Raw genomic sequence first — 461,373 nt, 5'->3', positions numbered from 1 at the left:
ACAATTGCTTGTGCAACTTGAAGCAATTGGTCAGGTGTCGCTGAGGTTTTGACATTGTTGTAGTTTTTGCGTTTCGTCTTCACTTTTCCGTTCTCGTCTAAGCCCATGTCGAACACAAGGCTTAATTGGGAATCTAGTAATGCTGCAACCGCCATGCTCGATCACCTCCTTTCACCCTTTATATATAGGGAAGAGGAGTGCATAGTAGCGTGTAATTTAAAATTTTTTTGATTGGTGTAAATATAAGAGGTATGGTGCATAAGAATTTTGTCGAAAGATGGGAAGTAATATAATTAGAAAAACATGCTAGAATAGACTTGCAGCTGAATATTGTGAGGGTGGTTGGTTGTCAGTCTTCTTTCTGTAAAGGAAAGGAGGTGATAATCATGGAGACATTTCTTGAATTTCTACGAGAAGCTCTGAAGGGTATTGTACGTGAGATAAGTGCTTATTTCTTTCGGAAAAACGTATTAGAAAACAGGAAAACCACCCCGCGCCGTCACAAGCATAAGGGTGGTTCTCAAGTTAAATAAGTTTTGACAACCACCACCCTGACGGTAGAGGCTGTAAGGAGAAGTGTTCGCAGCACTTCTCTTTTTATTATATTCTTATTATACACGACATAAACCTTAAAATGAAGGGGAATTGTACGAGAAGTAAGTGCTTATTTCTTTCGGAAAAAAACGTATTAGAAAACAAGGAAACCACCCCGCGCCGTTGGAAGCATAAGGGTGGTTCTCAGAAAAAATAAACATTGACAACCACTACCCTGACGGTAGAGGCTGTAAGGAGAAGTGTTAGCGCACTTCTCTTTTTAATTATATTCCTATCATACATGAAATAAACCATATATTAAACATGTTTGTTTTCCTGCATATCAATTTGTTGGGGCCGGACCAGTTGATGCCCGATTAATTAACGTAGTAGGTAAGAGAATTTCCTGACAGACAGCGTCTTTGTTGCTGATTCGCCAGATTAGGCGGTCAACTGCTTTTTTTCCATAGAGCTTTAGATCAATATCCATTGTTGTGATTTTTGGAGTAGAGAGCTGGGAAAGTTGTCCATTGTCAAAATTGCAAACCGAGACTTGCTCAGGAATTTTGAAGCCTGATTGTTGGAGGTAGGAGCTGACCAGGAAACCAAATCCATCATTTACACAAAACCAGGCGGTGGGCTTTTTTGGTAACCGTTCAATTGCCCCGAAGATCTCGTTCTCTTCTTCTTGACATTCGAGAGAATATAAGTTGGATTGACCTCTATTCCAAATTGATGGAAAGCTAAAAGATAACCTGATTGGGCTAAGAGCTGGAAAATGGGATGATGGCCGAATCGGCGGTGGAGCTGTGCCGTTTAAAACAGATAAAGGCTGGTTAGAACTTTATCATGGGGCAAGCAAGGATCACCGTTATTGCATGGGAGCGGTATTATTAGATTTGAATGATCCGACAAAGGTCATTGCCCGCTCAGAGCATCCATTAGTTGAACTGGATGCTCCATATGAGAAGGAAGGATTCTTTGGCGATGTTGTCTTCTCATGCGGCGTCCTTGTAGAAGGCGATGTTGTTAAGATGTATTACGGAGTTGCTGATACCTCAATGGCATGTGCAGAGCTAAGTCTTCAGGATATCCTTGATTCATTAACCTATTTTTAAGGGAGAGATGGCAAAACAGAGTAAGATCGGTTTTGGCTTTTGTTTTATAAGAATCGTAGGATACTATACTATTAGAGGATGGGAGAAAATTAGCATTACCAGTAGGTTTGAAAAGAAAGGGGTTGAATAGAAATGAGTAATCATAATACCATCTATATCATTTCCGGTCCTTGCGGAGTGGGCAAATCGACTGTTTCAAAGGAGGTTGCCCGTATGATTGATCGTGGTGTATTAATTGAAGGGGATTTGCTCAATGCAATGATTGTTGATGATTCAGAGCTGTCCTGGGAAGAGCGCTTGGAAATCAATTGGAACAACATTCTTTCCTTGACGAGAAACGTCATTTTGCATGACTACAATGTCGTGATTGATTATGTAGTGGAAACAGAATTAGAATGGTTTTGTCAGCAGGTTTCAGATCTGAATGTGCAGATCAAATATGTCGTATTAACGGCAAAAGAAGCCAAATTACGTGAGCGACTTCATCAGCGGGGAGACTCATACTTAATTGAACGATCTTTATTCTTACACAAAGAATTTGAAATATCTAGCTTACATCGGTTGTATCTATTAGAGACAACTGACAAAGAACCCTTAGAGGTGGCTCAAGAAATTTTAGGTAATGCATCGATATTGGAAAACACAAGACCATCTAATGAGTAGTTGTACTCACCCTTTTTATGTACCATGTAGAAGGGGTTTTTTTACACTCACATTTAATTAGGGTTCGCCGATAAAACGGAAAAACCGCCGATATATTCAGGAACTCGCCGATAAACAGGAAAAACCGCCGATAAAATCGAGAACTCGCCGATAAATTGAAAAAAGCGCCGATAAAATTGTGAACTCGCCGATAAAACGGAAAAAACGCTGATAAAATTGTGAACTCGCCGATAAAACCGAAAAAAGCGCCGATAAAATTGTGAACTCGCCGATAAACTGAAAAAACCGCCGATAAATTCAGGAACTCGCCGATAAACCGAAAAAACCGCCGATAAATTCAGGAACTCGTCGATAAAATGAAAAAACCGCCGATAAAATTGTGAACTCGCCGATAAAATGAAAAAACCGCCGATAAATTCAGGAACTCGCCGATAAAATGAAAAAACCGCCGATAAAATTGTGAACTCGCCGATAAACCGGAAAAATCACCGATAAAACAAAACATCATTTCCTCCAACTAATAAACGTAACAGGGCTGACAGCAATCTGTCAGCCCCCAACCCGCTTACCCGAGCGAAATATCCGTCACATTACGATCAATGATTCTTGCACCTTTTTTAGCAACAAAGTCCCCATCCGTAGAGGTGAAAATATTAGCGGCTAAAATTTGATCCATTGCTGCGTTTAGTGCAGCTTGGTCAACGGGCTCAATTGGTGAATCAACGCTGATCTTCACTGTTTTCCCAGCTGTATTTAAAAATTGCAGTTCAAGTGTTTTTGCCATGTTACTTTCCTCTTTTCTATCGTTTTCTCCTAAAAAACTTATGCCGTGATTTGGTTCGTGTCGTTACGCTCAACGTATAATAGCGTTTCAGTTTGTAAGCTTACAATTGCTTGTGCTGCTTGAAGCAATTGATCAGGTGTTGCTGAGGTTTTGATATTGTTGTAGTTTTTGCGTTTCGTCTTTGCTTTTCCGTTCTCATCCAAGCCCATGTCGAACACAAGGCTTAATTGGGAATCTAGTATAGCTGCAACCGCCATGCTTCATCACCTCCTTTCACCCTTTATATATAGGGAAGGGGGTGGTAGAGTAGCGGTGGTTTGATAGTTTTTGAGAAAAATAAAAAGCAGCGGAAGAAAAACGAGATGTTTTCCTTTCGCTGCTTGCTGCTTAGTGCTTATTCAAATAAAGCGTTAACTGCTTCGTTCGGAAGGGCTTTTTCTCCTCCGATGATGTAATACATTGAAGCGTAATCTGCGTATGCAGAAATTGTATCAATTGTTGTTTGTTTTGCTTCAGCCGGATCTGTTAGGATCATTGGGCTTCCATGCATTGCTGCTAACGCAGAACCTGCAAGGGCATCTGGGTAATTATTGCCTGTAGCAATGAATGGTGTTGACATGTTCAGCATGTCTGAGAAGTAATCGATGATCACACTATTTGTTTCATAGCGAGTTTCACCTCTTAGACGTTCATGATTAGGGAAAGTATTAGCTGCATCATTTGATACTGCTTGTGTTCCGCCAATGACAAACGAAAACTCAATCGTACTTGATTCAACATACTCTTGGACAGAAACCGGTACATCCTCTTTCTTTGTTAATAGAATCGGCATGTCCAGAGTAGAGGCGATAGGTGCGATCGATAGTGCATCTGCATATCCTTGGCCGTTTGCCACTACTGCTCCATATACTTCTCCCATTTCTTCTGCAATTTTCACAGAAGTTTCATACCGGTCTTTTCCGCTGATTCTTGTAATTGTTTCAATGCCAAGACTTTCAAGTTCTTCTTCAACGTTTGGTGAGATGACTGATTTTCCGCCGATGATAATCACTTCAGATACGTTTAAACGCTCAAGTTCTTCTTGCACTGCTTCAGGTATTTGGTTTGTATTTGTTAAAAGCAATGGTGCATTGTAACGGTAAGCAAGAGGTGTCGCGCTTAATGCATCCGGGTAATTGTTTCCAGTTGCAAGGACGGCAACTTCAGACTCCTCCCAGCCATTTTTAGAAAGCTCTACAGCTGTTTCATAACGGGTTGCGCCTGAAATGCGCTCCTTTACGATTTCATTTGCTCTGTCAATGGCTAAAATGGCTTCAGGAGCATTTAATCTTCCCCAGCCTGATACATTGTCGTACTCTGTAGACATTGCTTCTGCTGGAACGTCTGATTCTTCTTCAGGAAGGTATCCATTCAATGGATTATCTTGTTCCTCGAATTTAACATTGTCCGCAGATAATGTCAGGATCTTTTCTACTTCCTTCGGTGTTAAATCAGGATTATGAGAAAGAATCAATCCTGCTACTGCTGCAACATGTGGTGCTGCCATCGATGTTCCTGTCGCATACGTGACATTTCCGTCCGGCATTAAGCTTGGAATGTCTGTTCCAGGAGCAACAAGGTCAATACCTGTGCCATAGTTTGAATAATCTGAAACGATGTCCATTTTGTTCGTAGCCCCTACAGCTGTCACATATTTCGAAGAGGCTGGGTAGGAAAGCTCCTCCATTCCATCGTTACCTGATGCTGCCACGACTGTTACGCCGTGATCATACGCATATTTCAATGCATATTCCAACATGCGGCTGTAAGTACCGCCAAGACTTAGGTTAATAACTTGAGCGCCTTGATCCACTGCGTAAATAATACCGTAAGCAATTGATTCAGTATCACCCATTCCGCTAGCATCAAGAACCTTAACCGGAAGAATTTTTGCATGGCTGTTTATTCCGGCCATAGAGTAATGATTGTCAGCTTTCGCTGCGATAATTCCTGACACATGTGTACCGTGTCCATTGTCATCCATTGCGTTGTTGTTATCCGCTACATAGTTGTAGCCTTGATCTTCAAGTACGACTCCACTTAAATCAGCAAGAGTATGATCTACTCCAGTATCGACTACTGCGATGACAGTATCATCAAGCTGTTTATCCTTTAGAAGCTCTTGAAGCTGTTCATATTGAATGTCGGCTCCTTTTTTGCCGCCATCATTGCCGGCATTTTTAAGGGACCACTGGTAAGGATATTGAGTATCCGCTGCTAGGGAACGATACTCTTTAATCTGCTCAACAAACTCAACCTCAGGTAATTTAGAGATCTTTGTCACGGATGCATTAACATCAGAAGCATTGCCGCTCGTTTCTAGTACAAACGCATTCGGAATCGCAGATTGCTTTACATCAAGCTTATCTACTGATTTAATTCCGTATGATTTGATTTTTGATTGGACAGCACTCAATTTTTTGCCTTCTTTAAGTTTTACAATCAATTGGCCGCTGTCGCTTGCGTTAGGCAGGGCAAGTCCTGCTTTTTCCAGAATCGCTTGAACAGTGTAGTTCGTTACATTTGAAATGCCGACTTGCTTTCCTGTCTGCTCAACTTGTTCTTTGAGGGAGGCAGGAACAGAATCAAGAACAGTCGTATATAAGCGGTTAATCGCTTCCTGATCTTTAGCTGTAATTTTATAGGTGCTGCTGCTTCCGTTTTTCGCTACATCAGCAAATACTGCCTTCAATTGCACGAGATCTTGATAAACCTGGTCTCGAAGTGATTTATTGAGAAGCAATTCTGCACTTAGGAATGGAGCAACTTTATAGTAAAGGGCAGTTAGTTCCTTCCCTTTATCTGTATTTGCAAGGACATCCTCTCGAATGGTTCTTAAGTTTTGTAACATGGTTTTTCCATATTCTCTTTGCTTTGTACTCAACTCAACAGGACATTCCTCTACAGCAGCTGCGCCATCTGTAGGCGGAAGTTTTACTCCTTCATAGCCGATTGTATAAACAGGAGCTGGAATTTCAATCTCTTCCATTCCTTCTTCTACAGGTATTTCCTCACCTGCAAAATATTCAACCTTTACATAATATGGACCTTCCCAGCCGATTGGAAAATCAATCACAGCTGCCTCGTTTTGGAATGAATATCCCATATAACGATCAATTGCCACATTATTCGCTGCATTTTCTAAACTTGAATACACCGTTATATTCATTTCTTGTTCAGATTGCAGCTGAATACGGTAATGTGTGAAATCTTTAATGTCGTTTTCTTTCAGCTCAATTTTATACCAATGTTCTTGTTCATTTTCTTCAAACTGAGCTTCAATTGGTTCAGAAATGGTAAGTAATGTTTCTGCTTCGGGTATATTCGTTGTTTGAGCATTTGTTTGAAAAGGAGTCAGCAGTCCAACAACCAAAGCAAACAACACGGCGAAAATAACCTTGGAACGAATTGAGTGTTTTCTCATGTAGAACCTCCGAAAATAGTATATTGTAAATCTTCTTACCTACTCTATTAAACCATATTTCTAGTAAATTGGGAATTATTTCTATTACGTTGCATGTTTTTTCTTATAAGTCTTTTGCTCTATGTAACTAAAAAAATTTCGATCCAGACGCTACTCTACCACCCTTGCACCTATATATGTAAAGTGACAGCGCTAAGAGATGCTGATCTACTAAAAAGGAGCTAGCTAACATGGAAAAGCTAAACTATGAAACAATCCAAAAGCATCAATCATTCAACACAATTGATGAAATGGACCAAGCTGTCCGTGGATTTCTGTATAAGCATAAGGGAGAGTTATCAGAAGGAACGCTTTCTGTTCTTCATGTGATATGGAAGCATTCGGTGAAGGTGATCGGGGTGTCTTATGCTAAATATGAGTACATTGCGGAGCAGATTAAGATGAGCCGGCGGACAGTGATTCGTGCGGTGAATGTGCTGGAAGAGAAGGGATTTATTAAAAAGATCCCAACTGCCAGGTTGAATGGCAAGCAGGGGGTCAATCTTTTAGTTATTCAGCCGTTTGCATCGGTTGAGGCTTTAAAACATAACAAGTCACCCCAAGATGTCACTCTACCTGACACTCCTAATAAAACAGAGAACAAGCAAAGCTCACTCTGTGAGAAGAAAAAAGAACCTAATGACGTAAGCAAACCGTCAGAGCCGTCTCTACACCAATTAGATGCCAGCTATCTTCCAGACTCGGTTCATCAAGAATTTATCGAAGCAGCAAAACCCTTTTTCAATGCCATTGAGATTTACGGTCTATGGAAAAGAGTGCTGATCGCCTATAACAAGCTCGACTTGGAAAGAAACATATATGAGGTCATGTATTGTATCGTGGATTCCTTTAAACAAACGGTATTTGCTAAAAAGCTTGGTAAAATTCATTCAACCTTTGAAGGCTATTTTTACAGGATTGTGTATGCAAATTTGCTTGTGGAGAAACGACGTGAAAATAGGCATAAACTTTACGATTTTATTGGAGATTGAGTAGATAAAAATTATGTGCTCGAGAGCGTTTCTATGGACACTCACATGATTTCCGAAGAGTGTGTTGTCCATAAGATATACATATTTTAATCAAAAATAAGTGTATGCAGAAAATATAAAGTTAAAGCAAAGGAAAAAGACAGAAAGGTTTACATTAACTACTGTCTGCTTAATCTTTCTAATTCTGATTCTGCTTTAAAAACTCTCTTATATAAAACTTCAGGTTTATCGTCAACATGGTCAACGAGTTTTTGTGTGTAAACACCTAAACTTTCAAAAAGGTTTTTTGCAATTTTTCCTGGCCCTCTTCTAGTCTTTTTTGTCCTTGTTTTAGCTCATAAGCCACTTATGAATAGAAGGTAAAGTACACCTTCTATTCATGAGCGTCTTATTTGCTCTAGGATGAACAAGGCGCTTCGGCTTTTGTTGTTGTATTAATGTGCATATTAATTCAAGGGAAAAATGTTAAAAAAAGTAAAAATAAATGTTATGATAAATAATAAGTTATATGATGGAGGTGTTAATGTGATTTGGTTATATATGTTAATACCTGTCGTTATTATAGGTGGTATTGCTGTTTATTTTGAAAGAAAATCTGGAATGACTCCACCCGATGAAACTATACAAGATGAAAAGCTAGGGGAAATTTTAAATCAAAATGGCATCAATTCTAATGGAATACATGATGGAACAAATGGAACAGGAACATATTGAAATTCACAGATGCTTTCATTTAATATTAAGACCTTCAGTAAGAATTGTCTCAAGAAACAAAAAAGTTGATATTAGAAGTTCAAGAATAAATGGCTTCATCCTTTTATAGGGGGTCCATATGATATTAGACCATAAAAAGAGAAAAATACAACAAAAATATAGAGAAAGCATGCAACAAAAGAAAGCATCAAAAAAACATACTTTAGAAGCGATTTTTATTATAGCTTTTTTTATATTGCTTGGATTTTTAGTCTTTCGTAACTATCTAACTTGGTAACGAAGAGAATTGGGTATACAAAAAGTTCTTGTTGCCTGTGATAAGAGTATTATAGGTTCAGCAAAAATATTATTGCGGTGATGGCTGAAAGAAAACAACGGTGTGTTAATCATATTGAAGGCATTGACCGTAAACGGAAAGATAAAGGCTATTAATGGCTGTCTGATCTGCTTGTTATTAAGTGAAGAAGTGTTTGCATTTGGTTACGTTCGGGGATTGCTTTGAACCCCTTTTTGTTTTTCAATTTCTCCTCTCAACACTATGTTGTCAGAATAACTTACCCTCTAACCATTCCCTGATGTCGATTCAGGTGCACCTGAGACGTTATAAGATTCCACCAATTGGCACTAGCGTTGCATTAAATAAATTTTATATTGTCAAGGAAAATTAAATTTCAATTATAGGGGCATTTTGGGGGATTCTAACTGTTTGTAAACAAAAAAATCCTTATGATTAGTTTTGAAGGTACAAAGTCCTGTCCAAATCCTAATTATAAGGAGAACTCATGGACAAGAATACCATAAAAACAGTATTTAAGGAATACCTACATCCAATGGATGAAAAGATATTATGTAAAATGTCTTCTCATCTGAACTTAGATAAATACATAAAAAAGCTAGATGCATTAACTTTTTAAAGCTGTTTATCTATGCACAATTGCATCAGATTTCCAGTCTGACGGATATAAGCTTTCAACTTAATAATAATCGAGCTTTACAAGAAGAACTAGGTTTAAAAAGCATAAGTAAATCTCAATTGTCACGGAAGCTAAGAGATAGTCCTCCTGAAATTCTCCAAGCTGTTTTGAATCATCTAATTCAAAAAGTATGTCAGGTAATTGGACTGAAAGAAACAAATAGAATACTTGGTAAACTTCATCTGATTGACTCATCTACTATTACTCTTTGTTTGAGTCAGCATCCTTGGGCATCAAAAAACAGGTTTACAGCAGGAATCAAGATGCATACAAGAGTTGTACATCATGGTGGTATAACGTATCCTGATCGACTAATCCTTACTCCTGCACGCCCTGCAGACCAGACGCAATTAGATCACTTCATAGTCAACGAACATGGTGCTCTACATATATTTGGTCGCGGCTATTTCGATTTTAGTAAATTCGAAGAATTTTTTGTAAAAGGAATTCGCTTTGTTACTCGGATTAAGGAAAATACGGTTATTCAAGTGGTTGAGGAAGTCCCTGTCCCTTCGGATTCTTCTATTAAGCGAGAAGCAATTGTATATTTAGGAAAAGAGAAATACCCTTTACGTTTAATCGAAACCGTTGATAGCGAGGGAAACACTAATGAAATCATTGCCAATGATGCCAAAATAACTGCAGAAGTAATAAGTATTCTTTATCGTAATAGATGGAAGATAGAGTTATTTTTTAAGTGGATGAAACAGCAAACTGTATTAAAAGTCTTTTCGTGTATCGGACCAGATTGTTAAATAAGAAATAGCAGGATTGTTAAAAAACAGGATGTTTTATAAAAATGCCGAATCTTATACAGAGGTAATTCAAATTCTAAATATTCAAGGAGGAGATGACTTTGAAACGAATTGACTTACTTTTAAATGTACTAGATTCAACATTCGATCAAGAGAGTTGGTATGCACCGTTTAAACATGCTATAGAAGGACTTACAGCCGATCAGGCGATCTGGAAACCATCTGGAGAGGCAACTAAAACCATTTGGGAGAACGTTAATCATCTTATTTATTACAAAGAGAGACTTGCTGCAAACTTGGAAGGCCGTGAATGGACACATAATCTCGACGGTGATGAAACTTTTTATTTTACCGATCAATCTAATGATGATAAGGAATGGGAGAAAGTCGTTGAACGTTCCGAAAACGCTCAACGCAAGTTAAGGCAGGTATTGAGTACAATTTCCGACCGAGAGCTTGATCAAAATTCACTTGAGGGGAAATTACTGGACATCATGCTTCATGATGCTTATCATTCAGGCCAAATTATTCAGTTAAGAAAAATGCAAGGGTCGTGGCCATCGAATCGTTGACCGAACGAAGAGATATTTTGTTTTGGTAAAATAAATTAAACAAGGAACTTTATAGTGATTAAATTAATCGTCGCAAACTTAAAGAAGTACCACTTAATTGCAGAATAAAAAGGATAGTATGTGCTGAATTTTAGTACATGATATCTATATAAAGTAAGCAAATCATGCTGTTCTATAACGGGCGGATTTACGGAGTAACGAAAAAAACTTCACTTTTCAATTTTTTTGTTGGGAAAATGGGGTTTTTTAGATTGGTCTATGCATAACTTTATTATTAAGTTTCACTCATCTCTTAACTTCCTCTTTCGAATCTTATGTGTTAACTGCAAAGCTGATTAATAGGGCAGTTTTGCTTTCAATGGGAGAAACCCAGTATTGGCGCGGATATCAAAACTGAAACAAGATGGACGAAAAAATCTTTGATAATAAGCAGTTTTGTTCATTTGATTCCGTAATAACACATTCATCTCCCCGCTCAATTTTACGTATCCATTTATAATAATTTAAGACAAACAATAATAAAAAAGGATCTACAAGTGCAGAATGCCATAAGCTCCACCATCCATAGTTAAAATAACCCCATGGTTCTAAAGCGATCAATTCATAAATAATACCCAATAAAAATCATACATTATACATTTAAACAATGTGTATCCAACGCGATACCAATTAAAAAACATCATATTTATCGGTGGAATAAGCAATGTGAGAGCAGGAAGAGAAGTCCAATCCACTCCTTTATCAAAATACCAATAAGCTGAATATTTTACAATCAATGTACAAATCAACAAGCCCTTGCAAAGAAATGGTAAATGTTCAGATATGTAAAATTTGATTTTTATTGTGGTGTTTATTAGTTCTAGAGGCAATTAAATTAAAAATAATGTGGCAAAAACAAGTCCAATCATGTTAAGGTATTCCTTTTTTGATTAAGTTTCCCTTATTATTGTTCAATTATCCTCATGTTATTCTAATTAGATTCCAAAGGATCAAATACATATTGAAATATTCCTTTATTCCTTTCATTAACCTTCCTGTAATTGGTGTTTAATTCAATTAAGCAATGAATTTGTATCGAAGGTCCGAGTGCAGCGGGAAAACAACTTCTTAGGATATAATGTTGCTTGGAATACATATTCAGCTGCGGGCCAGCACCTGTTCTAGGTGGAATGTTAAGTAAAGAAGTAAACCGATTCATTTAAACTTCAAATCTTCATCAAAATTGCGCATCCCTTAAGCAAGTTGGCACCTTTTCCAACTTGGTCCCAGAAGATTAAAAGACATTTCATATAGAGATTCCTATTTAATTCCGATGAAAAAGGTGAGTGTTATATTATTCCTGTATGCAATTGTAAGAAAAAACATTAAAATATGAACAATACTATTAGAAAGGTTGAATAAACAACATGAATGAACATAAAGCAGCAGGATTTTGGATTCGATTAGGTTCAATTATTATTGATGGATTATTACTTATACCATTTTATTTTATTTGTATGTTACTAGGGGTATCTGACATGGCAACAGAAATATTTGTAAATGGCATTAATTTTTTATATTATCTGATTATCCCTGTGATATGGTCAGGTTTTACAGTTGGTAAAAGAGTGGTAGGGATTAAAATTGTATGTACAGATGGCAAGAAAGTAGGAATTGGTACAACATTGAAACGTTACATTTTAGCTTCCCTTGTTTATGTTGTAACACTTGGAATTGCCTTCATTATTAGTGCATGTATGATTGGATTAAGAAAAGATAAACGATCTATACATGATTTCATTGCAGGAACTCAAGTAATCTATACATCTAAAAATTAATCAGTCAGGAAATTACAAAGAGCTATTATTATGCAGCTCTTTTGTGATTTTATTATGGTTGAAGGAAAAAGATGAAAAGGTATACGTTTTCTTATCAAATCTGATCATGGTGAGTTTCTTTAAAAAAGGATTCTTTAAAGATCCTTTTTCATTATCGATAACCTCTCACTATGGAAATTAGATTTGTATAGTATACGGCCGAATACCAACGAAGCGGCTATAAACCGCAATATGAAATCGGAATAAAATTAAACTCTTGAATCATTAGGTATTTATCTGACTGAATGTAACAAAATACTGTCACATAAATTTTATGTTGGTACAAATGATCATAGAGGAAATCTTCTTATTGTGGTTGAGGCAACTTCGCTGGTACTACCCGTATTTACACTTAATTTTTTACAAACACCTACATTTTAGATACTAAAATATAATATATTATAAAATGCTACTTGTTATTTGATAAAATAAATGCTTATAAAAAGATCTTCTAACATCCTTACGTTGACTCGATCTTTTTTAAAAAGCATCCTGGAGGATGCCCTTTCCTGAAAGTAGGAATAATTATAATTTACACAGGAGAATGTAATCTAATTAAAAATACCCCTTCGAAATGCTATTGAGATACTCAACAACCGCAAGGATACGGTAGATTTGGCATCATTATCGGCACCATACCTTGGCCATTCATACCAGGAAACGGCATCGCACCTTGGCCATTCATACCAGGAAACGGCATCGCACCTTGGCCATTCATACCAGGAAACGGCATTGTACCTTGCCCATTCATGCCTGGAAACGGCATTGTACCTTGGCCATTCATACCTGGAATTGGCATCGCACCTTGGCCATTCATACCAGGAAACGGCATCGCACCTTGGCCATTCATACCAGGAAACGGCATCGCACCTTGGCCATTCATACCAGGAAACGGCATTGTACCTTGCCCATTCATGCCTGGAAACGGCATTGTACCTTGGCCATTCATACCTGGAATTGGCATCGCACCTTGGCCATTCATACCCGGAATTGGCATCGCGCCTTGCCCATTCATACCCGGCATCGGCATCGCACCTTCACCATTCATATCAGGAAACGGCATTGTACCTTGGCCATTCATACCAGGAAACGGCATTGCATCTTGGCCATTCATACCCGGCATCGGCATCGCACCTTCACCATTCATACCAGGAAACGGCATTGTACCTTGGCCATTCATACCCGGCATCGGCATCGCACCTTCACCATTCATACCAGGAAACGGCATTGTACCTTGGCCATTCATACCCGGCATCGACATCGCACCTTCACCATTCATACCAGGAAACGGCATTGTACCTTGGCCATCCATACCTGGAATTGGCATCGCGCCTTGCCCATTCATACCCGGCATCGGCATCGCACCTTCACCATTCATACCAGGAAACGGCATCGCATCTTGGCCATTCATACCCGGAATTGGCATCGCGCCTTGGCCATTCATACCAGGAAACGGCATCGCGCCTTGGCCATTCATACCCGGAATTGGCATCGCGCCTTGGCCATTCATACCTGGAATTGGCATCGCACCTTCACCATTTATACCAGGAAACGGCATTGCACCTTCACCATTCATACCCGGCATCGGCATCGCACCTTCACCATTCATACCAGGAAACGGTATTGTACCTTGGCCATTCATACCTGGAATTGGCATTGTACCTTGCCCATTCATACCTGGAATTGGCATCGCGCCTTGGCCATTCATACCCGGCATCGGCATCGCACCTTCACCATTCATACCTGGCATCATAAATGTTGGTATTGGTCGTGTAACATTAAATTTATAATTGTAATACATTAAGCATCCACCTCTCTCAATTTTTGCCTACCTTTGCATGATATGTGTCTATTTTTTCTTTGTATAGGTAAATGACTCAAAGAGAAAAGCCTATTGTATAGTTATTTTTCAATAGAGAAAGTAAAAAATTTGAACTTGGTTTTTGTGTCTAGCTCCAGCGCCTAGCCCCGAAGCACAGGACGTGCAAGTGCAGTCAAGAGATAAGGACGTCGCGTTTTTGACTGCCTCTAGGGTCTAGCCACTCTGAATTAAAGGCAAAAAACTCCTTCTATTCATAGGTGTCTTAATTGCCCGAGGCTGATCAAGGCGCTTGCGCTTTTCTTATAATACAGTTACTAATAGGCGAAATAATAAAGCTTAATCTTTAAGTATTAAGCCAGACAATTTCGTCTGTTTTTTTATGATCATAAAATTAAACATTTATTGTTTTTTCACCATGTAATGAATAAAGGAGGGTTTCTATGCTGTATTTTATAAAGGCAAATGATACCTTACATGATATTTCAGTTAGATTTCGAAGTTCTATTCAGGCAATTTTAAGAGCAAATATTATTTGTGATCCAAATAGAATTTTTCCTGGAACACCTTTAATGATTCCTCAAACAGGTATTAACTTACCTCAAGCAGGTGGAAATCCTTATTATGTTATACAACCTGGTGACACGTTAGAGTGTTTAGCCTTTCGTTTTCATTCACCTGTCGAAACACTAAAGGAAATAAACCATTTAAATTATTCGGCTCCTCTATTGCCGGGTACTGAATTACTTGTCGGTGTTCAGAAATACAACTCTAAAGAACTTTACGATAGGTGGACAGCTGCTGGAGATACCGATTTGAAGTGCAGTGCATCCTCAAATCATGAAGTTTTTTTCAGAGGCTCATATGAATGGGAAGCGATAGGAGACCCTGGTATTCCCTATCTTGCCGAGTTGCTTAAACATCCTTGTGACGGTGTGAAGTTAGGGGCTGTACTAAGTTTAGGTAGGATCGCAAGCTCTAATGCTCAACAGCTATTGGGAGCTTTTATCAAACAAAGTAATGATCCGTTAATTATTGAGGTAGCACAAACAGCATTGCAAAGAATTCAGGTTGTGCAACAAACTAAAAATAAACGATTTCATTTGACAATGCATGATTGGTTAATTTTAAAGGATCCTATATCAAGCTCTATCCAAACGAACATTCCAAAAGGAACGGTTGTGATCGGTATACGTTGGAACATTCCGAGTCCTTTTCAAGAAGAAGGACCAAAGGGAGGATTGCAAATGTTCGATTACATTCAAATTGTTAATACAGGTCAAACTGGATTTATGCCTCGTGTTGGTTATAATTCGATCTGGTTAATTTGAATTTACAAGTAAGCAAACCTCCAGCGTTCCAAGCAGGCGGCGGTGGGCTGCTCTCAACTGTCGACGACTATCACGCCTACTTCCGAATGCTGCTGAACCAAGGGATGCACGGGACCAAACGGATTCTGTCCCGTCCAGCTGATGACCACCACCCGCCTTACGCCCGAGCAACAAGCTGCCCGAGACGCCCTTGCCAAAAACAACGTCCATTTGTCGCACGGCCAAGGGCAGCACGGCGGCTGGGGCTTCGGGATGGCGGTGCGACTGTATTACTTTTCTTTATATGCTCAAAATGCTAATGGTCAAAATTTTTATGGATTACTCGATTTCATGCAATCCGATGTATAACAAGTCTTAAAATGGATTTTCAGTTGAAGATTTTTTTTCATGCCGATAATCCTTCATTATGGTTATTACAGATGAATACGAATACGATATGCATGCGTTTTAATGCTAGAAATACTTCTTAAAACAGTATTTATCAATATTTTGGAAATTTTTTTATTAGACAATCAACTAATAATTGTATATCCAAATAAACTAAGATGAAAACCAAAATCAAGTTTAGGAGGAACATATTTTGAATCCAAATACATTTGGACATTATCCTTATGTTGGGTATTCGCCATTAATAAATCCCTATCACTATTCTGGATTAAATACTGCACAGCCCTATCTCAACTCAATTCGATCTGAATCTTATCCATATACAGTTCCAGCGGTGATGTACCCATACACAATGCCAACCGAGACCTATCCCTATATAGTTCCAACAGAAATGAATCCGTATTTTGTTCAAAGAGAGTACGATCCCACTATAGGAACTTATGAAGACGTTAGAGTTATCGCAGGTATTTTGGCAGTTGCTGGGGCGGCAGGGTCAGTTGCTGGGGCGGTTAATTCAGTTGCAAGTGCGTTAGGTACAATAAATGCAGCAAGGTCCGTAATCCTTACAATCACTAACCATACGAATACGACATTGAGAAAGGTTCGGGAAAAACTAGATCATGGTGGTTGGGCAGCTACTCCAACTGCTGAAATTCCGCCAGGTCAAACACTCGTGTTCGGTGCAACGAGTTCAGCTTGGAGTATAGCTACTGGAACGGAAGGAAGTATTACCTACGCTGGTGAGGGAATTGAGATGACAGCCTATTGGAATAACCCATTTATCGGTAGTAATAGTTGCAATATTACGGTAACGGGTCCTAATGCTATTAATTATATTGGCACCAGAGAATGTGGAGCAGGGAACACAAATGCTCAAATGCGTTACGAACTTAAACCGCTCCCTTTCCCAGTATTTGGAGCAATACGAGACAAATGGTTGCAATTTCAAGGACCACTGGGTAATCCACTTGATGTAGAAAAACCGACATTTGATGGAGTTGGACGGTCTCAGCAGTTTCAGGGGGGGACTGTTTCTTGGCATCCGGAGCTTGGTGCTTTTGCGGTCTGGGGCTTAATTAACGCTCGCTGGTTACAGATTGGGCGAGAAAAATTTGGCTATCCAATCACCGATGAATTAAAAACTCCAGATGGACGTGGACGGTTCAATCATTTCCGAGCCATACATTTACCCGGTAAGCCAGATGCATCCATCTACTGGAGCCCAGAAACCGGTGCCCACGAGATATTTGGAGCAATACGACACAAGTGGGCAGAATTAGGATGGGAAAAAAGCCATCTTGGTTATCCCATTGGTCCAGAACAGGATCGACCTGGCGGAGGGAGAATACAACGGTTCCAAAGGGGATCAATAAGTTGGACTCCACAAGGGGGAGCAGTAGTAGGACCTTAATAAATAACTATCATGCCGACAAAAACAGATATAAAAAACGCCTAAAAAACCCTAATATTTAAAGGGTTTTTTAGGTTAGTTGAATTTCAGAGTTAGTGGTACAAAAGTTTCAAGATAATTAATTTTCTAAATCTCTGACATACTGATACTAGTACTCTGAATTATTATATTAACGGTAAGATGGTACTTACGGTATAACTTAAAGAACTCCGAATTTGATTAGCTAACGTCCACTATTAAGAGTTTTTCTTCCTTAAATTAAAATGGAATTCTATTTTTACAGCGATTTTCTTCGAAAACTTTTTACTTACCATTACTCATACGGAAAACTTCCTGATTTTATTGAAATGATGACCATTGTTCGTAGCATTTATGGTGATGAATTTATGTGGATTTTTGCATACTATTTCGATAACAAAGAAGAAAAAAGCACTAAAGAGGACGGAATCCTCCAAAAATGACTGGGAGACTTTAACTAAATTAGTAGCATAAAAAGGATCTTCGATTTAGGGCTGTTGACAAATACCATTTCAAACAATAAAGCAGCCGAATTAAGCTGCCTTCATGATACACATTGGACGAGTGCTAGTTGAAATAAGTCAAAATGCCATAGTTATCCCTAGGAGAATAAGTCTGTTAATTTCCCTGAGACGGGAAGAAAGTTCCACTTTTATCAATAAAGTGCAGATTCTACAAAAATGGTCAAAAGCTAAAACAAGGCAATTCAAAAAAGTATCATTGTAGGCAAATGAAAAGGTTTTTACGATAAACATAGTATTTCACTTTGATGTGAAATAACGACACAATTGGGAGGGATATATGGTGAAAAGGAAAATCAAGTTTAAACATTGCTTAATTGCTGCATTGCTTACAAGCGTATGCTTGCCTCAATCACAGCAAGTGGCAACCGCGGCCGCACCATCGAGTGAACCGGTGGAATTGCGTCAGATGGAGCATTTGAATCGCGGCCTTGTTGCTGTCAAGACAGAGGAAGGGGTATTTGTCAGCTGGCGCTTGTTAGGGACAGAGCCTGAATCGATTACCTTTAATCTTTATCGCGATGGGAAAAGGCTAAACAAGAAGCCAATAGCAGCGAGTACGAATTACCTTGATAAGAAAGGGACTGTGGATTCAACTTATGAAGTAATAGCTGTCCTTAATGGCAAGGAACAAGGAAAATCTGAAAAAGTGGAGGTGTGGGCAAATCAGTACAAGGACATTCCGCTGAAAAAGCCTGAAGGCGGTGTGACACCGGCAGGCGATGCTTATACATATAGTGCCAATGATGCGAGCGTGGGCGACCTTGATGGCGATGGTGATTATGAGATTGTGCTGAAATGGGATCCTTCAAATTCAAAGGACAATTCACATAACGGCTATACAGGTGAAGTATTTGTTGATGCCTATGAGATGGATGGAACGTTTAAGTGGCGAATCGGCCTGGGCAAAAACATCCGCGCAGGTGCGCATTACACGCAATTTATGGTATATGACCTTGATGGTGATGGAAAAGCAGAGGTTGCGATGAAATCAGCAGACGGCACAAAAGATGCCACAGGAAAAGTCATAGGTGATGCTTCGGCCGATTACCGGAATAGCCAAGGGCGCATCCTTGAAGGACCTGAGTTTTTAACGATTTTTGATGGGAACACAGGAAAAGAGCTTGTCACAACAAATTATGAGCCAACAAGGGACAGTGCTGACTGGGGCGATAATTATGGCAACCGCGGCGATCGCTTCCTTGCAGGGATTGCCTATCTTGATGGCAAACAGCCGAGCCTGATTATGGCGCGCGGGTATTATACAAGGTCAGTGCTTGTTGCTTATAACTTCCGCGATGGGAAACTAACAAAGCAATGGACTTTTGATAGCTATGAACCTGGTAATGAAGCATACTCTGGGCAGGGCAATCATAACCTGAGCATTGCCGATGTTGATGGAGACGGAAAGGATGAAATTATTTACGGAGCGATGGCTGTAGATGATGACGGAATAGGGCTTTACACAACAGGGCTGGGCCATGGCGATGCCATGCACCTAAGTGACTTGGATCCGAGCCGCCCGGGCATGGAAGTGTTCCAGGTACATGAAAGCAAAAGCGCAAAATATCATCTTGAATTCCGTGATGCCGATTCCGGTGAAACGCTTTGGGGAGTCTATGAGGGCATTGATGTTGGAAGAGGCATGGCTGCCGATATTGACCCGCGCTATGAGGGCGCCGAGGCATGGGCAGCAGATCCGCCGGGCAATCGCGGAAATATTTATGGCTTATACTCTAGCAAGGGTGAAAAAATAAGTGATACCGTTCCTCTCTATCCGAATGCTGGCATCTGGTGGGATGGCGACCTTCTCCGTGAGCTCCTGGATCACAAATGGACGGAGCCGGTCGGTGTTGGAACAATCGATAAATGGGATTATGAAAACAATAAAACTACCAATCTTTTAACTGCTGACGGAACATATTCAAACAACTATACAAAGGGAAATCCTAGCTTACAAGCAGATTTAATCGGTGACTGGCGTGAGGAAGTCATCTGGCGCACCGAGGACAGCCAAGCATTAAGAATGTATACCACAACAAGCGTAACAGAACATCTCATCCACACATTAATGCATGACCCTGTCTATCGCTTAGGCATCGCGTGGCAAAACGTGGCATACAATCAGCCGCCACACACAAGCTTTTATTTAGGCGCAGGTATGGAAACACCGCCACAGCCAAACATCTATACAACCGTTCCAGCTGATGTCGATGTTAAGCCTGAAGTGATCAACCTTAAAGAAAATAAAGAAACGATCACACTAACGACAAAGCTTGACTATCCAGAAACAGCAATTATTTCTTCAATTGATCAAAACACAGTAACAGTGACTTTGAATCAACAGGAAATCGACGTGAAGATTCTCTCAATTGAGTCATCACATCTTACCTTTAAAGCATCTGCTGACTCACTAAAGGATGCAATTGGTGAGGGCCAGGGTGAAGCGGTTATCATAATCAGCGGTGCTTTAACAAATGGCCATCACTTTATTGGAAATGGAACTGTAAACGTTATGCAATAACTAATTCGTATTTAACATCAATTTCACAATTCTCCTAGTCAACATAATCATTGATTTAAAGAAGTTAGCCAAAGAGCCAAACCCAATATTATCAAAGGTTTGGCTCTAATTCGTTTTTTATTGATAATGCACGATTTTATACATTGTTGGTTTATCAACGGTTTTGGCTTCTGAAGATGCCTGGTAGCTGCATAAATAAGCGGGGTTTTATGTTTATCTCTTCTTTTATTAAAGTACACTTGTTTAGCTTAATAAGGATCTCTAAATTTCGACTAGTTTTTTGTTTGAGTATGTTTCCACTTGTTTTGGGCAATGTGTTTGCTGATTTCCAAATAGAGGGTTTTGACGTTTTCTTCTTTTCGGACTTTGCCATTGTGCAGGACAAAGGGACAAGAGCGACATGTTTTACATTCTCCTAAACAATCTTTTCGTTTGATTTTAAGAAGGGGAAAAAGTGTTTGAAGGGCTTTGAATACCTTTTTTGTTCCTTTTTTGTTTTTCTTGCAGAAGTAGAGTTTTTCCACCATAATGCCCCCCTTATTGATAATGATTATCAATAATTATACCAAAGGAGAATATTTATTGTCATGACAATATTAAACAAAAGGCATGAAAAAATGGTCGTCTATACTTTGGTGGAAATATATAATATTTATCTAAAAGGTGGAGACTGGTTACGGTTTCCACTTTTTTGCAAAATATCTTTGAAAACCCTTACATTATAATTGACAAACGCTTACATTCTGAATAGAATGAAAATTAACTTAGTTTATTGAGTATACATACTAACTTAACCGAGGAGGTAAAGCAATGGGCAGAAAAGTGGCTTGGCCAAAGTTTTTCCTGATCATCGTTTGTTTCACTGTTATCGTCTGGGCTTCGGGTTGTTCTCAGAGCTCGAGCGGGGAATCATCAGACAATAAGCTGACTGTGTGGTTATGGCCTGGAATGGGAATTGAAGATCAGATTAAGCAATATGCGGAAGAAAATGATATTGAAATAGAAATCCAACTTGCTGAATTTAATGACGTGCATAATAATTTAACCACTGCATTGGCTGCAGGAAGTGGAGCGCCGGATGTCGCGGCAATTGAAGTAAAAGGGATTGTGAAGTATTTGGATTATCCGGAACATTTTTATAACTTACTAGATTTTGGGGCCGATGAAGTGAGCAGTGATTATTTTGATTGGAAATGGAAGCAAGCGATGACGCCGGACGGTAAAGCGGTGATCGGCCTGCCGACAGACATTGGGCCGCAAGCGATGGCCTATCGAACCGATGTGTTTGAGGCAGCGGGATTGCCTACTGATCGAGAAGAGGTTGCACAACTGATTCAAACGTGGGATGACTACCTTGAGATAGGCGAACAAATTAAAGAAAAGACAGGCAAGGCAATGATTGATAATGCAAGTGCGCTGTATTCTGTCATTGAAGGCCAGGGCAAAGAAAAGTATTACGATGAAAATGGACAAGTCATCGTCAGCAAAAATCCCCAACTTAAAAAAGCGTATGACTACACGATGCAACTCATTGAAAAGGACCTTTCAGCAAGTTTCGATGGCGGGTCTACGGAATGGGGCACAGGCTTAACGAACGGCGACTTTGCTACGGTTATGATGCCTGCATGGCAGATGGTGTCTGTGAAAGCAAATGCACCAAATGCTGAGGGAAAGTGGGATCTAACACAAATACCAGAAGGTTCAGGGAATCAGGGAGGATCTTTTCTCACCATACCAAAACAATCCGATAATCCAGAAGAAGCGTATAAGTTAATTAAGTGGTTGCTTTCACCTGAGCAGCAGCAGGTAACGTTTGAAGAAAAAGGAAACTTTCCTTCTACCCCAGAAACATATGAAACGGAAGCTCTTCAAAATTTCACGGATGATTACTTTAGCGGTGCTCCTGTAGGAAAAATCTATGCTCAAGCTGCCGAAAGAGTAAAACCGGTTATCGAGGGTAAAAATTCAATTAATATTGAGAAAATCATGACAGATGCCGTTGTAAGGGTTGAAGATGGGCTTCAGCGACCAGAGGAAAGCTGGGAAAGAGCGATGGATAAGCTGAAGAGATACGAAGAGCTAGACAATTAATTCTATTATTCACAGAATTTTTCATTGAAGAAAGGGTGGAGGATAGTATGAGTGTCAACATTGAACTGGACAAGAATCGAAAACAAATCGCTCAACAGAAAAAGAGCCGGGGGCAATTATCCCAGCGAACGAAGGATCATATATCCGGTTATCTTTATATTTCCCCGTTTTTTATTCTATTTGGAATTTTTGGGGTTTTCCCTCTCGTCTATACTGCCTTTATTTCATTTCACGATTGGAATATCCTTGGCGGTAAAGAGTTTATCGGAATCAATAACTATGCTGTTTTATTTTCCGACCCGGTTTTTTGGATTTCCATTCGAAATACGTTTAGTATTTGGATCCTTTCGACATTGCCTCAATTATTTATAGCGTTAGTACTGGCGTTTATTTTGAATCAAGCGTTTATAAAAGGAAAACAGTTTTTCCGGCTTTCCATCTTTTTGCCTAATATTACTTCCATTGTGGCAGTAGCCATTATCTTTTCTTCGATTTTCGGTGAGCAATATGGCATTCTCAACTACTTGCTCTCCTTAATAGGAATCGATCCGATCAATTGGAAAGGCTCAACACTTGCTACTCATATTGCAATTGCTTCAATGGTGATGTGGAGATGGACAGGCTATAATGCCATCATCTATTTGGCCGCTCTGCAAAGTATCCCGAAGGATTTATATGAAGCAGCAACGATTGACGGAGCAAGCAAAACACAGCAATTCTTTCATATCACGATCCCAATGATCCGACCTATGATCATCTTTACCGTTATCTTATCAACCATTGGCGGTTTGCAAATTTTTGCGGAACCACTAATGTTTTCTGGATTGGGCGGCGGTGCTATGGAGCAAGGGTTAACGATTACACTTTACCTTTATGAAGAGGCCTTTGTCAGGGATTCATTTGGGTATGCATCATCGATCGCATGGGTGTTATTCTTGATTATCGTTCTGTTCTCGTTATTTAATTTATTCTTAACAAACAGGATAAAATCTGCAGACTAGGAGGAAGAGGATCTATGAAAGAGGTTGGTGTATCAAAATTTTCGTTCGGCAGACAAATAACTTATGGTTTTTTAATCATCATAACCATTCTGTCCATATTTCCGTTTTATTGGATGTTTGTTATAGGATCAAACCAAACTTCTGCAGTTAATAGCTTTCCACCAAAGATGATCCCGGGTGCTGACTTTTTTGAAAATGCGGCAAAGGTCTTTAATAATATTGACTTTTTAGCTGCGATTACAAATTCATTTATCGCGTCAACGGCGATTACCATTTCGGTGCTGTTCTTTTGTTCGCTTGCGGGATTCGCGTTTGCGAAATTGCATTTTAAGGGGCGGAACTATCTGTTTATTTTTGTTATTGCGACCATGATGGTTCCTACTCAATTAGGGCTTATACCGTCCTACATGATTGTAAGTAAATTAGGCTGGATTAACTCCTTAAACGCCGTTATCGTTCCGGGGATGGTCAATGCATTCGGTGTCTTCTGGATGAGGCAATACATTTCATCGACGATTCCTGATGAATTGCTTGATGCAGGAAGAATCGACGGATGTTCGAATTTTCGTTTGTTCTGGAATATAACGGTTCCTGCTATACGCCCTGCAATTGCGACATTAGGGTTAATCACATTTATGAATGTTTGGAATGACTTCCTCTGGCCATTGGTCGTATTGAAAGACCGGAGCGTTCATACAATCCAAATTGCGCTCAGAACACTGAATAGCGCTTATTTCCAAGACTTTTCAATGATTTTAGCCGGGACATTCATGGCCACGATCCCAATATTAATCGTATTTTTACTTTTCAGTAAGCATTTTATAGCAGGCCTCACAGAAGGATCTGTGAAACATTAGTGAAGAGAAAAAGGTTGGATATCAAAAGAGGTATCTAACCTTTTTCCTTAAAAGGTAAGTATATCCACGAATTATTGGTCACAAAAACCCCTAATCCGATTTTTGAATCGAGGAAACCATCTGCCCTTTATTCATCAAGTGCAAGTTGGACAGTGCTTCGATTCACATTAAATTGCGTTACTAGTTGGCGCTGTGTTGGAATCTTTGTGCCAACACTCCAACCCCCTCGTTAAATTCGAGATTTTATCCAATCTACAATTTGCTCTTGAATGGTCAAATGAGAATGGCGATTTGGTTTCCACTTCATCAAATCCTCTCCAAAATTGGGTGGATAAAAAACCATCCAATTGGTTGTTTTCTTTTAGTTTTATCATAGTAGGATAGTAATTGAAAGGGAAACCATTAGTGATTGTGTTACAAGCAATTCACTCCATAAATACTACGGGATTGTTTTCTCAATTTATCTCTTTGCTAATATTAATGTACATTAAAGGAAATAATAACGGACAATATTTGTGATAAGAGAAAACATTCGAAGGGAAGTCAGTAAGATGAAGAAGATTTTCTGTTGTCTAGTTCTTTGTCTATTTATATTTCCATCATTGTTAATAGCTTCAGAAGAACCAACAGAAATCATGAAAGCAGCATTTGTTAAAAACGATCAATTATGGATGAAAATTGGAGAGTACGAGAAAAGAATCACCAATGGAGAATATGTAAGATTTCCAAAATGGTCATATGATGGGAGTTGGCTTGCCTATCTTAAGGGAGAAAAAAGTGTTGGTTCTTCACTTTTTGAAGGAGAACTTTGGCTTTATAACATTCAGCAAGACAAACATGTTAAAGTGTATTCGAATAGTAGAAGAAATTTTCAATGGGCACCAGATAAAAATGTGATTGGTTTTCAATCGGCACCTGACAAAAAGATGTTTGGTCATCAATCTGAAGATAGGTTGTATATAACCGATACTTTTTCAGTCAATACCATTCATCATATCGGTTCTGGAATTTCAAACTTTTCATGGTTACCTAATGGTGAAGGTTTTTTAACCTCATCAAAAACAGGTGAACAGATTGATTCAGATATTGTATTGTCAAAAATTTCACTTGATCAATTTAAGAGTGAGCCGAAAACTCATGTATATACGATACCCGTCGCTAAAGATGAGTATTTTACTTCAACTAGTCCGTTTAAATGGTCACATGATCAACAATGGGGCGCATTTTTGTTAGTGCCTACTCCATCGATGTCCGCCGATTCAAATACACTCTGTATTCTCTCTAAAGATGGAAAAGCTTTTAACAAAATTGATGAAATGTTAAATCATGAAGAATGGTTTCAATGGGCACCAACCCATTCACTTCTTAGCAATATTAGTGGGGGAATAAGGGATGCAATTAGAAATAAGCAATTAAAGGTTTTCAACCTACCTAATCATACATCTGAGGTTTATACTCCCCAAGGTTTTGTGGATCGAGATTTAACATGGCTCGATGAACCTCATATTATTACGTCAAGATCAGTAGAAAGTGATTGGGTCGATGTTGAACAAAGACCATTACCAGCATTATATAAAATCAATATCAAGACTAACAAGCAAACAAAATTAACATTTCCCCCGACAAAGCACGGAGACTTCCGTCCGCAATACATAGACAAAAGGATTGTTTGGATTCGGACAGATCGACAAACAGCCAATGTATGGGTTGCAAATTCTGATGGTTCCAACCAAATAAAATGGATTTCTAATATCAATTTAGGAAATTGGTATTATGAAAAGTGGGACTGGGATGAGGTATTCAGTTTATATTTGAACAAGCTAAAATAAATGAAAAAACAATTAAGCTAGAGTACATAATTACTTCGTTTGTTAAGAAAAAGTAGTTATCATCAGTATCAATATTCCATTAAAGGACGCTATTGTTCAATAAGATTAATCGCTTCTTGTGATAACGAGCTTTGGTAGGAGCTGAAATAGGTGAAAAAAGATAAAGCTCATCTTACTGAGTTATTTATTGAAAATGCCATTATTCAAGGTGAAGCAGCCTTAACTGGTAATTATAAAAAAGGTAACAATGCAAGCGATACACTTTATAAAATTGTTAATGTAATAAAAGAGGATAAAGAGTTTGCCAAGGCCATACTCGATATTCTTATGGTTAATCCAGAACCAAATGTGAAAATTTGGGCTTGTGGAATTGCTATGGATATAAATTATAAGTCAAACGAAGCTGAAAAAATATTAACAGAAATATCTAATCAAACTGAATTAGGAATTTTGAGTTTTAATGCTGAAATGAGTTTAAAAGTGCAAAAAGGCAAAGAATAGCTTATGAAGGTATCGGGTGTCATCCTTTACTAAATGATTTTCAGCAAGGGCGATTTCCTTGGTAACAGGTAGTTAAGTTGAATAAATAAACAGCGAAAAGGATCTTCCAGAAGATCCTTTTCAGTACCCATATACCTCATTGTGTTAAATTAAAGTGAATATACTATCCATTATCTTTTAATTCATCCATTAATTGTCGAGAACGTTTAGCATTGCCTTCAGCAAAATTTCGCAATCGGTTTTGTAGTTCTTCATTGTCATGAATGCGTTCAGCCGTGATCAAGTATGTTTTCATCATTTCATTTTCTCTTTCTAAAGACATTTGTAAGATTTGTTTTAGTGACTTCTTAGATAATTCGTCTTCGTTATCATCGTCACGATCATAATCCAGTTCGTGATTCATTTTAATCCTCCCATGATTTTCTTCTTTTATGTTTTGTACATAAAAATCATCATTTATGCTAAAAAACTATTTCTGATAACGTGTTTTTTTTCAACCTCTCTTGTCTTAAGGAGATTTTTATGGTCTGTCTTGTTGAACTAACAAATATTTTCTTTAGAAGCAATATCCTTCACGACATCTTCTAAAGTAACATTTTTTAAAACCTTCTCCATTGCCAATTGTGCTGCTGAGAATAATGGTTCAATTGTATTCTGGATGTTCCTACCTACGAGACAATCAGGATTTGGATTTTCATGTTTGCTAAACAATTCTTTCTCTTGTACAACATTCACTGCCTTATAAACGTCGAACAGTGTAATTTCAGATAATTTCTTTGAGAGTTTAGCCCCTGCAATACCTGGATGTACCTCAATCAAACCGGCTTTTTTTAGCATTCCCATTAGTTTTCTAATAACGGCTGGGTTCGTGTTAACACTTGAAGCTAAAAATTCAGAGGATGTTACCCCTTCTTTATTTAATTCAATTAGAGCCAATATATGAATTCCGACAGAAAATCGGCTGCTGATAGACATATTCAGTTACCACCCATTCACTATTTTAGTTATTTAAATGTATCCTTCATCATGTAATTAATTTGATTACAAGTTTATTATACCAAATTACGAACAAAATCATAAATAGTATTTCACCTGTTGACAAACTAGATACAAGTAACTAAAATGAATACATGTAATCAATGTTGTTACAGAGGGAGCCGATTAGGAGGAATATAAAGTGAAAATATTAGTTACAGGAGCAACAGGGAAATTAGGTTCAAAGGTTGTAGAATCATTATTGAATTCTATACCTGCAAGTGAGCTGGCAGTAAGTGTTCGAAATCCAGAGAAAGCAGAAGGACTTCGTACTCGTGGAGTGGAAGTTCGTCAAGGAGATTTTGACCGTCCAGAAACATTGGATACTGCCTTTAAAGGGATTGGCCGCTTATTAATTATTTCTGCTGATGGTGACAATGAAACAAGAATTCATCAACATACTAATGCTGTCCAAGCAGCTGAGCGTGCAGGGGTAAAATTTATTGCTTACACAAGTTTGGCAAATGCAACAGTAAGCAAAAATTTAATGGCTCCTCCTCATGTTGCGACAGAAGCAGCCATCATTAAGACGGGTATCCCATATTCTTTCTTGCGTAACAATTGGTATTTGGAAAACGAAATCGGAAGCATTCAAGGTGCCATGGCAGGAGCTCCCTGGGTAACTTCTGCTGGAGGAGGTAAAGTAGGTTGGGCACTGCAACAAGATTACGCAGATGCTGCGGCAGCGGTTCTTGTTGGAAACGGTCATGAAAATACAGTGTATGAACTTTCTGGTCCTCTTTTAGCTCAAGAAGAATTGGCATCTGCTCTTGGTAATGTATTGGGTAAAGAAATACCTGTACAACAAGTTAGTGACGAAAAATATGCAGAGATTATGAAAGGCTTAGGTTTACCTGATTTTGTGATTCCGATCGTAGTAGGAATTCAAGAAAGCATTCGGAACGGTTCACTGGAAGTTGAAAGTAATGATTTTGAGAAAGTTCTTGGTCGTCCAGTTACACCGATCAACGAAGCGCTGACCCAACTTGTTAATGCAATTTCACAAAAGTAAAACTTAGAAAGTGAGAATGTGGAAAAATATACTAACGAGTAGCTATAATTAAAAGGAGCTAAAAGGATCTTCAGATGATTGAAGATCCTTTTATGCTGCATTGTGGCTCAACAACATTCCTTAGCACATTCCTAAAAGAATGGCAAGCCAGGCGTTAAAGGAGATTGATATATATTGGAATTCTGGGAATCAAGTTTTATAGAAAAACAAACGATGTGGGGATTTGAACCTGCAGAATCCGCAATCTTAACAAAGAACTTTTTTCTTGAAAGGAATGTTAAGGATATTCTGGTACCAGGTATTGGATATGGCAGAAATGCAAAGGTTTTTATTGACAATGGAATGAATGTAACAGGTATTGAGATTTCAAAAACAGCGATTGATTTGGCGAGGCAAAACGGGCTTGATAGTAGTATTTTTCATGGTTCAGTAACTGACATGCCTTTTGATAACAGACTCTATGACGGTATATTTTGCTATGCACTTATTCACTTATTGAATAAACGTGAGAGAGATAAGTTTATTAAAGATTGCTATAATCAGTTAAAACCAAATGGATATATGATTTTTACAACTGTTTCAAAAAAAGCCCCAATGTTTGGAAAGGGCAAACAATTGGATAAAGACTATTTCGAGATAATGGAAGGCGTAAAAATGTTTTTTTATGATTCTGACTCCATAAAACAAGAATTTGGACAATATGGACTGCTAGAGTATTCAGAAATTGATGAGCCAAATAAGAACATGAAAGGTAAACCTCCAATAAATTTTATAATTGTAAAATGTAAGAAGCAACTATAAAGATATATTAGAAGAGAGCAAGCGCCTTGATCAGCCTAGGGCAAATAAGACGATTTAGTATAGAAGGCGTTCTTTTGCCTTCAATTCTAAATCGTCTAGACCCTAGAGGCAGTCAAAAACGCGACGTCCTTATCTCTTGACTGCACTTGCACGTCCTGTGCTTCGGGGCTAGGAGCTGGAGCTAGACACAAAAACTAAGTACAAAAAGTTATACTCTTAAACTTAAAAGGCGAAATAAGGAGAGTCTACTTTTCTTGAAAACGGAAAAGGGCACCGAAAATCCCGGTGCCATTGTTGCACTTACAAAACTTCTTGTCTCAAAAATATTAAGACGATAACAATTCATCCTTATTCCCTGCTTTTTTCTTAGCAAGCAAATTAACAAAGAGTGTAATCATGAACGCACATACTAAACTTCCTAGCATCGCAATGATAAAACCACTCATATTGTTGGAAAGGAAAGGCGCCATGACGGATGGAACATAAGCTGTTCCGCGTACATCAAAGAGACCAACCAGCAAGCCTCCTATACCGGATGAGACGATGGCTCCAGCAAATATAAGTTTGTTGGAGAACATGAAGGGATAGGCTGCTTCCACAAATGTACCAAATCCAACATTAATCAAAAATCCTGGTGTAGCTACTGCGGCTTCTCCTTTATCTCGAGGGGCAACAATATTAGCTAATGTGATGCCAGCTGATACCATCACTAAGCCGACCATATCGACCGCACCTAAAAAACTGTTTCCGGTACGTTCCATTTCTAATAAGACGATTGGGAGAATCGCAGCATGATAGATTCCTCCGATGATTGCTGGCCAAATGAGTAAACCGGCGATCAATCCTGCAAGAATCGGATTCATTGCGACAAGTGTATCTAATAATGAGCGAATCCCTTCACCAAGTTGAAGAGCGATCGGAGCGAAAAGAAAATAGACGATTAATCCTGAGATTAATCCAGCAATCCCGCCAGCAGCAATATTGACAGTTGTAGCTGGAAATTTCCATTCCACACATTTTCTGAAAATATATTGAACCAAAAGTCCTGCACCAATCCCGCCAATAATTCCCCCAATAATTCCGCCGTTTGTGGACAGTACGCCTGCCACAATTCCAGCAACGATGGAAACATCATCAAGGTCAGCCACTTGCTTTGCGGCAATAACTGCTAGAATAATTGGAAGGGCATTGATCATCAAATCAAAAACATCGCCAAGCATAGATAAAGCAGGGATCTTACTTAATGCGAGAACTAATGCCATCGCAATAAAACCAGGTAGAGAGGCAAGCATCATTCCGCGAATATTTATCCTTCTCCAAGGTGACGTTTTTTGGGTATTTTCGGAAGCAGTTACTTTCCCGATAATCGGACGATAAGAAATCCCCCAGTGCTTACTTAATGATGTCATAAAGGTCACCGCGCGTGTTCGATTGGTCGTTCCAGTCGTTCCCGAAGTGGAAATAACATGTACCCCTTTTGAACTAATCGTTGCCATGGAGGTGCCGCCCGTCCCTGTTGCCGGCAATTTCATTTTTGCTGCGGCTTCGACTGCTTTTTTGTTGGCGCCATTTGGATCAGCACTCATGAAGATTAGCCCATCAATCTCTCCATTTTCAATCTTTTCTGAAATTTCTTGGTCTGTTTTTGCTGCTTCTTTATTGACCTCCTTTAATGTTCCTTCCAGCATTATATATGGCTTACCCGAATGTTCATCCCAGCCATAAAGAGTGGCTTCTGTAAAATCTTTCACCGAATCCATCGAGCCTTTAGCCGCAATAAACTGGAGAGATTTGCACTCCATTTCTGCTGCTTTTATTTGTAAAAGGAGTTCGCCAAGAAGTTTCTCTGGTTCTTTTCCACCGAGAGAATAAAGATTCCCTCCACTGCTACCAAGGATAGCAACTTTCTTTTTCATGATTGATACCCCCAAAATAATTTGATATATGTCAATATTATAATTTAGTATTTTAATTAATTAAAGTGATAATGAGATAAAATGTGAAAGCGAAATTTAGTAAATTAAAAGTATAGGGAGCATTTTTAATGGAGGAATGGTGCCTGTACCTATGTGGCCAGTCTGATAGCATGCCCATGTTCGCCATTCCCCTGCCCACCCAACCAATCCTTATGTTCCAATCCACCTTCCCTAACAAAAAATCTGGTATAATATGAATATTTAGACTCAGGTTTTCGACAAGAATGCTGATCGTGATGGTGTTCTTACTACTTAGTATATTAGAAAATTCTTGAACTTTGGATAAGCGCTTCGACATCCAGCTCCGAAGCACAGGATGTGCAAGTGCAGTCAGTGCGACAGGACGTCGCGTTTTTGACTGCCAGCGCCTATCGCCTATCAAACTTCAGATCATCTCCCTACGATAAGTCAACATCGGTTCGCTTCGCTTACCGTGTTTCCTTTATCTCAGTCGATGCTCCTCCAGTTTGTACGGCGATGAACAAGGCGCTTGCGCTTTTGTTCCTAGTTGCAAGTTCTTATCAATCAGGTGCATTGCCACGTTTTTAGATAGAGAAAAAAGGGGTGTTAGGCGAGTGAGTGATTTGTGTAAGGTGGTCATTGTTGATGATGAACTTTTGATCAGACAGGGAATTAAACATTATATTCAGTGGGAGCAGGAAGGCTTTCAAATTGTGGGTGAGGCATCGAATGGGCAGGAGGCGCTGCAGGTGATTGATGCGGTGCGGCCGCACATTGTGATTACCGATATTGTGATGCCGGTGATGGATGGGGAAGAGCTTACGAAAGTGATTAGAAATCAGTATCCTGATATTGAAGTCATTGTGCTCAGCAGTTTTGGGGAATTTGATTATGTGCGTTCGACCTTTCAACATGGCGTCACAGATTATATTTTAAAGCCGACATTAGATGGAGATATTCTTTTGAAAACGCTTAACAAGGCGGTGGAGAAAATTCCATCGTTAACGATCAAGAAACAGACAAATGAGATTTCGATCCAGGCTATGCTTGATAAATGGATGACAGGGTTTGAAAGTGATGGTGGGGAGACTGCTGTCATTGAAGCCTTTCCTTACTCCAATTACCTCATTATCGGGGTAGATGTAAAAAAACGGGAAAGCTCCTGGCCATCTTTAGAAAAAACGATCACCGATGAGCTGGAAAAACATGTGCCAGAATTTGTTCGTTATCCGCTGCCTACAGAGGATGGCTACAAGTCTTTATTGTTAAATGTGAATGAAGAAACCATACCATCCGTCATTACGTGTATAGAGAGGCTTGCTGCTTCTTATACTCATTTTAATTGGGCGGTGAGCGACCCATTCAAAGCTGTGCAGAAAGTGAAGCAGGTGTATGACAATAGCTTTGTCAGACTGATGAACCATGCATTCTATTATCCGGAGAAAAATTTCTTCAGGTATGAAGGGATAAAGGAGCAGCCATCGGTAAACGAGCCGTTTAACTTAACAGCGTTCACGGAAATGTTTAAGCGAGAACAGTTTGAAAAGGCGATGGATTATTTGCAGTCACATGTATCTGATATAACAACGACCAATTCGATGAATGTCGCCGAATTTAAACGATTTTTAAGCAATGTCATTTTTAATATTACCTTGCTTTTAAACAATATGGGATTCGACTCTTCAACCGTTAATCAAAAGAAATTTGCTTATTTTACTGCGATTGAGGGAGCCGATCATGTAGGTGAGGCGGTTGATCAATTACAGCAGTTTTTAGCTGAAGTCACAACGATTGTTGGACAACCATCAACTAATGATCCAAGTGTAAAACGAATTCTTGATTATATTGAAGAGCATTATGCAGAGCCGCTCACACTAACAGAACTGGCGAAGCGATTTCATTTTAATCCGACGTACTTATCTACTTACTTTAGTACCCATATTCATGAGGGGTTTACTGAGTATGTAACAAAGGTTCGCATTGAAAAATCGCTCGAGCTTTTGCAAAATCGCAACATCTCGATCTCCGACATCAGCGGCAAAGTAGGCTATTCTGATCACAGTTATTTTTGCAAGGTTTTTAAAAAGCTTAAAGGCATGTCGCCGAGCAGCTACAGGAAACAATTTGTTAAGTAGAAAAGAGAGTGAACATGAAGCGCCTTTTAGAAAAATATAATGTCCGCGGATTATTTATTAAAATGTTTTTCGTCATGTTTGTAAGCATTGTGGTGGTGTCTGTAACGATTACTTACAGCACCATTCGCATGTCCGAGCAGCTGTTTATTGACACATTCAGCATCACGAATTCGAAGATCATCAATCAGCTTCATCGCAGCATGGACGAATTTAGTTATTCGGTTGCGGCAGCTGCCAGCGAGGTCCAAGGAAGCGGCATTATTAAAAGCTATTTAACCCAAGAAAATGGCAATTCACTATCGATGACGAAGCTGTATTATAATACAGACGTTCAAATGGAACAGATTTATTATGAAACGATAGATGACTATAAATTAAGCATGACCATTACTGGTGAAAATGGACGTCTTTTTTCAACCAATCGTGCCTATTGGCCAACGACGTTCGAAGAACTGGAAAGAGCTGACATAACGGAGAATACGTACAAAAAGCCTAAACAGTTGTTGTATCAGTTTGTCGAAAAGGGTGTGATGAGCAATTCAGAGCCGATGATTGTCATCACGAAGGCGCTGATGGAGCACACCGCGGCTAGTATTTATGGCACTGTTTATATTGCGATTAAGGAATCAGACTTTAAACAGTTTTATATCCCTTATACAAGTGAAGGCAATGACATGATTGTGCTTAATTCAGCTGGGAAGGTTTTTTCCAGCAATCAGTCGGAAATGGTTGGTCAAAATTCTAGTGAGCTTTTGCGGCATGCAGAAGAGATTATACAGGATGGGGTTGAGTATAAAAACATTGAGTTTTTAGACAAAGATCAACTCATCTTGGCCACGTATCTCCCTGCAATTGATATGTATGTGGTGAATTTGATCGACAAGGAATTGGTGATGGACAACCTGATTAATACAAAAACAATCATTATGATCAGTGCGTCCATTGTCCTTATTGCTTTAATGGCCGTCTTCTTAATCTCGAGAAGACTGACAAAATCTTTAACACTGCTTGTGAAGCAAATTTCAACCATCTCCAAAAATCAATTTGACGGCTATGTCACAGTATCTGGAAGCTCTGAGACAAAAGAGCTTGCCCATGCGTTTAATTACATGCTTGATGAGCTTCACGACTATATAGAAGAGCTGATGGAATCACAAAAAAAACAGCGCAATGCAGAATTGGCAGCCCTCCAGAGGCAAATTAATCCACATTTTCTGTATAATACGTTAGCCTCAGTGAAAATTATGGTCCAGCAGGGCAATAAGGAAAAAGCGGCAGATACGATCAATGCCTTGATTTCGTTGTTGCAGCATGCTGTGGGGAATGTCAATGAAACGATCTCGGTAAAGGAAGAAATTGAGAATTTAAAAAGCTATGTGTTTATTAACCAGGTGCGATACGGAAATCGAATCAATGTCAATTACTTCATTGCGCCAGACTGTCTGGATCTGCAATTGCCGAAGCTTGTGATCCAGCCCTTTATTGAAAATGCCTTTTTTCATGGCTTTACGAAAAAGCAGGAAGGAATGATTCATATTGCGATTCAAAGAGAAGGTGAAAGGCTGATATGTGAAGTTGTCGATAATGGCGACGGGATGCAGATGGAGGGACGGAATCTGCTGCCGGCATCGAAACGGAAAAAGAAGCTCTTCAGCGGAATTGGCGTTCGGAATGTAAATGAAAGGATCAAACTGCTTTATGGAGAAGAATACGGTGTTCATATCTCCAGTGAAATCGGAGTCGGAACCCATATAAAAATCATTCTGCCTGTTCAAGAATCGAAAGATATTCCTAAAATCTAAAAATAATACCAATGATGAAGGTATGGATCATAATAAAAACCAAATATTTTGATAAAACAATATAAAGATCGTTCTAACGGTCTTTTTTTCTTGAGTGCTATGATTATCTCAAGAAGTGAAACGCTTACAAAAAGGGGGAAACATAAATGAAAAAGGTATTACTATTATTGGTGGCAGCTATTTTCTTCTTATCAGCTTGCTCATCATCAAATGGCTCTGATTCAGCTGGTAAAGGCGGAGGATCAGAAAGCAATGAAGTGACAATCTGGGCATGGGACCCAAAATTTAATATCGCGGCATTAGAGATCGCAAAAGAAATTTATGAGAAAGAAAATCCAGATGTCAAAATTAATATTGTCGAAAATGCACAGCAAGATATTGTCCAAAAATTAAACACAGGGTTAAGCTCTGGAACAACAAATGGACTACCTTCGATTGTTTTAATTGAGGATTATCGCGCACAAAGCTTTTTGAAAGCGTACCCAGATGCGTTTTATGAATTATCAGATGTGTTTAATAAAGATGATTTTGCTGAGTATAAAATAACAGCAACAAGTGTTGACGGAAAGCAGTATGGCTTGCCATTTGACACTGGTGTAACAGGCCTTTATGTCCGTACAGATTATTTAGAACAGGCTGGATATACAGTTGAAGACCTGCAGGGCATTACATGGCAGGAATATATTGAAATCGGTAAAAAAGTAAAAGAAGCAACTGGAAAGCATATGCTTACTATTGACCCGAATGATCTTGGCTTTATCCGTGTCATGATTCAAACAGCAGGTTCATGGTACTTGGATCAAGATGGTGTAACGCCGACTCTTGCTGGAAATGAAGAAATAAAAGAAGCTTTTGGCATTTACAAAGAAATGGTGGATGCAGATATTGTGAAACCGAACTCTGACTGGAGCCAGTTTGTTGCAAGCTTTAACTCTGGAGATGTGGCATCGATTCCAACAGGAAACTGGATTACACCTTCTGTAAAAGCAGAGGCATCACAATCAGGAAAATGGGCGGTTGTGCCAATTCCTAAATTATCAGCGGAAGGTGCTGTAAACGCATCCAACCTTGGCGGCAGCTCTTGGTATGTGTTAAATGGTCCAAATGCAGAGAAAGCAGCTGATTTCTTAGGAAAAACATTTGGTTCGAATGAAGAGCTTTACAAACGTCTTGTGACGGAAATTGGGGCAATCGGTACGTATAAGCCGGCTGCAGACAGTGAGGAATACAAAGCAGCAGATGAGTTCTTTGGCGGACAAAAGATTGTGTCAGATTTTGCAAAATGGACAGAAGAAATCAAGGGATTAAACTACGGGATGCACACATATGCAGTTGAAGATATTTTAAAAGTCGAAATGCAGAACTACCTAAATGGGAAAGACATTGAAGATGTGCTGAAGGATGCTCAAGCACAGGCAGAAGCACAGCTAAAATAAGGAATTAAAACCATCCCCGTTCCATAAGAAAAGCTTAAGAACGGGGTTGTTCATTTCTTTAGAGGGAGTGAGAAAGATGAGCAGTAAACTAAAACATACCGTCATTGGCTGGTCATTCATTGGCATCTCAGTCATCATGATTTGTGCCTTTTACTTTTATCCAATGATACAGGCTCTTATTTTATCGTTCCAATCAGGTGCCGGAACGAATTTACAGTTTGTTGGCTTTGAAAATTATCAGAGGCTTTTAACCGATTCTACGTTTATTACCGCTGTCAAAAACACCTTTATTTATTTAATCATTCAAGTGCCAATTATGATCATTTTGGCGTTGTTCTTATCTGTTCTCTTGAATGACCGCACCTTAAAGTGGAAGGGGATTTACAGAACGGCGATCTTCTTGCCTGCTGTAACCTCACTCGTCGGTTATTCCGTTATTTTTAAATATTTGTTTGCCCCTGAAGGATTAGTAAATACGTTATTACTAAAGGTTGGCTTTATTTCAGAAGCGATTAACTGGCTGGGCGATCCGTTCTGGGCAAAGGTGACGATTATTTTGGCGATTACGTGGCGCTGGACAGGCTATAATATGATTTTTTATCTATCTGCCCTTCAAAATGTTGATCAATCGATTTATGAAGCAGCAAAAATTGACGGAGCTTCCTCATGGCATCAATTTTTCAAGATTACCATCCCGATGCTAAAGCCGATTATCTTGTTCACTTCGATCACATCAACGATTGGAACGCTGCAATTGTTTGATGAGGTCATGAATATTACAAAAGGCGGACCTGGAGATGCAACGACAACGATTTCGCAATACATTTACAATCTGTCGTTTAAATATACACCAGACTTTGGCTATGCTGCGACAGTCTCTTACTTTATTGTCATTATGATCGTGCTTCTCTCCATTATTCAATTTAAAGTGGCAGGTGATCGAAATGATTAAATTGAAACGAATTTTTATGTATGTTTTTTTAACCATTGCAGCCATCATCTCAGTGTTTCCGCTCTTTTGGATGGTCATCAGCGCAACGAATCAATCTGTTGATGTAACAAGAGGCAGACTGCTTCCTGGAGCCCACACACTTGAGAACTTACAAGCGCTATTAAATAGTGTTGATCTTATGACAGCCCTAGCAAATTCGGCGAAAATTTCCATTACAACAACGATCCTTTCTATGCTGATCGCGTCATTAGCAGGGTATGGGTTTGAAATTTATAAAAGCAAAGCGAAGGATATTGTGTTTACGATCTTACTATTGTCAATGATGATTCCATTTGCCTCCTTGATGGTACCGTTATACCGCATGTTTGGTTCGATTTCGCAAACGATGCCGGCGATTGGGATCAATACGTTATCAGCGGTCGTGTTACCAACGATGACAACGGCATTCTTAATCTTTTTCTTCCGTCAAAACACGAAAATGTTCCCGAAAGAGCTTGTAGAAGCAGGGCGAATTGACGGATTAAGCGAGCTTGGTGTGTTCTTCCGTATTTATGTGCCGACGATGAAAACAACCTATGCTGCAGCAGCCATTATCACATTTATGGCAAGCTGGAATAACTATTTATGGCCGCTGGTTGTGCTTCAATCACCAGATAAAATGACGATTCCATTGCTGATCTCAAATCTAGGCTCAAGCTATTCACCGGATTACGGAATCATTATGATGGCACTCGTTATTGCAACACTACCAACTGCACTGATCTTCTTCTTAATGCAAAAGCACTTTGTAGCAGGAATGATGGGATCGGTGAAGTAATTTAAAAGATGACAAAGAAGTGAGGGGACCGATTGTTTTCGTCACCTCCTTCTTTGTTAGAAAAAAGAAAATGGAGCCAATTTAATAAAGAAAGAGAAGTGAAACTGATATGACGACACCTACAGAAAAATGGCTGACAGATATAAATGTGTTTGCTGTCAATCGAATTCCAGCCCATTCTGATCACCTATACTATGAAACAGTTCAAGAGGCAAGAGAACGCCGTCCGATGAAGTGGAGACATAGTCTGAATGGCAGCTGGAAATTTTCATATGCAGTGAATCCGGAGACGAGGGCAAAATCGTTTTATCAAGCCGATTTTGACTGCAGCGGCTGGGATACAATTCAAGTGCCGGGCCATATCCAGCTGCAAGGCTACGGAAATCCGCAATATGTGAATACGATGTATCCATGGGATGGGGTGACACATGTACGGCCTCCGGAAATTACTGAAAGCTTTAATCCTGTCGGCAGCTATGTGAAAACCTTTACGGTGCCAGAAAACATGGTGAATAAACCGTTATTTATTTCTTTTCAAGGGGTTGAATCTGCGTTTTATGTCTGGCTGAACGGCCAATTTGTCGGATACAGCGAAGACAGCTTTACGCCATCGGAATTTGATTTAACATCATATGTCAAGGATGGGGAAAATAAGCTGGCAGTTGAGGTGTATCAACGAAGTACGGGAAGCTGGCTGGAGGATCAGGATTTCTGGCGCTTTTCCGGAATATTCCGTGACGTGTATTTGTACACAGTGCCTGAGATTCATGTGCAGGATCTTCATGTCCGTACGGAGCTCGATGATTCGTTTACAAAAGCGGTTTTACATGTTGATACGAAACTATCTGCTGATATTTTGTTGAGACTGGAAGATGCGGAGGGAAAAATGGTAGCTGAGGGAGCAGCCGATGCTGTTGGTGCATGTCAGCTATCAGTGGAACATCCTCACCTATGGAGCGCTGAATCACCGTATTTATACCAGTTGTTTATTTCCGTGTTTGACGCTTCAGGAAAGCTGATGGAAGTCATTCCGCAAAAGGTCGGCTTTAGAAGATTTGAAATGAAAAATAAGGTCATGCATTTGAATGGCAAACGAATAGTTTTCAAAGGTGTCAACCGCCATGAATTCAATTGCCGCCGCGGCCGTGCTGTCACAAAAGAGGATATGCTTTGGGATATTAAAACAATGAAGCAGAACAACATCAATGCGGTACGGACATCGCATTATCCGAACCAAACCGAGTGGTATGAGCTTTGCGATGAATATGGTCTCTATGTCATCGATGAAATGAATTTGGAAACACATGGATCATGGCAAAAGTTGGGCGCCGTTGAGCCGTCTTGGAATATCCCTGGAAACAAGCCTGAATGGCAGGAGATTGTCATGGACCGTGCAATCTCCATGTTTGAGCGAGATAAAAATCACCCTTCTATCCTGATTTGGTCGTGCGGAAATGAATCATACGCAGGTGAAGTGATTTTAAATGTCTCGAAATATTTTAAATCAGTAGACCCAGGTCGTCTCGTTCATTACGAAGGAGTTTTCCATAATCGCGATTACAACGAAACAAGTGATATGGAAAGCCGCATGTATGCTAAGCCAGCGGATATTATCGAGTATTTAGAGGATAATCCGGAAAAGCCGTATATCAGCTGTGAATATATCCATGCCATGGGCAATTCACTCGGTGGCATGCACAAGTATACAGACCTTGAAGCGAAATACCCGATGTATCAAGGCGGGTTCATTTGGGATTTCATCGACCAGTCGCTGATCAAAAAAGATCGTTATGGTAATGAATTTCAAGCCTATGGCGGAGATTTTGGAGACCGTCCGACAGACTACAATTTCTGCGGCAATGGAATTGTTTATGCAGATCGCAGACTGTCGCCAAAAATGCAGGAAGTTAAGTTTTTGTATCAAGACATCAAGCTAATCCCTGATCAGCAGGGCGTTCTTGTGAAAAATGAACAGCTTTTTGCAGGAACGGATGCCTACGAGCTGCAATGCACGGTTTATCGTGAAGGAAACGAAGTGTTTACGAAATCGCTTGAGCTTGACGTTCCCGCGCAAGAAGAAAAATATATAGCACTGGAATTGCCTGAGTTTGAAGAGGTTGGAGAATATGCGATCCATACTTCGCTTCATTTAAAAGAAAAAACAATCTGGGCAGACCAAGGCCATGAGGTGGCATTTGGACAATTTATTTATGATGTGGAAAAAGTCGAAACACTGCCTGTTGTGAAAGACTCAGCATTTCATGTTGTCCATGGTGATGTGAATATCGGCGTTCACGGCACAAACTTTAGTGTGTTATTTTCAAGAGCGCAAGGATCACTTGTCTCGCTTAACTATGCTGGAAACGAAATGATTGCCGCGCCGCCGTACCCGCTGTTCTGGCGGGCAATGACCGATAATGACAAAGGAAATCATTTCGCATTTGATTCACATGGCTGGTACACATCAAGCTTATTTAGAAAATGTACCGCGATTGATATTGAGGAACAAACGGATAAAGTGACGGTTTCCTTTAAATACGAACTTCCAATTAGCAAAGATGTGCATGTAGTGACTGCTTACACAGTTTATCCGAACGGCTATATTCATGTGAGCTATTCCTATGCCGGTGCAAGCCAGTTACCTGATCTGCCCATCCATGCAATGTCCTTTAAACTATCAGCTGATTACAATCAGCTAACATGGTATGCGCAAGGACCGGAAGAAAATTACGAGGACCGCGCACAAGGAGCAAGACTGGGCATCTTTAAAAACAAAGCCGAGGATAACGTGTCAGCGTACCTCGTCCCACAGGAATCAGGTGGGCGCACAGGCGTCCGCTATGTAAAAATCGCCGATGGAAATGAGGCAGGCATCAAAATTGCCTATAAGGAGAAACCATTCCAGTGTAATGTTTCACCATACACGGCATTTGAACTCGAAAACGCCGCCCACCATTACGAGCTGCCAAACATCCACTACACAGTAGTGACAGTAGCTGGGCGCCACATGGGCGTAGGAGGCGACGACAGCTGGGGCGCCCCTGTGCATGAAGAATACCACATCAAAGCTGATCAGAATTTCGATTTTGAATTTGTGATTCAGCCGCTGTAATTGATAGGGAATGACTCCTTCTTGTTGGGCATGTAGGAAACGATGCTGCCTGGAAGGAAGGGGTTTTTGTTTCGATTTGAACCATGGGAAGAGGGATGCCACGTGAATAGCGGTGATTGAACCACGAATTCGGGGAATTGAACCACAAAAGGTGGGTAATGAACCACGGATTACGATAAATGAACCATCAATTGAGGAAATTGAACCATTGCCCTCGTGATGCCAGGTGAATAGCGGTGATTGAACCACGAATTCGGGGAATTGAACCACAAAATGCAGGTAATGAACCACAGATTACGATAAATGAACCATCAATTGAGGAAATTGAACCACTGCCCTCGTGATGCCAGGTGAATAGCGGTGATTGAGCCACGATCACCCATACAAAAAGCCCTTATCTAAAACCGAGTTAGATAAGGGCTCTTATATGATGATTTAAGAAATACTCTTTAATTCCTCTGTTAATCGTAAAAATTCATGTTTGTTTTTATCTCGCAAGGATTGGTCGATTTTCTTTTGGATCGTTTCTTTTCGGAAATCAAGCAGAGCTTTGTCTAACACCATTTCAGCTAATAGGGCATCGATCACATTACCTTCAGTGTTTGGTGAATGAAGCAAATTCTTTTCCATAAAAATCAACTCCTAGACCTTTTTTCTATTATACTACCCATTTTTGAAATTTTCAAAACATTTAATCTGGAAATTTAATACAACAATTTCAACGGCGCTTCCGAAGTCAAATAAGAAAAACATTAGATGAGTTTTGTTACATTTCTTTATCAGAAAAAGACATGTTAATGGTTCCCTCTTATTTAATCAACAGGAAAAATTTTGCTTTTTTACTCGTTGGCACCAGGGTGTATATCCGTTCCTACTATATAAGTAAGGATCAAATTAAAGTAATCTAGTACATGAATTCACTATTCTATCAAAAAATAGGTATTTAATAGTTTCCTCTGTTGCTTATCCCACATACAGTACAAGCAAAGGAGGTTTTTTATGACCACAATTGTATTGGACCCTGGGCACGGTGGAACCGACTCCGGTGCCGTGAATCAGTCCTTTTTTGAAAAAACATTCAACTTAGATATAGCTTTAATGACACGTAACTATTTACGGAAACATTATGATGTCAATGTTATCATGACAAGATCAACGGATACGGAACTCAGTTTGTTTACTCGAACAAATCTAGCTAATCAAGTGAACGCCGACTATTTCTGCTCCATTCATATTAATGCAGGCGGAGGAACAGGTTGGGAGAGTTATATTTATAATGGTTCCGTGTCTGAGCAAACCGTTAGAGCTCAAGAGACGATTCACAACTATGTCATGAGCCAAATTCGCCCCTACGGTGTTCGAGATCGCGGTATGAAACGAGCAAATTTTCACGTTCTTCGTGAAACTAATATGTCTTCTATATTGTTGGAAAATCTATTTATCGATACCAATTTTGACTTAAATCTTTTGCGAAACAAGACGTTTCTAGAAAAGTTGGGGAACGCCATTGGTGAAGGACTCGCTAGAGCGTTAGCACTACCGAGAATAAATGTGGATTTGTATGTCGTGATAGCTGGAAGTTTTGTATCACTTGACAACGCCCAACAACGCAGAAATTTCTTAAGATCAAATGGAATAGAAGCTATTGTCGTTACAACAGAAATTGATGGTGTTACTAAATATAGAGTTCAATCCGGAGCCTTTCGTAACCGAGATCTGGCTGAAGTCAGACTTGACGTTGTTCAAAACCTTGGAATTGAAGATGCTTTTATCATTACAAAATAGCGGATTACTGATAAGGCCAACTGATATGGCTTAATGACAGAGTAGTAACTACCCTGTCATTAAGCCATATCAAGTACTCCCCAATTCCTTTTTTATATTGTTAAATCCGGAGATACAGTTAGTGAGATTACTTCTAGTTTTAAATGTTAAAAAATGTACTATATGGGGGACGTCTGACAAAACACAGATTATCATCTGTCAATCAAATCCCATCAGATGAAATTTATTTCCTACTTACACAATTAAAATTGTTGTTCTCTTCTAGTTCAAAGCTTTTAGGTTAAGTAACAGGACAAAAAAAGCAAAAATTAGTCATTTTCCTACAATTAAACTAATTTTTCTGAAAATTTTTAATTTTTGGTATTTACAATAAGGAGCTTATTTTATATAATTAGTACAAGCTATAGCTAATACATAGAAAAAGAGGGTGATACCACCAGAATAGCGAAAGGCGAAGGCGTATTTTATGTGCTACTTACGCTGGGGATCAAAATAATCATTATCTAAAGAAAAATGAAACAGGTTAGTGCTTTTTTATAAAAATCAACTCCCTGTAATAATGAAAGGATTAGTAAAAATAATGAGTGAGGAAATAGTGTAAGCGACCTTGTGATTCTAATTAGGATGAACAAGGTCGCTTATTTTCATTGAAAGGTTTAAACTACTCTCTCACTTCAGTATTTGAAAATGAATGAATGTCTTGATTTTGAAGATTATAGATAGGGAGAATGACATTAACTGTCGTTCCTTTATTCACTTCACTTTCAATCATGATCTTTCCTTGATGTGTTTCAATAATTTTATAACAGATCATTAATCCTAAACCGATTCCTTCTTCTTTGATACTGTAAAAAGGTTCTCCGAGATATGGGATACGTTCTTTTGGAATCCCGCACCCTTCATCGATAAAACGAATACTTACTTGATCATTATCAGGTTTATCAATTTGAACCAAAATGTTTCCTCCCATTGACATTGCTTCAATGGCATTTTTTAAGATATTGATAAATACTTGTTTTAATTGAGCCCCTTCACAAAGAATCAACGGAATCTCAGATTCAAACCTTGTAATAATTTGAACATTATTCATCAAGGCTCTGGGTTTAATTAGCGTGAAAACTTGTTCTAATAATCTATGTAAGCTATTCGGCTGAAACTTTACTGCCTGTGGCTTGGCCACTGCCATAAATTCATTGGCAATACTTTCTATTCGATTCATCTCTGACAACACCACATCTATATAAAGCTGCTTGTTCTCATTTTCTGTTGATTTTAGTAATTTTATAAATCCTTTCATTGAAGTTAAAGGATTGTTAATTTCATGGGCGATTGCAGTAGCTAATTGCCCTACAATTGCAAGCTTCTCTGATTTCCGTAAAAATTCTTTCGTTTTTAACCGTTCGGTAATATCTCGAGAGATAAGCAATAAAACTTCCTTTCCATTCAAGTTAAAAACACGGACACTAAACTCATTATTTATTTTTTTACCTGTTTTTATAAAAACAAATTCGTCTTGTAAAGTGAAAGAACGTTTTCCTTCTCTGATTTTTTCTACAGTTCTTTTAAACATAGTAGAATTTTGAGAATCAATTTTTGGAAATGGCATCGAGAGAAGTTCGTCCCTACTGTACCCAAATCTTTCACACCCAACTGGGTTTACTTCAAGAAATCGAGTTGGAAAATGCTCTTCATTCAATTCCACTAAGTATACGGCATCAGGTGACTGTTCAAATAGAACACGGTATTTTTTTTCACTTTCCTGTAATTGTTGATGTAATCGATGGAGGTCTCTTTCTATTTGTTTTCTTTCGGAAATATCTCTATAGATTGCTGATAAAGAAATCACATTACCATTTGAATCTAGAATAGGTGAAAGCGTTACACTTACATCAATAAGACTTCCATCTTTTCGTTGTCTAACTGTTTCCCACTTCGTGTTAATTGATTCTCCAGATATTATCTTTGAAATGTTTTCGAAAGATCGATCTATTAAAAAATCAGGTACACATGGTAATGTTTGTCCTTTGATTTCTTGTATAGACCAACCCATCATCTCCTCATAAGCTTTATTAGCTTGTAAAATATGTCCTTTTAAATCAGATATAATAATAGCATCCAGGTTATGACTGATGAATGATTCCAGTCGTTCTTTGGTCATCCTTAGTTCCACTTGTATCTTTTTTCGCTCCATTACTACTCGAATAAGTATACCCGTGATAACCAAGAACGAAAAAATAATAAGAATAATAAAAAAATTATTGTGAATCATTTAAAAAATCTCCCTCTATTTTTATAAGGCTTTAATGAACGTAACAATGTATTCGAAGCGAATTCTTAACTCTTCTTTTAAGTTAAAGACACGTTCATACAGACTATTTATCCATTTGAGTTGCCTATTCTAGAGGTGTTAAATCTAAATGTTTCACTAATAAGACTTCATTAAAACCATGTTTAATTTCAAAATAATCATTACTGTAATCATAAATAAGCATATAAATTTCAAATGATAAAAAACTTGCTGCTACCATTCATTCTTAAATCAATTCTGGGTGACTGTTAAAGTAACCAATTTTTTCAAATTCCCTTGAAAGTTATCAACTTCTTGCGCAATGAATTTTAACTCAAAAAACTATATAATTCGACTTAATTCACCAATATTCTACTTTATCATACAAGTGAAATAAATTTCTCGTACAATAGCTCTATTTTTAATTAGTCTATTTACCCTAAAAATAGTAGTTTTATTCTATCAAAGGTTTGGCTCTCGACTGTTTTTTATCGTTTATGCATGATTTTTTACATTGTTGATGCATCACCGTTTTCGATTTCTGAAGAAGCCTGGCAACTGCATAAAAAAGGGGGACGCATCACCTTCACAATGGGGAAAATAATGTAAAGAGACGTTACCATACGTCAGGAGAAAATTCAAAAAAGTAATTGACAACTCCGCTGTTTGTTCATTATATTTGAAGTATAAATTGATATCGTTCTCCTAAAGGGGAGTAGCTTTTACAGCAAAGTCGTCATTTCAGAGGTTTTACATCTCTCGGCTTTGTTGGCAACGAATTTGTTGTTAGCAAGACCTTTGCCATTGGTAAAGGTCTTTTATTGTCTAAAAAACCTTTGCCATTTTTGGCAAAGGTTTTTTTATGCTCATTTACGGAGGACCTAGATAAAGGAGAGAAGACAAATGGAATGAGTGAGTGCAGATTCCTTATAAATGGCTTAACTAAGGCTGGTTTCAAGCTGGAGCTGAGCAGGGATCATTTAAACTCAAAGGATTCTTTTCAAGAAAGTTATGATTGGAACTCGGGAGACATGAATAGTGAAAGTAAAGGAGGAATATGATTGGAACTTTCTATGTTGTTCGAATATGGATGGGTATTGGTCTTATTAGTTGCCCTCGAAGGTTTGCTGGCAGCGGATAATGCGCTTGTATTGGCGATTATGGTGAAGCATCTCCCTGAGAAGGAAAGGAAAAAGGCGCTATTTTACGGACTTGCAGGAGCCTTTGTCTTCCGCTTTGCATCATTATTTATTATTTCTTTCCTTGTCGATGTTTGGCAGGTTCAAGCGATAGGTGCTTTATATCTGTTATTTATTGCGATCAATCATATTTTGAGGAAAACCATCCTCAAGAAGAAGGACGTAGATCACGTAGAAAAAGAAAAAAAGAAAGCTGGCTTTTGGGGGACGGTTATCAAAGTGGAATTGGCGGACATTGCATTTGCGATTGATTCTATCTTAGCTGCGGTTGCCCTGGCGATGACATTGCCAAACACAAATCTTCCGCAGATTGGCGGAATGGATGGCGGTAAGTTTCTCGTTATTTTTGCAGGGGGATTAATTGGTTTGATCATTATGCGTTTTGCGGCTAATCTCTTTGTCAAGCTGCTCAATGCGAAGCCAGGCTTGGAAATTGCGGCGTTTGCGATTGTCGGCTGGGTTGGTGTTAAGCTTGCAGTCTTAACATTAGGTCATCCGGATATAGGCGTTATTTCCTATGAATTTGCACATTCAAAAGAGTGGAAGCTGACCTTCTATACCGTATTAATTGGGATTGCTGCAGCAGGCTGGTTCTTGAATAAAGAAGAAGCAGAGAAAAGGGAAAAAACAGAAAATGCAAGTTGAATAGCCCGAATGCTTAGAGCCTTGCGCTTTTCTTAGGGTTTCTTAAATCAATACCATTCGTTAGTTCATTAAGGATATTAGGATGTTTATATCTATTTCCTTTAATTCTTTACTTTTCTAATCAGAACACAATCGCATTTAACGCCTTGGTTTCTGCACTAATTGAGGCAGAGGCGTTGCTGCAAATTGTCAATAATATCTCACAAACAAAATAATGGAACGCAACCTAAAACCGACCATTCTGAATGTAGATAGGTCGGTTTTTAAATATGAATAATGCCAGGTCTGTTTAGCAATCTCCTTATTCTACTCAATTAACCTTGCTTCTGTTTAAGATGTGCTTCAAACATATCAATGATTTCAAGAAATCTCGAAGCTTCGCGGAATGTGTGGTCAGCAAGCAAAGGATGAATATTGCTTTTAATCCGGCATGCCTCTATTAAGTCTCTTGCTGTCTTTTTAAAATCACGTAAAGAAACGACCGAAACCCGGTTTTGATCCAGGAATTGGTCTAAGAGTGGTGGTGTTTCAGATTGCGGACGCATGGAATCTAAATCAATCGCTTGGTATAAAAGCTGGTCAAAATCATGGCTAAACTCCCGGGCTTGCTCAACCAATTTTCTTTCAGAAGGATCAAGGAGATGGCCAATAAACTTGGCATGGTCAGCCATAATTTTAAGAAAGAAGACATTTTCTTTAATGATCGCTTCAGGCAAAGGCTTCAGCTTGCCCTCATTTAATTCCTTTAAACGATTTGCAAAATAAGCGGCTTCCCGACTGACGTGATCAACTAATAAGGCAAAGTTATTTGATCTGATTTCACAACGTAAAATGAGACCGAGTACCTTTCGTTTATAAGCCCAAATCGCAGCAGCTGCCTGATAAACCTGATTATTAAATTGTCGAATTTGATCAGGGTCCGAATTCGCTGAAAACCCGCTAAGCTGCTGTTCAATCCTTTCGAATAAGGCAATAAATTGTTTCGCTTCCTCCACCAGCCGCCTGTCATCATCATGGTCAAATCCTAAGCTTAAAAATAAAGCGTGCTCCTTCATAATTCTTGACCAGAAACGAATTTCATTTAAGGACCTGCTTACAAATAAATTTGTCATCCTCCCACCCCCGTGGCTAGTAATAGCTATCATTGTCATCTTATTCCTTTTCCTTGCTTTATATGTGCACTATATTTGAGGATCCTTCATTGTAAGAAATAGTAAAATATCAGCAGGTTGATGGTATAATTTAATAATTAATTGCTTTAATGGGGTGGATCATGAACCTTATTCAGTTGCAGAAGGAAATACAATGTTTACAAGAGCAGTTATATCAAATCGGGAAAAATACAGATTGTTATTCTGAAGGTGAAGTGTTAAAGGTTAGCCAGCAGCTGGACCAAAAGATTATCATCTATCAAAAACAGATGAAAAGGCTCTCGGATAAGCAACGAAAATAGTTATTATGACCCACAATAAACGATGACAATTAGACTACCTATTATATAATGAGTATAAAAGCAAGAAAAGGGTGGTTTGCTTGAAAAGTAAAATCGTTGTAACGGGTTATGGAGTAAAAGCGCCAAAATCAACGAATATTGCACAGTTTATCCATCATTTGAAAAATGGGACCTGTTGTTTAGAAGCTGTTACAAATCTTTTGCCAAATGGAGATACGATGATTATTGGCCGTATTGATAGAGGATTAGAAGAATATGAATCTGATAAACGCTTTAAACGTTTACCAAGAGTGACGCTTTTAGGCATGGCTGCGGGAATGGAAGCGATGAAGCATGCAAAGCTATCCAGCTTATCTGATCAAAAAGTTGGACTTTTTGTAGGAGTTTCAGTCGGAGCAATTGGTGATAAGATATACGGAGAATCAATTATGAACATAAGCAACGGCAATCTGCGAAAAGTACCTGTTACCTTTTCTCATTTTGCCAATTATCATAGCATTACCTCCGCTATCGGTCACTATTTAGGGATAAAAGGAATCACAAAAACGATCACCACTGGATGCACGTCCAGCTTGGAAGCGATACAAGATGCGATCGTTTATTTACAGAGTGGTATGATTGATGCAGCAGTTGTAGGTGGAACTGATAGTGTCCTTAATCAAATAGCTGCATACGGATTTGCTAAAACCAAATCAATCACAATCAATCAAGGATTAGATGATGGTGCTGTCCCATTTAGCGAAAAAAGCAAGGGCTTTGCGATTGCAGAGGGGGCAGGATTTTTGATTCTTGAAAGAGAAGAGGACGCATTAAAAAGAAATGCAAGAATCATAGGGGAAATCGAGCAAGTTGTTTCGAATAATGATGGTGTTTTTATTTATTCTGTAGATGAAACGGGAGCCCAAATGGTACAAGCCCTAAAAGAGGTTACGAAAGGAAGAAAACCGGATTACGTCAATAGCCAGGCATTAGGCTGGAGAATAAATGACCGGATCGAGGAATATGCTTCGAAGGAATTATTTAACCATCGTGTCCCATATACATCGATAAAAAGCATGATTGGAAATCCGTACGGTGCTACTGGTGTATTGCAGGTTATTTCCTCATTAATTAGTATAACTCAAGGGTTTATCCCCCCAACTATACGTACCCAAAAGGATGGATTTGAAGCAATGAATATTGTCACCGAACCGTTGTATCAGGAGGTTCATGAGGTGGCGATCACCAATCATGGTCATGGAGGCAATAATGCTTGTGCTTATGTAAAAAGATATAACTACAGTAGGTGATAGAGTGATCATAGCATTTTTAATCGCCATCATCGGGATTATTCCGATTGTTTTAGCGATTTCTGCTTTAAAGCTATATAAAGGCTCTGAATTGGCAATTCCATTACTGCTTTATATGGTTTCCATTAGCTTTTGGCAATTAGATATTGCGGTATTATATTTACAGGACACCTTTTCTGAGGAATTGATATTATGGTTATTTAAACTATTTAGAGCGGGACCAACCTTTTTGGTGCCTCTGGTCTATTATTTATCCTATATTATCATTAAAAAGCATTCAGCCTTCTCAAAGAGTAAAATAGTGAATCGCGTACTCTTTTCGATCTACAATAAATACGTTTTGGTTTGTTTATTAATCTGGAGCACGATGATTTATGTCATCAATTTGACGGAACTTGGCATTAGCGGTCTTCAGGTAATAAAGGTCGCAGGCTCGAACACTTCTATCTATTTTCCTGAGTATGGGCCGCTGCAATTTTTGTATATTATTCATATTGTAAGCTTTATTCTTTTCTTTGCTGTTTCCTATCTCATTTCGAAAGGCTTTCAGAATCAATTTTTTAGAGAGTTTATCGCGACCTTTTTCTTTTGTTCTTTTTTTCTATTTATAACGGGGTTATTAAATTTTATCCCCGGCAGTGGAGCATTATTTAGTAGTTTAGGCATTATTATCTTCTCCGTTATTATTATTTTTTCATTTGTCAAAATGAATACCGTGATGACCGTCAACTATAATCGGTTACTGGAACGTCAGAAGAAATTAGATTATACAGGGAATTTAACCGGAAGTTTAGTTCATGAGGTGAAGAATTCACTTGTCATTATTAAAGGCTATTCAAAATTGTTGAGTGAGCTGACAGCCTTACCGTCTCAAGGCAAAAAAATGAATGAAATGATCCAAACAGCAGCCGAGCAAATTGATAATTTAACGGTAAATTACACGAAATATATCGAGCATAAATCGATTGAATATAAATTGACCGACCTAAATGAAACCATTGACCGAGCGATAAAATTAACAGCTGAATTGACATCAGAACATGCGATAGACGTGTATTTTGAACGGAAATTTAAAACGTTGAAGGTTTATTTAAATGAAACCAATATGAAGCAGGTGTTTATCAATCTCATTAAAAATAGTACAGAAGCGATTCCGCCTGAACGAACAAACCGAAACATAACGATTAAAACAAATATCGATGCTGATAAAATCGTCATTGATGTAATTGATACAGGAAAAGGAATCCAATTCGAATGCTGGGAAGCGATTTTTGATCCATTTATTTCTTATAAAGAGGGAGGATCAGGACTAGGCTTGCCATATGTAAAAAAAGTCATTTTTGAGCATCGCGGAGAAATCAACGTGATCGAAAGCAGCCCTGAAGGAACTCACTTTCAAATTACCTTGCCGCAATTTGCTTTTAGTGATTTTTGATAGGAAAAAGGGGGAGAAACATTGACTTCAATTTGTATCATCAGACATGGAGAAACGGATTGGAATGCAATCGGGAAGCTGCAAGGCAGGACAGATATTCCTTTAAATGAGACAGGTGTTTTCCAGGCAGAGGAGTGTGCCGAGTTTTTAAAGGAGTTTCAGTGGGATGTGATTGTCACAAGTCCTCTGAAGCGAGCCAAGCAAACAGCTGAAATTATTAAAAGGAAAATCGATGTTCCATTAATCGAAATGGAAGAGTTTGTTGAAAAGGGGTTCGGTCATGCTGAAGGTTTGATGTTGGAGGAAAGAGAAGCTGCATTTCCAGATGGAAACTACCCAAACGAGGAAACTAATTTATCCATTACAACACGTGTGATGGCAGGGATACAGAAAATAAATGAAACATTTAAAGATAAAAGAGTTTTATTAGTAGCCCATGGAGTTGTGATTACTACGATTCTCGCTTCCTTATCTAATGGGGAAATAGATGCGGGGAAGACAAGACTTATCAATGCGTGTATTAGCAATATTTATTTCCAGGAGGAACAGTGGAAGATTAAAGATTTCAACCAGATTACACATCTTTCGAAATTTCTTGAAGTATAGAAAAGGGGCTGTCTAAAAAGTCCATTTTAGTGTAATATAACTCAAAATTTAAAACCCAAGAATGTTGATATAACAGCATTCTTGGGTTTTCTTTTATCAAGATTGGGTTGAAAAGTTACTTTTCGGACAACCCCTTTTTGAAAGAAATCCGTTCACTAATAATTCCTCCACGCCTTCTCATATTTCTCAATGATCGTCGGACGTGTTAGTGTATTTATTTCAATTGGAACGGTGTTGCCTTTTTCATCTGTTATTTCTTGGTCAATATCCTTGCCAAATGTAGTCAGCCCTTTAAGTCCTTCTGTTGTAAGGAATTTGGTTTCAACTTCTATGACTGCTTCATCGAGGTTGACTGCTTCTCTTTTTGCTAATATAAAGCCCCAGTCGCCGAAGCTTGGAACATCAACGTGAAGGTTGGCGGTTTTCAGGTTGGCTGCCTGGACGGTTTTATTAATCGACCAGTATACCTCAGTTGCAAAGGTCGGGCTTGTTGCTTGGATCATCAGAGAGCCGCCTGGTGTTAAATGGTTTCTTAGCAGCTGATAGAATTCCAGGGTGTACAGCTTGCTTAGTGATTCATTATTCGGGTCAGGCAGATCGACGAGAATCACATCATAAAACCCCTGATCATGTTGAAGAAATTGAAAGGCATCTTCATTTTTGACATGTACTCGTCCATCCTCAAATGCGTGTTCATTGAGGGATGCGATGTCCCGGTTGGTTTTTCCGAGCTCTACAACCTTTGGATCGAGATCAACAAGTGTCATGGAATCGACTTCTTCATATTTTTGCAATTCCCTTAAGGCTAAGCCGTCGCCGCCTCCGAGAATGAGAATCTTTTCCTTCGATTCCGCTGTGGCCATCGCCGGGTGGACGAGTGTTTCATGGTAGCGGTATTCATCGCTTGAACTAAACTGCAGCTGGCCATCGAGGAACAAACGCAAATCGCCTTGCTCCTTGGTTAAAATAATTTGCTGGTACTCGCTGCGTTCTGTATAAATAATGGGATCACGGTATAGTTTTTGTTCAAAGGAAAACGCGGTTTCTTCTCCAAACAGCACGCCAGCTGTCAGCAAGATGAAAATAGCGATTCCGGCAGAGAAATGGCGTTTGAACCCTTTGATTTCGCTTTTGAAATATAGCAGAATCCAAATTGCTACACCAACATTGATCATCGCGACGAAAAACGCTGTTTTCACAAGGCCGAATTCAGGTCTGAGCAAGTAGACGAAAAGGAGACCGCCAATTAAGCCGCCGGCATAGTCGGAAAACAGTACTTTAGCCGTGCTTTTCTTTACGGTAACACCAATCTCATTTGCTTTTCTGATTAAGATGGGCAGCTCCACTCCTGTTAACGCCCCAACAATTAACGTAATCGCATAGAGAAAGAAGGCGTCCATACCGGAGCTTAGGAAGGCTGAAACACCAAAGAGCAAAAAGGTCGAAAAGCCGGCGATGATGCCGATCAGATATTCAATCCACACAAATGAGAGAATCAATTTCTTCGTCACTTTTTCACTGATTGATGCGCCGATGCCCATTCCGGTAAGGAAAAGAGAAATGGTGAGAGTATATTGCTTGACACCGTCACCAAGCAGGTAGGAGCCCGCCGCTCCGAATAATACCTCAAAGATAATGCCGCATACAGAAACGATTCCTGATGCCCAGTAAATCGCTTTGCTTCGTTTTATAGAATCTTCGATCACGAAATGGTCGTCTCCATTCTTATGTAATGGATGCACCGATCACGAATGCAAGGCCGATCGATACACACATACTGATAATTCCGACAGAGATATTTCCTTTTTTCAGCTGATCCTCAACAGAGAATTTCCTTGAAAACAGCTCAAATAGCAAGTAGGCAATCATTTGCAGAAGGATACCGAAAGCTCCCCAAATGATTGTGTCCATCACACTTGCACTATGATAGATCGAGAATGCGAGAATAATACAGATCCCAACGATTTTGCCGCCAATTGAAAGCGAAACCGCATGATTTCCGTTTAACACTTCATCCCAGTCTTTATATTTTCTCGTTAACAGTTCAAAAATGGTTAATCCGACAATTACGATCGCAATCGCGATAATAAAGTAAACAGCCGTTAAAATAAATGGCTCCATCTCGTTTCATCCCTTCTATTTATTTTCCAGTTCCTGGTCCGCCGCCGCGAACAGAGGAGGTTCCGCCTCTGACAGACGAATTCCCGCCGGATTTATACCAGCCGCCAGACGATTGATAGCCTCCATAACAGTCGTTATTATTTTTGTAGCACTTGGATTGCTGTTTTTTTCGCCAATCGTCAACATCCAGCACATTATCTAATAGCCAAAAGGCAAATAATCCATTAAAGAAACTAGGGTTGTAGTTGTTTCGAACAAAGTTGTATGTAGAAATTTCAACTAATGTATGTTCCGGGTTGTCTTGGTTCTTCGTTAAAATAACAAATGAATCCTGGTAGATGAGAACTTGCTTATCATCCTTTTTTTCGCTGACCTCACGAGGCTTCTCATACTCCTGCAATTCAGCGGCAACCTCATCGATCGATTTGTTTTCTGCCAGGTAAATCTCAGAAATTTCATTAGACCCTTGCTGACTTGATACGACATCTTGCAGGACATAATTTGTTTCAATAAATTCTGCAATGCCATCTTTAAAAAGTGATCCGCCGGTAGGCCCTTGAGTTCCGCCTCCACATGCTGTGAGGAAGAGAACAAAACATAGCATAACTAAAAGAAGCGACTTTTTCATGTGCTCACCTTCTTTCCCTTACAATCCGAGGGGTGACTCACTGATCCCTGAGTCACCCGCCGATGTTTTCCTATTCCTTTCCCAGCTTGCGTTTTAATGCTGCCAGCTCGTCATCCACGTCGTTTTTCTCTAATGCCGCAAATTCATCATCCAAGCTTCTGTTTGCTGTGCGCATATCCTCGCTTGTTTCTGCCTCTGCTTCATATTGAAGGACCTTTTCCTCCATACGCTCAAAGCCGCGTCTTGATTCATCGCTGCCGATTCCAGACAGCGTCCGGTTGATCTTTGTTTTTGTTTTCGCTGTTTCCGCACGCGCTTTTAAGGAGTCCTTCTTCAATTTCATTTCATAATATTCAGCTTTCATTTCATCCAATTTCTTGCGTAAAGAATCTGAATCCAGCTTAGCCCGTTCAAAGGATTCTTTAAGGGTATCAGCGGTTTGCTTGTGGATTTTCTTGTCTTCTAATGCGCGCTTTGCAAGGTCATCATTTCCAGCTTCAACCGCCTTAATCGCTTGTTCATCACGCTTTTCGACCATTTTCTGGGCATCCTCATATTTCTTTTGCAGCATTTTTTCATTGGCAATTTGCTTGGCAACTGCTGACTCTGCATCGCGAATATCTGCTTCCATATCTCTCATAAATTGCTCAAGCATTTTCACAGGATCCTCGGCCTTATCCAATAAAGCATTTAATTCAGCGTCTACAACTGTTTTCACTCGTTTAAATAATCGAAACATCTGTTTTTTTCCTCCTAATTACTTGCTATTATTTTGATTTCATATTCTTCAATCGCATATCCAGCACTTGCTTCAATTTCACTGCCCCATTTCTCGACAGATAGAAATTTCTCTTCCTCATCATCACAATAGTCATAGTACTCGCAAATCATGCCATTAATGTTTTGATTTCTGCCAATGCCTGTTACCCGGGCAGAACCTGATTCATCTAAGTGGTACGTTGTTCCATCGAATTTGATCATGTTAGGAATGGGCTCCTGCAGCTTCATTTTTACTTTTTCATAAATGCCAAGATAAAGCTCATCATCCATCTCAACGCTGAGCCAGATTGTTTTCGACACTCCCTCAAGCTGATACGCATGCCATTTGAACCCGTGGTCATCATAGCTGATTTTCCCGACAAGCTTATAATCCTCTAAATCATATGTAATGATGTCATTTACCTGTAAATTGAACATATTGCGTTCTTCCACGGGCTTGGCGGTGTTGCTTTTTTGGCCAAATAGTCTCTTTAAAAAGCTCATTTAGATTTTTCACCTCTGATCTCTGCTAGGTTCTAGTTAATATACGATTTAAAAAAGAAGAAGTTTCAGAAATTTCCATAGCCTTTGTAGTTTATACCCGAATGAGCAGGAAGCATTCGTATTTTGAGTAAACCATTTAAAGAAAAATGCCTGGGTTGAACCAGGAAATTGAGATTAAACCACCAATCTTAAGAAATGACCCGCATCTTGAGATAAATGAACCACGCGGCGAAATAATTGAACCACTTATAGAAAAATGCCGAGAAAATGAATTGGGATACCCCTGAATGAACCACCTATTGGAATAATTGAACCACCTATCACAAGAAATGACCCACATCTTGAGATAAATGAACCACGCGGCGAAATAATTGAACCACACAAAGAAAAATGCCGGGAAAATGAAAAGAGCTCCCCCTGAATGAACCACCAATTTAGATAATTGAACCACCAATCTTAAGAAATGAACCGCATCTTGAGATAAATGAACCACCAAACTTAAGAATTGAATCGCTCATCTTGAGATAAATGAACCACACAGCGGAATAATTGAACCACTCACAGAAAAATGCCGGGAAAATGAATAAAGCTCCCCCCTGAATAAACAACCTGGGGTAGCGCCAGGAATATTTCAATATTTATAAGCCTAATTTCTCAATTTAATGCTGAGACATTAGGCTTGTTTCATTGCTCCATTATTGTTTTCTGAATATTAAATAAATGAATATATAAATTCCCTTTTCAAAAAAAAGATTTACAATAATTCATTTTGTTGGTAGTATTTATTTTAACAAATGATTCAAAAAATTTAGCAATTTAAAAATAAAAAGGGGAGGTATTTGAATGAAAGCAACTGATTACAAATTAAAACCGAAAGTAATAGAATTCTTGGAAGGGTCTATTGGTCTTTATATCAATGGAGAATACGTACCAGCGGTTAGCGGAAAAACATTCGATGTTATGAACCCTGCTACTGAAGAAGTCATTGCACAAGTTAGCGAAGCACAACCTGAGGATATCGATATTGCCGTACGAGCAGCAAGAAAAGCGTTTGATGAAGGCGAATGGTCAGAAATGGAAGCGGCTACACGTTCACATCTTATTTATAAGTTCGCAAACCTTCTGGAAGAAAACCGTGAAGAGCTTGCGCAACTAGAGGCACTTGATAACGGGAAACCATATAAAGTTGCCTTAACAGATGATGTAGATGGTTCCATCCAACACTTCAGATATTATTCGGGTTTTGCAACGAAAATTCAAGGAAAAACAACACAGGTATCACCAGAATATGTAAATTATACTGTGCACGAACCTGTCGGGGTTGTAGGCCAAATTATTCCATGGAATTTTCCTCTTTTGATGGCTGCTTGGAAGCTTGGATCGGCTCTAGCTGTTGGTTGTACAGTCGTTATTAAACCTGCAAGTGAAACGCCGCTTTCTTTACTTTATATCGCAAAGCTGTTCAAAGAAGCTGGTTTTCCAGACGGCGTTGTTAACATCACTCCTGGCTCCGGTCGAGCTGCTGGAGAAGCAATTATCACCCATAAGATGGTGGATAAAGTATCGTTCACTGGATCAACAGCTGTCGGAAAAGAAGTCATGAAGAAAGCTGCAGATCAAATCAAAGGAGTCACACTTGAACTAGGAGGTAAATCACCTGCAATCATCTTAGAGGACGCCAACCTTGAGGAAGCAATTGATGGGGCATTTAACGGTACGATGTACAACCATGGACAAAACTGTAGTGCTTGTACACGAGTCTATGTTCACCGTAAACATTATGATCAGGTCGTGGATGCATTGGCAGAACGTGTGAACAAGTTGAATCTGGGCCCGGGATTGGATTTGGAAACAGATATGGGTCCGCTCGTCTCAGCAAAACAGCAACAAACTGTTCTTGACTACATCGAGCAAGGAAAAAGAGAGGGTGCACGACTTGTAGCAGGAGGTGAAAAAGTTTTTAATAAGGGCTATTTTGTTCAACCAACGATTTTTGCGGATGTAGAAGATGACATGATCATTGCACGTGAGGAAATCTTTGGTCCCGTCATGTCGGTTTTGGTTTTTGATACTGTTGAGGAAGTCATTAAAAGAGCAAATGACAGCGATTACGGCTTAGCAGCTAGTATTTGGACAGAAAATATTAAAACAGGTCACTATATTGCCAGTAAACTACAAGCAGGGACAGTTTGGATTAATGACGTTGGTCTCGAGTGGGAGACAATGCCATTCGGCGGATACAAGCAATCTGGGATTGGACGCGAAATGGGCGGCGAATATGGCTTAGAGAACTATACCGAAGTGAAAAGTGTATATGTGAATATTAAACAAAAGTAGCCTAGAAGATTTTAAAATCACGCAAATCTGGGGAAGTAACATACCTATTTAGATGGCTGCAGCTTTTCCATGTAGATTATCAAGCATCAAGTAATCAAATTAGAAATTCTGTTTCATTAACATTTTGAGGAGGATAACTATGTATAAACCATTTGGAATGATCCCAGCTTTACCTACACCTATGAAAGAAGATAACAGTATTGACTATAAGGGGCTTGAACAACTTATAGAACATTTGATAGATGGAGGAATGAACTGTCTTTTAGTGGGGGGAAGTACAGGAGAATACTCACTAATGAGCATGGAAGAACGAAAAGAAGTCATTAAATTTGTGTGTGAAACATCAAACGGCAGATTACCTGTTATGGCGGGAACAGGATGTCATCGAACAGAAGATACCATTGAACTTACTAAATATGCAGCTGAAGTTGGTGCAGATTGCGCCTTGGTCATTAATCCTTATTATATGACAACAAGCAGACAAGGAATTATTGATCATTACAAGGCAGTAGCAGAAAACTCCAGCATTGGAATTGTCATCTATCATTATCCTGATGCGACAGGTGTTGAACTTGATCCAGAATTAATTCATGAAATCAGTCAAATAGATGGAATAGTTGGGATTAAAAATACTGCTGATGGACTGCATACTTCTAAACTGATTACCTTGACAAAAGACAATCCAAACTTTGCGGTACTTACTGGATTTGAACATTTAATCTTACCTACATTAGCATTAGGGGGACATGGTGCTGTTGGATTAGTCCACAACTTGGCACCGAAAAAAATAGCAAAACTATATGATTTAATCGTAAATGAAAACAACATAAAAGAAGCTACGAAATTAAATCAGGAATTGCTAGATTTATATAATGCGATTGAAGAAGAAACGATTCCAGGAACATTAAAGGCAGGCTTGGAAGTACTAGGATTACCAGGAGGATCAAGCAGATTACCGCTAGTGCCTGCTTCCGAAACGTTTAAGTCAAAGATTGAAACAATTTTAAATGAATTAGGGGAACTAAAATTGAAACAACATTAATTGAATAAGGAGAATGATAAACATACAAGGGGATGGGAGGAAATCCAATGAAAGATGTAATTATCATAGGCGGCGGACTTGCTGGTTTGTCTGCTGCCTGGCGCCTTAAACATCATGATATTTTACTTTTAGAATCCGATGATCGTATTGGCGGGCGTGTACGATCTGAACGCCGAGGAGATTATTGGTTAAATTGGGGCGGACATCTCTATGCTGGAGCTGGTTCAGCTACAGATGAATTATTTAAATCTGTCGGAGTAACTGCAGCACCTGTACCTGGAATTTTAGCTGCAATGTCTTTGAATGGGAAGCTGCTTAAAGATGGTCCGGTTGAACTGTATCCATTTAGGGCCCCTATGTCATGGAAAGCTAGATTTGCTATGATACGTGCAGGTGCTAAAGTACGTGCAGCTGTTATCAAATATGGCAAAATGGCAAAAAAACGTCCGGGAGAGGACTATAGAGTTCGACAACAACGAATTTTAGAATTTATGGGTGATCGAACTTTTGCTGAATTTACTGGTAAATTACCACCAGATGCAGATGCCATTTTTAGACCTACAGTCAGCCGTTCGACCGGCAGTCCTGAGACGATGACTGCAGGATCAGGTGTAGGATATTTCCACACTGTATGGAACAAAGATGATGGGTTAGGGAATAACATTGTTGGGGGACCATCAACGCTTACAAACACGATTGCAACAACATTAGGTGAACGGGTTCAACTAAATGCAAACGTTTCAGAAGTTCTTCAGAAAGAAGACAGTGTTGTCGTACACTATATGCAAAATGGCGTGAAGCATGTGGTGGAAGCACGTTATGCCGTACTTGCAACACCTGCCACCATTACAAAAAAAATAGCGAGAAACATTGACCCAGAAATCGCAGACGCACTTGGTAAGATTAAATATGGTCCACATGTGAGTGCAGCATTTTTAACAAATGAAACAGGACCACAAGTTTGGGATGATGTCTATTCTTTTGCTACGCCTAAAAGGTCATTTGACATTATTCTTCATCAATCGAATCTAGTCCGTTCTTGGGAAACTGAGAGGAAACCAGGAAGTAGTTTTATGACATTTTCACCTGGAGAAAGCGGGCGTCGGCTTATTGATAAATCTGATGAGGAAATTATTCAATTGAAATTGAAAGATTTAAATGAAATATTTCCTGGTTTTAGTGATCATGTAGTGGAGGCTCACGTAATGAAATTTCCATTCGGATCAGCTTATATTTTCCCAGGTCGTGCAGAACTGCAGCCAAGTTTAACAAAATCTGCGGGTCGATTGTTCTTAGCAGGCGATTATTTAGGTTCTTATTATACGGAAACAGCTATTCAAACAGGATTCACTGCAGCACAAAATATTAATAGCTTACTGGAATTCGAGGTTGTTGAATCTCGAAAAGAGAAGAAATTCAAGACTGTGGTTTCTAATTAATTTCCATGATTAGAGAATTAGTTAAACTCATTTTGAAATAATACTAAGACTTATATAGATAGAAAAACCCTCATTAAACTCAGTCATTTACGGTTAATGATGTGATTTTATGGGGGATTCCTACAAACTTTTAGTTGATCGAATACGAAAAATCCTAAGTCTATTTAAAATCTATCTAAAATACAGGCTTACACTATTTAATTAATCACTTTATTTACAACCGTAATGAATAGAATACATGTTGAAAGTAAGGGACAAATTTCTAAACCATGGAAAATGGAAATGCTTACTCGGAAACTTTGAGCATTAGTTCTACCGATTTCCTCATTTTGTAAACTAAGAAATGTTTTCCTGTGCTGGTGGAAGTTATTGAAAACGTTTACTATTTTATTATATCAGAGAGTCAATGTTTTATCCCATTCTTAACGGGCAGTAAGACCTCCTTTGAGTGAAGAAAAGAAGCGAAGGTGGGGAAAACTGCCCGTAAAAATCCGATAAGTTTCGCTACCATTCAGTGGGGACGAAAAAAACCTCCACTGAATGAAGTCTCACTTTATATTTCGCTTGGACCTTAATGTTAATAGAAATAAGAAGGTAAGGGGGTGTAGAAACTCAATCAACAAGAATATTAAATTCTTTAGTGAGATTGATTGAATAAAAGGAAGGAGAAGAAAATATTATGAGAGAAAATAAAAAAGCATATAGACTTTATAAGGCAGTATTTATCCCAGCTATCATTATTCTTACGGTGGAAATTCTTTTCGGTATGTTTTTTACAGAAAAGTTTGGTACGGTGCTTATTAATACCATTTATTGGGTAGGAGATAATTTTGGTTGGTGGATTAATATTTTATCTGTATTGTCGATTATTTTTGCCATTTGTTTCGTGATATTTAAGTATGGGGACGTTCGTATCGGTGGTGCGGATGCAAAGCCGGAGTACACTACCTGGCAATGGATTTCCATCTCCATCTGTGGAGGTGTTGGCGTTGGCCTGCTGTTCTGGGCGATGGGAGAGCCAATCTACCACTTTATGACACCGCCAGTAGCAGCCGGTGTAGAGGCCGGTTCCCGGGAGGCTGCCATTTTCGCAGTCAGTCAGGCAATGTTTAACTGGTCCTTCGTTCAGTACGCCATGTATGCTTTATGCGGTCTCGCATTCGCTCTGCTGACTTATAATTCCAAGAAAAGTCTTTCCTTTGGTTCACTTGTAGAGCATAGTTTTCATCGTAAGATTTTTTGGCTGACCACCATAGTACAGGTATTTGCTGTTTATGCTCTTGCCAGTGGAGTTTCCAACTCCATGGGTGCTGGTCTCCTTCAGATAGGTGCCGGTATTCAAAGTGTATTTCATATAGCACAAGGGAATATGGTCTGGTTGCTTATCGCGATTTTTGTTGGTGCATTTTTTATCATCTCCTGTGTTACTGGTATCTCTAAGGGACTGACGAAAATTTCATCCATCACCATGATGCTGTTCTTTTTCTTGTTAGGATATGTGTTGATTTTCGGAGATGCCCGGTTTATCAGTAAAATCAGCACTGAAGCTATTGGCAATATCATGGATAATTTCTGGAGTAAGATCACTTATAATAATACGATGGTTCCCGAGGATCAGTGGCCGAATGAGTGGACGATTACCTACTGGAATTCCTTTATCATCTATGCTCCTGTTATAGGAATGTTTTTGGCTCGCCTGGGAAAAGGGCGAACTGTTCGCCAGTTTTTGTTGTTTAACATACTTGTACCATCTATCTTTTGTATCATCTGGATTGGGATTTTTGCCGGTATGATTATGAAGGTGCAGTCTTCTGGTCTAGTAGATGTCTGGGCTGCTGTACAGGAGTTAGGAATGCAGACTACAATTTACCAGGTTCTTGGTGATATGCCCGGCGGTACCTTTATTCAAATTGTTTTCCTTATAACCGTTATCTTTTCCTTTGTAACTCTGGCCGACCCTATGAGCTCTGTACTCGCTACTCTGTGTGTTCATGACCAGCAGATTGATGATGAACCACCTACAAAGATTAAAATTTTAATGGGAATTATTGTGACTACTGTCTCTTACCTTCTAGTGTCTTCTGGAGGTTCTGATTCCGTTAAGGGTTTGTTGAATCTGGGAGGTTTGCTGATGACGATTCCAATGCTGTGGTTGTTCCTTGAAAACTTCCGCATTGGTGGCAAGCTGCTGAAGAAAAAGAATTACCTAATGGATACTGAAAAAGGAATGAATGCTGCCCGAAAAAAGGAGGCGGTGATCGAAATGAATGCTAACACAGAAAAGGAGGTAGCAAAATAATAGTTTCTTCTGTATTTAAGGGGGCCAGCTCTTAGTGAGCTGCGTTATATTATTCTGGACTAAAGGAAGAAAGGGCACGGCCACTTTCAGCAGCGGCTGAGACTGGTAATGTGTTTTTAAGGTAGACTTAAAACACCGGCCACAATTTTATGGCATGTGAGTGATTCATCCTACCTTCTTGGTGAAAAATAAGGTAGGATGAATCACTCTAAAAAAAATGTGTACTGCACACTGTTAATCCTGAAAGAGCGCCACATGCTCTTAGAAAGCAGACTCCGTCTATTGGATTCTGTTTCATCATAATTTGTTGTACTGAGCCCGTGTATTGATACTGCTCTTCTTACAAAAGGTTCTTGAAAAAATATTTAATATACCAACTCTCTGTTGGTATTTAGGCAGGGAGGAAAAGACAGATGGAAAACAAATTAGCGTTGCTATATATCGGCGCTGGGGCATCTTTATGGGGGATTATTGGTATTTTTGTAACATACTTTTATGAATTAGGTTTTTCACCAACACAGGTTGTTGCAATTCGTGCTTTGTCCGCATCTTTATTTTTAGTATTTTATGTCATGATAAAGAACCGGCAGCTATTTAGAATCAAATTTTCGGATAGTAAATATTTTATCGGAACTGGAATTTTCAGTATTGTCCTTTTTAATTGGTGTTTGTTTAGTGCGATTGAAGAAACATCTATTTCCATTGCATCGATTCTTCTTTACACAGCACCTGCTTTTGTAACGATTTTCTCAAGACTCATTTTTAAAGAATCTCTGACGACACCAAAGGTTATGGCTTTAATGACAACATTTGTCGGTTGTTCATTTGTTATTGGCGTACTGCCGAATACGCATGAATCCATTTCATTATATGGATTCATTCTTGGGCTTGGATCAGGTCTTTTTTATGCGCTTTACAGTATATTTGGCAAATTTTCATTAAGGAAGTATCACTCTTTAACTGTTACTGTCTATACTTTTTTGTTCGCAGCAATTGCCATAACACCTTTTAGTGGACTGTGGAACGTACTGCCTTTATTTTCAGATATCAAAGTATGGTTCTATGTAATAGGTCTTGGTTTTCTCTCAACAATGCTGCCCTTCCTTTTGTATACAAAGGGTCTAAACACTATAGAATCAAGTCGAGCATCAATAATAGCTACAATTGAACCTGTAGTTGCATCCCTGATTGGTTTTATGGTTTTCCAGGAAAAGTTAAATTTATGGCAATACATAGGAATCATTCTTGTTATTGCAGCTGTCATTATTACATCTAAAAAGTCTACTAAGAAAACATTGATTTCTAATGAATTATCTCTTTGAATTATTGACTTAAGTGCACTAGAGAAGGGATATAGCAACAGGATAGACAACATTATAAAAGAAAAAGACATTCTTTAAAAAGAGTGTCTTTTTCATAACTAAAATCCCTTTTTCAACTTGGATAAAAAATAGTTTTTCTAGTTTTAATAAGAAAACGTTATATTCTTTTCTAGAAGTGTTTTTTCAAGCTTTTTCAGCTTTTTAATCGATTCTTCTGATGATCGTTTACCAATTTCGATGACCAATGCATCTAACAATGCCATAATAGGTATGACTGAAAATTGTTCTTCACTAACTTCTACTTTCAACGTTACAGACGCATATGAAATAATTGGGCATGAGATATGGTCTGTTATCAATAGAATGCTATTGCCTAGTTCATGGGTCAGCTTAACGGCTTCGATAATCCGATTCGTGTATGGTTCAAATGCAAAAACCACTAAAATTTCATCCTTTTCAAGTTGCAAAATCCTGTCATAAATTACTTCGGTATCATGGCCCAGTTGCCTTATCTTAGGATAGAACTCTCCGAGCAATAGTTCGAAATATAATGCAGTTGCTTTGTAAGGCCGAGTACCCAAAACATTGATATAACTTGATTTTACAATGAGATCAATTGCATTTTCGAAATTTTCCATTAAATTAGCATCTAATGATTTGTTTAATAAATTTACTGACTCCTTCCAAACTTGCACTAAAGTTGAAGCTTTTCCACCTTCTTTTTGAATTTCAGTCAAAGACTTTTTCAATGTCCATTTTGAGACGGAAGGCATCGATTCATCATAGATATCTTTTCGTAAATCATTAAAATTTTCATACCCTAAGGCATTGATCGTACGCATAACAGTTGAAATTCCAACCTTGGCATTACTAGCAAGCTCTTTAATTGTTATCAAACCTATTGACTGATGATTTTTTAGAATATAATCACATAACTGTCTTTGTTTTTTTGGTAAAGAGTCTTTAATATCAACTATTTTATTAATTGTTGTTTGATTATCTGCACTCATTTAGATCCCCTTTTCACCTTCAGTTTTTTAGAGCATCAGTCCAAATTGATTTATAACCATTCTTTAGCCATATATAAAGGCAATGCTCTAATTGAAACTATTTATAAAATAACTAAGTCTATTTTTAAGCCATTTTAAATAAATATTGAAGTCCTTGCATTCGATAAATTTGTCCGCGCTTATTCCTTTTATTATAGCAGATGACAGAAAGTGAACCATCATCTCGAGATAATGAACCACACAGCAGAGTGATTGAACGGCGGCTAACATAAAAACGCCACAAAATGAATGAATAAGATCCCGATTGAACCACAAAAACTAGTAATTTCACCTATCCAAATAAATGAACCACCGATCACAGGAATTGAATCACATCTTGAGATATATGAGCCACACATCCAAATAATTGAACCACTAATAGATAAACGCAGAAGGCCCCCGATTGAACATCTAAGCTCAGTAAAGAACCACACTAAAATAACATATACTGAATCTATGTCACATTTCTTACCAAACTCAAACCGAATTTCTCTATTCAAATTAAAAAGATGCTAATTTTCTTTAAAAATCCCCCTATTTCTAACATTTAAAAACAGCTTTTTTAAAAAAACTACGTAACCTTATCTTACAAATTTATACAACTCTACCAAATAATCTATTAAATTAATGTTATTAACAGGGGGTGTTAATAGATGACAAAGAATCAGGAAAAAGGGATGACGAGAAGGGATTTTTTAGATCAGGTTGGGAAAGTTGGCGGAGCAGTTGCTGTTTGGGGGGCGATGGAATCGCTCGGATTGTTAGGGAAGCCGCTGATGGCGAGTGCGAAGGAGTTTCAAAGTCCTAAGCAAAGTGATTTAGCCATGGCGAACAAGAATGGTAAAAAAATCATTATCTTGGGAGCGGGGATTGCTGGTATGGCGGCTGCTTATGAATTACGAAAGGCGGGGTATGATTGCAAAATTCTTGAGGCGAGGGATCGCAGCGGCGGCCGAAATTGGACCGTGAGAAGGGGGACGGTAGAAACCGAAATAAATGGTACAAAGCAAGTTTCCAATTTTGATAAAGGCCAATACATGAATGCGGGGCCAGCTCGTATTCCGCAGCATCATGTAACGATTGATTATTGTCGGGAGCTCGGTGTTGAGCTTGAGGTTTTCTGTAATACAAATGAATTCTCCTATTTTTATCAAGAAAATGCTGGTCCTTTATCAAATCAGAAAGTGAGAAAGGGTGTTGTAAAAGCTGACACTCGCGGTTATATATCTGAACTATTAGCAAAGGCTGTTGATCAATCAGCATTGGATCATCAGCTCTCAAAGGATGATCTTGCAAGATTAACCTCCTATCTGAAAACAGAAGGAGATTTAACGACAGATCTTACATATAAAGGGACAAGCCGCCGCGGCTATAAGGAATTGCCTAGCGGAGGAGATAAGCCTGGTATATTGGAAACACCATTTGCTTTTGCCGATCTTCTTCAATCAGGGATGATGAACAGCATAAGCGGTGATTACAGTTTTCAGCAGCAGCCAATGATGTTCCAGCCCGTAGGCGGGATGGATCAAATACCAAAAGCGCTTGAAAGCAAGCTTCCGGGGGTCATAACCTTTGGTGCTGAAGTAAAGGAGATTAGACAAACAGCTGAGGGGGTTCGGATTGTTTACAAAACAAAAAACGGCAAAACAACTGAATTGAAAGGGGATTATTGCATTTGTACCATCCCGCTGCCTGTTTTAAAAAATATCCCAGCTGATTTTACAGCAGAAATGAAGCAGGCGATTAAAAGCATCAATTATGCAACAACTGGGAAAATCGGTCTACAGTTTAAGAGCAGATTCTGGGAGAAAGAGGATCGTATTCTTGGCGGAATTACGACAACGAATATGGACATTTCACAAATTTGGTATCCATCCAATGACTTTTTGTCACGAAAAGGAGTGTTGGTTGGCTATTATAACTTTGGTCAAAATGCCGTTGAATATGGAAATCTGTCACTTTCGCAAAGACAAGCCCGTGCTTTATCTCAAGGTGGTAAGATCCATCCCGAATATGCGAAGGAATTTGAAACTTCCTTCTCTGTTGCCTGGCATAAAATAAAATATAACGAAGGAGGCTGGGCTGAATACTCTGCATCTGATCGTAAAACGTATTATCCAATTTTAAATGAACCACAAGGGCGAATTCATCTTGCAGGGGAACATCTCAGTTATTTAACAGGATGGATGGCAGGTGCGTTTGAATCTGCCAGAATTGCCGTCACGAGAATTCATGAGGACGTACTAAAAGAAAGCAAGGTAACCTCTAAGGCAGGGTAAGCATGAATAAATAGAAATAATAAAAGGGGATCAAATAATGAAGAAAACGGTGAAATCAATGGTTATGACGACTGCGTTAGGGACAACCCTGCTTGCGGGATTCACGCTTGCTTCCGCAGGCAGTGAAAGTACGGCATTGAAGGCAAACAAGGTAACCTTCTTCGGTACGCCAACATCTTCTATTTCCAGCTCGGTTGCTGTGCCGCACAATTTCAATCGAATCTCCTATAGCGGGACTGTGCCGCCATTATTAAATAAGGACGGAAAAACGGTATATGAGAGATATGGTGATACAGAAACTCAAGCGATCGGGATTTTAAAAACCTTTAAAGCCGACCTTGAGGCAAAGGGGCTTTCGATGTCGGATATTACATACCTAAGAGTGTACCTTACACCAGATCCGAATAAAGGGAATAAGCAGGATTACCAAGGCTGGTTTAACGCGTACGCCAAGTTTTTTAATACGAAAGAAAATCCGGTAAAAACGGCCCGTTCGACTGTCGGAGTTGATAGTTTAGTTAATTCAGATTGGTTAATCGAGATTGAAGCGGAGGTAGCATACAAACCTAAAAAATAGGGATCAGCTAAAGGGGAGGAAGCAAGATGTTACAAAATATTGGTGTTCCGGGATTGATTTTAATCCTGATCATTGCCCTGGTGATTTTTGGGCCATCGAAATTGCCGGAGATCGGGCGGGCATTCGGCAACACACTGAAGGAATTTAAAAAGGCAACTAATGATCTGGTGAATGGAGACAATGATTCAACAAAGCCTCAAGAAGAAACAGCAAAGCTTCTCGCTGTTGAAACAACGAAACAAAGCAACACTGGAAGCTAGGTTGAAAAAAGGTGCAGGCAGGAATGTTGCTTGCATCTTTCTTTTTTTGAATAAAGGGGGATGACATATGGATGAAACAAGAATGAATTTGGTTGAACATTTAGGGGAAATGCGGAAGCGAATCATCATCATATTAATCTTTTTTATGACCTTCCTTTGTCTTTCTTTTCTTTTTGTGAAGGATATTCATCAGTTTTTAGTGAGAGATTTAGATGATAAATTGGCTTTGTTAGGTCCTGGAGATATTCTATGGATTTATATGATGATCGCAGGGGTTGTTGCGATCGCGGCAACCATACCTATTGCAGCTTTCCAAGCTTGGCATTTTGTCAAACCTGCACTCAAAAAAGAAGAACAAAAAGCCACCTTAGCCTTTATACCGGGGATCTTCTTCTTGTTTTTATTAGGAATTTCCTTCGGCTATTTTATCCTCTTTCCCATTGTTCTATCCTTTTTAGAAAATTTAGCAGGTGATCAATTCGAAGCATTCTTTACCGTCGATAAATATTTCAACTTCATGATCAATTTAACCCTGCCATTTGGATTTTTATTTGAAATGCCTGCTGTTATTCTGTTTTTAACCAAACTGGGCATTATCAATCCTCATCTGCTAGTAAAAGGAAGAAAAGGATCTTATTTTGTTTTAATCGTTATTTCCGTGATCATTTCTCCTCCTGATTTGGTTTCGGATGTTCTAGTCATCGTCCCTTTGCTCCTCTTATATGAATTTAGCATAACCCTTTCGAAACTGGTATTTAGGAAAAGGACAGAATGGCAAATAGTAAATGATAAGGAAAGGGTTCCGTTATGACCCATAGATATTGGTAAAAAAGCAAAACTCACCGCAGAATCGGTGAGTTTTTTTATAACTATTTACAAGAAAAGTTGAATGTAAATACGCCGAAATATCCTGGAAATCGCTGATAAAATCAGAAACCCGCCGATAAATTTCGGAAATCGCTGATAAAATTAGAAAGTCGCCGATAAAATTCGGAAATCGCTGATAAAATCAGAATTCCGCCGATAAATTCCGGAAATCGCTGATAAAATCAGAATTCCGCCGATATATCTTGGTATTCACTGACAGAATCAAAATCCTTTTCCTGTTAAAGAAGCAATCTATAAAATTATTAATCTTGCCAAATAGGAATGATTCCGATAAAATTTAAATCGTAATAATTTCGTATTAGGGGGAGTCAGTTTGAAAAAAACTCATGATCATGGTCGTGGTATGATTTTTAACCGTTTTTATACATACATTAAAAAACATGTTTCAACAATAGGCATCTTATTCATCCTAGCCGGTTTATTAAGTGGATGTGCGAACACATCGGAAAGTACTGAAGAGAAGAGAGAAGGTAAGCATATTCATTTTCTGTATAATTTCGCTACGAATTCTCTTGATCCCCATGTTGATTCAAGCTATGTTCCATTACGCGCGGGAATAACGGAAACCTTGGTTCGTCTGGACGAAGAAAATTTAACGATTGAACCATGGCTGGCAGAAAGCTGGGAAGGGGAGGATGGGCAGCATTGGACGATTAAACTTCGTGAAGATGTGACCTTCCATAATGGGAAACAAATGGATGCTGAAGCAGTAAAAGCCTCTCTTGAACGGGCGCTTAAGGAAAGTGTTGCGATAAAACATGCATTAAAAATCGATAAAATTGAAGCGGATGGCTATTTCTTGCATATTTCAACAACAGAACCGTTTCCAGAGTTTGTATCAGAGCTTGTAAACCCAAATGTGTCCATCATTGATGTCACAGAAGGGGATTTTGTTAATAAACCAGTCGGTACAGGACCTTTTGTGCTGAAGGCATTCACACCTGGAAGCAAGCTTGAACTTGAACGGTATGATGATTATTGGGACGGGGCCTCAAATCTTGATTCTGTCACCTTCTCATTTAATGAGGATGCTAATGCCCGGTCGCTTGCATTGAAGTCTGGACAGGTGGATATTGTTTATCGTCCAGAGGTAGAAAGTCTTGAATCATTAGAAGCAATGGACGGCATCAAAGTTGAGTCCACAGCGACTTTCCGTGTTCATCAAATGACCATGAATATGGAGCGCAAAAGTTTGCAGGATGTCAATGTGCGGCGGGCTGTTGATGCGTTGATAAACCGCGAGGAAATTGTCGATACGATTTTGCTTGGGCATGCTGAAGCTGCTCAAGGACCATTTCTGCCTTCTCTCCCATTTGCACCAACTTATGGAGAGCGTCAAACGGGTGAAGATATTGCGATTAAGTATTTAGAGAAAGCGGGTTATACACTAAAAGACGGGATAATGCAAAAAGATGGTGAGCCGCTTACGTTTACGCTGCTAACGTATTCAGCACGAGCAGATTTGCCATTGATTGCTCAGGTTTTTCAATCAGATGCTAAAAAAATTGGAATTGATGTTGAGATCAGACAAATTGACATCCCTGAGGAATATATGGCATCAAACCGCGATTGGGATCTGGCTACTTATAGTAATCTGACAGCACCGCGCGGAGATGCGGGGTATTATCTAAATGCAACCTACCATCCAACTGGAGCTCTAAACTTTAGCGGTGCAAGCGAGCCGGAATTAACAGCAATTATTGACAAGCTTAATCAAACAGTCAACCAAGAAGATCGGGCTGTACTTGCCGAGCAGGCGGCTGATTATGTAAATGACCATGTCATCAATTCATTTATCTTACATCCGTCGACAATCGTTGCGTATAACGAGGGAAAAGTGAAGAACTGGGTGACGACGAGAAGTGAATATTACATGATAACAAATCAATTGGATGTGAAGTAAATGGGACAAATTCTTGTCCGGAAATTTCTTGAAGTTTTCTTTTTTATGTTATTTCTTACATTTGCTAGCTTTTTGTTTATCCGGCTTGCACCTGGAGATCCTGTTTTGACGATTCTGAACGTTGATGAGCTGTCTGTCAGTCAGGAGCAGGTCGTATCACTAAGAGAAGAGATGGGGTTTAACAAGCCGTTGCTTGTTCAATACGGACATTGGCTTCTTAAGTTTGTTCAGCTTGATTTCGGTCAATCGTATGTTACAGGCCAGCCTGTGATGGAGATGATCCTTACCGGCCTTCCTGCTACAGCTGAACTAGCGCTCGGTTCGATGCTGGTTATGCTGGCGGTGTCGATTCCATTAGGCTCCCTATCGGCCCTTTACCGAAATAGCTGGATTGACCAGATGAGCAGAATTCTGTCCATTATTGGGGCGGCGATCCCCAGCTTTTGGCTTGGTCTTATTTTGATCGATTTATTTGGTGTGCGTTTTAACTGGTTTCCAACCATGGGGAGAGAAGGATTTGTCTCATTGATTTTACCATCGCTCACACTTGGTTTAGCGATTTCGAGTGTTTATGTCCGGTTGCTTCGCTCGAGCCTGCTTGATTCACTTGGCCAGGAATTTATCCGGGCGGGGAGAGCGCGCGGATTGTCAGAACAGCGAATCTTTTTCGTTCATGCATTTCGGCACAGCCTCCCTCCTGTTATTACAGTATTTGGTGTAAGCTTAGGAAGCTTAATTGGCGGCGTTGTTGTGATTGAAGTTTTATTTGCCTATCCAGGCGTTGGAAAACTGGTCGTTGATGCGATCCGTCAACGTGATTATCCGCTCATCCAAGGCTATATTTTCATCATGGCTGTCGTTGTTTTTATTGTGAATACATGTGTTGATTTATCTTATCGATATCTAAATCCAGAAATGAAATTAAAAGAAAGGGGGAGCAATCGATGAAAGATCTTTCTATGCATTTGCCTAAGGGAAAAAAGCAGATTTGGCAAGGGACACTTGCGTTGATATTGATCATTTTTGTTTTGGCAGTCTCTCTTTATGCTTTTTTTTATTTACGGTATGACCCAATGCTGACCAATCTTGGCGAACGCCTTCAGGGAATGAGCCTTCAACATCCGCTTGGAACAGATCATCTCGGCCGGGACGTACTGACCAGGCTTATGCTGGGAGGTCAGCAGACCATCGGTTATAGCTTGCTGGCGCTGCTCGCTGCTCTTATCATTGGAATCCCCTTTGGTCTTATTTCAGGATATAAAAGAGGGGCAGCTGATCGGATCTTTATGCGGATTGCTGATGGATTTTTAGCATTCCCGGATACGATTGTTGCCATTGTTTTAAGTGGTCTCCTTGGACCTGGTATTGGCAATCTTGTGCTTGCAATTGTGCTGGTCAAATGGGTGAGTTATGCCCGCCTTGTTCGCAGCACCGTTTTATCGGAATCGCAAAAAGATTATGTACTAATTGCAAAGATTAACGGATTATCATCAAGTAAGATCATGTGTAAACACTTATTCCCGCATATTATCGGGCATGTTCTTGTTCTGGCAAGTCTTGATCTTGGGAAAATTATTTTGCTCATTTCTTCCTTGTCATACATTGGACTTGGTGCACAGCCCCCAACCCCTGAATGGGGAGCGATGCTAAATGACTCACGTCCGTATTTTCAGTCAAAACCCGAATTAATGATCTTTCCTGGCTTAGCGATTGTCATAATTGTCCTATTAACCAATATGCTTGGAGATTATTTACGTGATCATTTTGATGTGAAGAAGGAGATACAGAAATGATTTTATCCATTGAGCAAGTGTCGATTAGCAGCAGAGAAAAGAAAATTGTTGATAACGTATCCCTTTCCATTCGCAAAGGAGAGTGGTATGCACTTGTCGGGCAAAGCGGAAGCGGCAAAAGCCTGCTGTCCCAGGCAATAGGACAAATGCTCCATCGTAATTTGAAGGTAGAAGGAAAAATTCTTTTTAACGGGCAGGATTTGCTCACATTTTCACAGAAACAGATGCGAACGATACGGGGTCAACAATTGTCCTATATTTTTCAAGATTACCAGGGTTCCTTTACACCGTTTCGAACCATTGGTCAGCATTTTGACGAATACCTGAAAGCCCACGGAATGTACGATCGAAAAACGCGAAGGGTAAAGGCAAAGGAAGAGCTTGAATTGGTTGGGCTGGACGAAACGGTATACAACCGTTATCCGTTTCAATTAAGCGGCGGACAACTTCAACGAGTTTCAATTGCAATGGCCCTTTTGCTCTCACCGGATTTATTAATTGCAGATGAAATAACCACAGCACTTGACAGTGTTTCCGGGCACCGGATTTTAGAATTACTTGCAAAACGGCAAAAAGAAACGGGCTGCACCATTCTTTTCATTACCCATGATTGGCGCCATGTCAGGCGCTATGCCACTCGGTTGGCGGTTATGAAAGAAGGGGAAATTGTTGAATCAGGCGGGAAACACCGCATACTTGACCATCCGATGCACGAGTATACAAAGCAGTTGATTAAAGCAGCACCTACACTTGGCCGCAAAAGGCTTCCATCCGGTTTAAAGGAGGTCGAAACGAGATGAACCTGCTTACTGTTCATAAGCTGACAAAATCATATCAAGGCCAAAAAACAGCCGTGGATAACGTTTCTTTCTACCTGAAAAAAGGCGAATGTCTTGGCCTTGTTGGTGAAAGCGGCTGCGGTAAAAGCACATTGGCCCGCTGTCTGCTGAGGATTGAACCGATTGACAGCGGCTCGATTACCTTTAAGGGCCAGGCAATTGACCAACTTAATGAACGTCAGCTGCATCCTTACCGAAAAAAGATCCAAATTGTGCTTCAAAATCCATCGGCTGCTTTAAACCCAAAGCTCAAAATTAAGGATTCACTCATTGACCCTTACGGCCAGTTTAGGAAAGATCTGGATCTCGGCTACTTTTCCTATACCTCCAAGGACGCCTTTGTGAAGCAGCTGCTTGAAGCTGTTGAGCTGCCGTCTAGCTTGGCCAATCGATATCCTCATGAATTAAGCGGCGGGCAGAGGCAACGTGTAACGATCGCTCGTGCGATTAGCATTGAACCTGAACTCATCGTTCTCGACGAGCCGACAGCAAGCCTTGACGTGATTTCTCAACGGGCGGTGCTTGCTTTACTGACAGAGCTTCGAATTATATTAAACCTATCCTATTTGTTTATTTCTCATGATCTTGCTGCTGTCAAAGAAATGAGCCAACGAATTATGGTCATGAAAGATGGAAGGCTTGTCGACCAATTCCATCATGATCAATTATTTGAAGCGAAACGTCATCCTTATACAAAAGAGCTGATCTCCATTTTTTAGATAAAACCTCGTATAATAAATGAAAACCCTTGGTCCGCTTATGAGCGAGACCAAGGTGTTGCTTTGAAATAAAATTTGATTAAAGACACCTCACAAACCCGTAATCCCTCCTAGTCAATAAATCTTTATGCATACCTTAACATTTAACTTCAAATATTTTATTCAACTAAATAATCCTTGTCTCATAGAAAGAGCACAATTCTTGCTGCAGATTGCGCCCTTCGTATTATAAGGTCATCCAGAAAATATATCTGGTTGGCCTATTTTTAATAGGTTATTCTTTAGGTAGCCGGGGTAGGACGTTTTGTATAATTGCATTTTAACTAATAGAAAGTTGAAGGAAAATAAAAACTCTCATGTAAACAGGTTATTATTCATCTAAATTCGCCACTTTTAGTCTTTTAACAACCATTAGAATGATGAGTTAAAGTCTACCACAATGCTTGCATCTTCCCCTTCTTTTTAAATAATAGGCTAAAATTGCTATCCCTAGAGATATTCCCCAGGGTAACCAGAACAAAAATGGAACAAATTGTCCCCAATTTTCATGTGTTATGGAACCATTCATTATCATAAATAAGATTTGTGGAGTGAGCTTTAACCCCGTAATCGTGATAATAGCAGACATCAATATAGCAGGTACCATAACAAACCAGATTGGAATTTGTTTACCTGCTAGAAATAAACACCACCGTGGAAAAATCACTCCCCATTTTTGAATAAGCCCAAGGGTCAGAATTCCACCGCCAATACATAATCCTCCCAATATGGCTTCAGCTATTAAATTGTCTTCATTCCCAACCATTGATAAGTCGTTTGTCCCCAAAGGAATACCTAAGGCCCACGCCCATCGAACAATACCGTATGGAAATGCCGTAATGACAGCTAAATAGGTAAACCACTTTCCCCATTTTGCTGCTGCTTTTGCTGATGATCCTTCATCAGCGTCATTCCTGCCGCAATTGCCGCAAGTATCCCGTGTAAGACGAAAGTATGCTATTGCAGAAGCGCCCCATATGAACCCACCAACTATACAATAAACTTGATTAACAACCCTCCAGTCCAGCAGATCAAAGTGAAGCAAGAACAAATAAGCAAAGTTCTGTGCAATTCGAGAATCTGGAACTAAAAATATAAGCGTCACACTCATTATCCACGCGAAGGAGAGCAATAGTGTACGAGGAAAACGACGTCCCCATGTCATTACCATCGCTAGAGCTGCTACTGTTCCTACTAATCCAGCTATGGCAATGACTGGTCCCCCGAACTCAACATTAAAATTTGATAAAAATGATCCCATCATTTCTGCTTTTGGATCGTTTTTACCGAATGGAAATCCTTTGCCACCTAATAACCAGAACAGCCCGAGTAACCCGTATATTAGGGACCATAGAGCTGCGGCATACCCAGTCCACTGTGGCCATCGCGACAGCAATGAAAAATGAGTTGAATGATTGATCTTTATTTTCGGTTCCATTTCGCCCTCCTTAAAGCATTTTCATAAAAAATTAAAATGTCATACTCTAAGATATCGTAGCCCTTTCAATTAATTAGTTAACTTCCCAAAAACTCTCTTACTAATTTTACCATTATTTTCTTTCTAAATTAACCTCCCATTAAAAGAAAATAGCTTTATCCTTGCTCCATAATCTGGCCCTTTAACGGAACAACTTTTTTGTCACTCAACAGCTCCTAATCGATCTTTGAATTCAGATGTTCTTTTCTTTTGTCCTTTGCACTATAAAAACACCCCTTTAGTGAACATATCCAAAGAGGTAAACCGGTACATCTTTTTTATAAATCTTTATTTCAAATCTACACAAGAGTTTACTGTGCGGCATGCAAATAATTAACATTTTTAACAATAAAAAAATGATGATTGGGGGAAACTACTTTATATAGCCTAATGAAGGGATAATGAGTATGCATCTTGCAATCACGCTTTTAACGATTTTGGCTTCTTTAAAGTGGGGAAAGTGGAAAAACTGGAAAGAATATCATTCAAGTATGTTTTTTATCGCTACTTGTGGATTGCTTTATGAATATATCGTGCAAGAATATAACCTATGGGAATTTCATGCTGATTGGTTGTTTAGCGTGAAAATGATCGTCATTATTTACGCGGTTATTACCATGCCGGTTAGTGTTTTTCTTTTTTTGTCCCATTTTCCTTCGAAATGGTTTCAGCGCATCGTTTATATTTTTATTTGGTCCTTCATATACATAGCGGTTGAGTTTGTTTTAGATCAATCCGGCAGAATCACATATGACCATGGGTGGGGAATCGGGTATTCGTTTTTATTTGATATCGTGATGTTCTCCGTCATCGCCTTCCATCACTATTATCCAGTTCGTGCTTATCTTGTTTCGATCTTTATTATTGCTTTTCTGATCTCCTATTTTCAGGTTCCTTTTGACGTTTTTAAATAAAGGAGCACGTAGATCATACTAGTAACGGTTAAGTCGAATGTTTAGAAAACTTAAGTTTATGCTATGGTAACTGTGAGAAACCCGTCCTTATAGGATGGGGTTTTCAAATGTTAGGGTAGGTATTTGTTCCTTATTTATGTTATTTTAAAGTGAATAATTTTTCATAGGAAGTTCATTATCTTTCGTTATAAAGGTTATATATGCGCTATAACAAGAACGTGTTTTAATAGATATAAATTCTTATTTGGCAATGTCCGTATGTGAGGAGGCGAATTAATGAGAAGTGGTAAGGTTTTGGCGAGTTAGTAAGGTCCACTCACATAAAGTTGGAGAGGACCTTACTTTTTTATACACCAGGAAATTATAAAATTCTTATACTGTGGATAAGCGCAAGCTGATCGTTTATCATTTTTTAGCGAAAGGTTAAAAACTTTCCAGTATGTGATCCTTCAGCAAGAGCAATTTGTTCAGGAGTCCCTTGAGCAACAACTTGTCCGCCAGCTGCTCCGCCTTCTGGTCCAATGTCAATCACCCAATCAGAAGCGCGAATCATCTCCAATGTATGTTCCACGACAATAACCGTGTTTCCAGCATCAACCAGTCTGTTTAAGAGATGAAGCAGCTTGTTTACATCTGATGGATGAAGTCCTGTTGTCGGTTCATCAAGCAAGTAAAGGGTATGGTTCGAGTTTTGCTTGTATAATTCTCTTGCTAATTTCAGACGCTGGCCTTCCCCGCCAGATAAGGTTGTCACCGACTGTCCCCAGTTTAGGTAGCCTAGACCTACTTCACACAAGATCTCAATGATCGGTCCGATTTTTTTAACATCCTTGAACAGAGGGCGGCTTTCTTCAATTGTCAGGTCAAGAATCGAAGAAATGCTTTGCCCTTTATAAGTAATGGCAAGAATGAAGTCTTTGAATCGTTTTCCGTGACAAACCGGACATTTTACTTCTAGATCTGGCAGGAAATGCATGTTTGTTGTTACAAACCCTAGTCCTTGGCAATGCTCACATCTTCCTCCAGGCGTGTTAAAGGAAAAGTCTTTTGGCTTTAAGTTGTTTTTCTTCGCTTCAGGCAGGGAGGAAAAAAGATTTCTGATGAATGTGAAAGCATCTGTATACGTTGCGACATTTGATCGCTGCATACGTGTTAGCGGTGATTGGTCAACGGTAATCATGCTTTCAATTAATTCAAAACCGGTTATGCGCTCACAGCCATCAGGTGCTCCGTTTTTTCCAGACGAAAGCACATCAAAAACTAAACTCGATTTTCCAGAACCAGAAACACCAGTTACAGAAATAAAGGTGCCTAGCGGAAAGGAAACGGTCATATTTTTTAAATTATGTTTCGTTGCATTGTGAATCGTTAAACATTCTCCATTCCCGGTACGTCGATTGAAATGGAAGCTCAGCGGCTTGTTTAAGAATGCACCTGTAATCGACTGCTCTTGTTTCATTAGCTGCTGGACAGTTCCTTCGCCAACGACTGTTCCGCCGTATTTTCCAGCGCCAGGTCCGATGTCGATGATATGATCTGCTCCTCGCATCATTTCTTCATCATGTTCAATCACTAAAACCGTATTTCCTAGATCCCTTAGTTCCTTCATAACGTTCAACAGTCCGTGCGTATCTTTAGGATGCAGCCCTGCTGTCGGTTCATCAAGAATATAAAGGACACCCGTCAAGCCTGAGCCTAGAATCGTTGCCAATCTTAATCGCTGTGCTTCTCCGCCTGAAAGAGTGATGGTTTGGCGATCTAATGAGAGATAGCCTAATCCAACATGGATAATCCGGGTTACTTTTGTTTTTAATTCGTGCAGCAACGCTTCAACCATGTGCATACTATCACTAGACAACGTTTGCTGAAGTTCAAGGATCCATTGGAGAATCTCTTCGAGCGACCACTTTGTCAGAGTTGTAATTGAGGTTCCTGCTATGACGACTTGACGACTTTCATCTCTTAAGCGATCTCCTAAGCAATCCGGACATACTTTGGAGGTAAATAATTGGGCTTCACCAGATTGACCGCCTTTTTCTCGGTATCTTCTCCAAATCCCTGTCACAACCCCTTCAAACTTTCCTTGACTAACCGTTTTTGGAAGCTTTTTATTTGGAAAATAGGCTGTGAATGGTTTACTTTCTACTCCATAATATAAAAGATCTTTTTGAATGTCGGTAAACTCCTTCAAAGGCAGGTTAAGGTCGAGAGGGATGCCATAATAATCGGTTGCCGCCTTTAAAATATTCAGCTGATATTCACGGAATTGACCTTTCCAAATCCGGACACAGTCTTCTTTTAGACTAGCTTCCTCATCGAAAACAGATGTGAAATCCAACTCAGCAACATTTCCGAGGCCATCACAGGTAGGGCAGGCACCATTTGGTTTGTTGAAGGAGAAATGGCTGCGTGTTATTTTTTCAACCCGCTGTTTGCAATGCGGACAATCAATAAATTGTTTAAAACCAGCATCCTCCTCATACATTTCCTTATCAAATCGTGGAGGTATTTTGTTTTGGCAATGTGGACAAGGGCGTTCTCCGAGCTTTTCATAAATTACACGTAAGTAGGTGTACATATCTGTCGTGGTACCAACTGTTGAACGAGGGTTACGGTTCGTGATGTGCTGGCCGATACTGATTGAAGGGGACAATCCAATGATGGAATCTACCTTGGGTTTACTGACAGCATCTGTTGTCATGCCCATTGATTCCATGTATTGCCGCTGACATTCTCTTTGAAGGGTATCTAATGCTAACGTTGATTTTCCGGAACCTGATGGCCCTGTTAGTAAGACAAGCTTATTTTTTGGAATTCGAAGTGAAATGTTTTTCAGATTATGTTCACGCGCACCATTAATTTCGATAAATTGATTCAAGTAATTCCCTCCTAAAATTTCACTTACACATCCATTCTACAACATTCATGCAAATGCTAATGTTAAATGAGTTATATGTTGATATAATAAGATTCAATCCGTCATGGTTGTTTAAGGTTTTACAAGAATGTTTGGAGGAATAAAACATGTATAAACCAATTGAGATTGCCAAGAGGCTTAACATAAGTACAAGCGCTCTGCGCCATTATGAATCCTGGGGAATTGTGCCAAAGGCCGAACGGAGAGAAAATGGGTACCGAATCTATACAGAGGAGCATGCAGCTTATTTTGATTGTATTCGTGCCATGAATGCGGGATTTGGTATGAAGCTGGTACGGGAAATTATGCCAATGATTCAGAAAAGGAACATAACAGAGGCATTATGGAAGGTAAGTGAGATTCATTCTCAGTTATATGAGGATAAAATGAAGGCTGAGCAAGCACTCAAAATACTAGAGCAGGATCGGATCGATGAAGTTGTTAAGCCCATGCCGAAAAAGAATTGGTATTCAATCAGGGAAGCAGCGGAAGCCATTGGTGTTGCCAAATCCACATTAAGACACTGGGAAAAGGAAGGTTTAATTGAGCCGGAGCGGGATCCCGAAAACGGATATCGGAAATATACGATAAATGATGTAAGAAAATTATTAGTCATCCGCACGCTTCAAAACGCTGTATACTCATTGGATGTGGTAAGGGATGTACTAGCTGAACTGGATAAGCATAATCTAGCTGAAGCGATAAGAATCACAAGAGAATCGCTCATGTACCTGGATTATTTAGTGAAGGTACAACTGCGCGGGATGAGTTATTTATATCGGTTATGTGCGATGATAGAAGAGGGAAAAAGCGATTATTCATCTTTAAAGAATTCAACCTGCAAAAATACCCCTTTTTGATCATAGAGCAGGGGTTTTTGCAGATTTTAATACAGAACGATTTACATTACTTATTCCGAACAGATAAACAATATTTTCCATTCACAAGCAATAAAACTATACTCATGATAATAATAGAGAAAAGCTGGGAGTTGCCTGTAGAAAGGGAATAGAGTGTTGAAAGGACAATGGCGAAAATTAAAGCAACACTTAATAATTGATAAGCTTTGTAAAGTCCGATTAGCATGACATGTTTTTCACCTTCATCTGAAATGTCCAAGAGCTTTTCTGAATAATTCGGTTCTGAAATGCTTGGAAGATTCCGTTCAGGATAGACGAGTTGCATTAAACTTGTCATTAAAGCAGTGAGTATATAACTAAGAATCAATGTGACAACCGCAATAATGGTGAAGACTAATTTTTGTGAAGTAATAACAGTTATACATAAAGCTAAAATTGAAAGTGTATTACTCACCTGAACAAAGAAAGAGTAATCCATGAATTTTTTATACATTAATACATCTGCTTCATCTTCTTCATCCCCTGTAAATTGGGTATGATTCAGCTTCTTTATTTGTCTATAAAGGAATACACTCAGTCCCAAAAGGATGAAAATCATGACAAGAATACTGATGACGATTGTATCGGCATAATTTGAGAAGTCAAATGTAAAATAATTTAGCAAAAGTATAGCCACAATAAATCCAACTGCACCACTTATTATTAATTGTATCCAAACTTTTTTCATTACACTTCATCCTCCTCAAACATAAATACATTTTCCACAGGTTCCTTAAAAATACGTGCAATCCGAACGGCAATTAAAAGTGAAGGAATGAATTCTTCACGTTCAATCAAACTAATTGTTTGCCTTGAAACCTTTGCAAGCTTCGCAAGCTGGGTCTGATTTAATCCATCACGTGCCCGAAGCTCCTTAAGACGACTTTTCAAATGGAATCACCTCTTACTTGTATTGTAAACGATAATGTTCATTTTGACAAATATAGTTGTCAGAATGAACATTAACCTAGTCATAAATAGGTGTTTTCAGAATCGCGATTTCCTGGGTAAATACGAAATTCGTAGATACATCTAAGGAATAAGAAGATGTTTTTTAGTCAATCAAAATAAATTGTTTTTAATTGTAATATAGTTGAAAGGACATTTAGTACCAGAAACACAAAAGAACCCACTTTTTAGTCAGTTTTTAAATTGTGTTTTCTTTTTTTGCGCAAACAAACTCAATAATATTTTATAAATTCAATTGTTTTTGTAACAACAATAGTGTATGATGCATAGTATAAAACATATACTGTATGACATATAGTAATAAAAATGAGGTGGGTGAATGAGTCAGTTATTGAATTCATTAACGACAGAACTTAGAAGAGGAACGTTGACATTAGCGGTTTTAAGCCAATTGCAAACCCCCCAATATGGATATTCACTTGTCCAGTTATTAGAGGGATCAGGCATTGCTATTGATCAGAGTACCTTATATCCATTGCTTCGCCGCTTAGAAAAACAGGAGCTGGTGTCGAGCAGCTGGGATACATCTGAGAGCAGGCCGCGTAAGTATTATGTGTTAAGTGACTATGGAGTAGAGGTATTTTTGGAGTTGAAAAAGGAATGGCTTAAAAATTCGAAAGAGCTTTATCGCTTATTAAAGGGGGAGGAAGATAATGAATTTAATTGACGTTTATATTCAGGAGGTTACTAGAAGGCTGCCTGAAAAAAATCGTAAGGATATTGCCCTTGAATTACGGTCAACGATAGAGGATATGCTGCCAGATGATTACAGTGAAGAAGATGTAAAGGCGGTGCTTGAAAAATTAGGAAGTCCGGTCACATTAGCAAGCGGGTATCTAGATCGGCCAATGCACCTGATTGGACCGCGTTATTTCGATGTATATGTAACGTTATTAAAAATGATTTTGCCGATTGCCACGGTCATTTCCTTGATCTCGGTAATTGCTGAATATTTTATTGGTTACAATGGACAGGAAGCAGTCATAAATGTGGCTCTTGATATTACCGGGTTTGGTATATGGAGAATGATTGAAGTTGGAATCCAAACATTTTTTTGGTTAACCGTTGTGTTTGCTTTTATCGAAAGGATAGATAAAGGAAACGATCAGCAGCCATTAACAGCAAGCCTGCAAAAATGGACTCCTGATGATTTGAAAAATATTGCTTATATTCCTAAGAAAAAAGCCATTTCGAAATGTGAGGTATTTGGGGGGTTAATGTGGACAGCGATCTGGGCAACCCTATATTTTTATGCGTACCATCTTGTAGGTGTATATGAAGGTGGCGGAGACGGGCTTGAATTGGTGGCTCCAGCTTTTAATCAAGAGGTGCTGCTTCAGTATTGGCCGATCGTTGTGATTTTAATTGGTTTGGAAATCGCATTATCCATTTATAAATTGGTAAAGGGGCAATGGACGAGAAAAATGGCAATATGCAATACGGTCCTCCAGCTAATTGGAACGGTCGTTTTTATCATCATCTTGCTAAATACAAATATACTAAGTCATGATTTCATTATGTATATGACAGATTTATTTACGATTACGTCAAATGAATTAAAAGCGTGGATCATTGGCGGCGGCATTTTCCTCTTTGCGGTCTCAGCTGCAATCAATGTGTTTGATGGCTTTCGCAAGTCAGGTATTCGTTAAGTGTAATAGAGAAGTATAGTAAGGCAGACCTTGATTTCGATTTAGAGTACAAAACTTCAAGTTGGAATCACAACAGAATTAGCAATTGGTATAAAACGCTCATTGCATTGAAAAGCCTTGGGCGTTATTATTTTGTCTTTATTCCAGCTGTGTTTCTCAGGACAAAAACGTAACCTTTAAAAATACTTTGCAAATGTTTAATAGTCAAGCCCTAGTCAAAACCGAGCAGCAGTGGAACCACTTTGTTTTCATCAGACTTATGAAGGACAAAACCGAGTCGCAGTGAAATCGAATTGTCTTTCATCCGACGGATTTCCACCTCAGCGTATTCTGAAATCAACAAAAAAGAGACAGTCCAACTCTTATGCGACTTGGACTGTTAATAAGTGTTTAATTTAATGTTTATGTTCAATTATGATCAATTTAGAGTGAATGAAATATTTTTAATGCTTGAAACAGATCAAACTGAAGTTTTATTTCTCCACCAACCCAATCAAAAATGCTTCCCATCTTTCACGTTTTGAAAGGGCTTTGAACGCCGCTTTATCAATCCGGCGAGGCTTCATTTCCGTTACAAAGCTGGCTTTGTTTTGCGGCACACGATCAGGTTGAAGCATCATGACTTGTCCGAGTTCGGCACCTTTGGTTATTTCTTGGATACCGTTAAAGCCCAGTCCGGTTTGAATCGTTTGCTTAGTGATTCGGCCATTTTCGTTTAGTCGATATCCGAGATTACTTTTTTTGCCATGAAGCGCTTGATCGGAGAGTGTCGGCACCCCGATTGCTTCCGCTGTCACGACCGAAACCGCAGCCTGTGCGCCGATTGCGACCGTTTCTGATTGCTCTGTCAGTTGGCCTTCAAAAGGGTAGTAATTTTTCTGTCCGATTTCAGGCTCCTTAGCCGGATATGGACTAATTTTTTCCAGCGTTCCTTCAAGCGGCTTTTTCTCTTCAGCCACATTCGCAGTAAACTTCATGCCTGTTTCGGCTTTTTTAAATTGTGCTTCTGTCAGCGCACCCTTTACTGTTAGAGTATGAGAGGCGATGGTGACGACAGGGTTTTCAAGCTTGTCATCGACCTTTTTGACAATCCCATCTATTTCACTGACAAGGACGGCTGTTTCACTTTGCTCGTTAAGATGGCTTAGCTGGCTATCATATTTTTCAACCACTGCTTCGAGCTTGCTTTTTTCGAGCTCCTGTCGGTAAATCTCCTGTTGGATCACACTGATGATCATATCTGAGGAGGCATTTTCATCAATGTTCAGATCTTCATTTAAGTTCTCATTTTCGTCAAAGTTCAGGTCTTCCTCAAATGTGGTCATTGTCTCTATACCTGTTGAGGAAGAGGGGATGGACGCTTGATAATCTTCCAATGAGCTGATGTAGTCATCGATTCCTTCAATTTCACTCTCTGTTTGTTCCTTTTCGGCCTCAAGTGTCTCGCGCAGTTGATCCAGTTCTGGTGTTGTGTATTCTAACAATGGAGTTCCTGTTGTGATTTCATCCCCTTCTTTTACGAGAAAACGCTGAAATTCTTTATCTTCAGGATGAAAATAAACATCAACTTCTTCCTGTGGCTTCATGACGGCATTGGTCTCAAAGGTTTCAACGATATCGTCCTTCTGTACGCGAGTCCACTTTTCAACATGAACGGTATGTTGTACCTTGCTGTCTTCCTTTCCAATTAAAAAGACATTTAAGCCGATGAAGCTAATTGTTACAGCCGTTAATAAGATGATTTTCCATCGTTTCATCACAACCACCCCCTTATAAGGACAGGAACTTCAAGAAATGACATGAAAGCTGTGATCATCCAGATGAAAAGATAGACGAACACGATGAGAATGAGTGTTCCAAATTTATTCTTTTCGGTTAAATTTTTTAGGTAATAATAAAGATAGCAGATCGCTAGAAAGTCAAATAGCGTAATGGCACCGAAAACATGCTGCCAAAAGTCATGGTCGATTATATATTGGCCGATCACGCCGAAGGAAAAGGGATTGCTGAGCTGATTCAAGTCAAAGAAAACAAGCACCGGGATGGTGATCGCTTGTCCGACTAAATGAATCGCAAAGACGAACATTTGCACAATCACGGCCTTCATGTATGAAACATCAAGCATCAGCCAAAAAATAAAGGCGATAAACCAAATAAACAGTGTTGTATATAAAAGGCTTGCAGCAAGGTCCCCGCCAAGGAGCAGGAGTTTGCCGGCTTCGTATTCGGCAATTGTTCTGTCTGTAATGGCGCCGGAATAGGACTCTGTTCCAATTCCGAAATAGGTGCTGATGGCAAAGCTGATTAAACTAAGCAGATATAACCATAACAGTCTAGGAGCCAAACCTGAAAGAGCTTCAGCTTTTTGCAGTTGATAAAGGCTGGTCCCCGGCTGGAAGAGTCCTTTAAATAGTTTCATCTGGTATAACATATATGGTCCCCTTTTTAATAAATAATTCATCACTTCCCATTCTATCTTAGGTTGGAGGAAAAGTGAGTAATTATTTGACATTTTCTATGAAAAATCGGGCAATTGTCACAAAATTAGCAATGTTCGAGAGTAGTAGAGGCTTAAGAAAAGTTGCCGTTTTTCATAAGATTAAATCGAATGTGATAAACTAGGCTATATAAGGAGGGATGTTTGTATGATTAGTGAAAAGCTGGTAAAGGGATTAGTCAAACAGATGAATTATGAGTTTTATTCGGCACATTCTTATTTAGGAATGGCAGCTTATTGCTCAGCAGAGAGCTTGGATGGGTTTGCCAACTTCTTTCTTGTCCAGGCCGAAGAGGAACGTTATCATGCGATGAAATTTTATAACTTTATTAATGATATGGGAGAGCGTGCGATTGTTGAGGGATTTCCTGCTCCGAACAACGAATTTGATTCAGTTCTTGATGTGTTTGAAAAAGGACTTCAGCATGAAAAAGAGGTAACCCGCCGGATTTATGAGCTTGCTGATATTGCTTTAGATGAACGCGAGCATGCGACAATGACCTTCTTGAAATGGTTTATTGAAGAACAGGTTGAAGAGGAAGCAACCTTTGACAATCTTATTCAAAAGCTGAAGCGGATTGAATCTGACAGCAATGCATTCTTCATGCTTGATAATGAGCTTGGGAAACGGACGTTTGTGCCGGAGGGATAGAATGAAGTAGAAATGCCGTCTCAAGGTAAAGGGTGGTTCTCAAAAGAAAAATACCTAATGACAACCACCACCCTGACGGTAGAGGTTGCAGGGAGAAGTGTTGGAGCACTTCTCTCTTTAATTATATTTCCATTATGCTAAAAAAATAAAAGGATCTAAGATTTATTACGACTCTTCCACAATCCTCTCAGATATCCACCCTTGAGTGCCTGACGCTGTTTCAACCTTAAGCCAGATGATTCCCCTGTCATCTGTGGCTTCTTCATCTAAGTAGGTAATCGTTTCATCTGTGTTTAATTCCGCAACAACCTTTCCGTTAAGGGATGGGGTGGCGCGTATGTTTCCACCTTCATTATATTCTTCCTTAAGCTTCAGCTCTGTTCGTTTGACCGATTCTACCGTTTCGAGCAGCTTGCCTGGGAGTTGCGGGAACTCAAAACCGAGGGTTTTCTGAACCTTTTCTTCCAGCACCCATGCATCAAATTTATGCCATGTTTTTGAATAGGCTTGGGTTGGGTTATTGATAATGGCAAGCGGCAAAAGGATGGCTAGAACGAATGCTGCAAATCGAAATGTCCTTTTCAGACGGACTTTGTGCCGCGTTTTTTTCTTTGATAGGCCTTCGGTTTTGCTAAATCCTTTTATGAGAACGGCGCATGTATCTTCCAGAAAATCCACCCAGGCCGGGATGTCGTGGTAGCCTGACAGTCTTCTTTTTGTTAAATAGCGATGCATCCATACCATCAATGGATAGGACAGCAGCTCAATGGCTTTTTTCATAAAGCGGCTGAACCACCCAATCAGCTTCGGAAGGAGGCCGACAAGAAGCGGTCTTGCAATGATAATCCCAAAATAGGTGACGATCGCAATCCTTAACCAAACCGGCAGGAAAGACAGTGGGACCCAAAGCCAAAATACTTGATTGATAATGGTTTCCACGGCTCTTACTCCCCTTTAGTTGTTTGATACATATTCCTTGTTTCATCATATGGGTCAACCATGCTTTGTTCATGTGAATCAGGCATGTCTCCACTCAATGGTTCATGCGGGAAATAGGCTCTTATTTTTGCAAGCTGCTGCTTGACCTCAGCCTCATTAACAGTAGGATCGAGCAACATTTTTCTGACCTGGTCCTGGACTTCAAGGCGGAAAGATTCTTCATGCTGTAATCGGTTCTTCACAATCGCCAAAGCATCTTGATTTTCCTCAGCGATTAATAATGCGGTAAGGAGATCACCTGATTCAATCGCTTCTTGGATGCTTTTTGCCAAAACGCGCGCTTTATTTAGTTTTTTCTCACGGCGGTACAGTTCTAATTCATCCTCTTGATCAATGGCTCTGAATTTCTTATCATGCTCTTGATCATCCTCGCTTTGCTTGACAAGAACATTGATATCCTTAATCGCGACCCCGACCTGTTTTAGACCGGTAACCATTGAGGAATGCTCATGCAGGTCCTCAATATGACGCTTCACCCGTTTAGCTTCCGTGATTGGATAGTCAACAGTGATTTCCTCCAACCAGTATGGAAGCTTCTTTTTCATATAGCTGACAATTTCCCCGGCATCTTGCTGAATCAGCGAAATCGGGTCAACGACCTTGTAATCAATGGACAGGTCAACAAGGAATTGGCGGCCGCGATCCTGTGAAGGAACCTCTTTTTCATAATGAAAATTCAATGTCGACATGTTCACGATATAAACTTTGTTGTATTTTCCTGCGCGCAGATCACTGCGGGAGATGCGGTCGCCGTTTTTCACAACGAGGAAATTATTTTCCGCATTTGTGTAGACAAATGCCTGTGTCATTGAGGATGCTGGCGGCTTTTCAAAAAAGCTAAATTTAACAGGTTGTACATCAATTAAATTCATCTGTTATCCTCCTTTTTTAAAAGTAAGGTATAAAATTTTAACCTAGTTTTTGTGTCTAGCTCCAGCGCCTAGCCCCTCTAGGGACTAACCACTCATGAATTGAAGGCAAAGAACGCCTTCTATTCATGAGCGTCTTATTTGCCTTAGGCTGATCAAGGCGCTTGCGCTTTTCTTATATCACTTATAAAAAGGCTGGTCGTTTAGCAGCTTGTTTTCTCCTAATCTCTTATTCATTCTATGCATGAATGATGTGCTTATGCAAGGTTGAGAGTCCCTGCTTTTATTGTATCAGTCAAGCTGGCGTTGCAAAGTGATGGAGGGAAAATTTAAGAAAGTTTTAAAGATTAGCTTGATGCTGATTAAAAAATGAATTTATTCCCCAAAATGGATAGAAATAATGCAATTATAGGGGATTATGCCATGAAAAGGTTCCTAAAGTTCGGGACAGTAGGTATTTTTAATACATTGATCACCGTTGGCAGCTATTCGCTTCTCGTGATGCTCGGAATGGATTATATTTTTGCCAATATCCTGGCCTATAGTCTAGGTGTAATCAACAGCTATTATTGGAATAAAAACTGGGTGTTTGCAGCAGGGACAGGCAGGCACACCGATTTTTTCATTCGATTTGTTCTTGTCAATCTGATCACCCTTTGCTTAACTACATTCTTTCTTTATTTGCTTGTTGACCGTTTCTCTATGCAGCCGCTGCTTGCCCAGGTGTTTGCAACAGGCTGCGGGTTGGTGGTTAATTATGCTCTTAATCAAAAGTGGACGTTTAAAAAATAAAGGAATTCGAGTGGTGAAATCGCCGCTCGAAGACTGGTCATCGTTTTTGTAGAAAAATCTATGCAGATAGTTGTTCATGCAGGCTAGTGAGTTAACGCTTAAAAGCAGCAATGGATAAAAATTTATAAATATAGTAATAGATTATAATCATAATAGGTGATTTATATAATTGGAACAGCAAAAGGGTGATCAAAAAAATTGTCTAAAATAATACCTATCCCCTCTTTCTACAAAAACAGACATTATTCACCTTGGTCAAAAGTACTATTTTAATAGAATGATTCGGGACTATTACTTCATTTTACCATATTGAAAAGGACTCCTTATTTCGAAGGTCGAAATTCATTTTGTTAGGATTTCGATTAAAGGATAAAGGGGAGATTTGGTTGAAAAAGGGGAAGATGATAAAAACGGCGATGGCGGTGGCGCTTGGGATGAGCACGGTTGCTTTTGGTGCGTTTACGCCTGTTCAAAAGGCGGCTGCAAGGGCGGCGCTAGAGGATGCAACAGCACCATCACTTGGGGCTACAGTAGATGTAAGCATTGCTAATGATGAACGATTAATTGAAATGCTGAAAAAGGAAGGGAAGATTGCGAAGAACGCTAAACCGTCTCAAGCAGAAAAGGTATTAAAAGAGTACCTGAAAAGCAAAGAGAAAGCTGTTACCACTAAGGATAAGCTTCCGAAGCCGATGAAAAAGCTTGAGGGGTCAAAGGAGAAGGTCAAGCAAGGCTTGAAAAATGGAAAAGGGAATAAGCTTGGACAAGCACAGTCGGTTGCTCCAGTGGTTGAAGAGGAGTATTCAGGTGAGGTTCGAAAGGATAAGGTGTTAGTGCTTGCGATTGATTTTCCTGACTACCAAAATAGCTCGATTACAAAAGAAGAAACCGATATGTTTTATGAAAATTATCCGCTTAGTCACTTCCAGGATATGATTTTTGGTGACAAAGGATACGCTGGGCCAAATGGAGAAAACCTTGTTTCAATGAAGCAATATTATGAGAAGCAATCAGGCGGCAGCTATACTGTTGAAGGGAAGGTAGCTGGCTGGTACACAGCTGATCATCCTGCGAAATATTATGGGGAAAATGTTCCCGCTCCCGATGGCAATGATGCGCGCCCGCGTGAGCTCGTTTACGAGGCTTTGAAAAAGGCTGCAAAGGACCCTTCTATCAATCTAACAGAATATGATCAATGGGATCGCGATGATTATGACGGAGATGGTGTGTATGCGGAGCCGGACGGGATTATTGACCACTTAATGGTGATCCATGCCGGTGTTGGTGAGGAAGCTGGCGGGGGCAAGCTTGCAGGTGATGCCATTTGGTCGCACCGTTCAAAGCTTGGCACAGGTCCGGTAGCAGTGCCAGGTGCGACATCTGAAAGTGATCGCTTTGACGGCTTATTAGGAGCTTGGGATTATACAATTGAACCAGAGGATGGCGCGGCGGGCGTGTTTGCCCATGAGTATGGCCATGATCTTGGGCTTCCTGATGAGTACGACACGATTTACAGTGGTGCCGGTGAGCCTGTTGCCTACTGGTCAATTATGTCATCGGGCAGCTGGGCAGGAAAAATTCCGGGTACAGAGCCAACTGGATTCAGCCCATATGCAAGAGAATTTTTACAGGCTGCCCATGGTGGTAACTGGTTAACTGGAACAACCATTGATGAAAAATATATCACGAAAGAAGGATCAACGCTTTTATTAGATGAAGCGGTAACAAAGGGTGTAAATAATGATGCTGTCAGAATCAATTTGCCTGATAAAAAGACCGTTGTCAACACGCCGGTAAGCGGAAAATATGAATACTTCAGCGGCAGTGGTGATGAGCTTAATCATTCGATGACCACGACTATTGATTTAACAAATGCAACAAATGCCCAGCTTACCTTTAAAGCTTGGTATGATATTGAAACAGATTGGGATTACGCGTCTGTTCAAGTGAAAGAAGCGGGCGCAGGCGAATGGGCAACAGTAAAAGGTAATATCACCACTGATGCCAATCCGAATGAGCAAAACCCGGGACATGGAATTACAGGAAATTCGAATGGATGGGTTGATGCAGCCTTTGATCTTTCTGCGTATGCAGGCAAGAAAATTGACGTAAGATTTACCTATTGGACAGATGTAGCCGTTGCGATGCCAGGCTTCTATGTCGATGACATTGCCATTAAAGCGGACGGCAACACACTTGTTTCAGATAATGCCGAGGGGGCTTCCGCATTTACATTAACTGGCTTTAAAAAGGATGAAGGGTATTTTTATTCTGAAAATTACTATCTATTAGAATGGAGAAGTCATCATGATGTTGATAAAGGCTTGGCACATATTAGCCGCGGCGCAAGTCTCATGAAATATGACGAAGGCCTTGTAGTTTGGTATGTGGACAAATCTTTTGACAATAACTGGACAGGCGTTCATCCTGGAGAAGGCTTCCTTGGAGTCGTAGATGCTGATCAGCGGGCAAACTACTGGAGCGACGGAAGTGTCGGTGCTGCGCGCTATCAACTGCATGACGCTGCATTTAGCCTGCAAAAATCCAGCAAAATGTTCTTGGATTATTCAAGTATTAATGGTCTAACAATGAAGGATAACCATACAAAGCGAAATCCATTATTTGATGATCGCAAAGATTACAGCAACAAAGGCCTTATTGATGCAGGGCGTATTCTGCCAAAAGAAGGCCTGAAATTCCGCGTTGTTGGTGAGAGTAGGGATGGGTCTGTTGGTAAGGTATTGATTTATAAATAAGGATGACATGAAGGGATTGAACCAGTAGAGGGTTCAATCCCTTTTCATCTTTTTGCCCTTGGAATTTGCTGTTATTCAATCGTTTATAAAGCCAAATAACGCAGCATACGAAGCAGTGTAGCAATGTCTGACCGTTGGTAATAATCTTCTGCTACCGAAAATGAAAAAATAACAGTTAAAAAGATATAGACAATTTTGAATAGCATATGTATACTATGTATTAGGTCAACTTAGTATACAAGTATATGACATTCTAATCTAACAGGATTGGAAACAACTACTGAATGATGGAGGTGGATAGCGATAATATAATAGTTTTAATGTGATAAGTTTTTCGTATTTTTACCGATCTTGTCAACTATGTTAAGGTTTATTTTTTTTAACGCTTTATGATAGCGGTTTCAAAAAGGGATTAAATGGATTTGGTAATCATTTGTTAAAAATGGTGTTCTCTCTTTTTGGCTTAGGACAAGAATATGAAACATCATTCGCTAAGGAAGAGATAAGGCAGAAACCAGTACAAAAAAATAATGGAATGCCTAATCTTAAAAACGATCGAAATGTGCAGGATAGGAACCAATGAAAATCAGCAAGTATACAAATATAAAAAGGAGGGGTTATATTGGGAGACTCAGTTTCGGTAATTGTTGTGGCTGTTCTTGCAATTGTACTCTTGTTATTTCTAGTTTTACGTGTAAAGATGCAGGAAGTTCTTGCCTTGCTTCTCGTTAGTATATTTGTAGGTATTGGTGTTGGAATGCCGCCTCAAGAGATTTATGCGGCCATGGAAAAAGGGATGGGCAGTACCCTTGGATTTCTTGCAGTTGTTATTGGGTTAGGAGCCATGTTTGGAGAAGTGCTTAAAGTTTCTGGCGGTGCTGAACGTCTTGCTTCAACCCTTTTTAAAAAATTTGGGGAAAGTAAAGTGAATTGGTCACTAGGGTTTGTAGGGATGATTGTTGCTGTACCTATCTTCTTTGAAGTAGCAATCGTTATTTTTGCCCCTTTAATCCTTAGTATGGCACGAAATTCGAAAAAATCTATCTTATACTTTGTTCTTCCGCTTATGGCAGGGATCGCTACTACGTTTTCGTTAATTCCTCCAGCCTCAGGGGCGCTTGCTGGTGCTACAATCTTAGGAGTTGATTTAGGATGGCATATTTTACTTGGAGCCATTGTAGGGATACCAGCAATGATTATTGGCGGGCCACTTTTTGGTAGTTTTATAGCTAAAAAAATGAACGTTGAACGTGCGATATCGGAAGTTGCTGCTACTGTAGAAGCAGAAGTAGACAGCAAGAGGGAAATTCCAAGTTTTGCAAGTGTTGTGTGGATTATCTTACTTCCACTATTTTTGATGGTCGCCAAAACGATTGCAGAAAATGTATTAGCAGAAGACAGTATGGTCAGAGGGATTTTAACCTTAATCGGTCATCCTTTCGGTGCTTTGACGATTGTTGCTCTATTAACCATTTATCTATTTGGAACAAAAAAAGGATATTCCAAGCTTGATATACAGCAAATTACGACAAAAGCTCTCGAACCTGCAGGTCTAATTATCTTGATTACCGGTGCAGGATCCGTTTTCGGCGAAGTATTAGTAAGCTCAGGTATCGGTGACATTATTGCCAATGCTGTTGCTGGATCAAGTCTTCCGATTATTGTATTTGCCTATTTGACTGCGGCATTGATTCGTGCTGCTCAGGGGTCAGGAACAGTTGCTATCGTGACTGCGGCAAGTCTGATCTTACCTATTATTAAACTTCAGCCAGTGTCAGAGCCAATGCTGGCATTAATTATAGTAGCAATTGGTTGTGGAGCGATCATGACTTCCCATGTGAATGATTCAGCATTCTGGATGATTAAGCGTTATTTTGGTTTAACCGAAATAGAAACATTAAAGTCATGGACTGTTGCTACAGCCATTATTTCAATTGCGGGTTTTATTCTTTGTCTTGTGATCAGCATGTTTTTGTGATGTGAAAAGGATCTTCTCTTAGAAAAATCGTAAATTCCCTTTAAGCATTTGATAAAATGAGGGAAGGATTTAAGATCATAAATGTTTTTAATAGAAGGGTTAAAATGTAAACGGTGTCAATTGGTTGGTGTATACCCTAATTACGACTTAACTTAGTATACAAGTAGATAATCTATTAAGTTTATAAGGTTTAAATGTAAAAATATCCTATTTGGGATGATAGAAATGAAACATATAAGTAAATTATCAAAACAGCTAAAGAATTGCTTGCATCATCATAACATTTTTAAAAGGTGAGGAGAGAATAAGCATGTTTCAATTAAATGATCGAGTAGCAATCGTTACAGGAAGCGGTTCAAAAAAAGGGATTGGACGTACCATTGCCCTAACACTTGCAAAACAGTGCGCAGCTATTGTAGTTGCTGATTTAAATGCAGATGGAATTCAAGATACTGTTTCTGCAATTCAGGAAGAAGGCGGAAAAGCATTAGGGGTAGAACTGAATGTAACGAGCAAAGAATCAGTTGATGCAATGGTTAAAAAAGTACTAGCGGAGTATGGACGTATTGACATTCTTGTTAATAATGCGGGGATTTCACAAAAAGTTACTGTTGAAGATATGACGCTTGAAGATATGACAAGAATCTTTAATGTCAACATGTTTGGATTATTCTTATGTACACAAGCTGTACTAGAAACGATGAAAAAACAAAAGTTTGGTAGAATTGTAAGTCTTTCCTCTGTATCTGCAAAAAGAGGAGGAGGGGTATTCGGCGGGGCACACTATTCTGCATCTAAAGCTGCTGTTTTAGGATTCTCTAAAAACTTAGCTCGTGAAGTTGCAACAGAGGGCATTACTGTTAACTGTGTTGCACCAGGTCTTATTAATACTGAGATTTGGAAATCACTTCCGGAAGAAGATGCGAAAAAAGTTATTTCAGCTATACCAATGGGCAGACCAGGTGAAACAGAAGAAATTGCATCAACCATTGCTTTCTTAGTTTCAGAAGAAGCTTCTTATATTACAGGTGAGGAAATCGATATTAACGGTGGGTCACATATGGATTAATTAGTCACTATTATGAAACAGGCATTCCAGAATGGGATGCCTGTTTTATGTATACACACATTGATTATCATCACATGATATTCTGATTGGGCATGCCCTATCCTTTACTTTTGGAGTCATAAGGTCATCGGTCTTATAGAGTCTATGTGGTTGCTATAAATGAAAGAAATCGGTATAATGATAACGTTTAAATAGTGTATTGAAAATAAGTAAATAACGATCGAAAGAAGTGGTTTACATTAAATTTAATCCAGTTTCTAGTAATAAATTATATGTCCAAATTTACAACCAAATTCTTTCAGAAATACAATCCGGTTCATTTGAAATAGGTGATAAACTCCCTGCTGAGAGAGAGCTTTGCGAACAGTTTGGTGTTAGTCGCGCTCCCATTAGACAAGCGCTTAGTGCACTAGAGTTAAATGGGTATATTTATTCCCGCCAAGGTGAAGGGGTTTATGTTAAAAGTAAACAATCAGCTTCTGAAAGTCAAAATTTAGCCATAATAGTTGAGGCCGTATCCCCGGAGGATATTGTCGAAGCAAGAATGAATATCGAGCCGCTTATAGTAAAATATGCAGCTCTCAGAGCCACAGAGGAGGATATTGAGGAACTGCGTTCTACTATTAAAAAGATGGAGGAAGAGACTGAGGCCGGAATCTATGTTCCTGAAACCGATGAAAAATTGCATAAAGGGATCGCAAAGGCTTCTCATAATGATTTATTTATTAATTTTATGGCAGCGATCAGCAATGCAATGGAACAGCAAAAAATGTGGAAATTTATTCGGGATCGTACGGTAACTCGACCTGATTATAGAGAAGTTAATTTTCATGAGCATAAATTACTTATAAAAGCGATAGAAGAACATAATGAAAAAGAAGCAGTCAAACTAATGACCGACCATATGCAAAACTTATATAATCGGTATTGGAAAGTTTAATAGTCCGCAAATTCCCCTATGGTAAACTTTTGCTATTCCTCGTTTTTAGAGGAATTATTTTTTTGCACTTTAAAAAGTATAATGGAGCGTAGAAGGGAAAGCGACGTAGTGGCCAATTTTAAGTATAAAGGATAGGGGCAACTGCGCCTTTGCCTTCACCTTCCAGCGGGTTTCCCTTATCAACCGAAAAATTAAAAACATCGCCTTTTAATCAATCAAATGCTTTCAGTAAATTAAACACACGTTATGTACTGCTTGTTTGACATCCACCAGATAACCATTGAATCTTCCATAAGTTTTCAACCTTGTGTTAAAATGTTTGTCCCTTTTCCTTGCTGTAACATGTTTAAAGAGTATTCGTCTCATATTCTTGTTTCCTTTTTACTTCAAAATTAGCAAGTTTCTCTTAGTATTGAACTAAACCACTGTGATCAAGCTTTTCCTTTCCCTCTCCTTTTAACGTGTAGATCTATATAATAGAGATTCGAGACAAAATTGATTTTTAACTTCTTTTATTTAACAAGCGAAAAAAAGGGATATTTAATCCTTTTTAATTACCGATAACATCGCTTTTAGTGACTAGATTTGTATAGAGCATACATTCCTCGACCCTTAAAAGTATTGAGTATAGCAAAGTTGGGGAGGATGAATAACTAGATAAGAAGTATAAGCGCTCACTGTCAAACAAATTTATAGATCAAACCATGTATTGTGATAAAGGAATGAGGGGCCATTAGACAATGGAGAAAGAAAAAATTAGTGTTATTCAACTATTTGCCTTGATGTTTCTATTGGATATGGGGACTACACTGGTTGAAAGTCATGGAATATCCGCCCAAAAAGACGCATGGCTGGCCATTCTTTTAGGGATGTTCGGGGGAATTGTCTTATTTTTCATTTACTACTTTTTATTTCGTCAATATCCCAATTTGCCCCTTACTGGACTTACTAGAAAAATATTTGGTAAATACCTGGGATGGATCATTGGTCTGTTATACATTCTCTACTTTTTGATGATTGCTGCCGATAATGTACGTGACTTCGGGGATTTGCTGCTTACCTCGGCAATGACAGAAACACCGTTATTAGCAATCAATCTCTTGTTCGTTCTTACGATGTGTTATGTACTTTATCTAGGGATTGAAGTATTAGGGCGAACAGCAGAGGTCTTCATTGTTATTTTACTTGTGTTAGGAGCAATAGGGAATTTTTTCGTCCTTATTTCAGGTAATGTTGATCTTCATAATTTGCAACCATTTTTGGAAAATGGATGGAAACCAATCTTAACTGCATTACCAGAGACTAGCAATACTCCTTTTGGTCAAATGGTTGTCTTTATGATGCTGCTACCTTATTTAAATCGTTCCGGATTAGTAAAAAAAGTGTGGTTGTCTGCGTTGATTTCAAGTGGTCTTATCTTAAGTTGGACAATAAGTTTAAATGTCGCTGTTCTTGGCGTTGAAGAAGTGGAGAGATCTACGTTTCCTTTGTTGTCAACCATCGGAAAGGTCAACCTTTTCGAGTTTATTCAACGACTTGATTCTATTGTTGTTTTTACTTTGTTGATTACGGTGTTTTTCAAAGCATCCATCTTTTTTTATGGTGTCCTAATTGGAATCGTAGATTTGTTCAGGTTAAAAAATCATCAACAAATTGTTTTACCAATTGGTTGTATTCTCCTTTATTGGTCAATGATTAGGGCATCCGATTTTTCGGAACACATAGAGGAAGGTAGTTATGTTAGCAGTTACGTTACTGTTTATTTTCATATTGCTTTTCCATTGCTAATGCTGCTTGTTGCCTTGATTCGCAATCGTTTCAAAAAGAAAGTTAGATCCAAATCAAATGCATGATAATAGTTATAATGCTATATTCCAAAGCCATCGGGTTTAAACAAATACCGAGGTTTTTTTGATTACTGATCATCGTTATGGTGACAACATACCTTTTTTTATAATAAATGATTGAATAGCTTCTATCCCCCACCAATAGGCAAAAAACAATAGCTCTGTTGAATACAGCACCAGCAGATTTCACTCCGACTTTAACTTGAAAAGAGTGTGCTTTTTCCATTCCAAACGTATCGTGAAATGCATCCTTGATTAAAGAAACTTCTGTTATATTTTCATCTACTCAACGATTTTCGGAGTCAGTTTCTTAATGATTATGTTGACAGTTGAAGTTAATTGAAGATAAAATATACATATATTGGTGTATTAAAGTATTGATACACAATTTTATCACTAGTGTATTATAAGTTTAATACACTAACTACATATTTTTTTATCAAGTGTGTATTAATGGGTTAGTACACTTGATAAAGGAATTTAGGAGTTGGGTTTATGAATTTTAATCATCGCGAACCTGTCTATGTACAAGTCATCCGCCATTTTAAAGAGCAGATTGCAACAGGGCGACTTGAGTCGGGTCAAGAAATTCCGTCGCGCAGGGATTTGGCAAACAAGTTGAAAATTAATCCGAATACGGTTCAAAGAGCTTATAAAGAGATGGAGGAACAAGGTTTGATTTATACGGAACGAAATGTACCAAGTCGTATCACAAAAGATGAAAAAGTTTTACGTGAAGTGAGAGAAGAACTTATTTTAAATGCTGTAGAATCCTTCATAACATCTATACGTTCTATTCAAGTTCCACTGGACGATGTTTTGGAACTAGTAAAACAAAAATATAAAAATGAACAATGAAACTGGGGGATCAAAATGATTGAACTTAAGAATATAGCGAAAAAATTTGGACGAAGGAAAGTTTTAGAGGGTGTTTCTTTTACTGCGAATAAAGGGGAAATAACTTGCTTAATTGGATTAAATGGTGCAGGTAAAACAACAATCTTAAATGCCATCATGGGATTAACTCCTATTCAAGATGGGGAGATTCTTATAAATGGAGAAAGAATACATAAAGAAAGCTACGAAAAAATTTGTTATATTCCAGATGCGATTACCATGTTACCACAAATGAAAATTTCAGAAGCGATGAAGTTTATGGATGATTTTTATTCTGGTTGGAATCAAAAAAGAGCAGATGATCTACTGGAGTTTTTTTCATTAAGCAAAAATGAACGGATTTCTAGGTTATCAAAAGGGAATGTCGCTAAAGTAAATATTCTTCTTGGCTTATCACTTGATGTAGATTTTATTTTAATGGATGAACCTTTTTCAGGAATCGATTTGTTTAGTCGTGAACAAATAGCGGATGTATTTACTAGCCATCTTGTAGAAAATCGCGGAGTGATTATTACAACACATGAAATTAATGATATTGAACATTTAATTGATAAGGTGATTTTATTGAATGATGGAACGGTTTTGAAAGAATTCCGAACAGAAGATGTTCGTGAAAATGAAGGGAAATCTGTAGTGGATGTCATGAGAGAGGTGTATCAAAGATGAGCAAATATTTTAAGTTAGTCCACTTTGAATTTAATCGTTTTGCGAACATGTACTTTATTTTAATCGGGATCACTATTATCTCACAATTAATAGGCGTTTTCGTATCAGCAAAAAGTTATGTGAATACAGTCAATGAAATGATCTATCAGGGATCATTATCACAAGAGGAGTTTCTTAATCAATATGGAAGCATGTCTTTGCAACATTTTATTGACAGTTTCTGGTTTGTAGGACCAATTGCTTTATGTATTGTAACATTATTAATTTATTTATTTTTTATTTGGTATCGCGATTGGATAGGAAAAAACACGTTCATTTACCGTCTATTAATGTTGCCAACTGCACGCATTCATCTTTATCTGGCGAAGGTAACCACTATTATGATCATGGTTTTTGGATTAATCGCATTACAACTATTATTACTGCCAGTTGAAAATAACATCCTACAATTGATTGTCCCGGCTGATTTCAGAACAGATCTCACGGTGCATGAGACGTTTATGTATAACAGGTTTACAATTTTATTTCCGAAAACATTTATGGAGTTTTTCATTCATTATGGTATTGGTTTTCTAGTTGTGATGGTTTTATTCACCGCAATCTTATTTGAACGAAGTTTTCGTTGGAAAGGAATTGCTCTTGCCGTTATCTATTGTTTGGTATCTGCATTTGTTTTTCTTTCACCATTGCTTATACATACCTTTCTATTAGTCAATTATTTTTATCCTATTGAATTATTAGGACTAGAATTAATTACAGGACTAATTGTTATTGCGGGATCGATTTGGATGAGCCATTATTTATTGAAAAATAAAATAACAGTTTAGGAGAATGAACATGAATCGATATTGGAAGCTGATTTCAATTGTACTTATCACCGTTTTCGTAATTGGTTTCTTTTATATTCAATCAAGTACGGCGATGAGTAATAATCCGGAATTTATTATTAAAAAGGTGAGTGGAAGTGATGATGAAGGGAAAAAACTTAGCGTTTTTGGCGAGTATATCACTCAAGGCAGACATCAAGATACTGTTCGCATTGATGAACAGGAAACTATCTATACAAATGAACTCTCCTATATTGAAAGTTTAAACGGAGTATATAATACACCTGAAATAAAACTACTGCAACGGAATTATCGAAATTTCATGCGCGGAAAAGAATTAAATCCGACTTTGTTTTATGAGGACGAAGCTTATTTAGCTTATGCGAATATCGAAGGGGATTATTATGAACTAGATCATAGACCAAGTAATTTTACATTTGAACTTGAAGTGTTAGACAAAGAATCAAAGGAGGTTACATCAATAAACGAGACTCTACCAAAACAGAAAGAATATAGCTTTGCATATGTTGTTGATGTACAAAAGCTCGATGACAAGCTAAAAGTACTTGTTCAGATAGAGTCAGCTATAAATCAAAGTTATGAGACTGTTGAAGAAATCCACATCTATACATTTGATCTTAAAAGTCAAACTTTAATTGGTGATGATATTGTCGTGTCTTCTGGCAGCAGTCAACAAAATGAGAATTCAACGATCTCGAATCGCCTGTCTATTTTTAATGATTTAGAAACTATTCAACCCCAACATTATCTGTTAATTGAGAAAGTAAAAGTCAAAGAAGTTCAAGAGGGTGATGAGTCCAGTACAGAAGAAATCGATCAAACATTTACGTTATATAATTATGAAACAAATGAGCATAAAGAATTATTTAATGAAAAGCAACAAATGGATTTTGAGAATATTTATCTTTATGGTTCAACGATTTATTTTATAAATATAACTGCAAATGGTCTTGAAATCCTTCCATATCAAATAGAGAACCGGAAATTTTCGACAAAACAAACGATCGACATCAACATACCGGAACGATTGGACGAAAGCGGCTCTTCAACGATCAAACTCAAAAATAATAGAATGTATGTTGTCAGTCCTTACAAAGATTTAAAAACAGAGGCAGTCATATTGGTTGCTGATTTGAAAACATGGAAAACAGTATATGAAGGTGCAATTGAAGCAACAAATAGTAGTAAAAGCGAGGAAGATTACACGTTACGTATTAATTCTTTAAATATAGAATAAGGATCTTTTTTCCTTCTAATTTATTTTTAAAAAGGAGAACATAATAATTGAAATTCTCTTTTGAAAAACAAATAGGTGATGTGTTTATAGAAGCAGATACAACGGTTATGGGAGAAATTGTGGGCAATGTTGTCGTTTTATCAGGAGCTAAATTAGAGTTAATAGCTCCAGTGAAAGGGAACGTTACATTAATGAAGTTCTCCAAGGCTTTGATTAGAGGGCAAATAAGAGGAAATCTGTACGATGAAGGTGCTGAAATAGAAGAACTTGCAAGTAATGTGAAAGGACATATAATCCATAAAAGATAAACGTGGATCTTTGGACAAGAAAACTTGTGAAACCATATATAAAGATAAGGGAGGATTTTATATGGAATTTGTTTTTCTGCCATGGTTGTTAGGGATAGGAGGCGGAACTTTACTATTATCCCTGTTGCTATTATTATCTTCTAACAGATATACCAGAAAGAAGTTAAAAGAAATGGAACAAGAAGATACTTCATTTTAAAGAATTGCATTTATCATTAGCCGGTTTTAAATGTGATGACTATAAAGAGGTTTAAGGATAGATGAACCAAGAGGCAGGTTAATGGAATAAAACACTGCAATATTTTGAGAGAAGGAACTAACCCTATTATAAAAAATGGGGTTAGTTTTTTGCTCTTCACCCAATCATGTTGAACTTTAATCAAAAATGTGGTGAGCTATCCAGATTTATTTTAAACTCAATTGCAGATTAAGGTTTGGTACCGTTAATGATATGTTATATTAATTAGCGATGTTTAAAATGTAATTTCACAGTAGTTGGCAGCAGCATGATCTTACTCGCTCTGATCATATTAGGTGTTGCGATATGGAATATTAAAGAAGGAGTAAAACAATTAAAACGAAGTTTAGGTGGTGGAAGTGTTTATGAATCATAAAATACAAGAAAACTCATCCCCTGAAAGAGATAATGCTGCTTTTTGGTTCCCCGGGCGCTGGATCGGAGGCCTCTCCTTAATCATTGGACCGCTCTTATTACTAGCGGCCGCTCTTCTTAGGATACAATTTCATTTTTTCTATGATGCGCAGCTTGCTGCCTACGCCGATCATCCTGTACTCATCACTTCCGCCTACAGTTGCTTTGTGCTAGGTTGTCTCTTCCTCTGGCCTGGGATCATTACCTTAGTAAGATTCATCGGCATGAAATATCCCGCTTTAGCAATTTGGGGCGGCATGGTTATAATCTTAGGGCTAATAGGCCGTGTTTTTCATGGCGGCATTGATCATATGGCTTCCAACTCGTCAATGTACAAAGCCTTGATCTCGCAAAAAACACAGTAAGCGACTCGTACCACGCATTCCATATCGTCCGTTATTTTAATGGCATGATGATGGTTGGCTGGATAATATTAGCAATCGGTGCTTACCGTTCACGTACATTAGGGATCATTCGCTCGGTAGCACTGGCCTCCATGTTCTTCCTACCCTTGGGCACCCTTAAAGGCACAAGATTCGAGTCTCCATTCCTGATACTTGGACTATGCATAGCTTTAGTCCCGCTAGGTGTCAAAGTGTTGCGCGAGGGCACGCCTCCATCACGCAAAGCAATAATCTGGGCCATTGCATTCGTAGTAGGCGAGATTGTATTTATTGTACTTTCGATTCTCTTCCCAGAATTTATGCTGCGCTAATTATAGTTTCTTTATAAATTCACCTTAAATCCCGTATACTTTTTCTATATATCAAACATGTTTGGATCGAAATATTATTAAAAAACGCATTGAAAAAAGCTCATTTCTTGCTAAAGTTGAAAAGAGGAATCAAGCAAGAGATAAATGGATGCAGGCATTAATTGAGATTGATACGCTTCTTGTAGAGATAAGTAAATAGTAGAGTGTTATCAAAAAAGATTGAAGCAAACACATCATTTGCAGATTACATATCCAACATTAGTAAAAATCATACGCATTTTATTTCCAATTGACTTGAGTAACAGAATAATAGCTGTTAATATTTTATGATAATAAGCAATGGAAGCGAACAAGCAATATAAAAAACTGAAACAAGGAGAATTAAAACAATGATTGAATACGGTACTTTCCATAAAACCGAAAGTCGTTACCCTTTACGATTTGATCGTTTTTTCCCCCATCAAGAGGCTGAAAATGTCTGGCGAATCCTTACTGATCCTGTTCACTTTTCTAAGTGGTACCCATTTGCTACAGGGGAGATGAAACTTAAACTTGGTGGTATTATCTTTTTTGATGACGGTGAAGGTTCAACGTATGAAGGGATCATCACTGAGTTTGAACCTCCTCGAGTCTTTGCTTTCCGTGAGATTGATGACATCCTTCACATTGAATTGCAATCTGAAGATCAAGGATGCCGAATGATCTTCACTCACACTTTTGATGATCAATCCATTTCGGTCAATACTGCTGCCGGATGGCATCGATGTCTCGATGCCTTAGGGATGATAGTTGACGGTAAACCTGTCGAGTGGCCTGATAACTCAGCAGATTTGCGTAAAGCCTACAAAGATGCCTTTGACCTTAGCTAATTTGTTTCAGCGTCTAATTTTACTATTATTGTATTAACGAAATACAGTTAGAATAAAATAATCAATCTTCGGCAATCGTGCACTTTTCCGCAACTGAGGGCACTATAAAAGGGAAGTTTTTTTAAATGAAAAAAAGAAAAATGAGCCTCTAAAATCATTTCAAAGGCTCGTTTGGCATACAGGGAGACACTTTTGCTGCATTAACTATTTAACCAGTCGATTGCTTAGATAACTTAAAAAGAGGTTAGCCGATTTACTATGATCAAACACCAATCTTTTACAAAAGAGCAAATAAAAAAATGATCCCTGTTTAATTCAGAGATCATTTTCTAAAAGTTGCTTGCCTATTTTAATAGGTACTTTACGAAGGACACTTTTCATCGCATCTGTCTTTTTTACTCATTGACTAAATCTCGTTTTTTATAACGGATGAAACCAATAACGATCATGAAGAAAGCCGATAATTTAATGAGGATTATGGTTCCCCATTTCCATTCTTCAATTGGAACTTTTGGAATATAGCTAAATATATCAAGGTTCGTGACGAATTCTGGAATGTCCATCATTTGCCCAAAATAACTAACAAAGAAAGCAAATAATAGATAGCCCCAAATTATTGCCGTAAAGCGCGGCAGCCAACCAATTAGTACAGCTAATATACCGATAAAGAAGAAAATTGCAGGTACCCATGCAATTCCAGCCTTAGTGATTTCCCACAGACTTAACGGTGTTTCCATCACACTTCGTTGGGCTAGGTAGAGCCCCAATATCGCAGAAAATTGTCCGACCACTCCTAGTATGGAAGTCAAGATCACATGGTACCAGTAGAATTTTGTCCGACTTAATTTAGTGGCATAAAGCTGATCCCAGCGCCCTTTCTTTTCTTCGTTTACGAGTTTCATCAAACTTCCTGCAATAAAAATCGTAGTTAATAAAGATAAAACGATAAAGAGAACACTTATAAATTGTTCTTGAATGGTGTAATTTGCATTGTGAAGGAACATTTGCTTCATCATTTCATTTTCACTTACAAATTTATCCATGTCACCGAAAATTGACCCGTACATAGCCCCGCATATAAAGAGGGCGAAGAGCCAGCCGATAATATATATTTTTTGAAGGCGTAAGATTAGGCCAGGAAGACTTAACAGCCGTTCTTTTGCATGAGCACGCCCAGTCCGTTCTGGTAAATAACCAGCTCCCATGTCTCGAGATTGTTCCAAAAGATAGGATAGGGCTAAGAAAACGATACTGGCAACAAAAGCAATGACGATTGGAAACCAGCTATCATTAACGTAAACATTTACTAAATAGCTCCATCCCAGCGGGTTGAACCAAGAAGCATCCGGTGTGTTCATATCTGTTGCCATTCGAACAATGTAAAAAAAGCCAAGAGTCAAGAAGCTCAGTCCTCTTGCACTTCCAGCTCCGGATGCTAATTGGACAAATATGAGAGCAATCATTGCCCATAAGAAACCTTGCATACCTAATGAAGCGGAATATAACAAATTACTAGAAAAATTCATTCCAGGTACATGTTGAACTTGCAGCAAACCTGTAGAAAGGGCGATGATAACTAAATGTAAAAGAAACATTTCGATAACGATGGCTGTCGTGCCGGCCAGTCGTCCAACTTGAAAGGAACGGATAAGCTCTGTTGTTCCATCATCCTCTTCTTTCCGTGTACGACTGATGACATGCATAATAGATACAATGGCAAATACGAGTGCCGTAAAGAGGATCATTTCATGTGCGTACATAGCTCCTACGGTATACGTTTCGGCAGTAGCTGCTGTCGGTCCAAGCATGGCAATCATTGCCGGATTTTTCAAAGTTTCATACATAGCCTTCAATCCAGCAGGATCTTTTCCATATATTTCATACATCGCACTGGCAAAGCCGCCCGTGAAAAGACTTAAGGCCACTGCCCAAATGAGAAGCTTTAACCAATCTCTACGTAATGTATGAAGAAAGAGCATTCCAGTCTTATAAAATCGATTTTTCATCTTGCTCACCTACTTTCCAGTGTAATGACGCATAAACAACGCTTCAAGGGTCGGCGGCACACTCTCAAGCTTTGTTACATGGTAAGGCATGATTTCTTCTAGAATGGCTTCAATTTGATCACTATCGGCTTGGGAAACAGCTTCATTTCCATTTATTACTAAGTCGTGCACACCACTCACTTGTTTTAATCCAATAGGCTCGTCACGAGTAGTCACCTTGTATTGATAACGAGTTAAATGCCTTAATTCGTCTAGTGTTCCCGTTTCAATTACTTCTCCTTGACGAATAATCGCTACGCGGTCACATAAGCGTTCTACCTCACTTAAGATGTGGCTAGAAAGAAGGATGGACTTTCCTTGCTTTTTTAAATTTTCCACTTCCTCTTGAAATACAGATTCCATCAGAGGATCCAAACCACTAGTCGGTTCATCAAAAATATAAAGTTCTGCATCGCTAGCAAGCGCGGCAATAAGCGCAACCTTTTGACGATTTCCTTTTGAATAAGTCCGTGCTTTTTTCTTAGGATCAAGTTGGAATTTGTGAATTAATTCATCGCGTAATGCATCGTTCTTCGTTCCTTGCAGGCGCATAAATACATCAATAATTTCACCGCCGTTAAATTTGGCCAAAGGTTTACATCTCCTGGAACGTATGCAAGTCGTTTATGGATTTCAATCGAATCTTTCCAGACATCCTTCCCGAAGATCTTGGCTGTGCCTCCGCTGGATTTTATAATGCCAAGCAGGATTCGGATGGTCGTTGATTTTCCTGCCCCATTTGGTCCGATAAAACCTAACACTTCACCTTTTTTTAGATCCATCGTTACATTTTTTAACGCATGGGTAGATTTATATTTTTTTTGCAACCCCTTAATTTCTGCGATAACCATTCCTCTTATCTCCTATTTTATGAGAATTAAAGTTTTTTACTAAAAACTACTTTATAGTTCATAATATACGCTTTTTTCTAGGGTTATTCAAATTATTTTTTACTGAAATGTTTGAATTAGTTCAAATAATGAAATACTATATAAATAGGTAGAAAGTAATTTAGAAAAGCGCAAGCGCCTTGATCAGCCTAAGGCAAATAAGACGATTTAGAATAGAAGGCGTTCTTTGCCTTCAATTCTAAATCGTCTAGACCCTAGAGGGGCTAGGCGCTGGAGCTAGACACAAAAACTAAGTGCAAAAAGTTATACTTAAACTTATAAAAAAGGGGAAAATGTGGTGGGAAGATGACAAAGAAAAATGGCTTTGATCTAAGACGAGAAAAGAAAATGAAAGATATTGAAGAAGCTACGCTTGAATTGCTGAATAAAAAGGACATCACCAATATAACCATGGATGAGATTGCAAAAAGTGCGAGTGTTAGTAAAGTAACCTTATTTAATTATTACAATACAAAAGATAATTTAATTAATACAACGATTCATCATTCATTTGCCTCTATCCATGAAGAATATGAACGTTTGATTGAAAGTGATTTATCATTTGAGCAAACGTATATGGAACTCACGCAATATAAAATGAAAAAAATTCAAAGTATGACATCTATATTTTTTCATAATGTGATGCAGCAATTTGCAAGTGACCCGTCTTTTTTTGATAAGGATGCACAAGAAACAAGTGATCGATTAGTTTTAAAAATGTTTCAAAAAGGGCGTAAAGAAGGAAAAATTAATCCCGCATATTCTGATGAGGTTTTACTGATGTTGATGCATATTTTCACGGAGGGAATGAAGAGTCAAGCGATTAATAGTGATAATTTGATAAAATATGGCCCACAAATTACGCAAATGTTTTTGAATGGCTTGCGTTAAAGTAAACTCGACGACTGAATCTATGTGTAAAAAGATTAAAAATTATTAATACAATTATAATGAAATGACTATTGCTGCTTGTTTAGCTAAAGGGTAGCTTTTCTTCGATAAGTAAACATAAATAATCTTCGAACGGGCGCTATCTTTAATAACGAATGCGTCTTTTGACAAATGGCAAGATTGTTGAATCATTTAATGGTCATTTTCTTGAACAAAAGTTTGAAAGAAAAATTGGATATCATAGGTTATCGTTTAGAAGATGTTGGGAAGAAGTGTACTTAAATTACGCAGGAAAGTGAAAAGATAAATCCTGTCCAAACAGAGCACAAATTAACAGGAAATTTGATCATATTATATTTATTATTTTATTAAACTTTTACACTAATAAAGCACGCTTTCCCATGCATGGTAAGCGTGCCAATCATGGATGCATTTTTCAGCTGCCGTAATTGGTGGTTTTAGTAGTTGAAGCAATTCTTTTTAGAAGCTTTAAGTTCTATTTCGATAAATCTTGTCTAAGCACTGAGGAGGATGAACGTGTTTTCATATGAGGTAATTTGCTGTAGCTGTAGAAAAAAATTTAGAGTTTATGAAGGAACTAGGCAATATAAGCAGTTCAAAGAAAATAAGCATAGTATATTTTGCTGTGAAGATTGTAATCATACTATTCGCCTTGATGCAATAAAAAACTTTTTTAGGTATATAGGATGAAGAATGTATGAAGTGATGTATCTGGAAAAATATGGGCAATGTATAAAAAGCACTGCGAACAACTTGCGAAACTGTTTGCAGGGCATCTTTTTATTTGATAAAAGACTAATCGCTTATGGAGACCTTCACTATCTCATCGGCCAAATTTCACTTCAATGGGCTATTCGGAATCGTTGAGCATTTCAAAGCTAATGTGGTGAACAAGTACGTTTTCTTTCATTAGTCCCTTAAAGCGTTCTTTTGTAGCATCCGCTGCTGAAATATTGATCGATCTATATATCATGACAACGCCGCCTGTAATCAATTTCATCCCCAAAATCTTATAATTACACCTTTTAAAGGAGTTAACGATGTTCCTGCTCCTGTCCAAGTGGCAACGTCTTTGATAATAAAGATAAAGAATAGAAACCTATCCAAAACCAACCTGCTTGTAGTTTTAAGTATTGAACTGCCTAACACTTCATTTACAATGCCTATTGTTTATAGTAAAAATGCATTCATCGTTATCCCTCACTTTTTGACATTTCCAAATAATGATGATTCAAAATTAGCAGTTTAGACGTTTTTGAAACAGGGTATAGTAACGTTATGTATCTTTAAATAGAGACTTATAGACGTAAAGCATCAAGAGATTAAAAACAGAAGGTGATTCAATCGAATGATTAAATTAAAACATGTCCAAAAGAAGTATAGTGACGGGTATATTGCTCTGAAAGACATTAACCTCGAATGTAAAGAAGGAGAGATTACCGTACTCATCGGGCCAAGCGGGTGCGGAAAATCAACCACCTTGAAATTGTTAAACCGCCTAATCAATCCTACTAAAGGAAAAATCTACATTGACAGTAAAGACATTTCGAACATCAATCCGGTGAAGTTAAGAAGAGCAATCGGATATGTCATTCAGCACATCGGACTTTTTCCTCATTTAACCATTTCTGAAAATGTTGCAGTCGTTCCTACTTTACTCCAATGGGACAACGATCGTATTGAAAAACGTGTAGATGAATTATTGGATTTGGTCGGATTAGATCCGGAGACATATCGAAATCGACGACCATCGGAGCTAAGCGGTGGGCAACAGCAGCGTGTCGGTGTGATTCGGGCAATGGCAGCCGATCCTTCCATCATTTTAATGGATGAAGCTTTTAGCGCGCTTGACCCGATTAGCCGGGAGCAGCTTCAAGATGAACTCATTCGTCTTCAAAAAGATATCAAAAAGACGATTGTGTTCGTGACGCATGACATGGATGAAGCGCTAAAAATTGCTGATAAAATCGTACTTATGAAGGATGGCGAAATTGTTCAGGAAGGCACGCCGGAGAACATTTTACGACATCCGGCGAATGATTTTGTGAAAAACTTTATCGGTAAAAAACGTCTTCAGCAAGTTGCAGATATCCCAATAGCTGAGGAAGTGATGAATCGGAAACCGGCGACAACGTTCCCTAATCGCGGGCTTGCCGAATCCGTTAAAATGATGGAGCGAAGACAGGTTGATTCACTTCTTATTGTCAATGACCAAAACGAATTACAAGGCTACATTACGATTTATGATGTATTATATCAATACAGGGATGAAACGAAACGAGTCTGCGATATTCTTCAGCCGTTTCAGCATGCCATAAGTCCTGACACCCTTTTAACAGACGTTATGCAAATGATTGATGAATACAAATTGCCATATATTCCGGTTGTCAATGAGGAAAAGAAATTACTCGGCATTGTCACAAGGGGCAGTATTGTCGGATTCTTATCAGACATTTATCCCCCACAGACCGGAGTGATGTAACGTGAATGAGTATCTATTCGTTTTTGTTGAGCGTTGGTCGGATTTAATGAAGGCATTAACGGAACACCTTGGCTTAACTGCCGGTGCAGTGCTGCTAGGATGTATTGTCGCTATTCCTCTTGGCATCTATCTGACGAAAACGAAGGTTCAATGGATTCGGTCACTTTCCTTTACGATTACGAATATCTTTCAAACGATCCCAAGCCTTGCTTTGCTGGCTATTCTCATTCCTCTTATTGGCATTGGCACACTACCGGCTATTATCGCTCTTTTTCTCTATTCTTTGATGCCGATTTTACGAAACACTTACTCTGGGTTTCAGTCCATTGATCCGGAAATTATGGAAGCGGCGAAAGGAATGGGTTATAGTGCGAGACAAAGGCTGTTAAAAATTGAACTGCCGCTTGCAATCCCGTATATTATGTCAGGCATTCGCTTAACAACGGTCTACATTATTAGCTGGGCAACCCTTGCAACATTAATCGGTGCAGGGGGGTTAGGGCAGCTGATTGTCGGAGGACTTGCGGTATATGATAAACCGCTGATTTTTGCGTCTGCCCTTTTAGCGATGGTCCTCGCGCTTGTCATTGATTTCCTTCTCTCGTTAATAGAAAAAGCAATTACAAAACGGACTCTCAATGATGCGAAATCCTTTTAACATCGGAGGTTATTAAATGAAAAAACGAACGGTTCTCGCTGCGTCAGTACTTCTCGTTTTCTCTCTTGCGGGTTGCGCGGGAGGCAAAACCGTTACTGTAGGAACGCAAACATTTACAGAGACAAAAATTTTAGGCTATATGTACGAATATTTAATAGAAAACAAAACAGATATCGATGTCGATGTCAAAACTGACCTCGCATCAAGCCCTTTCGTTCTCAATGCAATGAGAGAAAACCAGCTGCAAATTGGGACATTGTACAGCGGAGAAATTTTTAATAACCATTTCCCTATTGAAGAAACGAAAGATCCTAAGAGAGTATTGGAGCAAGCCCAGAAAGGGTTTGATAAATACATGGGGATGACATGGTTTGACCCTTTAGGGTTTGAGAATACCTATGCGTTCACCGTAAGAAAAGAAGTCGCTGAAACATACAATTTAAAGAAAATCTCCGACCTTAAAAACGTTGCAAACAAGATGACTCTTGGTGTCGATACAGCCTGGCTAGAACGCGAGCATGATGGATATGACGCTTTTTCGGATCATTATGGGTTGAGGTTTAAAAAGGTGTATCCGATGGAAATCAATCTTGTCTATAAAGCGGTAGAGAAGAAGCAAATGGATATTGTCCTGGCTTACTCGTCAGATGCGCGTATTAAAGAATACGATCTTGTCACACTTGAGGATGATAAGCGTTTTTTCCCTCCTTATGACGCATCAACCGTCGTATTGAATGATACGATCAAAAAATATCCTAAAATCAAATCAGCTTTGAAACCATTAGAAGGAACTATCAATCTGGACACAATGAGGACATTAAACGCCAAAGTAGATATAGAGAAACAGGCCCCGAAGGACGTGGCTAAACAATTTTTAGAGGAACAAGGTTTATTAAAGAGGTGAAAACATGAATGCATTTATACAGTACATTGAACATAACTGGAGCACGCTGCTGTTACTGACATTTCAGCATATCGCGATGGTGGTCTTAGGAGTTGCCCTTGCTCTTGTTGTCGGGATACCACTTGGTATTATATCGGCGAAAAACGAACGTGCTGCTTCTATTATTTTGGCTTTTGCCAACATTATTCAAGTATTTCCAAGTCTGGCGCTATTGGCAGTTTTGATGGTTTTTTTCGGGATTGGTTTTACCTCTGTTGTCATCGGTCTCTTCTTATATTCGTTGTTGCCGATTATTCGCAACACTTATGTCGGGTTAAAGGAAGTCGATGAAAGTACAGTAGAGGCCGGAATAGGGGTTGGGATGACTAAGTTTCAATTGCTCACAAAGGTTCAGTTTCCCCTGTCTTTGCCGTTTATTCTGGCAGGGGTGCGGATTGCAGCCGTCATTGCCATTGGTGTGGCCACTCTTGCTCCGTTTATTGGCGGAGAAGGACTTGGAAAAGAGATCTATTCCGGTATCAATCTGCGGGACAATGTGAAAATTTATACGAGTGCAATCCTTGCCGCAATCCTTGCCCTTTTTGCAGACTTTCTGCTTAGCAAAGCGCAAAAACGCGTGAATGTAAAATAAATGCTAGTGCTGATATTTGCAGATTGGCAGACAGATGTTTCTTTTAATGTTCCAAATGGTGCAGGTAAATACATGTGTGATGTTGTAAGTTCTCTTGATCCTATTGAAGCCCATTGGAAAATGAATCATTTAACATCAACCACAAATGAATAAAAAGGTGTAATTAGTGAAATAAACAGCTAAAAGGATCTTCAGATTGTCGAAGATCCTTTTTTAATGCCGATAACATCGCGTATGTGAGCTAGGTTTTTCATAGGATCCTTGTTTGATCCGGGCCATTTTCTAGAAAAACAATAAAAAAGGAAATCTGAAGTTTATGTTCATAAAACGAATTATGGTTGACGAACTAAAAAAGTGTTAGGGGAATTGTAAGAACCTCTGAACCTGTTTTTTCGTTTAGCTAACGAAGAGGGATAAGCGAATGGCTCAGTTGGACTGAGTCGTTTGCTATAAGACTACATTTTGTGAATTTAGAGGATATCAATATGACATTCTTGGCTGTCAGCTGATTGAATAATAAATATATACAAAGGAACATTTAGCCTATTTTGAGTGTATTGTAGCAATGTCTCCCGGGTTTGGAATATCATCAATAATTCATACCTTTAATTATCATACTTTTATGGAGGAATCATGGGATATTACCACCAAACATGTAAGAACTGCTTTTCATGGCAACACTGCATTGTGCAAAAGTTTCCGCACATACATGAGTAAGAACAACTCACCCAATTGGAAGGCCGTTAATAAACCTAATACCCAATTACCTGAAACCTTGAGTATTCCTAATTGATGCAAAAATAAATTTACACAAGCTAAGCCGATAATTAATAAGGCATGCCAAAACCAATAAGTCCTTAAAACAACCACTAAACTAAAAAAAATCGAGTCGATGAAAAAGTACAAAGTAACCAACGTAATATGATCTCTTGAAGGATCATCAAACCAATTGACATGGAAAAAAAATAGATGAAAAATGGCGACTAAGTAAAACATAAAAGTACCCTGTATGGTTATATTGACGAAATAAAGTACGGTTATACGCAGTGTGAACCGATCTACATGGTAGCGAAGCATACGCCATAAATATTTTCCCAAATAGAAAAAGATAAACAGACAAATACTTGTATAGATTGTTTTCCACCAAAAATGGCGGTACACACCTAGATACAAAAACAACTCTTCAATTCCAAAAAAACCAATGGTAATTAGTATGATCCACCAAAATCCCAAGTCAAATACGGCAATCAAAACAGTTACTGAAGGGACAATGAATCCATTTGATACATTAGCTCCGAGAACATTATCGAAGTAGTCGTCTTTGAATACACCAGGGAAGTACTCATAACTTTTGAATAAAACGAGAATGGCATACTCGAATAAATAGATCAATCCGGCCATGCACAAATAAAATGGAATCAGCTTTTTGTTGGCTGCTTTGCGCCAGGAGATAGTAAAAATTATGATGCTAATAAGAATAAGGGAAAGGTATGGAATAAAGTTTAGAATAATCTTACATCCTTTCGATCGATAGGTAAGTTTTCTTTTATATTGTAATTTTAAACAATGAATAAGACTTTTATAAGTTCAGAGAAGGACTTCCCAACTGTTTTTTCCCTTGCTCCTTAAACTGGATAATGAAAAAAGAAATTGGGGAAACTTTTTAAAAAAGGACCTTATTAGATGATTGGACTTATTATAGCTATTATTATTTTTAATGTTGTTGCTTTTATAACGAATATACATCTTACTAAAAATCAAATTGTTCATATATGGGCATTCACTATTGCTCTACAAGGACTTGCTGATTTGTATATTGACCAAAAATACCATGCTTATTGGTATTTTTCAAAAGGGGTTGAATGGGAATCATTACTTACTCTTACATTGCTTATTCCACCTATAAATATGATGTTTTTGAATTGGTATCCCTATAGATCTACATTAATTAGACGCGGTCTTTATTTTTTTTATTGGGTAATGTTCATGGTTATTTATGAAATGATAGCAATGCTACCTGAGCCATGGGGTTATTTTAACTATGGATGGTGGAAATTATTGTATTCAGCCCTTGTAGATCCTTTGCTATTAATAGTTGTCTTGAGTTATTTTAAATGGATATGTAAAATTGAGAAAATCAAGTGGTGAGAAGTGCCTGTGTAAATTTCATATTATATTTCCTTACATGTTTGTTTGAATATTTTAAAAAGATTGATATTTTTGAATCACAAAAGATTCAGAAAAATAAGGAGGAAATTAAAATGAAAAACATCGGTCATTTCTCATTTTTAATATTAGTAGTAAGAGTCATCTTTTCAAAAAAAGCTCCTGTTTTATATTAATGATTTGAAATAAACACTCATATGATAAATTTGTTGAATGCTGCAAAGATTTTATAGCGAAGCTCCCTGTATTATCCATTCCTGCAAAGGTTTTCACTCATGGAATTGCATTAGATTCTGGTGAAAGAATAATATTTTACTTGAGGCTGTCAAATTTGGCAGTCTCTTTCATTTTTCCTTGACGGTGTCCCATGTAGAACAACACCATAACATGTTCTTCGTATTGAAAATTCTATTTCAATACCGATAACATTAACTAAACTTGTTAAAAAGGATGTCGGTTCCTTAATGAGGTTGGTTAAACTATTTTTATACAATGTAAGTGTGACAAAAGCACCTTGTTTTTCAATTTTTGGGGTGCTACTATCAAGATTATAAAATATAATTTTAATAAATATAAAATTTATTTAAAATTATATTTTAAAAATAAGGCGATGGATACATAAAAAAGGGGAGGGAGAAAAACAATGAAGAAATGGATTCGCTGCGTACTTTGTTCATCTGTCGGGCTCTTATTGATTATGCCTTCAGCAGCGCTGGCGAAGTCAAATCAGGATGAAACTGATCACCATCAGGTTCTAGAAAAAGCTGCAAAGCCGGAGGATGTTGGGTTTTCCTCTGAAAAATTGGAAAAAGTCGATCAGTTAATCGAAAAAGAAGTGGCGGCTGGATTTCCTGGTGCATCCTTGATCGTTATTAAGGATGGGAAAATTGTAAAAAAGGATAGCTACGGCTACAAACAAAAATTCGCAGGGCATACACCGTTGAAAAGGCCTCTTAAAATGAAGGACGATACGATGTTTGACCTTGCATCAAACACGAAAATGTATGCGACAAATTTCGCCTTGCAGAAATTAGTTGCTGAAGGGAAGCTTGATCTTTATGCACCTGTTCAGCAATATATTCCTGAGTTCAAGGACAAAGAAACCGATGTGATTAAAGGCAAGGATACACTGCGCATTATTGATGTGCTCCATCATACAGCAGGATTTACTCCTGATCCGCAATACCATAATCCGAAGGTTGCCAAGGACTTGTATTCACAGGAACGGGAAAAAACAATTAAGTTCTTGTCTGATACTCCGCTTATCTACGAACCTGGCACAAAAAATATTTACAGTGATGTCGATTATATGCTGTTAGGTGCCATTGTCGAGAAAATCACAGGACTGCCGTTGGATGTGTATGTTGAAAATGAAATCTATAAGCCGCTTAAATTAAAGCATACGATGTTTAATCCGCTGCAAAAAGGGAATAAACCAAAGGATTTTGCGGCAACAGAGCTGCTTGGAAATACGAGGGACGGGGTCATTGAGTTCCCGAATATTCGCACATACACCCTTCAAGGGGAAGTTCACGATGAAAAGGCTTACTACTCGATGGAAGGTGTATCGGGACACGCAGGCCTTTTTTCTACAACTAGTGATATAGCCGTACTTCTGCAAGTGATGCTAAATGGCGGAGGATATGGCGATCATACCTTTTTCGATCAGGACATCGTTAAAACATTTACTGAGCCATCTATGGTGAATCCTACTTATGGTCTTGGCTGGAGACTTAACCGTCATGACAGCATGGAATGGATGTTTGGCCCGCATGCAAGTGACAGCGCTTACGGTCATACAGGCTGGACAGGAACGGTGACGATTATTGATCCTGAATTCGATTTAGGCATCGTCCTGCTGACAAACAAAAAACATTCACCGCTTGTCAATCCTGAAAGTAATCCAAATCAGTTTATCGGGGACCTTTTTCAAACAGGAAGCTATGGAAGTGTTGTAACGGCAATTTATGAAGCGTTAGAGAAAAATAAGGAAAGTGAGAGGTGGATGTCACATTGAAGAAAAAGAGATGGTTATCGGCCGGGCTAGCGGCAGCCTTAGCGTTGACAGCATTTACAGGCTTTATGTCAGCAAAAGCAACCACTAAAGAAACAGCGGCAACTGATGTAAAGTCAATTGTGGAGGAGATGTCGCTAGAGGAGAAGGTTGGGCAAATGCTCATGCCGGATTTCCGAAACTGGCAAAAGGCTGGGGAAACCAAAGCAACCGGCTTTACGGAAATGAATGATGAGGTTGGAAGCATCATCGAAAAATACCATTTAGGCGGTGTGATTTTATTTGCTGAAAACGTGGTAGATACCGAGCAAACGGTAAAGCTTGTTGACGGGTTGCAGGAGGCTAGCAAGGACATTCCCTTGTTGATCACGATCGATCAGGAGGGCGGTATTGTAACCCGCCTGCAATCAGGGACGAACCTTCCAGGAAATATGGCCGTAGGAGCCACACGAAATGAAAAATACGCCTATCAGACTGGGAAAATCATCGGAAAGGAATTGGCGGCATTAGGGATCAATGTTAATTTTGGTCCTGTTGTTGATGTTAACAATAACTCAGAAAATCCTGTTATTGGTGTTCGCTCCTTCAGCTCAAATCCGGAGCTAGTTGCAAAGCTTGGCATTCAAACGATAAAAGGGTTGCAAAGCCAGAATGTCGCAGCAACAACCAAGCATTTTCCGGGTCATGGCGATACGGCGGTTGATAGTCATTATGGAATTCCGCTTGTTCCATATGAGAAGGAGAGATTGCGTTCGGTTGAGCTCATTCCGTTTCAACAGGCCATCGATGCGGGTGTTGATATGATGATGACAGCCCATGTTCAATTCCCTGCATTCGATGATACAACCTATATCAGCAAAAAGGACGGCCAGGAAATCATGGTTCCGGCAACATTATCTAAAAAGGTCATAACAGGCCTATTACGGGAAGAAATGGGCTTTAATGGTGTCGTCGTAACGGATGCGTTAAATATGAAAGCGATTGCTGATCATTTTGGGCAGGAAGAAGCGGTTGTTTTAGCCTTAAAATCAGGTGTGGATATTGCGCTGATGCCAGCACAAGTGACCTCGCTGGAAATGGAAGAGAATTTAGCATCAGTTTTTGAAGCAGTGAAGGAAGCGATTGAAACAGGAGAAATACCGCTTGAGCAAGTCAATCAATCTGTTGAAAGAATCCTTGAGCTGAAAATCAAACGAGGCATCTATAAGCCTGGTGAAGACCGCGAAGATGCTCCGCTTGATGAGAAGATTGCCAACGCGATTCAAGTGATAGGAAATAAAAAGCATCTAAAGCAGGAAGAGAAAATGGCAGAGGATTCAGTGACCCTTATTAAAAATGAAGAAAAAACATTGCCTTTTAAACCGAAAAAAGGTGAGCGCATTTTAGTTCTTGCTCCGTTTGCCGATCAGGTTGAAGCAATGACAAGGAGCATTGAAGAAATCGCTGCTAAAAAGAAATGGAAGAATGTTACGGTAACGGGAATGGACTTTTCCGGAAAAACAGTTGATGATGAAGTTCGTTCTCTTATTAATGAAGCAGACTATGTCATTACCGGTTCCTATGTCGTGAAAAACGATCCTGTCGTAAATGATGGGGTGATCGATGACAGCGTACAGGATTCAAGCAAATGGGCAACCGCCTTTCCAAGAGCAGTGATGAAGGATGCCCAGGAAAAGAATAAGAAATTTGTGTTAATGAGCTTACGAAATCCGTATGATGTGGCGAATTTTGAAGAAGCAAAGGCCGTACTTGCTGTTTACGGATTTAAAGGCTTTTCAAATGACCGTTATAGACAACCGAATATTCCGGCGGGCATCGAAGTCATCTTTGGCGAAGCAAAACCGAAGGGAACATTGCCAGTAGATATCCCATCTGTCACAAATCCATCTGAGACGTTATATGAGTTTGGGCATGGCTTGCATCTTAATTCTTGCAAGGAATTAAACTAGGAGGGAGAGTTACGATGAAAAAGCTGCTTTTATTGATGGTAATTGGCATGTTGGTTTTAAGCATGGTTCCCTCTGTTAATGTATCAGCCTTGAAAGAAAAGAAAAAACAAAAGGTTACCCCTGGCGTTGAGGTGCTTTTAGGTGATCAGAAGGAATTATTAAAGGGGAAACGGGTTGGGCTGATTACAAATCCAACCGGAGTAGATTCAAAGTTAACGAGCATTGTCGATTTGCTGCATGAGGATCCGGACATTGAATTAACAGCTCTTTACGGACCTGAGCATGGGGTGCGCGGGGATGCGCAGGCTGGGGAATATGTTGACTTTTATGTGGATGAAAAGACGGGCCTGCCGGTTTACAGCCTGTATGGGCAAACGAGAAAGCCGACACCTGAAATGCTTGAAAACGTTGATGTTCTTGTCTTTGATATTCAAGATGTGGGCACACGTTATTACACGTATATTTACACAATGGCTTATGCGATGGAAGCAGCGAAAGAAAATGATATTCCATTTATCGTTCTTGACCGACCGAACCCTCAAGGCGGGCTTACGGTGGATGGGCCTGTGCTTGAGCCGGAATTCTCTTCCTTTGTGGGCTTATATCCGATCCCGCTCATCCATGGCATGACGGTGGGCGAACTGGCAATGCTGTTCAACGAAGAATTTGACATTGGCGCTAATCTAAAGGTGGTAAAAATGAAGGGCTGGAAACGCTCAATGGATTATGATGAGACCGGGCTGCCATTTGTCTTGCCATCGCCCAACATGCCTACCGTGTCAACGACAATTGTTTATCCGGCAACAGGCTTAATCGAAGGAACAAATGTCTCTGAAGGAAGGGGAACGACAAAGCCATTCGAATTAATCGGCGCCCCATATATAAACAGTACAGAGCTAGCGGAAACATTAAATTCATTAGGCCTGCCCGGTGTCACATTCCGAGCTGCCTCTTTCACACCTGCTTTTTCAAAGCATGCGGGCAAGCTTAGCCATGGGGTGGAAATCTATGTCACGAACCGTGACACATTTAAAGCTGTGCCGACCGGCTTGCACATCATCAAGACGATCCATGATTTGTACCCAGATGACTTTGAATTTCTTGCAGTAAACAACTTTGGCCGCTTAATCGGCAATGACTGGGTAAGGACGATGATTGAAGAGGGAGCATCTGTTTCTGACATCGTGACTGAATATCAAGATGACCTCATGCGTTTTAAGAAGATTCGTGAGCAGTATTTGATGTATAAATAAATACGTTGGGTTGTCTCAAGATAGGGTCAGTTCCTTTGAAGGAGCAGCCTGATTTAATCGTTTAGAAAGGGTTGAATCTATGTGATTCAGCCCTTTTATCCATATTTTGAAAAACTAATTTTTAAACATAACCCCGTTGTAGTAAACACTTTTCATTTGATACTCCCCTTCGTTTCGCATCACGTCCATGATTAGCTTTAGCTGATTAACCGCGTCGACAATTCCATTTGCATTGAAAATAAGTTCACGTTTGCAATCGTTTGTTTCCACTGTGAATACATATTGTTTCAAAGTTAAACACCCCTTTTATGAACTCAGTATACTACTGATTTTAAGGGGAGTTTTCAAGGTAATCCATTAGGTTGTTCGTATTGCTTACACATTTTTTTCTATAGAAGGAACAAGCAATGTCTTTCCATACACCGAAAAGATGAAAAAATGGAAATGGTTAAAACATTAGGGAGAAAACGTAACGATGTTGTTGTATCAAGTTTTAAAGGCTACTATGATTAGGATTATAAAACTAATTTTCTCGTATAACCTTAATAATCGGATTAAGGGTCTCTACTAGAAACCGTAAATTTCTGGCTACGAGGAAAATATGCTTCTTTGGCATATTTTCCTCGTAGCTTTTTTTATCGTTTAGGAAATTATAAAATTCATTGAACTGTGGATAAGCACTGCGACTTCCAGCTCCGAAGCACAGGATGTGCAAGTGCAGTCAGTGCGACAGGACGTCGCGTTTTTGACTGCCAGCGCCTATCGCCTATCAAACTTCAGATCATCTCCCTACGATAAGTCAACATCGGTTCACTTCGCTTACAGTGGTTCCTTTATCTCAGTCGATGCTCCTCCAGTTTGTACGGCGATGACCAAGGCGCTTGCGCTTTTGTTCTCCTATACAAGTTGACGAAAGTTGATTGAAATGGGTTGACTCTCAGAAGGCAGAAGCGGCATCAATTAAGAGGAATTTAGAAATGAAAGACATCATATTATATGTAACTGCCGGATTTGTCATCGGAGTTTTTTTAATCAATGAATTTACCAACTCGTTCGCAGCCAATTTTTGCAAGGAGCAGGGGATGTCGTGTCTATTTTGGCGGCAACGTTATTGCGTGGATACCGTTTTATATGAAAATAGGGGGTTATGTTATGAATCTACTAATTAAAAATGCAGAAATTGTGACGATGAATAAAGAGGGAGAAATCATGATAGGCGATCTTCACATCGTTGACGATATCATTATGAACATTGGTCCTAACCTAGAGGTTTCGCAACCTGATAAAATCATCGATGCAAAAGGAAAGACAGTTATCCCGGGCTTTGTCCAAACCCATATTCATCTATGCCAAACAATCTTCCGTGGCCAAGGTGATGACCTTGAATTAATGGACTGGTTAAAAAAGAGAATTTGGCCGTTAGAGGCTGCACATGATGAGGAATCAATCTATTATTCTGCTATGCTCGGAATTGGGGAGCTTATCCAGAGTGGAACGACAACGATTGTTGATATGGAGACTGTCCATCATACTGAATATGCTTTTAAAGCAATTGCAGAAAGCGGAATTAGAGCCTTGTCCGGGAAAGTAATGATGGACAAAGGCGATGAAGTGCCTGTTCCATTGCAGGAGAAAACGGAAAACTCTATTAGAGAAAGTGTCGACCTCTTGGAAAAATGGCACAACTATGATAATGGCCGGATTAAATATGCGTTTTCTCCTAGATTTGTCGTGTCTTGTACGGAAAAGCTGCTTCGAGAAGTTCAGTTTCTATCAGAACATTATCATGTAATGGTTCATACACATGCTTCTGAAAACCTTGGAGAAATTGACATTGTTCAAAAGGAAACCGGAATGAGGAACATTGTGTATTTAGATCATTTAGGGCTGGCGAATCCCCGCCTTATTCTTGCTCATTGTATATGGTTAGATGACGAGGAAAAGAAAATCATTCGAGAACGAGGTGTTCATGTTAGTCATTGTCCCGGCTCTAACTTGAAGTTAGCATCAGGTATAGCAGAAACTCCATATATGATATCGGAGCAAGTTTCCTTAAGTTTAGGTGCAGACGGAGCACCATGTAATAACAATCTAGACATGTTTAATGAAATGAGATTAGCCGCTCTCATTCAAAAACCTGCCCACGGTCCTACTGCAATGGATGCACATACCGTTTTTAAAATGGCAACGATCGGCGGGGCAAAAGCTGTTGGCATGGAAAATGAAATTGGCAGCATTGAGGTTGGGAAAAAGGCAGACTTAGCAATATTAAATTTGAATCATTTTCATACGTATCCCTCGTACGGCGTTGATCCAATTTCAAGAATTGTCTACTCTGCAACCCGTGCAGATGTGGAAACAACGATTATTAACGGTGAAATTGTGATGGAGAATGGCCTCTTAAAGACGATTAATAAAAGTATTGTGTTACATGAGGCAAATAATTGTATCAAGAGATTGTTGCAGAGAGCAAAAATGAAATAAATAGATTTAGATTAGCAAGTGAAAAATTTTTGTTTATTAACGAACCATTTCATAAAGGAATATCACATATCAGGGGAGTATATATCTAGTAACGAACTAGGAAAAAAGCAATGCTTAACCATGTTATTTAGGCTGCCCGTAAGGTAAGCTGGCAGCCATTCATCGAGTTTATGTGTGTCCTTATTATTATAAATCAGTAAATCAAGGAGTGCGGGTCTTGGAAAATGTGATCAATGTTAGAAACTTAGACGCCAAAAAGGACTTTTTAAATAAATATGGCTTGAAACGATTTATTGAATTTTATTTTCAGCACTACCATGGCTATCCATGTCCCCTGGACAATCCTCAGACATTATCTGAGAAAATCCAGTGGCTGAAGCTTCATGGAAACCTAGAACAGTTCTCGCGTTTCGTTGACAAGTATGAGGTGAGAGAGTTTATTAAGAAGTCAATTGGAAACGAGTATGTCATCCCTCTTTTGGGTGTTTATTCAAACTTCGAGGAAATGAACTTTGACAGGCTGCCAGAGCAATTTGTGCTTAAGACCACACACGGTTCCGGGTGGAATGAGATTGTTTTGAATAAACGTGAGCTCGATTTAGCGGAATTGCAGTCGAAATGTGAAAATTGGCTTGCGGCGAATTTTTATGATGTCAGCGGGGAGCCGAATTATCGGCCTCTTAAAGGGAGAATCATTGTTGAAACCTATATTGGAGAAGAAGGCCGTGATTTAAAAGATTACAAGTTTTTCTGCTTTCATGGCGAGCCATTCTTTATCCAGGTTGATAGCGAGAGGTTTGACGGGCATAAGCGGGATCTGTTTACAACCGAATGGAAGCCATTGGACTTTCGGCTGCTCTACCCGAAGTCAGAGGAACCACTTGAGAAGCCTGCACTCTTGAAAGAAATGATGGAGATTGCTAAAGCGCTTTCGAAGGATTTCTCTCTTGTGCGAGTTGATTTGTATCAAACATCTGATCGGATCTACTTTGGGGAACTGACCTTTACACCGGGAAGCGGGTTTATTGCTTACGATCCGAAGGAGCATGACCTTTACTATGGAGGGAAATTGGATCTATCCAGGTACTAATGGGTGAATGCTAGAATAAATTTAAAAGTTGCAAAATTAGTAAAGAAAGTTGCAAAATTCTCTACAAAAGTTGCAAAAAAATCCCTTAAACTTGCAAAATTCCGCTCCAAAGTTGCAAAATACCTTGTGAGCGGCACTGCATTTTCTTCTAAACAAGGCAGGATTTTTAGTAGAAAACAACGAATCAAGGAAGAAAATCTAGATTGGAGTGATGATATGATCATTAAAAAACGAGCAATTCCTCTTTCCGTTCAAAAAATGCAAGCATTGCTTCGCCGGATACCCCCAAATCATCCCAAACACCTCATTATAAAAGAAAATCTATCTAAAAGACTGTCAGGCTATAAAGGAGAAACCTATCTTGACTATCCATTAAGCTTTCTTTCTGAAAAAGATACCTACATTCTTCATGATCTTCGGCTAAAGGATTCAGCAAATTATTTCCAGCTTGATTCCCTGATCATAACTCCAAATTACATGCTCATATTGGAGGTAAAACATATCGTAGGGACGATTTATTTTGATCAGGTCTTTCATCAGCTTATTCGAACACTTGATGGAAATGAGACCGTTTTGGAAAATCCTATGATTCAGATAAGCCGCCAAGAGATGCAGCTTGAAAAATGGCTGCAAAATAACCGGTTTCCGAAAGTACCTATTCTCTCCCTCGTCGTTTTTAGTCATCCAAAGGCACTTCTTCGTACGTCTCCTAAAGACCAAGAGCTAGGTCATAAAATCATCCATCGCCATCTACTTCCGACAAAATTTCTTCAATTTGAAAAAGAATATCCTGAAGAGTGTTTAACGAAAAAAGAGATTAAAAAGATGATTAAATGTATAAGAGATCAAGATACTCCTTTTGATCAGCCAATTCTCGAACAATATGAGATTCATTATGATGAGTTACAGAAAGGGATCCTTTGTCCTTCCTGCGGTCACTGTCCAATGGTGAGAGACTATGGGAAATGGTGCTGCAAAAAATGCAACAATCAAGGAAAGGATTTACATATTGAAGCATTGAGAGACTACTATTTTCTATTCGGACCTGAAATAACGAATAAAAAGGCAAGAGACTTTCTACAGATTTCTTCCCCATATTTAGCTTCAAGATTGCTTCATTCGATGAATATGAAAAATATTGGCGTTACAAAGGATAAAATCTATTATTTGTCGTTTGAGGAAAAGCTTTGGAAATAATTAATAAAGGATATAATGTGGACTTAAAACTAAGATTTATTAGATATTATAGATTGTTGCCTTTTATATTTTTCCTATTCTGGATGGATGGAATAGGAGGTTGCAAAAATGAAATACAAGAAGAATTCTAAGGCATTGTTATTAATGATGATGATTCCTACCTTGGTTTTCGGTTTCTATGTTGGGGAAGGATGTATTTAAGCGATATTTGCCATCTGGTATATTTATTTCATTTGTGGTACTGATTGTTAATTTCATCGCTAAAAAGCGAAGATGGTGGCGGTGGTAGTTGGGAACATCCTTTTCACGATCGCATTTTTTACAATGAATCGTCGTATATATTAAATTAAACTTATAATTCAACTTGATAAGGTCCAATATATAGTATGATTATTTCAAGTTGTGATCAATATATGTAAAAATTAAGAAGCAAAAACCCCTTTTTCTTTATTGTTTTTTCCGAAAAAGGGGTTTGTCTACACTCTGAAAGATATTCAATCTAAGATTTTTTTATATGCCGATAACATCACTTATGGTGCGACAAGAAGTCGCATTCGCACAGTGTAGCTTACGCAGGGATGACCCTCGCTTATCCGGCTTAAACATTGGTCATATCAAGTCCGTTAACTGGCCTTCTCTAATTGAGTTCGATTATTTTTCATTCTCTCTTTAAGATAGAGTAAGAAAGAAAAGCATAACCCTGCTCCAATTCCCGTTGTTAAATTAGTGAAGACTGTCAACAAAAAGGTAATCATTAACACCAATGAATGTCCCGATTTTTCTTTTAGGATACTAGCAAATTGTTCCTTTTTACTTATCTTCCATGACACTACCATCAAAACCGGAGCTAGGCTTGCAAGCGCAACATGTGAAGCAAAGGGTGCAAGTAATACCAATACTAATAAAACAAATAAAGCATGTGTGATTCCCGCAATAGGTGAAGAGGCGCCATTCTTAATATTTGTTACAGTTCGTGCTACCTCTCCTGCTGCCGGGATTCCATAAAATAAAGGTGTAACCATGTTTACAATGCCTTGACCAATTAGCTCTTTTTTACTGTTATGCCTTGTACAAGTCATTTCATCCGCAACTCGAGCCGTTAACAAAGACTGTAATCCTATAAGGATGGCAATAACAAAGGAAGATGGCAAAAGAGCCAGGATTTTTTCTATGGTCACCTCAGGAAAATGAGGTATAGGGAATTGATTTGGTATTTTTCCATAAATCGAACCGATCGTTTCAATTTGAGTTGAAAAGAAAAAGGAAGAAGCTAGACTTGAGACAAGGATTCCGAATAAATAGGAAAGCCCTCCAGCTTTTGGGAAAAAACGCAGAACAGCCAAAATAATGAGCAAACAAAGAAGTGCAGTGATGATACTATAGATGCCCACTTGGTGAATGTTGCTGAATATTTCCTTTATATTCAAATGAAAATATTCGTGTTTCTCAATAGTATGTAGTCCTAGAAAATTAGGGATTTGTCCGCTGAAAATAATGACCGCAATGCCAGACTGAAAACCTATAATAATGGACTTGGGAAAAAATTCAATTAAGCTTCCCACCTTGCATAGCCCAAAGATGATAAGTAAAATACCCGCCATAAACCCGGAAATTAATAGGTTTTCATATCCAAATTGCAAAACAATTCCGAGTAAAACCGGAACAAAAGCACCGGTAGGCCCTCCAATTTGAAATCTGGATCCACCTAAAATCGAAATCAGCAAACCGGCCACAATCGTTGTATAAAGCCCCGTGACGGGAGCTACTCCAGAAGCAATAGCAAACCCTAATCCCAAAGGAATAGCTATGATGCCAACAACGATTCCCGATAGCATATCTTTTTTTAAGTTTTGTAAGGAATATCCTCTGAACGCTTCTAAGTTCATAGACACCACTATCCTCCCATTTGAAATAGTTAAAAGGTGATTATGCTATATAAAACTGAATTGAGTTAATACAAGCAAATTTCAGTAATGCTCCAGGGGTTTTCCGGAATCTGCTTCTTGAAGAAATCAATATAGCGTTCCCTTTACATACTGGCTGGTTCTGTTTCCTTAGCGTTGGCATGGTTATATCCATCCACGATGAGATCCAATTTCCCCGTTTCAGGACAGATAACCATACCATGAACAGCAATCTTGTCTGGCATTAATGGGTGATTTTTGATTAAATGAACGCTATTTTGGACACTCTTCTCCACGCATTGAAAACCAGTCAGCCATTTGGATACATCAATGCCGGCATTCATTAAAGTTTCAATCCGATTTTTGCTAACCCCATTTTGTTTTGCGGCTTCAAGAACGGAGGAAGGTTCAAGGCCGACCATTCCGCATCCGTGATGTCCAATCACACATACTTCTTCAGCTCCTAATTCGTAAATAGCTACAAGAATACTTCGCATAATGCTGCCAAAGGGATGGGATATTACAGCGCCGGCGTTTTTGATTATTTTTGCGTCACCGTTTTTTAAACCGAGCGCTTTTGGGAGCAGCTCCAGCAAACGGGTATCCATGCAGGTTAGAATCACCATTTTTTTATCTGGATACTTTGTTGTTTGAAATTCTTCATAACCATGTTGATCAACAAAAGTCTCGTTATACTTTAGAATGTTAGAAATAATAGACATTGATTTTCTCCTTCCTTCCCATTGCATTTTTTTGCTAAAACTATGATTCTATCGTCATCTTTTCCTAATGTGGCGCTATTTCGTATGTGCTAAAACTTTCTTTACTATCCCATCTTAGAATGGCTAAATTAAATTCATATAAGGAGTAGATTAGAAAATAATTAGAAAATAATGAGAATTTAATTGCTTTCTCAGATGACCAATTGAACATTCTCCTTTCTAAAATCTTTTGGAAGATAGTTAAAAATTTAATATGTAAATTTGGAGAAATTGTGTATTTTTTTATTTTGATTCTTTTAACCTAATTGATTTGTAAAAATTGAGACTATCGTTTCTTATTGGTATTATTCTCTAGCCCTTTTTCAAAGATAAGTACTAGAACTATGGTCATCTAATTTGAAACCTAATTATCCTGTGTTATGGCACGAGATCTGGAAACATATGAAATGGCCAAGGCCTTCTTAAGAAAGCGCTTGGCTTTTTCACATGTATTCATCATTAGTTAACATAAAACTGATTGGAAGCAATCAAAAATCCTCAGATTTTATACGAATCTGAGGATTTTTTTTGCACTTTAAGTATAAATTGGCAGCGAAAAAGGGGAGCGATAATGTCAACCCTTACTTATCTGTTATGAATAAAGCGATTGCTCAAATCACTGAATTTTGAAATAATTGCATCAAGAGATAAGGAAGGATTGTGTAATGAGACTTTGAAGTGATAACGAAAACCGGAAGGGGCTGTGTATATGTTTGAAAATAATTTGAACTGTCCATGCAGGTGCCAGAATTCTCACGCACTATTGTTATCTAAAGAGGTTGTTTCGACCCGTTATAGTACGTACACTTATATCTATCAATGTTCCATATGTTAGACACTCTTTATGTTGCTTGATCGTGGGGAAGATCAGAAAAAATGGCTTCGTGTAGGGGAGTATGATTCAGCTTTTCCATTCGTAGTGTTCAGTGCAAAAAAGGCAAAGCAATTCGGATTCCAAATTCCTTGCGGCAGCAAGGTACGGCAATTTGGTTATACCGGATTATCCTGTGATGCCGATTTCTTGGAAGTGTTGGAAACCGTATCTGAATCTAAAGTGATAGGTTATGAGAAAAGTGTTACGATTAGAAGATGTAAAAAGTGTGGTCAAAACTGGGGAATATCTGCCAAATTTGACAGTCATCATGGCTTTAATGCCTTGGCAAAGAGATTAAGCTCAACAATGAATGAAAAAAGTAAAATCGCCTTTGTATCCGCTCGTGAAGCGAAGAATCAGATTTATGTGATGAATGCGGATGGAACAAATCAGACCCGTCTCACTAATTCACAAGGAAATGACACCTCTCCTGCGTGGTCTCCATATATTCGTTCTTAAATGAATAAGATTATTCTATATAAAGGGTCCATCTCTCCAATAGAAATGAGTCTATTTATAAAAAGTATTGTTCATTTGTAAGTTTGATTAAAAGTCCTGTATTGGTATGCAGGATTTTTTTGTTTTGCAATCGGGCCTCCGATAATTGAATAAGTGACGTGAAAAACTACGTAAAATTATATAAGTTCTAAGTTAGAGTACAGTTTTATTGAAGAAGGGATTTTGTTACAAGCAATCAGATACTTTATTAACCTAGTGAAATATTATACAATTTAAGTATACTTCCATTTCCTTATACATTAGAAATTAGCAATAAGATGAATGGAGAAAATAGAAAGAATAAAGGTGGTTTTCAAGTGGACGGTAGTGCTTTTATACTTAATCTTTTAGAAATCCTTGTCATCAATATCGTTTTAAGTGGAGATAACGCTGTTGTCATTGCGCTAGCTTGTCGTAATTTACCGGAACAATATAAAAAGAAGGCAGTATTTTTCGGTACTTTTGGAGCGATTGCGTTAAGGGTAGCTTTAACGTTTGCAGCCGTATATTTATTGATGATTCCTTACTTAAATTTTATAGGCGGATTATTGCTACTTTGGATTGCAGTGAAGCTATTAAAAGGTGAAGAAGAGGAAGACATTGCAGCGAATTCAAACCTTATGGGAGCTATAAAAACGATTATTATTGCCGATTTGGTCATGAGTTTGGATAACGTTGTCGCTGTGGCAGGTGCAGCGAACGGAAACATTTTGTTGATTATACTTGGTTTAGTGATCAGCATTCCATTAATTATTTGGGGAAGTCAACTCTTAATGAAAATTATGGAGAAATTCCCTATTATTATCATGATTGGAGCTGGATTATTAGGATATACTGCAGGTGAAATGGTCTTAGAAGATAAGGCTATTGGGCATATTTTGGAGGGAGTCAATCATAGCCTTCACCTTGCCATCCCGATTATTCTAGCTATTTTAGTTGTTTTAATTGGTAAAATTAGCGAATATTTAGCAAAAGAAAAAGGGGCTGTCAGCCCACACTAAGATGTAAAATGGAATTAGAGCTATTTTAGGAGGTTGAGTAATCGAAATGGTTGCTTAGCCTCTTTTCCTTTTTGTTTTAAATAAAATAGCCACTCACTATACAATCAACAAGATGTTTGATTAAATCTCTCTCGCTTTTTATCAAATAAAAGGCATAAGAATCAAGGTCCAATAAGAAGGATCCGCATAATAAATTGGTGTTAATAAAGATACCTTAGATTAAAAAGTTGATAAAAAACAATAAGAAGCCTACATGGTTTATAATGGAAATGATCATCGAGTAGTTGGGAGGTGATGAAAATGGCAAGAAAGATTACATTGCCCGATTCTGCAGCGTCCCATGCAAAGCCTGTTATCAGGAAGGCGATACTTTGCATGGGGTAGACTTTCTAAAAGATCGCCCAAGTAAGCTTTTCTGATATATAGGCTTTGCACCTTATTTGGCTATAAAAAAATAAGGAGCTGGCAGAAATGGCATATATAAAAGCAACGGCTATTCTACCTGAAAAGCTGATATCAGAAATTCAAAAGTATGTTCAAGGAGAAACAATATATATTCCTAAACCTAAAGTCTCTTATCAAAGATGGGGTACACGTTCAGGATCAAGAAAGCTGATTGATGACAGAAACGCTTCTATTAAAAGTGCATTCAAAAACGGCAGGACGGTCGATCAATTGGCTGATGAATATCACCTCTCGATAGAAACGATCAAAAAAATAGTTTACTCAAAATAAAGAGGAAAAAGCACTGATGGAATAATAGTTGGCTCCAAACAGGACCGAAGAAGTAATGAAAAATTAAAAAGGGACAGTCCCGCACCACATATAAGCGCAAAGGAACTTGTCCCTATTCTTTTCTAATGGAAGAAAGCAATGATAATGCCTCCGACTGTTATCAAACTAAAGATGATTTTAAGAGAAAGGGGAAGCGAATCCCTTCCCTTTCTTTTCACCTTCTTTTCATTCTCAATGACAACCTTGCGATATTCAGGGCTGCAGCAGCTCATTATGCCACCTTATCCCAACCTGAAATATCCTCATCAAGCTGAAGGTTATTTGCTCGAGCCTTATTTGCGGCACGGAAGAATAGGACAAGCAGGATGGCCGTTCCGATCACACCGCCATACCATGAAACATCCATTGATAGGCGGAAGCCGATTTGCGCATTAAGGATATAGGTAATAACCATGACGAGCATGAACGATCCTGGGATAAGCGATACCCAATAATTTTTCTTCGCAATATATAAATACATAGCACCGACAAATAATGCGATAACCGCTGTTGCTTGGTTGGCCCAGCTGAAGTATCTCCATAAGATGTTAAAGTCGATCTGAGTTAGGACAATTGATATAACAAATAACGGTGCTGCAATCCATAAACGGCTAGAAAATTTCTTTTGGGCAATGTTCAGGTATTCGGCGATAATCATACGTGCACTTCGGAAAGCAGTATCACCAGATGTAATCGGTAAAACGACAACACCAAGCACGGCAAGAGTACCACCGATTGCCCCAAGCATCATTGTTGAAACTTCACTTACAACTGCACCAGGACCACCTGCTGCAAGTACTTCATTTAAACCATTATAACCGTCAAATAAGCTCATAGATGCTGCTGCCCAAATCATTGCAATGATACCTTCAGCAATCATCATACCATAGAAAATTTTACGACCTTGTTTTTCATTTTGCGTTGTACGCGAAATGATTGGTGTTTGTGTAGCATGGAAGCCTGAAAGTGCACCACATGTGATCGTGAAAAAGATCAATGGGAAAATTGGCGCGTTATCAGGATGGAAATTTTGCAAAGAAAGCTCAGGAATTGGTGCTCCTGTTACGACTATACCAATACCTACGCCAAGTGCACTGATAACAAGCAATGCTCCAAAGTATGGATATAAACGACCGATGATTTTATCAACTGGTAATAGAGTAGCTAAAATATAATAAAGGAAGATAGCTGCAACGATCACGCCTAATGCGATTTTGCCATCCATTAAAACATGTAAAAGACTTGCTGGTGTTGAGACGAACACTGTTCCTACTAATAGAAGAAGCAGGATTGCAAATGCGTTTACAACGTGTCTCATGACTTTTCCAAGAAACTTACTTGCAAGCTCAGGTAAGTGGGCACCGCGGTTTCGGATTGAGATCATCCCTGTTAAATAATCATGGACAGCCCCGGCAAAAATACAGCCCACAACGATCCAGATAAAGGCAGCTGGTCCGTAAAGCGCTCCCATAATTGGACCGAAAATAGGTCCTGTGCCCGCTATATTTAACAATTGTATAAGTGAATTCTTTGATGTGCTCATTGGCACATAGTCAACGGAATCGTTGTTCACATATGCCGGAGTTGCACGATCTTCTTTTACCCCAAATATTTTTTCAATAAATTTTCCGTACGTAAAATAACCTATAATTAATAGAGCAATACCTCCTAAAAACGTATACATGATTACTCCCCCTTTTCTTTATAAAAAAATGAATGCGTTTACACAAAGTATAATGCACGATCAGTTTGAAAGGGGAAGATTGAGATCAAAAGGTCAATAACGGAGACTATCATGTTAAAAATCGCAATTAAGATGCAAGTAAGGGGGCTAAATTTCCATGTGCGTTCTTAGTGCCTTCACATAATTTCGGCTAACTGCCAACATTTCATCTCTGCCTTCGATTTGCAGCTGATAAGCACCATTGAACCATGGGGTTAGTTTCGAAACGTATGATAAGTTCACGAGGTAACTTTTATGTATTCGGAAAAAATCGAACGCACTAAGTCTGCTTTCCAGCTCCTTAAGAGGTGTTTTTGTTTCAAATTCTCCTGTTTTTGTGATTAGCTTCGTTACTTTTTCGTCCCTGTATATATACAGGATGTCCGCTGGTTCGAGATAAATGATCTCGCCTTCTGCTTCAATAGGGAGTTTTCCTGAACGTTTACCGATCTCACTTTCATCCTTACTGGAAAATTTTTTCTCAATCCGCTGAATCGTTTCCTGCAACTGATCTTCGTCATACGGTTTCAATAAATAATCTACCGCATCATAACGGAACGCCTCTGCCGCAAATTGCGGATACGCTGTCGCAAAGACAATAAGCGGGACCTTTTTTAATTCCATTAGTGCTTTTGCTGCTGCCATTCCGTTCATTTTTGGCATCTCTACATCTAAAAAAACAACATCAGGCTGAAGCTGAAGAGATTTTAAGACTGCCGCTTCGCCGGTTTCTGCTTCACCAACAATGTTGATAGCCGGGAAATTCTGTAACAAATGCTTTAGCTCATCACGACTATATAATTCATCATCGACAATTAACGTTTTAATGGATGATTTCATTTGCTTTTTCCTCCACTTCATACGGGATTGAAAAGGAAATTTCTGTGCCTTTATCAGGTTCGCTTACAATTATTAACGCCGCTTTCTCTCCAAACATCATCGTCAGCCTGCGATTTACATTATAAATGGCGAGACCGCTTCCTTTCTCAGATTGAATCGGAGCTTTGGAAATTTGATTGATGCCTTCTTTACTCATTCCTTTTCCATTGTCTTTCACACTTATATAAGTAATGTTCTTTTTCTTTTTTATCGTAATGATTAGCAAGCAGTTTTCCTCTTTATCCTTGAATCCATGTTTCACTGCATTTTCAACAAGTGGCTGCAGCGTAAGCGGGGGGATGCTTTGAAAAAGAGCTTCTTCATCTATATCATAAAAAACTTCCAAGCGATCAACAAACCGAGCTTCTTCAATCGCTAAATACGCTTTTACATGACGTAATTCCTGCTCCAGCATAATCTTTTTATGTGTTGTCACAGTCAGGTTTTGTCGTAAAAAATGGGACAAAGAAACAAGCAGCTTACGTGCTTTTGCCGGATCGATACGTACAAGGGAAACGATTGTATTAAGCGTATTAAATAGAAAATGCGGGCTGATTTGTGCTTGAAGCGCCCTTATCTCTGTTTCCTTTGCAAGCTGATAAGCTTTATCCGCTTCAGAAATTTCAAGTTGATTGCTGATCATCGAACTAAGCCCAGTAATCAGCTCCATCACAACATTCGTGATTTCCTTTTCGGAGCGAAAATAAAATTTTAACGTGCCAATCGGTTTACCACGCAATTTTAAAGGAGCAATCACCGCTGCACCGAGAGGACATCCTTCAACACGACAATGAATCGAGCGTTGATTCGCCACCACAATTTTGCCCTGCTTGATGGCATCTATTGTAATCTTCGTCTGTATCGGGCTTTCCTCACGGTGATGATCATAGCCAAGACCCACATGGGCAAGAATTTCTGTTGTATTCGTAATCGCCACGGCACTTGATTTGATTTCATTATGGATAATGTGGCAAACTGCACCAGCAGAATCAGTGGTGAGACCATTGCGCAAATAGGCAAGCGTCTGGTCGGCAATGCGCAGTGTTTTCTGGGCCTGCATGGCACCGGCCTTTTCTTCTTCATTAAATACACTTTTAATAATCAATAGAAAAAGTGCAGATCCGACTCCGTTTGCAAAAATCATGGGAATGCCGATCATTTCCACTAATGCCACAGCCTGCTCAATAGGGCGCGATATGAGCAATATGATGATCATTTGCAGTGTCTCAGCCAATGCTCCAATTAAAAATGCAGAACGTAACTTTACATGTTTGTTTTTTTTATGGAAGAAACCGGCGATCACTCCCGCAAGAATCGTTGCCAGGCCACAGGAAATTCCCGTAAACCCCCCTAATGTTAACCGATGAAGCCCTGCAATTAAACCGGCGCCAATCCCAACTTTATACCCGCCGAGAAGCCCGCCCAATACGACACCAATCACTCGCGAATTGGCGATCGCTTCATCAGCGGCAAGATCGGAAGGGAGACGATTAAATTGGAGGGTTTCAGTACTAAGACTTAACCCTGAATATGTGCCGATAATACCGAAAAAGCCGAAGAAGATCAATGCCGTCACATTCTGTTTGTGATTGAGCTGATCGTGATAAATCATTTCTCGGAAGAATTTGAATCGCGTTAAGATGAAAGCAATCATGACAATGATGCCAAGACGTTCGACCATTGTGAGTAGTAAATCAAACATGTGATTAACCCCTTTTTATAATGGAGACTGTCCCCAATAGCTAACTTCCCCTGTAGTATTGCTGATCAGACTTTATTTCAAAGCAACACCTGACTCCTAGTGAATCTATTAAACAGGTACACTTGCTTCAAGCGAACGAAGCAATTCCTCTTCCGTTTCCTTTGTTACCTTTACGACTGTTTTTGATAAAGACGTTGATTTTTGCTTTTGGTCAAGCCACTTGGCAAGAGCTTTCGTCGTGCTGATGAAATCCTTGATCGCTGTTTTTGTTAAAATTTCATATAAGCCTGTGAAATCCTTTGTAAAAACACGTTCCCAAAATGCTTGGTCACATTCTTCCCAGCTTGTTACGTCAGATTGTTCAAGGATGAGTCGCAAGTCTGATAAGCTGCTGCGGTATTTTCGCATCGTATTTTCTGATTTTCCTTCTGTTTTTTCTTTAAAGAAGGCAATGAAATCCTCTGCATAGAAGTTATTAATCGTATCAGGTGTGAAGCCAAGCTGTTCATAGTAAGGAATGTCCTCTTCTTTCACAGCTATTTGTCCTTCACCTTGATTAGCAGCTCCCAGCTTTTCAATTTGTGAATGTCGCGTTTCCCCGCCTGTTACAAATGGGGATAACGGGAGCCCAAGTTCTCTGCGAATGGAATTATAGTCAGCTGTTGCGATCACCTCTTTATTTTGCTGCTGCACAACTTGATACGTATTGTATTCCATTTGCTTCAGCCAAAGCTCGGCCTCATCGACTCTGCCTTCAGCCATCAATTCTTTTATCGACAAGCCGTTAAATTGTCGGATAGGCTTATCAAATTCAAGACGAATGTCATGCTGTGCGTAAATGCCAAAGTATGGCGGTGTGTCAGGCTCTAAAGACAAGACCATATCTCTTATTTCCGCTTGGACTGGGATGGAGAAGGCCTTTGTTTTTTCCTCGATAAATGTTATAGCTTTACGATCAAGCAAGCTTTGAATCATCTGTTTAAATTCTTCTATACGGGAAGAGTCTAAGCTTGTAAACTGTAAATGGCCATTTTCTAAAAAGATCTTTCCATAGATTTCAGCGATAAGGACAGGACTTGAAATTTCCGTATCGGTATAGGAATACCAGCTGTCAATCCAGCTGCATAGCTTTTTGTTTTCTTTCCATGTATCAATGATAAATTGTTCCTGGCCTTGTAAGAAGCTGGTTACCGCCTCATTATCCTCCACTTTATAGTCCAGCAAATAGTCATGGATCTCTCTTTTTTCATGAAGAGCAGCGTCCTGATCCGTGATAAGCGCTGCTAAAATTTCCGGGAAGTAATCAAACATAACCTGTTTGCAGCTTTGCTTTGTTGAATCGATTAGCTCTTCAGCTTTTTTCATCGCTCTGTTTAGGCTATACGGATCTTCAAAGATGCGGACGCCATTAAAATAGTAGAAATCATCATATGGTTCAAGTAGGGCGAACGTGCCATACCAAGGAATAAAGGCAGGGTCTGCCCCCTTTAAAATAGGTACCCGATATTGTTCCTTCGTGTCCAAGTCTTCAAAGACAATAATCTTTTCTTCCTTGTCTATAGCCTGGACAAATTTCGGTGTTAGCTCCTCCCATGTTTTCGCCATTTTTGTTTCTTCTTCTGTTAGGCGCGATTCCTGATTAAACCATTCGATGCCGCGAAGCCCGTTTTCAAAACGATGGAAGAAAAACAGCCAAAATTCAAAAAAGCCGGTTTCATACTTTCCTTTAATAGCATGGAGCGTACGCTTTTTAAATTCGGCTTGCAGCTGGTAATTTTGAGTTGCGGATACTTTTTTTGTAATAAACTCTTTTAATTTTAACACAAGCAAATGTTTGCTTTGCAGAAATCGTTCTTCTCTTACTTCGTGAATTTGAACGACCTTCGCTTGATTCAAGCAGCATTTCTTATATTTTTTTCCGCTGCCGCATGGGCATGGATCGTTACGTTTTACTGTCAAATTGATCACCTATCATTTTTTTAATATCAGAACTTAAATATTTTCTTAACCTAGCTTGTGTTCTGGATCAAGCTCCAGGCGCTTTTTTATATGACATATGTGATTTTAGATGAAGTTACCGAACTATTCAAGTGATTGTTTTTTCCTGCGGGAATGAAACCTTCTTCCTGCACAATACGTACTAATATAGTAGTTTAACTAATAGGAGTCGATTCGAATGAAACAATTCTTTCATTTTTTACTTCGTTCATCAACAGCTGCTTTTTCTACAGGCACTATATGGCTTGTTAGTTTTTTTCCGTTAGATCAACCCTTTCTTTATTCAAGCGGGTATGCGCTGGGCGGGGGCGGGCTTGTTTACCTGACAATGAAAGGGATTACTTCCCGGCGTTTTTTGAAGCAGAATCAGCTTACAAGGAAGGAATATCTCTATATTAAAAAGAATTTAGAGGAAGCGAGCAAAAAAATCAGGCGGCTTCGCAAGGCACTCTTACAAGTGAGAACGATTGGTTCGATTAAACAAAATATCGAGATCATTCGTGTTGTGAACAAAATCTACTCCATTACAAAAAATGAACCAAAGCGTTTTTATTTAGTAGAGCCATTCTTTTACTCACACTTGGATTCAATGGTAGAAATAAGCGAAAAATATGCATTTCTAGCCGCGCAGCCGAAGAAAAACGCAGAGCTGAATATTTCCTTAAGCGAGACGCGCAGGACGATTGAGGAGCTTGCGGAAACACTGGAAAAGGATTTATATGATGTGCTGGCTACGGACCTTGATCATTTGCATTTTGAACTAGACGTTGCAAAGCTTACCATCGATAAAACCAATAAAAAATGACCGTTGGAGGATATGTCATATGAGTAAACAAAATGAACTTGATGAGCTGCTTGCCAATCCGTTTGGCGACACCGAGATTGTAAATCACGACCAATCTGCATCAGCAAAACCTGGGAGACTGATCGATGTTTTGCCTGAGGAAAACCGTCAAAAAGCCATCCAGCTTGCCGAACAAATCGATCCGAAGAACCAGCAAGCGATCTCCTTATATGGAACACAAGCGCAAACAAAGCTGATGAATTTTTCCCACACGATGCTTGATCATGTGCAAAAAAAGGATAGCGGCGAGATTGGCGTTATTATCAGTGACCTGATGAAAAAGCTTGAACAGGTAAGTCCTGATGATTTAAAGCCGGTTAAACGCAATATGATCTCCCGAATGTTTGGGAAAATCTCAAATTCCGTCCAGGAAGTGCTGTCAAAATATCAAAAAACCGGTGCACAAATTGACCGGATCAGCGTCAAGCTGGAGCATTCGAAAAATGACCTGCTTAAGGATATCAATGTCCTTGAACAGCTCTATGAAAAGAACAAAGAATACTTTCATGCCTTAAATGTGTATATTGCAGCAGGGGAGCTGAAGCTTGAGGAATTAGAGAAAAAGACCATTCCTGAATTAAAGAAAAAGGCTGAATTGACGCAAGATCAAATGGCCTTTCAGGAGGTAAATGATCTGATGCAATTTGCCGACCGCCTGGAAAAACGAACACATGACCTTGTGCTAAGCAGACAGATCACGATGCAAAGTGCACCACAAATTCGTTTGATTCAAAGCGCGAACCAAGCATTAGTCGAAAAAATCCAGTCGTCCATCACAACGGCCATCCCGCTTTGGAAAAACCAAGTAGCGATCGCCCTTACCCTGCTTCGCCAAAAGAACGCCGTTGAAGCGCAAAAGCTCGTCTCAAAAACAACGAATGATCTTTTACTGAAAAATGCAGAAATGCTAAAAATCAATACACTTGAAACAGCAAAAGAAAACGAACGCGGTCTTGTCGATGTCGACACACTAAAGAAAGTACAGGATCACTTAGTTTCCACACTTGAGGAGACACTCCGCATTCAAGCCGAGGGCCGCGCAAAACGCCTGCAGGCTGAGCAGGATTTGGCTTCGATGGAGACGGATTTGAAGAAAAGGCTGGCTAGGCTGTGAAGAAGAGAGTATGGAGGTACTCTCTTTTTTTGTGGATGGGATTAGCGGAATATCGGGGGAGGTAATCATCGGGGAGAGCGGATATATCGGAGAAAAATTAAATATATCGGCGGAATCGAGGAAGAAATCGGCGAAAAATCAGATATATCGGCGGAATCGAGGAAGAAATCGGCGAAAAATTAAATATATCGGCGGAATCGGAAGGATATCGGCGAAAACTCAAATATATCGGAGGAATTGGGGAAGAAATCGGCGAAAAATCAGATATATCGGCGGGACCGAGGAGGATATCGGCGAAAAATCAGATATATCGGCGGAATCGAGGAAGAAATCGGCGAAAAATCAAATATATCGGAGGAATTGGGGAAGAAATCGGCGAAAAATCAGATATATCGGCGGAATCGGGAAGGATATCGGCGAAACTAAATTTATCAGCAATTCAAAAGTACCAAAAGATAGAAATAAATCCAAAAAGTTGGTTGTAAAAGATATAATAATATCATCACAATAAAGATTGGATGATTTTAAGTGGAAATTAAGTTAGATGATTTATCTGGAGCTAAAATTGCTGCCTTAATCGGGGAGCATCTTCAAGGGATGGCCCTCCATTCACCGCCAGAAAGTATTCATGCGCTTAATCTTGATGGCTTAAAGCAACCGGATGTTACATTTTGGAGCGCCTGGGAGCAAGATGAAGTGGTAGGCTGCGGGGCTCTTAAGGAGCTTGATGACACACACGGCGAGATAAAATCAATGCGAACGTCTTCAGCACATCTTAGAAAGGGTGTTGCTAGAAAGCTTCTCGAACATATTGTGGCAGAGGCTAAGCAGCGCGGCTATCAGCGGCTAAGCCTGGAAACAGGTTCGATGGCTGCCTTTGAACCAGCAAGAAGACTTTATGAAAGCTTTGGATTCACCTATTGTACTCCGTTTGCGGATTACAAGGAGGACCCAAATAGTTTGTTTATGACGAAGGAATTATAAGAATAGTGAATTTTTTAAAACTTCTCTTGTCTTAAGAGAGGTTTTTTATTATGAGCAAAGGAGGAAACTTATTTTTCTGGCTTTTACTTGCTTAACTTATCTCATGACTAACTATAAAACTACAAAAAAAACGAAATAAAAAACAAGATAAAATCATGATTATTAATTGGTTTTAACCACATAAAATAGAATTATATGTTGTTATTTTTGTTTTTATGCTTTAAAATCACATTTAACAAAACAAAAAGACCAATAAATAAGGAATAATGTTTGGTAAATGATGGATTATTACTTATTAGTGCTTGTTTATTAAACAATAAACAGGAGGAACGCAAATGAGAAACAACAAGATTGCAATAGAAAGACAAAAAGAGATCTATTCATTGATCGTTCAAGCCGGTACGGTTCGTGTAACCAATCTTAGTAAGCGCTTTAAGGTTACGGCGGAAACAATTAGACGAGATCTGGAACAAATGGAGAAGGATGGTCTTGTACAAAGGATACATGGTGGTGCTTATATAAATCAGCAAGAAAATAAAGAAACGACACTTTTATTTAAACAGGATCATTCCAACCAAGAATCGAAGCAGGCTATAGCTCAAGAAGCAGCAAAACTAGTTAAAACAGGGGCGATTATTGCTCTTGATAGCAGTGATATTTCGTACGAATTAGCTAAAAAACTAGTAGATATAGATATTACCGTTATTACAAACTCGATCCCGGTAACATTGGAATTTTTAAATAGAAATGATAATAAAGTGAAGGTTATTACAGTAGGAGGGTATTTAAATAAAGAAATGTCCTCATTTATTGGAACGGTGACAGAGAAATCGATAGAGGTCTATAACGTTGATATGTTCTTTTTTTCATGCAGCGGCTTTCATCTTGAATATGGGGTGTACGAAAACAATGAAATGGAGGCGCAAGTCAAATATAAATTTACAACCATTTCGGAGGAGAGTATTTTATTGGCTGATCATACGAAATTTGGGCAGAAATCACTAACAAGCTTTATAGGAATTGATAAGATTCATAAGCTTATTATGGATCAGGGTGTAGCTATTCATAACCTAACTGCACTAAAAAATAAAGGTGTTCATGTGGAAATAGCTAAGTAATTGATGAGCAATACTTTGAAAAAACAACATATGACGAAAATCAAAAAATAAAACAAAGCCATTTCATTAGTTGGTTTTGTTTTGTTTTTTTTATGGCATTTTGCTTGAAACACCAAAAAAAGTTGATATGATAAAGTCATCAAGCACAAAGTCCTACTGTGATGGAAAAGCTGCGAGATTCTTCTAGTTTGACTCAGTTATGAATTCGTTTACAATTTTTAGGAGTGAAAGGAACAGCAATGAAAATATGCGTAATTGGAAGTCTCAATACAGATATGGTTATTTTGACGCCAAATGCTCCTGATCGGGGCGAGACTGTCTTTGGGGAAAAAATGGACATCCTGCCCGGCGGCAGAGGAGCAAATGCTGCAACAACGATATCCAAACTTGGTAAAGATGGGATGCTTGTCGGGTGCATAGGTCTGGATCCATTTGGTGAAAAGCTTATTGCTGAATTAAAGAAAAACCATGTTGATGTATCGAATATTAAACGAACGATGCAAACTTCGACAGGAACATCGATTATTATGATTGACTCTTTAGCTGTCAATACAATGGTAGGGATAAGTGGAGCTAACTTTTATCTAACACCTGAGGACATTGACGCTTCTGTAAATAAATTTGAAGATTGCCAAATTCTTTTAGCGCAAATGGAAGTAGCGGAAGAAACGATTGTTCATGCGATGCAAAAGGCTAAACGCAACGGGGTCTTAGTTATTCTCGATCCTAAGCCTGCAAAGAACATAACCATGAAAGTATTGGAAGCAACAGATATTATCATTCCGAATGAGCAGGAAACCAAATATATGACTGGTATTGAAGTGAATGGCATTGATGATGCGATCCAAGCTGGACGCTATTTTGAATCTCTTGGCATTTCACGATCAGTCATCAAAATGGGGCAGCGAGGTGCTTTAGTTTATACGCCAGAAAGAGCCGAACACATCGCAGCCATTCCAGTTAAAGCAGTGGATCCTGTTGTTGGCGGAGCGTTCGCTGGTGCCTTGGCTTGTGCGCTTTCTGAAGGGAAGGATCTCTTTCTTGCCACAAGATTTGCCTGTGTGGTAAGTGCGCTAAAGGTTACGAAATTTGGTGCACAAGTAGGCATCCCAACTTTAGACGAGTTAAACGAGTTTATTGAAGAAAACAATCTATCTAACTATCTAAATGGATTTAATACCTCATTTGAATGACTAGCTTAATTAATAGGCTCGGTGAAGGGAATCTGTCATAACAGGATAACGGAGCTGTGCCTTTAATTATATAAAAACAAAAGAATCTTTTTATTCAGGAAAGGAGAATAGGTATGTCAAACGTATCTGAAAAGGAGAAAACAACTAGGGATCATATACCAGCTGAAATGAAAGCGGTTGTATGTTATGGGCCAGGGGAATATAAGCTTGAAATGATCGAAACACCATCCCCAGAAAAAGGGGAGGTCCTTATTAAGGTAGAGGCCTGCGGTATATGTGCAGGTGATGTAAAAGCATGGGATGGTGCACCAATGTTTTGGGGAGGTGATGGTCAACCTCAATATGTAAAAACACCTGTCATTCCTGGTCATGAGTTTGTTGGTATTGTAGTAGAGGTGGGTGAAGGTGTAACAGAATATGCGATTGGTGACCGCCTAATTTCTGAACAAATTGTACCTTGTACAGAATGCCGTTTCTGTAAACATGGACAGTATTGGATGTGTGAAAAACATGATATATATGGTTTTCAATATAATGTAAACGGCGGCATGGCTGAATACATGAAATTTCCTGTGAATGCCATTAATCATAAAGTACCTCATGATTTGCCTTTAGAAAAAGCGATCTTAATAGAACCCTATGCATGTTCGATGCATGCTGTCAATCGGGGAGATATTCAAATCGGTGACTTCGTTGTGATATCTGGTGCGGGAACATTGGGATTAGGTATGGTCACTGCAGCAAAATTAAGAGGACCAGGAACACTGGTTGCGATTGATATGCGTGATGATCGCTTAGAACTTGCGAAGGAGTTTGGAGCAGATATCGTCCTCAACCCATCAAAAGTAAATGTTGTGGAAGAAATTAAAAAGCTGACGGATGGTTATGGATGCGATGTTTATATAGAAGCAAGCGGTGCACCTGCAAGCGTCATACAAGGGTTACATGCCATTCGCAAGCTTGGACGATTTGTGGAATTTAGTGTGTTCTCTAGTCCGGTAACGGTTGATTGGAGCATAATAGGGGACCGAAAAGAACTTGATATTTTAGGTGCTCATTTAGGGCCATATTGCTATCCGCATGTTATTAAAGGCATAGCTTCAGATGAATTATCAACAAAGGGTGTCGTTACACACCAGCTGCCTCTTGAGGAGTATAAAAAGGGGTTTGAAATGGTGAAAAAAGGAGACGAATCGTTAAAAGTTATTTTAATCCCTTAAAAGAATAATAGGGTCCTAAAAGTCGTGTTCTTTATCATTTTGGCGCTGCGACCTGCCAAGATGATAAAGAAAACACGTTGCGAATGTTTTCACAGAACAACGACTAGAACCCCATTTTCTTCCTTTAAGGAATAAACTTCAACTAAAATTATATCGATTTATATTAAAAAAATCCATCTTTTAAAAATAACAGTCTATTACTATATAAACGATTACCTCTAGGAGGGAAACATATGGCTAAGAGTTTATCAACTTCTCAATCAAAGCAAATTTTTGGTTTGCCAATTGCCCTAATATGGGGGTATGTGGCAATTGCCTTTTTTATGACAGGTGATGGCATTGAACAGGCCTTTTTATCAAAGTATATCGTAGATTTAGGTTTTTCTAATCAGCAAGCATCATTGGTATTTACCGTTTATGGTCTCACTGTAGCAATCGCAGCCTGGCTTTCAGGAGTGACAGCAGAAATTATCGGACCACGCCGAATTATGATATGGGGATTTTTGCTTTGGATCATTTTCCATATCGGTTTTATTACATTAGGTCTAGAACAAAAAAGTTATGCGATGATGATTACCATGTATGGAATACGTGGAATTGCTTATCCAATGTTTATCTATGGATTTGTCGTTTGGATTGCCTATGCAGCGCCAAAACAGCGATTAGCTTCGGCCATGGGATGGTTTTGGTGTATGTATTCTGTGGGAATGGGCGTTTTTGGCTCCTATCTTCCGAGCTTTTCAATCCCGATGATTGGGTTTATGGGGACATTATGGATGGCCATTGCTTTTATTGCAATTGGCGGACTAATGGTGATGTTTTTAATCAAAGATAATTTTGATCATTATAAAAAAGAAAAAGCGAGCAATGATAACAAATTCCGTGAGATTTTAAGGGGCATTACCCTTGCCTTTGAAAACCCGCAAATTGCAATGGCATCCGTTGTACGGATCATAAACCAAATCTCTTTATATGGTTTTGTGGTTATTTTACCGATCGTATTTACAGATCAAATTGGCTATACGATGTCAGAATGGCTGCGTATTTGGGGAGCTATTTATGCGACGACAATCTTTACAAACTTAATGTGGGGTCTTCTTGGAGATCGCATTGGCTGGGTTAGACAAGTGAGATGGTTTGGCTGTATCGGGATGGCGATTGCCACACTATTATTCTATTATTTGCCGATGTCTGTTGGTCCAAATCTAACAATTGGATTATTAGTTGCGGTCGTGTTTGGAATTGCCATTGCGGCCTTCGTTCCAATGTCTGCTATTTTTCCGACACTTGAACCGAATCATAAAGGTGCAGCGGTATCGATGCATAATTTATCGGCAGGCTTAAGTAATTTTGTTGGTCCGGCTCTTGCTACTGCCATAATGCCATTGGCAGGTGTAGAAGGTGTGGTATGGGCATTTGCTGCTTTGTATATTGCTGGCTTTATCATCACTTTCTTCATGAAGGTAGAGCAACCAGCTAAAGGATCGAATGAAGGCAATGAACCTGTTCGAGTAGCAAAATAAGCTTTATTATCGATGGAATGAAAGCGATGCCAATTGTAAGCGAGGTGAATGAAATGAATATTCTAGAGAAATTTAGTCTGAAAAATAATGTATCGATCGTAACAGGTGGGGCAATGGGATTAGGTAAAGCCATGGCTGAAGCATTAGCTCAAGCTGGTTCGAATATTGTCATTGCTGATTTAAACCTTGAGGAAGCACAGAAAACAGCTGATGAAATAAAACGAAACGAAGGAATAGAAGCGATTGCAATTGGTATGGATGTAACAAATGAAGCTCAAGTAAATAACATGGTAAGCGAAGTGATGACCTATTTTGGGAAAATAGATGTGCTTATTAATAATGCCGGAATCACTCACTTAGAAAAAGCGGAAAATATGGCATTTGAGGATTGGTACAAGGTCATGAATGTTAATCTAAATGGTGTCTTTTTAGTATCAAAAGCGGTTGGGAACGTCATGATTAAACAAAAGAAAGGTTCGATCATCAATATATCTTCCATGTCAGGAATCATTGCCAATGTACCACAGGGCCAAAGTTCATACAATACGTCAAAAGCGGGTGTGATCATGCTTACAAAGAGCTTGGCAATGGAGTGGGCGAAACATCATATTCGAGTAAATACCATAGCGCCAGGCTATATGAAAACAGAACTAACAAAGCCTTTTTTTGAGGAAAATGGAGACATGGTTAAAACATGGCTGAGCCTAACACCTATGGAAAGACCTGGAACTCCTGATGAACTTGGAGGAATTGCACTGTACTTAGCTTCTGAAGCTTCGTCATTTGTGACAGGAAGTGTATTTTCCGTAGATGGCGGGTACACAGCATTGTAATTTTAAAAAAGCCACGCAAAATGTCGCAGATGCCAAACAAGGGATACGTCCAAAATATTTGGTGAACGATGAAGTGATTCATTTATCAAAATAGTCAAAAGCAGACGTTTATTTCCCGGAAAATACATCCTTCGACTGAAAATGACGGTGAGGGAATGCATTAGTTGACAAAAAGGTGGAAATGGGGACAGTCTCTCTTAATTTGGGAACTGTCCCTATTCTTAAATGTACCTTGAATCTCATACAAGGCTAAATTTGTATAATCAATCCAATGATCGAGACATACGCATTTTGATTAACTCCAACTGAATGTCAAGGAAGAGTATGCCTATACGGATGAGGAGGTTATTAAATGCCTGAAAATAATGAAATAAATGATTGGTTTTAAAGAACGTTTAATTACTGTTTGAACTATTAATATTTCCATTTTTATATTGCTTTGGTGTCACTCCTGCAAATTTTTTAAAAACCTTTATAAAATGACTTTGATCATGGAAATTTAGAAGGCTAGAAATCTCTGCAAAAGAATTATCAGTATAAGTCAATAAGTGTTTTGCTTCGACTACCTTAGTTTGATGGATATATTGGATAAGTGATATTCCCACTTCTTTTTTAAACAGAACAGATAGATAATTTGGATTCATTGATGTCAATTCAGCTAAATGAGTTAAAGTGATATCTTCGTAAAGATGGGTAAATATATAATTTAGGCACATGTTAATCGGTTTGGAATATTGATGTTTCTTACTATTTCCCACTCGTTCCGCGAACTCTAATAAGGCACTTTCCGTTAATTGTGTGACTGCCTTACTTTCATTTAGTTCCTCAAGCTTCTGGATATAAAAATCACTAAGGTTGTAGGCAATCTCTTGAAAAAGACCACCTTCTACTGCTGCTCTTGTTGCAAGTGTAATAGCTACAATGCCTAGATTTTTTTGGCTCCGCAAATAACTAGTCTTTGAAAGAATTCCAATTTTTCCTTGTTTAAGAATGGCATGAAACGTTTCTCTAAGTTCATCCTTTCTTCCCATCTTTATAAAATAAAATACTTTCCTTTCAACCGATATATCCGTATGAAACTTTTTACTTTGGCGTCGTTCTGTTATTTGAATATCTGATTGTTCTATTTCAATTCTTTTCTCTTCAAGTTGTTCATTCTTTTGCAAGATATCTACCAAGTCCATTTTTTGTTGATAAATGATGTAGTAAAGAACCATGCTCATATTAATAAACTCAAAATTATTTATAATGGGAAGTTGATTATAATAACGAACCATTTCTTCTTTGCTTACTTTTATATTAAGATCTTTAAAAATGCCATTAATGGTTTCTTCTGTCATCCTAAAATTCATTATAGGACCTATTACAATCGTTCCGTTAAATTGATTATTTGAATAAAGATTAATCGAGAAATATTTTTCAAGATGTGCAGATTCCTTAATTATCGGGAAAGGATGAAGGCTCGTTCCCGAAAATAGTTGAACAATAATGTCCTCGTTTGAAGGATACAAGGGATTATGAGTAAAATTGGTGGAAATTTCATATTCCAAATTCCCCGTACTATTGAAAAAGTAGACTGGTATTTTATACAAGTTATAAGCTAACTTACAAATATATTCTAAATCCTCTAGTAATTTTTGCATTTTTAACTCCTCTATTCTAAACCTGTTCTATAGAAAGGTTATGTGTGATTTTTACTTTTTTTCTGTAAAACATACCATAATATATGAAAAATAAAAACTATAATCTTTTTAAAGTAATTAAAATGATATAAAGAGATTGTAGAGCTAGTTATTAAAAAATTGACACTAAAAGAAAGAAGTTTGTAGTTTTGGTAGTGATTTTTGAAAGTGTTTACAAATCCGCAGTGAAAAAAAGAAAGAGGGAGTCGACTAATATGTTATACCCAATTATAACTGATACTCGTAGTATCATTGACCTAAATGGTATCTGGCAATTTAAATTAGATAAGGGTGAAGGACTTCGAGAAAAATGGTATAAAAACGGTTTAAAAGATACGGTCAGAATGGCTGTGCCTTCTTCTTATAATGATATTGGTGTTACAAGTGATATTCGCAATCATGTTGGTTTGGTATGGTACGAGAGGGAATTTATTGTTCCAAAACTTTTTTCGACAGAACGGATCGTTCTAAGATTCGGATCAGCAACACATAAAGCAAAAGTATATGTCAATGGGAAGTTTGTAGTGGAGCATGAAGGTGGATTTTTACCATTTGAAGCAGAGATTAACAATTATTTGCAGAGCGGGAAAAATCGCTTAACCGTTGTAGTTGACAATGTAGTAGATGAAACAACATTACCTGTTGGTTTTTACAAAGAAGATGAGGTTAAAGGTGTAGGGAAGGTAAGAAGAAATCAACCGAATTTTGATTTTTTTAACTATGCCGGGTTACATCGACCTGTAAAAATATATACAACACCTAAAATATTTGTACAGGATGTTACTGTTGTTACTCAAATGGATGGGACGATTCAATTTAAAGTTGATATGGTTGGGAACGCAGAGGTAACTGTGTATGTATTAGACGAAAGCGGTTTAAAAATAGCATCAGCATCAGGGGAAGAAGGGTCTCTTTTTATTTCAGATGTGAAACTGTGGGAACCTTTACATGCATATCTTTATACGCTAAAAATCGAAGCTGCAAAAGATGGAAAAGTAGTTGATGTATATGAACAGCCATTTGGTGTGCGGACTGTTGAGGTAAAAGATGGCAAGTTTCTAATCAACAATAAACCATTCTATTTTAAAGGGTTCGGAAAACATGAAGATACAGCCATTCATGGCAGAGGATTTGACGAAGCGGCAAATGTAATAGATTTCAACTTAATAAAATGGATTGGTGCAAACTCATTTCGTACTTCACATTATCCGTATTCAGAAGAAATTATGCGCTTGGCAGACCGTGAAGGTATTGTTGTCATTGATGAAACTCCAGCTGTGGGGGTTCATTTGAATTTTATGGCTGCTTTTTTAGGGGGTGGGAATTTCCGTAATACATGGAAACATATTGGGACATTCGAACACCACCGTCAGGTAATAAAAGAGTTGGTTGCAAGGGATAAAAATCATCCTAGCGTTGTTATGTGGTCTATTGCAAACGAACCAGCATCAGAAGAGGAAGGTGCTCGTGATTATTTCGAACCCCTTGTGAAATTGACAAAAGAGGTTGATCCACAGAAGCGGCCGGTTACAATCGTTACTCATGTTGAGTCAAGTCCAGAAAAATGTCAGATCGCTGAAATTGTCGATATACTTGCCCTGAACCGTTACTATGGTTGGTATATCGAAGGTGGTGAATGGGATATAGCCAAAACATATCTTCGTAAAGAACTTGATGGCTGGAAAAAACGCTGCCCTGGAAAACCAATTATGTTCACAGAGTATGGTGCAGATACGATAGCAGGTTTCCATGATGTAGACCCTGTTATGTTTACTGAAGAATTCCAGGTTGAATTTTACCGTGCAAATCATGATGTTTTTGATGAATATAAGGAATTTATTGGCGAACAAGTGTGGAACTTTGCAGATTTCGCCACAAGTCAAGGAATTGTACGTGTTCAAGGCAATAAAAAAGGTATTTTCACCCGTGATCGTAAACCAAAGGCAGCTGCACACCTATTAAGAAAGCGTTGGACAGAAATACCGGATTTTGGTTATAAAGGGTAAAGAGTCTTTAGCAATGTCAAAGTGTAACTAAGTCAACACACTTTGACATTGTAAACAGAAGGTACCATAAGGAAAATATTAATTTACTCAATTTGTTTAATAAACTAATTAATTTAATCATTGTTTTTGGGATTTTTTAGAACTAAATGAAAGGGCTTTTAGATGTGTCAATGGTTAACAAACGAAAATTAAGTAGTTATTTATAGAACAAAGGTATAGGGAGGTTCAAGAAGCATCGTTTGCATGTTTAAATCTTTCATTTAAATGAAAGCGGTTTATTTGAGACAAGGGGGTAATCATGATGTCAAATTCAAATGATAATAATGTTCAGTCTAATTCAGCAAAATTATGGCAAGTAGCCTTTTTTACCTTAAATAACACATCAACAAATCTTCATGCGTTTATTTTAGGGTTTGTCACTTATTATGCTACTGGGATTGCAGGACTTGCTGTTATGGTTATAAGTTCTGTTTTAATGGCAGCACGGCTATTTGATGGGATCATTGATCCTGCGATTGGATATATCATTGATAAAACAGAGTCTAAGTTTGGGAAATTTACACCGTTAATTGTAATAGGAAATATTATTTCGGCTGGTACCATTATTATTATCTACAGTGTAACTCATTTATTGCCAGAATCGATGCAATTTATTTTCTTCACTGCCATGTTAATCATAAATAAAATAGGTTATTCATTACAAACAAGTGTAACAAAAGCAGGCCAAACGGTATTGACTAATCACCCAAAGCAACGTCCGCTCTATGCTATTTTTGATAGTATTTATAACATTGGAGTTTTTACTGGCGGACAAATGTTTGTATCAAACTATCTAGTTGCTAAACATGGTAACTTTACTTTACCTTTATTTATCGAATTAAATACTTATGGACTTATTCTTTCAGGAGGATGTGCAGCCCTTGCTATTGCAGGTATTTGGTCAAAAGATAAGAAGGAATTCTATGGATTAGCAGAAGAGGGAACAAACACCACTTTACGCGATTATTGGGGAGTTGTGAAAGGAAATAGACCATTACAAATGCTTTCTATTTCAGCATCATTTGATAAACTAGCCATCAGTATTAATCGTTATTCCGTAGTAGGAGTTATGTTGTTTGGTATTTTACTTGGAGATTATGCACTAAGTGGTACAATTGGTATGATTACAATCATCCCCACTCTATTCATTACTTTTTACGTTGTTAGTATTGCTAGAAAGATGGGTTTAAAAAAATCCTATGTTACCTCAGCGGGGATTGGAATAGTATCCTTTGTGGGATTAATTGTTCTATTTTTACTGATAGATAATCCTTCTGCAATTTTGCTTAAGAATATCGGTGTTACTACTATATTATTCATCGTATTATATTCAGTAGCAATAGGCTTTGCTAATATACCAACAACGCTTGTTGTTCCGATGATCGCAGATGTGTCAGACTATGAAACACACAAATCAGGACGTTATGTACCAGGTATGATGGGAACAATTTTCTCTTTTATTGATCAACTTGTTTCATCATTAGCACCTACTATTGTAGGAGTGGTTGTCGGAATTATTGGATACAAATCACAATTCCCTGAGGTTGGTGATACTTTAACAACACCATTATTTGTTACAACATTAGTATTAGCATTTGGATTACCAGCTTCATGCTTATTAGTATCAATTACAGCCATGAAGTTTTATACTCTTGATGTCAAGAGAATGGAAGAGATTCAAAAGGGAATTAGGGAAAAAAAAGCAAAAGCGATTAAAGACGATACCGCAGCAATCTAATAAATAAAAGTGATTTCAACCCCTGGCGAATCTTATTGCCAGGGGGTTTTTTAACACTAATTGAGGGACTGGCCTTATTTCATGGAGTGCTTAATTGGCGTTCAATCGTTCTCTGAGTTGAATGGGTTTTGGTGGGTTCTGTGTTATTGGGAAAAGCATAGGTGTTGGCAAGTGAGCATATGACGATAAAAATAATAGTAAAGATGACCAGCTGTCTTGTGTTCACAAATTTCCCCTCCTTAAGTGAGACGTTTCTATCCCCATTTTTGTCATTTTTTCACCTATATAATCAATCTCTTTAAAAGTTGTCATGAATTGGATTAATAGGATCATAGCATTTTTAATCATAAAGAAAGTTTCCGATATTAGATTGACAAGTTTATGGTTCCTGCCTAAAATTGAAAATGATTATCAATTCTAATTAGGAGGCACCATTTTGTTTAATAAATCAAATAGTCGAAATATTTTAATAACAGCAATCATTATTCTATTTTTATCCACGATATTACTTGGTTGTACAAATGCCAGCGATACTGATTCAGCGTTAAATGACGATAATGACAATATGTTTACGATCGCTTGGCCGAGAGATATAGGAGAAATGAATCCCCATGTTTATAATCCTTCACAATTATTTGCGCAGTCGATGGTGTATGAACCGTTAGTAAGCTATCAAGAAGGCGGCGAGCTAAAACCGCATCTAGCTGAGTCATGGGACATTTCGGAGGACGGCAAAGAATATACGTTTCATCTTCGTCAAGATGTGAAATTTTCCGATGGTACAAGCTTTAACGCAGAAATTGTGAAAAAGAATTTTGATACGATTTTAAACAATGTTGATTTGCATAGTTGGTTAGGTTTCATTACGAAAATCGACCGAACTGAAGTAATCGACGAACATACGTTTAAACTGATATTAACCGAACCATATTATCCAACGATTCAAGAGTTAGCTGTTGTCAGGCCAGTTCGTTTCTTAGGTGAAGCTGGATTCCCTGAAGATGGTGATACCTCAAAAGGTGTCGTTGAACCAATTGGTACAGGTCCATGGGTATTGGAAGAGTATAAAACGGATGAATATGCGATTTTCAAACGCAATGAAAATTACTGGGGCGAGCTGCCAAAGGAAGAAAAAATCCAAGTGAAGGTCATTCCTGATGCGGAAACGAGGGTACTTGCTTTTGAAAAAGGTGAGCTGGACCTAATTTACGGAGAAGGTTTGATCAGTTTAGATGCTTTCAAACAATTGGAATCTACGGGAGATTATGAAACGAGCATTTCAGAACCAGTTGCAACAAGGCAGCTAGTCATCAATTCAACGAAAGAACAGCTTTCCGATGAACGGGTACGTCAAGCGCTGCATTATGGTTTTAATAAAGAAGCACTTGTTGAAGGGATTACATCTGGCTACGAGGAAAAAGCAGATTATATTTTACCGACAAACCTCCCTTACACAAAAGGCAATGATGCTAAGGTCATTGATTATGATGTAGAAAAAGCGAAATCGTTATTAGATGAAGCAGGGTGGACGCTTCCTAAAGGAAAAACGGTTCGTGAAAAAGATGGACAGCCTCTTGAAGTCGAGTTGATGTATGATTCAGCAGAAACAATTCAAAAAACAATGGCAGAAACGCTGCAAGCTGAGTGGGGAGCCATTGGTGTAAAATTAAACATTGTTGGTGTAGAATTAACAGAGCAGATTCAGAGATTTAAAGATAATAAATTTGATATTAATTTCTTTAGTAACTACGGTGCTCCTTATGATCCTCATACATTCTTAAACATTGTTTTGTCAGAAGGATTTGGGTTTAATGAGGCGATTTCAGCATATCCGAACAAAGCCGAATTACTGAAACAAATCGCCGAGGTTCCGAAGACAACAGATGAGGTAAAACGCCAACAGCTATACTCGTCAATTTTAACATCAATCCAAGATCAGGGAGCGATTATTCCGATCTCTTATGTTAAGAAAACAGCGATTTATCAAAAGGATGTTACTAATTTTACTTTCCCTGCTAATCGCGACGAACATCCATTCACGGGAATTAGCATTGAGCAGTAAGTAGCAGGAGGCTTTCATGGGCACCTATATTTTGAAACGCATGATATCTATTATTCCGGTTTTTCTTTTCGCTACACTTCTTACGACCGGAATGATCCATCTTTCACCGGTAGATCCGGCTGAGGCCTACTTAGCAGCCGCCCATATTCAACCAACCGATGAGATTTTGGAGCAAAAAAGACAGGAGTTTGGTTTAGATCAACCATTCTTCACTCAATATGTAAACTCAATTATGAAGATATGCCAGCTTGATTTTGGCATATCTTATGTTTCGAATAAACCAGTTTGGGATGAGGTTACAGCCCGAATCCCGGCAACCTTCCAGCTTGCTTTAGGAAGTATTGTCATAGCTGTTCTAGTGAGTATCCCGCTAGGATTTCTTGCTGGAGTAAAGAAAAATAGCGTAATCGACCATTTTAGTAGGATTCTCTCGTTTTTAGGGGCATCGATTCCCTCTTTTTGGCTCGGTTATCTTTTGATTTTTTTCTTTTCTGTTAAACTTGATCTTTTTCCAGTTGAAGGTATTGGGACATGGCAGCATCTTGTTCTGCCTTCTGTGACACTGGCCCTGCCGTTAATTGCCATCTATACAAGATTGCTGCGTGCGAGTGTGCTTGAAAATTTGCAACAGCCATATGTGCTATTTGCGAGGACAAGGGGAATTAACGAAACAACGATAATGGCCAAGCATGTCTTACGGATTGCCATTTCCCCGATGATTACGGGACTTGGGATGAATCTTGGGAAGTTACTGACTGGAACCATCATTGTTGAAGCCGTTTTTTCTTGGCCAGGATTTGGGCGGTATTTTATTGAAGCTATTTTTAATCGTGATATACCGGTCATTCAATGCTATGTGCTGATTGCAGCCACCTTATTTATTTTAAGTAACTTACTGGTTGATTTATTTCAAATGTATATTGACCCGCGTATTTCCAGGAAAGAAGGACATCAGCAATGATCATAAGTGTACCTAAGATATTCAGAAGTCAAAAAATTATTCCCATTTGCTCGATTATATTAAGTATTCTTGTGATCATTGCGATCTTTGCGCCATGGATTGCACCAAATGATCCGATTGCGGTCAACTTAGCTTATAAACTTCAGCCGCCTTCTTGGGCTTATCCGTTAGGAACAGATCATTTAGGCAGATGCAACTTTTCGCGGATTTTATATGGTGCGCGTCTTTCATTAGGGTTTGCGATGCTAATTTTTATTTCATCCATCCTCATTGGTTTACTTGTTGGCACTTTTTCAGGGTATAAGGGTGGCATTATTGATCATGTTTTAATGAGGTTTTGCGATGGTGTCATGGCATTCCCAAGTCTTATCCTTATTCTTGGACTTGTTGGTATTTTCGGACCTGGACTTACGCAAGTGATTATCGCACTGATGCTTGTGCAATGGGTCTACTACGCAAGAATGTTCCGAGGAATGGTCCTTAGTCTGAAGGAACAAAACTTTATTGCAGCTGCGAAAATAAGCGGCTCTTCGCAATGGAAGATTATTAAAAATCATATTGTTCCAAATGTGCTCCCGCCACTTGTCGTCATGGGTACATTAGAAATGGGCTGGGCGATTATGGATATATCCGCGATGTCGTTTCTAGGGTTAGGAGTGCAACCTCCTACACCTGAATGGGGAGCGATGATTCACGAAGGAAAATCATATATTCGGACAAATCCAGAATTAATGCTTTATCCAGGATTAATCATAATGGTTGTTATAGTTACATTCAACTTACTAGGCGAAGCGTTATCAGAACGGTACGGTGTCAAACGAGATTTTAAAAAGGGATGAGAATATTGGGTGCAGAACAGTCGAATGTGTTACAAGTGAAAGATTTACATGTGCAGGTAAAAACAAAAGATGGTGTTATTCCACTTGTTCAAGAGATCAATTTTGAACTAAAGCGTGGACATGTACTTGGACTTGTTGGAGAAAGCGGCTGCGGTAAAACTGTGACAAGTATGTCCATTCTTCAGCTGCTTGATCGGAAAACGACAACGATTGAAGGAAGTATTACATTACAAGGGCACGAATTGAACGGTTTAGCTGATAAAGAAATGCGGAAGATCCGCGGCAAGGATATTGCCTTTATTATGCAAAATCCGATGAATGCTTTTACACCTGTTTTTACGATTGGCCACCAATTTATTGAAACCATTCGCTTACATACAGGGTGGAATAAAAAACAAGCAACAGAGCTTGCCATTGAGGCTATGCAGCATGTGAACCTGCCCAATCCTGCTAACCTATTAAAATCATATCCTTTTCAATTGAGCGGCGGTATGCTGCAACGGGTGATGATTGCCATTGCCGCCTGCTTACATCCAGCCGTGATTATTGCGGATGAGCCAACTACCGCACTTGATGTAAATAATCAAAAGAAAGTGCTGTACCACTTAGATAAAATTCGCTCTGAATTTGGATCAGCCATTTTATTAATCTCCCATGATCTTGGCGTCATTTCGGAAATGGCCGATGAAGTAGCCGTTATGCAGAATGGCAGAATCGTAGAAAAAGCGGATGTGTTTCAACTATTTGATGAGCCGCAGCATGAGTATACGAAAAAACTGCTAAATGCACGCTCACAAATTCATTTTGACGAATCGCTTATCCATTTTGCTTGAATAAGGAGTGAACAAATGAGTTTATTACAAGTAAAAGAAGTCACTCATAGCTACGGATCTCGAACGTTTTTTAACTGGAAAGGCCGCTCTAAACAAGTACTATCCGATATTTCACTTGAGATTGAGGAGGGTACATGCTTAGGAATGCTTGGTACAAGCGGGGCCGGCAAAAGTACGTTAGGAAAAGTGATTCTTGGTTTGGAACGACCACAAACTGGACAAATTTTGTTTCAAGGCCATGAGATTTATACGGCAGATAAGCAAACTCGCCAAAAAATTCGTCGCGATATTCAAGCTGTCTTTCAGGATTCATACTCATCCGTGAATCCCCGCATGACAGCCGAACGGATTATTGCGGAGCCGTTAGAAAACTATGAAAAGCTTACAGCAGCTGAACAAAAACGAATGATTATTGAATTATTGGAGCGGGTTGGACTAAGTGAAGCGGACTTGAAAAAATACCCGCACCAATTTAGCGGCGGGCAATTGCAGCGGATTAATATTGCAAGAGCGATCTCCCTTAAACCAAAGCTGATTGTTCTAGACGAATCTGTCAGCAGTCTGGATATGGTTAACCAAACCCTTATTTTAGAATTACTAAAGGAGCTAAAAGAAGACTTCGGGTTATCTTATTTCTTTATTACCCATGATATTAAAGCTGCTTATACGATAAGTGATACATTAGGTGTGCTAGAAAAAGGAGAATTAGTCAACTTTTACGAATCAAAAGAGCAGTTTTTTACGTCTGAACATCCTGTCGTAAAAGAGATGCGCGGTTCGATCCTTGCCGAGCACCCACGGTTTCGCTCGATTCGAACGAGGGTTAGCCATAGTTAATTATATTTTTTCGAATGCCTCGATTCATTCATATAATCGGGGCCTTTGTTTTCGTTTAGGAAATTATAAAATTCATTGAACTTTGGATAAGCACTGCGACATCCAGCTCCGAAGCACAGGATGTGCAAGTGCAGTCAGTGCGACAGGACGTCGCGTTTTTGACTGCCAGCGCCTATCGCCTATCAAACTTCAGATCATCTCCCTACGATAAGTCAACATCGGTTCGCTTCGCTTACCGTGTTTCCTTTATCTCAGTCGATGCTCCTCCAGTTTGTACGGCGATGACCAAGGCGCTTGCGCTTTTGTTCAAAGGTAAGAAAGTATATAAAATTTTGAACTTAGTTTTAGTGTCTAGCTCCAGCGCCTAGCCCCTCTAGGGTCTAGCCACTCATGAATTGAAGGCAAAGAACGCCTTCTATTCATGAGCGTCTTATTTGCCCTAGGCTGATCAAGGCGCTTGCGCTTTTCTTATTGAAGGAGGAAAGGTGGATGAATCATCGTGCCTATTTGGCTTTAGCGATCCCATTAACAATCTCAACGATGACACAGCCATTATTAGGGGCTGTCGATACAGCCGTTGTCGGGCAGCTGCCTGATCCAGCTTATATTGGCGGTGTTGCCGTTGGGACCCTTATCTTTAATACATTGTATTGGGTCTTCGGGTTTTTACGGGTTAGCACATCTGCTTTTGCCGCACAAGCTAACGGGGCAAGCGATTCAGCTCAAGGAGTGCTTGCTTTATCCCGTCCATTTTTATTAGCGGCTATTGTAGGTATGTGTTTTATTCTTTTACAATGGCCGATTGAATATGCTGCACTTACATTGATAGCCCCTGATTCGGATGTAAGCAAGTTTGCAGCTGAATATTTTCGAATCCGAATTTGGGGAGCTCCCTTCACATTGATGAACTACGTGATTCTTGGCTGGTTAATGGGGATGGGGAAGATTAAAGAATCTTTATTTTTGCAAGTATTAACGAATGTTTTGAACATGATGTTGGCGATTCTTTTTGTCCATGTCTTTTCTTTTGCTGTAAAAGGAGTCGCTGCAGCCACTTTGATTTCTGAAATGACAGCCTTCGTATTAGGATTGCTCATTGTTATGAAGGCATCACCGTTTGCATGGAAAATGCCATCCATTCAAGCACTTATTGATACACAGTCTTTGAAAAAGATGTTTAATGTGAACAAGGATTTGTTTATCCGAACGATTTGTTTATTAGTCGTTATTAATATGTTTACAGCAAAAGGTGCCTCGTTTGGTACAGAATTACTAGCTGCCAATGCTGTGTTATTTCAAATTCATTACATTATGGCTTATTTCTTTGATGGGTTTGCCAACGCCTCGAGTATTCTCGTAGGCAAAGCGGTAGGATCAAATGATGAAAAATTATATAAAAAAACGCTTAGCTTATCAACGCAATGGTCGGTGATAACAGCTTTTATCATCGCTTGCGTATACGGAGTATTTCAACAACACATTATTGAGCTTTTTACAAATTTACCTAGTGTGATCGAACTTTCAACCAAATATGGAGGATGGCTCATCATCTACCCGTTTGCTGCTTGTTTCGGCCTTGTCATTTACGGTGTCTTTACAGGTGCAACTGAAATTGCACCCGTGCGAAACTCGATGATTTACGCCATGATCATCTATATCATTATCCAGATCACTATCACCCCGATTTGGCATAATCATGGCCTATGGCTTGCTTTTATCGTATATACTATTGGACGATCCGGCTTCCTCGTGATGTATACTCCTAGATTAAATAAGAAATTATTGCATCTATCGGAGGGAGTTTAATAGGTATTTGTAAAGCCGCAAGAATTAAAAAACATTTTAGGAGCACTTAAAAAATAGCATTGTAGATAACAAAATGTAAACAACCTCAAAACACCGTTCAAAAATAGAACGGTGTTTTATATGTTAAAAGGGCAATCGTATTATTACTTCATATAATTCGTGGAAATTGCTGACATAATTAGCTATCATGAAAGATGAATAGCTAAGGTTTCGGAACGTATAAGGGGGATCGGCCATGAACAACGAATCAATATTAATTGTAGAGGACGAAGAAAAAATTCAACGTTTGCTTGAATTAGAGCTTGAATATGAAGGCTACCAGGTCGTGAAGGCGTCAGATGGAATAGAGGCGCTTGAAGCGTATCGTTCGGGGAAATGGGATTTGATTTTGCTGGATGTGATGCTGCCGGGACTAAGCGGCATTGAACTGCTGCGCCGGATCCGGGCGAAGGATTCATATACCCCGGTTATCCTGTTAACGGCAAAGGGCTCTGTTGAGGACAAGGTGTCAGGACTTGATCTTGGAGCAAATGATTATATCACAAAGCCATTTCAAATAGAGGAGTTGCTTGCAAGAATTCGTGCTGTGCTAAGAATGCGTGCAACTGCACCTGCCGCAGAACCTGAAGCGGAGGAATGGTTAACAGCCGGGGACTTAAAGCTGAATGAAAAGACGCGAGAAGTCATGAGGGGCGAGGATGAAATTGAGCTGACACCAAAGGAATATGATTTACTGCTTTATTTATTGAAAAATAAGCGGCAAGTATTAAATCGGGATCAGATTTTAGAGGCGGTTTGGGGCTATGATTATTTTGGCGACACAAATATAGTCGATGTGTATGTTCGCTATGTTCGAAAAAAGCTTGACTACAACTATGAGACACCGCTAATTCATACCGTAAGAGGCGTTGGCTACGTTTTAAAGGATGCAAAATGAGACTGCGAAATAAAATCAATCTATATACCGCTGTTTTATTCAGTTGTTTGTTAATCATTATGAATGTCTCGATTTATCTTGTGTTCAGCAAGATGATGATCTCAAATGAGCTTGAACGTTCCAAATCAGAGGCTGCGATGGTGGCTAGTAAAGTCAGTGTAGACGTAACGAATATTGCCGACCCTGGAAATCTGCTTCGTGCCTATGTACCTGTAGATGGAATGCTGCAAATTGTCTTTGAGCAGGATAAGCCCACAACGATTACATCCCGGACAGAACAAGAGTTAAAAGGCAGAAGCACAACCTTTTATCCTGGTGAAAAAAGCGGTGTGATCTCGTTTCATCAAAAAAAATATGTGTTCACATCAAATCCGATCATTTGGAAAGACGGAAGCGTTGTCAATTTGCAATTTACAAAGAGTATTGAAAGAACAGAGGAGATGCTAGCGATCCTTCGTGTTGTCCTCCTGGCAGTAACGTTGATTGCCATGATCCCTGTGCTTATTTCAACAAGTCTTTTAAGTAATCTTATTACAAGTCCGATTCGTTCGATGATTGATACGATGAAGGACATTCAAAAAAGCGGACAATTTAAACGTCTGAACCTAAAAGGGAAATCAAAAGATGAGCTCGTTGAAATGGGCAACACCTTTAACCACATGATGGATTTGCTTGAGACAAATTTTGAAAAGCAGGAGCAATTCGTATCAAATGCTTCACACGAATTAAAAACACCGCTGACGATTATTGAAAGCTATGCCGATTTGTTAAAAAGAAGAGGCAAAAAGCAGCCGGATATATTTGATGAATCAATTGAAGCGATCCATTCGGAGGCGATCAGAATGAGGGACATGACCGAGCAATTGCTGCTGCTGGCAAAGCATCAAGCACAATGGAAGATCGAGCTTGAAAAACTTAATTTACATGAACTTGCAGCAGAGTCAGCAAAAGTGTTCCAAAATACCTACCAGCGCCAGATTGATATCCCTGTGACGGAAGAAATTAGTGTCACGACCGATCGTCAAAAAGTAAAGCAGCTTTTGTTTATTTTTTTAGACAATGCCCGTAAGTATAGTGATGAAGAAATTGCTGTTTATGTTGGGAAAACAAGTGAGAAGGAAGCCTATATCCGAATTGAGGACAGAGGAATCGGCATTCCGAAGCAGGACCTGCCGAAGGTGTTTGACCGTTTTTATCGTGTTGATAAAGCAAGAAGCCGCAAGCATGGCGGTTCAGGCTTAGGACTTTCAGTAGCAAAAGAAATTGCCGACGCGATAAACATCAGGATCGAAATGGACAGCCTTGAAGGCAGGGGAACAACGGTAACGTTGTTTTTACCGCTAGCTTAATGTGATTTCTCAGTAAATTCTCATCTTGCAGCGATATAATAATCGAAACAACTTTATAGAGTTTTTTGAAATGGAATTTTGCAACTTTCATTAATTTTTTTGCAGCTTTACGATTTTTTTAGCAATTCCAAATATAGTGGTGGTGTGACAAAATGACCAAGAAAAAATGGTTCTGGTTCGCTGGAAGTGTGATCGTTTTAGCTTTGATTCTCTTCATTAGTTTGCAATGGTGGGTACCATCATTATCTGCCCAAACGTTAACAGAAGCTGAAGCAAATGAAGCCGCAAAGGAGGTCTATCCTGGTAAAATTATTCAGACCATAAAATCAGATGATGAATATCGGGTTACGATGAAGCTTGAAACGGGGACTTATCTTATTCGAATTGATGCAAAAAGCGGTGAGGTCATTTCAGTTAAAAGAGAAACAAAGGCTGAGCAGTCAACAAAAGAGGAACCCCCAAGCAAACCGGAAAAAAAGCAGTTAACTGAAAATGAAGTAAAAGAAATTCTTGCTGCAAAAGGAGAAGTAAAATCAATTGAGTATTTGCAAGAAAAAGAAACGTCGTACTACAAAGCGGTTGTCAGCAAAAACAATACTTCAACTACATTCAAAATTGATCCTTATTCTGGTGAGATCATTGGTACGGCAATTGAACCGTCGCGCCTTTTAAAAGAAGAGGAAGCAATTAAGCTCGCTCTGGAAGAAGAAGAAGGAACAGTTGATGATGTGGAATTTGAGGAACCACTTGATCAATCGCCATATTATTTAATTGAGATTGAAAAAGAAAATGGTGAAGATGCTGTCATCCAAGTCGATGCCTATACTCGTGAAGTTAAAACCGTGTTATGGGAAGAACATGAAGAAGCTGAAGATGACGATGAAGATGAATCAGAGTAAATCCAGAGAAAAAATTAATCCGTTTCTCATCAAATTTTAATCTTTCTTTTCTTCTCCTTTCATTTTTGTTGTTTATAGTAGTGTCTGTAAGACGAAAACAGAAAAACATAGGAGGAAAAAGAAATGAAAAAAATCGTGACAATGACATTGGCAGCAGCCGTTGTATTAGGTGGTTCACTTGCAATCAATCATGGATATGCACAAGAGGACAGTCAAAAAGCTTCACAAGCAAAGGAATTGATCGGTATTGAAAAAGCGAAGGAAGCTGCATTGGCAAAGGTAAAAGGGACGGTCGAAAGCGTTGAATTGGAAAAGGATTTTTCGAAAACCTATTATGAGGTAGACATTGATCAAGACCAAAAGGATTTTGATATTGATGTTGATGCATATACGGCGGAAATTCTAAAAGTTGATGAAAACCGAGATGACGACGATGATGACGACGAGCTACAAGCAGCTGCAGCAACAGATATTATTTCAGAAAAAGAAGCCATTGAGATTGCGAAAAAACATGTGACAGGTGAAGTTGTTGAAATCTCATTAGATGAAGATGACGGCAGATATGAATATGATCTCGAGTTAAAGACAAAGGACGGCAAAGCGGAACTTACGATAGATGCTGTAACGGAAAAGGTCACAGAGCTTGAAATAGATGACAATGATGACGACGGTGATGATGATTAATCGAATAGAGGTATAAATAGAGCCCCCGCGCGTAAAATAGTGGGGGTTCTTTTAACGTTTAAGAGAGAGTAAATTGGCAGCGATGAGGCGAATTTGACGTAATAAGTTTAAAGACAGCTGCGACAGTCGGCGAGTTTTCTTTATGGAAAAAAGCAGAAATCTAAGATATGATGAAAAGAAGGAAATTGGGTATTTTTAGTAGGAGGTTTAAAAGTATGGTTAAATTTGATCTTCACACACATAATGAACTTTGTGGACATGCTATCGGTACAATTGAGGATTATGTAAAGCAAGCCATTGAATACGGGCTTGATTATATTGGGATTTCAGATCACTCACCTTATTTTTACAGCGAAGAAGATCAACTGTATCCAACGATTGCCATGGCGAAAAGTGATTTTGTCCCGTACATTGAAGAAGTCATGCGTTTAAAGGAAAAATACAAGGATAAAATCCACGTCTTATTGGGAATGGAAAGCGACTTTTACCCTAATTATATCGATATTTATCGAGATCAATATCTTCTCCATCCGTTTGACTACATCATTGGCTCTGTGCATTATGTGCAGGATCTAAATATTTTTAAAAAAGGACGCTGGGAAGGACTGACCACTCAAGAGCAAGTAAGAGTGAAGGAAGAATATTATGATCTAATTCAGCAATCAGCGAGAAGCGGCGTCTTTCAAATCCTCGGACATATTGATGCGATGAAAGGATTTTATCCGGCATTCTCAGACATCGAAACAGGAGCTGTGGAAGAAACATTAAAAGTGATTGGTGAAGAGGATATTGCGATTGAAATCAATACATCTGGTAAAACAAAGGATTGCGGTGGCTGGTATCCATCGGACGATATCCTGGAACGCGCCCTCTTCTATAATGTAAAAGTCACCTTTGGCTCGGATTCACATAAACCCGAACGGATTGGCGATGAATTTGAACAGGTGAAAAAACGGCTAAAAGAAATCGGCTTTAAAGAATGGGCTTATTTTGTTGAGAAGAATCGGGTTATGACTGCGCTTTAATAATACAAAAAAGAAGTAACGCGCATCGGGTGTAAGGCGTTACTTTTTTTTAAAAGTTTAAGAAGGCATAACTTTTTGTACTTAGTTTTTGTGTCTAGCTCCAGCGCCTAGCCCCTCTAGGGTCTAGCCAATTTGGAATTGAAGGCAAAGAACGCCTTCTATTCCAAATCGTCTTATTTGCTCAAGGCGCTTCCGCTTTTCTATATATCCACATCATCTTTTTTTGTTATTTTTTTAAAGATGAATTTTATCAAGTAAACCATCACAGCGATGAAAACATACACGAAAAAGATCGCCATAAAACCCCACAGGCCGATGACGGCATCAATAAACTCCATATTGCCGCGATTAGTGATTGCCTGCTGAATTTCGATGGCAAATACAAGAACAAACATAAAGGTTAACGTATAGAAAAAGGCGATTAGATGGATGCCAAACGGAAGCTGTGACAACCACTTTGTGATCACATACACACACGCAAATGCCACAATCCCGATAACCCCCATAATCCAAAAATGCATATCCTTATCCGTCATTTGCAACCCAAGAACATTATTTAAAATGAGAATCAACAGATCATGAATCGCATTCACAACCTCAACAATAAACTTAATACCCTCTCCCAAATTCTCACTCACCTTTTTTGTGGACAGCCCCACAATTAATCAATATCTACATCTAACTATTAATTTTACAATTTTAGGGACTGTTCCCGCAATGACTATTTATTTACATTCAAGCGTGCATTCTCCTGCTGTTAAAATTTATTTTTAATTTTTAGGATAGTCCCCAAAAACATAAAGATCCTGCACTTCTGTCAAAAGAAGTGCAGGATCTTTTATTAAGAGATAAGCGTATAAAATTTGTACTTAGTTTTTTGTCTAGCTCCAGCGCCTAGCCCCTCTAGGGTCTAGCCAAATTGGAATTGAAGGCAAAGAACGCCTTCTATTCCAATTCGTCTTATTTGCCCTAGGCTGAGCAAGTCGCTTGCGCTTTTCTTTTGTCACATACTATTAAATAAAAAGAATACACCAATGCCGAAAAATAAAATGAATAATAAGATAAGTAAAACCGAGATGACAAAGATTATCCAGCCAGCGACTTTGCGGCCTGTACGAATGAAATAAATGCCGAGTACAATTGGTCCAAAGATGAAGCCTAAAATTCCCCAGAGCCATGGATTTTTATTATGCTTTGGTGCATCGATGGCTAAATAGATCGCAATAGCGATCGAGACAATAAAGCCAAAAGAAAATTCCATCTTAATCCCTCCCTAAATCAATCATCCCTTAAGGATATGACATTCTGCTTGTTTTATTCTGAATACCTATACCATAGCCTTTCCCTTTAGTATATGTCCTTAATCCTGTAGATTATTTCAGGGTCTTAATGAAAATTTTAAAACCCCTCACTCATAAAAAAAGAGCAAGGCGCTAAGCTTTCGGCGACAAGCATAAGGCGAACAGGAATAGAAGGTTTCTTTACCTTCAATTCCTGTTTGACTAGACCCTAGAGGCAGTTAAAAACTAGGGCGGCCTTATCTCTTAACTGCACTTGCACGTCCTGTGCTTCGCCGATGGCGCCTGGAGCTAGATTCAGAAACGCAAGCTATGATAAGAAAATATATAAATTCTGGTAGTACAAAAAAGCCAGTCCATATGGACTGACTTTTTACTTTAGTTCGCACTAGCCGTATTTGTTGTAATTTCTAAATGCTCTTTTAGCTGATTAGATAGAGCCAGGCGTTCTTCCTCTGGAACGATATAATAATATATTCCATCGATTTTATCACCTGTCCCCTTTACTTGAAATTGCTCAAGGTTTTGACTTGCAGCTTTATAGTTTGCTTGGATTTCCCACATTTCATCAAAAGTTAGGTTTGTTGTGACATTGTCACGAACAACGCCGAACATGTCACCGAATTTTGTGATGGTTGAGATGTTTGCTCCTTTTTTGATAACTGCTTCAATTACTTGGCGCTGACGATCTTGACGGCCGAAATCTCCGCGTGGATCCTCATAACGCATTCTTGTGTATGCCAATGCCTTTTCACCGTCTAATGAAACCATGCCTTTTTGAAAATGATAGCCCTCATAAGTAAAATCAAGCGTATTATTTACCTCAACACCGCCAACAGCATCAACTGTATCCTTAAAGCTTTCCATGTTGATTTTCACAAAGTAATCTACAGGAATATCGAGAAAATGTTCAACAGTGTTAATCGCCATTTCTGTTCCGCCAAATGCGTAAGCATGGTTGATCTTATCCTGTGTTCCTTTGCCGACAATTTCCGTTCTTGTATCACGCGGAATGCTGACCATTTGCGTTGAGTTTGTATTAGGATTCACTGTCATTAAAATCAAAGAGTCTGAGCGTCCTCGATCACCTTTACGTTCATCAACACCCATTAACAGAATGGAGATCGGGTCTTTTTCCTTGAATTCCACTACTTCTGTCCGCTTTTCAGATTTCTCACGGTCCAGATCTTCATGAATGCTTGCGACCGTGTCCGCAGCAGATTTATATAGATAAAATGCATATCCGCCTGTACCGAGGATAAGCAAACCAATTATGCTAAGAGCAATCAATAGAAACTTTTTCTTTTTCGTCTTCTTTTTTGTTTCCCTCATATCTATTTCATCCTTTTTTAGTTTAATGTTAATTGCCTTGCTATAACGATTATAGTTCTCTCCTCCTATTATCACAATCTTTTTTTGTAAAAAATTGTTTCCAATGACCCCGATTTAAAACGGCAGTAAATTGCAGCTATGAAGGGAAGTGTGTAAGATCCGGCGAAGGATTGTTGTTCAAGTTAGGCGAGCATAAGGCTGTGACGTCTAAGTGGGATCATTCTTGATTAATATGACGACAAGTCCATAATAAAGGTTTCACCTCTTGTTGAAATTTGACAAAAAAATCGAATTAATAAGCATCACCATCAATCATTTTCCTTATTTCTCTTAACATTTACTTTTTTTATGCCGAAATAATAGTTGGAGAAAAAATAGGTTTTGTAAGGAGTCATTTAAATGGTAGGTCATGAGTTAACTGTGTATTTACAAATGATTTCCTAGCATTACTTATTTGCCCTAGGCTGATCAAGGCGCTTGCTTTTCTTTAAAATGGTTTGTAGATTCATAGAATTTATGTATAATTTTATATAGAAAAATGTCGATAATTGGGGGATATCAATGTGAAAAAGCTTCTTGTCATCGTCACACTGGTTGTTTGTGGGGCGGCGATTATTTTGGGCAATATCCATTGGAAAAATAAAATTTCTGCACATGGAGAAAAAGAAAAAAGCAACAATACTGTTGTAGTAACCGAGGAAGAGTCCATCACGAGTAATGATATAAATACATATTCTAAAAATCTGCCCGAGCATTTGCAAAAGAAAATAGCAGAGGCAGCAAATATGGGAAAGCCGGTAAATCTAGTCATCTTTGGAACATCCAGTGAAAAAGAAGCATGGTCTGAACAACTTAGCAAGGAGCTAAAAACAGTATACGGAGAAAACGTATTTGCGGTAACGATCCTTTCGACAGGTGATAAAACGACACGTGATCTTGTAAATGATGATTCATTTGAGCAAGTAAACGAGCTGCAACCTGATATTTTGTTGTTTGAACCTTCTATGTTGAAGGACAATGGTGTTGTAGGAATCAGTAATACGTTGGAAAATATTCAAACGATGATTGCCTCATGGAAAGCGGCAAATAAAAATATAACCTTGATGATGCAGCCTCCTAATCCATTATACTCTGCATCGTATTATCCGAAAGAGGTAGCACAACTCCAGGATTATGCAGAAAACAACAAAATCATCTATTTAAATCATTGGGAGAATTGGCCTGATTTAGAGGATCCTAAAATGCAAGAATATTTAACCGAAGATAATATAGCCAACGAAAAAGGAAATAAAATTTGGGCGGACTATTTAATTAAATATTTTATTGCGAAGTAGACGGTGATTGATTCATCGTCTTTTTCTTATTGTTTATACAAAAAGGAACTAAATTCAATCTAGGTATTTTGACAGGTGAAAAAAATAACAAAAATCGCCAATATTTTCAAACAAAGCCTTTAATCCTATTGTTAAATTTTGCTATAGTAATAGTAGGAATCTATTAATCTGGGAGGTTACATGTTGAAATTTAAAATCTTTATCGTGATCGTCACATTAATTTCGGTTATCAGTTTTCAAGGGAAGCCAGCGTCAGCTTCCGAAAGTCTTTGTGGTTACACACCGGAAAAGGGGAAAAATCCCTCATTTCAACAGGTGAATTGTTTGCTCACAACCATTTCCCAACAATATGGAGTGCCGCCTGAAATCGCTAAGGCAGTAGCCACGGAGGAAAATGGAGCCTGGAAACAATTCAAGAGCGATGGAGAGCCGATCGTTACTACTGACGGTGGGATAGGCATTATGCAATTGACTACCTATGATCCTGCGCTTGAGGAGAAAATCAAATATAACGCGATTGGCAACATTGAAGAAGGGATGAAACGATTAGCGGAAAACTTTTATTCTAGAACAGATTTACCGAGAATCAATGATCATTCCCCGGAAAAGCTTGAAAGCTGGTACTTTGCGATCATGGCTTATAATGGAACAAAGCCGGTAAACAGTCCTTTTCAAAAATGTACGAATTCTGAGATTACGAGAAATACAAAAGCATATCAGGAACGAGTTTATGCAAACTTAGAAAGCGATTATGAGGTAACAACAAAGGTTGACCAGCTGCCATTTAAAGCAGAAGACTTCCAATATACTTGCGAGTCTAAGGAGAATATTCAATTCAAAACAAAGCATTACAATCTAGACGATTCGTTAACAGACTCTAAAGAATTCCATCTCCAAAAAAATGAATATATTGAAGCGACTCTCAATACAAATTTACGAGAAAAACCTTCAACCACAAGTTCGGTTATAAGAACGATTAGTAAGAATACAGTGATGAGTGTGCAAGGCCAACTTGCCTATGATGCGGTAAGCGACCGTATGAATCGCTTTGCTTGGGTTCCTGCAAAAATCGGGACCCAGCAAGGCTTTGTCACTTCTAAATATATAAATCGCATTGGTTCACGAATTTCTGGAATTGACCGTTATAAAACGGCGGTTCAAATCTCCAAGGCTGGTTGGGATCAAGCGAACACAGTCATTTTAGCTAGAGGTGATATGTTCCCTGATGCTCTTGCAGGCGGTCCGTTAGCTTATAAATATGATGCACCGATCCTTTTAACGCATAATAATAAGCTGACACCTGCTACAAAGGAAGAAATCAAGCGCCTTAAGGCAAAAAATGTGATTATCCTTGGCGGGGTTGGTGCGATTAGCGACACTGTCAAGAAAACAATCGAAACAGAACTAAAACTACCTGTCGAAAGGATCTCAGGTATCAACCGGTTTGAAACCTCTGTTAAAATTGCCCAAAAGCTTGGCGGCAATTTTGAAAAAGCAATCCTAGCATATGGGAGAAATTACCCTGATGCGTTAGCAATTGCTCCTTATGCAGCTCGACAAGGCTATCCGATTTTGTTAACAGAGAAGGAGAAGGTTACGACTAATGTCAGCCAAATCCTTTCGAGTGTTGAAGAAACAATTATCGTAGGTGGAACAGGTGTGGTTAGTCCAGAAATTGAGAAACAGTTAGAAAATTCCACAAGGTTAAGAGGCGCTGACCGCTTTGCCACAGCGGTTGAAATTTTAAACGGCTTATCTCTTGACCAAAGCAAGATTTTCTTTACGTATGGTTTTAACTTTGCAGATGCTCTTACAGGCTCTGTTTTAGCGGCAAAGTTTAATGCACCATTATTACTTGTTGATAAAAATAGCATCCCATCTGTTGTTTCTGAGAATATTAATGGACTGGAGTATTTTTATATACTAGGAGGAAATGGTGCCATTTCGGAAACACTAACCCCTTCCTTCCAAAGCTTAATACATTAAACTCCCAAAATGAGGCTGTTTCAAAAGGTAAGTCTTTTGATTTAGCCTCATGTTTTTTTGGGGAAGATTAGAAAATAATTCTTTATAGAAAATTAACGAATCCTTAACTTTTCTATTGATAAAATACAATAAAATGAATATATGTAGGTAAGGAGAGAATGAGTTTGTACTCCTGCTCATGATACGAACAATCACTAGACTCTGCATCACAAATGGCATACAAACGAAATCAACACTTTAAGGAGGAGTATCTATGCAAATTAAAAAAGCGATTATTCCTGCAGCAGGACTGGGGACAAGATTTTTACCTGCAACGAAAGCACAGCCTAAGGAGATGCTGCCAATTGTTGATAAGCCGACCATTCAATATATTATTGAGGAAGCTGTAGCTTCTGGCATTGAAGACATCTTAATTGTAAGTGGTCGCGGCAAGCGGGCAATTGAGGATCATTTTGATAAATCATATGAACTTGAAGAAACATTAGCAAGCAAAGAGAAATGGGATATTCTCGAGGATGTACAACGCATATCAGAGCTTGCTAATATTCATTATATACGCCAAAAAGAGCCAAAAGGCCTTGGACATGCTATCTTTTGTGCGAGACGATTCATCGGCAATGAGCCTTTCGCTGTTATGCTTGGAGATGACATTGTTCAAACAAACGGTTCAGTCCCTTGCTTAAAGCAGCTAATCGATGTTTTTCACCAATATGACCAAGCGGTTGTAGGGGTTCAAAAGGTCGATCAAGCGGATGTATCGAAATACGGTATCGTCAGCTATGAGGAAGAGCAGTTGCAAGAAAAAATATACCGCATCGTAGATTTGGTTGAAAAACCAAGTATTGATAAAGCTCCATCAAATAGCGCCATCATGGGAAGGTATATTCTAACTCCTGAAATTTTAGATATTTTGGAACATCAAGCCCCAGGTGCCGGCGGCGAAATTCAATTAACAGATGCATTGAAAGCATTATTAAAAAGACAAAGCATCCTGGCCTATCATTTCCATGGGAAGAGATATGATGTTGGAGACAAGCTTGGTTTCATTAAAGCGACGATTGACTTTGCATTGGAAAGAGATGAATTGAAAAATGACTTGCTGGACTATTTAAGTAAAATCATGAATCAAGAGGAATATTTGAATCGTTAAAATACAAGGGGGCAAATACCTTGAAGGTAACGGTAGCAGGTACAGGCTATGTCGGGTTGGTAACGGGCGTTTGTTTAGCTGAAATCGGGCATGAAGTGATATGTATTGATATAAATGAAGAAAAAATCAGGTTGTTGAAACAGGGGAAGTCACCAATCTATGAACCGGGTCTTGAGGAGCTGCTCGAAAAAAATGCTAAAAGACGGAGTCTCTATTTTACAACCTCTCCAAAAGAGGCTTATTCCGAAAGGGAAGTCATTATCATAGCCGTTGGCACACCTGAAAATAGAGATGGTTCAGCAAATTTATCATATGTAGAAGCTGCAGCAAAGGATATAGCCGAGCATATGACGGATCATGTGATTGTAACCATTAAAAGCACGGTTCCAGTGGGGACAAATCATCGGGTGAAAGAGCTGCTAAATCAATATAAAGCACCCCATCTTCAAGTTAAAGTCGTTTCCAATCCTGAGTTCTTGAGGGAGGGTTCTGCAATTCAGGATACATTTAAAGGTGATCGCATTGTGATTGGATCAGCCTGCCAGCATGCCGGTGATGTCATTGAAACGATGTATAAACCTTTAAACATTCCAATCGTAAGAACGGATATTAAAAGCTCGGAAATGATTAAATATGCATCAAATGCATTCCTCGCAACGAAAATTAGTTTTATTAATGAGATTGCGAATATTTGCGAAAAGCTTGGAGCGAATATTGAGGATGTTGCGAGGGGTATCGGCCTTGATAGCAGAATCGGGGATAAATTCCTTCAAGCTGGAATCGGCTATGGCGGGTCATGCTTTCCAAAGGACACAAAAGCATTGGTGCAGCTTGCCGGAAATGTAAAGCATGACTTTGAACTGCTTGAATCCGTTATAAAAGTAAACAATCACCAGCCTCTTTTATTACTGCAAAAAGCAACGGATATTGCCGGAGATTTATATAGGAAGAAAGTCGCCTTATTAGGCCTGTCCTTTAAACCGAACACAGATGATGTTAGAGAATCAGCATCATTAGTGCTGGCAAAAAAATTGTTAGAAAACGGATCAATCGTGTCTGTCTATGATCCCATCGCCACCGACAATGCGAAAAAAATGCTAGGAGATCATGTGATTTACTGCACATCGATTGATGAGGCAATACGTGGCGCAGAGCTAACCTTTATTGGTACTGAATGGGTGGAGATAAAAGAATACCCTGTTGCAAACTACAAAAAACTAATGAAAAATCCAAGAGTATTTGACGGAAGAAATTGTTATTCGCTTGCAGAGATGAAAAGACATGAAATTGTGTACGTTTCTATCGGGCGAAAGGCCATTCTGCAACAAATGTAGATGGAACTGAGATCTACCAAGACCAAGCGGCTGCTGCTATTGCACAAGGAATACTGATTTTTATAAATGGAAGAGCGGGAAATAGGATGGAAAAGCTAGTGGTCGTTTTAAACGATGCTAGCTTTTTTCTATCCTGCATTTTTATGGTTGTTGAAATTAGACAATTTTCGATATAATAAATGGAGTCTAAAAGGGGAATTACAATATAAATTATTGCAAAGTCTATACATAAAGATTTTTGTACAATAAATTGGAGGAGTTATCTTGGGAAATCTTATTATAGATCGTGTAAATGAAGCTTACTATGGAGTTTTAGGGGCTGATTTTAGTAAAAAAACGAGAGAAAGAATCAATTGGATTGTTACTCATGTAGAAGGAAACAAGATTTTAGATATTGGATGTTCTCAGGGAATCAACGCAATTTTATTGGGACGTGAAGGCAAAAAGGTTGATGGAATCGATATTTCGAGCGATGCAATCGATTATGCAAAAGAAGAACTTAAAAAAGAACATCCATCGGTTCAACAGTCTGTTACCTTCCGGGTTAGCAATTTTATGACTGATCATGAAATTGATTTAGATTATGATACGGTTCTCTTAACAGAGGTTATTGAGCATATAAGCGATCCTGATTCGTTTTTAGAAAAGGTTAGTAAACATATTAAGCCTGGCGGGAAATTAATTGTAACAGTACCGTTTGGAATTAATGATTTTATTGATCATAAAAGAACCTATTTTTATTCGTTGTTAGCGGAGCAATTAAAAGGACATTTTTCTATCGAGTCTTTTACATATCTTGGAAAGTGGACCGGGGTTATATGCAAAGCTTCATCAGAGGAAGGTGCACCGTTATATACTGCTCAAGCAGTTCAAAAACTAGAAAATGCGTTCTATGAAGTGGAAAGAGAATATCTTGATCGAATTGAAAACTACATGAATGAACTAAATAAGTATAAAAATGAGCGCCAGGAATTATTAAAAGAAAAAGAAGAGCTTGAAAAATTAAAAATATTACATGAATCCTTAATAGAAGATCGCCAAGAAAAGGAAGAGCTCATACGTCAACTGCAGATTGAAACAGTCGAATTATTAAATAAAGAAGAAGATGCATTAAAGGATGCTCTAATAAAGTCAAATAAAATTGAAGATATGAGTAAACAAATCAATTTACTTGAACATCGCTACAAAGTGTTAAGAAGATCACGTTTTGGACGGATTCAAATAAAATACTGGGAGTTAAAGAAAAAAATTGCTGGAAGAGGTAAAAAATAATGCTGAAACAAGAAATAGTTAAGCGTTTAGAAAAGGTAAGACAAATTCGTGCTCAAAAATTGGGATACGAATCGATAGAAGAGGGTGTTCGTAAGAAAGAAAATCCTCTATATGAAAAAGGGATCAGTATCATTTTGCCAACCTATAAAGGTGAAAATGTTATTATAAAATGTTTGGAATCGTTAGCAAATCAGACTTTAGATGCATCATTATTTGAAGTGATTGTCATTATTAATGGAGAAAAAGACCGTACAGAGGATTTAATTAATCAGTTTATTGCTGAACGGCAATTGGAAAATATTAAGGTGGTTATCCTCGAAGAAGCCGGTGCGTCTATTGCACGTAATAAGGGAATTATGATGGCGAGCCGCCAATTTTGTACGTTTATTGATGATGATGACTACGTTTCAAGTAACTTTTTGGAAGAAATGTATAACTTAGCAGACCAAAACACAGTCGTTATCTCACAAATTTTTAATGTTGAGGAAGATGGGAAAGTCCAGGCCTCGAATCCAATTAATAGGCAAATCTTAAAGTCCGTTATTAGCAAACATAGTCCATATGATAAGCTTTATACGGTGTTGACACTTAATGCCTGCAAGTTAATCCCAACTTTATATGTACAAAAATACAAATATGACGAAAGTCTTCAGAGCGGCGAAGATGTCGTCTTTTTCACAGAGCTAACTGTAAAAAATGATCTGCAGTATGTAGTGGCTCCTGTGACCAAAAAAGTTGTATACTACCGAACCTTAAGAGAAAATTCAATCTCAAGACAAGCCATGACGTTTGATTTTAACGTAAGTCAACGGCTGGAATGTATTGCAAAACTGAATGAATTACTTTCACTAGATTATATATCACCTATAAAACGAAAATTTATACAGCGTAAAATAAATGCTCAAAGTTCCTTTATTCAAAACTATTACGAAGAACATAAAGATGAATATGACCGAATTATTAATGCTATTACAAACAAAAAATTCATTTATTTTCCGTATAATTTATTAAACCATGATAGGGTAGAACAATTAGTTGTATCTTATTGTTTTCCGCCATATAATGACACAGCAGGAAATGTTATGGCAAAGCGCATGAGGGAATCAGGAAAGGTATCGGATGTTATTTATAATATGATGGATAAAGTGCGAAACAAAAATGTGTCTTTAAACCAGATGGTTGATGACTTAATTAACGTTCGCTTGCCGATCAATTCACCTTCAAGCTTTTCTCATTGGGCACATATCAGAAAATTTGTCGATTTGGGTATGGAAGGTGCAGAAGAATTAGTTGAAAAAAATGGAGTGCATAAGCAGGTTTTCAGCCGTGCTATGTGGGCAGCCTCTCACTTTTTAGCTTATGAGTATAAAATGAAATATCCTCAAACGAAATGGATTGCGGAGTTTTCAGATCCATTAATTTATGATATTGAAGCGAAAAAACGAGTTGTCGATATCACAGAACCGGCTTATGTGAAAAAACTTGAAGCAGCTGTAAAAAAGGCAGGATACCCATCTCCAAACGATAATAGTCTGTTTCTCTGGTGTGAATATTTGCCTTATATTTTTGCTGACGAATTGATTTTTACAAATAAGAATCAGTTTCAATATATGATGGACATGTTTCCAATTAAAGAAGTTAAGCCGCTTATTCAACAAAAAGCGATTATTGAGCCACATCCAACACTTCCAGAAAAGTATTATCATATGGAAGAGTTTGAGTACCCATTGTTATCTAATGAGCATGTAAATGTCGCATATTTTGGAAATTTCTACAGTAAAAGAAATCTCAATGATTTATTTGATGGATTAAAAGAAGCAACAAGTGAGGTTAAGGACCGGGTTCTCATTCATGTCTTTACCTCAAAACCGGGAGAGTTAGAAGAACAACTAAAAAATGATCCGCTAGAAGACTCAATTATCGTTAATGGATTTGTTGATTTCTATCCATTCTTAAATTTATGTACGAAATTTGATTGCTTAGTTGTTAATGATTCAACTACGAAAGACAACAAACCAATTAATCCATATTTGCCTTCAAAACTAAGTGATTATAAAGGAAGCGGAACAGATATTTGGGGAGTTTATGAAGAAGGAAGCATCCTAAGCCAAAGTGAGAATATCACATATCTGTCTCCTCTAAATGATGCGAAAGAAGCTGCAAAGGTTTTTGAAAAGATGGTGCTGAAAAAATTCCCGGGCTAATCCATTTACTGTGGAAAGAGAAGGAATAATCGTTTTCTCTATACTGTAAGGTATTGTGAAAGGAGCAGATTTAAATGGATACAACAATTGATCAAAAGGTAAGTGTGGATAAAGACGAATATGAAAGACTGAATAAGCTTGTTGATCGTCTTATTGAAGATAAAAAAGAGATGGAAACTGAATTTAAACAAATTATATCTTCCATTCTTAATGAAGTTGAAGCACGGGATAAAGCTGCAGTCAGTGATGGAAAAGTATCAGCTTCTTTACAGGAAAAAATAAGACAGCAAGAACAAACAATTAATGATCTGCAAAAACGATTATCCAAACTGCAAAATTCGAAATTGGGAAAATTGCAAATGAAATATTGGGAACTTAGAAAGAGAATTAGGTAAGTTTATGAAATCACATGTTTTGTATCGTTATGACAGGAGGGGAACGTATGTTGAAAAGTGATCCAGTCGAAGTGAACCATTATGTAGATAAGTGGCCAAAATATACAGATTCAACATACAAAGTTTCAATAGAGAATGCTGATGATTTAACCATTAAGGTTCAACAGGTAAACAAGGATGCACGGCCACTTATTATTTATTATGATCAGAATAAAGCTGTGAACACAAAGTTGAATTCAAAATTCACATACGTGGCCAAAATTGATGGTGAAATCGATAATGGCTTACAAATCCAACAAGTGATCATCGGTTATGACCGGAAAAAGCAAAAAATTTATGTTCAATATAACCCATTAGGATGCGAGATGAATCTTAGTTTCCCTGAATCTGTTGTAAGTTATTCTTTAGGGATTCGGTTAACAGGAACTGGAGAAGCGAAGATATCCGAATTTACTGTTTCCGCTTATAATATGACGAACGAAGAAAGCAAAAAAGAACTATATTCTCGTTATCCAGAGGTTGACCATTTAATCATCACCAATGTTTATCCGGAAAAAAATACGTATTATCAAAACATGTTTATTCATAAACGGGTCTTAGGCTATAAAGCACAAGGCATTAATGTTGCAATCTATAGACTTAATACTTCACCTACCAGTGTGGCTCATTATGAATATGAGGGTATACCGGTGTTTATAGGCGGAGAAGATGTGCTGACGGGTTTATTGGATAGCAAGCCTTATAAAAAACTATTATTCCATTTCATTAATGAAAGAATGTATAGGTCTGTTCGTAAATCAAAAGCCCGAAATACCCCTAAACTCGTATGGGTACACGGCTTTGAAACTACTAAATGGTATCGACGCTGGTTTAATTTTTACAATGACACAAAAAGTCTGCGTGAAAGTTTGGCATATGCAGAAAGAAATCAGCAGCAATTAGATTTTATGCATGACATCTATAATACAAAGGATGATCAAATAAAGTTTATTTTTGTTTCTAATTGGTATAAAGAAAATGTTGCTGAAAAAGACACAAATAGTATTGTGAAGAATTATAGTATTATCCACAATATGATTGATGATGAATTATTTAATTATGTAGAGAAGTCTAAGGAACAGAGAAAAAAAATATTGACGATTCGGCCATTTGCTTCACGAACATATGCAAATGATTTGACGGTTAAAGCAATACTGACATTAAAGGATAAGCCGTTTTTTAATGAACTCGAATTTAATATATACGGCCAAGGTCCATTATTCGATGAAGTCGTGGCACCGATACGCAATATTCCAAACGTACATCTTCATAATTACTTTTTATCTCAAGAGGAAATAGCTGAACAGCATAAAAAGCATGGAGTCTTTTTGTGTCCTTCCAGAATGGATTCTCAAGGGGTATCCTTAGGGGAGGCAATGTCAAGCGGACTAGTTCCAGTAACAAGCAGTGTATACGCCATTCCGGAATTTATCGATGATACATGCGGCTATTTAGCCCCGAAGGAAGATTATCTCGGTTTAGCAGATGCCATTGAGGATTTATATCACAACCCTGAAATCTTTCTGGAAAAATCAGCAAATTCCGCAAGCAGGGTACGTAATCAGTGCGGAAAGAATAAAATGGTTCAGTCTGAATTAAATGAAATCATGGCTTAGGCACATGTTCAGCTTGTGCTCTGTCATGTAAGGTAAGAAAGTATCCAATTTTAACCTGTTTTTTGTTTCTAGCTCCAGCGCCTAGCCTTTCTAGGGTCTAGTACTTGCCCTTGGCTGATCAAGGCGCTTGCGCTTTTCTAACTTGTTCAGATAATTGACATGGTAGATAGTAAGTTGTAATGTGGTAAGAGAAATTGAAAATTAACATATTGGTATATACTGGAGGAAATGAACTATGAAGTTAGTCACAATTGGTCTTGGTTATATTGGCCTTCCGACTTCGATTATGTTTGCTAAGCATGGAGTAGACGTGCTTGGAGTAGATATTCAACAAGATGTTGTTGACTCATTAAATCAAGGGAAAATTCATATAGAAGAGCCTGGCTTGCAGGAAGCATTAGAAAATGTGATGGAATCCGGAAAATTCAAGGCTTCTACTAAACCAGAAAAAGCAGACACTTTTATTATCGCTGTACCAACGCCAAATAAAGATGATCAATATAAATCAGTTGATTTAAAATATGTATTAAGTGCTGTTGAAACGATTATTCCTTATCTCGAAAAGAATAATACGGTGATTGTTGAATCAACAATTGCACCTCGTACAACAGATGATCATGTAAAACCGCTATTAGAAAAAGCAGGTTATACAATTGGGGAAGACTTATTCCTTGTACACTGCCCAGAGCGCGTACTTCCTGGTCAAATCATGCATGAACTGATTTATAATAACCGCATTATTGGCGGTGTAACCGAGGCTTGTAAAAAAGCAGGTGCAGATGTTTATCGTACATTCGTGCAAGGTGAATTGATTTTAACTGATGCAAAAACAGCGGAAATGTCAAAGCTGATGGAAAACACGTATCGCGATGTTAATATTTCATTAGCAAATGAACTTGTTAAAATTTGTACAAAGCTTGAGATTAATGCATTAGATGTTATTGAAATGGCCAATAAGCATCCGCGTGTAAACCTGCATCATCCAGGTCCTGGAGTTGGCGGACACTGTTTAGCTGTTGATCCATATTTTATTGTGGCGGAAGCACCTGAACAAGCGAAATTAATCTACCAGGCGAGAGATATTAACGTATCAATGCCTTCATTTGTTGTGGAGCATGCAGCGAAAATCCTCAATGGTTTTGAGGGTAAAAAAATCACGGTCTTTGGTCTTACGTATAAAGGAAATGTGGACGATGTTCGTGAGAGCCCGGCAATGGATATTTATGGTCACTTAAAGGCTGCAGGTGCAGAAGTGATTGCCTATGACCCGCATGTTAAAAAAGATTGGGTTGAACAAGATATTAAAGCAGCTGTAAAAGATTCAAGCTTAGTGTTAGTGTTAACGGACCATAGTGAATTTAAATCAATTGAAAAAGACGATTTAAGCGGTATGGCCAAAAAACAAATTTTTGATACGAAAAATATTGTGAAGAATTATCCTGAAGACGTTGATTACATTAATTTCGGTAATCTTTATCAATATATTTGATTTATTAAGATAGAAATCATGAAATGATCCTTTGCGACCATAATCTTTTATGGTCGTCTTTCTCTTTTTGGGCTCTTGAAAGCCAATTAAATAGGGAAGTTTAAACATATTGTGAACAGAATAAATCCATTGTTGGATAGTCATTAAGTAAAAACTTGAAAGCAGTCTGAACTAAGTTTATTATTATAAGGATGCAACATTTTGTAGGTTAGGAGAACGTGTATGTTTATTGATACAATCAAAGCCATTAAAGCCAACAAGGATTTAATCTATCACTTGACCACTTCTGACTTTAAAGCTAATACTTCAAGAACCTATTTTGGTTTTTTATGGTGGATATTAGACCCAATTTTCTATATGGCGGTTTTTTACTTATTAGTTGTTGTCATACTTAAAAAAGGCAGTCCGGATTATCCGATCATTATATTTACTGGATTAATTCCATTGAAATTTGTAACGGCTTGTCTTGTTGAAGGAACAAATGCGATATCATCAAAGGGAAATATCTTGCAGCAGGTTTATGTCCCCAAGATCATTTTCCTCATTGTCCGTCTATTAGTGAACTGTATTAAATATTTAATTAGTGTGGTCGTGTTGTTTATTTTCCTTGCGATTTATGGAATTGATTACACATGGAATGTCCTTTACTTCCCGTTGATTTTTATTGTAAATGCCTTCTGTTTGTTGGGAGTCATGATATTCCTTGCGCATCTGGGGGTATTTTTAAGGGATATTAAAAATATGATGCAGTATATTTCCAGGGTGCTTTTGTACTTATCACCTGTCTTATTTGAAATGAGTGATGTACCTAAAAGCCTGGTGCCGGTCCTATATTTAAATCCGTTTACGACCTTTTTAGAATCTTATCGTGATGTGCTGATTTACGGAAGACCGCCGGAGTTTTTACCGTTATTTATCTTAACAATTGTTTCCGTGTTTATTTTATATTTGGGATTACGCTTGTTAAATAAAAATGAAAAAGAATATGCCAAGGTGATTTAATTGACTCAAAATATAATTGAAGTAAAAGATCTTTGGGTTTCGTATCCGGAGTTTACGGAAAAACCTTTAAAAAAGTTAATAAATCTTCATAAAAAAGATGATCGTTTTTGGGCATTAAAGGGTTTGAACTTTGAGGTTAAAAAAGGCGAAGTTCTTGGAATCATTGGGCGAAATGGATCCGGAAAAAGCACGCTGCTTAAACTGTTAAGCGGGTTGATCTCACCTGATAAAGGCGAATTTCTTATCCATGAAGAAGAGCATCCTGTTTTACTATCATTAGGTGCCGGGTTTCAGCCTGAATTGCCAGGAATTGAAAATATTTACCTGAACGGGCTGCTTCTTGGTCATAACAAGAAAACGATCGATGAAAAGATTGATGAAATCATTGAATTCTCTGAGCTTGGCGATTTTATTTATAAGCCGGTTAGAACTTATTCAGCTGGGATGAAATCAAGATTAGCTTTTGCCACAGCGATTTCATTAGACCCGGAAATCCTCCTTATTGATGAAGTATTAGGAGTAGGGGACACCGCTTTCCAACAAAAATGCAGACAAGCTATTATGGAGAAAATCAAACAAGACCGTACAGTGATTCTCGTCACCCATTCATCAAATCTTGTAAGATCCATTTGTGATCGAGTTGTATGGATTCACTTAGGTGAACAAAAAGCGGTCGGGGAAACAGGACCGATCGTAACGGAATATGATCAATTTATGAAGAGCAGTGTTGCGAAATGAATATCTTAATGCTTTTGTATAAAGATATTCATTATGATGCAAGGGTCAAAAGGGAGGCTCTTGCATTAGCTGAGGCAGGCCATGTCATCCATCTCGCTTGTGTGAAGGAATACAATGAGCCTGCTCCTTTTTTACATGAAAACATTAAGCTCGTACATATCCAAATTACAGTGAAAAACATGAAGGCACAAATCTCACAGCATAAAGGAAAGAGCCAGAGAAAATCTGGCTTTAAAAGCATGCTGGTTTGGGCAGCGCGGAGGCCTGTTATAAAGATTGTAAAGGATTATCTGGCCTATTATGAGTTTTATAAAAAGGTAAAGCAATCTGTACAGAAGATGGATATTGATGTGATCCATTGCCATGATTTAAACACACTATGGCAGGGCACCATGCTTGCCAAAGACTTTTCGGCAAAGCTGATCTATGATTCTCATGAAATCTTTAATGAAATGGCCGGACGGAATCAGCTGGATCGGTTTGTTGGCTATCGCATGGAAAAGAAGCTGTTTCGTAAGCTTGATTATTTAGTAACAGTGAACGCTTATTTAAGGGATTATTTATTTGAGCGTAATGGGGAAAAACCAAGTGTTCTTATTCAAAACATCCCGATTGTTGATCAAAATCAGCTTGTGTCCTCGAAAGTGCCTGAGTCATGGACATTTCCTTTTCAAGCAGATGATCGTATTTTAATCTATCAGGGGGGCTTCTCTCCTTATCGCGGCTTAGAGCTGATTATTCATTCGATGAAACAGCTGCCTGATCACTATAAATTAGTGTTAATAGGTTCAGGGATCTTAAAAGATGAACTAATTGAGCTTGTTCACAGCCTGGGCCTTAAAAAGAAGGTTTTTTTCCATGATCAAGTACCATCAGAAGAATTAATCTACTATACCCAGCAAGCACATATAGGACTTGTTATGTATGAAAAGATTTCTAAAAACAATTATTACTCAACACCAAATAAGATATTTGAATATATCCAAGCAGGCATTCCTTGTGTCTCTTCGAATCATCCGGGGAAAGCTGTCGTCATTGATCAGTATAAAACAGGTGTTTTAGCAGAAGAAACCACAGAGGGCATTGTTAATGGAATTAAAGAGATTGTTAACCAATATTCATTTTATAAACAAAACTGCTTGGAAGCACAAAAGGTGTTAACGTGGGAAAAGGAAAGCAAAAAATTAGTGGAGTTATATAAAAGCATATAGGCATATACATGTATGGTTGTGGTGTTCAATAATGGCACCACCTTTTTTGTAACAAAAGTGAAATTTGTAGAATGATGTAGAATATGCTAATTTAGTTTATAGAACGCATTAAAGGAGACATTAATATGGATCGCAAAATAAAAGTGATGACAATTTTTGGAACAAGGCCAGAAGCCATTAAAATGGCACCGCTTGTGTTAGAGCTTGAAAAGTATCCAGACGAAATTGATTCAATTGTAACGGTAACAGCTCAGCATCGCCAAATGCTTGATCAAGTCCTAGAATTATTCGACGTAACACCTGATCATGATTTGAACATCATGAAGGATCGTCAAACACTGACAGGAGTGACAGTAAAAGCATTAGAAGGCTTAGATGATGTCATGAAGACGGTAAATCCTGATCTCGTTCTTGTCCATGGAGACACGACAACAACGTTTGTCGCGAGCTTGGCTGCCTTTTACAATCAAATTGCAGTGGGCCATGTGGAAGCAGGCTTACGTACTTGGAATAAATATTCTCCATTTCCAGAGGAGATCAATCGCCAAATTACAGGGGTTATAGCAGACCTTCACTTTTCTCCAACAAATGCAGCAGAGCAAAATCTGTTAACAGAAAATAAAAAAAGTGAATCGATTTATGTGACAGGTAATACAGCGATTGATGCGCTTAAAACAACTGTTAAAGATACATACTCTCATGAAATTCTTGATAAGGTCGGTTCTGACAGAATGATCTTATTAACGGCCCATCGCAGGGAGAACTTGGGAGATCCAATGAGAAACATGTTCCGTGCGATTAAACGCCTTATTAATGAACATGATGATGTTCAAGTTGTCTACCCAGTACACTTGAATCCAGCTGTACGGGAGGTAGCAGATGAAATCTTAGGAAATGACCCAAGAATCCATTTGATCGAACCATTAGGTGTCTATGATTTCCATAACTTTGCTTCAAGAGCCCACATTATCTTAACTGATTCCGGCGGTGTGCAAGAAGAGGCACCATCTCTAGGTGTACCAGTTCTTGTTCTAAGGGATACAACAGAGCGTCCTGAAGGAATTGAAGCAGGGACATTAAAACTGGCAGGAACAGATGAGGAAACCATTTATAACCTGGCCTATGAGCTGTTAAACAACAAAGAAACATATGAAAGCATGTCAAAAGCGTCAAATCCATATGGTGACGGCCAAGCCTCCAGACGAATTGTGGAAGCGATTCTTTATCACTTTGGCAAACGAAGAGATAAGCCGGAACCATTTCAGTCCTAGGAACAAAAGCGCAAGCGCCTTGGTCATCGCCGTACAAACTGGAGGAGCATCGACTGAGATAAAGGAAACACGGTAAGCGAAGCGAACCGATGTTGACTTATCGTAGGGAGGTGATCTGAAGTTTGATAGGCGATAGGCGCTGGAGCTGGATGTCGCAGTGCTTATCCACAGTTCAATGAAATTTATAATTTCCTAAACGATAAAAAAGACGACCAACTACTCATTAGATTTGGTCGTCTTTTTATGTAACGTCTGCTTAGGTGCATCCGTCAAATTGTTTAGGGCTTCAGAAAGCTCCTCTGCCAGTTTTTTTCGGTTAAAGGATGTAAGCAGTTTATTCGGAAGTTCAGGTCTAAGCTGCTTCAGCTTCTCCTGCTGGCTTTGAGCATATTTTAATACCCGCAGAAAGTCGGCTGGATTTTCCGGTTCAAAAAAGTAACCGGCTTGGTTTTTTTCAACGATTTCCCTTGCTTCCCCATCTACACCGATTAAGACAGGAAGGGAGACAGCCATATAATCAAACACTTTTGAAGGAATGGTAATTTCAAATAATGGATGCTTTTTTAAGCTGACAATACCGATGTCTGCAGCATGATAAAATGCGGTAAGCTCGTCCTTTTTTTTGCTATCGAGAAAAAGAACATTCGTTAATTGTGATAATGCTGCCTGTTGCTTTAGGACTTCTTTCTCTACCCCTTCGCCGATAAATAAGAAAAACACAGTTGGATCATCTTTTAGTTGTTCTGCAGCAGATAAAACGGTATGAAGGCCCTGAGCAGCTCCGATATTGCCTGTATAAAGGACTAGAAACTTATCCTCTAGGCCAAATTCTTTTTTTATTGTATGATCTTTTTTATATGGCTTAATGGCAGAAGGATCCACACCATTTGGGATCACGATCATTTTATGTTCAGGTATCCCTTGCTCGATTAGCCTTGTTTTATATCCATTGGTGACGACTACAATTAAATCTGCTTTTCTGTAAAGGAATTTTTCAAGCTTTCTTGCAAGATTAAGCAGTTTTTTATTATTGAATTGTCCGAGCAGCTCAGCAAAGTCTACCCAGAGATCACGTACTTCAAAAACAAATTTAGCACGATGGATGCGACTTAAAATATAGCCTGTTACTCCCTGAAAAAGCTGTGGAGAGGTAGCATAAATAATATCAGGCTTTTTCGCCAGCAATCCGCTAAAAATACTAGAAATCATAAATGATAGGTAATTTGCAAGTCGTCTTATAGAGCTTGTTTTCGTATCTTTGATTCTAAAGGAACGGTATACCTCTAGACCATTTATTGTTTCTTTTTTAAAAAGCTTATTTGTATTACTCGAGTTTGGAAAAGTCGTCAGCACGAGTAAATCATGGCCCAAGAAAGATAGATTTTTGCTCATATCATAGGCCCGGCCTTGTGCTGCGCCAATTTCCGGCGGAAAATGCTGTGTAATATAGACGATTTTCATATGAATTCCTTCCGATAAAAAATTAGAAATTGTCAATATAATAGTGTAAAGTATAAATGGAAAAGTTACAACTTTGATTGCTAAAAGGAACTGATAGAATGAAAAAAATCTGTGTATTAACGACAGTTCATCATGCGTACGATGGACGTATTTACCATAAACAATGCAAATCATTAGCAAGAGCCGGTTATCATGTGACACTTGTGGCGCCTAAACCGGAAAAAATAAACGAAAACGATCCGATCGAGCTCATTCCAATCGAAAAGCCAAAAAAGGAATGGAAACGATTTTTTCGATCATTTTCTGTCTTAAAGCTTGCGAGAAAAACAGAAGCTGATTTGTATCACTTTCATGATCCAGAGCTTTTGCCAGTCGGTGTACTTTTAAGGCTATTAACAAAAAAACCGGTTATTTTTGATGTGCATGAGCATTATCCAAATGCGATCATGAGCAAAAAATATTTAAAACCATGGCTTAAAAAGCCTATTCGTATTGCTTACGAATTAATTGAAAAACTATGTATACCATTTTTAAGCGGTGTTATTTATACGACAGATGAGGTAGGCGAACGTTATCTTTCTTACCATTCATGCAAGATTGAAAATTATCCTTTAGCTGAAATGTTTGCTTCTACGGAAAGTAAACCTAAAAAGAATGATTATCTTTTATATTTAGGTGGTATAACTCCGATTAGAGGGATAAATGAGTTAATAGATGGCTTCACTCAGGTAGCTAAAAGCAAGCCGGAAGCAAAGCTTCTGTTCGTTGGCAGTTTTGAATCACGTTCCTTCGAACAGTTTATTCATGATAAAGTGAAGTCTGAAGGATTAGAGGAAAAAATCGAATTTAAAGGCAAAGTACCCTATGAGCAAATAGAGGCATATCTAGCAAACGCTTCGATCGGGATCATTCCTTATTTGCCTGTACCTAATCATCTGGTTTGTTTGCCGAACAAGCTTTTCGAATACATGGCTGCTGGTGTTGCCGTTATTGCGTCAGATTTCCCGCATTATAGGAAAGTGGTTGAATCTGCTAATAGCGGGCTATTAGTCGATCCGGAGAACCCACAATCAATCTCAAGAGCAATCATTACGCTTTTAGAGGATCAACAGATGACGAAAAAAATGGGAAATAATGGTAGAGTAGCCTTTAATAAAACATATAATTGGAATTCTGAGGAGAAAAAACTGTTAACATTTTACAGCAGCATCTTAAAAAAATAGTAAATGTTTCAATTACAATGTCAATGAAATAGGTTTTAACCTGACTGTTAATGATAATACTTAAGAAATGTAATAAAACATTAAAAAAATAACAATTGAAAGTTTATAAATTTTTGCTATGATTGAGGAGATGTTAATTTCTCACACGAGTGGGTGGATATGATATGCATTCTTATATTGACTACATTATAGCCTTTATTCTTGCATTTGCTGTGGCTGTACTTGTTACACCATTGATAAAAAGGCTGGCAGTAAAAATCGGCGCAACTGATCAACCAAATGCTCGTAAAATTCATAAAGATCTTATGCCGCGACTTGGCGGACTTGCTATTTTTTGCGGAGTAGTTGCTGGTTTTCTTTATTTGCAACCACAATCCATTTATATGAATGAGATTATTCTTGGTGCATTTATTATATTGGTTGTCGGAATACTGGATGATAAATTCACTTTAAAAGCGAAATATAAGTTTTTAGGGCAACTAGTTGCTGCCATTGTTGTAGCATCCTCAGGGCTCTTAATTGATAAATTTACGATTCCATTTTTTGGAATGGTAGAACTGAATGAATATATAAGCTTCCCTGTGACTGTGCTTTGGATTGTGGCCGTTACAAATGCGATTAATTTAATAGATGGTCTCGATGGGTTAGCGGCAGGTGTATCGACGATTGCAATGACCAGCATCCTGATCATGGCTTTTGCTGATTATCAATTTCTAGTTGTCGCCCTTTGCTTTATCTTGATTGGAAGCACATTAGGATTTTTGATTCATAATTTTTATCCAGCGAAGATCTTCATGGGGGATACCGGTGCATTATTTTTAGGATACTGTATCTCGATCATTTCTATGCTGGGCTTATTTAAAAACATCACATTATTCAGCTTTATTATCCCGATTATCGTTTTAGCTGTACCTATTTTTGATACATTCTTTGCGATTATAAGACGAGTCCTAAATAAGAAAAGCATCTCTGCACCAGATAAAATGCATTTGCATTATTGTTTGGTGGATCTCGGCTTCAGTCATCGATCTGCCGTATTAGTCATTTATTTCTTTAGTGCATGCTTTGGCTTTTCAGCGATCATTTTCTCAAATGCAACTCTTTGGATTTCGCTGCTCATTATGGTCATCCTCCTAATTGCGATTCAGTTTATCGCAGAAATAGTTGGACTGATTGGTAAAAATCGCAAGCCACTAATTAATACCTTTAAACGATTAACAGCTGTAAAAAAACCGCAAAAAAACAATTAAGCATAAGAAATGCGCAAGCGCCTTGCTCAGCCTAGGGCAAATAAGACGCAAATGAATAGAAGACGTTCTTTGTCTTCAATTCATTTGTGGCTAGACCCTAGAGGGGCTAGGCGCTGGAGCTAGACACCAAAACTAAGTACAAAATTTATACTTTCATATCTCTTAAACAAATAGGGACGCCTTCGATAGGCGTCCCTGTCTTCGTATTAATTGCTTTCTTCTTCTGATGCTGCTGCTGAATCAAACTCATCTTCTTTCTCAAAAGTGTTACTAGAAAGCTGGATTTCCAAATGGTTTTGCAATTCTGTTTGAACTTCTTCGACACTTTCATCTTCAGGGATCCAATAGGAAATGCCGTCAATCTCTTCCCCTGCACCATCAAGCTTTATGGTTTCAATTTTATTTGTGTTAAAGCCAGAGTATTTTTGATAAAAGCCAAGTAGTTCAGATACCTTCATATTTGTTTCGACATTATTACCAACTTCATCTGTTATTTGATCTACTTTAAAAAGGGTTCCAGCTGAAGCAATTTCATCAATAACGGCTTTTACCACCTCTTGCTGACGCTCATTACGGCCGATATCGCCCATTGGATCTTGGTAACGCATCCTTGCATAGGCAAGGGCGTGTCGTCCGTCTAACTCCATCGGTCCTTCAGTAAACTCGAGCTTTTCAGCTTTTGGATCATCACTATTTTGCGTAAAATCAAATGGAACATTAACTGTGATCCCGCCGACAATATCAACAATATTTTTAAAGCCTTCGAAGTTTACAGTGGCATAGTAATCAATTGGAATATTTAAAAAGTCTTCAATGGTTTCAATGGTTAGCTCTTTTCCGCCCTTTGAGAAAGAATGGTTGATTTTATCCCTTCCCTCACCAGGGATATCTACTCGTGTATCACGTGGAATACTTAAGAGCTTCATCGTTTGATCCTCAGGGTTAAAGGTAGCAACCATTAACGTGTCTGAACGACCGCCATTTCCACCGCTTGAATAATTTTCTACACCCATAAGCAGAATAGATACCGGGTCATTTGAAATGCTGACGGCCTGATCACGTAATTTGGATTTTTCACGTCCAAGATCGTCATAGGATTCATTTGCCGCTTCGAACGTTTGGTAAAAAACATACCCTAAATATCCTCCTACACAGATCAAGAGCAGCAAAGCTAGAAATAACAGTCTTCTTAAAATCGGACGTTTCCTTTTCTTCTTTATTTTTTTCATCTGTTTTCTATTCATAAAATAAATTTCTCCTCATTCTCATTAAATTTGAACGGCCTGTTCTAAATACGTAACCTCGCCTTCGGAAATCTCACTTTTCCCATTCGTCAGCTCAGTCATCCAGTCAGTAAAGGAATCCTTTTTCTCTTCTTCTACATAGGTTTCCACTTCAACATCATTTAAATAATGTATATCCTTTATTAAAAATGTGGAAGAACGTAATTCATTTTCCACTTTTCCCAGCCATGTATAATCAATCTTTGTGTGAATGACGCGCATGAGCTTTCGTTCGACTATTCCGATTTCACGTAATCCTTCGGAAACAGATTTTCCGTATGCGCGTATTAGACCGCCTGTCCCCAGCTTAATCCCGCCAAAATAACGGGTGACAACGACTGCGGTGTCCTTTAATTTTTTCTTTTTTAACACCTCGAGCATGGGTACGCCGGCTGTTCCGCTCGGTTCACCATCATCATTTGCTTTTTGGATTTGATCGTGTTCACCAATCAAATAGGCAGAGCAATTATGATTTGCATCATGATGCTTCTTTTTTATTTGCTGAATAAAGCGTTGCGCCTCTTCCTCAGTGGTCACTCGCTCTGTGTAGCAAATAAAACGTGATTTCTGAATAATAATTTCATGCTCTCCATAGCCTTTTACGGTATAATAATGTGAAAGCATGCTTGTACACCTCCTGACAAGCAAGCGAAAATTAAATGGCGCATTCTATTATTATAAAACGACATTTTTTTTACTTCAATCGTTATTAATGTGACAAATTAAAAAGAGAATCGTTGAATTTTGTAATATTGTGTAATGATCGTTATTTTTTCGTATAGCTATGTTAAACTCATAGTTGATATTATTACTATGTAAATGGCAGACTTCGCAAGGATTTTTGCGGGTATAAAGGGTGGCTAAAACGATAGGGGTCTACCTGATCACTGCTTAAAAGCGTGAGCCTGAATTGTAAATCAACAGGAAAGTATTAACAACTGCTTAAGTATAAAAATCGGAGGGTAGATTGTGAACTCCAACAAAATAAATAGCAAAGTACTTGATGAAGTGTTGGACAAAATGATCCAAACAGTTGATGGAAGCAAGGATGAAATATTCCAAATTGGCGAACAGTCGCGCCAGCAATATGAGTCATTGGTTGTCGAACTTAGGGATATTAAAACTCAAGTAAGCAATGTGATTGAAGTGGGAGATCAGCTTGAGGTTCAGGCGCGGTTAGCTCGTAACCGGCTTTCAGAGGTAAGCAAGAATTTTAAACAGTTTTCAGAGGATGAAATCCGACAGGCTTATGAAAAAGCCCATAAATTGCAAGTTGAGCTTACGATGATCCAGCAGCATGAAAAACAGCTGCGTGACCGCCGTGATGATTTAGAAAGGCGACTGCTCGGTTTGCAAGAAATCATTGAGCGTTCCCAGTCGCTTGTCAGTCAGATTACGGTTGTCTTAAATTATTTAAATCGGGATATCCGCCAGGTCGGCATTCTATTAGAGGATGCGCAGCAGAAGCAGGACTTTGGCTTACGTATTATCGAAGCCCAAGAGGAGGAGCGCAAACGGGTGTCCAGGGAGATCCATGACGGCCCTGCCCAAATGCTAGCAAATGTAATGATGCGTTCAGAGCTAATCGAACGGATTTACCGGGAACGCGGTCCGGAAGAGGGCTTTAAAGAAATCCGCAACCTCAGACAAAATGTTCGTAACGCCTTATATGAGGTTCGCCGGATTATTTATGACTTAAGACCAATGGCGCTTGATGACTTAGGTCTTATTCCAACCCTCAGAAAATACATGAATACAATCGAAGAATATAATGGGAAAACAAAAATCCACTTTGAAAGCTTGGGCTGTCTTGAAGCAAAGCGGCTGTCACCAAGGTTTGAGGTTGCACTATTCAGGCTGGCCCAAGAGGCTGTAACAAATGCGTTGAAGCATGCTGAAGCAACAGAAATTTCCGTCAAGGTGGAAGCCGCGGAGGAGACCTTTACCATGGTGATCAAGGATAATGGTAAAGGATTTAGTCTTGAACAATTTAAAAGAAAAAAAGACAAAACCTCCTTTGGATTGATTGGCATGAAAGAAAGAGTCGATCTCCTTGAAGGGAAAATAACAATTGATTCGAAAATAGGCTTAGGGACTTTTATCATGATTCAAGTTCCGTATCAAGTTGTGTAACAGATGGTAAATAATGATAAATACGTTCTAAAGGCTTATTGACGGTATAGATGGCTAATAGACTAGAATAAACAGTGGGGAGGCGTAAGCATGAAGACGAAAATTGTAATTATTGATGATCATCAGTTATTTCGTGAAGGTGTAAAACGCATTTTAGATTTCGAACCAAGCTTTGAGGTAATCGCAGAAGGTGATGACGGTGAAGAGGCATTAGCAATCGTTGAATCGCATAAGCCGGATGTCGTTATCATGGATATTAATATGCCAAAAGTCAATGGTGTCGAAGCGACAAAGCAATTAATCGAAGCGAATGCTGATACAAAGGTCATTATTTTATCAATACATGATGATGAAAACTATGTAACACACGCTTTGAAAACTGGTGCAAGAGGCTACTTATTAAAAGAGATGGATGCAGACACTCTAATCGAAGCGGTAAAAGTTGTAGCAGACGGCGGTTCCTACTTACATCCGAAAGTAACCCATAATCTTGTCAATGAATTTAGACGTCTTGCAACAACATCAGGACAAGCTGCCCCAACTCAGAGCTTACAACCAGAAATCCGACGTCCATTGCATATTCTTACTCGTCGTGAATGTGAAGTGCTGCAAATGCTGGCGGACGGAAAAAGCAATCGCGGAATCGGTGAAGCTTTATTTATCAGTGAAAAAACAGTTAAAAACCACGTAAGTAATATTCTGCAAAAAATGAATGTAAATGACCGTACACAAGCTGTAGTCGTTGCGATTAAAAACGGCTGGGTTGAAGTGAAGTAAAATGAGAGTCAGGCTCTTTATAGGGCTTGGCTTTTTTATTTAGGAAGTGGGGGATTTGATTTAAGTGAGGTAGGCAAAAAATGAGGTAGGTGGTTCAATTAATTGTTTAGGTGGTTCAAATAAAAAGGAGCGTGGTTCAATTTAAATTAGGTGGTTCAAAAATTAGTATACTTGGTTCAAATAATCAGATAGATGGTTAAATAATTCAAGTAGGTGGTTCAAAAAACAAGACAAGTGATTCAATCCCACTCTCTTTCCCATTCCCCAACCATACCATCCGGCTAATTTCAATTTTCAACAATCACAAACCCATCAGTAACTAGTGAAATTCCTGACAGTATCCGTTAAAATGAAAAGAAAACGATGATTTCGTTGTAGGAAGGAATTTAATCATGAAAACGGCTATTTTAACAGATAGTACCGCATATATAACAAAAGAATTGCGCGAAAGGCACCATATACATATGATTCCATTAAGTGTTATCTTTGGCACGGAGACCTATCAGGAAGAGATCGAAATAACGGACGAAGAATTTTTTGCAAAGGTAAAGGAGATGCAGACACTTCCGACGACCTCACAGCCTTCAGTAGGGGAGTTTGTTGCTATATTTGAAAGACTTGCAAAGGAATATGATGCAGTGATCTCGATTCACCTTTCCAGCGGTGTAAGTGGTACCTATAATGGGGCGGTAACTGCAGGCGAAATGGTCGAGGACTTAAAGGTGTACCCGTTTGATTCGGAGATGAGCTGCATGGTGCAGGGCTTTTATGCGCTTGAAGCTGCGAACATGGCCGAGGCAGGAAAAACACCTGATGACATTCTAGGCCGTTTAGAAGAAATGAAGCAATCAATGCGTGCCTACTTTATGGTAGATGATTTAACAAATCTGCAGCACGGCGGGCGGTTAAGCAGTGCACAGGCGTTGATTGGCAGCTTGCTTCAGGTAAAACCGATTCTCCACTTTGAAAATAAAGTAATCGTTCCATTTGAAAAAATCCGCACCCGTAAAAAGGCGTTAAATAGGGTTTTTGAACTTTTTCATGAGGATGCGATACAAAAGATTCCGATGCGAGCGGTTGTGATCCATGCCAATCGTCCCGAGGAAGCGGCGAAAATGAAGCAGGAGCTTGAAGAGAAATATCCGCATGTTGAATGCTTGACAAGCTATTTTGGTCCGGTTATTGGCACACATCTCGGTGAAGGTGCAATTGGTTTAGGATGGTATAGGAAATAAGTCTTAATTCAAGTGGCTTAAAAGTTTGGATAAATGAGGGGAAAGTACGAAAGATCTAGTTCTTTTCTCCTTTATTTAAGTAAAATTATGGACATGTCCTTTTTAATCCTTCATAATACTCATGGAATTACGTATAGGAAGGTTTGATCGTTATGAGTGTTTCTACTAATCATTCTCAATCCGCAAAGGACATCAGTAAACGTACATATCGCCATTGGACAACCCTAGAAGACAGAAAGCTTTTAGAATTACGCAACAGTGGCATGAAATTCCGCCATATCGCAACACAGTTATCCCGCACAGCGATTAGTGTCGAAAAACGCTATCGAAAAATCTCAAAATCTGATTGAGGTGACATATGAGATTTTTACTCCACCATCATAGCTTGACTCCAGTATTATCCCGCCAGAAAGGATTGCCAATCGGGCGCTTGTATCCTCTACTACAGAATCCACTTCAGCATGATTTTGATTATTCCATCCAGCTTCAGCATTACCTTTTTGGTAGGGAATTACTTCATTCGGAGCTTCCATTCTCGATCGAGCTGCTCCACACTCATTATCAAAAAGGGTTTATACAATTAAACCATGGAGTGACCCGCAAAAAAGACCGTTTACTCTGCAATCGCTGCGGCAATGATAAACCTGCTTATTTTGCCTACTTTTCCTGCGCGCGCTGCGGGGAAGCCCAGTGCCATTATTGCAGAAACTGTATTATGATGGGGCGGGTAAGCGAGTGTACCCCTTTATATCGCTGGGTTGGGCCTGCGCCTGAAGGGAAGGCCGCTGCTTCATTAGAGTGGGATGGTGTGCTGTCAAAAGGGCAGGCCCACGCCTCAGAGCAGGTCGCGGATGCCATACGTCATCATCAAGAGCTCCTCGTTTGGGCCGTATGTGGCGCGGGGAAAACAGAAGTGTTGTTTAGCGGCATTGAATATGGACTGAAAAATGGTAAGAAAATCTGCATCGCCACCCCTCGAACAGATGTTGTACTAGAATTAGCCCCACGTTTAAAGAAAGTCTTTCCAACCGTTGACATCACGGCCCTCTATGGCGGCAGTGAAGAAAGAAACAAGCCTGCCTCCTTATACCTTTCAACGACCCATCAATTATTACGATTTAAAGAAGCCTTTGACGCCATCATCGTTGATGAGGTTGATGCGTTTCCCTATTCGGCTGATAAGTCCCTGCAATATGCCGTAGAAAAATCACGAAAGCCTGTCAGCTCGCTCATTTACTTAACTGCGACACCATCAAAACGGTGGAAAAGAGAGGTTGAACAAAACAAGCGCAAGGCAGTGAAAATCCCTGCGCGCTACCATGGGCATCCGCTCCCAGTTCCGGCATTTAAATGGTGCGGCGATTGGCGGAAAAAGGTAAAAAAGGGTACCTTGCCAACTGTTATTTTAAAGTGGATCTCCGCACAGCTGCAAAGCAAGAAGCAAGCATTTTTATTTGTTCCTTCCATTTCCATCATTGACCAGGTTGTTCAAATATGTCAGAAATTTGATGGGCGTATCATTGGGGTTCATGCTGAGGATCCGGAGCGAAAAGAAAAGGTCAAAAGCTTTCGGATCGGAGATATCCCGATTATTGTCACATCTACTATATTAGAGCGCGGTGTCACGATACCTAACAGCGATGTCGCAGTGCTCGGAAGTGAGGATGATATTTTTACGGAAAGTGCCCTTGTGCAAATATCAGGACGGGTCGGAAGAAGTGCTGCCTATCCAACCGGAGACATTATTCTCTTCCATTTTGGCAAAACACAAGCAATGCTCGATGCCAAAAGGCATATTCAAAACATGAATGAGGCAGCAAGAAGAAGTGACCTTCTTACCAAAAATTAGCAGAAATCTTTTAAATAAATCCTTTGTATGGCATAATCAATGTAAAATTTTCATTTGCAAGGAGAGCGATAGTATGATCGTAAATGCAATGGAACGGATTATGAAGGATTTATTGGACGAGTATCAAAACCGTTTACAGCTAACATGTACGTGTGATGAATGCTTGGACGATATTTTAGCGCTCACCTTAAACAAAACCGAGCCTCGTTACGTGACAAAGGAAGAAAAAATCATGTTTGTCAAAGCGGAGTTTGTTGATAAACAGGAAATGACCTCGCTTTTAGTGAAGCTGGCCGAATGTGCAAAAATTGTTTCAGACAGGCCGCTTTGTCAAAACCAGCAAAAAGGGAATGATTCCAATCATCTGTCTAATCTGTAACCAAAAAATGTCTGCAAAGGCTTCCTGGACAAGCTTGCTTCTATTACCAGAAGAAAAAGCTTGTGATGAATGCTATCAATCATTAAAAAAGATTACAGGCACCACCTGTCCAGCCTGCTGCAGACCACAAGAAGCAGAAACGCTTTGTAATGATTGCAAAAAGTGGGAGGATGATCCGCAGTGGAAAAATATCCTCCAAAGGAATGTTTCGGTGTTTGAATATAATGATGCGATGAAGGAGATTTTGTCCACCTTTAAATTCCGCGGTGATGCCTCTTTAGTGGAGGTTTTTCAAAAAGATATTTCCGCCTGCTATAGAGATGATATTTCCACCCTTCAGATTGATTTTGCTGTCCCAATCCCCTTAAGCAAGGAACGTTTGTATGAACGCGGCTTTAATCAGGCGAAGCTTCTTGCCGACCTCCTGCCTCTTCCGCAACAAGAGCTCCTCCAGCGTACCCACCATGAAAAACAATCCAAAAAATCACGACTTGAACGACTTTCAGCTGCAAATGTGTTTTCTTATGCGGCCTCTAGTAAAATAGAACATAAGACAATCCTGCTTGTTGATGATATTTATACTACAGGCAGCACCTTAAGAAATGCTGCAAAGCTACTTATTCAAAATGGGGCAAAAAGTGTTTTCTCTTTAACATTAATTAGAAGCTAAAAATGTGAACATTTCTGTCGATATAAAAGATAGACAATAACCGGATAGGAGAATGACAATGGGAGAATTAGCGAATTGCCCAACATGCAATGCCTTGTTTGTGAGAACACCATTTCGCGTTGTTTGTGATGCATGCTTTCTAGAAGAAGAAAAAACATATGAAACGGTTTATCGTTTTTTACGCAAGCGGGATAACCGCAAGGCGATGCTTCATGAAGTGGTAGCAGAAACGGGTGTTGCAGAGGATTTGGTGTTAAAATTTATTCGTACCGGGAGAATTCAGCTTGTGAACTTTCCTAATCTTGGCTATCCATGTGACAAATGCGGGAAGATGATTAGAGAGGAACGCATGTGTGAAGGCTGTAAAAAGGAACTTACCAAACAGCTTCGTCAAATCGAGCAGGAAGAAAAGATCAGCGAACAAAATAAGTCGAAAAGCCCTAGCTCCACTTACTACTCCCAAAGAACTAAAAATTAGCTTATTCCTAAATAAATCGAAAAGCGATCCGATATAGAGGTTATGAAAAACGAACGAAAGCGAGGGATCTTCTTGAAAATTAATCATCTAGGCTCCATGGGCATCAATCCATACCAACGAAATATAGAAAAAAATGCGGCTGCCGCACAAAAGCCGCAAGCAAAGGAAGATAAAGTAGAGATTTCCCAGGAAGCGTTGGATCTGCAACAAGCCAACGAAATGACCAAAGCAAGACAGGAAAAGGTCCAAGCGATCAAACAGCAGCTGGAGAGCGGAAACTATACAATTGATCCAAAGGCCATTGCCGAAGGACTGCTTAAGTTTTATAAAAAATAACATCTAAGGCTATGGAGGCTATACAATGTCAGCCGAAACATTAATCCGAACATTAGAAAAGCTTTTGCAACTTCATCGAAATCTCTATCAAGTAACCACTCAGAAGACTGAAATCCTTAAAAATGAAAATATAGGGGAATTAAAGGAGCTGCTTAAAAAGGAGCAGATGTTTGTTCAAGCGATCAAGCAAATTGAGACCGAGAGAATTCAAGCATCGACTGAATTTTTAGGTGCTGAAGACATAACCCTTACAGCATGCATTGAAAAGGCAGAAGGGGAACAAAAGGAGAAGCTTAAGCAATTTTCAGCTAATTTCAGTGTGATCATCGACAAGCTAAAGGCGGCAAACCAGCTCAATCGGGAATTGACACAGCAGGCTTTGCAATTTGTTTCTCTTTCTCTTGATATGCTAATGCCTCAAGAAAGCTTAATAAATTATCAGCGCCCGGACGGAATGAAACAACCATCAGATAAAACGAGAAGATCACTATTTGATTCTCAAGCATAATGAAAGGAGGAAACGAGAATGTCGACCTTTTTTGGATTGGAAATTGCCAAGAAGGGAATGTTCACGCAGCAAAGCGCATTAAGCACAACGGCGCATAATATTGCCAATGCCAACACACCGGGATACACCCGTCAGCGAGTCAATTTTGTCCAGACCGAGCCATATCCGCCGGTTTCAGTGAACAGCCCGACGATTCCGGGACAGCTTGGAACAGGTGTAAAGGCAGGAACGGTGCAGCGTGTGCGCGAAGGGTTTTTAGATACGCAATATCGAAGCGAAAATAATAAATTTGGCTATTGGGAGTCTCGTGCTAATGCCTTAGAGAAAATGGAGGAAATTATGAATGAGCCCTCTGATACAGGATTGTCCGTCACGCTTGACCGCTTCTGGCAGTCAGTGCAGGATTTAACCGTTAACCCGACGAATGCCGGAGCCCGTTCAGTCGTACGTGAGCGCGGTGTTGCGGTTGCCGAAACCTTCCAGTATCTTTCAACTTCGCTTAAGTCGATTCAAGGGGATTTAAAAAATGAACTTGATGTGACTGTGAAGGAAATCAATTCGCTTGCAGCACAAATCAATAATATTAATCAGCAAATTTCAAAGGTTGAGCCAAACGGCTATTTGCCAAATGACTTATATGATGAACGCGACCGTTTGCTTGATCAGCTATCGTCCCTTGCGAATATAAAAGTGTCAGCCACTCCATCTGGAGGCAACGCCCTTCCAATTGCAGAAGGATCGCTAACCGTTGAGATTGTAGACGATAATGGGAACTCACTCGGTACGCTTGTTGACGGCAGCGAGAAAACCATTTCCGAGCTTTCAGTAGGCTACAATGCGGATAATGGCTTAGTCGAGTCGGTATCAATCGGTCAAAATCGTCTCGATGTATTAGATTTTAATAGCACCGGAAAAATCAGCAGTTTAATCGATTCCTACGGCTATACGTATCAGGAGGGAGGAAGCATAGTGGAAACCGGACTGTTCCCTGATATGCTTTCAAATCTTGACACGATGGCGTATGAATTTGCTGCTAAATTTAATGAGGTTCATAAAGAAGGCTGGAGCATCGAGGATTACAACTCCGGTTCTCACACTCCTGTAGATTTCTTCACATTTGGAGAAGAAGGGTTAACTGATTCAAAAGGGGCAGCTTCCCTCATGCAAGTATCAGAGGATATTCTCAATTCAACGGATCATATCGCAGCAGCTCTGCCTGATGAAGCCGGAGAGGTTTCAATAGCTGACAACCAAAATGCGACAAGACTAGCTGATGTGAAAAACAAAACCTTTACGATTGATGGGAATACAACCTCTTTTCAAAATTACTATGAAGGCATCATCGGCGGCATGGCTGTTGATGCGCAAGAAGCGGAACGGTTAACAACAAACAGCGGTGTCCTAAGGGATGCTGTTGATCTAAGAAGACAATCTGTAAGTGCCGTCTCGCTTGATGAGGAAATGACCAATATGATCCAATTCCAGCATGCATACAATGCAGCGGCGCGAATGATCACGATGCAGGATGAACTATTAGATCGGATTATAAATGGTATGGGAATATCCGGAAGGTAGGTGAATAAAACATGCGTGTTACACAAAGTATGCTGGCAGCCAACTCGCTGCGCCACCTAAGCCAAAGCTACTCTAATATGGGGAAATACCAGGATCAGCTTGCAACAGGAAAAAAAATCAACCGCCCTTCTGACGACCCGGTTGTCGCGATTAAAGGGATGTACTACAGAACAAACCTGACCGAGGTTGAACAATATAAACGAAACCTGTCAGAGGCTTATCAATGGATGGAAAACTCTGAAGCGGGCATCGAGCATGCAACACAGGTCATTCAGCGTGTTCGCGAGCTGCTCATTCAAGGCCAAAACGGGACAAACAGCCCTGAGGATTTAAAATCGATTGCCGTAGAAATCGGCCAGCTAAAGGAAGACTTGGCAAGTGTGGCAAACACCCAGGTTGCCGGACGCTATATTTTTAATGGCACGAAAACCGACAGTGCACCGGTAACGATTGACAATGGAACGATCACAGTCGACATGAATACAGAGGCATTCAATGTAGAGGTCTCCAGCGGGGTTAACTTAAAGGTGAATATCAATCCGTCAAATATATTTGGTGAAGACCTGTTCATCACCCTGCAATCGATTGAAGATGCCTTGAACAGTGGAAACATGGAAACGGGGGATGAACTGCTAGAGCATTTAGATAACCACTTTGATGTTATGTCTGCCGAACGCTCTGAAATTGGCGCGCGCTATAATCGGTTAGAAATGATTGATGCGAGAATTCAAGATCAGGAGATCATTGCGAACAGGATTTTATCAGAGAACGAGGATGCGGATATCGAAAAGGTGATTACAGATTTAACGATTCAGGAAAGCATTCACCGCGCTTCATTAGCTGTAAGCTCGAAAATTATTCAGCCGACATTGATTGATTTTTTAAGATAATAGGATAATTTGGTCTGACACATGTGGTGGTCAGACCTTTTTACTAGGGAGTGATCATAAATGAATGTACCGCAAATCCGCCTGCAAAGTATATCCGCACAACTTAGCATTCATACTACTAAAGGACACCAGATGATTGAGCAGCCGAAAGCGGAGTTGTCTATTGAACAGCCAAAAGCTGAACTAACAATTGAAACGACTCCTTCCAGCTTGACAATAGATCAGACAGAAGCGTGGGCGGATATGGATTTGAAGCATATTTCTCGTAGAATTGCAGAGGCTGCCGAGCAGGGGAAACAGGATGTACTAGAAGGAATTGCAAGGAGAGCCCAGGAAGGCGAAAGGCTTAAGCGAATTGAAGATGGAGGCAATCCGATTCCTGAAATCGCCAAGCAGCGAAGCCAAAAGCCAATCTATCCTGTTACTATCGGATATATTCCTTCAGCCGGCAGTGTGAAAATCAACTACGAGCCAGCGAAGGTCAATATTGATGTGAAACCCAGCAAACCAGTGAACAATGCGACAATCCATAAACCGATCATAGTCTATCAGCCTGGAACGGTTGACGTAGAGCTTGCAAGAAGAAATGAACTGTTTATCGATTTTGAATCGGATAATAAAGGAGATTAAAAGAATGAAGATTACGACAAAGTATCATGGAGCGATAGATATTGCTGAGAAGGATATCCTGCATTTTCAAAACGGGCTGCCGGGTTTTAGTGACGAAAAAACGTTTGTGCTTCTCCCGTTAGATGGAGATTCACCATTTTGGATCCTGCAATCAACCTCAACCCCGGAGCTCGGATTTGTGCTGGTTAATCCATTTGGCTTTTTTCCAGAATACGAATTTGATATCTCAGAAAATGACAAGCAAATGCTAGAGTTGAAATCAGAAAAAGATGTAGCGGTTTGGACAATTCTGACGGTGAAGGACCCATTTGAAAACTCAACCGCGAATTTGCAGGCACCGATTGTTATCAATGTGGAAAGTAATCAAGGAAAGCAACTGATTTTAAATGATTCACGCTATACAACAAGACAATCATTATTTCTTGAAAAGGTTGCAAAATAGGAGGTGGAAGCATGCTAGTGTTGACAAGAAAACAAAACGAATCGATCCAGATTGGCGACAATATTGAAATCACCATTCTCGCGGTTCATGGAGATCATATTAAATTAGGCATTAAAGCGCCAAAAGACGTTGAAGTGCATCGGAAGGAAGTATATATGTCCATTCAGGAATCAAACAACGAAGCGGCCTCCACACTCCCGAACATCATGGATATTTTAAAGAATTCATCGAAAAACCTTAAGTAAAAACTTGAGGTTTATTATTTTTTTCTGCAGAAAACTATAAAACTATTTTCGCAAATGTCGATATATAAAGTAAGAGGTTGAACAAATGGCGGCCGACATGAGGGAGACCTTATTTTAGAAGATTCACATGGATGTGAATCGGACTTATATTCAAGGAGGAAGTATAGAAATGAGAATTAATCATAATATTGCAGCGTTGAATACTTATCGTCAGTTGAATAGTGCTTCTACTGCACAATCAAAATCTATGGAGAAATTGTCTTCTGGACTTCGTATTAACAAAGCTGGTGATGATGCAGCTGGTTTAGCGATTTCTGAGAAAATGCGTGGGCAGATTCGTGGGTTGGACCGAGCAGCTGCAAATGCTCAAGATTCTATTTCATTGATTCAAACTGCTGAAGGTGCTTTAAACGAAACACATGATATTCTTCAACGTATGCGTGAATTATCTGTACAATCTGCAAATGATACTAACACAGCAGACGACCGTGCTGAAATTCAAAAAGAGGTTGACCAGTTAAAAGAAGAAATCAACCGAATCTCTGATACTACTGAATTTAATACTAAAAAGCTTCTAAATGGTAATGTTGCAAGCACTGCGACAGTTGGTGGTACAAATACTGCAAAAATTGATGCGGCAACTGTGGAAAATGCTAAATTAGATAGTGGAACATATACAATTGAAATTAGTGGAACAGCTAACCAAGGATTTGCAGATGCAGTAGATGCTGGAACTGGCTTAGTTGCTGGTACGGATGTAACGGTTGGAACAGCCGCCTCAGCAAAATATGGAAGTTATCAATTAAAAGTTGAAGATGACCAAGAAAATGCTGGCATGAAAAAACTAACATTAATTGATAGCAATACTGGTGAAGAATTGGCATCCCAAAATAATGTGTCTACTGCTGCTGGTACTACAAGCCTTCAAGGTTTTTCAATTGATAATACAGCAATTGGTGGAAATGGTACTCTATCTTTTGACTATGAAGGTGACCATACAGTAACTCTTAAACAAGGAGCAGCAACACTAGAAACTAGAACATTAACAGATTTAAATAAATCTGAAATTGAAATAGGGGGCTTAAAGTTAAGCTTTAATGCGGATATTACGGATGGTACTGATACATCAGTTACTATTGTAAACAACTCGTTAACTACTCATATTGGTGCAAATAAGGACCAAACAATGAGTATTAATATAAATGATATGTCTTCAAAAGCTTTAGGTGTAGATAATCTCGATTTGACTTCACAATCTGGTGCAGAAAGTGCCATTGAAGCACTTGATAGCGCAATTAAATCAGTATCAGCTGAACGTTCTAAGCTAGGTGCATTCCAAAACCGTTTAGAACACACTATCAATAACTTGAATACATCATCTGAAAACTTAACTGCTTCAGAATCACGTATCCGTGACGTAGACATGGCGAAAGAAATGATGAACCAAACAAAGAATTCTATTCTATCTCAAGCAGCTCAAGCAATGTTGGCTCAAGCGAACCAACAACCACAAGGAGTTCTTCAACTTCTTCGTTAATAAGACTTATAAAAAATGGCCTTCTCATTTTAGAGAAGGCCATTTTTATATGTTTTGCCCAAAATATGGTAGAATTAAATAGCAACTGAATATTGGAAGGGTGGTTGGTTGTCAGTCTTCTTTCTTTTAAGGAAAGGAGGTGATAATCATGGAAACATTTCTTGAATTTCTCCGAGAAGTTATGAAAGGGATTGTACGTGAAGTAAGTGCATATCTCTTTCGGATAAACGTTTTAGAAAACAAGAAAACCACCCCTCGCCGTCGAAAGCAGGGTGGTTCTCGAAAAGTAAGATAAATTTTTGACAACCAGCACCCTGACGGTAAAAGGTTGCAGAGAGAAGTGTTGGCGCACTTCTCTCTTTTATTATATGTCCATTTTACACCAGAAGTATGCTTTTGTTCAAATTTGAATTCTAATACCGAATATATGTTCCTATCTTGTTATATAATGAAGTATAATATGGTTAAGGGGTGTGATAAACTAATGATGATAAATTATGTCCTCGAGAAGCCTCAACATTACGGTGTGATCGATTATGATGGTCTTTGGAAGAAGCTGATCTATGAATTGTTTGAAGAGTTTGTGTTATTTTTTGCTGCAGATTTGTATGAGGAAATTGATTTTTTAAAGGAACCTGAATTTTTGCAGCAAGAGCTCTTTCAAGAATTCATTCAAGAAAAAAAGGGCAGACAAGTAGCGGATCAAATTGTTAAAGTGTTTTTAAAGAGTGGCGAGGAAAAGTGGGTACTGATTCATATTGAGGTGCAGGGAGACAGGGAATCAGACTTTTCGAAGAGAATGTTTCGGTATTATTACAGGATTTTTGATAAATACGATCAGGATATTGTCGCAATTGCCCTGTTAACGGACGACTCAAAAAGCTTTCTGCCTAATCAATATCACCGTTCGTATCAAGGAACAGAATTAACATATAAATATAATATGTACAAATTTCATGATCAAGATGAAAATGAACTTTTACAATCAAGCAATCCATTCGCCATCGCTGTGCCAGCAGGCAAATTTGCAAATGAGACAAAAAATGATGCTGAAAAGCGCTACCGCTTTAAACACAAATTTATCCGGTTAGTATTGCAGATGAACGAATATCAGCCAAAAGAACAACGCATCTATCTATCTGCCTTAATCTACTTCATTAACTACTTACTGCAAATTCCTGAAGAACTAACAGAAAAACTAAAAAATGAAATCATTCTCTCAAAGGAGGAAATAGAGATGGTGTATTTAGACCGAAAAAACTTACCGCCAACTTTTGGTGAATTGATCAAATTAGAGAGGGAAGAGGGATTACAAAAAGGATTAAAAGAAGGACTAGAAAAAGGTCGACGAAGAGTTGCAAAAAATATGCTTAAAGAAGGGTTCGCGATTGAGATGATAGCTAGGTTGACGGAGCTATCAGAAGAAGAGGTTCGGAAGTTGTGAGGAGCAGGGTGGTGGGGGACAAGGAACCAATCTCATGATCAAGATAAAAATGAACTTCTACAATCAAGCAACCCATTCGCGCCAACACCGTGTTATACACTGGAACTATTCTTATGTCACTGTACATCATCTACATTTTCAATTTTCCTAAAGCGCCTATTATTCTACATATAGACACCTCTAACTTTACCTTATTCACTATAAAAATAGTTCACTCAATCCCTAAACATACCCAAACAAAAACCGATAAAAATAGTAGACAACGAACCAATAGGAGTGTTACCCATGACTGTTGAAAACCTTTCTTCACAGCCTGCACTTCATCGTAAAGACAAAAACCATAAAATCGGCTCCAAGGAGACCTTAAACAAACGTTTAATTGAAAATCAACAAGCAGCAAATCAGCCGTCTAAAGAAGAACTTGAAAAGGCCGTTAAAAGCTTAAACGATTTTATTGATTCTTCCAGGACACATATTCAATTCAAGTTACATGAAAAATTGAACGAATGCTATGTCACGGTTGTTGATGATCAGACACAAGAGGTTGTTCGCAAGATTCCCTCTAAGAAGCTGCTTGATATGTATGTAGCAATGACAGAGTTTATCACAATCTTAACGGGCAGTAAAGCACCCACGTCAAAGAGAAGCTCAAAGAAGATAAGTGGGGGCTAACTGCCCGTAAAGATCCGACGAAGGACAGGATGTCCAAGTAGGCGAAGCCACAGGATGTGGCGGTTTAAGCGTGATAAGTCTCGCTTTATCGGGTTATTCATAGATAAAAAAATATAGGAGGTGCTTGCGGACATGGCAATTCGAATCGGCGGTTTAGCCAGTGGCATGGACATTGACACCATTGTGAGTGATTTAATGAAGGCGGAGCGTATGCCATTGGATAAGCTCACCCAAAGAAAGCAAATTTTAGAGTGGCAGCGCGATGATTACAGAGACATGAATAAGCTGTTAAAAGAGCTGGATGACATGCTGTTCATTAATCAAAACAGTGTTGGCAGGGAAGCGACGTTTTTAAAGAAGACTGTCACTAGCTCTGATGAATCAAAGGTAACGGCAAAAGCGATTAATGCACAAACCAATGTCTCATCCACAATTGACGTCTTAAGTTTGGCCAGTTCTTCTACCTGGAAAACATCAGGCGATATTAACTACACCGCACAGGACATTGAATTAAAGTTTAAGGTAAAAGATCCTGGTGCGAATGAATATCGTTATACCTCGGTCAAACTTTCAGCAACCGATACATTAGATAATGTTATCAATAAAATTAATGCTTCGGGTCTTGGCGTAACCGCGATGAAGGAAAACATCAAAGTACCGAATACAGACCCTGCAATCTACCAAGATACCATCGTTTTTACAAATAATAAAGCAGGGGCTGGAGTAGAAATTGCAGTAGATGAACGTGATGCAGCTTCTGCGACCGCGACGAAAGACTTTATGAGCAGTCTTGGTTTTTCTTGGGGAGGAACCTCAGGCAATTCGTTAGTAGCCGACCAAAATGGACAAGACGCTACGATCAAAGTAAACGGCTATGAAATGCAAAAAAGCTCCAATACCTTTACGATCAATGGCATTGAATACACAGCTAAAGGAGTCACAACACAAACAGTGGATGGTGTAACGACTTCAAACTCTGTATCCGTCTCATCATCCATTGATGTAGATAGTATTCTCGATTCCATCGTCCAATTTGTTAATAAATACAATGAGGTTATTGATAAAATCAATGATAAAGTATCTGAAGAGCGGTATCGTGACTACCAGCCGCTTTCCGACGAACAAAAAAAGGAAATGGACGAGAAAACAATCGAGCTTTGGGAAGAAAAAGCCAAAAGTGGTTTGTTGAAAAATGATTCCATCCTTCCTAGCGGGTTAAATCAAATGAGAATGGACTTTTATAAACCAGTTACCAATTCAACCAATATCAAAGGATTCACACAGTTAGCTGAAATCGGAATCAGCACTTCCTCTAACTATTTAGAAAAAGGGAAATTAATCATCGATGAATCCAAATTGCGGGAGAAGATTCAGGAAAACCCTTCTGCCATCTATCAATTATTCAATGCTGATGGAGGGACAGAAGAGACGACCGGAATTGCTAAACGACTCCGTGAAACAATTGATGAAACGATCAAGAACATTGAAGAAAAAGCAGGTAATTCGTTAAAAGTGAACAACCAGTTTACCATCGGACGAACTCTTAACTCGATCGAAGACCAAATCGATCATTTCGAAGACCGTCTCATCCAAATCGAAGACCGTTACTGGCGTCAATTCACTGCAATGGAAAAGGCGATACAGCAATCAAACTCGCAAATGTCCTATCTTATGCAGCAATTCTCAATGTAGGAAAAAGGAGTGTCAACTATGGCCATGAATAACCCATACGCAGCTTACCAGCAAAATGCCGTCACAACCGCTTCTCCAGGTGAGGTAACACTCATGCTGTACAATGGCTGTCTAAAATTTATTAAGCTTGCGGGTCAAGCGATGGAACAAAAACAAATTGAAGTGAAAAACACAAATATCCAAAAGGCGCAAAAAATTATTACAGAACTGATGGTCACGTTAAATATGGATCTTGAAATCTCGAAAAATATGCAAGTGATGTATGATTACATCAATTACCGTTTAACCGAAGCGAATGTAAAGAATGATCTGTCCATCCTGCAAGAGGTTGAGGGGCTTGTTGTTGAGTTCCGTGATACGTGGAAGCAGGTTATTCAATTGGCGCGTGCGCAGCAGCATGCTCAAGGTGGACAAGCGTAGTGAGCTCTATAGAAAAGATATACGGCATAACCAAACAGTTATTTGAACTCATGTCTCATCCGGTCATAAAAGATACAAGAGATGACGTGATTCAACGGATCACATCCATGCTTGATCACCGTGAAGAGCTTTTAAAAGAGGTTCAACCTCCTTTTACAGAAAACGATAAGCGAGCTTTCGAGCAAATCGTAGCGTGGAATAAAGTGATCAAAACCAAATTTACCGAGCTTAAACAGCAAATTCAGCTCGACATGGTGCAATTAAAAAGAGCAAAGTCATCGAAGCAGCAATATGTTAATCCATATCAGCATGTCTCCACATCTGACGGCATGTTCTATGATAAGCGAAAATAGGTGAAAACCCATGGTATCCTTAACAAATGATCAATATGAAATGCTTCACTACTATTACACTCTATTGAATACCATTGAAGAAGGATTTGATTATGTCATTGAAAGCTTTACGAATTTAGAGTTAACAGAGGGTGATAGTCTATTTAAAGATATCCTATCGGCCTTTTATCATATCGACTCATCACACCTGACATTATATGCTCTTTTAGAGGAAGAAACCGGGATGATTGAGGAAATGCAGAAGTTCGATCAGGTGATTTTAACATTAGATCGGGAGGCTGCCATCTTTACAACGATTGAACAGCACCATGATTTTGTAAAAAATCAATTATTTCCTGCATTTTTAGCCTGGAAGGAAATGGTCCAAGCCAAGCTGCAGCCATATATTGTTCATTAAAAAACTCGTCATTACCGTGGCGAGTTTTTTCATATCCATTCATGTAGGCGCATATATTATTACACTTAATCCTGTATTTACAAAAATTAAACAAATCTCAACAATTTTCACAAAAAAATTATGAAAATTTTACGTTTAAGCAGGAGACGAGCAAGGGAATATAGAATTAAGTATACATAGCTTTATCATAAAGGAGGAGTTCAATCATGAGATATAACGTCAGAGGGGAAAACATTGAAATAACTCCAGCATTACGAGAGTATGCAGAAAAGAAAATTGGTAAGCTTGAGAAATACTTTGAAGAGTCAGTTGAGGCAAATGTGAATGTCAATCTGAAATTTTATAATGATCAAGAGTCTAAAATAGAGGTAACGATCCCTATGACAGATCTTGTGCTACGTGCAGAGGAGCACCATGAGGATATGTACGCAGCCATCGATCTTGTTGTCAATAAATTAGAACGTCAAATTCGTAAGCATAAAACAAAGGTCAACCGCAAGCTGCGCGAGCAAGGTGCTCCAAAGTTTGTGTTTAGCAATAATCAATCAGAGGAAGAAAGTGCAGCTGTCTTAGACTTGGAAGAGCCACAAGAGGTTGTCCGGACAAAGCGATTTAACTTAAAGCCGATGGACAGTGAGGAAGCGATTCTGCAAATGGACATGCTTGGACATAACTTCTTCGTCTATACAGACTCAAAAACAAATAAAACAAATGTAGTTTATAAACGAAAAGACGGGAAATACGGCTTAATTGAGCCTCACGTATAAAAAGCGACAGCGCCTAACGGGCGCTGTTCTTCGTTTAGAAAGGAGAAAAGATGAACAAACCAAAGATTACCGTTATAGGAAGCATCAATATGGATTTGGTAACGAAAACAAATAAGATTCCAAAGATTGGGGAGACCGTTATAGGCGACTCCTTTTTCACCATACCAGGCGGGAAAGGTGCGAACCAGGCAGTCGCCGCAGCAAGACTAGGTGCTGAGGTTACGATGCTTGGATGTGTAGGAGAGGACGCCTTTGGCCAAGAATTAAAGCAGCATCTTTCTGCCGAAGGAATCAATAGCGAGCATATCCAAACTATCCCTGCCACCTCAACAGGCATTGCCGCGATCACATTATCAGAAGGGGATAACAGCATAATCGTCGTTCCCGGTGCTAATTCTCACGTAACATCTGAATTCGTACGCCAGTCTGAAAGTCTAATTGCCAAAAGTGATATCATCATCCTCCAGCTTGAAATTCCTTTGACATCAGTCATCGAGGCTGTGACAATAGCGAAAAAACATCATGTGTCCGTGATCTTAAATCCAGCACCGATTCAACAACTGCCGAAAAGCCTTGTGCTACAAGCTGACTACATCACCCCTAATGAGCATGAAGAAGAGCAGCTTTTATCAGCCAATGATTTAACGAAAGAAGAGATAAGGGAACTCAAGCAAAAATGCATCGTCACAAAGGGTGCAAAAGGCGTCCAGCTTTATCAGGATGGTAAAGAACTAATCCCGGGCTTTCAAGTAAATGCAATTGACTCAACTGGCGCCGGCGACTGCTTCAACGGAGCATTAGCCGTTTCCATCAGCAAAGGTGCAACTCTAAAAGCAGCCTGCCAATTTGCCAATGCCGCCGCAGCACTTTCCGTAACAAAGCTCGGGGCGCAATCAGGCTTGCCAACTTTAGAAGAAGTTGAGTCGTTTTTGGGTGAAAGTCTCCGACAGGTTTAATAGCTGAAAATAAGAAGGTTCGGTAAATGACGGACAGTCCCAAAAAATTGGGGACTGTCCCCATCTATAGATGTCCCACTCCTTAGACACTTGCCATTGTTGTACCTCCCCATAAATAGTGCTAAAATAAAGAAGAGTTTATTTTAATTAACGTAGGAAATGAATTATTCACTCTACACACAGAGGAGCGTTATGAATGCTTGGAATTTTAAATAAGGTGTTTGATTTTAACAAACGAGCGTTAAATCGTTATGAAAAGATGGCTGATCAGATTGATGCCTTAAGCGGTAAGATGAGCAGCTTATCAGATGAAGAGCTTAAAGCAAAAACAGAAGAATTTAAAGGTCGTTTAGCGAAAGGCGAAACGCTTGATGATCTATTAATAGAGGCTTTTGCTGTTGTGCGTGAAGCAGCGAAGCGTGTGCTAGGCTTATATCCTTACAAGGTTCAGCTTATGGGGGGAATTTCCCTTCATGAAGGAAATATATCGGAGATGAAAACAGGGGAAGGGAAAACCTTAACTTCTACAATGCCTGTTTATTTAAACGCGCTTTCTGGCGAAGGTGTGCATGTTGTAACTGTCAATGAATACTTAGCAGGCCGTGATGCACGTGAAATGGGACAAATTTTTGAATTCCTTGGCATTACTGTTGGTCTTAACTTAAATTCCTTAAACAAGGATGAAAAGCGTGAAGCCTATGCAGCAGATGTTACCTACTCAACAAATAATGAGCTTGGCTTCGATTATCTTCGTGACAATATGGTGCTTTACCGTGAGCAAATGGTACAGCGTCCGCTCAACTTCGCCATCATTGATGAGGTTGACTCGATCTTAGTCGATGAAGCGAGAACACCGCTTATCATTTCGGGACAAGCTGCAAAATCCACTAAGCTTTATCTTCAAGCAAATGGATTTGTCCGTCAACTTAAGCAAGAAGAGGACTATACGTACGATGTAAAAACAAAGGCCGTTCAGCTGACAGAGGACGGAATTACAAAGGCTGAAAAGGCGTTTGGCATTGATAATCTATTTGATATTTCTCATGTAGCATTAAATCACCATATCAACCAAGCATTAAAAGCCCACTTCGTTATGCAGCGCGACGTGGATTATGTTGTGGAAGAAGAGCAGGTTGTCATCGTTGATTCCTTTACGGGTCGTCTCATGAAGGGCCGCCGCTACAGTGATGGTCTCCACCAAGCGATTGAAGCAAAAGAGGGTCTTGAAATTCAAAACGAAAGCATGACACTTGCAACAATTACATTCCAAAACTACTTCCGGATGTATAAAAAGCTTGCCGGTATGACCGGTACAGCGAAAACAGAGGAAGAAGAGTTCCGCAATATTTATAATATGCAGGTTGTTGCAATCCCGACGAACAAGCCGGTTACCCGTGATGACCGACCTGATTTAGTTTACCGTACAATGGAAGGGAAATTCCGTGCGGTTGTTGAGGATGTTAAGCAGCGACATGACCTTGGTCAGCCTGTATTAGTTGGTACGGTTGCTGTTGAAACCTCTGAATTAATTTCCCAGCTTCTGAAGAAAAAGGGTGTACCGCATCATGTATTGAATGCGAAAAACCATGAAAAAGAAGCGGAGATCATCGAAAATGCCGGTCAGCTTGGTGCTGTAACTATTGCTACCAATATGGCAGGCCGTGGTACTGATATTAAGCTTGGCGATGGTGTTCGTGAAAAAGGCGGTCTTGCCGTTATCGGGACAGAGCGCCATGAATCACGCCGGATTGACAACCAGCTCCGCGGACGTTCTGGACGTCAAGGAGATCCTGGTGTGACGCAATTCTACCTTTCAATGGAAGATGAGCTGATGCGCCGCTTCGGTTCAGAAAATATGATGAATATGATGGACCGTCTTGGCATGGATGATACTCAGCCAATTCAAAGCAAAATCGTTTCGCGTGCGGTTGAATCTGCGCAAAAACGTGTTGAAGGAAACAACTTTGATGCCCGTAAGCAGCTTCTCCAATATGACGATGTCTTGCGTCAGCAGCGTGAGGTTATTTATAAGCAGCGCTTTGAGGTTCTTGACTCTGAAAACCTGCGTGATATTGTCGAAAAAATGCTTGTGTCAACAATTGAGCGTACCGTAGCTTCCTATATGCCGCAGGATGAGGATGAGGAAAACTGGAACTTAGATGGCATTGTTGATTATATGAATGCTAATATTCTTCAAGAGGGCGACCTTGAGTTAAATGACCTTCGCGGCCAGGACCCTGAAGAAATCATTGAGATGATCACCAAAAAGGCAAAAGACTATTATGATCAAAAAGAAGAGGATTTTGGTCCTGAGCAAATGCGCGAGTTTGAAAAGGTTATTCTTCTTCGCGCGGTTGATTCAAAATGGATGGATCACATCGATGCGATGGATCAGCTTCGCCAAGGGATTCATTTACGTGCTTACGGGCAGACTGATCCGTTGCGCGAATACCAAATGGAAGGATTTGCGATGTTTGAAAACATGATTGCCGCAATTGAGGAAGATGTGGCGAAATACATCATGAAGGCGCAAATCCGCAATAACCTTGAGCGTCAAGAAGTGGCAAAAGGCCAGACAGCCGTCCATCCAAAAGAAGGCGATGAAAAGCCAAAGAAAAAGCCGGCTCGCAAGGTCGTTGAAATTGGCCGAAATGAGCCATGCATCTGCGGCAGCGGCAAAAAATACAAAAACTGCTGCGGCCAATAAAAGCTAATAGAGATGAAAAAATGAGAGAGGTGACCGCCGCCTCTCTCTTGTTTGCGAAATAGAAGAATAAAAAGTAGTCGGTGCTCATCGGTCGCACTGATTCTGGCATCTGACCTCTGACTTCAAGCACGAGAGTTATCTCAAAGTGAGAGGTTATGTTGATGCGAAATAAATTATACAATTTAATCCTGAGGTGACGGAAATGGAATTAGTAGAAATTCGACAAGAGTTAGAAAAAACAGCTAAACGTTTAGCGGACTTTAGGGGGTCTCTTTGACCTCGATATTAAGGAAGCACGCATTCAGCAGCTTGAAGGACAAATGACTGCCCCGGATTTCTGGGACAACCAAAATGCGGCACAAGCTGTGATTAATGAAACAAATGCGTTAAAAGAGATGGTAGATCAGTTCCATAACTTAAATGAAACCTATGAAAACCTGCAATTAACCTATGACCTGGTAAAAGAAGAGCAAGATGAGGACCTTCAAGCAGAGCTTGTTTCTGAACTAAAGGACCTGGTCGATCAGTTAAATGACTTTGAGCTTCAGCTTTTATTAAGTGAGCCATATGATAAAAATAATGCGATTTTAGAGCTGCATCCAGGTGCCGGCGGTACGGAATCTCAAGATTGGGGCTCCATGCTGCTTCGCATGTACACACGCTGGGCTGAGAAAAAAGGCTTCAAGGTTGAGACCCTTGATTACTTGCCAGGTGACGAAGCAGGGATAAAGAGCGTTACCCTTTTGATCAAAGGGCATAATGCTTACGGCTATTTAAAGGCAGAAAAAGGTGTTCACCGCCTCGTCCGGATCTCACCGTTCGACTCATCAGGCCGCCGTCATACTTCATTCGTATCATGTGAGGTTATGCCGGAATTTAATGAAGAAATCGATATTGAGATCCGCACAGAGGATTTAAAAATTGATACGTACCGTGCAAGCGGAGCCGGCGGCCAGCATATTAACACAACCGACTCGGCCGTACGGATTACTCACATCCCAACGAATATCGTGGTAACGTGTCAAACAGAGCGCTCACAAATTAAAAACCGTGAACGTGCGATGAAAATGCTTCAAGCAAAGCTATATCAAAAACGAATTGAAGAACAAGAAGCAGAGCTTGCCGAAATCCGCGGCGAACAAAAGGACATTGGCTGGGGAAGCCAAATCCGTTCCTACGTGTTCCACCCATATTCAATGGTAAAGGACCACCGCACAAACACCGAAATCGGCAACGTTCATGCTGTCATGGATGGCGAATTAGACCCATTCATCGACGCCTTCCTACGTTCAAAATTATCATAAAATCAAAAAAACAACCTGAGATGGGTTGTTTTTTTGTGCTGCAAAATAAATATCTAAAAGAAGTTGCTAGAAAATCACTTTAAAGTTGCAAAATAACGGTCATAAGTCTCGAATTACGTAAGAAGTGAAAAGACACTTGCAATATTTCTTCCCAACAAGCAAACACTAAACAAAAAAACAATTACTTTACCTCATTACCACGTTATTTTGCTGTTATTCACAGATGAAATAACGAATGCTATACTCATTTTTGGCATCTTGAGAAATCATATAAATAGCAAAAATGGAGGTACACATACTTATGAATGTTAGAAGGAAAAATCATCTCTCCCATCTTAAACAGGGACATCTGATTGAATACATATATATCTTGATCGGCTCATCATTCGTTGCCCTCGGTTTCAATTTATTTTTGCTGCCGAATCGGATTGCTTCAGGAGGGGTGAGTGGGATCAGCACGATTTTTGCTGTACTCTTTGGCTTTGAACCCGCCTATGTGCAGTGGTCTTTTAATATTCCATTGTTTATCGCTGGAGTGATTTTATTGGGCAAACAATTTGGCATCAAAACCCTAATTGGCACGATTTTTGTTCCGTTTGTTGTGTTCTTAACGAGAAATTGGGAACCGGCGACAATGGATCCGCTGCTAGGCTCATTATTTGGCGGAATTGCGATTGGGCTTGGATTAGGGATCGTGTTTAGAGGCAAGGCGTCAACAGGGGGAACAGATCTGGCTGCACAAATTATTCATAAGTTTACAGGGCTTTCCCTTGGGACATGCGTTGCCTTAATTGACGGATTAATTGTGTTTGCAGCAGCGTTTGTATTTGATGTGGAACGTGCCCTTTATGCACTAATAGGTTTGTATGTGACAAGCAAAACCATTGATATTGTCCAAATTGGCTTGGGACGGTCGAAGATGACAATGATCATTACGAATAAACAGCAGGAGATCCAAGAAGCAATTCTTCAAGAAATCGATCGCGGAGTAACAAGATTAACCGCACATGGAGGCTTTACAAACAATGAACGACCTGTATTAATGTGTGTGGTCGATCAAACAGAATTCACAAAGTTGAAACAACTCGTTAGAGGCATTGATCCACAAGCATTTGTTACGGTAACTGACACATCAGAAGTTCTTGGAGAAGGTTTCAAACGGGCATAGTTAGGTTATAATATCCTTGACTTTAGAAATTTGGCCTACATATCGATTAAAAGGAGGATGTTCATCGTGAAGGGAAAATTACTTGCACTATTACTTGGAACATCAGTCATTCTTGGAGCCTGCGGCGGTGCAGAGGAGCCGCAAGATGATGCTTCAGATACAAATCAAGGTGCGGAAGGTGAAACAGCTGCCGGTGATGCAGAACAAATCGTCCAGCAAAACTGCATCAGCTGCCATGGTGAAAACCTTGAAGGCGGAGCAGGTCCTAATTTAACAGAGGTTGGGGCAAAGTACGATAAAGAAGAAATTAAAAATATCATTATTAATGGACAAGGAAGCATGCCAAAAGGCATTTTAAATGAATCAGATGCTGATGTCGTTGCAACATGGCTTGCAGAGAAAAAATAACGGCTGTACTTCATAAACTTATTTAAGCAGCAATGAAAACGAGGCTGTCTCAAAAGTACTGAGATAACCTCGTTTATTATTTTAAGTGCATGACATTTGTCTTTAATTTATCTTGCAAATTTAGTCAGAAAGTTCTAAAATTTTTCATAGATAAGCAAAGCGCTTTCAAAAAATGTATACAATTTTGTCACATTATGCCAAGACCCTTCTTAAAACCCTTTTTAAAACAGGGCTTTTCCTCCACTTAATATTACTGAAATAAAATTGTAATATAAATTTAGTCACCTTTTGCCGAAATTTGATGGTATAATGAGTTTTGTAATTTAGAAGATACGGTATTTTTCTGTCTGTTCTGTCGACAATTTACGACAACGACTGACAATTTTTCGAAAAAACACAACTATTAGGTGGGTTTTTATGATTGAAATGTCCGAAGTATATAAAACATACCCAAATGGTGTTTTAGCCATAAATGGGATTGATATTAAAATAGAGCAAGGCGAGTTTGTCTATGTCGTTGGACCTAGTGGCGCCGGTAAATCAACCTTTATTAAAATGATGTACCGCGAGGAAAAACCTTCAAGCGGTAAAATCATTATAAATGGTGTTGACTTATCTACTTTAAAGGAATCGAAAGTGCCTATGTTAAGACGTAATATTGGCGTTGTATTCCAGGATTTCAAGCTGCTGTCAAAGCTAACAGTCTTTGAAAATGTGGCATTTGCCTTAGAAGTTATTGGTGAAAATCCAAAAAATATAAAAAAGAGAGTACTAGACGTACTAGATTTAGTTCAGCTCAAACATAAAGCACGTTTCTTCCCTGATGAGCTTTCAGGCGGGGAGCAGCAGCGTGTTTCTATTGCGCGTTCAATTGTGAACAATCCTGCGGTTATGATTGCCGATGAGCCGACAGGTAACCTTGACCCTGATACATCTTGGGAAATTATGAACTTATTTGAGGAAATTAATAATCGCGGAACAACGATCGTTATGGCAACACATAATAAGGAAATCGTCAATACGTTGAAAAAGCGTGTCATCGCAGTCGAGGATGGAAAGATTGTACGTGACGAAGCAAGAGGGGAGTACGGTTTATATGATTAATACTCTTGGTCGTCATTTTCGTGAAAGCTTAAAAAGTTTAGCTAGAAATACGTGGATGACGTTTGCATCAATTAGTGCAGTAACTGTGACTTTGATTTTAGTTGGTACATTTTTAGTTATCATGATGAACTTGAACAATGTAGCGGATAATCTAGAAAACGATGTAGAAATCCGCGTTCTGATCGATGTAACGGCAAATGAGGATGCACAAGCAAAGCTTAAGAGCGAGATACAAAAAATAGAAGAGGTCGATTCGATCACCTATTCGTCTAAGGAACAAGAGCTTGATAATTTAATAGAGAGTTTAGGAGAAGAAGGTGAATCCTTCGAGCTCTTTGAACAGAACAATCCATTAAACGATGTATTTATTGTAAAAGCAGCGGACCCGCAAGATACAAAAGTCGTTGCAGATAAAATTGCCAAGCTTGAAAATGCATCAAAAGTAAAATATGGACAAGAAGAAGTAGAGAAGCTATTTGATGTCATCTCTATTTCAAGAAACATTGGAATTGCTCTTATTATTGGACTTCTCTTTACAGCGATGTTCTTAATTTCCAATACGATTAAAATTACGATTTTTGCTCGTCGACGTGAAATTGAAATCATGAAGCTTGTCGGAGCTACAAATGGGTTTATCCGCTGGCCGTTCTTCCTTGAAGGATTATTCCTTGGAGTTCTTGGAGCGGTGATTCCGATTACGCTCATTATCTCTGTCTACCAATCACTATATAAATGGGCATTGCCAAAGCTTCAAGGCTCGTTTGTCGAGTTCCTGCCATTCAACCCATTTGTTTTCCAAGTATCAGCGATCCTTCTATTGATCGGTGCATTAATCGGTGTATGGGGAAGCTTAATGTCTGTCCGTAAATTCTTAAAAGTGTAAACTAGCAATCTTTTGATTGCTAGTTTGCTAGCTTTTTTTACATATAAACAAGAGTCTGGCTCAGGCTCCTTATCTAAAAGAAAAATGCTTACATAATGTATGGGAGGAGACATGATGAAAAGAAGATTAGTATCGTATAGCCTGGCCGCAGTCATTGGGACAAGCGGGTTGTTGCTTCCGTATAACAATCTTGTCTCTGCTGAATCGTTAGAGGAGAAGAAGCAGGAGATTCAAGAAAAGCAATCAAGCGTTTCGTCAAGTATTGAGAAAAAAGAAGGTGAAATTGCGAATTTAGAAGCGGAAAAAGCAAAGCTTGATGAAGAAATCAAAAATTTGGACTTCAAGGTTTCGGATACGAACGAAAAAATTAGCGAAAAAGAAGCCAGCATTGAAGAAACAAAGAAAAACATTGAAGAGTTAAAAGCAAAGATTGAAGAAGTAAAAGCTAGAATTGAAGAGAGAATGAAATTACTAGAAGAACGTGCCCGTTCCTTGCAGGAGAGCGGAGGAATGGTCAGCTATTTAGATGTGCTTCTAGGTGCTCAGGATTTTGGTGACTTAGTGAGTCGCGTAAGTGCCGTTACAACGATTGTTGAGGCTGACCAAGAGATTATGAGAGCCCATGAAGAAGATAAAAAACTGCTGGAGCAAGCAGAGGCAGATCTAAAAAGCGAGCTTAAAAAGCTGGAGGACTCTTTATCTGAATTAGAAACGCTCAAGCAGCAGTTGAATGTCCAAGTTAAACAAAAGCAAGAGCTCTTGAAGGAAGTAGAGGGCAATCATAATGAAGCTGTTCACGAAATGCATGAGCTTGAAGATGAACAAGCATTTTTGGCTGAACAGAAAAAGGCGATTGAACTAGAAGAACAACGACAAAAGGAGGCAGCAGCAAGAGCGGCAGCAGAAGCAGCAGAGGCTGCAAAAAGAAAAGCTGAAGCGGCTGCAAGTTCATCAAGTTCATCAAGCTCATCAAGCTCATCAAGCTCATCAAGCTCATCAAGCTCATCAAGCTCATCAAGCTCTACTTCATCAGAAACACCAGCTGTTACAAGCGGCGGCTTCATGTGGCCTGCATCAGGTACCTTTACATCTGGATATGGTACTCGTGTCCACCCTGTTACAGGACAAACAAAGCTGCATGCAGGTATAGATATTGCCAATAGTACAGGTACTCCAATTGTTGCGGCAGCAAGTGGAACAGTCATTCGTTCAAATTATTCAAGCAGTTATGGAAATGTAGTGTACATTTCTCATAAAATTGATGGACAAGTTTATACCACGGTATATGCACATATGAATTCCCGTCTTGTAGGATCAGGTCAATCGGTGTCTAAAGGCCAGCAAATAGGAACTTTGGGGACTACCGGCCGTTCGACAGGTCCGCATTTGCATTTTGAAATTCACAAGGGTGGATGGAATGGATCAGCAAATGCAGTGAATCCTTTAAACTATTTACCATAACGATACCCATTAAAAAACCTCTGAAAACATTTGTTTTTAGGGGTTTTTTGACGTTTTTCATATATCTTCTTAGCACCGTTCTAGCCCAGACGCTTTCGCTTTTACTTTTTTACATGATTTGTACAAGCTCCGCATATACTAAAAAAAGTCGAATCTGTTTTTGCATAAACCTGGCTACGCTGAAAAGAGGAGGTACATGATGAATCAGAAATTAACCGCATTGTTAGTCGCACTAGGCTTAGTAGTTGGCGCAGGTGGAATGTATGTAGGGATGGAGTACATAGAAATTGGTCATGATGCTCCTCAACAACAAGCTGAAGCCGTCCCGACAATGGGCGATATGTTCCATGTAGAGGATGATGCTTCCGAAATTGAGGGGTTTGATAAATTTAAGCAGGCTCTCGAGCTGATTTCTACCAAGTATGTCGAAGAAGTTGATGAGAAAGAGCTGTTAGAAGGTGCGATTCAAGGGATGCTATCAACCTTGGATGATCCATATTCGGTGTATATGGACAAAGAAACCGCACAGCAATTCTCCCAGTCCCTTGATTCTTCCTTTGAGGGAATCGGGGCAGAGGTTGGGATGAAAAACGATCACGTCACCATTGTTGCTCCATTTAAAGGCTCTCCTGCTGAAAAGGCAGGGCTTCAACCGAATGATCAGATTGTCAGCATAAATGGTGAAAGTGTTGAAGGTCTTGATCTGCATCAAACTGTGTTAAAAATCCGCGGCAAAAAAGGTACAAAAGTTGCGATCGAGGTTGTTCGTCCGAATTCCCGTGAAAAGCTCACCTTTACTGTCGTTCGTGATGAAATTCCGCTTGAAACGGTTTTTGGCTCGATGAAGGAGTATAAAGGGAAAAAGGTCGGGTATATTCAAATCACCTCGTTTTCTGAAAACACTGCAAAGGACTTTGAAAAGACTTTAGCAAAGCTTGAAAACGATGATTTGGAGGGTCTTGTTTTAGATGTCCGCGGAAATCCTGGCGGCTACCTTCAAAGTGTTGAGGAAATTTTGAAGCAATTTGTGACAAAGGATCATCCATATATTCAAATTGAAGAGCGCAGCGGTGATAAAAAGCGTTATTTTTCCACTTTATCGAAGAAAAAAAGCTATCCAGTATCTGTGCTAATCGATAAAGGCAGCGCATCTGCTTCGGAAATCCTTGCTGGCGCTTTAAAAGAGGCTTCCGGCTATGAAATTGTCGGTGTGACCTCATTTGGTAAAGGAACTGTTCAGCAGGCGGTGCCAATGGGTGATGGCAGCAACATTAAATTAACACTTTACAAATGGTTAACACCAGATGGGAATTGGATCCACAAAAAAGGTGTTGAGCCGACCGTAAAAGTAGAGCAGCCAGAGGTCTTTCAGGCAAGCCCGGTTCAAGTGAAGGAAAGCCTTGAGCCTGATATGAATAACGAACAGGTGAAAACTGCTCAAGTTATCTTAAAGGGGCTTGGCTTTGAACCTGGCCGAGAAGATGGCTATTATAGCAAGGAAACAGCAGCTGCGATAAAGGAATTCCAAGAAGAAAATGAACTGCCGATAAGCGGAAAAATCGATCTGCAAACAGCAGATACACTCAATCAAAAAATCAAAGAATACAAAGAAAACGAAAAAAATGATCTTCAATTAAAAACGGCCATAAAGGCATTGTTTACTAAATGAAATGATGGGAAAGTCCCTCACTGTTATTAAGCGGTGGGGGACTTTCCTTATTTTGTTTTGTGTTAGGGACGTAAAATCCCACACAATTCCGAATTAGTATAATGGTAAGAGATATGAGATGACGTACTGCCTGGAATGATGATAGGTAGAGAGGCCTAAGTAAATAGATTAGATTAGAGGAGAAGAACGGGGGGTTACAGCATGAAAAAGTCCAGTTACCAAAAGGAACAGGTTTATCAAGGCTTACTATCTGAATTGAGCGAAAAACATCTAGAAGCTCAATCCTATGCAAGTTTTAGCAAATGGATTCGATTATTCTGTATGTACCTGGCAAATTATACGTCCATAAAAGAAATTGACCAGGTCGATGAAGCATGTGTTCAAGAGTACTTTTCCTATTTAATTAATAATCATAAGCGGTTGTCGCTTAGTTTAACAGATATAAAGAAGTCGATGCAAATGATTGAAGAGCTTTTACAAATAGAAGTAGACAGTTCATTAAGTGATTTTTCTCTATCAAATATGAGTCTATGGAACAACTTAAAATAAGCATACTCAATTCCTCATTGAGATGGTAAAATATGAGTAACTTATAGATATGCGTAGAAACAGTAAGGTGGGGTTCTGTTTTGATTGATAATTGGTTGCTTGAGTTGCTTTGGGCTGTTGGACGCTTCTTTATTCATCCACTCTTTTATTTGTTCTTCCTCTTAACACTAGCATACGGTTCGATTCGTATAAAACGGGAAAGGAAGTCTTTTCATATACGTGTTCATGACATCTATGATGAAATGAAATTCACCTATACAAAGGGTTTGATTGCAGGGGGCATCGCATCACTCGTCCTGTTTGGGATCGGCTTAAGCTTGCCCTTTGGCACCATACTTTTATTAACGATTGTGACAGCTGTTTTAGGGTTAACGTGTCGGATGCGGTGGCTTTCCCCTGCATTTTCAATCGGTATCACCCTTTTTGCAGTCGCGATCATCACAAGTGGACAAGTTGATACGCTTGAAGCGTTTTTTGTAGGAATAGCGGAAACAAACTATGCTTCACTAAGCCTGTTAGCAGGTCTTATGATCATTGCAGAAGGCTTTTTAATTCAGCGTACGGCACATAAACATACATCACCATTTATAAAAACAAGTACAAGGGGTTTACCAATAGGTACCCATGAAGCAAATCGCACATGGATGCTGCCATTGCTATTTCTTGTACCAGGTGGCCAGCTTACCTCATCATTGCCATGGTGGCCTGTCCTAACGATAAATGGAGAAACATTCCTATTAATGTTTGTTCCATTTTTCATCGGCTTTCAACAGCGAGTACAAGGTTCGCTTCCACAGGAAAGTATTCAAGTTACGGGAAAACGTGTGATTTGGCTCGGAGTTGTAACATTAGTTGTTTCGGTTATCAGCATTTGGTTTACCGTTGCTGCTTTTCTTGCACTCATCATGGCCATCGCCGGGCGTGAATTTATTACCATTCGTCAACGGATCAATGACGATTCCGCCGCATTTTTCTTTTCAAAACGAGATAATGGCTTAATGATCCTGGGAATCCTTCCACAATCTCCGGCAGAAAAAATGAATCTTCAGGTCGGTGAAATGGTAATGAAGGTAAATGGTGATAGTGTAAAAACTGTTGAGGAATTTTACCAATCGCTTCAAAAAAATGGCGCGTATTGCAAGCTTGAAGTCATCGCCCTTAACGGAGAAATCCGCTTTGTGCAACGGGCACTTTATGAGGATGAGCATCATGAGCTTGGGATTCTGTTTGTTCAGGATGAGAAGAAATGGGAGACAGAGGCGGTTTAGTTTGTAAATTTTCAAAATCCCGTGGAATATGTTCATCATTTTCCGGAATGAATTTTCATAATCCTACAGAATGGTAAATTATATAAAAGTAAAAGTCTAACTGAATAATTTTTAGAGAAACGATTTATTCGTTTCTCTATTTTTATATAGAATGGAATAAAAAATTAGCCTCTAAGATGTTTTTTGAAATCAAAGGCTGCTGAAGGTGGCTCATACTTATTGAACTCTAGCAACCCATTAGTTCAAATCCGACGACTATTCAAGTATTAATTTCTATTGTACTTTTTATAATCTTTAAAGACTTTTTCGGGATTTCCTATCATGATAGTCTTCCCATAGTGGGCCGATGTATTTTTCTAATGTTTTAACAATAACATCTCTTTGGCTCTCTTCGATATTTCCAATATCGTTTGCAATATCATTTCTGACTCGTATGAGCACATATAAAGGGGGAAAGTCAGTCTCACGGAAAGCCTTAATCAGTGCTTCTTCTTGTGGTGTAATATACATTAAGCATTCTCTTCCTTTCCAGTTAGATTATAAACAACTCTTAGATCATTAGGAACCGGCTTGAGCATGTATCGAACGATACACTTCCGAATACTTTAGCGATCCAGACGTTCTCGAGATAATCTCATTCCGTTAGGGTCAAGTGAAAATAAGTGATGACTAATGTAGCACTAAATGATCTACTTAATTCGTCTGGAAATTGGATGATCTTCATTAAACTCCAGAAGGTCCCACAAATTACCGTATAAATCTTTAAATACAGCAACCTTTCCATATGATTGCTTTTTGGGTTCTCTAACAAATTCTATTCCTCTTGAGACCATTTCATTATAATCTCTCCAAAAGTCATCGGTACTTAGAAAGAGAAACACCCTACCACCCGTTTGGTTACCAATAAATGGTTCTTGTTCAGGTTTCGATGCTCTTGCAAGTAAAATTGTAGTGCCAGCCGAGCCTGGAGGAGATACTACTACCCATCGTTTATCTTGCTCGGGCTGGTATGTATCTTCAACTAAAGAAAAATTTAGCTTTTTTGTATAAAACTCTAATGCCTCATCATAATCTCTTACAACTATAGCAATATGAACAATGGATTGAATCAAAAGGAAATCAGCTTGTTCTTTTTTTTGCGGGGTATTAGAATTTATTGACTCCCATTCTTTAGGATTCGTATCATCTGGGACTACACCATTGATAATATCAAGGTAGTGATTTGCTTTTTCTTCCATATATTTAGCTCTTTGTTTTGCCTCATCTAACTGAGTCAGAGCGATGGCTTTTTGTTTCATAATGATATCATAGCGTTCATGAATGGTAGAACGTCCTTCCAAACACAGGTCTACATAGGATTTAATGTCTTCCACTGACATACCACATTGTTTTAGATATTTAACACCTATAAGCCAACTGATTGATTCTTCATCAAAAAGTCGATTATTGTTTTTGTCTCGCTGTACACTTGGAACTAATCCTTTATCCGTATAGAAACGAACGGTATGTTCAGTCAGATCAAGTAGCTTGGACACTTCCTTCACAGTACGCATTTTAACCACTTCCTAAAAATTTTTCATTAAAACTTTTTAAAATCCCTTGCCTTCGTGTTGCTCGAAGGTGATAGGATTATCATAGTTCAAGTTACTGAAATTGTAAATCACCATAGAGGCCTAAATGGGATAAAATCAGTAATTTAAAATATTACATTTAAAATACAGGAGGAATTATATATGCATAAAGTAATTTTAAACAACGGTGTTGAGATGCCTATTCTTGGCTTTGGTGTATATCAAATTGAAGATCCAAACCTATGTGAACAGGCAGTTTATGATGCCCTTATGGCAGGTTATCGCTTGATTGACACAGCAGCAGCTTATATGAATGAAGTAGCAGTAGGCAGAGCTATCAAGCGAAGTGGTGTCCCAAGAGAAGAAATATTTATTACGACAAAACTTTGGATACAAGATGCAGGTTATGAGAATGCCAAGAAAGGATTCGCAAAATCACTGGAACGATTACAAGTAGATTATATCGATTTGTATTTAATCCATCAGCCATTTGGGGATGTATATGGTTCTTGGCGTGCGATGGAGGAATTGTATCGTGAAGGTAAGATTAGGGCGATTGGAGTCAGCAACTTCTATCCAGACCGTCTGGTGGATTTGATTGATCATAATGAAGTAGTTCCAGCAGTAAACCAGGTTGAAACTCATCCTTTTTGCCAACAAATAGAAAGTCATAACCTTATGAAAGAGAACAATGTTCAGATTATGTCCTGGGGTCCGTTTGCCGAAGGAAAAAATAACATGTTCCAAAATGAAGTATTAGCATCAATATCTGAAAAATACAATAAATCTGTTGCCCAAGTGATTTTACGCTGGTTAATACAAAGAGAAGTAGTCGTGATTCCAAAGTCAGTTCATAAAGAAAGAATCATTGAAAACTTTAATATCTTTGACTTTGAATTAAGTAAAGAAGATATGGAGACTATTGCTACTTTAGATACGAAAGAGAGCGTGTTCTTTTCACATAGAGATCCTGAATTTGTAAGATGGCTTGGTAACGTTAAATTTGATGTTTAATGTTATTTATCACTGAAAAACCGAATTTCCAAATTTGGAAATTCGGTTTTTCCCTTTTGAAGACATTAATATTAAGGGGGAAAAAAGCAATGAGAAAGAATTTCAGGAACAAATCAATCAATGATACTTTTATAAAAGAAGCTAACTGCTCTGCAGTTGTAGTTGGTGCGTCGCTTTCTGGACTAATGACAGGGATTGCTCTTTCACGAGCTGGACTGAAGGTTACTATTTTAGAGAGAGCTGGGGCGAAACCACGTAGTGGTGCTGTTCTTCAAGTTGATAGTGGGGAAATTGATCGAACAAAAACAGCTAAATTCTTGAGAAAACTTGCTTCTGGTGGAATTAGGTCGGCTGAGGCTTGGTCATCTATACAGTTTCGATTACGCACAGAAGCCGAAGCTGATTCCAGAATTGACTTACGTTATGATAAGCGTGTTCAAATTGTTAATCAGGATGAGAACTCTGCTTGGGTTGTGACGGATAAGGGTGAAACATTCCACGGAGATATTTTGATTGGTGCTGATGGTCACCGTAGTATTGTGCGACGTTATGTTTCACCGCATAAACCGAACGCCACTTTTGCGGGATACTTGATATGGGTAGCTATTGTAGATGAGAAAGACATACCTGAAAAACACCGACCTAGCCTCAATGCCCCGAAGTTTACTATGCCAGATGGTATCGGTGACTTTTTACTGGGTTCCATTATTGCTGGAGCAGACGGTTCTACAGCTCTAGGAGATCGACGACTGGGATGGGCTTGGTACGATAACACTCAAAATGATTTGTTACGTCGTCTTGGATGTGTTGAAGGAGACGTTGTGCAATATTCGCTTCATGCACCTGACATCCCTGAACAGACATTGATTGAGCTAGCTGAAAAGGCTTCTGATAGATGGGCTCAACCTTGGTTGGACGCAATCCTCCATAGTATTCAAACACGTAATCTTATCGGAACACCGATTGCTGAGTACGTTCCTGAAAATCTAGTGAAAGGACGTATAGCAATCGTTGGAGATGCTGCACATCTACCTACACCACTAACTGCGTCAGGATTTAATGCTTCCTTACAAGATGCTTCTACCTTAGCTGAATGTGTTGCAAAGGGGATACAAGGAACTGGAGCATCTGAGGCTCTTCTGGAATATGAGTCTTTCCGTCTAAAAAATGCACGTCAAATTGTGCAATCTGGACAATCTTTTAGTCAATCATTTGGACGATAAATGTGGAGTATACAGCATACGATAATTTGTGAAGCATTACACTTAAACTATCTGGCTTCAATAATGATCTTCAACAATCAAGCGCGATTGTGGCATAATGATTGTTTTTTTAAACGACTTTATTGTTACTTCCATGAGTTCTTATTCGGCAATTGTACCAAAAATTAAACGGCTTTATTTTTACACCGTCCATTTGCGGACGGTGTAATTGCAGCTTTGAAATAAAGTTGCACCGTTTTAAACAAAGTTTGATCAAAAATCCTGTATTGCAGGATTTTTTTCTATACAACAAAGGGCCAGATTGTCGTATAACGGATGATGAATATTTTGCTAAAGTAGAAAGGGTTTTTGAAGGCGTGTTAATAACCTTTAGGGTAGCTCAATAAAAAACAAATTAGGTGTAATGATAATGTAAATTGGTGTATAGTAAAAAGAAAAATTTTCCTTTATATCTAAGGGGTGGGAGGATGCTATGGAAAAGATAGAATATAAATGGGTAAAACAAACACGTCAAATTTTATTAGACCAGTGTAGAGAATTGAATGAAGATGAATTTACTAAAGAGTTTGAATTTGGTTTTCAGAGCATTAGAGATTCTTTAGTTCATGTGGCAGGTTGCTATCATGCTTGGCTAGGTTCTTTTGTGCTAACACAAACATCATCTCCATTATTAACGAAGGAAGTAATTAATAATATGAAGGTAGATGATATTAAACGCTATTTTAAACAAGCTGATGAATATGTAGAGAGTGTATTTGAACAATTCAAAAACAAATTTGATGAGTTTATCGAAAAAGAGCCTTCTTGGAGAGCAGGCAGTGGGCTTATAAGAAAAACGCCACATCAATTACTAATCCATTCAATTACTCATGAATCACATCATAAAGGGCAAATTGTCGCAATGCTACGTCTACTTGGTCATATACCTAAAAATACAGACATATTGGGGTTGCCTGAAAAGGAATTCGCTAAATAATAAGGAAGTCTTCCACATTCGGGCGAGATTGTTTAACAGGAAGGAAATGATCCTACATATTTACATTTAATTTAATATGTACTAAAAATGGGGAAGTATTTTTTCTGGAAGTTTATGAATAATTGTGGAACAATTGATGATTTTTTCAAGTCATTCCGGAGAATTATCAAAAAAGTTGAAAATTACACATTAATATTACCATGTTCCATTCCGAAAGATTATGAAAAATTACATAGTTGTAAATTTTCATATCCTGAAGCAAGTTAATAGGATGGCTTTTTGTTTTAGGAAGGTTTGCCTCATACTCAGGCTCCTGATTAAATATTTAGGAAAAAAGATATTGGGGGTTTTTTCTGCTTTAGTTATTTTTTTGAATCGCCTCCTTGTTACCAGCGATATAGAGAACATAATGAAAACCTGAATGGTTTGAAACAGAATAGGTGAAATTAAGCTATATATGAAAAGGAGGGGTTTTTGAACATGTTCAATCGAATTGAAGCATTGAGAAACAACCTTCCAGAAGGACACAAAGATATTGCTGTATTAACCCGGCATATATTTGAGGCGTTTGATAAGTTAATTGAAGAACACAGAAGATTGATGGGGATCAGTTCTACTGCAAAAATTAAGCCAGATCCAATTGAAGAAAGAACGTTCTTTGAAACGATAAATGAAGTAAAGAAAATCATCCTTTCAGAGTTAGAAAAAACAACCGCAGACATTGAACATCTTGGTGATAAGCATTGGGAGAAAAATTATAAAGACGGCATCGAATAGCTGTCTCAAAAGGTACAGTTCCTTTTGAGACAGTCCTTTAAGCTGTTTGGATGTAGAACAGAACCAATTTTCATAAAAAACGATAAGAAATATTATTGACAATGAAGAATAATTGTAATATTATTATCTCGTATTCGAGATATTTTATATCGAGATTATTGGATTTAATCAATTTTGGAGGTGGTTCATTAAGAAGTTGACTGTTGAAGCTTTGTTGTAAAGATGGGTTAGGTACTTTGCTTAGTTGAAATAATAAATCATTTTTATTAAACGTATATCTCGAATTCGAGATAAAACCAAATAGGAGGAATGAAAATGTTGAATATTGGATTATTAATTATTAGACTTGTTATTGGAGTAATATTCATTGGTCACGGTGCACAAAAATTGTTTGGCTGGTTTGGCGGTTATGGATTAAAAGGAACTGGCGGCTGGTTTGAATCAATTGGTATGAAACCAGGAGTAACGATGGCTCTTTTTGCAGGCTTGGCTGAACTTATTGGAGGACTATTGTTTGCATTAGGATTCTTAACTCCACTTGCAGGAATTATCATTGCAGGAACGATGGTGATGGCAATTGTGAAAGTACATGGTCAAAACGGATTATGGGCAACAGCAAATGGATATGAATATAATTTAACCTTGCTGGCGGTTGCAATAGGAATCGCTTTAATAGGTGCTGGTCAGTACAGTGTAGATGCTTTTTTATTCTAAATTATCTTGAAATCGAGACAATTTGCCAACTGTGAAACTGAAGATAAGAGAGGCTGCAAATGGGCAATATATAGAATCAAGTGCATTTGCAGTCATTATGATACTTGGTGATAAAAAGCTTTTCACCAATTAATAGGCGAAAACCACGAGGATTATTTGTTACTTATATAGAATTCAATTAAAAGGAGTGAAAAAAATGAGCAAAAAAACAATGGGTATTCACCACATTACGGCAATTGTAGGACATCCGCAAGAGAATGTTGATTTTTATGCAGGTGTGTTAGGTCTGCGTTTAGTGAAACAAACGGTTAATTTTGATGATCCAGGCACATACCATCTTTATTTTGGTAATGAAGGAGGAAAGCCAGGAACAATTATTACATTTTTCCCATGGGCAGGAGCTCGTCAAGGAACGATAGGAGACGGTCAAGTTGGTGTTACCTCTTATGTTGTTCCAAAAGGAGCGATGGAGTTCTGGAAAAAAAGACTGGAATCCTTCCATATTCCTTTTACTGAAATGGAGCGCTTTGGCGAAGGATATTTGGAATTTGATGATCCTCATGGGCTTCACTTGGAGATTGTTGAAAGAGAAGTAGGGGAAGGTAATCCATGGACGTTTGGAGGAGTAACGCCTGAGGTAGCGATTAAAGGCTTTGGCGGTGCTACTTTATTATCAACCCAGCCTGAAAAAACCGCTGAATTGTTAGAAAACATCATGGGACTAGAATTAATCGGCAAAGCAGGAGATTTTGCCCGATATCGTTCTTTAGCGGATATTGGCAATATCATTGATTTAAAATTAACCCCAATAGGACGCGGAACAATGGGTGTCGGAACCGTACACCATATTGCATGGCGAGCGAAGGATAATCAAGACCAATTGGAATGGCAAAAATATATTGAAGAAAATGGTTATGGGGTAACCCCTGTGAAAGATCGAAACTATTTTAATGCCATTTACTTCAGAGAACGTGGGGAAATTCTCTTTGAAATTGCGACAGATCCTCCAGGTTTCGCCCATGATGAATCCGAAGCAACGATGGGCGAAAAATTAATGTTACCTGAACAGTATGAACAGTTTAGAGGGCAGATTGAACAAAGTTTACTGCCATTTGAGGTTAGAGAATTAAATGAATACGTAAAGGAATGATTGCGTTGCTATCTATTGACCCTGCTAAAAATACTGAAAGAGAAAATTATAAATTTCTAATCGGAAGCATCATCCCTAGACCGATTGCCTTTGTCACAACACGTTCAGAGGATGGAGTTTTAAATGGGGCACCATTTAGCTATTTTAATATCGTTTCCTCAAATCCTCCGATGATTTCCTTATCCATTCAGCGGTCAGGAGGAAGACAGAAAGATACAGCAAGAAACATCATCAATTCAAAAGAATTTGTGATTCATATCGTTGATGAACAAAATGTTGAAAAAGTAAATAAAACAGCTGCTAGTCTTCCTCCTGATCAAAGTGAAATCGAGTTAGCAAAATTAACGCCAGTTGAAAGCGAGAAAATTTCGGTGCCAGGGGTAAAAGAAGCAAAAATCCGAATGGAATGTACTTTAGAGCATTCTTTAGAATTGGGAGGTTCGGATACACCTGGCTGTGATCTTATGATTGGAAAAGTTGTTCAATTTCATATTGAAGAGAACCTTTATGAAAAAGGAAGAATCGATCCAAAGGGCTTAGCAGCTGTGAGCCGATTAGCGGGTACAAACTATGCGAAATTAGGAGAGATTTTTTCCATAGAGAGACCTAATTAATGTTATAAACAGAAGCATGAAAAGTATGGAGACGTACGCAGCACAGGGTATCTACAATTGTAATCAAATTAATTTACCTTTGCTTAGAGATTAAGAATTGGATTGTTTAATAGGTGGTTAGAAAAAACACACCACATCAAGTCAATGATAAGGTGTGTTTTTTCGCATCCAGCTCCAGCGCCTAGCCCCTCTAGGGTCTAGCCACAAATGAATTGAAGGCAAAGAACGTCTTCTATTCATTTGCGTCTTATTTGCCCTAGGCTGATCAAGGCGCTTCGCTTTTGTTCAAAGGTAAGAAGAGTATAAAATTTGATCTTAGTTTTAGTGTCTAGCTCCAGGCGCCATCGGCTCTAGGGTCTAGTCAAATAGGAATTGAAGGTAAAGAACACCTTCTATTCCTATTCGCCTTATGCTTGTCGCCGATAGGCGGGCGCCTTGCGCTTTTCTTATTACATTAGCAATATTTATTCGTCTGAAGTATCATTCATATAACTACCTTCAAAAAGAGATTCATTCAATGGGCGGCGGTCGCTCGGCTGTTCACGGTCCTGAAGATTCTCTGGAAGAACCTCTTTTTCCCCTTGATAGCCAATAGCGATAACAGCATGAAGGTCATAATCTTCAGGTACGTTTAAGACTTCACGAGCTTTTTCTTTTTCAAATCCTCCCATAGCATGGGTGACTAAACCTTTGCGATGTGCTTCTAAAGCAAGATATCCCCAAGCTGTGCCTGTATCAAAAGCATGCCAAGCGTTAAATCCGCGTTCAGTGGTTGTTTTCGAGATGATGACAGCTAATACAGGGGCCTTTTTACACCATATAAGGTTCCCCGGCATGATGAAGGAATGAAATTTTTCACGGTCTTCTTGCGTGCGTGCGATAATAAAACGCCATGGTTGCTGATTTGAAGCGGATGGAGCCCAACGTGCTGCTTCAAAAACACCGAAAAGGACATCTTCAGGTACCTCTTTTTCCAAGAAAGACCTAGGAGACCAGCGATTTAAAAATTGAGCGTCTATTTCGAAATCAGGTTTACGTATATCTGCGGCATTCACCATTTTTTAATCCTCCATAATTAAGATAGTATTATTTTAACATTATTTACCTTAAATAAAAAATTTTTAACACAAGTGTGATGCCGTTGTTCTATGTCGTGGATTAGAACCGGGATATTATAAGCTTTCTACGCTTATTCAAGGCGGTGATGCAGGTGACTCTTACATGTTTATTTATGCTTCTACTAGTGATAAAGAATATAAAACAGATACATCTGTAAATGGCTGGGTTAATTGGAGCCATCCTGAAATCGGCGAGATCTTAATCTTAGATGGTACCGTCACAATTGGAGCAAGCATAAAAGCTTCTGCAGGAGCATGGGGAAGTTTAGATGATTTTGCTCTTTACCGAGTAAGAGATGTTGAGTAAGTGAAAGATAAGAGGAGTGAAAATGATTCACTTCTCTTTTTTTATAAGTAAAGAAAGCCATAAAATTTGAACTTAGTTTTAGTGTCTAGCTCCAGCGCCTAGCCCCTCTAGGGTCTAGCCAAATTGGAATTGAAGGCAAAGAACGCCTTCTATTCCAATTTGGCTTATTTGCCCTAGGCTGAGCAAGGCGCTTGCGCTTTTCTTATTTGAAGGGATTTATAAATTGACAGTGAAGCGCTATCACAAATATAATTGACCGGTCAGTATAGAAAAACAATTTTTTACAGATAGATCATGGGAAATAAGAGAGGAGAATGTGTGTGAATGCAAGTGCAACCGTATCTGCACCGAAAAGTGCGGATAAAGAGTATAAGGTTATTCCGATTTTGGCTGCATTTTTAATCAGTGGGTTTATTGGCTTATTTAGTGAAACTGCCTTAAACATTGCGTTAACTCAGCTTATTGACGTGTTTAACACGACAGCAGCTACTGTTCAATGGTTAACAACCGGATACTTATTAACATTAGGGATTTTGGTTCCTGTTTCAGGACTTTTGCTGCAATGGTTTACGACAAGGCAGCTGTTTATCACCTCGTTAGTTTTATCGATAATCGGCACGTTTATTGCTGCGGTGGCGCCAAGCTTTGAGGTGTTAATGGTAGCGCGTGTTTTTCAAGCGATGGGTACAGCATTGCTGCTTCCGTTAATGTTTAACACGATCTTGTTGATCATTCCTCCAGAGAAGCGTGGAGGAGCGATGGGAATGATCGGGCTGGTCATCATGTTTGCGCCAGCTGTTGGTCCGACGTTTTCCGGATTAGTGCTTGAAAATTTATCTTGGCACTGGATTTTTTGGTTATCCCTGCCGTTTTTAGGCATTGGTTTAATGGCTGGTATTCTTTATATGGAAAATGTATCTGAAGTGACAAAGCCAAAAATTGATGTGCTCTCTGTTGTGCTATCAACAATCGGTTTTGGCGGAGTTGTGTTTGGCTTTAGTAGTGCTGGAGAGGGAACTGAAGGCTGGAGCAGTCTGAAAGTGATCGGCTTTTTAATCGCGGGAATTGTTGCATTGATTCTATTTTGTTGGCGCCAATTAAAAATGGAGCAGCCGATGATTAATCTGCGCGCCTTTCGCTATCCAATGTTCACATTGGGCGTAGTCCTTATTTTTATTTGTATGATGGTCATTTTGTCATCAATGCTTCTTTTACCATTGTATTTACAAGGCGGCATGATGCTGACTGCGTTTGTAGCTGGCCTTACTCTTCTTCCAGGCGGTGTCATTAATGGGTTATTGTCGCCTGTTATGGGAAGATTGTTCGATCAATACGGTCCGAAGTGGCTTGTCATTCCGGGATTAATTATGACAGCGGCTGTCCTTTGGTTTTTATCAAATGTTACAACAACATCAACAATTGCTGTAATTGTATTGCTTCATATCTTCCTGATGATCGGGATTGCGATGGTGATGATGCCAGCTCAAACAAATGGCTTGAATCAATTGCCGAAGCAATATTATCCAGATGGTACGGCGATCATGAATACACTTCAGCAGGTGGCTGGTGCGATTGGAACAGCGATTGCAGTAAGTATTATGTCGGCTGGCCAGAAGGATTATTTAGCAACCGTACAAGATCCAACAGATCCGAGTAATATCGCTCCTTCCCTCACTGCGGGAATTCAGGACGGCTTTATTTTTGCATTGATTGCTGCTGTCCTCGCGTTAGTCTGTGCATTCTTTATTAAACGAGTAAAAGTTGAGCATTAAACGATTGAGTTAAAGCTGATGAGCTTTAACTCTTTTTTTATCGAAATTAGTCGAATGCTAGAATGAATCGAAAAGTTGCAAGATTCAACTTGAGTCCAAATAACTAAAGAATAAAACCCCTACTTCTTTCCAAAATTAATCCTGTCAACATTTGATTCGACAAAATCGCATTTTCTTAAAATTGTTTCTTAGCTGAAACCGTTTTATCATAAAGGCATGATAGAAAAAGGGGTGACTCAAATGGAAGAAACACAAAATAAATCTGACTTTCGCGTGAAGATTCAACGCTTTGGAAGTTATTTAAGCGGCATGATTATGCCAAATATAGGTGCATTTATCGCATGGGGTATTATTACAGCATTATTCATTCCGACAGGCTGGACGCCGAATGAACAATTGGCATCATTAGTTGATCCAATGATTAAGTACTTATTGCCATTATTAATTGGTTATACAGGCGGAAAAATGATCTATGATGTCCGCGGTGGTGTCGTTGGGGCAACCGCGACAATGGGGGTTATCGTTGGTGCGGAAATCCCGATGTTCTTAGGTGCCATGATTATGGGTCCGCTTGGCGGATATTTAATTAAAAAGCTTGATGGTTTATTAAAGGATAAAGTAAGATCAGGCTTTGAAATGCTTGTCAATAACTTTTCAGCAGGTATTTTAGGTGCACTGTTAACAATAGCAGCACTTCTAGGAATTGGTCCTGTTGTCGAAGGATTAAACAAAATATTAGCAGGTGCGGTTCAAGCGATTTTTAACGCGGGCTTGCTTCCACTTGCAAGTATTTTCATTGAACCAGCAAAGGTTTTATTCTTGAACAATGCTATCAACCACGGAATTTTAAGTCCGATCGGAATTGAACAGGCATCAAATGCAGGGAAGTCTGTTTTATTCTTATTAGAATCAAATCCAGGACCGGGTCTTGGTATCTTATTAGCATATATGTTCTTTGGAAGAGGAACAGCAAAGCAAACAGCGCCTGGAGCAGTGATCATCCACTTTTTAGGTGGTATTCATGAAATCTATTTCCCATATATCTTAATGAAGCCAATGCTGATCCTTGCTGCGATTGCCGGTGGAATTAGCGGTGTGTTTACTTTTACTGTTTTCAATACGGGTCTTGTTGCTAGTCCATCACCAGGAAGTATCATTGCTTTACTTGCAATGACACCAAAAGGTAATTATACCGGTGTGATTTTAGGTGTTCTTGTCGCTGCGGCTGTTTCTTTTGCAGTTGCTTCCCTCATTCTAAAAACAAGCAAGCAAAAAGAAGAGGATATCACAGCTGCAACTGAAAAAATGGAATCATTAAAAGGAAAGAAAAGCGCTGTAAGCAGTACATTAACAGCAGAAGTAGCACCAGAAACTGCTGAGGCAAAAACAGTTGAGGAATTTGATTTTAAAAATGTGAAAAAGGTTATCTTTTCATGTGACGCAGGAATGGGTTCAAGTGCCATGGGTGCTTCCATTCTTCGAAATAAAGTTCAAAAAGCAGACATAAAGGATGTCGAGGTAACAAATACTTCAATTAATAACATCCCGAATGATGCTGATATCGTAATTACTCATAAGGACTTAACTGATCGGGCGAAAGCGAAGCTGCCAAATGCCCATCATGTGTCTGTTGATAATTTCCTTAACAGCCCGAAATATGACGAGATCGTAAATAAGTTAAAATAAACAGAAAAGGGGGATGCTGCTTAAACGCATCCCTTTTTGGTTGCTTAGCAAAAATTATTAAATTTTTGAACTGTGGTTAGGCGCTTTGACATCCAGCTCCGAAGCACAGGATGTGCAAGTGCAGTCAGTGCGACAGGACGTCGCGTTTTTGACTGCCAGCGCCTAGCCCCTCTAGGGTTTAGTCAGTTTAGAATTGAAGGCAAAGAGCGCCTTCTATTCTAAATCGTCTTATTTGCCCTAGGCTGAACGAGGCGCTTACGCTTTTATTCTATTAATTAAAAAATGTCAGGAACTCTTTTGAAAAAAACGCGTTTTCATTGTTTTGATTCATAGATTCTCTCACCCTTATAATTAAAGTATGTCAATAACTCATTTGAAACGAGTTGATCATTATGATTGTTTCGGCTAGGGAACGTCTTATTCTGCAATTTTTATTGGATGAGGCAAACCAGGAAGTGACAATTAAAGAACTCGCTGATCACATTGATGTCAGCGAACGTACGATTCATCGCGATTTAAAAAATATCGAGCCGCTGCTAGACGATTTTCAGCTAAAGCTTGTAAAGCGAGCCGGCATTGGCATAAAAATCGTTGGCAGTGAGAAGGATTTACATGAGCTGAGAATTGCGATTCAAAAGCTGGATTACAAAGAATATACACCTGATGAGCGGATGATGATTGCTCTTTGCACACTATTAGATCAGCATGAGCCAATAAAGCTGCAAACCTTGGCAAGTGATTTAGGTGTAACAACCGCAACCATCAGTCATGATTTAGATCGAATGGAGCCGTTTGTCCAAGAATATGGCTTAACGCTTATTAGAAGAAGAGGCTATGGAATTGAATTGATAGGCTCTGAGGAAGCAAAGCGCAGAGCGATTCGCAGTCTGATTTCCAATCAGTTTGATGTGCCTGACTTTTTAAAGATGGTCAAGGAAAATATTGAAAGGAAATCATCCAATAAAATTGATTCGATCTCAGAGCGGCTTTTAGGTCTTGTGCAAAAAGAAAAGCTGTTGATAATTGAGAATCTGATTAATCAAATGAATTCCCGGCTTCCCTATCCTTTAGCTGATAGCTCATATGTCGGATTGGTCGTTCATCTTGCGTTAGCAATGGAACGGATCCAGCGCGGTGAGAACATTACGATTAAAACAGAATATTTAACACAGCTTAGGGCTTCAAAGGAATTTCACTTTGCCGAAGAAATCGCGAAAATGCTTGAAGAAACCTTTCAAATAGCGATACCGGAAGAAGAGATCGGTTATATCACAATGCATTTGCGGGGAGCTAAGCTGCGCTTCGAAGGTAAAGTGGATATCGAGGATGAAAATGTAGAAATTGCCTATTTGGTCAGACGGTTAATCGAGCAGGTTGAACAACTCTCGGGAATGAGCTTGTCGCACAATTCATCCTTGTTTCAAGGCTTATTAGCCCATCTCCAGCCTGCCGTTTATCGGTTGAAGCAAGGGATGAAAATTACAAATCCGCTTCTTGCTGAGATTAAAAGGGATTATAAAGAATTGTTTCAGATTATTACTGAAGCGGCAGCTGCTGTGTTTCCGTTTAAGTCTGTACCTGAAGAAGAAATCGGTTATCTCGTTTTGCACTTCGGGGCCGCGATCAATGAGCAGCAGGTAAGAACGAAATTAAAGGCATTAATTATTTGCTCAAGCGGGATCGGAACCTCGAAGATGCTGGCAACACAGATTAAAAATCAATTCCCGGACATTGCCGAGCTTAAAAATGTTTCAGCCTTTGAGCTCAAGGATATGGACGTTAATGACTATGATATGATTCTCTCGACAATCCCGATCGAAGACATATCAGCAGATTATTTGCTAGTCAGCCCGATTTTAACCGCTAATGAGATGGATTTGATAAAAGAGTATATTCATAAAAAGGGATTGATTTTAGCAAATGCGAAGCAAGATGCACAGCCTGACTATAATACGGAAATAGATATAAGCTTTGAGCAGTATAAAACATTTATTGGTCAATCAGAACTTTTAGTTGATTTACTAGAGAAGATGGAAACTTTTCAGATTGATGAATCAGCAACGACAGAGGAAATTCTGCATATTGTTTGTGACAAACTGTTAAGTAAAGGACTTATTACAAATCGTGCTGAGCTAGTTAAAGCATTGCTGCAACGCGAGCAAATCGGCGGCTTAGCGATTCCCGGCACAAAACTCGCTCTGTTCCACACAAGAAGTGCGGTGATCACTCAGCCCAACTTCCATACGGTTGATTTGAAAATACCTATGATGTTAAAAGCAATGGATAACGAAATGATCACCGTCAGCCGGATGTTATTACTGCTTGCACCAGAGCAGGCATCGCCGCATCAGCTTGAACTTATGAGCTTTATTAGTGCAAGCATTATTGAATCCCAAGCAAGTATTGAAATGTTTGAAACAGCGTCTAAAAGCAGCTTAATTCAAGCAATCAGTCAACATTATTTTAAAAACTTTGTTCAACAATTAAGGAGTGTATAAACGATGAGTATTTTAAATGAAGCGAATATCCTATTAAATCAAAAATTAGCAAATAAAACAGAAGCGATTAAAGCAACAGGCCAAATCCTTGTTGACCGCGGCTATGTAAAAGCAGAATATATTGAGGCGATGCTTCAAAGAGAAGAAATGTCATCTACTTATATGGGGAACTTCATCGCGATTCCTCACGGTACTGAAGAAGCAAAAGCAGCGGTTCTGGAATCAGGTCTTTCCGTTATCCAAGCTCCAGAAGGTGTTGATTTTGGCGGCGGCAATATTGTCAAAATCTTAATCGGTATTGCGGGTAAAGGCAATGAGCACTTAGATATTCTTTCGAAAATCGCGATTGTCTGCTCAGAGGAAGAAAATGTTGAGAAATTAGTCCAAGCTGGATCAAAAGAGGAAATTCTTCAGCTCCTTAGCGAGGTGAACTAAGGTGAAAGCAACGCATTTCGGAGCCGGAAATATCGGCAGAGGCTTCATCGGCCTTTTGCTGCATCAATCTGGCTATGATGTAGCTTTTGTTGATGTTAATGCAGAGCTGATTAATGAAATCAATAAGGAAAAAGCATATCGCGTCATTCTAGCTAACGAACAAAAACAAGAGTTTCACGTTAATGGGGTTTCAGGGATTAACAGCCAGCAACACCCAGAGGCTGTGATTGAAGCTATTGCAACAGCTGACCTTGTGACAACAGCGGTAGGACCGCATATTTTAAATTTTATTGCCCCACTTATTGCTGAAGGGCTAAAAAAACGAATGCAAGCAGCTAGTCAGCCTGTAAATATCATAGCTTGTGAAAACATGGTTGGCGGAAGCAGCGAGCTGAAAAAATATGTTCTTGAAGCATTAACTGAAGAGGAAACAGCATGGGTACAGGAGCATGTAGGCTTTCCAAATTCAGCGGTAGACCGGATTGTACCGAATCAGCAAAATGAAAGACCGCTTGACGTGTTGGTTGAGCCATTCCACGAATGGGTCATTGACTCCACTGCACTGAAAGGGGCTAAGCCTGAAATGAAGGAAGCACTTTTTGTCGACAATCTGCAGGCATATATAGAGCGAAAGCTATTTACTGTCAATACAGGCCACGCATCGACCGCCTATCTTGGAAATGCAGCAGGGTATGAAACCATTGCTGAAGCCATCAGTGATAAATCGATCAAGCAAAACGTGTTAGGCACACTTGAAGAAACGGGCAAGGTTCTAATAGCCAAATATGGTTTTGATCAAAGTGAACACGAGAAATACATTGAAAAAATAATCGGCCGTTTTTCTAACCCGTATATCGTTGACGACGTGAAACGTGTCGGCCGGGCCCCGCTTCGCAAGCTTGGCGCGAAAGATCGTTTGGTATCACCAGCACTTGAATACATGAAGCAATTCGATCAAGTGCCACAGCATTTAGTGAATGTGATCGCAGCAGCCCTTAAATTTGTTTCTGAGGAAGATCAGGAATCACTGACACTTAAAGAAATGGTTGAAGAAAAAGGAGCAGCCGCAGCATTTAGCGAAATCGCAGACTTAGCACCAGATCATCCGTTAGTTGTGAAGGTTGCTGAACAATAGTAAAAATATTGATCCACCGTATAGGTGGATTATTTTTTTTGGATCTTTTCTAAAATACTAATTATATCGGTTATCAATCAATATGGGTTGATTGTTGGCGAAAATCGATAAATCGGATTGTTTCAAAGAATGTATTTATATTAAAGATAAATTCCCCATTTCGAAGAAAAAATCTAAATTTCGCGTTAAGTGACACGTATCAAGTAAGTTGGTGTAACCAACTTGAAAAATATTTTTTTATTCTTCAAAAAAAGAGATTGACGAATCGGTTGGAAGGGGTTACAATCAAACCTAAGTTAGGAAAGCACTTTCCTAAAAATCATTTAATTAGTTAAATTTTAAATGATAATTCTTTATTTATTCGTACAAAATTTATAAATGGTAAAAAAAGTATTTCTTAAAAGGATGAGGAGTGATTGGATTGAGTCAATTAAATGTTGGATTATTAGGTGCTGGTCGAATGGGGGCATTTCACGGGGAAAGTATAGCAAAACGAATTCCCGAAGCTAATTTATATGCAATAGCAGATCCCTTTCCTGGTGCAGCTGAAGGATTGGCAGATAAACTAGGAACAAATATAAAAGCTTATACAGAGCCACTTGAAATGATGAAGGATCCTAATATTGATGCAGTTATTATTGCTTCACCGGCACGAACACACGCAAACAATGTTATTGCTGCTGCACAAAACGGAAAAGCTATTTTTTGTGAAAAGCCAATGGCCATAACCTTAGAAGAAGCGGATAGAGTTCTTCAAGTTGTTCAGGAAATGAAAGTACTTTTACAAGTTGGATTTAACCGTCGTTTTGCAAAAGGGTTCAGAAACGCACACGATGAAATCGTCACTGGGAAAATTGGCACCCCTCAATTATTGCGTTCTATAACAAGAGATCCAGGCTTGGGTGATCCAACACCTATTCCACAGTGGACGATCTTTTTGGAAACACTTATTCATGATTTCGATGCATTATTATACTTAAATCCAAACGCTAAACCAATTGAAGTATTTGCAGTCGCGGATGCTCTTGTCCGTCCAGATTTTAAAGACAAAGGTTTACTTGATACAGCTGTAGTAACGATTAAATTTGATAATGGAGCTATTGCTACTGCGGAAGCAAGTTTCCAAGCTGTATATGGATATGATGTGCGTGGAGAAGTCTTTGGTTCTGAGGGAATGATGCAAATGGGAAGCATCCGTGAATCAAGTATGACTAGATACACGAAAGAGGGAGTGAGTTATGACACTTGTCGCTACGATCAAGATTTGCTTTTTGATGCCTATGTAGATGAATTGAAATCTTTTGTAGATGCAGTAAAAAATAATAAACCGACGTACGCAACAGGAGAAGATGCTCGATCTGCACTATTAATAGCACTTGCTTGTATAGAATCGTATAAGACGAATAGACCGATAAAAGTAGAAAACGGTATTTTAACTGTAGTTTGAGTCGATAAGAAATAGCCCTTTTTACTGATGATTTTCTGTTGTTAGTTTATACTGAAAAGGAAAATGCGGAAAAAGGGGAACTTACAATTGAAACCAACCATTTATGATGTTGCAAAAAAGGCTAATGTATCTATTTCTACTGTATCAAAAGTACTGAATGGTACAGGAAGTATCAGTGAAAAGACCAAAAGGAAAATTTGGGACGTTATTGATGAATTGCAGTATCAACCAAGTCTTGTTCCGTCTGCTAAAAAGGCACTGAAAACAATTGGTGTATTAATTCCTGATATCTCCAATCCTTTTATGGCTGAAATTACAAGAGCAATTGAGGATAACGGCAGAAAAAAAGGGTTTAGTGTCATTATATGTAGTACGGATAATGACTCTACAAAAGAAGAAGAATATATTTCCATGTTAAAACAAAAATATGTGGATGGAATAATTGTTGCAACAGGCTTAAAAGACAGTCGAAGTATTCGAGAATTAATAGAAAGCGATATGCCAGTTGCTATGCTTTCTCGGGATGTTCCTTATTTACCGGTTCATACAGTGGTGGTAGATGATTTTCAGGGCGGATATGAAGCTGCTGTTCATTTAGCACAGTTGGGTCATCGAAAGGTAGCTATGATCTCAGAAAACATAAATATTCCTTCCATTAAAAAACGAGTAAGCGGATTCAAAGAAGGATTGCAAGTTTCAGGGATATCTATTGATGACGTTCCCGTCCTATATAGTTCCCTTAATTTAGATGAGTGCAGAAAAGTATGTTTGGGTTTATTAGAAGAAAAAGAAAACAGACCTACTGCAATTTTTGTTTCAACGGAGATGCTGGCTTTTGGCGTATTGCAAGCAGCTAGATCACTAAACCTGCAAGTTCCGAATCAGTTATCTCTTATTGGCTTTGATAATAGCATTTTAGCGAAGCTTTGTGACCCTCAATTAACGACCATAGCTCAACCCATAGAAGAAATGGGAGCGAAAGTAATAGAGCTGCTTGTTAATGAAATTACTAATAATCATCAAGAGGAGACAAAAAAAGTTACGCAACGGGTTACCTTGTCTCCGTACTTAATTGTTCGTGATTCAACATGTCCTATTTCTTAGAACAAAAGGAGAAATTCTTTTCACTTTTCTAGGGGAACAATCTTTTTAAGATTACTCCTAGATAAATAGTATTTATTTTATTCTTCCACAGGAAAGGGAGATAGGTATAACTATATACTTAAAGATATCTCCCTTTTTATTTCAAGTGGAGCAATGAATACACATTAGGGGGTTCCTTTATGAAATCAAAAAAAGTATATATTAATTTAATCTATTTTTTCGGGGCTTTGGGTGGATTACTGTTTGGGTACGATACAGGAGTCATTTCAGGTGCTTTACTTTTTATAAAGGATGATTTGGGTTTAACACCATTTATGGAAGGATTAGTAGTAAGTGGAGTTCTGATCGGAGCGTTAGTAGGAGCTGCGTTTTGTGGACCTTTTGCAGACCGTGTTGGAAGGAAAAAGGCCATTATTTGGTTAGGTGTGCTTTTTTCCATCGGAGCAATCGGAACAGGGCTTGCAGGAAATGTAGAAGTTTTAATCCTATTTAGAATTGAATTAGGTGTTGCTGTAGGGGGCGCATCCGCAATTGTTCCATTATATTTATCTGAAATGGCTCCAGCAGCCATTCGCGGAAGAGTAGCTTCCCTAAATACACTAATGAATGCAATAGGGATACTACTAGCTTATCTTATTAATTATGCTTTCTCTTCATCAGGTCGTTGGGATTGGATGTTATTATTAGCTGTTATTCCATCTCTTCTTTTAATGATAGGTATGTTATTTATGCCAGAAAGCCCTCGTTGGTTATTGCAAAACAATAGAGAAGACGAAGCGCGCAAAGTCCTTCTTTTAACAAGAGATGCTGATAATATTGAGTCAGAAATAAGAAATATAAAGGAATTAAAGCCGGAAGGTAAAGTGCCATTATCTGAACTATTCTCTCCATTAATGCGTCCAATTCTTTTAATTGGAGTAGGTGTAGCAGTTTTTCAGCAAATAATAGGAACAAATACGATTATTTATTATACGCCCACTATTTTGGCGGATTCTGGTATGGGATCATCAAGTGCAATCGCTGGAACAATTGGAATAGGTATAGTTAATGTACTGTTTACCATAATTGGGACTTTATTAATTGATAAAATAGGCCGCAGAATGTTGATGCTTATTGGGAATATAGGAATGTCTATAGCACTTGGTATTTTGGGGGTTAGTACATTGTTTTTCCAAGCGCCAAGTTGGTTATTATTAGGTTGCTTATGCTTATTTATGGTAGCGTATTCAGCAAGCTGGGGAATGGTTGCATGGGTTGTTCTCGCCGAAATTTTCCCATTAAAAATAAGAGGAACTGCTGTTGGATTTGCAAGTACAAGCTTATGGTTAGCGAATATTGTTGTATCACTATCCTTTCCAGTTCTATTAAGAAGTTTGGGATCTAGTGTATTATTCCTCATTTATGCAACAATTGGTATAGTAGCATTCCTATTTGTCATGAAGTTTGTTCCAGAAACAAAAGGTAAAACATTAGAGGAAATTGAAGAAGAAATAACATCGAAAAAATCAAAAGTTCCAAAAGTATCATAGTGGTCTTTGGAGTATAGTATTTCTACAAATAAGAAGGAGTAAAAAGAGATGTTCGAGCATAACAAAATACATTTAGGAATTGCACCACTCGGGTGGAGCAATGATGATATGCCTGAACTTGGCCGTGATATTACGTTTGAACAGTGTATTAGTGAAATAGCACTTGCTGGTTTTGAGGGAACGGAAGTCGGCATTAAATTTCCTGAAGATTCTGATATATTAAAGAGATATTTAGGAGTAAGGGGACTTCGTATAGCAAGTCAATGGTTTAGTTCGTATCTTTGTTCATCTTCATATGAAGAAAATGAAAAAGAGTTTTTGAAAACGCTAGACTTTTTAGAAAAGGTTGGCGCGAATAGAATTAATGTTTGTGAATTAACTCATTGTTTATTTGCTTCAGAACAATCAATGTTTGGGAAGAATAAGCCAATGGCAACAGATGAAGAATGGGATATGTTATGCACAGGTCTAGAACGACTCGGAAAAATAGCGAAAAATAGAGGTTTTACTTTATGTTATCACCATCATATGGCTACCATTGTTCAAACTATAGATGAAACGAAACGATTATTGGACCACACAAATCCCGAGTATGTTTCCCTTTGTTTTGATACCGGACATTTTGCATTTTCGAATGAAGATCCGATAGAAGCTGCGAAGATGTTTGGAAAACGTATTGGTCATGTTCACTTAAAGGATATTCGCAAAGAAAAAATGGAAGAGGCAATAGAAGCCTGCTTTGGATTCAGAAAATCAGTTTTAGAAGGGTGTTTCACGATACCTGGAGACGGAATGGTCGATTTTAAAAGCGTATTAAAGATAGTGGACGATTATGGGTATGAAGGATGGCTTATTGTAGAAGCAGAACAAAATCCAGCAATTGCTAACCCGTTTGAAAACGCTCTAAGAGCAAGACAGTTTATAAAGAAACTCATTCATATATAAATTGATTTAATTAAATAAGAGATCATTAGTTGGGAGGAAATTAAATGAGCAGAGATTATGGTTTATGTTTATGGTCGTTTGGAGATATTTCTGTTGAAGACAAATGTAAAATAGCGAAAGAGATTGGTGTAGATGGCGTAGAGGTTCAAGGAGATTTAACACAGGATCCGAAAGAACTAGCAAATATATTGTCTGGATATGAGTTAAAGGTCTTATCTGTTACGCCTGATAATGTGGATATTTCTAGTGCGAATGAAGATACGAGATTAAAAGCAGTAAAATACTTTATAGACTTATTAGATTGGGCGAGTGATTTAGGTGCACATAGAATCTGTTTACATGGAGATGTAGGTAAAACAGCTGGATGTGGAGACCTTGATAAGGATTGGCAGCTTCTTGTAGAGAGTTCTAAAACAGTGTTGGAGAAAGCAGAAGCTTTAAACATTGAAGTAGTATTTGAGGTGTTAAATCGCTATGAAAATCATCAAATTGTTACAGGTCAAGAAGCTTTAAAACTAATCGATGCTGTAAATAGCCCGAATTTATTTGTTCTATTAGATGCCTATCATATGAATATAGAAGAAGCGGATCCAATTGACGCATTAAGAGAAGCAGGAAGTAAGTTGGGTGTTTATCATGTAGCAGATTCCAATCGTCAAGCCATAGGAAATGGCCATGCCAATATAAAAGGCCAGATAGAGGCATTACATGAAATAAATTATACTGGGCCAATCATTATGGAGATGATGGCAGAAGGTCCAAATCCTTTTACAGCAGTTAAAGGAGAAGATTATCTTCAGGTTCTCACCAATTATTACAAAACTTCTTTAGAAAAACTAAAAGCATGGGATCATTCAAAAATAGTAAGTTAATAGATTACTGAAAAAGATAAAAATACTTAGATTTTAAAACGACTTATTGCTAAATTTTTATAGTGTAGTGAAAGATCTTTCTTCCAAAATAAAACAACTATATTTTTAACCCCGTCCTAAATTTAGAACGGGGTTATGCTGTTTGAACTTTTTAAATGAAATAACTTTATTCACTTTACATTTTGAAGATAAAATCTCGATTACGAAGATAAATCGTCAATAACTTACAATAATCCTGGATGTAAAGCACTAAATTTAAGATAGCAATCTTTTGAAAATAGCTATGTTAATATTCATTGTTAATTGAAGCGGAAATCAACAGGCTTGTTTAACCGAGTAATTATTCATTCATTTTAGCACAATGGCATCCTAAGTTACACTGTGTTATGTCTAAGAAACAAATCACTTCCGTTGTTACTATTAACTAGATGTACCTGAATTATTTACGATTCATTTTCTGACCGGTAAGATGTCTAATATAGTCTCTTTGAACGAAAAGATGGTTATAAATTTATACAACAAACAAATGCTAATGATTATTAGTTAAAGATATTGGGAGGTAATCGAATGAAACCATTTCAATTCCCGAAAGGCTTTTTATGGGGAGGAGCAACAGCTGCCAATCAAATTGAAGGCGGCTTTGGTGAAGGAAATAAAGGATTAAATATTGCTGATGTTCTTCCAGGCGGAAAAGAAAGACTTGCCGTTTTACAAACTCCTGGCTTTAATTTTGAAATCGACCGTGAAAAATACAGCTATCCAAACCATGAAGCGATTGATTTCTATCATCGTTATAAGGAAGATATTGCTCTATTTGCAGAAATGGGATTCAAGGTTTTCCGTATGTCGATTGCGTGGACGAGAATTTTCCCGAATGGCAATGAGCTTGAAGCAAATGAAGAAGGCTTAGCCTTTTATGACCGTGTATTTGATGAATTGCATAAATATGGAATTGAACCAGTTGTCACCATATCTCACTATGAAATGCCGTTAAATCTTGTAAAAGAGTACGGCGGCTGGAGAAGCCGCGAAGTTGTTACCTTCTTTGAACGATATGTGAATGCGATCTTCAATCGATATAAAAACAAAGTGAAATATTGGATGACCTTTAATGAAATCAATAGCGGGTTTGTGATGCCGATACAGGGGCTTGGGTTCGCGATTCAAAAGGAGGAAGACAAATACCATCCAACATTTCAGGCATTCCACCACCAATTTGTTGCCAGTGCGATTGCGGTAAAAGCGTGTCATGAAATCATTCCCGACGCGAAAATTGGCTGTATGATTTTATATGCACCTGTTTATTCTTTTGATTCAAACCCGGAAAATGTCATGTATGCACTCCAAGAGGAACGCCTATTTAATTATTTCTGTGCAGATGTTCAAGTAAGAGGAGAATATCCAGCGTTCATTAACCGTTATTTTGAAGAGCACCAAATTGAATTAGATATTCAAGAAGGTGATCTGGAATTAATAAAAGAGGGAACGGTTGACTATATCGGATTTAGCTATTATATGTCCAGAACCGAGAAAAAAGAGAAGACAGAGCTTGAAAAATCACAAGGAAATCTCATCGGAGGCGTAAAGAATCCGTTCCTAAAAGCAAGTGATTGGGGCTGGGAAATAGACCCAATGGGACTGCGCATCAGCTTAAACCAATTATATGACCGCTACAGAGTACCGCTCTTCGTTGTCGAAAATGGCTTAGGAGCCTACGACAAAGTCGAAGAAGACGGCTCAATCAATGATGATTATCGCATTGATTTCCTTCGTGAACACATTAAAGCCATGGGTGAAGCCATCAAAGACGGTGTGAACTTAATGGGCTATACAAGCTGGGGCTGCATTGACCTTGTCAGTGCTTCATCAGGCGAGTTTTCAAAACGGTACGGATACATTTACGTGGACAAACATGATGACGGCAGCGGGACATTGGAACGTAAAAAGAAAAAATCGTTCTTCTGGTATAAAGATGTGATTGCGTCAAATGGGGAGAAGTTATAAGAAAAAGGTTAGTGTTGTGATTTTTAAATAACATATCAGGACTCTTAGGATTCTACTAGAACCTCTACCTTTCTTAATATAAACCTAAATGAAAACATCCTTCGGGGTGTTTTTTGTTTTTATGAGAGGAGAAAAATGGTGTTTCATTCAACAAAAGGACCAGATGGAAGTTAAATTGGATATTTATACAAAAAATAGATATAGTGAAGGAGTATACTTTGGAATAGCACTGCCCTGAAATGATCTCATTTGATGCAATAAAAATTACAAGGGGATATACTATTGAATTTACTTTCATTATACTCGAGTTGAGCATTTGTAGGGGAAATTCCAAATGACTCTGTCACAATTTGCTGAACAGTTACCTAAGGAGTGGGGTGATTATAATGGTACGCGTTTTATTTATTAATGGTGGTGCAGAAGGACATATCAATCCAACGATTGGAGTTGTGCAAGAGCTTATTTCGCGTGGAGAAGAGGTCGTGTACTTTACGACAGAAGCTTTTCGAGAACGTATTGAGAAGACAGGAGCTACTGTACGAACATTTGACGGTGAAAAATTTATCCAAGCTTTTATCTCAGGTGGAAGAAATTATTTAATCGAAAGAATCAATGGTCTTTTGCGTACGGCAGATTTCATGATACCTAGTGTCCTGGAGCAAATAAAGGGGGAATATTTTGATTATATCATTCATGATTCCATGTTTGGGTGCGGACGTTTACTTGCCCAAATACTTAAACTTCCGGCCATTAATTCATGTACCTCATTTGCACAGACAGAAGCATTATTTGATAAAATGCTGAAACATCTTTCACAAAATATCCCAACAGAAATTGAAAAAAAGATAAATGATGATTATCAAAACCTGAAAACAACTATTGAAGAAAAATATGATGTTGAAATCCGTTCTCCCTTTGACGTTTTTTGTAATCCTGCAGCGCTTACAATTATTTATATAATTAGGGAGTTTCAACCCTCCGGAGAAACATTTGATCAAACATGCAAATTTGTAGGTCCATCCATCTCTTTACGATCATCGCAAGCAAACTTCGACCTTGCAGCAATCAAGGGAAAAAGCTTAATTTACATTTCTCTGGGTACTGTCTTTAACCAAGCAATTGATTTCTATAAGCTTTGTTTTAAGGCATTTGGGAGTACTGAACATACCGTTGTCATGTCTATTGGGAATCAAACCCAAATAGTTGAATTGGGAGAGATCCCCTCAAACTTCATTGTGGAAAATTACGTTCCACAAACCGAAGTACTAAAATACACTAAATTATTTATCACACATGGAGGAATGAACAGTACCAATGAAGGTTTCTATTATGGGGTACCGCTAATTGTTATCCCGCAAAGTGCAGATCAGCCGATTATCGCCGGGCAAGTTGCCAAAATCGGAGCAGGTATTCAATTACAAATGCAAAATTTGACGGCGAATCAATTATATGAAGCTGCAGATCATGTGTTAAACCACCCATCTTTCTATAAAGCTGTTGCAAATATGAGGGAATCCTTTCAAAAATCGGGTGGATATCACCAAGCTGTTGATGAGATTTTCAAATTTAAAAATGAATATGATATCTAAAGACTAATCGTTCAATAGGCGAGTCCTCTTGTATTGAGCTATAAAAAAATTGAACAGTTTTGTTTTTTAGTACTGCCTTTTTGGGGATTGATCCGTGAAACTGGATCACAAATCTTAACAATTGTATTATTTTCTTAAAATGGTAGTCGGAACCCCCTTGAAAAATGAAAGTAAAGGGAATAAAATGGAAGAGAATAATCATGAACGGAGGTGGGGAAGGATGTTAAATCAAGCTGTTTTAGTGCACGGTTTCTGGACGGAATTTTTATATCTTAACCGTGCAAAATTTGCTGCATCAATTGTTAACGGGATACGTATGCCCTTTTTTAGCAATTGAATAGCAAATCTAAAACGGTGAAAACATCTCTTAACCCACATTATATCAGGACAGGTAAAGGAGAGCTTTTTCATGCTCTCTTTTTTCATGCCATCATAAGTCCTAATTCTTTGAGCCATGGGAGGTTGTGTCTTCCCATGGTTTTTTGTGTACTTTTTTATTCAAGGAGGAAAATGAACATGATCGCATGCAGTGTATACCAAGCAGGTAAAATGTATGGTGGGACTTCCATTTTTGAAAATATATCATTTGAAATTCACGAAAAGGATCGGGTTGGTTTAGTCGGGAAAAATGGAAGTGGGAAAACAACGTTATTTCGTTTACTAGCTGGTGAAGAAAAACCTGAATCGGGCCAAATACATTGGAAAAAAGGAATTGAAATTGGCTATCTTGAGCAAATTCCAAACTTTCCTGGAGAATCAACGACTAAGGATGTTTTGAAAACAGCTTTTTTAGAACTTTTCCAAATAGAAGAAAAAATGAAGAAACTTGAGGTTGAAATGGGGAAGGAAACAAACGGAGAGAAACTACAAAAATTAATCGATGATTATGGGAATCTCCAGGACCATTTTGCATTAAAAGGGGGATATGAAATCGAGGCAAATATTGAGAAAATTGTTAACGGTCTAAACATTCATGATCTACTTGATAATTTATTTGGCAAATTAAGCGGCGGAGAAAAAACGAAGGTTGGCTTAGCCCTTATGCTTCTCAAAAAACCAGACTTTTTATTATTGGATGAACCGACCAATCATTTAGATTTAATGGCGGTGGAATGGCTTGGCGGCTTTTTGCAAGATTATAGTGGAACGGTTGTCGTCATTTCTCATGATCGCTATTTTCTTGATGAGGTTGTAAATAAAATATTGAATTTGGAGGATGGAGAAATTGAATGCTATCCTACAGATTTTTCTGGCTTTGTGAAAGAAAAAGAGGAACGGCTTCTAAGAGAATTCCAAGCATATGAAGAGCAGCAAAAGAAAATAAAGAAAATGAAGGAAGCTATTAAACGGCTAAGAGAGTGGGCGAACAGAGCCAATCCACCTAATGAAGGTCTTCATAAACGTGCGAGAAATATGGAAAGAGCATTAGAAAGAATGGAAAAAATGAATCGTCCCAAATTAACTCGAAAGAAAATGAATCTTGAGATGGATGCTTCTGATCGAAGTGGAAATGACGTCATTATGCTTACTGGTATATCAAAATGTTTTGGAGAAAAACCATTGTTTGAAAAAGTCCAAATGCATGTGACTTATCAAGAACGAGTTGCTATTGTCGGAGAGAATGGAACGGGAAAATCAACCTTAATCAAACTTATTATGGGGCACCTGCAAGCTGATGGAGGAGAAGTAAGGTTAGGTAGTAACGTAAAGATTGGTTACTTATCTCAAAACATTTTTTCTGATATTGAAAATGAAACAATCATTGAGGCATTTCGCAATGAGGTCAGGGTGACGGAGGGGGAAGCAAGACATATCTTGGCTAGGTTTTTATTTTATGGCCATATGGTTTTCCGAAAAGTTTCTCAGCTCAGTGGAGGGGAAAAAATGAGGCTACGCTTAGCCCAACTTATGTATCAAGACATTAATTTGCTCATTTTAGATGAGCCAACTAACCATTTAGATATTGAATCTCAAGAAGTTTTAGAAGAAACTCTTGAAGATTATAACGGAACGATATTAGCCGTCTCTCACGATCGTTATTTCCTGAATAAGTTATTTGAGAAGATTTATTGGATTGACTCAAATGAAGTTCAATGTTTCAAAGGGAACTACAATTGGGCTAAGGAGAAGATGGTCTTGAGAAAAAGCAGGACGAGACATGTAACAGTAGAAAAAAATAAAAAGAAAGCACCTGCTTTGAAGAACACGATAGATCAAAAGAATGTCAAGTATGAATACGTGGAAAAGGATTTAGAAAGGGTAGAACAAAAGATTTCAGAGTTGGATAGAAGGTTAGAGGAAATTCAAGAATTGGAGCATTTACAACAACTATATAAAGAAAAGGAGAAACTTGAGAGGCAGTGGGAAGAACTTTATGAACAACTTGATTAATAACTAACCAAATTGATTTAACAAAAATGGCAGAAGCAGAAAAGCGTTTGACATCCAGCATCGACTCCTAGCCCTCGGGAATAGAAGGTAAAGAATACCTTCTATTCCGAGCGCCTTATTTGCCCTTGGCCTGAGCAAGGTGCTTGCGCTTTTTTAAGAGATAAGAAAGTATAAAATTTGTACTTAGTTTTGTGTCTAGCTCCAGCGCCTAGCCCCTCGAGGTCATAAGCCACAAATGAATTGAAGACAAAGAACGTCTTCTATTCATTTGCGTCTTATGCTTGTCGGGGCTGAGCAAGGCGCTTGCGCATTTCTTATGAAGGAATCTCTAAAATCTTTGTACTTTGGAGGGGGACTGGTGCTACTCTTCATATCCTATGTAAATGAAATAAAGAACAGTTATTTGTATTTGGTTGTAAATTATTTCAATTAGTTGTATTTTATTGTTATAAGGTGATAGGAGTGGGGCTATGTTTGCACAGCAACGGTATAATGATATTTTAGATCTCCTGAATGAAAACGGGTCAGTGAAAGTTTCGGCCTTAATAAAACGTTTTGGAGTTTCGTTTGAAACAGTAAGAAGAGACTTAGAATATCTTGAAAAAGAAGGATATTTAAAACGGGTTCACGGCGGTGCCGTCTTAGATGAGGTAAACAGTGTTGAGTTGACCTTTACAACGCGTGAAACGAAATATACTGCAGAAAAGAAGGAGATTGCGGAGATCGCTACAAGGTTTGTTTCGGAAGGCCAATCGATTGCAATGGATGTTAGTACAACGAACACTGAGATTGCTAAAGCTTTCAAAAAAAAGTTCGAACGATTGACCATATTAACGAATTCATTACCCATTGCGAATGAGTTGGCAGAGATGCCGAATTATACAATCATTCTCCCTGGAGGAGTTTTAAGAAACCAAGAGCTTTGTCTAGTAGGAGATATGGCTGAAAAATTTATTTCTCAATTTTTTATTGATACGTTTTTTATGAGTATCAGCGGTGTTTCTTTGACACAAGGACTAACAGATTATGGTATAGGTGAAATCCAATTAAAAAGTCAAATGTTAAAACAGGCTCAAAAAGCAATTGTTGTTGCAGACAGCAGCAAGTTTGATGTTGTTTCGCTAATGAAAGTATGTGACATTGAACAAGTTGATTCCATCATAACGGATTCAAATTTAAGTGAGAAAATCCGAGATAAGTATATAAATAATGGAATCCAAATCATAAATAAGTAAAAATAGCAGAATGATAAGCCTCCCAACAATGGCGGGAGGCTGTTTTTTATATGCAAATGTTGAATTGGTTGTGTTTAATTGAAATTTAATGTTTATTTAGAATAAATTTACATAGAATTCACAATAAATGCACATTTTTTCGATAATATGTACTTAATTAATAGATTAACTAATTAGGTGGGTGTTGCTCCTTAAAGATTGATAAGGTATTAGATCCATTCTTTTTTAAAGAGATTTATCATAAGAAAAATTTTTGATAGATAGGGGATTTTAAAAAGTGGCAAATGAATTTGAATTTCAAGATGAACAGATCGAATCAAAAGAAAAGAAATTTACCAGGCGAAAATTTTTAGAGGGAACAACAAAGGTTGCAGGGCTTTCTTTAGGAATGGCGTTGGTTAATCCAATGAGCAATTTAACCGTTTTTGCTGCTGATGATAAAGAGAAGGGTGATCATCGCAATAAGCCTATTCTTGTGTTTCCTGTCATAAGTGATGTACATATTAAAAAGACTGGTACGAAGGATATACAGAAGTTTAGCAATACCCTTCAGCAGTTGAATGAAGTTGTACCTAAGCAAGATGCTTTCGTTGTTGTCGGAGATTTAACTGACAATGGATTTACAGAAGAATACGATCGCTTTATGTCCGTCTATAATGCCGGAAAACAATCACAGGCCGTTTCTTTAATGGCTATTGGAAACCATGATTACTGGAATGGATTATCCGTTGCTGATGCGCAAAAGCTTTTCTTTAAGAAAACAGGGATGGAATCGATTTATTTCCATAAAGTGATTAAAGGATATCATTTTATTATTCTCGGAACTGAGGATGGAAATACAGAGGGGACTTTTTCCGTAAAGCAAATTAACTGGCTCGGTGAAAAATTAAAGCAAGCAAAAGCTGATGATCCTAATAAACCAATTTTTGTTTTCCATCACCAGCCAATTAAAGATACGATTTATGGAAGTGAGTGGGGCTTCTCTGAAAATAGAGATCTTTTTTACAACACATTAAAGGAATATCCGCAGGCGATTACGTTTTCTGGTCACACCCATTATCCATTAGATGATCCAAGAATTATTCATCAAAAAGATTTTACAACTGTAGGTACTTCTACAGGCTCTTATATATGGCTTGATGCTGGAAGAATTCAAGGGGAAGTGCCTGAGGGTGCTGATTTTCTTAATCAAGCTCTCATTGTAGAGGTATATTCTAACAAAGTCATCATTAAACGTCGTGATATCCATAACAATGACTGGACAGGTGAGCCGTTTGTTATTAGCTCTCCTGGCGATAAGAATAAGTTCCTTTATACTGAAAAAAGAGCGGATAAAACGGCTCCCTACTTTGAAAAAGATGCAAAGCTTACGATCGTCCAACCAACTTTAACGGGATTAACGATCGCTTTTAGCCAAGCGAAAGACAATCTTCTTGTCCACGATTATAAAATCGTAGCCAGAAACTTGGGGACTGGAAAAGCAGAGAAGGAATTCCTTGCCTTTTCAGAATTCTATAAAGATTTTGTGCCAAATCCGTTAGTGCTAAATCTTGAAGGATTAAAACCTAATACTAAATATGAGCTTGAAGTACAAGCGCTTGATGCCTATGGAAATGGAAGTAAGACTTCATTAAAAGCAACAGGTAAAACCCTGCAAGGAGAAGTGGAGGAAGTATCGATCACCTTATCAAAAGACTCATTAAATGGAACAGCGGATACAGTAGAAGTCACGGTAGAAAATGCTCGAGTTCCTCAAAGTGACTGGATCGGATTATTATGAAGTAAATGAAGAGCCGGGAGGAACGGCTTCCATCTGGTGGATGTATACAAAAGTAGAAAATGGAACCTTTAAAGTAACGTATAATCCAAAAGATAATAAATATCCAGACCGATACAAGGAAGGTTCAACCTATAAATTCGTTTATTTCTATGGCAGTGGTTATGATGCTGTTGCTTCAGCCACATTTACTGTTGGCAGCAAAGGATAGGAGGAATATGTCTTTATTTAAAGAAGACTATGAAAATAAGAATGGAAAGCCTGCTCGAAAAAAATATTTGAGGGTTGAATAAAAGGATAAAACAACCAGTCATCTGAACGTGGGCAGAGCAACTTGAAAAGGCTGGTATAAATTAAGATGAACAAAATAAAAGGAATCTTATTCGATAAAGATGGAACTCTCATTGATTTTCATTCAATATGGGTACCCGTTGCATTAGACCTAGTTGATCAGTTATTAGTTAAAGTTGCAGCAGATAAGAACGATGATTTGAAAAGGGACTTATTAAAATCGATCGGGGTTGAAGAGGAGCTCATTTCCGCTGATGGTATTTTAGCTTCAGGTACAACTCGCGACATCACTCATGCATTTGAGGCTATTCTTCAAAAACATGGTTTTGTTTTCCGTTCTTCTCAGTCATTATACGAGTGGACAACGGAAAGATTGTTAGCTTCAACAAGGAATCACGTTGAAAACATTCAACCGGCTGCAGACTTAAAATCATTACTACAAGGACTTACTGATCGAGGGGTTGCAATAGGAATTGCAACAGCAGATGATTATGAAACAACAAAAATCTGCTTAGAGAAGCTTCAAGTTGAACAATACTTTGGGTTTATTGGAACATCAGATCGATATGAGAAAAAACCTAATCCATTCATGTTAGAGGCATTTTGCAGCCAATTTCAGTTGATGCCGGAGGAAGTGGTGATGGTTGGTGATACAATCGTAGATATATTGTTCGCAAAAAATGCGGCTGCAGGACTGGCAATTGGCGTTTTATCAGGAGCAAGCAAGAAGGAGCACCTTGAGCCTGAGGCAGACATGATTCTTCCATCTGTACGTGACCTTATTACTGTAGATGGCCGGCTTGTCTGGGATACGCTAACAAGTGAATCGATCTCGGTCAAAAACTCGTAAATTGAAATGGGGCTGACCAATTGGGTCAGCCTCATTCTATTTATTGCAGGTCTGCTGCACCTTTTGCAATTAGATCAAATAATTCCTCAATATCAGATTCCTCTACACAAGAGAAGGCGATGCGAAGATCTGTAGAGTTGATTGAGATTGTTCCAACACCGTATTTGTCTAAAAGGTGGACACGAAGCTCTTCAGCATCAATGTTGTGAAGCTTTAAGCACATAAAGTAGCCTGAATTGAATGGATAATAAGTCCAGTATTTTTTGTAATCCTCTTTTGCAAGAACCTCTTTTGTTTTATCGGCTCTGCTTTTCATTAGCTCAAACTTCTGTTGTTTTTCATTTTGGAACTCATTGGATTGCAATGATTGCAGAATAATTGTTTGTGAAGGGTGTGAACCGCTTGAAATCGTTCCGCGAATAATTCCTTTTGTTTTTTGCTCCAATGCGTTCAGAATCGCAGCGCTTTTGCTTGCATAAGTGATAAAGCCTACACGGAAGCCCCATACGTAGTTTTCCTTTGTCGCTCCATCTACTTTAACCGCGAGAATGCGCGGGTGAGCATCTGCTAATAAGCTAAAGATCGATTCCTTCATTGAATCCTCGTAAAATAATCCGAAATACGCATCATCAATCAGTGTAATAATGTTTAAGCCATCTTCTGCCGCTTCTTTAAGAACAGCTGCAATTTCCTTTGCTTCTGATTCAAGAGGTGTATAGCCAGTTGGGTTGTTCGGGAAGTTTAATAACACTACAACTTTCCCAGCCGCCTTTTGCGCTTGAATCGCTTCTTTTAAGCCGGCCGCATTAAAGCCTTCCGCTTCATTAAATAGAGGGAATGTATTCATTGTTCCGCCGCGGCGAACTTTGAACGTAATATTATAGTTTCCCCAATATTTGTCCGGTACGATAACAGGAGTGCCTTCATCAACAAATAAGTCAGCAACAATACTTAAACCATGTGTTAGAGCATTTGTAACAATCGGTGTTCCCATTACTTCTTCATTCAAGCTTGGATTGTCAGCGAGAATTTTTTTCTTCCATGCGCTTCTGAGGTCCTCTTTTCCTTGCGGAGCAGCGTAAGGAAAAAGATCTTTAGGCGCTACTTTATCACCGAACATGTCTTGAATGTGTTTAAAATGCATCGGCTGATTGTTTTCCGTTGCGATCCCGATCGTTGCATTAAAGCGGTGAGCTTTTTTACCTGCTTCCGCAGATTGGCTCAAAATTCCCTTTGGATAAAATAATTCTTTCCCAAGCTGGGACAGCATATCATAGACGTATTCGTTATCTTCTTTAATTGCATTATTTAATGCTTGTGCTAACTCATTCATTCCTTGTTTTCACCTCTATGGAAAATTAAATGTTTTGAAAATTCATTAAGAGATATTTTATCATACTAAAGATTGTTCTCACAGTGTATTCAAAAAAATTTAATACGGAAAGTTTTGTTGGATTCACATTAACATTTAATGGCAAGTCTAGTTACCTTAACTTTTATTTCACGTTATACTAATAGGGGGAAACTATAAGTGAATATTCCTTAGTATACTCCTATTGAGTACAGAGTGGGATATACTAGAGATCATTTTTATGAAACAATTTTGAACATGGGGCAGTTTCCTACCCCTTAATTCAGACGCAAATGAGGAATAGACATGCATATTATCTCAATTTTACTAGGAATTATTATCTTTCTAAACATCGCTTTTGCCGTTGTCATGATTTTTCGTGAACGAAGAGATGCATCCTCATCATGGGCATGGCTGCTTGTATTATTTTTTATCCCGTTGCTGGGCTTCGTCCTTTATCTCCTATTCGGGCAAAATTTAAGCCGCTACCACATGTTCCAGTGGGAGGACCGGAAAAAGCTTGGAATCGAACGGTTGTTAAGCAGTCAATTGGAGCAAATTCGCAATGATACATTTGAGTTCCGCAATGAAACCGAGCGAGATTACAAACAGCTTATTTATATGCATTTAATGAATAATGATGCGGTGTTAACAAAAGACAATCTTGTTGATGTCTTTACTGATGGGAATAAAAAGTTTGCGAAGCTGCTGGAGGATATTGAACAGGCAAAGGATCATATCCATCTGCAATATTATATTTTTAAAAAGGATCAGCTTGGCAAGCAGCTTCTGGAGGCATTAACGAAAAAGGCGCAGCAGGGAGTGAAGATACGAATTTTATATGATGATTTAGGTTCGAGAGGACTGCGGCGCTCCTTTTTTGCTAAGCTAAGAGCGGCAGGCGGAGAGGTTGAAGTGTTTTTTCCATCAAAGCTAAGGTGGATCAACCTCCGCCTTAACTATCGTAATCATCGGAAATTGGTCATCATTGACGGTCAAATTGGCTATGTTGGCGGCTTTAATGTTGGGGATGAGTATCTTGGGCTTGATCCGAAATTCGGCTATTGGCGTGACACGCATTTAAGGATTCAGGGTCCAGCCGTATATGCCGTGCAGACCCGATTTATCTTAGATTGGAATCAGGCAGCACATAAACGGAAAATTCCTTACCTGCCAGAGCATTTTCCAGAGCCGGTGCGAAAGGGAGATAGCAGCATGCAAATTGTCACTAGCGGCCCTGATTCAGAATGGGAGCAAATAAAACACGGCTATATCAAAATGATATCTACCGCGAAAAGAACAATTTGCATTCAGACGCCGTATTTTATTCCTGACGCCAGCTTGCTTGATGCCTTGAAAATTGCCTGCTTATCTGGTGTTGAGGTTAAGCTGATGATTCCGAACAAACCTGATCACCCATTTGTTTATTGGGCAACGCTGTCCTATGTCGGAGAAATGCTCAGCTCAGGTGCACGAGTATTTATTTATGATCATGGATTTATCCATGCAAAAACAATTGTCGTGGACCATGAAATTTCATCTGTCGGCACAGCAAATATTGATATGAGAAGCTTCCGATTAAATTTTGAAGTCAATGCGTTTCTTTATGATCCTGAGATTGCGAAAAAACTCCATGATGTCTTTCATGACGATATCGCCTTATCTCGTGAGCTGACACTAGAGGACTATGATCAGCGTTCAAAACTGATTCGATTTAAAGAATCAATTTCACGATTGCTTTCGCCAATATTATAAAAGGAGGTTGTCTCAAAAAGGTCTAACCTTTTGTTTTGAGGCAATCTTTTTTTAGGTTTAAAAGAGTACGCATAAAAATGGGATGCTATTTTGCTAAACAAACGAAAGCAGCCTCTCGTTTTATGATATAATGAAAGCGTTTTAGAGAAATTATTTTTACATAATAGATTCATAGAACGGATCAAAAGGATGATACAAGCATGAGAATATCATACAAAGGAGGAGACCGTATGAGCAGGCTGCTTAAGCTAAAACCTGTTTTTAAAGAACGGATTTGGGGCGGAACCGCATTAAAAGATTCATTTAGCTATGAGATTCCTAGCGACCAAACGGGAGAGTGCTGGGCGATAAGCGCCCATCCAAATGGCAACAGTATCATCGAGAACGGTCTATTTGCAGGCAAGGAGCTAAGCTGGCTTTGGGATCATCATCGCGAGCTCTTTGATCAATATGAAGCAGAGCGTTTCCCGTTATTGACCAAAATCCTTGATGCGAAGAAGGATTTAAGTGTTCAGGTACACCCTGATGACCACTATGCCAAGGAACATGAACATTCAGAATTAGGGAAGACAGAGTGCTGGTATATTATTGATTGCCAGGAAGATGCTGAGCTGGTCATTGGCCATCATGCCCGTTCAAAAGCACAGCTTGTGCAAATGATTCATTCTGGCGGCTGGGAAGAACTGCTTAGGAGAGTAAAAATAAAACCTGGTGATTTTTTTTATGTTCCAAGCGGAACCATTCATGCGTTATGTGAAGGAACATTGGTGCTTGAAACCCAACAAAGCTCAGATACGACCTATCGTGTCTATGATTATGATCGTTTGGATCAAAATGGAGAAAAACGAGAGCTTCACTTGAAAAAAGCAATTGATGTCATAACAGTCCCTGACACCATCCATAAATCAAGTCCTCATACATATGACCATGGCCCGGCACGAGTAACAACTTATATTGAGGACAAGTACTTTTCTGTTTATAAATGGGTTGTTTCAGCCGATTATCATGTGAAACGCCATGCACCGTTTTTATTATGCAGTGTCATAAATGGACAAGGTGAGATAAAGTCCGAACAGGAAATACTTTCGATAAAGAAAGGTGATCATTTTATTATCACCGCTCTTGCATCAGACATCATTCTTTCAGGAAAGCTTGAGCTTATCGTTTCCCACCCTTAACTTAAAAGGGGAAAGTCCCCTTTTAAGCTTTATTCATTCCCCAAATGAAAGAACTTTTCAATCAATGTTTTTACGTTTTCTAAATCAGGCTCATTTTTTAGATTTCCCAGCATACCAGAGATCACTGGAATCCGTGGGTCCTCTCTTTCTATTTCAGCCTCTAACACCTCTAATGTGATTTTTAGATCTTCATTCTCTATTTGCTCTTTCGTATGATGTATTTTTCTTAGTACATCCTCTTTAGCGGGTTCAGGGTAAAGCTCAGACAATCTTTCCACATAATCTGCGGTTAAAATAGGCTCTTCATTTGAACGGATAAAGCCTGCTGCAAGATCATCCATTCTTTTTAGGATAAAGTGTGAAAGCCTGTGCAAATCAAAGGAAGCCTTATCGAAAATGATCAGCTTTAAGTAAGAATGGACAATGCCCTGTAGAATGATGTTTAAATCATAGATAAACGGATTGATTGGCGAACCGTATATTTTTATTAATGACTCATGATAAAAACTGCTAATTTCAGCACTGATTTTCCTAATGAAAAGCTCGACTTCCGAATTGATCGGGATTGTCTGTTCACGAATTTGCATGATAATAAATTCTTTGTTTTTTTGAATTTCCTCCAGTTGTGCTACTAATTGGGCAATAAATGTCTCCCGTGGCGTTAAATCCTTGATCTTCAACGAATCTAGTTTTGATTGAATTGATTGGAATTGATATTTAAAGGCTGCCAGTAAGAGAGCCTCTTTTGATTTGAAATATAGATAAAATGAACCTTTAGAAATACCGCAAGCATCAACAATTTCTTGGATTGATGTGGAGGAATAGCCCTTTTTAGCAAAAAGACTCATACCTGCTTCAATAATCTTCTTTTCTTTGTCTTTCATCTTATTCTCCTTAAGATTGATAGCCAAATTAATGGTTATACTTTAAATAAATTGACCATTTGTTCACATTTACAAAAAATTAAAATCTAAATATTATCGGAATCATTGACTATGACTAACCGGTCATTTATATTATTAATTGTTGTGACCAATTAGTCAAATGCGTTTGGGGGATAATATGAATAGCATAATTAATTTTGTCTTAAGAAACAAGTTTGCTGTATGGCTTTTAACCATTATTATAACCGCAGCCGGACTGTATTCGGGGTTAAATATGAAGCTAGAAACAATACCAAATATTAATACCCCGATTATAACGGTAACGACCGTTTATCCAGGAGCAACACCTGAAGAGGTTGCAGATAGTGTGACAGAGCCGATTGAACAGATTGTTCAAAATCTTAATGGCGTAAATGTCGTTAGCTCGAATTCGATGCAAAATGCCTCCTCGATCCAAATTGAATATGATTTTGAAAAGAATATGGATGAGGCTGAAGACGAGCTGAAAGATAGCTTAGAAGAAATTGAATTACCTGAAGGGGCGAATGAGCCGGATGTAGCAAAGTTAAGCATCAATGCCTTTCCGATTCTAGCCCTTAGTATTGCAAATGAAAACCAGTCTCTTGCAGAGCTGACAACAGTTGTTGAGGAAGAAATTCTGCCAAAATTAAAGGGTGCAGATGGTGTTTCTTCCGCTCAGATTGCTGGACAGCAAGTGGAGGAAGTTCAGTTTACATTTAATGATGAAAAAATGCAGGAATACGGGCTCGATGAGGAGACGGTGCAAAATATCATCAAGGGGGCAGATGTTAAGCTCCCGCTTGGGCTATATACATTAGATGACACAGAAAAATCTGTTGTTGTTGATGGAAATATTATGAGCATTGATGATCTGAAAAATATTGAAATTCCTGTGACACCTTCCACTCAAAGTGCAGCACAGGGAGCGATGCAAGGGAATCAAGCTTCTGGTATGACCGGTCAGTTGGAACAAAATGCTCAAGCATCTCCAGGACAAAGAGCTGCACAAACTGCTCAGGCAGGACAAGTGATGGAGCTTCCCACTGTCAAGCTTTCGGAAATTGCCGATATCAAATTGGTGGGCAAGGCTGAGTCAATTTCACGAACAAATGCGAAAGAGGCAATTGGTATTCAAATTGTCAAAGGAACGGATGCGAATACCGTTGATGTTGCGAATGAAGTTAAAGAGGTATTGTCTGAGTTTGAAGATGAAATCGATGGACTCGAGGTTATTTATACGTTAGACCAAGCAACTCCGATTGAAGAGTCTGTCGAAACGATGTTAAGTAAGGCATTGTTTGGAGCGTTATTTGCTGTCGTGATTATTCTCTTATTCTTAAGAGATATTAAATCAACGTTGATTTCTGTCATCTCGATTCCATTATCATTATTAATTGCGATTATCCTATTAAATCAAATGGATATTACACTGAACATGATGACGCTTGGTGCGATGACGGTTGCAATTGGCCGCGTGGTGGATGACTCGATTGTCGTCATTGAAAACATTTATAGAAGAATGTCACTTAAAGGTGAACCACTGAAAGGAAAAGCGTTGATTCGTGAAGCAACGAAGGAAATGTTCATCCCGATTATGTCGTCAACGATTGTTACGATTGCTGTATTCCTTCCGCTCGCATTAGTAAAAGGAATGATCGGTGAATTATTTATGCCATTTGCTTTAACAATGGTTTTCTCCCTGTTAGCGTCATTGTTCGTGGCGATTACCATTGTTCCAATGATGGCCCACAGTTTATTTAAGAAAAACCTTTATGGTGAAGGCAAAAAAGTGAAGCACAATGAGCATAAGCCAGGCCGATTTACTAGTGCTTATCGCCGCATTTTAAATTGGACGTTAAATCATAAGGTCATTACATCGTCTATTGCGATTCTGATGCTTGTTGGAAGTTTATTCTTGGTTCCAGTCATTGGGGTAAGCTTCATGCCATCTGAAGAAGAAAAAATGATGATGGTGACATATTCACCAGAGCCGGGGGAAACAAGAGAGCAAGCTCAGAAGAATGCTGAAATCGCTGAAGATATTTTCTTAGATCGACCTGATGTCAAAACTGTTCAATATTCATTGGGCAGTGAAAACCCAATGAACCCTGGAGATACGAACAGTGCGGTATTCTTTGTGGAATATGAAAAGGATGCAAAGAATTTTAACAAGGAAAAGGAAGAGGTTGTAAAAGACATTCAAGCTGCTGCCGAAGGCGGCGGAGAGTGGACGTCACAAAACTTTGCTATGACTGGAGCAAGCAACGAATTAACGATGTTTGTCTATGGCAATAGCATGGAAGAGATTGAACCAGTTGTAGAAGAGATCCAAACGATCATGGAGGACCATGATTCTCTGGATAAGGTTGAATCAAGTATGGCGGAAACTTATGAGGAATATACATTTGTTGCTGACCAAGAAAAGCTCAGCAAACTTGGTCTAACTGCAGGACAAATTGGCATGGAGCTAAGCCAAACGAGAGAGCGTCCGATTTTAACAAAGATTGAAAAGGACGGCAAGGAATTAAATGTTTATCTGCAGGTTGAGGAAGAAACAGTTGAGACGGTTGAAGATCTGACTGAGCGAACCATTCAATTACCGCTTGGAACAGAAGTAAAAATTGGTGATGTGGTGGAAATAAAAGAGGGTGAAACCTCTAATACTGTCACAAGACGTGATGGCAAAATCTATGTACAAGTATCTGGAGAAATTAAAACGAATGATGTAGCCAGCGTCTCAGCAGATATTCAAAAAGAAATTGACGACCTAGATGTTCCTTCATCCATCGATATTAATATGGGTGGGGTAACCGAGGATATTCAAGAATCCTTTACACAGCTTGGGCTTGCGATGCTTGCAGCCATTGCGATTGTATACTTCATTCTAGTCGTTACCTTTGGCGGCGGTTTAGCACCGTTTGCGATTCTGTTCTCACTTCCATTTACAGTCATTGGTGCACTTGTCGGCTTGTACATTGCTGGTGAGACCGTTAGTGTCAATGCGATGATGGGTGCTCTCATGCTGATCGGAATTGTTGTCACGAATGCGATTGTTTTAATTGACCGAGTGATTCACAAGGAAAAAGAAGGATTAAGTACTCGTGAAGCATTGCTTGAGGCTGGTGTAACCCGTTTGCGACCAATTCTCATGACAGCCATTGCGACAATCGGTGCTTTAATTCCGTTAGCTTTAGGCTTTGAAGGCAGCGGGATCATATCGAAGGGACTTGGAGTAACCGTTATTGGCGGTTTAACAAGCTCAACCCTGTTAACACTTGTGATTGTCCCAATTGTATATGAACTATTAAGCAAACTGCGCCGCAAAAAAGTGGCAGTGGAAGAAGAATAACAATTGATTAGGGTCTGACTTTTTGTCAGATCCTTTTGTATTTTATTCATAGTTTACATTTTAGACATGTACCCTTCATAATAGGACGTATAAATGAAATATGAAGACTTTGTAAACTTTTCGACAAAATCTATCATAGTTCGCCAACTTTTTATATAATTCGATAAGTGTGGTTTTTTACTAGTCTTTGATGGGGGAAAGAACATGTTTCTTTTTAGGGGGAAAAAAGATAAATTTTCAATACTTTTATTGCAAATGACAGCAAATCTCCAAGCAGCAACTCAATTTTTTTTAGAGAAAGAGATTACGAATCAGACTGATCTACAAGAATTAGTAGCTGCCATTGAAAAATATGAAAAAGCTGGGGACGAATATGTCGAAACGATCATGAAGGATTTAAATCATTCATATATTACGGCCATTGATCGGGAGGATATTTTACAGCTTGTAGTTTGTTTAGACAATGTCTTAGATGGAATGGAGCATTGTGCGGGGTTGTTAGACATGTATGCGATAACGAAACCAACTGAGCAAATGAAAAAATTTGTGCAAAAAATCCATGAATCCGCGATTGAAATATCTCATGCGGTTGAGCTATTATCACGCCGGAAATTAACGGCGATGACACCGTATTCTGCAAAAATCAAGGAATTGGAAGCGAACACAAATAATCTTTTAAGAATGTCGATTAAACAATTATTTGCCACAACGAGAGACCCGATTAAGATCATACAATGCAAGGAAGTGTATGAATCATTAGAGGGAATTGTGAATGAATGTCGCAGTGTCGCTAACACGCTGGATAGTATTATCATGAAAAATGCGTAGTGGAAATGCTTTACATGCTTTAAAATAATGCATAACCGATAAAAAATAAAAAATCGCCGAACCCTTGGTAAATGGGTTTGGCGATTTCAATATAGGGGGATAAGATTAAAACCTGCTAATTTCCAGTTGGCTATTGATGACAGGATCATTTTCTTTCCGTTTTACATAATGATAATTTCCTTTTTGATCTTGTTCACGTGCTTTTACATTATCAGCTAACCAAAGGGAAAGCCATTTTTGAACTCTTTTCTTGTGCCGATAATCAAATATCGGGAAAAAAATTTCAACACGATTTTCCATGTTACGTGTCATCATATCAGCAGACGAACAAAGGATTTTCTCTTCACCATTATGGTGAAAATAGTAGATTCGGCTATGTTCTAAAAATCGCCCAAGGATACTTCTTACTTTAATATTTTCACTAACACCTTTAATACCAGGTTTTAAACAACAAATACCTCTTACAATCAGATCAATTTTTACACCTGCATTGGAAGCCTCATATAGCTTCATAATTAACTTTTTATCTGTAAGTGAGTTCATTTTTGCTATAATATGTCCATTTTTGTAAGCTTTATGGAATTTTATTCCATCGTTAATTAATGAAATAAAATCGTTTCGAATATCAAAAAGTGCAACTGACAAGTGATGATAAGAAGGCTTTTCCATATACCCGCTCAGGTAGTTAAAAAAGTTGGTAGCATCGATCCCGATTTTTCTATTCGCTGTAATTAATCCTATATCAGTATAAAACCTTGATGTTACGTTATTATAATTTCCAGTTCCTAAATGAACAAAAGGTTCGATCCGCTTTTTTTTTGCGTCGTACAACGAGTGTAATTTTTACAATGAGTTTTTAAGTTCGTCATGCCATAAATAACTTGGCAACCTGCTTGTTCCAATTCTTTTGCCCATTGCACATTGTTTTCTTCATCAAAACGTGCTTTTAATTCTACTAAAACGGTTACTTGCTTCCCAAATGCGTTTCTTCATCGTCTCAGCAAAAGAGGGAATTGAGGACATGGTGGCAGAGGCAAAAGTCGAACGTATGAAAAGACACGTAAATCATCAATTGGTCATTGACTACAATGAAATGCTAGAAGATGTTGCGGAATAGGATTGAAAATGGTGAGAGGAGGAGAGCGTGTGTCTGAAAAAGATAAGCAAATCATACATCAGCTAAAACAGTCCTTGCTGCATTTAGATGAGGCGTTGACCTTATCGATCCAAATGCTTGAGGAAGATGCAAATAATAAAAATAAAATAACTGCTGTATGGGAGGAATTTTTAAGTGCCTTTTTTGACCGGGTCAAAAGCAGAGGGGATGCAAGTAAAGTAAATTTATCTAAATTGGTACCATTGCCAAAGCTAATCCGGTTTTTCAAAATTTAAAAAAGGGAGGTATTTGTCCGTTTGGTATAAAACATCTTCTTACTTATGGACAAATACTTTCCCTTTATTCAAAATGTTCCTCCCTTTTATTGCAGCATCATCACTTTGTACATAGGTAACCCTCGCTTGTTTGAAAAAAATACAAACAAACGAGGGTTTTTGTTGTTTACAGCTCCTCTATTACATTTCACTATCTTTAAATCATCCTTACATGAAAAATCTATTTTCCTATTCAACAAATGGATGCACTCATTAAGATTTTTACACAAAATTAATAAACATTTACAAATAATCAAAATTCCTTTTACATAGGAATGATAAATTAATCGATGTCGAAAAAAATTTGGAGGGGAAATAATGGACAATCTTCGTAATAAGATTATGGGTATCACATTAGCTACAACGGTAGCTTTAGGTTCCTTAAGTATAGGAAGCATGATGAACAGTGAAGAGGCAAAAGCCGAACCAAAAACAACAGGAAAAGAACCTGTTAATGTGATCATGATGGTCATGGATGGTACAAGCTCTACAGCTACAACATTAACTCGTTGGTATAAAGGTTCACCTCTTGCTATGGATCAAATTGTATCAGGGGGAGTTCGCACTTATTCGGCAGAATCAGCGATTACTGATTCAGCGCCGGCAGGAACAGCTTTAGCAACAGGAAATAAATCGAACTCAGGTTACGTAGGGGTATTACCTTCCGTTGTGAATTCACCTGGCTTAGATCCAATTAAAGAAGAAGACAAGTTTCGTCCGGTTGCCAATGTGTTAGAAGGTGCGGAACGTACAGGACGTGCGACAGGAATCATTGCTACATCGGAAATTCAGCATGCAACACCGGCCGGTTTCTCTGCACACCACGCTAACCGCAATAATTTTGATGTTCTTGGTGAACAACAAGTCTATCAAAATATGGAGGTTGTATTAGGTGGAGGAAAGGCATCACTCTTGCCAACGTCAAGCAATGGAACTCGTAAAGACAACGAAGATTTAGTGAAGGTAATCCAAGAAAAAGGGTATGATTTTGTTGAAACAAAGGATGCTCTATTAAACTCTAAATCTGATAAAATCTGGGGTTCTTTCTCCAATGCTGCTCTTGCGTATGACATAGATCGAGAAGCAACTAATCCTGAACAGCCGACGCTTGCTCAGATGACAGACAAAGCGATCAACACTCTATCAAAAGATAAAGACGGCTTCTTCTTATTTGTAGAGGGAAGTAAGCCGGATTGGGCGGCACATTCAAACGACGCAATCGGGATTATTAGCGATGTATTAGCATTTGATGCTGCGGTTGCAGAAGCTTTAGAGTTTGCTAAAAAGGATGGAAACACGATGGTTATTGCTTTAACTGACCATGGCAACAGCGGTATTTCCATCGGTAACAGCAATACAACAAAAGGTTATGATACAACACCGGTGTCAGCTTACATTGATCCTTTGAAGGAAGCAAAAATGTCACTTGAAGGTGCTACAAGCAAACTTAAGGATGATTTATCTAATATAGAAGAGGTAGCGGCACTTTACGGCTTAGATAACTTAACAGCTGATGAAAAAGAAAAGTTACATGCTGCTAAGAAAAAAGCGGATGTAGGTCCAATCTTGGTTAAATTATTAGCAAATCGTGCAAACCTTGGGTTTACAACAGGTGGTCATACTGGTGAAGATGTATTCTTATACTCTTACGGTCCGGAAAGACCGTTCGGTCTAGTCCAAAATACGGACATTGCAAATACAATGGCTGAAGCAATGGGCTTTGATTTAAAGGATTTAACGAATGAATTATTTGCAGAAGCTGGATCTGCCTTCAAGAAAATTGGAGCAGACGTTACAATCGACAAGACCGATGCAGCAAACCCTGTGCTTGTCGTAAAACACAATAAAGCGGAAGCTCAATTGTTTGTTAATAAGAATATAATCCGTATCAACGGAAAAGATTATGAGCTAGGAAGCGTCGTCGTAGAAAGCAACGGCAAATTCTATGTACCTGAAAAAGCTGTTCAATTATTCAAGAAGTATTCTCGCTAAAACTAAATAGATACAAAAGAGCTGATCTTTTTCGATCAGCTCTTTTTTTTATTTAAGGCAGGAAGGGAGAATAAAGAAAAAGCTTTTAATCGTAAAAATGCCATTTTAAAAAGAAATCGTTAACTTACATAACGTTTTATAACTGGGAAATAATAACCAATATTATTTCATAATAGGAGATAAAAATGAATAAGCAAAGTATAAGCGCCCTTCAGCTTTTCTATGTCATAATTGGATTTGAAGTAGGAAATAAGTTGATTTTTGGAGGAGGCGCACCTGCAAAACAGGACGCCTGGTTAACAATCTTATTTGGCATGCTATGCGGATTAATTTTAATGTGGATTTATGTAAAATTATCTGATTATTATCCAGGCGATACATTAATTCAAATGATTCCTAAAATTGTAGGGAAGTTTCTTGGATACCCACTCATTTTGTATTATCTTTGCTATTTTACTTTTCTTGCTTCAACTGCCTGCAGAGACTTCAGTGATTTAATTTATTCAACCATTTTAGTTGAAACCCCTATGCCGGTTATAACCGTAAGTTTTATGGTGTTAATGATTTATTGTCTTAGGGGAGGGGTGGAAGTTTTTGCTCGTATGGGAGAGGCAGTTTTTCCTATTTATATTTTCTCCCTTATCGTGATTTGGATTCTTTTATTTACTGTAAAAGGCTTTAACATTGGTAACCTTACCCCGATATTTGGGGATGGAGTAAAGCCGGTATTAAAGACAGTTTTTCCAATTGAACTTACGTTTCCATTTGGTGAAACAGTCATTATTACCATGTTTTTACCCCTTCTAAACAAAAAGAAGCATGCCAGAAAGGCAGGAATGGCCATCATTTTGATAGGGGGGTTTTTGTTAGTGATAAATACCATATTAAATATTGCAGTTATAGGCCCGGAAATTTATAGTAAGTCCCCTTATCCGTTAATGCGTGCTACACGGATGGTTTCGATCGCCGATTTTCTTGAAAGGTTTGATGCCTTGGTTATATTAATGATGGTTGCTGGGGTGTTTTTTAAGGTCGGAGGGTGGATGTATGGCGTTTCGGTTGGTATTGCACAATTATTTAACCTAAAGGATCAACGTTCCATAAACCTTGCAATCGGTACAATTATTATTCCTTTATCATTCTTATATGCTTCCAATTATATAGAAGCCAGGGAGGTGGGAGAGGCATTTATTCAACCTTTTCTACATATACCATTGCAAATTATTATACCGATCTTATTGCTTTTAATCGCTTTTATTCGGAATAAATTCAATTTAAACTCGAGTCGTAATGGATAGAGATGCTTTTGTAAAGCTAAATGTAACTTTTGCAAGTAATGATGTAAATAAGTCGATTCCAAATAGATAGATCGAAATCGGTTTTTTTACCTTATGTTTCAAGGGAGATATAGTCTGTTTGTTTTGGGGATTTTATAATAAAGTTACCACAAGATTGAGCCATGATAAAAGGGGCTGCTCCTTTGAGGCTGCCCCTTCTCAATTAATATTTTAATAAACTTAGCTTTTAACACTTTCTACTTCAATTACGCGTTTCATCGCCTGAATTTGCCCAATATGAGTAGCTTCATGTATAACGGTAAAACCTGCAAGCTCTCCATATGTCTGACAGCCGATGATCGGTTTTTCGAAAACGAGATCCAGCCGTTCGGCAGGGATTTCTTTGATGCGGGTTATTTGATCCTTTAATTGCACGATGAGCTGCTCTATTGGAGGGATTTCTCCTTTCCAGTCAGCAGGTTTTGTACCATTTCCGAATAATTCTACATAATTCACAGGAAGGTGGGTTGATAGCTGAGGGAAACCGAACATCGTTTGCTCAGTAATGGTCAACACATGACCTGCATGCCAATGTATCGTGTTATTAAAACCACCTGGCTGCACATCAATATGTTCTGGTGAAACGGGCTCTAAAATCTTAATTAAGTATTCTCTAGACCTTTCAAATTGTCTCAATAAAAGCTGATCCATCATCATATCCCCTCTCTTTTACAAAGTCATCTACATTATAACACCATATATTGGTAAATGACATAGGAGGAGAAACCTACCTATCATAGAAAGTTGTCATAGAACTTTTTTCTCAGAGATATAAATTCATCTATTCTTATAAGCGAGTTTCCGATAAAATGAAAATGGCAATTGCAGGAAGGTAGAAAAATAGTTTTCAAGAAGTACGACAACAGAAACTAAGCGTAATAAAGGAAGTGTAAAGGTTTGTTAAAACAATTGAGTGCAGACTGTGAAAATTGCTTTGGTTTGTGCTGTGTAGCTCTGCCATATGCTAAATCGGCTGATTTTCCAGTTAATAAGGATGGCGGTACCCCCTGTTCAAACCTGCAAGCGGATTATCGTTGCAGTATACATAAACATCTCAGGAAAAAAGGCTTTCGTGGCTGTGCCGCCTATGAGTGCTTTGGTGCAGGGCAAAAGGTATCCCAGGTCACATTTAGGGGAAACGATTGGCGGCAAAGCACAGCAATCGCAAAGGAAATGTTCGAGGTATTTCCTATCATGCAGCAGCTTCATGAGATGCTTTATTATTTACATGAAGCGACAAGCCGACAAGAAACCGTGCCGATTCGCACACAGTTACAGGCTGCTTTAGAAGAAACAGATAAACTCACGAAATTAAGTCCAAAATCAATCATAAACCTTGATGTCTCAGTACATCGTTCGAGTGTAAACGAACTGCTTCTTCAGACAAGTGAACTAGTACGTGCAAAGGCTTTACATTCAAAAAATAAAAAAACGCCGAAGCTAATAAGGGGAAGTGACCTTATCGGAGCTAATTTACAAGGAGCGGATCTAAGAGGTGCAAATTTAAGGGGAGCTCTGCTTATTGCAGCCGACCTCAGAAAAGCTGACATGGGAACGGCTGATCTGATCGGGGCAGATCTTAGGGATGCTGATGTAAGCGGGGCTGACCTGACAGGAAGCATCTTCCTCACTCAAGCACAGGTTAACGCGGCTAAGGGAGACATCTATACAAAATTACCGGCTTCTTTACGAACTCCAGACCATTGGCTGTAAGACGGGAGTAAGTGAATTTTATATAACTGGAGGGCTTATGATGGAAGACATAAGAAATAGAATAAGAGAAAGCAAAACACTTGTTGGACCTTTTCCAACTTTTCATGTTGATCTTGCCGGGCAATACCCTTATGAGCTTTTTCTCAACTGGTTCCAAACAGCCATAGATTATGGCGTACATGAACCCCATGCCATGACCCTTTCAACAACAGACGAATATGGCTATCCAGATGCACGGGTTCTTATTTTAAAAGATGTTGACAGTGAAGGCTGGTATTTTGCATCAAGCGCTCAAAGTAAGAAAGGCAAACAAATTGAGGCGAACCCAAAGGTTTCGTTAACGTTTTATTGGTCATTGATTGGAAGGCAGATTAGAATCCGCGGAACAGTAAAGAAAATGGGGGAAGAGCAAAGTGCAAGAGACTTTTTAAATCGCGGGCAAATCCCAAGAGCGATGGCATTGATTGAAAAACAAAGCACCGTACTATCAGACCCGCGTGATGTTGAAGAGGCATTACATAAACAGCTTCATAGAATCCAACATAATCCAACCCTAGTATCTCCTTCATGGACATTGTATAAAGTCGTTGCCGATCAGGTTGAATTTTGGCAAGCAGATGAAGAACGCAAGCATATCAGATTGCAATATCAATTAGAACATGGAAAATGGTTAAAACATTTGTTGTGGGCTTAAATAGATTGACAATAAAAGATAGAAAATAAAAAAAAGTTGATTTTCATGATTTCTCTCTTTACATATGGTACTATTAATACTAATATCTTCCATCAGGTAGAGGGGAGTAACCTACCTTACGATACAGAAAAACAGATAACGCCAATATACCTGTTGAGTATCTGTTTTTTTGTTAGGAAGGTAAATTTTTTTAGGAGGCATAAAAAATGAAAAAAGTAATGAAATTTTGCAAAAGGTTTAATCCGAGCTTGGGGGTTATATACTATGAGCCGTAGTCCACATAAAAGTAAGGAATACTTCGCGAAACAGTTGAATTATATTGATGAAAATATAAAGGAGTTAACTGAGCTTTATATCTCATCTACTCCTGTACAGGAACGATTAAAACACTTTTTTGACAGGTATGTGTTAGAAGTCGAGGACTTATTAAAAATAAATCAAAAAAATGATGTTATTTCATCATTTCCGAAAGTGTTTATTGGGACAAAGGTTACAGTATTGTATGATGAGGATAACGAAACAGAGGATTATCTCATTTGTTACCCAGAACAAACAGATCCAGATTGTGGTTATATATCCTTTTTATCTCCAGTGGGCAGGCAGCTCCTTTTAAAGAAGATCGGAGAAAAGGTATTGTTAAAGATTCCTACCGGGGACCTTTTCGTAACCATTAAAGAAATCTCATTTGCTGAAACCTTTTTAGATCTAGAAAGGAAAGAGGCTTAAATAGATATTTTGAAAGCCTTTTTATTATGATAAAAGATTGACCAACAATGAATAAATACGATTTCGGACTATAAAGGCAGCCAAAACAGCTGCCTTTTATTATATTCAAATAAGTGCACCGCGTTAAGAATGACAGGAGGGACCTCTTGTTTTTTTCTTTTGTATTAATACTTGGTTGTCTAGTGCTGTATTGTAATAAATAGGTTAAATTCTTTGAAATAAGGAGAAAGCTGCTCAAGGACAAATCACTAGATAAATTGCTGAAAAGAGCCCCTGATAAGCTCCCTCATGATTATCATGCATGAAAAAAGAAACCATTTTTGATAAAGTTAAATCAACGCAAAATAAAGTAATTAGGAGTGAAATATTATGCTTATATCTGAGCGTCATCGTTTAATATTAGAGCTTTTAAAAGAAAAAGGGAATGTTACAGTTCATGAATTAGTAGAGGTAACAAATAGCTCAGAATCCACATTGAGGCGTGACTTAGATCAATTAGAGAAGGAGCACTATTTAAAGCGCGTACATGGCGGGGCTTCACTGTTACAAAGAAAACGTGAAGAACCTAGCATGGTTGAAAAATCAACTCAGAATCTTAAAGAAAAAAACAATTTGGCAAAATATGCAGTACAACGAATTGAAGAAGGAGACTGTGTATACCTTGATGCAGGTACAACAACCTACCAAATGATCCAGCATTTAGACAAAAAGAACATTGTAGTCGTTACAAATAGAATCGACCATTTGGATGCATTGCTTGAAAAGGATATAAACACCTATATCATTGGAGGATATGTTAAAAAAGTGACAAGAGCGATGATCGGCAGCAATGCATATGAAAGCATTCAACATTATCGATTTGATAAATGCTTTATCGGAACAAATGGAATTCACCATAAACTTGGCTTTACTACTCCAGACCCTGAAGAAGCACAGCTGAAAGCAAAAGCGATCCAGCTCTCACGCGAACCATTTGTGCTTGCTGATCATACGAAATTTGGGGAAGTCTCATTTTCTAAATTTGCTGATCTCCATCAAGCTAAAATCATTACGAATGAAGAGGATTCGATGATGTTGGAAAAGTATAAGGAGAAAACGGACATTTACAGTGCAGCTTTTTTATAAGCTCTCATTCATTCTACATATATAGTTTAATTGGAGCTGAAAAGCTCTTTTTATTTTGCCTTCATTCTGCAACATCAAAAAATTTTTTCTTTTAGTTTTACAAAAGTGAGTATTTTAGGAAAATGTTTTTTGGGAATTTAGCAAGGATCAATTGAAATTAATAACAATCCTTTATTCAGTCAAAACTCGCAATAAAACGTATATAAAGGACTAGTGCCTTAAAAAGGGATAGTTAAAATTTTACATTTTTAATATAATTTACAGAATTTTCCCAATATGTTGACAATTGCAAAAGAGCATAATATAATCAAAATCAATCAAAAGTAATCAATATTAGTCAATTTCAACAAGAATATCATCATAAAAAATCATACAACCTTCACACACCACTAACATGGAAACCGCCAATAAACATACCTTTGAAAATTCTTATCATCAATTTAATCAAACAAGAACATCTTTTAAGAAACTGACATCCTATTAAAATGCCTTTAAGGAGGTGATGTAGCGACGTATTGTAAGCGTTAACAATAAGGATCGCCAATTTGGCAGGTTAATTCAAAAAATGTTTTTATCAATTTATTAATTCCTACAAGGGGGCTCACTATGAAAAAGAATACAAAAACATTATTCGTGCTAGTTTTCCTATTGATCATCACTTTAATGTCTGCATGCAGCAGTGCAAGTGAATCTTCAAGTGGCAGCGATGGACAAGAAAACGGTGACGATAAATTAACAATCGGATTAACAGTAGGTACTATGGCAAATCCATTTTTCGTTGCCATGGGAAAGGGTGCTGAAGAAGCCGGGAAAGAATTAGGCGCAGAGGTTCTTGTCGAAAGCGCCGAATATGATCTTGCAAAACAAACCTCGCAAATTGAAAACTTTATTACCAAAAAGGTCGATGTGATTTTATTAAATGCAGTTGATTCGAAGGGGATTGCTGCAGCCGTTCAACAAGCGAAGGATGCCGGCATTCCAGTCATTGCAGTTGATACAAATGCTGAGGGCGGTGTTGATGCAACGGTCACATCAGATAACTACCAAGCAGGTCAGCTTGCTGGTGAATATGTAGTTGAACAATTAAATGGAAAAGGAAACATTGTTATAATCGATGGACCGCCAGTTTCAGCTGTAACAGATCGTATTCAAGGATTTGAGGATGTGATTAAACAATCTGGAATTAAAGTAGTTGCTAAGCAAAATGGTGAAGGTAACCGTGAAAAAGCATTATCCGTTATGGAAAGCATTTTGCAAGCGAATCCATCTGGCTCAATTGACGCTGTATTTGCGATCAATGACCCTGAAGCAATCGGAGTGGAAATTGCTCAAGAGCAAGCTGGAAGAAAAGATGAGTTTTTCATTGTAGGTGTTGACGGTGCTCCTGAAGTAACAGAAGCAATGAAAAAAGAAGGAAGCTCTATTATGGCAACTTCAGCTCAATCACCTAGTGAGATGGTGAAAAAAGCAGTTGAAATTGGTATGAAAGCAAAAAATGGTGAAAAAGTTGAAGAGATGATAAAAGTGCCTGTTGAGCTTGTCACTCAAGAAACATTAGATTCTTACAAGGGTTGGTAAGCCTCCCTGATGAAAGAGGCTAATAAGGGTCTATCCCCTTATTCAGCCTTTTTAAAAAAATAACGGGTGGGATTAATGTATGGCTGTTAAAGAGATGTTACCAAAAAATCGACAAATTCATAAATTGCCGGTTCTGAGTCTTGAAGGGATAAGTAAAACATTTTCAGGTGTAAAGGTATTAAACAATGTAAGAATGGAACTTTATCCAGGAGAAGTACACGCTTTAATGGGAGAAAACGGCGCCGGGAAATCAACCTTTATGAAAATCCTTGCAGGGATCCATTCACCTGATTATGATGGCGGATCGATCTATTTTAAAGGTCAGCCTATAGCATGGAAGGACCCTGTTGATGCAAGAAATCGAGGAATAAGCGTGATCCACCAGGAGTTAAATCTCTCTCCTAATCTAACAATCAGTGAAAATATTTTAATGGGTTCAACGTTTCCGAGAAATCGCTTAGGAATGGTCAAATGGGATGAGGTACATGAACGTGCACAAATGGTGCTGGATTCAATGGGATCTAACCTGAACCCCCGTCAACTCGTTTCAACCCTGAGTGTCGCACAACAACAAATGGTCGAGATAGCACGGGCATTATCCTTTCAGGCAGAAGTTCTGATCATGGATGAACCTACAGCCTCACTGACAGATAAAGAGATTGTCATGCTGTTTAAAATTATTGAAGATTTAAAAAGGCAGGGAGTTGCAATCGTTTATATTTCTCATAGAATGGACGAAATCTTTAAGATTTCAAATCGATTCACTGTCTTGCGTGACGGTGAGTGGATTGCAAGCGGGCCGATTGAAGAGACAAGCCCTAACCACCTTGTAAAGCTGATGGTTGGACGGGATTTAAAAGATTTGTTTAATCGAACGATAGCATCTGAATCAACGCTCTCATATGGTGCTGCACCTGTTTTAGAATTGAAAAATGTTTCTGACAATACCATTGTAAAAGATGTTTCGTTTAACATTTATCCTGGTGAAATTGTTGGTTTAGCAGGACTTGTAGGTGCAGGTCGAACAGAGCTGGTTAGAGCTCTATTTGGTGCATCGGAGCTGAAAAGCGGGGAAATATACGTAGATGGCAAGGCTGTAAACATAAAATCGCCTATTGATGCGATTGCAAATGGAATTGCCCATGTGCCAGAAAGTCGCAAAGAACAAGGTTTATTTTTATCGATGTCAGTAAAAGAGAATCTGTTAATGGCAGAATTGAAAAAGCATTCCAAGTCAGGGGTCGTTCGTTGGAAACAGGTTCATGTAAGTGCCGATCAATATATAAAAGACCTAAATATAAAAATTGCCTCTCCCGATCAGCAGGTCTCACACTTGAGCGGCGGTAATCAACAAAAAGTCGTCATCGCTAAATGGCTGTCCATTGCACCAAAGGTTTTACTGCTTGATGAACCAACCCGGGGTGTTGATATTGGGGCAAAAACTGACATACACAAAATTATTTCAAAGCTTGCGGATGAGGGCTTAGCCGTATTGGTGATTTCATCTGAACTCCCGGAAGTATTGGGAATCAGTGATCGAATTCTTGTCATGTGTGAAGGGAAATTAACTGGGGAACTTTCGAGAAAGGAAGCTACACAAGAAAAAATTATGCACTTAGCTACTAGAGGGGAGTAAAGGAAAATGAAGGGAAATATTCAAACAGCTTCACCATCGCAAAGCCTGCAAGTAGGAAATATCCTTCATGGTCTATGGAATCGTTTAGGGATGATTATGATTCTATTACTATTATGTGTTGTTCTTACGTTCACAGCACCAAACTTTTTAGATACTGCCAATATGTTAAATGTATTAAAGCAGGTTTCCATTATTGCGATATTAGCTGCAGGAATGACAATTGTTATTTTAACAGGCGGAATCGATTTATCAGTTGGTTCTACAGTTGCTTTATCTGGTGTTATCTCAGTTATGGTTTCTGCTGCAGGAGTTAACCCGATACTTGCGATGTTATCAGGTGCAGCAGTAGGTTATGCAGTAGGTCTAATCAATGGCTTTTTTACAGCAAAAACGAAATTGCCATCATTTATCGTAACATTAGGAAGCTTTACATATGTTCGCGGTCTTGCATATGTCATAAGTGGCGGCTATCCAATTGTTTTGCAAAATGAAACCTTTAAATTCATTGGCGGCGGGGCTATTTTTGGAGTGCCTACCCCGATCTATATCATGCTTTTGGTGTATGGCGTGATGTTTTTTGTCCTTAAGTATACAATGTTTGGCCGCCATATTTATGCAATCGGCGGAAATGAAGAAGCAGCACGATTAACAGGAATCAAGGTTGAAAAGGCATTAATTAATGTTTATTCCATTAGCGGCTTATTAGCTGGCTTAGGCGGTGTCGTATTAGCTGGAAGATTGTATTCCGGCCAGCCGACTGCAGGGCAAATGTATGAATTAGATGCCATTGCTGCAGTTATCTTAGGCGGAACAAGTTTAACTGGAGGAAAAGGCAGAATACAAGGAACGATCATCGGGGTTTTAATTATGGGTGTTATCAGTAATGGGTTAACACTAATGGATGTGAATTATTATTGGCAGTTGGTTGTAAAAGGCGGCGTGATTGTAGCAGCCGTATTATTAGACCGTTTAAGAGGAAGCAGTGCAGCATGAACTTCACCTTGTTATTTTAATGATAAAGGAGTTTATATGAAAATGTCTATAAAAAGGAAGATTTCTGCGCTTCTAATCAGTTTAACTGTTCTTGGTTGTCCGTTTACAAGTGTTTCTGCTGCAGAGGATTCTGGGTATTATCAAGAACCTTTTCGTAATCAATTTCATTTTTCCCCTGAAGCAAACTGGATGAATGATCCAAATGGAATGGTTTATTATGACGGTGAATATCATTTGTTTTATCAGTATCATCCTTATGGGACCACATGGGGACCGATGCATTGGGGTCATGCAGTAAGTAAAGATCTTGTATATTGGAAGCATTTGCCGATTGCCTTATCACCTGATGAAAACGGTGACATTTTCTCAGGAAGCGCTGTGATCGATTGGAACAATACAGCAGGGTTTGGAAAGGAAGCAATGGTTGCCATCTTTACTCATTCAGGGGAAAAAGGCCAAGTCCAAAGTCTTGCCTATAGCCTTGATAAAGGAAGAACGTGGAAAAAGTATGAAGGGAACCCTGTAATGCCTAATCCACCTATCCCTGATTGGCGTGATCCGAAGGTTTTCTGGCATGAAGATACAAGCAAGTGGGTGATGGCGTTAACAGCCAAGGATAAGGTTATGTTTTATACGTCACCTAATTTAAAAGACTGGGAGTTTGCTAGTGAATTTGGTCCAGATGGCGGGATCCAAGCGAATAGTCTTGATCGCACCTCTTATGCGATGTCTTCGCAAGCAGGCGGATCTTTTAGCTATAATGGCGATATCACCCTTAACGAAAAGAATGGGAGAGAAGGCGCTGGCGGTCTTGTTTTTCGCGCTGACAAGGATGCGAAGAATGGATATGTGGCCAACCTGGATGCAAAAAATGATGTTGTCACATTAAGTAAAAATGTAGATGGTATTTCGAAAGAAATTGCTCGCAAACAATTAACTCTAAAAACCTCAACGACTTATCAAGTAAAGATAGATACCAATGGGGACCAAATCAAAGTTGCTGTTAACGATCAGTTTGTTATTGAAGCAAATGATCCAACTTTCGAAAGCGGTTACTATGGTTTATCTGCTTGGAATTCTACAGCAGCTTTTAGAAATGTTGAATTTACTAATAAATCAAATTTTGTGACGAACCTGTCAAAATGGAAGGTTATAGGAGGCACTTGGGAAGATACGTTAGCAGGGAAAAATGGGAGCTCTGCGGACGATGCGTTTATTATGAGCGGTCAAACGGCTGATGACTTATTATATGAAGCAGATCTCATGATTTCTGGAGATAAAGAAGGAAATGGAGCAGGCGCACTCGTTTTCCGCGCAGATGCTGATGCAAAGAATGGTTATGTTGCAAATATTGATGCATTAAATGATGTGGTCAAGCTAATGAAAATTGAAAATGGACAGATTTCAGTCTTAACTGAAAAAGCAATGAATCTTGATACAGACCAAAAATACCATTTAAAGGTTAGTACGTATGGAGAAAACATTAAAGTATATGTAGATGGTGATCTCATTCATGACATCAATGACACAACATTTTCATCTGGATATGTAGGCTTGAACATTTGGAATTCCTCAACGAATTTTCAAGATGTTCAACTAAATAAGAATATCATAACAAATGAGAAGGAAATCAAAAACCATGATTTCGAAACAGATGATTTAACTGGTTGGAATATAATTAAAGGAAATGCATTTACAAATGATCATGTGACAGATGCAGCATCCTATTGGGGCGGTCCATTTGGCCATGAAGGAAACTATCATTTATGGGGATTTTCAGATCTTCAGGGTGGAGACGATGCAACAGGTGAACTGCATTCCTCTTACTTTAAGCTGGGTGGATCTGGTGAAATTAATTTCTTATTAGGCGGTGGCAATGACATAAGCAATCGCTATGTATCATTAGTGAGAGCCTCTGATAATAAAGAATTAATTCGTCAGGCAAATACGAAATTTAATGATGAAAAATATAACAAATACGTATGGGATGCTTCTGATTATATCGGTGAAGTGCTTTATATGAAAGTGGTTGACCAAGCTGAAGGCGGCTGGGGTCATATAAATTTAGATGATGTTCATGTTTATAATGAGGGCCCTATGCCTGCAGAAGTTGACAATGTTGCAAAAGAACCTATGGAAGCTGAAATTAAGCAGAGCGGAACCCTTACAGACTGGACGGCTGTTTCAGGTGAATGGATTCCTTCTACACAGGGCAGCAACGGCGGTATTTGGGAATGTCCTGCTTTGGTTGAATTGCCAATTGATGGCGATCCGACAAAAACAAAGTGGGTGCTGCAAGTAAGTTTAAATGATGGAGCCCCTGCTGGCGGGTCTGGTATGCAATATTTTGTCGGCAGTTTTGACGGAAAAACATTCAAAAATGAGAATCCGTCTGATCAGGTATTATGGACTGATTACGGAGCAGACTACTATGCTGCAGTTGAATGGAGCGGAACCCAGGGCGAGAATGGCGAGAAATATTGGCTTGGCTGGATGAGCAACTGGCACTACGCCAACAATACACCAACATCATCTTGGAGAAGTTCAATGAGCTTGCCTCGTAAGATGGAGCTTACTCAAACGGAAGATGGTGTGCGTTTAAAACAAACGCCGGTTTCGATCAATTCAATTCGTGACAAGAGCAAGAAAGTATCTTATAAAAATAAAGTGATTTCAAATAAGAGCAATCTTTTAGATGATTTTTCGGGAGATGCTTTTGAAATGATTGCTGAATTTGATGTCTCTAATACAAAGTCAACTGAATTTGGATTTGAAGTGCGTAAAGGCTCTGCAGATGAGTATACAAAAATAGGCTATGACGTTGCGAACAAGCAATTATTTGTTGACCGAACGAAATCGGATTCTTTTGATTATGGCAGCGATGTTTTAGAGATGCATGAAGGTCCTCTATCTGTGTCAGATGGAACAGTGAAAATGCATATCTTTGTCGATCGTTCTGCTGTTGAAGTGTTTGGCAACAATGGAGAGACAGTTATTACTGATCAAATCTTCCCTAGTCCAACAAGCAAAGGAGTTAAGATTTATAGTAAGGATGGAAATGTAACATTAAAAACTTTGGATATCTATCCATTAAAGAGCATCTGGAAAAAAAGCGGATTTATATCAACCTTAACTGGTTGGAAAACAATAAATGGCAGGTGGACAGATACAATTGCAGGAAAACAGGGACAAAGCAGTGGGGATGCATTTATTTTATCGAATGAAGCGGGAGGCAATTTTAAGTATGAAGCAGACATAAAAATTCTTGATACGGACTCCCATCCAAATGATCCTAATAAAGATACAGTTGGAAATTTAGTAGGTGCGGGAGCATTGATTTTTCGCTCAGATTCAGAAGCGAAAAACTTGTATGCTGTCAATATTGATGTGAAAAATAATGTTGTCAAACTAATCAAATTTGTAAATGGTGTCGGCCATGGCCTTGCTTCTTATAACAATAAAGGAAACCTTAACCTGCAAGCAAATGAAACCTATCATCTTACAGTAGTAGCTGCAGGTGATAACATTAAGGCTTACTTAGATGGAAAACTTGTCATTGACGCAAATGACAAAACCTATAAAGAAGGATACTTTGGACTGAATGTCTGGGATTCAACGGCAGTGTTTAACAACGTAAAAACCAAGTTAACGGAATCAAGGGAATAGGGTGGAACTTTAAGGGTAGGGTTTTACAGTCCGTTTAGAATAGGATCATGATCTCCCCCAATCATCATAAAAATGACGAATGATTTTTGTTCATAAGCATATACATGGTACAAGGATGATTGGGGGAGTAGCTATGAAAGAAATTTTATTTTTAATTGTCGTGCTTTTGCTGTTAAGTTTTATTACGGGATTTAGAATGCTCATTGATGTATGGGGCAAAAAATACAGATATAAGAGCTCATGGGAGATGCTCTATTCACAAGATGAAAAAGGCAAGACACGGAATAGGACATTAAAACATTATGGAAAATGAGAGGCAAAGCAGGAGGGTGCTCCTGTTTTTTTCTAATATTAGAATTTATATATTTTCTTAACATAGCTTGCGTTTCTGAATCTAGCTCCAGGCGCCATCGGCGAAGCACAGGACGTGCAAGTGCAGTCAAGAGATAAGGCCGCCCTAGTTTTTGACTGCCTCTAGGGTCTAGTCAAACAGGAATTGAAGGTAAAGAACACCTTCTATTCCTGTTTGACTTATGCTCGTCGCCGAATGCTTAGCGCCTTGCGCTTTTTTTATTTGTCTAAAATCACAAAGATGGTTGCCCTGCATATTAATTGATTAGACGAATAGATAACAAATTGTTCTTTGCTTATCTTTATAGTATAGTTGAAACACGAACATATTAAAAAGAGGTTATTGCGAATGAGCTTACAACAAGAAATAAATAAACGACGGACGTTTGCCATCATCTCACACCCTGATGCTGGGAAAACGACCTTAACAGAAAAGCTGTTATATTTTGGTCAGGTAATTCGATCAACTGGTACAGTAAAAGGGAAAAAAACAGGTAAATATGCTGCATCAGACTGGATGGAGATCGAAAAGAAGCGTGGGATCTCGGTTACATCGAGTGTCATGAGCTTCCCATACCATGAGTTTCATGTCAATATTTTGGACACACCGGGACATGAAGATTTTAGTGAAGACACGTACCGTACATTAACGGCTGTTGATAGTGTCGTGATGATTATTGATTCCACAAAAGGTGTGGAGCCGCAAACGATTAAGCTATTTAAGGTTTGCCGGATGAGAGGGATACCGATCTTTACCTTTATTAATAAGCTTGACCGCGAAGGAAGGGAGCCGTTGGAGCTGCTTTCGGAAATCGAGGAAGTGCTTGGGATCGAGTCCTATCCAATGAACTGGCCGATTGGGATGGGGAAACGATTTTTAGGAATATACGATCGTTTTAACGACCGTATCGTTCAGTTTAAAGGTGAAGAGGAAGAAGAAAACATTCCTTTGCAGGATATTGCGAGCCATGGTATAGAAGAACATCCTGTATACCAAGAAACATTAGGGGAAATCGAGCTTCTTGAGGAAGCGGGAAATGAATTTTCTCCTGAGCGAGTAAAAAAAGGTGAGTTAACGCCGGTGTTTTTCGGCAGTGCGTTAGCAAATTTTGGTGTGCAGACCTTTTTTGATACCTTCCTGCAATTTGCTGCACAGCCGCAGCCGCGTAAAACAAACCAAGGCTTAGTGGAGCCGCAGACAAATCAATTCTCAGGCTATATTTTCAAAATCCAAGCGAATATGAACCCGGCTCACCGTGATCGGATTGCGTTTTTACGCGTTTGTTCAGGGAAATTTGAACGGGGCATGAGCGTAAATCTTAGCCGGACAAATAAAACAATTAAGCTGAATCAAACCCAAGCGTTTATGGCAAAGGACCGTGATACGGTTGATGAAGCCTATCCGGGAGATATCATTGGAATATATGATCCAAACATTTATCAAATTGGTGATACCTTAATTGAAGGAAAAGGCCAATATCACTATGAAGAACTGCCACAATTCCCGCCTGAGTTATTTAGACGGGTCCAAGCGAAAAACGTCATGAAGGCAAAGCAGTTCAGAAAAGGGATCGAACAGCTTGTTCAAGAAGGTGCGATCCAATTATTCAGACAGGATCTCAATGATTCCATTATTTTAGGAGCAGTTGGACAGCTGCAGTTTGAGGTATTTGAATACAGAATGAAGGCCGAATACAATGTCGAATTGGAATTCACATCACTTGGCGAGAGAATCCCGCGCTGGATTAAAAATGAAAAGTTTGAAAAACGATTCTTTGATTCAAGAAGCATGTTAGTTCGCGACCGCTATGGCGCTTATGCTGTCCTATTTGAAAATGAATTTACGCTAAGATATTTCTTAGAAAATCAAAAGGATATTGAACTGGTCGATCTATTTGAAGAAAATGACTATCAAGGTGTTACATCATAACGATTATGACAGGCTAATTCCTATTTGGAGTTAGCCTCTTTCATTGGCAGCGTGGTATGATGGTGATGGAAGACTAGTAGCTGCAAGCTTGCAAGAACGGGGGACTAAAATTGCAGATCATTCAAGCAACCTTAAAAGACATTGACGATGCTTCATCACTTTTTAATGAATACAGAGTATTTTATGGCCAGCAATCGGATATTGCTGGTGCTAAAGCGTTTATTGAAGAGCGGATAAAGAAAAAAGAATCAGTTATCTATTTAGCGGTGGATAAGGGAAAACCAATGGGCTTTATACAGTTATACCCAATCTTTACATCAGTTGGCATGAAACGAAAGTGGCTGCTGAACGATTTATTTGTTGGGGAAGCTTATCGTCGGAACGGTGTAGCCAGAGCATTAATGTACCAGGCAAAGGCATTGGCACAACAAGCAAATGCTGCCGGGATCCTGTTGGAAACAATGAAGGACAATACGAAGGCTCAAGCTCTTTATGAAAGCTTAGGTTATAAAAAAGAGGATTCCGTGTATTTCTATAATCTATCACTATAGCGTAAAGGAGAATAAATATGGTATTAAAAGTAATCCTAGCGCTGTTCCTTCCCTTTTTATTAGTGGTCCTCTTTACGCGAGTAAGTTATAACCACTATGTAGGAACGGCGCTAACAGCGGCACTGCTCATTGCTTCTTACATAAAAGGATATACATATAATCCATTTATTATTGCATTGGACATTTCCTCCCTTACAGCCGGATTTTTCTATGCACGAAAAATGAAAGCAGCATTATTAAAAAAGTAAGAGGTTTGCGCACAGCCAAAACGAGATATACTTATATAGAAGGAAGGGAGCTACCAAATGGTGCTTCTTTTTTCATTGCCGGGAAATTATAAAATTCTTGAACTATGGATAAGCGCTTTGACATCCAGCTCCAGCGCCTAGCCCCTCGAGGTCATAAGCCAATTTAGAATTGAAGGCAAAGAGCGCCTTCTATTCTAAATCGTCTTATGCTTGTCGGGGCTGAACGAGGCGCTTACGCTTTTGTTCTTGATTCAAAGAAATATGTAGTTGTAAGATTATTTTTATAAGTTGCAAAAATGCCCATGATTTCTTACATAATCAAAATAAAAAACCTGTTTAACAATATACACGATAAAAAAATACGAACTATAGTTCGTATTTTTAGTGATTTTCCATTTATTTGTGGTAAACTATTACTACCAGAAACTTTCTGAATGGAGGCTTATGCGTGAGCGAGCAATTTGAATTAGTCTCGAAATACAAGCCGCAGGGTGATCAGCCTGCGGCAATAAAGTCATTAGTCGCTGGAATTCAGCAAGGAAAAAAACATCAAACATTGCTAGGTGCAACGGGAACAGGGAAAACCTTCACTGTTTCCAATGTCATAAAAGAAGTAAACAAACCAACATTGGTGATTGCCCATAATAAAACGTTAGCAGGACAACTCTACAGCGAGTTTAAGGAATTTTTCCCGAACAATGCTGTTGAGTATTTTGTCAGTTATTATGATTATTATCAGCCTGAGGCCTATGTTCCGCAAACAGATACCTTTATCGAAAAGGATGCAAGCATTAATGATGAAATCGATAAGCTTCGCCACTCAGCCACATCTGCTTTATTCGAACGCAAGGATGTCATCATTATTGCCAGTGTATCCTGTATTTACGGCCTCGGTTCTCCAGAGGAATATAGAGAGCTTGTTGTGAGCTTGCGAACAGGCATGGAGATAGAACGGAACCAGCTGCTTCGGAAGCTCGTTGACGTTCAATATGAACGGAATGATATCGACTTTCGAAGAGGTACCTTCCGCGTACGCGGAGATGTTGTTGAAATTTTCCCGGCTTCCCGGGATGAGCAGTGTATTCGCGTTGAATTTTTCGGAGATGAAATTGACCGGATTCGCGAGGTTGATGCATTAACAGGCGAAATTTTAGGCGAACGGGAGCATGTTGCGATCTTCCCTGCCTCTCACTTCGTAACAAGAGATGAAAAGATGCAAAAGGCAATCCTCAATATTGAGGCAGAGCTTGAGGAACGTTTAAAGGACATGCGGGAAAACGGCAAGCTGCTGGAAGCGCAGCGTCTTGAGCAGCGAACAAGATATGATCTGGAAATGATGAGAGAAATGGGCTTTTGTTCAGGGATTGAGAACTATTCACGCCATCTCACACTTCGTCCGGCAGGGTCAACACCTTATACCTTGCTGGATTTCTTTCCAGACGACTTTTTAATTGTCATTGATGAGTCACATGTTACCCTACCTCAAATCAGGGGTATGTATAATGGTGACCAAGCGCGGAAGCAAGTGCTGGTGGATCACGGTTTCCGTCTGCCTTCAGCCTTAGATAACCGCCCGCTTCGTTTTGAAGAATTTGAAAAGCATATTCATAATATTGTCTACGTCTCAGCGACACCAGGCCCATATGAACTTGAACATACCCCAGAGATGATCGAGCAGATCATTCGTCCGACAGGCTTGCTTGATCCGACGATCGATGTGCGTCCAATTGAAGGACAGATCGATGATTTAATTGGTGAAATTCAGGCAAGGGTCGCGAAAAATCAACGTGTGCTAATTACGACGTTAACGAAAAAAATGTCTGAGGATTTAACCGACTATTTAAAAGAAATTGGCATTAAGGTTAATTACTTGCATTCTGAAATCAAAACATTAGAACGGATTGAAATCATCAGAGAACTACGCCTTGGAAAATATGATGTTTTAATTGGAATTAACCTGTTAAGAGAAGGGCTTGATATTCCGGAAGTCTCCTTAGTAGCGATTCTGGATGCCGATAAGGAAGGATTTTTGCGATCAGAGCGATCGCTTATCCAAACCATTGGCCGTGCTGCACGGAATGCAGATGGCCATGTCATCATGTATGCCGATAAAATGACTAACTCGATGGAATTGGCCATTAATGAAACGAAGCGACGCCGGGAAATCCAGCAGGCGTTCAATGAAAAGCATGGCATCACACCAATGACGATTCAAAAGGAAATTCGTGATGTCATTCGGGCAACAATGGCTGCAGAGGAGCAGGAGCAGTACGAAACAGCAGGAGAAAACAAATTAGCGAAAATGACGAAAAAGGAACGCGACAAGGTTATTTCCGAAATGGAAAACGAGATGAAGGAAGCGGCAAAGGCGTTAAACTTCGAGCGTGCCGCAGAGTTGCGTGATTTAATACTAGAGCTTAAAGCGGAAGGATGAAACGAGTATGGCAATGGAACATATCGTTGTGAAAGGAGCACGTGCTCACAATTTAAAAAATATTGATGTGACCATTCCGCGGGATAAGCTTGTTGTGCTGACAGGGTTGTCAGGCTCAGGAAAATCATCCCTTGCGTTTGATACGATTTATGCAGAGGGACAACGGCGCTATGTTGAATCCTTATCAGCCTACGCCCGCCAATTTCTTGGACAAATGGATAAACCTGATGTTGATGCGATCGAAGGGCTGTCTCCAGCCATTTCGATCGATCAAAAAACAACGAGCCGCAATCCCAGGTCAACGGTCGGAACCGTAACCGAAATTTATGACTATTTGCGACTTCTCTATGCAAGAGTCGGCCGCCCAACCTGTCCGATTCATGGCAATGAGATTTCTTCGCAAACGATTGAACAAATGGTAGACCGAATCTTGGAATACCCTGAACGAACAAAGCTCCAAATTCTTGCACCTGTCGTTTCAGGAAGAAAAGGGGCCCATGTAAAGGTTTTTGAAGATATTAAAAAGCAAGGCTATGTTCGTGTTCGTGTTGACGGTGAAATGATGGAGCTTGCTGATGAAATTGAATTGGATAAAAATAAGAAGCATTCGATCGAGGTTGTCATCGACCGGATTGTCGTAAAAGAGGGGATTGCTTCACGCCTGGCAGATTCCCTGGAATCAGCCTTACAGCTTGGAGAAGGCAAGGTGATTATTGATGTTATCGGCGAAGAAGAGCTTTTATTCAGTGAGCACCATGCCTGCCCGCAGTGCGGTTTTTCCATCGGTGAACTTGAACCGAGGATGTTCTCCTTTAACAGCCCGTTTGGTGCATGTCCTGAATGTGATGGCCTTGGAACAAAGCTTGAGGTAGATCTCGACCTTATTATTCCGAATAAAGAGCTTACCCTGCGTGAAAATGCAATAGCACCATGGGAACCGACAAGCTCACAATATTATCCGCAAATGCTTGAGGCAGTTTGCAACCATTATGGCATTGATATGGATACACCAGTAAAGGACATACCAAAGCATTTGCTTGATAAAATCCTATTTGGCAGCAATGGTGAACAAATCTATTTCCGTTATGAAAATGATTTTGGCCAAATCAGGGAGAATTATATTCAATTCGAAGGTGTTGTCCGCAATGTGGAACGCCGTTATAAAGAAACAAGCTCAGACTATATCCGCGAGCAAATGGAAAAATATATGGGTCAGCAAAACTGTCCTACCTGTAAAGGGCATCGCTTAAAGCAAGAAACACTTGCTGTCTTAATTGACGGCAAACATATTGGTGAAATCACGAAACTATCTGTTCAGGATTCACTATCGTTCTTTCAACACATAGCCCTAACAGAGAAGGAAATGACAATTGCAAACTTAATCTTAAAAGAAATAAGCGAGCGCTTAGGCTTTTTAAATAATGTCGGACTCGATTATTTAACACTTAACCGTGCAGCCGGGACATTATCCGGCGGTGAGGCACAGCGGATTCGTCTTGCCACGCAAATTGGTTCCAGGTTAACAGGTGTGCTGTACATACTTGATGAGCCCTCAATCGGATTGCATCAGCGCGACAATGACCGTCTCATCCAAACCATGCAAAATATGCGTGATATCGGCAATACGTTAATAGTCGTGGAACATGATGAAGATACAATGATGGCCGCTGATTATTTAATCGATATTGGCCCAGGCGCAGGGATACATGGCGGAGAAATTATTTCTGCCGGTAAGCCTGAAGAGGTGATGAATGATAACAACTCCTTAACCGGGCAATACTTGTCAGGGAAGAAATTTATTCCGCTTCCATATGAACGAAAAAAACCTGATGGCCGCTATATTGAAATTAAAGGTGCCAAGGAAAATAACCTGAAAAACGTCGGTGTGAAGTTCCCTCTAGGGACATTTATTGCCGTAACTGGTGTTTCCGGTTCAGGGAAAAGTACATTGGTCAATGAAATTCTTCATAAATCGCTCGCCCAAAAGCTTCACAATGCCAAAGCAAAGCCTGGCGAGCATAAAGAAGTAAAAGGAATCGAGCATCTTGAAAAGGTTATTGATATTGACCAATCACCAATTGGCCGAACACCGCGTTCCAATCCTGCTACATATACAGGTGTGTTTGATGATATTCGCGATGTATTTGCAGCAACAAATGAAGCGAAGGTTCGCGGCTATAAGAAAGGCCGCTTTAGCTTCAATGTGAAGGGCGGCCGCTGTGAGGCCTGCCGTGGTGATGGGATTATTAAAATTGAAATGCACTTCCTTCCAGACGTTTACGTCCCTTGTGAGGTTTGCCATGGCAAACGTTACAATCGTGAAACACTGGAGGTTACGTATAAAGGGAAAAACATTGCGGATATTCTTGAAATGACGGTAGAGGATGCTGTGTCATTCTTTGAAAACATTCCGAAAATTAAACGGAAGCTGCAAACGATCTTAGATGTCGGTCTGGGCTATATCAAACTTGGACAGCCAGCGACAACTTTATCAGGCGGTGAAGCGCAAAGGGTAAAACTTGCCTCAGAACTTCACAGACGTTCAAATGGAAAATCATTATATATTCTTGACGAACCAACAACAGGGCTACACGTCCATGACATAGCCCGATTATTGAAGGTGCTGCAGCGGTTAGTCGAAAACGGTGATACCGTCTTGGTCATTGAACATAATCTTGATGTAATCAAAGCAGCAGACTATCTTGTCGATATGGGCCCTGAAGGCGGCGACAAAGGCGGACAAGTCGTCGGTGTCGGAACACCCGAGGACATTATGAACAATGACAAATCATATACAGGAAAGTATCTAAAACCAATCATTGAACGTGACCGTGAGCGAATGAGAAAACTTATTAAAGAAAAAGAAGAGGTTGCTCAATAAAAGCAGCCTTATGTTTAGTCATAATGAGAGCATTGAAAAATCCATCGATGCTCTCTTTTTTATATAGTATAAAATTTCAAAAAGCTTTTTAAAATCCATTTTTTCATTTCAACACATAAAAAGGGCTGCCCCAATTCTTTCGAGACAGCTACACAATGTGCGGAATGAGTAGAATACTTTGGATATTTATTATTGCAGTTATTGTAAGCGATATCAATATTAAAAAAATGGAAACAATGAAACACCCAGTGAATGATCTTTTCCGCTAAAAAAGATAATCTGAAACCTATTCTTCTTTCATACGTATTAAAGATAAGGAGAGTGAAAGAAAAATTGGATAAAACAAATAAAGTGTTAGCATCCATCAACTATTTTAGTGTGTTTTTTGCTCCGTTTCTTTTACCAATTGTAATTTATTTTATTGTTGACCACAGAGAAGTGAAGAAACATGCCAAAAAGGCGCTTGTTTCACACATATTTCCATTTTTATCAATTCTTGCAGTCATCGGAGCAATCATCTTTAGCAGTTTCACTAATTTGTCTGAAGCGGCCTATTTAACAATCTTTTTTGGCGGCTTCATCGTTGTCGGATTGATCAATCTAATTGTGTTTATTTGGAACCTTGTAAAAGGCATTAAGCTATTAACAACGATATAAAATTTATATAGGAGAGTCAAAGGGGAGGATGAACCATGAAAGAGCAAAAAATTCGTATCTTAAAGCTAGTGGAACAAGGGAAGCTTTCTGCAGATGAGGCCCTATCCTTAATCGAAGCATTAGATTCTGATGAGCAAAAAAAGGAAGAGAAAATAACGGCTTTGTCAACGGAAGTAATTGATTTTACATCACAAGATCATGCTGGCCAATCAAATGAAAAGCAAGCGTCATTAGGGGCTAAGCTCATGGATTGGGTGGACACAGCTGTTAAAAAGGTAAAAGAACTCGATCTTGACCTAAATTTTGGTAAGTCGATTGACATTCAGCATGTTTTTCAGTTTAATGGTTCAGCCTTTCATGACCTTGATATCCAGCTTCCGAATGGCAGTGTGAATCTTCAGCCATGGAATGAAAGGGATATTAGGGTGGAATGCAATGCAAAGATCTATAGAGCTGAAAATATCGAACAGGCAAGAGAAGCCTTTTTATCAGAAGTAGAATGTCATGTAGAAGGAAATCGCTTTATTTTTCATTCAGATAAAAAGACAATGAAGCTGAATACGATTGTTTATGTTCCGGAGCAAGCATATGACCAAATTAAAATTAAGCTGTTTAATGGTCCTATAAGAGGGGAAAATGTAAAAGTAAATACTATAAAAGCAAAGACGGCAAATGGAATGATCTCATTTTCAGCCATCAATGGGAAAAAAGGTGAGTTTGAAACGGCAAATGGGCAAATTAAGCTTTCAAGCTCCAGGTACGAAAAAATTGAGGTTGAATCCATTACAGGCTTAGTCCAGTTTAAAGGTTCATCTGACAAAATCGATGCCCAAAGCTTTAATGGTAATCTTCAAATAACCTTGGAGGATCGTGCGTGTGAAGCATTGTATGCGAAAACGACAACAGGGAATATTGAAGTCAATGTACCTGAGGAAAGCAAAGTAATCGGTGTGCTCAAATCAAATTTAGGTACTCTGTCTGCCCAGCTAAAGGATGTAGACGTGTCATTTGAAAAAAATGAAACGATCCAAAAAGAGCTTAAATTCCGCACATCACCTGAAACCAATTTCTCACTATTTGCCGACTCGAAGACAGGATCAATATTAATCAAAAATACGTAAGGGTGAAGGCAATGAAAAAATTATACAGGTCTCGTTCAGACCGTAAGCTATCAGGCGTGCTTGGAGGGTTATCCGATTATTTGGGCATTGATGCCTCCATCTTAAGAATTTTGTTTGTCATCTTATTAATACCGACCGGCTTTTTTCCATTAGGTATTATCTATCTTGCCTGGATCTTCTTAGTCCCTGAAGAGTCGGATGTTAGGTAGTATGATTAGGTGGATTGTCAGTATTCTTGTTAATGCCTTAATATTACTTGTTGTATCAGGCTATTTTGACTCCTTTTATTTAAGTGGGATAGGAGCTGCATTAGGAGCAAGCTTTATCCTTTCCATTCTAAATGTGTTCATCAAGCCATTTCTCATTTTGCTTACCCTGCCAGTAACATTTGTGACATTAGGATTATTTCTTTTTGTCATCAATGCGGTGACGTTAATGATCACAGAAGGACTGATGGGTGATGCGTTTAATATTGATGGATTTGGGACAGCGATCCTCGCTGCTATCGTGATTGCCCTCTTCCATCTCATGATTCAAAAAGGGATCATCGAGCCATTGCGAAAGAAAAAAGAATAAATAAAAGCAGAGTTTCTCTGCTTTTTATTTTTGTTGTATTTCATCCAGGTTTTCCCAACTTCCATTTTAGTTATCTACTGGTAAAATCACTAAAAACTGCACATACTACCATTGGGTGAGAAGCATGTACAAAGGTAACCATGTATTTGTTGTTATATGTATTACGGTTCTTATTATATTATTGCTCCCTACACAGCTTGTAAAAAGCAATACACTAAGTCATGCCCAATCGAAGATTACCGCATCAGAAAACTTTTACCAGGCACATCAATATTCTTCTTCAGAAAAGAATCAAATGATAGTAAGCGAGAATGCAGCAAGAACAGAGCCGCCGACAGCTTATGACCCCTTAGGTGAAAAAGAATTCTCCACGGAAAAATATCAGGCACTTCAAGAACAAAACAGCAGTGGAAATGAAACTTATTCGGTCAGTAATTTTCCTTATCACCGCTTTGATATTGAAGTACATAAGGATGTGAAATCAGGAGACCATGTTACCATTCATTGGAAAGGAAGATCGTTACAAGGAAGACAAGTAACGATGTTTGCCTGGAATGTTTCAACAGAAGAATGGGTGGAGCTCGATCGGAAAATAGCCGGAACTAGTCAGTTCACTCTCAATGGCACAGTTACTGCCGGTGAATATGTTAAAGAGCAAAAGATCAGTGTCATTGTTCAGGATCAAATTGCCTCTCAATCAAAGAGCTTCGACTATTCATTTGTTTGGATGTCTGATACACAGTATTATGCTCAGGATCATCCTGCTGTGTTCAAAACGATTACCGAATGGATCTCGCAAAATAAAGACGTTATGAACATCAAATATGTGTTTCATACTGGTGACATCGTGAATAAAGGCAGTGTTGAACAACAATGGAAGCGGGCAAACAGTTACATGAATACATTGGATGTTGCAAAGGTTCCATATGGTGTGCTTCCAGGAAACCATGATAAGGGGAATAATTTTAACCAATATAAAAAATATTTTGGTGAGAAGCGCTTCTATCATAAACCGTATTATGGCGGCTCCTATCAAAACAATTTAGGCCACTATGATTTACTATCTGTTAAAGGAAAGGATTATATCTTTCTTTATATGGGTGGAGATGTAGAGGAAAGGGAGATCAAATGGATGAACAAGGTATTAAAGCGTCACTCTGATCGTACAGCCATCCTGGCCTTTCACGAATATTTACAAAAAAATGGAAAACGGTCACATCAAGGGAACGACATATTTGAACAAATTGTGGTGCCGAATAAAAATGTCGCCGCCGTACTTTGCGGTCATTACTATAATAGTGAAGTGTTGGTTGATGAATTAGATGATAATTTAGATGGCATTACAGATCGTAAGGTGTATCAGATACTTGCTGATTATCAAAAAGCACCAAATGGCGGCAACGGCTATATTCGTCTCCTCCAAATAGATGAAGAAACAAACTCAATTGATATCCAAACGTACTCCCCATATTTGGATCAATATTATTATTACGATCCGGAAAACGAACCTGGCAAAGATTCCTTTACGATGGACATTGATGTAAAGAGGAAACATAAAATGGTTGCCACAAGCTATTTTGAGGTAAATGTTTATAAGAGGATTAAAGGGGAGAAGGTGGTTATGGTCCAGTGAATAGGATTGATAGGGGGAACGTAAAACACCGTTTCCCCTACCTAAATTAGTCAATATTTAAATGCTGTTTCAGCATGGCCGATAGTTTTGTACGCTCTGATTGAGGTACATTGTAGTAATAGACGCCATTGATTTCTGTCCCTTCTCCTTTTATTTGCACCTGTTGTAAACCATGGCGGGCTTCTTTATAGTTAGCCTGAATCTCGATCATATTATTGAACGTTAAGTTTGTTCTAACATTTTTTGCAATGACCTCTAATATGTCACGATAATTTGTTAGAGAATTAAAGCTTGCTCCTTTATCAATTACGGCTTTCATAATCTGAGCTTGCCTGTCCTGACGGCCGAAATCACCGCGTGGATCTGCATATCTCATGCGGGAATACTTGACTGCATCTGTGCCATTTAATTCTATTTGACCTTTTGGGAAATGCACGCCTTCATAATCAAATGCAAGTGTATTGTTGACCTTTACTCCTCCTACTGCATCAACTATATCTTTAAAGCTTTTCATATTAACTTCAATATAAAAATCGATTGGTATATCTAAGAAATCTTCAACGGTTTCAACTGTTGCATCTAAGCCGCCGTATGAATAAGCATGATTAATTTTATCCTCTTTTCCTTGGCCGGCAATCTTGGTCCGTGTATCACGTGGGATGCTAACCATTTTGGTTGATTGATTTTTGGGGTTCACTGTCAATAAGATGAGCGAATCAGAGCGCCCGCGGTCATTTTCGCGTTCATCAACACCCATTAGTAAAATAGAAATAGGGTCTTGATTTTTGAAATTTATTTGTTGGTCACGATTTTTTGATACTTCAGACTTTAATGGTTCATGTGTCTGTTTTAATGTATTTTCAACGGAACTGTAAACCGAATACCCGTAGACACTGACACCAATGATCATAAAGAAGATGATGCCAATGATCAACTTAAAGGTCAGTTTCCTATTCTTTCTCCGTTTATCATGTTTCAATGTTTTTTCCATTTTCAGTCTCCTTTACAGTCATGTTAAGTGAAGAGGAAAGTGCTCAAATAAAACATCATCATTTTATCAGAAAAAAATGAAAAGTTTAGTAATCTTTATTAAATTAATCAAAAAATGGTAGTTTTTTAATATAAAATAAGACAATGGATGAATAAAGGGAAATTTATGAAATTATTGACTCCTTTTGTACCATCTTTGCTCTAATTATATTGTTTCCTCATTCATTTTACCGCCTATAACAAAGGGCAAGACCACAATTTTTTCAAATTTTCAAATGCTCTAACTATCCATAGTATTCGGGAAAAAAACTCTTACATAAGTCACATGCATGAAAGTATATAAACAAATTATGTGAAAAAGTTACTAGTAAATTTAGTAAAAATATGCTAAGACCCATACTTCTAAACCATAAAGGTAAGGGAAACCATAAGAAAAAGTAATCCTATAATATTCGTTAAATTGGCATATATACTGACCAAAATCTCTTTGTTATTCTTAAATGGGTTTTTAGTAAATGAAATGTGATAGAGCTTTTATTGCCTTTGGATGATAGGTGAAATGAAGCTAAACAGGCGTTAAAGAAACAGCATTTCTTGTGAAAAAGTGAACAAAAATGCATTTCTCTGTTTAGTTGGACTATAGAAGCAGTTTGAATAGCAGAAAAGAAAGCCCTGATTCTAATAAAGATATGTTTTATGAATCAATTGGGACTAATTTTATCGTTATAAAAATTAGATCAATAGAATTCCTTGCTATTCATTCATAAGTCTTCTTAAAAAAAGGTATAAAGCAGGTGATACGATGTTTAACAGGATGAATAAAAAAATCAGTGGGGATCCTGAAGGGAATTCTATCCATTTTGTTTTTGAAAAAGGTTCAAATAAAAGATGGGGTATTTTACTCGGTATTTTCTCCATATCGGTTATTTTTTGCCTCTTACTAACTTTTTTATTGGGTCTAAGTGTTTATTTTAATCCCATCTTACCTAAGTGGAAATCAAAGGAGATAAATGAATATTCAACTATTAGCCAATCAGAAATAAGAAATGTAGAAGCCTCTACACCTAGTTCTCCTAATGAAAAGTTTCTGCAAAATACGGTAAACAACAATCAAGATTTTTATGCTTTCTATGTAAATTGGGATGCAAATAGTGAACGTTCATTAAGACGTAATATTGATGAAATCGATGTTCTGATCCCGCAATGGTTTGATTTAAATTCAAAATTGGAGTTAAAAAGCGATATTCAAAAAGAGATAGCGGACCTAGCAAAAAAGAATGATATAAAAGTCCTTCCTTTAATTAACAATGAAGTGAATGGGAAATGGGATCAAGAAATCATCCATAATTTATTGAATTCTCCTGAAGCACAGGATAAGCTAATAAAAAATCTTCATCAACAGATTAAGAGGCAAGGATTTCATGGAATAAACATAGACTTTGAAAACATTCATAAAAATGATCGTGACAAGCTGACAAGCTTCATGAAGAAGCTTTATAGCGCTTTTCATGCCGACGGACTTATGGTAACAATTGATGTACCGCCCAAAAATCCGGCATTTGATTACATAAATCTTGAAAAGTATTGTGATCGTATGATGTTAATGTTATATGACGAGAATTACATAAATCCAGGTCCTATTGCTTCGTCATCATGGTTTGAAGAAGCTCTTTCAAGTATACCTAAGGACAAGCTTATCGCTAGTCTAGGGAATTACGGATATGATTGGGATTGGGAAAAGCAGCAAGGCGGACAAGCTGTATCCTTTGAAGAGGCTATGAGAATGGCAGACAAAGCAAACCTGAAGGTACAATGGGATGATATGAGCAAAAATCCTTATATTCGCTACAAGGATCATAATAAATCACATGAATTATGGTTTTTAGATAGTGCGACCTTCTACAACCAATGGAAAATGGCTTTATCAAACGGGGCTAAAGGGGTCGCATTATGGAGATTAGGCACTGAGGATCCATCTGTTTGGGATGTAGTGAGAGGACATCAAACCAGCGAGCTGCTTACTGTCAAGAGTGGTGATATTACCTACAGTTATGGCGAAGGGAGTATCTTCCGCTCGTTAACCGATCAGCAAGACGGGAAACGCAGTCTGGAATTTGATGATTCTGGTTTCATTTCAAGTGAAACATACCATTCTGTTCCAAAAGCATCTGAAATTGAACGCTTAAGCAAGCCAGAGAAAAAGGAGATTGTGTTAACGTTTGATGATGGGCCAGATCCTGCATATACAAAAGAAATATTGGATATTTTGAATAAGTATGAAATTAAGGCAACATTCTTTACAACTGGTAAACAAGCAATGCTTCATCAAGATATGATTACACAAATCTATAAAAAAGGCCATGAAATTGGAAATCATTCGTTCTCACATGCAAATATCGATGAAGTATCTGAAGCACAATTAAAATTTGAATTGAACACTACCGAGCGGATTATTCAAGGCATTACAGGGCGATCGCCTATTCTGTATCGTCCCCCATTTGGAAATTATCTGAATACACATGATGGTGATAACATGGATAACTATGTTAAATTCAGGTTTCAAAGACTAGTAGATGTCACACAAATGGGATATATCACAGTAAATTATGATATCGATTCCAGGGATTGGGATACACATAACAGCAAAGAAATCGCTGATAACGTGATAAAACAAGCATCTGACGGTGATATCATTTTACTTCATGATGGCGGGGGAGATAGAACAGCCACAGTTGAAGCACTGCCTGTCATTATTGAAACATTAAAAAGCAAGGGTTATACATTTGTAACCGTTGGTGAATTGATGAACAAAAGCAAAAATACCGTTATGCCTGCTGATACACAGGTAGAAAACCCATTGATACAAAGCATAAAAGTATTTTTAATCAGTGTAGCTACTTTTAACAATATTATTTTTGTTTTATTTTATAGTGCGTTATTTATTTTCACTTTACGTTTGTCAATCCTTCTATATTTAGCCTTTAAACATAAAAGAAGGGCTCGTCTTTCAAGTACCGGAGACTCATTTCAACCACTTGTCACTGTTGTGATAGCTGCTTACAATGAAGAGAAGGTTATTAGAAGAACGATAGAGTCGGTTTTAAAGAGCAATTACGGGGATTTTGAGATCATTGTTGTGGATGATGGTTCTTTTGATCGAACTTACAACATTATCAAAGATCATTTTTCTAACTGCGAAAATATCCATCTTATTCATAAGAAAAACGGGGGAAAGGCTGCAGCGATTAATACGGGGATTAAAAAGGCGAATGGTGACATAATCGTAGCCATAGATGCAGATACCATTATTTCACCTGATGCTATTTCGCTGCTTGTCCGTCATTTCATAGATTCGAAGGTTGCTGCCGTATCCGGAAATATTAAAGTGGGGAATATGAGAAATTTATTAACCATTTGGCAGCATGTTGAATATGTAACAAGTTTTAATTTAGAAAAGCGCGCTTTTGCTCTGCTTAATTGTGTTACGGTTGTTCCAGGTGCAATCGGTGCTTGGCGCAAAAAAGTGTTTGAAGAAATTGGCTATTTCACAGCTGATACATTAGCAGAAGATACAGATATGTCGTTAAGAATATTGCGCAAAGGATATAAAATTACGATTGATGAAAAGGCATATGCTTATACGGAAGCACCAGAAAACAGCAGAGATTTTCTTAAACAACGTTACAGATGGAATTTCGGAACACTGCAATGTTTTTGGAAGCATAAAAAAGCCTTTGGTGGAACCAAGCATAAAGCATTAGGGTTTATTGCGCTCCCTAATATGTTGCTGTTCCAATTTGTCTTCCCTTTGTTTGCCCCATTTTTAGATGTTTTATTTGTTTTGGGAATGATATCAGGTAATCTAAAAGAACCATTAATGTTTTACGGCTGTTACTTTTTCATTGATTTTTTCATTTGTTTATACGCGTTCAGGTTAGAGAAATTAAGTCTAAAACCGTTAATTTTATTATTTTTGCAAAGGATTTTTTACCGGTACCTGTTATTGTGGGTTTCATGGAAATCACTTTTTGCCGCACTGAAAGGTACACGTGTAGGATGGAATAAATTAAAAAGATCGGGAAATTTGGAAGTGAATCAAGAAGCGAAGAGAGCGGTATAAAGTGAGACTTTCATCAGTATGGAACTAAACTGCGTAGCTTAGAAGCAACTTCCTAAAAAATCGCCTCAAACATTACTGTTCACAGGGATGTTTGGGGCGATTTTTTAAAAAATGGCTTGAATAGCCGATGGCACCTGCTAGACACCAAAACTAAGTTCAAATTTTATACTTTCTCTTAATAAAAAACCCGAAAAGACACTTTTTACAAGTGTCGATATTCGGGTTTTTGAGTGTAATCAGGATTACAATTCCTCACCATTCGTTTTAATCACATGCTGATACCACTTAAAGGAGTCTTTCTTATAACGCTTCATTGAGCCGTTTCCTTCATTATCACGGTCCACATAAATCATGCCGTATCGTTTTTTCATTTCACCTGTTGTGAAGGAGACGATATCGATAATTCCCCAAGGAGTGTAGCCAAGTAAATCAACACCATCGTAAGTGACCGCTTTTTTCAATGCCTCGATATGTGATTTTAAATAATCGATTCGTTGCGGATCATGGATGGAGCCGTCTGCTTCTAATGTATCCACTGCACCAAAGCCATTTTCAACAATAAATAATGGAATTTGGTAGCGATCATAAAAACGGTTCAATGTATATCGTAATCCTGTTGGATCAATCGCCCAACCCCAGTCGCTTGATTTGATGTAGGGGTTTTCTACACTATTTGGCAATCCGCCATTCACGACATCACCGGTATTATCATTCACAACATCGCTTTTCACAGTTGTCGACATATAATAGCTGAACCCTAAATAATCAACAGTACCATTTCGTAAGATTTCTTCATCACCATCTTCGAATTTGATTTGATAGCCTTCTCGTTCAAACTCCTTTAATGCGTAGCTAGGGTAGTATCCGCGAACATGCACATCCGGGAAGAAGTAGCGTTGTCTCATTTCTTCCTCCGCTAGCATCACATCTTCCGGATTAGATGAATATGGATAAATCGGTACATGAGAAACCATGGCGCCAATTTTGAATTCCGGGTTAATTTCCTTTCCTTTTGCAACGGCTAAGGCGCTAGCTAGTAATTCATGGTGTCCTGCTTGGTACATGACTTCTTTTGCGTTTTCACCTTCTTTTACAACAACACCCGAGTTTGTCCACAAGAAGATCGGATTATTGACATCCATTTTATTGTTGATTTCATTAAAGGTCATCCAGTATTTCACTTTATCTTTATATCGTTTAAAGCATACTTCAGCGAATTTTGCGAAGTAGTCTACGACCTTTCTGCTTCTAAATCCGCCATATTCTCTTGCTAGATGTAATGGCATTTCAAAGTGAGAGAGCGTGATGACAGGTTCGATCCCATTCTTTAATAATTCATCGAACACATCATCATAGAATTTTAGTCCTTCTTCATTAGGCTCAGCCTCATCACCCATTGGGAAAATTCTGCTCCAGCCGATCGACGTTCTCAAGCATTTCAAGCCCATTTCAGCAAATAATGCGATATCTTCTTTATACTTATGGTAGAAATCAATCGCTTCATGGTTTGGATAAAACGTATCAGCTTCAATTGTTTCAGTAATTCTTCTTGGTACACCATGTGCACCTGCTGTCATCACATCCACAACACTTGGTCCTTTTCCGCCTTGATTCCAGCCGCCTTCAAATTGGTGAGCGGCTAAAGCACCGCCCCATAAAAAATCCTTAGGTAATGTTGCCATTTTCAATTCCTCCTTATTTTACAACCGTTAGTAATCTTTCATTTAATCTACTATTCTGATGATCTTCAACAATAATTTCTTTATAAGCATGTGAATTCGTGACGATAAGTGGTGTCGTTATTTTCAGGCCTTCCTTTTCGATCGATTCTTTATCAAATGTGATCAGTAAGTCGCCTTTTTTGATCTTATCTCCATCGTTTACATGTAAAGTGAACGGTTTTCCGTCTAATGTAACGGTATCCAAGCCAATATGCACAAGCAGTTCAACACCTGATTCTGAACGCAGGCCGATCGCATGCTTAGTAGGTGCCACCATGACAACATTTCCATTAAACGGTGCATATAATTTGTTGTCTGAAGGCTCTATCGCTAAGCCTTGTCCCATCGCCCCTGAGCTAAATACCTCATCAGGTACCTCTGATAGCGGGATGATATCACCCTCTAATGGGGCATCGATCGTTTCTTCATTTGTCTGTTGGAAGCTTGGTTGCTCGGATCCTGAATTTTCACTAGCTTCTTTAGTTGCGGAATCCTCACCATAACCGAAAACCTGAATCAATACGACAGGAAGAATAACCGCAATGGCAGCACCGATTAAAATTCCCCAGATGGAAGATGGCTGATCAGGACTAATACCGTTTACAATTGTTAACGGTCCCGGAAGTCCGGCATAAGCAAAGTAGTACGGATTAAAGAAGCTTGCTGTAATGGCACCGATCGCCCCTGAAATACAACCAAAGATAAATGGTTTCTTAAATCTTAATGTAACGCCATAAATCGCAGGCTCAGTGATTCCGAATAAACCAGTTACACCTGCCGAAACACTGACTTTACGTGTTTCTTGATTTTTAGCCTTTAGGATAACCCCAAGTACGGCACCAACTTGCGCGATAACGGCGATCGTTTGATACGCCTGGAATGAATCGCGTCCATATAAATCAAAATTCGCTAAAACCATCGGGGTGATTCCCCAGTGTACTCCAAAGATAACTAGCACTTGCCAGAATGCACCGATAATCGCCCCGGCTACTGCAGGTACGTTTTCCGCTAAGAAGTTATAGCCATTCGCAATTCCATTTGCGCCCATTGTTGTGACAGGTCCAATTAGTAAAATCGTTAACGGCACCATGATCACCATACATAAAAATGGAACAAATAATGGTCTAATAACTTCATTCATCCGCTTATTTAAAAATCTTTCAACATATGACAAGATCCACACTAAAAAAAGCGGCGGCAATACGGATGAAGTATATACTGTTTCAGATAAGGCAATACCTAAAAACGTGATGCTTTCACCAGCTGCAATTTTTGCTGCAAGCTCTGACCAAGTCGGACTGACTAATGCAGCACAGCATGCGACGGCAATATAGGTGTTTGTTTTAAAATGCTTTGACGCTGTAATCGCAATAAAAATCGGCAAAAAGGTGAAAGGTGCCCAGGAGATAAAACTTAGAACCTGATAAGTTCCCGTTTCTGAAAAGCGATCAAACAATAAATTTATGAGAATTAATGCACCTTGCAAAATACCAGCCGCTGCTAAAATATAGACAAACGGAGCAAAAACAGCTGACATCGTCGCAATGACACGATTTAAAATCGTTCCTTTGTTTTCGCTTACTCCCTCTGAATCTTCTACCTTAACTAAGCTGGAAAATTGCTCATACACTTCTCCAACATGCTGCCCGATCACAACCTGGAACTGTCCGCTATTTTCGACAACGGTAATAACGCCGGACATTGATGATACTTTTCCTTTGGCTTCTGGTTTTGAGCGTTTTAGAACAATTCTAAGCCGAGTGGCACAACGTGTAACGCTTAGAACATTTTCTTCCCCGCCAACAGCTTCTAATATATCTTTAGCAAGTTTCGAATAATCTCTAACTTTAGTAGCCATGTTGTATACCTCCTTAATATCATAATACGCTTTCATTATAATTGTACCGGTATAATTTATCAAGTGCATAATAAAATTATAATATGTGTATAATATGGTTAGATATTCTTTTGAAATTTATGGTATAATGCTAATACTGTATGAGATTAATCAAATAATGAGGAATGCACATGTTAAAATATCAACATATCGCAAACGAAATAGAAAAATATATCGTAGATCATGCCCTCCAGCAAGGAGATAAACTGCCATCATTAGAAACATTTATGAGTCAATTTGAAGTGAGTAAGAGCACAGTTACAAAATCATTAGATCTCTTAGAGAAAAAAGGGGTCGTGTTTCAAGTCAGAGGCAGTGGGATTTTTGTTAGAAGGCATAAGCGAAAAGGATATATTGGACTGCTTTCCAATCAAGGGTTTAAAAAGGATCTTGAGGATTTTCAGCTCACGTCAAAGGTATTAGAATTAGATGTGAGAAAGCCAACACAGGAAGCGGCCCTTAATTTAAACATGGAGCTTAACGATGATATTTATTATGTCAAACGAATTCGTTATATTAACGGACAAACTCTATGCTTAGAGGAATCGTTTTATAATAAATCGATTGTTACGTATTTAAATAAAGAGATTGTATCTGAATCAATCTTTCACTATATAACGGAAGGGTTAGGACTAAAGGTCGGTTTTTCAGACATCTATCTTCATGTTGGCAAACTTAATCAGGAAGAAGCGGAGTATTTAGGCATGAAAAAGGGTGACCCTAAGATGCACGTAGAACAAGTTTTTCATTTAACCAACGGGCAGCCGTTTGACTTTTCAAAAGTTACCTATAACTATGAACAATCACAGTTCTTCATCCAAGCAAATAGTTCTTTCTTTTAAAAGAAATGTGTAAGTGCCAGCCCCTAAGCAAGAAGGCTGGCACTGATTATTTAACAAATCTTGTTTAAGTCATCATTTAACTTTCGTGCTTGATATTTAAAGAAAAGATAGAAGGCAATCCAACATACAGCATAGATGACAATGGAAATGATGAGTAGTAAAAGAAAATGCATCATCGTGAATGGGACCCAGCCAATCGAAAAGGCTAAGATGATGTACAGAATCATAACGGTGAGAAAATGAAGGATGGTTTGCTGGTGAAGCTTTAATTTTCTATTCTCAAAATACATCGGACTTACTGTGAAAAACCAACCGCAAAAAATAGTTCCGAGGGAATTTTTCAAAAATAAGCTTCCATCAATCACTTCAAGACCACCGAAATAGATCGATAAATTGGTGACTAACACCGTGATAAACCCGCCAAAGAAAATCCCGATAAAACTTCGTAAAATAAAGGTTTTCATTCTTCTTTCCTCCTATTCATTTTCAACGCTTCCTTTATAGCAGGGACATACGTACGTGACACATATTCTTTCGCCCCTGATTTAAAATAAACACATAGTGTACCATTGAAAGACGCTTCAAAACGGCTCAATTCATATAAATTAGCAATGACCGATTTAGAAAGGCGGATAAATTTCGATGAAGGGAGCATTGCCTCAAGCTCATATAACTTCTCTTTTAATCGAAATGAATCCGTTTTTGTTACTGCAATAACTTGCTCGTTTTCAGTATGAAAATAGTGAATCTCAGACGGGTTAAGAATATATTGCATTTCGCCTTTTTTGCCAACCAGGAATTCCTTCTTCTTCCCATTGATGAAGTCAATAAGCTCCTGAACCTTTTCATCCAATTCAGGCCCCTCGATTGTCACCTTCGTCTCCTTAAAAGCACTATCGATATTTAAACGTAATTTCAAGTTTCAGACACCTCTTTTCATATTTAAAGTATAATTGTTCCAGTTTTTGATGTCTGCAACTAAAGCTTCTCTTCAAGCCCTCCTTTCACTGCCTTTCTAATCAAATTGTATGTAAAAGTTCCCCTCAAATCTTTTGATTTTCAGTAAGGAGCAGGAATTGAAAGGTAAGTGGTGGAAAATGAATGGTAACTTTCATGATGAGGAAGAGGTGATAAAGTGAATAGGAAAATGAAATGTTTAGGCTGCAGCTTGGCGAATAAAATGGAAGCTGTAAATGTCATCTACGAAAATGATTCGGTTTGCTGCATCTTAGACCATGACCCATTTAATGAAGGCCATGTACTGATTCTACCAAAGCAGCATGCTGAAGATGTTGATGATCTAAATGAAGAAACCGCTAACGCTGTCATCCAGGCGGCAAGGCTCATTTCAAAAGCGATAAAGACACTATATAAACCTGATGGCATAACCATCTGCCAAAATGGAGGAATATTTAGCGAATTAACCCACTTTCATATGCACGTCGTACCACGGTATAAGCATCAATCATTTGCTGATTTTTATTTGGAAATGCCTTTAGATAATGGAGATAGTAAAAAGAAATTGCTGAAGACCAGGAATGAGTTAGCAGCAATGATCACCAAGAACAACGAGGAAATAAACCATTAAACTAAATAATTGAACTATTAACTTCAGGGTGATCTTTGAATCACGGTGATTGAACCACTAAACTTAAAAATCATAACCACAAACTGCAGAAGAGCTCGTGATCTAGACGAATCCTGGTAGTGCAGGTGACAAGGACGATAACCTTGAAATATTAAAGTTACTCTCTCACAAGAATTAAAATTTCCACTTGGGAAAGCGTTGGTCTAAAAAGGATAAACGCATTTTTATTTTAAGAAAGGAGGAAGGATTGTTACATGAAATAATAGAATTCAAAAGAAAACGTTTTGAGGGTGATTATATGGTAAAAGATTGTGTTTTTTGTCATCTGGAACTAGAGCCTAAGCAAAGAGTCATCTTGAGTAATGAACATTGCCTGTTTTTGCAGCTGGAGCAATTTGACCAAAAAGGGGTCCAGCTTGAAGGTGCCGGGCTTATTGTCCCTAGAAAGCATAGGAAAACTGTTTTTGATTTGACGCGGGAAGAATGGGATGCAACCTACAGCCTTCTTAAGGATGTAAAAACATACTTAGATGAAAAGCACCAACCTCAAGGATATAACCTTGGCTGGAATAGCGGCGAAGTTGGTGGTCAGCATATTTTCCACTCGCATTTTCATGTTATACCAAGGTATGAGGATGAAGCATTAGCGGGTAAAGGAATTCGTTATTTGTTTAAAGGGAAAGAAAATAAAAGGAACGTCAGAGAAAGGTGAGATGAGGATGGGACAGCTTAAAATTTATGGAGTGAAGGATCGATTAAATCCTATAAAGGGAACGTTATCAAAGGTGATTCATTCATGTATGGTAGATGCTCTTGAATTCCCCCGAAATAAGAAATTTCATCGTTTTTTTCCTATGGACAAAGAGGACTTTTATTTCGGGAACGGCCGAACAGATGCCTATACGATAATAGAGATTAGTATGTTTGAAGGTCGGACAATAGAAGCTAAAAAGCAACTCATTACACTTCTGTTAGAACGGATAAATCGTGAAGTCGGCATATCTCTCCAAGATCTTGAGATTACAATTTTTGAAACACCCAAACATAACTGGGGAATAAGGGGATTGCCGGGTGATGAGCTGGAACTTGACTATAAAGTGAATGTTTAAATGGAGGAGAATTACTTGGCAGAAGTGCTGCAATTTATAAAGGATTATAAAAACGATGAACAATATAGAGAGAGCTTCTTCAAACTTGCTAACAGTATTTTTGGATTGAATTTTAAAAGATGGACAAATACGAATATTGGGGCAATAACTATATCCCCTTTTCTTATTCATATGATAATAAAATAGTAGCAAATGTTTCCGTTAATTTGCTTGATTTCATTATTGAGGGAAAGCAGCATCGTGCAATTCAAATAGGTACGGTTATGACCCATCCTGAATTCCGGCATAGAGGGCTTTCAAAACAGTTAATGAACATCGTTTTAGAGGAGTACAAACATTTATATGATTTTATGTATCTGTTTGCAAATGAAAGAGTGCTAGATTTTTATCCGAAATTCGGATTCGAAATCGTACAGGAGTATCAGTATTCGACGAATATTTCTTCCAATTTAACGGCGAAAAATGAATTTCGTAAATTGGACATTACAAATAAAGCTGACCTTCAATTTATTTATACATTTGCAAAGGAAAGATTGCCCGTTTCGAACCGTTTTGCAACGGGAAATTCTAAAAGCATATTCATGTATCATTGCTTAAATGTTTTTTCAAATGATTTATATTATCATCCTGCTGAAAATGCCATTGTGATATTTACTAAAGAAAAAGATGAGATTGAGATCTTTGATATTATCAGTAAGCGCCCTGTGAATATTCAAAATCTATTACTTGATCTTTCAGGGAAAGGAAGCTATAAAATCACTTTTCACTATACTCCAGATTACGAGGGAATGAAATTTGCTAAAAAACAGAGAGAAGGTGGAGGAAAAATGTTTGTAAAAACAAATGGTGATCATTTTTTTCCAGAAAAGGTTAAGCATCCGATGACTTCAGAGGCTTAATTCTAATACACCAAAAGTGAAAGAAATCAAGGAAATAGAGTAACTTTTGCTGCTTTTATTGAGGCAGACTCGTTAAAATTTGATAATTGAACGGGGGGAGTTAATGCTGAAAAAACAATTGTTATTACTACTAAGTGTCTCTCTTTTATTATTACTTATAGTAGGTTGCCAGAGTCTTGAAAAGGAAAAACCCTTTATTTTTTCCTACAGCCATAACACCATTAAAACTGAAAATGAAGACGAAGTTCATACATGGTTAATGAATGCGAAAAATGATCAACAATCTCTTATCCATAACATGGGTACGAATGATGGATACGAGTATTTTTATGCAAAGGGATTTAGAGATGTGTCAGTAACATATCAAAGAGAGCAAAGGAAAGAAGAACCATATAGCCTTATTAAAGCAAATTTTAAAAAAGGGAATGAAAACGACGAGTTGTTCATCGAGGTTAAATATAATCCTTTGGTTTGTTGTGATGGGATTCTTATTGAAGATAACTATTCAGGAGAGTAACAATTCACTAAGCAGCTTCAACTTGCGAAAAGTTTCGTACAATAAGGATATTATATCGATTATTTTGAGAGGTGTCGTTCGTGATCTTAGTCAGTTCTTGTTTAGCAGGGTTAGAGGTAAGATATAACGGTACGCATAGTTTAGACAATAGAATAAGTAACTTAGTGAAAGAGAATAAAGCTGTAACGATCTGTCCGGAACTGCTTGGCGGGTTTTTAACCCCAAGGGAACCTGCTGAAATAGTAGGAGGAGATGGTGAGGATGTAATTGATGGAAAGGCTAGAGTGATTGAGAAATCTGGTAAAGATGTAACCGAGCTTTACATAAAAGGAGCTTATGCCACCTTAGAAAAAGCCAAAACAATAAACGCAGCAATCGTTGTTCTCAAGGAAAATAGTCCATCCTGTGGCAGCTCAATGATTTACAATGGCGAATTTAAAGGAAAGAAAATTGCCGGAAATGGAGTAACCTCAGCTTTGCTTAAAAGATATGGATTACAAGTAATATCCGAAGAACAATTTGTTGATTACATCTTTTAATTTTTTCAGTGATAAAGGTAGGGGTGGAAACGTTGTTATGAAAAGCAGACTAACAACCTTGTGTATCCTATGAATTAAAAGCGTATAATCAATTGGCTTGGCTGTAGACTTCCCTTGGGAAGGAATCTCTGTCTGGACTTTACCTGTATTTGGTCTTCTCATGGAGGCTTATTATACAAGGTATTTGCAAAAGGACTAAAGAGAATTTGAAAGATTTATTGTCCTATAGTTCTTTAAAGGCGATAAATTTTCAGTATTTGAAGGTTACAGTTGAGAAAAGAGGCAAGAAACCTAGCAATATAAAGAAACAAAGGGTGAATGCTTTAGAGTTTATTCTATAACTTTCAATTTGAGCGGAGGACCCACTATGAGTAAATTTGCCAATACACCACAACCGCCTTACTATGCGGTTATCTTTGCATCCGAGCGAGCAAAAGCGGGTAAAGGTTATGAGAAAATGGCAGAAAAAATGGTAGAGTTAGCTTCTGAACAAGAGGGTTTTTTAGGAGTTGAAAGTGCACGTGATCATGAATTGGGAATTACGGTTTCATATTGGGAATCTTTAGATGCGATAAAAAGGTGGAAGGAACATTCCGCACATATGGTTGCACAAGAACGTGGCAAAAAAGAATGGTACAAAAGCTTCGTATTACGAGTTTGCAAGGTTGAGAGAGATTCATTTTTTGAGATGTAGTGTTAAGGTTAATTAACCTTCTATAACTTACACCTTGCTAAAGCATGAAATGCTCAGAGACGAAGAGCTCTGAGCATTTTAGATGGGAGATCGTATTTGCTAGCTGCTTTTTGATGACACAATAATCGCGTCATACCCCTTCTGTTTTAACTCATCTGCCAGCCTAAGTGCATTTTCTTTTTCAGCAAAGGCTCCTGTTTGAACCTTGTACAAGACCTTTTCAGAAGCTTTTTTTGTCTTTTTCTTTAGATTGTAGGTTGTAATTATCCCAGCTACAATGGCTCGGGCACAGGTTAACCGGTAGGCGGCTGAACGCAGAAGGCTTGCTTCGATTTTGTTAGTCATAAACCCGCATTCAACCAGGATCGCAGTCATATTCGTTTCCTTCAGCACATGGAAATTGGCAGTTTTTACACCACGGTCTTTGAGAGAAGTGTGCTTCACAAGACTTGCTTGTACATTTTTGGCTAATTGATAAGCGGCCTTAGGCTTTGATGAATAGACATAGGTTTCGATACCGGCTGCTGATGTCCATTCTCTCCCGTTACCATGTGCGTTCGCATGAATTGAAACAAACAAGTTAACATTTTCTCGATTTGCCTTCGCTGTTCTTTCGCTAAGCGGTACATCGCGATTATCAGAATGCGAAAAAAGCACGGTTACCCTATCATAAGCGGTTAATAGCTTTCTCATTTCCTCCGCAACCGCACGATTAAATTCATACTCCCGCATCCCATCAACAGTTCTTTTCCCCGGTGTTTCATACCCATGCCCTGCATCAATCATGATTTTCATAGGCTATTCCTCCATTTAAACTATTATTCATATGTAATATAGAGATTAGTTGGTAAAAAAGTAGCGGATTGGTTGAGAAAAATTAAGTTAATAATTTGGAAGTGGTTCAATAAATCAACTGTGTGGTTCGAAAAATAGCAAAACAGATGCAATTCTCGAGTTCGTGGTTCAAAAAGTAGAATAGGGGGTTCAATCCCATTCCTAAAACGAAAGAGTGGTTCAATAAATCAGGTAAGTGGTTTGAAAAATACCAAAAGAGACGCAATTCCCGCGCTAGGTGGTTCAATCCCCTTACTCTTGGTTCACCCCACCCCTGATTCCCACCTTACACCCCAAAAATAAAATTCTATTTTGGAATGTCCAATACTAATGCTAAAATAATAAAAGAGTCTTTCTTACATTAAAAGGATGACAAAGGTTTTAGTTAGCTCTCATCATAAAGGAGGATAAGCCGTGCCTAAAGTTCGCACAAAGGATCTTATTGATAAATTTAATTTTGAAGTGATTAGCGGTGAGGAAGGGATTAATCGGCCGATTGTGACGAGTGATTTGTCTCGTCCTGGGATCGAGATGGCTGGATTTTTTACATATTATCCAAAGGAACGGGTTCAGCTGCTTGGGAAAACGGAGCTTTCGTTTTTTCTTCAGTTGTCAGATCAGGAGCGGAAGCATCGGATGGACGAGCTTTGTACAGATGTGACGCCGGCAATTATTGTGACAAGGGAGATGGATGCTCCGCATGAATTGATCGAGGCTTCTAATCGCGAGGGTGTTCCAGTGTTACGTTCACCAATGAAAACAACGCGGTTATCAAGTCATTTGACCAATTTCCTTGAAACAAAGCTTGCGCCAACAACGGCGGTTCATGGCGTATTGGTCGATATTTATGGTGTCGGTGTATTAATTATCGGGAAAAGCGGTGTTGGTAAAAGTGAAACGGCTCTTGAGCTTGTTAAGCGCGGGCACCGTTTAGTCGCGGATGATTGTGTTGAAATCCGTCAAGAAGATCAGGATACATTAGTTGGAAGTGCTCCAGAGCTGATCGAGCATCTTTTAGAGATCCGCGGGCTGGGGATCATCAATGTGATGACCTTATTTGGTGCAGGTGCTGTTCGCAGCTTTAAACGGATTACACTTGTTGTCAATCTTGAGCTTTGGGATCAAAATAAGCAGTATGATCGCCTTGGTCTTGAAGAGGAAAAAATGCGGATTATTGATACTGATGTAACTAAGCTGACAATTCCGGTTCGACCTGGACGAAACTTATCGGTTATTATTGAGGTAGCGGCGATGAATTACCGTCTAAAACGGATGGGGGTAAATGCTGCAGAGCAATTTACCAATAAGCTTGCTGGTGTGATTGAAGAAGGAGATCATGAGGAAGAATAAGATTTCCACATTAAAGGGTCAGACCCCAAGGAAAAAGCTGCGGGTCACCCTGACATACATATAATGCTGGTTTAAAAAATAGGATAGCAGGGAGTTGAAGAAATGGAAGAAAATTTACAGCCTCTTGATCCCATTTTTCTTGAATTAGGTCCGATTCAAATTCATTGGTATGGATTGATTATTGGTGTTGGTGCCTTGCTTGGACTCTTGATAGCGGTGCGAGAAAGTGAGAGAAGAGGGCTTCATAAGGATACATTTGTTGACCTGGTTTTATTTGCGATTCCAATTGCGATCTTAGGGGCAAGAGCCTATTATGTCATTTTCCAATGGGACTATTATTCTCAAAATCCTGGGGATATTATTAAAATATGGAACGGCGGCCTTGCGATACACGGCGGCCTCATTGCTGCGGTTCTTACAGGGATTGTGTTTGCGAAGGTTAAAAAGCTTTCATTTTGGAAGCTAGCTGATATCGCGGCGCCAAGTATTATCCTCGGGCAGGCGATTGGACGCTGGGGAAATTTTATGAACCAAGAGGCGTATGGCGGGCCGGTTTCAAGGGAATTTTTAGAAGGGTTGATGCTGCCTGATTTTATTATCAACCAAATGTATATTAATGGAGAGTATCATCATCCCACCTTTTTATATGAATCATTATGGAATTTTGTTGGATTTATTGGATTAATGCTGTTAAGAAAAGCGAATTTCAGGCGCGGAGAGCTGTTTTTAACCTATGTTATTTGGTATTCAGTTGGCCGGTACTTTATCGAAGGCATGCGTACAGACAGCTTGATGCTGACAGATACGCTAAGAATTGCACAGGTTATTTCGATTGTCTTAATTGCGGTAGCGGTAGGCATCATGATCTTCCGCCGTTTGAAGGGCTATTCAAATGAGAGATATCTAGACTCTGGTCAATAAGGCAGATTTAAAAATTCATCAAGGAGGATTGGCTGTGGGGAATAGCTTAAAAAAAGGATTTCATGCTGGATTCCAGACAACCTGGACATTAGGAAAAGTTATTTTTCCGATTACATTACTTGTTAGTGTGCTGCAATATACGCCTGTGCTTGATTGGCTGGCAGTGCTTATTGCTCCGCTCATGGGCGTTTTCGGCTTGTCAGGGGAGGCGGCAATCCCGTTGGTTATCGGGAATTTTCTTAACCTATATGCAGGGATCGGGGCGATTTTATCACTGGAATTAACCGTTAAAGAGGTATTTATTTTAGCGGTCATGCTGTCATTTTCTCATAATTTGCTAATTGAGTCGTCTGTTGCGGCTAAGGTAGGGTTAAAAATGTGGATTATTCTGCTAGTAAGAATTGGTCTGGCCTTTATTTCAGCGATTGTGGTGAACCTTGTGTGGCATGGAGGCAGTGAAACGGCCCAATACGGGTTTGTTAACAATACTCAAGCAGAACCAAATGGCTGGCTTGAGATCATTCTTTTAGCGATCCAAAAGGCAGGGTTAGGTGTAATCCAGCTTGCCTTAATTGTCATTCCATTGATGATTGCGATCCAATTTTTAAAGGATTTAGGAATGCTAAATGTATTTACAAAATGGATGGCACCAGTGACAAGAATGTTAGGAATGAAGGAAAATACCTCGATGACATTAGTAGCAGGGCTGACGATTGGCTTAGCCTACGGTGCCGGCGTGATGATTCAAGCAGTAAAGGAAGATAATGTCAGCCGCAGAGATTTAACGTTAGCGTTTATTTTCCTCGTTGCCTGTCACGCAGTAGTTGAGGATACGCTGATCTTTATCCCGCTGGGCATCCCTGTTTTACCATTGCTTATCATCCGGTTATCTGTTGCCATCTTACTAACAATCACGATCGGTGCCATTTGGCGGAAGGCTGAAGCAGTACCGAGCAGAAAGGAAGCTACTTATGAAAATTAACACATTACTATTTGACTTAGATGGAACATTGATCAACACAAATGAGCTGATCATTGAATCATTTCTACACACATTAAATTCCTACTATCCTGGACAATATAAACGTGAGAATGTCCTTCCGTTCATTGGTCCGACGCTTTATGATACGTTTGGAAGCATCGATCCGGATCGGATGGAGGAAATGGTCAAAGCATACCGGAAATTTAATCATGAGCAGCATGATTTGCTCGTAACTGAATATGATACGGTCTTTGAAACAATCAAAACCTTAAAGGAAAACGGATTTAAGCTAGGTATAGTGACGACAAAAATACGAGATACCGTTAATATGGGGCTAAAGCTTACAAAGCTTGATCAATTTTTTGATGTTGTGGTTACACTTGATGATGTGGAAAATGCGAAGCCGCATCCTGAGCCAGTCTTAAAGGCATTGGCTCAGCTTGGCTCATCTCCTGAGGAAGCAATCATGGTTGGTGATAACCATCATGATGTGGGGGCAGGCAAAAATGCCGGAACAAAGACAGCGGGAGTAGCGTGGAGCATTAAAGGGAGAGACTATATCTCGAGCTATAACCCTGATTATTTATTAGAAAAAATGAGTGATTTATTGCCGATCGTCGGAGTGGAATGATGTGAGAAGAACGACGAGATATCCGGTCTCAGCTGCGAATTCCTTATGGCATATGTATAAAACCGTGCCATTTTGGAAGGTTGTTCGAAACTTTATCGTCATTCAGCTTGCAAGATATACGCCATGGTTAGCGATGAAAAATTGGCTATACCGTACGTTTCTTCACATGAAAATCGGCAAGCAAACATCCTTTGCCTTAATGGTCATGCCAGATATTATGTTTCCAGAAAAAATTACCGTTGGCAACAACTCGGTCATTGGCTACAATACAACCATTCTGGCCCATGAGTATTTGATCAGGGAATATCGGCTAGGTGATGTCGTGATTGGTGATGAGGTCTTAATTGGCGCCAATTCCACGATTCTCCCTGGGGTCATCATCGGCGACGGTGCGATCGTATCAGCCGGAACCCTTGTTCATAAAGATGTTCCAGCTGGAGCATTTGTCGGCGGAAATCCAATGACGGTTATTTACACAAAAGAAGAACTGGCAAAAAGGGAAGGTCAAGAGGCTGCTAGTAAGGACTAGTGGCCTTTTCACTTAGATGAGACAAAATCTTAGCTTAATTAAACGTTTGCTTAACCACATTTTGAAAAGACTGAATAAACAAACAATTTAAAGGGATACGAATAAAGTCTAAAAATGAACTAATTCTTGAAATAACATCTTCACTTTGGTAATATATTAGCATATTAGCGAAGTAAAGCATTCTGAAAATTAAAAACGAGTATTCATTGACGGGGGTACACACACATGTTTATGTTTGAAAAACCGCTTGGTATGGTTGATACATTACCAGCTTTATATGAAATAAAAAAGAAGACTCGGCAAGCAATGACAAATGTTATTGAACAATGGGGATTCCAGTTTATTGAAACACCGACACTTGAATACTATGAAACCGTTGGCGTTCAATCAGCGATTCTCGATCAGCAGCTTTTTAAATTATTAGATCAGCAAGGACATACATTGGTGCTAAGACCGGATATGACAGCACCGATTGCCCGTGTAGCTGCCTCTAAATTATATAATAATCTTTATCCATTACGTCTGGCATACTCGGCAAATGTCTTTCGCGCCCAGCAGCGTGAAGGAGGACGCCCTGCGGAGTTTGAGCAGGTCGGCGTGGAATTAATCGGGGACGGAACAACAAGCGCAGATGCAGAAGTGATTGCTTTAATGGTTGCTTCCTTAAAGAAAGCCGGACTTGAGAATTTTAAAATTGCAATCGGACATATTGGCTATGCGAATGCTTTGTTTAAAGAAGTATTAGGCAATCAGGAACGCGCTGATGTGCTAAGACGCTTCTTATATGAAAAAAATTATGTCGGCTATAAAGAGCATGTGAAGGGATTGCCGCTTTCATCGATTGATAAACAGCGCTTATTCACCTTGCTAACACTTCGCGGCGGCATCGATAAAGTAAGTGAAGCAAAGGATCTTATTTCATCTGAAGAGGCAAGTGATGCGCTTGAGGAAATCAGTCAGCTTTGGTCCACTCTTGAAGCGTTCAATGTCACGGATTATTTAAAGCTTGATTTAAATATTGTCAGTCATATGAGCTACTATACAGGCATTTTATTTGAGGTGTATGCAGATAATGTCGGCTTCCCAATTGGAAATGGCGGCAGATATGATCATCTCTTTGAAAAATTCAATCGGGCCGCACCTGCAACAGGCTTTGGCTTAAGACTTGACCGATTAATCGAAGCGCTAAAAACAACGGAAGAGCAAAAGCTGCAATGTGTGATCTATAGTCAGGAACGCCGTGCAGAAGCGATTGCCTATGCAGCAGAGCTCCGCGAGAGCAAGAAGCGGGTCGTGATGCAGGATATTAGCGGAATTAAAGATGTAGATGCCTTTACAAAGCAATTTATAGAGGTTGACTATTTTATCGGTTCAAGAAAGGAGGAGCTGTAGGTGACAAATGTATTAACCATTGCGATGCCAAAAGGGAGAATTTTTGAAGAAGCAGTCGAAATGCTTCGCAAAGCCGAATACCAGCTCCCGCCTGAATTTGACGAATCAAGAAAACTGATTATCGATGTGCCAAACGAAAACATCCGGTTTATTTTAGCAAAGCCAATGGATGTCGTGACCTATGTTGAGCATGGCGTGGCTGATGTCGGAATCGCCGGCAAGGATGTCATGCTTGAAGAAGAAGGCGATGTCTATGAGGTTCTGGATTTAAACATTAGTGAATGTTATTTAGCTGTTGCCGGACTGCCAAATGCAAAGCTTGATGATGTCGCTCCTAAAGTGGCAACAAAATATCCTAAGGTAGCTTCAAGCTATTTCCGTGAACAAGGGGAGCAGGTCGAAATCATTAAGTTGAATGGTTCAATTGAGCTCGCTCCATTAATTGGCTTAGCGGACCGGATTGTTGATATTGTCTCAACAGGAAGGACATTAAAGGAAAACGGGTTAGTCGAGCTTGAGCGGATTTGTAATATTACATCCCGTCTCATTGTCAATCCTGTCAGCTACCGAATGAAGGATGAGCAAATCGATGAGCTTGTTGAACGGTTATCGAAAGTAATTGGGGGGTAAAGGGATGAAAATTACTCGGATTACGGATGAAAAAGTATCATTAAGACGTACGATTGATACAGGGACAGAAGAACAGCGTAAGGTCGTGCAATCCATTATTTCGGCTGTTCGCGAACATGGAGACAAGGCGCTTTTTTCTTATACGGAAACCTTCGATAAAGTAGCCTTATCAAGCCTAAAGGTAACAGAAGATGAATTTATTAAAGCTTACAGTGAGCTTGATGAAGAATTAGTCGAGATTATCCGTGAAGCAGGGGCAAACATTCGCTCCTTCCATGAAAAGCAAAAACGGGAATCATGGATCAGCTACAACGATGAAGGGACAATGCTTGGGCAAAAAATTACGCCATTGGATGCGGTTGGTGTTTATGTACCGGGCGGAACCGCTGCCTACCCTTCATCCGTGCTCATGAACGTGATACCGGCACAGGTTGCGGGAGTAAAGCGGATTGTCCTAGTATCACCGCCAAATCAACAAGGCACACTGCCTGCAGGTGTATTAGTTGCGGCAAAGGAGTTGGGCATCACTGAGCTTTATAAAGTAGGCGGTGCGCAAGCCATAGCAGCCCTTGCTTATGGAACAGAAACGATTGCAGCGGTTGATAAAATCATGGGCCCAGGGAACATCTATGTGGCGTTGGCGAAACGCGAGGTATTCGGCATCGTTGATATTGACATGATTGCCGGACCTAGTGAAATTGTTGTGTTAAGTGATGAAACAGCACGGGCAAATGAAATTGCCGCAGACTTATTATCTCAAGCAGAGCATGATAAAAACTCATCAAGCATTCTTGTCACAACCTCAATGGAACAAGCAGAGGCAGTGAAAGCTGAGGTAGAAAAACAGGCAGCTGCCTTGCCGCGTAAGGAAATTGCCGAGGCATCCATTGAAACGTTCGGACATATTTATGTTGCAGAAAATCTGGAAACAGCGATTGCGGTGGTTAATGAACTGGCACCAGAGCATCTTGAAGTGCTAACTGAAAATCCGTTAGCGATCTTGAATGACTTGAAGCATGCAGGGGCGATTTTCCTTGGCCGCTATAGCTCTGAGCCTGTCGGCGATTATTTCGCAGGCCCTAACCATGTACTGCCGACAAATGGAACAGCACGCTTTTCAAGTCCGTTAAATGTTGATGATTTCGTGAAAAAATCAAGTATTATTTCATACAGTGAAAAAGCGTTTTATAACAATTATGCAAAAATCGCGAAGCTAGCGAGACTAGAGGGATTAGAAGCCCACGCCCGCGCGCTCGAGGCACGATTAAAATAAGGGGGAATTACGATGACAAGAACGGCATCAATTGAACGAAATACGAAAGAAACGCAAATTTCCTTAGCCTTTAATGTAGACGGCACAGGGCAGTCTTCACTGAAAACATCTGTCCCGTTCATGGATCATATGCTGGATCTTTTTACAAAGCACGGCCAATTTGATTTAACAATAGAAGCGAACGGCGATATTGAAATAGATGACCACCATACAACAGAGGACATCGGCATTTGTTTAGGTCAGGCCCTTCGTGAAGCATTAGGTGATAAGCGCGGGATTAAACGCTATGGCAATGCGTTTGTGCCAATGGATGAGGCGCTTGCCCAGGTTGTAGTTGATTTAAGCAACCGCCCGCATTTTGAATTAAAAGGGGATTTTCCAAGCAAGAGAGTCGGAACATTTGATACAGAAAATGTTCATGAGTTTTTATGGAAATTTGCCCTTGAAGCACGCATCAACCTTCATGTCATCATTCACTATGGACAAAACACACATCATATGATTGAGGGGATTTTTAAAGCATTGGCAAGAGCTTTAGATGAAGCGACAATGATTGATCCACGTATTGAGGGGGTTCTTCCTTCAACGAAAGGAATGTTATAAAATGATTGCCATTATCGATTATGGAATGGGAAATTTATATAGTGTCTCAAAAGCGCTTGAACGGATGAATGTAGATTACATTCTTTCACCTGACCAAGCTGAGCTGGAAAAAGCAGATGGCTACATTCTTCCGGGTGTTGGTGCGTTTAAAGATGCAATGTCGATTTTAAATGAAACAGGCTTAACAGATTTCATTCAGAAAGTCGTTGCTGACGGTAAGCCGCTGTTAGGCATCTGCCTTGGCATGCAGCTTCTTTTTGAAGAAAGCGAGGAAAACGGGCTTTCAAAGGGATTGTCCCTTTTACCAGGTAAGGTTGTCAGGATCCCTGAAACGGTTGGGGGAACAACGCTTAAGGTTCCGCATATGGGCTGGAATGAATTGCAGATACAAAACGACAGCCCGTTGCTTCAGAACTTGTCAGGCGGTCATGCCTATTTTGTTCACTCGTATTATGTTGACACAGAAGAGAAGGATGCGCTGTTGGCAACGGCAGACTATGGCGTTGATGTTCCCGCAGTTGTTGGAAAAGGCAATGTATTTGGCACACAATTTCATCCTGAAAAAAGCAGTGAGCTAGGGTTAGCCATTCTGAAAAATTATATTAAGCTCGTGGAGGGAGAAGGAAGATGAGCCAATTTATCATTTATCCTGCAATCGATATGCGGGGCGGCAAATGCGTACGCCTGCTTCAAGGCGATTATAATAAAGAGACGGTCTATGGCGATTCTCCTTTTGACATGGCCAAGCAATTCGATGACCAAGATGCCAGCTGGATCCATATGGTTGATTTAGATGGAGCGAAGGAAGGAAAGCTTATTAATCACCAGCATGTCATTGATGCGGCACAGAAGCTTTCCGCAAAGATTCAAATCGGCGGCGGCATTCGCACCGAGGAAGATGTAGAATTCTATTTATCAAATGGTGTAGATCGCGTTATTTTAGGAAGTGCAGCCATCTCCAATCCAGATTTCGTGAAAAAAATGCTCAGCAAATATGGGGAAAAGATTGCGATTGGCATTGATGCAAAGGATGGCTATGTGTCAACAGAGGGCTGGTTAAATACGTCCAATGTAAAAGCAACAGATCTTGGCAAAGAGCTTGCGAACGCTGGTGCTGAAGTATTTATTTTCACAGATATTGCGACAGATGGCATGCTGTCAGGCCCGAATGTCGAGGCAATCGTTGAAATGGCAAAGGCAACGAATAAGCAAGTGATTGCTTCCGGCGGTGTAAGCTCATTAAAGGATTTAGAAACACTTTCTGAATACGAATCGACAGGCGTATCAGGTGCGATTGTCGGCAAGGCGCTTTATACAAATCAATTTAGTCTGACTGAGGCATTGAAGGTAGGAAAACAATCATGATTACAAAGCGTATTATTCCATGCTTAGATGTAAAAGAAGGACGAGTGGTAAAAGGGATTCAATTCCTAGGATTAAGGGATGCCGGTGATCCGGTCGAATTGGCGAAATTTTATGATGAAGAGGGCGCAGATGAGCTTGTGTTTCTTGATATTTCCGCTTCACATGAGGGACGGAAGACAATGGTAGATGTGGTTGAGCAGGTTGCTGCCCAGCTTGCTATACCATTTACAGTCGGCGGCGGGATCAATTCACTTGAGGATATGAAACGAATTCTGCGCGCAGGGGCAGATAAAGTATCGTTAAATACGGCTGCCTTGCTGAATCCGGATTTGATCACGGAAGGGGCCAACTTTTTCGGTTCCCAATGTATTGTTGTGGCGATTGATGCAAAATATGATGAGCAATTAGGCAGCTGGCGCGTGTACACACATGGCGGCAGAAATGCGACAGAATGGGAAGTTGTACAATGGGCGCAGGAGGCAGTAAAGCGCGGTGCCGGTGAAATTCTGTTAACAAGCATGGACAGCGACGGAGAGAAAAACGGTTTTAATCTTGCGTTAAACAAAGCGGTAAGTGAAGCAGTATCTGTTCCTGTTATTGCCTCAGGCGGTGCAGGGAATGCTGAACACTTTTTGCATGCATTCCAAGAAGGAAAAGCAGATGCAGCGTTAGCAGCGTCGATTTTCCATTATAAAGAAACATCTGTAAAGGAAGTTAAAGCGTATTTAGAAAACCAGGGGGTGAATGTAAGATGATCGAATCGATTAAATTTGACCAAAACGGACTAGTTCCGGCAATCGTACAGGATGCGGCAAGCAAAGAAGTGCTAACATTAGCTTACATGAATGAGGAATCCTTAAAAAAGACATTGGAAACAAAGGAAACATGGTTTTACAGCCGTTCCCGACAAGAGCTGTGGCATAAAGGCGGCACATCAGGAAACATCCAAAAGGTCGTGGAAATGAGATACGATTGCGACCAGGATGCTATCTTGGTTCTCGTACAGCCAGCAGGCCCTGCCTGCCACACTGGGGCATATACATGCTTTAGTGAAACGATCGATAAACAGGAAGTCGTTGATGTAAAACAAGATCGCTTCCAAATTTTAAACACCCTTGAAAAACTCATTGCCGAACGTGAAAACGAGCTTCCTGAAGGTTCTTATACTACCTATTTGTTTACAGAAGGTGTCGATAAGATTTTGAAAAAGGTCGGCGAAGAAGCATCCGAGGTGATTATCGCCTCAAAAAATCGAGACCATGAGGAACTTAAATGGGAGGTTGCCGATTTACTGTTCCACTTGATGGTCCTATTAAGAGAGCAAAAGCTTCCGTTAGATGAAGTGTTGAAGGTTTTAGAGAAAAGACATGTTTCAAAAGAATAGTTATGATGAGAAAGTTTTTGAGCACATTACATTAAATCATACACTAGTTAGCAGTCCAATTCACCTATGAGTTGGACTGCATATTTTGTTGATTGACAGGTTTTTGAGGGGAGAATTAACCTAGGGTTTAAACTGGAGTTTTGTCCAATAAAGCCAATTCATTAGACATTTTCTAAAATGAATAAATCAAGATTAGTCCAATCGAGGCATTCTTTGAGACAAAATCAAAAATGAATAAATCGATTTTTGTCCATTTGAACTTTACTCAAATAAGTTTAAATCCGATAAACCCTGCTGTTCCCCACATGACGATTGCTGAAATCCTATTTAAAATGAATAAAAAACGCCCTGATTTATCCAGTTTTCCTGACATTCTCCCGACAATCCCCAGTCCTCCAAACCATACCCATGAAACAAGTATACAAGAAACAGCAAATGCCAACTTTTCGACTCCTAAATAGGTTAAGGAGCTTGTTCCGATGACACCAACTGTATCTAAAATAGCATGAGGATTTAATAAAGATACAGACATAGCAAAGACAATCTGCCTTTTGGCTGAAAATGAATCTTTTTCATCCTGTTGATCCATCATAGGTTTACTTCTCCATGTAACAAACCCCATATATAGTAAAAAACAAATACCTGAAGAGAGGAGGGCTGTTTTTAACCACACATATTCAAGAACAACCATAGAAACCCCTAAAACGGCTAAGGAAATTAGTAACGTATCACAAATGGATGCAGTAATGATAACTGGTAATGCTCTAGAAAATTGAGGTTGTGTAGCACCTTGATTAAACACCAACACATTTTGCACCCCTAAAGGCAGGATTAACCCGAGTGCTAAGATAAAACCATGAAGTATAGCTTCTAACATTTTTACGCCTCCAGTTTAATTATTACCTATATTTTATAGGAAAAAGGGAGGTAGGTCTCCAACCAATTGGTTGAGACTTTATCCAACCAATCGGATATAATTGAAAGAAAAAGTCAGGAGTTTTCTTTGTGCCAAAAGAATGGATGTTAAACAAGTCATCTTCTATACCATTGCATCAACAAATAGCGGAATATATGAAAAGGAAAATAATGAATGGTGAATGGTCTGTCGGAACCAGAATCCCTTCACAACGGGATCTAGCAAAAAAATTTCAAGTTAATCGCAGTACAATTGTTTATGCGATGGGAGAGCTGGCAGCGGACGGATTCATTGAATCAAAAGTTGGAAAAGGTACGATTGTTGTCAATAATACTTGGAGTTTACTCGCTTCTACTCCTCCGCCTGATTGGAACAGCTATGTGAAGGCAGGTTCTTATCAATCCAACATACAAATCATACAAGAAATCAATAGAGCTGAATCAAATCCCAACATCATACGCCTTGGTACAGGTGAGCTTTCTCCCGAACTATTGCCTTTTGAGAAAATGAAACAAATCTTCCAAAACGATTCTTCAAAGATGTTCACTTTAGGATATTCAGAACCGAAAGGGAACCTTTACTTAAGGGAAATGATAAGTGAATATATAAAATCTAAAGGAATTGATGTTTCGCCTTCTTCAATCTTGATTGTTTCAGGGGCTCTCCAGGCATTACAATTGATCTCTTTAGGTTTATTGCACCGTGGATCAACCATTTTCCTTGAATCTCCTTCCTATTTGAATTCAATTCATGTCTTTCAATCAGCAGGAATGAATTTATTTGGTATTCCTATGGATGATGAAGGAATCATAACGAATACAATTGGAAGGTTAAAAAAGCAGCATAACGGAGCTTTACTATATACTATCCCAGCTTTTCACAACCCAACAGGTATTTTAATGTCTTCGCAAAGACGTATGGAGTTATTAAATGTTTGTCAAATTGAAAGGCTGCCGATTATTGAGGATGATGTTTATGGTGATTTATGGTTTGAAAAGCCGCCGCCAATTCCATTAAAAGCAATGGATAACCAAGGTCTTGTATTATATGTAGGAAGCATGTCTAAAACCCTTGGTCCTGGGCTTAGAATTGGGTGGGTAATTGGTCCTGAACCTGTTATTGATCGTTTATCCGATATAAAAATGCAAACAGACTATGGGGCAAGTTCTCTATCTCAGTATGCTGTTTCGGAATATCTATCATCTGGTTTATACGATCAACATCTTAAAAAGATTAGAGGAGAATTAAAATATCGAAGAGACTTTACTGTCGCTATCTTACATAAATACTTTAAAGATATAGGAACCTGGAATAAACCAGATGGTGGTTTTTATATATGGCTTTCGATAAACAAACAAATTTCAATGCGAGGTTTGTTTGAAAAAGCATTAAAAGCAGGCATTTTGCTTAACCCGGGAAATGTTTACGATCGAAATGATCAACAACATCTCCGCCTATCTTATTCATATGCTTCCCCCCGACAAATAGAAAATGGGCTGATTAGACTGGCAGAAATCATTCAAGATCTCACTTCTTAGTTAGTAAAAAGGACCATCAGATTTACTGAAAGCACTTTTTAATGTTTAAGTCCTTGGTAGAGATGAAGTGTTAGACATCTTTGAGTTAGTCCTCGGGAAAACAAGGATATATTTTGACAACCATCTTTTTTAAATAAAGAGAGCTTTTTCTTAGAGGGAGACAAGCTAAGGGGGAGTTCGATCCATGCAGACCTTAGCTTGTCTTATATACTACTTGTCCTGTTTCTGAAACATCATAATCTCCTAAAGATTGAATTTCTTCCTTTACAGAAGCAGTACGTAATATACCTTCTACGATTTCAATGATTTCCTGATTTTGTTGATTATGGATCATCACTAAGTCATATCTTTCGGTAATTAAAGGGATAAAATCAAGACCTACCATTTTTGCAACCTTTTCAATTCCAATTCCTACATCTGCTTTTCCAGAAACGATAGAAGACGCGACACTTAAATGACTTGTTTCTGCATTTTCATACCCTAAAATTTCCGAATGAGATATGTTATTGATTCTTAACTGTTCTTCAAGCAGTATTCTTGCTCCTGAACCTATTTCACGGTTCATTAAGCGAATATTCTTCTTTTTTAAATCATTCCACGTAGTTAGATTTTGCGGATTTCCTCTTTGTACCATGAAACCTGCTTTTCGCGACACTAAATTTATTATAGTATATTGAAAACCAATTAATATCTTTCTAACAAAAGGAACATTATACTCTCCTGTATCACCATCAAACATATGTAAACTTACAATATCACACTCTCCTCTATACATCGCAAGGAGACTGTTTAAACTTCCCTCATAAGTCCTTAAGGCCTTAAAATTCCCTTTCTTTTCTATATGTTTCCCGAGTATGTCTAATACCATATCTTGGCCGCTTATTAATACATGTTGTTTGTTTTCTTTTTGCTGTTTTTGTTTATTATTAGTAGAAGAAGGGTGTAGTCCGGTAGTATGCTCTGCTTGTTTTCCGCTTATAAATGAATCTAAATCTTTTGCATTGACTCTCATTTGTCTGCCGACTTTAAATGAAGGAATTTTCCCTTTTTTTATCAAGTCATAGACAGTTAATTTAGATACTTTTAATAAGTTAGCTACTTCTTCTACGGTATATGAAATTTCATTGGTCATAATAAACCTCCTTTTGATTTATTGTAACGATAACCACTTGATAAGAAAACAAGGATTAAAAGTATGTGAAAAAATCTGACAATAATATATTATAATTAGTTATAATTAATTATATTTAGTTATATCTAATTATATTATAAAGAGGGATTTTAATGAAAAGATTATTACCTATATTAATCTTGCTGATATATGTAACCGGCTGTAACGCTGCAGGACAAGTAACAGAAGAAGCACAAGAAAATAGGCATGAGCATACAGAAATAACGGTATCAGCAGCAGCGAGTTTAACCGATGCTTTAAATGAAATTAAAACGACTTTTGAAGAGGAGCATCCAGACATTGAAGTTACCTATAACTTTGGGAGCTCTGGAACACTGCAACAACAGATTATGCAGGGGGCACCAGCAGATCTTTTTTTCTCAGCTGCAGAGGATAAGTTTGATGAACTGGTGAATAAAGGTTACATTGACCAAGAAAATGGGGTTGATTTAGTTGGAAATAAAATTGTGCTGGTAACTCCTAAAAAAAGTAAAAACGGTATTGAGGAATTTAGTGATTTAAATGATAAAGCGCAAAAAATAGCGATCGGGACCCCAAAAACAGTACCAGCTGGAAAATATGCAAAAGAAATGCTGGAAAACATAGGTGAGTGGGAAGGTGTTAAAAACAAGATGGTCTATGCTAAAGATGTAAGACAAGTTTTGACATATGTAGAAACAGGAAATGTAGATGCTGGTATTGTGTATAATACCGATGCACTCATTTCTTCTAAAATAAATGTTTTAGCAGCAGCTGAAGAAGGTACACACACACCAATTATTTATCCATTAGGCATAATTAATGAGAGTAAAAAACTAGAAGAAGCAAAAGCTTTCTTTGACTATATGCAATCAGATAAAGCTTTAACCATTCTAGAGGAATACGGATTTTCCAATCTCTTAAAATGACATTTCATGATATTTTTTGGTCTCCAGTTCAACTTTCATTAGAAATTGCTTCTTTCTCACTCTTAATTGTATTAATAGTTGGTGTACTAACTGCAAGAATAATGGCAAATAGAACTTTTAAAGGAAAATCGATTATAGATACCGTTCTGCTTTTACCATTAGTTTTACCTCCATCAGTGGTGGGATTTTTATTAATTGTGATATTTGGTAAGCAATCATTTTTAGGTCAATTGATTGAAGCTCTATTTAATCAACCTCTTATCTTTACATTTTGGGCTGCTGTTATCTCTGCGGTTGTTGTTGCTTTTCCACTAATGTATCAGTCAGCAATAACTGGATTTGAAACGATCGATAGAGAAATTGAAGATGCTTCAAGAGTTGATGGGGCTAACGAGATGAAGGTTTTTATGTTTATTTCTCTTCCATTAGCTTCAAAGGCAATTATAACTGGAACTATTTTAAGCTTCGCACGGGGACTTGGCGAATTTGGAGCTACTCTCATGTTTGCAGGAAATATACCTGGGGTAACACAAACGATACCGACTGCCATCTATTTAGCTATGGACTCGGGAAATATGACTTTAGCTTGGTCTTGGGTAATTGTCATTTTAATCATCTCTTTTATGATGCTATTATTAATGAATGTTATCAAAAAACGTTATTAAACAAGCAGGTGCTAAAGAGAGAATTACAGCTCTCTTTTTCTTTTGATCTTGAGACGATAAGTGGAATAAGCTTCTCCGAATAAAACCTCTTAATTCCTGATTTTCGATTATATTGATTAAATCCACAAAAGAGTTTGAAATACGTTTTGAGTAATGGTTTTAGATGAGTAATGGTTATAATAATTGGTATGAATTGTATGTTGAAAGATAAAATATGATACATATTGGAGTAAAGCAGATGAGATATGAAGAAAAGAAACCACCAGTTGAATTAGATCCGTATATCAAATGCTTTTGGTATTTAGATAGGGAATATAGTGAATACGATCAAGGTGAAGTGCTTTGGCCAGATGGATGCTATGAAATCATTTTTCATTTTGGTTCTAGGTACAAAATTCATAATCAATCAATGGATACCTCATTTTTAATAGGGTCATTGACTCATTATCATCGATTAACTGCGAACGGTAACATTCGTTTATTTGGTGTTCGTCTAAAACCCTGGGGATTAAAGTTTTTGCTTGATGCGGATTTAAAAGAACTTAGGGACAAATTTGTGCCTCTTAGCACTCTATTTAATAAAAGTAAGATTGAAACGATAGAGAACGAATTAAGGGATCTTGAATTAGGGGAAGGGATGAATCTTCTTCAAGAGTTTTTGTTGGAATCATTCAATCAAGGCCATGATTTGGATAAAGAATTTATTCAGATTTTGACTGAACTGTATGAATCCCCTGTCCAACGGAACATACAAACTTTTGTTTCGATGAGTAACTATTCTCAAAGACAATTTGAAAGAAAAGTAATTGAGTTAACAGGGCTTACTCCGAAAAAGTTAAGCAAAGTAGCAAGGTTTAATCAAGTTCGGCTAAAAATGTTTTTTAATCCCGCAATAGACCTTTATGATTGTATGGAAGAGTTCGGTTACTATGACTATGCTCATTTTTCAAAAGACTTTAAAGAATGTATAGGTCTTACTCCTAATGAATATAAAAACTGGATGCTGGAAAAAAGGAGCCGGGGACAAAATGCGCAAAAGAATGTCGTTTTTTTACAAGATGAATAAAAACGGTTTTGCTACGATAAAAATCGAAAATATTGAAGGAGGAACATCTGATGATTACGAATATAGGAACTGTGGCAGTATACGTTGAAGATCAACAAAAAGCAAAGGAATTTTGGGTGAACAAAGCAGGCTTTGAGGTTATTGCCGAGCATCCAATGGGGCCAGAAGCAATGTGGCTTGAAGTCGCTCCTCAAAATGCCCAATCTCGTTTAGTGATTTATCCAAAGGCCATGATGAAAGGCTTTGAAAATATGAGAGCATCCATTGTATTTGAATGTGATCATGTTTTAGAGACATATGAAAAGATGAAAGCAAATGGAGTAGAATTTAAGGAAGAGCCAAAAGAAATGCAATGGGGAACTTTTGCACAATTCAGTGATGAAGACGGTAACGAATTTATTATTAAAGGATAGACAAAAGACAGGCGAGTTCTAATATGAACTGAACCCTATAAATAAACAAATTAAATAAAAGAAGAAACTGCTTTTTTATGCAGCGATTTGATGACTTCGGTAAACTGATATTCTCCCCTTATAGTAAAAAGCAAGATGCTTTACTGTTTACTATAAGGGGATTTTTTTATAGGGGAATTAGAAAAACCTATACTTTAGATATTGAAATAAAAGTAGATAAATTTATATTTTAATAAGGTTTTTGGAGCTAAATCTATTGGACAAGAGTATACAGAATTTGTTAATCACTATAACTATAAAAGAGAAGGAATTGAGGGGTTAAAAGAAAAATGGGAAAAAGCTAAGGATGTAAATAAAGGAAGACTAGAAAAATTTCATTCTAAAATAGCTTTAACAACTTGGATTTTAAACTCAGATGTAAACTGAATTGTTCGATCTGAAACTGAAGAGACATTTGGGGTGAGTCTAAAACTCTTCATTCATGATCATTAAAAATAATCTTACTCATAAATTACCTCCCCGTTTCTAATGGATAAATTCTCGTATAAGAACGGGTTTTGGGTTATAAAACCACAAAAATCCCGAATAGAAACACTTTTTTAACGTGTCTATATTTAGGGGTCATTTCATGGTGCTACCGGCTCTCCTTTGCTTTAGTCTTTGTCCGTAAACGGAGATAAAATTATCCCTTTATAAGTAGCTGATAAAGAAAAACTTTAGTGGATAAAGCGTCTTATTTTATAAAAATGCAAAAAATTCGAATAGAGAATTCACTGAAGAGGATCTAAAGTATGAATTTATGGCCAATAATAATTATAACGAGAGGTTAAAGGCGGTCCATTACGGATTGCCATTTTTTATTTAAGAGATTTTTAAGAGATAACCGATAAAATGAAAGCACAATTAAATATATTTAGGGGGAGAAGAGGATGAATAATACCTGTAAAAAAAATCAATTAGATGAGGAATGGATCTCTTTAATTATTGAAGCAAAGAAATTAGGAATGAGTATAGAGGAAATTAGGGCCTTTTTTCAATCCAATAATAAAATGTGGAAAGATATATGACCCTCTGGTAATAGTTATCCTAATAGTAATGACTGATAAAGTGTTGTGAGACGGCCTCTGGGTTCAAGTCCTAGATCTTCTGAAAGCAATATCTTATACTCATTATATATTTTCATTGCTTCAACATGGTTTCCTTTTTGAATAAGAAGATGCATAGTGCGCTCTATATTTCGATCTAAGTATGGTGATAGCTTTCTTTGGATTTGTAAATAATGTAATGCTTTATAAAAGTTAGTGTCACTATAATAATCTATTACTTTTTCTAAAAGTATAATAACATCATTTTCAATTTTTTGTGCGACTTCATTTGCCCATTCATAGTTGTTCCATTCCATAAAAGAACCAGAATATTGTTTAAGTGCTTCCTCGACCTGAAGTATGTTTGATTTGTTAACCATTTCTATAGTTTTAACAGTCTCATTGAACAAAGTAAAATCACAATAAAACGAATCCATTGAAAAAATATAACTCTGATTTGAAAAAGTAATACAGTTTGGATAGCCAATTGTACTCAAAAATTTGCGCAAATGGGATAGGCAAGTATGGAGATTGATTTTTGCCTTTTTGCTGTCATGATTAGGCCATAGGCTATCGATAATACGGTCACGAGGAATGTATGTATTCATATAGGTTACAAAATAGGCGAATAACTCCTTTACTTTTGCCGTTTTAAAATGCAGCAGTTCTCCATCTTTTAATACCTGGAATTCATGAAAGCAATGAATAGATATTGACGGTTTCCCTATATTACTGTCAACTTTCTTGTCAATGATCGTTTCAGATAATCGTTGGATGGTTTTAGCTAATCGATTGGGCATAACCGGTTTTAATAAATAATCAATTGAATTTAGTTCAAACGCTTTTATTGCATGTTCAGCATATGCAGTGACAAAAACAATTTGAATTGAAGGAGATAAAGAATAAAGAATTTCTGCAAAGTCTAAGCCGTTTCCATCAGCCATTTCAATATCTAAAAATACCACATCAACGGGATGCTTCTGAATATCCTCAAGAATACTAGTTTTATCTGTATACGTATTAACAATATGAATCATAGGATACGCTTGTAGTAAATTAGTTAAATAATTTAGTGCCAGGATTTCATCATCAACTAATATGGCCTTAATCATTCTTTACCTCCTTTAGTTTCTATCAATCTATCATTATTCCTTAATCTTTTCGGATAAAAAATGTAACTTTTGTTCCTTGGTCTACTTTACTTTGAATAGTTAATCCTTGCCTGTATATTTGCTTCAGGCGACGATTTACATTCATAAGCCCTATTCCTCTTTTTTGTTCAGTCTTTTCAAATGTAAACAGATTATGTTGTTTCTCTGGACTTATCCCTTTACCATCATCACAAATTTCAACTTTTAAATCATTGCCTTCTTCGGATAGTTTTATCGAAATAGTCCCCCCTTCTGGCTTCGATAAAATCCCATGTTTAACAGCATTTTCGACAAGCGGCTGAATGGTTAAAGGCGGAATCATCCATTCACCACTGTAATGAAGCTCCCAATTAACTGTAAGACGCTTATTAAACCTTACCTTTTCAATATATAAATAGGATTGGACAAGCGAGAGCTCCTGCGATAATGGAACAAGAGGTTCAGCATTATTAAAATCAAAGCTTAAGCGTAAATAATTGCTGAATTCATTGAGTAACATAAGCATTTTAGATGAATCAGTAACCACTAATGCAGCAATTGAATTTAGTGTATTAAAGAGAAAATGCGGCTGAATTTGTGATTGCAGCCAAGCACTTTCCATTCTTAATCGTTCCATTATCGAATGCTTTAGGTCGATCACAACGCCAATCCGCACCCTTAATTCCAGTGTATCGATTGGTTTTACAAGATAATCGTTTGCTCCTGCAAGAAACCCTGTATAAACTTCTTCAGGGTTATTGTGAGCTGTTAGTAATAAGACTGGGAGTTCAGAAATAGAAAAATGCTTTCGAATCTTTCTTGTTAATTCGTAGCCTGACATGGTTGGCATCATCACATCGGCAATAATGAGATCCCAACCTTCATCCAAGCGATTTAAAACTTCTTCAGCGCTTGTGACGGTTTCAATTGAATACTCTTCTGCTGAGAGAATGTTTTTTAAGACATGAAGATTCATTGGATCATCATCAACAGCCAAAATTTTTGGTTTGATAGAACCATGTTCATTCCTTGCAGACAGTTGTGCTTCAGACACTGCTAACTCTTGGCAGACAATGTCTTCTTGGCTGATGGTTGGAGCAGGACTATTTTCTGCATGTATTCTCTCTTCATCATGTACGAGCGGCAAGGTAAAGGTGAACACAGAGCCTTTTGAAGGGTTGGATGTAACGGTTAGGGTTCCTCCATTCATCGTGACTAACTTTTGGCAAATACTCAGTCCTAACCCCAGCCCGCCTGGGTCATCGGAACGCTCCTTTGCTCCTTTCTCATACGGAAGAAAAACCCGCTTTTGTGTTTCTTCATCCATTCCGATGCCAGAATCCTTTATATGGATGACTGCCTGTTTGTTTTTCACCTTGGCTTCAACAGCGATCACACCATTCTCTGTATATTTCACCGAATTATTCAGCAAATTGAACATAATTTGTCTGAGATGGGTCTCATCCGCATAAACATACGGAAAATCGTTAGGGATATCTAGCTGAAAGTGAAGATTTTTCGAGTCCATCAATATTCTTTGAACATTAACAACAGTTGTGATGGCAGGAAGAAGGGCAACTGGTTGTTTATGTAAGCTGATTTTGTTTTGCTCCATTTTCGTCACATTAATTAAATCGTTTACTAAATAGGACATCCGCCGACCTATGATCATGAGCAGCTCAAGGTTTTGTTTGCTTTGAAGAGTAAGTCTGCCCCCATCTCGATCCGTGATGCTTTGAGCCATATTGATCATTCCGTGCAAGGGATTACGAAGCTCGAGGGATGTATTAACTAAAAATTGATCCTTTGTCGCATACTCCTTTTGCAGCTTTTCCACGAGCTCGCTATTTTCGTCATTTGCGCGAAAGAAGCGAATGAACCAAAAAGTAGAAAATGTCAAAAATGCAAGGGTCAAATCAACTGGATAAAAGCTTGGATCAATCATGCTAATCATCCCTAAGTTCAATGCATGTATTCTTCCGGCAAAAGATGACCATAGGATGCTTGAAGCCACGCTAATAGCAGCTAACAGTAAAAAGAGGGAATCTTTCTCTTTTTTTATAATTACTTGAGCCACAAGTAAAATAATCGCAGTAAAAGGAATGGCTAGAACAAAAAGAAGCAATATGGACCATCCTCGTATCAGTGTGGTAGGAGCCAAAGCAATAAACAGCCCATATAACCAGCAAAATCCAGAAATCCATCGCACCATATGATTTCGTTTATCATTAGTAAATAGGTATCTTACAAACAATAAGAAGAAAAGGGAGAGCCCTGTATATGTCAGGTACGCAAGCTTAACAAATAGCTCATAATTTAATGGTATCCATTGAAGAATGAGGCGATCGTCACTAACCAAAACGGATAGAGAGGAAAGTAACACGGCCACCATAAAATACAAAAGCTCGATTTTTTTCGGACGAATAAAATAAAGAATACACGCATAGATTCCGTGGATTATCATGATGGCAGCCACCATAAGCTGCATGGCCAATGATGTCAAATGTTCTCTCGTAATAGCACTTTCTGTTCCGAAGCGAATCGATTTTAATAACCCGCCATCATAGATTTCATCACTAGAAGAAACAGCAATGACCAGATGAATCCATCCAGTTTTATCAGGCTTCACCGTTAAAATAGATGGAACAAGGGAGGACATTGTGTTACTATAAGCAGTTCGTTGTTCGATCTTATCTCCGTTTGCGTAGAGAATAAATGAGTCTGCAATTCGGTGAACTTTTAACCTGTACTCTTCTTTATCGTCTTGTACATGGATCCGCAACTCATAAGTGCCTACTTGCTCTTTTTCGTTTGCTAAAGTGGAAAGCTCCTTCCACCCGCGCGGTACTTGAATGATGTTTTGTTCTGCCACAGCTGCTAGATCTTTAGGTGAAGCAAATACATTTGGATAAAATGTCCACTCCCCATCAAGAGCAACGGTAGATTTATCAGATAATGGTAACTGAGATAAGTCAATGATTCCTTTCTCAACAAACGGTTGATTGAGTGGTAAATGGTTGATAAACCAAACGAATCGGAGGCTTGTAAGAAGGATAATAAAAAAAATAATGATTGCAAGTATTTTTCGAAAAGACATTTGTTTTCTCCCTGATGTTTGATTACTAGTTAAATATATTCTTATTTAATAAGTTGCCAGAAAAGGAAATTATTTGCAACACTCAATGCTTAATACCTAGAAAAGTTCATATTAAAGTAGGTAATATCAGACAAAAGAATGCCAGGCTTCTGTTTTTAGATGAAAAGACTGTTCAAGCAGAAGAAAATAAAAGCGGATATGAAATGACAATGGAGGATATGACCGATAATTGATATTTTGGGTTATAAAAAATGCCATCAGATTGTTCTGAAGGCACTTTTTAAAAGAAATATAAAACATTTTCATTTATAGTAGAAGATCTCTACTCATTGCTCATGACATGCAGATAAAAGCTCAAGTCATTTTCCAGGTGTTTTTTCATTAAGATTTCAGCCTTTTCCCCGTCTCTTGACTTTATGGCTTCATAAATTTCCTCATGTTCATCAATTAGATGCGGTCGATTATAAATCACAACCGTTTTTCGAAATAGGTAAATAATCGCCTGCATCCTGTCAATGATATCAATCATCACCGGATTATTGCTCGCTTTCACAATATCATTATGAAAGCTTTCATTGGCGGACATGATTTCTTCTTTATTCCCTTTTCTGCCAATCTCAACATATTCGTACAGTTTTTCAATATCGTTATCTTTTAAAAAGGTTGCAGCACATCTAGCAGAGTACCCTTCTAACAGGATCCGGACACTAAACATATTTCGTAAATCCTTCTCCGTAGGTTTAACCACTCTCTTTTTAACAATAAGTCCTTCATTTTCTAATTTTCGTATTGATTCTCTTACAGGTGTTCTGCTAAAGCCAAGTTCAGCAGCGATTTTTTCTTCCACTATTTTGGTACCACCTGAAATCTCACCATTCAAGATTTTATCACGGAGAATTTCATAACACTGATGATACGCAGGCCGTGAGCTATTACTTTCAAGCACTAATTTTTCACCCCAGTATTTATTTCCTATTAATATCCATAGTACCAAATTATTTTTAAAAATCATACTGGATTAAACAGACATAACAGCAAAAAGTATACTGTTTAAATTAAATTGTATACAAAAGATAATAAAATTGTATACAAAAATAATTTCATAGTATACAATAAAAACGTAAACATTGATGTAAGCGATTGCTATTGAACAATTTATTTTACTTTACAATATGACCGAGTGATTAATTCGGTATAAACCATCATTCACATAGGGGGAATTCAGCATGACAAAAAAAATAGGCTTTATCGGACTAGGCATAATGGGAAAACCTATGGCTTTAAATTTGATTAAGGCAGGACATTCGTTAACAGTTCATGATCTTAATCAAGATGCAGTACAAACATTATTGAAAGCGGGTGCAACTGCAGCTGGTTCAGCGAGGGAAGCTGCAGAAAAAAGTGAAGTCATTTTCACCATGCTTCCAGCGTCTAAACATGTAAAAGCTGTTGTATTAGGTGACAATGGAATTTTAGCAGGAGCAAAAGAAGGCTCCATTATTGTTGATATGAGTTCCATTACACCTGATGTTTCAAAGGAACTAGCGGCAGAAGCAGCAAAAAGAGGCGTTGGCTTTTTAGATGCACCAGTAAGCGGCGGTGAACCAAAAGCAATTGACGGGACATTAGCCATCATGGTTGGCGGGAAGGAAGAAATATTTGAAGCTGCCAAACCTGTTCTAATGGACATGGGAAAAGATGTGACATTAGTTGGAGACAGCGGATGCGGGGTTACGGCAAAGCTGGCTAACCAAATCATTGTAAACCTTAACATTGCTGCGATGTCTGAAGCACTAGTATTAGCAGCTAAAGCTGGAATTGACATTGAAAAAATGTATCAAGCGATTAGAAGCGGATTAGCAGGCAGTGCGGTACTCGATGCAAAGGTTCCATTAATTATGGAAAGAAATTTTGAACCAGGCGGTACGATTGCCATCAATATGAAGGATATGACAAATGTAATGGATACCGCTCATGAAATTGGTGTACCTCTTCCATTATCAAGTCATCTATTAGAAATCTTTCATGCCTTAAAGGTTGATGGCAAGCTAATGGATGACCACGGCGGTATCGTTCAGTATTATGAAAAGCTTGCAAACGTAGAAGTAAGGGGTGGTTCTAATCAATGAGTACAAATAAAAGATTAGTAGAAGAAGTGTTTAACAGAATACCAGCTGTTGATACAGCCACCGTGAATGAAATGATAGAGAAGGAACTTAAAAACTTGAATAAAAAAATTATCGTTCTTGATGATGATCCAACTGGAGTTCAAACCGTTCATGGGATTTCCGTTTTTACAGATTGGACGTTGAACAGCATCGAAGAAGGATTTAAAGATGAAAATGCCATGTTCTTTGTTTTAACTAACTCACGCGGATTTACAGCTGCAGAAACAGATCAAGTACATCAAGAAATAGCAGCTAATATTGTCCAAGCAGCAAAGAAGTTCAATCGTGAATTTATCATTATTAGCCGCGGCGACTCTACATTAAGAGGCCATTATCCGCTAGAAACTAAGGTATTAAAGGAAACGGTTGAAGCAAATTCTGATAGTAAGTTTGACGGTGAAGTCATCCTGCCATTTTTTAAAGAAGGAGGACGCTTCACAATTGATAATATCCACTTTGTTCAATATGATGAACAGTTAGTCCCAGCAGGCGAAACTGAATTTGCAAAAGACCGTACGTTTGGTTATACAAAATCACATCTGGGTGAATGGGCAGAAGAAAAATCTCAAGGTGAATACAAAGCTGAGGATATGACGTATATTTCCCTTGAAAGTCTGCGTTCTCTTGATATTGAAACGATTGAACAGCAACTGTTGAATGTTGAAGATTTTAATAAGGTCATTGTCAATGCAGTGGATTATGCTGATGTAAAAATTTTTACTACTGCTTTAATTCGATCAATCAATAAAGGAAAAAACTTCATGTTTAGAAGTGCAGCCGCACTAACGAAAGTGATTGGAGGCGTTAGTGACAAGCCTTTACTTTCCCGCGAGGAATTGATGAGTGATGAGACAACAAATGGCGGCCTCGTTATTATTGGTTCACATGTCAAAAAAACAACAGAACAGTTTGAAGAACTGAAAAAAGCGGATAAAGTTAAGTTTATTGAATTCAATGTTCACCTTGTGTTAGAACCTGAAAAATTTGAAAAAGAACTTGATCGAGTTGTAGAAACAACGAATCAGCTGATCTCGAACGGGAAAAATGTCGCCGTTTATACAAAACGGGAAAGACTTGATCTTGGTGAGGGCAAAAAAGAAGAGGAATTAAAGCTATCTGTAAAAATATCCGATGCTGTAACAAGCATCGTGAAAAGATTAGAAGCAAGACCTTCCTTCATCATTGCTAAAGGCGGCATCACATCAAGTGATATTGGAACAAAAGGTCTTGAAGTTAAAAGAGCAACGGTAGCAGGACAAATTAGACCTGGAATTCCAGTTTGGACGACAGGCAGTGAAAGCAAGTTCCCTGGGATTTCTTATGTTATCTTCCCAGGAAACGTAGGGACAAAGACTGATCTAAGAGAAGTTGTTGAACAGTTAAGCAACTAATAAGAAAACTTAGACCTTTGTAAGACTATCCTCGAGGTGTTAGTGTCCAAGCCTCTGGGAGCTAGATTAGAAAACGAGACAATATTTCTAAAAAGGTTGATTTAAGTAAGGAGTCTGCACATTCAGCACAGAATTTTAGGACAGCAAGAATAAAGGATTAATGTAGACTCCTTATAGTGGTGAACCTCTTTTATTATTCAAATAGGAGGAATAAAAAATGCCGATTATTTCAGTTACGATAGGGGTAGCTCTGTTATTACTATTAATGATGACGTTTAAATTAAACGCTTTTGTAGCATTACTTCTTGTTTCCCTCGTTGTAGGAGTTCTGGAAGGAATGACTCCGATAGAGGCAATAGAATCAATTGAAGCCGGATTGGGAGGAACACTTGGACATCTTACGATGATTATTATCTTTGGGGGTATACTCGGTAAGTTAATGACCGATTCTGGTGGTGCACAGCGAATTGCGACAACCATGATTAACGCATTCGGAGAAAAGAAAATTCAACTTGCTGCTGTCATAACTGCGGCTGTAGTTGGAATCGCCTTATTCTTTGAAACAGGGGTTGTTGTTCTTATCCCGTTAGTGTTTACAATTGCAACAGCAGCAGGAGTGCCTGTCCTTTATATTGGGATGCCGGTTATTGCTGCACTGATTACAATGCATGGATTTGTCCCCCCACACCCAGGACCAACTGCAATAGCAAACGTGTTTGGGGCAAATATTGGCTTAACGTTAATTCTGGGAATAATCATTGCAATCCCTGCTTTTATTCTTGCAGGTCCGGTTTATGTCAAATTCTTTAAGAAAGAATCACTAGAAATCGAGATTCCAAAAGGATTATTTAACCCTAAGGAATTTAAAGAAGAAGAACTTCCTAGCTTTGGGGTTAGTATTTTCACAGCACTCTTACCTGTTATTCTCATTGCTTTACAAGCATGTGTACAAATTTTTGCTCCAAATTCAGCGATTGCACCGGTGACGGACTTTATCGGAAATGCGAATATTGCACTATTCATTTCAGTTCTTGTTGCTTTCTTTACATTTGGTCTAAACTTAGGCAAAAAAATGCCGGAAATTATGCAATCTCTTACTGATTCTGTCAGCGGTATTGCGATGATCTTATTAATTATTGCTGCAGGCGGAGCATTCAAACAAGTCCTTGTAGACAGCCATATTGATAAATATATTTCTGATACGATGGCTGGCTCTACTCTTTCTCCGTTGCTTTTAACTTGGCTAATTGCAGCCATTCTTAGGGTAGCAGTAGGTTCTGCAACAGTAGCAGGTATGACTGCAGCAGGAATTGCCGCACCTCTTGTCGCTGCAACTGGGGCTAGCCCGGAATTGATGGTATTAGCTGCAGGTGCTGGAAGCGTTACCTTCTCACACGTAAATGATGCAGGCTTCTGGATTTATAAAGAATACTTTAACCTTTCTATTGGGCAGACAATTAAAACTTGGTCTGTTATGGTAACCATAATTTCTTTAGTTGGACTTGCTGGTGTCTTAATCTTAGATATGTTCATGTAAGGTGAGATACTTGTAGTGTTTCATTAAGCATAGTAAGTTTTGAATATAAAAGGATGAAACGTCTTAAACCATTGTCGATAATGGATTTAAGACGTTTTTTTTAAAAGTTTAAGTATAACAATCAAATAAATAATTTACTTAACAGTTAAATGGTATAATTTAGGAAAGTAGTTAGGGGTGAAGGTATGGGTTTCTTTATCGTCATAATTTTATTAGTATATTTGTTTGATTTTACAAAATTAAGAAATCAAAATCGAACAATCATTGAGCAAAATGATAAGATTATATCTTTATTGGAAGAGATTAAAAATAAATAATAGCAGTTTTGAAAAGTAAATTTAATAGTCATTAAGCAAGACAAGGAAGCAGCGGGACAGGTGAGACCTATGCTGCGTTTACGCATGGAATGCTCACAGCCCGCCCCGCGGAAAGCAGGGTGATATCTAACTTTCATTGTTATTCTTTATTTGCATGTCTTCCCAAGGTTCAAATGAAAATGGAATACCGACCATTTTAGCCGTTAACTCGTCGTAAGATACTAAATCTTTTTTTGACAGCTCTTTTAATGAGCGTTTTCCCATTGCTCTTAATGCCATTTTTATTTCTTCAGTACTTGATGTTAAGAATTTCTCTGCTGCTTTAACGCCCTCCTCGATCTTAAATTTATCCTTAAATTTTCCTTCATTCCAAACAACTTGTGTAGGTGGTTCAAAAGGTAGTGCTTTGAGAGTTTGGGTATGTGAAACGGTAAATAAGATGGCTGAACCTACACATACAGCATCTGCACCAAGTGCAAGTACTTTTAAAAAGTGCCCAGGTACTAATAGCCCTCCTGAGACAATTAAACTAATCTCCTCCTTCATCTTTCTCTTTTCTAGATGATTAACAGCCCGGACAACCGCATGTAAGGTCGGAATACCCATATCATCAGATAAAATAGGCGCCGCACCTAGTGTGGCTGCTTGTCCCCCGTCAATCGTAATAAAATCTACGCCTAGGGATATTATATGATCAAGATCTTCTTCAATCTTTCCTCCTGCCCCTATTTTTACACCAATAGGAACACCGCCAGTAAAACCTCGAAGCTCCTCAACAAGTGACTTTAGATCTTCTAATGTTTGATTTTTAATGAAATTATCATAAATCACGGCATCCTCATTTTCCTTAAGTCCCATCACTTCCCGTGCACGACCTGTTAAATTTTTAGGTGAAATTCTTCCGCCAACCCCGAATAGTGCACCTTGCCCTAATTTAATTTCAATCATGTCTGCACGTTTAATAAGAGCTTCTTCCTTTGACCAATCTGTTTTAGCAAACTGTAAAATATATTTTCCTGCTTTGTCCAATTCTTCAGGTAAAACTCCGCCTTCACCAGAATTAATTGCCGTTCCTGCATTTTTAGCTGCTTCCACCAAAGAAATTCTCACTTCCTCGCTTAGCGCGATTCCATAGGCCATGCCGCTGATCATAATGGGAATTTTTATTTTCATTGGTTTTTTTGCTTTTGGTCCGATTGTTACCTTCACATCCACATCTTCGTCACCGTCAATAGGAAATGGTGTTGTTTGTGCAGGGATAAACGTAATTGGATCCAAATGTGGCCACTTTTTTGATGATCCAAGCGGGCGATGAAGAATGTCGCCTGATTCGGCACGTAAGCTGTTTTCTAGCATATTTTGAATGCCCATATGCCGTAATCCTGGTAGTAACTCAATAAGATTTTCTTGATAACTATCGGTTAGGATGATTTTTCCTATTTGTTTCACCATTCGTTTCATGATCCAACGCCAACCAACAAGTACGAATAAAATGATAACTAATAATATTGAGATCACAGCAATAGACACATAAAATAAAAAGTACGTCATCATCATTTCTCCACTATTGTATATATTAACAAGCTATTTGCCATTATTGCCCAAAGAGAAGAGATAATTAACATTTGCTATTAAATTACACTCTAAAGCTTATCGTGGAAGGTATATGTTTAAAATTTCCTTCAACGGAAAGACTACAAAAGATCTCTAAGTTGATCACTTTACTTTGCTACTTTCTTGTAAGGAGGAGGTCAATTATATGAACTTATTAAATGACTTCATTCATCGTCCTTTTCCATTACCATCGAAAAAATATATTATGCGGCAAACTTGGAGAAATCTATTGTTTTTGCATTGGCCGATTCCACTTGAAAAACTGCGTCCATATATTCCTTCTGCATTACAAGTTGACACCTTTAATGGCTCCGCTTGGTTAGGGATCATTTTATTCGTTATAGAGGGAATCTATCCTCTTGGACTATCATCTGTTTCCTTAACACCTAGCTTTCCAGAAATCAATGTAAGAACATATGTTACATGTAATGGCAAGCCCGGAATTTATTTTATGTCTATTGATGTTGAGAACTGGGCATCCTTAAAGATAGCAAAGAATTGGTATCATTTACCCTATCATTCGGCTGAAATATCTTTTCGAAAAGAAGGACAAACCTTTCATTGCCATAGTATTCGTAAAGGAAACGAAAGTGCTCCGATATCATTTATGGGGAAATACGTTCCTGTATCGGAAGTATATTGTCCAAAAGAAGGAACGCTGGATCATTGGCTTACAGAGCGATATTGTATGTATAGTTCGAAAAAAGGAGTCAACATCTTTTGCGGAGATATACATCATCGGCCTTGGCCGCTGCAAAAAGCAGAGGTAGAAGTAGTTAAGAATACTCTTTTTACACCTTATCAATTTGACCTATCTGAAGTAACACCGATCGCTCATTTTTCGACAGGTGTCGACTCGCTTATTTGGAATATAAAGAAAGTACAGTTCTAGTAAAGCGGGGCTATCGGAAATTGTTTCTTTCAAGAATAGTGAAGATCACAATATCCTTTTAAGGAGGAGCTTGAGCTGAATGGTTAAATTTAATACAAAAATTGCATTCTCGTTAGCTACATTAATTTTGCCTTGGCTAACCGTCCCTTTTATGGGAAAAAGAAATTTTTTTAGGTTTTTACCTGTTGCAAGTTTTATCAATTTATTTTTAAGTGTATTTAGTCTAATCTGTACCAAAAAGAAATGGTGGAAAACCAATAACCCTATATCTCCTGGGCCAATCGATTTTACATATATATTAGGTCCTTATTTTGTAGCAACATTATGGATATTTAGATTAACATATGGGAATTTCCCCAAGTACTTAATCACAAATATGGTTTTGGATTTAATTAACGCATATCCTATGCCTTACATTGGGCATAAATTTGGTGTTGTCAAATTTATTAAGATGACACACACTGCTTGGTATTTTATAAATGTATCTTTAGCAATAATTATCTATGGCTTTCAATACGTTGTGGAACAATCAATTACGAAGGCATCTGGTTATAAAAACATAAGGTTATCAAGTAATAAAAATTAAGTTGAGGGTTAAAGAAAAACTTTAGCGTAATTCAAGATTTGACCAATTTTTAAATGCAAAGTATAGCGTTCGTTAAGAAGAAAGTCAGACTTTATGAGATCGGACTTATTATGGGCTCTTAACTTATAGGACTACATTATTCACCATTTCATATTACTTTATGCGATTGTGCTTTAAGCGAGGAGGTAAAAGGCGCAAAATATGAGATTAACTCATTATTTTAATAGGGCATTGAAAAGCAGCCATTTTAAGAGAATTATATAGGACCATTATGTTGAATAGGAATAAATAAAATCAATAAGGTCCTCACATAATAAAGCTAAATTCTTTAATCTTGAGGAGAATATTAATTGGATCATATTGAAAAAAACCTTGAAAACAACATCCAGCATATTAATAATTTATTTCATCAAACATCTGATTTAGTCGTGAGAAAATTAAAGTTTGGTATGGAAAAATCAGAACATGCAGCCATTATTTATATTGATGGTATTATTGATTCGGAAATATTACAGGTTTTTGTGATTAAACCATTACTTAATTTTACAAAAACATCTGAAAAAAACAATATTATAAATTTAGTCAATGAAGTCATTGTATCGCCCAATGTACAAACGGTAACAACGTTTCAGGAAATAACGGATGCAATAGTTAATGGCAAATCAGCTATATTATTTGAAGGTCATGACATTGGAATGATCGTAGAGACTGCAAAGTGGAATGAAAGAAGTATAGAAGAAGCTTTAGGAGAACGTACACCAAAAGGACCTGTTATTGGTTTAACAGAAAAACTCAAAACGAATATTAATATTCTGCGTTCAATGATTAAATCCCCCAAGCTATGTATAGAAAATAAAGAGATTGGACTAATTTCAAAAACACAAATATCAGTGATTTATATGAATGGAATCGTCGATAAAGGAGTGTTAGAAAAAGTTCAATCACGTTTAAGCAATCTCTCTGTTAATTACATAATAGAAGACAGAATCATTGAAGAAGTAATTGAAGGACAGAAAAGTATCTTTAACTTAAACAAAACAACAGAACGTCCAGATGTTCTCGCATCGGCTTTGTATGAAGGAAAGGTAGGTATTATTGTGGATGGTAGTCCTTTCGCTATTATAACACCTTCCTTATTTATAGATGCTTTTCAAACGCCAGATGATTATTATTTAAAAGCAGGTCGAGTTACAACCCGATTTATCCGCTTTATTGGTTTTATCTTATCTGTTTATCTGCCAGCAATCTATGTAACATTAGAAAACTTCCATCAAAACAAATATTCCCAAAAAGTAGTAAAGTCATTTTTTTCTGATGGTGAATTATTACCTGCATTTTGGGAAATGATGTTTTTGTTATTTTTATTAAAAATTCTTATTGATGCTACTTTCCGTATACCTAAAAGCTCAATCATTCTTTTATCTTTGGTTGCAGCAATTGTTATTGGTGAAACTGCTGTAACAGCTAAAATCATTCACCCTGCAGGCCTAATTACCATAGGAATTACTTTTTTAACAAGCTTTGTCATCATCTATAGAGGCTTAGCAGATGCAATGGCAACAATGCGTTTCCTTTTTTTATTAATTGCTAATTTTTTTGGATTTACTGGTTTAATTGCTGGCACAACAATCCTCATTTTGTATATGACAAATCTTAAGTCTGCAGGGGTTCCTTATCTTTCGCCATTAATCCCGTTTAGATACGAAGAGTTAAAAGATACTCTTTATAGAGGTGATTTAAAATCCTTACTTAATAGTAAGCACTCATACCCTGACAATAACTAGTTATAAGTTAATCAAAATTTTCTTCTAACAAAGTTTGTCAACATTTTTCATTAGTGCGTTATTCAAGAAAAGGGCGTGCGCGACAAGCTCTGTAATAAACGCTTTCTAGAATTTCCTTGGCGTTGTAAGTCTAAAAGTATTGACAACGTTTTTATTACGCCTCTCATTGTGATGTCAGATGTAGAAATGTTCAGGCTTCCATTGGGGAAGGGCAATACATAAGTTACTGGAACTATATCATGGCTGCATCCATAGTTTTTACAATGCCAGTCTTGATTTTATATGCTTTCTTTAATCGATACTTTGTAAAAGGAGTTACGTTTACAGGGGAAAAATAATGGGTTCTAGTACAGGATATCGATTGGAATTGACTTCTAGCTACTGAATTGACAGATACAAAATCCGCTAAGTGCTTGTTTAAAAGCATTGATGCTCATTTTTAAATTAACATGAAATCAGGACTCTATCTCCCTCTTAGGTTTTCTTCGAAAATAAATATTTATTAAAGAACGGAGTAAAGATAATAAAAAGATAAATTAAAAGTATTCAAAATATTAATTAAAAAAGGATCTCTGGAAGATCCTTTTTTAATGCAGATAATGCTTCATACTGTTAATCAAGAATGAATAGCCTATACATTATTTTTTATTTCATCCATCAATTGTCGAGAACGTTTAGCATTACCCTCGGCAAAATTACGCAGTCGGTTTTGTAGTTCTTCATTGTCATGTATACGTTCAGCCATAATTAAGTATGTTTTCATCATTTCATTCTCTCTTTCTAACGACATTTGTAAGTTTTGATTTAGTGACTTTTTAGATAATTCATCTTCGCTGTCATAGTCACGATCATAATCCAGTTCGTGATTCATTCTAATCCTCCTATGATTATATTCTTTTATGTTTTGTACATAAAGATCACCTTTTATGCTAAAAGACTGTTTTTTGATTCTTATGTCATCAAAAAGGGGCAATATCCAAAAATTCCCGACCTCTTTCATTGCCGATAACATCGTATGTGAACTAGTTTTATCATAGGATCTTATTCAACAATTGGGCCGATTGTTGAATAAGATTTGTTGATATAGAAGGGTCTTAATGTAAGAAGAACCTATATTTATGGTAATATAAGGGTGTGTTTGCTGAATTTTCTAAATAAAGGGGAATGATTTTGGAAAAGGCTCAAATATCTCAACGATTTAAGAATTTTGCTAATGGGGAATGTAAAGGTTCGAGTGAACTATATGAGTTTTTATCTCTAAAAATTGCTGAAGATGATGAAATGCTTGATTTATGTTTAAAAGCTAAGGAAGGACAACCAGTTCCTAACTTATTTTTGGCGGCTGTTCATTACCTCTTGTTAAACGGTAAAGAGCACGATTTAAGAGAATATTATCCAAGCATAGTTGAACAACCACAGGAAGTAGAGAATTCTTTTAGCCATTTTAAGAATTTTTGTAAACTTTATAGAGATGAAATTATTTCAATTATTGAAAGCAAGTTGGTACAAACTAATGAAGTTAGGCGTTGTGCGTACCTGTATCCAAGTTTTTGTTTTATTTATAATAAAATAAAAAAGCCTTTATCATTAATTGAAATTGGAACTAGTGCTGGTCTTCAACTTTTATGGGACAAGTATAGCTATTCTTACGGAACTAATGAAATCTATGGAAATGAAAATTCGAGTGTTCATATAACTTCTGAAATTATAGGAGAAAATATTCCCACGTTACTTATTAAAAGTCCGCCAATAGCTACGAAAATTGGACTAGATTTACATATATGTGACCTAAGAAATTTAGAAGATTATCTATGGCTGAAATCTCTTATTTGGCCGGAACACCGAGAAAGATTAGAATTATTCGAGAGGGCGGCTAGTTGTTTTAAGGAATATCCTGTAGAACTTATTGAAGGAGATGGAGTAGATTTATTAACTAAAGTTATTGAAACACTTCCTAAAGATACTGCTATTTGTATTTTCCATACTCACGTTGCAAATCAAATACCAGAAGATTTAAAGTATAAGCTTATAGATAACATAAAAAAAATCGGTTTTAATAGAGACGTTTTTCATCTTTATAATAATATGTGGGATAGAAAACTTCACCTTGATTATTTTATTGGGGGTAATGAATACAATCGAACTATTGGGGATTCTGATGGTCACGGAAGATGGTTTGAGTGGAATATAGTATAGAAATTCATTTTAATTGAATGAGAGAAATACTTCTACGAGGAGTTGCTGCGGCAATCCTTTTTCTTATTCGACTAACAGAACAGTTATTTTGAAGATCAAGTAATGTACATAAGAAATACTAATAAGGGGTCCAGGTGATGAATTGTATATTTTGTAAAATTATTAATAGAGATTCTCCAGCAAAAATCATTTATGAAGATGAGTATGTCATTTCATTTTACGGGTTACATTTTAGTGCACCAGTTCACGCGTTACTTGTTCCAAAAAAACATATAGAAAACATACTTGATATAACAGAAAAAGATGAAAATGTAATACTAAAGATACATATGGGAATTCAAAAAGTAGCAAAAAAGCTGGGTGTAGATAAAACGGGTTTTAGAGTCATAACTAATACAGGAACTCACGGACAACAAGAGGTTTATCATTTACATTACCATATTATTGGAGGAAGACAGCTTAAGTGGGAAATGTAATTGGTACTTATTCAATGAACGGGTTCACCTTTAGTTCAATAACGATCTTCGGCGTACTATTTGATGATCAACATATTAGCGAAGCAGGGAAAATTTAATAGAAGGAGTGAGTCACATGTTAATCGGTCATATTAAGGAAATTGTTCGCCATCCTGTGAAGTCATTTTCCGGGGAGAGTGTGAAAAAAACAAACATAATGGAATATGGTTTATACGGGGACCGCAGCCATGCTTTTCTAGATGATACGAGAAAGGGAAAGTTTTTAACGATCACTCAATTCCCAGAGATGGTTACATATAAAGCAAGATTTGCAGGAGAAGAATCAATGGAACAATACCCCAAAGTGGAAGTCATAACGCCGGAGGGAAAGGTTATGAATTGGGAAGATGAAGAACTCCGTGAAGAAATCGCAAGGAAATCGAAACGAAACATTTCGCCGATTACCTATACACCTGCCCGTGTACCTTTAGGGGCAATTGAAGAAGAACATATTCAACTTGTAACAGATGCCTCATTAATGAAATTAAAGGATATATGGGGAAAAACAGATGTCGATTATAGACGGTTCCGGCCTAATTTACTCATATCGTTACAGGAAAAAATTCCGTTTATAGAAGAAGAATGGTTCGGAAGACATCTCAAAATTGGAAGTGAAGTAGAAATCCAATTAAAAAGGCATTGTGAAAGATGCATGATTATTACCGTGGATCCTGAAAATGCAGACCGAGATGCCTCTTTGCTTAAAACAGTTGTAAAGGAAAGAGAAAATCATTTTGGCGTTTATGCCTCTGTTATAAAGACCGGCCAAATTCATTTGGGTGATGAAGTGGTTTTGCTAAGATGTCGCGTTTAATTACTAACGCGTCTTTATTTTACAATTAAGTAAAAAAGGAGTTGGTTAGTTGAGAAAAACTGAAATTGTTCCCTGGTCAAAAGAATGGGCCGAATTATACGCTAGTGAAGAGAGGATCCTTAAGGAACTATTTAGAGATGAATTGGTTGATATTTTTCATATTGGAAGTACCTCTGTAAAATCAATAGGGTATGCAAAACCAATAATAGATATTTTACTAGTAGTTAGTAATATTGAACATGTTGATTTATACAATGAAAAAATGAGGTCTTTAGGATATGAACCAAGAGGCGAAAACGGAATATCTGGCAGAAGATACTTTCCTAAAGGGAAAGAGAAAAGAACCCACCATGTACATATCTATGAAGTTGGTAACGAGAATATCGAAAAACATTTAAGTTTTAAAAATTACTTGTTAAACAATCCAGAAGAAGCAAAAAAATATGGTGAATTAAAACTTGTATTAGCAAAACAGTTTCCAATTGATACGCATCGGTACCAAAAGGAGAAAGAAGCTTTTGTAAATGAGCTTGTTGAAAAATCTCTTAAATGGAGTTTCTTTAATAATTAGTTTTAAACTAGAGGGGACTAATAATGAAAATTCGTTTAGTAAAAGGATCAGACTACTATGCCATATCACCTCTAATAAATGAGTGGTGGGGCGGAAGACAAATGTCTGATAAGCTATCGAAATTATTCTTTGATCATTTTACAAACACAAGTTTCGTTGCTGAAAAGGAAGGGGAAATAATAGGTTTTCTGATAGGCTTTCTATCTCAATCACATCCTAATGAGGCATATATTCACTTTATAGGAGTTCATCCTGATTACAGAAAACATAATATTGGTAAAACATTATACAACGAATTTTTTAATAAAGTGAAACAAAATGACCGGAACATTGTCCGCTGTGTAACGTCTCCTGTTAACAAAGCTTCGATAGCGTATCATACCAAAATGGGGTTTGAGATTGAAAAAGGAGATAAAACAATTGATGGTGTTTCTGTCTTTACTGACTATGATGGACCAAATCAAGATAGAGTCCTATTTGTGAAACAGTTGGTTTAATTAAAAAGCTGCTTATTTTATAAATAGGCTTATTTCTTGATGAAGATGGGTGTTCTTTTGAGAATCATTATTTGAAAAATAGTGATAGCTACATATATACCCAAGGCTTTTAAGGTTAATGAAGAACGAAAGTAAATATTTTTATCAAAATGAACAGTTATTGGCTGTTCATCAATTATGTGCGATTCTTCATTAAGGAAGGATCGCTTTTCTTTATTCAATGAACTTATTACTGTATAAATTTTCTAATTAGATGGAAGATAAAGGAGTAATTATTTTTGAGGAGGGTTTCATTTTGGCAGAAAATAAAGAGTTGAATGCTTCAAACGGAGAAGATGTGAAACGTGAGACGCTGACAACACGCCAGGGACATCCTGTAAGGGATAACCAAAATATCCGTACAATTGGCAATCGTGGCCCCGCAACTCTAGAGAATTACCATTTTATTGAGAAAATTTCCCACTTTGATCGAGAAGAGGTGCCGGAGCGTGTGGTGCATGCCCGAGGAACTGGAGCCTTTGGCTACTTTGAAACTTACGGAAAAGTTGGAGACGAACCGGTAGAAAAGTATACTCGCGCGAAGGTATTTTCCGGTGCAGGGAAGAGAACACCGTTAATGGTTCGCTTCTCTACAGTGGCAGGAGCGAAGGATTCGCCGGAAACCGCACGAGACCCACGCGGCTTTGCAGTAAAAATGTATACCGAAGATGGCAACTGGGATTTGGTTGGGAACAACCTGAAAATCTTCTTTATCCGTGATGCAATGAAGTTCCCTGATATGATTCACGCATTTAAAGCAGATCCTGCTTCGAACGTGCCAAATCCTGAGCGCATGTTTGACTTCGTTTCACGTACACCTGAAGCAACGCATATGATTACATTCCTATTCTCTCCATGGGGGATTCCCGCTACATACCGCCATATGCAGGGGTCTGGGGTAAATACCTATAAATGGGTAAATGACAAAGGTGAGGCTGTGCTGGTGAAGTATCACTGGGAGCCGAAGCAAGGGATCCGTAATTTAACACAAGAAGAGGCAAACGAAATTCAAGCGAAAAACGTAGGTCATGCGACGCAAGATTTATATGAAGCGATTGAGCGTGGAGATTATCCGGAATGGGAGCTTTTTGTCCAGATTATGGAGGATGATTACCATCCGGAACTTGATTTTGATCCGCTCGATGATACGAAGCTTTGGCCGGAGGAAAAGTTTCCATGGTTGCCGGTTGGTCGGATGGTTCTAGATCGCAATCCAGTGGATTTTCATGCAGAGATTGAGCAAGCAGCCTTTGGTACAGGGGTTCTTGTCGATGGAATGGACTTTTCAGACGATAAAATGCTGCAAGGCCGTACATTCTCATATTCCGATACACAGCGCTATCGTGTAGGAGCGAACTATTTGAAATTGCCTGTGAATGCACCGAAAGCTCCTGTTCGTACGAACCAGCACCGCGGCCAAATGGATATACGTGATCCGAAAGAGTCTGGAGAAAATCCGCATATTAACTATGAACCATCGATGCTCGGCGGCTTTGAGGAGGCAGGTAAAGAAAATCATCCGCCGCATCAGCCAACGTATAATGCGGCAGCAATGAGTGCGCCTATTGATCGTCCTAACAACTACGGACAAGCGGGTCACACATACCGCAGCTTTGAAGATTGGGAGCGCGATGAATTGATCAAAAACCTATCCGAAGCTCTTGCAGCATGTAATAAACGAATTCAGGATGCCATGATTGAGCACTTCACACAAGCAGATGAAGACTATGGCCGTCGTGTAAAAGAAGCTCTAGAAATGAAAATGAAAGAAATGAAAGAAATGGAAACAGAAAGCAAGGTTCCAGGCCGTGAAGCAGGTCAATCGAAATATGGTCAAGGATCATTAGCTGCGAACGAAGCAACAAGAGATGCTGTGAACAAAAGCCACGAAGCTGATCCTTATTAGTGAAGAAGTAATAGGTTGTCTTAGATGGTTAGTGATTATAACCTGACTGGGCAGCCCTTTTTATATGGAAAAACTTTTGTAAAACAAGTGTTATTAGCTGAGAATTTGATTTATAACTTGTTAAGCGATCATGTGCAATGCTATTAGAATGGCATTGTTTTTTTTTTTTTTGACAAATAAACAGGAAGTTTGATTTATGAAAGGAAATTTTATGTTGGATAGCGAATGCTCTTAAAGGAAACTATTTACATTTTAGGAGATGATAAAAATGAACATTGCCATAAAGGAATTGCCTGAATTAGAGGTAGCTTTTGTTAGACGGTTTGGAAGTTATTTTAAATCAACAGAAGATCATTGGGGACGATTGGTTAATTGGGCAGTAAATAATGGACTTTATCCACCTAAACAAAGTTTTATCGGAATATCATTAGATAACCCAGATGATGTATATGGAGAAAATTGTCGTCACGATGCCTGTGTTACGATTCCAGAGGGTTTTGAAAAGGAGAAACATATTCATAATGGCATTCAATTTAGAAAGCTAGATGGCGGGCAATATGCTTTGTATTCATTTTATGATACACCGGAAAAATTGAATCTTGCTTATAAATATATGTATGAAGAATGGTTAGCAACTAGCAAGTATGAAGCTGATTATGACCGGTTTAATCTTGAATTTAATTTGAATAATCCTGCTGAAGATCCAGAAGGGAAATGCAAGGTTGATTTATATGTACCGATAAAAAATCAATAAACAAATTGCGTACCTTTTGTTTCATCAATCTGGCGTAACGTGCCATTTTTGTGGGGAAATGAGAGAAAGAGAGTATGGAGGAAAGATGAAAATAATAGAACTGCCAATTGAATTTAATGGACAAAAAAATACCATATATCCTAGTTTAATTATCTTGAATAATGAACTAACCCTGGTCGATACAGGGTATGCTAATTTTTTGACGTTAATTGAAAATGAAATTATTAAAAGTGGATATGAAATGAAAAATCTAAAAAATATCATCATTACTCACTATGATGATGATCACATAGGTTCTTTATATGATTTCAAAGAAAAGTATCCCTGGATAAGCATTATAGCTAGTGAAATAGAATCAAAATACATTTGTGGTGAAAAGAAGTCAGAGAGATTGGTTCAAGCCGAAGAAATGCTAGAAAATTTGCCGGATGAAGAACAAGAATTTGGAGCGTGGTTTATACAGCAGTTAAAAAGTTTGAAGCATGTCCCAATTGATAGAAAGGTACAAGATGGAGATATGATTTTGAATAACAAATGCAAAGTAGTAGCAACACCTGGTCACACTTCAGGGCATATCTCCTTATATTTTCCTAGTTTAAAAAGCGTCATAACAGGTGATGCAGCAGTTAAAGAGAATCATGAATTAGCCATCGCTAACCCACACTTTTGTTTAAATCTTGAGAAAGCAAAACAGTCTTTGGCAAAGCTTAAAAATCTTAAAGCCGAACATTACTATTGTTATCATGGTGGAAAATTTACTTTTTAGTGGTAAAGGGACACTATTTCTTAATAAGAAAAATGGCATTTTTATTTAATGGAAAGATTAAAAGTATGCGGTTCCATCTAAATTATTATGGGAAGGCGATTAATAAATTGAAATATATAAAGGAAATGAGAAAGCATATTGGTCACGAAACTCTATTAACAGTAGGGTGTGGGGTTATTATCGAAGATAACGGTATGATATTATTACAGCATCGTACTGATGAAGATAATTGGTGTATCCCAGGTGGAATGATGGAGGTTGGAGAAACATTCGAAGAAACAGCGAAGAGAGAAGTTTATGAAGAAACTGGATTAAATGTAACTAGTTTAGATTTGTTTGGTATATATTCAGGAGAGCAATGCTTTGTTCGATATCCGAATGGAGACAAGGTATTTAGTGTTCAAGTTATATTTATCTCTAAAAAATACAAAGGAAAGTTAAAACAAGTTGATGTCGAAAGTAGAGATCACAAGTTTTTCCGAAAGACCGATCTGCCTGTTCATATAAATCCACGCCAAATACTGTTTATACTTGATTGGGTTAATGGTAAGGAAATACCAATAATAAATTAGTATAAAATATAATGATTTTTTCTTTACTAATGAGATCGATGCTTCAATAAACGAAGGATCGTTTTTTTGATAGTAAAGAGGGTAACAGTTTATTCAATATAGAATGTTTATCGGAGGAGGATGAACCTATGAACAAACTTGATTTTATTCGTAAAGAGGAAAAGAAGTACCATGATTTTTGTTACGAGAATTATAAACTATTTGAAGAAGGTTCTTGGCTATCTAAACCCGTTAAAACAGTGCTGGATTTACTGCCTTTATTAAAAAAAGACCATATCCAGGTATTAGATTTAGGGTGTGGAGTGGGAAGAAACAGTATTCCTATAGCCGAAGCGATTAAAAATCATAATGGTAAGGTTGTCTGTGTTGATTTATTAAAATCGGCGTTAGAAAAATTGGATCAATACAGTAAAGAATATAGTGTTAATGATGTAATTGTATTAGAAAAAGCTGATATAGGGGATTATCAAATTAAACAAAATAGCTATGACCTCATTGTTGCTGTATCTAGTTTAGAGCATGTGGCTTCAGAAACGATCCTTGAACATGTCTTTAGGCAAATGGAAGAAGGAACAAAAATAGATGGAATTAACTGCATTATTATCAATTCGGGAGTAGAAGAGATTGATATAAAAACAAATAAAAAAGTAGATGCCTTAATAGAAATTAACATCCGTACAGAAGATATGATCCGCAAATTACAACGTAATTACGATGGATGGGAAGTTTTAATGCAATTAGTAAAGCCTTTGGAATTCAAAATAGTACGGAATAATGAAGATATATTATTAAAAACAAATGCAATAACTTACGTTGTAAGAAAAAGTAGATGATCTAACTATTAGTTCCCACAGGTCTAGTCGTCAGCATCCACCCTATCCCTCTCGAGAGAAATTGTTCCTTTTTTGCTTTTAGGAAAGGGTCTGAAATGACACTGGATGTAAGTTTGGTTGTATTTTATTGTATAAAGTTAAATAATCAACAAATACTAACAATATTGGACAAAATATAGACATAAGAAATCCGTCTTTCCTCTATAGTAAACACAATGAATATAGTATGCGGGAATGAGGAGAGTTTATGGAAATTGTTGAACGTTTATTTGCTCAGTATGGATATTTAGTGTTGTTGATTGGTCTTCCCTTGGAGCTAATTGCTTCCCCAATACCTCCTGGAAACTCGACATTAGCATACACCGGATATTTATCCTACAAAAAAATTCTCGATTTTCTACCAGCGCTTGCTGCGGCGTATTCAGGAGTATTGTTGGGTATAACAATTACATATTGGATTGGAAACAAGTTTGGTATGCCACTAATCGAAAAATACGGTAAATGGCTGCATTTGAAGCCGAAATATTTAAAGAAAACGAGAAATGCTTATGAAAAATATGGGAATAAAATGCTTCTTTTTGGTTTCTTCTTGCCTGGTGTTAGACAGTTTAACAGCTACTTTGCGGGTATCATGCATATACCCTATCGGACATTTGCTTTGTATGCCTATATAGGGTCATTCTTATGGGTATTGGTATTCATTGGTATCGGTTATGTGTTTGGGAATCAATGGCAGTTTGTTTTTGCTTGGATTGAGCATTTCTTGCTAGTTATCTTACTTATCTTATGCTGTACAATTGTTGTTTATTTTCTATATAAATGGCGTAATCGGCTAAAAAACCAACAAGACATTCACAAAGGGGAATCTGAGTAAACGACTGCCAAATGATTTGACCTATCACTTGATAAGATTTAGCCAATAAAAAACTCAGTCATTCTGTGATGACGAGTTTTTTATTGTAAATTTTTATTATAAAGAGGACTTTTTAAAAAAGGGTGAACTGTCTCCCGAATAATGGACACTTATAAAAAATTCCATTATTCGGGATTTTTTATGTTTTATCATAGAAAACCCGTTATAATCAAAACAAATAGAGAGAACGGGGAACTAATATGAGTAAAATTATTTTTAATGAATTTCAACGTAAACAACTGGAGAACAACCCAAATGTCAATCATGTATCAGACCGGTCGATCTCATACAAACCTGAATTTAAAATTGCTGCCATTAAAGAAAACCAAAATGGCAAAGGGCCAAAAGATATTTTCATTGAATATGGATTTGATCTAGACATAATTGGCCATGAAAAGCCTCTACAATGTTTAAAACGTTGGCGAAAAACTTATGAAAAGTATGGTGAAGAAGGTTTTAAAAATGAGCGTCGCGGAAAAGAAAGCACAGGACGTCCATCTTCGAAGGATCTTACATTAGAAGAAAAACTAAAAAAGGCTGAAGCACGTATAGCTTTCTTAGAGATGGAAAACGACTTCTTAAAAAAGTTAGAAGAACTAGAGAGGAAGGCGAAGAAACAAGACTAACATTATCAGAAAAGTTCCAACTAATTGAGGCCACTATTCGTAAACATGGTCTAGTTAGGATGGTTTCCTATCTGTGTGAATTAGCTGCAGTAAAACGCAAAAGTTATTATGTCTGGCTTAAGGCTGAACCTAAGCGTATCGAAAGAGAACGTAAGGATGAACAGGATTTTAAACTTATAAAACAAATCTACGATGAAAAGAATGGTAAATCAGGTGGACGAGATATAAGAATGGTTCTAGAAAATGACTATTTCACTGTGATGAATCTCAAGAAAATCTATCGTATTATGAATAAGTTTAACCTAAGGTCCAAAATTAGAAGGTCAAACCCTTACAAACGAATGGCTCAGGCAACACAAGAACACCGCACTTGTGCTAATATCCTGAATCGAAACTTTGTACATAGTGAGCTTGGTAAAGTGTTACTTACCGACATCACTTATCTTTATTTAGAAAATGGAACACCTGTTTATTTGTCATGTGTTAAAGACGGTTCTACACGCGAAATTTTGGCCTATTATCTCTCGACAACATTGGAAATGAGACTTGTTTATCGAACACTTGATAACTTAATTGCTGCTTTGGACGGAAACGTTCACCCAGAAGCTATTCTCCATTCTGATCAAGGATTTCACTATACAAATCCAGAATATCGACAGAAGGTTAAGAAACTTGGATTTATTCAATCAATGTCTCGTAAAGGAAACTGTTGGGATAACGCACCAATGGAATCATTCTTTGGCCATTTAAAAGATGAAATTGATGCCTCTTCATGTCAAACACTCACACAGCTAAGAGGGGTAATTGAAGATTATATGGTTTACTATAATTCGTACCGATATCAATGGGGATTAAAGAAGATGACCCCGGAACAATACCGAGGCCATCTATTGAGTGCATAAAGGTCTTTTTATAAACTGTCTATTTTTAAGGGTACAGATCAGGGTTAATTTATCGGGTCTTTTTCAAACTGCTTATTAAAAACGATGTTGATTACGGCCTTGCCATCACTTGGGCAACCATTTGAGAGATCAGTAGGGAATAGAGAGAAAAACACATAGTAAACAGAAAAATAAACAAATTGATACAGCACAATATTAGGATGAAGAATTTCCTGAAGAATTAAGCCGTTAACAAGGATAATGGCTGCGATGTTAAAGATAGAACCGCCTAGATAAACAAAAATCCTTTTCGCTTTTCCATTCTTCTTTTGATGTAATGCTTTATATTTACACCAACCATCAAAAAAGTAAAGCTTACGGATATAAAAAGGGCCTATTTTGCACAGCATATTTCCTGTGCCGATATGGATATCTACATGACAGCCGAACAGCTTTGCAAAAAATAAATGGCCGATTTGATGGATGATGGTCACAAGTGGAAATACTAAGAAAAGTGAAAGAAAGAATGTCCACATGTCTTCAAAGCCGAACAAGGTAATCCCCCTTTTTCAATAATGCTTTTAAATCACCTTCCCAAAATTAATAAAAACAAAACCTTTTAATAGAAAAGCTTTTTGTTATTATGATATTTTCAGATTCCAAGATAGTTAGAGAAAGAGATTATTTATATTTTGTATACGTGTGCTTTGCTTAATGATGAACACGCCTTTTACCATTTGTATGATTTCGTTTTATTAACAATATTCCCATTTACATTTTTTGGTTTAATGTTATTATCTTTTTAAGAATATAAGAGCACACGGAGATCAAAAATGGATATTATTATTGGAATCATTTTGGGGATAGATAAATGGAATTGGAACAATTAAAAATTTTTGACGATGACAGAAATCAAATCGGTGTTGCTTCCCGTAAGGATGTACATAGAATAGGATATTGGCATGAAGCGTTTCATTGCTGGTTCATTAGTAAAGAAGAAGGGACCGATTATATTTATTTGCAGCATCGCAGCGAGACTAAAAAAGATTATCCTAATTTATTGGATATTACGGCTGCTGGACATTTGTTGGCTGATGAAACGGTTAAGGATGGAATAAGAGAAATAAAAGAGGAAATAGGAATTGATGTTCTTTATGACGAATTAGTACCATTAGGCATCATTCATTATTGTGTCATAAAAGAAAATTTCATCGATAAAGAATTAGCAAACGCTTTTTTATATATAAGTGATCATACATTTGATGACTTTACACTTCAAGCTGAAGAGGTTTCAGGTATTGTGAAAGCTACATTTAACGATTTTGCCAAACTTTGGCTAGGTGAAAAAGAAACAATTAAGGTAAAGGGATTTAAACAAAATAAAGCCGGGGATAAAATCTTGATTGAAGAAAATGTGGGAAGGGATAAATTTGTTCCACATCAACCTTCATACTATAAATCTATTATCTTAAAAATAATAGAACGGATTGAATAGAGTCATAAAAAATCGATAGCAGGTGGTGCCAAAATGTTGATTAAACCAAAGGGCTTGCAGCCTGGAGATCTAGTCGCGACAGTCAGTCCGTCATGGGGAGGAGCGGGTGATCCTGAAATAAGATGGCGTTATGAGCAAGGTGTAAAGAGATTAGAAGCAGTATTTGGCCTTAATGTGATCCCAATGCCGAATAGCTTAAAAGGTGGAGACTATCTTTATCACCATCCTCAAGCGCGTTCGGAAGACTTGATGACGGCATTTAAAGATAAGAAAATTAAGGGTATCTTTGCGAATATCGGTGGAGAAGACAGCATCCGCTTACTTCCTTATATTGATTTTGAAGTGATCCGTGCGAATCCAAAAATATTTGTAGGTTATTCAGATGTGACGATTTCACATTTATTTTGCCATAAAGCAGGGATTTCCTCCTTTTACGGTCCAGCTATATTAGTTGATTTTGCAGAGAATGTGGAAATGGATCCATATACGATTGAAATGGTAAAGCGAACATTTTTTTCAAATGAAGTTATTGGCGATATTCAACCAGCTAAGGAATGGACTAGTGAGTACTTGGAATGGGATATAGCCAATAAGCACCGAAGACGTAAAATGAATAAGAACACAGGTTACGAGGTGATTCAAGGCTCCGGAGTCGTACAGGGACGTTTGATTGGTGGCTGTATTGAGGTACTTGAGTTTGCGAAAGGAACCGACATCTGGCCGGATCAGTCATATTGGGAGGATAGCATTCTTTTCTTTGAAACATCTGAGGAAAAGCCGGAACCAAATCTTATTAAGTATTGGCTGCGAAATTATGCGGCACAAGGAATTTTGCAAAAAGCGAACGGTATTGTGTTTGGTAAACCACAAGACGAGAAATATTACGATGAATATAAAGAAGCCATCAAATCGGTGATGAAGGAATATCAGTTGGAGGAATTGCCAATCTTGTATAACTTGAATTTTGGCCATACTGAACCGAAATGCATTTTGCCATATGGCGCAATGGCGGAAATTAATTGTGAGAAGAAGACGTTTGCCATTTTAGAAAGTGGCGTGGAATAGTCGTAAGGCAGAGGAGAAAGCAGATGGATTTGAAACAGAAAGCAATCGAATTAGCAGCAGTATATAAACAAAATAGTAAAATTGAAGCCATTTTACTTGCTGGATCGGTATCAAAAAACTTGCATGATGAGCATTCAGATATTGAAATTCATATTCTGTGGAAAACACCACCGGAAGATCAGGATCGTCAACTTCCTATTCATAAGATTGGAGGCTCGATTTTGGCTTATCATCCTTATGAGGAGGAAGAATGGTCTGAGTCTTTTCTAACGAAAGATGGGATAAAAGCAGAAATAAGCAACTTTTTATCCTCAACCGTTGAACGTTTTATAAATGATGTAGTGGACAGGTATGAAACGAACTATGATAAGCAATGTGTGGTTGCTTCGATAGATGATGGTGTCATTCTTTTTGGGGAAGAACAAATAAAGGAACTAAAAAAGAAAATCGCAGTGTATCCTTTAGCACTTTCTAAGCAGATGATTTCGGAAAATCTTTGGCTGGAAAATCGTTGGAATAACCGAGAGGCCTTATTGAATCGAAAAGATTGGCTTATGCTCTATGAAGTGTTTTGCGATGTGCAAAAAAAGTTGTTTGGTGTTTTGTTCGGTTTAAACAAAATGTATGTGCATCATCCTTCATTTAAATGGATGCATCACAATATTGAACAAATGAGGATTAAGCCTGAAAAGCTATATGAACGTATGAGCAATATCCTGATAGGATCTCCAGAAAACAGTGTGAAGGACATGGAAAGTTTAATAGAAGAAGTACTTGTTCATGTTGAAACCCATCTACCAGATTTGAACATTAATGAACAAAAGAAGCATATAAGATTTGCAAAATGATTAAAAACAAGGCAAAAATTTTATTGCGAAGAGAACAATCTTTTAAAGGCTTCGGTAAGAAAGCATTTTATACTTTGTTTTGGGGTGATATAGTGTCAATAAAAGGTCTTAACCATCTATTATTTTCCGTGTCCAATTTAGAGGATTCAATCGAATTTTATAAAAATGTGTTTGATGCAAGATTGTTAGTAAAGGGAAGAAGCACTGCTTATTTCGATTTAAATGGGATCTGGCTTGCGCTTAATGAAGAAAAGGATATTCCCCGTAATGAAATCATGCAATCATACACACATATCGCTTTTTCAATAGATGAAGCAGAATTTGATCATCTCTACAACAAACTAAAGAAGTTAAAGGTAAAGATCCTCTCAGGCCGCCCAAGAGATGAAAGAGATAAAAAATCCATTTACTTTACCGATCTTGATGGCCATAAGTTTGAATTTCATACAGGTACGCTGCATGACAGACTGGATTATTACAGACGGGAAAAAACACATATGGATTTTTACGATTAATTATTCCTTATAGTTTTAAAATGATAACGATTAATTAATAACAGTTATAAAAAAAGGAGGGATTTTAAATTATGAAACGAGTAGATGTTACATATGTACTGCTCTTTGATGAGTCGGGAGAAAATGTATTGATGGTTAAAAATAAGGGAGAAAAATCATCTTATTATACACTTCCTGGTGGAGCAGTTGAGCAAGGAGAAACATTAGAAGAAGCTGCCATTCGAGAAGTAAAGGAAGAAACGGGCTTGGATGTAGAAATTCATGGTGTTTTCTCTGTCGGCGAGGCATTTTTCTAAGAAAAAGGACATCACACCATTTTCTTTACTTTTAGCGGGAAAATAATCGGTGGGGAAATGAACATTTCAATGCCAGAAGAAATTGAAGAAATCATTTGGATGGATTCTCAAAAAGCTGAAAAATACATACATATAACAAGCGAATCAAAAGGAATGATATACAGTAAAACAACAGTGCCATATTTACTTAGAAAAAGAGTTATTCAGAATTCCTGAAAACAAATTATTCCAAAGGGGACAATCTATTAACATGAAACGAATTAACTACTCGATACAGTTAGTAAATCTGATGGAGCTTGTATCGAGTTTAACCTAGTGTCTGTCAGTTAACTGTATCGTCCACAAAGAAAAAACAGTGGAGGCATAGTTAGTATGAACATAAATGAGTTAAAAAAAGAATGGCTTGAATATGAAAAAGTACCATTTGAGGGTTGGGATTTTTCTTATATAAAGGATAGCTGGGAAAATGAAACACTTCCCTGGGATTATACAGAAATTGTAAAGAAGTATTTGTCTTCAGATATAGAATTACTTGATATGGGCACAGGGGGAGGAGAATTCCTTCTATCTTTACATCATCCTTATGAAAAAACATCGGTAACAGAAGGCTGGGAACCTAATATAAATCTATTAAAGAGCAAATTGGTTCCTTTAGGGATAAAGCTAGCCCCGATAGGCGACGATGACATCATTGATTTTCCAGACGATCATTTTGATCTTGTTATAAATAGACATGAATCCTTTCGTGTTGAAGAGGTAAAAAGAGTTCTAAAACCTAACGGTGTGTTCATTACTCAGCAGGTTGGCGGGAAAAATGGAAAACGATTATCCAATATGCTTATTCCGAACTTTCTTCCAAACTATGAAACCTTTACTATGAAAACTGTGAAAGAAGTTTTAAACGAGCATAAATTTAAGACCGTGTTTGCTGATGAATATTTTCCATACCAAAAGTTTTTTAAAATGGAAGCTCTTATTTATTATGTCAAAGTGATTGAGTGGGAGTTTCCAGGGTTTAATGTAGAAGGTCACTTTAATCAGCTGTTGAATGCCTATCATGAAATAACAAAGAATGGTTATATTTTAAACTATGAGCATCGATTTGTCATTGTTGCTGTTAATCATAAAGAAACTTAAATTCATCCCTTTTCAAAAATCGCTCATAGGAAGCTTATCAAATGAAACTTTTTTTACGAAGATTTCGTATTATCTTTTATAAAAGGTAAAAGGGTGATAAATATGAATGCAAAGGGATGTATCAAGTGTGGCCATAAAGGGGCTAAAACGAAAGAAATCGCAACCTCAGGTACTGGGTTATCAAAATTCATGGATATTCAACATAATCATTTTGTTGTTGTCTATTGTACAAATTGCGGATACTCCGAACTTTATAATAAAAAGTCATCAAGAACTAGCAATCTGTTAGATTTATTTTTTGGAGGTTAAAGGTTGTTTGGCTGTTAATTCAGTCAACATGTTTTAGTTTGCTGTGGAAACTATTTTTTTTTTATATGTTTTACAAATTTGGTTCTACTATAGAAGAATCAAACTTTCAAAAGAATAGGTGAGAAATGTGAGTACCGAGACATTACCAGCTTGGTTTTGGCTAATCTATTATTCATTTTTGCTGATCACATTTGGAACAGTCATATATAGCCTAATTCGAAAAAGAAATATCCGAATGTCTATTACCGGCATCGTTTTTTTGATGACAGTTCCGGTCATTTCTTTGTTAGGTTGTATTGGAAGAGGAGAAGGGCAGAATGAATTTGAATATATATTTGCTCAATTCCTGCAAGGTGCTGTTTGGTCAATTTATGTGGTGATCGGTTACTTGTTTTTAATTGTTTGGTGGTTTGTGTCCTTTTTCAATAACAAAAATATGAAGTTACAGGGAAAATTTTAATACAAGCATGTTTGCTTTTATATATGTAATTCCGAAATACAAAATGCTTCAGAAAAGGAACTTAGGGAGGTAAGGACGTGATACTAAAGAAAACAGACATTAAAGTTGTGATCGGTGCAGGCGAGTACAATAATAACCCAGGTTGGATCCATACTCAGGAAAATGAACTTAATTTAATAGATATAACGACTTGGAAGGTTCGGTTTGATAAAGATTCTCTAACAGCTATACTCGCTGAACACGTCTGGGAGCACCTTTCCTTTGAAGAGGGGATTGAAGCGGCAAAACTTTGTTATCAGTTTTTAAAACCTGGGGGCTATATTCGTTGTGCGGTTCCAGATGGATACTTTCCAGATAAGGATTACCAAAACATCGTTAAAGTAGGAGGACCTGGTCCATTAGATCATCCTGCTGCCAGTCATAAAATAGTCCATACTTATAAAAGTCTAGCAAACATGTTTGAAACTGCTGGGTTTACAGTAAATCTACTTGAATACTTTGATGAAACAAGTCATTTTCACATCAATGAATGGAATGGTGAAGAGGGGGTTATTTTTCGTTCGAAAAAGTTTGATCCTCGAAATCAAGGAGATAAACTAGTTTTTCCTTCACTAATATTAGATGCAATAAAACCATAATTTTTATTTCCAATCTATTAAAAATGAGCCACTAATAAATGATGGATATTTTTACATAGCAAAATTGTTAGATGAAATAAAGAACCAATTGAAGATGACCATTTTATCCTGCAACTCCCTAAATCATATTGGTGCCTGTTCCTTGCAATTTGAGTGGTTGACATCTTAAGATAGGCACCAATAATGATTTTAAACATAAGTAATTTCTCTTAACATTAACGTTTAATTATCAGTTTTATTGTTTGATTTGATCAGATTTTTCTCTTGCAAAGGCTCCACCTTCTCGAATTGTTTTAGCTAGTGCTTCTTTTGCCAGGTTTTCCATACTTATTTCTTCCTTAAACCTTTGCCGGTTTGAAGGACTTACATTAGATCCATTCCTAGATTCGTTCGTCATTTTATCCCTCCTTTCAATGGTTAGTATGGTTTTTTATCTAGGAGATCTTTTATAAACTAGGTGGATTGTAACTTCCCAAAGTTATTTTCATTTCTAATGAGCCTAATATGTATTGGTAATAAAAAGCCGAAAACGATAAGAAAAACAATAATTGACATTAACCAATTCCAGCCTTTATAGTTCATATACCCAACATTGACCATTCCAATATCTATGAGAAGCGATATGACAGTGAATATGATTGTTAATTTCCATTTGTTATTTTTTGTTAAGTAATTTAAATATAATATGGCAAGTGATGATGGTACAAAGGTATAACAAAGAGTATCTCCAAGTCCAGCTTTATTAGGGTGTCCCAGATCCAAGAGATCGAATTCCCTGGCAACAAGACCATCACAAAACCAAGTAACAAACCCTACAACCCCGAATGTAATATAGATTTCCCGCCAAGAAATGTTCTTTTTAGGAATAAAAAGGACGATAACAGCTAATAAAATGCTTACTGAAACAGGAAACCACAGTCCCTTGGCACCTAAGTCTAAATTTTCTATAAAACCCTGCATGTATTTTTGCTCCTTATTATTTTGTATTATCTTTTGTTATTGGTAATCGATATATACTGTGGAAAATAAAAAAGATAACAGGGATTATTTGAAATAGTGGCAGGAAGTTTTGGATTGGATGAACCCCCGTCCTACAATAGAACGGGGGTTAAGTTGAAACATGCATTAATATTACTGTTACTTAGACTAGTACCAGATCGTTACTGCTTTATTATAGGCGTCACTATTAGGGATCGCGTGTATACCCTGAGCTTGTGCTTTGCGCGGGTCTAAATCATATACCATTGCTGTATAGCATGAAGTCTGCCCTTTGTTAACTACTCCGTTTCCTCCAGAGCTATTACACGTATAGGCTTTGCCGTCTGTGCTCCGTACGATTCTAGCATCAGCTTCAAGGTTATATATAGCAGGTCGGGTAACAGTGACTTTTGCCCAGGCCGTTTTACACTTCGTGCTGAATTTTAATTCTACATATGAAATGGAATCAATCCATTTTTTATCCTTTGTTACAGCTGAGCTTGCACAACTATTGTAGTAAGGACTTTTGCCATCATATGAATGAGTTTCTGCAGCTGCTTGATGATTCCCAAATCCAACAGAAACGATCAATGTCGATAAGATCAGCATCATTGATTGAGCAATCAGTTTAAGCTTTTTTTTCAAACGGTTCATTCCTTTCTTTACAAATTAGCAAATTAACGTATGTGTTTTTTAATACCAGTCCGTTTCCCCTGCTGTATATGGCCAGTAACCGACTGCCTTTGCTTTACGAGGATCCAGATCATATACCATTGGTGTGTAACATGAAGTTTGACCTTTATTAATTTCACCATTTCCTCCAGGAGAAGCACAGCTATATTGCTTATTGTCAGTGTTTCGAACAACTAAGGCAGTTGCCTCTCCATCCGTTTTTGCAGGTCGACTTAGCGTGATTTTTGCCCAAGCCGTTTTGCATACTGTACTAAATTTCAACTCTAATTTTGCTGAAGCACCGTCTCTGTAAATGGTCACACTCTTTTTTGTAACTCCACTCGCAGCACAGCTGTTATAATAAGGACTCTTCCCATCGTAGGTGTGGGTTTCTGCAGAGGCCTTGCTGGTAAAGAAACTGGATGTACCGAAGAGGACAAAAAATGCTAGAAAAGTTATGGAAATACACGACAAAATTCTCTTCAATGCTCTCATTAAACTCACCTCATTCCAAAAATTTCAAATACCACGTTATCTTACCCCTTATGGAATTTACTGGTAAGGGGATTTTAACCCAAATTTACTTTACAGTTTCTAATCCGATATACCTCCAATTTGTAACAATTACTGGAAATTTTACTTAAAGAAGGAATTACTGCTAACAAAGGGAATTAGATAGTAAAAGATAATGATTATAAAGGAGGATATATAAAATTTGTCTTGATATTTGGACCGCAAGCAGTTGGGAAAATGACGGTTGGCCAGGAAAGAGAATTTAATGGACAATATTGATAAGCGAAATCGTTTAGACGAAACTCCTTTTAGTTATCGAATCAATAAAAATAATACAGTATTTTTAGATTATCATGGGAAACAAGTAAAAATTCTAAAAGGGAAAGAGGCAGAGAGGTTTTTAAGGAAAATCAGCATAGCTGAAGATGAAAAGGCAATACAAATAATAATGGCGAAGATAACAGGTAATTTCAAAAGAGGAAATGAAGGGAATCATCACTCGAAGAGATGATTTTATCAGCTATAACGTTCCATACTTTTAATAGGTTGTGCTAATAACGAACACCCTCATGTAATAAAGAGGGTGTTTCGTCGTATTATGTACCGTAAACACCACACCTTTAAATGATCATAACCTTTAGAATCATAGCTCCTGTCGTGTATTCTTTTAGTCACGATATTGAGTTGGTTCGTGGCCTTATTCCTGATTCCCAATATACTCAAATGAGTAAATATGTGTTTTCGTAAGTTCAATAACTTCACGGATAAATTCTTCTTGAGTTTCTATAAAACCATTTTGGATCCAATTATGAAGGAGGCCGTAAAAGCCATAGGCTGTATAACGTTTGAAATAGTCCATATTCACTGGGATATTGTTAATTGTTTCGAAGATAAATTGTTCCTTATAGATTTTTAAGATCGTTTGCGGAAACCGTGTATGTAATCCTGGTAACGTGTCATCATAGTTGATCAACTCAAAAAAATCCCGGTTTTTATAAATATAGGAAACGATATTAAAAGATGATGTTTTAAGCTTGGAGGTATAAACCTTGTGACCAGATACATATGGTTTGCCTACTGAAGCTTCTAAACCTTGAAACATGGAAGCAAGTAAATCTTCAGCTAATTCAATTTTATCCGTGTAATGAATATAAAAGGTACTGCGGTTATAAGCGGCATAATCGACAATGTTTTTTACCGTAACGGAATGGTAGCCCTTCTCTTTTATAAGCTCTATTAATGCTTGTTTTAAATGTACTTCTGTACGATTTTGTCGCCCTGATGTTGTAATTTGTTCGTTATTCATGAAAAAACCTCCCTCAAAATAGACAGATTCATCATAAGTGTCTAACTAGTAGACACTTAATGATATCTTAATGATTGTGAAATGTGAACAAAGGAGTACAATTAAATTGTAAGCAATATAGTACTGATAGTAGATCTGTCTAGTACTTTTCTCCAGTATGAGGAGAAAATTTTAACACTAGGAGGATGTATGATGGGTAAATTACAAGACAAAGTAGCTGTTATTACTGGTGGAGCATCTGGTATTGGAGCAGCAACCGCACGTTTATTTGTATCAGAAGGAGCCAAGGTGGTTCTTGTTGATTTAAATGAGGAAAAAGGAAAAGCCTTTGAATCAGAGTTGAAAGCGCTTAATGCTGAAGCTCTTTTTATAAAAGCAAATATTACGAGTGAAGAAGAAGTCGCAAATATCTTTAAACAAACGGTTGAAACATTCGGCAAGGTAGGTGTTGTCTTCAACAATGCGGGAATCGGCCGCGTTCACCCTTCACATGATTTAGAGTATTCAGAATGGCGAAACACCGTAAATGTTGATTTAGATGGTGTTTTCTTAGTAGCACGTGAATCGATCCGTGAAATGTTAAAAACAGGTGGCGGTGCGATTGTGAATACAGCATCTATGTACGGTTTGGTTGGATCACCTGGTTCAGCAGCCTATAATGCAGCAAAAGGCGGTGTTGTTAACTTAACTCGTTCACTTGCACTTGAATACGCAGAAAAAAATATTCGAGTTAATGCGTTATGCCCTGGTTTTATTGATACACCTATTATTCCAGAAGAAAGCAAGCAAGTTTTAGCTGCATCCACACCTTTAAAACGCCTTGGTCAAGCTGAGGAAATGGCAAAAGCTGTATTATTCTTAGCTTCTGATGATTCTTCATTCATGACTGGCAGCACATTAACAGTTGATGGCGGATATACGGCACAATAAAAAAATCATCGGGATGGATCTATTAATGACTGGGGATACTTACTAAAAGATATCTTTAATGCGAGATATTTTAATTGGGAATAATCTGAGGGATATCTCTATTAATGATAGGGTATTCCCTTAAGTTGGTAAAAAAGGAGGAAACTTAAATGAGCAATCGTTTTGATGGAAAAGTGGTCTTAATTACAGGTGCAGGATCTGGCTTAGGCCAAGCATCTGCTTTACAAATAGCAAAAGAAGGAGCAAAGCTAACACTCGTTGATTTAAATGCTGCTTCATTAGAAGAAACAAAAAGCAAAGTGTTAGAGGTTGCACCAAACGCAGAGGTATTGTTGATCACGGCAAATGTGGCAGATGAAAAAGCAGTTGAAAACTATGTAAATGAAACAGTTGAGAAATTCGGAAAAATCGATAGCTTCTTCAATAACGCAGGGATCGAAGGGAAACAAAACCTAACAGAGGATTTCGGCATTGAGGAATTCCATAAAGTAGTCAATGTTAACTTGAATGGTGTGTTTTACGGAATGAAGCATGTATTAAAAGTCATGAGAGAACAAGGTTTTGGTTCTATTGTCAACACAGCCTCTGTTGGCGGTATTCGCGGAGTAGGAAACCAATCCGGTTATGCAGCAAGCAAACACGGTGTGGTTGGATTAACAAGAAACTCTGGAGTTGAATATGGTCAATACGGAATCAGTATCAAAGCCATTGCACCTGGCGCCATCATGACACCAATGGTTGAAGGATCGCTAAAACAAATTGATCCAGACAACTGGGAAGAAGTGGGTAAACAATTTGTGGAGCCAAACCCAATGAAACGTTTTGGTAAACCAGAAGAAGTAGGATATTTAGTGGCATTCCTGCTATCCGACCAGGCTGACTTCATCAACGCTGCCGTTATTCCAATCGATGGCGGACAATCTTATAAATATTAAGAAATGTGAAAGCATGGGGACTGCCTCGTGCTTTCTTTATGCCCAGATTTGTAACAATAGATCTATTTTGATGATTTATATCAGTGTCAGTGTCTTAAACCAATGGTCAGCATCTTTCAAAATATCAGTGCCCCTTCTTAATCAGTACGATCTAAGATTTTTTCACGTACTCTACGTATCTATCACTCACTTTCACTTTTTTTATTGAATATATAATTAAATTATTATATAGTAATATGCGAATGAAAAATGGAGGTGTTTCAATGGCAGAATCATTCATTGAAATTGATAAAGCTGCAGTCATTTTGAAGCTATTAGGTGATAAAACAAGACTGGCAATGGTGAAAATGCTGGATTCTAATGATTGTTGTGTTTGTGAGTTTGTAGAGATTTTTAAGGCTAGCCAGCCTGCTATTAGTCAGCACCTTCGTAAGTTAAAAGATGCGGGAGTTGTCAAGGAATCAAGAAGGGGGCAGTGGATTTTTTATTCTTTAAATAAAAGCAGTGAATACTATCCGCTTGTTCAAAACATCCTTGAGCACTTGCCTGATCAGAATGACCGGATTAAAGAATTAGAAGCACAGGGTTTACGAATTTCGTGTGACTAGATGGAGGATTTAACAAAATGACATCAATTATTTTGGCATCAGTGATCTTTTTACTCACACTTACGCTGGTTATTTGGCAGCCAAAAGGATTATCGATCGGATGGTCTGCATGTGGCGGTGCCGTTTTAGCACTCATCGTAGGTGTAGTTGATTTAAAAGATGTTTTGGATGTAACATCCATTGTTTGGAATGCAACATTAGCGTTTATTGCCATTATCATTATTTCACTTATTTTAGATGAGATCGGCTTTTTTGAATGGGCGGCTTTACATATGGCAAGAGCTGCACAAGGAAATGGCATAAAGATGTTCGTAAATGTCAGTATTCTTGGAGCGATTGTCGCTGCATTTTTCGCAAATGACGGAGCTGCATTAATTCTTACACCTATCGTTCTTGCGATGGTTAGAAATTTACAGTTTAGCGAGAAAATGGTCTTTCCATTTATTATCGCGAGCGGGTTTATCGCAGATACCACTTCACTGCCGTTAGTAGTTAGTAACTTAGTGAATATCGTATCCGCTGACTTTTTTGGAATTGGGTTTGTCGAGTTTGCATCTCGTATGATGATACCTAACTTTTTCTCTTTAGCTGCAAGTATCTTGTTCTTGTTTCTTTTTTTCCGTAAAAGCATTCCGAGAAACTATGACCTTTCTCAAGTAAAAAAACCGGTTGAAGCGATTCGTGATGAAAAGATGTTCAACTTATCTTGGGTGGTTTTGGGGATATTACTAGTTGGCTATTTTACATCTGAATTTCTAGGAATCCCTGTTTCCATCATCGCTGGTATTGTGGCTATATTCTTTTTATTTATGGCAAAAAGAAGTTCTGCGGTTAACACAAAAACCGTTGTCAAAGGTGCACCATGGGCGATTGTCTTTTTTTCAATTGGTATGTATGTCGTGGTTTATAGCTTACGTAATGTTGGCTTAACAAATGTGTTGGCTGATTTAATTCAGGCAACAGCTGATCAGGGATTATTTGCTGCAACCGTTGGTATGGGCTTTATCGCAGCTGTACTATCTTCGATCATGAATAATATGCCAACCGTGATGATAAATGCATTGGCTATTTCTGATACGAATACGACCGGTGTAATCAGAGAGGCGCTCATTTATGCAAATGTAATCGGTTCGGATTTAGGTCCAAAAATCACACCGATCGGATCGTTGGCGACACTACTATGGCTCCATGTCTTATCGTTAAAAGATGTAAAAATCTCTTGGGGCACCTATTTTAAAACAGGAATAATCTTAACGATCCCAACATTGTTTATTACGCTTGTTGGTCTTTATATTTGGTTACTTATCATTCACTAATCTACTTTAAAAGGAGCAATAAACATGTCAAAAAAAACAATATACTTCTTATGTACTGGAAATTCCTGCAGAAGCCAAATGGCAGAAGGCTGGGCAAAAAAGCATTTAGGTGACGAATGGGAAGTAAAAAGTGCTGGGCTTGAAGCACATGGATTAAACCCAAATGCAGTGAAGGCAATGAAGGAAGCGGAAATTGATATTTCAAATCAAACTTCTGATGTGATTGATCCTGAAATCTTAAACAACGCGGATTTAGTTGTGACCCTTTGCGGTCATGCAGCAGACAATTGCCCGGTAACACCTCCACATATTAAACGTGTGCACTGGGGCTTTGATGATCCGGCAAAAGCTGAGGGCACAGAGGAAGAAAAATGGGCGTTTTTTCAGCGCGTTCGTGATGAAATTGGCGAGAGAATTGAACGCTTCGCCAAAACTGGAGAATAATAGGGGAGAGAAAAGCCGTAGAAATTTACATGGCCTTCATTTTACCTTTTTTAAGGAAAAGGAGTGATTGCTATCATTTACGCAACAATGCTTTTTATCCTTGCAAGACTTGCTGAAATAGGCGGGGGTTATTTGATTTGGTTATGGCTAAGAGAGGGAAAGCCATTATATTGGGGGATTTTTGGCGGGCTCACACTTGCTTTATATGGTGTGATTGCCACCTTTCAAGCTTTTCCATCATTCGGCAGAGTGTACGCTGCCTATGGTGGTGTATTTATCGTTCTGTCTATCTTATGGGGATGGGGCATTGATAAAAAAACACCTGATTTTTATGATTGACTAGGTGCGGGTATATGCTTAGTCGGGGTCTCAGTGATGTTATTGGCGCCGCGCCAATAGATCAAATACATATAATAAGCTTACATGGGAAAGGTCATGAAAAATGTAACGGTTTCGGAAAACTATTCGGATGATTTCAGGGCGATTTATGAGGGACAATTTTTCGTCGACTTGAATCATTTTGTCTTTTCATTCTACGTATAAGGAAAGTTCAAAGCCAGCACCCTCATACTTTGTCATGTAGGAGGGTGCTCACTTTGTCTATCAATCTATTCCAATTCCTTCTCAACCGTATCCACCTGATGCTTCATATCCATTTGTTTATCTGTACGATGGTCGATGCTAATATTGGTGACAATTCGGTCAGGGCCTGCTGATAATGCTTCTTGGTGCATGTCTTTGGCAATATCCCATAGTTGTTCGATTTCACCTTCGATGACGGTTGCAGTAGGGGTCAACTTATATGTTAATCCTTTTTCCTCAATTTTTCGGACAACATTGGTGACCTCTGAACTAAAGCTGGTAGAATCAGTTCCTATGGGAATGATGCTTATTTCCAATAATGGCATTTTTGTCACTCCTCGTATTGTTTTGGGCCATTCAAAAGATTAATGATTCGGTTCGGCTGGAACGGAAATATCCTCAAGGGCTTTTCCGGCTTTTTCCGTTGATTTGTTATGGACGGCTAAATCACCAAGCGAGACCATTCCGACTAATTTGTCACCCTCGACAATAGGAAGACGGCGAATTTGATATTGTGACATGATCTCTGCCGCTTGCTCCACGGACATATCTGGCGTTCCTTTTATGACATCTTCGGTCATTAGTTTCGAAATGGACGTTTCTCCTGATAGATTGTTTGCGATTCCTTTTATCACCATATCGCGATCGGTTACGATCCCTACTAATCTTTCATTCTCACAAATTGGCATTGAGCCTACCTCTAGCTCCTTCATTTTCATCGCTACTTCGTTGCAAGAGCTTTTAAGTGTACAGCTTTCAACATCGGTTGTCATAACTTCGGTAATATTCATATTTCATTCCTCCTTCATAAATTATTCGTCCTCATTTTCTTGCATACCCGTCCTCTTTTTTTGTAAACACATTCTTTTATACTATCACCAGAAAGTATTAGATTTTATGGAGGATAGTGTAAAAAACTATAGCCCTTCGCCAATAATCCAATTTTTTCAATTCCTTTTTATCCTTTCAAACAAAAGAAAATTTGTTGTTTAGCAAGCAGATTCATAGGGAAAGGAGACTGTGAAACGAACAGAACACTTAATCGCAGTTTTAAAGGAGGAAGAAAATAATGGATTATAACGAAGTAACAGATTCCTGGATGGCTTATTTCAGTAGATTACCAGATTTAGTGCTTGCGCTTTTCGTTCTATTAATAGGCTGGATTGTAGCAGCACTTATTGCAAAGGCGGTAAAAGCAGCCTTGCATCGTACCGACTTAGATAACAAAATGGCAAGATGGATGAAACCAGATTCTGATGGAGACAGAGGTACTTCCCAGTCGGTTAAGTATTCATCTGAAGTTATTATTAGTAAGATTGTTTTTTGGATCATTATGGCTGTAGCATTTGTGATGTTTTTAAACATGTTAAGCTTGCCATATGTTGCGCAGCCGATTTCACAAGCACTAGGCGTCATTGCTGCTGCGATACCAAATCTATTAAAAGCGGCATTGATTGCCGTTGTGGCTTGGTTGATCGCGTCAGGATTAGCGCTCTTAGTTAAAAAGGCAGGGGGGAATAGCCGTTTTCTAGGCTTTTTATCTCGCTGGAAGCTGACAGGTGACCGTAATCAGGCAAATCATGCGGTAGTCTCTGCTTCTAAAGCAGTCTTTTATTTAACATTGCTTCTATTCTTGCCGGCTGTTCTTGCAGCGCTGGGAATTGACGCAATTTCAGAGCCTCTTGAAGGCATGTTGAATAGCTTCTTTACGTTTATCCCAAATGTTATTGGTGCTGCGGTCATTCTATTTATTGGGTGGTTAGTAGCGAAGATCGTAAAGGAAATTCTCGTGAATTTCTTGCAAAGTATTGGCATAGATCGCTTAGCAGAGAAATTAGGTGTTGAGAAAGCACTTGATAAAACATCACTTTCCCAACTAATAGGGACGATTGTGTATGTCTTTATTTTAATCCCGGTTATCATCTCGGCACTTGAAACATTAGACATTGATGGTATTTCAGCGCCAGCAGTAGGAATGCTTAGTCAAATTATGGATATGATTCCGAACATTATTATAGCTATACTTCTTGTTGCCGTTGGTACATGGGTCGGAAAATGGGTGAAAACTGCCATCACTTCATTGTTGGAACGTGTTGGGTTTAACAGCATTCTTTCGAAAATCGGATTAGGGTCTCTGCAAAAAAGTACACAAACATTAACCATTTCAGAGTTAGTCGGTCTGGCGGCACAGATTGTCGTGGTACTGCTATTTACCATCGAAGCATTACAACTTGTCAATCTTGATCGTTTAGTTTCAATCTTAACGGTTGTCTTAGCTTATATCCCAATGGTGTTAACTGCTGTTCTCATTCTTGGGATTGGATTTTATTTGGGTGACCTTGTCAAACGTGTAGTTAAGAGCATGGTAAAACAAAAAACAGAAGGGAAGCTGCTTGGCAATATCGCTAAATATACGATTATTACATTAGCTTTCTTTATGGCACTTAATCAATTAGGTGTAGCTAGTACGATTGTGAATGCTGCGTTTATCTTAATCTTGGGAGGATTCACACTTGCATTTGGATTGGCCTTCGGGTTAGGTGGAAGAGAAGCGGCTGGTCGTACACTGGACAAATTGGGTAATAAAGTGGAGCAAACGACGATTCAAAGCCCTGATATTTCAGAATGGAAGAATTCGCAACAATCGAATATTACGACGAGTGACACAAATTTATTTCAAGATCGAAACATGAAGGATCTAAACAACCCAATGAATTCTCGTAACAATCCAAGACGAAATAAATAGGTTTTATCGAGAAAAAGGAATACTGGACCGCAATATGCAGTCTAGTATTCCTTTTTTGCGTGATAGGAAAGTATAAAATTCTGTACTAAGTTTCGGTGTCTAGCTCCAGCGCCTATCGCCTATCAAACTTCAGATCATCTCCCTACGATAAGTCAACATCGGCTCGCTTCGCTCACCGTGTTTCCTTTATCTCAGTCGATGCTCCTCCAGTTTGTACGGCGATGACCAAGGCGCTTGCGCATTTCTTATTTAGGGAGATCCCCTGAATGTTTATTTTTCCAAATGTGGCGGGTAATAGAACCTATAAACTAGTAAAAATGAGGAGAGGAATATGATCGAAATGTATTTGGAAAATAAAAAAGAAGAGATGATTGAGCTTTTGGAGCTGCTCGTGAATACAGATAGCGGAACTTACAATAAAGAGGGTGTCGATGAAGTAGGGGAAATTTTAGAAGAGAAATTTGAAGAGATCGGAATGACTGTAAAAGTACATCCTGAGCGAAAGCTTGGTAACCATTTGGAGGTGAAAGCCACAAGTGACAGCGACCCGAAAATTTTGATTATTGCCCATATGGATACAGTTTTTCCAAAGGGAGAAGCGGCAAAACGCCCGTTCAAGGTGATTGGAGATAAAGCCTTCGGTCCTGGTGTGAATGATGAAAAAGCGAGTCATGTTCAGGTTTTATATGCGCTAAAGGCGTTAAAAGCAGCCGGATCTGACGCTTACAAAAATGTGCATATTATCTTTAACAGTGACGAAGAAATCGGTTCACCTACCTCAAAGCCTCTCATTAAACAGGCAGCTGAAAATAAACAGTATTCGTTAGTCGTTGAATGCTCCCGCCCAGATGGAGGGATTGTGACAGAGCGAAAAGGTGTTGGCCTCTTTACACTTGATGTGAAGGGGAAGAGTGCACATGCAGGTGTAGAGCCGAAGCGGGGAAGAAGTGCGATTGAGGAAATATCTCATAAAATTCTCAAGCTCCAGGAGTTAAATGATTATGATGAAGGGATATCTGTAAATGTAGGATTGGTACAAGGCGGGACCTCGACAAATACCGTCCCATCGGCTGCAAAAGCTAAAATTGATGTGCGTTTTAAGGAGGAACATCAGGCTGCCGAGATCGTCAGGAAGATGACTGAAATTTCTCAAGAGGAGCATGTATCAGGAACCAGTACCAAGCTAAAGGGTGATATTAATCGACCGCCTATGCAGAAAACAAACGAGACGGAGCAGCTCATTAACGTCATACAGGAAGCTGCTGCTGAGCTTGATATGTCGATACGAGAGGTAAGTTCAGGAGGAGGATCTGACGCCTCTTTTACGGCAATTGAAGGAATACCGACGGTTGATGGAATAGGTCCGATGGGTGAGTTTTCACATGATGAAAAAGACGAGTATACCGATTTAAAGACATTCCCTCAATTTACAGCATTACTTGCAAAAACAATAGAAAAATTAAGTAAGTAGTATTTTTGCTTAAATGGGCTGATTCATAAGGGAGGATAATCTTCCCCTTTGTCATTATTTTAAAACCAATACTTTCATGAAAAAAATATAGCGTTTAAAAATTTAGGTTTAAGGTTTGTCCATTCAGTGAATAAAAAAGATAATACCAAACATAAAAGGTAGAAAGAGAATACTAGAATTCCTAAAAATTAAGTTTTTGAAAGCTATGAATAAACGAAAATACTAGTTTACAAAATATGGTGAATTCAGGGAGGTTTTAATATGGGAGAAGCAGCGAAAAGATTAACAACGACGAAAGGTCAACAAATGATGAAATTTCGTCCAGCTTATTCAATGCAAGACATTTACGGAGAAGGAATCATCTACAATCCCAAATTGTATGCTGAAGATTATCAGCATTATTCAGGGGATTTGTTAAGCTTGGACGCTCTCACAGGAAGGGAATTAAGCGTAATTGGAAACACACCGGTTGTTTGTCATGCTGCATGTGTGACAAAACCAGCTATAAGATTGCTGAAAAAAGCAGGGCTCCAGGTGCCGCCTATCCTTTATACGTATCAAACTGAAGATGAATATATAGACGTTCTTAAGCTTCTGTCTAATCAAAATAAAAAGATGATTTTTCAATATCCACACCCTGAAGAAAAGGTATCAACAGATCAGTACAGGGTTGACCCTAAAGTGTTAGCCTATTTATGTGATAAACGGAATATACCTGAGCTTGTTCCTTCACAACATATCCCAAAGCGAAGAATGATGAGCTTAGAACAAATTTTAGAGGAAAAGCCGAAGCTGCCTTTTGTTTTAAAAACAGGGGATGGCCGCCCGACCTCTGGGGGATACGGAGTCTTGCTTATTAATGAGGAACAGCAGCTGGATGAGATTACTGAAAGCTTTGGTGATTTATCATCGATCATCGTTGAGGAGTATATCCCTTACGAGCAGAATATTTCTGTTCATTACATGGTCAACAAAGAGGGAGAAATTGAATTTTTAGGAAAATCAGAGCAACTTGTAACAGAGGATGGCAATTTCTCAGGAAGCTGGATTACAACCGAGTTTGATCACAACATCGCTGACATTATTGAAACCGGCTATGAAGTCATGAAAAATATAGCGGATAAGGGATATATCGGAATGGCAGGCTTTGATGTCCTGCTCTATAAAGGTCAATATTATTTTATTGATTTAAATGTTCGCTTTAATGCATCGACATGCGGACTCTTGCTCTATAATGATATTCAAAAAAGATTTGCCACAACGTTCATGCGACTTTGCAACTTCAATTGGACGAGTCATTTTGACAGTGCCATTCCAGTGGTTGAAAAATTTGTAGATAAGCAACAGTTTATTCCGTTAAGCTTATTAGATCCCGGTTATTTTCCAGATGAGGAACAGGTAACGAAGATCATTGGACTTGTGATCGGAAAGTCTTCGGAAGAGGTTGAAGATATCCTTGGAGACATGGCGAGAGCTGGTTTTATTTTGAAGGAATAACCGGATAAGAGATAAAAATGGAAGCTTTCGTGTTCAACTGCACCCCCTATATGTTAGTAGAGCTGACATATGGGAGGTGTATTTTTTTGCACGTTAAGAAAGTATAAATTTGCAGCGCAGGAGAGAATTCGACGTAGTGGCAAATTTTAAGAATTAAGTATAAGTGCAACTAGGCAGTCGCACTGCGCCTAAAGGCTTGGCGCCAGCCAAGTTTTCTTTACGGCTTTATTGGTTTTATGAACCAAAACTTCTATCAGTACCACTTATTGAGTTATGATAATAGGTAATCATTAGTTACGATCAATTTTATTCTAGAAGAATGATCATTTAAATAGAAAAAGCATGCTGAACCATTGAGGTGAAGAGATGAAAAAAGGAAAATGGAGTTTACAGACAACGATCACGCTTTTTGTCTGTGCTGTTGTTGCTCTTTCATTACTAATAACCGATTTGCTCATTAGCCGAACTGTTGCTGAAAGCATTGAGGATAGCCAAGCTGAAAAAGCAGGAAATGCTGCCCGAATGGTGGCAAGTTCGCCGCTAGTGATTCAAGGGTTAAGCGGCAGTAGGGATGAAAAGGACATACAGACATTTGCAAATAACATACAAGCTGTTACAAACGTACAATTTGTAGTCGTAATGGATATGAAGGGAATCCGTAAATCTCATCCTGACCCAAATAAGGTAGGAAAGCGGTTTGTTGGAGGAGATGAAAAAGCGGTCTTAGCAGGAAAAGAGCATGTTTCGATTTCAAAAGGCACGTTAGGCCATTCCTTGCGTTCGTTTACCCCGGTATTCGATGAAAGCGGAAAGCAGGTAGGAGCAGTAGCGGTGGGCATATCTCTTGAGAAGGTCAATGAAGCGGTTGAAAAAAGCCGCTGGGACATTTATGCAGGGACGATTTTTGGCATCTTAACCGGAATTGTCGGAGCAGTCATTTTGGCCAAATATATTAAAAAGATTTTATTTGGGCTTGAGCCGATTGCAATTGCAAAGCTGCTTAAGGAGCGAAGTGCCATGTTACAATCAGTTCGCGAGGGGATTATAGCGGTTGACCAAGATTCAAGGGTTACTCTTATTAACAAGGCCGCATTAGGGATTTTGCAAAAAGCTGGCTTAAATGAAAATCCGATTGGAAAAAAGATCGATGATTATATGATTACCTCAAGGTTAAGCAGAGTTTTGCAAACAGGACAAGCTGAATTGGATGAAGAACAAAACATAAAAGGTGTTGCATTGCTGGTTAATCGTGTTCCTGTGCTTGTCGAAAACAAGATTGTTGGTGCTGTTGCAACATTTCGTGATAAAACGGAAATCAGCCAGCTGGCTGAGCAGCTAACAGGTGTACGGTTATACGCTGAGGCGCTTCGGGCACAGTCGCACGAATTTATGAACAAGCTCCATGTCATTCTTGGTATGGTCCATATGCGTCAATATAATCTGCTGGCTGATTATATTAGTGTAATCGCAGACCATAGCAAAAACGAGGTAGGTTTTATCACAAGAAAAATGAAAGATCCCGTGCTGGCCGGCTTTTTACTCGGGAAGCTGAGTTATGCAAGGGAGTCAGGTGCTGAGCTTGTGTTCAAATCAGAATATCAATTGCCTGAACCTGAAGATGCAAGCATTACTCATGAATTGATTACGATTATTGGCAATCTCATCGATAACGCCATTGAAGCAGTTGAAAGCAGCACGTCCAAACAAATAGAAGTGGAGTTTGATTATGCCGATGAAATCTTGACAGTTGAAGTGAAGGATACCGGAATCGGAATAGTTGAAGAGATACAAAACCATATCCTTGAAAAAGGTTTTTCCACCAAGGGAGAGGATCGTGGATTTGGACTTTACTTAGTAAACAAGAGCTTAAAAAAACTTGGCGGAGAATTGGACATTTCCTCAAAAAAAGGACAAGGAACGATGTTTGCTGTTTACATTCCATATAAAAGCAAAGGTGATGCAAAATGATTCGTGTCATGATTGTAGAAGACGACCCGATGGTGGCAGAATTTAATAAACGTTACTTGGAACAAGTAGGAGGCTTTGAATTAGCTTCTGTTTGTTTTTCAGCTGAGCAGGCAATCTATGAATTGGAGAAGGAAAGAGTCGATTTATTGTTATTGGATATTTTTATGCCTGGCAAACATGGACTGGATTTGCTTTCATATATACGAGAAAGTGAAAAGAAAATCGATGTAATTGTTATTTCGGCTGCATCTGATATCGACAGAATTCAAAAGGCCTTAAGGCTGGGGGCTGTCGATTATTTAATTAAGCCATTTGAATTTGAACGTTTTCGTGAGGCATTAGCAGCATATCAGGAGAAAGCAGCTTTTATTCAAAATCAGCAAGTCCTTAATCAGGCGGAATTGGATCAGCAAATTTTGCGTAAGGAAGAAAAACGGCTTCCAGAAGAATTACCGAAAGGGTTGACAAAAGATACATTAAACATCATTTGGAATGTGATCACGAGTATAAAAACAGGTCCATTTTCAACAGAAGATGTGGTAAGCCGTACAGGAATTTCAAGGGTATCGGTTCGAAAATATTTGAAATTCTTAAAAGATATTGGCGTACTTGACGTAAAAGTGATTTATGGAACGATCGGAAGGCCGGTTTATCAGCATGAATATATTGAAGAAAAAAGCAATATCATCAAACAATATTTGTAAGCAGTCATTCGGCTGCTTACTTTTTTTAATGACAAAAACACTTACATAAGTTACAAAAACTATTTATGTTTCGACAAAACGACTAACATAGAGTACAAGAAAAAAGGAGGTCATCAACATGGAATCAGTAAAAAAGTTGGAAACGCTTCACATAATAGAGAAAAAAGAAGAGAAAAGAGGATTGTTAGAACGGCTCAAACAACTCAAGGTAGGGGTCATCCCGTTGCCGCTTTACTTAGTGCTGGCAGCTATTATTTATGCAGCATCTGTCTATAATCAACTTCCGCCGGATATGATCGGAGGCTTTGCGGTCATCATGGTAATGGGAATTTTACTTGGGGATCTCGGTATGAAAATCCCGATTTTAAAAGATATTGGGGGACCGGCGATTTTAGCTCTGTTAGTTCCTTCTATTCTAGTATTTTATGACCTGTTTAATCCAGCTTCACTGGAAGCGGTCACAACTTTAATGAAAACGTCAAACTTTCTTTATCTATATATTTCTTGTTTAGTTGCAGGCAGTATTCTTGGGATGAATCGCAGTGTTCTTATTCAAGGATTCACAAGAATGTTTATTCCACTAATCCTAGGAACCCTTGCATCTGTTGCGGCAGGAGTATCGGTAGGATCCTTGTTTGGATATGATATGAAGCACACGTTCTTTTATATCATTGTCCCGATTATTGGTGGAGGAATTGGTGAGGGGATTTTGCCGCTTTCGCTGGCTTACTCGCAAATTCTAGGCGAGCCTGCAGAAGCGTTTGTTTCGCAAATGATTCCGGCAGCAGTGATTGGCAATATCGTTGCGATCATTTGCGCGGGATTAATGAAAAACTTAGGTGAACGAAAACCGGAGCTTTCCGGAAATGGCGTACTCGTCAAAACAAAAGGCGGAGACGGGTTGAAAGAAGATACGACGAGTAAAGTGCCGATTGATTTTTCGTTAATGGGAGCAGGATTGTTGATCGCTTGCAGCTTCTTCATTTTTGGGGCACTTGCCCATAAGTTCCTGGGGATTCCGGGTCCTGTCTTGATGATTGTGGCTGCAACATTAGTTAAGTGCCTTCAACTAATACCTGCCAAAATGGAACAGGGTGCTTATCATTTATACAAATTTGTTTCCACAAGCTTAACGTGGCCGCTTATGGTTGGGCTAGGTATCCTTTACATTCCGCTTGAGGATGTTGTGAAGATTGTCACTCCGGCTTATGTTGTTGTTTGTACAGCTGTTGTGGTTGCAATGGTCGGTACGGGCTATATTGTCGGAAAATTCATGAAAATGTATCCGGTTGATTCAGCCATTGTAACGGGATGCCATAGCGGTTTAGGAGGAACAGGAGATGTAGCGATTTTGTCTGCCTCCAACCGTATGTCATTAATGCCATTTGCTCAAGTGGCGACAAGACTTGGCGGAGCGTCAACGGTTATCATCGCAACGCTTTTAATGAAGTTATTAAGCTAATAAATTAAGAAAAAAAGCAGGAAAAAGTACAGTAATCAAAATTCATTTTTTAACTTTAAAAGGAGATACATGAAATGCCAACTTTACGTGAAGAAACAATCAAGATGCACAAGGAAAATCAAGGAAAGCTTGGTGTCCATTCAAAGGTTCCCGTCCGTAATACAAAGGACTTAAGTCTTGCGTATTCTCCAGGCGTAGCAGAGCCATGCTTGGACATTTATAAAGATGAGAGTAGAGTATATGAGTATACGATGAAGGGAAATTTGGTTGCCGTTGTCTCAAACGGAACTGCCGTACTTGGTTTAGGTAATATCGGACCAAAAGCAGCCATGCCTGTTATGGAGGGGAAAGCATTACTGTTCAAATCATTTGCTGATGTGGACGCATTTCCGATTTGTTTGGATACAACGGACCCGGATAAAATGGTAGAAGTTGTGAAACTATTAGAACCAACGTTTGGCGGAGTGAATTTAGAAGATATTGCAGCACCTCACTGTTTTGACATTGAGGAACGATTACGAAAGGAATGCAATATTCCGGTTTTTCATGATGACCAGCACGGTACAGCGATTGTAACAGCTGCCGGATTAATCAACGCGTTAAAATTAGCGAATAAAAAAATTGAAGATATTCGCGTTGTTGTAAACGGTGCAGGTGCTGCGGGAGTCGCAATTGTTAAGCTGCTTCTTCATATGGGTGTAAAAGATGTCATTTTATGTGATACAAAAGGAATCATTTATGATGGTCGTCCAGTGGGCATGAATTCATTTAAAGATGAAATGGCCCAAATGACAAATAGCGAACAAAAACAAGGTCTGTTAGAAGATGCGCTTGTCGGAGCGGATGTATTTGTGGGGGTGTCAGTTGCAGGTGCTGTCACAAGAGAAATGATTCAGTCGATGAATCAAGATCCAATCATATTCGCCATGGCTAATCCAGTACCAGAAATTATGCCTCAGGATGCTAAAGAAGCAGGAGCACTTGTCGTTGGAACAGGCCGTTCTGATTTTCCTAATCAGGTCAATAATGTCCTCGCATTCCCCGGGATTTTTCGAGGTGCGTTAGATGTTCAAGCAAGAGAAATTAATGAAGAAATGAAGTTAGCTGCTGTTTATGGGATCGCTGGACTGATTGCAGAGGAAGACTTACATCCCGATTATGTCATTCCAAATCCTTTTGATCCAAGAGTGGCAGCTAATGTAGCAGCATCTGTTGCTTATGCTGCAATGGAAACAGGTGTTGCGCAAAAACATGTGAATGTTGAAGAGATAAAAAAGCGTCTAGAAAACCTTGCAGTAGAAGCTTTTGTATAAATGATCACTTGCACTTATAGAGGGTGTCTAAAATGGGGCTGATTCCTGTTCTGGCACCCTCTATTTTTTGTGGAAATCTGCTATTACTGTCCATGTCCCCTCATCTATCGAATGTTAAGATACATTCTGTAAAGATAGTTCATCGTATTTTAGGCAAATGTTTAGTCCTAGGACAATAGTGGAACATAATATAAAATTGCAGGTAGCAGGATTTGCTGCATGAAGAATAATAAAGGGTTTTAAGGGGTTTTTATAAAGTTTAATCAGAGAATGATTTCAATTGGTGTTGATTTATGAATAGAGGTTATCAAAAATGCTCTAATCTTATGATTATGATAAGTATCTTATGTAGATTAAAAATAAATAAAGTATAGGATGTATGTTTTATAACTGTACTTTTAGGAAGGGATCGTATGCTTATTACTTTTTTACTTGAGAACTTACCCGTTATTATCTTATTAGCAATCACAATGCATGGTTCAATACTTAAAAATTCATTACAAAAGAAGAAAAAAGAATCGAATTAAGGGTTGAATTCTAAATTAACACTCTTATTACGATATCTCCTGATTTGATTAGGAGGTATTTTTTGTTGTTAAAAACAATAATGTATACAGCGGAACTGTTATAAGTGAATCACTGATTTATCGGACATAGAAATTGCAAAATAAAAAATCATAACTTACTTCTTAAATTACATGCTTGTACATAGATTTATAGTAAAAAAATTAAAAGGTGATTTATATTTTCCAGAAGATAGCTGCTATTCTAATAGGTAGTTTATTGATAAGCATTGGAATAAATGGTTTTTTAGTTCCACATCATTTGTTAGACGGGGGAATTACAGGAATAGCTCTTATATTGCATTATTACTTTAATTTCCCAACTGGTTTAGCTATGTTTCTCTTAAGCATACCTCTTTTCATCTATGCGTGGTTCTATAAACGAACATATTTTTTTAATAGCTTTTTAGGTTTAATTGCTACTTCTATAATGATTGATTGGTTAACGCCTTTAAGAACTCAATTTTTGCTTTCTATCTATATCAGTGTCATATTAGGTGGAGCAATTATTGGAATCGGAGTAGGAATCATGCTTCGGTATAAAACAAGCACGGGAGGAACCGACTTGTTAGCCCAATTTATATCAGATTCTATTTCTGTCAATATAGGTGTTATTATTTTGATTATTGACGGCTTAATACTAACAGCTGGGTTTAATATGTTAGGAATAAATGCATTCCTTTTTTCTTCCGTAAATATTTGTATAATTGGAATCATTACGTCAAAGATTGCAAAGCCAAATATCTTTTTGGAATAAATACCTTTGAGCGAGGTTAGGTTACGAACAGCTTTAAATATTAATTGCATATTTAATAGAGAAAAGGAACTATACCTAAAAAAGTGGAATAGTTCCTTTTTTTATTTTGATAAACTTGATATGTTTAAACATCATGGACCTATTCTGTTTGATAAATCATTTAGAATAACGGAAACAAATGGATTAGTAAATGGTTAACAACTAGTTTTCTCGTCTCTGTAATTTTGATATTATTTTAGTGATAAAGTTTTTTGGGGGAGTATTGATATTTAGATATAACAATAAAACAGACCAGGCTTCAAATGTTTTTAGTAAGGGAAGGGGAAGGTGTATGGAAGAACAAAAATTGTCGAGAGGTCTTAAAAACAGGCATGTACAACTAATCGCCATTGGCGGGGCAATTGGAACGGGGTTATTTCTTGGGGCAGGGAAGTCTATTCATTTGGCCGGACCATCGATCTTATTTGCTTATTTAATTACAGGAGTCATTTGCTTTTTAATCATGCGTTCCCTTGGAGAACTTCTTTTAACCAATTTGAATTATCATTCTTTTGTTGACTTTGTAGGAGACTATTTAGGTAATATGGCAGCATTTATTACAGGCTGGACTTATTGGTTTTGCTGGATTTGCATTGCCATGGCCGATTTAACTGCTGTTGGTCTATATACACAGTATTGGTTCCCTAGTGTACCACAGTGGTTACCAGGATTTATTGCCCTTGTTATTTTGTTAATAATGAATCTTGCAACCGTTAAACTGTTTGGTGAAATGGAATTCTGGTTTGCATTAATTAAAGTTATTGCAATTCTCGCACTAATTGTAGTTGGGATTTTCATGATAATAAAAGGGTTTTCCACAAATTCTGGCACATCCAGCTTCGCGAATCTGTGGAGCCACGGGGGTATGTTCCCGAATGGCATGAATGGGTTTATCCTTTCATTCCAAATGGTCGTGTTTGCGTTTGTTGGCATTGAACTCGTAGGACTTACAGCGGGAGAAACAAAAGATCCTGAAAAAGTAATCCCAAAAGCGATCAATAATATCCCGATTCGAATTTTGATTTTCTACATCGGTGCACTTCTTGTCATTATGAGTATTTATCCTTGGAGTGCCATTAATCCGGCAGAAAGCCCATTTGTTCAAGTTTTCATGGCGATTGGTATCGTTGCAGCTGCAGGTATCGTCAATTTTGTTGTCCTAACATCCGCAGCTTCTGCTTGTAATAGCGCTATATTTAGTACAAGCCGGATGGTTTATTCACTTGCCAAAGAAAAGAATGCACCTGTTTCATTTGCAAAGCTTACTTCACGTAAAGTACCTTCCAATGCATTGTTCTTTTCAATTGCCGTCATTCTAATTGGCGTTGTTTTGAACTATGTGATGCCTGAAGGAGTATTTACGCTGATTACAAGTATTTCTACCGTATGTTTTATTTATATATGGGGAATTACTGTCATTTGCCATCTAAAATACCGTCAAACAAGACCGGATCTTGCGAAAAAGAATAAATTTAAAATGCCGCTTTATCCATTTTCCAATTATCTGATCCTAATATTCCTGGCATTCATTCTAGTCGTGCTGGCACTGGCGGAAGATACCCGTGTTGCCTTATTCGTCACACCTGTTTGGTTTATTTTATTGATTGCGATTTATAAAATGCGAAAACCAAAGGAGAATTATGCGGATCAGGTAAAAGAGGAAAAAGCAGTGGGAAATTGAGCAGCAATACGAAAAATAAAAATGGGACAGAGAAGGGTAGATGAAACCAAGAAACTACTCTTATCTGTCCTTTTTTGCATGGGGCAGGATGTGTCGTAAATTTTAGAAGGAGTGTCGCTTTTCTTACATCCATTAACAATGAACATGCTCAAGCTTAGTAAAAGAAAGGGTATAATAAAAACATGGAAACAGACACTAAACATATTAATCATGATTGGAATGAGAATACAAAGAAAGAGAGGAGATTTGATGACGAACGAGAAAAGTGAAGCAGGATGGAACCTAGATAACAGCTATGCTCAGCTGCCGAAAATATTTTTTACCAGCCACAATCCAACCCCAGTAGAGTCACCAAAGCTGATCATACTCAATGAACCGTTGGCAGCATCCCTTGGATTGAATGCCCAGGCTCTGCAATATGAAGATGGAGTAGCCGTGTTTGCCGGAAACAAGATTCCTGAAGGTGCTTCACCGCTTGCGCAAGCATATGCAGGGCATCAATTCGGGCATTTTAACATGCTTGGGGACGGGCGGGCTTTACTGCTTGGCGAACAGATCACTCCTGAAGGAGAACGGGTTGATATTCAGCTAAAGGGATCAGGGAGAACGCCTTACTCCCGCGGGGGCGATGGGCGAGCTGCGCTTGGACCGATGCTGCGCGAATACATCATTAGTGAAGCGATGCATGCCCTTGGGATTCCGACCACGCGCAGCCTTGCAGTGGTCACGACTGGTGAGCCCATCTACCGGGAAACGGAACTGCCTGGTGCGATCCTAACTCGAGTGGCAGCCAGTCATCTGCGCGTCGGCACCTTTCAATTTGCAGCACAATGGGGCACAGTAGAACATCTCCGGGATTTGGCTGATTATACATTGCAACGGCATTATCAGGACGTTCCCGCTGATGAGAACCGCTATCTCCGCTTGCTTCAGGAAGTGATCAAGCGCCAGGCTGCACTGATTACGAAATGGCAGCTAGTTGGCTTTATTCATGGCGTAATGAATACCGACAATATGACGATAAGCGGAGAGACGATTGATTACGGCCCATGTGCGTTCATGGATACTTATGACCCGGCAACCGTCTTTAGTTCAATTGATAGGCAAGGCCGCTATGCTTATGGAAATCAGCCATACATTTGCAGATGGAATCTTGCACGATTTGCTGAAACATTATTGCCGTTGCTGCATGACGATGAGGAAAAGGCTCTTGAATTGGCTCAGAATGAGATTTCTCATTTTTCGAAGCTGTATCAGGCTAATTGGCTTGAGGGAATGAGAGCTAAGCTGGGAATCTTTAATGAAGAGAAAGAGGATGAAGCCCTGATTGAAGATCTCCTCAAATTGATGGAAAAGCATCGTGCAGATTTTACAAATACCTTCCGTGCGTTAACGATTGAGCAACATGAGGGATCAGACCTGTTTGGAACCGAAGAATTTACACAGTGGCATGAGCGGTGGCAGGTAAGACTGGGCAAGCAGCAGGAATCGAAGGAATCCTCACTTGAATTGATGCGGAACTCTAATCCGGCGGTTATTCCTCGTAACCACCGGGTAGAAGAAGCTCTCGATGCTGCAGTGCACCAAGGAGACTATAGTGTGATGGAACGACTTCTTAATGTTTTATCAAAACCATACGACCACTCTCCTGAACAGATTGAATATTGCACTCTGCCTGCGCCTTCATCCCGACCGTATCGAACATTTTGCGGCACATAATAAATGAAGAACAATGTGGCTGCCTTTAAGGGGCTGCTCTTCCACAACTATCAATATATGGTGATATAGACTGATGGAGATCCTGTATATTGTGTTTGAGGGGCTGGCTTTTTTTGAGTCAGCCTCATTTTTTGCAGCATTTCCCAGCGGAATGGATTAAATTTTAAAGAAAAACAAAATTGTGTCGATATAAATGGTAGATATTGATAACTTAAATGTTTTACTTTTAAGGATTAATTTAGCGGTTGCTGATGAAGCATTGTAATAAAAGAAGGAAACAGATCGTAACAGTTGCCTCTTTCAAACTGCTAAATGGTTGACATTATCATATTAGAAAAGAGGAACTCTCAATAATGTTCACCAAACAGTTAGAAAACAAAGTAAACAAGTTTATGAGAATACTGGATGCTCGTGATCCATATACCGCTGGCCATTCCAAGCGGGTTGCAAAATATTCCATTTGGATTGCAAAAAAATTGAGTCTGGATGATAATGCATGCAGTGAGCTATACAAAGCGGCCTTGTTACATGATATTGGGAAAATTGGCATTCCTGATCAGATTCTTCTAAAACCAGATCGGCTAACAGAAAAGGAGTTTGAGATCATTAAACAGCATCCTAGGATTGGAGCCTCAATTCTATCAAATATGGAACCGAAAGCTTCAATGGTTTATGCGATTCAAACAGTCAGGTCACATCATGAAAGAATGAATGGAACGGGGTATCCGGATCAGCTAAAGGGGGATGATATTCCGCTTTTCGCAAGAATTGTCGCGGTTACGGATTCATTTGATGCAATGACAACCCCTCGATCCTATAGCACTCAATTATCTTATCGAGAAGCCGCTGCAGAGCTCATTCGCTGTAAACATACTTTGTTTGACGCAAAAATCGTTGATTCGTTTACAGAAATACTTGAAGAATGTGATTATCAGATTGCAAACTATGAAATTGAATTTGGTGAGGGGTTATTGTGAGTTGATATGGCAACAAAAGAAGGTCAGATCCCTCAAACACCGTAAATACCAAAAATTTAGATGTTGGAGGATCTGACCTATGTGCATCAAACACATCTTTTTGAACTGTATTTTGTTCCTTTTGTCATTTTTGTTTGTTTACTATTCAGTTTGCGTATCGGTATTTTGTTCTGTATTAAAAGGATTTCGACCTTCCATGCCTTTTGGACCGCCGCCATTTCCGCCAAATCTCCCGGCAGGTGCCTCTGTCACACCAGATTCATCAAGATATGTGATGATATCAGATAGTGTAAATGTGATCGGTTGTGTGCCATCTTTATATTGTGCTGAATCATACAAGCCATCTTTATTTTCTCCGCTTAAAGCTCCGCCTGAACTAATTGTATAGGACTGGTCACTTTGCAGGTCTGGTGTACTGATGAGAATGGTTTGGTATTGCTTTTCAGGCGCAATGGCAAAGATTTGTTCACCTTTTTGATCTGCTACATAGACGGATGTTCCGGCTTCTTGGAACTCGGAAAAAGTCATCATCACCGCGTTTTGTGTTGAATCCTCTGAAATTCCTTGGGCCATGCCGCTGCTGCCTGCAGCAACTAAAATGCCTCCTTCCATCATGTAGGACTCCGTATAATCCAGCGAACCATTTCCAGATGAGGTAGGTCCGTATACAAGCACCGTCCCACCCGTCTGTTTAATTGCAGTATTTGAGTCGAGGCCATCACCATTTGCGTCAACATATAGGTAGCCTCCTTCAATTATTAATTGACTATCTTCCGTTGATTCTTCACCAGCTGTTTCTTCTTTAGCTGCAGCTGTTTCTTCCTCGGCTGAAACATTCATACCCATCCGGGGCATTTCCGCATCACTGCTGCCTCCATTAACATTTACGCCATCATCTTCTGAATGAACATAAATGCTGCCATCAGCGACTGTAATATTTACCCCTTCAATACCTTCTAAGCTTTTTTCAATATCGATGGTTCCGCCGTTTATAGCTACGTTTGCACCACCGTGAATACCATCATCTCCAGTTGAAACCTTGATTTTGCCTCCAGCAATGGTTAGGTTTTTATCACTATGAAGAGAGTCTTCGAGAGAGTCGATGGTAAATGTTCCTCCAGCAATGGTCATCTCAGTGCCTGCTTTTATCCCTTTTGTGCTAAATGTATCCTCTGATTCTGTTTCTTCCGCATTCATTTGCGGCGGCTCACCACCTGCCGGCAAGGCACGGGACGCTTGCAATTGTTCTTGAATCTCGGGATAATTTTGTAAAATTGTTTGGATCTCCTCAAAGCTTTTTGCATTTTGAAGCTGTTCTTTTATTTCATCGGAAACCTCTATTCCCGCTAACATAGGTTCGATCATTGTTGACATATCCTCAGTGGTTCCCAAAGGACGATCCATTGGCTGTTCAGCGCTTTCAATTGTTTCCGGGCTTCCTCCACCTGCAATAATCGAATATTCTCCGTCTATAACGGTAACAGCCTTTTCAGCTTGTATGCCATCACCTTTTGCTTGAACCGTTACCGAACCGCTTTCCAAAACAATGTTTCCTTTCGATTCGTCCTCATCATTCGAGGCTTTCAAACCATCTCCGGTTGCTGTTACCGAGATCGCAGCATCCTTTACAGCTAATAAGTCACGGCCGACAAAACCATCATCAGCAGATGTAACCTCAATCGTTCCGCCTGTAATTTTTAAATCGTCACGACTCGTAATGCCGTCCTTGAAATTGCCTGTTACGTTTAACTTACCAGATCCATTGATCGTTAAATCGTCTTTACTAAAGATGGCCGCTTCTGGCTCATCTGTTTCACCATCTTCATAAACGTATTCTTTTCCATCAGAAAGGGTATTCTCAGTGTCCTTTTCAAGAGACAGCACGGTCTTATCTGCCTGTTTTACATAAATAGGTGCACTTGTTGAGGAGTGAATCTCTGCGCCATTTAAAATAAGTCGAACCTTGCCGGCATCCTCAGCATCGACCACAATTTGGCCATCCTCTAGTGTTCCCTCTACAACATAGGTTCCTGTTGTACGAATCAATATTTGTGATTCCTCAACAATGACGCCATCATTTTCTTCCACCGTTGCCGTTGTTTCCTCTAAACGAATATAGGTTACATTTGAATCTTGCCAGCTGGTATACGTATCATCGCTGTCATACGTGACGAGATTACTAGCAAGCTCAGCTGCATTTGTCCTGCTGCTCGGATTGCTGCTGCAACCACTGGTGATAATGGCAAGACAAGCGAATAGAGATAAAAACCTAGTCATGCTTTTGTTCATTTTATTAACCTCCTTTGTTAAAACTTTGCGTTTGATGGGAAAAAGAAGGGGCTAATATCCCCTTCTTATGCTGTAAAGTTACCATCATAACTTAGCATGACGGCAGAATGAACGCCTTGGATGGCTGAAAGCTCGGATGCAATCTCGGCATCGTTTTCTTTTACACGAATTTCATATGTGACTTCCATTTCATGATCTTGAATAATTGATGTTGATTTTAACGAGAATTTTTTTGTTTTTTCTTTCATGATGCTTTCAATTTGTTCCCCGACAGCATGTTGATCATATTTCACAACCAATAGGTAAGGGTTGTCCACTTTGATTTTATTTGCGAATAAAAGAATAACAAGCCCAATAAGGACAGAACCGACAGCAGATAATAATATGAATCCTGCACCGCTCAAAATACCGGCAATAACAGACCAGAATAAGTAAACTAAATCCATTGGGTCTTTAATGGGTGTACGGAAACGAACGATTGATAACGCTCCAACCATACCGAGTGATAATAATACGTTTTGGCTGATTCCCATGATGACTAACGCCGTTGCCATTGTCATAATGATTAGTGAAATATTGAAGGAATGTGAGTAAATCACACCGTTAAAGGTTTTCTTATAAATGGCGTAAATAAATAACCCGACTAAAAAAGCTACGCCAATCCCAAGCAGGGAATCAATAATAGAAAATGAGGTTGTTTTCTCTATAAAACTTGATTTGAAAATATCTGAAAAATTAGTAGCATCCATTTTTTTCTCTCCTATTATGTTTTTTAACCATACATGCGACTTAATTGATATTTTGAATATGCTTCTTGCCTTGTGTCTGACAGCTGAAGTAAAAGTTTAATAGAATCTGGCAAGTATTCATCATATTTTACTTCCAAGATGACCAGATTTGGTTCAAGCACATCTACCATTGGTAAATGTTTATTGAACATATCTGTATTTTGTAAGCTTGATTGAACCTTTGTATCAAAGGTGATTCGAACATTTCCATAAGGGTACATTAATGCTTCACGTTCATAGTCAACCACCGTCTTCGGTTTAATTTGGTGATTTTGTATTTCAAAAAATAAATTGCGAATAAGGGCTCGTTCGTCTTGATTCATCCAGTGAACGTCACCGGTCCGCATTTTTTCAAATTCTGCTCGTGTTATTTTGCATTTTGATTTGTATGTCAAATTATTTCGTTTGCTTTTTCGCTCAAGATTGATGACATCATCTTTTTTCTCATAAATGCGAACACGGTATTTATCCCTTTTTAGGAACCCTTCCTTTTTCTCGTTCAAAATTTTATTATCAAAATTATCGAAGTATGTTGAACGAATCAAATATTTCCCATTTGCTCCAGCATTGGCATCTCTTTTCATAAAATGCAGCAGTTTACGACGCAGCACGTGATATTCTGCCACCGAAATCGCATGTTTAAGCTCTTTGCGACCCTTTGGATTAAATGAGGTCTGAATCGGCATTTTCATTTCCTCCCTTTTATCATTTTTACAAACCTCCTTTTTAAAGGAGATGAGTAATCAATTAGTTGATTAACACAATAGTTACTCTAAAGGGGAAATGTGTCAGGTAGATGTCAAGTAAAGATTTTGTGAAAATAATTTGGTTTTTGTAAATTTCTTTAGGGAAGAAGTGGGAAGAAGAGGGGAGGGAAAATGGGCTGTTCCATTTTCTCGGTTTTTCTCTGCCAGGAAATTATAAATTTCTTGAACTGTGGATAAGCGCTTCGACATCCAACTCCTGCGCCTAGCCCCTCTAGGGTCTAGGCAATTTAGAATTGAAGGCAAAGATCGCCTTCTATTCTAAATCGTCTTATTTGCCCTAGGTTGAACGAGGCGCTTGCACTTTTGTTCATAAAGTATCATTTACATTTTGTGTCCTTAAAAGGCGTACAACGATATTCCCAAGTTGCCTGCCTAATCTTAATCCTTCATCATTATCTATTTTAAAATGAACACCGGCGTACAAACGTGACAGGGCGCATCCTTCCATCACCTTTTTAATATTTTCGGCCTCTGGCGGGAAGAAGTAGCTTAAGATCGACTCAGCAGATCCTGCAACAGTGGCGTGTGCAGAAGGGTAGGCTGGAAAACGCGGTGTTGTCAATACAGGAGAAAGGTTCCTGCCATATTGATTCGGTCGTGCCACATCCCAAAGATACTTAAAATACCAGGACATCACAAAGGCATCATTAACAGCAGCATGAAAATATCCAAGTGCTCTGGCAAGATGCGGAGAGCCTAGCCGGTATTTTTTTGCAAAGCTGAAAATCATTGGTGTCATGTTCTCCGTTGCTTCGACCGTTCCCCAGTATTGTGCGAGGCGGATTTGCTGAGGTGTTAACGATGCTAAAGTTTGTTCAACAATCGATAACTCCTTCTCCCAATCAATCTCAAGAGGATGTTTAATTTGCCAATGAATCCGTTGCCCAAAGGGATCAAGAAATATATTGTTTCCTTGTCTCTTAATAAAAAACATCGGAAAATAAGCGGGAGCCGGATAAGCCTTAGGCGGGGTTTGCTCTCCTTGATAAGGATACTCTGACCACCTTCGATAATTTGTCCTCATAACAACCAGCCCTTTCAATTTTCTACTTATTCAATATGAGAAGGGGGAAGAAAATATAACATGAAATGTCGTTTAAGTAGGAGAATGAGTAGTCACAGAACAGAGGAGTGGTTTAATTAATGAGAAGAGTGGTTTAATCAACAGAATAAGTGGTCGCAGAACAGGTGAATGGTTCAAAAAAATTGGTAAGTGGTTCAATAAAAAAGAGAAGCGGTTCAATTAATGAGAGAAGTGGTTCAAAAAAGAGGAGCCGTGGTTCAATCCCAAAGAACTCAGGGATAGTCCCCAAGTTTTGCTATTCTTAGCTTTGCGGCAATATCTTCTTTTTTAATGAACATACAGGTATAATGAAGTCAGTTAGATTTATTTTTATAGAAAGGAAAAGATTAATGAGTCAGGAGAAATTAAAAAATCATAAACATACAGGAGAACATAGTACAGGAAAAGTATTATGGCAATTAACTCGTCCTCATACATTAACGGCTTCATTTGTACCTGTCTTAATTGGAACGGTTTTAGCGATGTTTTATGCGGATATAGATCTTTGGCTTTTTGGCGCGATGCTTTTTTCTTGTCTTTTTATTCAAATTGCTACGAATTTGTTTAATGAATATTATGACTTTAAACGCGGGCTTGATACGGAAGACTCTGTAGGTATTGGAGGAGCGATCGTACGTCACGGGATGCAGCCAAAGACGGTGCTGCAATTAGCGTTAGCTTCATACGGAATTGCATTATTGCTTGGCGTCTATATTTGCAGCAATAGCAGCTGGTGGTTGGCTGTGGTTGGACTTGGAGGGATGGCGATTGGATACCTGTACACAGGAGGACCTTATCCAATTGCGTATACACCTTTTGGAGAACTATTTGCAGGGATTTGCATGGGTTCATTTTTCGTACTGATTTCTTTCTTTATTCAAACAGGCATGATCAATACACAAAGTATTTTAATCTCCATTCCGATTGCGATTCTTGTTGGTGCTATCAATCTCTCGAACAACATTCGTGATATAGAAGAGGATATAAAGGGCGGACGCAAGACGCTAGCGATTTTGATGGGACAAAAAAGAGCCATTTATTTCTTGGCATTTTTATTTGTACTGGCTTATGTATGGATTACAGGTTTAGTCATTACGACGAATATAAGTCCGTGGCTGTTTCTTATTTTCCTGAGTATCCCAAAGCCGATTCAGGCTATACAGGGGTTTGTACGCAGAGATAATCCATTGAATATGGTGATGGCGATGAAAGCAACTGGCCAAACGAATACCATTTTTGGCTTTCTGCTCTCAATTGGCTTATTTATAAGCTATCTTTTGTAACATTATAATCCAATGACCCTCCTGTTAATTCTAAATGGGTTATAATGGAATTAATTTAAAATGGGGGACTGTAAATGATCATTGGACTGCATCACGCACAAATCACGATTCCAAAGGGTGCTGAGGAAGAAGGGAAGCATTTTTATTGTCGTATCCTAAGATTAAAGGAAATTGAAAAGCCGGACTCCCTTAAAGGAAGAGGAGGGTTTTGGCTGCAAGTTGGGAATCTTGAGGTACATGTAGGAACAGAAGAAGGCTTTGATCGATTCAAAACAAAAGCCCATTTAGCCTACGAAGTAGAAGATGTTTCATATTGGAGAAGAGTATTAGAGAAACATCATATAGAAATAATCGACTCTGTTCCGATCCCTAATTATGAACGCTTTGAGTTTAGAGACCCTTTTGGTAACAGAGTAGAGATGATAAAAGAAATGTAAAGTGAGAGCGCTGATTATGCATCAGCGCTCTTTTTAAGATATAAAAAAGCCTCTGTGAGGAAATTTTACCCTATTATAAGAGTAACTAACTTAAAAAATTTTTAAAATTAAGATGAACTTTTAAGGTGTTTGCATTATCTAACGTGTAGGAACAGAAGGGAGGGTTCTTGTTGTCAGACTATAATAACGTCATAAGGGCGCAAAAAGGTGATAAAGAAGCATTTAGCCAGCTGATAAAAAGTCATCAAGCACAATTGTATCGTATCTCTTTATCTATTTTAAGATCAGAGGTTGAATGCGCAGATTCGATTCAAGAAACGATTTTAAAGGCGTTTGATTCAATCAAAACCTTAAGAGAACCAGACTATTTCAAAACTTGGATCATACGTATTCTCATAAACGAGTGCTATGCGATTTTACGAAAGAAGAAGCGAGTGATCCCGACCGATACGTGGGAGGATTATCCTGAGGTTGAAAAAGATTACCACCATATTGAAATACGGGATGCCGTCAACAAACTGTCAAATGAATTACGTACCGTTATTGTTTTATTTTATTTCGAAGATTTATCTATAAAGGAAATTTCTGATATTGTGGATATACCCGTAGGGACTGTTAAAACAAGACTTCACCGTGCGAAAAAACAGTTGGAAAAATCCTTGAGTTCGGAGAAAGGAGTGGATATACATGAACAAGCTTGATGAGCAATTATCCAGATTAAAAGAGGAGCACCTTAAAATTGAGATACCAGATTCTATTTCTACTAAAATCGATCAAACACTTGCAAATTTACCACGGAAAAACTCAAAAAGGATAAAATATAGAATCTCTTATTTGATATCGGCTGCAGTATTGATGATTGGATTATTTACTGGAACTTATTACATGGTCAATCAACCATCGGAAACAGAAATTATAAACATGGATGTGGGTTATGAAGTAGATGTAAGCGATCCTCGTAAACTGGTAGGTTATGCCGATCATGTATTTATTGGTAAAGTCATCGAACAAGCTGGGACAAAGAAAATAAGCGGGTTTCCAGAAACCCAATTTAACGTAAAGGTGCTCGAAACGATCAAAGGTGATTTAAACGGAACCATTATCGTCAATCAGAATGGCGGCTATGATGGAAATCAATTAACGGTTATAAATGGAGATTCCCTCATAAAGCCTGGAAAAACTTATTTGTTTGCAACAAAATACCTTGAATCAGAGAATTGGCATACGTTGGTGCCTGCTTATGGTGATGTATTAATAGAAAATGAGGAGAAGCAGAAAGAGTTAATCGAAACCTATAAAAAAGCGTATGAAAATCAAATTCCTTATAAGATTGAGCCTTGAAAAGCAAACAGTCCAGCTTCTTTGGTTGGACTGTTTTTTTTATGTAAAAAGCACTACAAAATTTGGACATTTTGAGATATTATCCTTATTTTTCAATATTTTACAATTAATCAGGATATGTGATGAAATTTTTGAATACTGTAAACAGGTGATAAAAAGAGAGGGAATTATTTTACATAGTTTTCAGTTTCTTGTTATCACTAAAAGCATACAAAAATGATCAAAAGGAGAGGGATGAAATGAAGGCAAAGCTGTACACCCTTGTCATTGGTGCTTTAGTTTTTACGATGCTGCTAGTTCCAACTAGTACGAAGGCTCACTTTTTAGGTTATGACTCTGTTGATGATGGAGAAATTCGTTATGGTGACGAGACTGGCTACAATAATGCGATCAGTCATGCTCGCAGTCAGTGGAATAGTGTCGGCAGAATTAATATCGCCCCAGACGACTCTTGGGTTTATGAAGATGTCACATATATGAGCACAACCAGAAATGACGTAACATGGGCTGGTTTATATACAAATACATCAGGTGCAGATGAAATCTATTTCAACAAGAAATATATGGTGCCTTATGGGGATCGTAAAGAAGAAATTGTCGGCATTCATGAAACGGGGCATGCGCTAGGTCTTGCCCATAGTTACTCAGGTCAGGTTATGGCCAAATATGTCAGCGACATGGCCCATACACCGCAATCACATGACAAAAGCGATTACCACAGTTTATGGTAGGGAGGGGAAAGGATAATGAATAAAAAAGCTCTCATGATAACAGCAGGCATCATCCTTGCCTTAGTTGGTATTTTTTCTTATGCTAATGCCAATTCATTTAAAGATCAAGCTCTTGAAAACAAACAAGAGCCAGAAACGGTTATTGTTCACACAACCTCTGCCCTTGATTTGTCTGATCGTAATCAATTAGTTGGCTGGGCTGACAATGTATTTGTTGGAAAAGTTGTAAAGAAAAAAAGCTCAAAAAAATTAAACACATTACCCGAAACGCAATTCGCTGTTGAAGTAAAGAAAAATCTTAAAGGCGAATTGACTGGTACCATTGTTGTCAACCAGCAAGGTGGCTATGATGAGGAAGAAAAGAAAACGTACGTTATTGAACATGATAAGCTTTTAGAGGAAGGAAAAAAATATTTATTCGTTACGAAACACAACAAAGAACAGAACTTCCATACCCTTGTTCCGGAATACGGTGACCTTCTCATTGAAAATGATGTAAAATATAATAAACTAGTAAAAGAGTTTAAAACAGTTTCAACAAAACAAGTTCCATTTAAGATTGATCCAGGACCTGGGCCTGATACAGGTAATAATTAATTTATAAGTTTTAGGAAGACCGTTATTCTTGGCGGTCTTTCGTATTGAAACTCGTTCAACCTCAAGTTGATGAAACAGGATTACTGATTATTGTCCTATCCACTTTTTTAGGAATAGACATGGTCTTAATTGAAATAGGAAACCCAGTAGTTGACTGAAGCTTCCAATGAAGCAGTAACATGAGATGATGAGGTGAGATCGGATTGAATCCATTGTTAATTGATGTCCCTGAAAAAGTTGAAACAGAACGATTACTCATTCGGATGCCAAGACCTGGGGACGGCTCTGCGGTATATCGCGCGATTCAAGCGTCTATCAATGAATTAAAGCCGTGGATGCCATTTGCCCAATACGAGCAGACGGAACAGGATGTAGAGCTTAACATCAGAGAGGCACATATAAATTTTTTGAAAAGAGACGATTTGCGCCTTCACGTCTTTTTAAAAGAAACGGGTGAATTTGTGGCTTCATCTGGATTACATCGAATCAATTGGTCAATTCCCAAATTTGAAATTGGCTACTGGATTGATACTCGTTATAGCGGAAAAGGTTATATGACAGAGGCGGTTCAAGGTATTACCGATTTGGCTTTTCATAAACTAAATGCAAGAAGGCTAGAGATACGCTGTGATTCAAATAATGTCAGAAGCAGAGCGATACCGGAGAGATTAGGGTTTACATTAGAAGGAATTCTAAAAAATGATGGAATATCACCAGGAACACAGGAATTAAGGGATACTTGTGTTTTTGCAAAATATAAGGGATAGATTAAGAGATTTTTTACTAGAAAAAACAGCTTAGGTCTTCGAAGGAAGATCCTTTTTCAAAAGGAAACTATAAAATTTTAACATAGTTTTTGTGTCTAGCTCCTGCGCCTAGCCACTTGAGGTCATAAGCCAATTTAGAATTGAAGGGAAAGAACGCCTTCTTTTCTAAATTGGCTTATTTGCCCTAGGCTGATCAAGACGCTTGCGCTTTTCTCATGTAATTGGAAAAATAGATAGGAAGGGCTATGGTGCAATATGGTAAAATAAAAGGAATAATAGAGGAAAAGTAAAATTCATAGCTTTTCCTTTAAAATTTACTTGTTTTTATCTTAAAATAATACTATTAGTCAAAGGAATTTAGAGGGGAAGTTCAAACGTGAAAAAAGGTATTCTTGGAGTTGTTTGTGGTGTTATCATTATTGGTATTTTATTACTTATGAATATAAATACGCCTTCTCAAGAAACGGAAGGCTCAAATACAACGGAAGAAAGTGTTCCAGAGGAAATCGAAACAGCTGCTGAACCTGAGGTTGAAAAAATCGCAAATGAAAATGACGAAGCAGAACGAGAAGAAGAATTAAAAGAACTGGTGAAAAATCAATTTGAATATTTTGATTCACTTGTGAATGGAAATTATTTTCGAAATGCCAGAAGGAATGGACCAGATGGAAATTACTCTGACGGCTGGGTGTCAGCAAAAGTTGTAGATGAGCTTCACCAGCGTGCTGTAGAGATTGATGAATTTTTGCCAGAAGAAATTTCATCAACTGATTCCACATCTCAAGATTTGTTAAACGTGTTAATAAGAATTAATCAAGCAGCAAGTAAAACTGAAAGTCAAAAAAATGTGTACCATATTTATAAAACCCTTTACAATCTGCATGTTTCAGTAAATGAATATGAACTGGAAGAAGGGAAATTTGATCCAGAGGAAGATTGGTCACAAGTTTTTGATGCAGACATTGATCAAACGGTGAAAACAGAAGCCGAATTAAAATTGGAAAACGCAGCGGAAGAAACGGAATAATCAGAGCGAATTTTTTAAGGATCAAAAAAGTGATTTGCCACAATAGACCTAAACGATTAATCGTTGCATAAAAGGAGAATAAACCCTTGAATAATGTGAATTACAATGATATAAATGTTGTCTGCCCCGAGGATTGTGGAAATGCCCCTAAAAAAGTTGTGCTTAAGGAATTTATCATTGCCTTGGCCAAAAAAGATGTAAGCTTTATTTTTGAGAATGTTTCTGATGATATTCAGTGGAATAAAATCGGTTGTGAAAAAATCAAAGGGAAAGACCAATTTGCTGCTTCCCTGCAACAAATGAACGATAGAGCCGTAAGGGAAATAAAGATAACCAACATCATCACCCATGGACGGTCCGGAGCTGTTAGCGGTACGCTACTTTTAGAAGACAATAGAAAGTTAGAATTCTGTGACGTGTACATGTTTACAAGTGCAGGCAAGAATTCGAAAATAAAAGAAATGACGTCGTATGTGATTGAAATAGGATAATGAATCAAAAATTAAGGGCTTATCCATGCTCTTTTTTATTTCAGAGAAATGAAATACAGTTACGCCTTGACATAAGTCTGTACAAAAATCCCGTCTTCCTCAAGCCATTCAGCAATAAAAACATCTTTATAATCTGAGATATTTTGTGATAACAGCTGAATCTTTAGCCAGTTTTCATCAAAGCCGAGATCTTTTAGTTCATCCCATAATACTTGACCATCACGAATGAGGGTGACCGGAACATAGACTGGCTTTACTGAAAGATTCATATCCTCTTGGGTTGTTTTCTGATAAGGAGATTTCTTTAAGATGCTGATTGACCCATTTGCCTCCAAATAGCAAAAGGCGACCTCCCGAATAGAAAATGTTTCGCTTTGGCGCAGCAGGCTTTGCAGTTGATTTAGATTCATCCGGCTCTTTTTCAGGGCTTCCTGATCGACCACCCCGTTTTTTATGAGTGCAGCCGGCTTCCCTAATTCCCCTTAAAAATAAAAACTTTTGTGCAAGAAACTCAACAAGAAAGAGAAATAGTCCCCAAAGGACCATGGAATAAATAATATAGCCTGCACCAATGTGGTGGTCATATAGGGCATTTCCAAGCAAATCGCCTAATACAACGGCAGCAATAAATGTAAATGGAGTGATTTGGGTGATAATTTTTCTGCCCACGAACTTAACAAGGATAAACAATAGGAAAAAACCAATGATCAGTTCAACAGTTATAGATGCCACCTTCATCATTTAAAAAGCTCCAATCTGATCCAACGAATGATAATTTTACTTTATTTATAACCAAGAAAGGATGAAATATGTGCTTGAATGCCTTGATAGCATTTGCAGGAACTTCAGCAAGAGTAGCGGTTCTATAGAAAAAGGTATTGACTGATCTCTGAGAAAAAAATGAAAACAGCCTCTTGAATTTCCCTTACTTCTTTTTCCAATTATAAAATCTCCCCAAGTCTGTTCTATTCATACTATTGTTCCCTGCTTATCTTGTGGTATACTAACCTACGGTGAAATGAATGAAATGGAGGATTTCAGTGGGAAAACAATTGAGCAAACAACAACAAAAAGCACAGGTTGTCCCGTTTCTCCAAGATGGACAATATTATTATCATAAAGGCCTAAAGGCTTATCGAGAACAAAACCTTCAAAAAGCAAGCAAATATTTGCAAAAGGCAATCGAGTTAGATCCAAAGGACTCTGTAAAGCTCTCCCAGCTCGCGACTATTTATACCGATATGGGAAAGTACAGCCAATCAAATGAATTGCTTTCCTATATACTTGATGAAGTTGATAAAGACATGAATGAATGTCACTACTTTATGGCAAACAATTACGCACATCTTGGATTATTTCAGGAAGCATACAAGTGTGCAACTGAATATGCAAATAAGGAACCATTTGGTGAATTTACGATAGAAAACGAAGATCTCATTGAGCTTCTTACAATGGAAGATGATGATGAAGATCCATTTTTAAAAGATCCTGATGATTTAATTTTAAAACAGGATGCAGCAAAGTCACTCCTCGAAAGCAGTCAATTTGAAGAGGCGATTTTATTGCTTGAAGAAATTGTCGCAGAATACCCTGAATTTTGGTCTGCCCATAATAATTTATCGCTCGCTTATTTCTATATTGGAGAGGTTGATAAAGCGAAGGAATATTTGCAAACTGTTCTTCGGAGCAATCCTGGTAATCTTCATGCCTACTGCAATTTATTAGTTTTTTATTATTATGAACGCCAGGATGACAAGGTGGAGGAGCTTGCAAACATGCTGTCATCTGTCCATCCGCTTCTATACGAGCATCGCTATAAGCTGGGAGCAACCTTCGCATTGGTCGGGTATTATCCGCTCGCATATAAATGGCTTCGTTCCCTTTATAAGCAAGGCTTTGAAGGGGATGACACTTTTTATTATTGGCTATCCTATGCCGCTTATTTTACCGGTCACATCACGTTTGCTGAGCAAATGTGGGAGCGGGTCCTTAAAGAAAATAAAAGCAAGGCTGGCTCTGAGCCGTGGAATAACCAAAGAGATCATAGCGATCAGCGTATGAAAAGCTTGACACTTGAAGAGAGATTGTATGCTGTTTTTCTTGCTGTGCAAACGAATAATGAAGATCAGATTCTTGGGCTAAAGACAGCGAATGTCCCACAATCTCAATTAGAAAAAGAATTTATTGAGATGGCTTTATCAAAGGATTATAACGCTTATGATAAAATAGCCTCTATTTATCATATCGCAAATGTATTATTTGTTCACGAAGAGGATGATGAGTTCTTCTTATTTGTTTTTCGCACGCTTGTCAAAGCGTTTAAAAACGGGACTTCATTGAAAAATTATCTTGGCTGGGCCGCAGCACTGCATTATATTTGGAAAGACCAGCAAGACGAACCTATAAGCCAAACAGCTGTCGCAGAATTGTACGTTGTTTCTGTTTCAACGATAGGAAAATATGTAAAACAAGTGAGAAGGTTGGCGGATTAAGGAGCTTATGCTTTTAGTTTGAGACAAGAAAGTTTGTACTTTCTTAAAAGTTAAGTATAAAATTTGAACTTAGAATTGGTGTCTAGCTCCAGGCGCCATCGGCTCTAGGGTCTAGTCAAATAGGAATTGAAGGTAAAAGACACCTTCTATTCCTATTCGCCTTATGCTTGTCGCCGATAAGCGGGCGCCTTCCGCTTTTAGTTTGAGCAAAAAAATGGCAAGATTCGTTTTAATTTTATAGGATGTTTGTAGGGTAAACTAAAAGAAGACTTATTACGAAGAAGAGCTATTAGAAGATGATGTCTTCTTAACATAACAAGTTATTTAAGTTAACAACGTATGAGGAGTGAACATTCGTGTCTGAAGAAAAAATTTATGACGTAATTATCGCAGGAGCAGGTCCAGCAGGGATGACGGCAGCTGTTTATACATCACGTTCAAATCTTTCAACGCTGATGATTGAGCGCGGAGTGCCGGGCGGACAAATGGCCAACACGGAAGAAGTTGAAAACTATCCAGGTTTTGATCATATTTTAGGACCTGAGCTCTCAACTAAAATGTTTGATCATGCGAAGAAATTTGGCGCGGAATATGCTTATGGCGACATTCAAGAAATTGTTGATGGCGAAGAGTACAAAATTGTAAAAGCTGGGAAAAAAGAATATAAAGCACGTGCTGTTATTATCACAACAGGTGCTGAATATAAGAAGATCGGTGTACCGGGCGAAAAAGAACTAGGCGGTCGCGGGGTTTCTTATTGTGCGGTTTGTGATGGTGCATTCTTTAAAGGGAAAGAGCTTGTTGTAGTTGGCGGCGGAGATTCGGCGGTTGAAGAAGGAGTTTATTTAACACGCTTCGCTTCTAAAGTTACAATCGTTCATCGCCGTGATGAATTACGAGCACAAAAAATCCTTCAGCAACGTGCATTTGATAATGAAAAAGTCGACTTCATCTGGAACCATACAGTTAAAGAAATCCATGAACAAGATGGCAAGGTCGGCAAAGTAACCTTAGTTAATACAGTATCTGGGGAAGAGCAAGAATTTAAAACAGATGGTGTCTTCATTTACATCGGCATGGTCCCATTATCAAAGCCTTTTGAAAGTCTTGGAATTACAAATGAAAATGGCTATATTGAAACAAATGATCGTATGGAAACAAAGGTTCCAGGAATTTTTGCTGCTGGAGATATTCGTGAAAAAATGCTGCGCCAAATAGTTACAGCAACTGGTGATGGTAGTATAGCTGCTCAAAGCGCTCAGCATTATGTTGAAGAACTAGCTGAAAAGCTAAAGGCAGTTAAGTAAGAAACAATTATGAAGCTTGTTTTACAAATTCGTAATTCTGTTTTAACTTACCTGTAACATGGGTGAAACAATTATAAGTTATTATATAATTAGTAATTGACCCCCTTTTATAAATAGACTTATTTTAGAGCATGGGCGCCCTTTCCCATGCTCCCTTTTTTTGTCCTCCAGCTGTTTTACTTTTGCTTGGCCATGTATTAGTACAGGTTATCTATCTGAGTTTCTTTTTTAAAACAACTTTTTTAAAATTATTGAAACTGTTTTCCATTTCAGACGTATATACATATAAAAACAACTAATGACGTGTTCGTTGTTAAGACACAATTAAAATAGTATAATAAATGAAAGAAAGTGAAGAACGTAACAAATGTTTCTTAAAGGGATGCAATGTCATCTGTTAGAAGGGAATGTCGATCATTCTCAGCTAATCATTCCTTAGATTTTAGCGGTTATTTTTGACAGAAGATAAAAAGCTTCATTATGTTTTTGATTTCATGTGAAAATTGAGGTGAAGAAGTTGCAGCGAGTGACAAATTGCGTCTTAGTAGAAGGAAACAAAGTTCTTCTCCTGCAAAAACCAAAAAGAGGCTGGTGGGTAGCTCCAGGAGGGAAAATGGAGCTTGGGGAGTCAATCAAGGATACCGTCACCCGTGAATATCGTGAGGAAACAGGCATATACATTAAAAACCCTCAGTTGAAGGGTGTATTCACCTTCATCATTCAAGATGGAAAAGAGATCGTTTCTGAATGGATGATGTTTACGTTCCTGGCTACAGATTATCAAGGAACAAATGTCTTGGAATCTGAGGAAGGAACGATTAAGTGGCATGAAAAGGAAGACATACAGCAGTTGCCGATGGCTCCTGGTGATCATCATATTTTAGATTATGTCATTAAAGGGACGGGCATGCTATATGGAACCTTTACATATACACCTGATTATCATTTGATTTCTTATCGTTTGGATCCACAATAATCACCGAGCTTCGAAGATTTCACGATACAATAAAAAAGAGCTAGGTATCAGTAGAGAGGAGGAATAAACGATGACAAATGAAAAAGATGAGCAGCAAACAACACCTAATGATGTACAAATGGTCATCATTACAGGTATGTCAGGTGCAGGTAAAACCGTTGCCATTCAAAGCTTTGAGGACCTGGGATATTTTTGTGTTGATAACTTGCCTCCAACGCTGCTGCCTAAATTTTTAGAGCTGATGAAGGAATCTGGAGCAAAAATGAATAAGGTTGCCTTGGTCATGGACCTCCGTGGTAGGGAATTCTTTGATCATCTTTTCCAGGCTCTTGATGATTTGGCGGAAAGTACTTGGCTAACACCGCAGATTCTATTCCTTGATGCGAAAGATGCAACGCTTGTAACCAGATATAAAGAAACGCGCAGGTCACATCCATTAGCATCAAAAGGACTTCCTTTAGAGGGGATTGGATTAGAACGCGAACTTCTTGAGGAGCTAAAAGGCAGAGCGCAGCTTATATATGATACGTCCGACCTGAAGCCAAGAGATTTAAGAGAAAAAATTCTAAAGCAATTTTCATCAAGTGTTGAGCATACATTCACCGTGAATGTTACTTCATTTGGTTTTAAATATGGTATTCCAATTGATGCAGACCTTGTATTTGATGTTCGATTCTTGCCAAATCCGCACTATATCGAGCATATGCGACCAAAAACTGGTTTGCAGGAGGAAGTGTCCTCCTATGTGCTGAAATGGAATGAAACACAAAAGTTCTTAGAAAAACTCATTGATTTGCTGACATTTATGCTTCCTTATTATAAGCGGGAAGGAAAAAGCCAGCTCGTCGTTGCGATTGGTTGTACAGGAGGACAGCATCGCTCAGTTACACTTGCCGAATACATTGCAAACTACTTTAAGGATGACTATCATACTCAAGTATCTCACCGGGATATTGAGAAGAGGAAGCATCGTTAATTAATGGGACAGGAACATATTCCAAAGGTTGTCATCATAGGCGGCGGAACTGGTTTATCCGTTCTTTTGAGGGGATTAAAGCAGTTCCCGCTTGACATAACAGCTATTGTGACAGTCGCAGATGATGGCGGGAGCTCCGGCAGGCTCCGTGATGAATTGAACATCCCTCCTCCTGGTGATATTCGCAATGTATTGGCCGCTTTATCTGATGTGGAGCCTCTTGTTGAGGAGCTCTTTCAGCATCGTTTTAATAAAGGGAATAACCTAATAGGACATTCACTTGGAAATCTTATCCTGGCAGCGATGACAAATATAACAGGTGATTTTGTCCATGCAATAAAAGAAATGAGCACGGTGTTAAATGTACGCGGCAGAGTATTACCTGCTGCTAATACAAGCGTGATTTTAAATGCGGAAATGGAAGATGGCACATTCGTTTCCGGTGAATCGAAAATTCCGTTCTCTGGAAAGAAAATAAAACGGGTCTTTTTAAGCCCTGATGAGATTGAACCATTGCCTGAAACTATTGATGCGATTCAGGAAGCGGATTTAATTATCATCGGACCGGGTAGTCTGTACACAAGTATTTTACCAAACCTTCTTGTTCCAAAAATAGGAGAAGAGGTTTGCAAGGCAAAAGCCAAAAAGGTTTATATTTGCAATGTGATGACACAGGCAGGGGAAACATTAAATTATTCCGCCAGTGATCATGTCAGAGCATTATACGATCATATGAAGTGCACATTTATGGATACCATTCTTGTCAACAAAGAAGAAATTCCTGATCATATTAAAGCATTATATGAAGAGGAGCTTGCCAAACCTGTCCACTATGATATTGAAAATCTAAAGGCATTAGGACTTCAAGTCATAACAGACAAAATTGTAAGTTATGAAAATAATGTGATTAGGCATGATACAAATAAAGTAGCTAAACTTTTATATGGAATTCTTCAGCAGGAATTAACATAAGTGCATGTCTTAGAATGGGGGTGCAGAGGTTGTCATTTGCATCTGAAACAAAAAAAGAACTCACAAACTTAGATCTAAAGCCTTGCTGTATTAAAGCTGAGCTGTCTGCACTCATTAGAATGAATGGATCGCTTTTCTTTTCTAATCGAATGATTATGGTGGATATTCAAACAGAAAATGCTGCAATCGCAAGGCGTATCTATACGTTATTAAAAAGGCAATATGAAGTTTCAGTCGAACTGCTTGTTCGGAAAAAAATGAAATTAAAAAAGAACAATGTTTATATTGTTCGCCTTGTTGAAAAAGCTAAAGATATTTTAGAGGATTTACAAATTTTAGAGGAAGATTTTTCCTTAATACGGAACATATCGCCATCACTCGTCAAGAAAAAGTGTTGCAAGCGCTCTTATATCCGCGGTGCATTTCTTGCAGGCGGCTCCGTAAACAATCCGGAAACCTCCTCTTATCATCTTGAAATTTTCTCGCTATACAAAGAGCATAATGATTCTCTTTGCGAGTTAATGAATACATTTGATTTAAATAGCAAAACGCTAGAAAGAAAAAAAGGCTTTATCACGTATTTAAAGGAAGCTGAAAAAATTACTGAATTTCTTAATATCATTGGCGCACACCAAGCTTTGCTGCGTTTTGAGGATGTGAGAATTGTCCGCGATATGAGGAATTCCGTCAATCGCCTCGTCAATTGTGAAACAGCCAATTTAAACAAAACAATTGGTGCTGCACTAAGACAGGTGGAGAATATTCGATTTATTGATGATAAAATCGGCTTGGATGCATTGCCTGATAAACTCAGAGAAATTGCCAAGCTGCGTGTCGAATATCAAGATGTCACCTTAAAAGAACTTGGAGAAATGGTATCAAGCGGCACAATTAGCAAATCTGGTATAAACCATCGCTTGCGAAAACTAGACCAAATTGCTGAACAACTTAGATCAGGACAACCGCTATCATTAAAATAAAATGACAAAAAGAGAAGAGGAGATCATTATGGTTGAAAAACAAGTTGAAGTTCATCTGAAAACGGGCTTACAAGCTCGTCCAGCTGCTTTATTTGTTCAAGAAGCAAACCGTTTTGCATCAGATATTTTTCTGGAAAAAGACGGTAAAAAAGTAAATGCAAAAAGCATCATGGGACTCATGAGCTTAGCAATCAGCTCAGGCTCCATCATCACCCTGATTGCAGAAGGCAATGACGAGCAAGACGCCGTAGAAACCTTAGCAAAATATGTCCAGCAAGAAGGATAAAGTGAAAAGCACACCGTTTAGGAAATTGACGGTGTGCTTATTTTTATTGTTTTTGTCAACTGTGTTGGAGAAAGAGAAGTGAATTTTATCAGCGCTCTCTCTTGAACATTTATTAGAGGATTCTACTTTAGTCGATATATCGACGAGTTTTAAAAGAGATATCGGCGTTATTGGGAATATATCGGCGTTATTCGAAATATATCGGCGTTATTCGAAATATATCGGCGCTATTCGAAATATATCGGCGTTATTCGAAATATATCGGCGCTATTCGAAATATATCGGCGTTATTCGAAATATATCGGCGCTATTCGGGATTTATCGGCGTTATTCGAAATATATCGGTGTTATTGGGAATATATCGGCGTTATTCGAAATATATCGGCGCTATTCGGGATTAATCGGCGTTATTGGGAATATATCGGCGCTATTCGGGATTTATCATCGCTATTCGGGACAAATCAACACTTCCTGACTATAAATCAGCGTTTCCCGAGCATATATCGGTGATTCCCACTTTTATCAGCGCTCTTCCCATATATCAGCATCTACCTCTTTTTATAAAAGGTGAAAAGGGGTACTCAGATCTCTTCCGCTGCTTAGCATGCAAGTTCAGATACTGCGATCATACAAATTCTTTTAAACGTTCAATAAAAGCAAACAAAAAGTCCTTCATCAATTAAGATGAAGGACTTCCTACAGAAATTACTTCCCACCAAGAATGTTACGCTCTAACACTTTATCAATTAAGCCGTACTCAAGGGCACGTTCAGCAGTCATGAAGTTATCGCGCTCTGTATCGCGTTCGATTACTTCTAGAGGCTGGCCTGTGCGGTCAGATAGGATTCTGTTTAATTTATCACGTAAGAAAAGGATGCGTTTTGCAGCAATCTCGATTTCAGTTGCTTGCCCTTGTGCTCCGCCAAGTGGTTGGTGGATCATAACTTCACTGTTAGGAAGGGCATAGCGTTTGCCTTTTTCACCAGCAGCAAGCAAGAATGCACCCATAGAAGCTGCCATTCCAATACAAATCGTCGAAACGCTTGGTTTGATATATTGAATTGTGTCATAGATTGCCATACCAGCAGTGATGGATCCGCCTGGTGAGTTAATATAAATAGAAATATCCTTTTCTGGATCTTCTGCTTCTAAGAATAATAGCTGTGACACGATTGAATTTGCGACATTATCATCAATACCGCTTCCAAGCATAATGATACGGTCTTTTAATAAACGAGAGTAAATGTCATACGCACGCTCACCACGATTTGTTTGTTCGATAACTGTAGGGATTAAATTCATTCTCCATTCCTCCTTTAAAAGTAAGAAAGATTGTACTAAAGGAAAATCTGTCTTATGTAATCCTTTAGAACATAATTCTGTGACTACCAATTGTATTGCTTATGTAATTCCATCATACAACTATGGTCAATAAAGGTCAAACGAAAAGACTATAAAAACCTTTTTAACCATGTTTATCCTATAATATGTACTACATCATCATAACATGTAATCATGTTTCCCACATTTCCAGTATTTCAAACGGATTAAATCATGAAAATCCGTGTTTAACGTAATAACACATATTTTCGTTATTTTACTATAAAAAGACAGTTGAAATTCTCTGCTGTTTCCCGTATAATTTTCCTTACTGACAATAATATGCGCTCGTAGCTCAGTTGGATAGAGCGGTGGTTTCCGGTACCACGTCTGCCGGGGGTTCGAATCCCTCCGAGCGCGTCTAAAGTTAAAAAGCGTTGATCTGACAAGGTTTCATCCCGAAAGAATTCGGATAAACGTCACTGAACATTGCGTCAACGGACGCGAATCCATGAAAACGGATCGGAAGTTTTTCAAAGGTTCAGCGACAGTTTTTTCGAAGGGATGCCACGTCAGTTCAAAAAATACGATAACCTCTCGTATCGAATTAAAAAATTCGAATGCGGGAGGTTTTTTTGTTGTGCCGAGAATTAAGCGCAAAGGAATAGTAAAACGCAGGAATGTGCCAAAGATGGACGTGACTGTCGATAACAAGATCAGCGTGGAAGATGCTCTGGAAGTCGTAATGAGGATTTACTTATCCGAAGGGTACCGCGAAAGAACAATGCACGATTATCGAAAGTTCTGGGACGAGTTCATGCGAATCATTGATCGCAAATACATCCAGGACGTCACTGCGGACGATTTTAGAAGATACATTACAGAACTATTGAAGGTACGTGAATTGTCGCCTGTGACAGTGAACATTCGACTGTCAGCCATGCGGACAATGTTCAGGCGGCTGCATAATGAAAAATTCATTGCAGAAAATCCTGGCGCACGGATCCATAAGCTGCGAACTGACGAACAAAAATTATTCACGCTGACGGATAAACAGGTGAAGCGATTGTTTTCGACTGTGGATCATGATTCATTCGCAGGATATAGGGACTATGTCGCCATGCTGGTGATGTTAAAGTGTGGACTGCGATCGAATGAAATCAATTCGCTAGAAGTTAAGGATATAGACTTCGACAATGGCGTGATACTGCTGCCAGGCGCAAAGAATAAGAATCGCAAAACAAGGACTGTGCCGATGACAAAGAAAGTGATTGATCATCTGCTTCAGCTAATCAATGAAACCCGAGAATACTTTGATTCAGCTGTGACTTTTGTCTTTACAAATCAATTTGGGGAACGGATGAAGGATGACCATCTGCGCAAAAGAATGGACTTCTACGCGCGTAAAGCTGGCTTAAAGGGCGAATGTCGCGCCAGCCCGCACTCACTGCGCCACACATTCAGTACAAATTTTCTGAAGAATGGCGGCAATATTCGAACGTTACAGCAGATACTGGGGCATTCTGATATATCCACAACACAAGTGTATTTGAACTATACAGATGATCAAGTCATTGAACAATATCGCAAGGTGAATGAATCAGATTCACTGGACGTTTAAAGAAAAATAAAAAGGACGTCAGCTGCTGCAACAGCTAGACGTCCGAAAACACTTGCGCAAGCACACAAAGGACAGCGCAATGCTTAAACCATAATGCGATTATAGCAAAAAATCTATAATTCGTAAATTCTGCTCGTCTGTCCATTTTGCAGAACATATGTTCTCATTTTGTTTGTGCTGCGCTCATAGGGGCGAAGGAAAATGAAATCATTACACGAATATCAGATGTTTGAAACAGTCGCAGCAATGGACGCAGCAGCTGCGGCACACATTGAATATTATCGCAACGAACTGACCGAAACGGATCGGACTGTTTTGCGCACTTTACTGGGATACAGCTGCAAAGTTCCTGGCGTATCTTATTTGAAGATGGCGACACTGGCGGAGATCATCGGCATAAGTGATCGCCAGGTGCGCCGGATCATCAAGAAGATGGCGGATCTTAAAATCATCGAAAAGATCCAAACGATCCGCAGCAAGTCTGGCGGCTACGGTGTAAATATTCTTCGTGTGCTGCCGTTCTGCGCAGAAGGTGTCAGATCGACATGTCATATCGAAGATGATGGCGCAAACACAATCCAGACAAGCGATCACGGCGCTGCTGGACAACAGAAAACAATTATTTCTAAATCTAAAAAAAAGCACATATTAGAAACGGAACCAGGCGCAGGATCCATCGGATCAGACATCTTTGCGGGATCTGTTCCTGCGGCGATCCACGAAGCGCTGGCGTCGTTTTTTAATGCTTCCGACTATTATCGTATCTATGGGATCTTACTGCGTGCGAAGGCGTCCATAGATCGCAGCATCACACTGGAAGATCATGCCCAGGAATACGTCCAGATGTTCAGATCTGCGATCTGGCGTCTGAAAACGGGACGGATCCGTTCACTGGACGGTTATTTGTTCCGCAGCTGGCAATCTGTCAGCTGCTGGATCCAGCGAAAGCAGGCGCAGAAGCCATGCTGGATGTACGATTGGATCAATGATTAAAATAAATATCTTTCGCTCTGTTATTTTGCTATTTATCACTCTATAGAACTATTCGTTATGGTAAAATTTACTTAAAAATTAATTTAAGGGTGGTTGTATAGTGAAAATGAATTATAGAGTAGTATTATTGTCACTGCTTGTAATTCTTGCGATAGTTTCTGCTGGAATAGAATATTTTATATCAGGTTTTCAAAAAGATGACGCTTCTTCTTTACTTATCAATTTAGTGACTGAATTTTTAAGTGTACTGATGACGGTGATCGTAATAGAAAAACTAATAGAAAAACAAAAGACCAAACAAGAAATTGAACATATGAAGAAGATAATTGGGAACCAGTACGATCTCTTTTTAAATGGAATAATAAGAAGATACATTCAATTCATTACTAAGAATCCCGCAAACATGACCTTTAAAAAAGAGGAAACAGTAAAGTATTTAACCGAAACAATTAATAAGATGGATAAATATATCGACGAAGAATTCTCAATAAAAGGCGTAAATCAAATGATTTTGAATCCTGCTGATATATTTAATCCTATAAGAAATACCGTTCCATACCAGAAGTTTTGTGAAGAAGATTTTAAAAAGTGGATTAGTATTCAGATAAATGAATTCACAATAAAATACATATCTCTTTTGCCGCAAGAAGTGAGTAGTGCAATTTTTACAATTGAAAATCGTTTAAGGGATGACACACTTGCTACATTTTATCAACATGGACAGAATGTGCAGATGAAATTCTCAAGCAAAGAACATGCGGATCGCTATGTACAGGAAGTTAGACAATCGTTAAAAGAAATTGGACAAAGTCTGTTAATACTGACGAACTATCTACCCGAAAAGGCGGAAGTGAAATGATGTTTGATCGAAAATACAATCGCCAGTCAATCGTGACTGGCGAACCTTCAGCATTATTAAAATATGTAGGGATCGTGGGCTGATTGGTTTCCATTTTGAACGATAGTTTTACATGACGGACATTGAAACCAATATGGGGTATCGCCATGCATTCTAACTAGTTTGCGATCTACATCCCAACATTTTGAACAGTATGGATCTTTATCATCCTCTCGAAAATACATTTTATCCTTGTATGTCATCTTCCCAGCAGTTTCAAGTTGCTCTTTTAGCAATTTGTTTTCTTCTTTGAGATTATTATACTTTTCCATTAAATCCATTGCTTCAGCTTGTACGTCCAATAATTTTCTATATAGATCTATGTTATCGGCTTTTTGTACCACTTCGGCGACTGATTTAATATCGCTTATTATACTCATTATATATCCCTCCCTTTTTCCTATATTATACAATAAATTGTCAGAATACTGTATCAAATTAACGATTAATTGGTACAAATTGATAGATCGATAGTTATAATAGAAATAGATTTAAATTATCTTAATACAGAAGGATGTGCTTTTATGGATAAAACAGAGGAATTAGTCCAAGAAATGCTGGGTAGGGTTTTGTCTGATGCGCAACAAGAAGCAGCAAACTTACTAATAGATCTTAGTGGATCAATTACACCTATCATAAGTTCATTGTGGACAAGCTATAAAATTGGGAAATTAAAGAAGCGTTTAGATATCGTTGAGCCTGAACTGAGGAAAATCAAAGAAATGCTTGATAAAAAAGAGAACGATTTGTTTTATAAACAGGAAGTATTTCCACTAATTCTGAAGTATATTCATGATGAAGATGAAGACGAGAAAGTCAATATTTACATAAACGGATTTAAACATACAGTAGATGAAGACATTGAAGATATGGAAAAAATATATCACTTTTACGATGTATTGGCGCAGCTTAGAATAAGTGACATAGTTCGTCTTTGTAAAAAATTCGTGCCAGGTAAGAAATTAAAACTAGATACCGATTTTCCAGACATTAAAAGATATGAAGAAGATCAGGAATATAGAGAAGAATTAAGAGAAAAGGAAGACATTGAGGTATACATTGATAATAAACTTATCAGACTGGGAATTGTAAAAGTTATACAAGAAGATCCATTGGAAAAACTCACAAAAGGTATGCAAGGGCGTACATTAACAAGGTCGCGATCTAAGACTGAATATAAATTATCGAGTTTTGGAAGAAGATTTGTTAACTTTTTCGCTGTAGAAGATTAAAGCATAAAGATGAATCGCAACAAACACGACATTCTGGCGCCATCTGCCGGGATGTTTTTTTATTTTGTAACATTGCGCTGGATGATCGATGGAATGCGCAGAATGCTGATGTGACAAGGGTAACACGATTTAATTCTGATGTGTTTACTGGGAATTAACGTTACGGAAGCGCAGGATGTCGGGGTAAAATACCTGCCGAACCGTTCTGGACAGAGGGGCTGCCGAAAACATCAGGGGGTCTGCACGCCATCCGATCGCCAAGCAGCGCCTTATTGATATACATTATCACTGCGTTCACAACCGCAACAAACCGCGCCATATCAACGATGTATAAAATCGTGCATAATCATATAAATTTACGCAGTTATAAACGAAGCTGTCACGCTAACAGCCGCAAGGGATGCATCGATTTGGTGTTTCTGTACTTACTTCTTATAGCTGCTATTATGTAAACTAGAATTGCATATTGGATTCACTTTTCTGCATATGAAAGACGGCGCAAGATGGCACAAGATGGACGGATCGGCGGCTTTGAAAGAGGGGGGCGGCATCGGCGCCAGATCCCCTTTTCCTGCTGCGCTCATCTTTGCGCCAGAATTCAGAACTCCAGGGGCTGGAACGTCGTCCCACGAAATCAATCGCTGCACAAATCGACATTCTGATCGAAAAAAATTTTTCGGTGAATTTTTGAAACCTCAACCCTTCGAAGCTGCCACAGTTTGCGCCGTATTTCGCAAGAAATAGTCCCACATCATTCGAAGACATCCAGCAGCTGCGGATCCCTTGAAACGACGTAGATCTGGAATTCGTTTCGATTGTCTGCGCAGGAATTATGATCGGAACGTTCCTGGACGGACTGGATTCGTATCTCAATTCGCAATGTTAATCGCAGAAGTGAGGGACGCGGATGCGAAAAGTATCTGTAAAAATTACGGATAGGTACCTGTAAAAATTACAGACACTTTTTTCGGTTAGGATCCGTTACACTGCGAATCTGGACTGTATGACTAGATGTCATTGTGTTGTATTCGTCGGCTTGTTGGTTAGTCGGCATTGTCTTGGCGCAGCTGTTCGGATCATCCCGATGGCTGCGTCTTTTTTATTGGCGCAAATATATGAAATTATTATTCGCAAGATTATCGATGCGGCGTCTGGTTAATCGTTATATAAGAGATTAAAAGATATCACTTGCCGCTGGCGCGGCTTCGTGAACTAATTATATATCTTGCGATGAAAATAGTACGAAATAAACTATGGTTCATGGCGTGCCGCTAGGCACGTCACAGCAAGTGCGGAAGCACGCAGCTGGCAAAGGTCTATGAGTTAAACAAAGAATAAGAGCATAAAACTACTGAAAATGGGCTTCGTCCCAGTCATATCAAGGGTTTGTGCCGCTTCGAAAAGGGTCGGTTTTCACCCTATACTTTTGCAAAAAAGTCGACTTTTCACCCTAACGTTACAGCGGTAACATTACATAAAAATTTTTTACATACCTGTCAAATAAATTATGCAGTCAAACTACGACAGATGAACGGAAGAAACTGATCGGAGCGCTTATCGGTTTTTTGTCGTTATCTAAAAAGGGGGATGTCCGAATGAAAATCACTGAAGTCGAACTAAAAAAGATCCGCGAAGTGTACCGCTTATCGCTGAAGGAAATGGCGCCGCTTATCGGGATCAACTTCACTTACCTTTCTTTGATCGAAAACAGTAAACGCAACCTGACGGACACAGTCCGTTCGAAGCTGATAGTAGCCTTCGATCTGACAGATGAAAAACTGGAAAGAATCTTACGAATCCACGAAGAATTCACATACACAGGAGGATCAGCACAATGACAAACAGCAAGATACAGAATTATGTAGACGAAAATGGCGAACTATATCACGCAGCACCAGCACGTGACTATAAAGTCATATCTATTGCGCAATCAGAAGCATACAAAGCAAAAATAAGACAAGAAAAACAAATCGATGGGAGGAAGTTTGTTATGGCACATAATGATCCGATCCGCGAAATCACAAAAGATCTAACACTTATCGAAGCTGGGGCAGTGATCAAGCTGCTAGATTATATGAAAAAAGGAGATGGACTGTTGCAAGTAAATGCGGAGCCGATGAAGCAAAAAGACATCCAGACTGCGATCGGTAGGGGAAAAGAAATGACAAGTAAAATCCTGGGACGTCTGGAGGAACTGGACATCATCAATAAAGTTCGCGAAGGACGACGCAACGTGTTCAAGATCAATCAGCGATTCTTTTCATATGGTGGCGCAGCTGGCAGCTTCACGAAGCTGTTAATGGTAACATTGCGTGAAAGAATCGCAGATCTGAAGCTGAATGAAGTCGGCATGCTGTTCAAAGTGCTACCTTATTTCCATTATTCCAGGCTTTGTCTATGCGCGAATCCAGATGAACCATTGCCAGCTGATCCCAATGAAGAAGATCTGAAAAAACTGCAATACTTTTCACGCGAAGATCTTGCGCAAGAATTAGATCTGGACGTAAAAACAATCTACGAGATAGTTCGGACTTTAAAAAAGAAGAAGCTGATGATCTCGACGGAAACTGGTGGGAAGGTTCGATATTGGATCCATCCAGACGTCATGTACCGTCAGACATATGAAACAGAATGGGCGGATAGTGTTCGCGATCTGTTCAAAGCACATGCATAAAACAAAAGGCGCTGGGATCATTGATCCTGGCGCTTTTTGCATTGAAGGGGGATGGAAATCATGACTATAGAAAAGCAGGTACAACGATATGCAAGAAATCACTGCGCTTCATTCAGTGGCAAAGATGGTTGCCTATTGGAACCAGAAGGGTGCGAAACGTGTAGATATTTTCGAGACGGATTTATCGGGCATAAACGCTGTCAATATTTCGAACGTTTCGTTCTTCCTGGGGATCCAATGCAGGAACTATCCTACTGGAAAGAAATTGCAGGAGAAGCGCCAGCGATGGATGTTGGAAATTGTGATCGCTGCGGGACGAAGTTCATAAAAGGATCGGGTGCTGCAAAATATTGCGACAACTGCCGTCCTATTGTTCGTAAACAAAAGAATGCCAAAAGAATGCGAGAGCAACGACTTCAACAAAAGCTGAAAAGTGTGCAAATAGATGAAGACGAAGCCAGCCACAGCAAGGGATCCAGCGGCTGAAAAATCGGTTCAAATGGTCTTATACCTGAATTCGATTTTCACGGATCAATATGCACACAAAACAAAACAGGGGGAAGATCGATGAAAGCAATCATTAATATCGACGTAACCATGCGCAAGGGCAAGAAGGATCTGCATGACATATCAGTAAAAGTCGGTACTTATTCGGCGTATTACGAAGAAGGGGATTCAATTGAGACTTTCGCAAAAGGGACTGAAGAAGATGTATTGATCTATGCTGATCGTCTTGCGGATCAATTGACGCAGCGATATAGAATGGCTGGTTTTATTCATTCTGGCAATCCTGCAAAAAAGATAGTGCGGATCACACACTGCCAATAGCGGACACAGAAATGTGTTCGTTTTTTTGTGGTATCAGCAAATTTTTCGATGTCTTATACCATATATGATGCAGAAGATCGGAAACTTCTGCTTTGCTGAATTCATTTAAGTGCGGATTCTCCTGCCATTGAATCCGCCACCTATTGATGCGTGCTGTCTTCGGAAGGGCGGCACGTATTTGCATATGCACAAAAAAGGGGATGAAGATGTGACAGATAAATTCGAAATTACAGGCGCGGATGTTAAAAACATAAGACAAGCGCGAGGTTTCTCAAAAGTTGAGTTTGCGGGCATTCTGGGGTATACGGTCGCGAATTTAAAGATAGTTGAAAATTCACCGGATCGCAAAGTCAGCAAGCGACTGAAGGCGAAACTATACGAGAAATTCGATTTAACAGATGAACTGGTGATCATGACACGTGAATTCATGTTCTATATAAACAATCCAGATAAGCTGCCAGAAGCTGAACGATGGAAGCCGAAGATCGGCTGATAAATCACTGAAACACTGACGAGAATCAGTGTTTTTTATTGCCAAAAAAACAGACAACACAACAAGGGGGAATTATAGATGGCTGGATTAGCGCATCTTAAAGAATTTCAAAAGGAATCATTAAGGGGTTTAATCGATGAATCGGTCAAGCAATCTGAACCGACGCTTGCGGACAAGTATCTTCCAAACGCGGAAACGTATTCAAGAAACTTTGCGTTTGATCTGATCAAAAAGAACAAAAACATCGCGCCTATGATCGCGTTTGGTGCAGAAGCGCCGATTGTAGATCGTGACGCTGTGGCGAAAATCAGCGGTCAGATCGCAAAAATGGGTCTGAAGTATGTTGCGACAGAAGAAGAACTTTTGGAAATCTTCGAAGCAAGAAGCAACGAATCGCGAGCGGACGCAGTCGATCGTCTTGTGACGAAAGGACTTGATCTTGTTGAAGCGATTCAAAAACGAATCGAATTGATGAAGATGGAAGCGATCACGAAAGGATCGTTAACACATAACGGAAATGGCGTCAAAGTGAATGTGGACTTCGGCATTCCTGCGGAACACAAAATCGCATTAACATCACCTAATGACTGGGATGACATTGCACATGACGTCATCGGCGACTTACTTCAATGGCAAGGAACCTATGAATCTACGAATGGCAAACTGCCAGATGACATTCTGGTCAGCCGTGAAGTGGTCAGCAGAATGCAAAAGAACACGGCAATCATCGCTGAAGCTGGACGTCCAGATGGGACATTGCGCTGTTCACTGAAAGATGTGAACGAAGTTCTTGATTCATACGGATTGCCACAACTAACAGTGGTAAACAGCCGCAAGATAACTGTGTACAATCTTGAAACTGGGCAAGATCAAGTCATTGAATTCATGCCAGAAAACCGTCTTATCATGATATCTGTGGGCGTTGGTGAATTCTTACTCGGTCCGACTGTTGAAAATGACTTCAAGCCAGGAATTGCTGCAAAGGCATACGACAAGGACGAGCCGGAAGAATCTGTCATCAAGGCAGTGGCTGCTGGCTTCCCGGCATTTTCAAATCCATCACTGGTCTTGCATGCTGACGTGTTCACAGCATAAAAAACAAACAAAATGGGACGGTGTACTTAAACGGTACATCGTTCTTTTTTTATTTATCTACAACAAGGGGATGACAGCATGAATATCATCAATAAAACAACGCAAGAAATAAAGGCGCTGAACTTTGCGTATGTATCCGGTCAAATAACCGCGCAGATCGTGGTTGCAAAAGTTGATTCGATGATCTGAGACATTGAAGCAGATCAGGGGATCCCGCACAAGGTCAAAACGAATATCGTCCTTGCGATGAAATGTTATCAAAAGATGTATAGAATGGCGCAGCTGATTCAAAATGGCGAAACTGTCAGCCAATCAAAGGTCAGCAGAGAACGTGCAGCTGCGGAAGTTTATCTGGAACGTGCGCGAAAGCACGTTTAATAAAAAGTAAAAATCCGACATTCAAATTAAACCGCAAACGAGCAGCAAAATTCTACGAAAGTAAGGTGAAAATGAATGTCGGATATTAGCTTCGCAATAGAAGCGCTGGATCGATTTACTAAGCCGATGAAGGATATGGAAAAAGCGACAGCTACGATGTCAGCAGTGACATCTTCTGCGCTGGGACAAGTAACATCGAAAACAGAAGCGATGTCTAGGGAAATCTATGAGGCATTTAGTTCTTCGAAGGAAACAATGAGATCCTTTAAAGACGCACAGATCGAAGTGGCTCATGGATATTTGCAATTAACGAAAAATGCGGATCAATATCTCGGAAAAACTGGCGAATTCATCAACCAGATCGAAGCGCTGGGCAAAAAGAACAAGAAGATCACGGATCAGATGGTCGCGCAAAATGAGATCTATAAAATGTCATTCTATGAATCTGTCGGCGATATTCTTGCGAGATCTACACAATCAGAAAAGATCGCGGCGAACTTTGAACGCATGGGGAATCCGTTATACACAGTCAATAATGGTCTGTTGAATATATCGGGCAGCCTGGAAAAAGTCGCAAAGAGTGGGAATCCAGCAGTCCTTGCGATTCAGCAGCTGGGATCTAACGCTAGTTTAAAAGACTTGCAGGATCATGTTCGATTGATCAATCAGGGAATCTTGCGAATGGGTGCAGTAGCAGTGGCTTCAGCTGTTGTGTTCGGAATCGCAACAGCAAAGATCATCGATCGGGCATATGCAGTGAATGACGCACTGGCGCCTTTAACCGATAACATGAAATCAACCTGGGCGACGGTATTCGATCCACTGGCTGAAGTCATAGGAACAATACTGGAACCAGTGATCCAGTTTGCGACAAAGATCGGCGAAATGATCAACAAGTTCAACGAAGCACATCCGGTGCTGGCGAAGATGATCCAGTCCTTCATGTATCTATTCAGCGCACTAATGTTGATACTTAGTCCGCTTGCAGTCGGGATCGGCTTGTTCGGAGGATTAAAAGCTGCATTGTTCGCAGCCTGGACAATCATTGCGCCATTCGTGACGGGATTCGCAGCAGTGGCAGGAACAGCAGCTGTCGTGGCAGCAGGAATCGTGGCTGTAGTCGCTGCGATATGGTATCTGTATAATCGATTCGCATGGTTCCGGGATGCTGTTGGTGAGATCTGGGACGGAATCAAGACAGGATGGAACACAGCAGTCAGCTTCATTCAGAGTGTGACTAAATCCGTCATGTCTGCGGTCACTGCGTTCGTCGGAGAACAGTTGGACAAGATCAGCGCATGGTGGGATAAGCACGGAACTACGGTGATGGCTGGCGTTGACAAGTTCATGAAGTACATCGGAACGGCGATCGACGCAGGAATGCAGTTCATCAAGGGCGTATTCCAGGTCGTGTTCCCGATCATTCAGGGAATAGTCGAAATCGCGTGGGCGTTTATCAGTAATATCATAGACACTGCGATCGATGTCATCTTAGGTATCATAGAAGTCGGAATGGCACTGCTGGAAGGTGACTGGGAATCAGCTTGGACAGCCATCGAAGGAATCGCAACAGACATCATGGATGGAATCATCGGATTCTTCGAAGATATCGATTTATTCGAAATCGGAAAAGACATCATCCAGGGACTAATCGATGGAATTGCTAATATGGCAGGCGCAGTCGCAAAACAGGTCAGCAACATCGCAAGCAGTATTCCAGAAGGCGTCAAGAAACTTCTGGGGATCCATTCACCAAGCCGGGTTCTAATGGAACTGGGCGGATTTACTACTGAAGGATTCGCAGTCGGTATGATGGACATGATCAAATCAGTCGGCAAAGCTACGAATAAAATCGCAGCAGCAGCTGTTCCATCTATAGATCCGGAAGGGATCCGCCGTCCAGCAAGATCATCGCAAAGCTTGAACGCAGAATCAATCACATCTGCGATCATCAGCGGGCTGGCAGCAAGCAGCAGTAGTTCGAATCGTAATCCGATAGAAGTCGTCATAAACATGGACAGTAGAACTGTCGCAAGGCAGCTGGTTGATCCGATGGAAGACGAACTGAAGCGCAAAGAAGCTGGAAAAAAGCGCTCAAAGGGCATTCGATAAACAAAACGGGCGTCGTGGGAATTAATCCTGCGGCGCTTATTTTTTTGTTGTATACGGAACGTTTGTTCGCATATAATAAGCGCAGGGGTGATCGCAATGATTAGAGACAGAGGGACGAAAAAATGGACATCGCTGATGCTGCCGGAGCACGTAAAACTAATGAAGGAAGCCTGGCGCGATTTTAACAAAGAATCCAAGCCGATATTAGATGAACATGAAATTGAAGTAATGGAAAGCAAGATATGCTATTCGATGGAACATCGCCTGGAAATCGAGATTACAACCTGGTGTGATGGCTTCACTGAAGTTCTGTGTGGTTATGTACATTACATTGATCCAATCACGAAAGAATTGCGCATAGTTAACAAAGAAAGTACGATCCGACTGAAGTTCGACGAAATTATAAAACTGAATGTTATCGATTGAAGCCGTGGCTGAATGCTGCGGCTTCTTTTTTACATATCGAAAAAGTCGCGCGGCACATCATGTCCCAGCTGCTTCACTGCTTTCTTGATCTTCGCAGCTGTCGATATCTTTGGACGATAATCTGGATCGTTACAAATGCGTGATATCGTCATATCAGCTACATTCGCATGCTTTGCGAGATCAGTTTGTTTTATCCCCTTTTTATCTATCCATTTTCCGAACTTGCTTCGCTTTTTACCTAATCCGAACATATTATCACAACCTTCGCTTTTTATCACACAGGATGTCCATTTTTAACAAAAGTTAAACTTGCGCAAAAAATGGTAATGTTGGACAAGCAACAAGGAATAGATTCAAGTAAGACGTCAAAACAAGACGTTCAAACATTAAGGAGGTCGTGAAAATGACACAAGAACTGGCGAAAATACTGATTAAGAAGAAGGACGTCTATTTGTCGGAGGAAGGACGCAAGCTGCTTGAAGTTATTGCAAAAGGAGGTTCAGAAAAATAATGGTTTATCGTCCGACTGTTCGATATGCTGATGTGTATTGTGACTATGTGAACAGTTTATTCCATGCAACAAACCTGGATCGAAATCAAATCATTCGTGCGGCGCTGTTTTCAGCTGCACATTCCGCAGAATTCAACAAACTGCTGCGAGACTATAAGAAGAAAGACGTCCCCCTTCCTCCTGCGCTGTGGGGCAGCGATGAACATGGGCTGTGGCTGGGAAATGGTCAATCGAAAGAAAGGGGAGGGAAGGACGTCAATGTTATCAATAGAAGAACGGGATCAGCTGAAAATGCTGCTAGAAAAGATTCAAGGACAACAGGATCCAGCAAAGAAGATCAATCTGGACGTGTCGGATCGGCAGCGCGATTCCCAGGGTCGGTTCCTGCCGAAAGAATCGCAATCAGAAATCAAGGAGGAATCACGATCAAGATCGGATAGAATGATTAAGGTCGTAAAGGTAAAAGGCAGCTATAATTCGTATTTAGTGAAAGACGTCTGGCTGACTGATGCAGAAAAGGATCTTCTGCTAGGTGCCGCGATCGTTGTCTTCCTTGCGGTTATGTTTTAATAAATTAAAAAGGCGCCATTTTGGCGCTTTATTCTTCTACTATCGTTATAAGTTCGTTTATATCACTGATGCCAAGCGCAGCTGCTATCTTTAATAGATGCGAAACTTCGATTCTTGTGACTTCGCCACGTACCCAGCGCGATATCGATGGCTGTCTAATGCCAGTCATTTCTGCGAGTTCCATTTGTGTAATGTTTCGTTCATGCATTCTTTCCCTTATGTGAAATTCTATTTTTTTATTCATATGTATCCCCTCCGTATGTACTAATATATTATTTTTATACGTTTGGCGAAATAAAAAGATTCGAATAATGAAAAATATTCCTTTACTTTATACGCTTGCAATTATAAAATGTCGAATAAAGGGTATATTTTCAAAAATAGGGGGAAATTACAATGAAGAAAATTTATATCGACAACGAAACAAAAACAATAGTTATCGAAGATCAGCACAGCTGCTTCGAAATTCCGTTCAAAGGCGAAGTTTCGGAACTTCTACATAATCCAGAAGTGATCAAGCTGCTAAATTTAATAGACATTAATGGCAATCTTCCGCAAGAAATGTTGTCAGCATAAAAAATCATCGCCGGGACGTTTCCTGGCGTATTTTATTATATAATGGTCGCAAGGATGGTGATCTAATGGATGCCATGAAGCCGGAATGGTTCGATGAATGGGTAATCTTTACGCCTGGGAATTGGCAGCTGCGGGACGGTGCGCCAGCCGATGTCGTCACAGAATTCAAGGAATTCATGCAGCAGCTGGATCAGGGATCTTGCGATGATCTGTGTCGCTGAAGACGATTCTGACGCAATTAACTATTGATTAACGTGCAAAGGGACATCTGATTGCGAAATATGTCCGAAAATAATTTGCTGCAAATTGATTGAACCGTTATAATGTGAAATATAGTAGCACTAAACGAAATAGGGTTCACATCATCGATAAAGTTTTCGTGTAGGTTCCCGATCAGTTTGTGCCAATGATACGAGAAGATTATCGCACTTTTTAACATATAAAACGCGCCATAGGGTTTCCGGTACCACGTCTGCCGGGGGTTCGAATCCCTCCGAGCGCGTCGTAAATAGCAAGGGTTGAGATTAGCTCAACTCTTGCTATTTTTATTTTGGAAACATTCTTCACAAATAAATCTTCCTTCATTTTTTAAATAGGCTTTTATTTCAGTCATACCCCGCCGTTTTGGGTAACGCAATGCAATTTTACATAAACAAGCCCATCATCTTTGATTGCCCTGCCACATGTTGAACAATTAGGTTCTTCTCGAAACATTTTTTACACCTCAAATTAAATTCAGATTTATTAGTACTACGATAATTTTTATTAAAAGTTTCTATAAAAGACCTTTTCAATGCAAAATTTGGAATATGCAAAATAAATTGGATGCCTCTTTTTTATCTAATTATCTACCATCAATCTGACGTTTCAAAAAGCTTGTCGCTTAAAGGAACAATCTGTATGATACTAATATCATAAAAGTTAAGAAAAATCCTTTATTACTATTTGTTATTAACAGATTATAGGAGAAGCTATAATTATCTTTTCAGGTTATCCTTTTGACACATAATGAGGTGTGATGAACTTGATATATCAGAATTTTCATAGTTTTAATCTGGTGCTTGTCTTTGCATCATTTTTTATCGCTATCTTTTCTTTTTATACTTGTTTTGAGATTCTTAACCGCATCAAAAGTTCAGAGGGTCGAAAGAATGCATTTTGGATTATGTATGGCACTATTGCCATTGGACTTGGAGTTTGGACAGCTCAATTTCTAGGAATGCTGTCGTATTTTCCATTTCATGAATTTGACTTATCATTGATGCTTCTTTCATTGCTATTAGTAACAATCCTTATCTTTTTGACTTTGCTGACGTATACCAAAACTAAATATCATAACCAGCCATCTCTATTAGCAAGCATCTCTCTAGGGGGAAGCTTTTTTATCTTTCAATACATTGGTATGGAAGCACTTATTGGACAGATAGATGACGATATATTTATTGTGTTTGCTAAAATGCTGCTGGCGTTTATTGCACCTTACTTCATTGTGAAATTGATGTTAAGGGATAGGAGAAGTCAGCTGAAAATAAAACTATTTGGCGGGCTTCTTTATGGGATGAATATCATTTGCTTGCATTATCTTTCGATGGTAGGGATGATTGATCACCATTATGTCTACCTATCCATTGGATTATCGATGGGCGGCCTTTTGATCTTTCTTATTTTTCTGTTCATTTCTGTCATTGATCGCAAGCTCTCTAAACAGACATTAAAACTGGTACAGACTGAACAAAATTATCAATCGCTTTTTGAACAAAATCCGGATATTGTTGCCACCCTTAGTCAGGATGGTGTGATTTTATCAATTAACAAAGCTTTAGAAAAAATAACTGGGTATAAGACAGATGATTGGTTAAATAATCACTTTGAGAAAATGATCAAACCTGAATATCTAGAAAAAACAAAAAAGCACTTTTTGATAGCCTCAAAAGGGACAGCAACGAATTATGAAAGTGTTTTCGTTCATAAGAATGGACAGCCCATTGATGTAAGTATTACGAATGTCCCGATCATTATTAATAGAAAAATCGTTGGTGTATATGGGATTATCAAGGATATTACAAGACAAAAAGCGCTCCAAGAGAAATTAAAAATTAACGAACAGCGATACAAGTCACTCTTTGAATATAACAGTGACCCTGTTTATTCCTTCAATTTAAAAGGACAATTTACAAATGCCAATAAAGCAAGTGAGCAATTATCCGGTTATACAAATTCAGAACTGATTCAGATGACATTTATGGACCTGATTCACCCAGATGATCTCCATAACGCATGTGTTGCTTTTGAAAAAGCGGCAAAGGGGAGCACGGAAACAATAGATGTCACTATTGTTACTAAATCAGGAAATCACGTTCATTTAAATGTAACAAGTATCCCGATTATCATTGATGGGGAGATTGTTGGAATCTATGGAATTGCGAAGGATATAACTAAACAAAAGAAAGCTCAGGATATGATTCAACATTTGGCATACCACGATTATTTAACAGATTTACCTAGCAGAAATATGCTTGAAAAATATCTCTCAACTTGTTTGGAACATGAAGGAAACAAAGAGGTTAAAAAAGCCATTTTATTTATTGACCTTGATCGTTTTAAAGTAATTAATGATACATTGGGGCATGCGATGGGCGATCTTTTATTAAAAGAGGTAGCGAAACGATTGCGAGGTTCTGTAAAAGCAAAGGATAAAATTTTCCGTCAGGGCGGAGATGAATTTATCGTGATTTTGGAGGATGCCGATCGTGATGAGGCAGCTAAAGTGGCCGAACGAATGATTCAAGTTTTATCAGTGCCGCATAAAATAAATCAATATGATGTTTTTACTTCTCCAAGTATTGGAATCAGCTTATATCCTGATGATGGCGATACTGTGGAGACAGTTATCAAACATGCCGATTTTGCGATGTACCAGGCAAAGTCGGCCGGTAAGAAAACATATAAATTTTATTCATTGATAAAGGAAGACAGCAGCTATAATTCTTTGCAACTGGAAATGGAATTGCATAAAGCGATCGATAAAAAACAACTCGTTTTGCATTATCAGCCAAGGGTTAATCTTAAAACAGGCCGCATTATTGGCGCCGAGGCTTTAATACGCTGGAACCATCCAAAATGGGGAATGATTCCGCCTGAGAAATTTATTCCAATAGCAGAGGAAACAGGGCAAATTCTTTTCATTGGTGAATGGGCCATGTATACTGCTTGCATCCAGGCGAAGGAATGGCATAAGAAAGGTTTTTCAGGATTTATCATATCTGTTAATTTATCAGCACGTCAATTCTCCAGGGCAAATCTTGTTGATGCTATTGCAGATATTCTCAAGAGAACAGGACTGGAACCGCAGTATTTAGAGCTTGAAATAACAGAAAGCATGACAGCAGATATTGAACGGGCCATCACTACGTTACGGGAATTAAAATGCCTGGGCGTCAGAATTAGCATCGATGATTTTGGAACAGGATTCAGCTCGTTGAATTATTTAAAACGGTTCCCTGTTAATACGTTAAAAATCGATCAGTCTTTTGTTCAAGAGCTTCACAATAATTATCACGATGAAACGATTGTAAAAACGATTATTTCCATGGCCCATAACTTAAATTTAAACGTGGTTGCAGAAGGAATAGAAAATAGGGAACATCTTGAATTTCTTCAGCAACATCTTTGTAATGAAGGTCAAGGTTATTACTTTAGTAAGCCTGTCCCGGCAAGCTTATTTGAAGAGATCATTGATTCATTTTTTGGACAATAAAGCTAAACGACTAGACAAAGAGAAGTAAATAGCGGGGCTGAACCACCTTTTGGCAGCCCTGTTATTTTAGGATGTTTGCGTAAACTTTGATGCGATTAAATTATTATGATTTCAAACAATTTTTGCACTTTGAAGCAATCGGCAAACCGACTGTTTCTTTTATTTAACATTCCTTTATAGCAATGTAACAATTCAAGAAATTTTAAGAAGAGCCAGACTAAAAATTATACTCGTTTTAGCGATAATTCTTCTAATTTCAGCATTTTTTTATGACAAAAACATAAGCATGTAGTAGGATAATTAATGATGGGTAGTTAGATTAGCTTAGAAAGCTGTTATTTAGCTTTAGCAAATTGTAAGCGTTTTACTTTTTAGCTCAAATGCCTGGGTCTTTTGTCCAAGTTTAAGAAAGTTTAACTTTTTGTACCTAGTTTTGGTGTCTAGCTCCAGGCGCCATCGGCTCGAGGTCATAAGTCAAATAGGAATTGAAGGTAAAGAACACCTTCTATTCCTATTCGCCTTATGCTTGTCACCGATAGGCGGGCGCCTTGCACATTTCTTAGTATGCTGCTGATCAAGGCGATCACGCTTAACGAAGTACGTTTTTTCATAATTTTGAGTAAAATGTAGTTATAGGAGGAGTTAAAATGAAAATTGGGTTAATTCAAGAACAAACGTTAAAACTAAAGATGACTCAAGAACTGCAGCAAGCTATTACTCTATTGCAGTATTCCTCTGCTGATCTCCTTTCTTATGTCCAGGAACTTACAATGGAAAATCCCCTCATTGAAGTGAAGGAAACCTATAGCTCGCGTTTTCGGAAGCAAAGTGCCAAATCTGATAAACAATCCTTTATTGAAAATACCTTTAAAGAGAAAACGAGTTTACGAGACCATCTGCGTAATCAGCTAATTGATTTTTCGTTGGATAAGACCGAACGTGCTTGTCTTGATTTATTAATTGACGCGCTTGATGCAAATGGGTATATAAAGGATGATCTTGCTGACCTGGCAAAAGTATTAAATGTTCAGGAAGAATTGTTAGAAAGCAAGCTGTATTTTCTCCAAAGCCTGGAGCCAGCAGGTGTTGGGGCCCGTTCTTTGCAAGAATGCATTTTATTGCAGCTAAGGCGATTGCCGGTCAGGAACACGCTTGCTGAAACGATTATTTCTGATCATTTCCGTTCGTTTGCAGAAAAATCATGGAAAGACCTCGCAAAGAAGATAAATATTTCGATCAGTGACATCCAAGAAATACAGGATGAAATTAAAAAGCTTGAGCCGCGGCCGGGGTTGAAATATGAAAGTGATGAAGAAGGGTATGTGACACCTGATATTATTGTGAAAAGGGCAAATAACAAGCTGCAGATTATCTTTAATGATGAACTTCTTCCACAATTAATTGTCAGTGAGCCCTTAGAACCATCTAATTCGGTATTGGATTCAGAAACGAAAGATTATTATTCTAAAAAACTATCACAAGGGAAATGGCTGCAACGAGCAATCGAGCAACGAAAAGAAACCATGATGAATGTGATGAAGGTCATTGCCCAAAAACAGAGGGAATTTTTCGTTCACGGTAAAACGGTCCTTAAGCCGTTAACGCTTAAAGATGTAGCAGATATTTTAGAAATTCACGAATCGACAGTCAGTAGAACAATCAAGGATAAATTTGTTCAAACCCCACAAGGGCTACTAAGCATGAAATCATTCTTTTCCAATAAGCTTGATGAAGACAATGGAGAAATTTCAACTGCATCTGTCAAAATGAAGCTCCAAGAATTAATTCAATCTGAAGATAAAAAGAAGCCTTTTTCAGATCAAAAAATTGCAAATGAGCTAAAAACGAGGTATGGTATAACTATTTCAAGAAGAACGGTTACAAAATACCGCGAACAGCTGAATATTCCTACATCTGCAATAAGAAGACAGTATTAGCTTGGCGGGAAAAGGGGAGACCTTGCAGGTGCATAGTTGTTGGGGCTCCCGGACCAATATATCAGTGAGCGAAGGAAACAGACAACAAGCTTGCAAGTTATACAAAGCCATAAACATTACATAATTTGAGAAAGGCTAGGAGTTAACATGAAAAAGGTCATTTTTTACTCAAAAGAAAATTGCTCATTATGTGATAAGGGCCTTGCGATTTTAAAGGACATTCAAAAAGATCTTCCATTTGAATATGAGATTGTGGACATTTATCAGGATGATCGGTTATTAGAGCTTTATCAAATTATGATTCCGGTCGTGAAAATTGATGATGAGGTTGTCTCATATGGAATATTGGAAAAAGATGCAATTAGAAAACGCTTACTTTAAAACTTTAAGAAACAATTCTTGAAACTCCGATTTTACCCTGTTAAAATGAAATTGTAGCAGGGAGATTTTTTTTTGAGTGAGTGGGACATAATAAGTCATAGCGGGACGATATTGGTCCAGTTCGACTCAGAAAGGGATAGCAAATGAAATCATTAATAGAAGTACAAAAAAAATTATTGCCTGACCTTTTAGAGGTTATGCAAAAACGCTATCAAGTTCTGCAATACATTCGATTAATGCAGCCGATTGGACGCAGAAGTCTCTCAACTAGCCTTGGGTTAAGTGAACGAATACTTAGAAATGAAGTTCAATTTCTGAAAGATCAGAATTTGGTTGATATTCACACTTCAGGTATGAGCTTAACAAAGGAAGGAAAATCTCTTTTGTCGGATCTCGAAGAAATGATGAAGGATGTTTTAGGATTATCTCTTTTGGAAAATACCTTAAAGGAGAAATTTAATCTTAATAAAGTGATCGTCGTTTCTGGAGATAGTGATCAATCCCCATGGGTTAAAAAAGAAATGGGAAGAGCATGTGTATCATGTATAAAAAAACGATTGGACGGGAATAATATCGTCGCTGTTACAGGAGGAACCACACTAGCCGCTGTTGCGGAAATGATGACTCCTGACAGTAAAAATCGTGAAATTCTTTTTGTCCCTGCACGAGGCGGGCTGGGAGAGACAGTGGAGAATCAAGCAAACACAATCTGTGCAAAGATGGCTGAACGTGCTAGCGGAAATTATCGGCTTTTGCATGTCCCAGACCAGCTAAGCAAGGAAGCTTACCAATCGATTATTGAGGAACCCTCAATCAAAGAGCTTCTTACGACAATGAAATCCCCAAGTATGGTCATACATGGAATAGGAGACGCTAAGACAATGGCAGAGCGCCGGAGAACTTCGGAAAAGGATATGCTGAAAATCATAAACGGAAATGCTGTTGCAGAAGCGTTTGGCTATTATTTTGATCAAGAGGGTGAAATTGTACATAAGGTGCAAACGGTGGGGATTCAGCTTGATGACGTTGGTGAAGTGCCGGATGTTATCGCAGTTGCCGGCGGTGCATCTAAAGCAAAGGCAATAAAAGCCTATATGAAACAAGGGTTAGATTCTGTTCTTGTTACAGATGAAGGTGCCGCAAATGAGTTAATAAGGGATTAATTATCCCTAATTATATATGTTTTATTCCTTATTAAGGGATCAAACAACTAATTTTGTATTTAACGTTCAAAGGTTTAAGCCTTGAACATAATTAAAGGAGGAAATTTATCATGGCAGTAAAAATCGGTATTAATGGTTTTGGTCGTATTGGTCGTAATGTATTCCGTGCAGCTTTAAAAAATCCTAACGTTGACGTAGTTGCTGTTAACGATTTAACAGATGCTAACATGTTAGCTCATCTTTTAAAATATGATTCTGTACACGGAAAATTAGATGCTGAAGTTTCTGTTGACGGTAATAACCTTGTTGTTGACGGAAAAACAATCGAAGTAACAGCTGAGCGTGACCCAGCGAAATTATCTTGGGGCCAGCAAGGCGTTGAAATCGTTGTTGAATCTACTGGTTTCTTTACAAAACGTGCTGACGCTGCGAAACATTTAGAAGCAGGCGCTAAAAAAGTTATCATTTCTGCTCCAGCAAGCGATGAAGACATTACAATCGTTATGGGTGTTAACGAAGACAAATACGATGCAGCTAGCCACGATGTAATCTCTAACGCTTCTTGTACTACTAACTGTTTAGCTCCATTTGCTAAAGTTTTAAATGATAAATTCGGTATCAACCGCGGTATGATGACAACTATTCACTCATACACTAATGACCAACAAATCTTAGATTTACCACACAAAGACTACCGTCGTGCTCGTGCAGCAGCTGAAAACATGATTCCAACTTCAACTGGTGCAGCTAAAGCGGTATCTCTAGTATTACCTGAATTAAAAGGTAAATTAAACGGTGGAGCAGTTCGTGTTCCAACTCCAAACGTTTCTTTAGTTGACTTAGTTGCTGAGTTAAATCAAGAAGTAACAGTTGAAGAAGTAAATGCAGCTCTTAAAGAAGCAGCAGAAGGCGATCTTCAAGGAGTTCTTGGTTACAGCGAAGAGCCACTAGTATCTGGCGACTACAATGGCAACACAAACTCTTCTACAATCGATGCATTATCTACAATGGTTATGGAAGGTAAAATGGTAAAAGTTATCTCTTGGTATGATAACGAAACTGGTTACTCTAACCGTGTAGTTGATCTTGCTGATTACATCGCATCTAAAGGTCTATAATCCTTAAGAAGAAATTCTTGTTTTAAGAATGAACTAAATAAGGGTATAATCATAAACGGGGAAAGGGGTTCATCCCCTTTCCTTTTGTTGTTTTGAGAGTGAGTTTTGACATTGAAGCTTTTGCGAAGTTTTGGTGTCTAGCTGCAGCGCCTAGCTCCTCGAGTCATAAGCCAATCCTGCCTGAATGGCAAAAAACGCCATTCCTGCAGGCTTGTCTTATGCTTGTCGGAGCTTAGCAAGGCGCTTTCGCATTTCAGATTAGGAGGGCTTTTCATGAACAAGAAGTCAGTTAAAGACATTGATGTTAAAGGGAAAGTCGTCTTTTGTCGCGTTGATTTCAATGTACCGATGAAGGATGGACAAGTTACAGATGACACACGGATCCGCGCTGCTTTGCCAACGATTCAGTACCTTACTGAGCAAGGGGCAAAGGTTGTATTGGCAAGCCATTTAGGCCGTCCAAAAGGACAAGTAGTGGAAGAACTTCGCTTGAATGCAGTTGCTGAAAGACTTCAAGAGCTATTTGGCAAAAATGTTGTTAAAACAGATGAAGCTTACGGTGAAACAGTGAAAGCTGAAATTGCTAAATTAGAAGAAGGCGGCGTTTTATTATTAGAAAATGTACGCTTCTATCCTGGCGAAGAAAAGAATGATCCAGAATTAGCGAAGGCTTTTGCTGAATTAGCTGATGTTTATGTAAATGACGCATTTGGTGCAGCACACCGTGCCCATGCATCAACTGAAGGTATTGCAAAGCATATTCCAGCTGTTGCCGGCTTCTTAATGGAAAAAGAGCTTGAAGTATTAGGTAAAGCTCTATCAAACCCTGATCGTCCATTCACAGCTATCATCGGTGGTGCGAAGGTTAAAGATAAAATCGGTGTTATTCAAAACTTACTTGATAAAGTAGACAACTTACTCATCGGCGGTGGATTGGCTTATACATTTATTAAAGCGTTAGGTCATGATGTTGGTAAGTCACTTTTAGAAGAAGATAAAGTTGATTTAGCAAAATCTTTCCTTGATCAAGCGAAAGAAAAAGGCGTTAATTTCTATATGCCGGTAGATGTTGTTGTAGCAGATGATTTCTCAAATGACGCAAACACTCAAATCGTTGCAATCGACAGCATTCCAAGCGATTGGGAAGGTCTTGATGCTGGTCCGAAAACACGTGAAATTTATGCGGATGTTATTAAAAAATCCAAATTAGTTATTTGGAACGGACCAATGGGTGTATTTGAATTAGATGCATTTGCAGGTGGAACGAAAGCTGTTGCCGAAGCACTTGCAGAAGCAAATGATACATATTCGGTCATTGGAGGAGGAGATTCGGCTGCTGCTGTCGAAAAGTTTGACTTGGCTGATAAAATGAGCCATATTTCTACAGGCGGCGGAGCTTCTCTTGAATTTATGGAAGGTAAAGAGCTTCCAGGTGTTGTAGCTTTAAACGATAAATAAAAACATTCGGAAATAGTTGTGAAATACGCTCAAGATTTGTCGCGACATCTTGATTCCTTTTTTGCTCATTTTCGAATGCCATAAGGACGGTGTAAAACATGAGAAAACCAATTATCGCAGGTAACTGGAAAATGAATAAGGTTTCCTCTGAGGCGAGAAGCTTTGTGGAGGAAGTAAAAGGTTTAGTACCTAACGCAGAAAAAGTTGACTCAGTAGTTTGTGCTCCAGCTCTATTTTTAGAAAGCCTTGTTGGCTTGACTGAAGGCAGTGAACTAAAAGTAGGTGCACAAAACATGCACTTTGAAGAAAGCGGAGCATTTACTGGTGAAGTTAGTCCTGTTGCACTTAAAGATTTAGGTGTAAGCTACGTGATCTTAGGTCACTCTGAAAGAAGAGAAATGTTTGCTGAAACAGATGAAACAGTTAACAAAAAGACGTTAGCTGCATTCAAGCATGGTTTAACACCAATTGTTTGCTGTGGTGAAACGTTGGAAGAGCGTGAAGCTGGCAAAACAAATGATCTTGTTGGCGACCAAGTGAAAAAAGCTTTAGAAGGCTTAACAGATGACCAAGTAAAACAAACAGTTATCGCCTATGAGCCGATCTGGGCAATTGGTACAGGAAAATCTTCATCTGCTCAAGATGCAAACGAAGTTTGTGCTCATATCCGCCAAGTGGTGGCAGAGCAATTTTCACAAGATGCTGCACAAGCAGTTCGTATTCAATATGGCGGCAGCGTAAAGCCTGAGAATATTAAAGAATATATGGCACAATCAGATATTGATGGTGCTTTAGTAGGCGGAGCAAGCCTTGAACCACAATCCTTCCTTCAGCTTTTGGAGGCAAGTAACAATGAGTAAAGCCCCTGTTGCATTAATTATTCTTGACGGTTTTGCTTGCCGTGAAGAAACAAAAGGAAATGCAGTAGCACAAGCTAAAAAGCCAAACTTCGACCGTTTCTGGAACCAGTACCCGCATGCTACTTTAACTGCTTCAGGAGAAGCTGTTGGTCTTCCTGAAGGACAAATGGGTAATTCTGAAGTTGGTCATTTAAATATTGGTGCGGGTCGTATTGTTTATCAAAGCTTAACACGTGTAAATGTAGCGATTCGTGAGGGTGAATTTGAAAAAAATGAAACGTTCACCGCTGCACTTAACCATGTCAAGCAAAATGGAACGAATTTGCATCTTTTCGGCCTTTTATCTGATGGCGGTGTTCACAGCCATATTCACCATCTATATGCGCTTTTAAGACTTGCCGCTAAAGAAGGCGTTAAAAATGTGTATATTCATGGCTTCCTTGATGGACGTGATGTTGGTCCGCAAACAGCCAAAACATACTTGAATGAATTACAAGAAAAAATCACAGAATACGGTGTTGGGGAAATTGCGACATTATCTGGACGTTACTACTCAATGGACCGTGATAAGCGTTGGGACCGTGTTGAAAAATCCTACCGTGCCATGGTGTACGGAGAAGGACCAACCTACAGCACACCAATGCAATGTATTGAAGATTCATATAATAACGGAATCTTTGATGAGTTCGTGCTTCCATCTGTGATCACAAAAGAGGACGGTTCACCAGTTGCAACAATTAAAGACAACGATGCGGTTATTTTCTATAATTTCCGTCCTGACCGTGCGATTCAAATCTCAAATACGTTCACAAATGAAGATTTCCGTTCATTTGATCGCGGTGAAAAGCATCCAAAGCACTTGCACTTTGTTTGCTTAACACATTTTAGTGAAACAGTTGACGGATATGTTGCATTCAAGCCAACAAACCTAGATAATACAATTGGTGAGGTTTTATCGCAAAACAATTTAACACAGCTTCGCATTGCGGAAACAGAAAAATATCCTCATGTTACCTTCTTTATGAGCGGTGGACGTGAAGAGAAGTTTCCTGGTGAAGAACGAATTTTAATTGATTCACCAAAGGTTGCAACTTATGATCTAAAGCCTGAAATGAGTGCATATGAAGTGACGGACGCGTTGCTTGCCGAAATTGAGGCTGACAAATTTGATGCAATCATCTTAAACTATGCCAACCCGGATATGGTTGGACATTCCGGCATGCTTGAGCCGACAATTAAAGCAATTGAAACAGTTGATGAGTGTTTAGGAAAAGTTGTTGACGCGATCATCGCAAAAGGCGGTAAAGCGATTATTACAGCTGACCATGGAAATTCTGATGAGGTTGTGACATTAGAAGGTAATCCGATGACTGCTCATACAACAAACCCAGTTCCAGTTATCGTAACAGAAAACGGCATTACCCTCCGTGAAGGCGGAATCCTGGGAGATCTGGCACCAACAATGCTGGATCTACTAAAAGTTGAAAAACCAGCCGAAATGACAGGAACTTCACTAATTCAAAAATAATGTTTAAAAAAACAATCGGTAATCGCCGATTGTATCTAATCCGGCCTCTGAACTCTGACATCAAAATGAAAAATGAGTACAGGGCAGGAGCAATTCAAACAATAAATTTCTTATTGAAAAGGAGACGAATAAAATGCCATACATTGTAGACGTATATGCTCGTGAAGTATTAGACTCTCGCGGTAACCCAACAGTTGAAGTAGAAGTACACACTGAATCAGGTGCGTTCGGTCGCGCATTAGTACCAAGCGGTGCTTCAACAGGTGAATATGAAGCAGTTGAGCTTCGTGATGGTGACAAAGAGCGTTATTTAGGAAAAGGCGTTTTAACAGCTGTTAAAAACGTTAATGAATTAATCGCTCCAGAATTACTTGGTTTTGAAGTAACTGAACAAGTTGCAATTGACCAAGCCTTAATCGAATTAGATGGAACAGAAAACAAAGGTAAATTAGGTGCGAACGCAATCCTTGGCGTATCGATGGCTGTTGCCCGTGCTGCTGCTGACTACCTTCAAGTGCCTTTATACCAATACCTTGGCGGATTCAACGCTAAAACATTACCAGTTCCAATGATGAACATTGTTAACGGCGGAGAGCACGCTGATAACAACGTTGACATCCAAGAATTCATGGTTATGCCAGTAGGTGCTGAAAACTTCCGTGAAGCACTTCGCATGGGAGCTGAAATCTTCCACAGCTTAAAATCAGTTCTTAAAGGCAAAGGCCTTAACACTGCAGTAGGTGATGAAGGTGGATTCGCGCCAAACCTTGGTTCAAACGAAGAAGCACTTCAAACAATCATCGAAGCAATCGAAAAAGCTGGCTACAAACCAGGCGAACAAGTTATGTTAGCTATGGATGCTGCTTCTTCTGAGTTCTACAATAAAGAAGACGGCAAATACCATCTTTCAGGTGAAGGTGTTGTGAAAACATCTGAAGAAATGGTTGATTGGTACGAAGAGATGTGCTCTAAATACCCAATCATCTCAATCGAAGACGGTTTAGATGAAAATGACTGGGAAGGTCACAAATTATTAACTGAGCGCCTTGGCGGCCGTGTACAACTAGTTGGTGACGATTTATTTGTTACAAACACGAAAAAGCTTGCTGAAGGTATTGAAAAAGGAATCGGCAACTCAATCCTTATCAAAGTTAACCAAATCGGTACATTAACTGAAACTTTCGAAGCAATCGAAATGGCAAAACGTGCAGGCTATACAGCTGTTGTTTCTCACCGTTCTGGTGAAACTGAAGACAGCACAATCGCTGACATTGCGGTTGCAACAAACGCTGGTCAAATCAAAACTGGTGCTCCATCACGTACAGACCGTGTTGCAAAATACAACCAGCTTCTTCGCATCGAAGATCAACTTCAAGATGCTGCGAAGTATGATGGAATTAAAACATTCTACAACTTAAAGAAATAAGGAAAGAACGATAAAGGAACTGCCTGGTGAAAAGGGTGGTTCCTTTTTTGTAATACCAGAATTTATATATTTTCTTAACATAGCTTGCGTTCCAGGCGCCTTGCGCTTTTCTTAATAATTATTTGCTAATTGAGAAGACTATTTCATTACATGAGTACTTGCTTTCATTTGACAGGTGGCTTAAATCGTACATATAATATAACTTACAAAACATAAAATTAGCAGGCAATTAGTTGCAATGGTGTCGCTTTTGATTTGTTTTAATCGATTTAAGGCGCAAGAAATTGAAAAATCTAAAAGTGAAAGAAGTAGATGAATTTTGCAGTTAGCAGGTGATTTTTTACTATGAAACGAGAAAAACGTCCTCGTGTTACCTTGCAGCAAGTAGCTGAACATGCAGGTGTATCTCGTGCTACCGCTTCACTTATCGTTAGAAATAGTCCAAATATATCAGAAAAAACTCGAAAAAAAGTGTTAGCATCAATGCGTGAACTTGGTTATGTTTACGACCGTGTTGCGGCTAATTTGCGCTCACAGCGTTCTTCCACAGTAGGAATCATTATTACAGATATCGCTAATACATTCTTTTCAGAATTATTGATAGGTGTCCATCAAGCATTAGAGAAGAAAGGGTATACCGTTCTGCTTGGCACCACTTTTGACTCAGATGTAAAGCAGGATAAACTTCTTTCTACAATGCTTGAACATAGAGTTGGAGGAGTTATACTGTGTCCTGTTTCAGGCACTTCTAAGGAAACAATTGATCGAATCAAACAATTGGATATACCAATTGTGCATGCTGTTAGAGAACTATCTGATACAAACTGCGATTATGTAGGTGTTGATTATGTAAGCGGGGCACAAATGGCTGTCAGTCACCTTATTAAGAAAGGCCACCATAGAATTGCCTTTCTAGGAGGTCGTTCTGAATCCTCTACTTGGAAGCACAGAATGGAGGGTTACAGCAGGGCATTCCAACAAGCAGGTTTAGAAATCGATCCAACCTTAATTATCGACTCAGCTCCAACAAGAGAAGGCGGGATGGAAGCGGTGGAGAAGGTTTTACAACTTGATTATCCTCCGACAGCCATCTTTAGTTTTAGTGATTTAGTAGCTTTTGGCGTTATGCTTGGTATGAGAAATTCAGGTTTAATCCCTGGAAAAGATATTGCTGTTGTTGGATTTGATAATATACCAGAATCAAGAGTAGCAAATCCTCCCTTAACAACCGTGTCGTCTTTTGCTCGTCAAATTGGTTCCAATGCTGCAGAGCTTCTTCATAAAAGAATTCTGGAATTTGATCGCGAAAACGAACGTATTATCCTAAGTCCAGAGCTTGTTGTCCGTGAATCTTCATTGGTCACAAAAGAAAAAAGCTTGTGAAGGAAAAATTCCTTTACAAGCTTTAGGTAAGAAGTATAAAATTTTAACATAATTTTAGTGTCTAGCTCCAGCGCCTAGCCCCTCTAGGGTCTAGCCACTCATGAATTGAAGGCAAAGAACGCCTTCTATTCATGAGAGTCTTATTTGCCCTAGGCTGATCAAGGCGCTTGCGCTTTTCTTAATCATAAAGCTCCCATGCTGTTTTTAGTGAATCAACAATAAAATCAGCAACAGATTCGATATCAAGATTGTCTGTTTCGACTTTTGAATGATGTAAAGAGTAGATTTCTTGCCTTTTATAAAAAAGCTCTTCTATTTCCTCCAATGTTCTGCCTTGTAAAATTGGGCGGCTGTCAATGATTAAACTGATTCTTTCTTTCCAGGATTCCCAGGATAAGTCTAGAAAAAATACAATACAATTTGATAAGCAAATCTTCCGGATCTCCTCTTGTAAAAAAGCGCCGCCACCTACTGAGATGATTTTCAATCTTTGCTTAGAAAAGTGGTTAATAATGCTTTTTTCCTTTTCCCGAAACACTTTTTCACCTACAGTTTTGAAAATTTCTGAAGTAGGCATATTATATTCCTTTTCAATTTCCTTATCTATATCAACAAAATCTCTGTATAGTTTTTTTGCGACTAGTTCACCAATAGTGGTTTTACCAACTCCCATGAACCCTATAAAAACGATACTTTTTTCTCTAAGAGACATTTTATTGTTTATCATTTAGTGAGCCTCTTTCATTTATTTTTAATGTTTATCATTCCATAGTATATACGAAATAATTATAATGTTTCGAAAAATGACACTTAAAATTATAGTATAAAATTCCGATTTTGTAAAAAGACTTTTATCATATCGAGTTTAGCGAAAAAGCAATAAAAATATTTAATAGCATATAGAAAATAGCAAAAACGATATTCCATAAACCTAATCTGTATGGATTTATTTTTAATTCGTCTGAAAGGATCGAAACAGATAAATTAAAAGGACTGTACATGACAGTTGCTAAACTGCAAGATATTAATACAATTGTAAAGGAAATCGTTGATACCTCAGGTAAAATAGGTTTCAATAATTCTGCTAGGAGTGTCAGTGATACGAGTGGATGAAACCCTATAAATGAGGTAAATAAAAAATATCCCCCAACCATTAAAAATAAAACGAATGTTTGATCAGTGATTGAACGGAATGCTGATTGTAAAAACGTAAGATGTCCTGAAAGTGAAAGCATTTCAACAAATAATCCTGCACTTAAAAACATAAAAAAGTAGTTAGATAAACCCTTTGTTCGTTCTTTCCAATGGGGAATGGTAATCGAAAAATATCTTCGTATTTTACGGATATATAGTGCCCAAACAATTGAAATTGGAATAATCAAAAGTACAACTGCAAAAAGAAAGCCTCTATCAATCACCTTTTGTAATAAGGAAACGGAAACGATAAAGAGAAACAGCATGAATAGCATTTCAACTATTTTTCTATAAACCTTTTTATATGAAATTTCTGAGCTGTTTTCGATAACTAAAGGAACATTCCGATACTTGAAATATGAGAGCATCCAATCTGAAAGGATTGTGATGATGGCAATTGAAAACATAAATGGAAATATTTGATAATATTCTTTGTTGGTTAAATCAATGGATGTACTGACCATAACTTCCATCGGACTCCATGTTAGACATAAAGCATAGCTGCGTAATATATTTTGGGTGTAGTATCTATTTGCCATTATTTTTGGCAGCTGGGACAATGTTCGATCTAATGATTTTTTCAATAGCGGAAGAGTTGCTATATTTAAAAATAAACCAAGAAAATGAGTAACCAGGAAGCTTCGTTTATATAGTTTACTCAAGCGATCTACTTCATTTTTTAATAAGAGACCGAGATTAATATCGTACCGGCCAACACGAATAATAGAGTTGATAAAAGGTAGAACTAAAAATAATGAAAGAACTCCCAGCATAGATTCGAAGTGTAATAAGAAAGCATACCAAGGACGATCACCTGTTAGAAACAATAGAATGCCGATGGCAAGAAAGCAAATACCAGATATTAAATATAAACCTTTCGCGCGGAATAATGAAAGGAATAGTGTAACTACTGCAAGAATACCTATACAATAGCTGAAAAAAAGATCTGTGAAAAATCTTGAGACGATATATAAGATGATAAGAAGTGTATAAATAAAAATAGTCAATTCAAATTTGCTCCTTTCAATTAGATCGATCTAATAACAGCATTTACTTTATTAAATAGGCAATAAATATTAGATGAATACTAACAAAATCTTCTCATATCGTCTAGAGGAAAACAATTTTAATAAATCGAACTAGTAAGAATATTAAAAAAAGGGTATTGCAAGGTATTTGTTTATATTGTAAGATGTTGATAACGTTTACAGTAAGCATTTTCATTTTGATAATCCGCTTTATTAGATCGATCTAATAAATATTGAATTTTGTTAGACGGCAAAGAAGGCAAGCCCTCATGAAGTAGCCGAAAATGTTCAAGTTGTAATACGTTATTATTTATTTTGAATAATTAGATCGATCTAATAAACTATTAAACTATAGTACATAGCATGTACTATTTATTTCAGCCAACAATTAGATCGATCTAATAAAAAGAAAATTGTCATGTGGGGATCTCAATAAAAATGAAAAGCAGGTGGAAAACATGAGTGTAAACATCGCACAACCTTATATTAACGGTGAATGGATTTCTTCCAGCGGTAAGAGTGCTCCTATCATCAGTCCATATTCACAGGAAGTAATAGGCGAACAATTTTTTGCAACAAATGAAGATGTAGAAAATGCTCTGGCAGCAGCTTATAAAGCGAAAAAGCAGATTGCAAGCATTCCTTCACATCAAAGAGCGAAGATTTTAAAGAAAGCTGCAAGCTTATTAGAAGATGAGAAAGAAAGATTTGCAAACCTGATTTCTAGAGAATTGGGAAAACCTTTAAAAAATACGCTTGATGAGGTGTCACGTTCAATTGAAACATTGGAACTGTCTGGTGAAGAAGCGAAAAGATTAATAGGTGAAACATTACCTGGAGACGCATCTGAGCGGGGAACACAGGCGATTGCTTCAACGTTCCGGGTACCAGTCGGCTTAGTCGCAGCTATTACGCCGTTCAATGCTCCATTAAACTTAGTTTGTCATAAAGTTGGCCCTGCATTTGCCGCTGGTAATAGCGTGATTTTAAAGCCAGCTCCACAAACTGCTTTAATCGCTACAGAACTTTTAAAATTATTGTTTAAAGCAGGGTTTCCTGAAAATGCAGTAAATATGGTCTTAGGCGGTGTCGAAGCAGGTCAGCAAATTGTAAAAGATGACCGTGTAAACATTATTTCATTTACAGGCGGAGTAGTGGCCAGCAGAAATATTTGTGAACTTGCCGGTATGAAAAAAGTACTTCTTGAGTTAGGTGGAAACGCTTCAACAATCGTTCATGAGGATGCTGATTTAGACCGAGCTGCAGCTATGTGTGCGAGAACTGGATATAGTAATTCCGGGCAAAGCTGTATTTCGGTACAAAGAATCTATGTTCATCAATCAGTCGTTCCGAAGTTCACTGAACTTCTAAAACAAGAAGTGTCAAAGCTTAAAGTTGGAGATCCCCTGCAGCCGGATTCTGATGTAGGTTGTCTAGTTGATAAAAATGCAGCAAACCGTGTGATGGAATGGATCGATGAAGCAGTTGGTTTGGGAGCGGAATTAATCTGTGGAGGAAAACAATATGGAGCAACAGTAGAACCTACCGTGTTATTCAATCCGCCAAAAACAAGTAAAGTCGTGTGTGAAGAAGTCTTCGGGCCTATTGTCAGCATTATCCCTTATGAAACGATTGATGAGGCGATAGAAGAAACAAATGATTCATCATTTGGACTTCAAGCAGGGCTTTTTACAAATCAAATGGATTTAGCATACAAAGTAGCACACTCACTTGAAGTTGGCGGGGTAGTAATAAATGGAACATCTAATTATAGATTGGATCACTGGCCATATGGCGGCGTCAAAAACAGTGGTATTGGTCGTGAGGGCCCCCGCTATGCGATTGAGGATATGACTGAAACTAAGATGATTGTATTACATATCCCTGTAAATAAGTGATTACAGATAAATGAAACGTTAGCGAAAAAAGAGTTAAGAAAGTAGTGAACTGGTGGTGAAAAAGGTGCAAGGATTATTTATAAACAATCCAGGTGATTTAGAACTAAAAGAGTTTCCGTCTTCACCCTCTTTAAAAGCGGATGAAGTGAGAGTCAAATTAATATATGGCGGAATTTGCGGATCAGATATTGGTGTATTCAAAGGGAAGATTCCACATGCCTCATATCCGATCAGACCAGGTCATGAATTATTAGGAACAATTATTGAAGCAGGCGGAGATTCTAAATACGGAATTGGTACGAGAATTGTCGTGCAGCCTAATTCATTTTGCGGAAAATGTGACCTGTGTTTAAAAGGTAAGACCAATATTTGCCGGAATAAAAAGTCGTTAGGCGTGAACACGGACGGCGGATTTTCGGAGGAGTTTATTATCTCCTCTAAGTACGTATTGCCAATTCCTGATGAATTGCCAGATGAAAGAGCTGTGTTAATCGAACCTTTTGCGGTAATCGTCCATGCCTTCAAAAAGGTTGTGATTACAAAAGGGACCTCTGTTGCAGTGATCGGCTGTGGAACGGAGGGTATGCTCGCTATTTCGTTAGCCACTTATTTAGGAGCAAATATAACAGCTATAGATATAAGCAAAGAGAAATTAAATAAAGTAAAAAGCTTTGGCGATATTAGAACCGCACATCCAGAAGAAATAGGGGACGAAGAATTTGATGTTGTTATTGAAGCAGCTGGTGTACAACAAGCGGTGGAACAGGCGATGCAAATTGCGGGGCCTGGCGGCTCTGTTGTACTCATCGGACTTGCACCAGAAGCAAACTTCCCAGCTGTACGAATGGTTAGAAATGAATTGACTGTATATGGATCGATCATTTATAACTTCCCAGATGATTTTGAGCAGACTCTTGAGTATTTAATGAAGGATGATTTTTATGTTGAACCGATTATTTCAGAGATTATTCCTTTTAAAGAATATGAAAGAGCATATGAAGCGGCTGTTTCAGGGAAGTATGGAAAAATTGTCTTAAATTTTAAGGAGGGCTGTGACCTATGAAAGATTTAATTTCACATCAATTAATCAAATACCTAGAAAATAGAGGCGTAGAACATATCTTTGGACTTTGCGGACATACAAATATTGCCGTACTTTCAGCCTTAGAAAAAAGCTCAATTAAATTTATTAACACCAGACATGAACAAATTGCAGCACATATAGCTGATGGATATGCAAGAGCGAAAAAAGGAACTTCTGTTATCTTAAGTCATTTAGGGCCTGGTTTAACAAATGCTGCAACTGGTGTGGCAAACGCAGCCTTAGATTCTATACCGATGGTTGTCATTGCCGGAGATGTTCCGAGTCATTATTACGGAAAACATCCACACCAAGAAGTCAATTTACATGCTGATGCCTCACAATATGAAATTTATCGTCCTTTTGTAAAACGCGCATGGCGTGTCGATCGTCCAGACCTTTTTCCGGAAATTATTGAAAAGGCTTTCCAGTTAGCTGAAAGCGGAAACCCTGGACCGGTTTTAGTTTCGGTCCCAATGGATATTTTCTCTAAAGAAGTTGATACCGCTTTATTTGAAAGATTAAACCATAATACAAAATCTCTGCATAAACCCTCTATTGATGATGAAACTGCAAAAACAATTATTAAAACATTAGTCAATGCTAAAAACCCTCTCTTCTATGTTGGCGGTGGAATTATGTTAGCTGATGCTGCTGAAGAATTAAGAGAATTGGTTGATCACTTAAGCATTCCTGTCACACATTCGCTTATGGGGAAAGGTGCAGTATCAGATGATAATCCATTAACGCTTGGAATGACAGGATTCTGGGGAACAAAATTCATTAATGATAAATGTAAGGAAGCAGATTATATTCTAGCTTTAGGAACTCGATTTGCAGAAGCTGATTCAAGTTCATGGGAACCAGAATATACCTTTAATTTTCCACCAACTAAATTAATTCAAATTGATATCGATCCAAGTGAAATCGGCAGAAACTATCCAGTTGAAATCGGTGTTGTTGCAGATTTAAAACAGGCTTTAACGGTGTTAAATCGAGCAGCAAAAGAATTGGTGCCTAACGGACTGCAAAATGATGAGCTAAAACAAGAAATTGTTGCAAATAGAGAAGAATTTAAGAACAGCAATAAAAAATATAATACAGACAATTCTTTCCCAATGAAGCCACAGCGTATTTTACATGAGGTTCGCGAAGTACTTCCTAGAGATGCATATATCACGACAGATGTAGGCTGGAATAAAAACGGAGTTGGGCAGCAATTCCCGATTTATGAAGCTGGAACCGTTCTTACACCTGGCGGCTTTGCAACAATGGGATTTGGAGCACCAGCTGCTTTAGGAGCCAAACTTGCACAACCGGAAAAGATAGTTGTTTCATTAGTAGGTGATGGCGGCTTTGGACAAAATCCAGCGGTCCTTGCAACAGCAGCAGAATCGAATATCCCTGTCATTTGGGTAGTAATGAATAACTGTGCATTTGGTACCATTGCAGGGCTAGAACAAGCTCATTTTGGCACAACATTCGGAACGATCTTCCAAAAGGATGGGGAAACTTTTTCACCAGATTATGCACAAATCGCAAAGGCATATGGGATCGAAGGAGTGAAAATTGAATCGGCAGAACAATTTAAGCCTGCATTGAAGCAAGCAATTGAAGCTAATAAACCATTTGTCATTGATGTTCAAATGCAGAATATCCCGACTCCGACTGCCGGGCATTGGAATATCATGGATATTTACTCTCCTGGTAAAAAGGTTCACCACGTAGCTGTTGAAGCCTAAGGTCAGATTACCAGATTGGAGGAATACAAGATGACAAAACAATTTTCGCTAGCCCACCTTACCGCGCTTGGTTGTACACCACCTGAAATGACTTACCTAGCAGCGAGAGCCGGCTATGATTTCGTCAGTCTCAGACCCATTTACATGGGTCTGCCTGACGAACCTAACTACGCGTTAGCAGAAAACAAGCAGATGCTGCGGCAAACGAAAGCCGCCCTTAGAGAAACGGGTGTCAAGCTGCTTGACATCGAACTAGCACGGATCAGCAATGACATCGATCCGAAAAAATATGTACCTGCTATGGAAGTAGCTGCGGAACTTGGCGGACGTCATGTTCTTAGTAGTATTTGGACGAACGACCGCAATTGTTATATTGAGCGTTTTGCTGAACTTTGCGAGCTAGCCAAACCTTTCGGACTGACAATTGAATTAGAATTTGTCCCAATTGCCAGTGTTACAAATCTTGCGGGAGCACTTAATGTACTTCGCACAGTAAAACAGCAAAATGCCGGTCTGATGATCGATATCCATCATTTCCATCGCTCAGGAGATAAGGTGGAGGATCTTGATGCGGTTCCACGTGAATGGTTCCGATATCTTCATCTTTGCGACGCACCTGCGGAAATTCCGACCTCAAAAGAAGAGATGACGAAAATCCTTCGCGAGGCACGCTTATATGTAGGAGAGGGCGGCATTGATATTGCGAGTATCGTGAATCGTATTCCCGAGATCCCATATTCGATTGAGCTGCCGCACGATAAACGTGCTCAGGAGCTAGGTTATGAAGAACATGCGCGACGCTGCTTGCAATCTGCAAAGGATTATTTCGAGGTCCACTCGCTTAAACAACAGATCAGATAAATTAACAAACGAAGTAGATATACATGAGAACCTGAAAACGTAATCTCGTTACGTAAAAGCGTCATGAGATTACGTTGTCCTTTTTCGCTTTACACCAATTTTAATAGAGTCTATTGTTGAAGTAACTTGATTTATTGAGGGAGATTTAGTTAATGTTGGTGTTGGTTTGACAGGAAATTTATTTTGAAAACGTTTACTAGAGGATATATTTACGAAAGAATAAAAAAATTTAACTAAGTGAGGGAAAAGGATGAAAAAACATCGTTGGACAATAGTACTATTAATTGCTATTGGTGTGATCGTTAACTATTTTGATCGAATTAATATGTCAATCGCATTGCCGTTATTACAACAGGAATTTGATTTGACAGCAGGTCAGATGGGGATTTTTTTATCTGCCTTTGCATGGTCATACGCTCTTCTTCAACTTCCTGTCGGGCCATTGCTGGATAAAATAGGAGTCAAATGGGTAACGCGAGTGGCTACAGTGATATGGACAGTAGCCTGCCTATTAACTGCAGTCGCTAATGGATGGGGATTAATCATATTATCTCGGGTCTTGTTGGGGATTGGGGAGGCTCCGTTTTTCCCATCTGCTGCTAAAGCAGTCAGTCACTGGGTTCCTCGAAATGAACGAGGGAGGGCCATAGCTGCCTATGATTCGCAGTCTAAACTTTCAAATGCAATTGGTGCTCCTATACTGGCCTTGATTGTGACTGAATGGGGATGGCGCGGCGGTTTTTTAGCAACTGCCATTCTTAGTTTGGTCTATGCCATCGTGTTTTGGGTGTGGTACCGCGAACCTCATGAAGATAAACGTTTGACGAAAGAAGAGTATCAATATATTACCGAAGGTGGTTCACAAAGTTCAAAAGAATCGACTGGTAGTGCAATGAAAAACTTACGTTACCTATTAACAAAACGAAAAGTGTGGGCAGTATTTATTGGATTTGCAGCCTATGGATATTCATGGTTTTTATTCTTGACATGGCTTCCTGGATACCTTGCAACAGAAATGGGTATGTCGATCTTGAAATCTGGATGGTACTCGGCGATTCCATGGATTGTCGGTACAATCACAGAACTTGTCATTGGCGGCTGGCTCGTGGATCGTCTCATCAATAAGGGCTACAATCGAACACGTGTGTGCAAAGTGTTTTTAGTTACGGGGATGATTTTCGGTTTGTCAATCATTGGTGCAGCGTTTACCCATAGTGCAAATATGGCTGTATTTTGGATTTCGATGGCGCTTGGTGGTCTTGTCGTTACATCTGCGGTTGCCTATAGCATTCCTACTTTTATTGCTCCTAAGGGGAGTGTGGGAACGTTGACAGGACTTCTAACCTTTGGAAACAATTCGATGGCAATCATAGCTCCAATTACCACAGGATTTATCGTTCAGGCCACAGGTTCTTTTATGTATGCATTCCTATTAGCAGCAGCTTTTCTAGTCGCTGGAATTTTGAGCTATACGTTCCTGCTGAAAGATCTAGAACCAATTGAAAGTGCCACCTCAGAATCATCATCGCAAAATGAGTTAATTTCATAAGGAATTCAAAAGTGAGTTGCTGCGAGTATTATCATATTTCTATTTCCGTTGGCAGCATAATGCATATAGAAATCAACCCTTAAATTTGAAACCGTTTTTTATTCTTAATATTAAAAATAGTGTAAAATTAATATCGGATAATTATTAAATGACGAAAAAACAAAAATTGTTCGAAACGAAATAGCATTATGAGGAGGAGTAATGATGGAAAGGGAGTTACTTGAAAAATGGCCATCTATTTGTACACCATTAACGGGTAGAAATACTGAAGAACTTATCGTAGAACTGAATAGTATTGTACCTAAAAAACCTGATTTAATTGAGTGGCGTGCTGATTTTTATGATCAAATTGACCAGTTTGATCAAGTAATTCGTACTGCCGGAGAGATATTTAAAAATTGTAACGATATTCCGATATTATTTACAATTCGTTCCCATAAAGAAGGGGGACAAGCAATTCCTTTAACAGAAGAAGGGATAGTAGATCTGCTTAGTAACATATGTCAGACTGATTTTGTAAAGATGATAGATTTTGAGGTGTCTAATAAGCTTGAACATATAAAACGGCTTAAAGAAGTTTCAAGCAATCATCAGAAAACATTCATTCTTTCCTATCATAATTTTGAATATACACCGGAAAAGCCTGAGTTATTAGATCGCTTACGGACGGCAGCGTCTTATGGTGCAGATGTAGCTAAGCTCGCTGTTATGCCAAAAGATGAAAAGGATGTATTAGCATTATTAGAAGTGACGAAAGATGCCCAAGATGAATTGAATATTCCAATCATAACGATGTCAATGGGTGGCATGGGGGCAATTAGCAGAATGCTAGGCTGGATTTATGGTTCTGCGGTAACCTTTGCCGTCGGAGAAACAAGTTCAGCACCAGGTCAAATTCCAATAGAAAATCTTAGAAAAATCATAGAATTAGTTAAAGAATCAGTAGAGTAGGAGAAGGAAAAATATTATATTTAAGCGTACTATAGCTCGATTTTATTCGTAACTTGTTCTATTCATACTTTTGAAACTAATAAGAGGTTAATCCAATTAAGGATTAACCTCTTACTATTTACTGTTCAATCTTCTCTTGACTTTCTGGTTTCATATGCAATTGAGAACATGGACCAGCTTGAAGCATATAGCTGCCTCCATCATGCCCAAGTGAATGTTTGACATCGTTTGCTACTTTGATCAGTGCCTCGAGATTAATTCCTGTATCAATGCCCATTTCCTCTAGACTGTGAACAAGGTCTTCTGAAGCAATATTGCCACTCGCACCAGGTGCATATGGACAACCGCCTAAACCTGCAATTGAACTATCAAAATGGACGATTCCTTGCTGAAGAGCAGCGACAGCGTTCGCAAGGGCCATTCCTCGAGTGTTATGCAAATGCATGGAAAAAGTCATTTGTGGAAAGCTGGACTTTAAATGTCCTAGCATCTCAAATACTTGCTTAGGGTGTGCCATACCGGTAGTGTCTGCTAACGATATTTCATCAATTCCCATTGTCGTGTAACGTTCAACAATTGAAACAATACGCTCTAATCGAACTTTACCTTCGTACGGGCATCCAAATGCTACTGAGATCGAACCGCCAACCTTCACTCTATGTTTTTCAGCTAATTCAATAATAGGGGCAAAGCCATTTTGCGCTTCCTCTACAAGACAGTTGGCATTTGAAAGGCTATGAGAGTCTGTGGCAGAAAGCATTAGCTTTAACTTTTTTATCCCTGCATTAATCGCACGCTGTGCACCTCTAACATTGGGTACTAATGCTCGAAACTTAATAGAAGTTAAATCTTGGACACTTTTAACGACCTCCTCGGCATCCCTTAATTGTGGAATTGCACGAGGATGAACGAATGATGTAATTTCCATAGATTGAATACCGGTTTTTGCAAGTTCACGTATGATTCGTATTTTTTCCTCTGTTGGAATCCATTCCTTTTCCATTTGAAAGCCATCACGAGGGGCCACTTCACAAATTGTCACTTTAGCAGGTAATGTCATTTCTAGTAATCTACTCATTTAAATAACCCCCTTTTCTTTTAAAACTGCAAGCTCTTCAGTAGATAAACCAAGCTTGCCGCCTAAAATCTCTTCGTTATGCTCTCCTAATTCTGGAGCGCGATGTCTAATTGCTCCAGGTGTATGCGAAAATTTTGGTACAATTCCTGGGACTTTAATTTTACCTAAACGAGGATGGTCAACTTCTACAATATTTTCTCTCGCTTGGTATTGTGGATCATTAAAAATATCTTCTATCGTTAAAATCGGACTTACTGGAACGCCAAATGAGTCTAATTTTTCTTGCAGTTCATTTTTCGTATGAAGACGGATCCATCCAGATACAATTTCTTGTACTTCTTGATCATGCTTTAATCTTTCAGAATTTGTATAATAACGAGGATCAGATAACATATCTGTTCTTTCCATGGCTTCCGCCAGACGGTCGAAAGTAGAGTCTGTACTGCAAACAAGGACAACAAATTTTCCGTCCTTTGTTTCGTATGTTCCGGCTGGACTTGAATGACCTGCTAAACCAGGGCTTCGCTCTCTTACTTTTCCGTTTTGATCATACTCAGCAATTAAAAACTCCAGCATACGGAATATAGATTCATATAAACCCATTTCAACAACTTGTCCTTCTGGCTCGTCGTTTGCTTCGCGATTGTAGAGAGCGCTTACAGCAGCGAAAGCAGCATAAACACCTGTAATATAGTCTAACAAAGAATACGAAGGACTGACAGGCGGTCGATCTGGATATCCCTGAATAGCTGTATGTCCGCTAAATGCCGTTGCTGGAGTCCCAAACCCAGCTTTTTCTCGATAAGGACCTGTCTGTCCATAACCGGAAACTCGTACCATAATCAGTTTAGGATTCACTTTTTTTAATTCTTCATAGCCTAAATTCCATCTTTCTAATGTACCAGGGCGAAAATTCTCAATTAAAATATCTACTTTACTAATCAACTTTTTGAAGATTTCTTTTCCTTCGTCTGAACGAATATCTAATGTAACAGACTTTTTATTTCGAGCTAACCCAGGCCATCTCAAAGGCTCAGTACCTTTCCAAGGTCCTACTGTTCGAAGCGTGTCTCCTTTTCCTGGTAACTCGACTTTCGTAACTTCTGCCCCTAAATCGGCTAACAAAGTTGCACCAAAAGGAGCAGCAATCATAGTTGAAATATCCAATATTTGAACACCTGTTAATGGTCCATAATTTTGTTTAGACAATATTCTCACTCCTATTTTTAAAATATAAAGTATGACTTTTTGTACTTAGTTTTTTATGTCTAGCTCCAACGCCTAGCCCCTCTAGGGTCTAGCCACTCATGAATTGAAGGCAAAGAACGCCTTCTATTCATGAGCGTCTTATTTGCCCTAGGCTGAACAAGGCGCTTGCGCTTTTCTTATTAGTTAATTCCTAAAACACTATTTCGAAGATGCAGCAAATGAATATGAGTAGCTTCGATCGCTCCTTTTACGTCCCGCGCTTTAACTGCCTCTAAAATCGCTCTATGTTCAGCTAAAGATTCTAAATAACGCTTTTTTGAATGCAATGTTTGTTTTCGAACCTGGCGATTCATATTTAAATTCGTTTCCATCATAGACACAAACACAAAGTTTTGAGTTGCTTCTGCTAATGCAAGATGAAAACTGCTATCGGCTTCTACCATTTCATCTGGATATTTTAATTTTTCTTCCATTTTCAACAAGACTTGCTCCATCTTTTTTATATTCTCAGCAGTGGCTCTTTGACTAGCTAATTCGGCAATTTTAGGTTCAAGAGTTTCTCTTGCCTCTAAAAAATAAATAACAGCTGTCTTTTCAATCAGATCAACAGTATTAAATTTGTACTCTAATTTCATATTTTGATCGACTTGCTGAATAAATCTTCCGCCGCCAGGCTTCGAAACGATTAAACCTTCTGACTCTAACACACGGCAGGCTTCACGTAATGAAGTACGGCTGCACCCTAATGTTTGTGCTAGAACACGCTCACCTGGCAAACGATCACCTGGCTGCAACTTTCCATCATCGATTAGCTTTCTGATTTGGACGACTATCTTTTCGTACAGTCTTTCATTTTGTACTCCAGAGAACATTTGATCACTCATGGGAACACCCCCTCAAATTTTAAATTATACTGGTCTACTGGTTAGCCCACTTTTATTTAAAGTATATGGATAAAAGTAAGGAACGTCAAGATGAATAATTTTAATTTCGCATAAAATTAGATTTTTCTATTTACTGTTATGGATATATAGGGCAAGTTATTTAGTCAGACATAATTTTTTCAAAATAAATTTTGATTTTAAGGGAGGATTCTGGTAAGGTTAACTTAAAATAAATTGGACTAACCAGTAGTCCGTTAAAAAATCGGTAGCCTGTGTTCTAGTGTTTTTGGGAAGGAGGTACATGTGATGACTCCCACATATAGTGAAATGCTTAGTACGTTAGGGTACGATGCATTAAATATTATATTTGGAATTAATACAAAACCATTTAAAGAGAGAGAAAAGAAGGATTTAATTCGATTGCTCACCATATCAGAAAAAGATGAAATAATTAAAGCTAGAATTCAAAAGGTTTTAGAATTAAATCATAGTGACACTATGAAAAAAGAAATGTTACTTTCTTTATTGAAAGATGAGCATAAAGGAAATAATTAAAAACAAGTTCTATTTATGTGGTGAAAAATTGCGGTTTTTAAAGGTTTTTTGACTTATTTGATAAATAATTTTTGTAGGATTTAAAGGCAGCAATCTAAACTCTTACTTATTATTGTGAAGATTAACTATTTATGATACATTTAAGGTATCTATTTGTGCGCATATCAGGAGGTGTCATTTCATGCATACTGCATTAATTATCCTACTTGTTTTAGTATCAATCGCGTTAATCACTGTTGTTTTATTACAATCCGGTAAAAGCGCTGGTTTATCAGGTGCAATTTCTGGTGGTGCCGAGCAGCTTTTTGGAAAGCAAAAGGCCCGTGGACTTGATTTAATTTTGCACCGAGCAACCATTGTGTTATCTGTACTATTTTTTATTTTGACAATCTTGGTAGCCTATATAGTTGAGTAATGGTAGAAGCAAAGGGTCTGGATTCAGGCTCTTTTTTTACTGCCAGGAAATTATAAAATTCTTTAACTGTGGATTGGCGCTTCGACATCCAGCGCCTAGCCCCTCTAGGGTCTAGCCAATTAGAATTGAAGGCAAAGAGCGCCTTCTATTCTAAATCGTCTTATTTGCCTTAGGCTGAACGAGGCGCTTGCGCTTTTTTTATTAGGGTTAATTAGACTAAATCATGTATTAAGCAAACATCTTGGTAAACAACCATAAGGTTTGTTTAAATAGAATAGATGGAACATAATGAGCAGTACTACTGCGGAATATTTAGGTTAAACTAACGAAAAGAACTTGTCGTAAAAAGGAGTAACTAAGTATGAAAATAGTATTACCAAAACCGTTTACATTTGAAGGCGGGGACAAAGCCGTTTTATTATTACATGGATTTACAGGAAATACAGCAGATGTTCGAATGCTTGCACGTTTCCTAAGTGAAAGAGGCTATACATGTCATGCACCGCAATATAAAGGGCATGGTGTTCCTCCTGAGGAGCTTGTTCATACAGGTCCTGATGATTGGTGGCTGGATGTCCAGCAAGGCTATGAGCATTTAAAAAGCATGGGTTTTGAAGATATTGCGGTTGGGGGATTATCGCTGGGCGGAGTGTTTTCGCTAAAATTAGGTTACACTGTACCTGTAAAGGGTATTGTTACCATGTGTGCCCCAATGTACATAAAAAGTGAAGAGGTTATGTATCAAGGGATTCTTGACTATGCTAGAAATTATAAGAAGTTTGAGGGAAAATCACCTGAGAAAATAGAAGAAGAAATGAAAGAGTTTGCGAAGACACCGATGAATACGTTAAAAGCATTGCAGGATCTAATTTCAGATGTCCGCAACAATGTTGACATGATTTATTCCCCTACATTTGTCGCGCAAGCTAGACATGATCACATGATCAACGCAGATAGTGCGAATATTATTTATAACGAGGTAGAAAATGATCACAAGAAAATAAAATGGTATGAGGAGTCTGGCCATGTTATTACGCTTGATAAGGAGCGTGATCAACTGCACGAAGATGTCTACCAATTTTTAGAGAGCCTAGATTGGTAAAAAGGAGGATACTAGATGGAGCAAGAAATTCAAGTACATATCGATAAGCTGCTTGCTTTTATGAAGGAAGAGGCTTACAAGCCACTAACAGTCCAAGAGCTTGAAGAAGCGTTTGGAATAGAGGATTCTACAGAATTTAAAGAGTTTGTAAAAGCTTTGGTCGCTATGGAGGATCAGGGGCTGGTCGTTAGAACGCGGAGCAATCGCTACGGCTTACCGGAAAAAATGAATTTAATAAAAGGGAAGCTGATTGGCCATGCAAAGGGCTTTGCTTTTGTTGACCCGGATGATGCAAGCTTAGATGATGTGTTCATCCCCCCTACCGAGCTTAAAACAGCGATGCACGGGGATACTGTTTTAGTTCGCGTAAGTCCAAAAACATCCGGAACACGGCAGGAAGGGACAATTATCCGTATCTTAGATCGCGGTGTAAAAGAGGTTGTCGGGACTTATACAGAAAGCAAAAATTTTGGCTTTGTGATCCCGGACGATAAAAAAATCGCAAATGATATTTTTATTCCGAAACATGCGTCAAACGGGGCTATTGAGGGCCATAAGGTTGTTGTCAAGCTAACGACCTATCCTGAAGGCCGCATGAGTGCTGAAGGGGAAGTTGTGACGATTTTAGGTCATAAAAATGATCCAGGTGTCGATATTTTATCGGTAATCCATAAGCATGGACTGCCTGGTCCGTTTCCCGCAGAGGCACTTGGACAAGCCAATGATGTGCCGGATTCGATCAACGAGGAAGATTTAAAGGATCGTCGTGACCTCCGTAATGAAACCATCGTGACCATTGATGGGGCGGATGCAAAGGATTTAGATGATGCGGTTACCGTGCAAAAACTAGAGAACGGAAATTACAAGCTTGGCGTCCATATTGCTGATGTCAGCCATTATGTAACAGAGCAGTCGCCAATTGATCGCGAAGCATTGGAGCGCGGGACAAGTGTCTATCTCGTAGACCGTGTGATTCCGATGATTCCGCATCGCCTTTCAAATGGAATTTGTTCCTTAAATCCGAAGGTGGACAGATTGACATTGTCCTGTGAAATGGAAGTGGACGAATCCGGCACTGTCGTGAAGCACGAAATTTTCCAAAGTGTGATTAAAACAACGGAGCGAATGACCTATTCAGATGTAAATAAAATCCTTGAGGACCGCGATGAAAAGCTGATCGAAAAATATAATGAGCTTGTACCAATGTTTGAACTGATGGGCGAGCTTGCGCAAATCCTGCGAACAAAGCGGATGAACCGCGGCGCGATTGATTTTGATTTCAAAGAAGCAAAGGTCCTTGTCGATAAAGAAGGGAACCCTACGGAAGTTGTGCTTCGCGAGCGCTCTGTAGCAGAGCGGTTAATTGAGGAGTTCATGCTTCTTGCCAACGAAACAGTGGCTGAGCATTTCCATTGGATGAATGTTCCCTTCATTTATCGTATCCATGAGGATCCTAATGCTGAAAAGTTGCAGCGCTTCTTAGAATTTATTACAAACTTCGGCTATGCAGTTAAAGGGAAATCAAACGAAATTCATCCCCGTGCCCTGCAAAGCATTTTAGAAGAGGTACAGGGAACGCCAGAGGAAACTGTGATTTCCACAGTTATGCTTCGCTCCATGAAGCAAGCAAAATATGATCCGGAAAGTCTCGGGCACTTTGGATTAGCAACAGAATATTATACACATTTCACTTCACCAATCCGCCGCTATCCGGATTTGATTGTACACCGTTTAATCCGAACCTATTTAATAGAAGGCAAGGTGGATGAAGAGACTCGCACGAAATGGGCAGAGAGCTTGCCTGTTATTGCTGAGCAGTCTTCTAATATGGAGCGCAGAGCAGTTGAAGCAGAGCGTGAAACAGATGAATTGAAAAAGGCTGAATACATGCTTGATAAAATTGGTGAAGAATATGACGGCATTATTAGTTCTGTCACTAACTTTGGAATGTTTGTCGAGCTGCCAAATACAATTGAAGGTCTTGTACACGTCAGCTATATGACAGACGATTATTACCGCTATGATGAACGTCATTATGCGATGATCGGTGAGCGTACGGGCAATGTTTACCGGATTGGTGATGAAATCACCGTCCGTGTCGTAAATGTCAATAAAGAAGAACGCTCCATTGACTTTGAAATTGTTGGCATGAAAGGAACAAGAAGACGTTCGGCCAAGGAAACACCGAAAATTATTTTAGCCGGACAAGGCCGAAACAAATCTGGCAAAAAGGATGATCGAGGCAAACGCAATGGTGACGAGGAATGGTCAACACGTCCGCCGAAGAAGAAGAAAAAACATTATGAAAATGCACCAAAGGCAAAGCGGAAAAAGAAGAAAAAACGATGACCTTTACAACGAGGGACTAGCACAGTCCCTCGTTTCGGTTTCTTCCATTTTATAAATCGCTCAAACTATTTAAGTTGCAAAATAAATAGCTAAAGTTGCAAAATTATCGAAGAAAGTTGCAAGATTAACAAGGGAAGCTGCAAAAAAATAGTCAAAAGTTGCAAAATAAACCATTTAACTTGTTAAAAGATGATGAAAGTCAGCTGCAATTTAAAAGATGAAGCAGGTCAGCCACACTTGTTTATCCTTCAAATACGCATAATTATTGAGAAGAAGTCCAGTTTTTGCTAAAATAGAAGTTATCGCTATACGTAATAGCAATTGAAGGGAGGCTTTTCAATGCCAAAAGGAATGGGAAAAACAGTTGCTCAAAACAAAAAAGCGAATCATGACTACACTATTGAGGAAACATATGAAGCAGGCATTGTCCTTCAAGGTACTGAAATCAAATCGGTTCGAAATGGCCGTGTCCAATTAAAGGATTCCTTCGCACGTGTTGAACGAGGTGAAGTATTTTTGCACAATATGCATATTAGTCCGTATGAACAAGGAAACCGATACAACCACGATCCGTTGCGGACAAGAAAGCTTCTTTTGCATAAGCGGGAAATTGTTAAACTGATTGGGGCTACAAAAGAGGAAGGTTACGCGCTTGTACCATTGAAAATGTATTTAAAAAATGGTTATGCCAAGGTTTTAATTGGTCTTGGAAAGGGTAAAAAGAAATACGATAAGCGTGAGGATCTGAAGAAAAAAGAAGCGAAGCGTGACATTGAACGCGCCTTTAGAGAACGACAAAAGATCTAAAGGTAAAACCTTACAATTGCAATCTCGTCCAAGTCTGTTATAATAGATTTTGTAAGACATCACAACACAATTTCATAAGCAATTAAGCTTATCTAACTTTTATAACTTCCCGTATTCCCAAAGATGGCATATACGGCTTATCATGGGGACGTTACGGATTCGACAGGGGTAGATCGAGCTTAGGTTGCGGGCCGAAGGGATCGTCTTCGTTAAAACGTCACGCCAATAATAACTGGCAAAACTAACAATAACTTAGCTGTAGCAGCTTAATAACTGCTTAGCTGTTCCTCCCTCCATCGTCCATGTGGTAGGGTAAGGGACTCACTCTTAGTGGACTACGCCTAATTCCTCCGTCTGGGGATGATGGAAGAGACCAATCAGACTAGCTGCTCTGACGCCTGTCGATAGGCATAGGAGTTAGCGAAACCGCAAATATATCGACTACGCTCGTAGATGCTTAAGTGGCGATATTTCTGGACGTGGGTTCGATTAATTATTAGTCGCCTTATGTGGCAACACATAAGTGAAAATTCGGCTTTATCGGTGAAACCTAAGTCACTGAAGAAGTGATAAGGCAATGCCGAGCGGTATGTGGAGCAATCCAACAGCCGTGTATCGACTTATAGGCTGCCATGACACATGGTAGTACTAGGATACGAAAACCTGCCTGAATTTATTAGGTAAATCTACTTTTCGTATAAGACGCCGAAGGACCTGATTAAAAAGGTTCAAGATATAGTCAGTGCCATGACGAAAGCATGGAATAGCACGTCCCACCGTCTCCACCAAATACATAATTTGGTGGTTTTTGTTTTTTTGTGACTTTAAACCATAAATTTGCTGTTTTACATTAATAAATTAGAAAGAACTGTAGGTAAGACACTGCAGTTCTTTTTGTTTTATATTGAGGATAATAATCCATTATTCATTTCTCTTCATCTTTTCTAAACATTAAATGTTAAAAAACGCCTCCTCAATTAATAATTTCTTCTTTAATTGTTCTGAGTTGTATTTTCCATTCCTTATTGTCACTCTTTCGTAATGCTTAAGTATCCATAACGCACGATTTCTCTTCTTGTCTACTCTTAAATAAGGAGTAATATAATTTAACAGTAATAAAACATCATCTTTTTTCTTTACGTATAATGTGTAAGAATTCTTATGCTTGTCAGGATTATAATTCTTTTTATTAATCATGGTTCCTTTTGTTAAGGTTTGGACATAGGTTAATAATTCTTTGTCAGTTGATGCAATTGAAATACATGGTCGACGATGTTCACTTTCATGCATTCTGGTTAATGTGATTGAGCCTTCTCCGTCTATAATTCCAGCTAAATAAGCGGCTTCCCAAGCCTCCATTTTGTCATCCTCCTAGAGAAATGGCAATGATCTTTATTAAATGTATAGAATATATGTTCTGTAAGTATTTTAAATAAAATAATCATTATTTTCAATATAAGGATTATAAAGTTTACTTTATTAAAGAATTGAATTTTTTAGATAAGCTTAGTTGACAACATAAAATATTGGCATCTTTCTAAATAGCTTTAGAATATTAATAAAAGGGTATCGATACATGTGATTATGAAGTAGGGGAGTAATATTAATTAAATCCATTGAGGATATTCAACAAAAAGGCGCGAACTCTAAAGTTCACGCCCTTTATTTAAGTCAAGCTTGTTTAATAAAGGTAATGTTAAAGCCTATTTAAATTTCTTGCTATTTTCTTTTGTTTTTATTAAAAAATATGCAGTAATCCACGAGGTAATGGGAATAATCAGAGCGACACCTATTCCGGCACAAAATATCGTGATCATTTCGGCACTGAATACTTTTGAGTTTACGATATCTCCTATTGAATAAGATAAATCTTTAAACCAGATCAGCAGTCCGAGATAGCCTCCAAAGAAGGCGAAAAATAACGTATTCGTATTGGTTCCTAAAATGTCCCTTCCAATGCTAATTCCAAATTTAAATAGCTCTTTCCTGTTAATTTGCGGATTATGATTTAATATTTCACGCATGGGAGAGGCAATGGAAATCGCAACATCTGTAATTGCACCTATTGTACTCATAATTACTACGGCAGCTCCAATTTTAGCAAAATCCACCCCGATAAATAGGGAAAAAGCACTTAGTTCCTCTGTTTCTTCCTCACCAAATCCTTGAATCATGGCATGTTCTGTCACGAAGAGAATGAAAAAGAGTAATCCTACTATTGTGATAATAGTTGAAAGGAATGCTGTTGCTGTTTTACGGTTTACTTCATTTATAAAAAAGAGAGTAATACCACTAATCAAAGTAGATGCAATCACAGTTAAGACAATGGGATCAACATGTGGATCTGTCATAAAAAGAATCGTAAGAAACAATACAGCAAAATTTAAGAAAAGGGCAATAAAAGACCTCGCTCCTTTTTTGCCGCCAATGAGTATCATTAATAGCAATAAAATACCTGCTAGCCATACTAACACATTCATGATCTTGCCTTCTTTCGATTAATGAAAAAAATAGAAGTATAGAGACCGATTGGAATTGTTAGTACAATCCCAATTCCTCCTGCCAGGGCCCGTGCCAATTCCAATGAAAGGTTCATAGAAAGTGTAAATCCCAGGGGAGACGAATTTTTAAAATACAAGATCAGCATTGGAATGGAACCGCTGATATAAGCAAAAAACAAAATATTCGTCATCGTTCCCATAATATCCTTTCCAATGTCCATTCCTGATGTTTTTAGTGCTTTTATCGAAATATTGTTATTCTGTTCATACAATCCAAATATAGAAGACGACATGGTAATCGCTACATCCATTACGGCTCCTAACGATCCGATTAATACTCCTGCCATAAACACCAATTGAGGAGGACGAGTTAGAAATTGCATTTCTTCATAACGAAGACCATTTTCTAAAGTTAGCCTCATAGCAAGAAACGTAATAAGCAGTGATATAAACGTTCCTAAAAGAGTCGCTATAATTGCCGCATACGTTTTCCCATTAAAACCGTTAACAAGCAACAAAGAAATAATTGTAAATAGAACGACACTAATACCGCATATCCATAACAAACTCGAAGTTGATGACTTCATATAAACATCTAACGCATAGGATAACAAAGCCCCATTGACTGCCAAACTGATAATCGAAAACAGTCCTTGCTTCTTTCCAACAAACAGTAATGTAAAGATAAAAATCCATGCGATCATCAAAACATGTTTATCACGCTTTACGTCTTTTATGGTACCAGTTAAAACCGAGTTTTCTTTTGTCTTCACATCAATTGAAACAAACAATTCATCTCCAACATGGTATTCCTGATCAAAAGCTCCAGAAAATGAATACTCATTTGTTAAATGAATAAGCTCGCCTTTCTTCTCTCCATTTTTTAGTTCGGCGATTATATCCTGAGTGTATAGACGGTCCTCATTATCATGCATATCCATTATGTCAGTTGAATCTTCCAGACTGGTTTTGACGACTTTGACTATTGGACGATCATAAAATGAATAGTTGTGGTTAATAAAAACAACAGAGACTGCAAAACAAAGTCCTATTATGGTATACAAAAATATTTGTTTGTACGTAATTTTTTTAAATTTGTTTAGGATAACATTCAAAAAAAAACCTCCGATATTATTGGGATTGATCAAAATTTTGAGCAATTGGTGGTTTCAAGGTCTAATTGGACTTTTCATCATTTTTTTAAAAGTGCATTGTCCTGTCCAGCAGCATATCTCTAGAACAGGAGCCTTATCTAAATGCGATATTCAGTTAACAATGGACATAGAATAACAGGAATGTTTTCAAACAGTCAAGATTTTGTCTAGAGACAAATCGTCTTAAGTTGATCAGTATTCAAGGTTCTTTCAGCCATTCAAAAAAAGAGGTTTGCGCTATGTACAAGAAACATGAGGAGGGTGGAATATTTCCTTGCAAAGGAAAAGTATAAGGAACATTTACAAATAGAGGGAATTATATTTGCCAAGATAGTCAAACATGCAATCAAACTTGATGGCACTCGACAAATTATATGAATTTGTCGAGTTGGTTAAAGGTTCGTAAACAATGGAAAAACGGGCATAGTCCTTATTTAGGAAATGTGCCCGCTTATAGAATAAACTACTATCTGCTTACTATTAGAGCTTTTCTCCATTTGTTGCAATAACATCCTTATACCAAAAGAATGATTTTTTCTTTTTCCGTTCAAGGGTGCCGCTTCCGTCGTCATGTTTGTCTACGTAGATGAAGCCGTAGCGTTTTGACATTTCTCCTGTTGAAGCACTTACTAGATCGATGCATCCCCAAGATGTGTAACCCATTAGCTCTACCCCATCTTCAATCGCTTCTCCCATCGCTTTAATATGTTCGCGAAGATAATCAATGCGGTAATCGTCGTTTATACTTCCGTCTTCTTCTACTTTATCGTAAGCGCCAAGACCGTTTTCAACGATAAATAGAGGCACACGGTAGCGATCATACAATTGATTTAATGCAAGTCGCAGACCAGCCGGATCGATTTCCCAGCCCCAGTCACTTGCTTTCAAGAATGGGTTTTTCACTCCAGAGAAGATATTTCCTGCTGCTTTTTCTTCTTCTGTTAACTCTTTCTTTTCTGTACGAGACATATAGTAGCTGAAGGAAATGAAGTCGACTGGGTAGTTCTTGATTGTTTCTAAATCTCCTTCCTCCATCTTGATGTTGATGCCGTTTTCTTTAAAGAATCGCTTCGAGAAAGCAGGATATTCCCCGCGAACTTGAACATCCCCGCAAATATAGTTAAAGATTCGCTCCTCTTTGAATGCATGTAATACGTTTTCTGGGTTGCAGTCGTAAGCATAAACTGGAGCATAGATTAGCATACAGCCAATTTGAGAGTCAGGAATGATTTCATGACAAGCTTTGACTGCTAAGCTGCTCGCTACAAACTGGTGGTGCAAGCCTTGGAAGCTTTCCTGTAATCGAACTTCTTCTGTAGCAGGGGAGAAACCAAGACCAAAAATCGGATGGAAGGTTGCCCCGTTAATTTCGTTGAATGTTAGCCAGTACTTTACTTTGTTTTTATAATGTTTAAATAGTGTCGTTGCATAGCGCTCGAAGAAGGTGATTACTTCACGGTTTCTCCATCCGCCGTATTCTTTAATTAAATATAAAGGCATTTCATAGTGAGAAATCGTGACAACTGGTTTGATTCCATGCTTTAAACACTCATCAAATACACGGTCATAGAATGCTAACCCTTCTTTGTTCGGCTCAAGCTCATCTCCTTTAGGGAAAATACGTGACCAAGCGATGGACATACGGTAGGCTTTAAAGCCCATTTCTGCAAACAGAGCGATATCCTCAGCATACCGGTGATAGAAATCGATTCCGTCGTGGTTCGGATACGTATATTTTTCCTTATCGATTTCAAAATTGAAGCCAGGTGTAGAAATCACGTTTAAGCGAACTTTTCCGCCAGGCATCACATCTGCAAGGTTCATGCCCTTGCCGCCTTCAAGATAGGCACCTTCTAATTGATTAGCAGCTGTTGCACCGCCCCATAAAAATCCTTCCGGGAATTGATAGTTAGTCAAAAATAAAACCTCCATCTCTATTTTTATAAAAATAAAAAAACCTAAATCACGTAGGGGAGACATAGTAGTCTCATCGTTTACGTGATCTAGGTTTTGCCTGCATAACCAGTAACAATCCTAAAAAGGGATGTTTGTTTAATTGGGTTAACTATAGCATGATTTTATTGATCAAGCAAGAATTTTTGTAAACGTTATTTTTTCATTTTTAGTAAGAGAATTAAAGAAAAGTTTCATAGTAAGCTTCAAAAGGTTAAACTCCTATAAAGGAAGATGATTTCTGGCAATCAATAAAATTATTAAATTTTTAAAAAGAAAGCGTTGACATAAACTAATTACCCATGATAAATTACACATATCAAATAAAACCTAATAAATTCCTTGAAGGAATGTTACCT

416 protein-coding genes, 1 tRNA gene, 1 other RNA gene, 12 pseudogenes and 1 riboswitch (1 of these 431 running past the window's edge) are annotated in these 461,373 nt (G+C 38.6%); of the genes and pseudogenes, 337 read left to right on the top strand and 93 right to left on the bottom strand.

Annotated features, from left to right (window positions below):
* Positions 1-155: the 5' portion of a DUF1659 domain-containing protein gene (locus ACSVDH_RS27105; RefSeq protein WP_439250610.1), read on the bottom strand. The gene continues 64 nt to the left of window position 1, outside the view; only the first 155 of its 219 coding nucleotides appear in the window; it begins with the start codon at positions 153-155; its stop codon lies off the left edge, out of view.
* Positions 156-386: 231 nt separating this feature from the next.
* On the opposite strand from ACSVDH_RS27105, the gene ACSVDH_RS27100 reads away from it, so the two are divergent.
* Positions 387-533, top strand: a complete 147-nt coding sequence (locus tag ACSVDH_RS27100; protein ID WP_439250609.1) for a hypothetical protein — start codon at positions 387-389, stop codon at positions 531-533.
* A 344-nt stretch (positions 534-877) separates the two neighbouring features.
* Here ACSVDH_RS27100 and ACSVDH_RS27095 read toward each other — a convergent pair whose 3' ends face one another.
* On the bottom strand, positions 878-1,195 hold the full coding sequence (locus ACSVDH_RS27095) for a substrate-binding domain-containing protein (RefSeq protein WP_439250923.1): 318 nt from the start codon (positions 1,193-1,195) through the stop codon (positions 878-880).
* 91 nt (positions 1,196-1,286) lie between these two features.
* On the opposite strand from ACSVDH_RS27095, the pseudogene ACSVDH_RS27090 reads away from it, so the two are divergent.
* Positions 1,287-1,652: pseudogene (locus tag ACSVDH_RS27090) on the top strand (glycoside hydrolase family 130 protein); the annotation flags it as partial.
* Between the two features lie 132 nt (positions 1,653-1,784).
* Positions 1,785-2,315 (top strand): P-loop nucleotide/nucleoside kinase family protein, encoded by a 531-nt coding sequence (locus tag ACSVDH_RS27085; RefSeq protein WP_439250608.1) that lies wholly within the window; start codon positions 1,785-1,787, stop codon positions 2,313-2,315.
* Positions 2,316-2,880: 565 nt separating this feature from the next.
* On the opposite strand, the gene ACSVDH_RS27080 is transcribed toward ACSVDH_RS27085, so the two are convergent.
* The 3 genes from ACSVDH_RS27080 to ACSVDH_RS27070 form a co-directional block, all read right to left on the bottom strand.
* Positions 2,881-3,099 carry a DUF2922 domain-containing protein gene (locus ACSVDH_RS27080; protein ID WP_299093761.1) on the bottom strand — a complete coding sequence of 73 codons (219 nt, stop codon included), beginning with the start codon at positions 3,097-3,099 and terminating at the stop codon, positions 2,881-2,883.
* A gap of 38 nt (positions 3,100-3,137) precedes the next feature.
* Entirely contained in the window at positions 3,138-3,356 is a 219-nt protein-coding gene (locus tag ACSVDH_RS27075; protein ID WP_439250606.1) for a DUF1659 domain-containing protein, read from the bottom strand.
* A 137-nt stretch (positions 3,357-3,493) separates the two neighbouring features.
* Complete coding sequence (locus ACSVDH_RS27070) at positions 3,494-6,562, bottom strand: cell wall-binding repeat-containing protein (RefSeq protein ID WP_439250605.1); 3,069 nt, start codon at positions 6,560-6,562, stop codon at positions 3,494-3,496.
* A 230-nt stretch (positions 6,563-6,792) separates the two neighbouring features.
* Here ACSVDH_RS27070 and ACSVDH_RS27065 point away from each other — a divergent pair, with 230 nt between their 5' ends.
* The 6 genes from ACSVDH_RS27065 to ACSVDH_RS27040 all read left to right on the top strand — a co-directional run bounded on the left by ACSVDH_RS27065 (position 6,793) and on the right by ACSVDH_RS27040 (position 12,425).
* On the top strand, positions 6,793-7,593 hold the full coding sequence (locus ACSVDH_RS27065; RefSeq protein ID WP_439250604.1) for a helix-turn-helix domain-containing protein: 801 nt from the start codon (positions 6,793-6,795) through the stop codon (positions 7,591-7,593).
* Positions 7,594-8,118: 525 nt separating this feature from the next.
* A complete protein-coding gene (locus tag ACSVDH_RS27060; protein WP_299093767.1) occupies positions 8,119-8,307 on the top strand; it encodes a hypothetical protein in 189 nt (62 codons plus the stop codon).
* Positions 8,308-8,425: 118 nt separating this feature from the next.
* Complete coding sequence (gene ynzI / locus ACSVDH_RS27055; RefSeq protein WP_439250603.1) at positions 8,426-8,584, top strand: small membrane protein YnzI; 159 nt, start codon at positions 8,426-8,428, stop codon at positions 8,582-8,584.
* 657 nt (positions 8,585-9,241) lie between these two features.
* Positions 9,242-10,036 carry an IS4 family transposase gene (locus ACSVDH_RS27050; RefSeq protein WP_439250602.1) on the top strand — a complete coding sequence of 265 codons (795 nt, stop codon included), beginning with the start codon at positions 9,242-9,244 and terminating at the stop codon, positions 10,034-10,036.
* 101 nt (positions 10,037-10,137) lie between these two features.
* Positions 10,138-10,608, top strand: coding sequence for a DinB family protein (locus ACSVDH_RS27045; protein ID WP_439250601.1), 471 nt, complete (start codon positions 10,138-10,140; stop codon positions 10,606-10,608).
* Between the two features lie 1,406 nt (positions 10,609-12,014).
* Entirely contained in the window at positions 12,015-12,425 is a 411-nt protein-coding gene (locus tag ACSVDH_RS27040; RefSeq protein WP_439250600.1) for an RDD family protein, read from the top strand.
* Between the two features lie 628 nt (positions 12,426-13,053).
* Here ACSVDH_RS27040 and ACSVDH_RS27035 read toward each other — a convergent pair.
* The gene (locus ACSVDH_RS27035; protein WP_518617446.1) at positions 13,054-14,265 is read right to left on the bottom strand and encodes a hypothetical protein; all 1,212 of its coding nucleotides are present in this window, start codon (positions 14,263-14,265) and stop codon (positions 13,054-13,056) included.
* A gap of 461 nt (positions 14,266-14,726) precedes the next feature.
* Here ACSVDH_RS27035 and ACSVDH_RS27030 point away from each other — a divergent pair, with 461 nt between their 5' ends.
* The 4 genes and pseudogenes from ACSVDH_RS27030 (at position 14,727) to ACSVDH_RS27015 (ending at position 20,475) form a co-directional block, all read left to right on the top strand.
* Positions 14,727-15,614 (top strand): LysM peptidoglycan-binding domain-containing protein, encoded by an 888-nt coding sequence (locus tag ACSVDH_RS27030; RefSeq protein ID WP_439250586.1) that lies wholly within the window; start codon positions 14,727-14,729, stop codon positions 15,612-15,614.
* An 11-nt stretch (positions 15,615-15,625) separates the two neighbouring features.
* A pseudogene (locus ACSVDH_RS27025) lies at positions 15,626-15,884 on the top strand (serine hydrolase); the annotation flags it as partial.
* A 310-nt stretch (positions 15,885-16,194) separates the two neighbouring features.
* Positions 16,195-17,412 (top strand): LGFP repeat-containing protein, encoded by a 1,218-nt coding sequence (locus ACSVDH_RS27020; protein ID WP_439250585.1) that lies wholly within the window; start codon positions 16,195-16,197, stop codon positions 17,410-17,412.
* A 948-nt stretch (positions 17,413-18,360) separates the two neighbouring features.
* Positions 18,361-20,475, top strand: a complete 2,115-nt coding sequence (locus ACSVDH_RS27015) for a rhamnogalacturonan lyase (protein ID WP_439250599.1) — start codon at positions 18,361-18,363, stop codon at positions 20,473-20,475.
* Positions 20,476-20,747: 272 nt separating this feature from the next.
* Here the strand turns inward: ACSVDH_RS27015 and ACSVDH_RS27010 are convergent, their stop codons facing one another.
* Positions 20,748-20,999, bottom strand: coding sequence for a DUF1450 domain-containing protein (locus ACSVDH_RS27010; protein ID WP_439250584.1), 252 nt, complete (start codon positions 20,997-20,999; stop codon positions 20,748-20,750).
* Positions 21,000-21,285: 286 nt separating this feature from the next.
* On the opposite strand from ACSVDH_RS27010, the gene ACSVDH_RS27005 reads away from it, so the two are divergent.
* Genes ACSVDH_RS27005 through ACSVDH_RS26995 form a run of 3 tightly spaced genes read left to right on the top strand, consistent with a single transcriptional unit; the run spans position 21,286 to position 24,424 of the window.
* Positions 21,286-22,566, top strand: coding sequence for an ABC transporter substrate-binding protein (locus ACSVDH_RS27005; protein WP_439250583.1), 1,281 nt, complete (start codon positions 21,286-21,288; stop codon positions 22,564-22,566).
* A 47-nt stretch (positions 22,567-22,613) separates the two neighbouring features.
* Entirely contained in the window at positions 22,614-23,567 is a 954-nt protein-coding gene (locus ACSVDH_RS27000) for a carbohydrate ABC transporter permease (protein WP_439250582.1), read from the top strand.
* Between the two features lie 14 nt (positions 23,568-23,581).
* Positions 23,582-24,424, top strand: coding sequence for a carbohydrate ABC transporter permease (locus ACSVDH_RS26995; RefSeq protein WP_439250580.1), 843 nt, complete (start codon positions 23,582-23,584; stop codon positions 24,422-24,424).
* Between the two features lie 64 nt (positions 24,425-24,488).
* On the opposite strand, the pseudogene ACSVDH_RS26990 reads toward ACSVDH_RS26995, so the two are convergent.
* Positions 24,489-24,731: pseudogene (locus ACSVDH_RS26990) on the bottom strand (GntR family transcriptional regulator); the annotation flags it as partial.
* 244 nt (positions 24,732-24,975) lie between these two features.
* On the opposite strand from ACSVDH_RS26990, the gene ACSVDH_RS26985 reads away from it, so the two are divergent.
* Together ACSVDH_RS26985 and ACSVDH_RS26980 are read left to right on the top strand one after the other, a co-directional pair.
* Entirely contained in the window at positions 24,976-26,253 is a 1,278-nt protein-coding gene (locus tag ACSVDH_RS26985) for a TolB-like translocation protein (RefSeq protein WP_439250579.1), read from the top strand.
* A gap of 150 nt (positions 26,254-26,403) precedes the next feature.
* The gene (locus tag ACSVDH_RS26980) at positions 26,404-26,754 is read left to right on the top strand and encodes a hypothetical protein (protein ID WP_439250577.1); all 351 of its coding nucleotides are present in this window, start codon (positions 26,404-26,406) and stop codon (positions 26,752-26,754) included.
* 163 nt (positions 26,755-26,917) lie between these two features.
* Here the strand turns inward: ACSVDH_RS26980 and ACSVDH_RS26975 are convergent, their stop codons facing one another.
* Both ACSVDH_RS26975 and ACSVDH_RS26970 read right to left on the bottom strand, forming a co-directional pair.
* On the bottom strand, positions 26,918-27,157 hold the full coding sequence (locus tag ACSVDH_RS26975; RefSeq protein ID WP_439250576.1) for a hypothetical protein: 240 nt from the start codon (positions 27,155-27,157) through the stop codon (positions 26,918-26,920).
* 137 nt (positions 27,158-27,294) lie between these two features.
* The gene (locus tag ACSVDH_RS26970) at positions 27,295-27,729 is read right to left on the bottom strand and encodes an Rrf2 family transcriptional regulator (RefSeq protein ID WP_439250575.1); all 435 of its coding nucleotides are present in this window, start codon (positions 27,727-27,729) and stop codon (positions 27,295-27,297) included.
* 202 nt (positions 27,730-27,931) lie between these two features.
* Between ACSVDH_RS26970 and ACSVDH_RS26965 the strand changes: the two genes are divergently transcribed.
* Complete coding sequence (locus ACSVDH_RS26965; RefSeq protein ID WP_439250574.1) at positions 27,932-28,801, top strand: SDR family oxidoreductase; 870 nt, start codon at positions 27,932-27,934, stop codon at positions 28,799-28,801.
* Positions 28,802-28,972: 171 nt separating this feature from the next.
* Positions 28,973-29,602 carry a class I SAM-dependent methyltransferase gene (locus ACSVDH_RS26960; protein WP_439250598.1) on the top strand — a complete coding sequence of 210 codons (630 nt, stop codon included), beginning with the start codon at positions 28,973-28,975 and terminating at the stop codon, positions 29,600-29,602.
* A 326-nt stretch (positions 29,603-29,928) separates the two neighbouring features.
* Here ACSVDH_RS26960 and ACSVDH_RS26955 read toward each other — a convergent pair whose 3' ends face one another.
* Positions 29,929-31,518 carry a PTS sugar transporter gene (locus tag ACSVDH_RS26955; RefSeq protein ID WP_439250573.1) on the bottom strand — a complete coding sequence of 530 codons (1,590 nt, stop codon included), beginning with the start codon at positions 31,516-31,518 and terminating at the stop codon, positions 29,929-29,931.
* 635 nt (positions 31,519-32,153) lie between these two features.
* Between ACSVDH_RS26955 and ACSVDH_RS26950 the strand changes: the two genes are divergently transcribed.
* From ACSVDH_RS26950 to lacZ, 6 genes are all read left to right on the top strand, one after another.
* Positions 32,154-33,674 (top strand): response regulator transcription factor, encoded by a 1,521-nt coding sequence (locus tag ACSVDH_RS26950; protein WP_439250572.1) that lies wholly within the window; start codon positions 32,154-32,156, stop codon positions 33,672-33,674.
* Between the two features lie 14 nt (positions 33,675-33,688).
* Positions 33,689-35,476: a sensor histidine kinase gene (locus ACSVDH_RS26945; protein ID WP_439250571.1), complete on the top strand. Its 1,788-nt coding sequence runs from the start codon at positions 33,689-33,691 to the stop codon at positions 35,474-35,476.
* 146 nt (positions 35,477-35,622) lie between these two features.
* A complete protein-coding gene (locus tag ACSVDH_RS26940) occupies positions 35,623-36,912 on the top strand; it encodes an ABC transporter substrate-binding protein (protein ID WP_439250568.1) in 1,290 nt (429 codons plus the stop codon).
* Positions 36,913-36,988: 76 nt separating this feature from the next.
* Positions 36,989-37,864: a carbohydrate ABC transporter permease gene (locus ACSVDH_RS26935; RefSeq protein WP_439250567.1), complete on the top strand. Its 876-nt coding sequence runs from the start codon at positions 36,989-36,991 to the stop codon at positions 37,862-37,864.
* Positions 37,857-38,681, top strand: a complete 825-nt coding sequence (locus ACSVDH_RS26930) for a carbohydrate ABC transporter permease (protein ID WP_439250566.1) — start codon at positions 37,857-37,859, stop codon at positions 38,679-38,681. Before ACSVDH_RS26935 ends, ACSVDH_RS26930 begins: the two co-directional genes overlap by 8 nt.
* A 109-nt stretch (positions 38,682-38,790) precedes the next feature.
* Positions 38,791-41,793 carry a beta-galactosidase, LacZ type gene (gene lacZ / locus ACSVDH_RS26925; RefSeq protein WP_439250565.1) on the top strand — a complete coding sequence of 1,001 codons (3,003 nt, stop codon included), beginning with the start codon at positions 38,791-38,793 and terminating at the stop codon, positions 41,791-41,793.
* 435 nt (positions 41,794-42,228) lie between these two features.
* On the opposite strand, the gene ACSVDH_RS26920 is transcribed toward lacZ, so the two are convergent.
* Positions 42,229-42,423, bottom strand: a complete 195-nt coding sequence (locus ACSVDH_RS26920; protein WP_299093236.1) for an IDEAL domain-containing protein — start codon at positions 42,421-42,423, stop codon at positions 42,229-42,231.
* 369 nt (positions 42,424-42,792) lie between these two features.
* Here ACSVDH_RS26920 and ACSVDH_RS26915 point away from each other — a divergent pair, with 369 nt between their 5' ends.
* Complete coding sequence (locus tag ACSVDH_RS26915) at positions 42,793-43,578, top strand: N-acetylmuramoyl-L-alanine amidase (RefSeq protein WP_439250563.1); 786 nt, start codon at positions 42,793-42,795, stop codon at positions 43,576-43,578.
* Between the two features lie 661 nt (positions 43,579-44,239).
* On the opposite strand, the pseudogene ACSVDH_RS26910 reads toward ACSVDH_RS26915, so the two are convergent.
* Positions 44,240-45,838, bottom strand: a pseudogene (locus tag ACSVDH_RS26910) (PAS domain-containing sensor histidine kinase); the annotation flags it as partial.
* A 1,100-nt stretch (positions 45,839-46,938) separates the two neighbouring features.
* On the opposite strand from ACSVDH_RS26910, the gene ACSVDH_RS26905 reads away from it, so the two are divergent.
* Positions 46,939-47,709, top strand: coding sequence for a MeeY/MeeF family manganese export membrane protein (locus ACSVDH_RS26905; protein WP_439250597.1), 771 nt, complete (start codon positions 46,939-46,941; stop codon positions 47,707-47,709).
* Positions 47,710-48,023: 314 nt separating this feature from the next.
* On the opposite strand, the gene ACSVDH_RS26900 is transcribed toward ACSVDH_RS26905, so the two are convergent.
* Positions 48,024-48,821 (bottom strand): DUF2935 domain-containing protein, encoded by a 798-nt coding sequence (locus ACSVDH_RS26900; RefSeq protein ID WP_439250561.1) that lies wholly within the window; start codon positions 48,819-48,821, stop codon positions 48,024-48,026.
* A 161-nt stretch (positions 48,822-48,982) separates the two neighbouring features.
* Between ACSVDH_RS26900 and ACSVDH_RS26895 the strand changes: the two genes are divergently transcribed.
* The 4 genes from ACSVDH_RS26895 to ACSVDH_RS26880 all read left to right on the top strand — a co-directional run bounded on the left by ACSVDH_RS26895 (position 48,983) and on the right by ACSVDH_RS26880 (position 52,492).
* Positions 48,983-49,162: a Spo0E family sporulation regulatory protein-aspartic acid phosphatase gene (locus ACSVDH_RS26895; RefSeq protein WP_439250559.1), complete on the top strand. Its 180-nt coding sequence runs from the start codon at positions 48,983-48,985 to the stop codon at positions 49,160-49,162.
* An 80-nt stretch (positions 49,163-49,242) separates the two neighbouring features.
* Complete coding sequence (locus ACSVDH_RS26890) at positions 49,243-50,451, top strand: beta-ketoacyl-[acyl-carrier-protein] synthase family protein (RefSeq protein ID WP_439250557.1); 1,209 nt, start codon at positions 49,243-49,245, stop codon at positions 50,449-50,451.
* Between the two features lie 4 nt (positions 50,452-50,455).
* Positions 50,456-51,886: a sensor histidine kinase gene (locus tag ACSVDH_RS26885; protein ID WP_439250555.1), complete on the top strand. Its 1,431-nt coding sequence runs from the start codon at positions 50,456-50,458 to the stop codon at positions 51,884-51,886.
* Between the two features lie 21 nt (positions 51,887-51,907).
* Entirely contained in the window at positions 51,908-52,492 is a 585-nt protein-coding gene (locus tag ACSVDH_RS26880) for a histidine phosphatase family protein (RefSeq protein WP_439250553.1), read from the top strand.
* Between the two features lie 155 nt (positions 52,493-52,647).
* Here ACSVDH_RS26880 and ACSVDH_RS26875 read toward each other — a convergent pair whose 3' ends face one another.
* The 5 genes from ACSVDH_RS26875 to ACSVDH_RS26855 all read right to left on the bottom strand — a co-directional run bounded on the left by ACSVDH_RS26875 (position 52,648) and on the right by ACSVDH_RS26855 (position 56,504).
* Positions 52,648-54,198, bottom strand: a complete 1,551-nt coding sequence (locus ACSVDH_RS26875) for a polyamine aminopropyltransferase (protein WP_439250551.1) — start codon at positions 54,196-54,198, stop codon at positions 52,648-52,650.
* Between the two features lie 19 nt (positions 54,199-54,217).
* Complete coding sequence (locus ACSVDH_RS26870) at positions 54,218-54,613, bottom strand: DUF350 domain-containing protein (RefSeq protein WP_299093249.1); 396 nt, start codon at positions 54,611-54,613, stop codon at positions 54,218-54,220.
* 19 nt (positions 54,614-54,632) lie between these two features.
* Positions 54,633-55,241: a DUF4247 domain-containing protein gene (locus ACSVDH_RS26865; protein WP_439250550.1), complete on the bottom strand. Its 609-nt coding sequence runs from the start codon at positions 55,239-55,241 to the stop codon at positions 54,633-54,635.
* Positions 55,242-55,311: 70 nt separating this feature from the next.
* On the bottom strand, positions 55,312-55,980 hold the full coding sequence (locus ACSVDH_RS26860; protein WP_439250548.1) for a PspA/IM30 family protein: 669 nt from the start codon (positions 55,978-55,980) through the stop codon (positions 55,312-55,314).
* 14 nt (positions 55,981-55,994) lie between these two features.
* On the bottom strand, positions 55,995-56,504 hold the full coding sequence (locus ACSVDH_RS26855) for a DUF4178 domain-containing protein (RefSeq protein ID WP_439250547.1): 510 nt from the start codon (positions 56,502-56,504) through the stop codon (positions 55,995-55,997).
* Between the two features lie 843 nt (positions 56,505-57,347).
* On the opposite strand from ACSVDH_RS26855, the gene ACSVDH_RS26850 reads away from it, so the two are divergent.
* The 5 genes from ACSVDH_RS26850 to ACSVDH_RS26830 all read left to right on the top strand — a co-directional run bounded on the left by ACSVDH_RS26850 (position 57,348) and on the right by ACSVDH_RS26830 (position 64,943).
* A complete protein-coding gene (locus ACSVDH_RS26850; RefSeq protein ID WP_439250546.1) occupies positions 57,348-58,841 on the top strand; it encodes an aldehyde dehydrogenase family protein in 1,494 nt (497 codons plus the stop codon).
* Positions 58,842-58,980: 139 nt separating this feature from the next.
* On the top strand, positions 58,981-59,883 hold the full coding sequence (dapA, locus tag ACSVDH_RS26845) for a 4-hydroxy-tetrahydrodipicolinate synthase (RefSeq protein WP_439250545.1): 903 nt from the start codon (positions 58,981-58,983) through the stop codon (positions 59,881-59,883).
* A 47-nt stretch (positions 59,884-59,930) separates the two neighbouring features.
* The gene (locus ACSVDH_RS26840; protein WP_439250544.1) at positions 59,931-61,322 is read left to right on the top strand and encodes a protoporphyrinogen/coproporphyrinogen oxidase; all 1,392 of its coding nucleotides are present in this window, start codon (positions 59,931-59,933) and stop codon (positions 61,320-61,322) included.
* A 679-nt stretch (positions 61,323-62,001) separates the two neighbouring features.
* Positions 62,002-63,621: a BCCT family transporter gene (locus ACSVDH_RS26835; protein ID WP_439250543.1), complete on the top strand. Its 1,620-nt coding sequence runs from the start codon at positions 62,002-62,004 to the stop codon at positions 63,619-63,621.
* A 413-nt stretch (positions 63,622-64,034) separates the two neighbouring features.
* Entirely contained in the window at positions 64,035-64,943 is a 909-nt protein-coding gene (locus ACSVDH_RS26830; RefSeq protein ID WP_439250542.1) for a DMT family transporter, read from the top strand.
* Between the two features lie 143 nt (positions 64,944-65,086).
* On the opposite strand, the gene ACSVDH_RS26825 is transcribed toward ACSVDH_RS26830, so the two are convergent.
* Positions 65,087-65,953 carry a MurR/RpiR family transcriptional regulator gene (locus ACSVDH_RS26825; protein WP_439250540.1) on the bottom strand — a complete coding sequence of 289 codons (867 nt, stop codon included), beginning with the start codon at positions 65,951-65,953 and terminating at the stop codon, positions 65,087-65,089.
* A gap of 692 nt (positions 65,954-66,645) precedes the next feature.
* Between ACSVDH_RS26825 and ACSVDH_RS26820 the strand changes: the two genes are divergently transcribed.
* The 9 genes from ACSVDH_RS26820 (at position 66,646) to ACSVDH_RS26780 (ending at position 75,250) form a co-directional block, all read left to right on the top strand.
* Positions 66,646-68,271, top strand: a complete 1,626-nt coding sequence (locus ACSVDH_RS26820; protein WP_439250539.1) for a flavin monoamine oxidase family protein — start codon at positions 66,646-66,648, stop codon at positions 68,269-68,271.
* A 37-nt stretch (positions 68,272-68,308) separates the two neighbouring features.
* Complete coding sequence (locus ACSVDH_RS26815; RefSeq protein WP_439250537.1) at positions 68,309-68,848, top strand: RidA family protein; 540 nt, start codon at positions 68,309-68,311, stop codon at positions 68,846-68,848.
* Between the two features lie 26 nt (positions 68,849-68,874).
* Positions 68,875-69,108, top strand: coding sequence for a twin-arginine translocase TatA/TatE family subunit (locus tag ACSVDH_RS26810; RefSeq protein WP_299093256.1), 234 nt, complete (start codon positions 68,875-68,877; stop codon positions 69,106-69,108).
* Positions 69,109-69,175: 67 nt separating this feature from the next.
* A complete protein-coding gene (gene tatC / locus ACSVDH_RS26805; protein ID WP_299093257.1) occupies positions 69,176-69,919 on the top strand; it encodes a twin-arginine translocase subunit TatC in 744 nt (247 codons plus the stop codon).
* A gap of 420 nt (positions 69,920-70,339) precedes the next feature.
* A complete protein-coding gene (nikA, locus tag ACSVDH_RS26800; RefSeq protein ID WP_439250596.1) occupies positions 70,340-71,899 on the top strand; it encodes a nickel ABC transporter substrate-binding protein in 1,560 nt (519 codons plus the stop codon).
* Positions 71,900-72,847, top strand: a complete 948-nt coding sequence (gene nikB, locus ACSVDH_RS26795) for a nickel ABC transporter permease (RefSeq protein ID WP_439250536.1) — start codon at positions 71,900-71,902, stop codon at positions 72,845-72,847.
* Positions 72,844-73,692, top strand: a complete 849-nt coding sequence (gene nikC / locus ACSVDH_RS26790; RefSeq protein ID WP_439250534.1) for a nickel transporter permease — start codon at positions 72,844-72,846, stop codon at positions 73,690-73,692. The genes nikB (ACSVDH_RS26795) and nikC (ACSVDH_RS26790) overlap by 4 nt, the downstream gene beginning before the upstream one ends.
* Positions 73,689-74,492, top strand: a complete 804-nt coding sequence (locus tag ACSVDH_RS26785; RefSeq protein ID WP_439250533.1) for an ABC transporter ATP-binding protein — start codon at positions 73,689-73,691, stop codon at positions 74,490-74,492. The genes nikC (ACSVDH_RS26790) and ACSVDH_RS26785 overlap by 4 nt, the downstream gene beginning before the upstream one ends.
* Entirely contained in the window at positions 74,489-75,250 is a 762-nt protein-coding gene (locus ACSVDH_RS26780; RefSeq protein ID WP_439250532.1) for an ABC transporter ATP-binding protein, read from the top strand. The genes ACSVDH_RS26785 and ACSVDH_RS26780 overlap by 4 nt, the downstream gene beginning before the upstream one ends.
* Positions 75,251-75,674: 424 nt before the next feature.
* Here ACSVDH_RS26780 and ACSVDH_RS26775 read toward each other — a convergent pair whose 3' ends face one another.
* Positions 75,675-76,727 (bottom strand): hypothetical protein, encoded by a 1,053-nt coding sequence (locus tag ACSVDH_RS26775; protein ID WP_439250531.1) that lies wholly within the window; start codon positions 76,725-76,727, stop codon positions 75,675-75,677.
* Between the two features lie 446 nt (positions 76,728-77,173).
* On the opposite strand from ACSVDH_RS26775, the gene ACSVDH_RS26770 reads away from it, so the two are divergent.
* Complete coding sequence (locus ACSVDH_RS26770; RefSeq protein WP_518617445.1) at positions 77,174-77,680, top strand: CBO0543 family protein; 507 nt, start codon at positions 77,174-77,176, stop codon at positions 77,678-77,680.
* Positions 77,681-78,092: 412 nt separating this feature from the next.
* Here ACSVDH_RS26770 and uvrA (ACSVDH_RS26765) read toward each other — a convergent pair whose 3' ends face one another.
* Entirely contained in the window at positions 78,093-80,558 is a 2,466-nt protein-coding gene (gene uvrA, locus ACSVDH_RS26765; RefSeq protein WP_439250528.1) for an excinuclease ABC subunit UvrA, read from the bottom strand.
* A gap of 146 nt (positions 80,559-80,704) precedes the next feature.
* On the opposite strand from uvrA (ACSVDH_RS26765), the gene ACSVDH_RS26760 reads away from it, so the two are divergent.
* On the top strand, positions 80,705-81,457 hold the full coding sequence (locus tag ACSVDH_RS26760; RefSeq protein ID WP_439250527.1) for a MerR family transcriptional regulator: 753 nt from the start codon (positions 80,705-80,707) through the stop codon (positions 81,455-81,457).
* A gap of 46 nt (positions 81,458-81,503) precedes the next feature.
* Here the strand turns inward: ACSVDH_RS26760 and ACSVDH_RS26755 are convergent, their stop codons facing one another.
* Positions 81,504-82,184 (bottom strand): DUF3169 family protein, encoded by a 681-nt coding sequence (locus tag ACSVDH_RS26755; RefSeq protein ID WP_439250526.1) that lies wholly within the window; start codon positions 82,182-82,184, stop codon positions 81,504-81,506.
* On the bottom strand, positions 82,184-82,387 hold the full coding sequence (locus ACSVDH_RS26750) for a helix-turn-helix transcriptional regulator (RefSeq protein WP_046512878.1): 204 nt from the start codon (positions 82,385-82,387) through the stop codon (positions 82,184-82,186). The genes ACSVDH_RS26755 and ACSVDH_RS26750 overlap by 1 nt, the downstream gene beginning before the upstream one ends.
* Positions 82,388-82,784: 397 nt before the next feature.
* Here ACSVDH_RS26750 and ACSVDH_RS26745 point away from each other — a divergent pair, with 397 nt between their 5' ends.
* Positions 82,785-83,132, top strand: coding sequence for a PadR family transcriptional regulator (locus tag ACSVDH_RS26745; RefSeq protein ID WP_299092897.1), 348 nt, complete (start codon positions 82,785-82,787; stop codon positions 83,130-83,132).
* The gene (locus ACSVDH_RS26740) at positions 83,119-84,117 is read left to right on the top strand and encodes an HAAS signaling domain-containing protein (protein ID WP_439250524.1); all 999 of its coding nucleotides are present in this window, start codon (positions 83,119-83,121) and stop codon (positions 84,115-84,117) included. The genes ACSVDH_RS26745 and ACSVDH_RS26740 overlap by 14 nt, the downstream gene beginning before the upstream one ends.
* Positions 84,118-84,590: 473 nt before the next feature.
* On the opposite strand, the gene ACSVDH_RS26735 is transcribed toward ACSVDH_RS26740, so the two are convergent.
* Positions 84,591-85,874: an efflux RND transporter periplasmic adaptor subunit gene (locus tag ACSVDH_RS26735; protein WP_439250522.1), complete on the bottom strand. Its 1,284-nt coding sequence runs from the start codon at positions 85,872-85,874 to the stop codon at positions 84,591-84,593.
* Positions 85,874-86,548: a hypothetical protein gene (locus tag ACSVDH_RS26730; RefSeq protein ID WP_439250521.1), complete on the bottom strand. Its 675-nt coding sequence runs from the start codon at positions 86,546-86,548 to the stop codon at positions 85,874-85,876. Before ACSVDH_RS26730 ends, ACSVDH_RS26735 begins: the two co-directional genes overlap by 1 nt.
* Before the next feature lie 214 nt (positions 86,549-86,762).
* Here ACSVDH_RS26730 and ACSVDH_RS26725 point away from each other — a divergent pair, with 214 nt between their 5' ends.
* Positions 86,763-87,266, top strand: coding sequence for a ferritin (locus ACSVDH_RS26725; RefSeq protein ID WP_299092893.1), 504 nt, complete (start codon positions 86,763-86,765; stop codon positions 87,264-87,266).
* Between the two features lie 165 nt (positions 87,267-87,431).
* Here the strand turns inward: ACSVDH_RS26725 and ACSVDH_RS26720 are convergent, their stop codons facing one another.
* Entirely contained in the window at positions 87,432-88,205 is a 774-nt protein-coding gene (locus ACSVDH_RS26720; RefSeq protein WP_439250520.1) for an SH3 domain-containing protein, read from the bottom strand.
* A 5-nt stretch (positions 88,206-88,210) separates the two neighbouring features.
* Positions 88,211-89,137: a hypothetical protein gene (locus tag ACSVDH_RS26715; RefSeq protein ID WP_439250519.1), complete on the bottom strand. Its 927-nt coding sequence runs from the start codon at positions 89,135-89,137 to the stop codon at positions 88,211-88,213.
* A 420-nt stretch (positions 89,138-89,557) separates the two neighbouring features.
* Here ACSVDH_RS26715 and ACSVDH_RS26710 point away from each other — a divergent pair, with 420 nt between their 5' ends.
* From ACSVDH_RS26710 to ACSVDH_RS26645, 14 genes are all read left to right on the top strand, one after another.
* Complete coding sequence (locus ACSVDH_RS26710; RefSeq protein ID WP_439250517.1) at positions 89,558-89,926, top strand: GtrA family protein; 369 nt, start codon at positions 89,558-89,560, stop codon at positions 89,924-89,926.
* Positions 89,927-90,312: 386 nt separating this feature from the next.
* Entirely contained in the window at positions 90,313-92,682 is a 2,370-nt protein-coding gene (locus ACSVDH_RS26705; protein WP_439250516.1) for an immune inhibitor A domain-containing protein, read from the top strand.
* A gap of 622 nt (positions 92,683-93,304) precedes the next feature.
* Positions 93,305-94,660, top strand: a complete 1,356-nt coding sequence (locus tag ACSVDH_RS26700) for a GntT/GntP/DsdX family permease (protein WP_439250514.1) — start codon at positions 93,305-93,307, stop codon at positions 94,658-94,660.
* Between the two features lie 310 nt (positions 94,661-94,970).
* The gene (locus ACSVDH_RS26695) at positions 94,971-95,729 is read left to right on the top strand and encodes an SDR family NAD(P)-dependent oxidoreductase (protein WP_439250513.1); all 759 of its coding nucleotides are present in this window, start codon (positions 94,971-94,973) and stop codon (positions 95,727-95,729) included.
* Positions 95,730-95,958: 229 nt separating this feature from the next.
* Positions 95,959-96,669, top strand: a complete 711-nt coding sequence (locus ACSVDH_RS26690; protein WP_439250512.1) for a FadR/GntR family transcriptional regulator — start codon at positions 95,959-95,961, stop codon at positions 96,667-96,669.
* A gap of 740 nt (positions 96,670-97,409) precedes the next feature.
* Positions 97,410-98,522: a GerAB/ArcD/ProY family transporter gene (locus ACSVDH_RS26685; RefSeq protein WP_439250511.1), complete on the top strand. Its 1,113-nt coding sequence runs from the start codon at positions 97,410-97,412 to the stop codon at positions 98,520-98,522.
* A gap of 489 nt (positions 98,523-99,011) precedes the next feature.
* Positions 99,012-99,374, top strand: a complete 363-nt coding sequence (locus ACSVDH_RS26680; RefSeq protein WP_439250510.1) for a GntR family transcriptional regulator — start codon at positions 99,012-99,014, stop codon at positions 99,372-99,374.
* Positions 99,375-99,389: 15 nt separating this feature from the next.
* Positions 99,390-100,079: an ABC transporter ATP-binding protein gene (locus tag ACSVDH_RS26675; RefSeq protein WP_439250509.1), complete on the top strand. Its 690-nt coding sequence runs from the start codon at positions 99,390-99,392 to the stop codon at positions 100,077-100,079.
* A complete protein-coding gene (locus ACSVDH_RS26670) occupies positions 100,076-100,906 on the top strand; it encodes a hypothetical protein (RefSeq protein WP_439250508.1) in 831 nt (276 codons plus the stop codon). Before ACSVDH_RS26675 ends, ACSVDH_RS26670 begins: the two co-directional genes overlap by 4 nt.
* 10 nt (positions 100,907-100,916) lie before the next feature.
* Positions 100,917-102,164, top strand: coding sequence for a hypothetical protein (locus ACSVDH_RS26665; protein WP_439250507.1), 1,248 nt, complete (start codon positions 100,917-100,919; stop codon positions 102,162-102,164).
* Positions 102,165-102,211: 47 nt separating this feature from the next.
* Positions 102,212-102,472, top strand: coding sequence for a hypothetical protein (locus tag ACSVDH_RS26660; RefSeq protein ID WP_439250506.1), 261 nt, complete (start codon positions 102,212-102,214; stop codon positions 102,470-102,472).
* Between the two features lie 61 nt (positions 102,473-102,533).
* On the top strand, positions 102,534-102,671 hold the full coding sequence (locus tag ACSVDH_RS26655) for a hypothetical protein (RefSeq protein WP_439250505.1): 138 nt from the start codon (positions 102,534-102,536) through the stop codon (positions 102,669-102,671).
* A gap of 404 nt (positions 102,672-103,075) precedes the next feature.
* Positions 103,076-103,489, top strand: a complete 414-nt coding sequence (locus ACSVDH_RS26650) for a hypothetical protein (protein ID WP_439250504.1) — start codon at positions 103,076-103,078, stop codon at positions 103,487-103,489.
* Positions 103,490-104,228: 739 nt separating this feature from the next.
* Complete coding sequence (locus ACSVDH_RS26645; protein ID WP_439250502.1) at positions 104,229-104,708, top strand: SRPBCC family protein; 480 nt, start codon at positions 104,229-104,231, stop codon at positions 104,706-104,708.
* A gap of 395 nt (positions 104,709-105,103) precedes the next feature.
* On the opposite strand, the gene ACSVDH_RS26640 is transcribed toward ACSVDH_RS26645, so the two are convergent.
* Both ACSVDH_RS26640 and ACSVDH_RS26635 read right to left on the bottom strand, forming a co-directional pair.
* The gene (locus ACSVDH_RS26640; RefSeq protein WP_439250500.1) at positions 105,104-106,714 is read right to left on the bottom strand and encodes an ABC transporter permease; all 1,611 of its coding nucleotides are present in this window, start codon (positions 106,712-106,714) and stop codon (positions 105,104-105,106) included.
* A gap of 9 nt (positions 106,715-106,723) precedes the next feature.
* A pseudogene (locus ACSVDH_RS26635) lies at positions 106,724-107,604 on the bottom strand (ABC transporter ATP-binding protein).
* A 345-nt stretch (positions 107,605-107,949) separates the two neighbouring features.
* On the opposite strand from ACSVDH_RS26635, the gene ACSVDH_RS26630 reads away from it, so the two are divergent.
* Positions 107,950-108,534, top strand: coding sequence for a TetR/AcrR family transcriptional regulator (locus tag ACSVDH_RS26630; RefSeq protein WP_439250498.1), 585 nt, complete (start codon positions 107,950-107,952; stop codon positions 108,532-108,534).
* Positions 108,535-109,405: 871 nt separating this feature from the next.
* Here the strand turns inward: ACSVDH_RS26630 and ACSVDH_RS26625 are convergent.
* Entirely contained in the window at positions 109,406-109,561 is a 156-nt protein-coding gene (locus tag ACSVDH_RS26625; protein ID WP_439250496.1) for a hypothetical protein, read from the bottom strand.
* Between the two features lie 342 nt (positions 109,562-109,903).
* Between ACSVDH_RS26625 and ACSVDH_RS26620 the strand changes: the two genes are divergently transcribed.
* The 5 genes from ACSVDH_RS26620 to ACSVDH_RS26600 are packed head-to-tail and all read left to right on the top strand — an operon-like array spanning position 109,904 to position 113,383.
* A complete protein-coding gene (locus tag ACSVDH_RS26620) occupies positions 109,904-111,037 on the top strand; it encodes an ABC transporter ATP-binding protein (protein WP_439250494.1) in 1,134 nt (377 codons plus the stop codon).
* 1 nt (position 111,038) lies between these two features.
* A complete protein-coding gene (locus ACSVDH_RS26615) occupies positions 111,039-111,695 on the top strand; it encodes an ABC transporter permease (protein WP_439250492.1) in 657 nt (218 codons plus the stop codon).
* 16 nt (positions 111,696-111,711) lie between these two features.
* Entirely contained in the window at positions 111,712-112,599 is an 888-nt protein-coding gene (locus tag ACSVDH_RS26610) for a glycine betaine ABC transporter substrate-binding protein (protein ID WP_439250490.1), read from the top strand.
* A gap of 4 nt (positions 112,600-112,603) precedes the next feature.
* On the top strand, positions 112,604-113,230 hold the full coding sequence (locus tag ACSVDH_RS26605) for an ABC transporter permease (protein ID WP_439250488.1): 627 nt from the start codon (positions 112,604-112,606) through the stop codon (positions 113,228-113,230).
* The gene (locus ACSVDH_RS26600; RefSeq protein ID WP_439250486.1) at positions 113,231-113,383 is read left to right on the top strand and encodes a hypothetical protein; all 153 of its coding nucleotides are present in this window, start codon (positions 113,231-113,233) and stop codon (positions 113,381-113,383) included.
* Between the two features lie 516 nt (positions 113,384-113,899).
* Here the strand turns inward: ACSVDH_RS26600 and ACSVDH_RS26595 are convergent.
* Positions 113,900-114,622, bottom strand: coding sequence for a hypothetical protein (locus tag ACSVDH_RS26595; protein WP_439250484.1), 723 nt, complete (start codon positions 114,620-114,622; stop codon positions 113,900-113,902).
* Between the two features lie 291 nt (positions 114,623-114,913).
* Here ACSVDH_RS26595 and ACSVDH_RS26590 point away from each other — a divergent pair, with 291 nt between their 5' ends.
* The 4 genes from ACSVDH_RS26590 to ACSVDH_RS26575 all read left to right on the top strand — a co-directional run bounded on the left by ACSVDH_RS26590 (position 114,914) and on the right by ACSVDH_RS26575 (position 120,612).
* The gene (locus ACSVDH_RS26590; RefSeq protein ID WP_439250483.1) at positions 114,914-115,378 is read left to right on the top strand and encodes a hypothetical protein; all 465 of its coding nucleotides are present in this window, start codon (positions 114,914-114,916) and stop codon (positions 115,376-115,378) included.
* Positions 115,379-116,039: 661 nt separating this feature from the next.
* On the top strand, positions 116,040-117,413 hold the full coding sequence (pbp4b, locus tag ACSVDH_RS26585; RefSeq protein ID WP_439250481.1) for a penicillin binding protein PBP4B: 1,374 nt from the start codon (positions 116,040-116,042) through the stop codon (positions 117,411-117,413).
* Between the two features lie 65 nt (positions 117,414-117,478).
* Positions 117,479-119,359, top strand: coding sequence for a glycoside hydrolase family 3 protein (locus ACSVDH_RS26580; protein ID WP_439250595.1), 1,881 nt, complete (start codon positions 117,479-117,481; stop codon positions 119,357-119,359).
* A 47-nt stretch (positions 119,360-119,406) separates the two neighbouring features.
* The gene (locus ACSVDH_RS26575) at positions 119,407-120,612 is read left to right on the top strand and encodes an exo-beta-N-acetylmuramidase NamZ family protein (RefSeq protein WP_439250594.1); all 1,206 of its coding nucleotides are present in this window, start codon (positions 119,407-119,409) and stop codon (positions 120,610-120,612) included.
* Positions 120,613-120,726: 114 nt separating this feature from the next.
* On the opposite strand, the gene ACSVDH_RS26570 is transcribed toward ACSVDH_RS26575, so the two are convergent.
* On the bottom strand, positions 120,727-120,903 hold the full coding sequence (locus ACSVDH_RS26570; RefSeq protein WP_439250479.1) for a hypothetical protein: 177 nt from the start codon (positions 120,901-120,903) through the stop codon (positions 120,727-120,729).
* 221 nt (positions 120,904-121,124) lie between these two features.
* Positions 121,125-121,223: riboswitch (purine riboswitch) on the top strand.
* 541 nt (positions 121,224-121,764) lie between these two features.
* Between ACSVDH_RS26570 and ACSVDH_RS26565 the strand changes: the two genes are divergently transcribed.
* From ACSVDH_RS26565 to ACSVDH_RS26555, 3 genes are all read left to right on the top strand, one after another.
* Positions 121,765-123,096 carry a 5'-deoxyadenosine deaminase gene (locus ACSVDH_RS26565; RefSeq protein WP_439250478.1) on the top strand — a complete coding sequence of 444 codons (1,332 nt, stop codon included), beginning with the start codon at positions 121,765-121,767 and terminating at the stop codon, positions 123,094-123,096.
* 226 nt (positions 123,097-123,322) lie between these two features.
* Positions 123,323-124,186, top strand: coding sequence for an ATP-grasp fold amidoligase family protein (locus tag ACSVDH_RS26560; RefSeq protein ID WP_439250593.1), 864 nt, complete (start codon positions 123,323-123,325; stop codon positions 124,184-124,186).
* 3 nt (positions 124,187-124,189) lie between these two features.
* On the top strand, positions 124,190-125,383 hold the full coding sequence (locus tag ACSVDH_RS26555; protein WP_439250477.1) for a nuclease-related domain-containing protein: 1,194 nt from the start codon (positions 124,190-124,192) through the stop codon (positions 125,381-125,383).
* Positions 125,384-126,006: 623 nt separating this feature from the next.
* Here ACSVDH_RS26555 and ACSVDH_RS26550 read toward each other — a convergent pair.
* Entirely contained in the window at positions 126,007-127,269 is a 1,263-nt protein-coding gene (locus ACSVDH_RS26550) for a SulP family inorganic anion transporter (protein ID WP_439250592.1), read from the bottom strand.
* A gap of 143 nt (positions 127,270-127,412) precedes the next feature.
* The gene (locus tag ACSVDH_RS26545) at positions 127,413-128,009 is read right to left on the bottom strand and encodes a beta-class carbonic anhydrase (protein ID WP_439250475.1); all 597 of its coding nucleotides are present in this window, start codon (positions 128,007-128,009) and stop codon (positions 127,413-127,415) included.
* 883 nt (positions 128,010-128,892) lie between these two features.
* Between ACSVDH_RS26545 and ACSVDH_RS26540 the strand changes: the two genes are divergently transcribed.
* From ACSVDH_RS26540 to ACSVDH_RS26530, 3 genes are all read left to right on the top strand, one after another.
* Positions 128,893-129,381 carry a hypothetical protein gene (locus tag ACSVDH_RS26540; RefSeq protein WP_439250473.1) on the top strand — a complete coding sequence of 163 codons (489 nt, stop codon included), beginning with the start codon at positions 128,893-128,895 and terminating at the stop codon, positions 129,379-129,381.
* 356 nt (positions 129,382-129,737) lie between these two features.
* Positions 129,738-130,421: a TerC family protein gene (locus ACSVDH_RS26535; RefSeq protein WP_439250471.1), complete on the top strand. Its 684-nt coding sequence runs from the start codon at positions 129,738-129,740 to the stop codon at positions 130,419-130,421.
* Positions 130,422-130,892: 471 nt separating this feature from the next.
* Positions 130,893-131,156 carry a CD3324 family protein gene (locus ACSVDH_RS26530; RefSeq protein WP_439250469.1) on the top strand — a complete coding sequence of 88 codons (264 nt, stop codon included), beginning with the start codon at positions 130,893-130,895 and terminating at the stop codon, positions 131,154-131,156.
* Positions 131,157-131,427: 271 nt separating this feature from the next.
* Here ACSVDH_RS26530 and ACSVDH_RS26525 read toward each other — a convergent pair whose 3' ends face one another.
* The 4 genes from ACSVDH_RS26525 to ACSVDH_RS26510 all read right to left on the bottom strand — a co-directional run bounded on the left by ACSVDH_RS26525 (position 131,428) and on the right by ACSVDH_RS26510 (position 137,458).
* Complete coding sequence (locus ACSVDH_RS26525) at positions 131,428-132,879, bottom strand: carbon starvation CstA family protein (RefSeq protein ID WP_439250465.1); 1,452 nt, start codon at positions 132,877-132,879, stop codon at positions 131,428-131,430.
* Between the two features lie 147 nt (positions 132,880-133,026).
* A complete protein-coding gene (locus ACSVDH_RS26520) occupies positions 133,027-133,758 on the bottom strand; it encodes a LytR/AlgR family response regulator transcription factor (protein WP_439250463.1) in 732 nt (243 codons plus the stop codon).
* Positions 133,742-135,499 carry a LytS/YhcK type 5TM receptor domain-containing protein gene (locus ACSVDH_RS26515; protein WP_439250461.1) on the bottom strand — a complete coding sequence of 586 codons (1,758 nt, stop codon included), beginning with the start codon at positions 135,497-135,499 and terminating at the stop codon, positions 133,742-133,744. The genes ACSVDH_RS26520 and ACSVDH_RS26515 overlap by 17 nt, the downstream gene beginning before the upstream one ends.
* 108 nt (positions 135,500-135,607) lie before the next feature.
* Positions 135,608-137,458 (bottom strand): YecA family protein, encoded by a 1,851-nt coding sequence (locus tag ACSVDH_RS26510; RefSeq protein ID WP_439250460.1) that lies wholly within the window; start codon positions 137,456-137,458, stop codon positions 135,608-135,610.
* A gap of 217 nt (positions 137,459-137,675) precedes the next feature.
* Between ACSVDH_RS26510 and ACSVDH_RS26505 the strand changes: the two genes are divergently transcribed.
* The 9 genes from ACSVDH_RS26505 to ACSVDH_RS26465 all read left to right on the top strand — a co-directional run bounded on the left by ACSVDH_RS26505 (position 137,676) and on the right by ACSVDH_RS26465 (position 146,326).
* Positions 137,676-138,302, top strand: a complete 627-nt coding sequence (locus ACSVDH_RS26505; RefSeq protein WP_439250459.1) for a 5-bromo-4-chloroindolyl phosphate hydrolysis family protein — start codon at positions 137,676-137,678, stop codon at positions 138,300-138,302.
* Positions 138,303-138,321: 19 nt separating this feature from the next.
* Positions 138,322-139,455, top strand: a complete 1,134-nt coding sequence (locus tag ACSVDH_RS26500; protein WP_439250458.1) for a toxic anion resistance protein — start codon at positions 138,322-138,324, stop codon at positions 139,453-139,455.
* A gap of 31 nt (positions 139,456-139,486) precedes the next feature.
* Entirely contained in the window at positions 139,487-139,966 is a 480-nt protein-coding gene (locus ACSVDH_RS26495) for a hypothetical protein (protein WP_439250457.1), read from the top strand.
* Positions 139,967-139,983: 17 nt separating this feature from the next.
* The gene (locus tag ACSVDH_RS26490; RefSeq protein ID WP_439250456.1) at positions 139,984-140,439 is read left to right on the top strand and encodes a GNAT family N-acetyltransferase; all 456 of its coding nucleotides are present in this window, start codon (positions 139,984-139,986) and stop codon (positions 140,437-140,439) included.
* Between the two features lie 335 nt (positions 140,440-140,774).
* Positions 140,775-141,557, top strand: a complete 783-nt coding sequence (locus tag ACSVDH_RS26485; RefSeq protein ID WP_439250454.1) for a DeoR/GlpR family DNA-binding transcription regulator — start codon at positions 140,775-140,777, stop codon at positions 141,555-141,557.
* A 239-nt stretch (positions 141,558-141,796) separates the two neighbouring features.
* Positions 141,797-142,750 (top strand): PfkB family carbohydrate kinase, encoded by a 954-nt coding sequence (locus ACSVDH_RS26480; RefSeq protein ID WP_439250452.1) that lies wholly within the window; start codon positions 141,797-141,799, stop codon positions 142,748-142,750.
* A 113-nt stretch (positions 142,751-142,863) separates the two neighbouring features.
* Positions 142,864-143,970 (top strand): alcohol dehydrogenase catalytic domain-containing protein, encoded by a 1,107-nt coding sequence (locus ACSVDH_RS26475; RefSeq protein WP_439250450.1) that lies wholly within the window; start codon positions 142,864-142,866, stop codon positions 143,968-143,970.
* A 233-nt stretch (positions 143,971-144,203) separates the two neighbouring features.
* Positions 144,204-145,493: an MFS transporter gene (locus tag ACSVDH_RS26470; RefSeq protein WP_439250449.1), complete on the top strand. Its 1,290-nt coding sequence runs from the start codon at positions 144,204-144,206 to the stop codon at positions 145,491-145,493.
* A gap of 53 nt (positions 145,494-145,546) precedes the next feature.
* On the top strand, positions 145,547-146,326 hold the full coding sequence (locus tag ACSVDH_RS26465) for an SDR family NAD(P)-dependent oxidoreductase (protein ID WP_439250591.1): 780 nt from the start codon (positions 145,547-145,549) through the stop codon (positions 146,324-146,326).
* A 395-nt stretch (positions 146,327-146,721) separates the two neighbouring features.
* Here ACSVDH_RS26465 and ACSVDH_RS26460 read toward each other — a convergent pair whose 3' ends face one another.
* Positions 146,722-147,969 (bottom strand): helix-turn-helix domain-containing protein, encoded by a 1,248-nt coding sequence (locus ACSVDH_RS26460; protein WP_439250447.1) that lies wholly within the window; start codon positions 147,967-147,969, stop codon positions 146,722-146,724.
* A gap of 254 nt (positions 147,970-148,223) precedes the next feature.
* On the opposite strand from ACSVDH_RS26460, the gene uidA reads away from it, so the two are divergent.
* From uidA to ACSVDH_RS26395, 13 genes are all read left to right on the top strand, one after another.
* The gene (uidA, locus tag ACSVDH_RS26455; protein ID WP_439250446.1) at positions 148,224-150,014 is read left to right on the top strand and encodes a beta-glucuronidase; all 1,791 of its coding nucleotides are present in this window, start codon (positions 148,224-148,226) and stop codon (positions 150,012-150,014) included.
* Positions 150,015-150,315: 301 nt separating this feature from the next.
* Positions 150,316-151,791 (top strand): MFS transporter, encoded by a 1,476-nt coding sequence (locus ACSVDH_RS26450; protein ID WP_439250445.1) that lies wholly within the window; start codon positions 150,316-150,318, stop codon positions 151,789-151,791.
* A 436-nt stretch (positions 151,792-152,227) separates the two neighbouring features.
* Positions 152,228-153,853 (top strand): nickel ABC transporter substrate-binding protein, encoded by a 1,626-nt coding sequence (gene nikA / locus ACSVDH_RS26445; protein WP_439250444.1) that lies wholly within the window; start codon positions 152,228-152,230, stop codon positions 153,851-153,853.
* A gap of 16 nt (positions 153,854-153,869) precedes the next feature.
* Positions 153,870-154,814, top strand: a complete 945-nt coding sequence (gene nikB / locus ACSVDH_RS26440; protein WP_439250442.1) for a nickel ABC transporter permease subunit NikB — start codon at positions 153,870-153,872, stop codon at positions 154,812-154,814.
* Complete coding sequence (nikC, locus tag ACSVDH_RS26435; RefSeq protein ID WP_439250441.1) at positions 154,811-155,653, top strand: nickel ABC transporter permease subunit NikC; 843 nt, start codon at positions 154,811-154,813, stop codon at positions 155,651-155,653. Before nikB (ACSVDH_RS26440) ends, nikC (ACSVDH_RS26435) begins: the two co-directional genes overlap by 4 nt.
* Positions 155,654-155,658: 5 nt before the next feature.
* Positions 155,659-156,486 (top strand): nickel import ATP-binding protein NikD, encoded by an 828-nt coding sequence (nikD, locus tag ACSVDH_RS26430; protein WP_439250440.1) that lies wholly within the window; start codon positions 155,659-155,661, stop codon positions 156,484-156,486.
* A gap of 15 nt (positions 156,487-156,501) precedes the next feature.
* Complete coding sequence (gene nikE, locus ACSVDH_RS26425) at positions 156,502-157,323, top strand: nickel import ATP-binding protein NikE (protein WP_439250439.1); 822 nt, start codon at positions 156,502-156,504, stop codon at positions 157,321-157,323.
* A 489-nt stretch (positions 157,324-157,812) separates the two neighbouring features.
* Positions 157,813-159,129, top strand: a complete 1,317-nt coding sequence (locus ACSVDH_RS26420) for an MATE family efflux transporter (protein ID WP_439250438.1) — start codon at positions 157,813-157,815, stop codon at positions 159,127-159,129.
* Positions 159,130-159,364: 235 nt separating this feature from the next.
* The gene (locus tag ACSVDH_RS26415) at positions 159,365-160,066 is read left to right on the top strand and encodes a response regulator transcription factor (RefSeq protein WP_439250437.1); all 702 of its coding nucleotides are present in this window, start codon (positions 159,365-159,367) and stop codon (positions 160,064-160,066) included.
* Entirely contained in the window at positions 160,063-161,415 is a 1,353-nt protein-coding gene (locus ACSVDH_RS26410) for a sensor histidine kinase (protein ID WP_439250434.1), read from the top strand. Before ACSVDH_RS26415 ends, ACSVDH_RS26410 begins: the two co-directional genes overlap by 4 nt.
* A gap of 152 nt (positions 161,416-161,567) precedes the next feature.
* On the top strand, positions 161,568-162,314 hold the full coding sequence (locus tag ACSVDH_RS26405; protein ID WP_439250433.1) for a PepSY domain-containing protein: 747 nt from the start codon (positions 161,568-161,570) through the stop codon (positions 162,312-162,314).
* Positions 162,315-162,437: 123 nt separating this feature from the next.
* Positions 162,438-162,998, top strand: coding sequence for a PepSY domain-containing protein (locus tag ACSVDH_RS26400; RefSeq protein WP_439250432.1), 561 nt, complete (start codon positions 162,438-162,440; stop codon positions 162,996-162,998).
* 215 nt (positions 162,999-163,213) lie between these two features.
* Positions 163,214-164,023: a histidinol-phosphatase gene (locus ACSVDH_RS26395; RefSeq protein WP_439250431.1), complete on the top strand. Its 810-nt coding sequence runs from the start codon at positions 163,214-163,216 to the stop codon at positions 164,021-164,023.
* A gap of 200 nt (positions 164,024-164,223) precedes the next feature.
* Here the strand turns inward: ACSVDH_RS26395 and ACSVDH_RS26390 are convergent, their stop codons facing one another.
* The 3 genes from ACSVDH_RS26390 to tagU (ACSVDH_RS26380) form a co-directional block, all read right to left on the bottom strand.
* A complete protein-coding gene (locus ACSVDH_RS26390) occupies positions 164,224-164,649 on the bottom strand; it encodes a hypothetical protein (protein WP_439250430.1) in 426 nt (141 codons plus the stop codon).
* Between the two features lie 377 nt (positions 164,650-165,026).
* On the bottom strand, positions 165,027-165,284 hold the full coding sequence (locus ACSVDH_RS26385) for a hypothetical protein (protein ID WP_299093791.1): 258 nt from the start codon (positions 165,282-165,284) through the stop codon (positions 165,027-165,029).
* A gap of 415 nt (positions 165,285-165,699) precedes the next feature.
* Positions 165,700-166,653, bottom strand: coding sequence for a polyisoprenyl-teichoic acid--peptidoglycan teichoic acid transferase TagU (tagU, locus tag ACSVDH_RS26380; protein WP_439250427.1), 954 nt, complete (start codon positions 166,651-166,653; stop codon positions 165,700-165,702).
* Positions 166,654-167,216: 563 nt separating this feature from the next.
* Here tagU (ACSVDH_RS26380) and ACSVDH_RS26375 point away from each other — a divergent pair.
* The 13 genes from ACSVDH_RS26375 (at position 167,217) to wecB (ending at position 183,694) form a co-directional block, all read left to right on the top strand.
* Positions 167,217-167,987 carry an SGNH/GDSL hydrolase family protein gene (locus ACSVDH_RS26375; protein ID WP_439250425.1) on the top strand — a complete coding sequence of 257 codons (771 nt, stop codon included), beginning with the start codon at positions 167,217-167,219 and terminating at the stop codon, positions 167,985-167,987.
* A 183-nt stretch (positions 167,988-168,170) separates the two neighbouring features.
* Entirely contained in the window at positions 168,171-169,973 is a 1,803-nt protein-coding gene (locus ACSVDH_RS26370) for a cell wall-binding repeat-containing protein (RefSeq protein ID WP_439250423.1), read from the top strand.
* A gap of 253 nt (positions 169,974-170,226) precedes the next feature.
* Complete coding sequence (gene galU, locus ACSVDH_RS26365) at positions 170,227-171,123, top strand: UTP--glucose-1-phosphate uridylyltransferase GalU (RefSeq protein ID WP_439250421.1); 897 nt, start codon at positions 170,227-170,229, stop codon at positions 171,121-171,123.
* A gap of 20 nt (positions 171,124-171,143) precedes the next feature.
* Positions 171,144-172,457 (top strand): UDP-glucose dehydrogenase family protein, encoded by a 1,314-nt coding sequence (locus ACSVDH_RS26360; RefSeq protein ID WP_439250419.1) that lies wholly within the window; start codon positions 171,144-171,146, stop codon positions 172,455-172,457.
* A gap of 264 nt (positions 172,458-172,721) precedes the next feature.
* Complete coding sequence (locus ACSVDH_RS26355) at positions 172,722-173,729, top strand: class I SAM-dependent methyltransferase (protein ID WP_439250417.1); 1,008 nt, start codon at positions 172,722-172,724, stop codon at positions 173,727-173,729.
* Positions 173,729-175,933 carry a glycosyltransferase family 2 protein gene (locus tag ACSVDH_RS26350; RefSeq protein WP_439250415.1) on the top strand — a complete coding sequence of 735 codons (2,205 nt, stop codon included), beginning with the start codon at positions 173,729-173,731 and terminating at the stop codon, positions 175,931-175,933. The genes ACSVDH_RS26355 and ACSVDH_RS26350 overlap by 1 nt, the downstream gene beginning before the upstream one ends.
* Before the next feature lie 74 nt (positions 175,934-176,007).
* Positions 176,008-176,328, top strand: a complete 321-nt coding sequence (locus ACSVDH_RS26345) for a hypothetical protein (RefSeq protein WP_299093779.1) — start codon at positions 176,008-176,010, stop codon at positions 176,326-176,328.
* A gap of 47 nt (positions 176,329-176,375) precedes the next feature.
* Positions 176,376-177,983: a glycosyltransferase family 4 protein gene (locus ACSVDH_RS26340; RefSeq protein ID WP_439250414.1), complete on the top strand. Its 1,608-nt coding sequence runs from the start codon at positions 176,376-176,378 to the stop codon at positions 177,981-177,983.
* Between the two features lie 235 nt (positions 177,984-178,218).
* Positions 178,219-179,472: a nucleotide sugar dehydrogenase gene (locus ACSVDH_RS26335; RefSeq protein ID WP_299094693.1), complete on the top strand. Its 1,254-nt coding sequence runs from the start codon at positions 178,219-178,221 to the stop codon at positions 179,470-179,472.
* A 222-nt stretch (positions 179,473-179,694) separates the two neighbouring features.
* The gene (locus tag ACSVDH_RS26330) at positions 179,695-180,474 is read left to right on the top strand and encodes an ABC transporter permease (protein WP_046589248.1); all 780 of its coding nucleotides are present in this window, start codon (positions 179,695-179,697) and stop codon (positions 180,472-180,474) included.
* Positions 180,475-181,212: an ABC transporter ATP-binding protein gene (locus tag ACSVDH_RS26325; protein ID WP_046589245.1), complete on the top strand. Its 738-nt coding sequence runs from the start codon at positions 180,475-180,477 to the stop codon at positions 181,210-181,212. It begins immediately after the preceding gene.
* Positions 181,209-182,423 carry a glycosyltransferase gene (locus tag ACSVDH_RS26320; protein ID WP_439250413.1) on the top strand — a complete coding sequence of 405 codons (1,215 nt, stop codon included), beginning with the start codon at positions 181,209-181,211 and terminating at the stop codon, positions 182,421-182,423. The genes ACSVDH_RS26325 and ACSVDH_RS26320 overlap by 4 nt, the downstream gene beginning before the upstream one ends.
* A 125-nt stretch (positions 182,424-182,548) precedes the next feature.
* Positions 182,549-183,694, top strand: coding sequence for a non-hydrolyzing UDP-N-acetylglucosamine 2-epimerase (gene wecB, locus ACSVDH_RS26315; protein ID WP_439250411.1), 1,146 nt, complete (start codon positions 182,549-182,551; stop codon positions 183,692-183,694).
* 216 nt (positions 183,695-183,910) lie between these two features.
* Here wecB and ACSVDH_RS26310 read toward each other — a convergent pair whose 3' ends face one another.
* Positions 183,911-185,155: a glycosyltransferase family 4 protein gene (locus ACSVDH_RS26310; protein ID WP_439250410.1), complete on the bottom strand. Its 1,245-nt coding sequence runs from the start codon at positions 185,153-185,155 to the stop codon at positions 183,911-183,913.
* Between the two features lie 98 nt (positions 185,156-185,253).
* On the opposite strand from ACSVDH_RS26310, the gene ACSVDH_RS26305 reads away from it, so the two are divergent.
* Positions 185,254-186,378, top strand: coding sequence for a glycosyltransferase family 4 protein (locus ACSVDH_RS26305; protein ID WP_439250409.1), 1,125 nt, complete (start codon positions 185,254-185,256; stop codon positions 186,376-186,378).
* A 164-nt stretch (positions 186,379-186,542) separates the two neighbouring features.
* Entirely contained in the window at positions 186,543-187,628 is a 1,086-nt protein-coding gene (locus ACSVDH_RS26300) for a glycosyltransferase family 4 protein (protein ID WP_299094709.1), read from the top strand.
* A gap of 206 nt (positions 187,629-187,834) precedes the next feature.
* Here ACSVDH_RS26300 and ACSVDH_RS26295 read toward each other — a convergent pair whose 3' ends face one another.
* Together ACSVDH_RS26295 and ACSVDH_RS26290 are read right to left on the bottom strand one after the other, a co-directional pair.
* Positions 187,835-188,872 (bottom strand): LCP family protein, encoded by a 1,038-nt coding sequence (locus tag ACSVDH_RS26295; protein WP_439250408.1) that lies wholly within the window; start codon positions 188,870-188,872, stop codon positions 187,835-187,837.
* A gap of 24 nt (positions 188,873-188,896) precedes the next feature.
* Positions 188,897-189,535 (bottom strand): YigZ family protein, encoded by a 639-nt coding sequence (locus ACSVDH_RS26290; RefSeq protein WP_299094713.1) that lies wholly within the window; start codon positions 189,533-189,535, stop codon positions 188,897-188,899.
* Positions 189,536-189,880: 345 nt separating this feature from the next.
* Between ACSVDH_RS26290 and degS the strand changes: the two genes are divergently transcribed.
* The 35 genes from degS (at position 189,881) to ACSVDH_RS26115 (ending at position 221,817) form a co-directional block, all read left to right on the top strand.
* Positions 189,881-191,044 (top strand): two-component sensor histidine kinase DegS, encoded by a 1,164-nt coding sequence (degS, locus tag ACSVDH_RS26285; RefSeq protein ID WP_299094715.1) that lies wholly within the window; start codon positions 189,881-189,883, stop codon positions 191,042-191,044.
* Positions 191,045-191,134: 90 nt separating this feature from the next.
* Positions 191,135-191,821 (top strand): two-component system response regulator DegU, encoded by a 687-nt coding sequence (degU, locus tag ACSVDH_RS26280; protein ID WP_439250407.1) that lies wholly within the window; start codon positions 191,135-191,137, stop codon positions 191,819-191,821.
* Positions 191,822-192,213: 392 nt separating this feature from the next.
* Positions 192,214-193,056 (top strand): fatty acid kinase binding subunit FakB, encoded by an 843-nt coding sequence (gene fakB, locus ACSVDH_RS26275; protein WP_439250406.1) that lies wholly within the window; start codon positions 192,214-192,216, stop codon positions 193,054-193,056.
* Positions 193,057-193,208: 152 nt separating this feature from the next.
* Positions 193,209-193,406 carry a hypothetical protein gene (locus tag ACSVDH_RS26270; RefSeq protein WP_299094882.1) on the top strand — a complete coding sequence of 66 codons (198 nt, stop codon included), beginning with the start codon at positions 193,209-193,211 and terminating at the stop codon, positions 193,404-193,406.
* Between the two features lie 8 nt (positions 193,407-193,414).
* Positions 193,415-194,905, top strand: coding sequence for an ATP-dependent helicase ComFA (locus tag ACSVDH_RS26265; RefSeq protein WP_439250405.1), 1,491 nt, complete (start codon positions 193,415-193,417; stop codon positions 194,903-194,905).
* A gap of 73 nt (positions 194,906-194,978) precedes the next feature.
* On the top strand, positions 194,979-195,284 hold the full coding sequence (comFB, locus tag ACSVDH_RS26260) for a late competence protein ComFB (RefSeq protein WP_299094878.1): 306 nt from the start codon (positions 194,979-194,981) through the stop codon (positions 195,282-195,284).
* The gene (locus ACSVDH_RS26255) at positions 195,205-195,954 is read left to right on the top strand and encodes a ComF family protein (RefSeq protein ID WP_439250404.1); all 750 of its coding nucleotides are present in this window, start codon (positions 195,205-195,207) and stop codon (positions 195,952-195,954) included. Before comFB ends, ACSVDH_RS26255 begins: the two co-directional genes overlap by 80 nt.
* A gap of 58 nt (positions 195,955-196,012) precedes the next feature.
* Positions 196,013-196,432, top strand: coding sequence for a TIGR03826 family flagellar region protein (locus ACSVDH_RS26250; protein WP_439250403.1), 420 nt, complete (start codon positions 196,013-196,015; stop codon positions 196,430-196,432).
* A 72-nt stretch (positions 196,433-196,504) separates the two neighbouring features.
* On the top strand, positions 196,505-196,768 hold the full coding sequence (flgM, locus tag ACSVDH_RS26245) for a flagellar biosynthesis anti-sigma factor FlgM (RefSeq protein WP_299094870.1): 264 nt from the start codon (positions 196,505-196,507) through the stop codon (positions 196,766-196,768).
* A 25-nt stretch (positions 196,769-196,793) separates the two neighbouring features.
* Positions 196,794-197,276, top strand: a complete 483-nt coding sequence (locus ACSVDH_RS26240; RefSeq protein WP_439250401.1) for a flagellar protein FlgN — start codon at positions 196,794-196,796, stop codon at positions 197,274-197,276.
* Between the two features lie 18 nt (positions 197,277-197,294).
* Positions 197,295-198,851 carry a flagellar hook-associated protein FlgK gene (gene flgK / locus ACSVDH_RS26235; RefSeq protein WP_439250399.1) on the top strand — a complete coding sequence of 519 codons (1,557 nt, stop codon included), beginning with the start codon at positions 197,295-197,297 and terminating at the stop codon, positions 198,849-198,851.
* A gap of 11 nt (positions 198,852-198,862) precedes the next feature.
* Entirely contained in the window at positions 198,863-199,741 is an 879-nt protein-coding gene (flgL, locus tag ACSVDH_RS26230) for a flagellar hook-associated protein FlgL (RefSeq protein ID WP_439250397.1), read from the top strand.
* A gap of 60 nt (positions 199,742-199,801) precedes the next feature.
* The gene (locus ACSVDH_RS26225; RefSeq protein WP_439250396.1) at positions 199,802-200,371 is read left to right on the top strand and encodes a DUF6470 family protein; all 570 of its coding nucleotides are present in this window, start codon (positions 199,802-199,804) and stop codon (positions 200,369-200,371) included.
* Between the two features lie 4 nt (positions 200,372-200,375).
* Complete coding sequence (fliW, locus tag ACSVDH_RS26220) at positions 200,376-200,813, top strand: flagellar assembly protein FliW (RefSeq protein ID WP_439250394.1); 438 nt, start codon at positions 200,376-200,378, stop codon at positions 200,811-200,813.
* An 11-nt stretch (positions 200,814-200,824) separates the two neighbouring features.
* On the top strand, positions 200,825-201,058 hold the full coding sequence (gene csrA / locus ACSVDH_RS26215) for a carbon storage regulator CsrA (RefSeq protein ID WP_439250393.1): 234 nt from the start codon (positions 200,825-200,827) through the stop codon (positions 201,056-201,058).
* Between the two features lie 169 nt (positions 201,059-201,227).
* Positions 201,228-202,595, top strand: coding sequence for a flagellin N-terminal helical domain-containing protein (locus ACSVDH_RS26210; protein ID WP_439250392.1), 1,368 nt, complete (start codon positions 201,228-201,230; stop codon positions 202,593-202,595).
* A 148-nt stretch (positions 202,596-202,743) separates the two neighbouring features.
* The gene (locus ACSVDH_RS26205) at positions 202,744-202,890 is read left to right on the top strand and encodes a hypothetical protein (protein ID WP_439250391.1); all 147 of its coding nucleotides are present in this window, start codon (positions 202,744-202,746) and stop codon (positions 202,888-202,890) included.
* A gap of 189 nt (positions 202,891-203,079) precedes the next feature.
* Entirely contained in the window at positions 203,080-204,039 is a 960-nt protein-coding gene (locus tag ACSVDH_RS26200) for an Rpn/YhgA-type helix-turn-helix domain-containing protein (protein WP_439250390.1), read from the top strand.
* Positions 204,040-204,324: 285 nt separating this feature from the next.
* Positions 204,325-204,711, top strand: a complete 387-nt coding sequence (gene flaG / locus ACSVDH_RS26195) for a flagellar protein FlaG (RefSeq protein WP_439250388.1) — start codon at positions 204,325-204,327, stop codon at positions 204,709-204,711.
* Positions 204,712-204,843: 132 nt separating this feature from the next.
* Complete coding sequence (locus ACSVDH_RS26190) at positions 204,844-206,403, top strand: flagellar hook-associated protein 2 (RefSeq protein ID WP_439250386.1); 1,560 nt, start codon at positions 204,844-204,846, stop codon at positions 206,401-206,403.
* Between the two features lie 18 nt (positions 206,404-206,421).
* Positions 206,422-206,823: a flagellar export chaperone FliS gene (gene fliS, locus ACSVDH_RS26185; protein ID WP_439250385.1), complete on the top strand. Its 402-nt coding sequence runs from the start codon at positions 206,422-206,424 to the stop codon at positions 206,821-206,823.
* Positions 206,823-207,176 (top strand): flagellar protein FliT, encoded by a 354-nt coding sequence (fliT, locus tag ACSVDH_RS26180; RefSeq protein ID WP_439250384.1) that lies wholly within the window; start codon positions 206,823-206,825, stop codon positions 207,174-207,176. Before fliS ends, fliT begins: the two co-directional genes overlap by 1 nt.
* Positions 207,177-207,186: 10 nt before the next feature.
* Entirely contained in the window at positions 207,187-207,573 is a 387-nt protein-coding gene (locus ACSVDH_RS26175) for a DUF8042 domain-containing protein (RefSeq protein WP_439250383.1), read from the top strand.
* Between the two features lie 206 nt (positions 207,574-207,779).
* Entirely contained in the window at positions 207,780-208,340 is a 561-nt protein-coding gene (gene hpf / locus ACSVDH_RS26170; RefSeq protein WP_439250382.1) for a ribosome hibernation-promoting factor, HPF/YfiA family, read from the top strand.
* 50 nt (positions 208,341-208,390) lie between these two features.
* Complete coding sequence (gene rbsK / locus ACSVDH_RS26165) at positions 208,391-209,296, top strand: ribokinase (protein WP_439250380.1); 906 nt, start codon at positions 208,391-208,393, stop codon at positions 209,294-209,296.
* Positions 209,297-209,492: 196 nt separating this feature from the next.
* Positions 209,493-212,003 carry a preprotein translocase subunit SecA gene (secA, locus tag ACSVDH_RS26160; protein WP_439250379.1) on the top strand — a complete coding sequence of 837 codons (2,511 nt, stop codon included), beginning with the start codon at positions 209,493-209,495 and terminating at the stop codon, positions 212,001-212,003.
* A gap of 202 nt (positions 212,004-212,205) precedes the next feature.
* A protein-coding gene (gene prfB, locus ACSVDH_RS26155) for a peptide chain release factor 2 (RefSeq protein ID WP_299093536.1) occupies positions 212,206-213,307 on the top strand; the annotation gives its coding sequence in 2 pieces (ribosomal slippage) (positions 212,206-212,277 and positions 212,279-213,307; 1,101 coding nt in all).
* Between the two features lie 301 nt (positions 213,308-213,608).
* A complete protein-coding gene (locus ACSVDH_RS26150) occupies positions 213,609-214,475 on the top strand; it encodes a YitT family protein (RefSeq protein ID WP_299093538.1) in 867 nt (288 codons plus the stop codon).
* Positions 214,476-214,541: 66 nt separating this feature from the next.
* Entirely contained in the window at positions 214,542-214,883 is a 342-nt protein-coding gene (cccB, locus tag ACSVDH_RS26145; RefSeq protein ID WP_439250378.1) for a cytochrome c551, read from the top strand.
* Between the two features lie 417 nt (positions 214,884-215,300).
* Entirely contained in the window at positions 215,301-215,987 is a 687-nt protein-coding gene (gene ftsE, locus ACSVDH_RS26140; protein ID WP_299093542.1) for a cell division ATP-binding protein FtsE, read from the top strand.
* Positions 215,980-216,870: a permease-like cell division protein FtsX gene (gene ftsX / locus ACSVDH_RS26135; RefSeq protein WP_439250590.1), complete on the top strand. Its 891-nt coding sequence runs from the start codon at positions 215,980-215,982 to the stop codon at positions 216,868-216,870. Before ftsE ends, ftsX begins: the two co-directional genes overlap by 8 nt.
* A gap of 114 nt (positions 216,871-216,984) precedes the next feature.
* Positions 216,985-218,331 carry a murein hydrolase activator EnvC family protein gene (locus ACSVDH_RS26130; protein ID WP_439250377.1) on the top strand — a complete coding sequence of 449 codons (1,347 nt, stop codon included), beginning with the start codon at positions 216,985-216,987 and terminating at the stop codon, positions 218,329-218,331.
* A gap of 199 nt (positions 218,332-218,530) precedes the next feature.
* Positions 218,531-220,000: a S41 family peptidase gene (locus tag ACSVDH_RS26125; protein WP_439250376.1), complete on the top strand. Its 1,470-nt coding sequence runs from the start codon at positions 218,531-218,533 to the stop codon at positions 219,998-220,000.
* Positions 220,001-220,201: 201 nt separating this feature from the next.
* On the top strand, positions 220,202-220,549 hold the full coding sequence (locus tag ACSVDH_RS26120) for a swarming motility protein SwrAA (protein ID WP_439250375.1): 348 nt from the start codon (positions 220,202-220,204) through the stop codon (positions 220,547-220,549).
* An 80-nt stretch (positions 220,550-220,629) separates the two neighbouring features.
* A complete protein-coding gene (locus ACSVDH_RS26115; RefSeq protein ID WP_439250374.1) occupies positions 220,630-221,817 on the top strand; it encodes a PDZ domain-containing protein in 1,188 nt (395 codons plus the stop codon).
* 294 nt (positions 221,818-222,111) lie between these two features.
* Here ACSVDH_RS26115 and ACSVDH_RS26110 read toward each other — a convergent pair whose 3' ends face one another.
* The 3 genes and pseudogenes from ACSVDH_RS26110 to ACSVDH_RS26100 form a co-directional block, all read right to left on the bottom strand.
* Complete coding sequence (locus ACSVDH_RS26110; protein WP_439250373.1) at positions 222,112-222,327, bottom strand: hypothetical protein; 216 nt, start codon at positions 222,325-222,327, stop codon at positions 222,112-222,114.
* A gap of 179 nt (positions 222,328-222,506) precedes the next feature.
* Positions 222,507-222,929 carry a VOC family protein gene (locus ACSVDH_RS26105; RefSeq protein ID WP_439250589.1) on the bottom strand — a complete coding sequence of 141 codons (423 nt, stop codon included), beginning with the start codon at positions 222,927-222,929 and terminating at the stop codon, positions 222,507-222,509.
* 249 nt (positions 222,930-223,178) lie between these two features.
* A pseudogene (locus tag ACSVDH_RS26100) lies at positions 223,179-223,370 on the bottom strand (MerR family transcriptional regulator); the annotation flags it as partial.
* 180 nt (positions 223,371-223,550) lie between these two features.
* Between ACSVDH_RS26100 and ACSVDH_RS26095 the strand changes: the two are divergent.
* The 7 genes from ACSVDH_RS26095 to ACSVDH_RS26065 all read left to right on the top strand — a co-directional run bounded on the left by ACSVDH_RS26095 (position 223,551) and on the right by ACSVDH_RS26065 (position 229,856).
* The gene (locus tag ACSVDH_RS26095) at positions 223,551-224,402 is read left to right on the top strand and encodes an aldo/keto reductase (RefSeq protein WP_439250372.1); all 852 of its coding nucleotides are present in this window, start codon (positions 223,551-223,553) and stop codon (positions 224,400-224,402) included.
* 56 nt (positions 224,403-224,458) lie between these two features.
* Positions 224,459-225,625: an FAD-dependent monooxygenase gene (locus ACSVDH_RS26090; protein WP_439250371.1), complete on the top strand. Its 1,167-nt coding sequence runs from the start codon at positions 224,459-224,461 to the stop codon at positions 225,623-225,625.
* A gap of 472 nt (positions 225,626-226,097) precedes the next feature.
* Complete coding sequence (locus ACSVDH_RS26085) at positions 226,098-226,601, top strand: DinB family protein (RefSeq protein WP_439250370.1); 504 nt, start codon at positions 226,098-226,100, stop codon at positions 226,599-226,601.
* Between the two features lie 480 nt (positions 226,602-227,081).
* Entirely contained in the window at positions 227,082-227,378 is a 297-nt protein-coding gene (locus ACSVDH_RS26080) for a hypothetical protein (RefSeq protein ID WP_439250369.1), read from the top strand.
* Between the two features lie 315 nt (positions 227,379-227,693).
* A complete protein-coding gene (locus ACSVDH_RS26075; RefSeq protein WP_439250368.1) occupies positions 227,694-228,092 on the top strand; it encodes a DoxX family protein in 399 nt (132 codons plus the stop codon).
* Positions 228,093-228,288: 196 nt separating this feature from the next.
* On the top strand, positions 228,289-229,242 hold the full coding sequence (locus ACSVDH_RS26070; RefSeq protein ID WP_439250367.1) for a ring-cleaving dioxygenase: 954 nt from the start codon (positions 228,289-228,291) through the stop codon (positions 229,240-229,242).
* Positions 229,243-229,247: 5 nt separating this feature from the next.
* Positions 229,248-229,856 (top strand): flavin reductase family protein, encoded by a 609-nt coding sequence (locus tag ACSVDH_RS26065; RefSeq protein ID WP_439250366.1) that lies wholly within the window; start codon positions 229,248-229,250, stop codon positions 229,854-229,856.
* Between the two features lie 464 nt (positions 229,857-230,320).
* On the opposite strand, the gene ACSVDH_RS26060 is transcribed toward ACSVDH_RS26065, so the two are convergent.
* Positions 230,321-230,914: a nitroreductase family protein gene (locus tag ACSVDH_RS26060; RefSeq protein WP_439250365.1), complete on the bottom strand. Its 594-nt coding sequence runs from the start codon at positions 230,912-230,914 to the stop codon at positions 230,321-230,323.
* Positions 230,915-231,077: 163 nt separating this feature from the next.
* Here ACSVDH_RS26060 and ACSVDH_RS26055 point away from each other — a divergent pair, with 163 nt between their 5' ends.
* The 19 genes from ACSVDH_RS26055 (at position 231,078) to ACSVDH_RS25965 (ending at position 254,841) form a co-directional block, all read left to right on the top strand.
* Positions 231,078-231,281 (top strand): hypothetical protein, encoded by a 204-nt coding sequence (locus ACSVDH_RS26055; protein WP_439250363.1) that lies wholly within the window; start codon positions 231,078-231,080, stop codon positions 231,279-231,281.
* 314 nt (positions 231,282-231,595) lie between these two features.
* A complete protein-coding gene (locus tag ACSVDH_RS26050) occupies positions 231,596-233,053 on the top strand; it encodes a DHA2 family efflux MFS transporter permease subunit (RefSeq protein ID WP_439250362.1) in 1,458 nt (485 codons plus the stop codon).
* Positions 233,054-233,293: 240 nt separating this feature from the next.
* Positions 233,294-234,739, top strand: coding sequence for a PTS mannitol transporter subunit IIBC (locus tag ACSVDH_RS26045; protein ID WP_439250361.1), 1,446 nt, complete (start codon positions 233,294-233,296; stop codon positions 234,737-234,739).
* Between the two features lie 392 nt (positions 234,740-235,131).
* Positions 235,132-237,237 carry a BglG family transcription antiterminator gene (locus ACSVDH_RS26040; RefSeq protein ID WP_439250359.1) on the top strand — a complete coding sequence of 702 codons (2,106 nt, stop codon included), beginning with the start codon at positions 235,132-235,134 and terminating at the stop codon, positions 237,235-237,237.
* Between the two features lie 3 nt (positions 237,238-237,240).
* Positions 237,241-237,672, top strand: coding sequence for a PTS mannitol transporter subunit IIA (locus ACSVDH_RS26035; RefSeq protein ID WP_299093651.1), 432 nt, complete (start codon positions 237,241-237,243; stop codon positions 237,670-237,672).
* A gap of 1 nt (position 237,673) precedes the next feature.
* On the top strand, positions 237,674-238,807 hold the full coding sequence (locus tag ACSVDH_RS26030) for a mannitol-1-phosphate 5-dehydrogenase (RefSeq protein WP_439250358.1): 1,134 nt from the start codon (positions 237,674-237,676) through the stop codon (positions 238,805-238,807).
* Between the two features lie 421 nt (positions 238,808-239,228).
* Positions 239,229-240,254, top strand: a complete 1,026-nt coding sequence (locus ACSVDH_RS26025; RefSeq protein WP_439250357.1) for a Gfo/Idh/MocA family oxidoreductase — start codon at positions 239,229-239,231, stop codon at positions 240,252-240,254.
* A gap of 87 nt (positions 240,255-240,341) precedes the next feature.
* Positions 240,342-241,358: a LacI family DNA-binding transcriptional regulator gene (locus ACSVDH_RS26020; protein ID WP_439250356.1), complete on the top strand. Its 1,017-nt coding sequence runs from the start codon at positions 240,342-240,344 to the stop codon at positions 241,356-241,358.
* Positions 241,359-241,537: 179 nt separating this feature from the next.
* Positions 241,538-242,887, top strand: a complete 1,350-nt coding sequence (locus tag ACSVDH_RS26015; protein ID WP_439250354.1) for a sugar porter family MFS transporter — start codon at positions 241,538-241,540, stop codon at positions 242,885-242,887.
* A 48-nt stretch (positions 242,888-242,935) separates the two neighbouring features.
* Complete coding sequence (gene iolE / locus ACSVDH_RS26010; RefSeq protein WP_439250352.1) at positions 242,936-243,832, top strand: myo-inosose-2 dehydratase; 897 nt, start codon at positions 242,936-242,938, stop codon at positions 243,830-243,832.
* Between the two features lie 44 nt (positions 243,833-243,876).
* Positions 243,877-244,704 (top strand): sugar phosphate isomerase/epimerase family protein, encoded by an 828-nt coding sequence (locus ACSVDH_RS26005; RefSeq protein ID WP_439250351.1) that lies wholly within the window; start codon positions 243,877-243,879, stop codon positions 244,702-244,704.
* 567 nt (positions 244,705-245,271) lie between these two features.
* Positions 245,272-246,708 (top strand): glycoside hydrolase family 1 protein, encoded by a 1,437-nt coding sequence (locus tag ACSVDH_RS26000; RefSeq protein ID WP_439250350.1) that lies wholly within the window; start codon positions 245,272-245,274, stop codon positions 246,706-246,708.
* 386 nt (positions 246,709-247,094) lie between these two features.
* Positions 247,095-248,297, top strand: a complete 1,203-nt coding sequence (locus ACSVDH_RS25995; RefSeq protein ID WP_439250348.1) for a macrolide family glycosyltransferase — start codon at positions 247,095-247,097, stop codon at positions 248,295-248,297.
* 139 nt (positions 248,298-248,436) lie between these two features.
* Positions 248,437-248,634, top strand: a complete 198-nt coding sequence (locus ACSVDH_RS25990) for an RAxF-45 family protein (protein WP_439250588.1) — start codon at positions 248,437-248,439, stop codon at positions 248,632-248,634.
* Between the two features lie 179 nt (positions 248,635-248,813).
* Complete coding sequence (gene abc-f, locus ACSVDH_RS25985) at positions 248,814-250,688, top strand: ribosomal protection-like ABC-F family protein (RefSeq protein ID WP_439250347.1); 1,875 nt, start codon at positions 248,814-248,816, stop codon at positions 250,686-250,688.
* 470 nt (positions 250,689-251,158) lie between these two features.
* Positions 251,159-251,923 carry a DeoR/GlpR family DNA-binding transcription regulator gene (locus tag ACSVDH_RS25980; RefSeq protein WP_439250346.1) on the top strand — a complete coding sequence of 255 codons (765 nt, stop codon included), beginning with the start codon at positions 251,159-251,161 and terminating at the stop codon, positions 251,921-251,923.
* 277 nt (positions 251,924-252,200) lie between these two features.
* A complete protein-coding gene (locus ACSVDH_RS25975; RefSeq protein WP_439250345.1) occupies positions 252,201-253,703 on the top strand; it encodes a metallophosphoesterase in 1,503 nt (500 codons plus the stop codon).
* On the top strand, positions 253,681-253,911 hold the full coding sequence (locus ACSVDH_RS25970) for a hypothetical protein (RefSeq protein WP_439250344.1): 231 nt from the start codon (positions 253,681-253,683) through the stop codon (positions 253,909-253,911). Before ACSVDH_RS25975 ends, ACSVDH_RS25970 begins: the two co-directional genes overlap by 23 nt.
* Before the next feature lie 147 nt (positions 253,912-254,058).
* Positions 254,059-254,841, top strand: coding sequence for an HAD family hydrolase (locus ACSVDH_RS25965; protein WP_299093668.1), 783 nt, complete (start codon positions 254,059-254,061; stop codon positions 254,839-254,841).
* A gap of 40 nt (positions 254,842-254,881) precedes the next feature.
* On the opposite strand, the gene ACSVDH_RS25960 is transcribed toward ACSVDH_RS25965, so the two are convergent.
* Positions 254,882-256,174 carry an aminotransferase class I/II-fold pyridoxal phosphate-dependent enzyme gene (locus ACSVDH_RS25960; RefSeq protein ID WP_439250343.1) on the bottom strand — a complete coding sequence of 431 codons (1,293 nt, stop codon included), beginning with the start codon at positions 256,172-256,174 and terminating at the stop codon, positions 254,882-254,884.
* Between the two features lie 324 nt (positions 256,175-256,498).
* On the opposite strand from ACSVDH_RS25960, the gene cls reads away from it, so the two are divergent.
* On the top strand, positions 256,499-257,947 hold the full coding sequence (gene cls / locus ACSVDH_RS25955) for a cardiolipin synthase (RefSeq protein WP_439250342.1): 1,449 nt from the start codon (positions 256,499-256,501) through the stop codon (positions 257,945-257,947).
* 230 nt (positions 257,948-258,177) lie between these two features.
* Positions 258,178-259,125, top strand: a complete 948-nt coding sequence (gene manA, locus ACSVDH_RS25950) for a mannose-6-phosphate isomerase, class I (protein ID WP_439250341.1) — start codon at positions 258,178-258,180, stop codon at positions 259,123-259,125.
* Between the two features lie 29 nt (positions 259,126-259,154).
* On the opposite strand, the gene ACSVDH_RS25945 is transcribed toward manA, so the two are convergent.
* On the bottom strand, positions 259,155-260,009 hold the full coding sequence (locus ACSVDH_RS25945; RefSeq protein WP_299093674.1) for a TetR/AcrR family transcriptional regulator: 855 nt from the start codon (positions 260,007-260,009) through the stop codon (positions 259,155-259,157).
* Positions 260,010-260,187: 178 nt separating this feature from the next.
* Between ACSVDH_RS25945 and ACSVDH_RS25940 the strand changes: the two genes are divergently transcribed.
* Together ACSVDH_RS25940 and ACSVDH_RS25935 are read left to right on the top strand one after the other, a co-directional pair.
* A complete protein-coding gene (locus ACSVDH_RS25940) occupies positions 260,188-263,379 on the top strand; it encodes an efflux RND transporter permease subunit (RefSeq protein ID WP_439250340.1) in 3,192 nt (1,063 codons plus the stop codon).
* Positions 263,380-263,583: 204 nt separating this feature from the next.
* Positions 263,584-264,207, top strand: a complete 624-nt coding sequence (locus ACSVDH_RS25935; protein WP_439250338.1) for a DUF47 domain-containing protein — start codon at positions 263,584-263,586, stop codon at positions 264,205-264,207.
* Between the two features lie 105 nt (positions 264,208-264,312).
* On the opposite strand, the pseudogene ACSVDH_RS25930 reads toward ACSVDH_RS25935, so the two are convergent.
* A pseudogene (locus ACSVDH_RS25930) lies at positions 264,313-265,184 on the bottom strand (polyphosphate kinase); the annotation flags it as partial.
* Between the two features lie 169 nt (positions 265,185-265,353).
* Here ACSVDH_RS25930 and ACSVDH_RS25925 point away from each other — a divergent pair.
* The 3 genes from ACSVDH_RS25925 to ACSVDH_RS25915 all read left to right on the top strand — a co-directional run bounded on the left by ACSVDH_RS25925 (position 265,354) and on the right by ACSVDH_RS25915 (position 268,928).
* Positions 265,354-265,599, top strand: coding sequence for a hypothetical protein (locus ACSVDH_RS25925; RefSeq protein WP_439250337.1), 246 nt, complete (start codon positions 265,354-265,356; stop codon positions 265,597-265,599).
* A 357-nt stretch (positions 265,600-265,956) separates the two neighbouring features.
* Entirely contained in the window at positions 265,957-267,630 is a 1,674-nt protein-coding gene (locus tag ACSVDH_RS25920; protein WP_439250336.1) for an alkaline phosphatase, read from the top strand.
* 185 nt (positions 267,631-267,815) lie between these two features.
* The gene (locus ACSVDH_RS25915; protein ID WP_439250334.1) at positions 267,816-268,928 is read left to right on the top strand and encodes a GerAB/ArcD/ProY family transporter; all 1,113 of its coding nucleotides are present in this window, start codon (positions 267,816-267,818) and stop codon (positions 268,926-268,928) included.
* A gap of 219 nt (positions 268,929-269,147) precedes the next feature.
* Here the strand turns inward: ACSVDH_RS25915 and ACSVDH_RS25910 are convergent, their stop codons facing one another.
* Positions 269,148-269,618: a DinB family protein gene (locus ACSVDH_RS25910; protein ID WP_439250332.1), complete on the bottom strand. Its 471-nt coding sequence runs from the start codon at positions 269,616-269,618 to the stop codon at positions 269,148-269,150.
* 246 nt (positions 269,619-269,864) lie between these two features.
* On the opposite strand from ACSVDH_RS25910, the gene ACSVDH_RS25905 reads away from it, so the two are divergent.
* The 20 genes and pseudogenes from ACSVDH_RS25905 to ACSVDH_RS25810 all read left to right on the top strand — a co-directional run bounded on the left by ACSVDH_RS25905 (position 269,865) and on the right by ACSVDH_RS25810 (position 293,480).
* Positions 269,865-270,680 carry a pentapeptide repeat-containing protein gene (locus ACSVDH_RS25905; RefSeq protein WP_439250331.1) on the top strand — a complete coding sequence of 272 codons (816 nt, stop codon included), beginning with the start codon at positions 269,865-269,867 and terminating at the stop codon, positions 270,678-270,680.
* Positions 270,681-270,720: 40 nt separating this feature from the next.
* The gene (locus ACSVDH_RS25900) at positions 270,721-271,374 is read left to right on the top strand and encodes a pyridoxine/pyridoxamine 5'-phosphate oxidase (RefSeq protein ID WP_439250330.1); all 654 of its coding nucleotides are present in this window, start codon (positions 270,721-270,723) and stop codon (positions 271,372-271,374) included.
* Between the two features lie 264 nt (positions 271,375-271,638).
* Positions 271,639-272,100, top strand: a complete 462-nt coding sequence (locus ACSVDH_RS25895) for a GreA/GreB family elongation factor (RefSeq protein ID WP_439250328.1) — start codon at positions 271,639-271,641, stop codon at positions 272,098-272,100.
* A 369-nt stretch (positions 272,101-272,469) separates the two neighbouring features.
* The gene (locus tag ACSVDH_RS25890) at positions 272,470-273,225 is read left to right on the top strand and encodes a DeoR/GlpR family DNA-binding transcription regulator (RefSeq protein WP_439250326.1); all 756 of its coding nucleotides are present in this window, start codon (positions 272,470-272,472) and stop codon (positions 273,223-273,225) included.
* A gap of 606 nt (positions 273,226-273,831) precedes the next feature.
* On the top strand, positions 273,832-274,803 hold the full coding sequence (locus ACSVDH_RS25885; protein WP_439250324.1) for an ABC transporter substrate-binding protein: 972 nt from the start codon (positions 273,832-273,834) through the stop codon (positions 274,801-274,803).
* 79 nt (positions 274,804-274,882) lie between these two features.
* Positions 274,883-276,439, top strand: coding sequence for a sugar ABC transporter ATP-binding protein (locus ACSVDH_RS25880; RefSeq protein WP_439250322.1), 1,557 nt, complete (start codon positions 274,883-274,885; stop codon positions 276,437-276,439).
* A gap of 6 nt (positions 276,440-276,445) precedes the next feature.
* Complete coding sequence (locus tag ACSVDH_RS25875; protein WP_518617444.1) at positions 276,446-277,432, top strand: ABC transporter permease subunit; 987 nt, start codon at positions 276,446-276,448, stop codon at positions 277,430-277,432.
* 48 nt (positions 277,433-277,480) lie between these two features.
* Positions 277,481-278,527 (top strand): annotated as a pseudogene (locus ACSVDH_RS25870) (glycoside hydrolase family 32 protein); the annotation flags it as partial.
* A gap of 30 nt (positions 278,528-278,557) precedes the next feature.
* Positions 278,558-281,098 (top strand): GH32 C-terminal domain-containing protein, encoded by a 2,541-nt coding sequence (locus tag ACSVDH_RS25865; RefSeq protein ID WP_518618378.1) that lies wholly within the window; start codon positions 278,558-278,560, stop codon positions 281,096-281,098.
* A 133-nt stretch (positions 281,099-281,231) separates the two neighbouring features.
* Positions 281,232-281,411: a hypothetical protein gene (locus ACSVDH_RS25860; protein WP_439252569.1), complete on the top strand. Its 180-nt coding sequence runs from the start codon at positions 281,232-281,234 to the stop codon at positions 281,409-281,411.
* A 387-nt stretch (positions 281,412-281,798) separates the two neighbouring features.
* Positions 281,799-283,379 (top strand): peptide chain release factor 3, encoded by a 1,581-nt coding sequence (locus ACSVDH_RS25855; RefSeq protein ID WP_439252570.1) that lies wholly within the window; start codon positions 281,799-281,801, stop codon positions 283,377-283,379.
* A 110-nt stretch (positions 283,380-283,489) separates the two neighbouring features.
* The gene (locus tag ACSVDH_RS25850) at positions 283,490-283,930 is read left to right on the top strand and encodes a GNAT family N-acetyltransferase (RefSeq protein WP_439252571.1); all 441 of its coding nucleotides are present in this window, start codon (positions 283,490-283,492) and stop codon (positions 283,928-283,930) included.
* A 17-nt stretch (positions 283,931-283,947) separates the two neighbouring features.
* Entirely contained in the window at positions 283,948-284,178 is a 231-nt protein-coding gene (locus ACSVDH_RS25845; RefSeq protein WP_299093814.1) for a DUF2198 family protein, read from the top strand.
* A 448-nt stretch (positions 284,179-284,626) separates the two neighbouring features.
* Complete coding sequence (gene uvrB, locus ACSVDH_RS25840) at positions 284,627-286,612, top strand: excinuclease ABC subunit UvrB (RefSeq protein WP_439252572.1); 1,986 nt, start codon at positions 284,627-284,629, stop codon at positions 286,610-286,612.
* A 7-nt stretch (positions 286,613-286,619) separates the two neighbouring features.
* Complete coding sequence (gene uvrA, locus ACSVDH_RS25835) at positions 286,620-289,493, top strand: excinuclease ABC subunit UvrA (RefSeq protein ID WP_439252573.1); 2,874 nt, start codon at positions 286,620-286,622, stop codon at positions 289,491-289,493.
* A gap of 321 nt (positions 289,494-289,814) precedes the next feature.
* On the top strand, positions 289,815-290,150 hold the full coding sequence (locus tag ACSVDH_RS25830; protein ID WP_439252574.1) for a magnetosome magnetite crystal formation protein family: 336 nt from the start codon (positions 289,815-289,817) through the stop codon (positions 290,148-290,150).
* Positions 290,151-290,185: 35 nt separating this feature from the next.
* Positions 290,186-291,271 carry a DUF4097 family beta strand repeat-containing protein gene (locus ACSVDH_RS25825; protein WP_439252575.1) on the top strand — a complete coding sequence of 362 codons (1,086 nt, stop codon included), beginning with the start codon at positions 290,186-290,188 and terminating at the stop codon, positions 291,269-291,271.
* An 11-nt stretch (positions 291,272-291,282) separates the two neighbouring features.
* Complete coding sequence (locus tag ACSVDH_RS25820) at positions 291,283-291,480, top strand: PspC domain-containing protein (RefSeq protein ID WP_299093819.1); 198 nt, start codon at positions 291,283-291,285, stop codon at positions 291,478-291,480.
* Between the two features lies 1 nt (position 291,481).
* On the top strand, positions 291,482-291,847 hold the full coding sequence (locus tag ACSVDH_RS25815) for a phage holin family protein (protein WP_439252576.1): 366 nt from the start codon (positions 291,482-291,484) through the stop codon (positions 291,845-291,847).
* A gap of 124 nt (positions 291,848-291,971) precedes the next feature.
* A complete protein-coding gene (locus ACSVDH_RS25810; protein ID WP_439252577.1) occupies positions 291,972-293,480 on the top strand; it encodes a metallophosphoesterase in 1,509 nt (502 codons plus the stop codon).
* Positions 293,481-293,526: 46 nt separating this feature from the next.
* Here the strand turns inward: ACSVDH_RS25810 and tagU (ACSVDH_RS25805) are convergent, their stop codons facing one another.
* Positions 293,527-294,471, bottom strand: a complete 945-nt coding sequence (tagU, locus tag ACSVDH_RS25805) for a polyisoprenyl-teichoic acid--peptidoglycan teichoic acid transferase TagU (RefSeq protein ID WP_439252579.1) — start codon at positions 294,469-294,471, stop codon at positions 293,527-293,529.
* Positions 294,472-295,272: 801 nt separating this feature from the next.
* Here tagU (ACSVDH_RS25805) and ACSVDH_RS25800 point away from each other — a divergent pair.
* On the top strand, positions 295,273-298,590 hold the full coding sequence (locus tag ACSVDH_RS25800; RefSeq protein ID WP_439252580.1) for a trifunctional glycoside hydrolase family 18/polysaccharide deacetylase/glycosyltransferase family 2 protein: 3,318 nt from the start codon (positions 295,273-295,275) through the stop codon (positions 298,588-298,590).
* A 242-nt stretch (positions 298,591-298,832) separates the two neighbouring features.
* Here the strand turns inward: ACSVDH_RS25800 and bglA are convergent, their stop codons facing one another.
* Together bglA and ACSVDH_RS25790 are read right to left on the bottom strand one after the other, a co-directional pair.
* Complete coding sequence (bglA, locus tag ACSVDH_RS25795) at positions 298,833-300,272, bottom strand: 6-phospho-beta-glucosidase BglA (protein ID WP_439252581.1); 1,440 nt, start codon at positions 300,270-300,272, stop codon at positions 298,833-298,835.
* A 13-nt stretch (positions 300,273-300,285) separates the two neighbouring features.
* Positions 300,286-302,169: a beta-glucoside-specific PTS transporter subunit IIABC gene (locus ACSVDH_RS25790; protein WP_439252582.1), complete on the bottom strand. Its 1,884-nt coding sequence runs from the start codon at positions 302,167-302,169 to the stop codon at positions 300,286-300,288.
* A gap of 170 nt (positions 302,170-302,339) precedes the next feature.
* On the opposite strand from ACSVDH_RS25790, the gene ACSVDH_RS25785 reads away from it, so the two are divergent.
* A complete protein-coding gene (locus ACSVDH_RS25785) occupies positions 302,340-303,050 on the top strand; it encodes a GntR family transcriptional regulator (protein WP_439252583.1) in 711 nt (236 codons plus the stop codon).
* A gap of 50 nt (positions 303,051-303,100) precedes the next feature.
* Here the strand turns inward: ACSVDH_RS25785 and ACSVDH_RS25780 are convergent, their stop codons facing one another.
* A complete protein-coding gene (locus ACSVDH_RS25780) occupies positions 303,101-303,514 on the bottom strand; it encodes a DUF3021 domain-containing protein (RefSeq protein ID WP_439252584.1) in 414 nt (137 codons plus the stop codon).
* The gene (locus ACSVDH_RS25775) at positions 303,511-303,969 is read right to left on the bottom strand and encodes a LytTR family DNA-binding domain-containing protein (RefSeq protein WP_439252585.1); all 459 of its coding nucleotides are present in this window, start codon (positions 303,967-303,969) and stop codon (positions 303,511-303,513) included. The genes ACSVDH_RS25780 and ACSVDH_RS25775 overlap by 4 nt, the downstream gene beginning before the upstream one ends.
* A gap of 216 nt (positions 303,970-304,185) precedes the next feature.
* Between ACSVDH_RS25775 and ACSVDH_RS25770 the strand changes: the two genes are divergently transcribed.
* The 7 genes from ACSVDH_RS25770 (at position 304,186) to ACSVDH_RS25740 (ending at position 308,396) form a co-directional block, all read left to right on the top strand.
* A complete protein-coding gene (locus ACSVDH_RS25770) occupies positions 304,186-304,638 on the top strand; it encodes an HIT family protein (protein ID WP_439252587.1) in 453 nt (150 codons plus the stop codon).
* 298 nt (positions 304,639-304,936) lie between these two features.
* Entirely contained in the window at positions 304,937-305,350 is a 414-nt protein-coding gene (locus ACSVDH_RS25765; protein WP_439252785.1) for an HIT family protein, read from the top strand.
* A 7-nt stretch (positions 305,351-305,357) separates the two neighbouring features.
* A complete protein-coding gene (locus tag ACSVDH_RS25760) occupies positions 305,358-305,747 on the top strand; it encodes a tautomerase family protein (protein ID WP_439252588.1) in 390 nt (129 codons plus the stop codon).
* Between the two features lie 119 nt (positions 305,748-305,866).
* Positions 305,867-306,646, top strand: a complete 780-nt coding sequence (locus tag ACSVDH_RS25755) for a GNAT family N-acetyltransferase (protein WP_439252589.1) — start codon at positions 305,867-305,869, stop codon at positions 306,644-306,646.
* Positions 306,647-306,749: 103 nt separating this feature from the next.
* A complete protein-coding gene (locus ACSVDH_RS25750) occupies positions 306,750-307,163 on the top strand; it encodes a hypothetical protein (RefSeq protein WP_439252590.1) in 414 nt (137 codons plus the stop codon).
* Between the two features lie 80 nt (positions 307,164-307,243).
* Positions 307,244-307,702, top strand: coding sequence for a 2-thiouracil desulfurase family protein (locus tag ACSVDH_RS25745; protein ID WP_439252591.1), 459 nt, complete (start codon positions 307,244-307,246; stop codon positions 307,700-307,702).
* A 367-nt stretch (positions 307,703-308,069) separates the two neighbouring features.
* Positions 308,070-308,396 (top strand): antibiotic biosynthesis monooxygenase family protein, encoded by a 327-nt coding sequence (locus ACSVDH_RS25740; RefSeq protein ID WP_439252592.1) that lies wholly within the window; start codon positions 308,070-308,072, stop codon positions 308,394-308,396.
* Positions 308,397-308,495: 99 nt separating this feature from the next.
* Here ACSVDH_RS25740 and ACSVDH_RS25735 read toward each other — a convergent pair whose 3' ends face one another.
* Positions 308,496-309,191 carry an N-acetylmuramoyl-L-alanine amidase gene (locus tag ACSVDH_RS25735; RefSeq protein ID WP_439252593.1) on the bottom strand — a complete coding sequence of 232 codons (696 nt, stop codon included), beginning with the start codon at positions 309,189-309,191 and terminating at the stop codon, positions 308,496-308,498.
* Between the two features lie 453 nt (positions 309,192-309,644).
* On the opposite strand from ACSVDH_RS25735, the gene hprK reads away from it, so the two are divergent.
* The 13 genes from hprK to hisIE all read left to right on the top strand — a co-directional run bounded on the left by hprK (position 309,645) and on the right by hisIE (position 320,290).
* A complete protein-coding gene (gene hprK / locus ACSVDH_RS25730; protein WP_299094215.1) occupies positions 309,645-310,580 on the top strand; it encodes an HPr(Ser) kinase/phosphatase in 936 nt (311 codons plus the stop codon).
* Positions 310,581-310,682: 102 nt separating this feature from the next.
* Positions 310,683-311,501, top strand: a complete 819-nt coding sequence (gene lgt, locus ACSVDH_RS25725; protein WP_439252594.1) for a prolipoprotein diacylglyceryl transferase — start codon at positions 310,683-310,685, stop codon at positions 311,499-311,501.
* 34 nt (positions 311,502-311,535) lie between these two features.
* Entirely contained in the window at positions 311,536-312,483 is a 948-nt protein-coding gene (locus tag ACSVDH_RS25720; protein WP_439252595.1) for a nucleoside recognition domain-containing protein, read from the top strand.
* Entirely contained in the window at positions 312,473-313,114 is a 642-nt protein-coding gene (gene ppaX, locus ACSVDH_RS25715) for a pyrophosphatase PpaX (protein WP_299094212.1), read from the top strand. Before ACSVDH_RS25720 ends, ppaX begins: the two co-directional genes overlap by 11 nt.
* A 1-nt stretch (position 313,115) precedes the next feature.
* Positions 313,116-313,643, top strand: coding sequence for an acyltransferase (locus ACSVDH_RS25710; RefSeq protein ID WP_439252598.1), 528 nt, complete (start codon positions 313,116-313,118; stop codon positions 313,641-313,643).
* 225 nt (positions 313,644-313,868) lie between these two features.
* Positions 313,869-315,035 (top strand): ATP phosphoribosyltransferase regulatory subunit, encoded by a 1,167-nt coding sequence (locus tag ACSVDH_RS25705; protein WP_439252600.1) that lies wholly within the window; start codon positions 313,869-313,871, stop codon positions 315,033-315,035.
* Positions 315,036-315,665, top strand: a complete 630-nt coding sequence (gene hisG / locus ACSVDH_RS25700) for an ATP phosphoribosyltransferase (protein ID WP_439252601.1) — start codon at positions 315,036-315,038, stop codon at positions 315,663-315,665.
* A gap of 4 nt (positions 315,666-315,669) precedes the next feature.
* Entirely contained in the window at positions 315,670-316,938 is a 1,269-nt protein-coding gene (gene hisD, locus ACSVDH_RS25695) for a histidinol dehydrogenase (RefSeq protein ID WP_439252602.1), read from the top strand.
* A gap of 12 nt (positions 316,939-316,950) precedes the next feature.
* Positions 316,951-317,541, top strand: coding sequence for an imidazoleglycerol-phosphate dehydratase HisB (gene hisB, locus ACSVDH_RS25690; RefSeq protein ID WP_439252603.1), 591 nt, complete (start codon positions 316,951-316,953; stop codon positions 317,539-317,541).
* A gap of 1 nt (position 317,542) precedes the next feature.
* A complete protein-coding gene (gene hisH / locus ACSVDH_RS25685; RefSeq protein ID WP_439252604.1) occupies positions 317,543-318,172 on the top strand; it encodes an imidazole glycerol phosphate synthase subunit HisH in 630 nt (209 codons plus the stop codon).
* Entirely contained in the window at positions 318,169-318,906 is a 738-nt protein-coding gene (hisA, locus tag ACSVDH_RS25680; protein WP_439252605.1) for a 1-(5-phosphoribosyl)-5-[(5-phosphoribosylamino)methylideneamino]imidazole-4-carboxamide isomerase, read from the top strand. The genes hisH and hisA overlap by 4 nt, the downstream gene beginning before the upstream one ends.
* The gene (gene hisF, locus ACSVDH_RS25675) at positions 318,903-319,661 is read left to right on the top strand and encodes an imidazole glycerol phosphate synthase subunit HisF (protein WP_439252606.1); all 759 of its coding nucleotides are present in this window, start codon (positions 318,903-318,905) and stop codon (positions 319,659-319,661) included. The genes hisA and hisF overlap by 4 nt, the downstream gene beginning before the upstream one ends.
* Positions 319,658-320,290: a bifunctional phosphoribosyl-AMP cyclohydrolase/phosphoribosyl-ATP diphosphatase HisIE gene (gene hisIE / locus ACSVDH_RS25670; protein WP_439252607.1), complete on the top strand. Its 633-nt coding sequence runs from the start codon at positions 319,658-319,660 to the stop codon at positions 320,288-320,290. The genes hisF and hisIE overlap by 4 nt, the downstream gene beginning before the upstream one ends.
* A 265-nt stretch (positions 320,291-320,555) precedes the next feature.
* Here hisIE and ACSVDH_RS25665 read toward each other — a convergent pair whose 3' ends face one another.
* The gene (locus ACSVDH_RS25665; RefSeq protein ID WP_439252609.1) at positions 320,556-321,167 is read right to left on the bottom strand and encodes a LysE/ArgO family amino acid transporter; all 612 of its coding nucleotides are present in this window, start codon (positions 321,165-321,167) and stop codon (positions 320,556-320,558) included.
* 128 nt (positions 321,168-321,295) lie between these two features.
* On the opposite strand from ACSVDH_RS25665, the gene pdxR reads away from it, so the two are divergent.
* Positions 321,296-322,744 (top strand): MocR-like pyridoxine biosynthesis transcription factor PdxR, encoded by a 1,449-nt coding sequence (gene pdxR / locus ACSVDH_RS25660; protein ID WP_439252610.1) that lies wholly within the window; start codon positions 321,296-321,298, stop codon positions 322,742-322,744.
* Positions 322,745-322,937: 193 nt separating this feature from the next.
* Here the strand turns inward: pdxR and ACSVDH_RS25655 are convergent, their stop codons facing one another.
* Entirely contained in the window at positions 322,938-323,876 is a 939-nt protein-coding gene (locus ACSVDH_RS25655) for a helix-turn-helix transcriptional regulator (protein ID WP_439252611.1), read from the bottom strand.
* A gap of 152 nt (positions 323,877-324,028) precedes the next feature.
* Between ACSVDH_RS25655 and modA the strand changes: the two genes are divergently transcribed.
* The 5 genes from modA (at position 324,029) to ACSVDH_RS25630 (ending at position 328,034) form a co-directional block, all read left to right on the top strand.
* Positions 324,029-324,823 (top strand): molybdate ABC transporter substrate-binding protein, encoded by a 795-nt coding sequence (gene modA, locus ACSVDH_RS25650; RefSeq protein WP_439252612.1) that lies wholly within the window; start codon positions 324,029-324,031, stop codon positions 324,821-324,823.
* A complete protein-coding gene (modB, locus tag ACSVDH_RS25645; RefSeq protein WP_439252613.1) occupies positions 324,820-325,488 on the top strand; it encodes a molybdate ABC transporter permease subunit in 669 nt (222 codons plus the stop codon). Before modA ends, modB begins: the two co-directional genes overlap by 4 nt.
* 238 nt (positions 325,489-325,726) lie before the next feature.
* On the top strand, positions 325,727-326,554 hold the full coding sequence (locus ACSVDH_RS25640; RefSeq protein ID WP_439252614.1) for an AraC family transcriptional regulator: 828 nt from the start codon (positions 325,727-325,729) through the stop codon (positions 326,552-326,554).
* Positions 326,555-326,604: 50 nt separating this feature from the next.
* Positions 326,605-326,967 carry a VOC family protein gene (locus ACSVDH_RS25635; protein WP_439252615.1) on the top strand — a complete coding sequence of 121 codons (363 nt, stop codon included), beginning with the start codon at positions 326,605-326,607 and terminating at the stop codon, positions 326,965-326,967.
* A gap of 929 nt (positions 326,968-327,896) precedes the next feature.
* Complete coding sequence (locus ACSVDH_RS25630; protein ID WP_439252616.1) at positions 327,897-328,034, top strand: anti-repressor SinI family protein; 138 nt, start codon at positions 327,897-327,899, stop codon at positions 328,032-328,034.
* Positions 328,035-328,048: 14 nt separating this feature from the next.
* On the opposite strand, the gene ACSVDH_RS25625 is transcribed toward ACSVDH_RS25630, so the two are convergent.
* The 3 genes from ACSVDH_RS25625 to ACSVDH_RS25615 all read right to left on the bottom strand — a co-directional run bounded on the left by ACSVDH_RS25625 (position 328,049) and on the right by ACSVDH_RS25615 (position 333,291).
* Positions 328,049-329,164 (bottom strand): response regulator, encoded by a 1,116-nt coding sequence (locus tag ACSVDH_RS25625; RefSeq protein WP_439252617.1) that lies wholly within the window; start codon positions 329,162-329,164, stop codon positions 328,049-328,051.
* 40 nt (positions 329,165-329,204) lie between these two features.
* The gene (locus ACSVDH_RS25620) at positions 329,205-332,279 is read right to left on the bottom strand and encodes a hybrid sensor histidine kinase/response regulator (protein ID WP_439252618.1); all 3,075 of its coding nucleotides are present in this window, start codon (positions 332,277-332,279) and stop codon (positions 329,205-329,207) included.
* 322 nt (positions 332,280-332,601) lie between these two features.
* On the bottom strand, positions 332,602-333,291 hold the full coding sequence (locus ACSVDH_RS25615) for an FCD domain-containing protein (RefSeq protein WP_518617443.1): 690 nt from the start codon (positions 333,289-333,291) through the stop codon (positions 332,602-332,604).
* Positions 333,292-333,505: 214 nt separating this feature from the next.
* Between ACSVDH_RS25615 and garR the strand changes: the two genes are divergently transcribed.
* The 3 genes from garR to ACSVDH_RS25600 all read left to right on the top strand — a co-directional run bounded on the left by garR (position 333,506) and on the right by ACSVDH_RS25600 (position 337,375).
* Positions 333,506-334,408, top strand: a complete 903-nt coding sequence (gene garR / locus ACSVDH_RS25610; RefSeq protein WP_439252620.1) for a 2-hydroxy-3-oxopropionate reductase — start codon at positions 333,506-333,508, stop codon at positions 334,406-334,408.
* Positions 334,405-335,838 carry a four-carbon acid sugar kinase family protein gene (locus ACSVDH_RS25605; protein ID WP_439252621.1) on the top strand — a complete coding sequence of 478 codons (1,434 nt, stop codon included), beginning with the start codon at positions 334,405-334,407 and terminating at the stop codon, positions 335,836-335,838. Before garR ends, ACSVDH_RS25605 begins: the two co-directional genes overlap by 4 nt.
* A gap of 217 nt (positions 335,839-336,055) precedes the next feature.
* Entirely contained in the window at positions 336,056-337,375 is a 1,320-nt protein-coding gene (locus ACSVDH_RS25600) for a gluconate:H+ symporter (RefSeq protein ID WP_439252623.1), read from the top strand.
* Positions 337,376-337,818: 443 nt separating this feature from the next.
* Here the strand turns inward: ACSVDH_RS25600 and ACSVDH_RS25595 are convergent, their stop codons facing one another.
* Positions 337,819-339,243: an FMN-binding glutamate synthase family protein gene (locus ACSVDH_RS25595; RefSeq protein WP_439252624.1), complete on the bottom strand. Its 1,425-nt coding sequence runs from the start codon at positions 339,241-339,243 to the stop codon at positions 337,819-337,821.
* Between the two features lie 208 nt (positions 339,244-339,451).
* Between ACSVDH_RS25595 and ACSVDH_RS25590 the strand changes: the two genes are divergently transcribed.
* The 4 genes and pseudogenes from ACSVDH_RS25590 to ACSVDH_RS25575 all read left to right on the top strand — a co-directional run.
* Positions 339,452-340,198, top strand: a complete 747-nt coding sequence (locus ACSVDH_RS25590) for a YqjF family protein (RefSeq protein ID WP_439252625.1) — start codon at positions 339,452-339,454, stop codon at positions 340,196-340,198.
* A gap of 79 nt (positions 340,199-340,277) precedes the next feature.
* Entirely contained in the window at positions 340,278-340,784 is a 507-nt protein-coding gene (locus ACSVDH_RS25585; protein WP_439252626.1) for a hypothetical protein, read from the top strand.
* Between the two features lie 350 nt (positions 340,785-341,134).
* Positions 341,135-342,568 (top strand): spore germination protein, encoded by a 1,434-nt coding sequence (locus ACSVDH_RS25580; protein ID WP_439252627.1) that lies wholly within the window; start codon positions 341,135-341,137, stop codon positions 342,566-342,568.
* A 144-nt stretch (positions 342,569-342,712) separates the two neighbouring features.
* Positions 342,713-342,906 (top strand): annotated as a pseudogene (locus tag ACSVDH_RS25575) (carbohydrate ABC transporter permease); the annotation flags it as partial.
* Positions 342,907-343,199: 293 nt separating this feature from the next.
* On the opposite strand, the gene ACSVDH_RS25570 reads toward ACSVDH_RS25575, so the two are convergent.
* Positions 343,200-343,439 (bottom strand): hypothetical protein, encoded by a 240-nt coding sequence (locus ACSVDH_RS25570; RefSeq protein ID WP_439252628.1) that lies wholly within the window; start codon positions 343,437-343,439, stop codon positions 343,200-343,202.
* 296 nt (positions 343,440-343,735) lie between these two features.
* Between ACSVDH_RS25570 and ACSVDH_RS25565 the strand changes: the two genes are divergently transcribed.
* From ACSVDH_RS25565 to ACSVDH_RS25505, 13 genes and pseudogenes are all read left to right on the top strand, one after another.
* Positions 343,736-344,764 (top strand): DUF2332 domain-containing protein, encoded by a 1,029-nt coding sequence (locus tag ACSVDH_RS25565; RefSeq protein WP_439252787.1) that lies wholly within the window; start codon positions 343,736-343,738, stop codon positions 344,762-344,764.
* A gap of 137 nt (positions 344,765-344,901) precedes the next feature.
* Positions 344,902-345,240, top strand: a complete 339-nt coding sequence (locus ACSVDH_RS25560; protein ID WP_439252629.1) for a histidine triad nucleotide-binding protein — start codon at positions 344,902-344,904, stop codon at positions 345,238-345,240.
* A 115-nt stretch (positions 345,241-345,355) separates the two neighbouring features.
* Positions 345,356-346,093, top strand: coding sequence for an MOSC domain-containing protein (locus ACSVDH_RS25555; RefSeq protein WP_439252630.1), 738 nt, complete (start codon positions 345,356-345,358; stop codon positions 346,091-346,093).
* A gap of 49 nt (positions 346,094-346,142) precedes the next feature.
* The gene (locus ACSVDH_RS25550; RefSeq protein WP_439252632.1) at positions 346,143-346,664 is read left to right on the top strand and encodes a GrpB family protein; all 522 of its coding nucleotides are present in this window, start codon (positions 346,143-346,145) and stop codon (positions 346,662-346,664) included.
* 23 nt (positions 346,665-346,687) lie between these two features.
* Positions 346,688-347,161 carry a GNAT family N-acetyltransferase gene (locus tag ACSVDH_RS25545; protein ID WP_439252633.1) on the top strand — a complete coding sequence of 158 codons (474 nt, stop codon included), beginning with the start codon at positions 346,688-346,690 and terminating at the stop codon, positions 347,159-347,161.
* 292 nt (positions 347,162-347,453) lie between these two features.
* Positions 347,454-349,106: a catalase gene (locus ACSVDH_RS25540; protein ID WP_439252788.1), complete on the top strand. Its 1,653-nt coding sequence runs from the start codon at positions 347,454-347,456 to the stop codon at positions 349,104-349,106.
* A gap of 268 nt (positions 349,107-349,374) precedes the next feature.
* Positions 349,375-349,860 (top strand): AraC family transcriptional regulator, encoded by a 486-nt coding sequence (locus tag ACSVDH_RS25535; RefSeq protein ID WP_299093266.1) that lies wholly within the window; start codon positions 349,375-349,377, stop codon positions 349,858-349,860.
* An 85-nt stretch (positions 349,861-349,945) separates the two neighbouring features.
* Entirely contained in the window at positions 349,946-350,626 is a 681-nt protein-coding gene (locus ACSVDH_RS25530) for an MBL fold metallo-hydrolase (protein ID WP_439252635.1), read from the top strand.
* Between the two features lie 107 nt (positions 350,627-350,733).
* Complete coding sequence (locus ACSVDH_RS25525; protein ID WP_439252636.1) at positions 350,734-351,198, top strand: NUDIX hydrolase; 465 nt, start codon at positions 350,734-350,736, stop codon at positions 351,196-351,198.
* A gap of 128 nt (positions 351,199-351,326) precedes the next feature.
* The gene (locus ACSVDH_RS25520; RefSeq protein WP_439252637.1) at positions 351,327-352,031 is read left to right on the top strand and encodes a class I SAM-dependent methyltransferase; all 705 of its coding nucleotides are present in this window, start codon (positions 351,327-351,329) and stop codon (positions 352,029-352,031) included.
* 247 nt (positions 352,032-352,278) lie between these two features.
* Entirely contained in the window at positions 352,279-352,905 is a 627-nt protein-coding gene (locus ACSVDH_RS25515) for a DedA family protein (RefSeq protein ID WP_439252638.1), read from the top strand.
* A gap of 239 nt (positions 352,906-353,144) precedes the next feature.
* Complete coding sequence (locus tag ACSVDH_RS25510; protein ID WP_439252640.1) at positions 353,145-353,570, top strand: HTH domain-containing protein; 426 nt, start codon at positions 353,145-353,147, stop codon at positions 353,568-353,570.
* A 2-nt stretch (positions 353,571-353,572) separates the two neighbouring features.
* A pseudogene (locus tag ACSVDH_RS25505) lies at positions 353,573-354,472 on the top strand (IS3 family transposase); the annotation flags it as partial.
* A 44-nt stretch (positions 354,473-354,516) separates the two neighbouring features.
* Here the strand turns inward: ACSVDH_RS25505 and ACSVDH_RS25500 are convergent.
* The gene (locus ACSVDH_RS25500) at positions 354,517-355,005 is read right to left on the bottom strand and encodes a site-2 protease family protein (protein WP_439252641.1); all 489 of its coding nucleotides are present in this window, start codon (positions 355,003-355,005) and stop codon (positions 354,517-354,519) included.
* 317 nt (positions 355,006-355,322) lie between these two features.
* Between ACSVDH_RS25500 and ACSVDH_RS25495 the strand changes: the two genes are divergently transcribed.
* From ACSVDH_RS25495 to ACSVDH_RS25455, 9 genes and pseudogenes are all read left to right on the top strand, one after another.
* Positions 355,323-355,946 (top strand): NUDIX hydrolase, encoded by a 624-nt coding sequence (locus ACSVDH_RS25495; RefSeq protein WP_439252643.1) that lies wholly within the window; start codon positions 355,323-355,325, stop codon positions 355,944-355,946.
* A gap of 33 nt (positions 355,947-355,979) precedes the next feature.
* On the top strand, positions 355,980-357,011 hold the full coding sequence (locus ACSVDH_RS25490; RefSeq protein WP_439252645.1) for a S66 family peptidase: 1,032 nt from the start codon (positions 355,980-355,982) through the stop codon (positions 357,009-357,011).
* Between the two features lie 23 nt (positions 357,012-357,034).
* Positions 357,035-357,859 carry a DUF4037 domain-containing protein gene (locus ACSVDH_RS25485; RefSeq protein WP_439252647.1) on the top strand — a complete coding sequence of 275 codons (825 nt, stop codon included), beginning with the start codon at positions 357,035-357,037 and terminating at the stop codon, positions 357,857-357,859.
* Between the two features lie 92 nt (positions 357,860-357,951).
* Positions 357,952-358,374, top strand: coding sequence for a FosM family fosfomycin resistance protein (gene fosM, locus ACSVDH_RS25480; protein ID WP_439252648.1), 423 nt, complete (start codon positions 357,952-357,954; stop codon positions 358,372-358,374).
* A 71-nt stretch (positions 358,375-358,445) separates the two neighbouring features.
* A pseudogene (locus tag ACSVDH_RS25475) lies at positions 358,446-358,886 on the top strand (NUDIX hydrolase).
* Between the two features lie 156 nt (positions 358,887-359,042).
* A complete protein-coding gene (locus ACSVDH_RS25470) occupies positions 359,043-359,807 on the top strand; it encodes a methyltransferase domain-containing protein (protein ID WP_439252649.1) in 765 nt (254 codons plus the stop codon).
* A gap of 102 nt (positions 359,808-359,909) precedes the next feature.
* Positions 359,910-360,116, top strand: a complete 207-nt coding sequence (locus ACSVDH_RS25465; protein ID WP_439252651.1) for a zinc ribbon domain-containing protein — start codon at positions 359,910-359,912, stop codon at positions 360,114-360,116.
* Positions 360,117-360,243: 127 nt separating this feature from the next.
* The gene (locus ACSVDH_RS25460) at positions 360,244-360,576 is read left to right on the top strand and encodes a hypothetical protein (RefSeq protein ID WP_439252652.1); all 333 of its coding nucleotides are present in this window, start codon (positions 360,244-360,246) and stop codon (positions 360,574-360,576) included.
* A gap of 77 nt (positions 360,577-360,653) precedes the next feature.
* Positions 360,654-361,214, top strand: a complete 561-nt coding sequence (locus ACSVDH_RS25455) for a class I SAM-dependent methyltransferase (protein ID WP_439252654.1) — start codon at positions 360,654-360,656, stop codon at positions 361,212-361,214.
* Between the two features lie 235 nt (positions 361,215-361,449).
* Here the strand turns inward: ACSVDH_RS25455 and ACSVDH_RS25450 are convergent, their stop codons facing one another.
* From ACSVDH_RS25450 to ACSVDH_RS25435, 4 genes are all read right to left on the bottom strand, one after another.
* Positions 361,450-361,611 (bottom strand): hypothetical protein, encoded by a 162-nt coding sequence (locus ACSVDH_RS25450; protein WP_439252655.1) that lies wholly within the window; start codon positions 361,609-361,611, stop codon positions 361,450-361,452.
* A 56-nt stretch (positions 361,612-361,667) separates the two neighbouring features.
* Positions 361,668-362,174: a hypothetical protein gene (locus ACSVDH_RS25445; protein ID WP_439252656.1), complete on the bottom strand. Its 507-nt coding sequence runs from the start codon at positions 362,172-362,174 to the stop codon at positions 361,668-361,670.
* A gap of 186 nt (positions 362,175-362,360) precedes the next feature.
* Positions 362,361-362,804, bottom strand: a complete 444-nt coding sequence (locus ACSVDH_RS25440) for a DUF2690 domain-containing protein (RefSeq protein ID WP_439252789.1) — start codon at positions 362,802-362,804, stop codon at positions 362,361-362,363.
* Between the two features lie 81 nt (positions 362,805-362,885).
* Positions 362,886-363,359, bottom strand: coding sequence for a YjfA family protein (locus ACSVDH_RS25435; protein WP_439252658.1), 474 nt, complete (start codon positions 363,357-363,359; stop codon positions 362,886-362,888).
* 283 nt (positions 363,360-363,642) lie between these two features.
* Between ACSVDH_RS25435 and ACSVDH_RS25430 the strand changes: the two genes are divergently transcribed.
* A complete protein-coding gene (locus tag ACSVDH_RS25430; RefSeq protein ID WP_299093283.1) occupies positions 363,643-363,888 on the top strand; it encodes a hypothetical protein in 246 nt (81 codons plus the stop codon).
* 186 nt (positions 363,889-364,074) lie between these two features.
* Here ACSVDH_RS25430 and ACSVDH_RS25425 read toward each other — a convergent pair whose 3' ends face one another.
* A complete protein-coding gene (locus tag ACSVDH_RS25425) occupies positions 364,075-364,683 on the bottom strand; it encodes a TetR/AcrR family transcriptional regulator (RefSeq protein ID WP_299093284.1) in 609 nt (202 codons plus the stop codon).
* A 192-nt stretch (positions 364,684-364,875) separates the two neighbouring features.
* Between ACSVDH_RS25425 and ACSVDH_RS25420 the strand changes: the two genes are divergently transcribed.
* The 6 genes from ACSVDH_RS25420 to ACSVDH_RS25395 all read left to right on the top strand — a co-directional run bounded on the left by ACSVDH_RS25420 (position 364,876) and on the right by ACSVDH_RS25395 (position 369,255).
* Positions 364,876-365,613 (top strand): SDR family NAD(P)-dependent oxidoreductase, encoded by a 738-nt coding sequence (locus tag ACSVDH_RS25420; RefSeq protein ID WP_439252659.1) that lies wholly within the window; start codon positions 364,876-364,878, stop codon positions 365,611-365,613.
* A gap of 149 nt (positions 365,614-365,762) precedes the next feature.
* Positions 365,763-366,548, top strand: coding sequence for an SDR family oxidoreductase (locus ACSVDH_RS25415; protein ID WP_439252661.1), 786 nt, complete (start codon positions 365,763-365,765; stop codon positions 366,546-366,548).
* A 263-nt stretch (positions 366,549-366,811) separates the two neighbouring features.
* Positions 366,812-367,156, top strand: a complete 345-nt coding sequence (locus ACSVDH_RS25410) for an ArsR/SmtB family transcription factor (protein WP_439252662.1) — start codon at positions 366,812-366,814, stop codon at positions 367,154-367,156.
* A gap of 17 nt (positions 367,157-367,173) precedes the next feature.
* Complete coding sequence (locus ACSVDH_RS25405) at positions 367,174-368,472, top strand: arsenic transporter (protein ID WP_439252663.1); 1,299 nt, start codon at positions 367,174-367,176, stop codon at positions 368,470-368,472.
* 24 nt (positions 368,473-368,496) lie between these two features.
* Positions 368,497-368,916: an arsenate reductase (thioredoxin) gene (gene arsC, locus ACSVDH_RS25400; protein ID WP_439252664.1), complete on the top strand. Its 420-nt coding sequence runs from the start codon at positions 368,497-368,499 to the stop codon at positions 368,914-368,916.
* Positions 368,917-368,991: 75 nt separating this feature from the next.
* Positions 368,992-369,255, top strand: coding sequence for a YnfA family protein (locus ACSVDH_RS25395; RefSeq protein WP_439252790.1), 264 nt, complete (start codon positions 368,992-368,994; stop codon positions 369,253-369,255).
* Positions 369,256-369,524: 269 nt separating this feature from the next.
* Here the strand turns inward: ACSVDH_RS25395 and ACSVDH_RS25390 are convergent, their stop codons facing one another.
* Entirely contained in the window at positions 369,525-369,824 is a 300-nt protein-coding gene (locus ACSVDH_RS25390) for an MTH1187 family thiamine-binding protein (protein WP_299093294.1), read from the bottom strand.
* 39 nt (positions 369,825-369,863) lie between these two features.
* Complete coding sequence (locus tag ACSVDH_RS25385) at positions 369,864-370,289, bottom strand: CBS domain-containing protein (RefSeq protein WP_439252666.1); 426 nt, start codon at positions 370,287-370,289, stop codon at positions 369,864-369,866.
* Positions 370,290-370,567: 278 nt separating this feature from the next.
* Here ACSVDH_RS25385 and ACSVDH_RS25380 point away from each other — a divergent pair, with 278 nt between their 5' ends.
* From ACSVDH_RS25380 to ACSVDH_RS25330, 11 genes are all read left to right on the top strand, one after another.
* Positions 370,568-372,244: a mechanosensitive ion channel gene (locus tag ACSVDH_RS25380; RefSeq protein WP_439252667.1), complete on the top strand. Its 1,677-nt coding sequence runs from the start codon at positions 370,568-370,570 to the stop codon at positions 372,242-372,244.
* 331 nt (positions 372,245-372,575) lie between these two features.
* Positions 372,576-373,715, top strand: a complete 1,140-nt coding sequence (locus ACSVDH_RS25375; protein ID WP_439252668.1) for a M20 family metallopeptidase — start codon at positions 372,576-372,578, stop codon at positions 373,713-373,715.
* Positions 373,716-373,976: 261 nt separating this feature from the next.
* A complete protein-coding gene (locus tag ACSVDH_RS25370) occupies positions 373,977-375,212 on the top strand; it encodes an ATP-grasp domain-containing protein (protein ID WP_439252669.1) in 1,236 nt (411 codons plus the stop codon).
* Between the two features lie 366 nt (positions 375,213-375,578).
* Positions 375,579-377,180: a DcuS/MalK family sensor histidine kinase gene (gene dcuS / locus ACSVDH_RS25365; RefSeq protein ID WP_439252670.1), complete on the top strand. Its 1,602-nt coding sequence runs from the start codon at positions 375,579-375,581 to the stop codon at positions 377,178-377,180.
* Positions 377,177-377,884 (top strand): response regulator, encoded by a 708-nt coding sequence (locus ACSVDH_RS25360; RefSeq protein WP_439252672.1) that lies wholly within the window; start codon positions 377,177-377,179, stop codon positions 377,882-377,884. The genes dcuS and ACSVDH_RS25360 overlap by 4 nt, the downstream gene beginning before the upstream one ends.
* Positions 377,885-378,002: 118 nt before the next feature.
* Positions 378,003-379,346 (top strand): 2-hydroxycarboxylate transporter family protein, encoded by a 1,344-nt coding sequence (locus ACSVDH_RS25355; protein WP_439252673.1) that lies wholly within the window; start codon positions 378,003-378,005, stop codon positions 379,344-379,346.
* A 74-nt stretch (positions 379,347-379,420) separates the two neighbouring features.
* Positions 379,421-380,659 (top strand): NADP-dependent malic enzyme, encoded by a 1,239-nt coding sequence (ystJ, locus tag ACSVDH_RS25350; protein WP_439252674.1) that lies wholly within the window; start codon positions 379,421-379,423, stop codon positions 380,657-380,659.
* Positions 380,660-381,403: 744 nt separating this feature from the next.
* The gene (locus ACSVDH_RS25345; protein ID WP_439252792.1) at positions 381,404-381,979 is read left to right on the top strand and encodes a YitT family protein; all 576 of its coding nucleotides are present in this window, start codon (positions 381,404-381,406) and stop codon (positions 381,977-381,979) included.
* 331 nt (positions 381,980-382,310) lie between these two features.
* A complete protein-coding gene (locus ACSVDH_RS25340) occupies positions 382,311-383,699 on the top strand; it encodes an amino acid permease (protein WP_439252675.1) in 1,389 nt (462 codons plus the stop codon).
* A gap of 249 nt (positions 383,700-383,948) precedes the next feature.
* Complete coding sequence (locus ACSVDH_RS25335) at positions 383,949-385,418, top strand: protein adenylyltransferase SelO (RefSeq protein ID WP_439252676.1); 1,470 nt, start codon at positions 383,949-383,951, stop codon at positions 385,416-385,418.
* 353 nt (positions 385,419-385,771) lie between these two features.
* Positions 385,772-386,395 (top strand): HD-GYP domain-containing protein, encoded by a 624-nt coding sequence (locus ACSVDH_RS25330; protein ID WP_439252677.1) that lies wholly within the window; start codon positions 385,772-385,774, stop codon positions 386,393-386,395.
* Positions 386,396-386,536: 141 nt separating this feature from the next.
* On the opposite strand, the gene ACSVDH_RS25325 is transcribed toward ACSVDH_RS25330, so the two are convergent.
* The 4 genes from ACSVDH_RS25325 to ACSVDH_RS25310 form a co-directional block, all read right to left on the bottom strand.
* Positions 386,537-388,684, bottom strand: coding sequence for a carbohydrate-binding domain-containing protein (locus ACSVDH_RS25325; protein WP_439252678.1), 2,148 nt, complete (start codon positions 388,682-388,684; stop codon positions 386,537-386,539).
* A 65-nt stretch (positions 388,685-388,749) separates the two neighbouring features.
* Complete coding sequence (locus ACSVDH_RS25320; RefSeq protein ID WP_439252679.1) at positions 388,750-389,433, bottom strand: DUF4956 domain-containing protein; 684 nt, start codon at positions 389,431-389,433, stop codon at positions 388,750-388,752.
* 23 nt (positions 389,434-389,456) lie between these two features.
* On the bottom strand, positions 389,457-390,158 hold the full coding sequence (locus ACSVDH_RS25315; protein ID WP_439252680.1) for a polyphosphate polymerase domain-containing protein: 702 nt from the start codon (positions 390,156-390,158) through the stop codon (positions 389,457-389,459).
* A gap of 388 nt (positions 390,159-390,546) precedes the next feature.
* The gene (locus ACSVDH_RS25310; RefSeq protein WP_439252682.1) at positions 390,547-391,263 is read right to left on the bottom strand and encodes a vanadium-dependent haloperoxidase; all 717 of its coding nucleotides are present in this window, start codon (positions 391,261-391,263) and stop codon (positions 390,547-390,549) included.
* A gap of 389 nt (positions 391,264-391,652) precedes the next feature.
* Between ACSVDH_RS25310 and ACSVDH_RS25305 the strand changes: the two genes are divergently transcribed.
* The 9 genes from ACSVDH_RS25305 (at position 391,653) to ACSVDH_RS25265 (ending at position 397,976) form a co-directional block, all read left to right on the top strand.
* Entirely contained in the window at positions 391,653-392,585 is a 933-nt protein-coding gene (locus ACSVDH_RS25305; RefSeq protein WP_439252683.1) for a 1,4-dihydroxy-2-naphthoate polyprenyltransferase, read from the top strand.
* A gap of 74 nt (positions 392,586-392,659) precedes the next feature.
* On the top strand, positions 392,660-393,022 hold the full coding sequence (locus ACSVDH_RS25300) for a VOC family protein (RefSeq protein WP_439252685.1): 363 nt from the start codon (positions 392,660-392,662) through the stop codon (positions 393,020-393,022).
* Positions 393,023-393,192: 170 nt separating this feature from the next.
* Positions 393,193-393,723, top strand: coding sequence for a sigma-70 family RNA polymerase sigma factor (locus tag ACSVDH_RS25295; RefSeq protein ID WP_439252686.1), 531 nt, complete (start codon positions 393,193-393,195; stop codon positions 393,721-393,723).
* On the top strand, positions 393,710-394,363 hold the full coding sequence (locus ACSVDH_RS25290; RefSeq protein WP_439252687.1) for a netrin-like domain-containing protein: 654 nt from the start codon (positions 393,710-393,712) through the stop codon (positions 394,361-394,363). Before ACSVDH_RS25295 ends, ACSVDH_RS25290 begins: the two co-directional genes overlap by 14 nt.
* Positions 394,364-394,602: 239 nt before the next feature.
* Entirely contained in the window at positions 394,603-395,094 is a 492-nt protein-coding gene (locus ACSVDH_RS25285; protein WP_439252688.1) for a matrixin family metalloprotease, read from the top strand.
* 15 nt (positions 395,095-395,109) lie between these two features.
* Positions 395,110-395,691 (top strand): hypothetical protein, encoded by a 582-nt coding sequence (locus ACSVDH_RS25280; protein WP_439252689.1) that lies wholly within the window; start codon positions 395,110-395,112, stop codon positions 395,689-395,691.
* A 203-nt stretch (positions 395,692-395,894) separates the two neighbouring features.
* Positions 395,895-396,458 carry a GNAT family N-acetyltransferase gene (locus ACSVDH_RS25275; protein WP_439252690.1) on the top strand — a complete coding sequence of 188 codons (564 nt, stop codon included), beginning with the start codon at positions 395,895-395,897 and terminating at the stop codon, positions 396,456-396,458.
* A gap of 376 nt (positions 396,459-396,834) precedes the next feature.
* On the top strand, positions 396,835-397,485 hold the full coding sequence (locus ACSVDH_RS25270; RefSeq protein WP_439252691.1) for a hypothetical protein: 651 nt from the start codon (positions 396,835-396,837) through the stop codon (positions 397,483-397,485).
* A 95-nt stretch (positions 397,486-397,580) separates the two neighbouring features.
* Complete coding sequence (locus ACSVDH_RS25265) at positions 397,581-397,976, top strand: nuclear transport factor 2 family protein (RefSeq protein WP_439252793.1); 396 nt, start codon at positions 397,581-397,583, stop codon at positions 397,974-397,976.
* A gap of 59 nt (positions 397,977-398,035) precedes the next feature.
* On the opposite strand, the pseudogene ACSVDH_RS25260 reads toward ACSVDH_RS25265, so the two are convergent.
* Positions 398,036-398,714, bottom strand: a pseudogene (locus ACSVDH_RS25260) (YetF domain-containing protein).
* 302 nt (positions 398,715-399,016) lie between these two features.
* Here ACSVDH_RS25260 and ACSVDH_RS25255 point away from each other — a divergent pair.
* The 7 genes from ACSVDH_RS25255 to ACSVDH_RS25225 all read left to right on the top strand — a co-directional run bounded on the left by ACSVDH_RS25255 (position 399,017) and on the right by ACSVDH_RS25225 (position 405,965).
* Positions 399,017-400,468: a tetratricopeptide repeat protein gene (locus ACSVDH_RS25255; RefSeq protein WP_439252692.1), complete on the top strand. Its 1,452-nt coding sequence runs from the start codon at positions 399,017-399,019 to the stop codon at positions 400,466-400,468.
* 356 nt (positions 400,469-400,824) lie between these two features.
* Positions 400,825-401,775: a thioredoxin-disulfide reductase gene (gene trxB, locus ACSVDH_RS25250; protein WP_299092342.1), complete on the top strand. Its 951-nt coding sequence runs from the start codon at positions 400,825-400,827 to the stop codon at positions 401,773-401,775.
* A gap of 517 nt (positions 401,776-402,292) precedes the next feature.
* Positions 402,293-402,751, top strand: coding sequence for an 8-oxo-dGTP diphosphatase (locus ACSVDH_RS25245; RefSeq protein ID WP_439252693.1), 459 nt, complete (start codon positions 402,293-402,295; stop codon positions 402,749-402,751).
* 70 nt (positions 402,752-402,821) lie between these two features.
* On the top strand, positions 402,822-403,727 hold the full coding sequence (gene rapZ / locus ACSVDH_RS25240) for an RNase adapter RapZ (RefSeq protein WP_439252694.1): 906 nt from the start codon (positions 402,822-402,824) through the stop codon (positions 403,725-403,727).
* 3 nt (positions 403,728-403,730) lie between these two features.
* Complete coding sequence (gene mgfK, locus ACSVDH_RS25235) at positions 403,731-404,699, top strand: gluconeogenesis morphogenetic factor MgfK (RefSeq protein WP_439252695.1); 969 nt, start codon at positions 403,731-403,733, stop codon at positions 404,697-404,699.
* Between the two features lie 29 nt (positions 404,700-404,728).
* The gene (gene whiA, locus ACSVDH_RS25230; protein ID WP_439252697.1) at positions 404,729-405,679 is read left to right on the top strand and encodes a DNA-binding protein WhiA; all 951 of its coding nucleotides are present in this window, start codon (positions 404,729-404,731) and stop codon (positions 405,677-405,679) included.
* Between the two features lie 28 nt (positions 405,680-405,707).
* Entirely contained in the window at positions 405,708-405,965 is a 258-nt protein-coding gene (locus ACSVDH_RS25225) for an HPr family phosphocarrier protein (protein WP_299092349.1), read from the top strand.
* Between the two features lie 705 nt (positions 405,966-406,670).
* Here ACSVDH_RS25225 and clpP read toward each other — a convergent pair.
* Positions 406,671-407,267, bottom strand: a complete 597-nt coding sequence (clpP, locus tag ACSVDH_RS25220) for an ATP-dependent Clp endopeptidase proteolytic subunit ClpP (protein ID WP_299092350.1) — start codon at positions 407,265-407,267, stop codon at positions 406,671-406,673.
* 362 nt (positions 407,268-407,629) lie between these two features.
* On the opposite strand from clpP, the gene ACSVDH_RS25215 reads away from it, so the two are divergent.
* The 4 genes from ACSVDH_RS25215 (at position 407,630) to ACSVDH_RS25200 (ending at position 410,758) form a co-directional block, all read left to right on the top strand.
* Positions 407,630-407,705, top strand: a tRNA-Arg gene (locus ACSVDH_RS25215).
* Positions 407,706-407,925: 220 nt separating this feature from the next.
* Complete coding sequence (locus ACSVDH_RS25210) at positions 407,926-408,906, top strand: tyrosine-type recombinase/integrase (protein WP_439252699.1); 981 nt, start codon at positions 407,926-407,928, stop codon at positions 408,904-408,906.
* 201 nt (positions 408,907-409,107) lie between these two features.
* Positions 409,108-409,899: a helix-turn-helix domain-containing protein gene (locus ACSVDH_RS25205; protein WP_439252700.1), complete on the top strand. Its 792-nt coding sequence runs from the start codon at positions 409,108-409,110 to the stop codon at positions 409,897-409,899.
* A gap of 100 nt (positions 409,900-409,999) precedes the next feature.
* Positions 410,000-410,758 (top strand): hypothetical protein, encoded by a 759-nt coding sequence (locus tag ACSVDH_RS25200; RefSeq protein WP_439252701.1) that lies wholly within the window; start codon positions 410,000-410,002, stop codon positions 410,756-410,758.
* A gap of 56 nt (positions 410,759-410,814) precedes the next feature.
* Here ACSVDH_RS25200 and ACSVDH_RS25195 read toward each other — a convergent pair whose 3' ends face one another.
* Complete coding sequence (locus ACSVDH_RS25195) at positions 410,815-411,177, bottom strand: hypothetical protein (protein WP_439252702.1); 363 nt, start codon at positions 411,175-411,177, stop codon at positions 410,815-410,817.
* A 144-nt stretch (positions 411,178-411,321) separates the two neighbouring features.
* Here ACSVDH_RS25195 and ACSVDH_RS25190 point away from each other — a divergent pair, with 144 nt between their 5' ends.
* The 10 genes from ACSVDH_RS25190 (at position 411,322) to ACSVDH_RS25145 (ending at position 420,035) form a co-directional block, all read left to right on the top strand.
* Positions 411,322-412,029 carry a hypothetical protein gene (locus tag ACSVDH_RS25190; protein ID WP_439252703.1) on the top strand — a complete coding sequence of 236 codons (708 nt, stop codon included), beginning with the start codon at positions 411,322-411,324 and terminating at the stop codon, positions 412,027-412,029.
* Positions 412,030-413,032: 1,003 nt separating this feature from the next.
* Positions 413,033-413,188, top strand: a complete 156-nt coding sequence (locus tag ACSVDH_RS25185; protein ID WP_439252705.1) for a hypothetical protein — start codon at positions 413,033-413,035, stop codon at positions 413,186-413,188.
* A gap of 436 nt (positions 413,189-413,624) precedes the next feature.
* Positions 413,625-413,867: a helix-turn-helix domain-containing protein gene (locus tag ACSVDH_RS25180; RefSeq protein ID WP_439252706.1), complete on the top strand. Its 243-nt coding sequence runs from the start codon at positions 413,625-413,627 to the stop codon at positions 413,865-413,867.
* The gene (locus ACSVDH_RS25175) at positions 413,864-414,703 is read left to right on the top strand and encodes a helix-turn-helix transcriptional regulator (protein ID WP_439252707.1); all 840 of its coding nucleotides are present in this window, start codon (positions 413,864-413,866) and stop codon (positions 414,701-414,703) included. Before ACSVDH_RS25180 ends, ACSVDH_RS25175 begins: the two co-directional genes overlap by 4 nt.
* Positions 414,704-414,763: 60 nt before the next feature.
* A complete protein-coding gene (locus ACSVDH_RS25170; RefSeq protein WP_439252708.1) occupies positions 414,764-415,189 on the top strand; it encodes a hypothetical protein in 426 nt (141 codons plus the stop codon).
* 81 nt (positions 415,190-415,270) lie between these two features.
* Positions 415,271-415,531: a hypothetical protein gene (locus tag ACSVDH_RS25165; protein ID WP_439252709.1), complete on the top strand. Its 261-nt coding sequence runs from the start codon at positions 415,271-415,273 to the stop codon at positions 415,529-415,531.
* 208 nt (positions 415,532-415,739) lie between these two features.
* Positions 415,740-416,024 (top strand): hypothetical protein, encoded by a 285-nt coding sequence (locus ACSVDH_RS25160; protein ID WP_439252710.1) that lies wholly within the window; start codon positions 415,740-415,742, stop codon positions 416,022-416,024.
* Between the two features lie 78 nt (positions 416,025-416,102).
* Positions 416,103-417,119, top strand: coding sequence for a major capsid protein (locus ACSVDH_RS25155; protein WP_439252711.1), 1,017 nt, complete (start codon positions 416,103-416,105; stop codon positions 417,117-417,119).
* A 453-nt stretch (positions 417,120-417,572) separates the two neighbouring features.
* Positions 417,573-419,609 (top strand): phage tail protein, encoded by a 2,037-nt coding sequence (locus tag ACSVDH_RS25150; RefSeq protein ID WP_439252713.1) that lies wholly within the window; start codon positions 417,573-417,575, stop codon positions 419,607-419,609.
* A 96-nt stretch (positions 419,610-419,705) separates the two neighbouring features.
* The gene (locus tag ACSVDH_RS25145; RefSeq protein WP_439252715.1) at positions 419,706-420,035 is read left to right on the top strand and encodes a YolD-like family protein; all 330 of its coding nucleotides are present in this window, start codon (positions 419,706-419,708) and stop codon (positions 420,033-420,035) included.
* 29 nt (positions 420,036-420,064) lie between these two features.
* Here ACSVDH_RS25145 and ACSVDH_RS25140 read toward each other — a convergent pair whose 3' ends face one another.
* Complete coding sequence (locus tag ACSVDH_RS25140; protein WP_439252716.1) at positions 420,065-420,286, bottom strand: helix-turn-helix transcriptional regulator; 222 nt, start codon at positions 420,284-420,286, stop codon at positions 420,065-420,067.
* A gap of 259 nt (positions 420,287-420,545) precedes the next feature.
* Here ACSVDH_RS25140 and ACSVDH_RS25135 point away from each other — a divergent pair, with 259 nt between their 5' ends.
* Both ACSVDH_RS25135 and ACSVDH_RS25130 read left to right on the top strand, forming a co-directional pair.
* Entirely contained in the window at positions 420,546-420,986 is a 441-nt protein-coding gene (locus tag ACSVDH_RS25135; protein WP_518617442.1) for a hypothetical protein, read from the top strand.
* 1 nt (position 420,987) lies between these two features.
* Positions 420,988-421,116 carry a hypothetical protein gene (locus ACSVDH_RS25130; protein WP_518617441.1) on the top strand — a complete coding sequence of 43 codons (129 nt, stop codon included), beginning with the start codon at positions 420,988-420,990 and terminating at the stop codon, positions 421,114-421,116.
* 28 nt (positions 421,117-421,144) lie between these two features.
* Here ACSVDH_RS25130 and relB read toward each other — a convergent pair whose 3' ends face one another.
* The gene (relB, locus tag ACSVDH_RS25125) at positions 421,145-421,360 is read right to left on the bottom strand and encodes a type II toxin-antitoxin system RelB family anti-toxin (protein ID WP_439252718.1); all 216 of its coding nucleotides are present in this window, start codon (positions 421,358-421,360) and stop codon (positions 421,145-421,147) included.
* Between the two features lie 152 nt (positions 421,361-421,512).
* On the opposite strand from relB, the gene ACSVDH_RS25120 reads away from it, so the two are divergent.
* From ACSVDH_RS25120 to ACSVDH_RS25065, 12 genes are all read left to right on the top strand, one after another.
* The gene (locus ACSVDH_RS25120; protein ID WP_439252720.1) at positions 421,513-421,692 is read left to right on the top strand and encodes a hypothetical protein; all 180 of its coding nucleotides are present in this window, start codon (positions 421,513-421,515) and stop codon (positions 421,690-421,692) included.
* A 65-nt stretch (positions 421,693-421,757) separates the two neighbouring features.
* Positions 421,758-421,913, top strand: a complete 156-nt coding sequence (locus tag ACSVDH_RS25115) for a hypothetical protein (RefSeq protein WP_439252721.1) — start codon at positions 421,758-421,760, stop codon at positions 421,911-421,913.
* A gap of 803 nt (positions 421,914-422,716) precedes the next feature.
* Positions 422,717-425,449 carry an EAL domain-containing protein gene (locus tag ACSVDH_RS25110; RefSeq protein ID WP_439252722.1) on the top strand — a complete coding sequence of 911 codons (2,733 nt, stop codon included), beginning with the start codon at positions 422,717-422,719 and terminating at the stop codon, positions 425,447-425,449.
* Between the two features lie 647 nt (positions 425,450-426,096).
* Positions 426,097-427,386 (top strand): RNA polymerase factor sigma-54, encoded by a 1,290-nt coding sequence (rpoN, locus tag ACSVDH_RS25105; RefSeq protein WP_439252724.1) that lies wholly within the window; start codon positions 426,097-426,099, stop codon positions 427,384-427,386.
* A 147-nt stretch (positions 427,387-427,533) separates the two neighbouring features.
* Complete coding sequence (locus ACSVDH_RS25100; protein ID WP_439252725.1) at positions 427,534-427,767, top strand: glutaredoxin family protein; 234 nt, start codon at positions 427,534-427,536, stop codon at positions 427,765-427,767.
* A 143-nt stretch (positions 427,768-427,910) separates the two neighbouring features.
* Positions 427,911-428,930 carry a sugar-binding transcriptional regulator gene (locus ACSVDH_RS25095; RefSeq protein WP_299092401.1) on the top strand — a complete coding sequence of 340 codons (1,020 nt, stop codon included), beginning with the start codon at positions 427,911-427,913 and terminating at the stop codon, positions 428,928-428,930.
* A gap of 110 nt (positions 428,931-429,040) precedes the next feature.
* A complete protein-coding gene (gene gap, locus ACSVDH_RS25090; RefSeq protein ID WP_299092356.1) occupies positions 429,041-430,048 on the top strand; it encodes a type I glyceraldehyde-3-phosphate dehydrogenase in 1,008 nt (335 codons plus the stop codon).
* A gap of 273 nt (positions 430,049-430,321) precedes the next feature.
* Positions 430,322-431,506 (top strand): phosphoglycerate kinase, encoded by a 1,185-nt coding sequence (locus tag ACSVDH_RS25085; protein ID WP_439252727.1) that lies wholly within the window; start codon positions 430,322-430,324, stop codon positions 431,504-431,506.
* A gap of 98 nt (positions 431,507-431,604) precedes the next feature.
* Complete coding sequence (tpiA, locus tag ACSVDH_RS25080) at positions 431,605-432,366, top strand: triose-phosphate isomerase (protein WP_439252729.1); 762 nt, start codon at positions 431,605-431,607, stop codon at positions 432,364-432,366.
* Complete coding sequence (gene gpmI, locus ACSVDH_RS25075; RefSeq protein WP_439252730.1) at positions 432,359-433,894, top strand: 2,3-bisphosphoglycerate-independent phosphoglycerate mutase; 1,536 nt, start codon at positions 432,359-432,361, stop codon at positions 433,892-433,894. Before tpiA ends, gpmI begins: the two co-directional genes overlap by 8 nt.
* 133 nt (positions 433,895-434,027) lie before the next feature.
* Positions 434,028-435,320, top strand: a complete 1,293-nt coding sequence (eno, locus tag ACSVDH_RS25070) for a phosphopyruvate hydratase (protein ID WP_299092362.1) — start codon at positions 434,028-434,030, stop codon at positions 435,318-435,320.
* A gap of 345 nt (positions 435,321-435,665) precedes the next feature.
* Positions 435,666-436,703, top strand: coding sequence for a LacI family DNA-binding transcriptional regulator (locus ACSVDH_RS25065; protein WP_439252731.1), 1,038 nt, complete (start codon positions 435,666-435,668; stop codon positions 436,701-436,703).
* A 178-nt stretch (positions 436,704-436,881) separates the two neighbouring features.
* On the opposite strand, the gene ACSVDH_RS25060 is transcribed toward ACSVDH_RS25065, so the two are convergent.
* Positions 436,882-437,430 (bottom strand): shikimate kinase, encoded by a 549-nt coding sequence (locus ACSVDH_RS25060; protein WP_299092364.1) that lies wholly within the window; start codon positions 437,428-437,430, stop codon positions 436,882-436,884.
* Positions 437,431-437,557: 127 nt separating this feature from the next.
* Complete coding sequence (locus tag ACSVDH_RS25055; RefSeq protein WP_439252732.1) at positions 437,558-438,904, bottom strand: hypothetical protein; 1,347 nt, start codon at positions 438,902-438,904, stop codon at positions 437,558-437,560.
* A 479-nt stretch (positions 438,905-439,383) separates the two neighbouring features.
* Here ACSVDH_RS25055 and ACSVDH_RS25050 point away from each other — a divergent pair, with 479 nt between their 5' ends.
* From ACSVDH_RS25050 to aroD, 6 genes are all read left to right on the top strand, one after another.
* Entirely contained in the window at positions 439,384-440,823 is a 1,440-nt protein-coding gene (locus tag ACSVDH_RS25050) for an aldehyde dehydrogenase family protein (RefSeq protein ID WP_439252733.1), read from the top strand.
* A 64-nt stretch (positions 440,824-440,887) separates the two neighbouring features.
* On the top strand, positions 440,888-441,886 hold the full coding sequence (locus ACSVDH_RS25045) for a zinc-dependent alcohol dehydrogenase (protein WP_439252734.1): 999 nt from the start codon (positions 440,888-440,890) through the stop codon (positions 441,884-441,886).
* Positions 441,883-443,646 carry a thiamine pyrophosphate-binding protein gene (locus ACSVDH_RS25040; protein WP_439252735.1) on the top strand — a complete coding sequence of 588 codons (1,764 nt, stop codon included), beginning with the start codon at positions 441,883-441,885 and terminating at the stop codon, positions 443,644-443,646. Before ACSVDH_RS25045 ends, ACSVDH_RS25040 begins: the two co-directional genes overlap by 4 nt.
* A 30-nt stretch (positions 443,647-443,676) precedes the next feature.
* Entirely contained in the window at positions 443,677-444,507 is an 831-nt protein-coding gene (locus tag ACSVDH_RS25035) for a sugar phosphate isomerase/epimerase family protein (protein WP_439252736.1), read from the top strand.
* Positions 444,508-444,757: 250 nt separating this feature from the next.
* Complete coding sequence (locus ACSVDH_RS25030) at positions 444,758-446,056, top strand: MFS transporter (RefSeq protein ID WP_439252737.1); 1,299 nt, start codon at positions 444,758-444,760, stop codon at positions 446,054-446,056.
* Positions 446,057-446,257: 201 nt separating this feature from the next.
* Complete coding sequence (aroD, locus tag ACSVDH_RS25025) at positions 446,258-447,007, top strand: type I 3-dehydroquinate dehydratase (RefSeq protein WP_439252738.1); 750 nt, start codon at positions 446,258-446,260, stop codon at positions 447,005-447,007.
* A gap of 118 nt (positions 447,008-447,125) precedes the next feature.
* Here the strand turns inward: aroD and ACSVDH_RS25020 are convergent, their stop codons facing one another.
* The 3 genes from ACSVDH_RS25020 to ACSVDH_RS25010 all read right to left on the bottom strand — a co-directional run bounded on the left by ACSVDH_RS25020 (position 447,126) and on the right by ACSVDH_RS25010 (position 450,178).
* Positions 447,126-448,085 (bottom strand): hydroxymethylglutaryl-CoA lyase, encoded by a 960-nt coding sequence (locus ACSVDH_RS25020; RefSeq protein ID WP_439252740.1) that lies wholly within the window; start codon positions 448,083-448,085, stop codon positions 447,126-447,128.
* Entirely contained in the window at positions 448,086-449,294 is a 1,209-nt protein-coding gene (locus ACSVDH_RS25015; RefSeq protein WP_439252742.1) for a CaiB/BaiF CoA transferase family protein, read from the bottom strand. It abuts the gene before it with no gap.
* A 179-nt stretch (positions 449,295-449,473) separates the two neighbouring features.
* On the bottom strand, positions 449,474-450,178 hold the full coding sequence (locus tag ACSVDH_RS25010; RefSeq protein ID WP_299092380.1) for a FadR/GntR family transcriptional regulator: 705 nt from the start codon (positions 450,176-450,178) through the stop codon (positions 449,474-449,476).
* A 306-nt stretch (positions 450,179-450,484) separates the two neighbouring features.
* Here ACSVDH_RS25010 and ACSVDH_RS25005 point away from each other — a divergent pair, with 306 nt between their 5' ends.
* The 6 genes from ACSVDH_RS25005 (at position 450,485) to ssrA (ending at position 455,898) form a co-directional block, all read left to right on the top strand.
* Positions 450,485-450,733, top strand: a complete 249-nt coding sequence (locus ACSVDH_RS25005) for a hypothetical protein (RefSeq protein WP_299092382.1) — start codon at positions 450,485-450,487, stop codon at positions 450,731-450,733.
* 181 nt (positions 450,734-450,914) lie between these two features.
* Complete coding sequence (gene secG / locus ACSVDH_RS25000) at positions 450,915-451,148, top strand: preprotein translocase subunit SecG (protein ID WP_046514102.1); 234 nt, start codon at positions 450,915-450,917, stop codon at positions 451,146-451,148.
* Positions 451,149-451,509: 361 nt separating this feature from the next.
* The gene (locus ACSVDH_RS24995; protein ID WP_439252744.1) at positions 451,510-452,250 is read left to right on the top strand and encodes an alpha/beta hydrolase; all 741 of its coding nucleotides are present in this window, start codon (positions 451,510-451,512) and stop codon (positions 452,248-452,250) included.
* A 15-nt stretch (positions 452,251-452,265) separates the two neighbouring features.
* On the top strand, positions 452,266-454,599 hold the full coding sequence (gene rnr / locus ACSVDH_RS24990; protein ID WP_439252745.1) for a ribonuclease R: 2,334 nt from the start codon (positions 452,266-452,268) through the stop codon (positions 454,597-454,599).
* Positions 454,600-454,938: 339 nt separating this feature from the next.
* Entirely contained in the window at positions 454,939-455,406 is a 468-nt protein-coding gene (gene smpB, locus ACSVDH_RS24985) for an SsrA-binding protein SmpB (RefSeq protein WP_299092391.1), read from the top strand.
* Between the two features lie 152 nt (positions 455,407-455,558).
* Positions 455,559-455,898, top strand: a transfer-messenger RNA (tmRNA) gene (gene ssrA, locus ACSVDH_RS24980).
* Positions 455,899-456,357: 459 nt separating this feature from the next.
* Here the strand turns inward: ssrA and ACSVDH_RS24975 are convergent.
* From ACSVDH_RS24975 to ACSVDH_RS24960, 4 genes are all read right to left on the bottom strand, one after another.
* Entirely contained in the window at positions 456,358-456,765 is a 408-nt protein-coding gene (locus ACSVDH_RS24975; protein ID WP_439252747.1) for an LAGLIDADG family homing endonuclease, read from the bottom strand.
* A gap of 344 nt (positions 456,766-457,109) precedes the next feature.
* Positions 457,110-457,886, bottom strand: a complete 777-nt coding sequence (locus ACSVDH_RS24970) for a YibE/F family protein (protein ID WP_439252748.1) — start codon at positions 457,884-457,886, stop codon at positions 457,110-457,112.
* Positions 457,883-459,022 (bottom strand): YibE/F family protein, encoded by a 1,140-nt coding sequence (locus tag ACSVDH_RS24965; RefSeq protein ID WP_439252749.1) that lies wholly within the window; start codon positions 459,020-459,022, stop codon positions 457,883-457,885. The genes ACSVDH_RS24970 and ACSVDH_RS24965 overlap by 4 nt, the downstream gene beginning before the upstream one ends.
* Positions 459,023-459,541: 519 nt before the next feature.
* A complete protein-coding gene (locus ACSVDH_RS24960) occupies positions 459,542-460,978 on the bottom strand; it encodes a glycoside hydrolase family 1 protein (RefSeq protein WP_439252751.1) in 1,437 nt (478 codons plus the stop codon).
* Positions 460,979-461,373 lie beyond the last annotated feature (395 nt).

This window comes from Metabacillus sp. Hm71 (genome assembly GCF_051842955.2).
In the GTDB taxonomy this organism is placed as follows: domain Bacteria; phylum Bacillota; class Bacilli; order Bacillales; family Bacillaceae; genus Metabacillus.
This window is presented reverse-complemented; position numbering and strand designations above follow the sequence as displayed.

What these genes read in the sequence shown, in the direction of transcription:
- ACSVDH_RS26540 (WP_439250473.1), top strand. Translation starts at nt 128,893, where the DNA reads ATGTTGCTTGATCGTGGGGAAGATCAGAAAAAATGGCTTCGTGTAGGG.
- ACSVDH_RS25020 (WP_439252740.1), bottom strand. Translation starts at nt 448,085, where the DNA reads ATGAGTAGATTACTAGAAATGACATTACCTGCTAAAGTGACAATTTGT.
- ACSVDH_RS26530 (WP_439250469.1), top strand. Translation starts at nt 130,893, where the DNA reads ATGGCATATATAAAAGCAACGGCTATTCTACCTGAAAAGCTGATATCA.
- ACSVDH_RS25170 (WP_439252708.1), top strand. Translation starts at nt 414,764, where the DNA reads ATGACTATAGAAAAGCAGGTACAACGATATGCAAGAAATCACTGCGCT.
- ACSVDH_RS26930 (WP_439250566.1), top strand. Translation starts at nt 37,857, where the DNA reads ATGATTAAATTGAAACGAATTTTTATGTATGTTTTTTTAACCATTGCA.
- ACSVDH_RS25120 (WP_439252720.1), top strand. Translation starts at nt 421,513, where the DNA reads ATGAAGAAAATTTATATCGACAACGAAACAAAAACAATAGTTATCGAA.
- ACSVDH_RS25140 (WP_439252716.1), bottom strand. Translation starts at nt 420,286, where the DNA reads ATGTTCGGATTAGGTAAAAAGCGAAGCAAGTTCGGAAAATGGATAGAT.
- ACSVDH_RS25095 (WP_299092401.1), top strand. Translation starts at nt 427,911, where the DNA reads ATGAAATCATTAATAGAAGTACAAAAAAAATTATTGCCTGACCTTTTA.
- ACSVDH_RS27085 (WP_439250608.1), top strand. Translation starts at nt 1,785, where the DNA reads ATGAGTAATCATAATACCATCTATATCATTTCCGGTCCTTGCGGAGTG.
- ACSVDH_RS26735 (WP_439250522.1), bottom strand. Translation starts at nt 85,874, where the DNA reads ATGAAACGATGGAAAATCATCTTATTAACGGCTGTAACAATTAGCTTC.
- ACSVDH_RS26865 (WP_439250550.1), bottom strand. Translation starts at nt 55,241, where the DNA reads ATGAAAAAGTCGCTTCTTTTAGTTATGCTATGTTTTGTTCTCTTCCTC.
- galU (WP_439250421.1), top strand. Translation starts at nt 170,227, where the DNA reads ATGCAAATTAAAAAAGCGATTATTCCTGCAGCAGGACTGGGGACAAGA.
- hisB (WP_439252603.1), top strand. Translation starts at nt 316,951, where the DNA reads ATGACAAGAACGGCATCAATTGAACGAAATACGAAAGAAACGCAAATT.
- ACSVDH_RS26785 (WP_439250533.1), top strand. Translation starts at nt 73,689, where the DNA reads ATGATTTTATCCATTGAGCAAGTGTCGATTAGCAGCAGAGAAAAGAAA.
- ACSVDH_RS25560 (WP_439252629.1), top strand. Translation starts at nt 344,902, where the DNA reads ATGAATTGTATATTTTGTAAAATTATTAATAGAGATTCTCCAGCAAAA.
- aroD (WP_439252738.1), top strand. Translation starts at nt 446,258, where the DNA reads ATGATGGAAAGGGAGTTACTTGAAAAATGGCCATCTATTTGTACACCA.
- ACSVDH_RS25820 (WP_299093819.1), top strand. Translation starts at nt 291,283, where the DNA reads ATGAAAAAATTATACAGGTCTCGTTCAGACCGTAAGCTATCAGGCGTG.
- fliW (WP_439250394.1), top strand. Translation starts at nt 200,376, where the DNA reads ATGAAGATTACGACAAAGTATCATGGAGCGATAGATATTGCTGAGAAG.
- ACSVDH_RS25470 (WP_439252649.1), top strand. Translation starts at nt 359,043, where the DNA reads ATGAACATAAATGAGTTAAAAAAAGAATGGCTTGAATATGAAAAAGTA.
- ACSVDH_RS26045 (WP_439250361.1), top strand. Translation starts at nt 233,294, where the DNA reads ATGGAAGAAACACAAAATAAATCTGACTTTCGCGTGAAGATTCAACGC.
- tpiA (WP_439252729.1), top strand. Translation starts at nt 431,605, where the DNA reads ATGAGAAAACCAATTATCGCAGGTAACTGGAAAATGAATAAGGTTTCC.
- ACSVDH_RS26175 (WP_439250383.1), top strand. Translation starts at nt 207,187, where the DNA reads ATGGTATCCTTAACAAATGATCAATATGAAATGCTTCACTACTATTAC.
- ACSVDH_RS25945 (WP_299093674.1), bottom strand. Translation starts at nt 260,009, where the DNA reads ATGAAAGACAAAGAAAAGAAGATTATTGAAGCAGGTATGAGTCTTTTT.
- ACSVDH_RS27000 (WP_439250582.1), top strand. Translation starts at nt 22,614, where the DNA reads ATGAGTGTCAACATTGAACTGGACAAGAATCGAAAACAAATCGCTCAA.
- ACSVDH_RS26695 (WP_439250513.1), top strand. Translation starts at nt 94,971, where the DNA reads ATGTTTCAATTAAATGATCGAGTAGCAATCGTTACAGGAAGCGGTTCA.
- ACSVDH_RS26120 (WP_439250375.1), top strand. Translation starts at nt 220,202, where the DNA reads ATGAAAAAGTCCAGTTACCAAAAGGAACAGGTTTATCAAGGCTTACTA.
- ACSVDH_RS25880 (WP_439250322.1), top strand. Translation starts at nt 274,883, where the DNA reads ATGGCTGTTAAAGAGATGTTACCAAAAAATCGACAAATTCATAAATTG.
- ACSVDH_RS25285 (WP_439252688.1), top strand. Translation starts at nt 394,603, where the DNA reads ATGAAGGCAAAGCTGTACACCCTTGTCATTGGTGCTTTAGTTTTTACG.
- ACSVDH_RS25355 (WP_439252673.1), top strand. Translation starts at nt 378,003, where the DNA reads ATGGAATCAGTAAAAAAGTTGGAAACGCTTCACATAATAGAGAAAAAA.
- ACSVDH_RS25825 (WP_439252575.1), top strand. Translation starts at nt 290,186, where the DNA reads ATGAAAGAGCAAAAAATTCGTATCTTAAAGCTAGTGGAACAAGGGAAG.
- ACSVDH_RS26905 (WP_439250597.1), top strand. Translation starts at nt 46,939, where the DNA reads ATGTTGTTCGAATATGGATGGGTATTGGTCTTATTAGTTGCCCTCGAA.
- ACSVDH_RS26825 (WP_439250540.1), bottom strand. Translation starts at nt 65,953, where the DNA reads ATGAGTGCAGATAATCAAACAACAATTAATAAAATAGTTGATATTAAA.
- ACSVDH_RS26525 (WP_439250465.1), bottom strand. Translation starts at nt 132,879, where the DNA reads ATGTATACGTTTTTAGGAGGTATTGCTCTATTAATTATAGGTTATTTT.
- ACSVDH_RS26095 (WP_439250372.1), top strand. Translation starts at nt 223,551, where the DNA reads ATGCATAAAGTAATTTTAAACAACGGTGTTGAGATGCCTATTCTTGGC.
- gpmI (WP_439252730.1), top strand. Translation starts at nt 432,359, where the DNA reads ATGAGTAAAGCCCCTGTTGCATTAATTATTCTTGACGGTTTTGCTTGC.
- ACSVDH_RS26505 (WP_439250459.1), top strand. Translation starts at nt 137,676, where the DNA reads ATGAAACAATTCTTTCATTTTTTACTTCGTTCATCAACAGCTGCTTTT.
- ACSVDH_RS25935 (WP_439250338.1), top strand. Translation starts at nt 263,584, where the DNA reads ATGTTTCTTTTTAGGGGGAAAAAAGATAAATTTTCAATACTTTTATTG.
- secA (WP_439250379.1), top strand. Translation starts at nt 209,493, where the DNA reads ATGCTTGGAATTTTAAATAAGGTGTTTGATTTTAACAAACGAGCGTTA.
- gap (WP_299092356.1), top strand. Translation starts at nt 429,041, where the DNA reads ATGGCAGTAAAAATCGGTATTAATGGTTTTGGTCGTATTGGTCGTAAT.
- ACSVDH_RS25815 (WP_439252576.1), top strand. Translation starts at nt 291,482, where the DNA reads ATGATTAGGTGGATTGTCAGTATTCTTGTTAATGCCTTAATATTACTT.
- ACSVDH_RS25755 (WP_439252589.1), top strand. Translation starts at nt 305,867, where the DNA reads ATGGACAAATACGAATATTGGGGCAATAACTATATCCCCTTTTCTTAT.
- uidA (WP_439250446.1), top strand. Translation starts at nt 148,224, where the DNA reads ATGTTATACCCAATTATAACTGATACTCGTAGTATCATTGACCTAAAT.
- ACSVDH_RS26250 (WP_439250403.1), top strand. Translation starts at nt 196,013, where the DNA reads ATGGGAGAATTAGCGAATTGCCCAACATGCAATGCCTTGTTTGTGAGA.
- ACSVDH_RS26000 (WP_439250350.1), top strand. Translation starts at nt 245,272, where the DNA reads ATGAAACCATTTCAATTCCCGAAAGGCTTTTTATGGGGAGGAGCAACA.
- ACSVDH_RS26855 (WP_439250547.1), bottom strand. Translation starts at nt 56,504, where the DNA reads ATGAGCTTTTTAAAGAGACTATTTGGCCAAAAAAGCAACACCGCCAAG.
- ACSVDH_RS26040 (WP_439250359.1), top strand. Translation starts at nt 235,132, where the DNA reads ATGATTGTTTCGGCTAGGGAACGTCTTATTCTGCAATTTTTATTGGAT.
- csrA (WP_439250393.1), top strand. Translation starts at nt 200,825, where the DNA reads ATGCTAGTGTTGACAAGAAAACAAAACGAATCGATCCAGATTGGCGAC.
- ACSVDH_RS25750 (WP_439252590.1), top strand. Translation starts at nt 306,750, where the DNA reads ATGCTGAAAAAACAATTGTTATTACTACTAAGTGTCTCTCTTTTATTA.
- ACSVDH_RS26190 (WP_439250386.1), top strand. Translation starts at nt 204,844, where the DNA reads ATGGCAATTCGAATCGGCGGTTTAGCCAGTGGCATGGACATTGACACC.
- ACSVDH_RS26470 (WP_439250449.1), top strand. Translation starts at nt 144,204, where the DNA reads ATGGCTAAGAGTTTATCAACTTCTCAATCAAAGCAAATTTTTGGTTTG.
- ACSVDH_RS26050 (WP_439250362.1), top strand. Translation starts at nt 231,596, where the DNA reads ATGTGTGTGAATGCAAGTGCAACCGTATCTGCACCGAAAAGTGCGGAT.
- ACSVDH_RS27065 (WP_439250604.1), top strand. Translation starts at nt 6,793, where the DNA reads ATGGAAAAGCTAAACTATGAAACAATCCAAAAGCATCAATCATTCAAC.
- modA (WP_439252612.1), top strand. Translation starts at nt 324,029, where the DNA reads ATGAAAAGATTATTACCTATATTAATCTTGCTGATATATGTAACCGGC.
- ACSVDH_RS24970 (WP_439252748.1), bottom strand. Translation starts at nt 457,886, where the DNA reads ATGAATGTGTTAGTATGGCTAGCAGGTATTTTATTGCTATTAATGATA.
- ACSVDH_RS26550 (WP_439250592.1), bottom strand. Translation starts at nt 127,269, where the DNA reads ATGAACTTAGAAGCGTTCAGAGGATATTCCTTACAAAACTTAAAAAAA.
- hisF (WP_439252606.1), top strand. Translation starts at nt 318,903, where the DNA reads ATGATTACAAAGCGTATTATTCCATGCTTAGATGTAAAAGAAGGACGA.
- ACSVDH_RS25465 (WP_439252651.1), top strand. Translation starts at nt 359,910, where the DNA reads ATGAATGCAAAGGGATGTATCAAGTGTGGCCATAAAGGGGCTAAAACG.
- ACSVDH_RS25100 (WP_439252725.1), top strand. Translation starts at nt 427,534, where the DNA reads ATGAAAAAGGTCATTTTTTACTCAAAAGAAAATTGCTCATTATGTGAT.
- nikB (WP_439250442.1), top strand. Translation starts at nt 153,870, where the DNA reads ATGGGCACCTATATTTTGAAACGCATGATATCTATTATTCCGGTTTTT.
- eno (WP_299092362.1), top strand. Translation starts at nt 434,028, where the DNA reads ATGCCATACATTGTAGACGTATATGCTCGTGAAGTATTAGACTCTCGC.
- ACSVDH_RS25875 (WP_518617444.1), top strand. Translation starts at nt 276,446, where the DNA reads ATGAAGGGAAATATTCAAACAGCTTCACCATCGCAAAGCCTGCAAGTA.
- ACSVDH_RS25655 (WP_439252611.1), bottom strand. Translation starts at nt 323,876, where the DNA reads ATGACCAATGAAATTTCATATACCGTAGAAGAAGTAGCTAACTTATTA.
- ACSVDH_RS26305 (WP_439250409.1), top strand. Translation starts at nt 185,254, where the DNA reads ATGAAAAAAATCTGTGTATTAACGACAGTTCATCATGCGTACGATGGA.
- ACSVDH_RS26860 (WP_439250548.1), bottom strand. Translation starts at nt 55,980, where the DNA reads ATGTTTCGATTATTTAAACGAGTGAAAACAGTTGTAGACGCTGAATTA.
- ACSVDH_RS25065 (WP_439252731.1), top strand. Translation starts at nt 435,666, where the DNA reads ATGAAACGAGAAAAACGTCCTCGTGTTACCTTGCAGCAAGTAGCTGAA.
- ACSVDH_RS27015 (WP_439250599.1), top strand. Translation starts at nt 18,361, where the DNA reads ATGGAGCATTTGAATCGCGGCCTTGTTGCTGTCAAGACAGAGGAAGGG.
- ACSVDH_RS26150 (WP_299093538.1), top strand. Translation starts at nt 213,609, where the DNA reads ATGAATGTTAGAAGGAAAAATCATCTCTCCCATCTTAAACAGGGACAT.
- wecB (WP_439250411.1), top strand. Translation starts at nt 182,549, where the DNA reads ATGGATCGCAAAATAAAAGTGATGACAATTTTTGGAACAAGGCCAGAA.
- ACSVDH_RS25780 (WP_439252584.1), bottom strand. Translation starts at nt 303,514, where the DNA reads ATGAAAACCTTTATTTTACGAAGTTTTATCGGGATTTTCTTTGGCGGG.
- ACSVDH_RS25895 (WP_439250328.1), top strand. Translation starts at nt 271,639, where the DNA reads ATGAGCCGTAGTCCACATAAAAGTAAGGAATACTTCGCGAAACAGTTG.
- hisD (WP_439252602.1), top strand. Translation starts at nt 315,670, where the DNA reads ATGAAAATTACTCGGATTACGGATGAAAAAGTATCATTAAGACGTACG.
- ACSVDH_RS26545 (WP_439250475.1), bottom strand. Translation starts at nt 128,009, where the DNA reads ATGTCTATTATTTCTAACATTCTAAAGTATAACGAGACTTTTGTTGAT.
- tagU (WP_439250427.1), bottom strand. Translation starts at nt 166,653, where the DNA reads ATGAGGGAAACAAAAAAGAAGACGAAAAAGAAAAAGTTTCTATTGATT.
- comFB (WP_299094878.1), top strand. Translation starts at nt 194,979, where the DNA reads ATGATCGTAAATGCAATGGAACGGATTATGAAGGATTTATTGGACGAG.
- ACSVDH_RS25375 (WP_439252668.1), top strand. Translation starts at nt 372,576, where the DNA reads ATGATCGAAATGTATTTGGAAAATAAAAAAGAAGAGATGATTGAGCTT.
- ACSVDH_RS26085 (WP_439250370.1), top strand. Translation starts at nt 226,098, where the DNA reads ATGGAAAAGATAGAATATAAATGGGTAAAACAAACACGTCAAATTTTA.
- ACSVDH_RS25535 (WP_299093266.1), top strand. Translation starts at nt 349,375, where the DNA reads ATGAACATTGCCATAAAGGAATTGCCTGAATTAGAGGTAGCTTTTGTT.
- ACSVDH_RS26460 (WP_439250447.1), bottom strand. Translation starts at nt 147,969, where the DNA reads ATGCAAAAATTACTAGAGGATTTAGAATATATTTGTAAGTTAGCTTAT.
- ACSVDH_RS25965 (WP_299093668.1), top strand. Translation starts at nt 254,059, where the DNA reads ATGAACAAAATAAAAGGAATCTTATTCGATAAAGATGGAACTCTCATT.
- ACSVDH_RS25425 (WP_299093284.1), bottom strand. Translation starts at nt 364,683, where the DNA reads ATGAATAACGAACAAATTACAACATCAGGGCGACAAAATCGTACAGAA.
- ACSVDH_RS26070 (WP_439250367.1), top strand. Translation starts at nt 228,289, where the DNA reads ATGAGCAAAAAAACAATGGGTATTCACCACATTACGGCAATTGTAGGA.
- ACSVDH_RS25435 (WP_439252658.1), bottom strand. Translation starts at nt 363,359, where the DNA reads ATGAGAGCATTGAAGAGAATTTTGTCGTGTATTTCCATAACTTTTCTA.
- ACSVDH_RS26670 (WP_439250508.1), top strand. Translation starts at nt 100,076, where the DNA reads ATGAGCAAATATTTTAAGTTAGTCCACTTTGAATTTAATCGTTTTGCG.
- ACSVDH_RS25330 (WP_439252677.1), top strand. Translation starts at nt 385,772, where the DNA reads ATGTTCACCAAACAGTTAGAAAACAAAGTAAACAAGTTTATGAGAATA.
- ACSVDH_RS27035 (WP_518617446.1), bottom strand. Translation starts at nt 14,265, where the DNA reads ATGTATTACAATTATAAATTTAATGTTACACGACCAATACCAACATTT.
- ACSVDH_RS25595 (WP_439252624.1), bottom strand. Translation starts at nt 339,243, where the DNA reads ATGACGTACTTTTTATTTTATGTGTCTATTGCTGTGATCTCAATATTA.
- ACSVDH_RS25145 (WP_439252715.1), top strand. Translation starts at nt 419,706, where the DNA reads ATGATTAGAGACAGAGGGACGAAAAAATGGACATCGCTGATGCTGCCG.
- ACSVDH_RS25445 (WP_439252656.1), bottom strand. Translation starts at nt 362,174, where the DNA reads ATGCAGGGTTTTATAGAAAATTTAGACTTAGGTGCCAAGGGACTGTGG.
- ACSVDH_RS25810 (WP_439252577.1), top strand. Translation starts at nt 291,972, where the DNA reads ATGTACAAAGGTAACCATGTATTTGTTGTTATATGTATTACGGTTCTT.
- dcuS (WP_439252670.1), top strand. Translation starts at nt 375,579, where the DNA reads ATGAAAAAAGGAAAATGGAGTTTACAGACAACGATCACGCTTTTTGTC.
- ACSVDH_RS27005 (WP_439250583.1), top strand. Translation starts at nt 21,286, where the DNA reads ATGGGCAGAAAAGTGGCTTGGCCAAAGTTTTTCCTGATCATCGTTTGT.
- ACSVDH_RS26125 (WP_439250376.1), top strand. Translation starts at nt 218,531, where the DNA reads ATGAATCAGAAATTAACCGCATTGTTAGTCGCACTAGGCTTAGTAGTT.
- ACSVDH_RS26970 (WP_439250575.1), bottom strand. Translation starts at nt 27,729, where the DNA reads ATGTCTATCAGCAGCCGATTTTCTGTCGGAATTCATATATTGGCTCTA.
- ACSVDH_RS26395 (WP_439250431.1), top strand. Translation starts at nt 163,214, where the DNA reads ATGGTTAAATTTGATCTTCACACACATAATGAACTTTGTGGACATGCT.
- ACSVDH_RS26945 (WP_439250571.1), top strand. Translation starts at nt 33,689, where the DNA reads ATGAAGCGCCTTTTAGAAAAATATAATGTCCGCGGATTATTTATTAAA.
- ACSVDH_RS25900 (WP_439250330.1), top strand. Translation starts at nt 270,721, where the DNA reads ATGGAAGACATAAGAAATAGAATAAGAGAAAGCAAAACACTTGTTGGA.
- ACSVDH_RS25885 (WP_439250324.1), top strand. Translation starts at nt 273,832, where the DNA reads ATGAAAAAGAATACAAAAACATTATTCGTGCTAGTTTTCCTATTGATC.
- ACSVDH_RS25410 (WP_439252662.1), top strand. Translation starts at nt 366,812, where the DNA reads ATGGCAGAATCATTCATTGAAATTGATAAAGCTGCAGTCATTTTGAAG.
- cls (WP_439250342.1), top strand. Translation starts at nt 256,499, where the DNA reads ATGCATATTATCTCAATTTTACTAGGAATTATTATCTTTCTAAACATC.
- ACSVDH_RS26055 (WP_439250363.1), top strand. Translation starts at nt 231,078, where the DNA reads ATGTTTATTTATGCTTCTACTAGTGATAAAGAATATAAAACAGATACA.
- ACSVDH_RS26060 (WP_439250365.1), bottom strand. Translation starts at nt 230,914, where the DNA reads ATGGTGAATGCCGCAGATATACGTAAACCTGATTTCGAAATAGACGCT.
- nikB (WP_439250536.1), top strand. Translation starts at nt 71,900, where the DNA reads ATGGGACAAATTCTTGTCCGGAAATTTCTTGAAGTTTTCTTTTTTATG.
- ACSVDH_RS25520 (WP_439252637.1), top strand. Translation starts at nt 351,327, where the DNA reads ATGAACAAACTTGATTTTATTCGTAAAGAGGAAAAGAAGTACCATGAT.
- ACSVDH_RS25915 (WP_439250334.1), top strand. Translation starts at nt 267,816, where the DNA reads ATGAATAAGCAAAGTATAAGCGCCCTTCAGCTTTTCTATGTCATAATT.
- abc-f (WP_439250347.1), top strand. Translation starts at nt 248,814, where the DNA reads ATGATCGCATGCAGTGTATACCAAGCAGGTAAAATGTATGGTGGGACT.
- ACSVDH_RS24995 (WP_439252744.1), top strand. Translation starts at nt 451,510, where the DNA reads ATGAAAATAGTATTACCAAAACCGTTTACATTTGAAGGCGGGGACAAA.
- ACSVDH_RS25115 (WP_439252721.1), top strand. Translation starts at nt 421,758, where the DNA reads ATGGATGCCATGAAGCCGGAATGGTTCGATGAATGGGTAATCTTTACG.
- ACSVDH_RS25555 (WP_439252630.1), top strand. Translation starts at nt 345,356, where the DNA reads ATGTTAATCGGTCATATTAAGGAAATTGTTCGCCATCCTGTGAAGTCA.
- ACSVDH_RS26580 (WP_439250595.1), top strand. Translation starts at nt 117,479, where the DNA reads ATGTCAGCAAAAGCAACCACTAAAGAAACAGCGGCAACTGATGTAAAG.
- ACSVDH_RS25790 (WP_439252582.1), bottom strand. Translation starts at nt 302,169, where the DNA reads ATGGCTACTAAAGTTAGAGATTATTCGAAACTTGCTAAAGATATATTA.
- ACSVDH_RS26210 (WP_439250392.1), top strand. Translation starts at nt 201,228, where the DNA reads ATGAGAATTAATCATAATATTGCAGCGTTGAATACTTATCGTCAGTTG.
- ACSVDH_RS26335 (WP_299094693.1), top strand. Translation starts at nt 178,219, where the DNA reads ATGAAGTTAGTCACAATTGGTCTTGGTTATATTGGCCTTCCGACTTCG.
- pbp4b (WP_439250481.1), top strand. Translation starts at nt 116,040, where the DNA reads ATGAAGAAATGGATTCGCTGCGTACTTTGTTCATCTGTCGGGCTCTTA.
- ACSVDH_RS26240 (WP_439250401.1), top strand. Translation starts at nt 196,794, where the DNA reads ATGTCAGCCGAAACATTAATCCGAACATTAGAAAAGCTTTTGCAACTT.
- ACSVDH_RS25735 (WP_439252593.1), bottom strand. Translation starts at nt 309,191, where the DNA reads ATGAAAATCATGATTGATGCAGGGCATGGGTATGAAACACCGGGGAAA.
- ACSVDH_RS26650 (WP_439250504.1), top strand. Translation starts at nt 103,076, where the DNA reads ATGAATCATAAAATACAAGAAAACTCATCCCCTGAAAGAGATAATGCT.
- ACSVDH_RS26405 (WP_439250433.1), top strand. Translation starts at nt 161,568, where the DNA reads ATGACCAAGAAAAAATGGTTCTGGTTCGCTGGAAGTGTGATCGTTTTA.
- ACSVDH_RS25545 (WP_439252633.1), top strand. Translation starts at nt 346,688, where the DNA reads ATGAAAATTCGTTTAGTAAAAGGATCAGACTACTATGCCATATCACCT.
- ACSVDH_RS26680 (WP_439250510.1), top strand. Translation starts at nt 99,012, where the DNA reads ATGAATTTTAATCATCGCGAACCTGTCTATGTACAAGTCATCCGCCAT.
- rnr (WP_439252745.1), top strand. Translation starts at nt 452,266, where the DNA reads ATGGAGCAAGAAATTCAAGTACATATCGATAAGCTGCTTGCTTTTATG.
- ACSVDH_RS26035 (WP_299093651.1), top strand. Translation starts at nt 237,241, where the DNA reads ATGAGTATTTTAAATGAAGCGAATATCCTATTAAATCAAAAATTAGCA.
- rpoN (WP_439252724.1), top strand. Translation starts at nt 426,097, where the DNA reads ATGAAAATTGGGTTAATTCAAGAACAAACGTTAAAACTAAAGATGACT.
- ACSVDH_RS25590 (WP_439252625.1), top strand. Translation starts at nt 339,452, where the DNA reads ATGAACTTATTAAATGACTTCATTCATCGTCCTTTTCCATTACCATCG.
- degU (WP_439250407.1), top strand. Translation starts at nt 191,135, where the DNA reads ATGAAGACGAAAATTGTAATTATTGATGATCATCAGTTATTTCGTGAA.
- ACSVDH_RS25320 (WP_439252679.1), bottom strand. Translation starts at nt 389,433, where the DNA reads ATGGATGCTACTAATTTTTCAGATATTTTCAAATCAAGTTTTATAGAG.
- ACSVDH_RS25785 (WP_439252583.1), top strand. Translation starts at nt 302,340, where the DNA reads ATGTTAAAATATCAACATATCGCAAACGAAATAGAAAAATATATCGTA.
- ACSVDH_RS25635 (WP_439252615.1), top strand. Translation starts at nt 326,605, where the DNA reads ATGATTACGAATATAGGAACTGTGGCAGTATACGTTGAAGATCAACAA.
- ACSVDH_RS25305 (WP_439252683.1), top strand. Translation starts at nt 391,653, where the DNA reads ATGAGTCAGGAGAAATTAAAAAATCATAAACATACAGGAGAACATAGT.
- ACSVDH_RS25300 (WP_439252685.1), top strand. Translation starts at nt 392,660, where the DNA reads ATGATCATTGGACTGCATCACGCACAAATCACGATTCCAAAGGGTGCT.
- ACSVDH_RS25325 (WP_439252678.1), bottom strand. Translation starts at nt 388,684, where the DNA reads ATGAACAAAAGCATGACTAGGTTTTTATCTCTATTCGCTTGTCTTGCC.
- ACSVDH_RS27100 (WP_439250609.1), top strand. Translation starts at nt 387, where the DNA reads ATGGAGACATTTCTTGAATTTCTACGAGAAGCTCTGAAGGGTATTGTA.
- ACSVDH_RS25420 (WP_439252659.1), top strand. Translation starts at nt 364,876, where the DNA reads ATGGGTAAATTACAAGACAAAGTAGCTGTTATTACTGGTGGAGCATCT.
- ACSVDH_RS25195 (WP_439252702.1), bottom strand. Translation starts at nt 411,177, where the DNA reads ATGAGTATAATAAGCGATATTAAATCAGTCGCCGAAGTGGTACAAAAA.
- nikC (WP_439250441.1), top strand. Translation starts at nt 154,811, where the DNA reads ATGATCATAAGTGTACCTAAGATATTCAGAAGTCAAAAAATTATTCCC.
- ACSVDH_RS26770 (WP_518617445.1), top strand. Translation starts at nt 77,174, where the DNA reads ATGCATCTTGCAATCACGCTTTTAACGATTTTGGCTTCTTTAAAGTGG.
- ACSVDH_RS26850 (WP_439250546.1), top strand. Translation starts at nt 57,348, where the DNA reads ATGAAAGCAACTGATTACAAATTAAAACCGAAAGTAATAGAATTCTTG.
- nikC (WP_439250534.1), top strand. Translation starts at nt 72,844, where the DNA reads ATGAAAGATCTTTCTATGCATTTGCCTAAGGGAAAAAAGCAGATTTGG.
- ACSVDH_RS26575 (WP_439250594.1), top strand. Translation starts at nt 119,407, where the DNA reads ATGTTGGTTTTAAGCATGGTTCCCTCTGTTAATGTATCAGCCTTGAAA.
- ACSVDH_RS26290 (WP_299094713.1), bottom strand. Translation starts at nt 189,535, where the DNA reads ATGCTTTCACATTATTATACCGTAAAAGGCTATGGAGAGCATGAAATT.
- ACSVDH_RS25155 (WP_439252711.1), top strand. Translation starts at nt 416,103, where the DNA reads ATGGCTGGATTAGCGCATCTTAAAGAATTTCAAAAGGAATCATTAAGG.
- ACSVDH_RS26385 (WP_299093791.1), bottom strand. Translation starts at nt 165,284, where the DNA reads ATGGAATTTTCTTTTGGCTTTATTGTCTCGATCGCTATTGCGATCTAT.
- ACSVDH_RS26300 (WP_299094709.1), top strand. Translation starts at nt 186,543, where the DNA reads ATGCATTCTTATATTGACTACATTATAGCCTTTATTCTTGCATTTGCT.
- ACSVDH_RS26935 (WP_439250567.1), top strand. Translation starts at nt 36,989, where the DNA reads ATGAGCAGTAAACTAAAACATACCGTCATTGGCTGGTCATTCATTGGC.
- ACSVDH_RS25135 (WP_518617442.1), top strand. Translation starts at nt 420,546, where the DNA reads ATGGTTTATCGTCCGACTGTTCGATATGCTGATGTGTATTGTGACTAT.
- ACSVDH_RS26675 (WP_439250509.1), top strand. Translation starts at nt 99,390, where the DNA reads ATGATTGAACTTAAGAATATAGCGAAAAAATTTGGACGAAGGAAAGTT.
- ACSVDH_RS26345 (WP_299093779.1), top strand. Translation starts at nt 176,008, where the DNA reads ATGGATACAACAATTGATCAAAAGGTAAGTGTGGATAAAGACGAATAT.
- ACSVDH_RS25390 (WP_299093294.1), bottom strand. Translation starts at nt 369,824, where the DNA reads ATGCCATTATTGGAAATAAGCATCATTCCCATAGGAACTGATTCTACC.
- ACSVDH_RS26330 (WP_046589248.1), top strand. Translation starts at nt 179,695, where the DNA reads ATGTTTATTGATACAATCAAAGCCATTAAAGCCAACAAGGATTTAATC.
- ACSVDH_RS25290 (WP_439252687.1), top strand. Translation starts at nt 393,710, where the DNA reads ATGAACAAGCTTGATGAGCAATTATCCAGATTAAAAGAGGAGCACCTT.
- uvrA (WP_439252573.1), top strand. Translation starts at nt 286,620, where the DNA reads ATGGCAATGGAACATATCGTTGTGAAAGGAGCACGTGCTCACAATTTA.
- ACSVDH_RS26515 (WP_439250461.1), bottom strand. Translation starts at nt 135,499, where the DNA reads ATGTTTGATTTACTACTCACAATGGTCGAACGTCTTGGCATCATTGTC.
- modB (WP_439252613.1), top strand. Translation starts at nt 324,820, where the DNA reads ATGACATTTCATGATATTTTTTGGTCTCCAGTTCAACTTTCATTAGAA.
- tatC (WP_299093257.1), top strand. Translation starts at nt 69,176, where the DNA reads ATGGATGAAACAAGAATGAATTTGGTTGAACATTTAGGGGAAATGCGG.
- ACSVDH_RS26520 (WP_439250463.1), bottom strand. Translation starts at nt 133,758, where the DNA reads ATGAAATCATCCATTAAAACGTTAATTGTCGATGATGAATTATATAGT.
- bglA (WP_439252581.1), bottom strand. Translation starts at nt 300,272, where the DNA reads ATGGCAACATTACCTAAGGATTTTTTATGGGGCGGTGCTTTAGCCGCT.
- ACSVDH_RS26225 (WP_439250396.1), top strand. Translation starts at nt 199,802, where the DNA reads ATGAATGTACCGCAAATCCGCCTGCAAAGTATATCCGCACAACTTAGC.
- ACSVDH_RS26665 (WP_439250507.1), top strand. Translation starts at nt 100,917, where the DNA reads ATGAATCGATATTGGAAGCTGATTTCAATTGTACTTATCACCGTTTTC.
- ACSVDH_RS26725 (WP_299092893.1), top strand. Translation starts at nt 86,763, where the DNA reads ATGATTAGTGAAAAGCTGGTAAAGGGATTAGTCAAACAGATGAATTAT.
- mgfK (WP_439252695.1), top strand. Translation starts at nt 403,731, where the DNA reads ATGGGACAGGAACATATTCCAAAGGTTGTCATCATAGGCGGCGGAACT.
- ACSVDH_RS25855 (WP_439252570.1), top strand. Translation starts at nt 281,799, where the DNA reads ATGAGCTTACAACAAGAAATAAATAAACGACGGACGTTTGCCATCATC.
- ACSVDH_RS25495 (WP_439252643.1), top strand. Translation starts at nt 355,323, where the DNA reads ATGGAATTGGAACAATTAAAAATTTTTGACGATGACAGAAATCAAATC.
- ACSVDH_RS25385 (WP_439252666.1), bottom strand. Translation starts at nt 370,289, where the DNA reads ATGAATATTACCGAAGTTATGACAACCGATGTTGAAAGCTGTACACTT.
- hpf (WP_439250382.1), top strand. Translation starts at nt 207,780, where the DNA reads ATGAGATATAACGTCAGAGGGGAAAACATTGAAATAACTCCAGCATTA.
- ACSVDH_RS27070 (WP_439250605.1), bottom strand. Translation starts at nt 6,562, where the DNA reads ATGAGAAAACACTCAATTCGTTCCAAGGTTATTTTCGCCGTGTTGTTT.
- ftsX (WP_439250590.1), top strand. Translation starts at nt 215,980, where the DNA reads ATGATTAATACTCTTGGTCGTCATTTTCGTGAAAGCTTAAAAAGTTTA.
- ACSVDH_RS25225 (WP_299092349.1), top strand. Translation starts at nt 405,708, where the DNA reads ATGGTTGAAAAACAAGTTGAAGTTCATCTGAAAACGGGCTTACAAGCT.
- ACSVDH_RS25890 (WP_439250326.1), top strand. Translation starts at nt 272,470, where the DNA reads ATGCTTATATCTGAGCGTCATCGTTTAATATTAGAGCTTTTAAAAGAA.
- ACSVDH_RS25130 (WP_518617441.1), top strand. Translation starts at nt 420,988, where the DNA reads ATGATTAAGGTCGTAAAGGTAAAAGGCAGCTATAATTCGTATTTAGTG.
- ACSVDH_RS25415 (WP_439252661.1), top strand. Translation starts at nt 365,763, where the DNA reads ATGAGCAATCGTTTTGATGGAAAAGTGGTCTTAATTACAGGTGCAGGA.
- ACSVDH_RS25665 (WP_439252609.1), bottom strand. Translation starts at nt 321,167, where the DNA reads ATGTTAGAAGCTATACTTCATGGTTTTATCTTAGCACTCGGGTTAATC.
- ACSVDH_RS27030 (WP_439250586.1), top strand. Translation starts at nt 14,727, where the DNA reads ATGCTGTATTTTATAAAGGCAAATGATACCTTACATGATATTTCAGTT.
- ACSVDH_RS25620 (WP_439252618.1), bottom strand. Translation starts at nt 332,279, where the DNA reads ATGTCTTTTCGAAAAATACTTGCAATCATTATTTTTTTTATTATCCTT.
- ACSVDH_RS25380 (WP_439252667.1), top strand. Translation starts at nt 370,568, where the DNA reads ATGGATTATAACGAAGTAACAGATTCCTGGATGGCTTATTTCAGTAGA.
- ACSVDH_RS26410 (WP_439250434.1), top strand. Translation starts at nt 160,063, where the DNA reads ATGAGACTGCGAAATAAAATCAATCTATATACCGCTGTTTTATTCAGT.
- ACSVDH_RS25485 (WP_439252647.1), top strand. Translation starts at nt 357,035, where the DNA reads ATGGATTTGAAACAGAAAGCAATCGAATTAGCAGCAGTATATAAACAA.
- nikA (WP_439250596.1), top strand. Translation starts at nt 70,340, where the DNA reads ATGATTTTTAACCGTTTTTATACATACATTAAAAAACATGTTTCAACA.
- ACSVDH_RS26340 (WP_439250414.1), top strand. Translation starts at nt 176,376, where the DNA reads ATGTTGAAAAGTGATCCAGTCGAAGTGAACCATTATGTAGATAAGTGG.
- manA (WP_439250341.1), top strand. Translation starts at nt 258,178, where the DNA reads ATGAGCAGGCTGCTTAAGCTAAAACCTGTTTTTAAAGAACGGATTTGG.
- hisH (WP_439252604.1), top strand. Translation starts at nt 317,543, where the DNA reads ATGATTGCCATTATCGATTATGGAATGGGAAATTTATATAGTGTCTCA.
- rbsK (WP_439250380.1), top strand. Translation starts at nt 208,391, where the DNA reads ATGAACAAACCAAAGATTACCGTTATAGGAAGCATCAATATGGATTTG.
- ftsE (WP_299093542.1), top strand. Translation starts at nt 215,301, where the DNA reads ATGATTGAAATGTCCGAAGTATATAAAACATACCCAAATGGTGTTTTA.
- ACSVDH_RS26985 (WP_439250579.1), top strand. Translation starts at nt 24,976, where the DNA reads ATGAAGAAGATTTTCTGTTGTCTAGTTCTTTGTCTATTTATATTTCCA.
- ACSVDH_RS26940 (WP_439250568.1), top strand. Translation starts at nt 35,623, where the DNA reads ATGAAAAAGGTATTACTATTATTGGTGGCAGCTATTTTCTTCTTATCA.
- ACSVDH_RS25845 (WP_299093814.1), top strand. Translation starts at nt 283,948, where the DNA reads ATGGTATTAAAAGTAATCCTAGCGCTGTTCCTTCCCTTTTTATTAGTG.
- ACSVDH_RS25570 (WP_439252628.1), bottom strand. Translation starts at nt 343,439, where the DNA reads ATGAATCACGAACTGGATTATGATCGTGACTATGACAGCGAAGATGAA.
- ACSVDH_RS26815 (WP_439250537.1), top strand. Translation starts at nt 68,309, where the DNA reads ATGAAGAAAACGGTGAAATCAATGGTTATGACGACTGCGTTAGGGACA.
- ACSVDH_RS26760 (WP_439250527.1), top strand. Translation starts at nt 80,705, where the DNA reads ATGTATAAACCAATTGAGATTGCCAAGAGGCTTAACATAAGTACAAGC.
- ACSVDH_RS25150 (WP_439252713.1), top strand. Translation starts at nt 417,573, where the DNA reads ATGTCGGATATTAGCTTCGCAATAGAAGCGCTGGATCGATTTACTAAG.
- ACSVDH_RS26755 (WP_439250526.1), bottom strand. Translation starts at nt 82,184, where the DNA reads ATGAAAAAAGTTTGGATACAATTAATAATAAGTGGTGCAGTTGGATTT.
- ACSVDH_RS26920 (WP_299093236.1), bottom strand. Translation starts at nt 42,423, where the DNA reads ATGGAAAAGAATTTGCTTCATTCACCAAACACTGAAGGTAATGTGATC.
- ACSVDH_RS25360 (WP_439252672.1), top strand. Translation starts at nt 377,177, where the DNA reads ATGATTCGTGTCATGATTGTAGAAGACGACCCGATGGTGGCAGAATTT.
- ACSVDH_RS25175 (WP_439252707.1), top strand. Translation starts at nt 413,864, where the DNA reads ATGACAAACAGCAAGATACAGAATTATGTAGACGAAAATGGCGAACTA.
- ACSVDH_RS26640 (WP_439250500.1), bottom strand. Translation starts at nt 106,714, where the DNA reads ATGAAAAATCGATTTTATAAGACTGGAATGCTCTTTCTTCATACATTA.
- ACSVDH_RS26600 (WP_439250486.1), top strand. Translation starts at nt 113,231, where the DNA reads ATGCTAGTGCTGATATTTGCAGATTGGCAGACAGATGTTTCTTTTAAT.
- ystJ (WP_439252674.1), top strand. Translation starts at nt 379,421, where the DNA reads ATGCCAACTTTACGTGAAGAAACAATCAAGATGCACAAGGAAAATCAA.
- ACSVDH_RS25640 (WP_439252614.1), top strand. Translation starts at nt 325,727, where the DNA reads ATGAGATATGAAGAAAAGAAACCACCAGTTGAATTAGATCCGTATATC.
- ACSVDH_RS26610 (WP_439250490.1), top strand. Translation starts at nt 111,712, where the DNA reads ATGAAAAAACGAACGGTTCTCGCTGCGTCAGTACTTCTCGTTTTCTCT.
- ppaX (WP_299094212.1), top strand. Translation starts at nt 312,473, where the DNA reads ATGAAAATTAACACATTACTATTTGACTTAGATGGAACATTGATCAAC.
- ACSVDH_RS25585 (WP_439252626.1), top strand. Translation starts at nt 340,278, where the DNA reads ATGGTTAAATTTAATACAAAAATTGCATTCTCGTTAGCTACATTAATT.
- ACSVDH_RS26015 (WP_439250354.1), top strand. Translation starts at nt 241,538, where the DNA reads ATGAAATCAAAAAAAGTATATATTAATTTAATCTATTTTTTCGGGGCT.
- ACSVDH_RS25990 (WP_439250588.1), top strand. Translation starts at nt 248,437, where the DNA reads ATGGTAGTCGGAACCCCCTTGAAAAATGAAAGTAAAGGGAATAAAATG.
- ACSVDH_RS26835 (WP_439250543.1), top strand. Translation starts at nt 62,002, where the DNA reads ATGAGAGAAAATAAAAAAGCATATAGACTTTATAAGGCAGTATTTATC.
- ACSVDH_RS25190 (WP_439252703.1), top strand. Translation starts at nt 411,322, where the DNA reads ATGGATAAAACAGAGGAATTAGTCCAAGAAATGCTGGGTAGGGTTTTG.
- hisIE (WP_439252607.1), top strand. Translation starts at nt 319,658, where the DNA reads ATGATCGAATCGATTAAATTTGACCAAAACGGACTAGTTCCGGCAATC.
- clpP (WP_299092350.1), bottom strand. Translation starts at nt 407,267, where the DNA reads ATGAATTTAATCCCTACAGTTATCGAACAAACAAATCGTGGTGAGCGT.
- ACSVDH_RS26415 (WP_439250437.1), top strand. Translation starts at nt 159,365, where the DNA reads ATGAACAACGAATCAATATTAATTGTAGAGGACGAAGAAAAAATTCAA.
- ACSVDH_RS26450 (WP_439250445.1), top strand. Translation starts at nt 150,316, where the DNA reads ATGTCAAATTCAAATGATAATAATGTTCAGTCTAATTCAGCAAAATTA.
- ACSVDH_RS25040 (WP_439252735.1), top strand. Translation starts at nt 441,883, where the DNA reads ATGAAAGATTTAATTTCACATCAATTAATCAAATACCTAGAAAATAGA.
- ACSVDH_RS26870 (WP_299093249.1), bottom strand. Translation starts at nt 54,613, where the DNA reads ATGGAGCCATTTATTTTAACGGCTGTTTACTTTATTATCGCGATTGCG.
- ACSVDH_RS26900 (WP_439250561.1), bottom strand. Translation starts at nt 48,821, where the DNA reads ATGACAAATTTATTTGTAAGCAGGTCCTTAAATGAAATTCGTTTCTGG.
- ACSVDH_RS25310 (WP_439252682.1), bottom strand. Translation starts at nt 391,263, where the DNA reads ATGAGGACAAATTATCGAAGGTGGTCAGAGTATCCTTATCAAGGAGAG.
- ACSVDH_RS25335 (WP_439252676.1), top strand. Translation starts at nt 383,949, where the DNA reads ATGACGAACGAGAAAAGTGAAGCAGGATGGAACCTAGATAACAGCTAT.
- lacZ (WP_439250565.1), top strand. Translation starts at nt 38,791, where the DNA reads ATGACGACACCTACAGAAAAATGGCTGACAGATATAAATGTGTTTGCT.
- ACSVDH_RS25340 (WP_439252675.1), top strand. Translation starts at nt 382,311, where the DNA reads ATGGAAGAACAAAAATTGTCGAGAGGTCTTAAAAACAGGCATGTACAA.
- ACSVDH_RS25630 (WP_439252616.1), top strand. Translation starts at nt 327,897, where the DNA reads ATGAATAATACCTGTAAAAAAAATCAATTAGATGAGGAATGGATCTCT.
- relB (WP_439252718.1), bottom strand. Translation starts at nt 421,360, where the DNA reads ATGAATAAAAAAATAGAATTTCACATAAGGGAAAGAATGCATGAACGA.
- flgL (WP_439250397.1), top strand. Translation starts at nt 198,863, where the DNA reads ATGCGTGTTACACAAAGTATGCTGGCAGCCAACTCGCTGCGCCACCTA.
- ACSVDH_RS25085 (WP_439252727.1), top strand. Translation starts at nt 430,322, where the DNA reads ATGAACAAGAAGTCAGTTAAAGACATTGATGTTAAAGGGAAAGTCGTC.
- ACSVDH_RS26780 (WP_439250532.1), top strand. Translation starts at nt 74,489, where the DNA reads ATGAACCTGCTTACTGTTCATAAGCTGACAAAATCATATCAAGGCCAA.
- smpB (WP_299092391.1), top strand. Translation starts at nt 454,939, where the DNA reads ATGCCAAAAGGAATGGGAAAAACAGTTGCTCAAAACAAAAAAGCGAAT.
- ACSVDH_RS27040 (WP_439250600.1), top strand. Translation starts at nt 12,015, where the DNA reads ATGAATGAACATAAAGCAGCAGGATTTTGGATTCGATTAGGTTCAATT.
- fliS (WP_439250385.1), top strand. Translation starts at nt 206,422, where the DNA reads ATGGCCATGAATAACCCATACGCAGCTTACCAGCAAAATGCCGTCACA.
- ACSVDH_RS25280 (WP_439252689.1), top strand. Translation starts at nt 395,110, where the DNA reads ATGAATAAAAAAGCTCTCATGATAACAGCAGGCATCATCCTTGCCTTA.
- ACSVDH_RS25315 (WP_439252680.1), bottom strand. Translation starts at nt 390,158, where the DNA reads ATGCCGATTCAGACCTCATTTAATCCAAAGGGTCGCAAAGAGCTTAAA.
- ACSVDH_RS26955 (WP_439250573.1), bottom strand. Translation starts at nt 31,518, where the DNA reads ATGAAAAAGAAAGTTGCTATCCTTGGTAGCAGTGGAGGGAATCTTTAT.
- ACSVDH_RS26475 (WP_439250450.1), top strand. Translation starts at nt 142,864, where the DNA reads ATGTCAAACGTATCTGAAAAGGAGAAAACAACTAGGGATCATATACCA.
- iolE (WP_439250352.1), top strand. Translation starts at nt 242,936, where the DNA reads ATGTTCGAGCATAACAAAATACATTTAGGAATTGCACCACTCGGGTGG.
- lgt (WP_439252594.1), top strand. Translation starts at nt 310,683, where the DNA reads ATGGAAGAAAATTTACAGCCTCTTGATCCCATTTTTCTTGAATTAGGT.
- ACSVDH_RS25980 (WP_439250346.1), top strand. Translation starts at nt 251,159, where the DNA reads ATGTTTGCACAGCAACGGTATAATGATATTTTAGATCTCCTGAATGAA.
- ACSVDH_RS25490 (WP_439252645.1), top strand. Translation starts at nt 355,980, where the DNA reads ATGTTGATTAAACCAAAGGGCTTGCAGCCTGGAGATCTAGTCGCGACA.
- ACSVDH_RS26645 (WP_439250502.1), top strand. Translation starts at nt 104,229, where the DNA reads ATGATTGAATACGGTACTTTCCATAAAACCGAAAGTCGTTACCCTTTA.
- ACSVDH_RS26655 (WP_439250505.1), top strand. Translation starts at nt 102,534, where the DNA reads ATGGAATTTGTTTTTCTGCCATGGTTGTTAGGGATAGGAGGCGGAACT.
- ACSVDH_RS26485 (WP_439250454.1), top strand. Translation starts at nt 140,775, where the DNA reads ATGAGAAACAACAAGATTGCAATAGAAAGACAAAAAGAGATCTATTCA.
- ACSVDH_RS27080 (WP_299093761.1), bottom strand. Translation starts at nt 3,099, where the DNA reads ATGGCAAAAACACTTGAACTGCAATTTTTAAATACAGCTGGGAAAACA.
- ACSVDH_RS26005 (WP_439250351.1), top strand. Translation starts at nt 243,877, where the DNA reads ATGAGCAGAGATTATGGTTTATGTTTATGGTCGTTTGGAGATATTTCT.
- ACSVDH_RS25405 (WP_439252663.1), top strand. Translation starts at nt 367,174, where the DNA reads ATGACATCAATTATTTTGGCATCAGTGATCTTTTTACTCACACTTACG.
- ACSVDH_RS26995 (WP_439250580.1), top strand. Translation starts at nt 23,582, where the DNA reads ATGAAAGAGGTTGGTGTATCAAAATTTTCGTTCGGCAGACAAATAACT.
- garR (WP_439252620.1), top strand. Translation starts at nt 333,506, where the DNA reads ATGACAAAAAAAATAGGCTTTATCGGACTAGGCATAATGGGAAAACCT.
- rapZ (WP_439252694.1), top strand. Translation starts at nt 402,822, where the DNA reads ATGACAAATGAAAAAGATGAGCAGCAAACAACACCTAATGATGTACAA.
- ACSVDH_RS26270 (WP_299094882.1), top strand. Translation starts at nt 193,209, where the DNA reads ATGAGTGTTTCTACTAATCATTCTCAATCCGCAAAGGACATCAGTAAA.
- ACSVDH_RS26715 (WP_439250519.1), bottom strand. Translation starts at nt 89,137, where the DNA reads ATGAATTTAATTGATGTACAACCTGTTAAATTTAGCTTTTTTGAAAAG.
- ACSVDH_RS25165 (WP_439252709.1), top strand. Translation starts at nt 415,271, where the DNA reads ATGAAAGCAATCATTAATATCGACGTAACCATGCGCAAGGGCAAGAAG.
- ACSVDH_RS26840 (WP_439250544.1), top strand. Translation starts at nt 59,931, where the DNA reads ATGAAAGATGTAATTATCATAGGCGGCGGACTTGCTGGTTTGTCTGCT.
- ACSVDH_RS25010 (WP_299092380.1), bottom strand. Translation starts at nt 450,178, where the DNA reads ATGAGTGATCAAATGTTCTCTGGAGTACAAAATGAAAGACTGTACGAA.
- ACSVDH_RS25910 (WP_439250332.1), bottom strand. Translation starts at nt 269,618, where the DNA reads ATGGATCAGCTTTTATTGAGACAATTTGAAAGGTCTAGAGAATACTTA.
- ACSVDH_RS25530 (WP_439252635.1), top strand. Translation starts at nt 349,946, where the DNA reads ATGAAAATAATAGAACTGCCAATTGAATTTAATGGACAAAAAAATACC.
- ACSVDH_RS26205 (WP_439250391.1), top strand. Translation starts at nt 202,744, where the DNA reads ATGGAAACATTTCTTGAATTTCTCCGAGAAGTTATGAAAGGGATTGTA.
- ACSVDH_RS26915 (WP_439250563.1), top strand. Translation starts at nt 42,793, where the DNA reads ATGACCACAATTGTATTGGACCCTGGGCACGGTGGAACCGACTCCGGT.
- ACSVDH_RS25030 (WP_439252737.1), top strand. Translation starts at nt 444,758, where the DNA reads ATGAAAAAACATCGTTGGACAATAGTACTATTAATTGCTATTGGTGTG.
- ACSVDH_RS26730 (WP_439250521.1), bottom strand. Translation starts at nt 86,548, where the DNA reads ATGTTATACCAGATGAAACTATTTAAAGGACTCTTCCAGCCGGGGACC.
- ACSVDH_RS26295 (WP_439250408.1), bottom strand. Translation starts at nt 188,872, where the DNA reads ATGAATAGAAAACAGATGAAAAAAATAAAGAAGAAAAGGAAACGTCCG.
- ACSVDH_RS27075 (WP_439250606.1), bottom strand. Translation starts at nt 3,356, where the DNA reads ATGGCGGTTGCAGCTATACTAGATTCCCAATTAAGCCTTGTGTTCGAC.
- ACSVDH_RS25430 (WP_299093283.1), top strand. Translation starts at nt 363,643, where the DNA reads ATGGACAATATTGATAAGCGAAATCGTTTAGACGAAACTCCTTTTAGT.
- ACSVDH_RS25205 (WP_439252700.1), top strand. Translation starts at nt 409,108, where the DNA reads ATGAAATCATTACACGAATATCAGATGTTTGAAACAGTCGCAGCAATG.
- ACSVDH_RS25510 (WP_439252640.1), top strand. Translation starts at nt 353,145, where the DNA reads ATGAGTAAAATTATTTTTAATGAATTTCAACGTAAACAACTGGAGAAC.
- ACSVDH_RS25370 (WP_439252669.1), top strand. Translation starts at nt 373,977, where the DNA reads ATGGGAGAAGCAGCGAAAAGATTAACAACGACGAAAGGTCAACAAATG.
- dapA (WP_439250545.1), top strand. Translation starts at nt 58,981, where the DNA reads ATGTATAAACCATTTGGAATGATCCCAGCTTTACCTACACCTATGAAA.
- ACSVDH_RS26820 (WP_439250539.1), top strand. Translation starts at nt 66,646, where the DNA reads ATGACAAAGAATCAGGAAAAAGGGATGACGAGAAGGGATTTTTTAGAT.
- ACSVDH_RS25060 (WP_299092364.1), bottom strand. Translation starts at nt 437,430, where the DNA reads ATGATAAACAATAAAATGTCTCTTAGAGAAAAAAGTATCGTTTTTATA.
- ACSVDH_RS25005 (WP_299092382.1), top strand. Translation starts at nt 450,485, where the DNA reads ATGACTCCCACATATAGTGAAATGCTTAGTACGTTAGGGTACGATGCA.
- ACSVDH_RS25800 (WP_439252580.1), top strand. Translation starts at nt 295,273, where the DNA reads ATGTTTAACAGGATGAATAAAAAAATCAGTGGGGATCCTGAAGGGAAT.
- ACSVDH_RS26130 (WP_439250377.1), top strand. Translation starts at nt 216,985, where the DNA reads ATGAAAAGAAGATTAGTATCGTATAGCCTGGCCGCAGTCATTGGGACA.
- ACSVDH_RS25995 (WP_439250348.1), top strand. Translation starts at nt 247,095, where the DNA reads ATGGTACGCGTTTTATTTATTAATGGTGGTGCAGAAGGACATATCAAT.
- ACSVDH_RS25180 (WP_439252706.1), top strand. Translation starts at nt 413,625, where the DNA reads ATGAAAATCACTGAAGTCGAACTAAAAAAGATCCGCGAAGTGTACCGC.
- fakB (WP_439250406.1), top strand. Translation starts at nt 192,214, where the DNA reads ATGAAAACGGCTATTTTAACAGATAGTACCGCATATATAACAAAAGAA.
- ACSVDH_RS26620 (WP_439250494.1), top strand. Translation starts at nt 109,904, where the DNA reads ATGATTAAATTAAAACATGTCCAAAAGAAGTATAGTGACGGGTATATT.
- ACSVDH_RS25625 (WP_439252617.1), bottom strand. Translation starts at nt 329,164, where the DNA reads ATGATTAAGGCCATATTAGTTGATGATGAAATCCTGGCACTAAATTAT.
- ACSVDH_RS25450 (WP_439252655.1), bottom strand. Translation starts at nt 361,611, where the DNA reads ATGACGAACGAATCTAGGAATGGATCTAATGTAAGTCCTTCAAACCGG.
- ACSVDH_RS25740 (WP_439252592.1), top strand. Translation starts at nt 308,070, where the DNA reads ATGAGTAAATTTGCCAATACACCACAACCGCCTTACTATGCGGTTATC.
- arsC (WP_439252664.1), top strand. Translation starts at nt 368,497, where the DNA reads ATGTCAAAAAAAACAATATACTTCTTATGTACTGGAAATTCCTGCAGA.
- ACSVDH_RS26500 (WP_439250458.1), top strand. Translation starts at nt 138,322, where the DNA reads ATGAGTAAACAAAATGAACTTGATGAGCTGCTTGCCAATCCGTTTGGC.
- hisA (WP_439252605.1), top strand. Translation starts at nt 318,169, where the DNA reads ATGAGCCAATTTATCATTTATCCTGCAATCGATATGCGGGGCGGCAAA.
- ACSVDH_RS26420 (WP_439250438.1), top strand. Translation starts at nt 157,813, where the DNA reads ATGAATCATCGTGCCTATTTGGCTTTAGCGATCCCATTAACAATCTCA.
- ACSVDH_RS25605 (WP_439252621.1), top strand. Translation starts at nt 334,405, where the DNA reads ATGAGTACAAATAAAAGATTAGTAGAAGAAGTGTTTAACAGAATACCA.
- ACSVDH_RS26895 (WP_439250559.1), top strand. Translation starts at nt 48,983, where the DNA reads ATGAACCTTATTCAGTTGCAGAAGGAAATACAATGTTTACAAGAGCAG.
- secG (WP_046514102.1), top strand. Translation starts at nt 450,915, where the DNA reads ATGCATACTGCATTAATTATCCTACTTGTTTTAGTATCAATCGCGTTA.
- ACSVDH_RS26200 (WP_439250390.1), top strand. Translation starts at nt 203,080, where the DNA reads ATGATGATAAATTATGTCCTCGAGAAGCCTCAACATTACGGTGTGATC.
- ACSVDH_RS25760 (WP_439252588.1), top strand. Translation starts at nt 305,358, where the DNA reads ATGGGACAGCTTAAAATTTATGGAGTGAAGGATCGATTAAATCCTATA.
- ACSVDH_RS25515 (WP_439252638.1), top strand. Translation starts at nt 352,279, where the DNA reads ATGGAAATTGTTGAACGTTTATTTGCTCAGTATGGATATTTAGTGTTG.
- ACSVDH_RS26265 (WP_439250405.1), top strand. Translation starts at nt 193,415, where the DNA reads ATGAGATTTTTACTCCACCATCATAGCTTGACTCCAGTATTATCCCGC.
- ACSVDH_RS25600 (WP_439252623.1), top strand. Translation starts at nt 336,056, where the DNA reads ATGCCGATTATTTCAGTTACGATAGGGGTAGCTCTGTTATTACTATTA.
- ACSVDH_RS26590 (WP_439250483.1), top strand. Translation starts at nt 114,914, where the DNA reads ATGATTGGACTTATTATAGCTATTATTATTTTTAATGTTGTTGCTTTT.
- flgK (WP_439250399.1), top strand. Translation starts at nt 197,295, where the DNA reads ATGTCGACCTTTTTTGGATTGGAAATTGCCAAGAAGGGAATGTTCACG.
- ACSVDH_RS26320 (WP_439250413.1), top strand. Translation starts at nt 181,209, where the DNA reads ATGAATATCTTAATGCTTTTGTATAAAGATATTCATTATGATGCAAGG.
- ACSVDH_RS26710 (WP_439250517.1), top strand. Translation starts at nt 89,558, where the DNA reads ATGAAAAGGTTCCTAAAGTTCGGGACAGTAGGTATTTTTAATACATTG.
- ACSVDH_RS26630 (WP_439250498.1), top strand. Translation starts at nt 107,950, where the DNA reads ATGACAAAGAAAAATGGCTTTGATCTAAGACGAGAAAAGAAAATGAAA.
- ACSVDH_RS25185 (WP_439252705.1), top strand. Translation starts at nt 413,033, where the DNA reads ATGACTAGATGTCATTGTGTTGTATTCGTCGGCTTGTTGGTTAGTCGG.
- ACSVDH_RS26740 (WP_439250524.1), top strand. Translation starts at nt 83,119, where the DNA reads ATGAATTTAATTGACGTTTATATTCAGGAGGTTACTAGAAGGCTGCCT.
- tagU (WP_439252579.1), bottom strand. Translation starts at nt 294,471, where the DNA reads ATGGAAAAAACATTGAAACATGATAAACGGAGAAAGAATAGGAAACTG.
- ACSVDH_RS26810 (WP_299093256.1), top strand. Translation starts at nt 68,875, where the DNA reads ATGTTACAAAATATTGGTGTTCCGGGATTGATTTTAATCCTGATCATT.
- ACSVDH_RS25615 (WP_518617443.1), bottom strand. Translation starts at nt 333,291, where the DNA reads ATGATTTTTAAAAATAATTTGGTACTATGGATATTAATAGGAAATAAA.
- flaG (WP_439250388.1), top strand. Translation starts at nt 204,325, where the DNA reads ATGACTGTTGAAAACCTTTCTTCACAGCCTGCACTTCATCGTAAAGAC.
- ACSVDH_RS26480 (WP_439250452.1), top strand. Translation starts at nt 141,797, where the DNA reads ATGAAAATATGCGTAATTGGAAGTCTCAATACAGATATGGTTATTTTG.
- ACSVDH_RS26350 (WP_439250415.1), top strand. Translation starts at nt 173,729, where the DNA reads ATGCTGAAACAAGAAATAGTTAAGCGTTTAGAAAAGGTAAGACAAATT.
- ACSVDH_RS26310 (WP_439250410.1), bottom strand. Translation starts at nt 185,155, where the DNA reads ATGAAAATCGTCTATATTACACAGCATTTTCCGCCGGAAATTGGCGCA.
- ACSVDH_RS25050 (WP_439252733.1), top strand. Translation starts at nt 439,384, where the DNA reads ATGAGTGTAAACATCGCACAACCTTATATTAACGGTGAATGGATTTCT.
- ACSVDH_RS25765 (WP_439252785.1), top strand. Translation starts at nt 304,937, where the DNA reads ATGGTAAAAGATTGTGTTTTTTGTCATCTGGAACTAGAGCCTAAGCAA.
- ynzI (WP_439250603.1), top strand. Translation starts at nt 8,426, where the DNA reads ATGATATTAGACCATAAAAAGAGAAAAATACAACAAAAATATAGAGAA.
- ACSVDH_RS26465 (WP_439250591.1), top strand. Translation starts at nt 145,547, where the DNA reads ATGAATATTCTAGAGAAATTTAGTCTGAAAAATAATGTATCGATCGTA.
- nikE (WP_439250439.1), top strand. Translation starts at nt 156,502, where the DNA reads ATGAGTTTATTACAAGTAAAAGAAGTCACTCATAGCTACGGATCTCGA.
- ACSVDH_RS26775 (WP_439250531.1), bottom strand. Translation starts at nt 76,727, where the DNA reads ATGGAACCGAAAATAAAGATCAATCATTCAACTCATTTTTCATTGCTG.
- ACSVDH_RS26745 (WP_299092897.1), top strand. Translation starts at nt 82,785, where the DNA reads ATGAGTCAGTTATTGAATTCATTAACGACAGAACTTAGAAGAGGAACG.
- ACSVDH_RS25920 (WP_439250336.1), top strand. Translation starts at nt 265,957, where the DNA reads ATGGACAATCTTCGTAATAAGATTATGGGTATCACATTAGCTACAACG.
- ACSVDH_RS25705 (WP_439252600.1), top strand. Translation starts at nt 313,869, where the DNA reads ATGTTTATGTTTGAAAAACCGCTTGGTATGGTTGATACATTACCAGCT.
- ACSVDH_RS26400 (WP_439250432.1), top strand. Translation starts at nt 162,438, where the DNA reads ATGAAAAAAATCGTGACAATGACATTGGCAGCAGCCGTTGTATTAGGT.
- ACSVDH_RS26565 (WP_439250478.1), top strand. Translation starts at nt 121,765, where the DNA reads ATGAATCTACTAATTAAAAATGCAGAAATTGTGACGATGAATAAAGAG.
- ACSVDH_RS25035 (WP_439252736.1), top strand. Translation starts at nt 443,677, where the DNA reads ATGACAAAACAATTTTCGCTAGCCCACCTTACCGCGCTTGGTTGTACA.
- ACSVDH_RS26685 (WP_439250511.1), top strand. Translation starts at nt 97,410, where the DNA reads ATGGAGAAAGAAAAAATTAGTGTTATTCAACTATTTGCCTTGATGTTT.
- ACSVDH_RS25940 (WP_439250340.1), top strand. Translation starts at nt 260,188, where the DNA reads ATGAATAGCATAATTAATTTTGTCTTAAGAAACAAGTTTGCTGTATGG.
- ACSVDH_RS26975 (WP_439250576.1), bottom strand. Translation starts at nt 27,157, where the DNA reads ATGAATCACGAACTGGATTATGATCGTGACGATGATAACGAAGACGAA.
- ACSVDH_RS26075 (WP_439250368.1), top strand. Translation starts at nt 227,694, where the DNA reads ATGTTGAATATTGGATTATTAATTATTAGACTTGTTATTGGAGTAATA.
- ACSVDH_RS26080 (WP_439250369.1), top strand. Translation starts at nt 227,082, where the DNA reads ATGTTCAATCGAATTGAAGCATTGAGAAACAACCTTCCAGAAGGACAC.
- ACSVDH_RS25960 (WP_439250343.1), bottom strand. Translation starts at nt 256,174, where the DNA reads ATGAATGAGTTAGCACAAGCATTAAATAATGCAATTAAAGAAGATAAC.
- ACSVDH_RS26110 (WP_439250373.1), bottom strand. Translation starts at nt 222,327, where the DNA reads ATGTATATTACACCACAAGAAGAAGCACTGATTAAGGCTTTCCGTGAG.
- ACSVDH_RS25860 (WP_439252569.1), top strand. Translation starts at nt 281,232, where the DNA reads ATGAAAGAAATTTTATTTTTAATTGTCGTGCTTTTGCTGTTAAGTTTT.
- ACSVDH_RS25440 (WP_439252789.1), bottom strand. Translation starts at nt 362,804, where the DNA reads ATGATGCTGATCTTATCGACATTGATCGTTTCTGTTGGATTTGGGAAT.
- ACSVDH_RS26605 (WP_439250488.1), top strand. Translation starts at nt 112,604, where the DNA reads ATGAATGCATTTATACAGTACATTGAACATAACTGGAGCACGCTGCTG.
- ACSVDH_RS24975 (WP_439252747.1), bottom strand. Translation starts at nt 456,765, where the DNA reads ATGGAGGCTTGGGAAGCCGCTTATTTAGCTGGAATTATAGACGGAGAA.
- ACSVDH_RS26830 (WP_439250542.1), top strand. Translation starts at nt 64,035, where the DNA reads ATGGAAAACAAATTAGCGTTGCTATATATCGGCGCTGGGGCATCTTTA.